This is a genomic window from Peribacillus sp. V2I11 (assembly GCF_030817135.1).
Classification (GTDB): domain Bacteria; phylum Bacillota; class Bacilli; order Bacillales; family DSM-1321; genus Peribacillus; species Peribacillus simplex.
This window is the reverse complement of record NZ_JAUSYW010000001.1, coordinates 4849794-5311166: the sequence shown is the minus strand read 5'-3', so window position 1 is coordinate 5311166 and position 461373 is coordinate 4849794. Positions and strand designations below refer to the sequence as shown.

Here is a 461373-nt window from a genome sequence, read left to right as displayed (position 1 = left end):
TATTGAATAATTGTCGCACCTGCTATTGCTTCAACTGCAATTGCAATTACCCAGAAAAACCAGTATAACCAGCCAATCGTGTATCCAGCCCATGGGCCGATCGCTTCTCGGGCGTAAGTGGAAAAAGAGCCACTTGATGGATTTGCTGTTGACATTTCCCCAAGCATCCGCATCACCAAAATTACCAGTAATCCTGCAAGCGCATATGAGAAAATAGAACCTGGCCCAGCCGTATTAATTAACGGGCCACTTCCAACAAATAACCCAGCACCGATGATACCTCCGAGAGAAATCATGGTAATATGCCGAATTTTCAACTCTTTTTTTAATTCAGGTTGTTGATGATTCATATCCTACATCCTCTCTAAAAAAACGTAAAAACCAAAAATAATTAAGGGGATTCAAATCTATCAAAAAAAAGCAGAAAGTGAAAACCCTTAAAACAAGAAACAAATAATTAACAAATCTCCTCTTTTATTTCTTCTGCTTATTAGAATTAAAAAATTCAATATGCATATAGACTACCAATAAAAGATGAAAAAATATTAAGAATTATATGATAATACATTTTGTGCATATTTGTCTATTTATTTCCCGGAACGAAACACACACTATACAGTTTTGTTTACTTTATAGTTATTTGGAAAATAATCATCGGTTTATTAAAAAGCCGAGCTCAATCTGATGTTTGGATTGAAGGCATTTTTACAACTTACATACTGTGTGGGTTTATAAGCTATGCATTTGATTAAAAAGAAGCGGGTTAATAGGGGGCTGAATTCATCCATATACTGTATTGATTAGCTTCAAAAGCTAGAATAATAATCTACTTTTCGAAAAAATATATACAATCACTTAGTAATTGAACAAAATTGTTTAATTCTAAAATTTTAGACGGTTTTGTTAAAAAACAGTATACAAAAGTGTCTAAAAAGAATTATAATGTGTTCATATCAAGTTTTTGAATATTGTTTGTATTATAAATTTTCCGTTAATAAAGGAGGGCAATATTGTATTAGCAAACTTTTTCTTAAAAATTCATAGAAGAATTAGTATTCAGTTTGAAAAATTCGAGGCAGCTACTTTCATTAGAAAATTATTCATTGCATTCAATTAACTTAAGATGAAGAACTTTTACATCGATTATACCAATCTATTTTTTTAGGGAGAGAAAAACATGATTACAACAAACAATACGGACATTAAAACATATAAACACGAACCATTTACAGATTTTACGCTTGAAGAAAATAAAAGTGAATTTAAAAAAGCTTTAGAAGTTGTACAATCAGAGCTAGGAAAAAATTATCCACTTGTCATTGGAGAAGAATTTATTACAACAAATGAACAAATTGTATCGATTAATCCAGCTAATAAGGAAGAAGTAATCGGTCGAGTTTCTAAAGCGAATAAAGAATTAGCTGAGAAAGCAATGCAAGCAGCATTGTCCACATTCAACACATGGAAAAAAGAAAAACCAGAAGTACGTGCTAACATATTATTTCGTGCTGCGGATATCATTCGTCGTCGCAAACATGAATTTTCAGGCTATCTTGTTAAAGAAGCTGGAAAGCCATGGAAAGAAGCTGATGCCGATACGGCTGAAGCAATTGATTTCCTTGAATTCTATGCCCGTCAAATGATGCAATTAAAAGACGGAGTACCTGTAAAAAGTCGAGAGGGAGAAGCAAACAAGTTCAATTATATTCCACTTGGTGTGGGTGTCATCATTTCCCCATTCAACTTTCCATTAGCTATTATGGCCGGAACGGCAGCTGCAGCGATTGTTGCTGGAAACACGATTCTTCTGAAACCATCAAATAATACACCAGTGATCGCAGCGAAATTCGTTGAAGTGATGAAAGAAGCAGGTCTTCCTCATGGTGTACTTAACTATATTCCAGGAGGTGGCGCGGAAATAGGCGATTATCTTGTTGATCATCCGAAAACTCGCTTTGTTTCCTTCACAGGTTCCCGTGAAGTGGGCTGCCGCATTTATGAGCGCGCGGCAAAAGTGCATCCGGGTCAAATTTGGATAAAGCGTGTGATTGCCGAAATGGGCGGAAAAGATACTGTAGTCGTAGATAAAGACGCGGATTTGGATGTAGCTGCCTCTTCGATTGTTTACTCCGCCTTTGGATTCTCCGGGCAAAAGTGTTCGGCTGGTTCCCGTGCAGTGGTACACCAGGATGTTTATGATGAAGTACTTGAAAAGGCAGTGGCATTGACTAAGACTTTAACGGTTGGCTGCCCTGAAGATGTAAATACCTATATGGGCCCTGTAATCAGCCAGGCTTCTTACGATAAAATCATGAAATATATCGTAATAGGTAAGGAAGAAGGCAAGTTGATGACTGGTGGAGAAGGGGACGACTCCAAAGGGTACTTAATCGAACCGACCATCTTTGCGGATATTGATGAAAAAGCTCGTCTGATGCAGGAAGAAATTTTTGGACCTGTTGTAGCCTTTTGTAAAGCACGCGATTTCGATCATATGATGGAAATAGCGAATAACACAGACTACGGCTTAACGGGTGCGCTCCTTTCTAACAATCCTGATCATATTGAACGTGCAAAAGAAGAATTCCACGTTGGTAATCTATATTTTAATCGCGGTTGTACAGGAGCAATCGTTGGGTATCATCCGTTTGGTGGGTTCAACATGTCTGGAACGGATTCGAAGGCAGGCGGCCCTGATTATTTGATTCTGCACATGCAAGCGAAAACCACTAGCGAAACACTTTAATTAGAGATGGGGCAATTAAAATGGTTGCCCCATTTAATAAAACAAGGATATATATTTAGGGGGAAATATTCATGTTAGCAGAAGTTTCAAAAAATTTTTTTCTTCACGCTTCCCACAACAAAGCGTTAAACAAAGCTGCGAAAAAATGGGGCCTTCGATTTGGGGCTTCCCAAGTTGTGGCAGGAGATACTATCAAAAGTGCGATTAAAAAAGTTCAAGAATTAAATGAAAAAGGCTTGGTTTGTACACTGGATCATTTAGGGGAATTTGTTTCAAGTAGAATAGAGGCGATAGAGGCAACGGAATATAACGTAAGAACGTTAGAAGCTATGGGTAGTGTAGGAGTAAATAGTAATTTATCTGTAAAAATGACCCAACTTGGTTTGGACATTGATCGGAATTTTTGTGTTCAAAATATGTGTCGAATCCTTGAGACAGCAAAAAAATACAACAATTTTGTCAGAATCGATATGGAAGATCATGCACATTGCCAAATCACTTTAGATATCCTGATAGAATTACGCGAAACATATGATAATGTTGGAACAGTGATTCAATCCTATTTATATCGAGCTGAACAGGACGTAAAAGAATTAAAAGGAATTCCCCTTCGTTTAGTTAAAGGAGCTTATCAAGAATCTCCTACAGTTGCTTATCAAGAGAAAGAAGAAGTAGATAAAAATTATATGAGAATCATTGAAGAGCATTTGCTGAGTGGCAGCTATACGGCGATTGCGTCCCATGATCATCGTATCATTGCTAGAGTAAAAGAATTTGTCCAAAAACACAATATTCCACGTAACCAATTTGAGTTTCAGATGTTATATGGATTTAGAACAGACATGCAACTAAGTTTAGCTAAAGAAGGATATACCATGCGTGTGTATATTCCTTTTGGTAATGACTGGTTTGGTTATTTTATGCGTCGTTTGGCAGAAAGACCACAAAATATCGCTTTTGCCCTTAAAGGATTCTTTTCTAAATAATTGATGAGTTTATAATAATTGGTGAAGTTTTCATAGATAGTTATTTTACTATTAGAGTTCGAAATGGGGAAACTAAACAAATAGGCACATCTACTTTTTTCTAAAATAGAAAAAATTTAGGCATAAATCTTGTCTTTTTCTCCGATTTATCTTTGAGCATGCATTAGAAACAAGATTTACGTTGTTGATAAATAAGTCGCTTTCATTGTTAATGGTGCAGTTTCAACGGAACTGGAAATCAAAGAAAGCGCTCGGTGAAGAGTATGATCTGACCCGTCCTCCCTTGACCGGTGGATTCACCAATATGAGAAGTCTGATTCCTTCCAAGAGAAAGACAACAGTTCACTCGAACAGGAGGAAGTTTTAATGATGCACAAAGAACTTGAGCAACAGCAGATGGTGAATGATATTTTAAAGCAAGCTGCGCATTCTCGGAACACTAGGCCATGTAGGCCGATAGTGTTTAAAGGATAAAAAGCTCAAATTTGTATCATAATATTACCATATACTAAAAGTTTACATAGGTGATTTCAGGTCCCATGTTTTAGGAGGACGGGTTTATGGAAGCAAAATATTGCAAAGAATCAAGAGTGATAAGAACGAGTCGTATATTTCCAAATGATGTGAACAATCATAATACATTATTTGGCGGCCGATTAATGAGTGACGTCGATCAAGTGGCATCGATTTCTGCAGCACGTCATAGTCGAAGTGAATGTGTAACTGCTTCAACAGATTCAGTTGACTTTTTACATCCCATTCGTACAACGGATTCAGTTTGTTTTATATCTTATGTGGCATGGACAGGCACATCTTCAATGGAGGTATTTGTAAAAATTATTGCTGAAGATTTAAAAAGCAGTGTACGTAGAATTGCAGCGACTGCTCTCTTAACATTTGTTGCACTTGATGAACATAAACGTCCAACACGTGTTCCAAAAGTTATTCCGGAGACAGAAGAAGAAAAAAAATTACACGAAACGGCATTAGATCGAGCAAGAATGCGGAAACAGAGAAAACAAAAAAGCAAAGATGTGGCTATGTTTTTAAATGTAGATTATCCTTAACTTTCTTTCATATAGAAGATATAACTTATAACACGAGTTGCAAAGAAGGTAAGAGGCAATCCTTATCCATATCGATCAAGCTGAAAAGCCGGACAATAAGCAAAGTGAAGTATTGGATTTACTAAGGTCAACCCTGTCTATTATAAAGAAAAGTAATTCAAAAGTTAGGATTATAGCATCGAAATGTACGAGTTACTGAAAGAACCCCTTCGAATCCTTCCTGTACGAATGTTGAAATGGGTGATGGTTCAGTAAAAGTTTTCACCGGCTATCGTTCTCCTCATAATGATACAGTTGGACGTACAAAGGGTGGAGTTCGTTTACATCCAGAAGGAACTGCTTTATTCATGTGGATGAGTTTAAAATGTGGGGTTGTTGATCTTCCTTTTGTTGGAGGAAAAGGCGGTATCGTTTTCGATCCCCCTGAACATGTCCTCTTCTGAATTAGAACGGTTAAGTCGAGGTATGTGGGTGCGATTAGTCAAATTGTTGGAACAGCCAAAGATATTTTAGTTCTGGTGGAATCACGGTTCATATTTTGAACGGGTGCAAAACAATCAGGCTATTATTGGACAGAAGAAATGGCACAAAAATTACGAATTAATAGTCGGTTCTTTCAAAAGGTTCCTTCAATAGCACAAAAATTATCAAATAGATAAGCGACTAGCTGCTTACATGGTAGGGTGTAAGTATGATAATTGAAATTCTATTTTATTTCTTTGGAAAGAGAGGTGTTTAAGGTGAAAAAAGTTATTGAAACTGTCTATAGCCCTTGTTGTGGAAAAGTTGAAAACATATTTGTCAGTCAAGGTTCTTATGTATATGAATGGGAAAAACTAATGGTAGTTCATACTACGGACAATAAAAAAGTAGAAATTGAGACTGGTGTAAGTGGCCATGTCGTTTCAATTGAAGTAACTAAAAATCAAAATGTAAGTAATGAAACAGTGTTAATTCAGTTACAGGATGATTTATTAATCACAGGAAGTGATTGATGAGAAGGTCCGAAGGGTATATTAGGATCCTGAATATGGATTTATAAATAAGAGTCTTGTAAAGGTATACGCCGAATATTTAGAACATTCCGTTTATTTAAACAGGGTCAGGTTTATTCTTTTTTTCCATTCATAAAAGTACTAGTTATTGAACAAAAGGCTCTACGATATGGTAGAGTTTTTTTATTATAGAGGTCCTTCGTTATGGTGCCAATGCCATTCGCTAGAAACATAGAGCGATTTTTGCAATAAAGTTAATTTTTGTATTGTATTGTATTGTATTGTTTTTTTATGCCGAAGATAGTTCTATGGATTAAAAATAAATATATATAGGCTAGTCCGTGCTTTTATTCTGATATATAGGAAAATAATTCCTAAAAAAGGGCAAAAGCCAATGCCGTCCGCAATACACACATAGACTACTATATTGTAGGGTATGTGTGTATTTTTTATGTGCAGGAAATTTGTTGTAACGGATGGAACAACTTTAACGGATAGTATTGACCCAATCTTATCCATTGTAGAAACAGCAAAGAATTATGGTGGTACTTGTAGATGCTGCTAATGGAGGGCATTAGTATTTGGAAGAATCGTCAACCACTTTCTATTGAAAGGGCGGATTCTATAACTTTTAACCCTCAAAAGTGGATGTATGCTGCAAAAATTTTTAGGCCCAGTAGCTACAAAGCACAGTGGAACAAGATTCAAGAACCCATCAACAAAGGCATTGAGGAAGGTGCGAAAGTTATCGATGGTGGTTCTGGCAAGTCAGAAGGTTGACGGAGGCTTCTATGTGAAATCTAGAACGAAATGACAAATATTAGCACAGTTATAATAAAATTGCCGTTCGTACATGCAATCTATGCGAGGTTAAGAAGCGATAAACCGAAATGTATATATCCCAAGAATAACCTCGTTAGAATATTAAATAAACAATCAACAAAAAATCATTAAGTTAAAATACTGTCTTTCTGTACCTTCTATGAAAACTTAGTTTGTGGAATAATATTAAATATTTTCCTTTATAGAGGAGATACTACCAAGAGACAAAGGTTAGAAAGGAAGACAGTATGGATCATATACAAATGGCCCGCGCGATGTTCGGGACGAATATGGCTGTACATATCATATTTGCAACGATTGGCGTCGGGTTGCCGATGATGATGTTGGCAGCGGAATTGATGTATCAAAGGACAAAGGATTTACAGTATGTTGTCATGGCTAAACGCTGGACCAAAACATTAGGGGTTTTACTTGGGGTCGGGATTCCGACTGGTACGATTGCGGGTGTGCAGCTGTCACTATTATGGCCTGGGTTCATGGAAGTGATTGGACGTGTCATGGCGCTTCCATTTCAAATCGAGATTTATGCATTCATGGTTGAAGCGCTTTTCATGTCAATCTACGTGTATGCTGCTGAAAAAATCAAGCCATGGGCGCGTATCGTTAGTTTATTCTTTGTTGCATTCGGCGCAATGGCTTCAGCGGTTTTGATTTCGAATGTCCATGCTTTTGAGGGGACACCGGCAGGGTTCCGGTTTGAAAATGGGGAAATCGTCGATGTCGATCCTTGGGCGGCATTTTTCAACCCAAGTTTCTTGGTGACGGCAGGACATACGGCCCTGACTGCTTATACTACAGGCGCTTTTGTCGTAGCGGCCGTTGCTGCCTATAAGATGCTGAAAAATAAATATGGCACTGCTGAATTTAATTTTCACCAAAAAGCACTAAGGCTCAGTATTGTATTGGGTTTGGTTTTTTCTTTTTTGACGGCATTGAACGGTCATGCGACTACACAGCATTTATATAGGGAACAGCCGGAAAAATTGGCAGCGGCAGAAGGGCTGTTTGAAACAAAGGACCATGCCGGACTTACCTTGTTCGGTTATACCGATAGGGAAGCCCAGGAAGTGAAATATGGGATTGAATTCCCATGGTTATTAAGCTTTCTATCAGGTAATAGCTTTGATACGGTCGTGACCGGTTTGAACGATTTTCCGGAAGAGTATTGGCCGCCGCTTTATGTCCATATATTATTCAACGCCATGGTCATCATTGGTTCAGGGTTAATCGCGTTAGCACTGTTTGCATTGGTATGGAATAAGTGGCTGAAAAAGGAAACTTACCCGAAATGGATTCTTTGGCTGTTTGTTGCTGCAGGGCCACTTTCAGTGATTTCGATTGAATGCGGCTGGATTTTTGCCTGTACAGGCAGACAGCCATGGACGATATACAGGATGCTGTCCACGGAGGATTCAGTCACTTCGTACGAAAACCTTGGATTTTTATTCACGATGTTCATTATTGTATATATAATTTTATGCGTTTCTGTCGTGTTTACACTTTTGTATTACTTCAAACGTCATTCCGTGATGGATGATATATATAAGGCCGAACAGAAAGATGTAAGGCTTTTCGATTCGAATTCATAAAGGGGGGAAGGCGAATGAGTAATGCTCTTCTTGCAATAACACTGGTCTGGGGCTTTATTTTTCTTTATGCCATCATGGCCTCTATGGATTTTGGCGCTGGCTTCTGGGCGATGACTTACATTAAAAAGGAAGAAACGAATGCTACGAAGATAGCAAATAGCTATTTATCACCAACTTGGGAAGTGACCAATACTTTTGTGGTCGGTCTTGTCATTGCGATTTACAGTTTGTTTCCAGGTGCGGTTTTCCCGATTGGGGTAGCCTTGATCGTTCCTGCTAGCCTGATTTTGGTCCTGCTATGTATTAGGAGTGCTTTCTTGGTTTTCTCGCATAGCGTAGACAAATATGAAAAAGCGTTAACGTATATTTCAGGATTGACGGGATTGATCATACCCGGGCTATTAATCAGTGTATTGCCAATCACCCACCTTGGATTTGTCGAAGGCGTGAGAGGAAATGAAGAATTGAATCTATCTAAACTTTTCACGAGTCCGAATGAGTATGCATTTGTGGGGTTTGGAATTATGAGCACGCTTTTTTTATCATCTTTGCTCCTGTCTGATTACTCAAAACAGGCTGATGAAATGAAAGCATACAAAATATATCGCAGGGATGCGATGATAACGGGACCGCTTATGTTAGTCATGGCTCTGTTGGTTATGCTCACGTTAAAAAACGAAGCGAATTGGATCTACCAAGGAATGATGGAAAACTCTGCATTGTTATTCGTCTCGCTCGTTTTTTTCATCATTAGCGGGATAGCACTCTACTTACCCTATTTTTCTAAGCAGGTTAAAGGGATGCCTCGCCTTGCTGTAATAGCGATTATCATTCAGTATTTAATCGGCAGTTATGTTTATGGTATCGCCCATTTACCTTATATCATATATCCAAATGTCACGATTCTTTCAGGATTTACCGACCCGACCTCATTCCGGGCCGTTTTTGCCACATATATCGTGGGCTTTGCGATATTAGTGCCAGGGTTCTATTATTTCTGGTCCATCTTCATGAAAGATCAGCGTCGAAAGTTCAAACGGCGACAAATGTCAAATTAGATCATCTTGGAAAAGAGAGGGTATCACTATGAAAAAGTTAGATCTGCTAAAATATGCGGTTTTAGTCATCTCACTATTTTTGAGCTACCAAGCGGTTGAAGCGCATGATAAAAATTTTCAGGTAGATGGCACATATATATCAACAAAAAGAGATGTAACAGGTGACCAGAAAATAGACATCATCCAGGTTCAGGGACTGCCATATGAGGAAGGAAGCAAGTTTCTGAAGGAAATTGAGTTGAATGTGGAAAGCAATCGCCGTACAATCAGCGTCCCGCTCGGAGCTGGGTATACTCCAGATCTCAAGGTTGCCGACTTGAATAATGATAGAGTCCAGGATGTGTTGGTCACGGTTTTGATGGAAGGTAGAGAGCGGTTGATAACCAGTTACGCCTATACGTTCAAGGATGGAAAAGTGAAGGTACTGGAAGTCCCTCCATCCGTTCCAGTAACGGCACAATTTCTTGACGGATACAAAGCGGAAATCATTATTGAAGGTCAAAAGCCTGTGGTGATAGATGTCAGTTCCAGAAAACAAGCTTATGATGAATTGGGCATTTATCGGAATGGAAAACTAAATGAACCGACAGAGCTTTTGGTTGATCCATACTCTTCACTTGACTTCAAAATCGTTTTTGGTAAAGGAAAAGCGCTTATGGGAGTCCAAAATGTAAAAGGGCCCGATGAACGTGATTCGATATTGGAAATCAAATCAGTATGGAAGTATAACAATGGATGGCAGCTTGTAAAAGCTCAGGTTAAACCGGCCAAGGGAAGAAATAAATAGTGATGGCAATATGGTACAGCATCGAATGTATAATGGACCAGGAATAACTTGGTTAAATAAGTAGGTTGACAGCTCTTTGGTTTAGAGGGCTGTTTTTTGTTTATAATTAAAAATTGACAATTTTTAAATATTTGGTAAAATCTAAATAAATCCAGTTTATACATAATCAAACTCTTTATTCTGGATAGAATGTAAGCGGATACAAAGGGGGTGCAGTCTTACGGAGTTAAAAGAAAAAATAATTGAAACATCGTTGACGCTCTTCGATCAGCATGGTTTTCATGGCGTCTCCGTTAACGAAATCGTCAAGGCATGCGGAACTAGCAAGGGTGGTTTTTATCACCATTTCTCTTCAAAAGATGAACTCTTATTTGTCATCCATGATTACTTTATTTCATATGTTTTAATAAAAGCACAGGAAGCCATTTCAGAAAGTACCCATCCAACAGAAAAAATGCAAAAGATCATTCAATCATTCGTTAAAGTTTTTGACCTCTATAAACCACACATCTCAGTTTTCTATCAAGAAAGCATTTACTTAAAACCACCTTATGTTGAAGCAATCAAAAAAAAGCGTCAAATGTATAAAGAAATCATTTTTTCCGTCATCAAAGAAGGCATTGACAAGGGAGTATTCCGCAGCGAATTGCCGGTGGAAATTACCGGAATGTCAATTCTGGGGATGGTGAACTGGTCCTACAAATGGTACAAGAGGGACGGTGGAAAAACAATCGATGAAATCGGCGATATTTACGTGGATTTAATTCTGAATGCCCTATTGACAGATAAACAAAAAGAAGCGGAAATCGCCCAGCCATTTTTACTGAAGAACCAATTTATTGTGGATTAAACAATAATCTTGATTTGTACAGACCAACTAGTCGGTCTCAATTGAAAGGGGAATGAACATATGGATTTTTCACTTACAAAAGAACAGCAGATGATTAAGGAAATGGTTAGGGAATTTGCCGAAAAGGAAATTAAACCCATTGCAATAGAGTTGGATGCAAAGTCCATGTTTGCGGAGGATGTATTCAAAAAAATGGGGAAACTTGGGTTGCTTGGAATTCCGTTTCCTGAAGAATATGGCGGTTCGGGCGGTGATACGATTTCGTATGCCATTGCAGTTGAAGAGGTTGGCAAGGCGTGCGGCGGAACCGGGTTAAGTTATGCAGCAGCCGTTTCGCTCGGAGCAAGTCCAATTTACTATTTTGGAACCGAAGAACAGAAGCAAAAATATCTGGTTCCAATCACGACCGGTGAAACCCTGGCAGCTTTCGGGTTGACAGAGCCTAATGCGGGTTCCGATGCTGGCGGTACGAGAACGACTGCGGTGTTGGAAGGTGATGAATATGTGATCAATGGCGAGAAAACATGGATAACGAATGCCAGCTATTCAAGAACCGTCACCGTCACTGCTGTATCGGGTAAAGATTCCAAGGGCAAGAATATCATCTCGGCATTCATCGTGCCAACCGATACCCAAGGGCTTACGATCAATAGCAATTATGAAAAAATGGGAGTTCGGGCTTCCAATACTTGTGAAATCATTCTGGATAACGTCCGGGTACCTAAGAAAAATTTATTGGGAGATCCAGACAAAGGGTTCAAACAATTCTTATTCACACTGGATGGTGGAAGGATTTCCATTGCAGCTTTGGCCGTCGGTATCGCTCAGGCTGCCTTTGATAGAGCTTTAGCTTTTTCAAAAGAGCGCATTCAATTCGGAAAAACCATATCAAATTTCCAGGCCATTCAATTCAAGCTTGCAGACATGGCGATGGAAATTGAATTGGCGAGGAATATGGTATATAAGGCTGCATGGCTAAAAGACAATAAAAAACCTTTTGCAAAGGAAGCGGCATACGCCAAGCTTTTTGCAAGTGAGACCGCGTTCCGGGCCAGCAATCAAGCGATTCAAATACACGGAGGCTCTGGTTACATGCGCGAATATGAAGTGGAACGCTATTTAAGAGATGCTAAGTTATTGGAGATTGGTGAAGGCACATCCGAAATTCAAAGAATCGTTATCGCCAGACAATTAGGCTGTTAATCTTTACGGAACGTAAAATGAACAATGATGCTTGGGTTCATTTTGGTGAAAAGCAGATGTTATCTATACAGCAAAAAGCGTTCATTCTTACCTTTATTTGATTAGGAGGAGTTTGATGTCTGATTTGCTAGATGTTACTATCGGGAAACTGCTTGAAAGGACAGCTGAACAATATGGCGATAATGAAGCGGTGGTGTACCATGAACTAGGCCTGCGCCATTCCTATCGCGAATTTGAAAAGATTTGCCGAAAGGCGGCCAGGGGATTCATGTCACTAGATATTAAAAAAGGGGAACATATCGCCATTTGGGCGTCAAATAAACCGGAATGGCTTATATCCCAATTTTCCACCGCGAAAATGGGCGGGGTGCTGGTTACGGTCAATACCAATTACCGCACAAGTGAACTGGAATACCTGCTCAAGCAATCGGATTCGACGACGATCATCCTGATGGAACAATATAAGGATCATTCATATATAGATACGCTGTACGAAATCGTACCTGAATTGAAAAATGCAGAACCAGGAAAATTACAATCTGAGAAACTGCCAAAATTGAAAAATATCATCGTTTTAGGTGAAACGCGTTATCCCGGCACGTTTTCGTGGGATGAAGTCATGAGCGGGAGCGAATCCGTTTCGGAGGGGTCATTGGACATGAGGATGGAGGAATTGGCTCCCGGTGATGTGATTAATATGCAATATACATCAGGGACGACAGGATTTCCAAAAGGTGTGATGCTGACGCATTCAAACTTGGTCAACAACGGATTGAATGTCGCGGAATGCATGAAACTTACCGATGCTGACCGGCTTTGCATCCCGGTTCCGTTTTTTCATTGTTTCGGCTGCTCCCTTGGTACGATGGCCTCTGTTTCTGTAGGGGCAACAATGGTGCCCATCGTGGAATTTAATCCACGCGTAGTCCTTCAGACCGTGGAAGCCGAAAAATGTACGGGACTTCATGGTGTTCCGACGATGTTCATCTCTGAACTTAATCTAGATGACTTTGACCAGTATGATTTACGTTCGTTGCGGACTGGAATCATGGCAGGCTCCACATGTCCGATCGAAGTCATGAAAAGCGTGGTAGATAAGATGGGAATCTCAGAAATTACGATTACTTATGGTCAAACGGAATCGTCTCCAGGAATTACGATGACAAGAACGGACGATCCGATCGAACTTCGTGTCTCCTCAGTGGGAAGGGCTTTGCCGAAAGTGGAAGTGAAAATTGTCGATCCAGCTACGGGGGAAGAAGTCCAGCGGGGCAAACAAGGGGAACTCTGTTCAAGGGGATACCATGTAATGAAGGGATATTATAATGACCCGGAGGCCACTGAGCAGGCGATTGACCGGGAAGGCTGGCTTCATACCGGCGATTTGGCGGTCATGGATGAAAGGGGTTATTGCAAGATTACAGGCCGGCTGAAAGATATGATCATCCGCGGAGGGGAAAATATTTATCCCCGTGAGATTGAAGAATTCCTCTATCAACATCCTGCAATTGTCGATGTCCAGGTACTCGGCGTTCCAGATCAGAAGTACGGGGAAGAAGTCGCGGCATGGATCATTTTGAAAACAGGTGAAACCCTTACGGAGAAAGAATTGATTGAGTATTGCAAAGGGAAAATATCTTTTCATAAAATTCCCCGTTACATTCAATTTACCGATGCTTATCCAATGACAGCATCCGGAAAAATCCAAAAGTTTAAGCTTCGGAAACAAACTCTTGACCTACTATCGGAACGCACTAAATAAGGAGGATATCGAATGATTCGAAAAATTCTTATCGCAAACAGGGGAGAAATAGCATCACGCATTATTCGTACATGCAGGAAGTTGGGAATAAGCACGGTTGCCGTCCATTCAGAAGCAGATTCGGATTCGCCATTTGTGGGGTTGGCGGATGAGGCATATTTATTGGGTGGCCCGAGAGTACAGGAAAGCTATTTAAACGTCAATAAGATTTTGGAAATAGCTAAGAAAACGGGAGTGGAGGCCATTCATCCTGGATACGGATTTCTAAGTGAAAATGCAGATTTCGCACGTTCATGCGAAGAAGCCGGCTTGATATTCATTGGTCCCAAACCAGAGATCATCCAGCAGATGGGCAATAAAGTCGAGGCACGGAAAAAGATGGAACAAGCGGGACTTCCATTGGTGCCTGGATTTTCACGTCCGTTAATTGATAGTGCAGAAGCGGCAGCGGTTGCCGAGAAGATTGGCTATCCAGTCATGTTAAAAGCAGCAGCAGGCGGCGGGGGAATCGGCATGCAGGCCGTTGCTAATGAAGATGAACTTACCAAGGCCTACGAAGGGAATCAAAAACGTGCCCAATTGTTTTTTGGCAATGGAGATATGTTCATAGAAAAATTGATTGAGAAGCCTCGTCATATCGAAATTCAGGTATTGGCGGATTCCTTTGGGAATGCTGTTTACTTATGGGAAAGGGAATGCTCCGTTCAAAGGCGCCACCAGAAGGTCGTGGAAGAGGCACCCTCTTCTTTCCTTGACGAAGAAACAAGAAACAGGATGGGAATGGCTGCAGTGAAAGCGGTAAAATCCATCGGTTATAGCAATGCGGGCACCCTCGAATTTTTAGTTGATGCGGATAAAAACTTTTATTTCCTGGAAATGAATACACGCCTCCAGGTAGAGCATCCTGTCACTGAAGAAATTACGGGACTGGATTTAGTCGAACAGCAAATTAAAATTGCATCGGGCAACAAATTGGAATTCACTCAAAGTGAGATTAAACAGGATGGACACTCCATTGAAGTGCGCATATATGCTGAAGATCCGAAAACCTTTTATCCAGCACCGGGAAGAATCACCAGCATGGAACTTCCGGAAGGTGAGGGGATCCGTCATGAATTGGCGGTTCATGGAACTTCCGTCGTATCCCACTTTTATGATCCGATGATCGCAAAATTGGTAGTGAGCGGCGATTCGAGGGATAAAGCGATCAAGAGATTAAGAGAAGCGCTGGCAAGCTATAAAATAGAAGGAATTAAAACAAACCTTCCTTTGCTGATGGAAATAATTTCTCATGAAGCTTTTTCCCAAGGAGATACGACTACGGATTTCATTGCTAAATATATTAAAAAATTGACTGTATAACATGTTTTTTAAAACATAATGATCAGGAGGAATGTAAGATGGCAGAATTAAAGGCAAGCATGGCAGGAAGCGTTTGGAAGATCGTAGCGAATGAGGGGCAAAGTGTAACAGACGGACAGGATATCATTATCTTGGAATCGATGAAAATGGAAATCCCCATTGCAGCAGAGGAAGATGGCACCATTAAAGAACTTAAAGTGAATGAGGGGGATTTCGTAAATGAGGGCGACGTTTTGGCCGTCATTGAATAAAGGGACGGAGGGGTAAGATGAATTGGCCTGAAAAAGTAACAATTAAGGAAGTGGGTCCGCGCGACGGGCTACAAAATGAAAAGGTCATGATACCTGCACAAAGCAAAATGGATTGGATCGATCAGCTCTCTGATACAGGATTATCTTATATAGAGGTGACTTCTTTCGTACATCCAAAGTGGATTCCCCAATTGAGTGATGCCGCCCTGGTGGCTAAGGGAATAAAGCGCAATCCCGGGATCACTTATGCGGCCCTTGTACCCAATCAAAGGGGTTTGGAATCGGCCCTTGAAGCCAATATCGATGAAATTTCCGTGTTCATGTCATCCAGTGAAACGCATAATCTTAAAAATATCAATAAATCGATTTCCGATACCTTTCCAATAATGAAGGATGTCATCGGTACAGCAGCAAAAAGCAGAAAAACGGTTAGAGGCTATATTTCTACCGTTTTCGGCTGCCCTTATGAAGGGGAGGTTTCGTCCGAACAGGTTTTCCGTGTTTGTGATCAACTTTTTGAATATGGCATCGATGAGGTCTCATTGGGTGATACCATTGGGGTCGCATCTCCAAGACAGGTTGCCTTGTTCCTTGAACAGGCTGTAAAAAGATATGATATAAGCCGAATTGCCCTCCATTTTCATGATACAAGGGGAATGGCGCTCGCAAATGTACTTGAATCACTGAATTATGGTGTAGACACTTTCGACTCTTCGCTCGGAGGTTTGGGAGGATGCCCATATGCACCAGGTGCGAGCGGAAATGTGGCTACGGATGACCTGGTTCATATGCTACATAAAATGGGAATTCACACGGGAATCAATCCAGAAAAACTAATGAAGGCTGCGGCCTTGATGCAAAGCTTATTGGAAAAACAATTGCCTAGCCATCAGATGACTGTTTATAACGCACAATAAGAGAAATTGAGGTGAATTTATGACATCTTTAGTTGAAATAAGTACTGAGGAAAAGGGAATTGCCCTAGTGACTTTGAATCGGCCGGATGCTGCTAATGCTTTATCCACAGAATTGCTTCATTGTTTAGCCGAAGGGCTGGATGAATTGAAAAGAGATTCCAATTTACGAACAGTCATTATAACGGGAGCAGGTGAAAAGGCGTTTTGTGCAGGTGCGGACCTTAAGGAACGAGCAGGTATGAATGATGATAAAGTCAAGGAGACAGTCAAGTTGATTGGAGACACGATTACGGCTGTAGAAAACCTTCCAGTTCCAGTCATCGCCGCGATTAACGGTTCGGCTTTTGGCGGAGGACTGGAATTGGCACTCGCTTGTGACATACGAATCGCATCGGAAACGGCGAAGGTGGGACTGACAGAAACGTCATTAGGCATCATCCCAGGCGCCGGCGGTACTCAGCGCCTGCCGCGGATAGTCGGAATGCCAATAGCGAAAGAACTGATTTATACGGCAAGGAAATTGGATGCAAAAACAGCACATGCGTTGAAAATCATCAGTCATGTATATTCACCTCAACTTTTACTTGAGGAAGCGAAAAAATTGGCTGGGGAAATTGCGGTTAATGCCCCATTGGCACTCAGGGCTGCAAAAGCGGCGATCAATCACGGGGCTGAGACTAATTTGAAAACTGGATTACAAATTGAAAAAGACTGCTATCAGACAACTTTAAAAACCCGTGACCGACTGGAGGGTCTATCAGCATTCAAGGAAAAGCGCAAACCGGTATTTAAAGGTCAATGATTTCAATTGAAGGAGGAACAAGGATGGTAACGACGGATAAACTAACCGAAACGGTTGAAACGATTAAAAAAGGCGGCTTAGAAAAATATCATCAAAAAAACGCTGAAAAAGGAAAGCTTTTCGTTCGTGAACGGCTAGAGCTGCTTTTCGATGAAGGGGTTGAAATAGAGGATGCTTTCTTTGCTAATTGTGCCAGTGATGGTCTACCAGCTGATGGTGTGGTTACAGGCATCGGAAAAATCAATGGTCAGAGGGTCTGTGTCATGGCCAATGATTCGACTGTAAAAGCTGGTTCCTGGGGAGCAAGGACAGTCGAGAAAATCATTCGCATTCAGGAAACAGCTGAAAAGTTGCAGTTGCCGCTTCTTTATTTAGTCGATTCTGCCGGGGCACGAATTACGGATCAAGTAGAAATGTTTCCTGGACGCCGCGGAGCAGGACGCATCTTTTACAACCAAGTGAAGTTATCAGGAAAAGTCCCGCAAATTTGTTTATTGTTCGGTCCGTCTGCCGCAGGCGGGGCATATATCCCAGCTTTTTGTGATATTGTCGTAATGGTTGATGGCAATGCATCCATGTATCTAGGTTCACCGAGAATGGCAGAAATGGTCATTGGCGAAAAGGTGAGCGAAGAGGAAATGGGCGGGGCGAAAATGCATTGTTCTGTGTCAGGATGCGGGGATGTGCTTGTCAAGTCGGAAGAAGAATCGATCGCGTTTGCGCGCAGGTACTTAAGCTATTTTCCAGGAAATTATCAAGAAAGGCCTAAAAGCGCAAAACCTGAGCTGCCGGCGGATTTCGAAAAAACATTGGAAGAACTGATTCCTAAAAATCAGAATGCACCCTTCAATATGTATGACCTGATCGATAGGGTTATAGACAGGCAATCGTTTTGTGAAATCAAGAAACTATTTGCGCCCGAATTAATTACTGGGCTTGCAAGGCTAAATGGACAAACGATAGGGATCATAGCCAATCAGCCGCGTGTCAAGGGCGGCGTCCTGTTCCATGATTCAGCTGATAAGGCAGCCAAGTTCATCAATTTATGTGATGCTTTCCATATACCGCTGTTGTTCCTGGTGGATATTCCAGGATTCATGATTGGGACGAAGGTCGAACAGGCAGGGATCATTCGCCATGGTGCGAAAATGATTTCGGCCATGAGTGAAGCCACGGTTCCCAAGATCTCTGTCATTGTCCGTAAGGCTTATGGTGCTGGACTATACGCGATGGCCGGTCCCGCTTTTGAACCGGACTGCGTACTTGCCTTACCGACGGCATTGATTGCGGTCATGGGGGCAGAAGCTGCGGTCAATGCAGTCTATGCCAATAAAATATATGCGATGGAACCAGAAGAGCGCCCAGCATTCATCGAACAGAAGCGCAATGAGTATAATGAAGATATCGATATCTACCGCTTAGCCTCCGAAATGATTGTTGATGGCATTATCCAGCCAAATGACCTGCGTGATGAATTGAGCACCCGGTTTGAAGCGTATAGCAGTAAGCAATTGACATTTACCGATCGTAAACATGGAGTCTATCCCGTTTAAAGAATTCAATGAACAAGCCCGGTCATCATGACCGGGCTTGTTCATGTATGAAAATAAATGATTTTTTAAATAATTAGAAAATTTTTCTGATTTTGAGTTGCTAAATCACACAAGGAAGAGTACTATAATTAGTAATTAATGATTTACTAATTACTTAATCCCATACTTAGTGAAAGAAAGTGAGAGTTGCCATGGATCAGCAGGAAAAAAAGAAATATATTACTCCAGATGGATACACAGCAGATATTGCGATCTTTACGATTACTACGAAGAAAACGGCAGAGAAAGCCCCGCCTGAAATGTTTTTGAAGCTATTATTAATCAAACGTGCCACAAAAGATAAGGAAGGAAGCCCCAATGTAGAAGGAGATAAATGGGCCTTACCCGGAGGCTTTGTCAATGCTGGCGAGACTGCCTATGAAGCAGCTAAACGAGAATTGAAAGAAGAAACGGGTGTAGCTGGATTCCATGTCAAGCATTTCGGGGTTTATGACCGGCCGGGACGCGATCCCAGGGGATGGATCATATCCAATGCTTTTTATGCAATTGTCCAGGAAGAGTTGCTTCATCAAAGAAAAGCGAATGACGATGCAGCCGAGGTTGAATTGTTCACGATTCAGGAAGCCTTACAATTAGATCTTGCATTCGATCATTATACAATTATAAACGATGCGATGAATTTAATGAAAAAAGAAATGGTGCAAACGACGATAGCCCAAAAATTCCTGCCGGATGAATTTACACTTTCTGAACTGCAACGGGTTTTGCTGACAGCCAGAGATGATGCAAAAATCAGCGCTGACTCACTTTTTTATGCAAAAGCCCCGAAACTCCCTTTTTTGGAGAAAGTCTTGGATGAAAAGGGAATGCAGAAGAAAACAAAACGTAATTCGTATCGGCCTTCACAGCTTTACCGATTTAATGCAGAGGTTGTCATGGACTCTATTTACTATTGAGGGGGAATCGTGCTATGGGAAAAAAGGCATTGATCAATATAGATTATACGTATGACTTCGTGGCAGACGGGGGTTCATTGACCTGCGGGAAGCCAGGCCAGGATATCGAGAAGGCTCTTGTCAGTATAACCAAGGATTTTATCGAACGAGGTGAATACACGGTCTTCGCGATTGATTTACATGAAGAAGGAGACCGCTTACATCCCGAATCGAATTTGTTTCCACCGCATAATATTAGCGGTACAATGGGTAGAGACCTATACGGGGCGTTAAAAGAGGAATATGAAACAAATAAAAATCAAAAGAATGTTCATTATATAGATAAAACACGTTATTCGGCCTTTGCAGGAACGGACCTTGATATCCGCCTGCGGGAACGTCACATTACCGATGTATATTTAGTCGGGGTTTGTACAGATATCTGTATTTTGCATACGGCAATCGACGCTTATAATCTAGGCTATAAAATCTTTATATATGAAAATGCAGTGGCCTCGTTCAATGATGCCGGTCACCATTGGGCGCTTGGACATTTTAAAGGATCTCTTGGAGCAACCATTCTATAATATTCATTAACGCAACAGAATAGAAGGGAAGCGAATGCTTCTCTTTTGGGAGGAACTATCCATGGAAAAAAAGTACAACGACGACAGTTACGCATTACACACTGATCTATATCAAATCAATATGGCCCAAACTTATTGGCAGGACAAAACACATAACCGGAAGGCAGTTTTCGAAATATTTTTCAGAAAGCTTCCATTTAACAGCGGATATGCGATTTTTGCGGGACTTGAAAAAATTGTCCATTACCTTCAAAACTTTTCCTTCTCGGAAAGTGATATCGACTATTTAAAAAATGATCTGCACTATGATGAAGAATTTTTGGATTATTTGCGGAACATCCGTTTCACGGGAGCGATCCGCTGCATGAAAGAGGGAGAGCTTGTCTTCGGCAATGAACCGATTTTACGGGTGGAGGCACCGCTCGGTGAGGCTCAACTCATTGAAACTGCGCTGCTTAACATTGTGAACTATCACACACTCGTGGCAACAAAAGCTTCGCGCATCAAACAGGTCATCGGTGAAGAATCTGCCCTTGAATTCGGTTCAAGGCGGGCGCAAGAAATGGATGCTGCTATTTGGGGAGCGAGAGCGGCCTATATTGCTGGCTTTGATTCCACTAGTAATGTACGTGCTGGAAAGCTGTTCGGCATTCCGGTTTCAGGGACGCATGCACATTCCATGATCCAAGCTTATAAAGATGAATATTCCGCTTTTCATAAATATGCTGTTTCCCATAAAGACTGTGTATTTTTGGTTGATACTTATGATACATTGCGTTCTGGCATCCCGAATGCAATCCGTGTTGCCCAGGAACTGGGCGATAAAATCAATTTCATTGGCGTCCGTCTTGATAGCGGTGATTTAGCTTACTTATCAAAAGAAGCACGACGTATGCTTGATGCTGCAGGGTTCCATGATGCGAAGATTGTCGCTTCCAATGACTTGGATGAATATACGATCATCAACCTGAAACAACAAGGAGCAAGAATTGACATTTGGGGCATCGGAACCAAATTGATTACGGCTTATGACCAGCCAGCGCTCGGTGCCGTTTATAAAATGGTTTCAATAGAGGGCGAAGATGGGAATATGAGAGATACCATCAAAATTTCTTCTAACCCTGAAAAGGTTACGACACCTGGCTTAAAACGAGTATATCGAATCATCAATAAAGTGAACAATCATGCTGAAGGTGATTATTTGGCGATGGAATATGAGAAGCCGCAGGAACAGGAAAAATTAAAAATGTTTCATCCTGTCCATACCTTCCTAAGTAAATTCGTCACGGATTTCGATGCGGTTGATCTGCATGTGGATATTTTCAAGGATGGAAGTTTGATTTATGAATTGCCAACCATAGATGAAATCAAGGCATTCACGCAAAAAAATCTCCAAGTATTATGGCCGGAATACCTGCGTGCACTTAATCCTGAAGAATACCCGGTAGATCTAAGCCAGGATTGTTGGGATAATAAAATGAGGAATATAGATGAAGTTAAAGCCAATGTAGAAAGAATGCTAACGAAATGACAATCCTATTTTATTAGAAAGCGGGGCTTTGCCAATGCGTCCATTACAAAAAGAAATCGTAAAAAAATTACTTGTCCAACCAACGATCGATCCTGAAGTAGAATTCAGGAAAAGTGTTGATCTATTAAAAGGGTATATGAAGAAAAATACGTTTCTGAAAAGCTTTGTACTTGGAATATCTGGAGGGCAAGATTCAACACTGGCGGGGTATATTGCCCAAACCGCTGTCAATGAATTGAATGAAGAAAAAAATGGCAGCGACTATAAGTTTGTTGCTGTAAGCTTGCCATATGGAGTACAGGCTGATGAAGATGACAGGCAGCTTGCTTTAAAATTCATCAAGCCAAGCCAAACGGTTACAGTCAACATCAAGGAAGCGGTGGATGCATCAGTAAAAGCTGTGGAAGAAGCAGTTTCTGAAAAGCTATCGAATTTCTTAAGGGGAAATGTTAAAGCACGTGAGCGAATGAAGGTACAATATGATTTAGCCGGACTTTATAAAGGCGTCGTGCTTGGTACGGACCATGCAGCAGAAGCGATCACAGGTTTCTTTACGAAACATGGTGACGGCGCAGCGGATATCCTTCCATTATACCGGTTAAATAAAAGGCAAGGAAAAGAAATCCTGAAATTCGTCGGTGCACCTGAGCGTCTTTATACGAAAATACCAACGGCCGATTTGGAAGATGACAAACCGTTACTTCCTGATGAAGCGGCTTTAGGCGTTAGCTACGATGAAATCGATGATTACCTTGAAGGCAAGGAAATCAGAACGGAAGCTGCTGAAATCATCGAAGGTTGGTATACTAAAACCGAACATAAACGCAATGAAGCCATTAACGTTTATGATACTTGGTGGAAATAAAAGAAGCTGATAAGTTTTCCCGCATCACATAAGATGCGGGTTTTTTTGCAAGTACATAACGAGCACCTTGGCCAACACATCAGTATTGAAATTTTACTGGCAAAGGGGAAAACTAAATGTCGACTCAGCATAAGGATTTATCCAGGATTATTGAAGAAACGAGCAAGGAAATTGAATTCTCGGGTGTAATCGGTGTGAAAGCAGGGGATGATCTGATCCATAGCTCAGCACATGGCTATTCCAATGGAGCTGATGAAATTATGAATACGACCGAAACAATGTTCGGAATTGCTTCTGGGTGTAAACTGTTTACCGCGATAGCCATTTTCCAGTTCATACAAAAAGGGAAACTTAGGTTTGATTCTAAGCTTAAAGACTGTCTTTCGATCGTGTTTCCAGAATTCCATCAAAATGTAACCATACATCAACTCTTAACACACACTTCGGGCATTACTGATTACTTTGATGAAGAAGTGATGGATGATTTTGAAGAGCAATGGCAGAAAAATCCGATGTACCATTTAAAAAGATTAAAAGATTTCCTGGTGCGGATGGAGGGGCGTATATTACCACATCAGATATGTTCAGATTTTGGGAAGGGTTATTTTCCAATCAATTACTGAATCAAGAATATACCAATCTTTTATTGGAACCCCATATTACTACGGGAGATGAAGGGGAATACTATGGGTATGGTATATGGATAAGTAAAAAAATGACGCGATTTTCAAATACCATCTTATGGGGTATGATCCGGGTGTAAGTTTCAATTCAGCGGTTTATCCGGCAAAACGAATGAAAACCGTCATTACTTCAAATGAAAGCGTGGGTGCATACTATATTACTTGCGCGATTGAGAAAGAATTATAAACAAATGGAACCTTCCGATCGTGAAGGGTTCCATTTGTTTATAGATAATGTGACTTCATTCGTCCTTGTTTTAGATTTAAGTAAGGGACGAATTCGCATTCATTTGCTTGATTGTTTCCAGAATTTCTGGATTTTAAAAGGGAAGAAACTTCACCTGTACCTTCATTCTAGAACGCGGATATCACTTTTCCATTTCTTGTCTTGGGAAACTCGTTAATGAGGCAGATTTCTTTAGGTTTCAAGGCTTTTCCAGACAAAGAATTTGTATATTTAGATATCTTGAAGTAGAGTATATTTAATAAACATTATTTTAACCGGTATTTTCCGATGGAGGTTCTTTTTACTTTATGAAGGCAAGATATGAACTCGCGAACATGAACTTAACACTAAGCAATGTGACTTTACGTAATGCTGCGGATAGTTATGTCCTCTTAAAAGCTGCAGATGATCAAAATAATGAAATCACGATCAAGCTTTCCCACGAACAAGCGGAATTCCTGGAAGCAGAATTAAGGGAAGTAAATCGCCGTCGCAGGGAAAATAGTCCTGATATACCCGGAAATGACCAGGAACGTATTAATGACGACGATTCTTTTAATCTGTTTAGCATTGATTTATTCAATGAAAGTGAACCGAAGTAATTGATAGTATATGCTTATTTACCCCGAATCAAATTTGCTTCTCTGTAACCTTCCTTCCGATTTAAGATGATGCTACAGAGAGTTTATCATTCCCGCCAATACAAAACCCGAATTTCAAGTTATTGAAAGGCCATTAGGAATGTTTTAAGCAAGGTGACCTATCGTTACCTTTATTTCGATTGCTTGAAAAAATTCTTCACCAAAAGGAATATGGAAGATAGTACAGCAAAAACCATGAAAAATACGATGAACCCCCAAAGGCCTACCGCCGCATCTTGAAACTCCATATTCCCCCTGCTGGTAAGGGCTTGCTGTATTTCAATGGCAAATACTAAAACAACCATGACTGTAAAGGTATAAAGGAAAGAGAGTATCGTTATCCCAAAACGCATCCGGGAAATTAATTTTGATAAAAATAACACGAACAAAAATATGATGATCCCGATGATTCCCATTATCCAAAAATGCAGATCTTTGTCCGTTGCATTTGAATTTAATGTGTCACTCACAAAGAATAGGATGAAATCGTGAAGATTATTGATGATTTCAGCTAATATCTGGATGATTTCTTTCATTTTTCACACCTCCAATCCTTAGATTATAGCAGGTTATAAATCTATATAGAAGAGGGGAGGTCCTCAGGGGTGCCAGACTGACCTTCAATGGAAGTAATATTAGATCATAGATAGGCTAAGAGAAGAATATTTCGGGAAACGTAAAAAGCATAAGTGAATGAATTGAGAAGTCAAGACATGCAACGTCTGTTAAATAAGGTAATGGTTAATAAATGGTAAATAGATCAACAAAATACATAGAAAATTAAAGTATAAGAGATTCATGAAGAGTAGGTGTGCCTATTTCCAATGTTTCAATGCCTTTAGCGATCTTAGCCATGGTTGTTTTGATCGGTTCTTTATATAATGCTAGTAAAAATTATTTACTTCATGCTTTTATGGTTGGAGGAAAAAAGAATGAATGATGAACATAATCATGTGTTAACGGTAATTGATTTTATGAAAACCGGACATAAAACTTGCTTTGTGAAAGTAATCGGTTTTGATGCTGAATCCAGACAGGATTTTGAAGGCGAAGTAAAGTTTGTCGGTGATTTGCCTTTTGGAGATTTGATACATCCCGAACGGTCACTATTATCTTCTACTTGCAGGGAATTTGTTCGGAATGATTTGTTGCACAGATACAGTTTAGGGCAGTTTGAATGAAGTGGGGGCAATTTTTATAGAGAATCCAATGAGATGACATTCTGCTAACTTGTTTAAAATTGGTAAAATGGAGGGTATAAAGAATATAGTATGCAGGAACTTTTTTATGCCAATCTTCTCTTTCAACTGACAAAATAGCATATTTCTCCCTATTTAACTCTCGGACTTTAATCCTTATAATGTTAAATAAGAAAAATATGACAGTTAGTGTAGAATTATACTGTTTCTGAGGTGAGTTTCATGATTTATGCAGATATTTTGAGTAATATACACTCTGCTATCTCCAGTAAAAAAGCTGATTTAAATGTGAAAATTGAACGTTTAGAAAATGCGAAGAACTATATTATAAAAGAGCAGAGCATGTGCCTGAACGAGATCAGGAAAATAAAAGACCCTGAGCTAGGTGGCAGCTGGACAGGGAAGCGCTCGGATCAATTTCAGGAAGCCCGTCATGATGCCTATAATGTGATGTTTAGTATCATTCATGACGATTATGACGATTACCAATGGAAAATCGAAGCGATGATTACAAAGCTGAATGCCGAAAATACGCTTCTAAGCATAGCAGGGAATATAGCCCAAGAAGCCGATTCCCTTTTGAGCAAAGGCGAAGAGGCATTTGAGCAGCTGGAAAGTAAAATATCAGATTTAAAAAGGCGGTTGTTTTAATGTCGACAATCAAACTGAATCATCCTGCCGTAACGAAGCAAGTCGATCAGGTGAAGACGGCACTTAGTACAGTCGCGCTTGGAAATTTGCCGACAGGCGAGCTTGGCAGCAATAAATTGGAATTCACCTCTAAATGGATCGACCGGGAAACGAACCTGGAGAAGGTCTTCGAGCAATATATCAAAATCGTCCAGAAAAATGTAGAAGATACCCGTGCCAACATTGACTTATTAAAAGAACAGGATGAAGCCATCGCCTATACGTCTTCATACGGGTACCAGCCACGATGAAAATATATGAAGCCAAGACATTGACGGCCGCAACCAAGTCGCGGGCCAAGCAATATGAGGAACTAAAGAATGAAGTCACAGCCCTGAAAAAGGAATTTCAGGGCATCGTCGGCCTGGATAACGAGTTTCAAGGGGCTGGTGCCGCAGCCATCAAAAGCTTCTATGAAGCGCAAATCGAGGTGGCCGACGCCTGGATGGAACTATTCACTACCCAGATCAGTTTTTTGGAAGGCATTCCAGCCAGTCTGGAAGAGGCGGACCTATCCGGAAATACGGTGGTCGAGGTTCCCTTTTTAGTTGGCGAAGTCTCGAACGGCATTAACCAAGCGAAGTCGCTTGTCGATGAACAAGCGAACGATCTCCAAAGGATCCTGAACAGCATTGACGATATCCTGCCTCTCGATATGTTCGACCAAATGGACTTTAATGAAAAGATCATGCTGGCCGGGCATAGACTGGATGACACCGTGACAAAGGTCGAGAATGTCGACCGGCAATTGGTCGAAGAATATGATGTGTCCATCGGGCAGGAAAACGTGGCCGTTGGCCTCTTCCGTGCCTTGCTTGATGCCGCCAAACAGGACGGCAGCGTTTCGCCGATGACGTTCAACCAATCGGCATTCAAGAATAGTGACGTCTATCAAGTGAAGGTTGAAGTCGCGGGTCAGATGAAAGACTATCGGACCTTCAAAAAGGAACAAGCCGAAGCCCGGAAAATCGAACAAGTAATGGAAGAACTCGAAAACCGCCCATGGTATGAAAAAGCCTGGGATACGACAAAAACCTTTACAGGGGAATTCACGGGATATTATGATTCAATCAGGGCCTCAACCGGAGTCGATCCAGTAACGGGCCGCAAGCTGTCCGATGCCGAAAGAATCGCCGCCGGCGCCATGGCCGCCGCTGGATTCATACCCGTCGTCGGCTGGGCCGGCCGGGCCATCAAAGGCGGCAGCGCCCTATACAAAACGGCCAAAGGACTCAACGCGGCGAACCACGCGCTCGATGCCTATAAAACGACAAAAGGCTTTAGCCTCCTCCAGAAAACCGAATACGGGATATACGGACTCCTCGCAGCCAACGGCCTCGGCGAAGCGGTCACCGGCAAAGACATGTTCGGCAACCAACTGACCGAGGAACAGCGCCAGAACGGGCTGTTGATGGCACTTGGCATCGGCGGTGTGGCAGGTGCGGCGAAGGTTGCTGATAAAGTAGCGAGTGGTACAAAGTTCATTCCTTACAGTAAGGAATTTGCACAAAAGCAGGTTCAGAAAGTTAAAGCTACAATAACAGACATAGCGAGATCAGGAAAAACCACGTTAAAAAATATAGGTGAAGAACTAGGTAAAAAAGAAATCCCTAAACGAATAAGTGTGGAACAAGTTTCCCTCGCAGGAGGAGCAACCCTTCCCCAAGTTGTGATGGAAAAGCAGACAATTAAGGAAGCCTATCAGAAATTTATACTGAAAGATAGCAAAGTAGATGGTGTTTCAGGGGAGAGTATTTCCAAGGGTACTGGTAAAGGGAGTTCTGGAGTGAGTGAAGTCAAAACATTTGTCGACAAAGAGCAACAGTTTACAAATGGTAGAAAAAATAGGTTAAAGCCTGATATTAGGTATAAAACTGGAGAGTATGATTACTTATATGAAACAGATAATTTAGGTAGGATTACAAAATTTGAAGCAGAAAATTTACAATTAACAGTGAGAAAAGACAGATTGTCCCACAGCAAAAATACACCAGGTAAAGTAAAAGGTCAAGACCATGCAGGGCATTTGGCAGGTGATAGGTTTGGAGGCTCACCTAAAATTGATAATTTGGTTTCGCAATTATCTGATGTTAATTTGAAGCAATATAAGAAAATTGAATATAAATGGGCTGCAGCATTAAAAGAAATACCTCCTAAAACAGTAACAGTTGATGTTAATATAATTTACTCTGGGAACGATATGCGTCCAGAGAAATTTATAGTCAGATACACTTTTGATGGTAAGGCGGGCTCTGCAGTTCTTAGAAATTAAATTAAGGAGTGAAAAAGTAGTATGAAAGAATTTGAAGAGATATTTAGTGAATTGCAAGCAGATATGATATCCATATGTATGGAATATGTTGAAGATAGAGCTGATAGAGTATATGTTTATGCTTCATGTGAAGAAGGAATTATTTCGAGCAGTTTCTTTTATTTGATTAACAATAAATATGTGGAGTGTCATAAATTGAATGATGCATTGGAGAACGGGGACGAAAGATATGATGTGTCTACAGAACGACAGTTTATGGTACTAGATATTATCAATGAAAATACTGAAAAAATCAAAGTATTGTGCCAAGAATATGAACGGGACATGCCAACTGAATTGAAATTAATATATGATGCTAAGAGTGGCAAACTTCAAGCTGAATACAAATATGATTTAGTTTATACTAATGACGATATTAATACGGCAGATGATATTGCTAATGAGTGGTTTGAGGAGATAAAAAATAATAACCTTTAAATTGTTTACAAGTTAAAGATATTCTCTAATTTGAATTAATGACTCATGAAGGTTATACCTTCAAGGAGTGTCAATGTTATTTTAATATTAGGGCAATAAGAACGAGAATAAGGCGAGTTGACATTAAAAAAGATGACCTACTGGCAATATAAAAACATGAAACTTACAAACATTTGAAAACTCAAAGATCTTACTAAACTTAGAACATGTATGAACTTAAAGCACTTGATTGTCTTCTATAGGCGACGAGTGCTTTTATGCATGTTTACATACATGGATTAAAGCGATCATGATTATTTAATTAGTGTACCGCGTGTTAAATTTTTTCTACGAGTGCGCTCATAATTAGGAGGAGAACAGGCAATGATTGGGTAATGGAAACACAAGTATCGATAGATAAGTATCAATTATTAGACGAATTTAAAAAATTAGCAGCAGAATTTTTTAAAAAATTTTCATTAGAGAAAAATCAACTAAAGCCATTTCAGGTACCACAGATAATATGCCGTGAGGTATTAAAATCATTCTATTAAAAAAATATGGATATACTCAGGGAAGTTGGATTAGAAAAAATTAGCAAGTGGCACAATTTCTTAGAGTAAGGAATTTGCCCAAAAGCAGATTCAGAAGCTTCAAGCTACAATAACAGACATAGCGGGATCAGGAAAAAATCACGTTAAAAAATATAGGTGAAGAAATAGGTAAAAAAGAAATCCCTAAACGGATAAGTATGGAACAAGTATCCCTCGCAGGAGGACCAAGGCTTCCCCAAGTTGTGATGGAAAAGCAGACAATTAAGGAAGCCTATCAGAAATTCACGGTGAAGGATAGCAAAATAGAGGGTGTTTCAGGGGAGATTATTCCTAAGGGTTTAGATAATGTTAAATGTGGTGAACAATACACGAAAGTAAATTGTAAGAAGACTTTAAAACCAAATGTAGAGTATACAACAAAAGAAGGATATAAATATACCACTGATGATAATGGGCGTATTGCGATTGCTGAAGCTAAACTAGAATTGGGTAAAGCAAAAAGAAATCCATATGCCCAAAGAAAGGTTGGAGGAGATGATAGACTATTAAACGTTGATGGTGGACATTTAATAGCAAGTATCTTTAAAGGTTCGGGTGAATTCGGGTGAAATTGATAACTTAGTACCATCCTATGCCTGATCCTTCACTAGATTCAATGGCATCAACTTTAAAAGTAGAAAATATGAAAATCGAAATATACTTTCCCGGAGAGCTCATACTTCTGATAACATGTCAATATGGCTTCCAAAGTATAACTTATTATTTGGTGATATGATTTCGCACTGGAACAAAAGAATTCCGGGATCATTGATGAAGCTAACATGGAAGCTTGGCCAAATACAATGAAGAATTTAATGTATGTTTATAAAGATGCGAAAATCGTTATTCCTGGCCATAAAACCTGGGGAGATTTCAGTTTGCTTCCACATACATTGGAAATTGTCCAGAATCATGGAAAATGAATTAATTTGCTTTCACTTCTAAACTTTTAGCAACTTGTCCACACCATCCATCAGTTCATGCATATACAATAGTAAGGAGGGTGTTAGGATGGAGCTAAATTGTTGTTATGAAGAAAAATGTTTTGAGAACAATGACCCAAGTACAGTATGGTTTCCTGGAAAGCGTAGAAAATGTAAATGTAAATGCAAAAAAAACAAGCGCCGTTTTTATTAATCCCAAAAGAATGAAGCAACTGTAAAAAAGTTGTTCAATAGAGGCAGTCCTAGTGGCTGCCTTTTTTATTTGGACATGCAGTAGTAGATTGGAGTGCGATATATTAGTGGAAAGTTCGCTGTAAATATATAAAGATGAAAAAACACTCAACCGTGATGACTGAGTGTTTTTAAGCTAGTCTTTTTAAGGATCAGCCTGCTTTGCTGAATGATTTCATTATTTTTATTAATCGCTGCGACATTGTTTAACTCAATATTGTCATTGATCAATTCATTGTCTTCCATATATTCAAGTAGCAATCCGATGGATTTATCGAACATTCTTTCCAGTGGGATATCCCAGGAAATTGAACAGCAACCTGTATTAGTTTATGTAACGGATAGCACAACTCCAAAGTCTTATTTTAGTTTAACTAAAATAAGACTTTGGTCATCTTTACGTTGGTCAGTGTCCTCGTCATTTCTAAGCGATTGTATAATTTCCTCTTTAAGTGTAGATAAAGGGGCAGCCGAATAGGTCTTTAAGAATGAGCATAAACGCTCTGAACCTAGAGGTTCTTCAACTCCATCTGTATAAAGGCACAGCTTACTGTCCTTATTGTATGTAAGGGTATTTGTTTTAAAAATTATTTCTTCAAACATTCCGAGTGGAGGCCGATTAGAACGCAAGTGATATTGTTTTCCGTTTATATCCTGTAAAAGAACGGAAGGATGGCCTGCATTGATATAATTAATTTCTCTCTTATCAGTATCGATTAAAAGGTAGACGGCTGTGCAGTAATACGAAGTTTCACTTGTATTTTTGAATAAAGAATGAAGATGATCATCTAATTCCTTCATCACAGTTTTCACTTCAGAACCTTTTAAAATTAATCTCTGAAATATGGAATGAAGTGACATGGTTATTAGAGCTGAAGAAAGCCCGTGCCCCATCACATCAAGCAGGATAAGGCCATACCGTTGGGCGTCAATTTGGTAAAATCCATATAGATCACCTGATAATTGATTGGAGCCTTTATAATACGCTTGAATTTCAAGATGTTCATTAATAATAGGAACTGGTAATAATGTCTCTTGGATTTTTTTGGCAAGATCCATTTCTCTTTCTGTATCTACTTTATATTTTTCGTTTTTTTCGTTTAATTCAATAAGTTTATCCTTTTGCATTTTCATCATTTCATGAGCATTCTCTAAATCAGAATAAGCCTTATTCCTAGCATTTAGAGCTGTCACTGCCTCTTTTTTCGCTATAAGAAGCTCATTTTCTAATTCGTTTCTTTTTCGCATTGGAATCACTACACACTCAATAATAGTTCTTCCATTTCGCTCTCTTCGAACAGCGTTTAGTAACACAGGTATTTCTTCATCATCTTCAGACTTTAAGGATATATATATTTCCTCAATTTGATTTTCTAACATGATCAGAGGAACCAGATAAAGCTGATGAAAGAGTATAGCAGAAGCCGAAAGGATAAAATTAATATGCTGCCCTTTCAATTCATCGAGATTATACCCCAATATTTTAAGTAAGGTTTGGTTAACGGATAAAATAGTATCTTCTTCTGATAAGGTCAAATATCCGCAGGGTGCCCCATTTAATTGTTCATTCACAAAAATTCACACCCATCCCCTTCTGTAAATCATTTGTCGGAAATTCATCCAAATACTGACGGATTAGGTATATCGTCTCTCCAGGGTGACTAATATGTGGACAGTGTCCTGTTGCTTTCATCAATTTCAATGTACTATGAGGAAGATGCTTATGTATATAATCACCTACTGCTGACGGAGCAATAACATCTTTAGAACATTGCAAAATGAGTGATGGTACTTTTACTTTTGGTAAGTCTTTACGGTTGTCTGCAAAAAAGGTAACCTCCGCAAATTGTCGAGCGATTATAGGATCAGTAGAACAAAAACGATTCTCTAGCTCCCGTTTAAGCTCTGGTCGATCTGGATTATTCATTACCGTTCCAGCAAAGGCGGTTGCCCAGCCTATATAATTTTTGTCCATCATATCAATCAATCCTAAAAGTTGTTCTTTCTCGAATCCTCCGTAATAATCATTAGGGAGATTCAGGTAGCAAGGGGAAGGACCAACCAGAACAAGTTTAGAAAAATATTCAGGATGTTTAATTGATGCCAGCATGCCAATCACACATCCAACAGAGTGTCCAACAAATATAGCATCTTTTATGTCTAATGCGGAACAAACATCAAGTACGTCTTGTGCATACCCTTCAAGAGTACTGTATCTTTCCACGTTATATGCCTGTATATCTGAATTACCTGACCCAACATAGTCAAATAGGATAATTTGGTATTCATCTTCGAAGTCTTTTGCAACTGATTGCCAGACATTTTGATCACAACCAAAACCTGGGGCAAATATCATTGGTCGTGTACCACTTCCTTTAAACTTTACATTATTACGCAATAAAATATTGGGATTCATAATTAGCTCCTTCATTAGAAGATATACTTACTATATGTTAACACTAACCTTATTCGAATTAAAGAATTACACTTTTGTACTAAATCGGAGGAACTTATCTTTAACTTCACCAGGATTTACTTGAACAGAAAATTGTCATAGCATCTATTTACCTTAAAAGTTCTGTAACCCCTAATATTCTGAATGAAACTGGATTGGTTGTATATCTAAATCCGGAATAAAGTAGAGCCTTCAATATAATCCAGGATATTGGAGAGATATTACTTATCCAGGCAGCTTTAACGAATTAAGTATTATGAAGAAGACCCTGGTGATTGCGTTACCCATCACAGCTAAGTAGTTAAAAAAAGCACTTCAACATATGAACTGCACCCAATTTGTTCTCTAATTTATCAAAATATCAATATCAATTTTATTATCATGTTAGAAACGCACAAAAAAATATATACCTCCTATTTTATGTCTATATTTGAATAGTTAAAATAGGGGTTTTTATAAGGGGTAACTTAAAAAACTTCTCCCTTTTTCGCAAAATTTAAATAATATATTGGTACCAAACGCCTTCTTTGTATTTTTCTGGATAATAATACTATATTTTACATTTAGTGGGGATTATTTATGGACCAAGCCAGCAGTTTAATAGGGCTTTTTGCAATCATACCGATTTTGTTTTATCTGGGACTTATTGTATTAAGTGTTTATTTCATAATTAAGATAATAAAATTCATCAATGCAAAGACAAGATTAGATCAAGAAAGAAATGAAAAGCTGGATGAATTGATAAGAGTTATTGGTAAAGATAAAGAAAATCAAAATAAGCCTTTATCATAGAACAAAAGCACAATCCCATTATGGGTTGTCTACAGTTTTTTTGCTTGTACAAATTTGGACGTTGATTTCCACTTCAGGCACTCGCTTTCCGCGGGCGGTCCGGGAGCCTCCTCGGCGCACTTGCGCCTGTGGGGTCTCCCTTGGACTCGCTATTCCCGCAGGAGTCTCGCACCTTCCGTTCCAATCAACTATGTTTAAAAATTTAGATAGAATTGCACATAACCCTGTCAAGTAGACAATAAAAAAAGAGTATTTTAAGCTGCGGCCTTTTCTCGATATTCAATCGGGGAAAGGCCGTTAAATTTTTCTTGGAAGCGATCAGTATTATAGAATTCTATATACTCCTGAATAACTACATAAGCTTCCTCTGCTGTTTTTGGGCGTTCCAAATATAACTTCTCTGTTTTTATATGCGAGAAGAAACTTTCTATACACGCGTTATCATGACAATTGCCACGACGAGAGTGGCTTCCTTGAATACCGAGTTCTTTTACCTGTTTTTCGTATGATTTCGTCGTATATTGGAATCCTTGATCAGAGTGAAGAAGGGCACCCTTTTCAAATGACTTGTCCCTTAACTGATTTAACGTATTATGAACCAATTCAAGATCGTTTCGCGTAGAAACTTCCCATGCCACAATTTCATTATTATACAAATCTAAAACGGCAGATAGGTAGACAAACGTGTCTCCAATCCGTACATAGGTTATATCTGTTACTAACTTTTGTAACATGGACTCTGCATAGAACTCACGGTTTAAAACATTTTTAAATACAACGGATCCTCTTCGACCATAGAAAGGGCGTTTCTTTCGAATAATAGATGTAACCCCAAATTCTCTCATCAATCGGCGAACACGCTTATGATTGACAACGATTCCCTCTCTGAATAAAACTCGGGTCATCCGTTTATATCCGTAGTATGGATGTATCTTATGGATGGCTAATATATGTTCTTTTATCCATAGGTTTTTCTCAAGTCTCAGAGAACGTCTAGACTGAGTCTTCCTCCATTTGTAGTAACCAGCTCTTGAAACTTCACCGATTTTTAATAGCCACGCGAGTGGGTGTGTTTTCCTCAATCCATCAATCACTTTAAACCTTTCGGCTTTCAGGACCATTCCTTCCCATGTAGATTTGGATTGCGCTTTTTTAAATAGTCCACCTGCGCTTTCAGATAAGCATTTTCTTCTTCTACACTAGAAAAATTCTTACGGTTCCATACACCACGTTGGTCTTCAAAAGGCTCATTATTTTGCACTTTCTTTACCCAATTCGCTATTTGCGCATCACTTTTGATACCAAATCGCTCACGAAGCTGACGATATGACCAGCCTTCCTCCAACTTCAAACGAACAACTTCTCGCTTTAATTCTTCTGTATATGTTTGAAAGGTTTGCCCCTTTTTTGCCATAGAAAAATCCCCTCCAAGATAGACTGTTTAAGAGCATTTTATCATGCTCTCTTTTTACTCTGTCTACCTGTAGGGGATAATACCAAACTCCTTTTGCCTACAGTCTTTTTTGTTTTAAAATAGATCTATTAAAACTTGAGGTGATGAGGATGCTTTCGAAACATAATTCTATTCAGCGAGATCAACTTGAAATGATTACTTTAGATCAACTGGTGCCGGCGAACCATTTGAGGCTTCCATTGACTTCACTTTCATTTATGACTTGGTGAAAGATATGTATTCAGAGGTAGTACGCCCAAGTATTGATCCAGTATTTTAGTTAAACCGACATTCATTCAATATACCTTCGGTATTCGTTCCATGCGTAAAACGATTGAAGTAGCTGAAACAAATATGGCTTACCGTTGGTTCTTAGGCTATGGTTTCCATGATAAAGTACCTCATTTCTCAACGTTCGGGAAAAATTATGAGCGACGCTTTAAAGATACAGACCTGTTTGAACAGATTTTCTATCGCATCGTAATAACAGCTGCTGATAGAAAGTCAATAAGTGCTAAACACGTATTCGTCGATTCCACACATGTGAAAGCCAATGCGAATAAGCGCAAATTGAAAAGAAAATCGTACGCAAAGAAACACGAGCATATCAAGGACGTCTTCAAGATGAAATAAATCAAGATCGTGAAAACCATGGAAAGAAGCCTTTTCCACCAGATAAATTTGATAAGGAAGAAACCAAAGCAATTAAAGAAAGTACTACGGATCCTGAGAGTGGCTACTATGTGAAAGATGAACGAACAAAACAGTTTGCCTATTCATTCCATGCGGCCGCAGACCGCAACGGTTTTGTATTGGGAACGATTGTAACACCTGGTAATACACATGACAGTAATATTTTGGAGCCACTTGTTGAGCAAGTGATTGAGAAATTCGGAAAACCAGATGTAGTTGCCGCAGATGCAGCTTATAAAACACCAGCGATTACAAGCTACCTATTTAACAAAGAAATCACACCTGCTTTACCCTATACAGGTCCTCGAACAAAAGAAGGATTCTTTCGCAAACATGACTATGGTTACGATGAACACTTTGATTGTTACCTTTGCCCTTCGGGCGAAAGTTTAAAGTACTCAACAACAAATAAAGAGGGCTATCGCGAGTACAAATCGCCAAAACAAATTTGTGCAACATGCTCATATTTATCACGGTGTACAGAAAGTAAAGACCATCAAAAAGTAGTGACACGGCATATCTGGCAAGCATATGTGGAAGAAGCAGATCATCTGCGTCATCATCAAGATGTAAAACCTATATATGCGAAACGCAAAGAAACGATTGAGCGTGTATTCGCAGATGCAAAAGAAAAGCATGGTATGCGTTGGACTACTTTAATGGGACTTGAAAAATTGTCGATGCAAGCGATGCTTACTTTCGCTGCCATTAATTTAAAGAAGATGGCCAATTGGACATGGCAGGGTCCTAAAATGGCTTAACATAGTGGCTCGAAGAGCCCAAATCTCTTAACCTTTGTTCAAAATTTCAAAGGGAATTTTAAAAGGGGTTCGGAATTTTTTAATTCCGAACCCCTTTTGTCTACAAACTGAGCACAATCCCATTATGGGTTGTGCTTTTGTTATTTTACCAGAATTATATGAATGATGAACCCATACTAGGTCAACATAAAAGGGCGTTTTTTTTGTAACGTCAAGGTAGGTGTACAGGCATTTCCTAATAAGTACCATAACATATTAGGAGGTGATAAAATTGACAGTTAGATTAGAAACTTTATTGGATCGTTCGGAAAAGAATATGGGCAGCGGAATTCATCCAGTCGTAAAAGAATCAGCATTGGAAATGGTTAAACGGGCATACCAAGAAGGCATTTTTGTCCAAATCAGCGCAGGTTATCGGTCTATGGAAGAGCAAGCAAAGTTATATGGACAAGGTCGCCTAGGTTATATCTACGATGGTAAAAATTATAGTGATTTATCGAAACCAAGAGTGACCAACGCGATGCCAGGTCAATCTTACCATAACTATGGACTAGCCATTGATTATTTCATAGTCAGCGATGATGGAAAGAATGCCATATGGACAGTTGATGCAAAATGGAAACGGGTAGCGGCCATTGGTAAATCCTTGGGCTTTGCATGGGGTGGGGATTGGTCAAGCTTTACAGATTATCCGCACTTGGATATGACGGGCGGACTAACTTATTCTCAGTTAAAAGCGGGAACAAAGCCTAGACTGATATCAAAAGTGAATGGAACCACTCCACCAGCAACACAAGTCGAATCGGATGTGATTGTAAAAGGTCCGCCTGCAAAGGACAGCGGCAATCAGACTATCAAGTCCATTCAAGGGACATTAAATAGCCGGTATAATGCAAAAATAGATGTTGATGGTTTTAATGGTCCTAATACTAAAAAAGCTTTGATAAGGGGTTTTCAAACCGAATTGAATAAACAATATGGTGCAAAGATTAATGTTGATGGAATATGGGGACCCCAAACAAAAGCGGCTTCACCTAATGTAAGGGAAGGGGCAAAAGGGAATATAACCTATATCCTTCAAGCTGCACTTTATTTGGAAGGACAAAATCCACATGGCATAGATGGTATCTTCGGAAGCGGAACGGAAATAGCGGTGAAGGCATTTCAAAGGGCAAATGGAATACCGGCAGATGGTATTGCAGGTCAAAATACATTTGCAAAATTATTTGGATGATATATGAAATGGAGTAGAACTATAATGCTTAAATGCAATTGGCTTAGCAAAAAAGCCCTAAAATGAGGGCTTTTTTATGAATGAAAAATGTTTTTAAAATAGCGGTTTTTTAAAAGTGAATATCCCAATCATTTAAGAATCGAAGTATAAGAAAAGTAAGAATACATATCGGGACAAGAAATGTAACCGCATTTACTAAATGAAAGTACTTTAATGCGGAATGCTTTATTCCTTGGCTTTTACCACTAAATAGAAGAATGATAGGGTTGCGATCAATGGGCAGAGCAAGCCAAGATCAGTTAAGATCCTTTTGAAATTGGGAAATTTATAATACAAAGTCCAATGAGGAATGAAGCAATGCAGATCACATTGATAACCGACAAAATGGTTGGTATTAACAACAAGTTCTTTTTTACTGTCTCCATAAATTTCACCTCTAAAGTGATAATCCCACGCGATATCTAATATATCCACTCTTTAGGCAGCAAAGCAAGGTTGAAGCTTTTTTAAAAGTAAAGGGTGATTTACTGAGTACAAAGAGAAAATATCCAAAAGTTGTCCTTTCACAAATGTGAATTGTAATATTTATCGAGTATTTATGCTCATTTTTGTTCACTTAAAATTGACTGAAATATAATAGTCCTTTTAATTTTCCATCACATTTAGTCAATAAAGTTAAAGGAGGACATAACTTTATTGGAGGAAAAAAATGAAAAAAATATGGAAAAAGCCAATTTTGCCTATCGCCTCTATTAGTCTAGCATCTGTGATGATTGTAAATGCCAATCCGGAAACTCCAGTTCAAGCAGAATTGAATGTTCAATCACAAGTACAGATGAAAAATCATGTGCTTCCGCTGGGAACGCCTGATTTGCATGAGAAAAGAACTTCTATGAATCCAGCACCGGGAGTGACGTATACAAAAATCAATCGTGGTGAAATATCTTCTAAAGACTTTTACACAGTGGATGCGGCATTTGTAGAAACAGAGAAACTGGCAAAGAAATTGTTAGGGAATTTAAAGAAGGATGGTTTCAAAAATGCTCGTATCATAAGAGAACCGGATCGGGCTTTGGATGACCGGGAAAAAGATCCACTTGGATACATTGTTCGCATCGGCCAATATCAGCTGGAAGCGGATGCAGCCGAAATGAGAAACAAGTTATCGGAAAAGGGATATTCGGGTCTGCGGACTGTATATACGGGTGAAGACGGAGAGAAAACAACGGGACCATGGGTAGTAAATGTCCTTGAAGTGGATCAGGATCGATTTCAAGGGCATATTGTGCCTGAATTAGCTAATGATGCAGTGACAGGGAAAGAAACATTGACCCAAATGGCAGACAGAAATGATGCCATTGCTGGAGTGAATGCTGGATACTTTGTTGTAGGGGAGAAGGATGGAACACCTGGCGATCTTGCCGGTATATCCGCCAGCAATGGTCACCTTGTCAGTGAAGCGATTAATGGCCGTTCAGCTCTGATTTTGTCTTCTGTTGAAGAGAAGGCAAACATTGCTTCTGTTTCCACGTCAATTCAGGCTACTTCATCTGATGGCGCGGTTAGGGAAGTGGATGGATTAAATCGGAAGCCAGGATTAATCCGCAATTGTGGCGGTGTTGGAGGAGATACGACAACAGAACGGCCGAAACATGATTTTACTTGTAAGGATGAAAGTGAGCTTATCCAATATACGTCCGTATTTGGAGAAAAGACAGAATCGGGCGACGGCGTGGAAGTGGTAGTAAATCATGCCGGAGAAGTGGTGGAAATTCATAACCATCGTGGAGGAGTCATTCCAAGCAGCGGTTTTGTTCTTGCAGGAACGGGGGAAGCAGCAGAGTGGCTTCGTGACCATGCCCAACAAGGGATGAAGGTTCAGGTGAAGAGTGAAATCACTGGCGATGGAAAGCTAATAAAATTAGATCAAACCACCAGCATGATTAATGGAGGTCCTCGATTAATGGAAAACGGAGAAATTTCCATTAATGCCGTAGAGGAAGGTTTTCACTGGGAAGAAGATCCTGGGTTTTATTATCGTTTTGGGGAACGTCGTAATCCTAGAACGCTTGCAGGAATCAAGGAGAATGGCAATCTATTATTTGTCACGATCGATGGACGCTCACCCGGATGGAGTGTGGGGGCTAATTTTGAAGAATGTGCGAAAGTCATGAAGTCATTAGGAGCCGTCGATGCCATCAATCTTGACGGCGGCGGATCGACGACCATGACAGTTGGGGATGACCGAGTCACAAGACCATCTGATACAGCAGGTGAACGCCCGATTGCAGACGGAATATTGTTAGTAAAATAAAATATGAACATGTAAAGGAGATTGAGATTAATTCCTTCAGTTATTTTAGAAAATAACTTTAAGAAGGCTGCCCTAAAATTACTGAAACATGATTCGGGGTCAGCCTCCTTTTTTGATCTTAGAAGGAAATGCTCTTTCTTTCGTGAACCTCCAGTTTTTCCTTTGTCAACCGAACGGAGTGGAGAACATCGATTGATCCACTCATTAATTATTGAAACCTCCAATCAATAACCGAGAGTTGTCATAACAAAGTAAGAAAAGAGGTTTCAACATAATGCGATCAGCGGGTTCATGCCCTGAAAGCTATATTAAATAAAGTGTCTAAACTTTTCGGGTTCAATTAGACGATCCCTTTAACTCAATTATAGCTCCCAATTGTGGAAGTCCCTCATTAACTAGTTACAAAACTCTCTTATAATCTGGTTCTTTATTTCTTCTACCGGGAACCTCTGTTGATAGGTAGAAATCATCAACATAATACCTTGTAGCACAGATGAAAAATATAACGATCGTTTCCTTGGTTCTTTTTCCCCCATGCTTTCAAATATTTTACATTGCAACTCGAATTGTCTAGCATTTTCTACAATTATGAGATGACTGTATTTTATCAACTCGTCATCAGCCTCTGGCTGAGTTTGCAGGTGTAGATAGAACCGATGGACTTCCGGTTTTTTGTGGATATTATCAATGGCACCATTGACTATATGTTCAAGCTGTTCACGAGGTGTATTTAAGGTGAACGCTCCTTCCATGACTTCAACCACTTCCTTGATTCTGGCCTCGACCATTTCAGAAAGCAGCTCTTCTTTTCCTTTGTAATAGTTATAGAGTAACCCTTTCGAAATACCCGCCTTCTTGGCTATATCGCTTATAGAAGTAGCGTAATATCCTTGTTTCATAAATAGCTCCATGGCTGCAGCGCGAATTTTTTCTTTGGATGCTTGGCGAATGCGGTCATTCTCTTCTGGTGTACGTGGCATTTATCTTCAATCCTCCATAAAAGCAGTGAATTCTTGATATAAATCTTCAGAATGGGTGAGGGGCAGCATATGATCGGCATTCTCTATTTCGATGAAACTGATGTTTGGAACCTTACGGAAACAATCGGCAACTCGAAAATTATCTGCCAAATCCTTTTTACCGATAAAAAATAAAGTTTCGGGTTTCAATTCTCCTAATCGTTCCATTGCTGGCGGCTGAGGCCATGTCATGCAGAAATCAGCGGGCCACTTAAGCATGCGCCCGAAATGATGCCTGAGCATTTGAATAGTGAGATCTTTGTGCGGACTATTAATAACAACTTGATATGTTGGTGAATGAAGGGCAAGCTCTAACATCTTATCTATATTGGGAGCGATTTCCAATATTTTGTTATGATATTGTAAAAACTCTTTTGAATAGGGAAAGCCAGTCAAAGAAGGAGAAATTAATACAAGTTTCGATACTCTTTCGGGGTAATTAAGAGCAAAATCAGTTGCAATCTGCCCTCCCATGGAATGACCTATAATCGTTGCCTGATTAATTTCTAGGTAATCCATTAGTTCCAGTACATCGTCAACATAGTTTGCATGTTTTATAGGTGATGGTGATTTACCGGCACCACGGCCATCGAAAGATATAACTTTGTAATCCTTGGATAAAAGAGATGCTAAAAATGTCCATTGCCTTAAATCAGCCCCACCACCATGAATTAGAACAACAGGATGACCCTTGCCAGTAATCTCGAAATGTAAATCCAATGCAACCCCTCCATTTATTCACTGAATTTTCAGTATTATTTTATTATTGAATGAATGTTTAGTCAATGGAAAACGCAATTTAATTTTGAATGACTTAAGATATTTTTTCTATTCCGCATATATTCTTGGATTAATAAACATAGAGAGTATAATTTAAAGGTGTAGCTGAATAAGAGGAGTGGTGGATTAAATGGTAAAAATTCGCAAGGCTTTATTTTATGAAGTAGAAATGATTCGTGAACAGAGAGTGACGGCCTACGAAGAACATGCTCAAAGCATTCCTGAAGGGCATTGGGATGCTCTGAAGAAAGCTATTTCTTCAGATGCCGATGAACAGCGAGATGTTGAACTTCTAGTTGCTGAATTAGATGGGGAAGTGGTAGGAAGTGTTGCGTTGTTTCCTGCGAAATCCGATGCCTACAAAGGACTTGTTGACATGTTACATTATCCTGAGATAAGAATGCTTGCAGTCACACGACAGGCACGACACAAAGGTGTTGCTGAGGCATTAATCCAAGAATGTATTCGTCGGACAAAAGTCAACGGTTCACAGTACATCGGCTTACATACCGCAGATTTTATGAAAACGGCAATGCGATTGTATGAACGTATGGGCTTTGTACGATTGCCGCAATTCGACTTCCAACCTGCCGATGATGGTATCATCGTGAAGGCGTATCGACTATCTATCGAATGAATAATATCATCAAAACGAAAAACAAACACCTTATGATAAGGTGATTGTTTTTTGATTGTAGAATAACAAAATAATGACATGCCAAGAGTTAATCATTTAAGGGCGAAAACGACATTGACGTTAAGATGTGTTTCAAAACTTAATGTTTAGTCATAACCGAAAGACAGAAGCAAAATATAATCTCACTGCCTTTTTTCATTTGCACTTAATTATAAGTGCATAAAATGATGACAATTTTGATCACACAAATGATCACATACCCTTAAATGGCACTGCCTTAATGATCACAATTCTGATCACAAATCATCACCATTCCCTCAAACCTTCCTACTAATCTTCTCCACAATCTCCATCAAATCATCCGGCCCATGAAACTCAATCGGTGAAACACCTTTATCGAATTCAATTATATCGGATTCTATCAATAATACATACTTCCCGTTAATCTTCCCTAAATGGACGCTGTCGCCAAAATCGGCCAGCAGTCCTTTGACCGATGTACTGCCAAGCCTCATTCGCAGATTGGCTTCAGGTGTATGCTCGACAATCTGGGCTGTGGCTTCAACGGCTTGGTGCGTTTTCAAGACGTTCCTGGATTTCCCTTTCCCATTTTTCAGGCTTCATCTTTACATCTCCTCAGGTTTTCTTATGCGGTCTTTGTGTTGAGCAAAAAATGATGTATAATGAACACGTTTTTAACAATTTGAAAAAGTGGGTATGAAAAGCATGGAAACTATTTTCAGTATATTGCAGAAACCAGAAACGGATAATGAAATACTCATTATAGGAAATACCGACGATGAGAGTTCGTTTGTGAATAGTAAAATCAAATTTTTTGGTGAAGGAAATCGGTTAATTATTGAACGCGGAGCCGAATTTAAAAATGCAACGCTAAATTTTAATGGCAACAACTCGCTCATAATCATTGGGAAATCCAATCGCAATGCAACGATGAGCGTCAATGTTTGGAATGACAATACATTTTTCCTTGGTCGCAACTATTCATTTAATGGAGCAGCGAGATTTATTCTCTCTGAACAAAAGAATCTATTCATCGGTGATGATAATATGTTTTCAAATGGTGTAGTCGTTCGTTTGGCAGATCCACATTTGATTTACGATGGAACAACTCGAAAACGGATTAACTCAACAAAGAGTGTGTACTTAGGTGACCACATTTGGATTGGGCAGGACGTCATGATTCTAAAAGGGGCAGAAGTTGGTACAGGTTCAATTTTAGGTGCTAAGTCACTCGTGACAAAATCGCTCCCATCAAATGTATCAGTTGCAGGAAGTCCAGCACGTGTGGTGCGGAAAAATGTTTTTTGGGCACGTCCATCTGTCCATGCATATACTGAAAGAGAAACAACGGAATCACAAAAATTCCCGGATGGGCGTTTTGTCTATACGCCAAAAGGCTCAACAGCAAATCATTTTGCAAAAATTGAAGAACAGCTAAATATCGCAACTTCTGTAGATGAGAAGACTGGCATATTAACGCCTTATCTTGATGTAACAAGTAAGAATCGTTTTTTTCTTCCTGTGCCTCCTGAGAAAAAGAAAACATTTCTCGATCGAATCTTTCGCAAAGGAGGTAAAAAGTAAGTGAATGAATTTATCTCAAAAAATAAATTAAAACTCTGAGTTGCTTTCGTTATTCTTTTTATAAACGGTGCGACTTATTTTAAAGCCACTGAAATCAAAATTTTTGGGCAATGATAATAAGGTAGCATAGTATGAAAAACAAATAGAAGAAAAGATTAAAATTAGAAAATCCCAAATGGTAGCTAAGAATGTTGGATACAGTAAAAATTGTAAGTTTTGGAACGGCTACACTTATCTAGACAGAAAATTTAAGGTCAAGTAGACTACAAATACTACTAGTTTAGGAGATTCTACAATGACCAAAAAAGAGCGAAGAACATTTACTGATGAGTTTAAAAGCCAAATGGTACAGCTGTTTGTGAATGGTAAACCAAGAAGGGATATTATTCGTGAGTATGAACTGACACCCTCCTCTCTGGATAAGTGGATTTCTCAACACAAAACCTCCGGTTCTTTCAAAGAAGCTGATAACCGAACACCAGAAGAAACAGAACTAGTAAAGATTCGTAAGGAACTGAAACAGTTACAGATGGAGAACGATATTTTAAAGCAAGCTGCGCTGATACTAGGACGAAAGTAAATGTGATCCGGAATAACCAGCACAAATCCTCGATATCAGCAATGTGTGAAGTCCTTCAATTGCCAAGAAGCACCTATTATTTATGAAGTAAAAGAAAGGTCATCAGTAGATGAAGTAAACTCCGACATCATCGAAATCTTTCAGAACAGCCGGCAAAACTATGGTACGCGAAAGATTAAAGAGAAATTAAAAAAGCGTGGGTTAGTTGTCTCAAGGGACAGATTGGGCGGATTATGAAAGAACAGGGCCTCGTCTCTACCTACACAGTAGCTCAATTCAGGCCACATTCAAAAACTTATAATGAGTCTAACCAGGTTAACGAATTGGACCGTGGGTTTAATCAGGAAAAAGAGTTGCACGCAATTGTAAGCGATTTGACGTACGTAAGGGTAAATCAAAAATGGTGTTACGTATGTGTATTTGTTGATCTCTTAATCGGGAAATTATCGGCTTTAGCGTCGGGCCAAAAAAAGATGCTTTACTGGTCTACCGGGCATTTTCATCGATTAAGGTAGACCTGAGTAAGATTCAGCTATTTCATACGGACCGAGGAAGCGAATTTAAGAATAAGCTAATAGATGATGCTTTAGAGACATTTAACATTCTACGTTCGCTAAGCATGAAGGGCTGCCCGTACGACAATGCCGTAGCTGAAGCTACGTTCAAAATCATCAAAACGGAGTTCGTTAAGGGTCGTCATTTCGAAACGCTAATCGATCTGACAAGAGAACTACAGGACTATATTCATTGGTTTAATCATATTCGTATTCATGGAACACTTGGCTATTTAAGTCCGATTGAGTATAAACTTGAACACCTTAAGAAAGTTGTCTAGTTAAGTGTAGATCCATGCATTTCACATCTTATCATACATAAAGAAATACATGTGGATAAGGTATTCGTCCCATTAGATTTAAAAAGAGTTTGGAATCGTTAATAGCAATAAAAAGAGCAACCGTTTTATATCCAACTGGTATTATCCCCTACAGGTAGACAGAGTAAAAAGAGAGCATGATAAAATGCTCTTAAACAGTCTATCTTGGAGGGGATTTTTCTATGGCAAAAAAGGGGCAAACCTTTCAAACATATACAGAAGAATTAAAGCGAGAAGTTGTTCGTTTGAAGTTGGAGGAAGGCTGGTCATATCGTCAGCTTCGTGAGCGATTTGGTATCAAAAGTGATGCGCATATAGAATTCTATAATACTGATCGCTTCCAAGAAAAATTTAATGGCCTTTCCCCGATTGAATATCGAGAAAAGGCCGCAGCTTAAAATACTCTTTTTTTATTGTCTACTTGACAGGGTTATGTGCAAACGGTTGCTCTTTTTATACCCTAAGGATCAATTACTTCGTGATAATGGTTTTAGATATTTTATATGGAAAAATTTTGAATGCATATAAAACTTTGTTTACTCCATTCTAAAAGAGCAATAATCATTTAAATAAAAGGAGGCGTTATACATGACAGTAATCAATGACGTTAAGACAACTCTTGCAGGGTTGAAAAGTGCTCAGGCAAGCTTTGAAACCTTCTCTCTTGGGACAGATAACGAACAAGCAAAGCAGCTTTATCAGGATGCTGCTAAACAAACTCAATCCGTTATAGATAGCATTGAACCTCGTGTTCAACAAATCGAACAAGAAGAACCCCAATACAAACAACAATAATATGAAAAGGTAGAAAAGGTTGGTTGAGTGTCAACCAACCTTTTCTACCTTCAATGATAAAACAAAGGGGTGAAAAAAAGAATAAACCAATTAATCACTTTTCTATTATTACTAACTGTTATCGGATTAGGCACAGGATGTTTGGTTGAATATCTAAGTCAAAAGTTCCTTGTATTTAGGGGCGTGGTAGAGGGGAAACCTTCGGCACTTATCAAAAATGGAATTGTAGATCGAGAAGCATTAAGGAAAAATAGGATGAATATTAATCAATTGCAAAGTTTACTTCGACAAAGTGAAACTTTTTCTATTCGTGAGGTTGCCTATTGTTATTTAGAGGCGAATGGCTCGATTAGTATTTTGAAAAAATCAAAGTATCAAAAAACTACTCAGGAAGAAATAAGAGACGGTGAAGTTTTATGGGATGAAATTATTTATATGGGCTTTAATGAATCTTGGTTAAGATCACAATTAAATAATCAAAATATTTTTGACTACAACGATGTTTTTATAGCCGAATGGCTTCAAGACGACGGTCTTTTTGTACAACCTTATAAGAATTAAAATGGTGCAATGCAAGTTTTTCAGTCACCAGAATTACGAATCGCGGTAATAATGATTTTGCAATAGTCTGTCCCGGCTAATATTTAGTATTTGTTCTTACACTACTAACAGGTAATAGGGGATGCTGCGAGCATTTCTTATGAACTATCGGGGCAGGTGAGTTCAATCAACATAGTTTAGTCGCATTCATTACCAACAATAAGAATATCTGAAGTAAAAGGAGTGCTAACACTGGATAATGTATTTTCTTCAATTTTCATACTCTTAACTGTTTTATTAATCGCAATCATAGTTTTTATCATTTATAAGTTGTATAAAACTACAGGTAGTGGACTTCCTTGGGCATTAGCTATTTACGGAGTAATTGCATTAACATACACAGTTGAAGAATTTACAAATTTTAGAAAGTGTTGAGCATGATTATAATCGTTTGTGATAATCGGTTCTGAATGGCTTGAGCTATAGTTATTAATATGTGAAATAGCTTCATCAATACCTTCTACTACTTTAATAGCTAAGATGTAATCTAAGTATTCTTGTTTCCAGTCCTCTTCCGTTGCCAATCTTATATTTGGACAGATTTCAGCAACTCTTTTATCTCCACGTATCTCAACATTTTCTTCAATTAATGCTTGAGAGATGATTGGTAAGAATTTCTCAGCTATATTTTTATTTATAAGTACTTTTTCAACTGCATTTCATGCAGAAGGACGAGATGTTTTTGCATTAATAATAATTGATTTCGCCATTTCAATATTACAAGATTCATCTACATAAATGTGACAGTTACCAGTACCAGTTTCGATTACTGGTACTGTTGCATTCTTAACGACGTTCTGGATTAACCTTGAACCTCACGAGGAATAAGCACATCTACATATTCATTAAGTTGTATTAATGATATAGCAGTTTTCACGTCGAGTATCTTCAATTAGTTGAAGAGCGCCTGAAGGTAAAAAATTGCATCAGAAATAGCTTTTGATAATATATTTACAATAGCTAGAGGATATTGCTTCACTGCCACCTCGTAATATAGCTGCATTACCAGATTTTAAACATAATCCGGTGCATCACAAGTTACATTTGGACGAGCTTCATAAATGATTCCTATAACTCCTAATGGCACACTTTGCTGTCCAATTTGTAAACCATTTGGACGTACAGACATATTCTTTATTTCACCAATAGGTCTGGTAAAATAGCGACTTGTCGTAAACCGTTTGCCATTTCTTCAATACGATTTTCATTTAACAATAGACGATCTAACATTGTTTTTGCTGTTCCATTTTCCAAAGCATTGTTTAAATCTATTTGATTTGCCTTTAAGATATCTTGATTATATTTAAGTAAATAATCAGCCATTTTAAATAGAGCATCTTGTTTGCATTTGCTACTTATATTTGCTAGGACGTGGGATGCCTGTTTTGCTTCTCTTCCTTTTATCTGTAATTCAGTCAATGTGATGTAATCCCCTTTAATCAAAAATTTTTCCTATTATTTTTTGCACTTTACAAAGATACTACCTAATTGTACAATAAAAAAGACCGAATGGTCTTATAAATTTCGTAAACCTTTTTCAAACGGAGGCAAATAGATTCATGGTTAATCGTAAGGGAGAACAGACTAAAGCCCTGATCTTAGAAAAGGCATCAAAAATTTTTAATAGCCAAGGATATAGGGCATCTTCTATATCCGACATCATGCACGAGACTGGTCTTCGAAAAGGAGGGATTTATAACCATTTCGAAAATAAAGAGGAAATAATGTTGAGCGCTTTTTCCTTTTCCATTGACACGATGAGTCATTTTTTCTCTGAAGCGATGGCAGGCAAACAAGGATGCATGGAACGTCTTCTTTCCATTATTTCCGTATTCGAGGGGATTGCTGAACGAGAATTGTTCCCAGGGGGTTGCCCGATTATGAATGCTGCCATTGAGGCAGATGACGCAGACCCATTGCTTCAAGAAAAAGTCCGTGAAGCAATGGACGGCTTGCTCGGAATGGTTCGTAATTTTGTTCAGGAAGGCATAAAGAAGGGTGAGGTTAAACAAGGAGTGGATCCCGAGTTTGTGGCTACCGTGTTTATCTCCACGCTGGAGGGGGCGTTAGCACTTAGCAAACTTTACAAGAACCATGAGTACATGAAAAGAGCTGTGCATCATCTTAGATCGTTTCTTGCTCAGAACTGTGCCTAGCAGTCTAAAAAAGAAGCCGGCGATGGCTTTTTTTTAGATTAAAAAAAGACCGAACGGTCTCAGTAACTATCTATTATACTTAAAAGGCGATACTACGAAATCTGCCAAGGATGCTGTCATAGTGGATGTCGTCTGATCATCGATGGGCAAGAAGAAAGAAACTTTAAGTCTTGACCGTTCCGATAGACTTTCCGTACAAGTTCTGTGAGCCTTGGTAGAAAGCTTCACGACGGCGTACTTTGGGATGCTACTGATACAGCGATGAGAATAGCCTACACATCTACCCTCAGCGAAGGGGAGACATTCACAACGCTAGAACTAAAAATCAATTTTACGAAGTCTGTATGGAATGCACGACTTCGAATGATTGGACAGGCCATCAAACAGGGTAGTACTGACGGATGGGCGTTAAATTGAACGACTAAGGAGTTGAGTGCTTTGAAAAAGGTGACAATAAATGATCATCCTGCCGTAAAACAATATTACAAGAAAAAGGTAATTATGCAGGGAACCGAAGGCAGGCGCATAGATACACAATGGTTGCGGAATTTATGTCTACATGCAGGAGCCGACGATGTTGGATTCGTCTCTATTGACCGAAACGAACTTGAGGACCAACGAAAAGAAATTTTTAATCTGTTTCCTGAAGCCAGGACGCTTATTAGTTTCGTCTGTAAAATGAACCGCGAGCCCTTGCGTTCGACAGCTCGATCCATTGCGAATACGGAATTTCATCATGTTGTCGATAACGTAACGCATATCGGACATGAAATCGTGAAAGAGCTTGAAGAGCAAGGGATCAAAGCATTGAATCCGCCAGCAGGATTCCCGATGGAGCAGGAAAGTACCGGAAAAGCATGGGTCATCTCACATAAACCTATTACGGTTGCGGCTGGACTCGGACAAATCGGCATCCATAGAAATGTCATTCATCCCAAGTTCGGCAACTTTATTTTGTTAGGTACGATCCTTACAAATGCAGATATGGCTTCGGAAAGTCAGCCCATTGATTATAATCCGTGTTTGGAGTGCAAATTGTGCGTAGCTGCCTGCCCGGTAGGAGCCATTGGCGCTGATGGTCATTTTAATTTCTCCGCCTGTTATACGCACAACTATAGAGAATTTTCCGGCGGCTTCACCGATTGGGTGAAGAATATTACCGACAGTAAAAATTCTAAAGCATACAGGGACAAAGTAAATGATGCAGAAACAGCATCTATGTGGCAGAGCCTTTCTTTTGGAGCTAGCTATAAAGCGGCCTACTGTTTGTCCGTTTGTCCTGCTGGAGAAGATGTAATTGGTGAGTTTCTTGACGATCGTAAGAAATTTTTGAAGGACGTTGTCAAACCACTGCAGGATAAAAGCGAAATGGTGTATGTAGTGCCGAATTCCGACGCTGAGGATCATGTCAAAAAGCGTTTTCCCCATAAACAAGTTCGGCCGGTGAGCAACGGCTTACGATCGAAATCAATCCGGGCGTTTTTGCAAGTGCTTCCTCATATGTTTCAAAGAAATCAAGCAAAAGATTTAGCTGCTACCTATCATTTCACATTTACTGGAGAAGAAAAGGCTCAAGCAACGGTTATCATTAAGAACAAGACCCTTACTGTGGAAAAGGGACATATCGGGGATGCAGATTTCCAACTTATTGCAGACAGTCAAACATGGATTCGGCTGATGGCCAAAGAAACAGGGATATTATCAGCCGTCATGTCAGGTAAAATTCGCACAAAAGGCCAGTTAAAGCTGTTCAAGGCTTTCAGCAAGTGTTTTCCGTCATAAAAAATGAGAAGATTTTAATAAAAAGTGGGAAATAACATTAATCATTTTGTCAGCACCCCTGAAAAATAATAGTTTAAGTTCCTTTTTCAATAAAAGGGGCGGTTTAAGCGACTTGGTGGAAACGGTCGTGGACAGCAAGAACGTCAAAGAATCGGAATGAAGTACCGATAACCGAAACGACTTCATGGTGGCAAAGTTTGAGTTTCGGGGCTAACTACAAATCGGCTTATTGCTTGTCGGTTTGTCCGGCGGGCGAAGATGTGATCGGGCCGTTTCTGAAAGACCGTAAAGGGTTCACGGAATGATGTGCTAAAGCCGTTGCAGGCATTGTATGTAACCCTTGGCTCTGATGCGGAAGCGTATGTCGTGAAACGTTTTCCCCATAAAACGGTAAAAAGCGTCGGGAATGGACTCAGGTCGAACACGATCCGCGATTTGATCAACCTGATGCCTCATGCATTCCAGCCGAAGCAGGCGTCGGGTTTAAATTCCACATATCTTTTTGCATTCACCGGATATGAAACGAGACAAACGACAATCGACATTCGTGACAATACGATCCAGATTCGGGACGGTTTTCATGGCAAGCCGGATATCGGATTACGGTGGATAGCAAAACGTGGCTTAAGATCGTGGCGAAGGAACAAAATGTGGCGGCGGCATTTCTGACAAGAAAACTCCGGATCAAAGGAAACCCTAAGCTGCTGAAGAACTTCGAGAAATGTTTTCCTCAGTAAGAGTGTATATGCAACGATTATTCGTAAAGGGGATTTAAATAATGGCAAAGTTGGAGTATATCTTCTTGGTTGTAGGAAAGGTTGGTAAAAGCCAATGACAAATCTTATCTTATTCGCAAAGGACAGCAAACAGTTGAATTTCCATGTGATTATGATGCTGAAGTTTTAGCAGGAAGCTTGCACAATACTTTGCTTGGGATTTGGGTACTTGCAAGAACCTCAGCTATCAAAGAAAAGGTACATCGTATAGCGGATTTTTCCTTAGCAATACTGAACAAATGAAGTTTTTTATAAATTAGAATGAATGTTCTCAAAAACATGCTTATGCTCTTTGAGAATCTTGTTGCTCAATAAAGCAAGTAAAGCCACTATATAAATCATTTATAGAGAAAGGATTGATTTTTATGAAAATGGATTCCAACACAATTCTCATAACGGGGGGAACATCCGGGATTGGATTCGAGCTTGCTACTCAGCTCCTTCAGCTTGGGAACACCGTAATTATTACCGGGCGGGATCAGTCCAAAATGGACTTAGCCAAAAAGAAACTGCCATACGTTCACACATTTCAGTTTGATGTAAGCGATCCAAAGGCCATTTCTGACCTTTTTGAAAAAGTAATCAGTCGATTTCCAGAACTGAATGTTCTGATCAATAACGCTGGGGTTATGCGTAAATTGAACTTTCATGCCAAAGAGGTTGATTTAGAGGATTTCAGTAGCGAGATTGAAATTAACCTCAGCGGTTCGATCCGCATGGTGAACCAATTCTTATCGCATTTAAAGGAGAAGAAATCCGCTGCGATTATGAATGTCTCATCCGCACTTGCATTTGTTCCTTATCCGGCATTGCCGGTATATTGTGCGACGAAAGCCGGTATTCATTCATTTACACAGTCACTGCGAATACAGCTAAAAAATACTAATATTAAAGTGTTTGAATTGGCGCCTCCAGCTATTCAGACCCCTTTAGTTGAAGTTTTTGATGCTGACGAGATCAAAGCCGTAAAACCTATGGATGCCGGTAAGATGGTTAGGTACGCAATCAAGGGTTTGAAAAAGGATCGCTTTGAGATCCTGCCGGGCCAGAGCAGTGCGCTGAAGTTCATGAGTCGTGTTGCACCTCAGTTTATGTTAAATCAGATAAGCAAAACTGTTGACAATATGCTGACTCAAACCAAGAGTTAACTATACGGAACAGTGGTACATTAAACTCTTTGCGTTTATAAAATATCCAATTGGAGGTAACAGGATTAAAAAAAGGAAGAATATATAGACATTTAGATAGTAAGGACGAATTGGCCAAAGCTTCGTTTTCATACTTTTTAATCACTCTAAAAGAAAATTATTTACAAGCTAAGGAAACAGCAAACGAACAATTTCAGGCTTTTGCTTCTATATTTTATAACTTTGAACAACAATGATATCCTAGTGGGGGGCTGTCCATTAATGAATGCAGCCATTGAAGTAGATGATTCAGAAATTTTGATTGAAGATGCATTTAAGGAAGGTTTTGATGGCTTAATAAAGATGATCAAGAATTTGATTGAATTTGGTCAGGGTCAAAATGAAATTAACATGAATGTTGATTCTGAACAGATGACTGTATTGATTCTCTCTTCCATGGAGGTGCATTGGCCCTCAAGATTGTATAAGGATAAGCGATATTAGACATGGTCATCATGCAGATAAAGCTATTCTTTTCTAATTGTATTTTTTATTCTTTTTTTTGAACAAAAAGAGACCGATTGGTTTTTTATTCAGGGGGGATTTATATTCTGGCACTTAAAAAATGGTCTATGTGGTCACAACTTATTGCGGGTTTCTTGTTGGTTATTTCGACTACTGGCTTTGCAAGATTGGCTTATGGTGTGTTAATGCCTTTTATGCAAGCCGACTTAAATATGAACTACACACAGGCAGGATTATTAGCAACAACGATCTCGCTTGGCTTTCTATCAATTTCCCCCGTAGCTGGGTTATTAGCACTCAAGTTTGGAATGAAACAAGTCATTATGGCAGGTGGCTTTCTCGTCACAGTTAGCTTCCTTTTTCTTTCATTCTCGAACTCCTTTTATCTATACATGCTTATTATGTTTTTTTGCGGGGCAGGAAGTGCTTTAGCCTTTTCCCCCATAATGTCTTTATTAGTCATCCAATTTCAAAAGAAAAAGGGATTAGTACTCGGTGTCTTATTAAGTGGGGTGGGTTCAGGAATGCTTCTTAGTGGTCTCATGACCACCTATTTGATTAGGTATTTTCCTGTATGGGAATGGAGGGCTATTTGGCTAATTTTTTCCATTACCTCTATTTTATTCACACTACTCTCATGGATCGTATTGAAAGAACCAGGAAAGAGTGTGACTAACAAAGATGATAGGAATCAAGGAGTCGCTCATGCCTACAAAAACCGAAAAATCCTTAGGGTAGGTATTATTTACTTTTTAATTGGATTGGCTTATCTTATCCCAATCCTATTCCAAACATCATTTATGATACACTCTGGGATCAGCGAAAGAGTGGCCGGTAGTTTATTTTCAATTTCTGGCTTATTTACAATTCTTGGAGGTCCAATTTGGGGAATCGTTTCAGATAAAGTAGGGAGAAAAAAATCTTTACTCGTTGCTTTGGCTTTTTGTGTCATGGGAGGTATTATTCCAGTCGTCAATGATCACATAATAAGTTTTATGGCTTCGGTAATTTTATTTGGTTTTTCCATTGGAGGTCTCATGGTTCTTGTCCAAGCGATGGCAGCAGAACGCTCTCTTCCTTATCTAGTACCAGCCGTATTGGGCTTCATAACCATTTTCTTTGCAACGGGTCAATTACTAGGTCCCTTTCTGGCAGGAACAATTATTGAGCAGTTAGGGGGAGTTCGAGAGGCGTATGTATTTGCCATATTCATATTTTTTACTGCCTTTATAATCACTTGCTTTGTAAGTGAAAAGGAGAAGGTTGAATTTGAAACATAAAACACACATAGTGAAGGGGAATGTATGATGGAGAATACGATTAAACTAAATGCCAACAAGGAAATTTCAGTCCCACCTGTGGCAAAGTTAATTGGATTGATCCAGTAGAAGTTAAGAATGGAGAGACCGTATTCACATTAAAGACAAAGGAAGCGCATTTCAATCCGATGGGAACCGTACATGGAGGTATTTTATGTGATTTGGCAGATGCAGCAATGGGAGTTGCATATGCAACATTGTTGAATGAGCATGAAACGTTCACAACAGTCGAATTGAAAATCAACTAAAAATAACGCCGAAGTTACAGGTAGGTTAGCAAGATTGTGAAGGTTTGTACTTAAACTAACGGGTGCGTGTGCGGCCGAGCCTAGGTCGTATCATATAGCGGGTGGGATTCCCGTCGAGTAAGAACTAGCCATTCGCTCGTAGCGAGTCTTGGAGGGCTAAAGGTAACTTTAGTCTTTAAGCGTAGACAGTTAGGTGGCGGGCCGAAAGCCAAATGGTTGAAGGGATTGAGCTCCATAATGTTAGTAAATCGAGAGGGCTGATGCTTTACGCACAGCAGAAAGCTACATTTTATCCTTCGTTAAGGGCAAGATGGATAAAACCTCTCTGGAGTCAGAGACCTTGGCACGTTACACATCGATATGATACGGCAACTCGGGAGATCCTACCGGTCTTTTCTTGTTAGAAGAGTATGGTGTACAAGCGATAAAAAGCAAGGAAACCAAATGCTGTGTAGGGAGTCGGATAGCAGCGTAGTACCAATGAAGTTGGGTAATGCCGATGGAGGAAAGGCTAGCTACCAGTTATCGCCCTTACTAGGGAAACATTTACTACACTCAGAGGTAGGGATAAATGGAAACAAAACTACTAAGGATAGCAGAATTAGCATAATCTGAATCTAAGAGATTAGCTACATTTTGTGAATGGTAACTAGGAGGGGCCGTGTGCGTGAATAGCGCAAGCACGGTTCTGTGAGGGGGGCAGGAACACAATCTACCGTAAGGTAGAGAGGTTCCCTTCTACTCGACTAGCTGAAAATCTGATCTGTCTTTAAGGCAGCTTTTTCTTAATGGCCTAACGGGGCAGTTTAGTTGAACAACCGCATCAGGCATCGAAATGATGATGCAACGGTAAGTAAAATGATTGTTGATAACTGCCTGTTCTCAACAGAAACAACCTATGATAAACTTAAATTTCTACAATTTACCAAATGATTGATATTTGTTTGGGATGAGTCATCTACAATCAACCTTTCTTCTCCACTCAAAATCCAGCTTCTAAACCCTTTAAAATGATGGCTTCCATTTAAATAGTTAACTTTTTAGGTAAACTTCTTTAATATCATATTATTCCTCAGATAAGGCCCATACCGAAACACTTCCTCCATTAACAGGGAACGTTGCAAATCCTTTATCGTCAATGCTAATTTGATCATTTCGATTTTGAGTTATATCTACCCATATTTCTTTAGCACGTTCCGTTCCCACAAACATTTTTTTGTAGCCTCCATCACTATTACAGATAACAACAGCACAGCCGGATCGCTCAATCTCGGTTGTTCCTCGGCGTACCCAACCAATCGTATTGGGATGGTCAAAATAATCATCTTGCTCTCCATAAGCATACTGATGACGAGCGTATAAAAGGGGATCAATCTCATCTTTTTTACCTGGGATAGGATTATCACCTGCAATACCAAAGTAGTCGCCAAAAAAGACAACAGGGTATCCATCTCTTCGAAGTAAAATGAAGGCATAGGCAATTTGTTTGAACCAATCGTCTATCCATGAGTCAAGTCCCTCATTCGGCTGTGTATCGTGATTATCTACAAATGTTACTGCATCAAGAGGGTGGGATTGAACAAGGGTTTTATCAAAAATGGTAGCAAGGTTAAAATGACGGCCTGCTTTTGATGCTTCGTATAATTTATAATGAAGTGCTACATCAAATAATTCAATACTATAATCTATTGAATCTAAAAACTCCTGACTTTCTTTTACATCTGAATTCCAAAACTCACCTACGAAAAAAAATTCTTTTCCTCGATGCTTCAACATTTCTATTACAAAGTCACCAAGAAAATCATGATTAATATGTTTAATGGCATCAAACCGAAACCCATCACATTGCAAAATATCTATGATCCATTTTCCGGCGTTAAAAACCTCTTCTATTACTGATGGATGGTTATAGTCGATATTTGCAAACATCAAATAATCATAGTTTCCCAATTCGTCGTCTACATTCCCGTTCCAATTCTTATTTTCCCCTAAAATACGATAAATTCCTTTTTTACCTGTCTTTGCATCATAATCTACGCCATTAAAATGTTCGAAACTCCATTTAAACGAGGAGTACTGATCTCCTCGCCCCGGGAAAATGAATTTAGTCCACCCTTCGATATCAACTGGTTTCGAGATTACTTCATTACGATTTTGAGGATTTACTTCAACAACCTTAAAGACCTCTGTTTCATCAGCCGCAGCTTTATGATTTAACACTAAATCTACATATACTTGTATGTTATGTTTATGACACTCCTGAATAGCATCTATAAGCTCGTCTTTTGTTCCATACTTGGTTCGAACGGTTCCTTTTTGATCGAACTCTCCTAGATCGTATAAGTCATAAACACCGTAACCTGTGTCTTGAGACGATTGACCTTTAGTTACAGGGGGAATCCAAACTGCATTAATCCATACTTTATTTAGTTCTTGTGCCATTTCTTTTAACCCATTCCAGTGTGATCCGTCAGATGCAACATGCCACTCGAAAAACTGAATCATAGTACGATTTCTTTCCAAGTCTCATTCCTCCCCAAATGGCTAAAAATTTAAGTTTTTGCTTAAATTGATCTTTCTATATAATGCAATAACTGGTTTATTTTTAATTTCCCAATTTTCAGTACGTATCATAGGGATATGGTATTCCCTTTCCATTTCGGTCATTAACTCCATCAATAGATGGCTTCTCATAGGCTCTTTTACTAAAAGAATGATTTTCTGATATTCTTCGTCTATTTTCGCTAATGTTTTCATACTATTGTCCTCTCCATAGTCCTGTGGAATTATACCTTTCCCTAGTATGTTTAATTTTCTCCAATCAAGCATCGCCCTAGTCTTACTAGGACACTTGCAATGGAAGTTCGCAATGGGACATTCCCCTAAAAAATTTATATAGAACCTAACAAAAAAACATTACTCACTTATGTATATTACAAAGGGGTAGAGTGAAGGTGCAAAATCCATATGAGATGTTGCTTGTTCAAATTAATAGAAATAGAGAAGAAATGATCCTCCTTGGAAATCGCATGGACTAACTAACGTCCCCGGAAACAATTAATGCAAGTCATCAGTTAGATCGTCTTCTTAATTATCTGTTATTTGAAAAGCCACCTTTAGTAATTTTAATAAGAAAACAGGATAAACAAGTTAGTCGCCTACTCTATTTGATTGGCTCTTCTAGCAGCGCTAAAGAATCATCGGCTTTTATTTTTATTGGATAAGAGGGCGTAGTGAATGTAAACTTGCTACTTTAATCAAATGTTTATTCATTTAGCATGTAATCACAATAAACTTGCTGAATTCTGGCTACTGAAAAACGTCATTTTTTCCGTTCAGTAGTCTAACGTGAAAGCACTTCTAATTATTTATGGGCTTTATTTGCTAATATAATTAATTCATCAAGGTTTTTAATCACGATTTCTTTTTTCAATGGAGGCAAATCCGAAATGTTTGAAATGATTTCCCTTCTTTTTAGTTCCATTTGTTTCAAAATATCCTTATCAATTCCATCTAGATTACAACTGCTTTCTTCGCCCATCTCTATCTCCCTTTCTTTTAACAAGTATGGATCAACGTTCCTAATCTTACACAATCTTAAGGTTATGCATTTACCTTTTGTTTAGGGCTTAAACCATGGCAACTACCCTTAATTTTCTTTGAAAGAAAAAGGCCGGCTTTCCTCTGATAAAGGATTGCCGGCTTTTTACTGAAGGAAATTCCTAGGAGTATCTACCATATCATAGCTTGTTTACAGTTTAGTTAATGAAAAATAACAGTTTGATAACAGAGACTTAAACCAAAAAACTACCTATATCAGGGCTACCACGTCAACATTTTGGAAATTATAACTCTTAATATATAAGGAATTATAACAATTCGTTTCAAAAAGGCCGTTAAAGGAACTTTAGTTAATAGCTTTTGAAATAGCAAAACTTGTTGAACCAAAGGAGGGTTACTTTTTTACTTAAGGGAAAATCGATTTTAACCTTCTTGGCTTATTTGAGTATGATATGAATAGTATTGTTTAAAGAATGTAATAGCTGCCTGAGCATCCTTTAAATTGAATTTTCTACATAAATCAGCTAACGCCAATAGCGTATAAGTTACGAATTTTTGTTTGTTCGTTGCAAGAACGTAATAAATGAGAGTGTTTATGACGGGGTGTGGCAGCTTAATTTCGCTCAGCTTACGGAGAATATCTGAATGAGGAAGGGATGGAATATATTCCTTGGCTTCTTTTAACACTTCCTCTGTTGAATATACTTCCAAAAATCGGGCTAATTTTTTTTCCTTTGCTTCTAGAAGCTTAGTATCATCACGCATTTCCTTTTCTCCTTCCTATCAACCGTTTCGAACTATCTAGTTGGAGCTTAATGGATTATACAAAAAATGGATGGTTCTCTTATTCCTAGCATTTTATTTAAGAAATAGGTCAAATGCGATGGTGATTAGCCATAGAACAGCAAGAGCACCCGAGACATATATACTTAAGTAGAGTAAAATTTCCATTATGGCTCCTTTTTAGCTTATCTTAATCCCCTTTTCTTGCATTGACGAATATTACTGCAAGAAAACGAGTGGTTTTGAGCTAGGGGATGGATATCACCATTTTACAAACGAAATGTTGACACTTGATGACCAAAAGACTTGTCTTTCCAATTATTAAAGAAGTGAAAGAACAGAATGATCAACATAATCATCGATTATAAATGCCCATGACCAATTGTTGCTATGACAGATCGTTAAATAATAAGTAGTTTATAAATAATTGGTAGCAGATGAGCTTTTCCTCTTTCTGATAGTCAGCTAGAAACAAGCTTGTCGCTATTTTCTAAAGCAAATCCGTTTATTCAAATAGAGGGTAGAAATTTTCAACTCCCTTCCTTCAAAGCTAAAGCCATTATAAACAAGCTATTCTTAAAAATTTGTCGATTAATTCAATATTTCCTATTTTTAATTGAACTGTTAACTGCTCTTAATAAAAGAAAACAACTTGTCATTTACTCCTTATGTCTAATCCCTTTTAAAGTAGTACTCCATCCTAATAAGGTTCTGGTGTAAAAATAGTCACTCAGTGAGATGGAACCATTAATTTCTTGAAATTTAATGATTAAGAAGAACATAACGCTAGAGTAGGCAATAAAGCTATCAATGAAAAGCGTTTTAGACAATGATAGAAAAGCAGATGCTACGGTGGAGCACCCTATAGTAGCCACCGTACAGAACGGTTGGAACAGCTTAATGTTAAATTGTGAAGAGTCTAGAAAAACAAGAACGTATTAAGGATTGTCCAAACTAGCATAAACCAGTATTTAACTTTAATAATCCTCATTGCCTACAAATAGATAGAGCGGATTAGTTTTTTTGATTAGCGCTATTTAGAAAAAGAGATAATCACTGTAATAGAAAGTAGCCAAATACTTTTTTTCGTATTTCTTTCAGTCCTCCATAATTTAACCATTATCTTGGTTCCAATTTATCATCCTACCGTATACTCTCTTGAAGAATGCCTACCTAGTGTTACTTCTTTCTTTTAACTTCTCAGATAGGTGGATGGGACAAATATCCCATAAGAACATTAGTTCGATAAAAACACATCTATTGTAACTGTTTATATGGATTCTGAATTGTTAAACTATTAGCAACAACCAAGAATAAACCGAATATTAATTCTGTCAGGAGGGATACAAATGGAGAGAAAATTACATTTAATTCCGTATGAATTGAATGCAGAAATCGAAGCGGTGTCTGAGGTGCCAAAAGGTATTGAGCTCATTGCAGCTCCAAAAATCTGGGAGAAATCGAAGGGGAAGGGAATCACGGTTGCGATATTGGACACAGGCTGCGATGTCACCCATCCTGATTTGGACGAGCGGATTATCGGGGGACGGAATTTCACTGGTGATGATAATGGAAATCCTGATGTATACACTGACTATAACGGACATGGAACCCATGTGGCTGGCACAATTGCTGCCGTCCATAACGATTCCGGAGTAGTTGGTGTTGCACCTGAAGCAAGTTTACTGATTTTAAAAGTGCTTGATAAAAATGGATCTGGGCAATACGACTGGATCATCAATGGAATTAACTATGCAGTTGAACAAAAGGCGGATATCATCTCCATGAGCCTCGGTGGTCCTGATGATGTATCTGAGTTGCATCAAGCGATTCAAAACGCAATTGCTAAGCAAATTCTAGTAGTTTGTGCTGCTGGAAATGAGGGAGATGGACAGTATTCTTCAGATGAATTAGCCTATCCTGCCTGTTACAACGAAGTCATCAGCGTCGGTGCCATTAATCTGCAACGCCGTTCTTCTGATTTTTCAAATTCGAATAATGAAGTCGACTTAGTAGCTCCTGGTGAAAAAATCCTTTCAACGTATTTAAATGGAAAGTATGCAAAACTAAGCGGAACTTCGATGGCTACACCGCATATATCCGGTGCACTTGCACTCATTAAAGAGATTGAGAACAAAAACTTTGAGCGAAATCTGACAGAGCCTGAGCTGTATGCACAATTAATAAAGAGAACGGTTCCGCTGGGAAACTCGCCAAAACTCGAAGGCAACGGATTGCTGTATTTAACAGCAGAGGACTACTTATCGGATGTGTTCAGCCAAAAATTATCTGCTAAGGTGTTGAAAATATAATGGAAAAGCTAGAATTGCTATACAGTGAATGGGAAACGGGAAGGGCAGACTTTTTAAAATTTAAAGAAAATCGACCGAAAGATAAGGAAGTCAGGAATCAATCATAAATTATATGGGGTAGCTTCATAAGTTAGCCGTTCAAAGGAAAATGATACTTTATGTTTCTAGCGAGTAGTTTTTGCGCTAGAACCGGTTAAACTAGTCCAATGCCCCTTAATAAATTTCAAACATATAATAAGTAATGATACCCTCAAAAGAATAAACTATTAAACATAATGTTTATTAAATTTAATGAGGGTAAAATTGACTAAAAGGAAGGCGAATTGTTTTGGCTATAATAGATATCGACCAATTGCTTTTAGCTACTGAAGAAATTGCCGAAGAGTCAATTCCATTCCATCTCGATACATTTGACATTGATCAATTATTAGATAAAACGGATATGCTTTTTTAATTGGGATAAGATTCAACTGTAGATTTGAAACAAAGTCGTACTTGTTTGTAAAAAAGTTGCACCGTTTGTGAGGGGTTTTTGATCAAACTTTATTTCAAAGCAACATATTATATGGAGAATAATATTTTTCAAGTCAAAACGGGAGAGGAGGAATGAGCATGAAAAAGTTAAAAATGAGTGTCGTGGCATTGGTAGCTGCGCTGTTGTTCCCTTCTTCTACATTTGCAAGCGGCTGGGATTACTTAGGAGAAGAAACTCTGTATTCTAATGGTGCTGAAAGTGAGGTGTATTCCTCTACTGGTGGAGATTATAAGATTTGTCGGGATTCTTACGTGGGTCCAGCTGGTAAGTTAAAAGTTGAATTATGGGAGTACGATGCTGAAAGTTATAATGATTATGTAGGAACAAGATATATAGAACGAGGCAAATGTGGGTATTTCTGGGGTATTGGTAACTTTGTTGATGGAGGAAATGAAGCCGAATTTTTTGCGAAATCAAGGACTGACAGTGATATGCATTTAATCTTTTTTGATTAATTCACTAACTGAATGAAAAAAAGGACCTGGGATTGATTCGTAAAGGCTAAAATGAAGGATGGTAAAGATCGAACCGATAGGCTGCAGGGTTAAGCATCGTTTTAAAAGTATTTTTTTGTTTTATGATGATAAATCTTTTCTACTAGTTGAGCTGGATGAATAGAGTTCGAATGTTTATAAAAAAGATGCGATGTTTTGAATAAAGTCGCAATCTGTACAAAAAGGTTGCAACGCTTTGATGCTTTTAAAGAATTCTAAGTGAGTTTTAATCAAACTTTTTTATAAAACAGAATATTTATTCAAAAAGATAAGAATCCATTTTGATCAACCTTTTTTCAAAATGGATTCTTTTTTTGTGCCATAGAATATGGGTTTGTTGAACGTTTTTGATTAAACTTTATTTTAAATATTCAATAAAAGATTTTTTGAAAGGCACAAAATCATGAGTTTTGTAACAAATAATACTTATTTATTAAATGTGTGCTTTTTAAATTTGTTCAGCAATCGGGCCAGATTGTAGATAAAGTGAAGGAATCTTGTAGAGTAAGGAGAATACCTTGAAATACCATCTGAAGTGAAAAAGCACATTCACCTGGAAGTTGAAGAGGAATGGAGTGGTTCGGCAAACTAACAAAAAAGATGGTTTTCACTGACGTCATTTGTCGGTGGAGTTGCCTTACCATATCAATGTAATTCGAAGAAAAATGGAGGAGGAATATTTGATGAAAAAACATCATACGTTACAGTTGTATGATTATCATGTTTGGGCGAACAACAAGTTTTTCGGGAGATTGAAAGAATTGTCGAAGGACATTTATGATCGGGAAATTCAAAGTGTTTTTCCCTCAATTGCAGAGACGCTCGTTCATACTTATACGGGAGATACAATTTGGCTTGGTGTAATGCGGGAGAATAGTATGGATGAGATTAAAGCTTTCATCGCTCAGGCACAAGAAAAGACCAAGGATAAGGGTCTTGAAGAAATGGAGAAACTGTTTCGTGATTTGTCAGAAAAGTATCAAATATTTCTTAACAATGAAAGTGATTTGGATAAAAAGATTTCCCCCCAACATCCCCAATTTGGGCGTTTAGATACTCATCTTTCCGAATTGGTTCAGCATGTTGTCAACCACGGCACATATCATCGCGGAAATCTCACGGCGATGATACGTCAACAAGGTTACTCAAGTGTGCCCACTGATTATTTTTTCTATCTTTATGAAATCAGTTCAACGAAATAGTTTTTCCTAAACTTCTATCCGGAAGATAAATAAAGTATGCATCTAATTTTCGCAATGGGGTGATTCTTTATTAAGGTTCGCTTTTCTTCATGGAACTAACTTTGTATATTGTATACATTATTACAAGAACATAAGAAACTATTTGATTACTTATATAAGGGGTAGTACCCCATCGCCATTAAGCTAAGGGCGCAAGAGATAATATAAAAGTGTGTTCTCTTTAATTTGCTATGGTAACACTAAAAATACCGCATGACAAAAAAAACCATCAAATAGGTTTTTTTAAAAAATATTAGGCAGCTTTAAGTTTTTGTGAAGTACAATCATACACAATACCTAAGATATCAAAGACCGTTTTCTTGTTATAACGATGACATTTCCGTCCGTTTTTCTCCAAAAGGTGAAACAGACGTAGAAAAATTTTTGATAATTCTTTGGCGTCCTTTTGTAATCCTTGATAAAACAATAAATAATAGTCTTTTATCATATAGATGGATTTATATTCACTTAACTCCTTCTTTTTCTTATCTAAAAGTAACTGGTGCATTCTAAACATCGTAGATGAACAGAGTAAAATGCTAATAAGTTGCCCATACAAGTGACACTCTAAGCGTTCCCTCTTAATCTCTTTGCACTTGTCAATTTGAAAGAAAGATTTCCATGTCTTAAATAGAATTTCAATCTGCCAACGTAACGAATACAGTTCATGAATATGTTCCGTTGGAACGTCTTCTAAAGAAAAATTTGTAATATATACATTCATTCCACTTAATCGTTTGCTTCGGTCTTTATAGGTAATGCCCTTCTTCTTTTCTTTTTTTGCTTGTTCTTTCAATCTTTTCTCTGTTTGTACCTTAGTTAGTCGATGAATAATCACTCGGGCGGGTAGTTTTTGATACAGCCCAATGTATGCTTCTGAAATTTCAAGTGTTTGACCAGGTTGTAATTGATTCATAAGCTCTTCCGTGTCTAACTGAATAAAGAGAGTACCTTTCTTCACAGTCCCATTCCGAAAAAACTCTGGTTCATCATTCTTACGATATATACGAGAATTCAACTTCAAACGTGAGACATAGTAAGCACCTTCATCATCATTTTCTGTAAGTCGTGTAAGTCGAAATACCCTAAATCCCTTATGTATAAGTCTTTCGGTTGAATGGTTAGTAGACTTGTGGAACCGAAGGTTTTATCATTTTCTCTCCCTTCTCCTACATAAACGTGGAGGAACTTCCCACTCAATAGGTCATATTCAAGTTGGATTTTAACACCTGCGGTATGGCTACTTCCGCCAGAACCTTGATAATGTGAAGCAAACTTATCTGGAAGTTGAAATGTTGTAGAATCTAGGATCCGAACACGTTTAAAAGTCGTGGAGTATGGATGAAGTATTTCTTGTGTTGAATGAATTCTTTGAGTTAGAAGATTAGCTAGAACTTATTGAAGAAACTGTACGGCTGAACCATTAAATCGTTGATTAAGCCCTTCGGGGCTCATGAGGACACCTGTAGATGCTTCGGGACGGCTACACAATTGTGTGATTGGTGTACTCGCGACCTGTTGACTAAGCCATACACATAAAGCAATTAATTCTTGTGCTTGATATTTACTTGTACGTTGAACAAAACCAACTTCTTTAGCTAATTGTTGTAGAGAAGATGGAGATAAGAAGTTCTTGAGAAAAGAGATTCATTTCGTCTGAAACAGAAAAACTCATAGAAAACGCCATCCTTCCTGTATATTTCTACAAAAAGAATAGCGTTTTTTTCGTTATGATGATACAAATTCACCTTAGCTTGATGGCGATATGGTAGGAACCCCTATAAGCAATAATACATCTAAAAACAAAAAAACTACTGGAACGAATCTATTCAGTAGTTTTTCTTGAGTTAAATAGTACGTAGATAAGAACCTTGCATTCTAGAATTTAAATACTTCATAGTTAGCTTGCTCAAAAGACAATGAGTTAATGAATTAGCTCTTAAGGACTTAACTAAAATGTGTCCATGAAACTATACTAACTCCAGAGTGCTTTTTTGTGCCTTATTTAATACTTCTTTATTCTTATTAATGAAAACTTTATTTCTTAATATCATTTCTTTATTATTAAGCTCATCATTCAGTTCGGTAGTATTGTCCAGTTTCTCTAGAAGTGAGACTATTGATGGCATTGCTAATAATTCATGGAAAGCTATGTTTGTTTTAGTAGATAAGATTTTTAGCTCAGTAAGTTGACGAGGAGATAAAAAAGACTCAAATGGTTGCCTTTCATTTATTTCCATGATTGTACCCTCCATATGATGAATTATTAATTTGTAATTTAATTATAAAATAGATAAGTTCAATAAATGTATTAATCATGTAAAGATTTGATGAATTGCAGAATAAAGGAGGGATTTGAGTAATCGGGTGTTTTTATTTGCAGGAAATCATCACCTTTTATAGAACTGTTAGTAAAGGAGATGGTAAAATGAGTTGGAATAAAGAAGATCTAAGTCAATATAATTTTGCGGATTCACCATGGTTTATCGTGTCTACTAATGGAAAAGTAGATATAGGAATCCAACAAGGTTTTGGAGATACAAAAATTGGATTACAGCCTGAGGGAATGTATAAATTGGTTCATGAATGGCTTAAAAGTAATCATGATTTAAGTTCTGATCAAAAGAATACATTAATAGAACAATTAAAATAAAAAAAAACGGAAGTAATCAATATGTTAGATCCAGGAGTTGTTGGAAGCAAACATATTGATCGAGGTACAGTTACATACTAAATAAAGAATTTGAAGGCACCTATTCATTGGGTGCTTTTTATTTTGGAGAAATAACGAGAACACTACTTAACGCATTGATTATTGTGGATTGTCAATACTTAACTAGACAACTTTCTTAAGGTGTTCAAGTTTATACTCAATCGGACTTAAATAGCCAAGTGTTCCATGAATACGAATATGATTAAACCAATGAATATAGTCCTGTAGTTCTCTTGTCAGATTGATTAGCGTTTCGAAATGACGACCCTTAACGAACTCCGTTTTGATGATTTTGAATGTAGCTTCAGCTACGGCATTGTCGTACGGGCAGCCCTTCATACTTAAGGGGGAGAGCAATTTTGGCTTTTCAAGGTGACTGGGCTTTTTGTGAAAAATGTTACGGGTTGTTTTATAACGGATACGAATATAAAGGAAAGTGCCCTGCCGGAGGTGACCACAATCAGCCACAAACAGGAATGGGATATAATTACTTGCTAGATCATAGTGTCCCTAGTAACCAATATTCTCAACCTCAATGGGAGTTCTGTGTAAAGTGTCATGGGATGTTTTTTAACGGATATTCAGGGGGGCACTGCCCCAAGGGCGGTAAACATGAGCGCGCCACCACCCCACGGTGTAAATTACGCTTGCGGATGGCCGCCTAATCCGAGTGTGTGCCCAGGTTATTGAGTGATCGGGAATCCAGTGATTAGATTAATGGCATTTTCCTAAAGGCTCACCTTTAATCTATTTTTGTTACCTTTTTCCTATCCGTTTAACAATTTCCGTCTTAAATTAAACTGCTTACTAAGTGAAAACCTTTACAATCTCTATAATATACTTAACATAAATATCTTTTAGTCTTTAAAGCATTCATTAACAATTTGGCCCTTAAATGGAATACCATTACTGGCGTTTTTTAAACAACTTTAACGTAAATGTAACAACTTTATTGTCATTCAATAGTAGGCTAGTTTGGATGAATAATCCACCGACAATAGGGGCGATGATACGGAAACCATAACTCACGCTATACAATCGATCATTGAAGTTGGCTATCTAGTTTGATTGTTATTTTTAACTTTTAAACTAAGGTAGCCAACTTTGCTCCAAGCCGTTTTCCATTCTCTGCTGCCATCGTGCATTTGCAGGACAACCTAGTCAAGTGAAAAATACTGAATAAAAGATTATAAAACAATGAATACTTGTTATGGGTTGATTACATTCACTGTTTACAAATATATGCCTGTTTCGTACAATTTGAAAATTTAAGGAAAATTTGTAGGAGTGATTTAGTGAAAGTCGCTATTAAGGGTATCGACAGATAAAAAAGAACAAAAGCTATCGTTTCAATCTCAGAGTGAGTACTATACACAAAATTGTTCGGAAAAAGGCTATGATTTGTACCATATATACGCAGATGAAGGGATAACAGGGACTAAAAAGGATCGAAAAGAATTCATAAACATGATGTTAGAGGCTGTTTGGATGTGGAACGGAATTGTAGCTAAATATACAAAACTTTAAATGGTCAAATTTATTATTGCGTTGATTGCTGTTGGGTTAATTGGAGTAAGTCAAGTTGATTACAAACATAGTGCTGATCCGGGAACAGGCCCAAGACAAAGAAGATAACCTTATCTAATTGAAGAAAAATAAAAAATAGGCAGTCACAAAGACCGCCATTTTCGGGATACAACACAGGTACAGTGTGACTCTAGAGTCACGTTCCGAGTCACAAATGATCATATTTTCTTGTAACTCAGGCTATCATCAACTTTTATTTATGATTTTTTCAATTAGTACTTGCAAATCATCCGGCCTATGAAACTCAATCGGTGAAACACCTTTATCGAATTCTATTGTATCGGATTCTATCAATAATACATACTTCCCGTTAATCTTCCCTAAATGGACACTGTCGCCAAAATCGGCTAACAGTCCTTTGACCGATGTACTGCCAAGCCTCATCCGCAGTTCGGCTTCAGGTGTATGCTCGACAATCTGGGCTGTGGCTTCGACGACCTGATAGGTTTCAAGGCGTTCCTGGATTTCACGCTTATCGCTGGTTTCCCAGATTTCCAGGTCTTGTTCGAATTTGTGCAATTCGTCACTGTTTTCTTCGAATTGAGCGGATACATGCTCATGGACCATATGGATGACCTGGTTTTTCATGATTTCCGGCATCGATTCGCCATATTCTACGAACTTCAGGAAATCCTCGAAGTAGCGAGCATGTGAGGCCTGATGGATTTTCAGTTCGCCTTCTTCAACCATTCCTTCTTCGGGCATGTATGGGTATTGAATGGATTTCATATTTTTCGTGGTGATTGCCATTTCAACGTGCCTGATCAAGGTTCGTTCATCCGAAATCGAAGCAACCTTTGGCTCGAAATCACATTTTAATAAGAAAACGAATGGTTCATCAAGATATTTCGATAATTTAGCCGATGCGATTATGAAGACACCGCCACGGACGGCACTTGTATCAATATAGGACCGCGTGAATTGTTCATTTTCCTCTTGGAATTCTTCTTTCGTTTTTGCATATCGAACACGGTTAAATACATTGTAATTAGGGTTGGAATCAAGTGCATGTCCTTCTTCGACAATAAAAGAACCGATTTTCGTCGGTATTTGTTCAGTTTTTGGATGACGGTCCACTTTTCGTTTGGAAATCTTCATCAATTCCCCATCCAAAAAGTCCTTTAGAGGACTTTCCTCGTATTCTTGGGTATCGAGAGTTTGGAAATGTTTAAAACGCTTATCAGCCTGATCGCCTTTTCCTTCGACTTGGATTAGATAAAAAGACAGATAGGTAATCGTAAAATCCATGAATGTCACCTTCTTCAATTATTAAGCATAATTCCCATACTTTTTTTAAGACTTAATAAGTATAGTGATGTACTTTGATTCCGTCAAACTATTGGTGCATGAATGATCAGAATAATATTGGAGTATTATTTCATAATAATACATATAAAAAAATAAATAATGATTCTCTATAGAATTAAAAATATTAGAACTTTTATAAGAACAATTTACAGGAATACAGGAGACACTCCAATATCTATTATTAAGATAATGAATTGTTGATCGATCATTCATTATTAAAGATGGATGATTATGTTGAATGATAAAGTTTTCGTTCCAAATAAGTTTTAAAAAATAGAATTTTACAATAATAAATCATTGACGATGAAAAGGGTAATACGTATAATTTAAAAGTCAGATAATTCAGGGATTATAGAAATTTGTCGAAATTTCTCTGATATAAATAGTAAGTGAATTTATTTGTCTGTAGTTTTCAGAATAGTTTATGAAATTTATGGAGGAGAGAACATGAGTATTTTTAGAAAGAAGTCCATTGAGGACTTGTTGAAAAACGCAGGTTCCGGCGATAAGGGATTGAAACGGGAACTAGGTGCTTGGGATTTAACGATGCTAGGAATTGGAGCGATTATTGGGACTGGCATTTTTGTATTAACAGGTACTGGTGCCGTGAATGCTGGTCCTGCACTTTCATTATCGTTCGTCATTGCTGGACTTGCCTGTTTATTCGCTGCACTTTCTTATGCAGAATTTGCAGCTTCCGTGCCGGTATCCGGTTCGACTTATACGTATGCTTATGCAACTCTAGGTGAATTCGCCGCTTGGATAATCGGTTGGGATTTAATCCTTGAATACTTATTGGCTGTTAGTGCCGTATCGGCCGGGTGGTCGGGCTATTTCCAATCATTTTTAAGTGGATTCGGGATTAACTTTCCGGAGAAATTAACGGCAGCACCGGGTTCGGTCGAAGGTGTCACGACTTATATGAACTTGCCAGCCTTTTTGATAGTCATGGCGATTACCTTTTTGATTTCCATAGGTACGAAACAAACGACTAGAATCAATAATATAATGGTCGTTATTAAAGTGTTGGTTGTCTTGCTGTTCATCGTTTCTTCTATTTATTATGTCAAACCGGAAAACTGGCAGCCATTCATGCCATTTGGAATCGATGGGGTATTTTCAACCGCCGCATTAATGTTCTTTGCCTTCATCGGCTTTGATGCAGTTGCATCTGCTGCTGAAGAAACAATAAATCCAGGAAAGAATTTACCACGCGGAATCCTCGGTTCATTGGTCATTTGTGTTGTGCTTTATATGATCGTAAGTTTAATCATGACAGGTGTGGTACCGTATGCACAATTCAGCAAGGCTCTTGACCACCCGATTTCCTTGGTCTTGCAAAGCGCCGGACAAAATTGGGTTGCAGGGATTATCGATCTAGGTGCCTTCCTCGGAATGACAACGGTGATCTTGGTTATGTTGTATGGACAAACCCGAATCATGTTTGCGATGTCACGTGATGGGCTGATGCCAAAATCCTTATCAAAACTTCATAAAAAATATAAAACACCTTATGCGGCTTCATGGATATTTGGTTTGATAGCGGCCTTATTGGGAGCATTCATACCTCTTGGTGAATTGGCTGAGTTGGTCAACATTGGAACATTGACTGCGTTTACGATGATTTCCGTAGCGGTCATCGTTTTACGGAAAACAAGACCGGATATGAAACGTGCTTTTTATTGTCCGGCTGTACCGCTCGTTCCAGGGCTAGCAATCGTTTTTTGCGTATTCTTGATGATACAACTAGGGAGTCTTACATGGATGAGGTTCTTGATCTGGATGGCTATCGGAGTTGTCATTTATTTCACTTACTCCCGTAAGAAGTCCAATCTAAATCAGCAGTAAAAATAATCATTGAAAAAGACACTCTCCGGAGAGTGTCAGTTTGACGACAAAAGGAGGTTCGGACCCGAACCAAGATTTTAACTTAGTTATCCTTTATGTTTTAAACTGTAATATATGAATGAAACTCTCACTAGAAGAAATATGCGACACTCCTGCCGAATGCCTGGCTAGCCGAGACCCCACAGGAGCTTGCTTTGATGAGGCTTGGCAGACAGTCGGCGGAAAGGGTGCGGATTTCTGAAATCAAATCGAACAAAAAATTGTAGGCAAACTGGCTCTTCTCCAATTTGTTTACTGTCTGAACACTCTCTGGAGTGTTTTTTTGTTTGGACATAAATAGTTCAAAAGTCTTGTGTGAAAGGAGAAAATTCATCAAAGTGAATTAAGATTAACAGACTATATGTCGAAATAGTATATATGGGTAGAAAAAATTGTAGGGCAATTCAATCATGAAAAGTATATGGAGAAATAAACAAAGGATAAATTCAATAGATTATATGCAATATAAAGGACAAGTCGGTATCAATATCACGGAATATCCGAGCGTATTGAATCAAGTGGACATGATTCATTTGACGATCGGGGATTTGTGCATAATTCGTTCTTTACAGGAACAAGTGAAAGAACATTTGACCCAAATTGTAGAGAATTTCTATAAAAATCTGGAAAATGAATCCTCTTTAATGAAAATCATTTCGGACAATAGTACAGTTGATAGGTTGAAAAAGACACTGCATCGTCATATGTTCGAAATGTTTAGCGGAACCAATGATGATACGTATATTAAACAGCACAAGTACACCTGCGAATTGGACTGCAGCCAAAATGGTATATGAGTGCTTTTCAGGATTTATTGCAATCATTAATCTTTCATGTGATTTCCAATATAAAAAATATTGAACACTATCAAGAAAACATTCTGGCTGTCACTAAAATTTTTAATTTAGAGCAGCAAATAGTTTTAGCGGCATATGAACTTGAAAATGAGAAGATTCGCCAAAAAAACCTAGCAGAAAAAGAAACGATTAAACTACAGGTCAACCATAATGCAGAGGAATTGGCAGCAATCAGTCAAGAGATTAGTTCAGCAACTCAATTAATGGCAAATAAGGTAGGCGAAATTCATGATTTCACTCAAAAGGGGTCAGAGATTGCAATACATACAGAGGGAAAATCAAATGAGAGAGTCGAACTGTAACGGGGATTAGAGAAAAGATTGGTAAAAACGCAGGAGCAAATGACGATCATCTCAAAAGATATGGATCAGCTATCCAATACTTCAAAGGAAATTGAACGAATTGTCACGATGATCACTTCAATTGCAGAGCAAACGAATTTGTTGGCGTTGAACGCAGCAATTGAAGCGGCAAGAGCTGGTGAAAATGGTAAAGGATTTGCAGTTGTGGCTGGTGAGATAAGGAAGCTTTCAGAAAATACCAAGGAATCAGTTTCGGAAGTAGTGAAACTGGTTAATGGAATTGCTCATTTTACCAATATCATGAACACATCAAATTCCATGGTTAGCGGGGAAATTACTAAAGGCACGAAAAAAGGAAAAGTAACTGGCATATTTTTTTTACTGATATAGCAAAGTCCATGCTTTCTGTTAAAGAGCAGAATATTAAGATCACCAAAGAAATGACAGAGCTGAATGATATATTCGATGAGATTAATGAAGCGTTCAATCAAGTGGCCGTTTCCTCGGATCAATTGACTCAATTGACTCAATTGACGATGAACTTGTAATGAAGTTAAACGGTTTTGTTGAAAGAACACCTTATTGGGCTCAATCATATTTTAATAAACAACTCGATAGAATATTTCTAAATAGCCCAAAAGCTGTTTATAGAATAAGATAAACTTTGAAAAAGTAAGGATTAAAATCAATTCCAAGGGATGCCGTTAACAGGCTGCTCAATAAATAACTTGATATAATATAGGTTTAATGTTATATTAATAAAGCGATGAGCTAATTTGTGTAAGTCGAAGAACATGCTTTTAGCTAAACGTCGGGATGTGGCCTGACGGTTCTGCGCCACAAACGCATCAAAGACGCCTGCTGCGTGCAGGCGTCTTTTTCATTTTATTGATTCTTTTCTTGCAGCTTGTACGTCATCTTTGAATTCCTCTTGTACTTCTTCTGTTATTCCCTTGGTTGCATCCTTAAACTCCCTAAGCGAGGTGCCGACTGCCCGTCCGATTTGAGGTAGCTTGTTCGGTCCAAAAACAATTAAAGCTAAAAGAAGGATTAAAATTAAACCGGGAAAACCAATGTTTGAAAGCATAACTAGTCACTCCAATCAAATCTGTTAGTTAATATTATAGACTCCTTCCATGTATTTGCAAATGATATTTAGGATATATTATAGAGTTCAACATCCGATGATCCATGCAAGACAAACACTTTCAATTCCGTCCCACTTTTATCTTGCACATTCTATCTAAAAATATTTACTTACCCAAGCATGCTATTCCTTAATAAGATATCAATGAAAGCGGGGAAGAAAGTGAAATCAGAGTGCCGCCATTAGTTTTGCCGTTCGGGCATGTAACAAATTGGCTACACCTGATTAATTTGTGGCATGAAATTTTTTGTTGCTTGGGAATGATTAAACTTGCAAGATTGAAGATATTTCGGTATTATAACTATACAAGCTGCGTTGTTCGTAATGATAATTAAGTTTTAACCTTTAAGCTGTAATAGGGAGTTTTACATCGAGACAGGAATGTTATGCCTCGTCACTGACTTGGACAACAGGATTGTTTCTGCAAACACCCACTTTGAGGAGTGGTGGTTTAAAACTTTCTTACTTGAATACGGCAATTGCGGCTTACTACTTTAATAATTAGAAACCAGTTCCGACAGGGACTGGTTTTTTGTTGTTTTACGCATGTTCGGAACGTTGTATATAACGATAGCATCAGAAAACATATTAAGATATTTATGAAGATTATATGAAAGTTTTTATTGAAATATCAGATAATTAGCATTTATAATAATAATTAGATAACTCGGTTCACTATTTGTATAAAATTATGGTGAGTCGATGTTTTTTAAAGAATTGCGTAAGCGCTATCATTTTGATGGAAGTACTGCAGTCATCTAGAGAGGAGAAAATTTTATGGCTAAAATAAATACGACCGAGGTAATTAGCAACAGTAAGTTCAATCGCTTTCATTTTGGATTGCTGGCATGGTGTTTTATCATTATCCTTTTTGATGGATATGACCTCGTCGTTTACGGAACGGTAGTACCGGTATTGACGGAGGAGTGGAACCTTACTTCCGTGGAAGCGGGGGCTATGGGCAGCTATGGACTATTTGGAATGATGTTCGGGGCCATCTTCTTTGGTACTTTAGCAGATCGGATTGGAAGAAAAAATGTAATTGCGATTTCACTGATTTTATTTAGTTTATTTACGCTATTATGTGGATTTGCGAACACGCCTACCATGTTTTCGACTTTCCGATTTCTAGCGGGATTAGGGCTAGGGGGAATCATGCCGAACGTCATTGCCTTATTGACGGACTATGCACCAAAAACGATGCGGAGCATGGTCGTTTCAATCGTTTTGTGCGGTTACTCATTCGGAGGGATGCTTGCCCCTATACTTGGTATCTTGCTTATGCCTTCACTAGGCTGGGAATCAATATTCTGGTTTGCAGGAATACCACTGTTATTTTTACCCTTCATGATGAAGCGTTTACCAGAGGCTTCGACGCATCTGATCAGAATTGGCAGAAAAGAAGAATTGATCAGGATATTATCCAAGGTCAGTCCGGAAAGTAAATTCGACATCAAGGATGAAATTGTTGAAGAGTGAAAAAAACAGATACGAATATGCCAATTCTAGGATTGTTTAAGGATTCCCGTGCTCTAAGCACACTGATGTTCTGGATCGCCTTTTTCATGTGCCTGTTGATGGTATATGGATTGAATACATGGCTACCAAAGTTAATGATCGAGGCAGGGTATGCACTGAATTCAAGCTTAGGTTTCTTGATCGTTCTTCAAGGTGGCGCTATAGTAGGCACGCTTATCATCGCTAAACTTTGTGACCGTTACGGATCCAAGAAAATGCTTGTGCCGCTGTATGCGCTTGGCGCAGTCAGTTTGACGCTATTGGGAATGGGAGGAAGCTCCTTTGTGATATACACATTGGTAGCGATTGCAGGAGCCTGCACCATTGGTGCCCAAAACCTTGTACAAGCCTATGTCTCCCAGTACTACCCACCAAATATGAGATCGACGGCATTAGGGGTGGCATCTGGAATCGGAAGGATCGGAGGTATGCTCGGACCCATACTAGGCGGATTCTTATTATCAATCTCGCTACCCATCCAAATGAATTTCATTGCCTTCGCCATTCCGGGTCTCATTGCCGCGGTTGCCTTATCATTCGTTCCAGCTAAAATGGCTTATTATAAACATGATCATTCGGAACCAACTGAAGAAGTGGTTGTAGAATCCAATAAAATGAACGTCTTGTGAAACTAAATGCATGAAATGCAGTGCTGGGATACCCTAGCTGCCATTTCATGCATATTTGTTTTATTGGCCTTTTTTGCCGTAGTAATGGGTCTATGTGAAAACTGCAAATTGACAAGAATTAGCGTAAAGATTCTCCGGGAATTGCTTGGCTTGACCTATTCTTGAGAAAAGTTGCTTAAATGTACATAATTTCGCAATACGAGTCACTCTTAATATAAAGAAAAAATGTTAGAATGATGGTACGGATAATTAATTCCTCCTTGATATGGAGCGAACTAGAAATTAATCTCATCTTTTGTGAGGAGTCTTACTTTGAAAATTTTAAAACATGTAATTTTTTGGTTAAGCATTATAGGGACATTATTCTCTATGATTTATTTCTTTGTAGCGGACATTCCGTTATATGTTAAATTGTTAGGCGGAGCCATCATCCTTTATCTTGGTTATGATTTAATAACAGAATCAAGGAAAAGAAAGCGTAAAGAAGCCTTGGAAGCTTAATCCTTATACTTATTAAGAGCCCTCTTATCAAAGAGGGCTTAGTTTGTTGACAAAAGGGGTTCGGAATGGTCTCATCCCGAATCCCTTTCACGATTTTATCGAAGGAATTATTACCCAAGTATAAAAATAAAACTAGGTTGTCCTTCATGTATTTTTACTTTTCTATAGATGAAGCCCTCACTAGATTGAAGAAATATGCGACACTCCTGCCGAATAACTGGCTTGCCGAGACCCCGCAGACGCTTGCTGCGAGGAGGCTTGGCAGTCAGTCGGCGGAAAGGGAGCGTATTTCTGAAATCAACTGAAACGTTATGAAGAAAAAAATTGTAGGTAAGCTGGCTTTTCGCGAGTTTGTTTAAATCTGAAGCCCTCTTTGATAAGAGGGTTTTTTTGTTGATTAATTGGGCTAATCGACTTTGATTATTGACAATATTCTAAAAAATAGGTTAATATATAGTGAACTTAGTTCTATATATGTATAATTCGTCTTTGTGACTACAATATCAGTTGTCATTAAAAAAATAGAGACATCCTTAAGAATTCGTCAAAAGGAAAAGCAGAAAGAGGGGAAGGAAATGCGCACGATCCAAGTGTCCGAATTGATGGACGAACAAAAATTTAACCGCTTTCATTTACAAATTTCATTATGCTGTATCTTTATCATCATCTGTGACGGGTATGATATGTTCATGCTTGGGACAATCCTGCCATCTTTGATGGCGGAGTGGAGGATAACTGCTGTAGAGGCAGGGTTATTCAGCAGCTATGCTTTGTTTGGAATGATGATAGGAGCGATGGTATTTGGACCGATGGCCGATAAAGTCGGCAGAAAGAAAGTCATTTTGATTTGTACGGTCATTTTTTCCGTATTTACATTTACTTCAGGTTTTGCCGCTGAGCCAACTTCTTTTGGAATACAACGTTTTATTGCAGGACTAGGCTTGGGAGGAGTCATGCCGAACTTTGGTTGGCGGGCAGTGGTTGGCTTGGTGCGCTCCCATTAATCTTCATGCCCATATTATATAAATTGTTGCCCGAGTCAATAAATTATTTCATGACAAAAACAAGAAAAGCAAATTGGTGAACGTTCTGAATCAAGTAAATGTAGACGGGCAATACACCATGATTGATCATTATGTCCTTCAGGAGCAACTCAAAAGTGAAATGAAAGGGTTTCCAGTAAAACAGTTATTCAAAAATGGGAGGACTCTAAGCACCCTTATGTTCTGGATTTCATTTTTCATGTGTTTGTTCGTAATGTATGGCTATAGTACATGGCTTCCAAAAATCATGGGAGGGGCAGGATATGAATTAGATTCAAGCCTGACATTCTTAGTCGTATTGAACCTTGGAGCAGTTTTTGGAGCTATCGTTGGAGGGAAGCTTGCAGATAGATATGGTTCCAGGATTCTGGTTACTTTCTTGGTCATTGGATTCATTACCCTTACGATGCTGAGCTTCAAGCCAAACATGATCATGCTTTATATACTGATTTGCCATTGCAGGAGGTACGACAACAGGTACACAAATCGTAACGAATGCATATGTATCCTAGTATTATCCAAATGGAATCCATTCTACAGGTGTCGGCATTGGGTATCGGCAGAATTGGCGATTTGTTTCATTCAGGATAATTTCAGCAATATGACCGCAAACAGGCAGGAAAAGAAATTGATATAATGTACAGCCTAGCTGAATCACTTTATTAAAATGTTCAGACGAAGATTGACCAAACAACAAGTGGAGAATTTGGCAAAAGAAATAAAGGGACTTATGCCCTTTAATTTCTTTTACTGTCTAGGGCCCCATATAATGACCGAAACCCCGACCAAACAGATTACAGCTCCAATCCAATCATATAAATCAGGGGTTTTCTTATCGATGCACCATCCCCATAAAACCGATAAAACAATGAAAACCCCGCCATATGCAGCATATACACGTCCAAAGCTAGGGAACGTTTGGAAAGTTGCAATGATGCCGTATAACACCAACCCGAAACCTCCGGCTAAACCTAGATAAATGGATTTACCTTCTCTTAACCAAAGCCAAATAAGGTAGCCGCCACCAATTTCCGCTAAACCAGCCATAAGGAAAATTACAGTAGTAACTAACATATATGTACACCTCGCTTCCTCGTTGAATTTTATCATATATGAAACTATAAATGATCATACTTTACAGAGTTGTTACTAACTAATGTTAACTGGAGCATCACTGTTAAGCATGAAAATGATCCTTCACTAAAAGGATATTGTTATAAGGTCGTTTGTGCTGATCTGGTGTCCTTCTATTTATTTAGATAGAAGTTATAAATTATAGATTAACCATCTTACACTTATAGAGTTTAAGCAGGATAAGATTAAAATATATATGGCGGAATATTCTGACTTTTGATTGACTTTTTTAAACGCTGTGTGTATCATTCATTATGAAGTGGTACTGACGTTATGACGAGTTTTTATACCTGAGGTGTCATTACGTATAGTGGAGGAGTGGTATTACACCTAATTTCTGATGAGCGGATTATGAACTATTTTCGAAAGATAAAAGAGAAAATTTAACGTTTAAATAAATGTGGAAACGAAAGTACTTCTTTTATCACTATTTAATTCTGAATAACTCTTTAAAGGAGGCATTTTTATGGTTCACGTGGATCTCTTGATAACGAACGCAAACGTTTTGACATTAGATAAAAAAAGTCGAATTGGAGGTTCTGTAGCAGTAAGTAATGGAATCATCATAGGAGTCTGGATTGAATCGGAACCACCTCGCGTGTCCATTGAATATACCAGCCGGACACAAGTTATCAATTTAAAAGGCGCAACATTGCTTCCTGGCTTTATCGACACCCACAACCATTTATTGATGTATTCCCAGTTTCGAAAACAAGCAAACTGCAGCTCACCCTTTAACCAAAACATTGAAGAAATACAAGCCCGCCTTCTTTCTATGGCTGAACAAACTGAAAAAGGGAATTGGATTTTAGGTTTTGGGTATGATGATACTCTATTAAAAGAACAAAGGCATCCAACCCGGGCTGAATTGGATGCAGTTGTACCAGCTCATCCCGTTTTTATCAGGCATGTTTCCGCACACTTCGGAGTGGTAAACTCTGCAGCTCTTAAAATGGCAGGAATTGATGAAACTGTTTTGGACCCTCCTGGTGGACATCTAGGCCGGGATAGTTCAGGACGGCTGAATGGTATTTTATATGAGCTGCCTGCCATGAATTTGGTTGAAACGAAGATCCCGGCACCCTCTGTGGGTTTATTAATTTCACTATTAAGCGAAGGCTCGAAGGAGTACTTAGAAAAAGGCATCACTACAAATACTGATGCCGGTGTAGGGTTGAATATGGGCATAGTTGAACTAGAAGCCCATATTCAAGCAATGGCAGAAAGAAAAAATCCATTGCGGATGCAATTAATGATCATGCACAATCTCCTACGGGAAGGAAATGAATTAGGAAAATATACAGCTAGTGAACTTAATATGGAAATTATTGAAAAATCTTACGGGCGTGCTCGTCTGGATAGTGCTAAGTTGTTTCAAGATGGGTCAATTCAAGGATTAACAGCAGCATTGCGGCAGCCATACCATTCTAAACCAAGTGTTTCCGGTGAATTATTACATGAACAAAATGAATTCAATGAAGAAATTCTTGATTTAAACAAAAGGGGTTTTCGCATAACAACACATGGAAACGGCGACAGGGCCATTGGCTCCATTTTAGATGCTTATGAATTTGCATTGAAAAAAAATCCACGTATAGATCACCGCTATCGAATTGAGCATTTGCAAACCGTGACGAAATACGATTTAGAACGAATGATAAAGCTTGGCGTAGCAGGTTCATTTTTCATTAATCACGTTTATTATTGGGGTGATAGGCATAAAAAAATGTTTCTTGGACCTGAAAGAGCCAACGTAATGAACCCCTTAAGAGACGCACTTCATAATAACTTACTATTTACTTTGCATTCTGATTGTCCAGTAACACCTATCTCACCATTATTTTCAGTTTGGGCTGCAGTTAATCGCATTACAATGGGAGGGGAAGTATTAGGGCCGGAACAAAGGATAGACGTAGAGAGTGCACTGCGGTCAATGACGATATGGGGAGCGGAACTTAATTTTGATGAACGGAATACCGGAAGTATTGAAATTGGAAAGAGAGCGGACTTTGTTATTCTTTCAGAAGATCCATTGAAGGTCGACCCATTAGAAATTAAGGATATTCCGGTTCTTGCCACTATTGTGGATGGTATTGTTGTATACCAGAAGGATTGGAGTTTAATATATTGAAACTAAGTTTTAAAAAAATGCTTCCCACTTAGTAATTAAGTAAATAATGCGATAGGTATCGCATTATTAATAACCTAATAAAAGGAAAGGTGGAGAGAATTATGTCTCGCCGAAAATTAGCTGGTATATTCATTGGTGTGGTAATTCCGTATATATCCATTATCGGTATAGTCCCTTTTATTGCGAAACTTGATTTTAGTGTACTGGGAATACCCATCCTTTATTTTTGGGTGTTTATGTGGTTTCCACTAACTAGCCTTTGTCTTTGTATATCTTGGCATATTTATGATCGTCATCAATATAAAAATGAAAAGATGGGGTAGATAAGGAGGAATGGATAATGGCGGCGATTGTGTTTGGATCTATTATACTCTTATCAATTGGAATAGCATTGAACAGTCGAGGTGGAAGAGGGAAAATTGGTGTTGAGGAATATTTAGTTGGGGGCAGATCATTCAGTGGAATATTGCTATTCTTCCTCGCTGTAGGTGAAATTTATAGTATAGGAACGATGATTGGATTTCCAGGAGGAATATACGCCAAAGGTCCGGGATATGGCATCTGGTTTCTAGGTTATATACTCCTTGCTTACCCCATTGGATATTATATAGCTCCTTTAATTTGGAGAGCTGGGAAAAAATATGGAGCAATGACTCTTCCGGATATTTTCAAAGGGCATTATTCCCATAGAGGATTAGAACTAGTAGTGGCAATTTCCGCATTACTCTTCATGATCCCTTGGGGACAGTTGCAATTTGAGGGACTCGTCGTTGCGCTTAACGCCCTAGGTTTTAATTTATCTCCAACACTGTCAGTCTTTGTTTCAGGGTGTTTAGCATTTATTTATATATCGATTTCTGGTGTGAAAGCTCCAGCCTTCATATCTATCCTTAAAGATATAATTATGCTTCTAGCAATCATAATCACTGGGTTAGTGGTTATAAAAGAAATAAATGGAATGTCAAACCTATTCAATTTGGCGAAGCAACATGGGGCGTTGGTTACGATAGACAAATCAGAAGATGTCATTTTTAGTATGACCACTATATTTTTTCAATCATTAGCCTTCTATTGCATGCCGATCATTGTTGCTGTCGTATTCACTAGTAAGTCAGAAGGAACGATTAAGCGAACTCAAAGATTTATGCCATTGTACATGTTGATGTATCCTTTTCTCATTCTAGCTTCATATTTTGCTCTTGTTTCAATACCTAATTTAGATAATCCCAACCATGCCTTCATGGCAACAGTTACAAGCATCCTTCCTCCTTGGGCAGTAGGTTTAGTAGCTGCTGGAGCAGCTCTTTCAGGTATTTTAGTACTTGCTGTAACTAGTTTGGCAGTTGGAGGTTTAGTTTCCAGGAATTTATTAAGTAATGTTCCTGAAAAATCTCAGAGAAAATGGGTCCAAATTATTGTTCTTCTCTATCTGTTGTGTTCGATGGGGTTAACATTGTTGGCGCCAAGCTTGATGCTGAATTTGATTAACACAGCATATTATGGATTTGGGCAATTCCTGCCTGGATTATTATCAATTTTCTTTTTCCGATCAATAAGACCTGCGGGTATTGCAGCAGGCCTCATTACAGGGGATCTGTTCGCCATATGTATGCATTTAGCACAGGTGAATTTCTTTAATATTAATATTGGTTTAATTGCTTTATTGATTAACTTCACAGTTACTTATGCAATTAGTATGTATTTGAAAAGAAAACAGAAAGCACAGACAACTTTTGAAGAACCAATTGCCTACAATAGCATTGAATTAGAAGAAACTTATCCAAAAAACTCTGTCATTGTCGATTAATAATTATTGCTTTTTTACGATATGATGCATTCAGGTTTAATTCAACCATACATTATTGTAATAGGCTTTAACTTGCATAGCACAAAATTCATTCATATTCATCAATTTAATATTATAATTTCTAGCTAGCGAATATTAAAAATGGGAGTAATCCATTTTATGTTCTCCTGTGTTCTAAACCTTGTTGTCTTTTTTGAAATTTCCAATACGTTATATACCCAAAAAAAGACCTGAATTTTTAACTCTAACTTGGATTGCAATACAGATGCAAAGGGTACTATACCTAAATAGGAATATAGTAATCTAGTTGAGGAGTTGCAGCCATGAAATCCCGAACATTTGCATACACGTTAGCGTTATTTCATTCAAGTATTGTCGGCCTATCTTTCTTATTTACGAAAATGGCGATTGCAGAATCGAATCCGCTTGATACTTTGGCGTTCCGGTTCACGGTTTCTTTCGTCATCATTTTATTCCTGGTTGCCGTTAAAGTCATTAAGGTGAACTATTCCTGGGAGTCGTTTAAAAATCTGGTCCCGCTATCCTTATTGTTCCCAACTCTTTTCTTTGCCTTTCAAGCTTTCGGACTTAAGTATTCGCAATCCACCGATGCTGGAATTCTGTCTGCCGTCACCCCAATTCTAACCTTGATGATAGCTGGATATTTCCTGAAGGAGAAAACATCTTTATATCAAAAGCTTTCGATTGTTTTGTCGGTAGTTGGGGTCATTTTCATTTTTGTGATGAAAGGAAGCACCATCAATTTTTCCGACATGCTTGGGATGCTGTTGATCTTGCTATCCTGTATTGCGACTGCCTGTTATACAACGATGACCCGTTCACTTGCCAAGGACCATACACCAGGTGAAATGTCCTTTTTCATGATGGGAACAGGCTTTGTCATTTTTAACGTGGCCGCACTCGTTACCCATTTAAAACAAGGATCGATGGCGGAATTCTTTACACCATGGTCGAGCATGGAATTCATCAGTTCCATTTTGTATTTGGGAATATTGGCATCATTGGTCACCTCGTTATTATCCAATACGATTTTATCTAGAATCAAAGCGTCCCAAATGAGTGTGTTTGCAAATCTTTCCACTGTTGTCACGATTGCAGCAGGAGCTCTCATTCTAAATGAAAAGATTACAATCTACGATATATTGGGGTCGATACTAATCATTTTAGGTGTAATAGGCACGAATTATTTTGGAGTGAAAAAAGAGCATTCAATAAAAGTGAATCTTGAATATAATGAAGGGGAAAATGTGAAATGAATAAAGATGGTCCATCCCATTAGGAATGGACCATTCAGACTGTAGACAAACTCGATGAAAATCGAGTTTGTCTATTTTTATGGCTTGTACAATTTGGACGTTGATTTCCACTCCAGGCACTCGCTTTCCGCGGGCGGTCGGGGAGCCTCCTCGGCTTTCGCCTGCGGGGTCTCCCCTAGACGCGCTTTTCCCGCAGGAGTCTCGTACCTTCCGTTCCAATCAACTTTGTCTTACCTTTTAGATAGAACACTTTTGCCTGGAGTCATTTTTGTTTTAGAATAGAAGTATTAAAACTTGAGGTGATGAGGATGCTTTCTAAACATGATTCTATTCAGCGAGATCAACTTGAAATGATTACTTTAGATCAATTGGTGCCACCGAACCATTTGGTTCGTAAAATGGAGGCTGCCATTGACTTCACTTTCATTTATGACTTGGTGAAAGATATGTATTCAGAGGTAGGACGCCCAAGTATTGATCCAGTTATTTTAGTTAAACTGACTTTCATTCAATATACCTTCGGTATTCGTTCCATGCGTAAAACGATTGAAGAAGTTGAAACCAATATGGCTTACCGTTGGTTCTTAGGCTATGGTTTCCATGATAAAGTACCTCATTTCTCTACGTTCGGGAAAAATTATGAGCGACGCTTTAAAGATACAGACCTATTTGAACAGATTTTCTATCGCATTTTAATGACAGCTGCTAATAAAAAGTTAATAAGTGCTGAACACGTTTTCGTGGATTCCACACATGTGAAAGCCAGTGCGAATAAACGGAAATTTGAAAAGAAAATCGTTCGTAAAGAACACGAGCGTATCAAGGACGTCTTCAAATCAAGATCGTGAAAACCATGGAAAAAAGCCTTTTCCACCAGATAAATTTGATAAAGAAGAGACCAAAGAGATTAAAGAAAGTACAACGGATTCTGAGAGTGGCTACTATGTGAAAGATGAACGAACAAAACAGTTTGCCTATTCATTCCACGCGGCCGCAGACCGCAACGGTTTTGTATTGGGAACGATTGTAACACCTGGAAATACACATGACAGTCAGATCCTAGAGCCACTAGTTGAACAAGTGATTGAGAAAGTTGGAAAACCGGAAGCCGTTGCCGCAGATGCAGCTTATAAAACACCAGCGATTACAAGCTACCTATTTAACAAAGAAATCATACCGGCTTTACCTTATACACGTCCTCGCACCAAAGAAGGATTTTTCCGCAAACAGGACTATGTATACGATGAACATTTTGATTGTTACCTTTGCCCTTCGGGCGAAACTTTAAAGTACTCAACAACAAATAAAGAGGGCTATCGCGAGTACAAATCGCCAAAACAAATTTGTGCAACATGCTCATTTTTATCTCGGTGTACAGAAAGCAAAGACTGTCAAAAAGTGGTGACACGGCATATCTGGCAAACACATGTGGAAGAAGCAGATCATCTGCGTCATCATCAAGATGTAAAACCTATATATGCAAAACGTAAAGAAACGATTGAGCGTGTATTCGCAGATGCAAAAGAAAAGCATGGTATGCGTTGGACTACTTTAAGGGGACTTAAAAAATTGTCGATGCAGGCGATGCTTACTTTCGCTGCCATTAATTTAAAGAAGATGGCCAATTGGACATGGCGAGGTCCAAAAATGGCCTAACATAGTGGGCTCGTAGAGCCCCAATCTCTTAACTTTAGGCGAAAATTCAAAGGGAATTTCAAAAGGGGTTCAGAATTTTTTAATTCTGAACCCCTTTTGTCTACAAACTGGATGGTCCATCCCATTAGGAATGGACCATTTTCATTTCCACCATATAGTTTGAGGGAAATCTGTTGAAGCAATCACTACTGGTTCGCCTATTTGAGGTGTGCAGACCTGGACGCCAAGATCATTGGCCGCTTTGGTTACCCGTTCTATCGGATCTGTCCAGTCATGAAAAGACAATGTGAAACCAGCCCAATGAATGGGGATCATCCGTTGTCCTTGTACGTCGATGTGTGCTTGAACAGTTTCTTCTGGAATCATATGGATGGTTGACCAGCGCTCATCATATTGGCCGCATTCCATTAAAGTCATATCAAAAGGTCCGTATTTTTCGCCGATTTCTTTAAAATGTCTGCCATAGCCACTATCGCCGCTGAAAAATACCTTTTCTTGTTTGCCTTTAATTACCCAAGAACACCATAGTGTCGTATTGCCATCGCGTAAACTTCTTCCAGAAAAATGCCTTGCAGGGGTACAAACAAATTGCAATTCCTTGAATGAAACTTCATCCCACCAATTATGTTCCTGAATCAGTTCTTGTTTAACGCCCCATCTTTCAAGATGTCCACCGACTCCGAGTGGGACTATGAACTGACTGACCTTATCCTTCAATTTCTTTATTGAGAAATAATCCAGATGATCGTAGTGATCATGTGAGAGCAGGACGACATCGATAGGAGGCAGCATATCCAAATCGATAGGCAACTCCCCGCTAAAGCGCTTGTTTCCAAACGAAGGAAAGGGAGTGGGTGCTTTCCCAAACATGGGATCGACTAAAATGGTTTTCCCATCTAACTCCAACATGAATGCAGAATGACCAAACCAGGTGATTATATTGGAATTCGCAGATACAGGTTCTTTTGTTCCAATTACGATTGGACGGTCGGGCCTCCGTTTTGGATTAGCTTTTATGTAATCACGTAAAATGGAACCAGTATGTTTAAGGCTCATCGCTTGACTGGCAGGAATCTGATTTTGGAATTTTCCCTTGGCAAAATTCTCTTTTGTAGTGAAACTTCTCAGTTTTTCTTTATTTGTCCGTCTACCAAGTGGAGGATAGAGGTTTAGGAAAAGTAACAATAATATAAAAGAAGAGATGGTGATCTTAATAATTATCAGCATGATAGGTTCCTCCCGTATTAATCAGACCTTTTCTTAAAACATAGCATATCACAGAATATATAAGGTTATTTACTATGATGCCCCACAAGAAAAATGATAACGATATACCCTTCTGAGAAAAGGCGATGAATGGTGAGAAATAAGATTCATTAACTGTAAACTCACTTTGGGATGACCGTTTTTTCATCTAGTGAAAACTTATGACAAGTGTTTAAGTTTCACCCGTCTTAGGCAGGGAATAGAGGTATACATAATGGATAATATAGAGAGCGGGATAAGGAATGTAGCAGCCGAAGGGTAGGGTGATAAATCGATTGTTAATGTTTTTCAGAGTCTTTGTATGGGTAGTATTTATTGCTTTATTAGCCTATGTCATTCTTTCTTGGAAATATAAAGACAAGGTGAGTAAAAGGATTGAAGCGATTCGAAAAACCTGGTATATCATTTTTATACTGGGAGCATTGATTTATTGGAATTTCTATCCGATGAGCATTTTTAATGAGTGGAAAAATTTCTTGATTATGGCTATCGTATTCATCCTGATTGATATGTTTGTATTCTTGAGCATGTATATATCCAAGATTGGCGATAACGAGCTGTCCTATGCAACAAAAGCCGTTGCAGAAAGTGATAAACTTTTAACGGATAATAGGGAAAAGGTCAAGAATATGTTTCATCTCCTAAAAAAAGAAGGAATACCTGAGTATTATCAAACGAATAAGGAATATTTGGCTTATTTGAGCATTCTCCTACAAGCGTATGCAGCAAAGGAAGGGATGAACGTGAAAATCCTCCCATTCAAAACGGAACAGGACAAGCAATTGGTGATAAATGGGCATCCGAACTTGAATGGCAGTACCATTCGTGCTACATTGGAAAGAGAAGATACGTATTATAATGATGAAGAAAAAATGGCTTTGCAGCCTGTAAGTATTTTGATGGAGACGTGTCAGTTGCCGTAATCAAACCACAGGTAAACATACCCGATGTAGGTTTAAGTCCCCACACTAAAAAAGTGATGAAACAGAACGAACGCATTATCCTGAAACAAAAAGAAAAAGCTGCACGCTTCAGCCGGTTAAAAAACGTTTTATAAGGAAGGGCAGAGGTTTTTCCTTTCCTTATGATATTTAATGGAAAACCCGCATATACTATTCAAAATCAAAGAATAGGAAGGGTCTTTCAGAATATGAACAAAAAACCCGAGAGAGTTAACATCCCGGTCCCCTCCGCTTCACCATCCGAGAAACGGATACATAAGGGAAACGCTGATTTGCTCAAGCTTTTGCAAAAGCTGAAAGCTAAACGTTGGATTTTTTTAAGATAAAAGAAAGCCAGTCTCTAAGGAGAACTGGTTTTTTTATTTTCAGGACAATCACAGTTTGTGGGAGTATTGAATATTCCTACGGCCAGACTCTTTTGCCTTATACATGGAACGGTCCGCTTTTTTCAAAAGTGACTCCATTTCCGTACCATTTTGAGGATAAAAGCTTATTCCTATGCTAGCTGATACCAAATGATCATTTCCATTAACGTGAATGGGCATGGTGATAAATGGTTCAATAATAATTCAGTTTAGCTGAGTTCTTTTCATTAAATCCTCACAATGAGATGGATGTAATAATACAATGAATTCATCACCACCGATTCGAGCCACATGACTACCTTCAGGGACGGATTGCAAAAAACATTCCGCTGCCTTTTTAATAACATCGTCACCAGTATCATGACCAAAGGAATCATTGAAAAATTTAAAATGATCAAGATCGACGTAAAGAAGGGCCATTTCATGTTTGTTTTAACTTTATGATAATCAAAATAATTATAAATGAAGTGCCGATTATAAAGACCTGACAAAGGATCACTGATAATCCCTTTTTCAAGAATGATTGTATGACTCATCAAAGCTGCCAAAGACTTAATGAGTATCAAATCATATTCTTTAAAAACATGAGGTTTAATGTAGAATGCACATAATGTCCCAATGATTTCACCCTCATTTATTAGGGGAGCTCCCATAAAACACCCATTCCCTATAAACTTCGTTGCGGGGTGGCCACTTGTCAATACATGTTCCCTCAAATTCTGGATAACGAGTGGTTCCAAGCCATTCTCAACAACTAAATTGCAATAAACCATAATATAAGGAAGGATGTCACCTTCACAAATTAACTTTGCATTTCTATTGAAGGATTTGATCATAAAACTCTGTATGGGATTCAATATTGAAAGGAATAAAGTTTTGACCTCAATGGTTTGAGCTAAAAGTGCTAATACTTATTTAGCGATAGAATCGAAATTTTTATAATAGTTGATATCTTGCTGAATCATTCTCAGGCTCCTCTTTTATCTATAGTCTTTTTAGATTTCCGGATGTTTTTTCTCATTTTGAACGACAAAAGCACAAAAGCGGAATCTAAATACGGTGACAGTTGTGCGGATTTCCACTAAACTCAATTAAGGGGTTGGATTCGTTTTATCAATGAATAATCGAGTAAGTTGAAGAATTGACCTTTATTTTATTTTTCGGCTTTTTTTAATATCATTTAATTTTTATTTGCCTGATTACCAAATATCTAAACCTGAGTATCCGTTTCTCGATTTCCGGGATTTGCATCACTTCATAATCCCATAAAAGTCTAAGTCAATCAGTATGTATCATGCATTATACTGTAAATGAAATGGTAAGAGTACCTTTGATGTACATATTTGGTATCTTATTCATATTTTCTTCTGGAGAGTACGTAGGTAAAACAACTTGGCATTTCTGCACCTTCTCATGAGTATCTGGCTCATTTATAAAAAAAATTTGGGGAGGATAAAAGGAAGTAATAAAGTACATATTGGATAATTCAAAAGGGGATCATTATGGGAAAATTAGAAAGTATATATCCTATTGCTATAGAGAATACAAAGGAAAAAATAATCCAGGATCTGGATTTGTATTTAGAGAATCAAGAGACAATGCCTTCTTATTCAGCATATATATCAGACAGGACGTCTTTTATTGAGCAAATTTGGATAAATGTTTGGTTAAATAAAGCATCAAACGATGTGCCCAGAAAGGAAAAAAAGGCGTTTTTAAGCGAAAGGGGATTTGTAACGGAAGGTTCAGATCATAAGCTGATCAATAGCATGTTCCGGAACGAATTAAAGAAGTATCGCCCGTTCGATGGCTTAACGTGGATTAAAAAAACCTTTGCTGATAATCAACAAGATTGGGAAAAGAGATATCAAAATGCAAGGGAAAAATTCTTTAGGCGACAAGAAGAACAGCGGCTTGCCAAGCAGCGTTGGAAGATACGCGCAAGGCTGCAAGAAGAGGCCAATACATTTTTTGAAAAAAACTCACTTCCTTTATATTTACATGTCAGGTATTATATTGCTGGAATTTTGACAAAAGATCTTAAGAATAAACCTAAATTCCAATATGTCGATCCATACTTGCTTGAAGAACAGTTGGTTGAAGAGGGGGGCTTTCAAGCTGCCGAATACCTAATGGTCACTGATTTTTTTGAAGAGCTGACAGGCGATATTCACTCGTTAATCGGTTGGGGAAGGAACCGTTATGAATATGAAAATTACTTCTACAGGTATGAAAGATTAGTTTCGGATTTCATAAGGAAATTAGCTCCTGACAAATACTTGAACCATTTACCTGCTGCACTCCATCATGATTTTTTGGAGTCATATGGGGAAAGGCTGACGGGTGAGGCCCTTCAAGGTATACTAAGCGATGAATTGGCCGATTTGTCTCAGTCCTGTTTTGATGAACTTCAGGAAGAATACCTTTCTGATTTAGTGAACCTTGAAGGAATTCCTTTTAATGAAACATTGCACGAAGAAATATTTGAAAAAGATGTGGAGAACAGAGAAAGAAGAAAAGCTGAAGTATTGGCAGAGCAAGCCAAGAAGCGGGCAGAAGAGCAAAGGATGATCGATGACATCATCGGTAAGGCCTATACTCCATCATTAGGGAAAAAAGTTAGATATGTTTTGCATATCGGAGAAACCAATACCGGCAAGACGCATAAGGCCCTGGAAAAAATGAAAGATGCGGAAAGCGGTTTGTATCTAGCTCCTCTTAGACTGCTTGCCCTTGAAGTGTTTGATAAATTAAATGCGGACGGTGTACCTTGTTCATTAAAAACCGGTGAAGAAGAAAAGGCAGTTGAGGGTGCTAAACATGTCTCCAGCACCGTTGAAATGTTTCATGAAAAAGACTACCATGAAGTAATCGTCATAGATGAAGCCCAAATGATTGCCGATAAAGATCGAGGCTTTTCATGGTTTAGGGCAATCACGCAAGCTAATGCGAAAGAAGTACACATAATCGGGAGCAAGAATATCAAAATGATGCTTCTGAATCTATTGAATGAAGCTGATTTAGAACTTCACGAATACAGACGGGAAATTCCGCTCGAGGTAGAACAAAGGGAGTTTGGACTGAAGTATACAAAAAAAGGGGATGCCCTCATTTGTTTTTCGAGAAGGCAGGTACTGGAAACCGCGTCCCGGCTAAAAGAGAGTGGATATAATGTCAGCATGATATACGGCAGTATGCCTCCTGAAAATAGAAAACGGCAAATAGAGCTATTCAATCGCGGTGATACATCAGTTGTCGTTGCCACCGATGCGATTGGAATGGGATTGAACTTGCCGATACGCCGCATCGTCTTTCTTGAAAATGAAAAATTCGACGGGACACGAAGAAGAAGATTGACTTCTCAAGAAGTCAAACAAATCGCTGGTCGAGCCGGTAGAAAAGGGATTTACGACACTGGCAAGGTAGCATTTACAGCTGACATCAAAATCATGAATAAGTTGCTGGAACAGGTAGATGAGCCAGTTCAAACCTTCACTATCGCCCCAACCTCAGCTGTATTTGAACGTTTTCAAAAATATTACCGGAACTTAGGGACATTTTTCGAAATGTGGGAGAGGTTTGAGCCTCCTAAAGGCACGAAAAAGGCATCGCTATCGGAAGAAAGGGAGCTTTACGAACTGATACGGGATACTGAAATCGAAGCGCGTTTTTCTTTAATGGATTTATATGGTTTCCTGCATATTCCTTTTTCGGCAAAAGAACCAAGTCTGATCAGACAGTGGCTGGAAACCGTCGAAGCGATTGCCGAGAGCAGTGACCTTCCTGAACCGGTCATCAAGACTAGAAATCTGGAGGAATTGGAGCTATCTTATAAAGCGATAGGTCTTCATCTATTATTTTTATATCGGATGGGTAAACGGACGGAAGCTGTTTATTGGGAGCGTATCCGTGAAGAAATCAGTGATGGCGTTCATGATCAGTTAAAAGACGAAATGTTGAATTATCAAAAAAAATGCAAGCGCTGTGGAAAAAGGCTGCCGGATGACTCACGTTTCCATATTTGTGATGCTTGTTATCATAGAGGGGTTAGGAAGACGCACAGATTCAATTAATCGAATTCCTTTGAAGGGTAATAACCCGAATAAAGTGCACCTTGGTGTCGTTATTCGGGTTATTGTTGGTTGTGTGTAAATCTTTAAGTCGTTTATTTCGATTTAGCAATAAGAGCTGCTTGCTGTTTCATTCGTTTATCAGCTTTCTTATCATGCACCACTAAGATTGCATGAATTAAACCAGGGACATAAAAGAATAGTGTGAGGACCAAATTAAGCACAGCCTGAATGGGTTTACCGGCAAATAAATACGGCCAATGGAGGGAAAAGGATCGCAATTAGATAAAGAATGGTGAACACTCTCCAATATTATGATTTTTAACTGACCATTACGGTTTGATTCTCCCTTTTTGTTAATCTTTTCAAAACAAATGCTTGCTTTACTTGAATTGAGAAGCGATTCGGTTACTGAAGTTCCATTTTCCTCCTCTTGCTATCGCCTTGATAAATATATGTTCAAGAGCCGGATTCATACCAACTGAGCATTCTGATTACAAGAAGCAGTCTTTTTACCCCCGATAATGGCAGGAGGGCTATGGCTAATAATCTTTTTTGCCGCTAGCGGTCAATGTAACGCCGCTTTTTGTGTTAGAATAATCAGAATACTTACTGATGAAAGCGGGAGATTTATGAAAAAAAAGATAGGCTGTTTGCATGCGCACTATACAAATATAGAATACATAGAAACCGCATTCTCGAATTTTGATATTGAATGGCTTCATTTTGTAGACCCGGGATTGATGCATCGGGTGTCAACAGATGAAAATTTTAAGAATTCGGATGCTCAAAAAAGGGTTAAAGAACAAGTCGAATGGATAGCCGAATGTAAAGTGGATGCCATTCTGATAACCTGTACAAACTACATCGCCTTTATAAACGAAGAACAACTTTCCTTACCCATGCCTATCATTAAAATCGATGAACCATATTTTAAGCAAATTTGCCAATTGCAGCAACCGCAAATGATATTATTCACGAACCCTGCCACCGTTGAAGGAACAATCAAACGCTTAAATGCCCATGCTGAAAAACATGGGAATGTGGATTTTGAAGTGATCATCATCTACAATGCCTTTGAATTCATTATGCAGGGAATGGGAGAGAGATATGACCAGGAAATCATGAACTTCCTCTACCAGTTTAATAACGAAATTAGACCGCTGTCTGTGGCTCAACTATCAATGGTCCAAGCAGCAAAGAGATATGAACTTCAGACAGGAAAGATAGTTTTAAATCCATTGGATGCATTAGTTGATTCCATGATCGTTCAATTAGAATTAAGTTCATTGAGTGGTCTTTGAATCAAAGGATTTCTGGTGCCTCATGAACGGAATGATTTTTAAAGTCTCTTGTATATAAAAGGAAAGAAAAAATCCCTGCATGATCAGGTTAAATCCCAATGCAGGGATTTTTTTTATTATTCCTTTGTGCTGATTTGTTCACGGATGTTTTCAAGTTCTTCAAGGGTTAGATCAGTCAGGGAATTTTTAATTTCCTCTTCGACCCGTTTTCGATCAAGCTCCCTATATTCGCTCCACCAATCCCGCAGCCCTTCAGTGTTTTCAAGAAGATACTCTATATCAATTTCTTCTTGCTCATCATCTGATAAATAACGCATGACCGCACCTAATAATCGATTGAGTTTGGCTATTTCACTTTCCTTATCAGGTGAAGCGGGGGTATCTTTCACTTCTAAATCATCTTTAGCCGGAATATTCCGAGGTGTCATAATATCCTCCTGTTTTTAATACTAGTGTGCCTAAAAAGGGCGGTTTTCAATATATGTAATGGGTATTTTAAAAAATTTCATTATTTAAATATTAAATAATTTCACCATATACCTCGCTAGAATATATCTAATGGATTAAACAAAAGAATGGGTAGGTAAGGGGGAAGTTTAATAAAAGGGAATAGCTTAGTGCCATACCTTAAATCAAGCGGCTAACTTTCTGCATACTTCTACGCATCTCAAGCATGCCTCAGCACATTTTTGACAATGTTCATGATCGTGTTTTTTACATTCGTTTCCGCAGCTTTCACAAATCTTGGCACAAACTTCAGCCAACTCTGAAATAAACGGCGTACCTCTTCCTATCGCCTGTTCTAAATAAGAGCAAATATCCGCACATTCCCGATCCAAACGAATGCATTCCACCATCATGTTTACATGATCTTCATTTAAGCATGCGTCGTAACAGTGATTACACGCGGTCATACAATCATTTAAAGTTTGGATAACAGATGAATAATTCTCATGTGACATGAACAATTCTCCTCCTTAATATGGTCTCTCCCTTACTATTATCCTTTAAACTACCTTTTAAACGTCTTTTAGAATAAGGTGAGTCTTCTATAAAAGTGACCGGACAAGGAATGGACTTTAGGGAATGAATGGAAGGGATAGTGCATAAATTTAAATGAAGGGAGTGGATATATGAAAATGTTTATTAAATTAAGTGTCGCCAGTGTCTCCGGAGCCGTCGTGTATTTGATATATAATGTCAACCAGACGCTGCGTAAAGGAATGGGAACACTTGAAGAAACAAATAAGACACTGGAAGAGGTAAGAAATGCAGTACATGGATTGACGCATGAGTCCAAACAATTGATCCACTCTGCCAATCAAATTACAGCGGATGTGAAAGGGAAGATGGAAAATGTCGATCCTTTGCTAGAATCCGCTCAAGATGTTGGGGAAATGATTCATAATGTAACCCATTCAATGAAAGAAGCCAGTTTGGAAGGCCACCCTAAAGATTTAACCACTCCGAGAGCTCCTTCAACACGAACTGAAGCTGAGGGGGTTCAAATCAAGATCAAATAGTATCATTTATCAATAAAAAACAGGCACCCCGGGATCCACTAACATATATGAAGTAATCGTTTCTACTTTTAAATTTAGAGGGGGAGCTTTATTTTGATTATTCAATATAGTGTGGCTGCAATCGCTTTAGCCTTCATTTGGTTGGTCGTATTTTTAATCAGTACACTTCAAAAGGGAATGGTCACGATAGGAGAAGCCAATCAGACATTGGTTGAGGTGAGAAATGCCATCCACGATCTGTCCGGCGAATCAAGACAACTATTGCAAACTGCAAATGAAATCACCGACGATGTAAAAACTAAAATGAAAACGGTTGAACCATTATTGGATTCTGCTCAGGATGTTGGTGAAGCGATACATTCGGTTACAGACTCTGTAAAAAAAGCCACTAACGGCTTCCGTACAGAGTTTTCCCCGAAAAAAATCAATGCTATCAAACCCAAAAGCCAATTTAGATAAAAAGAAAATATTAAAAAAATGTAAGACACTACCGGGATTTGGAGTGTCTTTTTTGATGGTATGTATAATAGCCGTACTCTTATGATTCATATGGAAATCGCCCGTATATCTATAAGACACATTTCCCTCATACAGATCTCTTAACACCCTGTATGAGAATATGGAACAAACATTAATTTTGTATGGGTTTTAGGACAAGCAATTATTTTTCTGTCTTGTCACCTGTAGCATGACCGGATGTTTTTGAGTCTTTGGAATGTTTGACGCCTTTACTTACATATGGTTTGGCGTTTTTTTTCTTGTTAGCACTTGTTTTCCAACGATTCCAGCCCTTCTTGCCCGTTCCTGTGCCCGTACCTTTACCCGTTCCGCTCTTAGCCTTAGCTTTACTCATGAAATCACTCCATTACTATTGTATGGTTAGTTTAAACCATTTTACTTGATTATTACCCAAGTATGTTGAAATATACAGTAACGAAGGTGATATGTACAGGGAAAGGCTCAATATTTTTCATCTAAATCTTTATATACCAATAACAGCAAGGGATTTTGCTGGAAGGAACCTGGTTTCTGCCTCACTTTATCGATATCGATCTTGATTTCGTCAGTAAGATGCTTATGCCGATTTTTTTGCAAATGGTCAAGTAGTGCATGAAAGTTAATAATACAGCACCAGTATTCATTCCTAAAATGATTCCTCCCATATTAAGAGAAGCCTGGGACCCTAGGATATACATCATTAAAAAGGCAACAATATGGGACCATACGGTATGGATGAAAGCATCTTTCACTAAACCCAGGCCGATGAGATAGGCTTGCATAGGAATGACAAAAAAGTGAAAAAGGAAGTAAGGACATAATAATTTTAAATAATATGCGGCAGATGTTGAAGAAAAAAAGAGGGAGGTCAAAGGTTCCGCAAAGAAATAAATGAAGATCACAGCCGGAACTCCATACAAAACGGTGAAAGACATCGATTTTTGCAATAAAACCCTCAATTTTTCCTTATCCTGCTTCTTGTAAGCATTCGAAACATTCGGAATGAGCATGATCATTAAGGAATGCGCGATAAAGGCTGGAAAGAAGCCAATCGTCATCGCAACTCCAGTGAGCATCCCAAAATGCTCTGTAGCCACTACCGCACCGAATCCTGCCGAGAGAAGGGCAGTATGGATCAAAAAAGGTTGGATGGCATTTGTTATCGCATGAAAGATCCTTAACCCCATGGTGGGCAGCGAAACCGCCAATAACTTTTGTCGTGCATGTTTACCGGTTGTCCGCGAGTTCGTACCGCGCCTCATGATTCGCATTTGAAGAATCAAAAGATTGATCAAGTAAAGAAAAACGAGGAACTCACTGCCAATCAAAACAAAAAAGGCCATCAATAATGACTTTTCCTGGTTAAAATGAAATAAATTGAAGATGAGGAAAAGCAAACCGAATTGAATGATATCTTTTAAAAAGTTGGATAAGGCAATCTTCCCCATTTGCTGGACACCCATGAAATAGCCTCTTGCAATCGATGAAAAGGCAACTATTGGGATCAATGTAATGAGCAGCCATTTAATATAGGGATGGTATCTGTCCATGATGGATGAGAAGGAAAGTATGAAAGGCATGACTATACACATAACCAATACGACGACTGCAGCCATTTTAAGTGCATGAATGATAAGATTATAATGCATTGCCTGTTTATTTTCCGCAACGAATTTTGAAATGGAAATATGTAATTCAAGGCTGGCAATCACATATATCAAAAAGAAAATTGGCAATATGGACATATAAAGCCCCATGCCCTCTTCCTGTAATTCCCTGGCTAGGAGCATGTTCACTAAAAATTCGATACATTCACCAAAAAACGCTGCGACAATCAATATGAGCGTTCCTTTATAAAAAGACTTCATGTTGGCCCACTCCTAACAAGGTGTTTGTATAAAGATATGAGACAGGCCATGGAATATTCATGAGGAACTGCATATCCCGGCGATACAAAATGCAGTTATGCCTAGGGAAATCCTTATTAATCGTTGTTGACAGATAAAAAATTAAATCAGGGTAAGGGTGGGGAATAGAATGAAATCGGATTCGTTACATTCATTTCTTATGTGGAAATCGATACCCGCAATCATCATCGAAAAGCATCAAAGGGTGATATTCACAAGGACAAGTTTTTTCGTCATGTTCCCTTTGGTCGAAAGTGTCAATCATGAACATAAGAATGGGACATGAATTTCATTTTGAAATTCATGCTATATTTTGCTATCCTTTAGGGGGAGGGGATGATCAATATGAAATTCACATCTATTAGTCAATCAAATATAGATGAATTGTGCATTGCGTTTGAAAGTTGTCTTACTAAACATGACATTACATTTAAATATGTAGATATGACGGAAGAGAACGGAATCATATCGTTTATTTTTTGTAATGACCCGAAAAATGCGAGATCGGTCGACTTGGAAAGTGAACGTTTCATTGGATTGGATACTGATTACATAGCCAAGGAAATTTTAGAGCCAATCCTGCCTAGATTAAAGGAATATGCACAAAATAAAATCATCGATTAAGATGATTTTTTTGTTTTGATACTTGTTTTTATTGCCTGAATAGAGCTGAAAATTTAACTTCCTATTATATGCGTAATATTACAGGGTATAGTTTGAGGAACTAAAAAAGCTGGAAGGGAAAAGGAAGAATTCATACAGTGGTTTACCATTGGCTAGCTATTTCAGGAAATGGTGATTAAATAAAAGAAATACCCTGGGTGTGATGACATCCAGGGTATTTCTTCTTTGAAAAGCAATCTTAATGGATTGTAAAGATTGCTTTTCACCACTTACTCTACTCCGCGGAATTTTGGATCAAATGACCATTTTTTTACCGGCAGTTAATTCAACCTCCTGCATTGGAGATTCCACTTTCTTGTTTTTCTTCACTCTAAAGTGATAAACCGCATAACAACCAAGGAAGAACGCTCCCCCGCAATAAAGGGCCATTCGCTGCTCAGGAACAAATGCTAGACTGATCATGACGATGCAGTTTGCTATCAAGGCAAGAATGGGGATGAATGGATATAGCGGTACTTTGAATTTCAAGTTTTCCACCTGTCCACCTTTGCGGATATATGATCTTCTGAAAGCAAGAAGACAAGCAGCGATGGCTATCCAGCCAATTTGTGCTCCTAATCCTGCAAGGGAGAGAAGAAAGACAAACACTGTTTTGGCGGCTACTACACTTGAAAGTAAAGACAAACCAGCTATTGCAAGGGTGATAAGCAAGGCATTAAGCGGAATTCCTCGCTTATTTACCATACCGAGCTTTGGACTTGCCATGCCTTCCTTAGAAAGCGAGTATAGCATACGCGTTGCCGCATAAAGGCCAGAGTTTGCAACGGACAAAAGCGCTATAAGAATGATGAAGTTCATAATGTCAGCCGCATAAGGAACTCCAATACTATCCAGTACAACGACGAACGGACTTTCAACGATTCCTGCCTGTTCCCTTGGAATCATCGCTGAAAGAACAGAAACAGAAAGAACGAAGAAGAAAAGGGTTCTCCAAACGGTTTGTTTGATGGATTTTGGTATGACCTTTTCCGGGTTTTCACTTTCTCCAGCTGCAATTCCGATTAATTCTGTGCCCTGGAAGGAAAAATTCACTGTAATCATTGTGATTAGAAGGGCCGATATCCCATTCGGGAAGAGGCCTTCACTGAAAAAGTTGGAGAAAAATGGTGCTTCTTGTCCACCCTTCATATCAATAAGACCAAACATGGCAGCACCGCCAACTACGATAAACAGGATTATGGCCAATACTTTTATGCTTGAAAAAACAAACTCAGATTCGCCAAATGCCTTTGCTGATAATGCGTTCAGTAAAAATATGAGTAAAGCAAAGATTGCACACCACATCCAAACAGGTGATTCAGGGAACCATCTTTGCATAAGCTGTCCAGCTGCCAAAAACTCCAAGGCAACCGTAACGGCCCAACCTAACCAGTAAAGCCACCCGATGGCAAAGCCGGTTCCAGGACCGATGAATTTAGTCGCATATGTCTGAAACGAACCGGAAACCGGCATGGCAACGGATAGTTCACCTAGGCAAAGCATCGTTAAATACATGATGAAGCCCCCGACTATGTAAGAGAGGATAGCACCGAAGGCTCCTGCTTCATGAATGGTATAGCCTGAACCGATGAAAAAGCCCGTACCAATACATCCCCCTATTGAAATCATAAATAAATGTCTTGCTTTCATGCTCCGTTTTAATTCATTTGGTTGATTTTCTGCTGTTTTCATTGAAAAACTCCTTTACCTGATGGGTGCAAACGGTTTCATTTATGTTGGGACGTTATTAGGGAATTTGTGTTTTCACAAGTCTAATAGCTTTGATTCTGATTCTTAGATGATGTCGAATTCCCTCCGATAAGAGATTACTTCTGCATTAAAGAAGCATGAGTCAATGAAACATAGGTACCTATGCAGAATTAATTTCGAAAGCGCCGCTTAATAAAGAAAGAGAAGCCAAGCGTCAGGAAACTAGGGATGTAAATTGATTCATGCCGATCATCCGCCAATGGGAAGAAGCACATAAAAGAAGTATGGGCTTTTCCCCATGGAGCATCACTTTATCGAACTCTCTATATTTCTATCAAAAACATAAAGTCCGATTATTTAACATGAGCCAATAAATCAGGAGTGATATGATCTTCCGCTCCATATAGTAATTTTTCCCCAAGCAATGAGCCCATTAATGCGACAGCAACTTCAGCCGTTTTATTATGCTCGTCCAAGATTGGGTTTATCTCAACAAACTCTGCTGATGTAATGATATTAGCTTCAGCTAGCATTTCCATGGCAAGATGGCTTTCGCGGTAACTAATACCTCCCATTACAGGCGTTCCGACCCCTGGTGCATCATCTGGATCAAGTCCATCAAGATCAAGTGATAAATGTACAAGATCCGTACGTTCTTTCAGATAGGAAATCGATTCTTCCATCACTTTTGTCATACCCATTCTATCAATCTCATGCATAGTATAGACTTTAATTCCTTTTTCCCTGATTAACTCTTTCTCACCTTGGTCTAAAGAACGGGCACCAATAATGACAATATTCTCTGGTTTGACTTTTGGAGAATATCCGCCAATGTTAGTCAGTGCAGGGTGGCCAAGGCCCAAACTTACTGCTAGGGACATTCCATGTATGTTTCCTGATGGGGAAGTTTCGGCAGTGTTTAAATCCCCATGTGCATCATACCATATTACGCCTAAGTTTTCAGAGTGCTTCGCTAAACCGGCTAATGTCCCGATAGCTATACTGTGATCTCCCCCTAATACTAAAGGAAAACGATTCGTTTGGATGACTTCATTCACTTTTTGACTCAATTTTTCATTACCTTCTGCTACGTCCTGCAGATTCTTTAAATTTGTGTCGCTATCACTTTGTGCTCTTTCCTGTATTTCTACTTTAATATCACCTTCATCACGGACAGTATAACCGATGTTTTCAAGTCTTTCACTCAACCCTGCATATCTAATGGCACTAGGCCCCATATCCACTCCTCTTCTAGTTTGACCAAGATCCATTGGCACACCAATAATTGAAATTTCCTTCTTCATGTGTAATTCCTCCTTCGATTTTTCTTCCCTAGTATAAGGGTAAAAGGATAGATGACTCAACTCGACATTTTTTTGAATATTTATACGATTAAGAAAAGGGTGAAAGTCTTGGGTTAAAATTCCTATTACAGATTATTGATGAACATAATATATTACCTTTAGGGGTATTGGCGACAATGGATGAATCCTTGTAAAAACTGCAATTGTTGAGATTTTTATTCCAGGAATGGAAGTGACAGCGCTACCAATCAGAATCTTTCGCTAAGGATGATTCAGAAGATATTGAATATAATTTACTAGATACATTTATTCAGGAAATGGGGCAGTTACAGCTATAATGCATGGAAGGATTTTTCATTTTTATATTAAAAAAATATTTTTTGAAGAGGTAATAAAGAACTTTTCGCCAATCTGGTTAACCGCGAGAAACGAATCATTCCAAAAAATAGGGTAGTTTGCTAGAATTATATGGAAAAGTTGGTTTAGGTAAACAAAAAAGGTAAAGGGTGGCAGGTTAGATTGCTGCTCTTTACCTTACTGTTAAAATTTTCCACTCCATTCCTCATCTTCAAGTGGCACACTATTGGTACTGATATATTCTACAATCCTATTTCCATGTTTTAGAACCCCATCTTTTTTTAGGGCATTGATAATTTCGGTAAAGCGGTCTTCATCTGCGTTCCGTTTCTTACGTGTAATGGTAATCCGAATGGTTGGGGAAACTTCATAATCTTTATAGCTGGCTGGTTTATTCGGATCAATTTTCAATTCTTTCCCGATCCCCTCATCAAAGACCAAGAGTAATTGATTATAATCGCCCATTTCTTCTTGAATCTTCTCCCAATCTTCACTTTTTGTAATATTTCCCATTTACTTGGAAATCAATACGTCACCCAGTTCTTTGTCAACATAAGGCCTAATTTCTTTTTCTGCATCATCTTGCCATTTATCAGATAGGAATGTATCCTCCATTTCCCCTGTTTCATCATTAAAGAAAACTAGAAATTGAGTACCATATTTTTCATGTTTCACTTTAGCTGCGTATTCAAAATAGCCCCGGTTTCCCATATTATCGTATAGGACATCATATATTTCGGTTCCTTCATCAAAAGTTTTCTCTAGATATCGTTCAGCTTGATCCCGGACCTTCTTTTCTCTGTGTGAATGAAAACACAAGTATCACCACACCAGCCAAGATGATTGAAAAAACACCTAGTAAAGTAAGTAAAACCTTTTTTGTTTTGCTCAAGGAACACCCTCCTGTAATCCTTGCTACTTCTCAATAATTCCCATATTATTCTAACATTTTTATAGCTCATTTCACAAAGGAAATTGGGCCGATCTTTTCCTGGCGCGAAATCTAAATGACCTGCCTTCCAAAATATCGGGATACTTTGTTACAATAAATAAATGGTTAGTACCCTAAAGGGAGAGATTGACTTGGAAACCTATCAAAGAAAAATGAATCATAATCGGGATGAATACAGAAAGTTGCGGTGGCAACGGCATCGTACACAAGTTACAGGATTATTCGATGCCGTTTTTTCGAAAAAAGCGTTCGTAGATAAAGTGGCTATCGTTGGTGCAGGCAATTGCGATGATTTGGATATAGAGTATTTGGCAACTAAATGCAACACCATATATTTATTTGATATTGATATGGAAAGTATGGAAAAGGGTACGGCGAATTTGCCTGATCGGACCCGGAAGAAAATTCAACTTGTTGAAATCGATGTAACAGGCCTCGATAAAGTGGATTTTGATAGCCACCTATCTTCCATGCTCAATCGTGGTGAAACGGCAAAGGGAATTATTCAATATTTAAAGGATACCGAGAATCGCTTAGGTCAGCTTTCTGAAAGTGTTTTTGCTAAATATTATAATGATTTTGATATCGTGGCAACTTCCGCCATTTATACCCAACTATTTTATAATTGGGCCAAGGAACTGCTTTCTGATCATGCAAACCACTATCAGAAAAAAGACGCAGAAGAAATGAAAAATGGAATTTTAGATCTAAGGGATGAGATCGTACGTACAGTGAATCACTCTATATCTAAATGTACCAGGCAAAATGGATTCTGTATTACATGGACTGATATCTTAAAAATCGAACCAGAGTATATGGATACCATTAATGAAGGGCTGAATGCCATCTTTGCATTGGCCTCGAACGTGGGATATGGGGCAGCATTGATAGGGGTAAAAACATTTATTGAAAAAGTGGATAAAAGCGAATTGACCCTTCGATACTGGACATGGGATTTTAATGCAAACAAACAGTATTTGACCATCGGCATTATAGGGAGAATGAATGGATTGTAAAAAAATGAAAATGGCGGGATAGATAAGCATATCAACAGCTTAATCTATCCTTTTTTTGATTGGTTATAGTCCCCTTAGGAAGATTATTAATCTTTTTTGGCGTAATAAAAAGGGAACTGGATCAGCAAATCATAGGAAATAAGACTTAATTATATAAAAGGTATAAAAAAACGATGAAATTTTTGACTATTTGTCTAATGATTTCACAATCTGGTGTGGATATAATGAATCTGTTAAAAACGGAATATTCCGATAAGTGAAGGTGAGAGAAAGCATAGGAAGAGGCGTAGTAATGTAGGTGAAACAATAAGGAAGGGGTGTGTTGTTTGACAGCTGATATCGTGTTCATAAACGGCGAGGTCATAACCGTAAATCAAAAAAATGAAGTCGCAGAAGCCATGGCAATTAAAGGTAATCGTATCTCGGCAGTCGGAACGAATCAGGAAATCAAGGTATTTATCGGAGAAGAGACAAATGTGATTGATTTGCAGGGAAAGACATTACTTCCTGGTTTTATAGATTCTCATATTCATCTAATATTGTACGGTGTCAATCAATTGGCAGTAAGTTGTAAAGCTGAACATATCAAATCTGTAGAAGATTTGTTAATCGATCTGAAGAAGAAAGCTTCGAAGATCCCTAAAGGTGAATGGATCCGTGCCTGGGGCTTCAATGAGACCGCTGTGAAAGAAAAACGTTATCCTACAATAGCGGAATTGGATGCTATTTCAACAGACCATCCCATTATCGTAACCCGTACATGCAGCCATATAAGCGTGGTGAATAGCAGGGCGTTAGCAATTGCCCGAATTGATGAAAACTCAGAGAATCCAACTGGAGGGATCATTGAAAAGGATAGGGAGGGGAGGATTACAGGCAAACTCATTGAAACAGCAAATATGATAATGGCAGACAGAGCAAGTTACTCAGAAAGTGAACTGTTGAAAGCAGTGAAAATAGCGTCGGAGCATTTCATCGCAGCAGGCATAACAAGCATTCATGAAGCTGGTGCCCATGGTCCTGAAAGTTTCCGTTTAATGCAGCAGGCCATAAAAAATAAGGATATTCGTGTCCGTATCTATGCGATGGTCGGCTCATTGAATAACTCTCATGAATTTGTAAATAAAATGGTAGATTCGGGAGTCATAACCGGAACTGGGGACGAAAGATTCAAAATCGGACCAGCTAAATTGTTTACGGATGGCAGCAGTACCGGTCCGACAATTGCTACCCGTGAGCCTTATTCAAGTGATCCTGGTTATTCCGGCATCCTTTATTATAAAGAAGAGGAGATCTATCAAGTATTAGGTCAGGCACATAAAAAAGGCTATCAGATCACAGTCCATGCCCAAGGTGACAAAGCGATAGAGATGTATTTAAATTGCGTGGAAAAGGCTTTGAATGAATCGCCCAGAAAAGATCATAGACATAGAATTGAGCATGCTGGAATATCTTCGCCAGATTTACAAATGAGGATGAAAGAACTTGGAATCATCCCAATCCCCAACCCCCCATTCCCTTATGAATTCGGTGATATATATATTGAACATTACGGCAAAAGGGTCAACCACATGTACGCTGCCCGTGATTTTATTGATAAGGGCATCTTGGCCGCAGGTGGATCAGATGCTCCCGTTACTGATCACGACCCTTTATTAGGCATACACGTTGCTGTTAATAGAACAAGCAGGTCTGGTACCAAAATAGGTAAGGTTCAATCGATTAGCGTATTGGAAGCCATTAAACTATACACATGGAATGGCGCGTTTGCGAGTTTCGATGAAGATGTCAAAGGCAGCCTGGAGGCAGGAAAGCTGGCAGATCTAGTAGTATTGAATGATAGTATATTGAATGTGGATTCCCAAAATATCAAGGATTTGAAAGTTGAATCAACGATTCTGAATGGGGAGATTATTTATCATAGGGAAACATTGGTAGAAATATAATCTAGCGTAACTATTCTAAAACAACAAGACCTTCACTTTCATTTTTTGGCTTAAGCGAACGTAAGCAGGATTTAGCAGGTTATCTAAAAGGGGGATATTCGCTATGAAAAAGCAAAAATTATTAATTAATGGTGAGAGGCTGAGTCGTACGCTAGAGAAATTTGCTGATTTTGGACGGACAAAAAACAACGGAGTCACACGGCTATCCCTTTCCGAAGAGGATCGATTAGTCCGTGATTACTTTTGTGCTTGCTGTAAAGAATTGGGTATGACAATTAAGGTTGATGATATGGGGAATATTTACGCTACTTTGGCGGGAATTGAAAACAAACCACCCATTGTAATGGGATCACATATGGATACCGTAAAAAAGGGAGGACGGTTTGATGGTATCTTGGGTGTAGCTGCAGGCTTGGAAGTCGTGCGGACTCTGGTCGAAAATAATATCCAACCTAAAATTCCGGTAATGATCGTCAATTTTACGAACGAAGAGGGAGCCAGATTCGAACCTTCCATGATGTCTTCGGGAGTTCTTTCAGGTAAATTCGAAAAATCCATCATGCTGCAAAAGACTGATAGTGAAGGAACCACTTTCGAAAGTGCTTTGAATGCAATTGGGTATGCAGGGGATAAAGAGTCTCGTTTAAAAGAAGCGACTGCATTTCTAGAGTTGCATATTGAACAAGGGCCCATTCTTGAACGTGAATCACTCACGATCGGTGTCGTTGAATGTGTCCTTGGTATGGTGTGCTATGAGATAGAAGTTACAGGCGAATCCGATCATGCAGGAACCACCCCGATGAATATGAGAAAAGATGCTTTCTTCACTGCGAATAGCTTGATTATGGAGGCTCGTCAGAAGCTAGGCATGCTTGATGACGATTTGGTTTTTACGATGGGAAGGGTAAATGTATTTCCTAATATCCATACGGTGATCCCTAATAAAGTGGTTTTTTCGCTAGAGGCGAGACATAAGGATTCCAAAGTCATCAAAAAGGTGGAGGAAGTCATTGAAAGCCTTATAACTACAGGCTCAGAAGACGGCTGCGACATCCAAGCGAAAAAATTGTGGGACAGGGATACCGTTTGGTTCGACAAATCCATTTGCAATTTGCTTGAGCAAACGACCAATTATCTAGACCTACCCTATAAAAGAATGGTAAGCGGTGCAGGGCATGATGCACAGTTTATAGCTAGTTATATACCGACAGCCATGGTTTTCGTCCCAAGCATCAACGGTAAAAGCCATTGTGAAGAGGAACTTACTACTTGGGAAGATTGTGAAAAAGGCGTCAATGTAATATTGGAAACGGTCCTTGCCATCCAGTCCGCTTAAGACGAATATATGCTTGGTTGAAAGCAGGTAATGACAGTAAACAAAGGGTGTTATCAAACCATCAGTTCAGTATGAAAGTCGGCTTGACTGATGGTGATGCATCCGTGTAAGGAACCTAAGGGAGGGTATAATTTGGATGCTATTAAACTATTGCTTTTTGTTCCATTTATAGGGTTTTTAGGTTTATTGCCCTATGCAAATAAAATAGAACCGTACATATTGGGGATGCCTTTTTTGTTATTTTGGGTTGCATTTTGGATGGTGATGGCATCGATTATCTTAATGATTGTCTATAAGTTCGATCCTGATAATAAAGGGAGTGATTATGAATGAATATCTCATTACTCATCATTTCCATCTTCTTGGTCCTAGCACTTTATTTAGGGATAAAAGCAAGAAAAGGGAAGGATATGGACATGGAGCAATTTGCCGTAGGGGGCAGGGGCTTCGGTACATTCTTCATTTTTCTCTTGATAGCAGGTGAAATTTATACAACTTTCACATTCCTGGGCGGAAGTGGGTGGGCTTACTCAAAAGGTGCAGCTGCTTATTATGTTCCCGCCTATATTTTCTTGGCCTATGTCCTATCATATTGGCTCGTTCCCAAAATATGGAGATATTCAAAACGCCATTCCATTATCTCTCAGCCAGAGTATTTTGCATCTAAATATAAAAGCAGGTCAATGGGGATGATCGTTGCTGTACTGGGAAGCTTAGCCCTCGTGCCGTACATAGTCATACAGCTCAAAGGATTAGGTATCATTGTTTCAGAAGCATCTTATGGAGCGATTTCACCAGTTGCTGCAAGTGTGATCGGTGCTGTGGTCGTAACTACCTATGTAATGATTTCAGGCATTCATGGATCAGCATGGACAGCCATACTGAAAGATTTCATGATTTTGGTGGTCGTTATCTTTTTAGGGATTTACATTCCATTTCATTACTTCGGAGGCATACAGCCAATGTTCGAGACCGTCCAAGCTGCTAAACCGGAAATGTTGGTATTGGCAGATCAGGGATTGAGTAAGTCCTGGTTTGTGTCCACCGTTTTGCTGAATGCACTAGGATTTTATTTGCTGCCACAAACATTCATGGTCGTTTTATCGTCGAATGGGGAAAGAACCCTTCGGAAAAATGCGATTGCGTTACCCTTATACACATTGTTACTTCTTTTCGTTTTTTTCATTGGATTTACAGCCATTATGGAAATCCCGGGATTGCAAGGAGCTGATGGAGATCTCTCGCTTTTAAGGCTGGCGATTCAAACATTCGATCCTTGGGTGATAGGGGTTATCGGAGCTGCAGGTTTATTGACGGCCCTAGTACCGGCTTCAGTCATGCTTATGGCTGCATCGGTAGGTCTGACAAATAGCTTTTTCAAAGTTCTGGTCCCTGCTGCGACTGAAACACATCAATTGATTGTCTCAAGGATAATTATTATTGGTATCTCAATCATTGCTTTAATTGTAACGGTAACAGGCGGCGAGGCTTTGGCCATCTTGAATATCATGTCATATAGTTTAATTACACAACTGGCACCTTCCTTGTTTTGCAGTTTACCAAAAACCAATATAATCAATAAGTATGGTGCAATGGCAGGAATATTGGCAGGCGTCCTGATCGTTTTATATGCGACAATTGCAGATCTGAAGGTTGCTACATTCCTGCCGGATATCCCTCATGCAATTAATGATATAAGTACAGGCGTCATAGCTTTGTTAATTAATATACTGGTAACATTCATTGTAAGTGCACTGACTAAACATATCTCTATGCAACAGACTGAAATGAATGATCTGGACAAGATATCCTGATTCCTTTTGATTAAGGCTAATGGAATTACGACTGGAATAACTGATAAAGCATGATTTGGGAGGGCTTTTGTGAAAATTAAAATAGCGGCTTGTCAATTTCGTGTAGAAAAAGTGTCAACTTTCAATGAATTTCAGGAACAAGGAGAAAACTTGATCACCCAAGTTCCCGAAAACTCGGATTATATCATTTTTCCTGAACTGGTGACCATCGGGTTATCAGCGGCCTTTGGAGAACAAGATGCTTCGTCCGTTATCAGGATTGATGAATATACCAGTCAATACAAAGATCTTTTCAAGTCACTTTCAAGAAAAAGAAAACAGGTCATCATTGCGGGCACGCATCTGGAACGCCGTGGAAATGAATACTTCAATATTGCATACATTTTTGATAAAGACGGATCAGTCGTTGAGCATAAAAAAACTCATATCTTTCCTGCTGAAGCAAATTGGCATACTTCTGAAGGTGATGATCTGGAAGTTTATTCCGTAGGTCCGCTTAAGATAGGAATAGCGGTATGTTATGAAGCGGAGATACCTGAAATTTCAAGGATATTATCAGTGAAAGGGGCCGACATCATTTTTTGCCCTTCATACACATTTACAGAGGCTGGTTTTTGGCGAGTTCGCCATTGCGCACATGCACGTGCAATCGAGAATCAGGTATATTTTGTTCATTGCCCCACTGTTGGTGAACCAGGGGCACCCCTGCCGAACGGATACGGCCGTGCCAGTTTACTTAGCCCATGTGACAGCGCTTGGCCAGCAAATGGAATAGTAGCCGAGGCGGTAATGAATGAACATACATTCATTACCGGTACGGTCGATATGGACGAACTTTATGAGAATCGAAAAAATGGTGCGGCAACCACTTTCAAGGATCGCAATCGCCGAAAAGATATGTATGCAAAATATGAGCCATACGAAGGGCTGAACTAATCAGTTGTAAAAGGCACTATTAATACAATAAGGGACGAAGAAGAGCCATTTTGCCTACAGTTTTTTTCTGAACATTCCAGTTGATTGGAACGGAAGGCATGAGACTCCTGCGGGTGTCCAAGGAGAACCCACAGGCGCAAAGACCGCCCGCGGAAAGCGAGTGCCCTACGTTTCTATCAACGTTCAGATTTTACAAACCCTCAAATAAAAAACTGCTGGCTTTCTTCGAATTTATATACAGTCTGAGACACTATTAATACAATAGTGTTTTTCCTCTTTTATCTTCTGATAAAATATAAAACAGAAGGAGTCATACCATTCTAGTTTTGCATAAACTTTCGTTTGATGGGCGTATTAGTTATAGAACTTATCTATTCTCTTGCGCAGGAATCAGTAATTGACTTAATATACAAAATATATTGTCAAATGCATGTTGCTTATATTAGAATATATGTAACCATTTCATATTGTAATAATATAGATAGTCACCCTATTTATACCTGTTATGATGTCTGTAATGGCAGGAGGCACTATGAGTATGTTTCAGCAGAATACAGTATATATAGTTGGCGAATCGAAAGCGGCGTCCAATAATCCAATTACACAGCAATTCAACTGCTTTTTTATCGGGTTCGTCATTGATAGTGATACGCATGAAATAGTGGATGCCGAATGCTCGACTACGATATCGATTACATCACGCTTCATTGAATCCATGTTAATTGGTAAATCTATTCTTAGGCCCGATGAATTGGAGAAAGAAATTGAGAAACGGTACTTTGGTTCGTCTCAGAAAGCACTGACCGTAGCTCTAAGAAATGCCAGCATTAAATATCAACAACTTAATAAGTTATAGCTGCTTCTTTTGTCTGTCGCAATAGAAATCCAGCTGTTAAAGAGTGTGTACGCGCTCTTTGGCAGCTGGATTTTTTTATGTAAGGCCATGCAAGAATTCAATGGCGGGTTTGAATAGAAGGAAATTAAATGTTATTTCCGGAATTCCCCTAAATATAAGGAGGTATGAAATATGATTCAGGATGGTGTGATGTTTGTCTGTTTTTTATTGGCATTTACTGCGGTGATTGCCGTAGCGGAAAAAAAGATAGGAGGAAAGTTCTTCAAGTATGTTCCTGGTATTGTCCTCATTTATATTGGTGCGGCTCTAATGAAAACATTCGGGGTCTTTTCAGATAGTGAGTCAGTCGAAAGTGCGTATAGCACCATACGAGGACTCCTGCTGCCTGCCATGTTGATGCTCATGCTTTTACAATGCGATAGTGATGTTTGTCTGTTTTTTATTGGCATTTACTGCGGTGATTGCCGTAGCGGAAAAAAAGATAGGAGGAAAGTTCTTCAAGTATGTTCCTGGTATTGTCCTCATTTATATTGGTGCGGCTCTAATGAAAACATTCGGGGTCTTTTCAGATAGTGAGTCAGTCGAAAGTGCGTATAGCACCATACGAGGACTCCTGCTGCCTGCCATGTTGATGCTCATGCTTTTACAATGCGATATGCGGAAAATAATCAGACTTGGACCAAAGATGCTGTTAACTTTTTTTGCCGCTTCATTCAGCATCATAGGAGGGTTCACTCTTATTTACGTCTTAATGAATGGCTTCTATGCGGAAGGAACTTGGAAGGCATTCTCGGCTTTAAGCGCAAGCTGGACAGGGGGATCTGCCAATATGGTGATCTTGCAAGGCATACTCGATGTGCCGGAAAATATTTTTGGTTATGCGTTGATCATGGATACAGTCAATTATTCCATTTGGGTCATGTTCTTGTTTTGGTTGGTACCTCTTGCTGGAAAATTCAATATTTGGACTAAAACGGATACATCTTTCATTGATCAAATGACTTCCGAGCTTGAAGCAGGGGAAACCGCCAAGACGGAATTCGGATTCGTGGAATTGATCGGTTTCTTGGCGCTGGCTTTAATTGTATCAGCAGGGGCAACCAAAATTGGGGAGAAACTGCCAGTACTGGGTGCAGCTGTGAACGGAACCACTTGGACGATCATCATCGCTTCGACCGTAGGTTTAATTCTGGCTGTCACGAAGGTTGGACGTATTGCCGGTTCCATGGAAATTTCCAAAGTCATGCTTTATATAGTCATTGGTTTAATTGCTTCCCATGCTGATTTTTCACAGCTGTTTCAAGCACCTGTGTATATTTTATCCGGATTTATGATTCTATTCTTTCATGGATTGATCATGGTCATTTTAGCCAAATTCTTTAAGTTGGATCTATTTACAATGGGAGTTGCCTCATTGGCCAATATAGGGGGTGTGGCATCAGCCCCTATATTGGCAGGTGCATTCAACCGGGCGCTAATACCTGTCGGGATATTGATGGCTGTACTTGGCAGTCTTCTGGGCACCTATTTTGGAATTCTTACATCATATATACTCTCAAGCTTTTAAGGAAGGGTTGTTAATATGAAGATTGAAAGTTTACAAGTATCAGTGGAAACCTTGCCACTTGTCAAGCCATTCAAGACGGCATTACGCACCGCAATGGAAATTGAAAATATCATGGTGTCCGTGAAGTTGGAGGATGGAACGGTAGGTTTGGGGGCTGCTGCCCCTACGGTTGCCATCACAGGTGATTCCACAAAAGGAATCATGACGATCATTGAAGAAGTAATCACACCACATCTAATTGGCCTTGACATCGAGAATATCAATGCATTGTCCGAGTTAATCCAACGATCCTGTGTAGGTAACACAAGTGCAAAAGCTGCTGTTGAAATCGCTTTGTACGACGCAGTCAGCAAGCGATGGCAGCTCCCTTTATATCAATATCTTGGCGGTAAATCGAATATCCTGAAGAACGATATGACAATCAGCGTTGATGAACCCGAGGAAATGGCAAAAGCGGCATTGTCACTCATCGATGGCGGATTCTCTACGATGAAGATAAAACTGGGGAAAGACTGGAAGAGTGACGTGGAGCGGGTTGCCTGCATTCGTGCTGCTGTTGGCGACCAGGTTATTATCAGGATTGACGCAAATCAAGGGTGGACAACAAAACAAGCAATTTCCATCATTCGTGATCTCGAGGAAAGAAAGCTGAACGTTGATTTGGTGGAACAGCCAGTGCAAGCCCATGATATCGAAGGGTTGAAAGAAATAAAGAGGTCTGTCCAAGTGCCGATCATGGCAGATGAAAGTTTGTTTTCTCCTCGAGATGCCATGAAACTCCTGAATGAACATGCTGTTGATTTCCTTAATATCAAATTAATGAAAACAGGAGGAATTCGACGCGCACTCCAAATCGCCGATATGGCAGAAGCAGCCGGGGTGGAATGCATGATCGGGAGTATGATGGAATCAACCGTGAGTGTAGCGGCCGCAGCTCATCTGGCAACCGCCCATCCAAATATAACGAAAATTGATTTAGATGCCCCATTATGGATTAAGAATGAACCATTTGAAGGCATTCAATTTATGAAAGATCAACTTCTCATTTCCGAGATACCTGGACTGGGAGTCAAGAGGAAATCCTCATTTACTCAATAAAAACTATTTCGAAAGGGTGATTATTTTGAAAAGGTTAACCGTTTTTGTGCTATCTTTATTTGCTCTTGGTATTTTAGTATTCAGTCCCAATGAAGCCAGTTCAAGAGAGAGGCAAAGAGTTGCCTATGTAGATGTAAACGTTGCTACTCTTTGGACTGAGCCAGGATTATTAAGGGAAATCGATGCTCCTTCAGCATCGAATCCAGTTGATTTGAATGCCTGGATCGGCTCGATGAATTATGAAGACAAACTGTGGCTTGTAGGTAACTTGGAAACACAAGCGTTATATGGTTCAAAAGTGACGATTCTAGAAGATCGGGGTGAATGGGTGAAAGTAGCCGTTGCCAATCAACCGACGCCCCGCAATGATATTGGTTATCCTGGATGGATGCCAAAGGCACAATTAAAAGGCGGAAATTCTTTTGAGAAGCAATTTAAACGAGGATTTGCCCTTGTAAATGCCCCAAAGACTTGGCTTTATTCGGATTCGAAACTTCGGTCCAAATTTATGGAGGTCAGCTTCGATACCCGCCTCCCGCTTTTGCAGGTGAAAAAAGATGAAGTGAAGGTGATGACACCGAGTAATGGAGCAAAATGGATAGAAAAGCAGAACGTGTCAGTCTATCAAAATGAAAATCAAATACCTGCTCCAACCGGTAAGGACATCGTTGAATCAGGAAAAGGATTTTTAGGGCTTCCTTACCTATGGGCTGGAATGTCCGGTTTTGGATTTGACTGTTCTGGATTCACCTATACAATGTACCATGCTAATGGAATAACGATTCCAAGGGACTCTTCCGTTCAGGCGCAACATGGCAAAAAGGTGGAACAAGAAAATCTTCAACCAGGTGATTTACTATTTTTTGCCTATGATAAAGGGAAAGGCAAGGTTCATCATGTCGGAATGTATATTGGTGACGGCAAAATGATCCATTCGCCAAACAGCTCAACACATGTAAGGATAGATGAAATAAAAGCATCGGGATACGGAGAGGAATATGCCGGAGCAAGAAGATATATCGATTGATTCTTAAAAAGCTTAAGAGCCCAGTGCTCTTAAGCTTTTTTCATATTTAAACAGATCTTTCTATCAGTCTATCGAATGACAAAAAGATGCTCAGATGTCTTTATAGAAATAGTTTTGAATAACCTGAAGTTCAGGATGCTTATAAAGTGTTTAGTTAAGATTATAAAATTAAATGAAACTAAATTTATTTTTAAGGATGAGGATATCCATTTTTTGGTTAGTGAAAAACTTGAAATCACTACTTCCTTAGGTTGACGGGTTCCGTATACAATAAGTAAAAATATGGTATAATTAATTACAGATTTTTCTTTATATTATAAATGTAAGGGGTTGCCAATGATGATCACTTTTCCAAAACCTGATGTTGAGCAATTTTTACGAACTTTCTCCATTGCTGATTTTGCCGTAAGTCCAGATGAAAAACATCTGGTTTTCAGTACCAATTTGAGCGGCAAGTATAATTTATGGGGAATGGATTTGCCAAACTCATTTCCTTATCCGCTTACATTCATTGATCAAAGCTGCCAAGAGCTGATATATGATAAGAATAGCCGGTTTATAATTGCTGGTTTCGATCAAGACGGTAATGAAAATACCCAGTTTTACGGGGTTCCCTTGAATGGCGGAACAATGAAGGAAATCGTCCATCATGAACATACACGTAATTTCATGCCAAAATTGTCGAATGACAGTAAAAAGCTCTATTACACGTCATCCAGAGGAAATCCTTCCTTTCTAAATTCCTATTGTTTAGATTTAGAATCAGGACAGGAAAAGCTGGTACTGGAGGGGAAAGATGCAGCGACCTATTTATTTGGTTTCAGCCCTGATGAAGAAACCTTACTTTACTATAAACACTTTGCCAATACATATACCCTTCTCTATGCAAAAAAAGGAAATGAAGATATCCTGCTCACTCCGCCCACTGAGAAACAACACACAGTGAATGATGGTGTTTTTGTTTCAGATTCGATGATATATTTATTGACTGATTATGATGCGGACTTTACCTATTTGGCTTCATATAACCTTGAAACAATCAAATTTTGTAAAGTTAAAGAATTGGAGAATGAGAGTTTTACTGCCATTAAATTTAGTAAAGAAAATCAACTATTATATATAACCAGTCAAAAGGGTGTAGAAGATCAATTATATGAATTCAATCTGCAAAATGAAGATTGGAGAAATATCCCCGGGCCATGCAGCGTCATTAATAAAATTGAAGTTGCTGCATCAGGAACGCTTTACTTATTTGGCATGAGTGCAACCAAGCCTCATAATGTCTATAAAAAATCAGGTGATGAGTGGGTATCATTAACCAAATATACTGTTCCTGGCGTCGATTCTAATGAGCTGGTTGAACCGGATATCATTACATACCCTTCCTTTGATGGACTGGAGATCGAATCGTTATTTTTTAGGGCAAAAAAGGAAAATGACAATGGTGAAGTCATTTTTTGGCCTCATGGAGGACCTCAAGCGGCAGAACGGAAGTCCTTTAGAGCTTCATTTCAATTTTTCCTGAATCACGGCTACAGTATTTTTGCGCCAAACTTCCGCGGTTCTACTGGTTATGGTTTGGAATTCATGAAAATGGTAGAGGGAGATTGGGGAAATGGACCACGACTTGATAATATAGCGGGCCTTGAGTGGCTGATAGACCAAGGGCATGCACAAAAAGGTAACATTCTATTGATGGGCGGAAGCTTCGGAGGGTATATGGCACTTCTGCTCCATGGACGACACGCGGATTATTTCAAAGCGGTTGTCGATATTTTCGGTCCATCCAATCTATTCTCATTTATCAATTCCGTTCCAGAAGACTGGAAGCCAGTGATGGATCAGTGGGTAGGAAATCCCGAAAAAGATAAAGAAAAATTAATCGAGCATTCGCCTATCACCTATTTGGATTCCATGATCAAGCCAATGCTTGTCATTCAAGGGGCGAATGATCCCCGTGTAGTCAAAGAGGAATCAGATCAAATCGTTCAAGCGTTGAAGGATAAAGGAAGAGATGTCGATTATATGCTTTTAGATGATGAAGGACATGGATTTTCCAAAAAGGAAAATGAAATTGCCGTTTATCGAAAAATACTCTCATTCTTAAATCGATTCACAGAGGTAACGGAGAAGGTATAACCAGCATCAAAATATTTCATTTATTTACAATTGAATTGGAAACCCTGCCACTCACTTTCAAAGTGGTGAACAGGGTTTTTCATGTTGGAAAGCTAGATGTCATTTTGGTATTGACGGTTTGAGGAGATAGTAAATAGGACTTCCTGATATGTCGTTTTTATAAATCCTGACATTTCAAATTCAGAATTCCCAGAATAAACTCTAGTCATCTAGTCATAAAGTGCTATATAATATACGGAAATAGTATTTTTTTGTTAAACGGAGTTGATTCGCAATGCCACGGGAATTATTGTTATACATCCTCGTTGTTATATTGGCAGGTGCTTTAAGCTTGTTCCTGTGTTTATTTGCACAGTTAAAGATCAAGGATGCACCTGGAGCAAAACCCTATATTCTCGTGACATTATTGTCTTCCATTTTTACTTTTTCCTATGCTTTCGAACTTTCCAGTACATCTTTAGTACAAATCATATTCTGGTTAAGGGTCGAGTACTTGGCCTTACCATTCATCCCAGTATTCCTTTTGTTGATGTGCATTGAATATGTAGGTCATAGAATAAAGAAGGTGTGGAAATATTCACTCTTCATCATACCGTTCATCACCATTTTCATGCATTATACAAATGACCTTCATCACTTTTATTACAAATCGTTGGGATTGAGAGGCGATAGTCCTTTTCCGATTATTAAACTGGTGGGCGGCCCTTGGTTTTACGTCCACTCCCTTTTTCTTTTTTTATGTGTCATGATAAGTATAATTATATTGCTAAAGCAGGTGAAAAAATCTTCATTCAGATTCAGGATGCAAATATCAATGATGGTGGCAGGTCTGCTTATTCCTATAATGGCAAATTATTATTATATAAATGGATTAAGCTCATATGGTATCGATCTTGGTCCTGTATCCATGAGTATCACCTTTATCTTTCATGGTGCGGCACTTTTGACTTTTCAAATGTTCAATGTAGCCCCGATCGCTCGGGAGACCGTCTTTGAAAGTATGAAAGAGGGGGTCATCGTTTTAAATCAACATGGTTTGATTGTCGACTATAACCATGGAATGCGCAAAGTCATACCCATGTTGGATGAACATTCCATAGGTAAATCGATTACAAGTGTGCTAAATGGGAATCATCATCTCAGGGGAATAATCGACCTTAAGCAAGACAGTGATTTTAATTGCAGCGTTAATGGTGATATGGTACATTACCATATTGGTTTTTCACCCGTGTTCAACAAAAGTAACCTGCCTATCGGACAGATCATTACCTTCGCCGACGTAACTGAAAGAGTGCTCATGCTGGAAAAGTTGAAACAACTTGCCAGCTTGGACGGATTAACCCAAATATTGAATAGAACATTTTTCATCAAAAAATCGGAAATGTTATTTGATGCTCTAAGCATGGAAGGTGGCAGTGTTTCAGTCATCATGTTTGATATCGATCATTTCAAAAATGTAAATGATACTTTTGGACATGAAGCAGGGGATGCGGTCATAACGCTTGTTGCAAATACTGCAAAAGAACACATTCGGGAAGGAGATTTATTGGGACGTTATGGCGGTGAAGAATTTATCATTTGTTTGCCGAATACCGCTTTACCCACTGCATATGAGTTGGCCGATATTATAAGGGAAAAGGTTTCTGAAAGTATAGCAGTGGTTAATGAAAAGAAGATTTCCGTTACCTGCAGTTTCGGGGTGACTCATGCATTAATTGAAGCTGGTGACCGAGGCCATTCCATCAAAACATTAATGCCACGGGCCGACCAAGCCTTATATGCCGCAAAGAAGAATGGCCGAAATTGTGTACAGATCAACGCCTAAGATTATCGGACCATCCCTTTAAACCTTGAACTTGTTCTAGGTTTTTTTTCATTGTATTCATAATTAATCCGTGTAGAAAAACTGAAGAACTAACGTATCTTTTTGAAACTAGAGCATTACTTTTTACTTGCTCTGTATACTCTATATCCGAGGCTGTTTCCGTAAGATAAAATGAGGCGGTAATGTTCGTCCATGACTCGTTCCAAGGATTCATTCAAAGGCTGAATGGGGCTATTTGATGCTGAAGAATCCAATAATCCCTCTAAGACGGTACTCGATCTCAAGATTTCTAGATCAGTAAATCTGATTTGTTGGAAGGCCTTTAACCATTCGGATTGCGTCAATACATCTCTTAAATTATAGAAGTTCATGATTTCTTTTTTTGAGGCAGGATCAAGACTGATTTCTGCGGTCATATCAATGGATAACAAAGTGCCGCCTAGTTTAAGGACCTATCCGTAGTAAAACTGTGAAGCCTTGAATGAAGTTGGCTTGCTGAGGTTAAAAAGACCGGGCAAGACGGAATCCTAAGTCATCTATGCAAAATGTCGGATGGCTGCGCCGACGACATGAAGCTCCACAGCCCCTGGCATCCTCAGCCCAGCTGCCTCCTCGAAAAATACGGTAGGTGCCGTACACTTGTTCATCATATAAGTCCCAGCACCATTCCCAAACATTCCCTAACATATCATGCAGTCCCCATGGATTCGGTTCCTTTGTTCCTGCTTCATGGATCATGCCCCCTGAATTTTCGTTATACCAGGCAATCTTATTCAGCTCACCGTATCTATAACCAGCAGTCCCGGCTTTACATGCATATTGCCACTGCTGCTGAAGGAAGTCGAAAACCGTTTGATTCCCAATCAAAAACAATGTTTTCACCATTTTTAGAATAACACTCTCCCAGTCCAGCTTTCTGTGAAAGTAGATTACAAAAAGAAATTGCATCATTCCAAGAAATATTCACAACAGGTTTCAGATTTCGATCAAAAGAATTAGGGGATTTATTTGTAATAGCATAGTAGAAATCCGTAGTAACAGGATAACGGGCAAGAAGGAACGGTCTTATTTCAGCTTTCCATTTGTTTTTAATTCTATCATCCCTTAATTCTATTTCTCCCCCTGGAATTTTCACCATTGGATAGTCAATGTAACTCATTATTTCCTTAGGCAATCTACCTTCCTCCTATGAATAGTAATTTGGAAATTTTACCAATAGCAGAACATTTAAATCAACATGAATATAAGTTTGTTTTTTTAGATAAACTGCCATAGGTTTAAATGAGTGCTAAAACGAGCGTTTTTGAGACGGGATTTTGAAGCGTAGCAATCAGGTTAAGGAAAAATGACTCCAAGAACACATTAATTTCATGGTGCATGAACAATCGTGCGGGTAATGGATCAAGTTGAAGCTTCATCGCCTCCCATTAATTTATATTAATAAGGTTGTAGGTTTAGGAATACAAATTATAAGTGGGTTTCTTATACTTTAAATTATGGGGGAGAGAAAATGAACGAGTTTTTGGAGAAAACAGCAAGATTCGAGCATAGGTTTTGGCTTCAAATCTTAGGAGACCATGCCAGGTTCATCCATGAGTCTTTAGCTCCGGTTGAAGTGGAAAACATTGAAATTGCCTCAGAATTCATTCAAATTTTTGATACTCTCCTTGGTAAAGCCAATTCGGAAGAGATTTCACAACTTACTGCCATGGCAGAAGAAGAGGCATTAAAATTTCGAGAGTTTAAGCTAAGCCTAATTAAAGAACATCTGGTAGGTAAAATAAAAATACATCTTTCACCTTCATTCATTAATCATATGGTAAACGAATTAGAAGAATATTTAAGATTATTGAAATACTTCAATTCAAATCAAATGCCGCCGGTTTTTCATGAACTCCATCATCATTTGATTTGGCTGTTAGATGCAGCAGGGCATGCAGGTACAATATCAGTCCATTTGGACGATATCGAAAAAAGGTTAAAAGAGAAAAGTGACCAATATAAAAAACATTTTAATGATTTTTATTTAAAAGCAGTTGAAATGGCTGGATATTTACGAACCAATCTGTCAACATTCCCAGCTTTGGAAAAAATGAATGAGGATGTTGCATTAGAAATGAAACTTTTTCAGCACTTTCTGCTTGAAGTGGAGGAGCTTGACCTCAGTGCGCAGGCTCTTGGTACGCTTTCACCATTAATGGCCGATCATATGTGGCGTGAAGAATGTTATTATTTAACGAAACTCGCTGAATCGACAGACTCAGAAAAGCCAAACTGCGATCCAGCGAAACCTAGGCTAGTGGATTAGAAAAATATACCAAGGAGCCCTTTCTATAAAAGGGGCTCTTTATATGTTGAATTTAACTCCATAATCAGTAGAATATATATGTATTACTCCTCGAAGAAGCGTTTGGTCCTCAAGTCTTTTTAAGCTTTTTCCATATCGGTTAATGCGGTTTTCTTAGTTGGTTAAGAATGTGGGTTGTAATTAAGGAAGTTAATTCCTATCCGTATGTTATACTAAAAGAACTAAAATTAATTATAGAAGTATAGGAGTGCTGAAAGATGTTTGGAAATACTTCCAATTTGACGGATGGCATTTATTTTGGAGAATCGTTACCACAACAAATCGCTAAACACATTTTAAAAAAAATCATTGAAGGGGAAATAGAAACTGGAGAGAAAATCGTCGAAGAAGACATTTCCAAAGAATTGAATACGAGCCGTGCACCAGTACGCGAAGCCCTTTATCTATTGCAGGTTGATGGTATTGTTGAGAGAATACCGAGACGGGGAACGATCGTCAAGCCATTTTCACAAAAGGAAATCGTTGAATATAATGATGTTACGATCGGGCTGATTCAAATGGGGATTGAGTTTTCCCAAGGGAAGTGGAAAACAGAAAATAAGCAATCATTACGAAAGCATTTGGATAGTACAACCGATATGTGTGAAAAAAGTAATGTAATCGAGTATCAAAAAAAAGCTGAACAGATATTTCGATATATTTTTTCAATCGCAGAAAACAAAGCATTATCAAGATTTTTTGAAGAAGCCAGCCATATCCTCATGGTTTTTGCCCAAAGTCAATGGAGTATTGAAACGATGGAAAACTTCCATTCCAGGCTAAAAATGTCTATTGAGGGCATTCTCGAAGACGATTTCATTAAAGCAAAAAATGAAATTCATGAAGCCTTGAATCGTGGAGTGATGTAGAGTCTTTGGCTCTAAAGTTAAATTGTCGACAATCGACAAAAATAATGTTATGATGTAACCGTATTCAAGCAAGATATCATCACCAAGATTAAAGGGAGAAAGGGAGAATACTATGCAAACATTTAATTTTACAGAAAAAGTTGCAATTGTTACCGGTGGCGGCGGAGGAATCGGCCGTGCAGCGTCTATCACTCTTTCAGAAAATGGAGCCAAAGTGGTTGTTGTAGACCTTTCTGAAGAAGCTGGCATGATAACGGTAAATGAAATCATAGAAAGAGGCGGCGAAGCGAAATTCGTCAAAGCTGATGTTACAAAAGAAGACGATATAAAACTTATGTACAAAAAACGATAGATTCTTATGGGAAAATCGATATTTTCCTGAATAATGCAGGATGGGAAGGCAAAATAATGCCCCTTGTCGACTATCCTACAGAGGTTTTCGATCAATTAATGTCAATAAATGTACGAGGCGTTTTCTTGGGGTTGAAATATGTATTGCCCCATATGATTGAACAAAAAAGCGGGGCGGTCGTGAATACTGCTTCTGGAGCTGGTTTACTGGCAACGCCAAACATGGTGGCATATGGAGCAAGTAAACATGCGGTTCTTGGAATCACGAAAACTGCAGGTGTTGAAGTTACTCCCCATGGTGTCCGAGTGAATGCCGTATGCCCAGGTGTCGTCAATACCGCTATGATGCGTTCGATTGAAAGCGGATTTGGTCAAGGTGATTCCGCGGCAGCTGAAACGGCTAGAAAACAGTTGGAAGCAACGACTCCGGATGGCCGTTATGCTGAGCCGCAAGAAATTGCAAATCTAATGATGTACTCAGTATCCGATCTTTCCAGCCATATTACGGGTCAAGAACTTGTAATCGACGGGGGAGCCATTTTAATCTGATAAGTAAAAAAATTATAGGGGGACGAATACATGAGTTTGAAAGGAAAAGTCATAATAATTACAGGAGCAGGCAGCGGAATTGGAAAGGAAACAGCCTATAAATTAGCTGAACAGGGAGCGATTGTCGTAGCGGCCGATTACAATGATGTTGCCGCTATAGAAACGGCTGAATCTATTCAACAAAAGGGAGGCACGGCTTCTTTTGTGAAAGTGGATGTAGCAAAAGCGGAAGAAGTGGAAGCGATGGTCGAAGCTGCAGTTGCCAATCATGGCACTATCCATGGCATTTTCAACAATGCTGGAATTGGACTTGTAAAACCATTTTTAGAGATGGATCCAGAGTCTTACCACAGAGTAGTCGATGTTGACCAGCACGGCGTGTATTATGGTATGTATTATGCCGCAAGGAAGATGGTGGAGCTTGGTGTAACTGGCGCAACGATCGTTAATACAGCCTCAATATATGGGACGATGGTTTCAATTGGAAGCTTTAACTACCATGCTGCTAAAGCTGCAGTCATCGCCATGACTAAATCTGGAGCAATTGAACTTGCGCAATATGGGATTCGTGTTGTCGGTGTGGCACCAGGTTTTATCGAAACGCCGATCATCGGTGATGATCCAGAGTTCCTTGACAGTTTGGCACAACTTCATATGAGGAAAAAATTGATTCAGCCTGAAAAAGTTGCTGAAGTTGTAACGTTCTTGTTCTCTGAAAAAGCGGATGCCATTAATGGACAAGTCATTCCTGTTGATGATGGATTCTTAAGCTTTAAGGGATAATCACTATAATCAATTAGATTTTCTAGAAAACTTAAAAAGGGAGTTTTGACATATGAGCAAACGATTCGATGGCAAAGTTGTAATCATTACTGGGGCAGGATCAGGTTTAGGACAAGCAGCCGCATTGGAAATGGCTAAAGAAGGAGCTAACCTTTCATTAGTTGATTTAAACGATGCATCTTTGGAAGTGACAAAAAAATTGATCTTAGAAATTGCACCAAAAACGGACGTGCTTCTAATCACTGCAGATGTATCGGATGAAGAAGCAGTAAAGAACTATGTAGGCCAAACAGTCAGCAAATATGGTAGAGTCGATGGATTCTATAATAATGCGGGTATCGAAGGTAAACAGGCTCCTATGGCTAAATACGATAGCAAAGTTTTCAACAAAGTAACTGACATCAATATCAATGGTGTTTTCTATGGTATGAAATACATTCTGCCAATCATGAAAGAACAAGGATCAGGAGCAGTGGTGAACGTGGCTTCTGTAGGTGGAATTCGTGCTGTTCTTAACCAAAGTGCTTACGTTGCAAGTAAACACGCTGTAGCAGGTTTAACAAAAACAGCTGCCATAGAATATGGTCAATATGGAATCAGCATAAATGCCATTGCACCAGGAGTAATCTTAACAGCAATGGTAGAAGGATCATTCAGGCAAATAGGCGGAGAGAATTGGGAAGAAGCAATGGCGGATTTCGTCAGTGTAAACCCTAAGAAACGCTTCGGTAAACCTGAAGAAGTCGGCCGTTTAGTCGCCTTCCTATTATCTGGGGAATCAGAGTTCATCAATGGGGTAGTCATTCCGATTGATGGCGGACAATCTTCACAATACTAATTAAGCATGGGGAGTGACAGTATTGGGTCACTCCCTTTTTAATGGTATGGTGTCCAAACGTAATCGAATTTGGAAAAAACGACGACTTTCTGGGTCTTCGTTTTTGCATATTCAAAAAGTAGTTCATATGAAACAAAATACGAACCTTAGAGTAGAATAAATAAGTTCATAACAGATGAACTCATATAAAAAACGCCATATAAGGCGCTTAACAAATATTAAAGAAACCAATGGTTACTTCAGACTGTAGACAAACTCGATGAAAATCGAGTTTGTCTATTTTTATGGCTTGTACAATTTGGACGTTGATTTCCACTCCAGGCACTCGCTTTCCGCGGGCGGTCGGGGAGCCTCCTCGGCTTTCGCCTGCGGGGTCTCCCCTAGACGCGCTTTCCCCGCAGGAGTCTCGTACCTTCCGTTCCAATCAACTTTGTCTTACCTTTTAGATAGAACACTTTTGCCTGGAGTCATTTTTGTTTTAAAATAGAAGTATTAAAACTTGAGGTGATGAGGATGCTTTCTAAACATGATTCTATTCAGCGAGATCAACTTGAAATGATTACTTTAGATCAACTGGTGCCACCGAACCATTTGGTTCGTAAAATGGAGGCTGCCATTGACTTCACTTTCATTTATGACTTGGTGAAAGATATGTATTCAGAGGTAGGACGCCCAAGTATTGATCCAGTTATTTTAGTTAAACTGACTTTCATTCAATATACCTTCGGTATTCGTTCCATGCGTAAAACGATTGAAGAAGTTGAAACCAATATGGCTTACCGTTGGTTCTTAGGCTATGGTTTCCATGATAAAGTACCTCATTTCTCTACGTTCGGGAAAAATTATGAGCGACGCTTTAAAGATACAGACCTGTTTGAACAGATTTTCTATCGCATTTTAATGACAGCTGCTAATAAAAAGTTAATAAGTGCTGAACACGTTTTCGTGGATTCCACACATGTGAAAGCCAGTGCGAATAAACGGAAATTTGAAAAGAAAATCGTTCGTAAAGAAACACGAGCGTATAAAGGACGTCTTCAAGAAGAAATCAATCAAGATCGTGAAAACCATGGAAAAAAGCCTTTTCCACCAGATAAATTTGATAAAGAAGAGACCAAAGAGATTAAAGAAAGTACAACGGATTCTGAGAGTGGCTACTATGTGAAAGATGAACGAACAAAACAGTTTGCCTATTCATTCCACGCGGCCGCAGACCGCAACGGTTTTGTATTGGGAACGATTGTAACACCTGGAAATACACATGACAGTCAGATCTTAGAGCCACTAGTTGAACAAGTGATTGAGAAAGTTGGAAAACCGGAAGCCGTTGCCGCAGATGCAGCTTATAAAACACCAGCGATTACAAGCTACCTATTTAACAAAGAAATCATACCGGCTTTACCTTATACACGTCCTCGCACCAAAGAAGGATTTTTCCGCAAACAGGACTATGTATACGATGAACATTTTGATTGTTACCTTTGCCCTTCGGGCGAAACTTTAAAGTACTCAACAACAAATAAAGAGGGCTATCGCGAGTACAAATCGCCAAAACAAATTTGTACAACATGCTCATTTTTATCTCGGTGTACAGAAAGCAAAGACTGTCAAAAAGTGGTGACACGGCATATCTGGCAAACACATGTGGAAGAAGCAGATCATCTGCGTCATCATCAAGATGTAAAACCTATATATGCAAAACGTAAAGAAACGATTGAGCGTGTATTCGCAGATGCAAAAGAAAAGCATGGTATGCGTTGGACTACTTTAAGGGGACTTAAAAAATTGTCGATGCAGGCGATGCTTACTTTCGCTGCCATTAATTTAAAGAAGATGGCCAATTGGACATGGCGAGGTCCAAAAATGGCCTAACATAGTGGGCTCGTAGAGCCCCAATCTCTTAACTTTAGGCGAAAATTCAAAGGGAATTTCAAAAGGGGTTCAGAATTTTTTAATTCCGAACCCCTTTTGTCTACAAACTGAAGAAACCAATGGTTACTTTTCTTTATCGTGAAGGTTATCTTCATATTCAGTTTCTAACATACCATACAGACCATTCATTTCTTGTTCATCAGGATCTGCCCCGAACTCATTTCTATATTTTTTCTTTTTATCATCAAGGATTTCTTCTTTATCAATCTTATTATCCATACATATCACCTCCAACCACTAGGGTGTCTCATTGTCCGAATAAATATACACTGAATGACTCCGGTCCTCTTAAAATTTTTGCGATTAAGTTAAGAGGTGAAGATAACATACTAATTTCAATTACTGGTAAACTCATTTTCATGAACATTTAATTGGGTATTCTAAATAGTTATTACTCTTACTATTTGTTAAGATATAGATATATAACTAGAGATAACGGAGAGAGAATGTGAAGAAGAAACGTAAGAAATCAAAGAATATTTTTGTCATTTTTATCCTGATTTTTGCATTTTTGCTCATAAAGGAGATCATGCGAACCCCCTTTTCCGAAAATGTTTCCACATCAGTAAATACGCTTGATTCTTTTGCGAGCGTGAAAAAGTATAGTTCACTTCTCCGAGCCGAGTTGGCTAAATACGGACTTGAGGAGCATACTTCGACATTGATTGCATTGATGCAGCAGGAAAGCCGAGGACGGGGCGGTGACCCAATGCAGGCATCTGAGTCAGCGGGTCTTGATCCAAATACAATCACAGATCCAACGGAAAGCATTAAGTATGGAGTGAAACATTTTAAGAGGATTAATGAATATGGCAACGAAAAGGGTGTGGATTTTGCCACGATCATTCAAGCATATAACATGGGAATTGGTTATATTGATTTTGTTGCGAATGAAGGGGGCAAGCATAATGAAGAGCTTGCGAAGAAGTTCTCCATGCTTCAGGTCGAAAAAAACCCCACGCTCTATGATTGCGGCGGAGACAAAGATAATTTTCGATACCCATATTGCTACGGTGACTACTCATACAGTGCGAAGGTATCTAAGAACATTGAGGAGCTTGCCGACAGTATATCGGCTCAAGCTGATGGTGAGTGAGGGGGAATAAAAAGCCTACTGAATGAAGTAGGCTTTTTGTTAATGGTAATGGTTTCACTGTTGTGGAGCTCAAAGAATCAATTGTTGTTCAACCATGGAAGGAGGTCGTTATGTTTATAGAGTTTCTCGGATTCTGTAATGATTCGGGGAAGAAGAATATCAAGGGAATCAAGTAAAGAGTTTAGGGCTTGTTTAACAAAACCACTCTCAAATTGGTCTAATGGCACAGGTAACTCTTCCTCGTCTAAAATAAAATGTGCTTCACCCGGAAGCACCAAGATATCAATGATCAAATCCTCAAAGGATACCAACGTATCCTCCATATATGTATTTCTTACAATATTAAAATAGGATCCCAAATAATTCCCTTCGTTATCTCTCCAAATGTATAAATTATAAGGACTGTCTTTCCAATAATAAGCAATCGTATAACTGCCTATAGGAATGGTTAATTTGGTGGGATCCGCTTTCATCGTGAAGGAATCCGTGATTTCATGAAAAAGCACGAAATGTTGATTTTTTGCGTTTAACAGCAAACAGTTATGTTCTACAACTAAGGAGTCATAGCGGATTTTTCTTTCTATTATTTCATCGCCACGTTGAAGTGCTGGTGTAAATATATTGTCCATCGTTTATATTTCTCCCTTAAAAACAATCTAGATTATTAAGAAGCCCAGCTAATCTTCTCATGTGAAGGTAGCTGGGTTTTTAAAGTTGGATATGCAAAATAACAATTAAAATAAGTGCAAATCATCGGTCAAAGTGACACCCCAAAACGATAAAAACGAGTAAGATGCACAAAATTTCCGTTCTGGGGGTATTATGATATCTATGATATCTTACCTTGATGGACATGCGGTATCGCCAGGAAAATACGGATTTACAATTTTAAGGAAATTCAAATATCAAAACCTAATTTCACACCTACATTACTGAGAAACTAGGCTTTAGTTACTTCAAAATCGTACTCTTTTCTGGAATAAACGCAACTAACAGGAAAAGTTGTTTCTTGGATCTTATCCTTTATACGCCTGTTTTAAAGTTTTTATGTCAATTTTCTTCATTTGGAGCAGCGCTTTCATAACTCTTTCCGATTTTTCAGGATTGGAGTCGTTAACCATCTCGGATAGGTTCGCAGGGACAATTTGCCATGACACACCAAATCGATCCTTCAGCCAACCGCACACTTGCGCCTTTTCGTCTCCGGCTTCGGAGAGTTTTTCCCAATAATAGTCCACATCTTCTTGCTCCTCGCAATGGATGATAAATGATATTGCCTCTGTGAATTTGTATTGAGGACCGCCATTTAATGCTACGAATGTTTGTCCTTCCAATTCAAACTCAACGGTCATCACTGATCCCTTTGGCATCCCGTGGATTTGATTTCCTTCATTTCCATAGCGAGTAACTCTTCCAATCTTAGAATTTTCGAAGATGGAAGTGTAGAACTTCGCCGCCTCTTCAGCTTGTGTATCAAACCATAAGTTGGTTGTGATTTTTTGAATTTTGTTTTTCATGATTTCTCCTTTTCGGTTTACATATTTAGCAAGTTTTTGCTAACTATAACCCTTCTGCTATTGGGGGTATCAGGAAAATGCCGATTTTTCGATTAAATTTAATATCTTGAAGGTACCTATTACTATAAACCATTTATCATGAACCCAGAAAATCATGTAAGGATTAGGGGGAATTCATAGGTCGTTTTGTGTATTCATTTTTCACTAACCCATCAATTAACTAATTCCCTTAATTTTAAGACCTATATAGCAGTCCCCATCTCTAAGGGTTAACGAAAAATTATTACCCTATGCTAGTTACAGTATCCTTGCCTCCTGGTGATGGAAATACAAAAAGGATATAGAAACTTTTCGCCAGTGAAAAGTCCTATATACAAATTGAAGGTGAATCAATAAAGGGTCATGTTCATTTCTCAGCTCTCGAAGTTAAATTGCCATTGGATTCCGAATTTATCGGTTAACTGACCGTAAATTTTACTCCAGAATGTTTCTTGGAGCTCTAGACCAACCGTGCCGCCTTCACTTAGTTTGTTAAAGATCGATTTAATTTCATCCAAATCATTACTGACATATGCCAGGCTGATATTGTTTCCTTCAACAAAAGGCATACCAGGAAAAGTATCTGAAAACATGATATTGCTTCCATTAATATTTAACCTTGAATGCATGACTAAATCTTTCGCTTCTTCTGGAAGGGTAAATTCCGGATTAGGCGGTGTTTCCCCAAAAGTCATGATATTAGGTTGTTCCGTTCCAAAAACCCCTGCGTAGAACTCTACCGCTTCTCGACAATTCCCATTAAAATTAAGATATGCATCAACTGACATTTATCTCACTCCTATTTTTTATTTCGTTGCTACAAGTTTAATGACATAATGTTTCATTATTACCTGACGAAAAATTCCGGTGGTTCAATTCCGAGCGTTCTAAGATAGATATAACCCTGTCCCCTATGATGGATCTCATTTTCCAAGGCATATTGAAGTCTATCAAAGTGGCTTTGTGAGGGACCGAAAAAGGGATCCTTTTCCACCATTCCAAGTGTTTCCTCGGTCATTTCCTCCCACAGTTTCCTAGTATCATCCCTTACTGCTTCGCATGCTGAAACTAGTTCCTCTTTGGTTGAAATTCCAGCATACGAATCTGGATACTCCCAAACACTAAGTGCAATCCCACGCATATATCCAGTCTCAATGTTCATGATTTCTTTAACCATCTCTGCGAAAGGGCGAAGCTTCCCGGCCGGTGTATAGTGAAATAATTCCTCTTCAGGAAAGGCTTCAACCACCCGCATCGTCAATCTCCTGTTACCTTCTAATATATTTAACAAACCTTCTTTCGATAGAACCATCATTTCACTCTCCTTTGAGAAATACTCAGTATAGAAGTTCTGGGAAAAATCGAAAAGTCCTGCAAATTTCATTTAATAAAGGTTGCACAGCTTTTTTATTTAAATACAGGGGCAATCCCTATTAATATGTATAATTAACCATTAGATAATTAATAAAGGGGAAATATGTTCGGTTCCTTAAATAGAACAAAATTTATAAAAAAAAAAGAACTAAAAGGCATTGCCTACACAATTGCTTAAGAAATGTAGATAACATGATTATGCTCCAATTTTTATGCTCCAATTTTTCCAATTTTTTATTAATGTATCAGGATGGGTCAAAAGATACTTGGGAACAAGGTTCAAAAACCCTCCCTAAGCGGAGAAATGGAACTTTGGTAATTATTGATTAAATCTTGCATTTATTATACGATTTAATTAGTTATATATTTCCAACTAACAATATCCTTATACGTAAAGGATATCATTAGTAACGGAACCAACAGAAAGGGAGAGAAGCAAATGATTAATAAAGTCGGTCAAATTATGTTATATGTAAATAACCAAGACGAGTCATTGAAATTTTGGACGGAAAAATTCGGTTTTAGCGTCATTTCTGAAGAAGATAACGGCCAAGGGCTAAGATGGATTGAAATAGCCCCAACAAAGGAAGCACAAACGAGTATCATCCTGCATAATAAGGAATTCATTGCTAAAATGCAGCCTGAATTAAATCTTAATACCCCTTCGTTAATGTTTTACTCGGATAATCTTGATGAATTATATAAAGACTTTTCAGAGAAGAATATCAAAGTGGGGGAACTTGTAAACATGCCCTCTGGAAGAGTCTTCAATTTTGCTGATAATGAAGATAATTACTTTGCGGTCATGGAAAAGAAGTAACTCTGTTAGCTAAAGATTAAAAAAACATCAAAACGACTAGAAAAACTATTTTTAGTCATTTTGATGTTTTTTGTTTATACTACGACACTTATGAAACTATTTAGTCAGCAGGCCTTGGCCCGGCAGGAATTCCAGAGTTTTCTACAGTCTTGATCGGCCGAATGGTTATGTCTCCATTCACGTAAATTTGACAAGATAAACGCAAATGATCTTCCATTCCTTTTTCCTCATACATCTTTTTTTCTTTATGTGTGACCTCCAAAAAATCACCTGCCAATATTTCAACCCTGCAAGTTGTACACTTAGCCTTCCCGCCGCATCGGTGGAGAATATTTATACCGTTATCTTCCAATGCTAATACTAACTTTTTTCCCATTTCAACTTCATACGTTCCTTGGTCAAATACTGTTACATAAGGCATCTAATACCACCTCTTATTATAGGATATCTTTCAACAGGTCATTAACATATCTATTCTCTTACCTTGTCCATATGACATAAAAAAATGTAAAGTCATTAGTGATTGATGGTAAAGATGAATAATTAATTATCGTGAAGACAAACTTTAAGTACATTCATAATTATAAATTTAACAAGGCTTAAATAGAGCTAGGGAAAATAAGAGTGGTCTTTTAGAGTCCAATTAAGATTTATTCAAAAGAGAGTGAAAAAATATAAGGGAGGTGCATGCCTGTGAATAATGGCAATTGTGATTTTTCACCAATGAAACAAATGTTAAAAGAGGATATACGCCAAGTAATATCGGCATTACAGGATAACTTAGAAGCAATGGGTGATGAAAATTATTGTCTCCTTGGAAATTTCGAGAAAATAAAGGATAAATTCGTATATATCGATATGAAAGCAGCAACATTTTATTTGAACTGTTATTTGTCACCGTTTACGGACAAATATCCCGAATTATCAATTTGCGTCCAAAATTTATCGAATTTGAGACATGGCGGGTTGATAGTGATTCAAAGGGGAGATCCTCTTGATTCAATGATTCAACCAGGTATTCCAATAGGAGCGGAGTTAACCCATTCTTTATTGGAATCAATTTTTTTTCCTGGAAATCCACTACATGATGGTGCCGTGTTGGTTAGCCAAAATCAGATTGTTTCCGCAGCAAATGTCCTTCCGCTTTCAGACAGATCAACAGGGGGAAAAAAACTTGGAACACGCCACCGCTCTGCCTTGGGTTTATCTGAACGAAGTGATGCCCTTGTATTGGTAGTATCAGAAGAAACAGGAAGGGTTTCTTTCGCGTTTAATGGGAATTTATACCCAATTAATACACATGGGCCTATATAGAATTTTTGAGACAATTAAGTCCCCTTGTGATTATAATCTTCTAGATAATTCACACCTGGAATATTCAAAAGCTTATTTTTCTCAGAATTACAGGTACATAAAAGGTCATGAATTAATTAACCCGGTGATTTTTACCGGGTTTTTGGTTGCTTTTTGTATAAAAAAAGGCATATGATAAATAAGGAGTCTCAATCAGAAAAGTTATAAAACGAAAGAGGATTTTAAATGATAACCATTAAAAGTGAACGAGAAATAAATTTGATGCATGAAGCGGGCAAACTTCTTGCTGCGACGCATAGAGAAATCGCAAAAATGATAAAACCGGGCATCACAACTTGGGAAATCGAAGAATTTGTCGATAAGTACTTGGCAGAGCATGGTGCTACACCTGAACAAAAGGGCTATAACGGCTACAAATATGCAACGTGTGCATCAGTGAATGATGTGATTTGTCACGGCTTTCCGCAAAAGAAAGCCCTAAAAGAGGGAGACATCGTTACGATTGATATGGTGGTGAACCTTAACGGCGGTTTGGCGGATTCAGCTTGGACATATGCAGTCGGTGAAGTTTCCGATGAAGCTCAGCGCTTAATGGATGTAACCAAGAATGCTTTATATAGAGGCATCGAAGTAGCAAGGGCAGGAAATCGTCTCGGGGACATCGGGCATGCAATCCAGTCATATGCAGAAGGTGAAAAGTTTTCTGTTGTCCGCGATTTTACAGGACACGGAATCGGTAAAACCATGCACGAAGACCCAACCGTCCTACATTATGGAAAGCCAGGTAAAGGTGCCCGTCTAAAAGAAGGTATGGTCATCACGATCGAGCCAATGTTGAATGCAGGAACATGGCATATGAAAATGGATCAAGACGGCTGGACGGCGAGAACGGCAGATGGAAAGCTTTCAGCCCAATATGAACATACCCTCGTCATTACAAAAGAAGATCCGATCATTTTAACGGATCAGTAAACAAAAAGAAGAAGCGGCCTTATCATGGGCCGTTTCTTTTTTTTATCATGGGCCGTTTCTTTTTTTGTTTAAACTATTTCATAATAAACCTCGACAGAATATTCTGAATCAACTCCTCCCACAATAGATCGAATTCGAAAAATTAGTACTAGGCAGTTAGGCATTAAAAACTTTACTATTATGTGGCAGCACAGGATAATAAGGGGAAGGGAGAAATATTTAATTATGTGTTTTATAAACAGTATATAAAGGGGGTTTTGACAGTGAAGAAAGGGGAAAAACTGTCTGCAACGGTTGAAACGGTTGGGTTGAGCCAGCGGGAATTTTTAACGATTTTTTTACTTCACTCTTTGAGAATAAAAGCGAATTATCCAAGGGCGATTCATCAAGACCTAAAAAATACGTTCACTGGAAAAGTGCATAGCTATGACTATTTATGTAAAATATCCAATACGCTGGTCGAATCCAACCATCTATCATTATATACGAATAAGGGAAGAAATTATTATCAAATAACGGAAAAAGGCAAAGAGCTTTACATATGGTACCAAGAAAATTTCCTGGAACGGTTTTCCGAAGTGAAAAAGGTCATTGATCGCTTCATGTTCGATTTAAGAGGTTCTGGTGAAAACCCACCGGTTCTTAATGAGCTTCCTGAAGAATACAGGTCGTATTTCTCGAAAATAATATCGGTGAAGGACCTTGTCCGTTATGTAACTTTAAAAGCCGCTTTCACTAAGAAACCCATTTACATGGGGGAAATTGGCGATCTGCTTAAAAATCAGTTTGGTTGGATCGCTTCAAACGGATATTTATACGATTTATCTCATGAAATGGAAGAGAATGGTCTTCTTGTCGGCAGGTGGGAAAGTGAAAAACGAACTAAACGATATTTACGAATCACCGATGAAGGACAGCATCATTACAAACAGATTGCGGATTCTGCCGCCTTTCAAGTCCAGGAAATCCAAAAATACATGGCCAGTGTCGTTATGTTCTTAAAAGAAAAGAGTTAATTGAATATAAGAAATGGAGCCCCTTAATTTTGCTAGGAGAATGAAGTTATATGCTTAAATTGAATCGTTCAAGGGTAAATGTTACTTAAAACACTTCTTAACAAGGGGGAATGAGTGATGGTGGAAAAACACGATGAAATGGGAATCATATTCAGTTTCATTAAAGGCCAGGTAGATAAGCTGCCCATTTCACAAGCGAAAAAGAACAAAATGCTCGACCAGCTCTTAAAACTTAAAACGATGACAGTTGATGCAAGGGAACCGCGAATTGCTCTTGTCGGAAGGCGAGGGTCCGGAAAATCATCACTGATCAATGCGATGTTTGGTCAGGAACGGCAATATGTCAGTTCCGTTAAATCTGGAACGGGTAAGGGAAAATGGCTTTGGTACCCGAGTGATGCCGAGCCCAAAATTCGTTTGTTGGACTCACGCGGGCTGGGTGAGAGTGAAGCTCCTACAGAAGAATTCGAAGAAGCAACACCAATGGATGAATTGATAAAAGCGGTAACCGAAGAACAGCCTGATGTGTTTCTTTTCTTGATTAAAGCAAAAGAAACGGATTCACGGATTGAAGAGGATTTACAAGAATTGAATAAGCTGCGCAAGATCGTTAAAGAGAATCACCATTATGATGTACCCGTAATTTGTGTGGTCACCCAAGTGGATGAATTAGATCCGCCACATTATAAACAAGCACCTTTTGATGCCAATCCTAAGAAAAAACAGAATATTGATGAAGCCATCGCTTTGATGTCAAAACGATTTAAAGAGAGTGAAATACCACTTTTGAACATCATTCCTATTTGTTCGTATATTGATTTTGATGATAGTGGAAATATTGAATATGATATGCGTTGGAACATTGATTTGCTTTCTGATTACTTAATCGAGGCCTTACCCAGTGAAGCGAAGTTGAAGACCGCCAAAGCGATGCAGAGCCGATTCGTTAAGAAGAAATTCGCGCGGACGATAGTGGGAACGTTTACGGCAATCGCCGGTTTAATCGGTGCAGAGCCAATACCTTTTGCTGATTTTCCCATTTTGACCGGCATTCAAGGTTTGATGATTGTGGTGATTGGGTTTATCGCGGATAAAGAAATCAATACAAAAACGGCAAGTGAATTCATTGCTGCATTAGGGATCAATGTTGGAATCGGTCTCCTTGTCAGGGAAGGTGTCAGGGCTGCAGTCCGTTTCATCCCAGGAGCTGGGCTTGCCGTTTCCGGTGCGGTAGCGGGCGCCGTCACATATGGAATCGGGCAAGCAGCGATAGCTTACTTTCTCGAAAACAAAGATATTGATCAAGCGAAGGAAGCTTATAAGAACGCGAACAAAGAATATAAAAATGAAGACATTGACTCTTAATGGGCAGATTCAAACCATAAACTACACTAAGGTGATATGATAAAGTGGAGTTCGCAGTTCTGTTTCTGCTGCTGGAAGGTTCAGCATTTTGTTTACTACAGGAGGGATGATCTTTCATGTCGTTTTTTCAATCACAGAAGCAAAAAGAATATATACAAAAATTGGAGGAAGTGATTCAGTCTTTTTCCGGTCGATCTGAAGCACTTGATGATTCAAGGGGTTTTCCTTTTGAAAACATTCAGGAGTTAAAGGAATTCGGATATCCCCAATTAACGTTAGCAAAAGAAGATGGCGGACATGGCGGGTCTTTATATGATTTTCTCCTATGCCAAGAAAAAATAGCTCAATATTGTGGCCCAACAGCCTTAGGAATAGGCTGGCATGTCGGAACGGTCCTATCCTTAACGGAGAAGAGACCATGGGAAAAAGGAGTCATGAATGAATTGTTTGATGAAGTGTCGAAAGGCGCCCTCATCAACACGGCAGCATCTGAGGCTGGAACGGGTAGCCCGACGCGCGGAGGCCGTCCGGAAACGATCGCTATCAAAAAGGGTCAACAATGGATTTTGAATGGCAGAAAGACATTTACTACACTTTCCCCCGTCCTTGATATTTTTCTAGTAACGGCATGGGTACCCGAGGATGAGCAGCTAGGCATATTTTTAGTTCATCGTGATGTAATGGGGGTAAGTATAGAAGAAACTTGGGATATGATTTCCATGCAGGGGACAGGAAGTCATGATTTGGTGCTAAATGATGTCAGCCTGCCTGAAAAGTATTATGTCATGAAAAGTGATCCTGGTGAAAAAAGAAAACCCGAAGCGTGGCTATTACATATACCTGCTTGCTACTTGGGAATTGCAGTGGCTGCCAGAAATTACGCAGTCGAATTTGCGAAAACCTATTCTCCCAATAGCTTACCAGGACCAATCAGGGACCTTCCGAATGTTCAACGGACGATTGGGGAGATGGAACTGGAATTGGGCGAAGCACACCATTTCCTTTACTCTGTTGCAGAAAAATGGGTGCGGCACCCTGAAGATCATGATGAATTATCGAAGCAATTGGGTGCTGTTAAGTTATCGGTCGTCAACAAAGCGATTTCCATCGTCGATAAAGCGATGAGAGTCGTCGGAGCCAAAAGTTTACAACGGAACAATCCCCTGCAACGCTACTATAGGGATGTACGCGCAGGACTTCATAATCCTCCGATGGATGATGCAACAATCACCATGCTCGCAAAGTCAGCTCTTTATTAAGTTCGTATTTGGATATTTTACTTATGTCACTGAAATGATTTCGTCATTTCAGTGTTTTTTCCTGTTTTTATTCTAGTTCTGAATCATCCGCTTTCTTTGTTGGTTCGCTATAGCTTCCTCTTTTTTTGCCCCGCATGTTAATTTTACTAGCTTATCATTCTCTATCTTGTTATGATTTATATACTTGTCTAAATCTTCGAAAAATATCGAAAGTTCGGTGTAAAAATGAATCTCATGACCAAAGATTTACTGATTAACTTTTTAATTATCCTTTTTCCGATCTTTTTATTGCAAATGAGCTATCTAGTGAAATACGTATACCGTTTAGATGCATTAAAAGGATCGTTCCTATCGATTTTCCCTATTCTTTCACTCGTTCTTTGCATGCTATTTCCTGTGGTTGTAGAAGAGGATTTTGTTTGGGACCTTAGATGGATCCCTTTTCTTTTAGGCGGTTTATATGGAGGTTACCGGTTAGGAATCTTCTTAATAGTCATTACTCTTGTTATTCGCTATTTATCAGGGGGGGAAAATGGATTTTATATATCATGCATCACTTTTCCGCTCATTGGAGTTTCCCTGTTTTTTATATCTAAATATTATCTGAAAATGTCTGTGAGTAAAAAAATCCTCATCGGAATATCATTAATCTTTATTGTTCAAATTCTCACACAGTTTATTTCAACAGAAGTATTTGAACTTACTATCGGCATAAGTCTATGGAAACAATACTTCACGATCCAAGTCATAGGAATCGTTGTTGTAATCATACTATGGGAAGTCATCCTCACTAATTTTCAGGTTCTCGAAAAATTAGTGAAAGCGGAAAAATTGCAGATCGTTAGTCATCTGGCTGCAAGCATATCCCATGAAGTCAGAAATCCCCTTACAGTTACCAGGGGATATATTCAAATGTTAAGCGAAGACGTGTCTTCCCGTACAAAGGTCGAGTATGCAAATATTGCACTGAAGGAATTAGATCGTGCCACGGATGTCATTAATGATTATTTGACGTTTGCTTCCATAAGCCCTGAAAACACTGAGCGATTAAGGGTATCCGAGGAAATTCATCATGTCGTGAACAGCATAAAACCCTTGGCAAACAATAGTGGAACAGAATTGAAGTTATCCCTTTTCGAAGATGAAGCTTATTATATCAAGGGGGAAAGGAAGAAATTTCAGCAGTGCTTGTTCAATATATTAAAGAATGGAATAGAATCGATGCACCATGATGGAGAAATATACATACATTTAATTCGTGCTGCCTCCACCATCCAAATTAAGATCCAAGATCAGGGAATTGGAATGACACAGGAACAAATATTCCGTTTAGGTGAGCCTTATTTCACGACAAAAAATAAAGGGACGGGATTAGGCATGATGGTTTCATATAGCGTTATCAAAAGCATGGATGGAACGGTACATGTTTCAAGTGAACAAGGGAAAGGGACATGTTTCTCAATTAACCTGCCCATACATGGATACGAGACTATTTGACTTTAGTGTAATTGACGGTTTTAAACTCATAGATTACAATTTAAGTAAACTACCAAATATTATGAAATGATTCAATGACGCATTTGATACCTAAGGGAGATGATTGAATGAAACCGCTTACAGATGGACAAATCATTTGGGAACCGACAAAGGAACAAATCGAGCAAACGGTATTGACTCAATATGTGAAATGGTTAAAAGAAAAGAAAGGTTTAACATTTCATGATTATCATGAATTATGGAAATGGTCGGTAGATGAACTGGAGGAATTTTGGGCTTCAATTTGGGATTATTGTGGTGTAAAAGCCGGCAGGAAATATGACAGGATTTTAGCGGAGCAATCCATGCCAGGTGCGAAATGGTTCGAAGGTGCAAGGCTAAATTATGCTGAAAATGCATTATTGAATGATCAAGAAGAGAAAACGGCGATTTTTTTTCGTTCCGAACGTATCAGGCAGCAAGAGGTTAGTTGGAAAGAGCTGAAAGAAAAAGTAGCATCTGTCGCCCATTCATTAAGGGAACTTGGTGTGAAATCCGGTGACCGTGTTGTTGCCTATATGCCTAACATACCTGAAGCGGTGATAGCTTTCTTGGCAACAGTAAGCATAGGTGCCATCTGGTCCAGTTGTTCACCTGACTTTGGGGCAAGAAGTGTCATAGATCGTTTCAAACAGATTGAACCTGTTGTATTACTGGCGGTCGATGGGTATCAGTACAATGGAAATGTATATGATAAAACACCTGTCGTCTCAGAACTTAAACAGGAATTGGTCACTGTCAAGCATACCGTGTTGATTCCTTACATAGAAAAAAAGTTTTTGGAAGAGAATCTGGCAGATACGATTCCTTGGGATGACCTTTTAAAAGAAAAGGCCGAATTATCTTTTGAAAGTGTTCCGTTCGATCATCCGCTTTGGATTCTCTATTCATCAGGTACAACCGGGATGCCAAAACCAATTGTACAAGGGCATGGCGGTATATTATTGGAGCATTTTAAATCAACAAGAATCCATCAAGGCATGACTTCCGAGGATACGGTATTCTGGTTTACGACGACAGGCTGGATGATGTGGAATCTCCTTATGGGTGGTTTGCTTAATGAAGGGACCATTGTCCTTTATGACGGCAGTCCTTCTTTTCCGAATATGGATGCCCTTTGGGAATTGGCGGAAGATACAGGCATGACTTTCTTTGGAACAAGTGCACCATTCCTTACGAATTCCATGAAGTTAGGAAACAAGCCAATGGAAAAATATGATTTATCGAAATTGAAGGCTCTTTTTTCCACTGGAGCTCCATTGTCTGGCGACGGTTATAAATGGGCGTATGAGAATGTCAAGAAAGATATCTGGCTCAGTTCATCCAGTGGCGGAACCGATGTTTGTGCCGGATTTGTAGGTGGAGTTCCAACATTGCCCGTGAGAATCGGAGAGATACAAGGAAGGGCATTGGGTGTTTGCGCGAAAGCCTTTGATGAGCATGGTCAAACATTGATTAATGAAGTCGGTGAATTAGTCATTACCAAACCGATGCCGTCCATGCCGCTATTCTTCTGGAATGATCAAGACGGGACAAGATACTACGAGAGTTATTTCGATACGTATCCTGGCATATGGAAACACGGTGATTGGATAAAGATCGACGACAAGGGCAGCTGTATCATTTATGGACGTTCCGACTCGACCATCAACCGTTCTGGTGTACGGATGGGAACTAGCGATATATACCGGGTCGTCGAAGCGATAGACGAGGTGATGGAAAGCCTTGTCATCGATAGGGAAGTGCTTGGCCGCGGTTCCTCACTGCTGCTGTTCGTTGTCCTTAAGCCCGGTAAAATCCTGGATGCAGCATTGACGGCAAAAATCAAGGAACAAATCAGAGGGCATGTATCCCCTCGCTTTATCCCGGACCAAATCCATGTCGTTGAACAAATTCCTAAAACGTTGAACGGAAAGAAAATGGAAGTCCCGATACGTAAAGTGTTATTAGGTTTCGAGTTTGATAAAGTAGTGAATGCAGACTCCATGGGAAATCCAGAATCGCTACAGTTCTTTAAAGAATTAGCTCTCGAGTTGAATGAGAAAAAAATATTCTAGGATTCAGGCGGAGCAAAAAGCTCCGTCCTTTTTTAAAATTGAATGAACTTAGTGAAAATTCTTCAACGAGCAACTTTTCCATTTCTGTAAACTGGTCTGGATTTTCGAAGGATATGCCAATCGGTCTCCCGTTATAACTGGCCATCTATGACATGAAAGGCAGCTCTTATGTAGTCAACTTTCGTATAAAAGCTAGAAAATCGCTAACTGACAAAGCGATAAATGGTTGCACCTTTTCCCGTTCAATCATTCGGATCTGACTTCCATCTGAAAATAGATTTTGTACTGCTGGAATTTTCTTGACAATTTTAAAACAGATGAATAGAATAAAATAAATGGTCAGTAAGTACTGACATTCCATTTAGAGGAAGTGAGAGCATGAGTAGCGGTAATAAGCTAACTACAGATGATAAGCTGCTGTTGGCGGCAATCGATCTAATAGCAGAGAAAGGGTACAAAGGTGTTTCTACTCAGGAAATTGCTGGTGCCGCAGGCTTGAGTGAAAAAACACTGTTTCGTCGGTTTGGAAGCAAGCAAAATCTTCTGGAAACGGCATTTGACCGATATCATTATGCCGAAGAGATGACAAAACTTTTTAATGAAGAGCAAATCGTGTGGGATTTACATTCGGACTTACAATTGATTAGTCGAACTTATCATGAAATCATGAATCGTAACCGGAAAATGATTATGATAAGTATCAAGGAGGAAGGCAATTTACCTGGGTTTCGAGAAAAAACACAAAAGCACCCTCGACAGTTACTAGAAATTTTGACAAACTATTTTAACACAATGCATGAAAAAGGAAAGCTTATTCACACAAACCCAGAGCTTCAGGCGTTGTCGTTCATGATGATGAATTTTGGTGCCTTTATGAACGACCTGGATGTTGATGAAAACTATCCAACCGTGTCCCTGGAGGCATTTATTATGGAGAGTGTGCAAACATTTACTAGGGCTTTAACTCCCTAGTTTTTCATGAAGAATAATGACAGTTAGTACTGACTCCCTTTAAAAAAGGAAATGCATGAATTGAAAAAAAAAAGTTAATGAGGAGATTATGAATATGAAATCAAGTAACACAATAGTATGGATTAATGTATTTACAGCTAAACCAGGCAAACTAGATGAATTGGTTGCTATCCAAGCTGAAGAACTACTCAATTTTAAGAAGGGATCTCAAGGAGTTCCTGGTTGGATTAGTAGCCGTTGGCATCGTTCTGTTGATAATAATAAGGCAATTATGGTAACTACCTTTGAGAGTATTGATTTTCATAAAGATTGGTTGGAAAAAAGTGAATTTAGAGAACATCTTAGCAAAATAAACCATCTCATTGAAGATACAGAAGGTGGGTACTACACGTTAGTGGAAGAGATTGAAAATTTGTAAATCCATTAAATTATAAGTTAAGCAAACTATTTGCCGAGCATTAACAAGGAGGAGAAAACATTGGAAAAATTAAACATTGGAATTATTTTAGGAAGCACACGTAAAGGACGCGTAAGTCCACAAGTAGGAAATTGGGTAAAAGAAATAGCTGATAAACGAGAAGATGCAAATTATGAAATCGTCGATATCGCAGATTTTAAATTGCCATTTGTTGGAGAAGGTACTGGTAAAGAACCAGGATTATCAGCTTGGCCAGAAAAACTTTCTAGCTTAGATGGTTTTGTGTTTATCGTACAAGAATACAATCACAGTATTACAGGGGCATTAAAAAACGCACTTGATTCCGCACGTGATGAATGGAACAACAAAGCTGCGGGCATCGTGAGCTATGGTTCAACTGGCGGAGCTCGTGCAGCCGAACATTTGCGTGGCATCTTAGGGGAATTACTAGTTGCGGACGTTCGGGTAAATCCAACATTATCATTATTTACAGACTTTGAAAACTTCAAGACATTTAAACCAGCTGATTTACACCTTGGTAATGTCAATGCAATGTTAGATCAAACGATTGCATGGAGCGGTGCATTAAAAAAATTACGATAAGCATGAGTGATTACTACCTGGGCACTCCCCCCTAATAATTTAACAAAAATTCATGTTGGTAAGTACTGACACCTAAAAAAATGGTGCATAAAGAGCTTATTCCTTAAACAGCTGCTTCCGCATTCAAACCATCTTTTCACTTCAGTGATAAGTGAATTGGATAGTATATTACTAAAAAACGAGACAAAACGAGACAACAATCTCATTTTGTCTCGTTTTGTTTCGACTGAAAATAGATAAAAACCTAATTTTACTACCTCCCATCTTGGCACGGCATTTGCAATATATAAGATTGACTCATTATTAATGATTGGGGGCTGAAAAATGGAAACGGTTCAATCGAATGAAATAAAGTTATCACAGGACAAGGCTTATTGGATGTACAAAAAAATGCTGGAGATCAGAAAATTCGAAGACCAAGTTCATGAATCTTTTGCTAAGGGGATTTTACCAGGGTTTGTCCATTTGTATGCTGGGGAAGAAGCGGTAGCTGTAGGGGTATGTGCTCACCTATCCGAAAAGGACAGCATAACAAGCACTCACAGGGGGCATGGCCACTGTATTGCCAAAGAATGCGACCTAAACGGAATGATGGCTGAAATCTATGGGAAAGTGACTGGGCTGTGCAAAGGAAAAGGCGGTTCCATGCATATTGCCGATTTGGATAAAGGGATGTTAGGTGCGAACGGGATAGTTGGTGGAGGCTTTCCGCTCGCATGCGGTGCAGCATTAACTGCCAAATATAAAAAGACCGATCATGTTAGTGTTTGTTTTTTTGGTGATGGTGCCAATAATCATGGGACATTCCATGAAGGGATAAATCTGGCGGCAATCTGGAAGCTACCCGTTATATTCATCGCTGAAAATAATGGGTATGGGGAAGCGACGCCTTTCAACTATGCTTCTAGCTGTAAAACGATAGCCGATCGTGCGATAAGCTACAATATCCCGGGTGTCCGAGTGGATGGAAAAGATGTATTGGCTGTGTATAAGGCTGCTGAAGAAGCCGTTCAGAGAGCTCGCAGGGGAGAAGGCCCCTCTTTGATCGAATGCGTTACTTATCGTAATTATGGACACTTCGAGGGAGATGCACAGAAATATAAAAAAGAACAAGACAAAAAGGAGCATAAACAAGAGAAAGATGCAATTTCCCTGTTTAGGAATTACTTACTCAATCAGAATCTGCTGGCGGAAAAAGAACTGATTTCTCTTGAGAGTGCCGTTGAGGAATCTATTAAACAGGCAGTTAAATTCAGTGAAGATAGCCCGTATCCAGAGGCATCCGATTTATTAAACGATGTTTATGTATCCTATTAAACTATAAAAGGAGGAATTGGGATGAGTAGAAAAATCAGTATGTCACAAGCAATAAATGAAGCAATGGCCATGGCAATGAGAAAAGATGAAAATGTCATCCTTATGGGAGAAGATGTAGCCGGCGGTGCAGAGGTCGATCATTTGCAGGATGACGAAGCATGGGGTGGTGTTTTAGGTGTCACAAAAGGATTGGTTCAAGAGTTTGGCCGGGATAGAATTCTTGATACACCCATTGCGGAAGCAGGATATATGGGAGCGGCCATGGCAGCCGCTTCGACAGGCTTACGACCGATTGCCGAGTTAATGTTCAACGATTTCATTGGCAGCTGTTTGGATGAAGTATTGAATCAAGGTGCGAAGTTCCGCTATATGTTTGGGGGTAAAGCACAGGTTCCCGTGACGATCCGTACGATGCATGGTGCAGGATTCAGGGCTGCAGCTCAGCATTCACAAAGCCTTTATGCCTTGTTCACTAGCATTCCTGGATTGAAGGTCGTCGTTCCCTCATCCCCCTATGACGCAAAAGGACTCTTACTTTCAGCCATTGAAGATAATGATCCTGTCATCTTTTTTGAAGATAAAACGCTATACAACATGGTAGGAGAGGTTCCGGAAGGCTACTATACAATCCCAATCGGCAAAGCCGAAATTAAAAGGAAAGGCTCGGATTTGACGATCGTTGCCATCGGTAAACAAGTTCACACCGCGATGGAGGCTGCTGAAAAACTTACTGCTAAAGGCATTGAAGTTGAGATTGTCGACCCGCGGAGCTTGTCACCACTGGATGAAGAATCGATTCTCTCCTCTGTGGCAAAAACAAATCGTTTGATCGTGATCGATGAAGCGAACCCAAGATGCAGCGTCGCAACGGATATTGCCGCATTGGTGGCGGATAAGGGATTTGACACGCTCGATGCGCCAATTAAGAGGATCACGGCACCACATACACCTGTACCTTTTTCTCCACCGCTAGAAGATATTTACCTTCCAACATCAGAAAAAGTGATACAAGTCGTTTCAGAATTATTGGGGGAGCCTTCCATTCTTGGGGTGTAATTAAAGCAATATGGTGCATGCTCCAGCTTTTTCACATAGAACTGCAAAAGTTGGAGCAACAAAACCAATGATGGACATAGAAACCAATCTGAAGGGAGAAAAAAGATATGGCGGTCGAAGTGGTAATGCCGAAATTGGGCATGGCAATGAAAGAAGGCACTGTTTCGTTATGGAGTAAGGCTGTTGGCGATCCAGTCGAAAAAGGTGAAGCAATAGCCAGCATCAATTCAGAGAAAATAGAAATGGATATTGAATCTCCAGCTGAAGGTACGATTCTGAATATAGCTGTTCAAGAAGGACAAGGAGTACCTCCAGGAACCGTTATTTGTCATATCGGAAATCCGAATGAAAAAATAATGATCAATGATCATGTTGCTGAAGAAACTCAGTCGAAAATTGTTGAACAAGAAAAGCCGAAAACAATAGAGTCACCCATTTTGCCAATGGGCGATAGATTGATGATCACCCCGGTTGCGCGAAAAATGGCACAGGCAGCGAATCTTGACATTGAGAAGATTCAAGGCACCGGGCCAGGCGGAAGAATCACTAAAGAAGATGTACAGAAAGTAATTGAGAAAAGGGATTTCATGTCGGTAAATACAGAAGAAAGGAAAGTGAACCCCCAACCTACTTTAGAGAGTCTGCAGCAGATTCCTGTGACCGGAATGAGGAACATCATTGCTACACGTATGAAAGAGAGCTTGCAAAGCAGTGCCCAATTGACTCTAACGATGAAAGTCGATGTCACTGATCTAGTCATTTTGCAAAAACAGGCTGCTGAAACGCTACAAAAACATGAATCAACTAAATTGACTATAACGGACTTTGTTGCCAAGGCTGTCGTGCTTTCACTTAAAGAGCATCCTAAAATGAATAGTGCTTATATTGAAGATAACATCAATTTGTATGAGCATATCCATCTTGGATTAGCAGTGGCCTTGGAAAATGGACTCGTTGTTCCCGTCATAAGAAATGCCGAAAGTTGTAGCCTAAAGCAGTTATCGAATAAGGGTAAAGAATTGGCCCGGTGTGCACGTGACGGTCAATTGCCTATTGAAGACATGCATGGGTCCACTTTTACAATCAGTAATCTGGGGGCATATGGAGTTGAGCATTTTACACCGATTCTCAATACACCGGAAACGGGGATACTTGGAATTGGCTCTGCTTACGATACCCCGCGTTATATTGGCGAAGAATTGGAGAGGAGAACGATCTTGCCACTCAGTTTAACTTTTGATCACCGTGTACTCGACGGGGCACCCGCTGCTGCCTTTTTACAAACACTAAAACGGTATTTAGAAGAGCCGATCACCGTGCTTTTATAGAAAAGGAGGGAAAGCTCTTGAATCGCATAGCTATTATAGGCGGAGGTCCTGCTGGGTACGTAGCGGCAATCACTGCTGCCCAGCAGGATAAGGAGGTCATATTGGTAGTCGATGGGCCATTGGGGGGCACCTGTTTAAACGAAGGCTGCATGCCAACGAAGTCATTATTGAAAAGTGCCGATACGTATGACTTGGTGAAAAATGCTGGGCAATTGGGAATTCGCCTGCCCTTCAATTCGATTGAAGTCGATTGGGAAACCGTACAGGAACGAAAGAGAGAGGTCATATCTAAACTAGTGAACGGCATTCGATATTTAATGAGTAAGAATAAAATAAAAGTCATTCAGGGAAGAGCGTCTATCCTTTCGAGCCATCGACTGCGGATCGAGAACGGAAATAAAAATGAAGAGATTGAAGCAAGTAAGATCATCATTTCAACGGGGTCCGAACCGATTCCCTTACCTTTTGCGCCATTTGATGGTGAATGGATCATCCACAGTGGCCATGCCATGTCACTTCCCGCCATTCCCGATTCGCTGCTAATTGTCGGAGGCGGCGTCATCGGATGTGAATTTGCCAGTATTTATAGCAGGATGGGCACCAAGGTTACCGTTATCGAAATGGGGGAAAAGCTGCTTCCGGGGGAAGATGATGATATTACGAGCATCTTGCATGGAGAATTGAAAAACCAAGGCGTTACAGTCCATACCTCCACATCTGTCAAAAACATCAATCCAACCAGTAAGACGGTGTTTTTTGAGAAAAGCGATGGCGAATTGGAAGAACATCATGCTGATTACGTACTCGTATCAATAGGGAGAAAACCAAGAGTGAACGAAATGGGCTTAGAGGGAAACGATATTGATTTTTCCCGACTTGGCATCTCGGTGGATGATCGAATGCAAACAAGCAATCCATCGATTTATGCATGCGGTGATGTGATAGGGGGCATACAACTTGCCCATGTTGCTTTTCATGAAGGGCGAGTGGCGGCTCTGAATGCAAGTGGTCAATTTGCACAAGTGAAATACCGGGCAATCCCTCGCTGCATTTATACCTCCCCGGAGATTGCCAGTGTAGGCTTGACTGAAAAAGAAGCGCGAAAAAAATATGGCGAGATTAAAGTTGGTGAATTTGCTTTTTCGGCAAATGGGAAAGCTATCCTTTCCAATAAACCGGTAGGAAAGGTCAAAGTTCTAGTGAACCCACAATATAATGAAATTCTAGGTTTTTCCATTGTTGGTCAACATGCAACAGAATTGATTGGTCAAGGAACGGTCATGATGCATACAGAAATAACGACAGATATGATGGAAGATTTAGTAGCGGCGCATCCAACCTTTTCGGAATCCATACATGAAGCTCTTTTAAACGTTGCAGGTCAAGCTGTGCATTCATAAAAAATTATAAATAAGTTTTTTTGACAGAAGGGGGATTTTTATATGGCTAGCGGTCAACGGACGGCGGTAGTCACTGGTGCAGGACGCGGTATCGGACGTGCCATTGCATTAAGATTAGCACAAGATGGATTGAATGTGGTCATTAACGACGTCGACCTGGATACGGCTGAATTGGTCGTAAATGAGGTTAGGGAGCTTGGACGTGAAAGCTTTGCCGTTATAGCGGATGTAAGCAATAGACGGGAAGTATTCGAAATGGTGAATCAAGTTGTGGAACGTTTTGGACAACTGGATGTTATGGTTTCAAATGCAGGAATTGCTCAAATAAAACCTCTATTGGAAGTAACTCAAGAGGATCTTGAACAGATTTTCAATATAAATGTAAATGGTGTCCTCTTTTGCCTGCAAGCCGCTGCTGAACAAATGAAAAAGCAAGAAGGCGGGAAAATTATAAGTGCTGCCAGCATCGCCAGTTATAAAGGTTTTAGCTTACTAGGTACATACTCGGCCACAAAATTTGCCGTAAGAGGCATTACACAAGCGGCAGCACAGGAATTGGCCCAGTTTGGCATTACGGTGAATGCATACTGTCCAGGAATTGTCGGGACGGAAATGTGGGATTTAATCGATGAAAAAATGGGTCAATATATGAATCTTGCTAAAGGTGAAACATTTAAGAAGTTTACAGATTCCATAACCTTAGGACGCTCCGAAACCCCAGAAGATGTTGCGAAATTCGTATCTTACCTTGCTTCACCGGATTCGGATTATATGACAGGGCAATCCATCATGATTGATGGAGGAGTTATTTTTTCATAAACCAACGCATTATATTGTTCGATCGAGAAGCATCATGTGAATAATCACATGATGCTTTTTTCGTAAACTTAATCTATATATTGTAAGCGGATACATAATCTACTATAATTAAATGGACCTCGAACAACATCCTATTTATACTCCATGGTATTTTTCCTCTAGATTGACTGGTCAAATGAAGGTTTAAACCAAATGATTAGAGGAGGATTATATGCTATCCACTAGTTGCTATCTACGTACATGGGAACGCTTTGTCAGTGAAGGGGTTCTCGATTCAAGTCGTCTGAACAAGCGAATAATGGAATCATGGCATCGCTGCAAAAAAGATCAAGTCAACCCATACCTTAATAAAGGCAAACACATTTTGACGAATGAATTATTGGACATTCAAAGAGAAAAAAACTCCTTCCTATTAGAAGTGGCATCACCCCAATTATCTAGGATGAATCAATCGATAAAAGAATCTGGAATGATGGCTCTATTGGTCGATCCGGATGGATATGTCCTTTCACTTTCCGGAAACGAGAAAATCCTCGATGAGGCAGGCAAAATAAATTTTGTGGAGGGCGTATGCTGGACGGAGGGTGAGGTCGGGACGAACGCAATTGGAACAGCTTTGAAAACGGGTGAAGCCGTAATGATCCAAGGTACCGAGCACTATTCAATTGCCTCACACAAATGGAGTTGCTCTGCCATGCCCATTTTAGATGAAGACGGTAAGATATTGGGAGTTTTGGATATATCATGTCCAGTAGAATATTTCCATCCCTCCATGCTGGGTATGGTAGCCAATTTGGCGTATACGATCGAACAGGAAATGGGAGTGCGTTCCTATAAAAAGGAGCTGGCACTGATCCAGCACTCGATAGAACTTGCAGAGACCTATCCAGATCTACCTTTTATCATATGTAATCATAAAGAAATGATAATCTCCGCCAGTAAACAGGTTCGCAAAAAAATTCCTCAATCCATTGGGATGGCCTTGGCCGATCTATTAAATCATGGATATCAAATCGTTAAGGAAAATCCGCTTTTATCCAAAGAAGATAATAGGATTTCCGGCAAGTGTTTATTCTTATCAGAAATTCTTGGTCATGAAACCAATAGGTTTTTTTCTGCTTCAATGCCTTCAGAAAGGTTTGCCTTCAAAGGGGAAAGAGGGATTAGTGAATCCTTTCATAACACATTACATAAAGTGAAGCTTGTTGCACCGACAGAAGCAAATGTGTATATATCCGGTGAAACAGGCGTCGGGAAAGAGCTTATTGCCAAGGCTATTCATGAAAATGGCATTCGCAAAAAAGGACCGTTCGTCACGATAAATTGCGGAGCCATACCTAAAGATTTAATGGAAAGTGAATTATTCGGGTATGTTGATGGCGCTTTTACAGGGGCTAAACGGCAAGGGCACAAAGGGAAGTTCGAACAGGCCGATGGAGGGACCATTTTTCTCGATGAAATCGGTGAAATCCCTTCAGCGATGCAAGTTGCCTTACTGCGTGTACTTCAGGAAAGAAAAATCGTTCCAATCGGTGGCACTAAAAGCATTTCATTGGATATTCGCATTATCACTGCAACACACCGGAATCTTGAAGAGCTTGTCAACGAAGGGTCCTTTCGTAAAGATTTATACTATCGGTTGAACGTTTACCCCATTCATGTACCTCCCTTAAGGGAAAGGATTGAAGACATTCCTTATCTAGTCAACTACTTGTGTTCGAATAATAATTGGAATATTCCACTAACGGAAGAATTATTGAATCGTTTAAAGGATTACAATTGGCCAGGCAATATTAGAGAACTGCAGAATGTTCTTCAGCGATTGACCATCTTACTTGCAGAAGGACCTCTGGATTATGTTAAAGTGTTGAATTCCATGCATTCACAGCCCGTTGCCAGGCATGATGATTTCCCTTCATGGGAGGAACCTGGTAAAAATGGCATCAAGGGAAATGAATTGACGATCCGTGAAAAAATTCAACGGGATCTAATGATAGAGGCATTACAAAAATCAAGAGGAAATGTAACTGCTGCAGCAAAGTTGATGGATATACCAAGAAGTACATTTTACAAGCGGCTCCATAAGTATGGTATATAGACATGGCGTGTGTACATTATGTAAGGAGGGTAGATTTATAGAAATCCGTGAAAAATGAAAGGGGTATGGCAAATGAAAACGAGAATTACTGAATTATTGGGGATTGAATATCCAATTATTTGCGGCGGGATGTTTCAAGTTGGCCGAGCCCCGCTCGCAGCCGCTGTTTCAGAAGCGGGGGGACTAGGCATCATCACTTCAAAAACACAGGTGACACCAGAAGGTCTCCGCGATGAAATACGCAAAGTGAAAACTTTGACCAAGAAACCCTTTGCTGTCAACCTGAACCTGTTTCCAAGTCAAACGGCAACCCCGAATGATGAGTTCATCGATATTTTAATTGACGAAGATGTAAAAATTGTCGAAACGAGTGGCCGAAGCCCAGAAAGTTTAATGCCCAAACTTAAAGAGCACGGCTTTACCGTGATACATAAGGTTGCGAACGTCAAAAACGCAATGTCGGCAGAGAAGTTAGGAGTCGATGCCATTATTATAGTAGGGAATGAAACAGGCGGACATCCTGGCATGGGGGATGTAGGAACGCTTGTCATGCTCCCTAGAGCCGTTGACTCTGTTACTATACCAGTAATAGCAGGCGGGGGATTTTCGGATGGCAGGGGCTTTATTAGTGCCTTGTCACTCGGTGCTGAAGGTATCGTCATGGGGACTCGCTTCATGGCAACGCAAGAAGCTCCGATTCATGATAACGTGAAGCAGTGGATGGTATCCGCCGATGAAATGGATACGGTCGTCATCCAACGGAATATAGGCAGTCCGTCGCGTGTAGCATTAAATGCCGTCAGTAAAGAAGTGGACAAACTTGAAAATGAAGAGGCCACAATAGAGGAATTGATTCCGCTAATTACGGGACAAAGAAGCAAAAAAGTGTACTTTGAAGGAAATTTAGACGGAGGCATTTGGTCATGCGGTCAATCCGTAGGCATGCGGTCAATCCGTAGGACTGATAAAAGAAATATTGACCGTCAATGAACTAATAAAACAAATCGTCCAAGAAGCAAAAACTTCGTTCCAATTCATCCAAAGCCGTATCGAATCCATCCGAACATAATTAAACCTATCTTTCAAAAGGAATATGAGATCAAGTGTGATTTCGTGTTCCTTTATTTATCTATTAGACATAAGGTTCCATAGGTGGTCTAGTAAAGGCTTTTAAAAAAAATGTTTCTCTTAAAGATGGGAGCATTACTGTTCCTTTTTAACAAAAGGTAGAAGGAAAGACTGGTTTACTCAATATAACGCGAAAAGCCAATTCAAGAAAAAAAGGCACATAACTCATCAATTACTTGTTAACCAACTTTCGGCAATTTCTTAAGAAAGGACTGTTCCAGGCAAAAAGAAATAAAGAAACAGGTGATCAAAATTTCGCAATTAATGTTTACATAACATTATTATTCCGATTAATAATACTAATGTCTTCTGGAATTTCCCTTTATGCTACTTTGATTCCGGCAACTTTTTAAATCCTTTTTTATAAAATGTAAAAATCGACTTTTAGAGTTACATATAATAAATGAATTGCACTCATGATACCGAAGAACTTATTGCTGAAAGTAGGTGTGTTTCTAAACAAGTTCGATTTAAAGGTTTACCTTATAACCCTTGCCAGCTTAATAGTGATTCACTGCATATTGTTGCACTTATGAAAGGAGTTCCATAAAAAAACGCAACTTTCCCTTAAAAATTTAAAAACAGAGCGGATTGATATCATTAAGGTTTTAATCATTTATTATAGGTTATTCATGCTATAGGCAGCTATAAGTTAAATGAAGAATGCTTATAGGAGAATATGTTGCTAAATAGAGGACCCTGTAATGATTTTCAGGAGAACTTTCAAGATAAAAAACCTTTGAATTGTCATCGAGATAAATTATATTTATATAATTTATTAAAAGTGTTAACCCGTGATTTTTCTCATTTCTCCATTTATTTTATATATCAGAATAATAAAAATGATGAATCATGTCAGTTAAACAGGATTAATTTAGATTACTACAGAATTATTAGATAACGATTCTTTGAATAGGTCTTTAGGAAAGGATAATGGAGTTAGTATAGTTTCATGGACACATTTTAGTTAAGTCCTTACAATGATTTTTGAGAGGATGTGTCCGTCTTGGAACGTAAGAATACAGGTAAAAAATATAATAATGAATTCAAGAAGACTATTGTAGATCTTTATCACTCGGGTAATTCGGTCAAAGAATTAAGCGGCGAATATGGCGTATCAGAAGTTACCATTTATAAATGGGTTAAGGAATTTACTCCTATCGGTTTAGGGGAAGATTCCATGACCCCAAAGGAATTAGCAGCCATACAGAAGGAAAACCTTCGGTTAAAGCAAGAAGTTGAAATCTTAAAAAAGGCTATGGCCATATTCGCGAAAAAGTAACCGAGACAGATCTTTCCGAATTTATTGAGGAACACAAGAAACAATATCCCGTACAGAAGATGTGTGAAATACTAGAAATCCCAAGAAGCAGCCATTATCAGTCCCTTCAAATAGTGGTATCAAATCGCGAACAAGAAAATAAAGAACTAACGAAGGAAATTCATCTCATTTACCTGGAAAGCAAGGGACGGTATGGGGCTCCAAAGATTCATGAAAGCTTATTAACCAAAGGTTTTTCCCTAAGTCTTAAGCGTGTTCAACGTTTAATGAGCAAGGCTAGAATTCGTTCTATTACTAAGAAAAAATACCGTCCCTACCCATCTAAAGAAAAGGTTATTCAATTGGATAATTTGTTAAAACGAGACTTCACTACTCAAACTATTAATGAGAAATGGGTAGCAGATATTACGTATATCCACACGTTAAAAGACGGATGGTGTTATTTAGCTTCGGTATTAGACCTTCATTCTAAGAAAATAGTAGGGTATTCATTTTCTCGTTCAATGACGACAGAACTGGTCATAAAAGCTTTCAATAACGCACACTTATCACAAAAGCCCTCGGAGGGCTTAGTTCTTCATACGGATCTTGGCTCACAATATACAAGCAGTGAGTTTACTCAACATATCCAAAACCATCATATTAAGCAATCCTTTAGTCAGAAAGGTTGCCCGTACGATAATGCCTGTATAGAATCCTTTCATGCCCTATTAAAAAAGGAAGAAGTCAACCACGTACAATATCTAGACTATCAAACAGCAAAATTAGCAATGTTCCAATTTATTGAAGGTTGGTATAACCGAAAAAGAATTCACAGCAGCTTAGGCTATCAAACCCCACAAGCCATTGAAGATCGAATTAGGAATACAGCTTAAGATTTAACTTTTTAGTGTCCAAAATATTGACTCAAATCCAATAAGTAAAATGAAAAAAAAGGTTAGAGAGGCATTTACCATAGCTGCTTTATTAATAATGGGAGGGGCAATCATTTATTACTTCATTTCTTCTTCATACACAACTACAGAAGATTTATACGAATTCCCTGTACCTAGAAATGCTGAATTGGTCCAGATAAATGAACAAGGGAATAGATATGAATGGTCAATGGCTTCTGAAGAAAACGGCATACCATATGGATATGAAATTGCCCTTAAAGCGAATAGATGGGAAAAAGGGGAAAGGGAAGGCGCTTCCGTTTTTTACACGAAGGGAAATAATAAAATAGATTTGATTACCACAACAAACCAATTAGAGATTCTTAGAGTGAATGACTAAGTATGATAAATAATAAGTGTGAACTAAAGTAAAGTGTATTAATTGATTGAACGCGTTTTATTAATAAAATGGCCAATAAAATGTATTAACAATTAAGATAAATTAAAATTCAGAATAAAAATCAGAAAAAAAGAATGACATTTGTCGTAATAGATTTTATGAAATCAGCTTATATCTAAGCAAAACTTACTGCCAATGTTTAATCCTAATATAAGTTAATGATCAATCATTTTTTAAAATAATCGTAATTTACTTAATGTTTTATTTAATCAATGAGAAATTAGATAAATATAATTGTATAGGTTAAATTAAAAAATTCGAATTCCGTCTCACTAAGTTAAGTATTCTTAAGATATGAGACGGAATTAACTTTAAAAATATAACTTCCTATAATATATATTATGTAAACTAGAATAAAATGTAATCGTGAAATGGTCACAGCTTCATATTCCCTTTTTGTACACAGACACAAAGTTCAATACATTAGGGACATTAATTTGAGTACATAGTGTTATTAATCCACTCCAAACCTCACTACTTCACTCTCTAACAGTTTGGATATACAAAATCGAGTACATTATATAAACAATACAATCGAATTTAACTGTAAACACACATACCACCGTTCATAAATTTCTGAACGGTGGTATGTGTGTTGCCCTTTCAACCTATACCTCCTCGCTGGATAACGCTTTCCATTCTAGGTAAACGATATAAAGTTCAGAGGGGCGGTTTTTTCTGGGTTTTAAACCCTCATGTTGATGATTCATGTTCCATCTTGCTTGCTGGATCGAAAAAAAGCTGGTTGAATGAACTGAAAACAACCAACAGATACAATCCGTCTGTCCTGATAGATGTTTGTTGCCTTACTCCTCTTCATAGAGAGTAAGAAAGGAATCCGGCTCGGCACATCCCTCTGCAATCGCGTTTACCCTGTCGACGAATTCCGGTAGAATCAGATGACGCAGAGGCTGGTCTACTTGATTAAATCGTTTGAATGCCTCCCGAGCCAACTCATCCCATTCTTTGTAGCGATGCAGATAATCATCCGGCATCACTACGGTGCTAGACGTCCCTTCCTCCGGTTCACACTCAAACGGTTCGTCTAACCCGAGCGTAGCATAGTCGCATGTGATTTGCTCTCCGGGGAGAATATCCCTCGACGCCAATTCAATCTCATAGACCGTCGATACCACATTTGGACTGAAGCTGTGATTCATGTATCTGGCATGATCCCAGCACAGCACGTAGCGGTCGTCATCGTTGAGGTAGGCATATTTATAGACGATTTCCTTTCGCACTAGATCAAGCGATTCAATCTCATCTTCCTCTAGGATGATGTCCAAATCATCCAATGCCCAGATAATCGTTCCTTTGGGAATCATTTTTGTGGCAAAAACGCCCACACCAATCTTTTCATTGACATACCGAATCTCGGTATCTGGATGTATCATCGATTCTGTTCACCCTTTCTCAAAACTTACTATTACAATATATAGCAGAATCGTTTAATTGACTGTTCATTCGCGTATTTTATCTAAGTTCAATTAGCGGAATTTCCTCCTGGAAAACGAGAAAGCACTTTTATTTATGTTCCACAATTGGTCGCTTACTCCTATATGATATCTAATGAAGTCTAAGTAGCATGAACTTCCTGTTAAAGATTCTAATACTTTTAACAAAAGGTTTATTACCCCTCCACTTCCCTTTCTGTACAAAATTGCAGCAGCAAAAAAAATCCCAGCTGGAAGCATAGGATCTTTTTTAACTAAAATATAATTAAAGTTTGTTCTCCACCGTATGAACTGGAGCTTCATCTATACTGTCGCCAGCAGACTTTTTTGACCAGTAAGTCGCGAGAATTGGTCCGGATATGTTGTGCCATGCTGCAGCCAGGACGCTTGGAAGTGCTGCCAGAGGACCGAAATGTGCAGTAGCAAGCGCAACGCCTAACCCTGAGTTCTGCATGCCTACTTCTATCGAAATCGCTCTTCTATTCACTTCATCAAGTCCAAGTACTTTTGCTGTTAAGTAACCAAACAGAAGCCCAAATCCGTTGTGAAGCATCACGGCAGTGAAAATAAGGAACCCGGATGTAGCAATGCTAGCTGCATTGCCTGAGACTACTGCGCTTACAATCGTGATGATAGCTGCTACCGAAATAAGTGGTAAAACGGTTAAGCCTTTTTCAACTATTACAGGAAAAAAGCGCTTAATGGCCAAACCTAAAACAATCGGAAGAAGGATGACTTGTATAATGGACTTAAACATATCAAAAAAATCAACCGGCATCCATTGTCCTGCCAGCAAAAGCAGAAGCAGTGGTGTCATGACTGGAGCCAGTAAAGTTGATACCGAAGTCATAGCTATCGACAAGGGTAAATTACCTTTTGCCAGATAAACCATAACGTTAGAGGCTGTTCCGCCTGGTACACAGCCGAGCAAAACCAGTCCTGCAGCTAATTCTGCTGGCAAATTCATGAGTTTCGCAATAAGAAATGCCACAGATGGCATGATGATAAACTGGGCGCAAACTCCAATTATCACGGGCAGTGGTTTAGTAATGATGATTTTAAAATCAACGGCTTTTAAATTGACTAATGGTTCATCATAACCCAACTCCCATAGCAGTTTGCCAAGTAATGTTCGTTCGTGCCTGGCACACAAAAAGTCGAGACTTCATTAATACTGAAATTTCGACTTTTTGTGTGCTAGGTAATTTTTAGTTAACTTTCGTCCCCTCTTCCCTATGTAATTATAAATCCCGGTGGTTTCTATATGATATTTCCAACCACCTTGTGTTTTCAATTTTCTGGTGTGTCTCAAACGGCACAAAACACAGTGTTGCCTTCTTCAAGATTGAAGAATGATTTACAGTTCAAGAATGAATGTAGCAAATTAATTCAACAAAATATTAAAAAAACAGCCAGTTTAGGGTGATTCCTGATATACTATTGGAAATAAGAAAACGGAGTGATTTACTTGGAATTGCAAATTGGATCACATGACATAGACTTCCACCAATTGATAGAATACTCCCTGAATTCAATTTGGATTGTGGAAGAAGAAGGAAAAATCCTTTACTGTAATAGAGCTTGTTTGGAATTGCTTAAGTTAGCTTCTCCTGAGGACATTTTATATAAAAACTTGTACGCTTTTATCCCACCAGAAATCCATGCTGGTTGTAAAGAACGGTTAAATAGGGTTCTTGAAAAACAAGATATAGTAGAACTTGAAGAACAAAAAATGATTTGTGGCGATGGAGAAGTCATCGATATTGAAGTAACAGCTGCCCCTTTTTATTTAAAAGACATGGTCTTGGCTCAAGTCATTATTCGAAACATTACAGATCGCAAAAGAGCAGAAAGAGCAGAGATTCTTTTGAAAGAAAGAGTTAAATTAGCATCAATCGGTCAAATAGCTGCTGGGATTGTTCATGAAGTTAAAAACCCACTTACATCTGTAAAGGGATTTTTACAGCTATTAAAAGAATCCCAGCCCCATCCTTATTTTGATACGATAGAAGCTGAATTAGAAAAAGCATTAGAAGCTCTGCAAAATCTATTACACGTTTCTAAACCTGATTTACATGAGGAACCCTTTGTTCCCATTGATTTATGTAAGGAGTTAGCTTCTATTTTGTTTTTATTCCAAGAAAAACTTTATAAGGTGGAAATAGAATGGGCTCTAAGTGATACAGAGAGAAAAGTTGTTGGAAAGAGAAATTTATTTCTAAAAGCCTTTTTTAACCTGTTGAAGAATGCAATTGAGGCAATGGATGAAATTCAAGGCAAGGGGAAAATTAGAATTGAACATTATTATAAAAATGGACAGATTCATATAAAAGTCAGTGATACAGGAGTAGGAATATCTGAAGATAAATTAAAGCTGCTAGGAACACCGTTCTTTTCCACCAAAAATGAAGGAACAGGTTTAGGTCTAACTCAAGTATATACAACGATACACAAACATGGAGGAAATATCTCAGTTCAAAGTGTAGTTGGAAAAGGAACTACCTTTCATGTTCAGCTTCCTGTTAAATAAAAATGTTTTCCTTAATGACAATGACGTTTGTCAGTAAAAGAAAGAGCAAAAAATTAACCGCCAATTGGCGGCTTTTATTATTTTTAAAAATGGTATTAGAAGACACGGCCTTTTAAAGTTATTTCTTGGGTCTGTTTTTGTTATTAAATAACTTCATCAGAGATTCCATTATTTTGCCTGGTTTACAACTGACATTACTTGTCTTTTACGATTGATAAAATCGTAATGGTGCTTATAATGCAGAGTGTGCCGAGCCACTCGGCAAAACCGAATGTTACATTCAACCAGAAAACGGATATTAAGGTTGCAGATAATGGCTCAACCGAAGCAAATAAACTTACCTCTGAAGCAGAGATGAATTTTGTACTTTCCAAATAAAAATAAAAAGCAATGATCGTACCGAAAATGATGATGAACAAAACCGCTGAAAATGAAGCTAACGTCCAATTGCCTTCAAATGCCCATGGAGGATGGATCATGCTAAAGCATATTCCTCCAATCAACATTCCCCATCCCACAACAATCATTGAACCCCACCTTGAAAGGAGTTTATAAGGCTGCAATGTATAGAAAGCCAATGCAAAGGCTGATGTTACTCCCCAAAATACTGCCCACCCTGAAATGGAAAGTGTACGTGTGCTTCCTCCCGTCACAAGCAAAAAAGTGCCTAAAATCGCTATGATTACAGCTACACTAACAGTAATGCTTGGAAAACGTTTGGAACGAATGGCTAAATAACAAGTGATCATGGCCGGTGCCAAGTATTGAAGGACAGTGGCAGTGGCTGCGTTTCCATGTTCAATTGCTGCAAAATATGTGTATTGAACAGCGAGCATTCCCAGTATTGCAAAAAGGATAATTTGAAGCGCATCTTTTTTAGTTTTCCAAATCTCAAAAACTTTCAGTCTTTCATTCTTATAAGCGATCCCCAATAAGATGATCCCAGAAAGCAACAAGCGTACAACAGTGAGCCACTCAGGACTGAAACCTTGCTGCTGAAATAGATATTGAGCTGCCGTTCCTGATACTCCCCATAACGCAGCGCCAGTCAGTACTAGTGCAATCCCTTTATTTCTTGAAGGTGATATAGCAACTAAAGTATCATTACTCATTTTTTTCTTCCCCATTTTTTACACGTTCCGTATGGGCTTGAATTCTAAAGTAACTTTCTTTCCAATTCTTTTCTATTACCTTAAGCAACATTGTGAGATTTCCATTCCTTAATGCCTGTATGATCTGATCATGCTCATCAACGGAAAGATGAACATCACTTACCTGATTGAAATAAAAGAGTTCCATTCGTATAAGTTTTTGTTTGAGTCCCGATAGAATCCGCTTCAATTCATCATTTGTTGAAAGATTGATGTAAATGGAATGAAAGTCATTATCTTTCTGGACGGCCTCCACTTGATTTCCCTCGTCGATTGCTTTTTTAACTTCATGATTGATGGCTTCCATCTCAATTAAGTGTCTTTCTTCAATGAAATCAAAAGCCTGTTCCATAGCCAACTTTTCAAGTGTCCAAACAATGGAATATATGTTTAATACTCCTTCGAATCGTATAGGGGAAACAATTGTTGAACGGCTCGGCCTGGTCTCTACAAATCCCTCATCCTCAAGCCTTAAAAGTGCTTCTCTAATAGGGGTTCTGCTTACTCCCAATTGTTCGGCTAATTCTTTGTCACGTAATTGTTGGCCAGGCGTCAGGATTCCCTGGACAATCCAATCCCGCAAAATCATGTATGCTTCTTCACGTACAGAAGTACGTTTAATTTTTTGTGATGAATTTGAATGTACCAATGGCTATACCTCCTTAAATACCAATATATAATATGCAATATATCACATATTGCAAGCTGTTGGAATAGAGGTTAGAAGATTTAAATCTGAGTCCTTTGATAAAACATCAAGCACATTTTATATAATAAAAAGAATCCTTCTATTAACATTGGAAGAAATCCTTCTACCATCAGTCCTCTAGACAAATGATTGACAACGATTCACTGTAAAATTAAGTTCTATTTTTCTTATATCCATAGTATGTTTTTCTAAAATTCTTAGTACACTAGACTGAGTCTTACAGTATTTGTAGTATATAACTCCTGAAACTCCACAAAAGTTGGATCGTTTTCCCGCATCCATTGGATACCTCTCCACTTTACTAAACATTTCAAGTGAGGTTTGGTGTTTCTAAAAAAATGTCTTGAAAATGTCTTGGTGCTGACCGCACTCATTACAGGAATATTCTATTTCTAATGCATCTTCAGTTACTGTATGAACTGTCTCTTTTTTACAAGTTTCACAAAATCTTTTTTCTGATATTTCTTTCATTTATCATTCACGCTCCGTTTCCATCATTGTTTTATAGCCTTGTTAATATTATTTTGCGAATATCCTTCAGAAATAATACCTTTTTCCTGAAGGACCTCAAAATGAAGATGATGAATTAGAGAAAAAGGTACTGGAATAGTTAATTTCACCTCGGTTTCCAAGACATCAAAGCTGCATGAAACGGATATTCGTATTCGAAAACTCCTTCTTTTTCCACCACATATTTATTAAGGATCGTTTTTACTTCATCATAGGAAAAATGTTCATCGAGAATTTTTGTTGTATTATCGCGAATCATTTCTTCATAGGTAGAATAGATTTTTTTACTTTTTAATTTAACGATCTTACAGTCCGCCAGTATTCCAAGTTGATACAAAACATTCAAGATGTGTATGTAATCCCGTTTTCTTAAATTGATCGTATATCCTCGTTGCTTTAATTCCATATAATGAGGTTTTTCTGGTCCGGTTGTCATACCTACTATCACTAAACGGGCTGCAGACTCATTCATTTTTAATAAGGTTTGACCGATTTCTGTCATGCGGTAATAACAATTAAAACCAAATACTACATCATATTTGTCCCTTTTGGTATCACTTTCCCACTTATCATGAATCAACTCCATGTTTTCGAAACCTTTTTCGTTCGCTTGGGATTCTAAAAATTGGATGATGCTTTTGGAACTATCTATACAAGTTAGCTTCCTGACTCCGTTTGCAATATCAAATGTATAATTGCCCCACCCAGGGCCGATTTCCAATACATGATCATCCTGTTTTAATAATGACAGTAATTCTTGCTGTACAAGTTTTGCATAAGGATCCGCTTTATGTTGTTTTTTCTCTGCCACCCTGGAAGACCAAAAAGCTTCTTCAGCAGCATCATCTTTTAGCCTGTTAGGAATTTTTCCTGTATGATCAACCATTGCCTGTTTCCAAAGTTCAATATAATCTGTCATCTTTTCCCCCTGAATTCGTATGTATTTATCGGACTTCACCGTGGTTTGGAGTTGCACCCTATCCTTAGATTCAAATTGAAGCAAACAGCCAAATACTTCCTCTAATAAATATATTAGCATACCAAAGCTAAAATTTTTGTTTTACACAAAAGAAAAAGGAGCAAAAATTTTGCTCCTTTTTCTTTTTTATGGCTGAACTTTTATCTTTTCGATATAGCAGACCACGTATTTTCAAGCCACTTATCAAAGTCTGCTCCTTTTTCACCCTCATAGGTATCATATATATCCATTCTCATCTTCTGGAGTTTCTCTTTGAATTCAGTATATGTGTGATTTTCTGGTAAACTCTTCTTGATCCTGACTAAGATTTTGGTCAATCCTTTAACCAACTCGCCCTTTTTCCTTGCTGGCAATTGAACATCTTCGCCTAAACTTTTCAATTGACGGTAGGCGGCCTCTTGAACTTTATATACAGAATCATCATTCATGATATGTGTGAGAATGTCGATTACTTGTTTATTTTTTGACTGACCTAATTCTTCGATCGCATCTAAACGTTCTCTCCAATTAGATTTACGATTGGCAGATTTTTTTAATTCCTCATAGTTGGCAGGTAACTCGATACCTTTTGTTTCTTTGTTATTCAAATGAATCATTTCTCCTTCTGTCTTTATGTAATCCGGATATTCAAAATGTTAATCCGATACTACAATATTCCCATTACCAAGAATGGTTTATTCCATTCCTTATTATACCCTTTTCCATATTTTAATATAGTTAAATTTCTTAATCATCTGCTGTATCTTCTCAATCAGACGGGTATGCTTTGCTTCTACAAACTTACTCGTACTTATAGCCAATAAGTAACTTCAACATTAAAAGGCATAAATCTGCCTGGATTCATGCCTTTTAATGTTGAATATGAAGTATGCTTTTCTTATTGAGTTGTTAAAAACATGCAATAATAGCATAAATCTAGTCCACGTAATGTTTTTTATAATCTGGATGGATGGAAAATTTTTTACGTAAGTTGGCGAGGTTTACACCAAAACTCTCTTCTAAAAGTTCTCTATGTTTCTCCATGATTTCCATGAGATACAAATCATGAATCATGACTTCCGTAATGGGCATTACCAAACCTACATGCATGGTCCATGCTGCACGGCTATCTTTACCAAGCGAGACAATACCTGCTACCACTTCTGAATCATCTCCACTAATGACAAGCCATCGTCCACCATACTCTTCTGTAATTTCATAACCCATGTAATGGAGGTAAACATTGGCAAAATCACAGACGATTTCCCCATAGGCAATAATTGTTACATTGACCCCTCTATTTGCTGCCTGTCTTAGTTCAGACTCTAATACTTCGAATTCGTCTTCCCAAATCTCTAAGAGTATTCTTTTTTTAGCAGATAAGATACAAGCTTTTACCTTATCGAGTATTTCATTGCGACCCATGATATTCCAAATATTTTCTCGATCATTTGCCGAACGTTCAAACTCGGCTAATGATTTTTCTGCCAGTTCAAAATTCTCTTCTGCTTTCATCCGACGGTTTTTTATTAGCTCCTTTGCAGGAACAGGAGTATACTGTGGTGTGTTTCCAGGACTAACCAGGATATCTCCTCGCATGGCGAGACTGTCCAGAATTTCATATATTCTTGAACGTGGTACACCGGAATTTTTTGCTACTGCATAGCCTGTTAATGGAGATTCTTCCAATAAGGTAAGATATGCTTTCGCTTCATATTCGGTGAAATTTAGATTTTTTAATGTTTCTAAAATGTTTTCTTTCATAAACCCTCCAACACAACCTTAGTTGCTACCTTTGTAACTAATATTTTAGCAAAATCTGTTGACTTTTTCCATATTCATCTAATATACTTACATAAGTAGTTACTTTAGTAGTCACTATAAAAAAGAAGGGAGAACTAGTATGGATAGCTTACTTACATACGTATCAATAGTTGCAATGATGGTTATTATACCAGGAGCAGATACTATGCTCTTAGTGAAAAACACGCTTAGCAATGGTCCAAAAGCGGGACGTTATACCGTTCTCGGAATGGCAACGGGACTTTCCTTTTGGACACTTATTGCTATTCTTGGACTATCTGTTGTCATTGCAAAGTCTGTGATTCTTTTCAGTACAATCAAATATTTGGGAGCCGCCTACTTAATTTATTTAGGGATAAAAAGTTTTTTTGCTAAAAGCGTTTTTTCTTTAAAAGAAATTCAAGCACAAGCAAATACACCTACGAAGTATTCAAATCGGCATAATAAAGATTCCTTTATGCAAGCATTACTTAATAATATTCTTAATCCAAAGACCGTTTTAGTTTATATAACAATCATGCCGCAATTTATCAATTTGAACGGAAATGTAAACCAGCAATTGATTATATTAGCCTTCATCTTAACCTTACTCGCTGTATTGTGGTTTCTATTTCTTGTTTATCTGATTGATTACGCAAAAAAATGGATGAACAACTCCAAATTCCAGAAAGCATTCCAAAAATCAACTGGCTTAATTTTAATAGGTTTTGGCATAAAAACAGGGATTTAAGTCCATTTACTAACACATCTAATTTGATTCTACCCGTTCAGAAAATTGAACGGTTTTTTTCATAAGTATCTAAAGTGCAACTAACATTTTGTTTACTGACCTTCACCGATAGTTGCATAAAAAAAAGCTGCCTTAATCATTTTAGTCAATAATGTTAACAATCTTTCATCCATACATATGGCACAGCATTATTGAACTACAAAGACTTTTTCCTCCTTCATCATAAATGGAGAATGATTGAGTTCCCTAACATTCGTCATTAATTAAATGAAAAATAAAACGTCAGTATTTTCCCATAAGAACAGAAAATACTGACGAGTAATATCCTATGAAGTTTGGAGTATCCTTTTTTGTCAATCCAAGCCGCAAGCTTTGGCAAGTATTTCCACAAGGTGCATACTTTTCATTTGGTTTGCTGCTCCCTCCCTTTGGATGCCAATGCTCATTTGCATTTGGCATCCAGGGTTAACCGTAACTATGGTTGTTGCTTTCGTTTCTTTTAGGTTCTTCATTTTCTCATCAAGAATTTTCATGGATTCATCAAAGTGGAGAAGATTGTAAATGCCTCCAGATGCACAGCAACGGTCAAAGCCTTCCATTTCCACATAGGAAACTCCTGGTATGGATTGCAATAATAAACGAGGTTCCTTTTGGACCTTTTGAACATTGCGTAAATGACATGAATCTTGATAAGAAACGATGCCTTGCCATTCTTCTGTGAAGGGAAGCGGTCCTAATTGATGAAGAATTTGACTGATATCTTTTGATTTTTCCGAGAAACCCCTTGCCGCCCCAGCCCATTCGTGATCATCTGCCAATAGATGTCCATATTCAATAAGGGAAGCGCCACAGCCTCCTGCGTTATTTACAATTACATCAGCATCCGTTTGCATGAAGGCTTGGATATTCCTCTTTGCCAATGCTTTCGCTTGTTTTGTTTCGCCTTGATGGGAATGCAGTGCACCGCAGCAATTCTGATTTTCAGGGAGAATGACCTCACATCCCGCTATGGTGAGCAGCTCAATGGTAAGACGGTTTATTCGTGACATCATGGAATCCATGATACACCCAGCAAAAAATGCGACTTTTAATTTCGTTTCCCCTTTTGCCGGCATTATCGTACCTGTCCGGATTCGTTTGCTGGACGATTCGATGTCAGGAAGTGCTTGTTCTAAATGTGCTAGGGCAGGGGAAACCTTTTGCAGTACATTCGATGTCCGGATAAGTTTGGATAATCCTGTTTTTTGATAGAGATGTACGGCACTTCCAATCCTGTTCATTCGTTTTGGATATGGAAAAAGATGAACCAATGCCAGTTTTTTGATCTTGGTCATTTTATTTTTTGAGTTTGCTGACGGGGAGTTTTCAACAGCTTCCTTTGCCGCTTCCAGTATATGTCCATATGGCACACCAACAGGACATGCGGTTTCACAAGCACGGCAGCCCAAGCATAGGTCGATCGGTTCAGCTAAATCTTTTTGGAAATCTATTTTCCCTTCGGCTGCCATTTTCACTAGATTGATGCGACCGCGTGGTGAGGCGGATTCTACACCCATTGATTCATATGTAGGACATGCTGGTAAACAGTACCCGCATTTTACGCATTGGTTTGTCCAATCATAGGCATCTGAATATAAATTTTGGACTGCTGTATTTGTCTCGTTAGGTTTGACGGGTAGATTCATGTAACCAACACGACCCTTGTCTGGCCCTTATCAGGAAAAATCTTTCCAGGATTAAGGATATTATTGGGATCCCATGCTTCTTTAATTTTTTTCATCATATTCACCCCGGTTATTCCTAATTCCATTTCCATATATGGTGACTTTAAAGTACCGATACCATGTTCCCCGGAAAGTGTTCCGCCTAGTTCGATTGCTGCTTCAAAAATTTCACTGACTGCAAGCTCCACTTTTTTCATTTCCGTAATATTTCGTTTATCGGTAATGATGTTCGGATGTAAATTCCCATCCCCTGCATGGCCGAATACAACCAAGTTCAAACCGTATTTCTCCCGGATATTGTTTAATCTCTCCATCATCGCCGGTATTTGACTGCGTGGAACGGTCGCGTCTTCAGAAATTTTCGTAGGGCCCATTTGTGTAATGGCAGGGGAAACCAATTTACGCGCACTCCAAATAGTTTGGCGTTCTTCCTCTGTCTCCGCTATCTTGACGTAGGAAGCACCCTCCGCCCTGCATAAATCGGCGCATTTATTGATTTCTTCCTCAATTGCCAATGGGTGACCATCTATTTCTATGATCAGAATGGCTTCTACCTGAAGAGGCAACCCTGAAGGCCGATAACTTTCAACTGCACGGATGCACGCATTATCCATCAATTCCAGGGCAGATGGTAAAATTCCTGACGATAAAATGCTGGTAATGGCATGGCCAGAGTCTATCAAATGATTGAAGTGGGCGACAAATGTTTGTTTAGCTAGAGGTTTTGGTATCAAGCGGATGATTGCTTCTGTAACGATGCCCAAGGTACCTTCCGATCCTACGATCAATCGGGTCAAATCATACCCTGTTACATTTTTTACGGTCTTTCCGCCAGTACGAATGATTTCTCCCGTCGGGGTGACCACCTCCAGGCCTATCACATATTCTTTTGTCGTTCCGTATTTCAATCCCTTTGGCCCGCTGGAGTTTTCTAATAGATTCCCTCCTATAGTGGCAACATTGGAACTGCTTGGATCCGGCGGATAGAACAAGCCGGCTTCTTCAGCCTTTTTATGGATATTTGCCGTAATTACACCTGGAGAGACAATGGCAAGCATATTTTCTCGATCAATGATCAATTTATCTCGTAAAAGGGTCATATCAAGAACCATCCCCCCTTTAACAGGTAAAGGGCCGCCACTTAGCGAAGTTCCAGATCCTCTAGGGTAAACAGGTATTTTGTGAGTATTAGCCAATTTAACCACTTCACTGATTTCCTCCGCGTTTTTTGGCTGTATAACGATTTCAGGTAAATATTCCCCAAAAGAAGCGTCATAGCTATAACAATACCTTTCTGACAAATCAAGGAACATTCTGTCACCTGGAATTACCTGACTAAGATCGTCCAGTGCTTCTTTCTCCATACTTCTCACTTCCTTTCTTAATAGTAAATTGGCAAAGAAATGTATGTGTAATATAATGGTATTTTATGACCCTGATAGATATAATATTGAAGAAAAAAGGAGGTTTTTTTTTGAAAATCGCACTGATTCACGCAACCACAACTGCACTAAAACCAATTGAAATAGCCTTTCAGACTGTTGCTCCGAACATTGAACTCCTTCATTTCATGGATACGGGTCTTCTCGCCTTGATGGAAAAGAACGGAAAGTTAACTCCGGAAATCATTCGCCGTTTTTCTGCATTAGTGAATATAGCCTATGATTCTGACGTTTCATGCATCCAACTTACTTGCTCTGCCTTTAATGGCATCACTGCAATTTTACAACCTCTTTACCCTGTAAAGTTATTTCGTTCAGATGAGGCCATGCTTGATGAAGCGCTTCGCTATACTAGCATCGGCCTGGTTTCTACCGTAAAAGAAACACCGATTGCCCTTCAAAATTACTTATTAAATAAGAATCCGGACTGTATGATCGAGTCATTGGTGGATCCCGGGATCATCCATTTATTATCACAAGGAAAAAGAAAGGAACATGACGATCGGGTTAAAAAGATGGTGGAACAATTAGATGGAAAGACAGAAGTGATTTTGCTTTCACAATATAGTATGGAACATATCGCAAAGCAGGTTAACCCTTCTGTCCCCGTCCTAACGGCTCCACTATTGGCTGCTAAAAGGTGTTTGGATCATTTGAATGGGACGTTTAGATGAATGTAAAATCCGTCCTTAGCAGCATGATTGATATTTACATCATTTATATCGTTTTTAACCGTTTGTATGATGGGAACCACCAAAAACTTTCCCGACACCTTGAATTTTTTCAAGTATGACGATTAGAAGGACTGATATGAAGATAACCACGCTTGACACGGATGCAACGATTGGATTGTAGGCATCCTGCATTTGCGAGAAAATCTCGATCGGCAGCGTTCTCATTTCCGGTGATACCATAAAGAGAGAGACCGTTACATTATCAAATGATGTCAAAAATGCGAATAATCCCCCTGAGATGGCCGCAGATCCAATTAGCGGCAGTGTCACTTTCATGAATACTGTTAGTGGATTCGCTCCTAGTATGGCTGCGGCCCGTTCGAGATTATAATCAAATCCACTTAAACCGGTCAATACGAGCCGCATAACATATGGTATGCAAATGACGATATGGGCAATTAAAAATCCTGTAGACGTACCGGCAAGCATCATTGGTGTAAAGTACATTAAAAGTGCAATCCCTAAGACTAATTGCGGCACACTTAATGGAGAAGTTAAAAGGGCCGTAATATACGATTTTCCCGGTATATCATACTTTGCGATGCCAAGGGCCCCCAAAGTTCCGAATATGACGGAGAAAAGGGCAGCTAATGCTGCGAACTTTGCGCTGTTCAAAAATGCTTCTAAAAATTCAGGACGTTCCAAGATCTTGGCATACCATTGCAGTGAGAAGCCTTCAGCCGGAAAACTTGGATAATTGGCACTTGTAAAAGAAGCGGGAATAACGACAATGAGCGGTATCAAGATATAGATAATGGCCAACACGGCAACGGCAATCCGAAGGCCGCCAAACGTTTTCATCATCGGAATACCTCCTTGAATTTCCCTTTTTCAAACACTCTGGTAAAGACGGCTACTGATATGACAGTGGTTGCTAATAGAATATAAGAAAGAGCAGATCCGAAAGTCCAGTGCAGCAGGTTATTTATTTGATCATAGATGACGACTGGCATCACGGGTACATTGGCTCCCCCCATTAGCGCAGGTGTAACATAAGCACTCATTGACAAACTGAATACTAGAATGCAGCCAGATACGATACCAGGGATACTTAGAGGCAATGTAATGGAAAAGAATCTTCTGAATGGGCTTGCCCCAAGTATTGCTCCTGCCTTATCCAGAGAAGGATCGATATTATATAAGCTGGCAACGATGGATAAGATCATGAAAGGAAGATATGCATTGGATAGCCCAATTACAACTCCGATTTCCGAAAACAATAGTTTCAATGGTGCATCTATTATTCCAAGGGCCATCAAGGTTTGATTAATCGTTCCGTTAGGCAATAGTAATAGGTACCAGCCAAAATTACGGACAACTATACTTACCAAGAGCGGTGACACAATCAAGAGAGTGATATACCCTCTGATCCGCGCTGAACTTTTGGCCATCGTTAAAGCTACCGGATATCCAAGAAATAAAGCAACCAAGACCGAATATAAACTGATTTTCACTGTCAGCCATAAAGAAGATAAGTAATAGTTATCGGAAAATAATTGTGTATAGTTCTTTAGGCTATAAACTGCATCCGCTCCCCCAAGATTATCCGTTGATATGAAGCTTAAATATAAAATGTATAACATCGGTATGACGAAGAAACCAAATATGAAAAGTAGAATCGGCGTTAAAAGGAGTAATCCCGGCACCCAGACTTTCCTTTTCTTGATTTTAGGTTCCTTTTGCGGCTCAATAGGATTCGTTTCCTGTTCTACTTCTTGACTAGCATAACTTCTGATGGGCTCCATCCTATCAACACCTCACTTCCATTTTGCCATGATGAATCGAAAGCGGAAGTCAATACTTGAATACTTTTCCCCTGTAATAGAACATTGATTTCCCATGAGGTACCAAGATAGTTAATTTGGCTAATCTTAGCACGATGGAAATCCAATGAAGATGAAGATTTTTCATCTTCAGAAACAATTTGCAGTTTTTCTGGTCTAATATAAATCTTCACCTCATCCCCGGTTTTCAAATCACTATCATCTCCCATGATGTTGCTTGCGTCGACTTGAGTAATATCAGAACCGATCTTGACTGAAACTTTCCGGTTATCCACAGCAGAGACATTCCCTTCAAAACAATTCGATTTACCGATGAATTGAAAGACGAATTCTGTCTTGGGATGATTGTAAATCTCAGTAGGAGTACTTATTTGTTCAATTTTCCCTGCATTCATGACCACGACTCGATCAGACATGGAAAGAGCTTCTTCTTGATCATGGGTCACAAAAATGGTCGTTACGCCAATTTCCTTTTGTAAACGCTTTATCTCGGCCCTGAGTTCATGGCGCAATTTTGCATCAAGGTTTGAAAGCGGTTCGTCAAGCAAAAGGAGCTCCGGTTCCACTACTAGTGCCCTGGAAATCGCAACACGCTGACGCTGACCTCCTGATAATTCCCTTGGATAACGATTCTCCAATCCTGACATTTTAACTAATTCAAGCGCTTTACTTATCTTCTTTTTTTGCTCAGCTTTACCGACCTTGCGCAGTTTCAAGCCAAAACTGAGATTTTCATAGACTGTCATATGAGGAAAAAGAGAATAAGTTTGAAAAACCATTCCTAAATCTCGCTTATAAGGCGGAACCTTCGTAACATTATTACCTTTAATATGGACCTCGCCCCGATCTGCATCGAGGAACCCTGCAATGAGGTTCAAGGTGGTTGACTTTCCGCACCCGGAAGGCCCAAGAAGAGTGAGTAACTCTCCTTGTTTCACCTCCAGGTCGATACCATTCAGGACAACATTCGAACCAAATTGTTTATACGCGCCTTTTATTTCTACATCATTTTTATTTGACCCAAGTCCCTGAACTGCCTCCAGGTGCTGCCTATTAATTTCCACATCTTTTTTTAATACTTCCATGTGAATAACACGCTCCTTATTATTTGAGTTTTTTCCCTAATTCAGGAGTAACCTCTTTCGCCCATCTGTCTGACACCTCGGCACGGATCTCGGCAAACTTGACGAAATCAGGTTTGAATGTTTTATCACTTGCTTTAAGTCCGATTGACTCTTCATATTTCTCTGGGATTTTCATGCCTTCTACTGTCGGATAAAATCCTTTTTCGGAAATTAATGCTTGCGCTTCTTCACTGACTACATAGTTGATGAATTCAAGGGCTTCTTTGCTATTAGGCGTATTTTTTACTAGACCAGCGCTGAAAGCTTGAAGAGGCACGCCTTCTTTAGGCACGGCCATCTTAATGGGAATACCTGAAACGGCTAGTTCACCTATGGAATAACTTCCCATGACCGTTACATCAGCAGCTCCTTGTTGGATCGCTGGCATCATTTGCGTTGAGTTTTTATAAAATGTATTGGAATACGCTGCAAGATCTTTTGCCTTTTTAAGACCTGGTTCCATGTCTTCCGTACTGCCGCCGTTTGAAATCGCCAGACCATTAAGGGTATTGAAACCCCAGTCATTCGTAATATCTGAAAATGCCGTTTTACCCTCGTAATCAGGTGAGACAAGATCATTCCATGAATCAATTGATTTTAACCCTTTCTTTTTAAAGGTTTCCGTATTATATGCAGGTGCAATGACCAAGCCGAATGCTGGCGCGGCAGCCTTTTCAACCGGAATGAAACGTGGATCAACCGATTTCATATTGGGAACATTGGACTCATCAATTGGTACGATCAGTTCCTTCTCCTTAGCGCGAATTACATCAACCGGTACAAAAAGGGCAACATCTATTTGCGGAGCGTTCTTCTGTAATTCCACTTTGGAAAGGATTTCACCTGATAAACCGGAAATATAATTAACAGTGATTCCAGTTTCTTCTTTGAACTTCGGTGCGATCACATCTCGGATGGCACTTTCAATGACTCCGCCATTACCGGCTATCGTTATTTTTTTCTCTCCTTTTTCACCTGCACTCGTTTGTACGGATTCCCCCGGCTTTTGCGGAGTAGGATTACCACACCCCGCAAGAGCGATCAATACTATTATTGATAAAAGACTCATCAGTTTTTTCATAGTCATTACCTCCCGTTTTTCATTGATTTTCAATAATTCCTTGTTCGTTAAAATAATTCATGGCCCCTTGATGAAAATCAAGGGGAACTTGTTTAGTTGCTTCATTTATTGAAATATCAGAAGCAGCCGGATGTGTATGCTGCAGTTCAGGCAGATGTTCATATAATGTTTTCACAAGATTGTAAGCATGAGGGTCAGACATTTCCTTGTAGGTTACCAGGACATTTTTAATTGAAATCGTTTGGACATTTTTTTTCATCCCCCTGTATGTATCTCTGGGAATTTCATTATGAGTATAAACTCCATATTGTTTTTGAAGGCGTTCAATGATGTCTCCCGGTATGGGAATGAAAGTTAGTTCCGTCTGTTTGGATATGAAAGCGATTTCATTATTCGGGATTCCCGAAGAAAAGAAAGCTGCATCAATGGTACCATTTTGTAATGCTTCTGCAGATTGAGAAAAAGAAAGATAGGATAAATTCAATTGATCAGTCGGTAAATCAGATTCTAACAGTATCCGCTCCGCAATAAGCCTTGTACCGCTTCCTACCGTTCCCACACTAATGCGTTTACCAACTAAATCTTCTAAGGAATGGATATCATTTTGTTTAGTGGTAACAATTTGAACATAATTGGAATATAGGGCCGTTAAAGCTCTTAACTTGGATTTATCCGTTTCAGGCAAATCCAGTACATCCACTGTGGTAAAACCAATTTCTGCCCGATGGCGGCTAACCAATTCAGTATTTTCGATGGAAGCTTGGGTTACCTGTGTACCTGACACAGCTCCATTATATTTTTCATACATATTTGATAATCTTTGTCCTAATGAAAAATAAACACCTGTCATATCTCCGGTTCCAATGATTAGCATCCTATTATTTAAATCCTGTCCTCCAGAAGTTAATTGCCTCTGAATCAAGGTGGTAGCAGGTTTAGATATTTCCTGCTGCTCATTCATAAAAGAACATCCTGTCATAAAACAAAATAACAAAGCTACTTTTATAAAGAGTGCTTCATTCTTCATCGTGGCCCTCCTTTCTCAATAAGTTTAGATGCAAATACCATGCCAAGTCGATTTTCTGCTATAAAACGCAAATCCTGCCGATTTCTTGGGTGTAATACAAGTATAAACCGGCAATTTTTTCCGGTTATCCAGAAAAAAATGCCGATTAACACAATAAGCTATTATTCTCCTTTTGAAATGAGCTTGATTTTATCACGAAGGCTTCTTTCAGAAATTTTTAGGATTTGAGCTGTTTTTTGCCGATGGTTTTTACAGTATTGAAGAGTCGCCGTTATGACTTTTTCTTCTATCTCTTTCATGGAAATGCCAATGGGAATCCTGAAACTGTTAAAATCGTCGTCATTGCCATCCGGCTGGAGAATGAACTTCTGTTCTTGAACATATTGCGGCAAGTCGGTTTCTTCCATTCTTTTCGAATTTGATAGGGCAACAGCATATTCTATAATGTTACCAAGCTCACGGACATTCCCAGGGTAATGATAATCCAGTAATATCCGACGGGCGGTTGCCGAGAACATCTTTTCTTCACGATTCATATCCTTAGCGTGCTTTTTTATAAAATAATCCATAAGAATCGGTAAATCTTCTTTTCTATCTCTTAAAGGCGGCATCGAGATGGGAATGACATTTAGCCTGAAATACAAATCCTCCCTAAATTCCCTTTCCATCACCATTTGTTCCAGGTTTTTATTGGCAGCACTTATAATACGGACATCCAATGAGATCTTTGTATTGGATCCCAGAGGCGTCACTTCCCGTTCCTGCAATACTCGTAATAATTTGGCTTGAAGAGGAAGGGGCATTTCACTAATCTCATCCAGAAAAAGGATACCTCCATTAGCAGCAACGAATTTCCCATCCTTCTTCTGTGTTGCTCCGGAAAATGCTCCCTTCTCATAACCGAACAATTCAGATTCCAGCAGCATCTCAGGAATTGCTGCACAATTGACAATCTGCATTGGATTGTTTTTCCTTCTTCCTAGCGTATGGATGTTTCGGGCTACAAGCTCTTTGCCAGTACCACTTTCACCCGTGATAAGAACACTGGAATCAATATCTTTCACTCTTTCGATCATTGAGAAAATACGCTGCATCGCCTTGCTGTTACCAAGGAAGTTACCAAATCCCTTTTGAATTTCTAATTCTTCATGTAATGTCTCCAATTGATTGGACATTTGTTTGAATTCGGCTGCCCTCATCAAGAGCAAAGAAAGTTCTTCTATATTAATGGGCTTTTCAATATAGTAGTAGGCCCCTTTTTTTATGGCCTCGATGGAAGTTTCAATGGATGAATAGGCAGTCATCATGATGACTGTTACGTTAGGTGCTATTTGTTTGATTTTCTGTAGGACTTCAAGTCCACTTTTATTTCCTATTCTCAAATCAAGTAACACAATATCAAAAGGCTGATTGTCGATCTTTCTAAGACCCTCATCCGGGTCAGTAGTTGTCACGACTTGATAAGAATCTTCCAATGCAAAGCTAAGAGCGGTGCAAATAGCAGGTTCATCATCAATCACCAATACATGCATTTTCATATTACTCCTCCTCTTTCCAGGCTTCTATTCGATATATAAAGGTAGTAAAATGGTGAATTTCGTTCCTGAATTAGGATAACTTTTCACATGGATATCTCCGTTATTTTCTTTAATTAGCCTATACGATAACGTAAGTCCCAAACCGACGCCCTTTTCTTTATTTGTGAAAAAAGGCTCGAAAATATGGTTCAGTTCCTCCTGTTTCATCCCTTTTCCCGTATCGGATATGGTAATACGCCCTGTCTTTTCGTTTTCTTTATCAATGGTGATTTTAATGGTCTTTTCCTTTGTTTCTTCAACGGCATGAATCGAATTCAACACCAAGTTAAGAAGTACCTGTTGAATTTGTTGTAAATCTATATAAAAAATAAGGTTCTCCTCAATCGTCTGCACGAAATTTATTTGGTTTTTTTCCATTGTCACCTTATGAAAAGCAAGTAATGATATAAGTTCATTAGCGTGGCAATTTGTAATATTTGGCGGACGTGGACGCGCATATTCAATTAAATCGGTAACAATCGCATTCAAACGGGTTACTTCAGTAGGCAAGTGTTCCATTAGAACTTGTCGGAATTGAGGATTATCATATTTACTCGGAAGTAAATCAATGAATGTTTTAATCGATGTCAAAGGATTCCTGATTTCATGTGCGACACCTGCAACTAGTTGACCAAGAGCGTGCAGTTTTTCTTGTGTGACCAATTTTTTCTCCAATGTTTTCTTTTCCGTCTCATCATTCATTGAAAGTAAGTATCCGGTTTGTATATCTTCAGAATTGAACATCTTATGCATCGAATATGAAATTACCTTTTGTTCATTTTCCTCATTAAAAACCGAGATCCGAAAAGAACCCGTACGATTATTCTCATTTTGTTCTTGTTGTATAGCTTCGAAATTCTTCATTAATTGCGAATGATTCATAAGATTCAGAATCATTTCCTTGGAAATGTTGAGAATATCCGATGCCTTTGCGTTGCAGCTGGTAATCATGAAATCGAGATCGAATGTTATGATGCCATTATTGATATTGTTTAAGATTTGATCTTTGAACGCTTCAGCATTAGCTATGTTTTGCCGTTGTTTCTCCAAATCCTTATTTAATAAATGCAATTTCAACGTCTGGTTATGAACGGATTTTTTTAGCCTTTGATTCCATATGTAAATGATTAGAAGGATAAGGGCCACGGCAGTTAAGGTTATGATCAACCATAATATGAATTGCTCCAGCCTAGCAATTTTTTGATTGGATTGTGGCATGACCCATTTATCGATTATCCCATTGATATTTCGGTTTGCTTTAAGTTCTGTGAGTGTATTGTCCATCATGAAAAGAAGCGATTGATTCCCTTTTTTCACTGCAATCGTATAATCTGCAGGTTCAATGACTTCATCGAGAATGATGTAATTCTTTTCTTGTCGGAACTTTTTCAAATAGAAATCTGCAGTCCATTTGTTTCCGATGAATACATCTGCACGGTTGTTCAATAATGTTAATATACCTGAGTATTGATTCGAAACGGTAGTTAAATTTGTATTCCTCATATTGAGAAATGTACTGATTACTGGAGTGTTATGGTCAAGGACAACATGTGAATCACGTAGATCCGTTAACGTATGAATATCCTTTTTCCTTTTACTAGGAATGATTATTGATTGTGACATTGTAAAATAGGATTGAGTGAAATCAAGTTGGTTATCTTTTTCGGTATTATAGGTACTTCCAACAATAGCATCAATTGTTCCATTACTTAAGGCTTTTTCGGCTTCTTCCATTCTCATCGGAATATATTTGAAATCTACGCCATTATATTTTGCTATTTCCTCCATTAAATCAATATTGATCCCTGTCAGCTCACCAGCTTCATTTTCAAATGAAAATGGAGGAAGAGCTCTTTCTCCAGCAATAATAAATGTTTTTTGTTCAGCAAAAACAGCGGGAGACCAAAACGTTTGAACAAAGATTATAAAGCAAATTATACTTAGTTTAAACAATTGCTTTTTAATTTAGAGCCCTCCTTCTACGTCAAAATCCTTGCAGTCAGTAATCCTCGGCTAAAAACATCATGTTTATATACTTCTCCAATTAGGACTTGAACCCTTTAAATTGTAAAGAATTCTTAGTATAATCTGACACATTCTAACAATAACCTACAAAAAGCTGTGTGTTGCTGAATGCATAACCTGTCCTAACCTAGCTAAGGTGTTTAGCAAAATTAAAGTAGAAGAAGAGCCAGTTGATTTCAGAAATCCGCTCCCTTTCCTCCGACTTTCTGCGAGCTTCCTTGACGCAAGCGTCTGTGGGGTCTTGGCTAGCCAGTTATTCGGCAGGAGTGTCGCATATTTCTTCAATCTAATGAGGGTTTCATTCTAAAAAAGTAAAAAACAGAAGGATAAACAAGTCTTCTTTTAAATCATAAAGTTTGAAATTAGACCATTCGGAACCTCCTGATATTGACAAATTTAAAGAAAAGTCAGTTTGCCTTTAGTTATTTAAAAAAAATACAGTTATTTTGAACGGAAAGTACGAGACTCCTGCGGGAAAAGCGTGTCCAAGGGAGAACCCATAGGCGCCGAGAGTCTCCGTCCGCAGAAAAGCGAGTGCCCTACGTTCCAATCATTCAAACCTTCAATATGTAAAAATTTTTTTCAATTTCGAGACTTTTTAACATTTGCCGTAACGCTCCAAGATGATAAGCAGAGTGGGGAGTGGCCGCATTTAAATTTGTCCGCCATTTTCCTAAATCGAAATTTCAAAAAAACCCAATTTCTCAGTATTAAAATTGAGAAATTGGGTTTTTTTGTTACTCGATAAAAGCACGCTATAATGGAATAACACATTATTTTTATTAGGTGGTTTTGTTGAAGATCATTACTTTTTTTCTTATCGAGTATACTAATCCTTTAATCCCTTTCCATTGAGAATATTCTGCATACATTTTTCAATTCTTGACTCTCGAGTTTTGGATTGTTTGGGTTGAGAAAAATGAAGAATGTATGCTCTTTGCCGTCCCGGTGTCAATGCTTCAAAAGCCGTTTTCAAAGTAGGGAATTCATTAAATTTATTTTGAAGTTCTTCAGGGATTATGAATTCTGTATTATTTTTATAATTCACTTCCAAACCGGCTTTCTCAACTTCAATGGCTTCATGAATATAGGCTTTTAAGATGGTTTCCGTTGCAACTATTTCTTGAACATTGGTGAACCGAATCTGGCGCGCCCCCTGTACGTTCTCCGTTTGTTGGATTAGAATCCCATGGGTATCCTTTAACAAGGCACCTTTGTGAAACAGAAGCGCACAATATTCTTTAAATCCATGTATTAAAACGATGTTTTTCTTCTCAAACGTGTAACAAGGATGCATCCACTTAAAATCTTCGGTCAGCTCACAGTCAAGAACGATATTTCTCAACGTCTCATATTCTTCTTTCCACTTTTTAGCTTTACTTAAAAATTCATCAACCTTAGGATTCATACTATTTGTCATCACGGAACACTCCTCTTTCCGAGCAGTTTGCTTTTCTTATACGTTAGCTAAAAACTAAAAAACAGGTTCAGAGGTTTGATCTTACATTTCCACTAACACTTTTTTAAGTTCTTCGCCCATTTTCGCCCAACCATATTTCGCACCATTGAACGCTTGATCTTCTTTTTCGAATCCTGATTGTTCAAGATGTAAATAGGTTGTTCCATCCTCGTGCTTTAATGTCCATGTGACTGTAGTGTTTATCCCACCACCTATCCAAGTGTAAGATAACTTATAAGGCTCCTCCACTTCAAGAACTTCGGAATCGATAACTAAATTCCACTGTTCATTCCGAAACTGAAATTTATGTCCGACGACAGGTCTAATATCATTAGCCATTACCCACTTCGCAAGAGTATTTGCATCCGTTAAGGCGAGCCATACCTTCTCGATCGGGCTCTTAAAATTAAATTCTTGTGATACTTTTAAATTCATTTTTTGTTCCTCCTGCAATATTTGGTTTAAAAGTAATATTCTTTCACTCCAGAATTTCCTGTAAAACGATACCCAATCCTCAATTTCCCTTAACGGGGCAGCATTCAGCCGATAACGTGTTTCCCTGCCGACCTTTTTGCTGATTACAAGATGAGCCTCTTTAAGGATTGCCAAATGCTTTGAAACCGCAGTACGACCCATAGCAAAATGAATGGTCAACTCATTGAGTGGCAATTCTTCCACGTCCGCCAACAAACGTAGCAATTTACGTCTTGTTGGATCAGCGATGGCTACATAAATATCGCGCTCTTGATTTTGCTCGTTCAAAATCACCCTCCTTTATTGGACACCAATTGGTGTCTTTATTATATGACACCAATTGGTGTCCTGTCAATTTTATTATTGCCATCACGGTATTTGTTTTATTCTCCTATCATCAAGTAAATAGGTTCCTTCTTAATTATTTGTTCAATGATTAAGCTTCAAGCTTATTGAATCCTTTTACAACTAACTCCCTCAATAAACTAAACACAATCTCACGATTGCTATAGAATTCTTAGGATTTCATAGTCATATCATTAACCGTTATCTATGTAAGCTCGGCATTACTCCTCAAGGATAGGGATTTATCGAAAAAAGTGTATGCTAAACTAGCCAATTATAGGAAAAAATTGGTTTGAGCACTGTTATGATCGCACTTTAGGATATCCACATGTCTCATGGAGGTCAACCCTCCCATTGGAGGTTTTTGTTTAACGATCTACCAAACTCAATCAGATTACTCATAAGGCTCAGCCTTTTTTTAAAAAGCGTTTTTACTGGGTCTATTTTGTTGTGTCTTTTTCTGGATTTTGAGCTTTTTTAATTTTCATGGGAGTTGAAGAAGACTTATTGTTAAAGACAGAAGTGCTGTAATTAGCTGCCTATTTGTCTATATTAGAGTAATAATTGGATTAAGCTCGGTAATATGATAAATAACAAGTAGTGGAAGTATTAAATTTGTTTGGGACCCAACGGGTTATTAGTCTTATCACTATACTTAAAAAAGGGAGATGAACAAATGAATACTACCAAAAAGAGCGCATTAATTGTAGGGGTACTGTTTATACTTGCAGCAGTTACAGCAATAATAGGTCTAATTTTATACAAGCCAATCCTAAATGGTCCGGATTATCTGATTAATGGTTCTGAACATGCCAACCAGGTGATACTGGGAGCGCTTATGGAATTAATTCTTGTCGCTTCAGCGATTGGTACTGCAACTACAATGTTTCCAATTTTAAGAAGGTATAATGAGACTATAGCTCTTTGGCATGTTTTCTTCAGGTTTCTTGAAGCGATTGTCATTACTATCGGTGTAATCAGCGTACTGTCCCTGTTGACCTTAAGCCGCGAATTTGTAGCAGCAGGAGCCCCGGATACCGCCTCTTTTCAAACTTCAGGTATAGTATTAAAAGCAATACATGATTGGACTTTTATGCTTGGCCCCCTTTTCATGTTGGGTATAAATACGATGATGTACAGTTATATATTTTATAAATCCAAGCTCGTACCCAGGTTTATACCAATCTTGGGTATGACCGGAGCAACTCTTGTTTTTATTTGTGCCTTGTTAGTAATGTTCGGTGTAATTCAACAAATTTCTGTTTGGGGTGCTATTTTGGCGCTGCCAGTAGCAGCTAATGAAATGATTTTAGCAGTATGGCTCATCGTTAAAGGGTTCAATGGATCTGCGCTCGCTTCCATGTCTGCAATCAAGAAAACGAACGAAATCTGATGGCAACCACCATTTAATCATCTTCTGAACTTAAAGGAAAATCGTTTCTTACCTTTAAAGTTAAAGCTAATTAAATAAAAGACGTTTGGAAGAATTTCTAAACGTCTTTATTTACATCTTTACATACTCTTATGGAACTATCCTTCCCCATTAGTTAAAGTACATTTCTTCACAAATCATGTTTTTACATAAATAACCAATATTGTTAGTTGCTATTTTTGATAATTGGATATGCTCATGTTTCAGCAAAGATCAGAATCCAGAACTGCAGCTTAAAAAATTTCGTGATCTTGGAATTGAGCAACGATATTTTTTTGATAAGCAAAGTGAAAAAGAATTTATCCGGCCTAAAGAGTAGAGATGATGAGGTATCATTCGAGAATGGAAGTATATTACTCGAGATCTGAACGCAGATATTGTGGCAATTGAAAATGAGAAACTTTTTTTTAATAATAGGAAATCCAGAGTTATGGGGTGATCTTGGAAAATTAATAGAGGACCATTTTTTAACTCTGCTTTCATACGTGGCTGAGCAAGGACGTTAAAAAGTATAGGGAACGACAGGCTGAAGGAATGGAAGTGGCAAAGAATAACGGAGTGAGATTCGGACGACGTAAGTATGAAATTAATAGACTTCATTCAAGTATATGATAATGGAAATCAACAATCAGATTTTACAAACCCACAAATAAAAAGATCCAAGATTTTTCATCATATAAAACAGTAAAATACATGAAGGATAATCAAGTTTTGCATTAAAAATTTGGTAAAAATCCCCTAGATTAAATCATGAAAGGGGTTGGTGATGGGGCCATTCCATTAGGTCGACAAACTCACTGAAAAGCGAGTTACCTGCAGTTTTTCTATTTAAGCGGGAAAAGAGCGTCCAGGGGAGACCCCGCAGGCGCAAGAGCGCCGAGGAGGCTCCCGGACTGCCCGCGAAAAGCGAGTGCCCCTACTTTCCAATCATTTTACATACCCTCATTATGTTAGATTATTTTTCTATTTCAATGCTTTTTAACATTTGCCGTAAAGCTCCAAGATGATAAGCCGAGTGGGCAATGGTCGCATTTACATTTATCAGCCATTTTCCTAAATCGATTGTATCGATTTCTGCGAAAAGAGTTACATATTCTTTATGTAATCCCTCCCTGATTTCCGCCCATTTCACCTCATCAACAGTAGTGATGGTCCAGCTTGCGTCCCAATCTTTTTCGAAGTCTGCACCGCTGATCATTGTTCGGATCACCCATAAATAATACCGTATGTGGTCAGAATGAGCAGCAATGGTTGATCCATTTATGGAACGTGAAGCGTCTTCTGCGGTTAAACCATCAAGTGTCCCAAAAATCCCTGTATTCGGTCTTGAATCAGTATAATAGCTCCCTTCATTTCCCGGTCCTTCAAACGTTTCTTTCAAAAGCGTTTTTATTGAACTTCCTAACGTCTCGCTCATCTCAATACCCCCCAAATGTTTTAATCAACTTCATTACTTTATAATACACTAAGACAAATCAATAATCGTTTATATTTTGTTAAATTAATCCAAAAAATATCGGGAGTTTAAAGTATTACTCGATCAACTGGCATAAGATAAGGTTTTCTTTTACTTTCGAGTACATTTCAGAACCTTAAATGGTATTTGACGCTGCTCTTGACGAGATGAAAAAAGTAAAAAAAACTTAAAAAGGCCATTCCTTAAATAAAAAGGAACGGCCTTATATTTTTATAACTTAAAATATGATTCAGTCTGAAAAGTTACAATGCTAAGCCTTAAATTTTTAATAGCTTTTCAAACGCTCTTCAAGGGAAACAATTCTAAACTTTAACTCTTGATTCGAGTCTAAGCCCCCTATTACAATTTGATTATCTTCCGTAATGGTTACATATCTGAAGGTTTCATCACCGTGGATCTTTATTTTTGTATCCAATGTCGTTTCCATTTTTGCAAAAACTTGATCTGTGTATTTAAGCGGAAGAAGATCATCTAATCCTTCTTCTGGGCTGCCTAGCCACTTAAACATGAAATCTTTCAATGAATATTGTTCAATCATCGATAAATGATCTTTAAAAATTAATTTGTCAATTGTTATCTCTTTCAACTTAACCACTCCTCAATAGTATATAAAGTTTATATGGATAAACTCCTAACATCAAGGGTATTACAATGACAAACGATTACAATTTGATTACTTGCTGACTAAATAAACCCTTTCCTTCCGGAAAATGGAGTTTTTTTACCCGTAAAAGAATTTGTAGGTTGATTTTTTTAAAGAAAACGCCTTGGATTAACATAAAGAGGGATTATTTCTCAGGTTTGCACGTATTGATGATATCCTGGAGCATGGATGCTCATTTCAGTCAAAAAACAGCCTTCGTTAACAAATGAAGGCTGTTCAGACTGTAGACAAACTCGATGAAAATCGAGTTTGTCTATTTTTATGGCTTGTACAATTTGGACGTTGATTTCCACTCCAGGCACTCGCTTTCCGCGGGCGGTCGGGGAGCCTCCTCGGCTTTCGCCTGCGGGGTCTCCCCTAGACGCGCTTTTCCCGCAGGAGTCTCGTACCTTCCGTTCCAATCAACTTTGTCTTACCTTTTAGATAGAACACTTTTGCCTGGAGTCATTTTTGTTTTAAAATAGAAGTATTAAAACTTGAGGTGATGAGGATGCTTTCTAAACATGATTCTATTCAGCGAGATCAACTTGAAATGATTACTTTAGATCAACTGGTGCCACCGAACCATTTGGTTCGTAAAATGGAGGCTGCCATTGACTTCACTTTCATTTATGACTTGGTGAAAGATATGTATTCAGAGGTAGGACGCCCAAGTATTGATCCAGTTATTTTAGTTAAACTGACTTTCATTCAATATACCTTCGGTATTCGTTCCATGCGTAAAACGATTGAAGAAGTTGAAACCAATATGGCTTACCGTTGGTTCTTAGGCTATGGTTTCCATGATAAAGTACCTCATTTCTCTACGTTCGGGAAAAATTATGAGCGACGCTTTAAAGATACAGACCTATTTGAACAGATTTTCTATCGCATTTTAATGACAGCTGCTAATAAAAAGTTAATAAGTGCTGAACACGTTTTCGTGGATTCCACACATGTGAAAGCCAGTGCGAATAAACGGAAATTTGAAAAGAAAATCGTTCGTAAAGAAACACGAGCGTATCAAGGACGTCTTCAAGAAGAAATCAATCAAGATCGTGAAAACCATGGAAAAAAGCCTTTTCCACCAGATAAATTTGATAAAGAAGAGACCAAAGAGATTAAAGAAAGTACAACGGATTCTGAGAGTGGCTACTATGTGAAAGATGAACGAACAAAACAGTTTGCCTATTCATTCCACGCGGCCGCAGACCGCAACGGTTTTGTATTGGGAACGATTGTAACACCTGGAAATACACATGACAGTCAGATCTTAGAGCCACTAGTTGAACAAGTGATTGAGAAAGTTGGAAAACCGGAAGCCGTTGCCGCAGATGCAGCTTATAAAACACCAGCGATTACAAGCTACCTATTTAACAAAGAAATCATACCGGCTTTACCTTATACACGTCCTCGCACCAAAGAAGGATTTTTCCGCAAACAGGACTATGTATACGATGAACATTTTGATTGTTACCTTTGCCCTTCGGGCGAAACTTTAAAGTACTCAACAACAAATAAAGAGGGCTATCGCGAGTACAAATCGCCAAAACAAATTTGTACAACATGCTCATTTTTATCTCGGTGTACAGAAAGCAAAGACTGTCAAAAAGTGGTGACACGGCATATCTGGCAAACACATGTGGAAGAAGCAGATCATCTGCGTCATCATCAAGATGTAAAACCTATATATGCAAAACGTAAAGAAACGATTGAGCGTGTATTCGCAGATGCAAAAGAAAAGCATGGTATGCGTTGGACTACTTTAAGGGGACTTAAAAAATTGTCGATGCAGGCGATGCTTACTTTCGCTGCCATTAATTTAAAGAAGATGGCCAATTGGACATGGCGAGGTCCAAAAATGGCCTAACATAGTGGGCTCGTAGAGCCCCAATCTCTTAACTTTAGGCGAAAATTCAAAGGGAATTTCAAAAGGGGTTCAGAATTTTTTAATTCCGAACCCCTTTTGTCTACAAACTGAACAGCCTTCGTTAACAAATGAAGGCTGTTTTTCATATATGGATGTATAAAAAATGGCTGATAAACCCTTAAATTAAACGTTATAATCCCTGGTTTCCTTTAACACCATTTATCGAATAGCTGATTTTAATGTTGGCATTTAATGAATGATATACTGAACAGTACGTATTTTTGGATAATTGTATCGCACGGACCACTTTATCTTCAGGAAGATCACCCTCCAATAAATAGTGGATATGAAAATCGGTAAACCGCTTAGGGTGATTTTCTGATCGTGCCCCTTCTATCTCTATTTGGAAGGCCTTTGTTTCAAATCGCATTTTTTTTAAAATCATTACAATATCAATACCTGTGCATCCGGCAAGAGAATGCAAAAGTAACTCAGTGGGTCTTGCTCCACTATTTTTTCCTCCTACTTCTTCGGCAGCATCCATCTTTATTTCATGTCCCGACGGAGTTGTGCCAGAAAAGGCCATTTCCCCTGTCCATGTAATCATTGTCTTCATTCAATTCCTCCCTTTCTTGTTGTTCTAAAAATAGTCCACATGTCTATTTAATGTAAGTACAGATCATTTAAGTCTTAAAATAATACTCCCTCAATATCGGGGACAGTACGCAAATATACAGAGTACTTGGCTTCAGGATTGTATTATAAGACCCTAACTTGTGATGCACTTTCAATACCTTATATTATTTCCAAAAGCCCTACTTAGTTAGTCGTACTGATTTTTATCTCATGGCCTATATATCCATTTACCATGAAGTTTTATAGTTTCCTTCTCCAGTCAAAGGAGTTTTATAACTATTATTTTCCCCTTCTTGCCAAGTGATATTGCCATTTACATCTTTCATGACGAACTTGAATTCATAGAATCGATCTGCAGCTAAACGGAATGTTCCACTCCAACTGCCTTCAGTGCTTTGAGTGAGTTTATATTCGTAATCTTCAGGATTCCATCTGCCGATTTCTCCTCTATCCCCAATTAAGTAAACTCCCTGTGTGGCAGGTACATTTTCAACTGTAAATGTAACTGGAATCGACTTTCCTTCCAATTTATCAGCCATCATCCTGAACTCGTTTGTTGGATTTCCTTCATCGTCGAATAAATAGGACATCCTTAGCAAGGTAAATCCCTCAAAACCATGGTTAAAAACCATTTCTGCTATATTGTCAAAGCCCCCTTCATTGTTGATCAGCGGGAGTGCGTTTTCCCCGTTTAAGGAAATTCCTTTTTCATTAGCTAAAGAGGCAATATGGGTTACCAACGTTTTAGGTGCGCTATAGGATGGTGCAGTATGTGCGTCTTGATCTCCCATTTCCAAACATGTGAACGTGAGGGCCATATTTGATTTCTTGAATTGATTCAATAATTGGGAGTAGTTATAGTACCCGGCGCTATACTCTGCTGAATGCGGCAGTACTGGATCATTCATTTTCCAATGGACTCCTGAGATTTTAGCTCCAATTGGTACGCCAAAGACTTTATCAAAATGTTTATGGGCAAATTTAGAGATTTTTGCAAGATGCTTTTCGAGTGCTCCTTGATACCACTGCATGAAGTCGTATCCATATTGTGTATCGATTGCTCCACCCCTGGTGAAAAATTCATCCCCGTTTCCTGGCGGCTGAATCTCATTCCAGTTTTTATACGTTTTGCCCCAAGCAGCATTTAATTTTTTTATCGTTGAATATTTTTCTCTCACGGCAAGCCTGAAATCCCGTTTTGCTCCTTCTGTATAAACTTGAAGCTGTCCCCTTTCAGGATATTCCCAGCCATCAGCATTTTGATAGGAGGGGTATCTTAGTTCCCCAGCTGGTCCTGCACTTAGATATATTTTAGCTATTAGATCCTTCTTATCAGCAAAGTTCTCTGCAAAGGATTTATACAATTCGTTGTACTGTTCGGCTGTACCTTCCCACCAAGGAGCAAGTACTTCCTTATTCCAGAAACCACTTTCACTCTTGAATGCCATGTTTTCCGTAGTATCTTTATTCCAGAGCCAACTCGGGATGGGATAGTTACAATCATCCCCCACATTACCTCCGCATTGATGTGTAGACAAAATGGGCACCCATTTTAAACCGGAAGCTTTCACTGTTTCCCCATATTTTTTATAATAGGACCAATCAAACTGATTATCTTTTTTACTCTCGACTAATCCCCACCAGATATCTGTCGTAATTGCATATACTCCATTTTCCTTTAACTGGGTCAGCTCTGCTTCAAATACCTCCCAATCTGTTATTTCACCCAATGGGGCCATCACATAAAGTTTGTAATCTGGTTTTACTTCTGCTAATCCAGGAGAAGTACTTGATAAAGGAACAAAATACAGCATAAATGTAAAAACGCCAACAGATAATTTGTTCATAAAAACGCCAACCTTTCCCCTATTCATTTATAAAAAATTCTAATTGAAATCGTTTACATTCATTTCGTTTAATAAAGTCATTCCTTTACTAGAAATTATATTTGTTTTGGTAATATTTATCAATTTAATTCGTCGGAGGAATTTAGTTCATAGCTACGCAAAGAAAAAATGGATAGTCCTATTAGAGACTATCCAGAGCAGCGGGTTATCTGCATTTTTATAAAACGATATAAACATTACCATCTTCTATTTCAACATTGAATGTCTTTACGCAACCATTATCAGGTTTTTGGACTTCTCCATTCTTGACACTGATTTTCCAGTCATGCATCGGGCAAAAGACGTGATCACCACTCACAATGCCTTCCACCAGAACTCCACCTTTATGTGGGCAACGATTTTCAATAGCCCTGAATTCCCCATTTGCTAAATGAAAAAGAGCAATTTCATAAGAGCCTATAGTAACTGTTTTACCCAGGTTTTTTGGCATCTCATTTACTGTTGAAACCTTTATCTTTTGTAGAGTTTTCCCCATTTAGGCTTCCTCCCTATTCATTTATTTGATATTGCTGGAATTTTCACTTTTTGAAATAAACCGGTCTGGATTGCATTACTCTCAATGATTTCTTTCCATGGTTCTTGCAATACGGATAAGGCCTCATCTAATCGTTGATTAAGATCAATCCTTTTTTGCTTATCACCAATAATCGCCTTAATGGTATCGAACCCTACACGCTCAACCCAGACAGACGTTCTTTCTAAATAATTGGCAGTTTCTCGATAATGTTGGATGTAAGCGCCTGTAATTTCAATTACTTCATCACTTGTTTTCACTTTGCATAATAATTCAGCAGCTTTTAAATGGGTTCCGCCGTTGCCGCCGATATATATTTCCCATGCACCGTCAACACCGACAACACCAAGATCTTTGATCCCGGATTCAGCACAATTACGAGGACATGCCGACACGGCCATCTTAACCTTATGCGGTGTGCCTACACGTTCAAATTTCTTCTCCAGGGCAATGCCCAGCCCAATTGAATCTTGAGTGCCAAAGCGGCAAAAGTTTTCACCGACGCATGTTTTCACAGTTCGAAGGGTTTTTCCATAAGCATATCCAGAAGGCATATCAAGGTCAGCCCATACTTTTGGAAGGTCTTCTTTTTCAACGCCGAACAAATCTATTCTTTGACCGCCTGTAACCTTAAGTAACTTAACATTATACTTATCGGCAACATTTGCTATTTTCCGTAATTGATCAGGATTAGTGACGCCCCCATACATTCTTGGCACAACAGAAAATGTGCCATCCTTTTGAATATTTGCATGTAACCTTTCATTGACATAGCGGGATTCCTTTTCATCTTCATATTCAACAGGATAGATCATGCCTAAGTAATAGTTCAGTGCCGGTTTACACTTCGAGCATCCGTCACTTGTATTCCAGCCGAGAACATTCATGACTTCCCGTGTATGGGTCAGATTTTTTTCGCGTATTTCAGCTACAACCTCATCTCTGGATAAAGTGGTGCACGTGCATATGGATTCCTTTTGGTTTAATTCAGTGAATTCAGCGCCCAATGTCATCTCGAGAATATCAGCGACCAACGGCTTACATCCCCCGCATGATCTCGAAGCATTTGTGCAGCCTTTTACTTCCTCAATGCTTGTTAAACCTTTAGATTCGATAGCCGTCACAATATCGCCCTTGGTTACACCATTACAACCACAGATGATTTCTTCATGTGACATCGAAGTGGCAAGACTAACACTGGGTTCTCCACTCGTTCCAACTTTTAGATATTCTGAAACGTCGGCATTTTTATTGATCATGCTCAAGAGGGTATTGCTTTCCTTTGTATCCCCGAATAATACCGCACCAGAAATTTTCCCATTTCGAATCATTACTTTTTTGTAAGTACCATTCCATTCATTAAATTCCTTGATTGATTTGGCTTTTTCATCCTCGAAGATTTCTCCAGCCGAAAATACATCAACACCAGATACTTTTAACTTAGTAGACAGCACTGAACCCTCGTATGATTTGCCTTCAAGCCCGCAAATCCTTTTGGCTAATACTTTGCCCTGTTCATATAGGGGGGCGACCAAACCATACACCATCTCACGGTGTTCCGCACATTCACCTACCGCATAAATATTCGGTATTCTTGTCTCCATATAATCGTCCACGATAATTCCTCGATTGACAGGGATGCCGCAATTTTGGGCCATTTGAACATTTGGTTTAATCCCAACTGCCATGACCACTAAATCGGCGTTGATTTCCTCGCCATCACTAAAACGTAATCCATTGACATCAATTTCACCTAAAACCTCTTGGGTCTGTTTCCCAAGATGAAAATTCATTCCCTGGCTTTCAAGTTCCCTTTGCAGCATTTTTCCTGCTGTTGGATCTAACTGCCTTTCCATCAAATACTCCGAAAGGTGAATAACATCTACCTGCATACCTAGATTCAAAAGACCCCTGGCTGCTTCAAGACCCAGTAATCCTCCACCAATGACTGCAGCCTTTTTGTTATTTTTCGAATATTCAATCATTTTTTCACAATCTTCAATATTTCGAAAGGCTGTCACTCCTTTTTTATCAGCCCCCTTTATCGGTAGTATGAAAGGGATTGATCCGGTAGCTAAAATTAATTGATCATATTCAACTTCACGATTGGCGTCTGAATATATGATTTTCTTTATGGTGTCGATGTTTGTGACCGTTTCGCCTGAAAAAAGTGTAATATTGTTCTCTTTGTACCAGTTCCAATCATTTATTGTAATATCATCTATCGTCGTAGCCCCTTGCAATACATTCGATAGTTGGATTCGATCATAATTCGGATGTGGCTCACTTCCGATGACAGTCACCTCAAACCTTTCTGGTTGAATTTTCAAAACTTCTTCTATACATCTTACTCCAGCCATACCATTCCCAATGAGTACCAATTTTTGCTTAGCCATGTTTTGTCCTCCACTAAGATTTTTTTGAAAGGATTATATGTATGATTATAGGTGAGGTCACTTTTTATAACAACAACTGTGTTATAAAATCTCACATATTTTTTGAAAATTAATAATTAATGTTAGTTTTCATTACAAATATTCAGAAAATTAGGATATAATATCTTTATTGATCAAGCATAAATCAAAAATGAGGTGATTTTCATCGTCCAGCAAAAAGAATCTTATATAGACAGAAAAGTAATTTCCATAGGAGTGGTCAGAGAATTAACCGGACTATCCGATAGACAAATTCGGTATTATGAAGAAAGAAAACTCGTTTTCCCCGAAAGATCTAAGGGTGGTAACCGTAAATACTCTTTTTCCGACGTCAAGGCATTAGTGGAAATTGCCGATAAAATAGAGGATGGAGTGCAAACCAATGAAATTAGACAGGAAAAATTAAAAGAGAACAAAAAAATTGAACAGGAAAAAATGCGAAAAAAAATGCTGCAGGGCCAATTAAATGCACATTTTGGCTTACGTAATTGATTTTCGCTAAGCAACTGGAATAATTAGCCGATTCAATAAGTACTATAACTGTCCGTATTTCAGACTTCGATTAACCAGATCACAATTTCACCTTGCATTTATAAAATAGCTGATAACCTTATTACACTGGACATGATGACTTTCATGTCCAGTTTTCCATTCTCATTACAGTAAAAGTTTTCTTACTAATCATTCCTCTTCTACGCGAACTCCTTATCTTTTGTCTTCTCTGAAAACCATGATAATTTCTCGGATAACTTCACCACTTCTCCTATTACAATCATGGCGGGATTGGAAACCTGTTCTCTTGTAACGATCGCCACTATTGAATCGATTGTTCCTGTAAAAGTTCGTTGAAAACCTGTCGTTCCTTGTTCTATGACAGCAATAGCAGTTTCAGGCTTCTTTCCGCAAGAGCGTAATTGTTTACAGATATAAGGAAGGTTTTTAATACCCATATAAATAGCAATGGTGTCAACACCATGTGTCAAATGATGCCAGTTGATGTTATCAGGTTTGCCGGTCACGCAGTGTCCTGTGACAATTGCGAAGGAACTCCCCCATTCCCTGTGAGTCACGGGAATTCCTGCATAAGCTGGCGCAGCGATTCCAGATGTGATTCCAGGAACTATTTCAAATTGAATTCCGTGCTTTACTAGCACTTCCGCTTCCTCACCGCCTCGTCCAAAGATGAAAGGATCTCCCCCTTTAAGACGGACGATCGTTTTTCCTTCTATTGACTTACTAATTAACAATTGATGAATGCCCTCTTGAGAGACACAATGCTTACCAGGCGCTTTACCACAATAAATGTATTCAGCTTCAGGTTTACCGAATAAAAGCAATTCACGATTTACCAATCGATCATACAAGATGACATCCGCTTCTGCGATGCATTTGGTTGCCTTGACAGTAATTAAGTCCGGATCACCAGGTCCAGCACCAACAATATAGACCTTACCTTTTTCCATCATTTTTCCCCTTTCGATTATGATTGAACCTAAAAAAATTATGATGAACGGGAGGAAAACCTCCCTTTAATTAGAAGTTAACTCTACTATAGGATGTACTTTTACAGCACTGACTTTAAAGCCAGGCATTTTGCATGTCGGGTCTAAATCCTGTGAAACGAGGTGATTGACATTTTGTGAGTCTGCCCAATGAAAAGGAACGAATATAGTATCATGGCGAATGGTTGCTGACCATTTGCTTCTTACAACAATACTTCCCCTCCTTGATTCGATTTTCACCAAAGTATTGTCTGGAATATGATATTTCTTGGCAGTTTCCGGATGGATTTCCATAAATGATTCAAAATTTCTTGCAGCTAATGATGGGCTTTTTCTCGTTTGTACTCCTGTTAAATAATGTGACATGATTCTTCCTGTTGTTAAATAAAGCGGAAAATCCGTACATGGCTGTTCTTTTGGAACAAGAGGTACATTATTAACCACAACCATGGCAGCCTTTCCATCCGGGTGGGCAAAAGACGTTTCGAATAATCTTTTTGTCCCTTTATGGCCAATGGATGGGCATGGCCACAAAATGCCTCCTTCTTTTCTTAATCGATCATACGTTATACCATAATAATCAGCGGTTCCCCCGCGACTTGCCACTCTTAATTCTTCAAAAATTTCATTTGCAGATTGAAAGGGAAAATGCTCCCCTTTTCCAAGAGCTTTTGCTATATCACAAATGATTTGCCAATCATGCTTCACTTCCCCAGGTGATGAAAAACTTGCTTCCCGCAACGTTACCCGTCCTTCTAAATTTGTCATCGTTCCTTCATCCTCTAAATAAGACGAAGTAGGTAAAATTAAATCAGCCAATCTGGCAGTTTCAGAAACGAACATATCTACTGCGACAAGAAACTTTAATTTTTTCAAAGCCTTTTTGACAAAGTTAGCATTGGGATTTGAAACAATTGGATTGGAACACATTAAAAACATGCCGGTAATTTCACCTTCATTTATCTTCTCTATCATTTCGTATGCTGAGACACCTTTACGTGGCAAATCAACCTCATCGATTCCCCATATTCTAGCAATATGTAATCTGTGTTCCTCATTTTCAATCATACGATACCCCGGCAGCTGGTCTGCCTTTTGGCCATGCTCTCTTGCTCCCTGCCCATTCCCCTGTCCAGTAATAGCACCATAGCCCGAATTCACTTTTCCGATTTTCCCTGTAACAATAAGAATATTAAGAAAATTACGGACGGCAGCCGAACCATCTGTTTGCTGCTCAACGCCCCTTGCTGTAAAAATCATTCCTGATTCTTCTTTCCCGAACATTGCAGCCGCTTTTTGAATTTGGTCGCTAGGAACCCCTGTCATTTCTGCAATTTCTTCCAACTTTAAAGATGTAACATACTCTTTAACTTCGTTGTAGCCATTTGCACGTTCCCGGATAAATGCTTCATCAGTAAAACCCTCTTCAATGATCACTTTCAATAATCCGTTTGCCAAGGCGGCATCCATCCCTGGTTTTACTTTTAGATGTAAATCGGCCATTTTCGTTGTTGCTGTTTCTCGTGGATCTACAGCAATAATAAATGCCCCATTTTGTTTCGCTTTCTCAAAGTACGGCATGATTGTCGGCTGGCATTCCGCAATATTCGTGCCCGCCAAGATAATGCACTTTGTGAACGGAACTTCTGATAGGCTGTTGGTTAGGCCCCTGTCCATACCAAATGTTTGGCTTGCCGCAGAAGCTGCTGCGGACATGCACAAACGGCCATTATAATCTATATACTTTGTTTTTAAAGCTACTCTTGCAAATTTCCCAAGCAAATATGCTTCTTCATTTGAAATGGATGCACTCCCATAAACAGATAATGCATTTACACCATCTTCCTCTTGAATCTTAGTGAAATTCTCCTTAATGTGATTTAATGCTTCCTCCCAAGATATGCGAATAAATTCACCATTTTTTTTAAATAATGGATATTTAATTCGGTCCTTATGCAAGGCATGTTGGTGTGCATTCATTCCTTTAATGCATAAGCGACCCTCTGAGGTTGGATTATCTTTTCCGATCGTCAAATACTTTTTTCTTGTTACTATTGTTTGTTCCAACAGTTGCATCTTACATTGCATGCTGCAAAATGGACATTGTGTATCATATCGTTTTTCTGATTGAACCTCCTGTTGCTTCGTGCGGAAATACTTTAATAATAATTCAGTCAAGGCTCCTCACCCTTTACTCATGGATTTCTTTGGATTTTTTCATGATATAAACATTTATCCGTTTATCTAAGTCGTTCATCAAAAGGTATTTTCCACTTAGTTCATTTTCTGACTTACGCCATTTCCAATCGTTGAGATAGTTGCTGACTAAGTTCATTATCAAACAATACTTCTCTAACATGAATTAAACCCACTCGTTCAATCCATTGCCAAGTCCGTTCTAAATAATTAGCTGTTTCTCGATAATATTGAATAAAACCGATGATGATTTCAATTGCCTCTTCATTTGTCCCGGCTATACATAACAGCTCACCGGCACGTACATTACGCCCGCTGCTTCCGCCCACATATATTTCCCAGCCCCTGTCAATGCCCATAACACCTATATCTTTCGTTGTTGATCCTGCACCGTTATGCATACAAGCAGATATGCCCATCTTTATACGGTAAGGTGATGATACATGCTCCAATCTTTTTTCCAAATCAACAGCAAGTAAAAGGGATTGCTGTTTATCACAAGAGCAAACATGTTCACCGATACATGTTTTGACGTTTTGAACGGCGTTACCATATTTCGAACTTAACGGCATGTCTAAATCTGCCCACACATCTGGGAGATCTTCTTTTTTTACACCCATTAAATGAATCCTTTGTTCACTTGTTACCGCCACCTGAGATATATCATATTTATCAGCAACATATGCAATTTTCCGCAAGTCTTTCGCATTCGTCATCCCGCCGTACATTTGCGGGATAACAGAGTATCGGTTATCACTTTGAACTGTTGCATTCTTTTTTTCGTTTATGAAAAGAGTTTGCTGTCTGATCTCGTACTCTGGATGAATCATCCCTAAATAATAGCTAAGGGCTGGCCGGCATGTTGAACAACCGCCGCTATTTCCCCATTCAAGAACATCCATCGCTTCTTGAACAGATGTTAAGTCCTGGAGCTGCATTTTATACACGACTTCATCTTCCGTTAATGTCGTACATGAACACAATGCCTTTTGTTTCTTAGCCTGATCAGAATGATTACTTTGAATATATGCCATAAGCTCGGTCACTGCCGGCTTACATCCACCGCAAGAACCGGAAGCCTTTGTGCATTGTTTAACTTGTTCCACAGTTGTTAATCCCTTATTTTGAACCGCTTCAATGATTGCCCCTTTTGAAACAGCATTACAATTGCAAATGATTTCATGATTTGCCATGGAAGCGATTAATCCCTCAGCCGCACTTGGTGAGTGGAACAGTGAACGCTTTTCCTCTGACGATACTTCTTGTCTCTTTATAATCATATCGAGTAATCGTGAACTGACCTTTGTATCTCCATACAGAACCGCACCTATGATTTTTCTTCCTTGAAAGACCACCTTTTTATATACACCATCTAATTCATCAAAAGTTGTGATTGATTTCGTTGTTTCATCTCCAAGGAAATCACCAACAGAGAATAACTCAACTCCTGATATTTTCAACTGGGTCGAAAGGACCGATCCTTGGTATCCGTTACATTTCATCCCACAAATATGCTTTGCCAGCACTTCACCCTGTTCATAGAGGGGTTTCACCAGTCCATAAACAATCCCTTGATGTTCAGCACATTCACCAACGGCATAAATATTTGGGATGCTGGTTTCTAAATAGTCGTTTACAATAATGGCACGATTCATAACAATTCCGCTTTCTTTGGCCAACTGAATATTCGGTCTGACTCCCGCAGCCATAACTACTAAATCTGTTTCCAGCTCCGTTCCATCTTTAAAACGGACTCGCTCTACACGCTCGTTACCGATTATCTCCTGTGTTTCCTTTTTTAAAAGAAAGTTCATTCCCTGGTTTTCCAACTCTTTTTGCAGCAAAAGTGATGCCGTTGAATCAAGCTGCCTTTCCATTAAATGGTCAGCAATATGAACGACATTCACTTCCATACCGAGGTTTAACAGCCCTCTCGCTGCTTCTAAACCTAATAAACCGCCTCCAATCACGACTGCTTTTTTATGCTTGCGTGAAATTTCAATCATCTTTTGGCAATCTTCAATCGTTCGAAATGCAATAACTCCTTCTTTATCAACACCGGTAACAGGAAGAATAAACGGGATAGAACCTGTTGCAATTATCAGCTTATCGTAGTAAACTTCCCGTTCTTTGTCTGTTTTTATCTTCCGAGTCTCTTTATCGATTTTTACAACCGTTTCCCCTGTAAACAATTGGATATCATTCTTCGTATACCAGTTTCGATCATTTATCGCAATATCATCAAACGAAGTGCTGCCTTGAAGCACAGTCGACAATAAGATTCGGTTATAGTTAACGTGTGGCTCACTTCCGAAAATAGTAATCTCAAAGGCAGTCGGATCCTTACTTATAATTGACTCAACACAGCGTAATCCCGCCATTCCGTTCCCTACTAAGACCAGTTTTTGTTTATACATTTTATCCCCCCGAAACAAGTACTGTCACAAACCAATATCACTAGTAAACAAAGTTCTAGATCTTAACTGAATTCTTTCCGAGTACCCACGTTTTTCTCCATGAAAGCTGAGCTAGGCCCAGGATAAGCAACGCCATGATTCCAACTGCGGAAAATACTAAAAATCCAGTAGCATATGTCCCAGTAATCTGTTTCAACGTTCCTAGTATGTTTGGAACCAAGAATCCGCCAACACCTCCGGCAGCTCCTACAATCCCTGTGATAAAACCAATTTCTTTAGAAAATCGCTGTGGAACTAACTGAAAGACAGCCCCGTTGCCCATACCGAGAAATAGCATTCCGATGAACAGCAGGATCGTAACGACAGTAAGAGAATAAAGAAAACTAATCCCAAACATACATAATGTGAGTCCAAAAAATAAAAACATTAGCAGTTTAACTCCACCTATTTTATCGGCAAGAAACCCTCCGACGGGACGAAAGAAACTTCCGGCGATGACACATAATGTAACAAATTCCCCTGCCCTTATTCGTGATAACCCATACTCATCAACAAAAAAGATGCTTAAAAAGCTAGTAAACCCGACAAAGCCCCCAAAAGTCACACTGTAAAGAATACAGAAATACCAAGTGTCCTTTATTTTAAATACGTTGAAATATTCCTTGAGTGGTTTTGCGGGCGGTTGAGATGGTGCGTCTTTTGCGATTAAAATATAAATGACAAACACGATGGTTAATGGAATCAAAGCTAATCCCATAACATTATGCCAGCCAAGAGACTCTGCAATACGCGGTCCAAACAATGTCGCAAATAGAGTTCCGCTGTTACCTGCTCCCGCAATGCCCATCGCAAGACCCTGCAAATGCGGGGGATACCAGCGACTAGCCATAGGAAGTGCCGCAGCAAAACTTGCACCTGCCACTCCGAGCAAAATCCCAATTAAATAAAGCTCGGCTAAACTTTCTCCGAATAACCATCCCCAAAAAAGCGGAATCATCGTAACAAGCATTCCCCCGATCGCTGTTTTCCGCGGGCCGATGCGATCAGTCAAAAAACCAAGAACGATTCGAAAAAATGAGCCTCCCAAAATCGGTATAGCTACAATCAACCCTTTTTCAGCTGGGGAAAGTCCGAAATCCTTTGTAATATAGACACCGAGTGCACCTAATAATACCCAAATCATAAAACTGATATCAAAATAAAGGAATGAAGCTAATAATGACGGAGCATGACCGCTTTTTTTCAATTCAGATATTTTCATTTTTCATCTCTCCTATACTTTATTAATTGAATATTCGTTTATTTTACTCTTATAAATGCAAGATTTCTTTGTTTATGTAAGAAAACATTACACACTTTTTTGTAAGTTATTAAATGTGAATACTTTAAAAGTAGTTATTGGTCGAAATTTAATAATTTCATTTCCTTTTTCATATATAAATTGAATGTTATTGTGGTTTACTTAGGTGATGTAATGTTAAACTTTTCAGTTATGGCAGGTGATATGCCAAAAGACATTCCAACAAGCTTTTTCGTAATATTCTCCATACAAAAAAAAGAGAAGCCTAATGCTTAAGCTTCTCTTTGCTACAAACTCTACATTATTAAATAAATGGTTTTCATAACATGTATACTAGGAATCAATAAGCCAGGCACCGAAAATAGTCCTTATGAATGCTCTTTCCACTGAAGAAAACGAGTCTGCCTACGGTTTCTTTCTATAAAGAACGTTCCAGTGTTTTCAGAAATCCGTTCCGTTCCTTTTCGCCGACTGTTTCCCATGTGGAATCTCGGCAAGCCCTTTATTCGGCAGGAGTTTCGCAAATTACGAATAACCTCTCATTAAGGATTTGCATTCTTAATGAGAGCTCATTCTTTTATTTTCCTCAAATGATGACTGCATCTTCATTAGAGGCGGGTTCCTACCACCGCACGAAACAAGGACCCCCTTCATATGATGTGTTATGAGCGGCATGAGATATTTAATAATCTGATCCGGGGAAAGGTTGGGTGCAATAACATGAGGCAATATCCATTTCATAACATCCCATTTCAAAATCTTCAGAAAAAAGACATGTCATTTGAAGAGGTATTCGTTCATATTGTTGAGTTCATGAAATTAAATCCTTCCGGTAACTATCGATTAATGGTCGGTACAGATTCGCAAGTACATAAAAAACATACGGTTTTCATTACAGGCATCGTGATACGTCAGGTCGGAAATGGTGTATGGGGTTGTATAAGAAAATTGATGATTCCTAGAAGGATGCTGCATTTACATGAACGAATTTCCCAAGAATTGTCGTTAACAGAGGAGATCGTATCCATGTTTACGGAAGAAAGAAAAAATAAGTTAATCGATATTGTCCTCCCTGCGGTATATCAAGGGGCAACGTTCACAATGGAAGGGCACATTGATATCGGGATTGGAAAGCGGAACAAAACCAGTGAGTTTGTAAAAGAAATGGTAGCCAGAATGGAATCCATGGGCGTGGAACCGAAAATTAAACCCAATGCTTTCGTTGCTTCAAGTTATGCCAACCGGTATACAAAGCAAGAGTAAATGTCCCCAAAACATGTAATTTTTTAAATTTGATGAAAATATATATTTTAGAACAATATGAGTAGGAAATTTTCAGACTGCAAAGCGGTACATACAATTCATATGGTACTTTGTTCGAAAAACAGCAAAAAACCGGCCTCAGACCGAGACCGGCTTCAACATTAAAAGATATAAGCCGCCATTGCCGTATTCAGTAAGAAAGTTTTAAACCACCACTCCTCAAAGTGGGTGTTTGCAGAAAAAATCCTGTTGTCCAAGTCAGTGACGAGGCATAACATTCCTGTTTCAATATAAAACTCCCTATTACAGCTTAAAGGTTAAAACTTTATTATCATTACGAACAGTGCAGCTTGTATTGTTATAATACCTGAATTCCTCATATGTTACAATGTTAATAATCACCATATAAATCGCCTATGGCAGTGGAAGGGAGTGGACGCCGTATTATCCCTTTATAAAAGCATTCGTATGAATCAAACTATTGATCAAAATAACCGGTAAAATCCCCTTGGTCCTTATTTTGCAGATATAATACCGTTTCTTTGTCAGAAATAGTAGGCAGTCCGAAATTTTGTTCATACCTCTCAATTCCTTTACCTGTAATGATAATCCAATCCCCTTCCTTTCCAGCTTGTAACGCCTCCTGTATAGCAAGTGTCCTATCTGGAATAACCTTCCCATTTCCAGCAGAGTAATCGCTTTGCAGTTTATTTAGTGACGATTCCATCCCCTCAATTCCCTCCGAATTCAGATCATCCATCGTCAAAATCGAAACATCACTATGTTCCGATGATACTTTAACCATTTCAGCCCTTTTGGTTGTATCTCGTCCACCTCGGAAACCAAAGATATGATAAATCTTTCTGGCCCCGCATTCTTTAGCAGTTTGAAGCATGTGATGAATGGCATCCGCAGTATGTGCATAATCGATGACTATTGTCGGTCCAAATTCTTTCTTATATATTTCGAACCTTCCTGGTACACCGGAAAATTGTTTCAGTGAAGTGACAATTTCCTCTTTTGAAATTGGAAACATCCTCGCTACGGAATACGCAGCTGTTGCGTTATATAAATTATGAAGTCCAGGTAAAGGTAACTCAATTTTCACAAAGTCATGATTCTCATTCAATAAAATAAAGGGGTTTGTTGCAGCATTATAATTGGTGATGGTTAAATCGCAACGATTGGATTTTCCAAATACAAAGGCACTCACATTTTTCTCCCCTAAGTATTCTTGTAGTTTTTCTCCCCAGAAATCATCCCCATTAATAATCGCAAGTCCATTTGGTTTCAATTTTTCAAAAAGCAGTAATTTAGCCAGAAAATAATCCTCCATCGTACCGTGGAAGTCGAGATGGTCATGATGCAAATTCGTGAAGACACAAAAATCAAATTCAATCCCTTCTAGACGATATTGAGCTAATCCATGTGAAGACACTTCCATTATGACAACCATGTCCTCACTGGCTGCCAGCAAGGAATTCAACTCCACGCTACCTGGAGTCGTATTATGGGAATCGACTTTGTTTCCATTGATAATATGCTGTATCGTGCCAATGACGGAACAGGTTACCCCATTCTCTTCTAATATTCGCTGAAGCATATAGCTTGTTGTGGTTTTACCATTTGTACCCGTAATTCCTATCATTATTTTTTTATTGCTGGGATCTCCATAAAACCTTTTGGCGATTAGCCCTAATGCTTTACGGCTGTTTTCCACTCGTATATAAGGAACTTCCAATCCCTTTATATCGCGATCGCCAATCACGGCCGCTGCCCCTAAACGAATTGCATCTTTAATGTAATTATGGCCATCGGACTTATATCCGGTTACGGCAACAAAAAGGTATCCCTTTTTTATTTCTTTAGAGTTATCGGTTACACCTGTGATGGCTATATGTTCAATATCCTTCGGCAAATTCCGGTTTATTGCTTCATTCAATATGTCTTTAAGGATCATTAACATTTCTCCTTTTTCATTTAAGCTATTCACCTAACTCTTGAAAATGAAATGCATAAGTATCAACAAGCCATTTTTAGTATTTACCAGTACACTAAAAAAATTGTCAATCCAGAATTTGTATAACAGTCAGAGGAAATCAAGTAGGAGGAGGAGCCTAGCCTCCGACCTCTCACACCACCGTACATACCGTTCGGTATTCGGCGGTTCAGTTTAAGTCTGACGTAGTTTTGTATATCGTTCATATAGATTTACTAACCCATGATGGAACCAATAAACATTATTAAGGGTTTTGTCTAGAATAGGACTATGTGCCAATAGCCCTTTCTGCTATTTCCCCATTCATAGGCTTTTCCAAATGGGACGACTAATCCTTTGAGTTTCCTACCCTCGTTCTTGGCAGTTTCCATTGCTTCCATAGGCACATCCTGAGTTTTCTTCGAATCCATGAATCTAAATTCTTCAATACGTTCGGAGTATCAATGAGGGCGAAATACCCCATCCAACCTCTAAGGTATTGCTTTAACTTATTTATTCGGAGTTTCATGGGTATCGGTAATTTTCTCGAGGTCATTTCCCTGATTCGTTTCTTTACTCTCTTCACCGTTTGTTTAGCCAGTAGAACCTTCGGGTTCTTCTTTGACTTCGTGAAACTAAAACCGAGAAACGTTCTGTTCCAAGGGCGATCATACTTCGACCTCTCGTAGTTGACCTTTAGCTTCAGTTTATTTTCAATGAAGCTTGAGATATTTCCCATTGCACATTTGGCGGCTTTTCGTGTCTTCACCAAGATAGTACTGTCATCCGCATACCTTACGAATCGAAGATTGCGTTTCTCTAGTTCTTATCTAAGTCGTCTAACGTGATATTAGATAATAAAGGACTTAACGGACCTCCTCACTTTTATGAAAAAGTCCGCCTATCATAATGCCTGCTTGAAGGAATTTTCGAATCAGTTTGAGAACTCGTTTATCTTCAATTTTCCGCTCTAACATTCCCATGAGCTTGTCATGATTCACTTTATCGAAGAACTTCTCCAAGTCCATATCCACTACCCATGTATAACCTTCGGTTATATAGGACTTTGCCTTTCGAACCGCCTGGGACCCTTGTTTGTTAGGGCGAAATCCATAGCTATTCTCCGAAAAGGTTAAGTCATATATCTTGGTCAATATTTGGGCAATGGCTTGTTGAATGAAACGGTCTAGAACGGTTGGAATACCCAATAGCCGAACTCCGCCGTTTGGTTTCGGGATTTCGATACGACGGACGGGCTGCGGTTGATAGGTACCCTGTAAAAGGGCAGTTTTCATGTTGTACCATTCGGTTACGAGGTGCGGTCTCAGGTTTTGAACCGGCATTCCATCTACACCATGGCTTCCCTTATTTCTTTCTACACGCTTCAATGCCTGTATTAAGTTTTCCCTCTCTAGTATCTGTTCCATTAACATCGTTGATATCCTTTCTACGTGGATAAATGGTCTATTTGTGCCTTTATCTGCTCCACCCTTTTGAAGTTCCCCGTGTATTCACCACTTCTTCCTTCAAATAAGTTCCGTTAGGAATTGTTTGCTTCTTTGCAGATAACGAACGCCTAGTATTCATCCTCCTTAATCTGTTCGGTCCTTCCTTATCTTCTCGAGTAGACAAGTACCATGACCTCTGCTGACTTCTGATGATTCAGCTGTCCATCACTGGACAGGTTACCAAGTGTACTTGGCTGTCATCAGACCTCCCCGGGTAAGAGTGCAATCTTTCCCTCCATCTATCTGCTTCATTTACTCTGTACCACCTTCGGCAGTAAGGACTTTGTTTTGTTTCGCAAACTCATCCAATGATACCTAGCCTTATATGAAGTTCGTGTTCCTCAGACCGGAGGTTTGCCGCTTGCTTCCTTCAGATTCCACGTCACCGTGGACACCCTTGCATTAAGCTAACCACTACTACTACCTTCATGGTTCGGGACTTTCACCCTATAGATTGCACCCATGCCGGGTGCACGAAAAAAAGAAAAGCAGCCGGAAGTGGCTGCTTTTCTTTAGGTCCAACGGCTATAGCTGAATTGAAGTGACGCACCGCAAGATACTTACGATTGAGTTTCCAGGGGTTTTGTTTCGGCCTTTTGATTGTACAATGGCAATATGAAAAACATCCCTAGAATAAAAAAGAAAGCGGCGGTTTCAAATATGGAGACGAGTGAAAATTGCTCTTTCAGCACGCCAGCCGCACTCATGGTCAAAACCATCGATCCAGTGAATAAAGGGCTTAAGATTCCATTGACCCTTCCGATGAACTCGCCTTCGGTCCTCTGCAATATCAATGTATTGATTCCGATTTGAATACAAGGCAGCATTAGCCCATTAAAGAACTCGGCAGTAAGTGTAATCCAAAGATTTGTTGAAAGCCCCATTACCGCTAATCCAATGGCATTCACAAGCATTCCGAAAGCTAATAATCTCTGAGGTGCCACCTTTTTGGCAAAAATCATCACCCCAGCTCCACCTAAAATCATACCAAACCCATTCACCATAAATAACCATTGCAGATTTTCCTTAGGCAGATCCAATTGTTCTGTAACAAGGAATATAGAGAGCGGTTGAATGAAGCCCAGTCCGAGCCCGGCTGCCAGAAAACATAAACCAAGTAAACTTAGTTCTTTTTTTCGCAATACATAGCTAACTCCGCTTTTCATTTCCTGCCATAACGTTGTTTTTGCAGTCTCTTCATTCAGTTTGCGATCTTTTGGAAGAAAGGCGAGTGTGCCAGCTGAAAATAAAAACGCCAGGCCAGTAATCGCAATCGAGATGTTTATCCCAAATGATTGGAACGCAAATGTACCGAGAATCGGACCTAAAACCATAAATACTGCAAAGACGGTCTGATAAACAGACATCCCTGTCTGAATTTGACTTTCAGGCAAATGCATCTTAAATAGCTTCATGCCTGATGGCTGAGAAAATTGAGAAAGTATCGCCGAAATTAAAGTTGCGAAGAATACCATTTTCCAACTGCCGAAGATAAGCGAGATAAGCACAGCAAATACGGATATTGCACTTAATATATCACACCATACCATGGTTTTTTTCGGACTCCAGCGGTCAGCAAACGTCCCTCCAATAAATGAAAAAATAAAAATGGGTGCGAACTCCGCTACTGATATCATGGAAATGGCAAAAGCATCCCCGTTTGTCTTTTCCATGACGAATAACAAAACTGCAAAATTCCGTACCCATATCCCTATTTGTAAAAACAAGCCTGAAAAGATAATGGCCCGGAATACACGATTTTTAAATATGTTAGGTTCCTTATTACTTAATGTTACGGATGTGTTTTTTCCCAATATAAAAACCTCCTGTGAAATATCTGGACAGGAGGCAGTACAATACAAATTTAACAGAGCAAAATATCCCCAATGGACGGAACACAATGATCTTTGTTTGTATTTTTATGTACAGACTAATCCTATCCAGAAAAAACTTCGTATTTAGCACGCATTTTTTTCTTAAAGAATAGGATTAAATGATCATTGTTTAAAGGTCACCCTTCCATTTTATGCTAAATTTATAATAATCTATTTAATCTGATAAATCAAGCTGAATCCATAATAAAACCATTTTTCAGGAAGGGTTGTTCGACTTATTGTATGAAAAAAGGGACTTCCTTTAATAGAAAGCCCTTTAGTATCCTTAAGTTTCCAAGGACTGTCGCTTCTGCCCTTTGTTACCTTATCCATCATTTTTTCATGACCTTTTCCCGGATTATCTCAAGCAAATGTGTTTCTTTTTATCAGTTATCCAATATTCGTTCTTGATTAGGATTGCCCTGTACAAGCAAATGGGAAGATGGCATTAGAATTTGATGCTCATGCAAAGCAGTCATCATTTCAAACCTCACGCTTCTCGATGTTTCAAAGTAATCATCAGGTTTCACAAGTCCCACTATGCATAGTTCATATCCAACATATTTAAGATTCGGATTTAAATCCGTAATGCCAATGTATCTAAAGTCCTCTTCAGGTGTACCATCCTCCAGCCTTAAAAGGCTTTCACCATACTTCTCATTACAGATAATACATATATCCTCCAACAGCCGTTTTACCTTTTCAGGATTTTCTTGGTAACTTACTGTAATGCGCTCAATGATTCGCATTCTCCCTTTATTAAAATTTTGAATCGTCCTGATTTCACTGTGTGGAATGGTCAGTAATTTTCCTGACCATTCCCTGATCTGCATGAACCGGATACCGATTTCCTCAATCGTTCCAGAACTTGTCCCATTGAATGTCACGAAATTCCCCACTCGGAATTCATTATCTGAAAGCCTTACAAATCCCAATAAGATATCTTTAAGCATTTGCTGAGCGGCAAATCCGATAACGACCCCTAAAATACCAGCTCCAGCTAAAATTCCTTTTAGGTCTATAAACTGTCCAATCAGATAAATGAGGAAAAGTCCTGCAATGCCGTACCTAAGAGAAGAACGAGTAACCCCCTGTATCGTTTTTTCGACTTCTTCCTCAAAAAAATTAGATCTCTTAAAGAACCATTCAACCATTTTATTCAAAATAAAATAAACGGCCAATAACAGTAAAGCTAATATAAAAAGCCTCAATAATAAAAATTCTTCCAAATAATCCATAGCAAGCTCAGTAAATTTCAAGATATTCATGTTCCCACCTCCATTTCCACTTTATTCAGAATCGATTAAAATCCAGTCATCATCCTTGCCTATTATCCCTTGATCAAGTATAAGTCTCGTTTTAAGGCGATAGGAAACCCCTCGCTTATAAGGCTCCTTCAATGTAGGCAGACAAAAGTTAAAAGGAATTTCATTGCTTTCCCCTGAATTTATCTCTCTTGAAGACAAAATGGTACTCGTTTTAAGGATCTCTTCCATTCCCGTAGAATGAGTATCCATAATTAAATCACATTCAATCCTCCTTATTCTTTGCGCCAAGGTACCACCTTTAATCAAGAAATACCCATTTATGCATTCACCAGATTTATACGTATTTTTCGGAAGGATTAAATCTATTTGTGCAGAACCTATCCCTAAAAGTAATAAAGATTTTCTAAGTATCAAAGAATACACTCCATTTATATTTATTTGTTTTTCTATTAAACCCACATGTTTATACATTTCCTTAAGGGCTGCATCATCCGGACTACAAAAAAACCTTTACCATTTTGGTAAAGGTTTACTAAAAGAAAATAGACCTTTACCCATAGGTAAGGTCTGGCTAACAACAATATGCTGCCAACAACACCGAGAGCAAAGAACTCCGTAATGACGACATTGTTGTAAAAGCTACTCCCCTTTGGAGAATGTATTCAAGTATGTAATATATAATACGGTAGAATTGGAAAGTTTGTCAAACCTTTATATTTATTATTTTCGGGCTTAACCGGGAAATTCGAGTTTTTTGTACATATCTTGATATTAATGAAAATATAATGAATTAACTTGTCCCGTTATTGCAAAAGAATTAACTGCTGGGTTTTAAATAGGCCAGTTGGTGGAATATGAAGTATGTAACAGACAATGTCCTTCTATTTACAACTCGGCGAACGCTTCTTTCAATAAGAATAAAGTGAACAAACTATGTATATTTAATGGAAAACAAAAAAATATATTTTAAAATTAACAATATTTCTCTTTTAATTATGCAAGCCTTGTTGTAATATAAATGTAACAATTGTAATATTAATTAAACTTTCGTTACATAAGTATCCTATTAGGGATTGGGGAGAAAAATTATGAAAAAATTTTTAGGCATGCTATTATCCATTATCATTTTATTTTTCACATTAAGTGGTCAGGTTACCGCAAAAACGACATCACAGAATTTGTCTGACGCAAATGCATTAAAGATAGCCGATAATGCGAGCAAACATTTTTGGAATGCATTACACGGGTACACTACCCGTTCATGTTCACAAAAAACGTTCAATTATAAAGGGACAGTGTATTCATACCTTTGCCAAGAGTTTAATACAAAAGATAAATTGACTAACTACTTAGCAGAGACATTTACTAATAATGCAGTTGAAAAAGGGCTGACCAAATATAGTTACATTACCCATAAAGGGAAATTAGCCCGTCCAATCGGAGACGGCTACAGCATGTTGGAGTGGAGAAAAGCAAAAATTAAATTGGTCTATCAAAAACTGAACGTTAGATCCTACAATTTAACTGTACCTACAGTCGACGGTGACTCAGTAAAAAGAACGGTTACCTTTTATAAGTCCGGATCCACTTGGAAAGTCAATCAGTTCGATGCAGTTCAATAAAAAATGGCTTAAATGTAACGCCTCATATGATGTATAGTTAGTTAAAAACTATACATCATATGAGGTGTTTTCTGTAGTCCCTTGGATCTTGAGAAATAATCTTACTGACTTGTATCAACTCACTTTTCACTTAACGGAACTTTCAAACAAAAAAACACAGCTAGGATGCTGTGCCTTTAACGGACTTTTGCCTTTCGGAAGCCTTGATAGGAATCGTAGGCGGCAAAAGAGATGGTGATTAATATGAGACCCCAGTAAATCGAGGTTTTCCATTCATCGATTGTAAACAGTGTATTTTGGTATGCAATGAATTTCGGGTTCAATAAATTAGGATTACTGATGATGATTATGAAAGTCAGTGTGGACAACAGCTGGTATATGGCATGGAATATAGCTAGTTTCAGGGTCCATTGTCTTAAAAATAATTTGTAAATCGCCAAGAGAACACCAATGATAACTACGCAAGATACCAGCAGCCAATAGGAATTCAATACCTCTTGATTGAAAGAAGGGGTCACGAAAATGGGACTGTCATTTCTTTTTTCATAGACGCCTAAGAGGTTTCCTGCATTGAAATAAAGGGCCGTGAATACAGAAAGACCTAACAAACTTGCAAAAATCTCGATCATAGGAACAGCTTTTTTCTTTGAAATGTTCGGAATATCTTTTAGGTTTTCCGGTGTCCATGGTTTCAAGTCTTTTGTTAAAGGCGACTGGTCTTTTGAAGTATCCACGCGTTCTAAAATGGCAAACGAAAGCGTTAACCAGAAAAACACTTGGATGCCTGTACTGATGATACTTGCAATCCCTTTCCCGATTATGGTGAAAACCGCGTCCATAACCGTATTATCCCCCATATCCCGAAACGGATTATCTCCTACTAATCCGATCAGTGAAAAGACGGCAGCGATTGGCAAAATCATTTTCAACAGACTGATATAAACATCATAATAACGCGGTCCAATCAGATGCATTGGCCGATCACGATAACCACTTGCCAGTGTAACCGGATCTCCTAATTTTAAAAGAACGGCTTTCACGTCTTGCTCCGTATAATCCTCCGGAAGCATATCTTCGATTGTAGATTGAAGCTCAAGTGCAATATCCTCCCGGTTTTTTTCTGGCAGCCTGCGGGTCACTTCCTGAATATAGAGTTCAATCAGCTCCATCTTCTCCCTCTCCTTTTAATAATATATAAAGCTCTTGAGAAGTTTTTTCCCATTCTTCCTTTAACTGAATGAAGATTTCTCCCCCATAATCACTTAAAGAATAGTACTTGCGCGGCCTACTTTCAGAAGTATCCCAGTTGCTGGTCACCAATTCTTGTTTTTCCAGGCGGCGAAGCAAAGGATATAAAGTACTTTGATCAATGGTAATTCCCGACTTCTCTAAACGCTGGACAAGCGAGTACCCATACTGAGGGGTTTTGAGCTGACTTAGAACAGCTAACGTCAAAGTGCCTCTGCGCAGCTCAGTGGTTAATGAATTCAGTAAATTGCTCATCCAATCACCTCTTCTTTATACAATGTGACGTACACCATACGTTATACTATGCATCATCCACTATTTTAGTTCATACAACACCATGAAAATGAAAATGTATTCTATTTAAAGCATAAAAAAGAGAAGCGTTTCACGCCTCTCCGTTTTTCCATTATTAATATTACACAAGAATGACCCATAATATCATCGTCGTGATAATCGTGACTACTCCTTGAATTAAGGTTGCCATCGTTTGAGCTTTATAGGCATCCGTCACTTTCATCCCGCTAAATTGGGTGACCACCCAGAAGAAGCTATCATTTACATGGCTTACAGTCATCGCACCTGCTCCAACAGCCATGACTACCAGTGCAAGTGGAATAGCTCCTTCAATGCCCAATGTTGGAAGCATGGGGGCAATCAAAGATGAAGTGATGACCAGGGATGCTGTGGAAGAACCCTGGGCTGTTTTTAACCCAGCAGCAATTAGGAACGGGACCAACAGGAACAAGGAACCGCTAAAGATGCTGCCCATATCCCAACTTTGGATGATATCTGCAATCCCCGTATTTTTAATGACTGTACCAAATGCTCCGCCCGCCCCGGTGATCAATAAAATAGGCGCGGCATCCAATAAGGCTGCTCCTATCCAGTTTGTCAATGTTTCTTCATCGTACTTAGGCAGCAATGTCAAAGCTGAAATTACTCCGATGAGCAATGCGATGACCGGCTGGCCCAAAAATACGAAAAATGCGGCGATTCCCCCCTCTGTACCAAAGAGCGTTAATACAGAACTGGCTCCAATCAGGACAATCGGTAAAACGATCGGTAAAAATGATTGAAAGGCTGAAGGCATCTTGCCAAATGAACGGACAATTTCATCATAATCGTAATCCAGGTCACTTCGGTCATCTTCAACCTCTATCTTGGTCGCTACTTTCATTGACCATATATAACCAGCAAGTGCAGCTGGAATGGCTGTAATAAGACCAATCAAAATGACCGTCCCTAAGTATCCATCCGCTCCGATATTCCCGGCAGCTGCTATTGGCCCTGGAGTTGGAGGCACAAGTGTATGTGTCGCATACAAACCAGTTGCAAGCGCAACTGACATGGAAGCAACCGCTACTTTTGCGCGTCTAGCCAATGCTTTTCTTAAGCTCGATAAAATAACGAAACCTGAATCACAAAAAACGGGTATGGATACGATAAAGCCAATCATACTCATGGCAAGCTGCGGTCTTTTAGGACCGACAATCCTCAATACGACTTCGGCCATTCGTAATGCGGCCCCGGCCTTTTCCAAAATGGTTCCGATTATTGTACCGAAAACGATTACAAGTCCAATGCTCGTCATCAGTCCGCCAAAACCACCGTTAATATTCTCAACGATCTGATCCAGAGGCATTCCAGAAGCAAAACCCACAAATAAAGTGCCTGATAGTAGCGATAAGAACGGATGCAGCTTGAATTTAGTTGTCGCAAAAACAATTAAGAACACACCGATGGCCAAAACAATAAATAACATATGATTACCCCCTATTTTTAATCGCTGCCAAAAAAGTCCGCATTACTTGTTCAGCTGAAACTTCCAACAATTCAGCTCCTCTTTCCATAGCTTCCTTTAATGACATAGGAGCGTTCACCAAACTATGAACACTAGTTATTCCATGGTCATATAAAACTTCAATACCTGTTCCGATCGATCCAGCCAAAACAAATACGGGAATACCATGCTCTTTGGCTTCTTGTGCAACTCCCATTGGTGTTTTGCCTGAAGCAGTCTGGTAATCGATTTGCCCCTCACCGGTAAAGACACAATCGGCATCGGACAATTTTTCACCCAGTTTCGTATACTCCAAAACAATATCGATGCCCCTTTTTGTTTCTGCTCGGAAAAAGGCTTGAAATGCACCTCCAATTCCACCAGCAGCACCAGCACCTGCTTTATCATGCAAGTGTATGCCTGTTTTGATTTCCACCAAATCAGCCCATGATGATAAAGCTTTATCCAGCATTTCAACCATGGTAGGAGTCGCCCCTTTTTGAGGTCCGAATACTCTTGATGCCCCATCGGGACCGACTAACGGATTTTGGACATCCGAGGCAATCAAAAACTCGGCATCTGCTATTCTGGGATCAAAATCCTCCATATTAATTTCTGATATCCGTGATAATTCGGCACCTCCGAATCCTAGCGGTTTACCCTCTTCATCAAACACCTTCATTCCCAAAGCCTGGAGCATTCCAACACCGCCATCATTGGTAGCGCTTCCACCAATCGCCAAAATGAACTTTCGACAGCCATCATTCAATGCTTTTTCAATAAGCTCCCCTGTCCCGTATGTAGTAGTGATCAATGGGTTCAACTCATCTGGATCGACTAGGCATAGACCGGATGCACTGGCCATTTCAATCACACATGTTTCCTGATCGCCCAAGATTGCATATGCTGCCTGAACGTCTTGAAGTAAAGGCCCTTTAACAGTCACTTCAACTTTTCGCCCATTTGTAGCTGTAACAAGGCTATCCATCGTACCTTCCCCGCCATCCGCTGCAGGAACCAATACTGTCTTTGCATCCGGCAGTACCTTCCTGACTCCTCGCTCGATTGCTTTGGATGCTTCTGATGCTGACAAACTTCCTTTATAGGAATCTGGTGCAATAACGATTTTCATGCTCAGGTCCCCTTTGAATATATTTTTATATTAATTTAATTATAATCTTCGGAAATATTTTAATCATCGTTCATTCTATACGAAAAATTAGTATGACATATTTGAATTTTTTGGCTATACTATATAGAAAAAATGTTCTTATAGAAAATTTTCTGTTATTTTCCCAATTTCCTAAAGTATAAGATAGCAAAAGGCTTAAACTATCGACCATTCCCTTTTTCATGAAAAATCATAGCTTGTTTGCATGAAATGTGATTACCATCCTGTTATCGCAAATTGGATGATCCAATAAAAAAACTCTAGAAGGATGACTTGTATGCTAACCCAAGAAATTGCAATGGAAATTGTCAAACAAACCACCATTAGACTTAACAGAAATATTAATATTATGGATGATAAAGGAACCATCATCGCTTCCGGAAATCGTGAACGCATCGACCAATTGCATTTTGGGGCAATGGAAGTACTGAAAACGGGAAAACCTTTAATCATTCACGAAAAGGATCGTCATCAATGGGCGGGGGGCCTTCCAGGAATTAATTTGCCTATTAATTTTCAAAATGTAATTATTGGCGTTATCGGGATCACCGGTGATCCGACAGAACTCTTGGAATTCGGGGAATTGGTGAAAATGATTACGGAAATGATGCTTCATCAAGCTTTTATGGCGGAACAACTCGAATGGAAACAACACTTGAAAGAATTGGTATTTGAAGACTTACTAAAGGAAAAGATCAATCAGCATTCGATTGATCAGAGACTTGAACTGATTGGAATGAAATTAGAACCTCCCTATCAGGTGGGGGTGATGGAAATGAAATTAAATCCGTTAAATAAGAGTGAGCTGATTCAAATGACGGAAACTGTTTTTGGCACACAACACGCCCTTGTTGGGTTCCTGAATGTGAAGCGAGTTTTCATTCTCACTACGGCGCTTACTGAAAATAACATCGACCAAAAACTGGATACAGTCATCAAACAATTAAAGGCAAAAGGCTTTGTTATACGAATCGGTTTAGGCTCTCTTGTTGAAAAGGAATCATACATATGCCACTCTTTCCGGGAAGCTGAATCAGCACTTTTATTAGGTGAAGCCAATCAAGCTTTAACGATATATACTGATGTGGAAACAAAGGCACTGTTGGAAAGGATAGATGAGCGGACGAAACAGCAATTTCAGAAAAGAATACTAGGCAGCTTATCTGAAAAGTTGATCGAGACACTGCAACAATTTTTCCTTAGTAACTTAAATATCGGGGAATGTGCAAAAAGAATGTATATCCATCGTAACTCCCTTATATACCGATTAAAAAAAATCAAGGAAATTACCGGATATAATCCACAAGAGCTGCATGATGCCATAACTTTACAATTAGCCATTTGGGTAAGCCAATCGAAAAGGAGAAGTTAAAAGATGTTGTAAGAACAAGACTGCCTAATTAATTTATTTCGTTCTATCCCTATTAAAGCCTTGCATTGGAATTCTGTATAATTGATCGAGTTACCGAGTAAATTAACGATACATGAATTTTTTGCATACCAGGAGGGATTGAATGAGCGACATCGCAAACCTTTTAATTATCATTGGATTTACCGTTATCTTCATCATCATCATTGTCTTGGTTTTTCTAATACTTTATATGATTTTCTTTGACCGCACGCAGAAGCATCATGCTATTTTAAGAAACTACCCCGTACTTGGAAGAATACGTTACTTTCTGGAAAAAATCGGGCCTGAAATGAGACAGTATTGGTTTAACAGTGATAACGAAGGAAAACCCTTTTCCCGGGATGACTATGAACATATGGTGAAAAGTTCAAAATATTTACGGGATGTCATAGGTTTTGGTTCAAAACGGGATTTTGATGAAGAAGGCTTTTTTGTTAAGAATAGCATGTTTCCAAAATTGGCCGAAGAAGAAAAATACGATCGAGAAACAAAAGTGACGACTAAAAGATACATTCTAATGAAAGATCCGCTTTTCTCACAGCGAGAAGAAAAATGGGGAGATGAAGTATCCTCTGCATTTTTATTGAATGATGAAGATGCTGTGATCATCGGCCCAAACACCAAGAATCCCTTTCGTTTAAAAGGTCTTATCGGCATGTCCGCCATGAGTTATGGTTCTTTGGGGAAGAACGCAATCACTGCCCTTTCTGAGGGATTGGCTGCAGCAAAAGGAACGTGGATGAATACAGGGGAAGGCGGTCTTTCTCCTTATCATTTAATCGGCGGTGTCGATATAATCATGCAAATCGGTCCAGCCATGTTTGGAGTTCGTGATAGTATCGGCGAAATGGATTGGGATGAGTTAAAAAGAAAAAGTGAAATACCAGAAATCAAAGCTTTCGAAATCAAATTGGCACAGGGTGCCAAAACACGCGGAGGGCATATCGATGCTGAAAAAGTGAATCCTGAAATCGCTGAAATCCGGAAGGTCGTTCCGTACAAAGCGATCGATAGTCCGAATCGGTTTCATCAATTCGATGACGTGAAATCCATGTGCGATTTTATCGAAAAAATCAGGGACCATACTGGCATCCCGGTTGGCATCAAAATGGTCATTGGCGGCAATGACAGTGTTGAAGAGCTTGCTAGCTACATGAAAGAATCCGGGAAAGGTCCGGATTTCATTTCATTGGATGGCGGTGAAGGCGGCACGGGTGCCTCTTATCAGGAATTGATAGATAGCGTGGGATTACCGCTAAAATCCGCTTTGCCGATTTTAGTATCGACCCTGGAAAAATACGGTGTCCGCAATCGCGTTAAAATCATCGCCTCAGGTAAATTGTTCACGCCTGATAGAATAGCGATAGCTCTAGCCATGGGAGCCGACCTTGTTAACATAGCAAGAGGTTTCATGATTGCCATTGGCTGTATACAGACGATGAAATGTCAATCCAATGCTTGTCCTGTCGGGGTAGCAACCACTGATCCGGATTTGCAAAAGGCACTTGTCATCGATGAAAAGAAATATCGTGTGGTCAACTTTCTTGTTACCCTTAGGAAAGGATTATTTCGAATCTCAGCCGCTGCTGGTTTGGATTCGCCTATCCATTTTCAACCTAAACATATTAGCTATAAGGACGATAAAGGAATTGTCACATCCCTTGAAGATATCATGAAAGAAGTAAAGGGACAAATAGGAGCCAGGCAATGAAAAAACCACCGCCCAAGTTTGATGGGCGGTGGTTTTCTCTTTATCATCAATGAAGTCATTATAGGCTGCTGTAAAAGTTCCTAAATGTATCAGGCATGTAAACGGATATCCCCTGTCTCCACTTTTCCCTTACCCATCAGCTTTCCATAGCGATAATAAACATAAGCTGCAGCTATAAAACCAGTTACAGACAGGAATGCATCAAATATGAAGATGATTGATATATTCCCGCTTTTCGACATCCAACCCGTTACAAGCGGCATGACTATAGAAGCCAATCCAGCAGCTGTTGCCACGATACCGGTCACTGTTCCTTTTTTCCTCCAGAAAAATTCCGTCATTATTGTTATGGCTAATTGAAAGATCCCCGCAGTGGAAAGTCCGATGAAAAATGCTGTGATGGAAACGACGACCGGTACCTTTACCAAAAGGATCGTAAGGATTGAAATAAAAGTTATGATCGGATAAATCATGATAACCGTTATTGGCCGGACGATCTTTTTTAATAAAACGGATAAAACCAATACGGAAATAAGTGCCCCTAAACTATAATAACTTAGCAATTTGATGGAACTGGCCATCGGCATGCCCACAGCCTGCTGACCATAAGTCGGAAGCCAAATCTGTGAAACGGTGAATAATCCTGTTGATGTGAAACCGATTATCACAAGAGCAAGCCCCTCTTTACGTAATACCGGTTCTGAAATGAATTTCTTGCTCTCGGTACGATCATCTACTTGTTTTTCCTTGTTCATATTCGAACTTGGAAAAGAAACGGTGAATAAAAACATCAAGTTCAATAGATAAATAGCAGCAGGAATAAAAAAGGCATATCCATAAAACATCTCATGATTCGAGAAAAATAAAATCATGAATGGGAGAATAAATGCACCAGCAGACATGAATGCTTTCACCAGTACATTGGCAGAACCAGCAGCCCTTGGGAAAAGCTCTGTTAAACCAGGATATGAACCGGCATCCATTGACGAATTAGCGACACCTGCAAGGATGGCAAAAACAAAAGCCAAATGATAATTTGGTGATAATGGAATACCGATCAAGAAGATGCCCATTCCCAATGATGAAGCAATAATTAATGGTTTTCGTCCGATTTTATCTGATAAATAACCCGTAAAGGCATATGTAAGTAATTTCCCCAACCCTATAGAAGCGATGATATAACTTACTCCGGCATTATCTGTATCCCATTGCTGAGTTAAATACGGCATATTCGATGCGAGCATGATATTGACCATACCTAACAGGAAATAATTAATATACACTCCTGATGCGGTTTTCATATATGTCTTCTTCATCTCAAAACTCCCAACCTGTTTTCAGTAAACGTTCTCCATCGATTCAATATTCATAAGAATCTAAAAATAATCATAACATTTTTTCTTTTTAAGTAAACAAAACCCTTAAACTTTTTCATTAACTAGTATATAGAAGACAGTGGGTCTTGCGTTTTGAATGCAAAAAAAAGCTCATATGACATGAGCTAGAATCAAAGTTCAATATATCAAATGGATTGATAATACCATTTGCCATCACGTTTAAACTTTCTGCATTGGTCAATCAAAAGAAGGTATTCAAGGTGAGCCAATGTTTCACCAACAGCAAACCTGGTTTCGTGAATGGGCAGATTTCCAAATAAGATATGGCAAGCACTTTTTACAGAAATCGGCTCTTTCATGTTTTCATGAATTACATGCAACCGGTCCTGATGGTGATCCAACAATTCAACAATTCTTTTATTGGCATTTTGAAATGGTTTCCCATGTGAAGGTATGACATATTCAACGTCCAGCTTTTGTATTTTTTTCAATGAAGTAAAAAACTCTTCCAATGGGTTACTGAAACCTTTAAACCAATAAGAAATGTTTGGAGATACCCTGGGCAATATATGATCTGTCGAGAAAAGGACACTTTTTTCCTTATTGTATAAGGTAATCAGGCCATCAGAATGACCCGGCGTGAAAATCACTTCATACTCATATTTGCCAAAATGCAGCTTCATTCCTTCTTCAAGATGATGATTTACGGTAGGATAGGGTTTTACTTGTGGCATGAATCCGCTTTCGTCACTGGATAAGGCGACGGCTACATCGTCTTCCATACCACATGCAATATAATTTTCTTTAAGCAGATTCAGCGAATCCGCTTCCCAATACGTAGTTCCCGAATGTTCATCCACTTGTGTCATCCAAACATCCGCACCGGTCAGTTGTTGTAATGCCCCTGCATACCCGAAATGATCTGGGTGATAATGGGTGATGATAATATCGGCAATATCATGTATTTCAATAATTGGGTTCCATAAATCCCTTGTCGTTTTGTTATTTAATCCTGCATCAATGATTGTCCACCCTTTTTCACCTTCTGCCAGGAAACAATGGACATGGTCCAACCTAAAAGGCATTGGAATGGTAACTTGAGTAACTTTCAATTCATTCAGCAAGTATAACTTCCCCTTCCGATGTAACTTTCATTTCATTTTCATGAACAAAAAATAGCCAAATACAATCAAAATAAACCTATAAGTTTGTTAAATAAAGGTATATCCTTAATCAATTCGACGAATTCTTTCAAGTTCCTTTAATCCAGAGCCAATTGATTAAATCCAGAAGCCATTGCCTGGGGGCATTGGTTAACTCAAGAAATAAAAAAACCGCCATTAAAATTAATGACGGCACCTCTTTTTACATATCTTCCTCGATTGTTTGAACAAGGATAAAAAGAAAATGATAGATTAAATTAAAAGCTTCTTCTAATGACATGTCTTCACGAAACCCTTTTATGTTATCCAATGCAAAATTCACATCCCATAGCCCGTCACCCTGGTTAAACATTAAGCTGAACGATCCAATTCCTTCTTGAAGTTCCTTAGTTAAATACGTTTTTAAAACTTCTCCCATTTTTTTCTGGAATTTCAATCCGAACATCGCGTTATACGTACCGAAAACATCATCCACTTCAAACGAAAGTGCCTCAACACCGATTAATTCGAACCAATGTGATTCAAAGTAAAGGAATTCATCTTTGTTTTTTTTCAAATACTCGATCGGTTGTGATAAAAATGCAAAGTTCTCTTCAGAGATTAATTCTTCGCTCTCTTTATTACTGCGCTCCATATAAGCATCTGTAAAACGGGAAGCATTTTCTTTTTCCACTATAATGATATCATCGGCAATTAATTTATGCTTTTCTACATAATTCTTTTCTTCTTTAAATAACTCAACCTTTTTTTCGATTACGGATTTTGATATGTATGATTCCATTTGTTTTTTTAACATGCTATGTCCTCCTAGTATCTTTTCAAGCTCTCACAATTTCAATCATAGCATATTCACTATAGATAAAATAACTTTGTGAAAAAAATTACAATATCGGTTGTGGCAATCATTTCGTGTCTTCGATATAGTAGTGGTATGCGTTTATACATATGAGAGAAATGAGATGTTGAATATGCAAAAAATCATTGTAGTTGGTGCAGGAATTTTGGGAGCTTCCACTGCCTATCAGTTAGCTAAAAACGGGGCTGAAGTGATCATTATTGACCGCCAAGATGTCGGTCAGGCAACATCCGCAGCTGCAGGAATCGTTTGCCCGTGGATATCGCAAAGGCGCAACCAAGCTTGGTATCTCCTTGCCAAAAATGGGGCGGCTTTTTATCCCGGTTTAATTGAAGAACTTGAACGGGATGGGGAAACCGAGACTGGTTATGCCCAAGTCGGGGCCATAAGTTTACATACAGATGAAGATAAACTGAATGCCATGAAGAACCGGGCGGCAAAACGGAAAGAAGATGCACCGGAGATCGGGACGATCACATTACTTTCGGCAGAGGAAACACGTGCCTTATTCCCGCCTCTTTCCAGTGAATATGCAGCCGTTCACGTGAGTGGTGCCGCGCGGGTCGATGGACGCGCATTGCGTGATTCCTTATTGCGGGCATCACAAAAAAACGGTGCAAAACTTATGTATGGTGAGGCTATACTTTCATATAACGGTACACAAGTGACAGGTGTAACACTTGGAGATGAATTCATTCCTGCTGATAAAGTGATTGTTTGTGCTGGCGCTTGGGCACCGGAATTACTCAAACCACTGGGCGTGAATTTTCAAGTCACCTTCCAAAAGGCTCAAATCATCCATCTGGAAACGCCAAATGAAAATACGAATGACTGGCCTGTAGTCATGCCTCCCAGTGATCAATATCTCTTGGCTTTCGATAATAATAAAATCGTTGCTGGGGCGACTCATGAAAATACGGAAGTTTTCGATAACCGAATGACCGCAGGAGGGCTGCAGGAGGTTTTCAACAAAGCCTTGCAAACCGCTCCCGGTTTGACAGATAGTACGTTTGTTGAAGCTAGGGTCGGATTTCGCCCCTTCACGCCGGGATTCCTTCCGGTCATGGGTCCTTTACCTGACTGGGAAGGCATAATCGTAGCCAATGGTCTTGGAGCTTCAGGTTTAACAATGGGCCCCTATTTAGGCTCCCTTTTGGCAAAATTAGCACTTGATAGAAAAATTGAAATCGATATTGGAAATTATGATGTAAGAGGTGCACTTTTCACATAACTTCCAAATAATTACCTAATGGCTGAATGATGAAAGTCGATTGATCTGAAAATTACCATCTGTTTTTTCCAAATGGTCCTTTTCATAAAAAATCAAGGACCATTAATGGGTCCTTGATTCAGTTTGTAGACAAAAGGGGTTCGGAATTAAAAAATTCCGAACCCCTTTTGAAATTCCCTTTTAAATTTTGACCAAAGGTTAAGAGATTTGGGCTCTTCGAGCCACTATGTTAAGCCATTTTATGACCTTGCCATGTCCACGTGGCCATCTTCTTTAAATTAATGGCAGCGAAAGTAAGCATCGCTTGCATCGACAATTTTTTAAGTCCCCTTAAAGTAGTCCATCGCATACCATGCTTTTCTTTTGCATCTGCGAATACACGCTCAATCGTTTCTTTGCGTTTCGCATATATAGGTTTTACATCTTGATGGTGACGCAGATGATCTGCTTCTTCCACATATGCTTGCCAGATTTGCCGTGTCACTACTTTTTGATGGTCTTTGCTTTCTGTACACCGTGATAAAAAAGAGCATGTTGCACAAATTTGTTTTGGCGATTTGTACTCGCGATAGCCCTCTTTATTTGTTGTTGAGTACTTTAAAGTTTCGCCCGAAGGGCAAAGGTAACAATCAAAGTGTTCATCATAAACATAGTCATGTTTGCGAAAGAATCCTTCTTTTGTACGAGGACGTGTATAGGGTAAAGCAGGTGTAATTTCTTTGTTAAATAGGTAGCTTGTAATTGCTGGTGTTTCATAAGCTGCATCTGCGGCAACTGCTTCTGGTTTTCCAACTTTCTCAATCACTTGCTCAACAAGTGGTTCCAAAATATGACTGTCATGTGTATTACCAGGTGTTACAATCGTTCCCAATACAAAACCGTTGCGGTCTGCGGCCGCGTGGAATGAATAGGCAAACTGTTTTGTTCGTTCATCTTTCACATAGTAGCCACTCTCAGGATCCGTAGTACTTTCTTTAATTGCTCTGGTTTCTTTCTTATCAAATTTATCTGGTGGAAAAGGTTTCTTTCCATGGTTTTCACGATCTTGATTTATTTCATCTTGAAGACGTCCTTGATATGCTCCTGTTTCTTTGCGTACGATTTTCTTTTCAAATTTGCGCTTATTCGCATTGGCTTTCACATGTGTGGAATCGACGAATACGTGTTCAGCACTTATTAACTTTCTATCAGCAGCTGTTATTAAGATGCGATAGAAAATCTGTTCAAACAGGTCTGTATCTTTAAAGCGTCGCTCATAATTTTTCCCGAACGTTGAGAAATGAGGTACTTTATCATGGAAACCATAGCCTAAGAACCAACGGTAAGCCATATTTGTTTCAGCTTCTTCAATCGTTTTACGCATGGAACGAATACCGAAGGTATATTGAATGAATGTCAGTTTAACTAAAATAACTGGATCAATACTTGGGCGTCCTACCTCTGAATACATATCTTTCACCAAGTCGTAAATGAAAGTGAAGTCAATGGAAGCCTCCATTTTACGAACCAAATGGTTCGGTGGCACCAGTTGATCTAAAGTAATCATTTCAAGTGGATCTCGCTGAATAGAATCATGTTTCGAAAGCATCCTCATCACCTCAAGTTTTAATAGTTCTATTTTAAAACAAAAAAGACTGTAGGCAAAAGGAGTTCTATCTAAATTTTTAAACATAGTTGGATTGGAACGGAAGGTGCGAGACTTCTGCGGGAATAGCGAGTCCAAGGGAGACCCCACAGGCGCAAGTGCGCCGAGGAGGCTCCCGGACCGCCCGCGAAAAGCGAGTGCCTGAAGTGGAAATCAACCTCCAAATTTGTACAAGCCCCAAAAAAAACTGTAGACAAACTCGATTTTCATCGAGTTTGTCTACAGTCTGAATCAAGGACCATTAATGGGTCCTTGATTTATAAATTCTTTAATTTTTCGAACAGGACATTCTTATGAAAATTTGAAAATTTATCATTTCAAAACTACCGAAAATTTCTATGTATCATTGAACAATATTTACATATGCAATAAATATCGTTGTTACCGTATGTTTTTCTCTAAAGGAAATTGTTGAAGCCCCACAAATAACCATCATCAACAATACATACATTTTTTGTCTACATGACTGTTGATGGTTCAGTTATTTTAATTTTATTCAATGGAATGAAAAAAAATAGGACTCTTCTATTTCAAATTTTTTTCATCTATTTATTATATCACGTCCACTTACTTCTTCATAAATAACTTTTAACTCTTCAATAGTAAGTGATTTTAAAAATTCCTCTAGTTCATCCATGTTAATGCCTCCCACAATAAAGAACACTTGTTCTTATTATAATCTCCAAAATATCACTAGTAAATAGTTAATTTTACTTTTAACACTAATAATGAATAATAGAATTCTTAATCAAATGTTTCCCATCCTTTAATGAGCATACATCCCTCCTCTTTAACCCACGGTCATATCTTTTGAAAAATAGTGCTGTAACATCATTTTCATTTGTTCTTTATTTGCTGCAAATTGCTTATGTCGATGACCATTTCCTCCGGATGGATGAGGAAATCCTAGAAGTATGTTGTTAGCATCCAAATAATCTTGACCCACTAAATAGTTTAAGACCTTGGAAACATTAACGCCTAAAGGAATAATAAGCGGGCGTTCAATGGTACCTATTTAGGTAGCAAAGCCTTCCATTATATTTTTTTTAAGCAACTCGGTCTTTAACATGTTCGGAGTTGTTCCACTGTAGTTTTTCCCGTTATAAAAGACTGGATAGGTTAAAACAGAGGTAGTATGAACGATGTGACTAGCTTCGTTAAAAAGATCCAGTGTGGACGAAATGTTTAAGTATGTGTGTAATCCAAGCTCATCTAACATTTGAACCAAATTTTTTCTCATCGTTCCTTCAAAACTGGAATTCTTTTTTACTTCGTGCAGGATCTCTTCATCGCTATGTATGTGCCCTCTTGCATTAATTACGGTAGAATATGATTTTTTCATTTGATGTAAACCAGGAGTGATTCCGACAATCACCACTTTGGCCCGTTCATTTACATATTCGAAAGGTGCGTAAAAGATCTCGAGTTTTTTCCTTTCATCTCTTTCAAGTAAAAATTGCTCGCTCTTTAACATTTCATCTGTATAGGCAGCAGGTAAAGCATTAATTAAGTCCTTAAATTGCGTAAACTTAGAAAAATTAGCGATCCCCATAAATTAATACCCCCTCTTTCTTCTATTTATTTTGGCCATATCAGTATATCAGAAAAGCATGTTCACCACCGAACACAGGGGGCATTATGAACCTTTTTGAATCCGTATGCTCTTTAACGGAAAATTGGGAAACCATTAGTTGTAATAATGGAATTATATAATTTCAGGATATCGGTTATCCTTGAATTATCTTACAGACACAATTAAAGGAAAGAAAATGATTAATCCTGGAAAGTACTTGAAAATGCCACCAACTTTTAAAAAGCTTCAGAGATTAGGAGAGGTAATTGAAAAAGAAGGATACTCATTATGTGATTTAGACCTTTGTTTACAACTAGACTTCCCGCATTATGAAATGTCTCCCTACGATGTCATTCCGTTTGCAAATATAGGCGCATTCATTATGGCTTCCTAACTGATTTTGGAATGGTATCTGACTTGGAGAATGCGTTTATTGCATGTATCAGTCCAATGGATGATTTCGATGCACACATAAAAATTGTAGCTAGGAATATAAGGGAGTTTGTTAGTTTAGTTTGTACGATGAAAAGTGCCACTGAAATAAACTTTAATTTAATTAAAGAAGAGGAACGGTATATTAGTTTGCTCAAAGAACAAAAAAAGAAGGAGATATGGAGTATGTAGAGCAAGCAAACTATTTAGTGGAAAAAATAAGATCCACCATTGGATGCGAAATAATAGAGAATGTATATCAGTATGTGGAAAAAGAAGTATGGACAGCAAGAGAGGAAACAGTATGAATAGTAAACATTACATATACAAACGTGAAAAAGATATGCAGATTAACTTGGACGACGTGAAATCTTTTTTCAATTCAGCAACTACAGAAAGTAAACTGGCTTTCATAAGAGATGCTCAATTTACTTACTTAATTTCAGACGATATAGAATTAAAAGAATTGGTCATTAATGAATGATTAATTTATGTTTGAATGATGAAGCAGGAAGATTAGAGAGAATATAGAATAATCTTTACACTCTGGGTGCGTTAGTTCAAGATTACAAGTAGAGGCCCTCTTGTTTAAGGTCCTCTTTTTTACTTCCATTAACAACATTAAATTTTAACTGAACCTTTCAAAAAAAAGATAAATTGCTTTCCAACCCTTGGGTTGAAAAGAATTTATCTTATAAATGGTATTTGAGGATGAATACAACTGTTGGTTACAAAATGAAATTATTGATTGAATCTTCCGCGCTGGCGAAGTAATTCACGGTTCAGGTTCGGATCTTTTTCAAATGCAGCGCGGCCGTGAAGCCAAAATATATTGTTGACGACAACTAAATCTCCAACAGGCAGTTCCAGTTCAAGTACACTTTCATCGTTTTCTAAAGAATTGGATAAATCGCGTAAGTATTTGGCTTGTTCAATTGATTCAGGATAAACAAATTGATCGATATAACATACACCAGGTTTGTTATTATGATTGAAGAAAGTCAATCTTTCAATTTCCTGATCAATGTTCTTGCTTTTTGGAGCCTTATACGTGAATTTGTGGCTGGATAATGGATGATTCACATACATATCAAGCTCTTTCCAATCGTCTAAGTGCAATAAACGTGATTCTCCACCGCGTGCATTTTGTTCGACCATCTTCATCATTAATAACCAGTCCGTTGGTTCATCTACAAAGGTTCCGTCCGTATGAAGTGTAAATAAACGATAGGCCTGACGCAAATATGAATCACTGCTATCCGTGTCTTGAACACTAAAACGGGCATAATATTTTCCTGACATGGCATCATGGTTTGGAGTTCCCAGCAAGTATGAAATGGCCGTCGCAAAAATGACATATTCATCCGTATTTTCCGTGACGCCCTCCAAGCCGAGGGTGAAGCCGCCGGATTCCCGATCATGAACGATGTTACGAAGCACTTCACCAAAGTCTTCCCCCACTTGATCCAATAGATATGATGCAACGATGAGTCGTGCATATGGTGTATATTCCAAATGTTGAACAGACTGATTATCCTTCGATACGGTTTCTAAAAAAGCGGCAATTGCCTCTTTTGAAATTTCAATATGATATAATCGGCTGGTTTGAGGGTGAACTTTCACCTCGTATTTTTCTGTTTTCCTTTCAAACTTAGCTCTCTTTTTTTCTGCAATGCTCATGAATAATTCCTCCTGTTATTTGTAATATAGGTGACAAAGTTAACGGGAATTTAAAAAGCCAGTCGCACATGATCCCCAAATAAAATAGGAATCCAACTGTACAACTGGCTTATATTCACTTCACTGCTCTATGCAAATAGAGTCACAGTGAATATGCAGTTTATGTATGATTTATTTTTCCTGTTTCCAATCATTAAGATCTTTACACGATTCTGAAAAGGTATTTTTCAAAAGGTGTTAATGTCAAAATATTGGCTTAATTAAATTAAAACGTTTTTTAGTAAAATTGTCAACACTTTTTACAAATTATTCTGAAAATCACATTTTTAACTTGGTAGTTTTGTTTTTTCTCCTGCTTTAATTTGCTGAAAATGGAGATCCAGGTCCTTCAAGGCAGCAATCAATGCATTAGCCGCTTTCCCCCGATAATAAGATTGAATCGATTCTATCGCGTCATCAACACCATCATTTAAACTGATCCCTTTTAATAAACGCCCAATGAATTCCCGGCCATGCTCTGTTGCCAATGTACAAGAAGCTTCCAGGACAACCCCATATTTAGCATCGACTTCTGCAGTGATGGTTAATGTTTCAAAGACACTTTTCGCTGCCATTCCTTGAGGTAAACGTGCATGACCTGCAATGAAAATTGTTTTACCATTGAACATAAGACTTCTTCCTCTCTCTTTAAAGAATTTTATCATTTCCCGCCAGAAGACTCCCTCTTCAAGCGTGTGAAGGGCGAGAGCCCAACGGTAAGGGGGAGATGAATGGCGGTTGGCATAAGCCAAAGCCAAAGTAATCTTTTGGCAAACGTACGTTCAATGGTTAATAATAACTTAAGGGGGTGAATTTATGGTTGTAAACAAAGCTTATAAATTTCGGATCTACCCAACTAAAGAACAACTAGTTCTCATCAATAAAACGATCGGCTGCTCCCGTTTTGTCTACAACTTCTTTTTAGGCAAACAAAAGGAGAAAGATGCCTACTGGTATATCTGTGAAGAAATGAAGCAGAACGGTCAATTACCCTCTAATGAATGGAAAGGTTCTTTTCTGAATAAATACGCAACAATCAAAAAAACTTCCAGCTTTAAAGAAGGAGTATTCTTTCCTGAAAGAAGTAGACAGTATAGCCTTACAGAAAGCGGTGGAAAATTTAGCAGATTCCTATAGTCGATATTATAAAAAGCAAAACAAGTCACCACGCTTCAAATCGAAAAAGAATCCGGTCCAGTCCTACACGACTAAACACACGAATGGAAAATATCGGAATAATAGGAAACTAAATCAAATTGCCCAAACTCGGTCTAGTACGTTTTGCTAAAAGCCGCGAAGTCGAAGGGCGAATCATCAATGCCACAATCAGGCGGAACCCTTCGGGTAAATATTTCATTTCCGTTTTAGCCGAAACCGATGTAAAAGTACATCCTAAAACGAATCGTTCGTGCGGTGTAGATGTTGGTTTGAAGAACTTTGCGATTCTTTCAGATCGTACGGTCTATCAAAACCCAAAATTCTTCCGGACGGTCGAAAAAAAGTTGGCCAAAGCACAACGGATTCTTTCAAGGCGACAAGAAATAGCCTTGAATCGAAATAACCCATTGACTGAAGCCAAAAACTATCAAAAACAAAAACGAAAAGTGGCCATCCTACACGAAAAAATTTCAAATGCCCGAATGGATTACTTACATAAAGTCTCTACCGAAATCATCAAAAACCACGATGTTATTGGAATGGAAGACTTGCAAGTGTCGAATATGATGAAAGATCACAAACTAGCTAAAGCAATTAGTGAAGTATCTTGGTACCCATTCAAAAAAATGTTGGAATACAAAGCAAAATGGTATGGTAAACAAATCGTGACCATATCTAAAACGTTTGCTTCTAGCCAATTGTGTTCTGGCTGCGGGTACCAAAATAAAGACGTTAAACATCTGAATCTTCGTGAATGGGATTGTCCTTCTTGTTCTACTCACCACGATCGAGATATTAATGCAGGATTCAATCTAATGAACGAAGCCATAAGGCTTCTAACCGTAGGAACGACGGGGATAGCCTAATTAAAAATTGGCCGATAGGCTAATGTTCTTAGGAATCCCCCACTTCATTCAGACCGTATGGTCGATAAGTGGTGGGTAGTTCAATTTGTCAATGCAGCTTCCAATAAGTGTGATTGTTCCGGGATGCGGTTAACAACCTCTTTTCCAATTTCAATTGAAGCTGTTGCTGCAGGTGACGGTGCATTACATACATGAATGGTCCGTTTCCCCATTATAATATGAAAATCATCCACCATATTACCATCATCCTGTAATGCCTGTGCCCGGACTCCAGCAGGTGCAGGGATTAAATCATCTTCTTGAATTTCCGGAATTAATTCCTGCAGGCTTTTCGTAAATTGCTTTTTACTAAAAGAGCGAACATATTCATCCATCCCTTCCTTCATGAATTTACTAGCCAGCTTCCAAAAACCTTTATAGCTTAAAACTTCAGTTAAATCTTTCGCATTGAAATCTGTTTTCTTATAACCTTCCCGTTTGAAACTCAGTACAGCATTTGGACCGGCATCCACTTCCCCGCTAATCATCCGCGTAAAATGAACCCCCAGAAATGGAAATTTCGGGTTAGGTACCGGATAAATTAAATGATTGACTAGGAAGCGCTTTTCAGGCTTCAATTTAAAATACTCACCGCGAAACGGGACTATTTTCATATCAGTTTTGTACCCCGCAGCTGCTGCGATACGGTCACTGTGCAATCCTGCGCAATTAATGACCACCCTTGCCTTTATTGTACCGTTGCTCGTGTCGATGATGACTTCATCTAAATCCTCGTCAATCTTCTCCACCTTTGTATTCAGCTTGATTTCACCACCTTTGCCTCGGATGATATCCGCCATCTTTTCACTTACTTGACGATAATTGACGATGCCGGCTTGCGGGACGCGAATCGCACCAAGTCCGTTAACATGTGGTTCAATTTCCTTTAATTCATCCACACCGATTCTTTGTATAGCTAGTTCATTTTGCAAACCGCGTGAATATAAATCATCTAGAAGGGGCAACTCTTCTGGTTTTGTTGCAACAATGACCTTTCCGCAAATATCATGTTCAATTCCATGCATCCGGCAGAATTCCGTCATTGATTTGCTTCCTTGACGGGCAAACCTTGCCTTGAAACTGCCTGGTTTATAATAAATTCCTGAATGGATGACGCCGCTGTTATGCCCCGTTTGATGATCTGCAACAACAGACTCTTTTTCAATGACTACCACTTTAGCATTAGGGAAACGCTGATAAAGTGCCATTCCCGTCGATAATCCTACAATTCCCCCACCAACAATTGCGAAATCATACACAATTAACACTCCTTTTATTGATGATTTTTAGTATTCAGCAACTCCATATACGTAATTAAATTATTCTTCGTCCGTAAGATGTGAAATTCCACTGCTGCCCTTAGTTCTGCAGGATCCCCTCTTAGTGTCGCTTCATATATCATCCGGTGTTCCCGTTGCGTTTCTGGGTAATAATCAATCAGCAAATTCGGCGCAATCGGTGAGATACCCAGGGTTTCTACCATTTTTTGAACCCTTGGCCATGGGCACCCTTTTCGGAGGGTTTCATGAAAAGCCGCATTCAAAAGGATATAATGCTCATTGGTTTCATCAGATAACTGAATTCCTTCCATTTCAATCAAAATACCCTTTAATTTTTCTTTATCCTCCTTTGTTAAATATGGAAGCGATTTTTCTACTGCAAGGCCTTCAAGCAGAGACCTGGTATGATAAATTTCTTCAATGTCATCCCGGGTAATCGGTGTGACGATTGCTCCTTTATGAGGAACCATTTCAACCAATCCCTCCATTTGAAGCTGTGTAAGGGCTTCACGAATGGGCATTCTGCTTACTTCCAGGCGATCTGCCCACTCCTCTTGGATGAGTCGCTCCCCCTTTTTCAACGTCCCATTCAGAATCGCTTTCCTAAGACTTTTCGTTACATGTTTAACGATTGTAGATTTATCTTTTTTAGAATTAGCATTATCCAATTCAGCGTCCACCTTTCGATATTGGATACAATTTAAACTATATCAACTATATAAAGCGATTACAATACTTAAAATTAAATAAATTGTATCCAATTTAAATATTACTGGATACAATACATTAGGTGAACATCTACCTCACATCTGATAATAATTTGGGCTGCCCATTTATATTTAACTATTTAAACAACTTTGTATTGTTCAATTCACAAATTCCAAAGCAGGAACTAAAGACAAAACCAACCCCCAAAATTACCCTTGCACCAAAAGAATCTGGCCATCTTTTTTGAATATGATGTCATGGGTATTATATCCAATTTTATACAAATAAGGCGTTGCTAGTTAATGAGTAAAGAATTCTACATGATTGGAGAAATAAGGACTAATAATTTCTCGGATAAGGATCTTTTCAAGAAAATCGGATTACTTTGGAGAAAAACAAATGATCATCATATTGAAAATGTTATGAAATATGGGATCTACCATCAGTATGAAAGTAACTATCGTGGAGATTATACTTTAGCTATAGCCGCCGAAACCCCTGTCTCGAATGAGAAATTTGTCATTCCAGATCAAGAATACGCTGTGTTTGAATATTTACAAGATGAACATTCGATAGGTGAAACTTGGAAAGGGATATGGCAGCTGGAAGAAGATAAAAAATTGCACAGAAAATATAGTCTGGATTTTGAAAAGTATTATCCTGATGGAAAAGTGGAAATACATATTGCAATTAAATAAGTTATATAAAAAGAAATCTATTAGGTAAGTGACCACATAAAGGCAGACACTTTATTTTGATAGCCGAAAGGGCATGAGTTCCGGTCCCTCACCGGGCTCATGCCTTTTTATTGGCTTGTTCACTAGGAATTTGAAATAATCCTCCTTTATCTTGTCTCTGTTGATAAAGAAGTAGTTTCTTTGAGATGAATTTCTCTTTTTTTCATCAAGTTTTTTGTATCAGGATGCATTAATATCTTATTTGAATGCTCAAACCGTGATAAAATCAAACCAATATAGTTATGGAAGGTCATATATAAAATATGAAATTGGCAAAAAGTCATTAGAATAAAGGAGAAAATATGGATGACAGAAGTAATCAATTGGAAAAATAGTGCTCGCGGGCATAAATTCATAGCTTCTTTTAGCGGGGGAAAGGATAGTGTCTTAGCCCTATATAAAGCAATGAAGGTTGGAGAAGCGGTAGGACTGATCGTCATGCTGGAGGAAGAGGGAAAACGTTCGAGATCCCATGGAATGCCTCCGGAACTCATACATGCCCAAGCTGAATCTATAGGTTTGCCTGTATATACTGCAGCTGCCAGTTGGACTGATTATGAAGAAGTATTTATGCGCCTTTTAGAAAATGCTAAAAATCAAGGAGCTGAAGTGTTAGTAACTGGAGACTTGGATATGCCCGCTCATGGCTGTTGGCATGATAAGGTTACCAAGAATGCTGGATTGAAGCTTGGAATGCCCTTATGGGAAATGAACCATCGCGAGGCTGTCGATGAGTTCTTGAATCTAGGATTTGTAACGATCATTGTAACCGTTAATTTATCATTAGGAATGCGAGAGGATGATTTAGGGCGAACGTTAACCCATGAATACGTGAAGGAACTTGAAGCTCGCGGAATTGATCCCTGCGGAGAAGGTGGAGAGTTTCATACCACAGTAATAGATGGGCCTATTTTTAAACATCCAATTCCAGTTCGTAAATGTGAGATTATCAAGGACGGAAAATATGCTTTTTTGCCTTTGGAGCTAAATCTGATGGCGGATATGGGTACCTTTTAAACGAAACTAGTTACACATATTCCTTGCAAGCATTATACTGCACCCCAATTATTACATGTTCTATAACAATTGGGGTCAGTTCATATGAAGTATCCTTTGACAGTAGGATAAATCTTGAACATAAGTTAACATAATATTATTATAGTAACTCTATTTTTAGATCCCATTCATACCTGTTAACATCTGTTACATTATTTGTTCAAAATTTAGAATAACAGACTTTTAGAAGACTAAATGTTTCTAATATACTGTATTGATAAAAATTGAGTGATTTTTTACAAGAACCAGTACTGGATGATATCGACAAAAAAAGACTATATTCTAGTCTTTTTTGAGAAGTATTCGGTTGAGATAAGGCCCTCACCAAACTCTTATAGTTTTCAAAACTCCCAGTAAGGTCGATTTTACAAGTAAAAGACGTATCCCATTCCGACAGTCCTTGAAGGGAGAAGCTCTTTTTCTTTCACCTTCCACAATAACAGCTTCCTCTACCCATTTATATATATCAAAATAATGTTTTCTCTGGAATAACTCCTTATTACAGGACTGTGATATCAATATAAAAATACTGAGCAATACAGGAGTTGTACTTCGTTCTGTTCCGTTAATAATAGAAATCCATTAACGTTTCGTCCATTAAATCCTGTGTGAGTCCTATGTAAATCATCGTATCCTTTGGATTGGAATGATTAAGGATTTGTTGCAGTAATGCAATATCCTTGAATTTTTGGTAATGCAAATAGCCGAAGGTTTTTCGAAGGGTATGTGTACCGACATCCGGTATGTCTGCCATTTCAGCTGCTTTGTTCAGGACCCGATAGGCCTGTACCCTAGTGATTGGACCATTACCTTTTCGACTTGGAAATAAATACTGTTCATTTTTCAGGTTCGATTTCCGGACATATTTCCTTACTTCCTTACGAAGTTGAGGATTGACAAGGAACCGCTTAATTTTATCTGTTTTTTGCTCCACAATGACTATATGCGTACCCTCAAGAATATCTTTCACTCTCAATTGTAAAAGATCCCCTATACGTAACCCGATGTTTATCCCGATTGAAAACATCATATAATCCCTGTAGCTGCAATATTTTAATAGTGACTTTTTCATCTTTTCTATGTGATCCAACCGGCGTATCGGCTGCACATTTTTTATTCTTTGAGAGGTTGCTTGCATGAATGGCTCATTCCCCTTTCCCCTTCTTTCATTGTACGTGAACAGGTGAAAAAAAGGCAAGTTTTATAAATTTTGATACCCTTATAAACCTTGATTTAACACGTTTTCGAATGTATCAATAGAGGTCCTTTGTTACATTCAGAATATTCATATAAAATATTCCGTGAATCCCCTATTATCTATTAAACCGCCATTAACCGCTTATATAGCCTCTTAGAGCGATTTTAATTCAATCTTGAATAAAGACTCTATGTAGTTCAAACAATGGCTTTAAAACCCAAATATGAAGGTCGGTTTTTTCTATTTTTATTTTTTTGTAAAATAATGTATAAAATATTAATCACCTTTCCATATTAATAATAACTTCCCTATCCATTTATTAAACATTCTTATGTTAACAATAATTATGTTATGTAAACCAAATGCATTTGATAAAGAGAAACTTATGCATACCCTCTTTATCAAATCATACCGATTGATTAATGAATATAAAAACTGGCATCATCAATGACTTCTATTTCTTTGTAACTTTTCAATTCATCCATCAACTGGAAAAGTGCTCCATCCTTTTGTTTAGCTTCAATCATGCAATCCAATTGTGGTAAGCTACCCTTTATTTGTTGCAAAAATCCCATAAACATTCCTGTATCCACAAAGTCAGCGTGTGCTCGAAATTCTTTATCGGACCTTGGACTTGAAATATGCATTTTAGGGGGTAGTATGGAATTACTCCAGGTATTTAATATTCGGTCCCAATGATCCTTCCAATTTTCACTTGGTAACTGATGTGCGAGGTAATGGTGATAATCAAAAACCATTGGAATTCCCAATTTCTCACATAAATAAAGGGTTTCCGACAAAGTATAGGTAGTATCATCATTCTCAAGAATGACCATTCTTTGAATAGATTCAGGAATCAAACCCCAATTATGGATAAATTGCTCCAAAGCCTGTACATGTTCGCCATAACCGCCGCCAACATGCAGTACGCAGCGGTGCTCGGGAACCACCCCCATTTTTTTCAATAAAGTATAATGCATCCTTAATGTTTTTAATGATGTCTTCAGTATATCGATATTTGAACTATTCAAGATGACAAAATGATCTGGGTGAAAATCTATTCTTATTTTTGGGTGAATTGTAATGAATGTTTTTAATTTAGCAAGTTCTTCTGAAATAGGATCTATGTAATCCCATTCTGGAATTTCTGGATGATTGGCTAAAGGGATAAGTTTAGAAGAAAGCCTAAAGAACTGAATATTATTAGCCTCGTTATGAATCAGTAAACGCCAACAATTATGAAGATTGGAAATTGAAATGCGTTCAAGTTTCCTTATCGCTGCATCTCTGTCCTTAATTTTCGAAAACTGAGCAAAAGTCATTGTTTGTGATGGTGAACAGTTTGGCACATGATTGCTCATGGCTACATAGCCTAGGCGGATTAATGTCAAATGGTTACCCCCTTTAAGGTTTAATGGTTAATGGAAGTATTCCCCTTAGTGACCAATATTATATATGTGAAAGAATCCATCACTCCAAGAAAATAAAAAATGGCATTTTCCGAATGAATATCGGGCAAAAGCCATTTTCCTAATAATCTTTCACGCTAGAATTTCAATTCTTTTTTTGTCCTTACACTTCAGGGGTTGGTGTTGGTTTGGCATATCCACTTTTATATTTTTCATCGACTTTATTCCGGATATCTTTGATGCTCATACCGTCATTCAAGTCCAGTATGGATTGTGCAGCTATCTCTAAGCAAACCCCGCATCTCGTTCCGTGATCATCCCAAACCACTTCACCATTTTTTTTATTCTCATGGATGAAACAATCGTAATTATTTTTATGGTTAGCTGACTCTCCACAACCGCAGTAACAAGGTATTTTTTCTAGTAAATCTTTATTTTGTGCAACAGCTAAATAGATTGTTTTCATATCCTCTGTTTTTTCAGCTAAGAAATCCGGTGCTATTTCCTTACTGTTGGTCTCCTCCTGAAGATCTCCGGATACCGTATGCTCTGAATGTCCTTCATGACTGCTTTCTTTTTGTACAACACTTTCCTCTTCACCGGAACAACCTGAAATTATTATTGAAGAACAGATTCCCAAAATGATGGTCATTAATTTTAGCTTCATTTATACACTCCTTGATCATTTTTATACTCCCATTTTATGGGACGCAAGGGCTTTCTACAAGCATAAGGTTCCTAAATATAAGGATATAAATGACAAGTATTCACTGACACGTATACTAAAATGACTTTCTGGTACGACTCGTACATAATTTTAAAGTATTTACCACACTTTAAGAAAAAAGAATGAGGTGATTGTTGTGAGAGCGCTACCATCATTGTTAATTTTGTTAGGAACGTATTTACTTATTTTACTCCTTGATAACTTACAGGGCTTGAGTATATTGCACTCTTTCTATAGTATCAAACAATATTTGATAGTAGCTCGTGGAGAAGATCACTTTCTGCTCTTTGGATTCGTTGATTCTTGTTTTAATGATCATTTTAGGCTTCATTAAGATCTCGATCTTTTTCTTTTGTGCCATTATTGGCGCAGCGGACTTATTTCAAATGAAACCATCTGCTATATTCATTTATCTGGTTGGCGGTGTTATTTTCATCTCTTCGATTATGATTGCTCCTAGCTATCAGGCACATTTAAGAGAACGTCCTATTCTCACTTTTCCGCCCCTTTTTGAATAAGTGTGTGTGTATATGTTCGTTTCACAAATGATTGATTTTATTATTTGTATCTCATATAAATATATGTAATAAAAGGCTAGTGAGAAAAATTTTGATAGTAATTTAACCGCACTTACCCATCGAAAAAAGCCGATGAATCCCTATATGGGAATCATCGGCCTTAATATTTTGGTGGGTAATCGTCACCATCATACAAGACAAAGTCAATATCGTTCACGATTTTACTTACGTTTCAATTTCCGAATATGAACGTGCAAGTTACTTTATTTCTTACTTTTCGATAAGGTTAGCGGAATGGTTACGAGTGAGACTCCTGCTGCAAACCATAACCAGCTGGTGTTTCGTTGTTTTTCGCTTCCGCCTTTACTGGGTATACTTGATCCGTATGACTTTCTGGAGGTCGACCGGTCTATATCCGCTGTTTCATTTGCTTTATGCAATTTCTGTTCCTCTGGTAATTGGGTGGTTCTTTCTAAATCGCTTGTATCTTCTCCCATTCCTTTAAGGAAGGTCATCAGGTAAGTAATAGCTTGTTTGACTTCTTGGTCATTCAAGGAACGCAGCAAGGCTAAATAACTTGGTTTTTCTGGCGTTCCATCAGACTCGGCTACACGGGCAATCCCTGAATTGACTTTGAGGATAAGCGGTTCAAGCTGTTGAACATTCAGTGTACCTAACGTACCAAGTATGAGAAGGAGATTTTTTAGGGTATTTGCCGTTTCGGGGGTGTCTGCTGTCTTGACGAGAATGTTCAGCACTTTGTCCCCTTCCTTCAACAAACTGTTAACCATTGATAAAATCCCACGATCTTGCATGCCTTTCATGACTTCAAATGTTTCTTTAATCACTTCTTTATTTTCCAAAAGGGTACGCTCGATATCCTCGAGTTCAATTCTTCTTCTCTCTTCATCGCTAATGGTGATTCGGTTGATCACTTTCGTCGCTTTAGCCACGGTTCCTCTCCTCCTTTTTGATTTTCAAGAGGTCACCAGGGAAAATATAATCTTCGCGCGCCCATTTTTTTTGTACTTGTACACCTATTTGCGGTTGTGGATTACCATTACGATGGTTGATGCTCGGCAATGGGTTGTTTCCCTTGACCCTGAGCACTTCCATTTTTGCCTGAACTTCCTTATAGGCAGGGGTATCAGTATCTTTATCTGAATGGCTGCTTGTCAATTGGTTGATTGCTCCGTCACCCGAATCGTTCATTGGCAGATAAACCTCTTTACCTTTTACACGATCCGTAATCAGGCATTGCACTTTTGCATTTCCATATGGTGAAGTAAGCCGAACAAGAGTGCCATCCTCAAGCCCTCTATCTTTTGCCAATTCCCGGGATACCTCAAGGAATACTTTTGGCGTTTTGGAAGTGATGCCTTTTGATTTATAAGTCATGTTTCCTTCGTGGAAATGTTCCAATATACGACCATTATTCACATGGATATCAAACTCATCCCCAAAGTCAATCGGTTTGGTCCATTCGACTGGAAATAACCTTGCTTTTCCATCGGGGAAAGGAAAAGCATCCGTGAATAAAAGCGGCGTATCTTTACCATCTGGTGCCACTGGCCATTGAAGACTTTTATAACCCTCCAAGCGTTCATAACTTACTCCAGCATATAATGGTGATAGTTTAGCTGCTTCGTCCATGATTTCACTTGGGTGCTCATAATTCCAACCTGCTCCTAACGAATTGGCCACATTCATAATGATTTGCCAATCAGGCTTTGAGTCACCTAGCGGTTCAAACACTTGATAAAGACGTTGAATACGGCGTTCGGTATTCGTGAAAGTACCTTCTTTTTCAAAGCTTGGGCTTGCTGGTAGGACGACATCCGCGAATTCTGCCGTTCTTGATAAGAAGATATCTTGTACCACAAAGAATTCCAGTTTTTCAAATGCTTCATGGACATGATTGATATTGGAATCGACCAGACCCATATCTTCACCTTTTAAGTACATGGATTTGATTGTACCTGCATGAATCCCTTCGACCATTTCATGATTATTAAGGCCAGGGTTTTCTGGTATTTTTGCGCCCCAGATGTTTTCATATTTCGCGCGTACGTTTTTGTCCGTTACTTTTTCGTAACCTGGCAAGCGATCCGGCATACTGCCAAAGTCGCTGGCTCCTTGGACATTATTATGTCCGCGTAAAGGATAAGTACCTGTTCCAGGTTTACCGTAGTTGCCTGTTATAAGCAATAAATTGGAAATTGCAGTACTCGTATCGCTTCCTCCGCCATGCTGCGTAACGCCCATGGCCCAAAGTGATGCAACACTTCCCGCTTCATGAATGGCTTCTGCAAGCGTAATTAAATCTTCTTTAGCTACGCCTGTTACTTTTTCCGCATATTCCATTGTGTAAGGTTCTAAAGTCTTGATGTATTCCTCCATCCCATTTACCCGATTTTTGATGAAGTCTATATCTGTCCAACCTTTGTCGATAATATATTTAGTCACGGCCGACAGCCATATGATATCAGTTCCCGGTGCGGGTTGAATAAAGAGGTCGGAACGTTCAGCCATTTCGTGCTTTCTGATGTCCGCCACTATCAGCTTCTGTTTACCTAGTTTATGGGATCGTTTAATTCTTGTAGCCAACACTGGGTGTGATTCGGAAGTATTGGAGCCTATGATCAATACAAGTTCGGACTTTTCGATATCCTTTATGCCCCCTGTATCTCCGCCATATCCAACCGTTCTGAATAGTCCCAAAGTGGCCGGTGTCTGACAATACCGGGAACAGTTATCCACATTATTGGTGCCAATGATTCCCCTTGCCAGCTTTTGCATTAAATAGGACTCTTCATTGGTGCATTTGGAAGACGTTATGAAAGCCATCGAATCAGGACCGTGATAATCTTTTATTTCGGTTAATTTACGGGAAATCAATTCAAGGGCTTCTTCCCATTCAGCTTCTCTGAATGCATCCCCTTCTCTAATTAAAGGTTTTGTGAGTCTTTCTTCACTATTCACGAAATCCCATCCGAATTTCCCTTTAACACAAGTCGAAATCCCATTTGCAGGTGCCTCCACTTGCGGTTCGATCTTAAGGATTTTACGATCTTTGGTCCAAACGTCAAAGCTGCATCCTACCCCACAGTATGTACAAACCGTTTTCGTCTTTTTAATCCTTGCATCCCTCATGGCGGATTCCATATCTGAAATCGCTAAAATCGAGCCATAACCCGTTTCAACATTTTTCGTAATTTCTATCATAGGTCGAAGAGTTTTTTTAGCGATGCCGGTTAAAAATCCGGCTTCACCTTCCATTCCTTTTTCCATCATTGCATTACACGGACAAACGGTGGAACAGTGTCCACATGACACACATGAAGATTCATTGATCGGAACATCATTATCCCAAATGACACGCGGGCGTTTTGCTTCCCAATCAATAGTCAATGTTTCTGTGACCTGAACATCTTGACAAGCTTCAACACAACGGCCGCAAAGGATGCATTGATCCGGATCATATCGATAGAATGGATTCGTCCGATCCACTTCATATGGTTTCTGATCAAAAGGAACACTTTGATGATTTACCTTCATTTCCTTAACGGTATTGTGTATTTCACAAGTGCCATTATTATAATCGCAAACCGTACAATAAAGCTCATGGTTATATAATATCTTGTCCATCGCCATGACCTGTGCTTCTTTTACATCTGGTCCAACTGTATCAATTACATCCCCATCCTTGATCTTGGTAGAACATGACCTTACGAGTTCTCCATTTACGCTCACTAGACATGTATCACATGTTTCGATAGGACCTAGGCTAGGATGGTAACAAACATTCGGGACTTCAATGGAGCTATCCATCAGCATTTGTAATATTGTTTGATTACCTTCCAGACTGGTCCCAGCACCATTGATTTTTATATGCACTTTCTCTGGCAAAATAATCGCTCCCCTCTTAAAAAACGATAAAATTCATCATTTGGTATTTTCTACCCCCGCACAACTTTTCTCAAACTTGCGAAAGTAAAAAATGGAAGACTTCATTTGATCAATTTCATATCAGAAAATGAACTAAAGTCGAAGTGAGACATAGAATTCACTCACTTCGACTTTATTATCATTGGTTAGAGTTTACTTTCAATACAAACGAACTTAAAGGGGCAACGGTTACCTGACTCCCTTTAATCCTTTTTATTTCTTCCAGGCCCGCCCGCTGACCATCCGCTAAAACGGACCAATTACCTTCGTGGGGAAGAGAAATGGTTATCGCGTCCCAATTTGCATTATGAATCACTGCAATTTTAGAATCCTTATGTTTTAAAGTGAATGCAACCGCATTTGGCGGAGCATCAATGAATTGTAAATGCTCCTCAATTTCTTCGGGTGTGCTTAACCTAAAAATAGAATGATTTTTTCTGAGCGAAATTAGTCCTTTCATATACTCCACTTCCCGATCTAACTCCGCTCTCCTTTTCCAATCCAACCGATTAATCCAATCGGAAGATTGATAGCTATTTTCATCTCCATCCTTCGTACGCATGAACTCTTGTCCAGCATGTATCATTGGAATTCCCTGTGACAGTAAGACAACGGCCGAAGCTAATTTATGCATCTGTTTCCGTACTTGTTCTGTCGCATCTGGATTAGTGATGAGAAGCTTATCCCATAAAGTATAATTATCATGTGCTTCAACATAATTGATCACTTGATCTGGTCTTTGATATGTTGCGATATCATCATCATATTTCAAACTACCAGCGATGCCTTTTTTTATAATATCTTCCATTCCCGGTTTGCCATTCACGAATCCTTTATCATGTTCATTCATTACAAACCCTTTTAAACCATCACGGATCGCATCATTAAAGTGGGCGATTCCAGGCATTTTAAAAGCATTCTTTTGATTTGCTTTCAGTTCTTGCGCCAAGGGGGTATCCATATCCCAGCCTTCGCCCAAAACAATGAGGGTCGGATCAATTTCTGCCAGTGCCTTTTTCACTTCATTCATCGTTTCCACATCATGAATCCCCATTAAATCGAAACGGAAACCATCAAGGTTAAATTCCTTCGCCCAATAGGTCACGGATTCAACGATGAATTTTCGCATCATTTTACGTTCAGACGCGGTATCATTTCCTACACCAGTTCCATTAGATAGCGTGCCGTCGGTGTTATAGCGAAAAAAGTAATTGGGAACGAGTTTATGGAAGTTTGAGTCCTCCACTGAATAAACGTGATTATATACAACATCCATGATTACTCGTAACCCGTGATCATGTAAACCTTGAATCATTTCCTTTAACTCCCGGATCCTGACTTTTGGTTGATACGGATCAGTTGAATAAGAGCCCTCGGGAGCATTATAATTCTGTGGATCATATCCCCAGTTATATTGTGGTTCATTCAATTTCATTTCATTGACTGTAGCAAAATCGAATATCGGGATAAACTGAACATGGGTAACACCTAGATCTTTTATATGATCAAGACCCGTTTTCGCTCCTTCAGGACCTTTAGTTCCGGCTTCAATTACTCCTAAGAATTTACCTTTGTGATGGATTCCGCTTTCAGGATGAATCGATAAATCCCGTGTATGCAATTCATAAATGATTATGTCCTCCGCTTTTTCAAGAGGTGGTTTATCCCGTGTCCACCTTTCAGGGTTCGTATCTGTTAAATCTATCACGACTCCTTTAATACCATTAACAGTAACAGCACGAACATAGGGATCGACGGCTTCACTCCAGATTTCTCCCACTTTCACTTTATATGTATAAATCAATCCGTCCTGATCACCGTTCAGCTCAATGGTCCAGGTCCCCTTTTCCGAACGAACCATCCGAAACTCCATTCCATCTGAATCATCCCAATGTTGATAAGTAACAAGCTTAGCTTCAGATGCAACTGGTGCCCATAATCGGAATGCCGTTTTATCTTTAAAATAGGAATTTCCTAAATCTTTGCCTTCATAGAAATATAGTTCATCCAATTCCGACGGGTTTACTGGATTAATATTTGCAATCGGCAGGGATTCCAACTGATTTTCCGTTTCATTATCCGTAGGTTTTCGATTATTTTTATTTTCCTCTTCAAAATAAGAAAGTGAATCTTTAATAGGTCATTCCTCCATTGAAATTCCCATTTTAGAACAGGAATTATTAAATTTTTTATAATCATAAGCGAATCTTCCCTTAAATTATGATTCCACAGGCATTACCATTCAAAACATTCGACCGGCAAATTATGTTGAAAATTCAGAAATCTATATTTAATAATCGAAAGCTGCAGGTCTTTTAGCTGGACCCTACCTTCCTTTTATGAAAAGTAAGCCTAAAAAAGATAAAAAAATGCCTCCATAACAGTTTTACGGTCTTGGAGGCATTTCTAGTACTCTTTATGGTGTTTTAATAATTTTCACAGAGGTATCTTCAACAATTGCAGTGAAGTTCTTAATTTCAGGCTGCTCAAAGATAAAGTCAGTGATGCCGTCTTCGAGCTGTTCTTGAAGAACACGGCGGAGCGGTCTCGCCCCGAAAGTTGGGTGATATCCGAGTTCAATTAGCCTTTGTTTAGCTTCATTAGTTACATCTAAAGATAAACCATTTGCAGCAAGTGTTTCGTCAAGCTCCTGAATCATGATATCAACGATTTGCAGAAGATCTTTTTTCTTCAATGACGAGAATTCAATGATGCTATCGAATCGGTTCAGGAATTCCGGTTTGAAGAAGCTGCCTAAAGATTGTAGGATTGAAGCTTCTTCCACAGCTGAACTTGTACCGAATCCCATTACTTTTTGTTTCTCACCGACTCCAGCATTACTGGTCATGATGATCACGGTATCTTTAAAAGTAACGGTCCGGCCTTGACTGTCGGTTAAGCGGCCATCTTCCATGATTTGTAAGAACATATGCATTACATCCGGATGTGCCTTTTCGATTTCATCCAATAAGATGATACTATAAGGCTTGCGGCGAACTTTTTCCGTCAATTGTCCAGCTTCCTCATGTCCTACATATCCAGGAGGAGAACCGATTAATTTAGAAACACTGTGTTTCTCCATGAATTCACTCATGTCAAGACGAATCATCGCTTCCTTGTCCCCGAACAATTCCTCAGCAAGAGTTTTCGCCAATTCGGTTTTACCGACTCCTGTCGGACCAACGAAAAGGAAAGAACCGGTAGGACGATTTTTGGATTTTAACCCGGCACGACTTCTTCGAACGGCCTTGGAAACCTTTTTGACAGCCTCTTCCTGCCCGATTACTTTTTTCATCAGCTCCGCTTGGAGATGAACCATTCTTGCTTGCTCATCTTCTTGAAGCTTACCTACAGGTATACCAGTCTTTTGTTCGATGATATTTTGAATGTCCTCAACGGTAACGGTTGGCTTAATTGCATCTTCCCCAGCCTGCAATGACTTTTCCAGTTTTTCTTCTTCATCACGAAGAACGGCAGCTTTTTCATATGCTTCTTCTTTTAAAGCCATTTCTTTTTCTTTATAAATTTGCGCCAGACGCTTTTTCATGTTTTCTACCTGGCCGTCTTCGATGGTCAAATTCAATTTGGAACCAGCTTCATCCATCAAGTCTATTGCTTTGTCAGGCAGGAAGCGGTCTTGAATGTAGCGGTTCGAGAGTTCAACAGCCGCTTTTAGGGCTTCCTCACTATATGTTACACCATGATAAGATTCATAACTATCTTTTAAACCACGTAAGATGACCAATGCCTCAGCCGTTGTCGGCTCATTAACGTGTACAGGCTGGAAGCGTCTTTCAAGGGCACCATCTTTTTCAATTTTCCTATATTCGGATAAAGTGGTTGCTCCGACAAGCTGAAGTTCGCCGCGTGCAAGTGCAGGCTTCAGGATATTTCCTGCATCCATTGATCCTTCGGCTGAACCCGCTCCCACAAGTTGATGAATTTCATCGATGAATAAAATGACATTTTTTCTTTCCTGTAATTCGCTGATCAATTGCTTCATTCGTTCTTCGAATTGCCCTCTAATTCCAGTATTCGAAACAAGGGACGCTACATCAAGCATATATACAAGCTTATTGCGTAATTTAACAGGCACTGAACCTTCAACTATCGCTAATGCAAGACCTTCAGCAATGGCTGTTTTACCGACACCAGGTTCACCAATTAAAACTGGATTATTTTTATTGCGTCTATTTAAAACTTCAATGACGCGTTTGATTTCTTCACTTCTTCCGATAACCGGATCAATGAGTCCTGCTTTAGCGGCATCGGTCAAATTGCGGCCATACTCCTCAAGCAATCCTCCTTCCTCGCCATGTTCGGCTGAATCCGGTTTTGGTACATCATTATAATTAAATGGATTGAATGAATTTGGAGATCCGTTATATTGGAATTTCCCTATATCCATTCCGCCCATTGCTGCTCCAAGTTTGTTTCGCTCTTCTTTATAACAAGTGGAGCACAGTTTCAAATCATGCTCCTGACCATTCATATTTAGGTGAACTTGAACATTAGCTTGGTTTACATGGCATTTTTCACAAAGCATGTAGTACTCCTCCTTTAAAATTATTTAATTAAAAAATCTTTGACCTTCTTTGACTTTCTGATTTCATTATACATTGACCTTCTTTGACTTTCAATAATTTTGTCCGGGAATTTTAAAAAATAGAAATTACCCGGGATTGGTTTGCTAAGCATATTAAACTATCCATTTCCAGTCAAATAAAAAGATTCTATGTATGCCTCTTAGTATATTCAGTTATTATTGATTACCCAGTTCAGGACTAACCATAACCTAAACCTATTAACAAAAACCCGTACACCCTTTTTCAGGAATAATCAAGGATCTTATCCATATGCCTCTTCTATTTCAAAAACAAAAAAAGAGACTTCATAAAGTCTCTTACAGACTGTAGACAAACTCGATGAAAATCGAGTTTGTCTATTTTTATGGCTTGTACAATTTGGACGTTGATTTCCACTCCAGGCACTCGCTTTCCGCGGGCGGTCGGGGAGCCTCCTCGGCTTTCGCCTGCGGGGTCTCCCCTAGACGCGCTTTTCCCGCAGGAGTCTCGTACCTTCCGTTCCAATCAACTTTGTCTTACCTTTTAGATAGAACACTTTTGCCTGGAGTCATTTTTGTTTTAAAATAGAAGTATTAAAACTTGAAGTGATGAGGATGCTTTCTAAACATGATTCTATTCAGCGAGATCAACTTGAAATGATTACTTTAGATCAACTGGTGCCACCGAACCATTTGGTTCGTAAAATGGAGGCTGCCATTGACTTCACTTTCATTTATGACTTGGTGAAAGATATGTATTCAGAGGTAGGACGCCCAAGTATTGATCCAGTTATTTTAGTTAAACTGACTTTCATTCAATATACCTTCGGTATTCGTTCCATGCGTAAAACGATTGAAGAAGTTGAAACCAATATGGCTTACCGTTGGTTCTTAGGCTATGGTTTCCATGATAAAGTACCTCATTTCTCTACGTTCGGGAAAAATTATGAGCGACGCTTTAAAGATACAGACCTATTTGAACAGATTTTCTATCGCATTTTAATGACAGCTGCTAATAAAAAGTCAATAAGTGCTGAACACGTTTTCGTGGATTCCACACATGTGAAAGCCAGTGCGAATAAACGGAAATTTGAAAAGAAAATCGTTCGTAAAGAACACGAGCGTATCAAGGACGTCTTCAAATCAAGATCGTGAAAACCATGGAAAAAAGCCTTTTCCACCAGATAAATTTGATAAAGAAGAGACCAAAGCAATTAAAGAAAGTACAACGGATTCTGAGAGTGGCTACTATGTGAAAGATGAACGAACAAAACAGTTTGCCTATTCATTCCACGCGGCCGCAGACCGCAACGGTTTTGTATTGGGAACGATTGTAACACCTGGAAATACACATGACAGTCAGATCCTAGAGCCACTAGTTGAACAAGTGATTGAGAAAGTTGGAAAACCGGAAGCCGTTGCCGCAGATGCAGCTTATAAAACACCAGCGATTACAAGCTACCTATTTAACAAAGAAATCATACCGGCTTTACCTTATACACGTCCTCGCACCAAAGAAGGATTTTTCCGCAAACAGGACTATGTATACGATGAACATTTTGATTGTTACCTTTGCCCTTCGGGCGAAACTTTAAAGTACTCAACAACAAATAAAGAGGGCTATCGCGAGTACAAATCGCCAAAACAAATTTGTGCAACATGCTCATTTTTATCTCGGTGTACAGAAAGCAAAGACTGTCAAAAAGTGGTGACACGGCATATCTGGCAAACACATGTGGAAGAAGCAGATCATCTGCGTCATCATCAAGATGTAAAACCTATATATGCAAAACGTAAAGAAACGATTGAGCGTGTATTCGCAGATGCAAAAGAAAAGCATGGTATGCGTTGGACTACTTTAAGGGGACTTAAAAAATTGTCGATGCAGGCGATGCTTACTTTCGCTGCCATTAATTTAAAGAAGATGGCCAATTGGACATGGCGAGGTCCAAAAATGGCCTAACATAGTGGGCTCGTAGAGCCCCAATCTCTTAACTTTAGGCGAAAATTCAAAGGGAATTTCAAAAGGGGTTCAGAATTTTTTAATTCCGAACCCCTTTTGTCTACAAACTGAAAGAGACTTCATAAAGTCTCTTAGTTTTTTACATTAAGGTTGATTTTCTTCTATTATATACGCTTCGCACCAATATACTTTGGCTTCCAATAACTATTATGGTTTTAGCGTATGACACTCCTTTTGATGATGAAGAGTGTATGAATTCATTGTTTCCTATGTATATAGCTACATGTGTAGGTTTTTTCGCTTCATTTGGTGCAAAAAACATTAAGTCACCTTTTTGCACGCTTTTAACTTTCTTACCTATTTTATATATGTCAGCAGCGGTTCTTGGTAAATTCTTACCAGCCTTTTGATATGAATACTTCACTAAACCGGAGCAATCAAAACCAGAAGAAGAAATGCCACCCGTTTTTTTTGTACCTAATTCACTTTTAGCCACTTTAATCGCTTTTGTATGATATGAAGCAGCTTCCACTTTGTCCCCAGCAAAGGATGCGGTTCCAAGCATGATAGCCAATGACAATCAGACGGCAATTTTCTTAAACAAATTATTTTACCCCCTGATGTAATTTGCTAAACCTAATATACTAGAAAAGGTATATCATTCGCATCATAGGATCTTTACAAATATGCTACATTTAGTAGATATAGGAAGAATGACCATATAAAAGATAAAAATAAGTCGAATAAGGTTTCCAATATTCACCTTATTGTCAAGGCACTTTTACTTTTCCTCATAGAAAAAACAGTGGTAAGAAAACCACTGTCCAGATGACGGCAAAAGGAGATTCGGGATGCTTTCACCCCAAAGCATGATTTTTCACTTGATTATACGAATGAAACCCTCTCTAGATTGAAGGAATTTGCGACACTCCTGCCGAATAACTGGCTAGCCGGGACCCCTCAGACGCTTGCAGTAAAGAGACTTGGCAGACAGTCGGCGAAAAGGGTGCGGATTTCTGAAATCAGCTGGAACTTTTTTTAAAGAAAAAATTGAAGGTAAACTGTTTCTTCTCCAATTTGTCTACAGTCTGAACAGCGGTGAGAAAACCACGGTCAAAATTCTTTTGAGAAAAATGGAAGAAATAACTTTACCCCACGTTTATTAAATGGTAAACATTTCAAATCTGCAACTAAATGACTTATGTATCCTAATAAACAAGTAGTGAAAATTCCGTCAATCCCCATAAAGGCTTCGAATTGAAAGGCAATGATGCCAAAGAAAGCGATACCTGCAATCGAATGGGTATAACTTCTATGTGGTGTAAAGGATGCCAGGATAATATAAACGCCTAACAGCCACAACCAGCTTTCCTGCAAAGATAAACCGCCGCCTAAAACCGCTAATCCAGTCAAGGTGAGCATATGCCTTTGTGTAATGAATGATGAAATAATGAAGATTCCGATTCCTGCCCCTACACCGACCCACTTTTCCGTATCAGAGCCTTCCAAAAGACTATAAATGATCATTAATATCCCAATCGTTTGTGCTATCGTTCGGATAAACTTATGTGAAAAAGTAATCCTATTACTTAACTTCCCATCAATATCCATATCGGGCATAAGGCCTGAAACTCCCCCAATGCCAACCAAGAATAAAGTGGTGGTTGGATCTGTTTGAAGTGTGTTTGCCGTCAAGAATCCAACTGTTGCTCCTAAAGCCATGTGTGCTGTACCGTTCACTGTCTCTCTCCTGTCCCTCTAAGAAGTAATCACTGTTCGCAAGAAACGAATGTTTGTTCGAATCCCTACATTATAACTATACAATATTTTTGGGGAAATTTCTTTATATCTTATAAAAAAGCCTAGTAATTAATAATTAGAGTATATAACTCTCTCGTTCTAAATTAAAATCAATTCTTCTAGTGTGTCTATAATTGCTTTGTTTAGGTAATTTTCATCCCTAAAAAACCCGCAAAATATTTTTCGTAAATTGATGTTTTTCATGAAATTTTATCCATCATATGAATATACTAATCTATAAGGGGAGTGATTCAGATAGCTTTTTTAAATGCCTTCAATAATTTTAAAAAAGGGAAAAAGTCTAAGAAAATAAAGAACATTGATTTTCGGGAACAGCATGTAAATAAATCATCTGAGCTCATTGGGAATAATGAAATTGTCCAAAATATAATTAACAATCACCTTTCCAAAAAAAATAACCACTTGTAGGGTGGTTTTTTTAATTATTATGGGAAATCACTTCATTCTTTTCCATCTTCTCGCTCGCATCGTAAATATAGTTATACTGTAAATAATAATCGTATATGACGTTTTGCAGGATCTTAAGTAGTGATTTATCGAATGTATCGAATTCAGTTTGGTAACTATTTAATACAGTGACAAATTTCCCGTCGATGTTTTCGAAATAATGGAGAAGAAAATTCTTGTGATACTCACTATCACTATTGCTTTTATTCGTAATGCACGGATCGCCGGTTTGAATGGACTTATCAAGCATCGCTTTGATGGATTTAGGCAGCTTTGCTTTCTTGAACTGGTTCAGGGTATAGATATCATAGGTAAAGGAAAGTCCTAATTGATTGGAATAAAAGTCCACGGCACAGTCCAATGTATAGATTAAGGGTGTTTTAAAGTCCTTGCTGTTGGCAATTTCCTCTGATATCTCCAACTGATATTCCTCGGATGTTAGATACGCAGCAAATTTCATTTTCGAACTGCTCATGCTGAATACTTCATAAACGGCTGCATCTTGTTTTTCAATTTCAATTTCGATATTAAAAAATTTAAAGTGTTTTAAACGGTAAAAAGCAATCGGTGCTAATAGGAATAGCAATATCCAAACAAGGTAAAGAAATAACGTGTTAAAGATGATTTGATAAAATTCAGACGTTACTATCGGTTCGATGATTAACGTTATCAATGTATGTTCAAAGCCCTGAGAAATAGGGGTGGCAGGACCAACGGCTTCCTCTGGCTTTTTCAAAGTTTGGATACCTAAATGAGCCATCGCAACTAGAGTATAAACAAAAATTAATATTGTCCCAATCACATAAAATTTTGGCATGAATCCTATAATCCTGTCGAAAACAGAAATCCGCTTATCTTTCTGCTCCTCTATAGCCAATGTGGTTGCTCCTTTTAAGATTATTAATATCAGGACAAGTCTACAGGGACTTAGAACTTCCTGAAGACCACCTATTTAATTTATATGTTTACAATTATGTGAAAATACGTAAAATCCGTTTAATGATTGACATATTCCAAAATATTTTCGACGTTTTCAGTTAAAAATGCCCAACCTCCTCATTGAAAATGAAAGGATGAGCAATTGTTTAGGGTTTTATTTAGGACGGCCCTTTTATCGCGAATTCTTCGACCTTCCTTAAAAACAACTCCATGGCTTTTGATGCTTCGAAGTCTAACTTTTTCACGATTGAAAAAGGTCTTATAATGGGTTCATTTTTCAAATGAAAGGTTTTCAATTCATTGGACTTCAGTTCTTTTTGTACAGTCAATCGTGATAACAGAGCAATGCCAAGCCCAGCCATCACCGCTTCTTTCACCCCTTGGATACTGGTGAAAATAAAGGTTTTCTTAATGTTTAAATCCAGACTGCTCAGAAGTTTATCGGAATATGTACGAGTTCCCGATCCTTCCTCCCTAAGTACCCATGTTTGGTTTTGGAGCATAGTGCCCTCGATGAGGTCCATCTGTGAAAGTGGATGAACCGGGGGGACGACGACGATCATCTCGTCATTCATGAATGGTCTGACATCAATATCTTTATAGTCCGTTTCACCTTCAATCAAACCTATATCAAGCTTATTCGAACGTATCCCTTGAATGACTTCATTAGAATTCGAGATGATGATTTGTATGTCCACCATCGGATATTGAGCCGCAAATTCTGCTAAAACTTTTGGAAGGTAGTATTCCCCTATCGTGAAGCTTGCACCTATTTTCATCGTTCCGCTAACCACGTTATTAAATTCATTTATTTCTCTTATTGCTGTCTCATAATGATTAAGCATTTGCTTTGCATGTCTATATAAAATTTTCCCTGGCTCTGTTATTTGTACTTGTTTGGGAGAACGATAAATTAATTTCGTTCCTAACTCATTTTCCAGATTCCTTATGTGAAGACTGACTCCTGGCTGCGACAGGTTCAGAATATCCCCTGCTCTAGAAAAGTTTTTCTGTTCGATTACGGTGACGAATACTTTTAACGGATCCATGGTTACCTCCCTATTTAGCTATGCGTATCATTTTATCATAAGTAGAAGTAATCATTGAAATAGCAAAAATATATTTCACTTATTTTTAATTAAGCATTAAAGTTAAGGCATCAACATAGATGGAGTGATCACACTGGAACAAACAAACGTTGAAACAAAGAAACTTGGATTTACTAAAGGAATTGCATTGACTTTACTAATTGCCATTGCAGCAAAATACTTAGCAGAGCTTCCATTCCTTCATATAATGGGACAGTTAGTCATTGCGATACTGATTGGTGTTGTTTGGAAATCGATAATTGGCGTTCCGGCTTATGCCGTTGCAGGGACAAATTATTCAAGTAAAATCCTTTTGAGAATGGGCATTATTTTATTGGGAATGCGCTTGAACCTAAAGGATATTATTAATGCCGGTCCGAAAACATTTGCAGTTGGTGCCATTAGTCTTGTATTTGCTATATTAGTAGTTTATGGATTGACTCGCATGTTTAAAGTTGAGAAAAAGCTAGGCATATTGACAGCTTGCGGAACGGGAATTTGTGGAGCTGCTGCCATCCTGGCAATTTCCTCCCAAATAAAAGCAAAAGAAAAAGATACAGCAATAGCTGTAGCGACGGTTGCTGTTTTAGGTACAACCTTCACTTTCGGATATACGATCCTATATCCATTATTGGAGTTATCCGATCAAGGATATGGTATTTTTTCGGGTGCGACACTCCATGAAATTGCTCACGTCATCGCTGCAGCAGCACCAGGGGGAAATGAGGCAGTCGACTTGGCAGTGGTGGTCAAATTGACTAGGGTGGCCCTGCTCATTCCCGTTGCCATTTTAATTGGATTCATCATGAATTGGAAAGAACGATCAACAGTTACCGGAAAGAAATTTTCTTGTAAGTCCATTCAGATACCGTGGTTTATTTTTGGATTTTTATTAATGAGTGCCCTTTACTCTACTGGTGCAGTTCCTGAACCATTAGCTGATAAACTTGTTATGCTTTCCTATATCCTCATGGCAATGTCCATGGCAGGATTAGGATTGAATATTGACCTTGTAACTTTTAGAAAATATGGCCGTAAACCTTTTATAGCTGGACTGATCGGCTCTATCTTATTGACTTGTATTGGGTATGTATTGGTTCAGGTTTTCCATTTAAATTAACTTTTCAATTAAAACAAGCATCCCTTAATCGGCATGCTCGTTTTTTTCTATTGTATGTGGAACATTGGCACCATAAAAAATTTCATCCATCTCCGTTTGAAGCCTTTCTATAATTTCTTGCCTTTCCTCTTTATTCAGCTTTTCCTCTGAATAACCGAATAAGTAATTATTAATATCGAATCTTTTCAGCTTACATTTAGTATGGAATATATTTTCTTGGTATACATTCACATCAATCATGTCATATAAACCTTTTACTTCATCAGGAATATAGTTTTGAATTGAATTAATATCGTGATCAATGAACAATTTCCGCCCATCTTTATCTCTCGTAAAGCCTCTTACACGGTAATCAATCGTGATAATGTCGGTATCGAAGGAATGAATGAGATAATTTAGTGCTTTAAGAGGTGATATTTCTCCACAAGTCGAGACATCGATATCAGCCCTGAATGTGCTAATGCCTTCATTTGGATGGTATTCAGGGTATGTATGTACGGTAATATGGCTTTTATCCAGTTGCATGACCACATTATCAGGTAAAGGCCCCGGTGATTCCTCATAAGTTCCCGTAGGTACTTCGACGACAGGTCCTTCTGAAACAAGAATGGTTACACTGGCACCTTGAGGGACATAATCCTGTTTAGCCGTATTTAAAACATGCGCCCCTATTAAATCAGAAACGTTGTGCAAGATATTCGAAAGCCTTTCTGCATTATATTGTTCATCGATATAATCCAGGTATGCCTCTCTCTCTTCCCTGGTTTTTGTGTAACAAATATCATACATATTAAAGCTTAAAGATTTCGTAAGATTATTAAAGCCATGAAGTTCAATATGTTGCTCTGGTGTAAGTTTCATGATTGATTCCCCTTATATTTTTTTACGACTACCCTTATAGTTACCCTTTTTCTGAAATAAAAAACTAAGTCTGCCAGTCCCAGCTTCTGACTTCTAATCGGTAATCGTTATTTTCTGGACAATCGAGTAGGAGGAGGCGCCTAGCCTCCGACCTCTCACACCACCGTACATACCGTTCGGTATACGGCGGTTCAGTTTAAGTCTGACGTAGTTTTGTATATCGTTCATATAGATTTACTAACCCATGATGGAGCCAATAAACATTATTAAGGGTTTTGTCTAGAATAGGACTATGCGCTATGCGCCAATAACCCTTTCTGCTATTTCCCCATTCATATGCTTTTCCAAATGGGACGCCTAATCCTTTGAGTTTCCTCACCCTCGTTCTTGGCAATTTCCATTGCTTCCATAGACACATCCTGAGTCTTCTTCGAATCCATGAATCTAAATTCTTCAATACGTTCGGAGTATCAATGAGGGCGAAATACCCCATCCAACCTCTAAGGTATTGCTTTAACTTATTTATCCGGAGTTTCATGGGTATCGGTAATTTTCTCGAGGTCATTTCCCTGATTCGTTTCTTTACTCTCTTCACCGTTTGTTTAGCCAGTAGAACCTTCGGGTTCTTCTTTGACTTCGTGAAACTAAAACCGAGAAACGTTCTGTTCCAAGGGCGATCATACTTCGACTTCTCGTAGTTGACCTTTAGCTTCAGTTTATTTTCAATGAAGCTTGAGATATTTCCCATTGCACGTTTGGCGGCTTTTCGTGTCTTCACAAAGATAGTACTGTCATCCGCATACCTTACGAATCGAAGATTGCGTTTCTCTAGTTCTTTATCTAACTCGTCTAACATGATATTAGATAATAAAGGACTTAACGGACCTCCTTGCGGAGTTCCCTCCTCACTTTTATGAAAAAGTCCGCCTATCATAATGCCTGCTTGAAGGAATTTACGAATCAGTTTGAGAACTCGTTTATCTTCAATTTTCCGCTCTAACATTCCCATGAGCTTGTCATGATTCACTTTATCGAAGAACTTCTCCAAGTCCATATCCACTACCCATGTATAACCTTCGGTTATATAGGACTTTGCCTTTCGAACCGCCTGGTGCCCCTGTTTGTTAGGGCGAAATCCATAGCTATTCTCCGAAAAGGTTGAGTCATATATCTTGGTCAATATTTGGGCAATGGCTTGTTGAATGAAACGGTCTAGAACGGTTGGAATACCCAATAGCCGAACTCCGCCGTTTGGTTTCGGGATTTCGATACGACGGACGGGCTGCGGTTGATAGGTACCCTGTAAAAGGGCAGTTTTCATGTTGTACCATTCGGTTACGAGGTGCGGTCTCAGGTTTTGAACCGGCATTCCATCTACACCATGGCTTCCCTTATTTCTTTCTACACGCTTCAATGCCTGTATTAAGTTTTCCCTCTCTAGTATCTGTTCCATTAACATCGTTGATATCCTTTCTACGTGGATAAATGGTCTATTTGTGCCTTTATCTGCTCCACCCTTTTGAAGTTCCCCGTGTATTCACCACTTCTTCCTTCAAATAAGTTCCGTTAGGAATTGTTTGCTTCTTTGCAGATAACGAACGCCTAGTATTCATCCTCCTTAATCTGTTCGGTCCTTCCTTATCTTCTCGAGTAGACAAGTACTATGACCTCTGCTGACTTCTGATGATTCAGCTGTCCATCACTGGACAGGTTACCAAGTGTACTTGGCTGTCATCAGACCTCCCCGGGTAAGAGTGCAATCTTTCCCTCCATCTATCTGCTTCATTTACTCTGTACCACCTTCGGCAGTAAGGACTTTGTTTTGTTTCGCAAACTCATCCAATGATACCTAGCCTTATATGAAGTTCGTGTTCCTCAGACCGGAGGTTTGCCGCTTGCTTCCTTCAGATTCCACGTCACCGTGGACACCCTTGCATTAAGCTAACCACTACTACTGCCTTCATGGTTCGGGACTTTCACCCTATAGATTGCACCCATGCCGGGCGCACAGAAAGAGCCATTGCATTAACAATGCAATGGCTCTCAGTTTGTAGACAAAAGGGGTTCAGAATTAAAAAATTCTGAACCCCTTTTGAAATTCCCTTTGAATTTTCGCCTAAAGTTAAGAGATTGGGGCTCTACGAGCCCACTATGTTAGGCCATTTTTGGACTTCGCCATGTCCAATTGGCCATCTTCTTTAAATTAATGGCAGCGAAAGTAAGCATCGCCTGCATCGACAATTTTTTAAGTCCCCTTAAAGTAGTCCAACGCATACCATGCTTTTCTTTTGCATCTGCGAATACACGCTCAATCGTTTCTTTACGTTTTGCATATATAGGTTTTACATCTTGATGATGACGCAGATGATCTGCTTCTTCCACATGTGTTTGCCAGATATGCCGTGTCACCACTTTTTGACAGTCTTTGCTTTCTGTACACCGAGATAAAAATGAGCATGTTGCACAAATTTGTTTTGGCGATTTGTACTCGCGATAGCCCTCTTTATTTGTTGTTGAGTACTTTAAAGTTTCGCCCGAAGGGCAAAGGTAACAATCAAAATGTTCATCGTATACATAGTCCTGTTTGCGGAAAAATCCTTCTTTGGTGCGAGGACGTGTATAAGGTAAAGCCGGTATGATTTCTTTGTTAAATAGGTAGCTTGTAATCGCTGGTGTTTTATAAGCTGCATCTGCGGCAACGGCTTCCGGTTTTCCAACTTTCTCAATCACTTGTTCAACTAGTGGCTCTAGGATCTGACTGTCATGTGTATTTCCAGGTGTTACAATCGTTCCCAATACAAAACCGTTGCGGTCTGCGGCCGCGTGGAATGAATAGGCAAACTGTTTTGTTCGTTCATCTTTTCACATAGTAGCCACTCTCAGAATCCGTTGTACTTTCTTTAATTGCTTTGGTCTCTTCTTTATCAAATTTATCTGGTGGAAAAGGCTTTTTTCCATGGTTTTCACGATCTTAATTTGAAGACGTCCTTGATACGCTCGTGTTCTTTACGAACGATTTTCTTTTCAAATTTCCGTTTATTCGCACTGGCTTTCACATGTGTGGAATCCACGAAAACGTGTTCAGCACTTATTGACTTTTTATTAGCAGCTGTCATTAAAATGCGATAGAAAATCTGTTCAAATAGGTCTGTATCTTTAAAGCGTCGCTCATAATTTTTCCCGAACGTAGAGAAATGAGGTACTTTATCATGGAAACCATAGCCTAAGAACCAACGGTAAGCCATATTGGTTTCAACTTCTTCAATCGTTTTACGCATGGAACGAATACCGAAGGTATATTGAATGAAAGTCAGTTTAACTAAAATAACTGGATCAATACTTGGGCGTCCTACCTCTGAATACATATCTTTCACCAAGTCATAAAGGAAAGTGAAGTCAATGGCAGCCTCCATTTTACGAACCAAATGGTTCGGTGGCACCAGTTGATCTAAAGTAATCATTTCAAGTTGATCTCGCTGAATAGAATCATGTTTAGAAAGCATCCTCATCACTTCAAGTTTTAATACTTCTATTTTAAAACAAAAATGACTCCAGGCAAAAGTGTTCTATCTAAAAGGTAAGACAAAGTTGATTGGAACGGAAGGTACGAGACTCCTGCGGGAAAAGCGCGTCTAGGGGAGACACCGCAGGCGAAAGCCGAGGAGGCTCCCCGACCGCCCGCGGAAAGCGAGTGCCTGGAGTGGAAATCAACGTCCAAATTGTACAAGCCATAAAAATAGACAAACTCGATTTTCATCGAGTTTGTCTACAGTCTGAGAGCCATTGCATTAACAATGCAATGGCTCTTTCATTATCCTGATTTGTTTTAGGCAGTATGAATTTTTTTCTTTTTTATCGGTGAAAGGATTCGTTCCAGCCATCCGAGTAAAAGATCTGAGAGAATGGCCATCAATGCCGTCGGAATTGCTCCTGCAAGTATGATTGCCGTTCCATTTGAAGCATTCGTTCCCCTGACAATGATATCCCCCAGTCCGCCAGCACCCACGAATGTACCGACAGCAGTTACTCCAATTGCAACGACAAGCGCTGTACGTAAGCCGGCCATGATGACAGACAGAGATAATGGAAGTTCGACCATTCTCAGTAACTGCAGCTTCGTCATCCCCATTGCCTTGCCAGATTCTAAATAAGCATGATCTATACTTGTAATTCCTACATAAGTATTCCTTAGGATTGGCAGTAAGGAATATAAAAACAATGACAAGATTACCGTATTTGTTCCTAACCCCATTACTAGCATAAGGAGAGCTAGCATAGCCAATGCTGGTGTGGTTTGTATGACATTCGTTATCGAAAATACCCAATTACTCAATTTCTTATGTTTCGCGATGAAAATGCCTATCGGGATCGCTACAATGGCTGCAAATAAAACTCCGTAAGCGGACATTAAAAAGTGACGATAAAACTCAGTAAGTACATACATCCAATTTTGGGAATAATAAGTTCCCAGCTGCTGCAAGGTTTCCATTAGTTAGTTTGCACCTCCCATTTATTCAAAGTATTTATGTGCTTTAAGGAATTCCGATGCTACGACCGATGGCTCCTTCAAGTTCCCATCAACTTCATAGTTCAGTTCCTGCATAATTTCAGTAGTGACTTCGCCAATTAACTTGTTAAGTTCATCTTCAATTTCAGGATATCGTTCCAATAATTCTTCGGTAACGACCGGTGAACAGTCATATGGAGGGAAATATTGTTTATCATCTTCTAAAAGCTTCAAATCATTAACCTTAATCCGTCCATCTGAGGAATATGCAAGGACAATATCCATCTGACCATTTTTGACTGCATCGTATACCAAGCCAATCTGCATCGGATAAGTTTCCCCAAATTCCAATCCATATGTATCGACAAACCCTTTATAACCATCCCCTTTTCTTTTCAGCCAAGCACTATCTACACCTAACCTTAAATCATTTGCATCCTTTTCCAGATCCGATATTTTCTGATACCCTTTTTCCGCTGCCAATTTGTTTGAAATCGTAAATGCATAAGTGTTATCGAATCCATAAGAATCAAAAAATTTGAACCCATATTGTTCTTTGAATTCCCTTTGAACAATTACCATCGCCTTTACTGGATCCTTTTCGATTTCCTGTCCCAGGACACTCGTTAGATCAGTCCCTGTATATCGAGTTGCGGCTATATCGATATCACCGGTCTCCATCGCTTTTTGCTGAACGAAATTCGAACCTAGATTTTTGATGATTTTCGTATCAAGTTCCGTATTCCTTTCAAGGAGTTGAGCGATCATATTCGCCAGGATTTCAGATTCGGTCATGCTTTGGGCACCGATCTTTACAGTAGTTTCAGAAGATGACCCTAAACCAGGCAAGGAACAGCCGGTGATCATTAATGAAAAAACTAAAAGGGCCATTAAAATTGTACTTCTTATTTTTTTATTCATGGTAATCCTCCTCATGCAACTTCCTTCATACCTTTCAATCCTTTTGGTACGACTTTTCGTTCTATGATCGAGAATACATAATCCACCAGGATAGCCATGATGATTACCGGAAGTGCACCTGCGATGATATATTCTGTTTGGTATAAATTCAAACCGATAAAAATGTAATCTCCAAGTCCCCCGCCTCCAATAAAGGAAGCTAAGGTGGCCCATCCAATTAAATAGACGGATGCCGTACGGATACCAGCCATAATGACGGAAAGTGCAAGAGGGAATTCAACCAGACGAATTCTCTCCCAGCTTGTCATCCCGATGCCGCGGCCGGATTCCAGCAGATTTTCATTTACGCCTTTGATGCCTGTGTATGTATTCCTGAGTATGGGTAAAACGGAATAGAAAAATAACGCAATAATTGCGGGTGTTTTCCCAACGCCGAGGAAAGGAATGAAAAAGGCTAGGACTGCAAGACTCGGCAGTGTCTGCATAATGTTAGCAATTCCGATTATTATCGAAGCGCTCCTTTTCATTCGTGTCAACATAATTCCTAGTGGTACAGCGACTATTATTCCTAGGAAAACAGCGATCATGGATATATATAAGTGCTCCCATGCTTTAAAGATCAATTCTTGCCAGTTCGTTTGTAAAAAATCGAGCATCGTTTCCATCTCATACACCTCCTAAAACATTTCTGCCACTTGAATTTCTTCCTCTCCCCAAATGCTGTCATATACGATGTCGACCAATGTAGCCCTAGTGACAATTCCGACCAAATGTTTATTCTGGTCAACTACTGGCACGTATTTGAAACCTCGTTTTAAAATCTTTTGAACAGAATCGCGGATTAAAGTATCCTGTTTCACAGAATAGACTTCAGTGTTGATGACTTCACTGATAAATTTAGCTTTTTTTCGATATTCACTAATCGTTTCAACATCTACGAACCCTTTCAAAACATTTTGCTCATCCACCACAAGTAAAGAATCGACCCTTTTCTCGCGCATTATCGTAATAGCATCGGTAAGGGATTTTTCCTCTGTAATGGATATTGGATTTCGACTCATGATTTGTTCAACCAACTCAATATTGGGCCTTGTTTGGAGCAAACGATCTTTGCCAATGAATTCTTCCACAAACTCATTGGCTGGTTTTCTGAGGATTTCATCCGGTGTTCCCACTTGGACGATTTCACCAGCCTTTAAGATGACGATCCTGTCGGCTAGCTTAATGGCTTCATCCATATCATGGGTAACAAAAACGATTGTTTTATCCAGTGTGCGCTGCAGATTTTTAAATTCCTCCTGAAGGGCATCGCGGGTGATTGGATCTAGTGCGCCAAAAGGTTCATCCATTAAAATGAGTGGAGGATTGGAAGCAAGTGCTCTAAGAACGCCTATCCTTTGTTGCTGCCCGCCGCTCAATTCGTAAGGATACCTTTCCAGGTATTCGGGTCCCATATCGACAAGCTGAAGCAATTCCAGTGCGCGTTCCTTTTTCTTCTGTTCATTCCATTTAAGAAGTTTTGGAACGAGGGTGATATTTTCAAGAATCGTCATGTGAGGGAAAAGTCCGATTTGCTGGATAACGTACCCGATCTGTCTTCTTAGCTCAACTGGATCTTTATCCATAATATTTTCACCATTAATAAGAATCTTGCCTTCAGATGGTTCGATAAGCCGGTTAATCATTTTCATTGTCGTTGTCTTACCGCATCCACTCGGACCAATGAAGCAAATGAACTCCCCTTTTTTAATATCCAATGATATATTCTTAACAGCTTTCTTTCCTCCCGTATAGATTTTCGATACATTTTCGATTTTTAACATAACAAGCACCTCCATCATTCGCATACAATTACAAATTTTACAAATATATTAATTTTCCATATGCACAGTCTCTTTTACCCATAAGGTGAAACGTATAAACCTTTTTATTTAAAAAATCTAGTTCATTGTAATTATATTGAAAAAATGGTATAAAAAAACCACCTCATTTTAATTGAGGTAGTTGATAGATTTATAGTATTAAAGATGAATTAAAACCCAATATTTTTAGCAATCAGGAGTTTTACGGTTTCATCTGTCCCTGTAAAGAATGTTGTCAAAGGAATGTCCCGGTGACGCCGTGCAATTTTATAGTCACCCATATTTCCGTAACCATCATGTAATTGCATGCACTTATCAGATATTCGCTTAGACATCTCCGTTATCCAATATTTAGCCATCGATACTTCGGTTATGATATTCTCCCCAGTCATATGTTTACAGATCAAACCATCAACAAATGTTCTTCCCAGATGAATATCTGTTGCTATTTCAGCAATGGTACACTGTGCATTTTTAAATTTACTTATTTTCTTTTCAAATGCTTTTCGTTCTTTTATAAAATTCATCGTTAAGTGAAGCATGTCTTTCGCTGTCATTAAAGACCCGATCGCACACATTAGTTTTTCTTGTTGCAGATTTTGCATGATATATGAAAGACCCTTCCCTTCCTCACCAAGGAGGCTGCCAACAGGTACTAATGCATCATCGAAAAATAGCTCGGCTGTGTCTGAACTTCCCTGCCCTGCTTTACCAAGCTTTCTTCCCCGTGAAAACCCTGGCGTATCTTTATCAATGAGCAGCAAACTGATTCCGTCCTGGGAAGGAACAGCATTAAGATCAGTTTTGCATGCTACTATCATGAAGTCAGCTTTAAAGCCATTTGTGACAAATGTTTTGGCCCCATTGACAATATAATGCCCATCTTTCTTGATGGCTGTGGTTTGTATATCCGCTAATTCCGAACCCATTCCCGGCTCTGTCAATGCAAAGGCAGAAATCATTTCTCCTGTAATGAACTTTGGTAAATATCTTTGTTTTTGATCTATTGTTCCGAATGAGGCAATATAAGGGGCTACAACATCAGAATGAATTGATATTCCTCCTAACATTGATCCAACCATTTCCAATTCTTCTGCCAGCACAACTGAATATCCAAAATCTGCCCCTATCCCACCGAATTCCACATCAAGCCATGGACATAAAAATCCATGATCTCCAATCTTTTTCCAAAATGAGCATGGTATTCCCCCCTCTTTTTCCCATTGATCATAAAATGGGACAGCCTCCTTGGCGAGAAATTCATGAATTGATTGTTTAAATAATAAATGTTCTTCCGTTAGGAAGGAACGGGAAAAATCCTTATTGATCGCCATCGTGCTAACCATGGGTTAACCTCCATTCCCTAATGATTTTGTACTTATAATTCACTACCATAATCAAGTTAAATATGTTAAACGTCTAGATGTAAACGATTACAATAAGCAAATATCAAACAGTTAAAATGTTCCATAATATTCATGTTCAACAAAAGTATCGAATTCCCTTTTATAAATCTTTTTTAATCATTTTAAATTATTTATTTTTACTTAACTGCTTTTAATATGGGTTTAATAAATATTCTGTCGAGGTTATTTTTGGAATATAATTAGTACTAATTTAATAAAACTTCTTTTATTACACTCAATTCTCATCTTTTAATTGCATAATAAAATGGTTGCTTTAACAGCCTCAAACAAGATTCTACAAGTAGGGGGGCGGACAGTTTACTTAACGGGATCATGTCCCACAAGCCGGTACGTCCTACCTTGGCTACTGATAAAATTGATTTCATTAAAAAAGGTCAGCCAGTTCAAAATGAACTGCACCCCAATTGTTAGACACAATTAACAATTGGAGGTGCAGTTTTTTATGGAGTGTTTTACATTTTACCCGTAGCACTTATCTATGTGAAAACAGATGCGAAAGTATAAACTTAACTTTACATAAAGAAAAAAACACTCTGGAGAATGTCTTATCCCAAAGTGTTTTTTACGCTATACTACTTCTTTATTTAGCCGCCTCTTTTCCTTAACCGGTTTAAAAGCAGTAAACTTTGATAGTAGCAATTTGTATTTATTCTCCCGTATGTGGGTTTCTGGTTCGATCTGCTCGGTCGCACACTTCAAATGTATCAAATCTAATCAAATTAGAGCTCATAAAAGTAAGGATCTCGAGATCTATTACACCATCTTGGCTCCAGAAAGCTTATCATGCACGTTAGCACTATGAACGCTGTTATATGCCTTGCACCAATTTCTGTGGTCCAACCGCTATATACCTTCACCTTCTATAATGAGTATTTTCACTATTACTTCGCAAATTTTAATCTTGGATTTTTCCATTAATGACAATACACTTCCCATTTGTAGGTTGCTTTATCATTCTTCCATCCTTGATGTATACGGTGTAAGTATATTGACTTTAGACTTTAGCATCTAATCTTGCTAGGTCTCCCATTCTTGCTATGAATTTTTGACAGCTTCCCTCTTCAGATTATTCATATCTTGCTTTTTCCATTGTTCCCGTTTGTTTTTTTGTTTATTTTCATCAACCATCAGGATCCCATCCTTTTTGTTTGATTATGTTTTCTACCTGATATTAGGTATTATATTTTTATCATCTTTTTGGATTCTTTTTTTGTTTTTATAACAAAACAGGTTACGGTAAAATTAGTGAATGATTCAGGTACAACCTTTTTAGCAAAAAATAATCAACGATAACTAAGCAAGGGTTTTCCTCGTAAAAATGTTTTATGGTATGATAGTTAGATTGTATATCTACCCTTTGACACATTTACATTCATCTAAGAAAAGAGGTATTTATGCACGCCACAGAATTATCCAAGCGACATTGGCTACTCATCTTAACACTTACTTTACTAACATTTGTTCTCGGGACAAGCGAATTTGTTATCATCGGGATCTTAACCGATATTTCCTCGAGTCTCCATATGACAAATGCAAAAGCAGGTACACTCGTTTCTGCGTTTGCGATTACGTTTGCCATTGCCACACCACTCGTGATGTCGGCAACAAGCCATTTTCCAAAGCGTAAATGGATGTTGTTTTTGATAGGTTCGTTCATCATCCTGAATGCTTTGTGCGTGATTTCGACAAGCTACATCATGCTCCTTGCACTTCGGATGATGACTGCGATTGTAACAGGAGTTTTAATTTCTCTTGCCATGATTGTTGCAAGCGAAACCATGCCAATCGCAAAACGTGGACTTGCTATATCATTCGTTTTCGGTGGTTTTACTCTTGCAAACGTAATTGGAGTACCAATAGGCACTGTCATCGCTGATTGGTACGACTGGAATGCAACCTTCCTGTTAACGACTTTTCTCGGTGGAATTGCGTTTTTGGCATCTTTCTTCATTTTGCCTACTATGCACAGTACATTTCGCAGTTCAATGCGTGAGCAATTTTCTTTGTTAACACACCCACGAATCTTAATGGCATTTTTCATTCCATCTCTTGGATTTGGAGCAACGTATGCCGTTTATACGTATCTTGTTCCGATCCTTAAAGGAATGGATGCACCAAGTAGTTCAATCAGTTTGATCTTGTTTGGCTACGGATTTATTTCCATTTTCAGCAACATACTCGCTGGTAAAATTGCCAGCTACAATGCTATCGGACGCCTCCGGTTTGTTTTTCTCGTGCAAGCAATCGTTCTGATCAGTTTATATTGGACGACAGATAATTTTATCTTTGGATTGGTTAACATTAGCTTGATGTCATTAATGGCCATCCTTTTAACAACATCTACCCAGCTTTATTTGATAGACCTTGCCGGCATTTATCAACCAAAAGCTACAGGACTAGCTGCTTCACTGATGCCAGTAGCAAGCAATGTCGGTATCGCCTTCGGTTCCGCATTAGGCGGAATTGTTTACCATCAGGGAAATTTGATGAGTGTGACATTGGTAGGTGGGCTGGTTGCTATCTTTGCAAGTCTTCTAACTTTCCTAAGTCATCGCTTAGACCAAAAACAAAAGAAACCAGCATAAGATAGAAGCTACTAACGCCTTGGTATGCTTCCCATGGTACCTCCAATGATATAATAAACGAGATTACAGTTAATCCTTCAAATAAAATTGAAGAAAGAAGTATCAAAAACGTTGAGTTGTTCTTTGATACTTCTTTAAAAAACAGGTAAAGACCACGATGTAATGCAAATGAATTATAAGGTACAAGAAAGAGGTGCTTACCTTTAAAAATCAAGCGGACAATTGCAAAAGAACTTATCAAGATCATTGATATGGCGTATCTGAAGTTACCCTTTATAAATAGGCTAAATAATTTACTCCTATCGATTGCGAGGAAGAGTTCGTATGCCATTCCCCCGATTGGCTAGGACAGAACTCAATAACACTCTCTGCTAGTCTTCTTTCTCCAGCTAAAATACCGCCTCTGAAGTAGGATTTTCCTTTAACAACAATAAAGAAACTTTCGACGAATATAGATCCCAAAAAACCACTAAACAGTACCCCTAGTCCTGCAGTGTCATAGCTTCGCTTGTTATAGGGAATCTACGTCCCAACCTGCCTCAAACATGTTTCTATAAATAGAGGGCGGACAGTATAGTTCACAGGATCATGTCCCACGCATCCGTACGTCCTACCCTGGCTACTGATATAATAGATTCTATTTAAAAAAAAGGTCAACCAGTAATTTTTCAACCTTATAATACGTAAGCACCCGTTAGCTCCATAGCTACTTACAGTATTTAATATTACTTCTTAATATACTAGGTCCCAATTTTCCAGTTTTTGAATTAGAAAGACGCACCTGCACTTCTACATTTTCCATTTTCGCAGTAATTTCATCAAATCTTCCAGTCCAAGTCGGACTATCTTTTTCCGGCGAAAGATAAAGCCTGAAACGCCAACTAATTTCATCTGGTATAAAAGCAAAACCTTCATAGCCATCGTAATTCCCATAAGAAAATGGTTCTGGAAGGTGCACCCCAAGAATACTTACATTAGTTCGTGCAAAACTTGGTGGGTGTAACTGCACTTTATAAACCAATGCTGTTCCCTTTGAATTTGTAAGCTCTTTATCAATTGGTTCCAATACCATACTACAAGGCATAGTTGTTGCATTTGTTTGTAACGGAGAAATAACAAAAGTTAAGATAATAAATATGCCCAAAACAAATTGTTTCATATAACACCTCTTACGATTATTTTACCCTCATTATGATCTAAATATAGATAGTCCTTCTTAAAGTCACAATCTTTTCAGTAGCATTAACATAAATATCCATTAACAAAACTCAACTCTAAGAAATAGAGGTGAGGTGATATGAATTCAATCAAACTTTACATAATCCCCTTCTTTGATTTGATTCTTTTCAAACCATCCAAGATTCACTTCAATTGCATAATGATAAGAAAGTTCTGGATCATAGGTAGGGCATATATCCTTTTTACAAGGCTCCATATTAAGTATTTTTAGAATTTCCCCATATGAATCAAGAAAAGCAATTGATAAAGGAATTAATGTGTTTTTCATCCAAAAGCCACCATATATTTCTTCTGAAAACACAAATAACATCCCCTCATTTTCGGGTAATTTCTCAACAAACATTAAGCCCATTTCTCTTTTTCTTTGAGTATCTGCAACGTGAACGGTTAATCCAGTTTCCTTGTTTCCACTGAGTATTTTTATCATTTTTGTTTTCATTCTATTTTTCATGATCACTCACCTTCTAGTATTATTATAAGCAGGAAAGAAACTTGATGAATTTTCTTTTTTCAAAAAAACTCTATTCCCTAATAATAAAAAGGAAGAAAGTTGGAGATAAAACGAATACTAGATGAAAAAAATAACTAAGTAAGCTCCACTTTCACTTCCAATACTTATTCCATGGTTTTAAATTTAATGCTTTGTTTTCAATAATCACAACAACTATATATAAAAGCACAGGTGTGTTTTATATCATGAACTTAATAACATTACTTTTAGTAGTTTCCTCCCTCTTCTTCCAATCTGTAATGAATAATGAATTGAGCAAAACCTGCTGTCCATGTAGGACCTGGAAGGACTGAGTTAACGGTTTCTCCATTCCTTTAGTAATTTCGGTAAGTCCCCGGGAAAGTATCATTAAAGATGTCTTAGAGACACCGTAAGGATCCAGTTAGGGGTATCCACGCTATACAAAATTTAACTTTATAACATTAATATCCATAGTTAAATATGGGAATTTTCTTTTGTTTGAATGTTCGATTTTATGTATTTTAATGTTCTGGTATTACTTTTTAAGACTTCATCTTTTAAAGTTCTTTTCTTAAAGGGGATGGCCTCAACATGAGTGCCAATAAGGTGCCTTTTAAAAAACCTCCCTATTTAGCACCTTTCATAAGGCCGATCCTAGGGCCTGTACAACTGTACTACGTAACGTCATACGGTATCAGCAAGGCTACTATATAGGGGGGATTTGGAGAATTGGATTGGAATAGTATATTGTATGCTCAATATTCCAATTAGTGTCGAATAGTAATAAATATCAGCATCAGACACAGATACCCTACCACACACACACCCTTATACCCACCCCATGTTCGAATAAGTACCCTGTTGATTTTTAAGAAAAAAGGCTGGGTGCTAGATTTGGATTGATAGACAAAAAAGGGTCCGCATTTCTTTACATAATGAATGCTGACCCTAGTTTTTTACGATGACCTCAGAATAAGAGTCATTCTTTAAAGCATATTATTTATTCTTCTCATAAAGTCTTTCATAACGGCGGATAATTTCCCTTTAGCTTCCTTCATCGAGCTTCCTTGAACACCGAAATAAAATTTAATTTTAGGTTCTGTTCCCGAAGGTCGTAAACATACCCATGTGCCATCTTCAAGAAAGTATTTTAATACGTTCGATTTTGGGAGCTTGATGGCCTCTTCCCTATTTGCCGCAAACATGTATTTTTTCCTGCTGAGATAATCCTCTTGTACCACTACTTGATGACCAGAGATTTGATCTGGTGGATTTTCACGGAATTCATTGAGAATCGCTTGAATTTGCTTGGCACCTTCAATTCCTTTTAAAGTCAACGATTGCAAATCTTCCAAGTAATATCCATATTTATCGAAAACATCCAGTAAACCTTCGTACATCGTTTTGCCTTGCTTTTTGTAATAGGCACAGACTTCCACTGCCAGAATAGTAGCCTGTATGGCATCCTTATCTCGAGTAAAATCTTTGATTAGATATCCATAGCTTTCTTCATAGCCAAACAGGAAAGAATGTTCTCCACTCGTGTGGTATTCATTGATTTTTTCAGCAATGAATTTAAATCCAGTTAAAACATCTACGGTTTTTAAACCATTTTGCTCAGAAATCGCCCGTCCTATTTCTGAAGTAACGATGGTCTTTAATACGACTCCATTTTCAGGAAGCGTCCCTTTCTTTTGTTTTTGTGAAATTAAATAATCCAAAAAGAGAGCTCCTGTTTGGTTGCCTGTTAATACGACATAATCTCCAGCATTATTCTTCACGCTAATTCCGAGCCTATCCGCATCCGGATCGGTGGCAATCAATAAATCAGCGTCGACACGGTTTCCTAGCGCGATGGCCAATTCAAAAGCAGCATGTTCCTCTGGATTGGGCACTTTAACAGTAGGAAAGTTAGCATCGGGCATTTCCTGTTCTTTAACAATATGGACATTTCGATATCCTAGATCATGTAAAGCACGTTTTACTGATTTATTGGCTGTACCATGAAGCGGTGTAAACACGAGCTTTACATCAATTTCATCTGCTAACTTTGGATCTTCCGGAAGAGTGAGCAAATGCTCATTATAAGCAGTATCCAACTCCTCCCCAATGATTTGAATGAGCCCTCTGTCCTTTAGGATTTCTTCTTCCTCCACTACAATGGAAAGCTCACTTTCCATCGCGTTCACATAATTAATGACTTGATCCGCCGCTTCAGGAGGTAGCTGTGCCCCGTCTGATCCGTACACTTTATACCCATTATATTCAGGCGGATTATGGCTTGCTGTAATGACGATACCGGCAAATGCACTTAGCTTACGTACGGAAAAAGAGAGCTGAGGGGTAGGCCGTAATTCATCAAATAAATAAGCTTTAATTCCTTTTGTTGCCAAAGTTTTGGCTGCTTCCAATGCAAATTCGGGAGACTTATATCTTGAATCGTAAGCAATTACGACTCCTCTGGATTTTGCCTCGTTTCCAAACGATTGAATATACTCAGCAAGTCCTACAGTCGCTTTTCGCACGGTATAAATGTTCATCCTATTCGTACCTGGACCAATTTCCCCTCGCATACCACCCGTCCCGAATTCCAAATTTTTATAAAAGGCGTCTTCAAGTGCTATCTCATCATCCTTCATTTCTTCGAGCATTAAACGCATTTCATTATCTAAATTTCTGTAACTTGTCCAAATAGTATAGAAAGACTTCCAGTCCATGAAAAAACAGCTCCTTCAAGCCTGTAGTTTTGCTTTGTTTGTCCCGTCTTCGCTCTTTAACCTTAGTAGACATTGTAGGCGATCAATTGAGTACGGGGTCGATCTAAAAGCCATCGTTCCTAAAGTATCCAATAGTTCTCCATCATGCAACGGAGTTGTAGAATAGCCAACTATCCCCCCCCCTTCCAATGTAGGTTGGTTCATTTATATACCCAACCAATACTTTGGTAAGAGCGTCATTTACTTCATTATTCTTTGGAAGGAGAGCGAAAATACGGCTGGTTTCGAAAAAATTCAATTACGAAATCTTGAATAATTATAAATTTCTTTTTTGATATCGGGATTCATTTCTTTTTGCAGCTGATTGATTGGAAAGAATTGTACAGCACTTCCTCCTTACCATCAGGTTTCAAGGTCCCTTCGATAATTATTCTCCTAACTCCATAGTCCCCCTGGTAATCCCCATACTTTTGTATCTGTTCAAATTTGTAATGAAATCTGCCCAAGTGGATTAAATACTAATAATTTTGCCCATTTAAAATGACTGGCCTTTTTCCTGCAAGCTTGCTTGCGTAAATCTTCAATGTAGCCCATTCCCTTTCTGCTTAAATGATAATTATTGGGTAATGTAAACCTTTTTAATAATAAATGAACTAGTCCTCTTTTTTGTTTGGACTATTGTCTACATGCAAACCTATTATTAAGATTCATTTAAGAATTTGTGTAGTTTTTGTAAAGATTGAATGGCAAAAGTCTAATTATAAAAAAAGTAGACTTTCCTTCGCTAATTGGGAGCCTGGTAGTCTTTCCGGAAAATATATCACCCTAAGATGTGTTACAAAATTCAACTATTTCGTTGCATTTATACATTCCCTATATCACTCTAAAATTAAAATTCTTCAGCTTTAAGTTTCATTGAAAGGATTGAAGAATGGGTGAACATGTATTATGATTTGCACATGACCTTATGGTGCGATTGTTATATACCCGAATAATAGATACTAATAAAAAAGTGCCCTCTTATTCGGGTTTTTCTATGTCTCTCAATGGTGAATATAAAGAGTCCACCCACTAGCCAAATAAGATAGAACCGCTGTTAATTTATCAAGATTCCTCCCTGAAACTGATCCGGTAAGCCAAAATAAGACCTGCCCTAAAATGCTTCATTTGAGACAAGTATCCCTTTCGTTAGCGAAGAAAAGCATAGCCGTCGATTCAGCTTCATAGTTGTTAGTTATACCCTCCCTAGCGATCAAACCAATCATATATTCACTTATCCTGACCCAAGCCATCAAGAACCTTGTATGGCATTTCCCTTTCCACCTTCACCCTCCATATTAACTTTGAGGGAAAATAGCATCCTATAAGTGTTTTTCACAAATATTATTACTCTATTTTTGTTTATATCCAAATAATATTGAGTTGTATACCCTTTTAACGGATTGTATCTGCTCTGACACATCGACTAAGTGCCTTTTATCAGTAAGAAAAGCTTGGACTTGTTTAAAAAGACCAGGTTTGAATTCTGTATCATGATGTTTTATGAGGGATATTTCTTCTATATGAAAGGAATTGTGCTTCATTATATATAATCGTTCGAGCGGTTGAAGAATAAGTTTGTATTGGTCAGTCATTACTTCAATTCCCCATCTACCTGGTGATTTCCAATTCGCGTGATAACTGAACAATACATCATTGTTTGTCATTCCAGAGCCTGTAAAGATAGCCGCATCAGGGTGCCAAGCTAGATGATTTGTGGACAAAGATTGTATTACTTTTGGTTTTCCAGCAATAAAAAATGCTAGATCGATGACATGTGAAGAATTGGCAATTAGCCAATTTTTCTTCACTTCATTTGTATTTTTACTTTTTTCTATTTGCTTGCTAAGTTCTGTAAAATCAAAATGTATAGAGCGAATAGGATTGTCTTCTGTGACATACGAAAGCAACTTGTTAACCGATTCATAAAACCTTCTATTGTACCCAATAAATACTTTTGAATTAAATATTTGAGCTACTGCCTGCAATTCTATTAATTCATCACCACTAACTGCTCCTGGTTTTTCAAGCAGGATTTCTTTAACACCATTTTGCATAAGCGTAATGGCGACTTCTTTTAAATGTTCTACGGAAACGGCCACGATTGCCCTATCATATGAATGCTTTTCATGCAATATTTGATCTAGATTTCCAAATGAAGCCTGCTTTCCTATTAACTCTTGAAAATGAAGAGCTGTTTCTTCAGATCTTGTGAATACATGAAATGATTGATTCATTTGCTTTAAAACTTTTGCATACTCAGAGCCCATATTCCCTGCGCCTACAAGAAGTATTGGTTTTAAGTGATTGGACATTCTATCACCCTATGACCTAGAACCTTTGAGAAGAAAGTATTTAGATTTTTAATCAAGTTTACATGTAGTTTTTTAGATGTCTCATAATCCGGAAGAGAACATTTTCCAAGTAATAATAAATCATTTACTATGAGAGAGGTAATCGAACTTTGCTTTGGATAGTTGATAACCTTTTCTATAATTTCATTATTTTGAGTGTCTTCTACCGTGATTTTCTCCAACAAAGGGAATATCGTCCAAATTTCTTCGTTAAATTTCAATTTCATGACATACTCAAGACTTGATTGGTTACTTGATGAAATGATCAATGTATCTTCCTTATTCGTACAAGCTGTCAATACTCCCAAAACCTCTAAATATCCCTTTCTTTTACTCTCAACTACATTTTCCAATTTACTCGTTTCAATCTTCATGTCCAGACAATTTGTCAAAAAGGAGAATAAATCCAATTGATGAATACTGTTACAACCAATCCCAAAATTACTATATTCAATATAATAGCTTAAACTAGTTTTGATTTTCTCTTTCAATTCCCTGAATATTGGAATCGTTCGTAAGGGACAATTCACCCAACAACCTTTTACATTGAATTCCTTAAGAAGAGATGACATTTGATCATAGTCACTCTCTTTTTGGAATAGCACTTTTTCTAAAATCAAATATTTCACTGAAGTAGTTTTTAATAAGGTTTCTGCAACTTCCAATCTAACTTTTGAGCTGGTAGCAATGATACATAGATCCATTTGACCTGGAATATCTTTTATAGATTCGAAAAAATAACAAGTTTTCTCTATTGGATTAGAATCCTCATAACACTTTTGCACGAGATTTAAAGCTTCAACGCTTGGATCCATAACATATATCTTTAGAGATAAATCTGTCTTGAGCAGTCCTTCAAAATGTCTGTATCCTATATTTCCGCTACCTATGATTAAAACTTTAAACATATTTTCAGCTCTCCTCCCATTTATGATTTCGATTGTTTCAATATTATTTCTTCCATTTTATTTTTCACTAGAATAGGAGCCTGGTCCACGGTTAAAATCGTCTCTGTCAGAAATTTTTTTCCTTTTTTTATTAAAAGATCTACATAACTCTGCTCGGTGGTTACTTTTTTAACAGCTTGAATTAGGTCAGTCACATTATTTATAATTTCTCCAGCTTGAGCTTTTGCTAAGTGCGCATTGATTTGATTGTGGTTTAATTGATAATGATAGGGAATGTTAGGTTGTAGGATGAGGAGCGGTTTATCAAAAAGAGCAGCTTCAATTGCGGTATTAGAGGATATGGTCATCAAACAATCTATATGAAATAAAAATTCGTATAAAGGATCATCATTCGATACTATTCTAACATTCTTGTTTTTCCTTATTAACGGATATTCATATTTATCGTTTTTATGTTTTTTGATTAATATAGTCACAGGAAGATTACTTGGTATATCTAACATCCATTGCTCGAGTTTATCATTTGTATTTAAAAATGGTTGAGTTGTAAATGAAAGAATCTTATGATTACTCGGTATGTTGTGTTTTTCATAAAACGATTCTTTTGTAGTAGGATGATTTTCCATCTCATAATAATATTTTATATTTCCGGTTACAGTTATCTTTTCTGGTTTAATCTTTCGACTTAATAACCAGTTTTTTTGATTTTTCCCCCATACAAAATAATAGTCGGCTCTAGAAGGTGTGATTGATCGGTCTCCAATTAACATGATGGGCATGTTAATATATGGTATTTGGTACTTTTTTGAAAGCAGCCCAAGAATTCCACCAAAAACACTTGCCTCTACAGGGTTTATAATTACCATTGGCCTCGTTTGTAAAATTAATTGTTCCAAAATATAGACCCACTTAATGATCCCCATACAGGCTGCTATAAACCATTGTTTAAATAATGGCGTGCTAAAGTAATAATGAGGGGGGCTAGAGCTTAACATTTGATCCACCTGTACTTTTAAAAGCCTTTTTTGTTGATTAACCATCTGACCATTAATTTTCAACATTTCATCTTTAAATAGGAAACTTTCAAACTGGCTTGGGAGATTATTTTGATGTTTATTAGGATGAACTCCATAGAATGTCACTTGGTATTCTTTTAGCTGATCAACTGCAAAAGCATGATATTCATCCGAAAGGAGTATAGATTTTTTGTTTTTTTTAATAATTACCGTAGAAATGTTCGCAACGGCTATTAATTTTTGATTAATATCCCCCATCGTCATGAATAGTTGTTGCTTACGACAATGACTAATAATCATTTGATTTTCCAAATTCTGATCAACAAATGGTTGAATATGCACAAGAAATTTATCTACCAAACATTGCGCTATTGGCAAGCCGTAAATTTCCACGGAAGAAAAGTACAGAAAAAAATCATATAACAAAGAATATTTTAGCAAGTGATAATCATTTACTTCCATTTCACCATACATTTATAAGACCCCTCTTTACCAAGCTGTTAATCCACCGTCTACAATAATATTTTGCCCCGTCATATAACTTGAAGCATCTGAAGCCATAAATATAACGGCTCCTACCATCTCCTCAACTAAACCCATACGACCAAGAGGGACTCTATTCGAGTAATTATGGATGAACTCCTCGTTTTGTCCTGTTTGAAGTCCACCGGGAGTTAATGTATTGACGCGTATATTGTGTTCAGCCAAATAAGTAGCTAAATATTTTGTCAATCCGATTACCCCTGCCTTTGAAGCTGAGTATACAGCGGGTGAATTAATTTTGTGATTCAAAAAGTACGCTCCATCATAAATCCGGTGATCTGGTCCGACTACACCATAAATAGAGGCGGTTTGAATGATGGAACCACCTTTTCCATTTTTCATCATTTGCTTACTTGCATTTTTCGCCACTAAGAACATCCCATCTAAATTTACAGACATGATCTTTTTCCATTCTTCATGAGAATAATCCTCGAATGGGGCAAAGAAGGCATCTAGGTTCCTTGACTTGGTAGCTGCGTTATTAAAAAGTACATTGATGTTTCCTAGAACATTCGTTACTTGTTCGATCATTTTTTGGACTTCAACTTCAACTGAGACATCACAAGATATTCCGATTGCTTTAATATTATATTGTTCCGCAACTTCTTTAGCGAAACTTTCCGTCTTTTTTTTATCAAGATCAACAATCGCTAAATTGGCTCCATGTTGCGCAAATCCTTTTACACATTCTTTCCCTAGATAGCCCAGTCCCCCTGTAATAACGATATTTTTCCCTTTCAAAGAAAAAAGATTAGTATAGTCCAATTTCATCAATTGTCACCGGCCTTTTTTCTGATTTTGAGATGTTACCAGCAATTAAAACCTTCATAATATTAACAGTAACTCGGGCTTCTATAACAGGATTTCTTGTTTTGATAGAGTGTATAAAGTGCCACAACATCCTTTTAAACATGGAAAAGTTATCTTTGACATCGAATGTAATATATTGATTTTCATTAAATATTTCCATTTTAAATAATGGGTTCATATTACCTAGGCAATTAATCTGTAACACTTCTTGATTCATTAAGTAAATTAAATAAGAATCAATTGGTCCAGGTTGATATTCAACCACTGTTGGCTCAAAACTCGTTAAAGTCGAAAAACCTTCAATTAAATGAACACCGTACTTTTCCCAATCATTCACAATGGAACCTCTAAAAAAATTCAATTGCTCATGATGAACATTCTTTTTAGCCGTACATACTTCATCAGAAAATCTAAAGCTAGAAGAACTCATTAACTTCCCTGTTTTTAAGAACGGGATAAAATATGAAAGTTCCTCTACATTCAAGGTTAAGGGCTTATCAATAAATACAGGAATATCCTTTTCAAGAAAAAGCTTCGCAATCGGATAATGGGATTCATAATCATCTCTTGCAATGATGACACCATCTACTTCCGGAATCATGTCCTCTATTCTTTTAACGGCATGATCAATATTACAAGCTCCAGCCAATATTTTTGTTGACTCTTCCTCCTGTGTCCAACAATGGGTGACTATTGCATCAAGTATTCCAAAATCGGATAAATCCTTTGTGTTCAAGTATCTATAAATAACGTCCCACTCTGATTCTTTCATTTTTCCATCGTCATACCCATTGATGATTGCTGAAAAAGAAAAAGGATGACCGTTTCCAGGACTTAACCCTATTATGCCGAGTTTTGTTACCAAACGGCCCATCCCCCGTCTACACATACATTCTGTCCCGTTATATAGCTTGAAGCACCTGAACAGAGTAAAGCCACCGCTCCTTTAATTTCATGAGGTTCACCTATTCTATTTAAAGGGTTTTTTTCTTCAAGTTGTTTCAGAAATTGCTTATTTTTCTGTGTAGCTGGATGAGGGAAAGGACCTGGACTTAAGCAATTTACTCGAATTTGATAGGGGGAAAGAAAGCTAGCCATATATTTTGTCAGTTGTATCACACCTGCTTTTGCAGCTCCATAGCTAGGTGGGTTTGTTAATTCTGCACCATCGTAAATTCTATAGTCTGGAGCAGTATGTCCATACATAGAGGTAATGTTTAAAATGACTCCTTTAGAATTTTTTAATAATGGTAAAGCTGTTTTTACACATCTAAAAACAGAGGATAAGCTCATATCTATGTCGTATTGCCAATCTTCTTCTGAAATACTTTCAAATGAATTTTTATTTCCTGACCAAGCGTTGTTAACAAGAATATCTAGTTGTCCAAAGCTCTCTTCTATATCTTTAAAAACGTTACTTATACTAGTTGAATTAGTCACATCCACTTCCATTGCAAACAGCTGATCTTTTACATTTAATTCACTTTCCAATTCTTTACATTTTTCTTCACACTTTGAAAAGTTACGACTTCCAATTATTACTTTTGCCCCTAACTCGACAAGTGTTTCGGTTATAGAAGTTCCCAAGTAACCTGCCCCACCCGTCACAAAAGCTACCTTCCCTTTAAGAGAAAATAGATTTTCAATACTATTATTCATTTTTTCTTCTCCTTTCCATGAGCATTTCGGCTAAAAAAAATTCTATTTCTTCATCAATATCTACGGCTCTTTCTTTCGGAATAATAATTCCACCTGTATTTTGATCAAGAAAAATTTTACTTTCTTCATTTATTGTGCTTAGATAAAAAGCATAAACGGCACCATTCAGCTGATAAGCTTTGGGTAACTTTTGACGAGGCAAAAATGGATTTGCATGTTCGATAAATGTTTTTGTACTTGTACCATCTAAAGCCCAGGCCCTTATTGGATTTAATTCAGCCTTTGAAAAAGTTGCTACTGATGTATACCCTTGATTATTTTCAATGAGAAGATCTAAACAATCATAGATATCTTCTTTTGATCGAAGAGGAGAGGTAGGTTCCAAATAGAGCATAATATCATAGGTTTCTTCCTGTTCTTTCATTACATCCATTGTATGCTTGACTACATCTATTGACATAGAATCATCTGTTGATAATTGGTCAGGTCTCTCTATTACTTCAGCTCCATAATATTGAGAAACGATTGAAATATTTACATCATCAGTAGATACGACAACTTTATCGATTTCAGGCATTTCCTTCACTAAATCAAGGGTCCAAGCAATAAGAGGCTTTTGACATAGTAGTTTTATATTTTTATAGGGGATTGTTTTACTTCCTCCCCTTGCTGGTACTAAAACAATAATCTTTTTGTTTTTATACATTTTTGTTCACCCCCCACTGGTTTTAGCTATTATTAAAGTAAAGTACGATAAATTTTTCACTAGTTACAAAATGTATGTGTGCAAATTTTGTAATTTGCATGATGTATTGAATCATCTGCTAATTTCACCGCCATGAAAATGGACGATGAGGATATTTAAATAATAGGCTGGATTGAAGCAACAAGCATTTCACCTTTATCCTCTAAAAATAACAAGAAAATCGTGATTCTTTAACTTTAAACTTTTACAAAAATTTAATATTCCTAATCCTAACGATTGAGATATGGATCCCTTATTATTTGTTATTACTGCTAAATTCCCAACTTTCCTCCCCTGAAGATTCACTTTACCTTTTTTACGAATCCCCAACCAAATAAGGCTACCAATTATGTTTGTTTCATAATAATTTCTTCTATTTTATTTTTCGCTAAAATAGGTGCCTGATCTACAGTAATAATTGTTTCTGACAGAAATTTTTTTCCTTTCTTTAGTAAATGGCCAACATAGCTTGGATCCGTTGTTACTTTTGTTACCGCTTGAATTAATTCTGTCTCATTTTCTATTACTTCCCCTGCTTGAGCTTGTGCAAAATAAGTATTGTTTTGATTATTACTTATTACATAATGGTAGGGTATACTAGGTTGAAGAATTAGCAGTGGTTTATCTAAGAGTGCAGCTTCAAATGCAGTAGTGGATGAGATGGTCATTAAACAATGTACACTATATAAAAAATCGTATAATGGATAATGGCTAGGTAGGATTTTAACATTCTTATTTTTGTTTATTGACGGGTATTTGTACTGATCAAACCTATGTTTTTTGATTAATATGGTTATCGGGAGATTATTCGGAATTGCATCTATCCATTCCTCAATCTTATCATTTGATTGAAACGGTTGTGATGTGAAACCTAAGATATAATGATTACTTGGAATGTTAAATTTTCCATAAAGGGATTCTTTTAAAATAGCCGTTTTTTTCTTTTCATAATAAAATTTCACATTTCCAGTTTCAGTGATCGTATCCTCTCTAATCTTTCGCTTAATAAACCAGTTTTTTTGATTTTGTCCCCAGACAAAATAATAGTCGGCTCTCGAAGGAATTATGGAACGATCTCCAATTGCTGAAATTGGCATATTGACAAATGGAACTTGGTATTTTTTCGAAAGTAGTCCAAGTATAAAGCCATAAAGACTTGCTTCGGAAGGAATTATAATCACAGATGGTCTCGTCTTTAAAATTAGCTTGTCTAAAATATAAACCCATTTAACGATGCTAATACACGCTTTTGAAAACCATTGTTTAAATGACGGTGTACTGAAGTAATAATGCTGCGATAGGTTCATTACCTTTTCATCCGCCTGTTTTTTTAAAAGGGCTTGTTTCTGCTTAACCACCTGGTTATTAACTTTCATTATTTCCTCCCTAAATAGATAATTTTTAAACTGCTTTGGTAGATTAGTATGATTTTCATTATGAAGAACACCATATAATGTGACTTCGTATTCTTTTAGTTGATCAACCGCAAACGCATAATAATCATCAGAAAGCAGCATTGATTTCTTATTTTTTTGAATCGATACTTGAGAAATATTATCGAAGGCTAATAGTGTTTTATTAATATCCCCCATTGTCTCAAAGTTTTTTTGCATTCGAAATTTTTTAATGAATTTTTGATTTACCTGATTCTTATCAACAAATGGTTTTATATGGACTAAAAATTGTGCCGCTAAACATTGTGCTATTGGTAAGCCATAAATTTTTATCGAAGAAAAGCTAACAAAAAAATCATACAATACAGAATACTTCAATAAATGGTAATTATTCACCTCATTTTCACCAAACACTAAATAATCCTCCTGCTCATAAATATAGTTTGTTCTCCTTACATGTTAACCTGAAGAAGTTTACATGTTTTAATAAAGGTCTAATCATTTTTTATACTGTAGTCAAAATACAAACCATGATGAAGTTTGGACTATTTTTACATGAACTTTAATACTCTGCTTATAACTACCACGAGTAAAAGGATAGATTTTTAATTGAAGTCCTTTCCAATCGTGTTTAGAAATTTCCTTTTATAAAGACTTTATCGATTTCAGGTATTTCCTACACTAAGTCAAGGGTCCAAGCAATAAGGGGCTTTTAACAGAGAAGTTTTAATTTTTATAGGGAAAGGCTTTGCTTCCTCCCCTTGTATTAATTTTTAAAGTTTTTATTGATTAACATCCATTTATCAGGCGTCGTTTCTTTTAACACCTTAATAACCTGGGTTTCCGGACATTTTACAGTATCATATGGGTTTGAACTAATTTTCTTTTCCGTTAGCAAAACAGTTTTTATTGCTGCGATAATTTGGCCCTCATTATAGGGAGTCTCTACTACATTACTCCCCCGTTCTCTTCCCTTTTGCCGATTTCCTATTAAGACATACGGGAGATTAAAAAAGGGCGCTTCTATCAATCCGCTACTGGAATTGCCAACCAATACGTTCGCTTGACTTAAAAGAAACAAATAATCCTCTTGCGGTATTGAATGATAAAAAGATGTTGCAGCTTTATTAAAGTGGCAAAATTCCTTTATTTTTTGATTAAAGAAATCCCCTCCAGCGTCACTATTTGCCCCAATAAAGATTAATTGTTCATGACAAATTGGTTTTAATGAACGAAGTAGAGTCTCCACTTGTTTTTCAACAGGGACAGCATCACGGGAATCCGGATGAAAGGCCACTATCAGGAGATTTTTATTAGATTGAATAGAATATTTTTTCCTAAACAACTCATTTTCAGAAATGGACTGATTTTTCACCTGATTAATTTCAGTTTTTCGAAGGCTGCCTATCACGTGTATCCGCCAGTCTTCCTCACCTAATCGGAGTAAGGTCCTGTATGATTTTTCCGTAGAAGCAAAATGAAGATGTGCTAATTTTGTGATCGCATGACGAATGGAATCATCAGCCGATCCGCTCACTTCCCCTCCATGAAAATGAACAATTGGGATATTTAAATAATGAGCAGTGATGGCAGCAGCAAGCATTTCCCCTCTATCTCCTAAAACCAATAAGAAGTCGGGGTTATTTACCTTGAAAATCTCAGTAAAGTATAAGATTCCTAACCCTAACGATTGGGACATGGAAGCCTTATTATCACCTTTCACTAAAATCGAAGGAGTTGCTGAAATCCTTAGTTGATCTTTTTTAATCTCTTGTATGGTCTCCCCATACTCACCCAACAAATGCATTCCCGTTACGATAAGGGAGAGGTCGAATTCCGAATTCTCCTCCAGTTTAAGCAATAAGGGCCGATAGATTCCGTAGTCTGCTCTTGTACCAGTAACACAAAGAACTTCTTTTTTAGTCATTGAAATCAGTCCACGATAAAGGTTCATGTTTCTTTTTTGGAACTCTTAAGACTTTCCCGATTACTTTTTCAAATTCATTAGCCTCTATTCCAGCTAACGGTCGAAGAGCGATAAGATCATTTTCTGAAATAATGGTTCCGATGGGGACATTTGATTTTAAATAAAGGCTCCTCCTTACTAAAGGTTTCACTCTTTTTTCATTTGCCGTTAACTGCTTTTGTTCGGAACCAAGGGATATTTCCGTTAATCTCACTAATTGAACCATTTCCTTGAATTCCTTTATATCAATAGAAGCTAAATGATCCGGACCTGGCAAGGTATTGTCTAGGGTTATATGCTTTTCGAGAATCCTTGCACCCAAAGCAGTCGCGGCAATAGGAATATGGGTCCCGATTGAGTGGTCCGAGTAGCCGATCACAAAAGGATATCTTTTTAAGTAATCGCTAATGACTTTTAAATTGATTTGTTGCTCGGGAGTTGGATAACTGGAGGTACAATGAAGAATACTTATTTGCAAATTTTCTTTTAATGCCCTTAAATAGGCGATAGTTTGGTCAATTTCGGATATTAAAGACATTCCCGTAGAAAGAATAATTGGTTTATCTGTTTCAACAATACGTTTTAAGAGGGGGTAGTTCGTAAGGTCTCCGCTTCCCACTTTAAAAGCGGACATATCCAAATCGTTTAAAAAATCAACACTCTTCAAATCAAAGGGAGTTGCTAAAAAAATAATATTTTTCTTGTCACAGTAATTTTTTAGATCTATGAATTCAACAGATGATAGCTCTAATTTCTTTAACATGTCATACTGGTTTTTTTCCTTCGTCTTTTTTTGGTACTGCACTAAATCCGCTTGTCTTGTTGTCAATTCTTCGGTGTCAAACATTTGAAATTTCACGGCATCTGCACCTGCATCAATGGCCGCATCCACTAATTTTTCAGCTAATTCTAATGACCCATTATGATTTACTCCGATTTCAGCAATAATGAATGTTGGACTGTTACGGTCAATCAATCTTTGCTTTAATTCTAGTTTCATTGAGTATCCCTCGTTAATATATCTAACAGAGTTGTCATAACATATTTTTGTTCCTTTTCACTTAAATCATTAAAAAACGGAATTGCCAGAGATCGTTTTGCCAACATTTCACAGACTGGAAAATCACCATCATTTGTTTGAAAAAGATCTTTATAAAAAGGTTGTAAATGTATCGATGGGAAATATGGTTTTGACTGAATGCCCTTTTTAAGAAGCTCTTCCAACACTTTATCCCGATTCGTATATTCAGGAAGCAATACAGGATATACAAACCAGCTAATCGTTGCATGTTGATGATTTTTTAAGTACATCACTGGAACTTGGTATTCATTTATGAGCTTATGGTATTGTTCGGCAACCTTCTCCCGTTTTTTTAAGATTTCTGGAAGTCTTTCCATTTGGGCAACTCCTATAGCCGCATGGATATCTGAAAGTCTATAATTGTATCCGAGCCTTTCATGACTTAACCATTCATTGCTTATGCTTCTACCCTGATTTCGTAGACTGGCTGCCATGTTATATATTTGTTCATCATTCGTAACTAACATTCCTCCCTCACCCGTTGTTATTTGTTTGTTGGGGTAAAAGGCAAATACACTTACATCTCCAAAGGTTCCGGCAAGCCTGCCATTCCAGGTAGCCCCGATTGCTTCACAGGCATCCTCAATGATCCTTAAATTATATTTTTTGGCTATTTTAATAATTTCATCCATATTGCAAGGGTGACCGAATATATGGACAACTAAAATTGCTTTTGTTTTATCTGTAATTGCTTTTTCTATTAATCTTTCATCCATAACGGTTGTATCAGGATGAACATCCACGAAAACAGGCTTTACTCCTTCATAGAGTAAACAATTACTTGAAGCCACAAAACTATACGGTGACGTAATAACCTCATCACCTTCCTTAAGCCCCAATGCCTTAACTGCAACATGCAGAGCACTAGTACCACTATTCATTCCTACTGCATAGGGAACGTTTAATAAATCTTGGAATTTCCGCTCAAACTCGATAATTTTGTTCCCTAAACTTAATTCCCCTGTATTCAAAACATCCATTACATATGTCTTTTCTATGTGAGTTATATCAGGCTTAGATAATGGAATTTGCACATACATTCTCCTTTCTAATCTAAATAAGAGCTTATTCTAAAATATTTATTTTGGATTCAACCTCTAAAAATTACTAAGATCCCGATGGTTTTAATTTAAGGGGCTATTGGCAACGCTTTTACTCTAGTCATTCAACTCTTTATGAGTTTTTGTACTTAACGAAAAACTGAAGTCTTTTTATTATATTAAGATAAGTCATTTTTGCTCACACCAAAAACCTAGCCTATCAATAAAAGGCGTACCCCATGCTATGCCTCCATTCGATATTTCTCATAAAATACTTTATCCAAGGAAAATATTATCATTCCATTATTCTTCAATTAAAAGGAACTTTCCAATCCTTTTCTAGATTTACTTGTAAAATGTTTGAATTCACTAACGCCTTTTGTTATAGATCTACATAATATGATTAATGATAATTTTTACCAAATCTTATTAATTAGGAGGTTTTATATTTTGCAAGGTTCTTCTTTAAATATTAATCCTGATCTATATGATCATTATCAGGATAAAGTCATTCTCATTACTGGCGGCACTGGTTCAATTGGCAGTCAAATCGTAATGGAACTAGTCAAATATTCTCCTAAAAAAATCATTATTTATAGTAAAGACGATAGCAAACAATATTTAATGAAAAAAAGAATGAAAAAATTTAATAACATTTATTATATACTGGGAGATATTCGCGATTTTCAGAGAGTGGAATATGTATCCCGAGGGGTAGATTATATTTTTCATACTGCTGCATTGAAACAGGTACCCATATGCGAAGAAAATCCAGATGAGGCCATAAAAACAAACCTTTTAGGGAGTCTAAATATTATTGAAGCTGCCATAAATAATGGAGTAAAGAAAGTCATAAATATTAGTACTGATAAGGCAGTCAACCCGACAAACACCATGGGGGTAACAAAACTTTTAGCAGAAAAATTATTTAAGCAGGCTAATTTAAAATTAAATAATCACCATACAAAGTTCTCTTCTGTTCGTTTTGGGAATGTTCTCGGCTCACGCGGTTCTGTCTTTCCTCTCCTATTTGAACAGCTTATGAATCAAGATCCCTTGACCATTACCGACCTTGGAATGACACGTTTTTTTATGTCTATCAAAGAAGCAGTTCTCCTTACTATTAAGGCAGGCGCTTATGCTGAGGGCGAAGAAATTTACATTCTTAAAATGAAAGCTTTAAAGCTTTCAGACCTAGTAGTTGGTTTAAAAGAGTATTCAAAACAAAAACAGGTAAAAGAACCTGCAGTGCAAATCATTGGCATAAGACAAGGAGAAAAATTATACGAAGAATTAGTACTGGAATCGGAACTTGAAAATTTGTATGAAAACGAAGAGATGTATGTAATTTCACCTAACTCCCCCGATACAACCCTATTCAAGAAATTATACTTATCTGATTATCGATCAGATAAAGTTAATCTAATTACTCAGAAGGAAGTTCTCCAAATACTCAAGGATCTTGACCGAACATGAAGTGGGGAATAATCGGGACAGGGGGTCACAGCAAAGTAGTTCTTGAAGCCATTAAATCCTTCGGTCATTATGTTCAGGTTACGTGTTTTTCAAAAGCACTTCCTAATCATCCCTTTTTCCTTCCATATCCCATCGTTTTAGATGAAGAAAAAATGATTCATTTACATGAAAATGTTATTGATAGTTGGCATGTAGCGATTGGAGATATTACCATCAGGGAAAAAAAGCTAGAACAGTTAGAACAAAAGAAACTAATCATCGCTTCTATTATTCACAAGAACTCTATTGTTAGCCCTTCTGCAACTATAGATGAAGGTACCTTTGTAAATGCAGGTGCAGTAGTTAATGCGTCTACAAGAATTGGTAGAGGCTGTATTATCAATACCTCTGCAAGCGTTGATCACGATTGTATGATAGGTGATTTTGTAAATATTGGACCAGGTTCCCGTTTAGCAGGTCATGTTTCAGTTGGAACAAAAACTGAATTAGGGACTGGGGTTTCTGTAGCACCAAATGTAAAAATAGGAAAAGGCTGTATAATCGGGATAGGTTCTGTGGTAGTAAAAAACATACCAGACTTCAGCTTGGCTTATGGTGTTCCAGCTCAAGTAATAAAACTTTTAGAGGACAAACAGTGTAAGAAAACCATTTAGATTTAATCTTGCTTACCTTAATCTATATAAATTTTAACCATTTTTCTCGAATTCCACTATTTATCCATAACATTTATTCCAATTATTTCATATAAATAATGGATGAAAGTCAAATTTCTACTATAAAAAGGGGGATTGAATTTTATGTCAGTACTATACTCAACAGGTCCTGTTGAAAACGTGAATGGTGACGGTTCCTTAGACCCTTCATTTACGTTGGACAAGCTTTTTCACACTGTCGTAGTAAACATTCTAAATAATAGTAAAAAAAAGAAGGACAAATTTGAAATAGCAGTATTTGATGTAGATGGTCCAAAAAACAAAGCAGAAAGTTTTGAGGGTAGTGTAGAGGAAGAGTTTGGTTTCTCTTTAGAAATAGAAGTGTCAGAATTTAACCGCTTTGAAATTCAAATTGAGCTTTCACTTAAAGATGATGTCCTCTTATCTGTCACCGGGAAAAATGCTTTAGGGGAAATTATTAGAGAACTGCCATTAACACGCATAAATCATAATAAGCTACTTTACTCATCGTGTTTAAGCAAGCTAACATAACTGGTTTTTACTCTGGCTTGCTTTTTTTAGATTAGATGAATTGCAGACTTAAATGCGACGCCTAGAAAAAAAGCCCTACTTGCCTCTTGTAAAATAGAAGTTACCACACAACTTTTTACATGGAGGACGAGTATGAAACTACCACATTTGAGCGTGGACAACTAGAAGTGCTCCATAAACTAGGGCATTCTCCAAGAGGAAATTAGTGCTGTTCTTAATCGCCATCATTCCTGTTTTGCGTGTGAGTTAAAATGCATCCATAAATATAAGCGCTAAATATAATATAACAGCTAGGAAGCTCAAGAGCAGTATGCTGAGCGCCATAAAACTTGAAAACCCTTTGGAAAGTATTTTTTAGACTTAGCCAAACAGATTCCAAAGTAGGATCGTACACGGTAACCTGAATAAATTCAATTTCCTTACAGAGTAATTATCTTTTTAAATAATTTATAACTGACTTTATCAAGGGCAGTTATTGATTAAGGATCTTTCCATACTGAGGAATTAAGGATAGCGCGCTAAAATCCAAGAGAGAGCCGGGCCGTTTTAATGTTGGCACCTCCATCAAAAATGCCCAAAGGAAAAAAAACACGTGAAATATTTGGTCATTGGAAACTAGATACATCACCTCCTCTTTTGTTATCATTAACAAAGTTGAGGTGATTGATATTTTTTAATCTTACTGACTAAAGTAGAGATTCCTTGTTCTTTATTCACTGATATCCCACTTAGTAAATTTCACTACTTCTTTTTTTATTGTACTTATTGTACCAATTCACAAAATGAGTTAATCCTTCTTCTATTGTTGTTGAAGGATAGAACCCCACATCAGCATGCAAATCGGCAATATCTGCATATGTCTCCTTAACATCTCCCAGTTGCATTGGTAAGAATTCTATTTTTGCCTTTTTGCCAATCAGTTTCTCTAATGTGTTAATGAAATCCATTAATTTTATGGGCTTATTGTTACCGATATTATAAATTTTGTATGGGGCATAGCTTGAACTTGGATCAGGATTAGCTCTATCCCATCCAATATTATTAACCGGTGGTTTATCAAGTAATCGGATTATTCCTTCAACAATATCATCAATATAAGTAAAGTCTCTTCTCATATCTCCATTATTAAAAACCTTTATTGTATTCTCTTCAATAATATTTTTAGTAAAAGAGTAATAAGCCATATCAGGTCTCCCCCATGGACCATACACCGTAAAGAAACGGAGTCCTGTGGTTGGAATATTATATAAATGACTATAAGTATGAGCCATTAATTCATTAGACTTTTTAGTGGCAGCATATAAACTTACTGGATGATCCACTGGATCTTTGGTTGAGAAGGGGATATTAGTATTTGCTCCATATACAGAACTAGAGGATGCATAAATTAAGTGCTTTACATTATTTTGTCGACAGACCTCTAAGATATTCACAAACCCAACTAGGTTGGAATTAACATAAGAATCCGGGTTGTCTATGCTATAACGTACTCCAGCCTGAGCTGCTAAGTTGATGACTATATCAATCGTTCTGTCTTTAACTAATTGATTTAATTTTTCTTTATTTGACAAATCCATTTTATGGAATTCAAAATCAGGGTTTTCTTCTAATATCTTGAGTCGATTGTTTTTTAAAAAAACATCATAATAATCATTAATATTGTCTACTCCTATAACATTGATATCTAGGGCTAACAAACGTTTTGTTAAATGGAAACCAATGAAACCTGCAGCCCCTGTTACTAAAATGTTCATAGTATTGATTCCAATCCTTTCTATTACAATAGGATTTCGACACTTCCGGAACACTGAGTAAGCATTATTTATACATTGATACTTTCGATCCTTTACACCAACAGAACAAAATTCATTATGACGGATATAAAGAGGAGGCAAACTCAACATCTTCATTGGGGAGAGACTTACGTTTTATTCGTAATCCACAAATGACATGATATCCTTTTTCACTTTAAGCCTTATGAGTTTTCCACTCTTATATCCGCTGTGAACTAACACTTACGTTGAAGTTTAAGCTAAAACGATCTTGAAAACCGTTGAATGCGAAAACATCACAGGTTTTAATATGCTCCTTTTTAGGCGTAAAACCTTTTTACATTTTTTCGTTAGGTCCAGGTTACATAACTTTGACTATACAAGCGTATTATCATTTTCAGTTAATGGGATTGGTGTTTTTGTCCATTCAGCATACGTACCAGGATCTATCGCCTTCACTTGTTCTAAAAAAGAATCTAAAAAATTTCTTTCCCGTAGGTCTTTAAATAACTCGAGAGGTCTTTTTTGTTCACGTGAAAACGAGTACACATGATCGACTAATTTGAAACCACTCCTGGTTATAATAATATGCCGTAATGGGGCATCAATTTGTTTGAAACCCGATTTTTTCCATTGTTTTTAATATATAGAGTAATCGTTTTGTTATATCCTCAGATAGTGCAGATTGTTTTTTAAGAAACGTATTTAAATCTGGTCCTAATAGATATTCCATTAAAATATAATTTGGTCCTGTTTCAATGACTTTCGGGATAAAAGGCAAGTCTTGACTTGATAAAAGAACCATTTTTTCCTGATTTGCATGTTCAGTTTTTCCGTAAAGTTTGACGCATGTGTCTTCAGACACTCGATAAACAGCACCTTGATGCCCTTTTCCAATGAGTGTTTGTGTTATAGCGCTATCCACTTTCACTCCTTTCCCTGACCCTCCCGAGAGGACGGGAATGTTTCTAAAGTCCAAACTATTTTGATTGAAATAATCCTCCCACTCATTGAAGGTGTCCGGTTCGAGCTTTTTCACTTGGGCTAAGAACGAGTCCTTTAAAAGGATTATTTTTAAATCCCTTAATAATTTTAATGGTACAGGATGCATCCTTTTAAAGGAATTTACATGATCAATCACCTTAAGTTCCTCGTTACCAACGACAAAAATATGGCGTAGGGGGGCATCTATCATGGTGAATTTTGCTTGTTTCAATTCCCTTAATATATAGAGTAGTTTCTTTACTATAGAATCAGGGATATACGTACAATTTCTCAGATATTCTTTTAAGGTTGGAGCATTAAAATATTCCATGACTATATAGTTTGGTCCTGTTTCATATACCAAAGGCATAAAGGGTAGATCTTTTCCAGCTTTAAGAGCTTTTTCCTCCATTTTCGCTTGTACCGGGTCTGAATAGATTTTTACACATTTATCTTCTGAAAGTTTAAATACTGCACCTTGAGCACCCATTCCAATAAGCGAATAGGTAGTGGGATTGTGAATTTCCAAAGATTTTTCACCTTTGGTTACAGTAATGGTTCTAAAATTCTCCATGATCTCCTCCTAACTGCTCATCTATGGCCGTCTGTTGAAACCGTTGAATTTTATTAAGGGCTTTTTTGACTTTTTCGGCTTTTTGATCCTTTTTTTCTTTTTTACTAGATGCCATTGTTTCATCATTACCTTTTGCTTTCTGTTGAATTTTAGCCTTTTTTCCATTTTTATTAAATGCTACAAGTTCATCTTTGATCTTATCTTTTGTCTGCTGTTGAAGCTGATGAATCTGTTGAAGTTGTTGAAGCTGTTGTAGCTGCCGAAGCTGTGAAAGCTCTTGAAGCTTTTGAAGCTGTTGCATATAAAAAAGGGCTTTTCTGGCTAAATCTGCTTTTTTTCTAGGTGCTAATGTTTCGCCATCATACTTACCTTGCTGTTGAGGCTGTGGAGTCTCCTTAAGGGTTTTTTTATCTATTTGGCGAGGTGTTACTGAATATTGTTTACCTACTTTATAAGGGGCTACAAGTTCAACATAAAATTCAGCTTGTTGTTGAAGCTGTTGGACGAGGTTAAAGTTTTGTTCGACTTTTTGACGAGCCGCTACTGTATATGTTTCCCATATCTCTCTGTTAGTTAGCATAAATTCAAGAGCATCTGCCAGTTCATCTACATTGTTTTCTTGTACTAAAATTCCCTCTTTTTTATTTGTTATTAATTCAGGTATGCCGGCATGATTGGTCGAAATCACTGGTACCCCAATCGCCATAGCTTCTTTTAATGTATTAGGTATACCTTCTACATCTCCATCGGCAGCTTCTAAGCTCGCGGCGCAAAATATATCAGCATTGGTCATTTGTTCTCGTACTTGATCTTTAGGAAGATGATTTAATAAACGAAAAGCGTCTCCTAAATTAAGTTGATTTGCCAATGAAATGAGATATTCTTCAAGCTCCCCCCTTCCGATAATCGTCAGGGTTGCATTTGGAAACTTACCTCTGATTTTTTGAAAAGCTTGCATTAAGATGTGATGTCCTTTTTTTTCCACCAACCTACCGATGGATAAAATGTTTTGAGAGCCCCCTTTATGTGGAGTCCGGTAATTGAATTCGTTAAGGTCAACGCCCCCATATAGCACTCTAATTTTTTCTGAAGGACAACCCCAAGCAATTAACCTATCTGCTAAATACTGACAAACTGGAAAAAAACGCTCACCTCGATCAAATAGCATTTTCATGTTATCTAAATAGCCAATGGGCTGATTAGCTAGGGTTGCATCCCTGCCTCTTATACTTGTTACCAACGGAAGGTTTGTTTCCTCTTTAAAAGGAAGTAATAACATCCCTAATTGCCCATGGTGAGCATGTAATAGGGAGATATTATTTTTTTCCACATATTCTTTTGGTGAGAAAATTTCATTGAGATAATGAACCTTCTCATTTAAAAGGGAAAGATCTATCATATACTTAGGTTGTCGTACCATATGAATATAATCATAATCAGGAACTTCTCGAATCTGTGAGATATATTGGGTCGGGTCTACTCTTAAATTCAAATGCATAACTGTGTTCAAATAAATGATCTCCTTTCAAGCATAGTAAGCAAATTTCCTGGACCTTTTCAAGTATATTATGCAGGACTCCATAGGTACGCATGGACTAATAACATAAAGTAAAGCTAAATGACAGTGAGTATGCGTTTGCCTAATGCAAAGGGGATTGAAGTTCGTGCCATGACACAAGATTTATTTGCAAACAATGATAATAATGCAACATGTTAATAGTTGACGTTGATCTATGGTTCTAATGGTCGATGAAGATTTTTCTTCCGTTTAAAGAAATATAAAAAAGCACCCAAGAACTATCAAAGGTGCTGCATTGCCAGTTTGCCCGCCTAAGACTAACAACTCCCTCTTTGAATCGTTAGTTAATATATGTCTTTAAAAAATCATGTTCGAGTTAATGAAGTGTTAGAAAATGTTTTCGCTTTATGTCATACCAATAACAATTGCTGGTCTTCCTATTGGATAATATTCAATTTTCTTGCACGCTCTGATTCGAACTTCTTCAAGACAATTTCTACCATCAAAAACAATCGGTTGTCTCATTGTGTTCATCAATGTCTCCAGATCTAAATGTCTAAATTCATTCCATTCGGTAACAATAAATACAGCATCCGCATCCACTGTCGCTTCGCTGACTGAGATTGCAAATCTAATTGTATCCCCTAATATGTTCTTCGCATTATCTATTGCAACCGGATCATAAGCTACCACTTCTGCTCCAAGTTTGGTTAATGAACGCGCAATTTTGATTGATGGCGCTTCCCTCATATCGTCTGTCTCTGGCTTGAAAGCAAGACCAAGCATTGCAACCTTTTTCCCTTTTAAATCCCCCAAGCGATTTATTGCTTTCGTTACAAGGATTTCCTGCTGAAAATCATTAATCGCTACTGTTTCTTTTAACAGGGAAAAATGTACTCCGTTTAACTTGGCAGTATGAAGCAAAGCTTTAACATCCTTTGGAAAACAAGATCCTCCATAACCAATACCGGGCTGTAAAAAAGCTTCTCCAATCCTTTTATCTTTTCCCATTCCCTTTGCTACATCTTTAACATCTGCACCTACTACTCCGCATAAATTGGCAACTTCATTGATAAAGCTAATCTTAGTCGCCAAAAAGGCATTGGAAGCATACTTAATCATTTCCGCACTTCTAATACTTGTTAGTATAAATGGTACATTTAACGGACGATACATTTCTTGTACTTTCTTAGACGCCTCATCATTTTCAGAACCGATGATGATTCGATCTGCTTGCATCGTATCCATGACGGCTGACCCTTGTCTTAAAAATTCAGGATTTGAGACCATATTAAAGGTGACCTTTTCGTTACAAAGTCCTTCCATAATTTTTTTAATAAAATCATTCGTACCGACTGGCACAGTACTTTTTATAACGACTACTGAACTCTGTACTAGGTTCGCAGCAATATCCTTCGCGGCTTGCACAATATACGATAAATCTGCTCCCCCATCCTCCATTTGCGGTGTTCCTACTGCAATGATGATAATCTCGGCACCATTTAGCGCTTCTCGATGAGATGTTGTAAATAGCAGTCTACCCGCTGCAGCATTTTGAGCAAGTAAATTCTCCAGACCCGGTTCATATATTGGAGAAATCCCTTGACGTAGATTTTTAATTTTCTGTTCATTTGTATCGATACAAATGACACTATGCCCTATTTCTGATAAACAAACACCAGTGGACAGCCCGACATAACCTGTACCCAAAACAGCTATTTTCATATTATTCAAGCTCTCTCTTTATAATCTGAAGGTTTTCTTTCTTATTTACATCCCTTAAATAGGAAAGTACCTCGTCTCTTATATCATCCCTGCGCAAAGCAAAGTCTATTGTTGCTTTTATGAATCCAACTTTATCACCAATATCATATCGGTTTCCCTCAAAGTTATATGCTAATACGGCCTGCTGCTTATTTAGCTCATTTATGGCTTCAGTAAGTTGTAATTCATTACCATGTCCAACCGGAAGCTTTGATAGTGTTTCAAAAATCTCAGGTCTAAAAACATAACGCCCCATTATCGCATATCTGGAAGGAGCCTCTTCCCTTTTCGGTTTTTCCACCAAAGAATCGATATGAAAAAGGTTAGGCTCAATCATTGTCCCTTTTGGCTTAATAATTCCATATTTACTGACATCCTTTTCCGGTACATTCTGAACAGCTACGACGGAACTGTTGCAATACTCAAAAACACTGATGATTTGTTTCAGACAGGGTGTTTTAGACATAATGATGTCATCCCCTAACAAAACAGCAAAAGGTTCATTTCCAATGAAGCTTTTAGCACAGAGAATTGCATGTCCTAGCCCCATCGGTTCCTTTTGGCGGACATAATAGATATTTGCCAAACTAGATATATTCTGAACTTCCTCTAAAATATCGAGCTGATTTTTTCTTAAAAGTGCATCTTCCAACTCATAAGATTTATCAAAATGATCCTCTATTGATCTTTTTCCTCTACCGATTATGATAATAATTTCCTCTATACCCGAAGCTACTGCTTCTTCAACAATATATTGAATCGTTGGTTTATCAACAATCGGCAGCATTTCCTTAGCCTGGGCTTTTGTTGCAGGCAAAAATCGGGTCCCGAGGCCTGCGGCCGGAATAATGGCCTTTCGGATTTTCATAAGCTGCCTCCCTTTTTTCATTCATTAATCCTTTATATGCAATAGGACAACTTCCGGTCTAGTTAGTAGCCCAATTAGTCCATTTTTATTTAACAGGGACTAGCAGGCTGTACATGTAAGAATTCCAACCTGGCTGTCGCCGAGCCTCGCAACTTGTCGGTTAGTGCCAAATTAATAACTCCATTACACTTAATATGCAATGGAGTTACCTTGATTTTAGTGTAATGGTCGATATACGGTTTGGATAAACGTGTGAGCTTTTTCCGGTTCAGTAGCCAAAACGATTTCCTTTTTTCTTTCCTTGAAAAAATCCAGCTGTCAGAAATGAGAGCAACAATTTCTTTGATTAATATAATGGGTATAGCAGGTCCCGTTTTTAGTGACTAATTTATAAGAGGTTTTTCCATAAATACCTTTCCGTTCCCCTTTATATCAAAATATATGATGGATGATTTTGAAGGGGGGATTTATACTATTAAACTCTTAATCTAATATTTGAAAAGACAATAAAAAGGGGAGGTTTTACTCCCTCCAATTTTAATTAAATTGTTATCAGGCGTGATAACTAAGAGTACGATTTATGTTGCAATGGATATAGTTTAGGCATTTTATTAACTAGCTCCTAAAGCAACAACTCTTATCATCCTTGTAGAGGTTAAGGCAACACTACTACTCTCTCCGTACAAGAAGAGTAAAACTTCGTATATTGGATACATTTCTAATGAGTCATCCGTTCCATTTGCAACGATTGGCTGGTTCCCATAGGCACAATCGACGCAAAGGTTTCGATTTCTGCAGGAATACGCCCTACACCAACTACATCGATATCTTTGAAGTTGGTTTCTATACCCTTTTTGAAGAGTCTCAAATAATCAGGGATGCACATTGGTCGGACAGGAGTGGGGAATACTGTGAAACCGGTCTCCGTATCGGGGACCTGCCCTTACTAACCACAGAAAAGATCCTGGAACTCAAAGGCAAACAAAACAAGATCTCATGGTCAAGGAAGGCAAAACAAAAAAAATCCGCGATATGTATATCGCGAAAAGCTTTCAGAGGCTATTGCTATGCCAAAAACGTCCAGAGTCCCTATTAAGGGAGCACACCCCATTTCCCCTAAATCATGCCTACAGGCAGTTAAATCAAGCTGCAGAATTTACTGACGTGGAGTATGTCAGAAATCATACCTTACGAAACATAGGCATTACCGAAGAAGAAACAAACAATGTACTAAAAACATTAGCGATTTCATTTAAAAAAATAAAAATGACGCATTCAAAACATTCGTAAAAGTCAATGTAAGTTCTTGAAATTGGTCGTACTTTTACGAACGTTAAAAATGGCTGTTCAGGAGAAAACGCCTCCGTTCACGAACGTGTACTTTTACGAACTTGAGTAACAATGCTATACCGCCCATTTCGCAAATTTTATAGGCTTAAAGATTCCAATCTAAAAAGTCGAACTCCTCTACGTTAAGGGCTCGACTTTACTCTTTTAAATTTTCCTGCTTGTACAACATAATTGGTATTGTGAGGAATTCATCATGCATTTTTGCCATACTTGTCCCGCTTAAATCCTTTGAAGCACCCATTTTCACATATTGACATCCTATCGGATAGGTTTCCTATTTCGTATAGAAATCGATATTTTTCTGCCAGTCTTCATATGATTCAGGATCGATTTTCTTTGCTTGTTCCAGGAACTTTTCCAATAAAAACCAATTTATTTAGATCACGAAACATCTTCTGATTATATGGATCATTCATTGTGAGGCAATCTGAATGATCGCTTGCTTTCAGCACATTTCCTTTTGTTACAACAAAATGTCCGATTGAGGTCTTGGTCCTAATATAGAAAAATGATAAAACTTGCACAAAAATGTGTGCAAGTAAGCGTCATTTTTACTCTTATTTAAATAGAAGGAAATAAATTCACGTAAGGATTTTGGTTAAAATACACACATGAAAATCTATACAAAGAGACTTGTGCATATTGTGAGTTTACTATATTTTATGTAAAAGATTAGAGTTTGCTAAAGTCAAGGACCAGGTCAACCAGTAATTTTTACTGGTCGACCTTATAATACGAAGCACTGTTAGCAGAAATAAGAAACAGTTATATAACAACGTTCATGGTATAATTAACATAGGAAACGCTTACAGAAATAAGATAAACGAACTGTTCGGAAAATTCATTCTTTTGGGAGTCGATGAAAGTTGACAGTGAATAATAAAATAAGTAAAGAACAAACTATTTTTAATCATATTGGAAATAAAATCAAAACGGAAGACAGAGAAATTAATGTAATTGCTAAATTAGAAGAACCTCTAATTGTAGTTTTAGGAAATGTTTTAAGTGACGAAGAATGTGACGGTCTTATTGAATTGTCAAAAGACAAAATGCATCGTTCCAAAATTGGAGTTACGCACGAAGTAAATGAGATAAGAACAAGCAGTAGTATGTTTTTCCAAGAAAATGAATATGACATCATTACCAAAATTGAAAAAAGGATATCAACAATCATGAATGTCCCCATTGAACATGGAGATGGTATTCAAATTCTTAAATATACTCCTGGTCAAGAGTATAAAGCTCATTTTGATTTTTTTACATCTTCAAGTATAGCAGCAAAAAATAATAGAATTAGCACAATCATCATGTACTTAAATGATGTGGAGCAGGGAGGGGAAACTTTTTTTCCTAAACTGAATTTTTCAGTGTCCCCGCGAAAGGGGATGGCTGTGTATTTCGAATATTTCTATAACGATAAAAACATAAACGAACTAACTTTACATGGTGGAGCGCCCGTTATCACTGGGGAAAAATGGGTTGCAACACAATGGATGAGGAGACAAAAATAGTCTGCAGCTTGATAATGTGTAAACGATAGACTTTAAAGTCCTCAAATTTAGGTGCCAAATGAACAAAGGCACCTATTCGTTCATTTGGCATCTGTTTTTTTAAAATGGCCAAACGATGAAATCAAAAAAGAATGATCAATAGTCTAATTTAACACTGGTCCGACCCTTTGAACACAAAAATTTCCGAGCGCTCTTGATCCTAACAATCGATTCGCCTATCAAGGGTCTCGAAATACGCTTTTACCCCAGGATTTTCGTTAAGATTGATTTGAAAATACTCTGCATGTATTTAAACACTATTCATTTACCTTTGTTGCTCTTTCTAAAATTATCGTAATCAGTCTTAATGTAATGAAATACCTTCGCGTTGCCATTATGGTCTGGATGAGTTATTTTTAATAACCCTTTATATTCTGCTAATACTTCTTTGTTGCTCGCCATTTTAGAAAGCCCTAATTTTTCACTATAATCATTTGATTGAGTAGTGGAGTCAATATTGTAATTGTTTCTGATTTTTTCTTTTAATTTTATCAATTCATTACGTAATTCAATATTTTCTTTTAATAAATCCTTTGTTTCATTTTGTAATTCACTTTTCTCATTCTTTAGAATGGCAACTTCCTTTTTGAACAAATCCCTTTGTTGAATCAATATTCTTTTTGCAGTCTCATGAAGTTCTTCGATTCCTTCTATATGCTTATCTTGAGCTTGTATTTTTAATTTTAATCGGTGTATGATTTCGTCCTTATTTTGATCTATAATATCATTTATAGCCAGCTTTGAAGCTTTGTCATCGCTTATGTATCCAGTGTTCCTCTTTCCATTTCCCGCGTATTTAATCTTACCTTCGCGAAGCCATCGCCTAACAGTTTGTACACTATTGCTATCTGTCACTCCTGCATCTTTTAACATTTCAAATGCTTGATCTGTGCCATCCATGATGTATCCAGTTTTTCTATTCCCGTTTCCTCCCTCATATTTAATCTTACCCTCACGAAGCCAGCGTCTAACAGTTTGTATACTACTGCTTTCTGTTACTCCTGCATCCTTTAACAGGTTGAAAGCTTGATCTGTGTTCACGTTGTTCCCCCTTTCCCCTTATTACCAACGTAAAGTTACTTCGAATGATATTAGCCTATTAAAAAGGAATATATTTTTACAAAGAATGCGGTTAATTTGTATGTCAATGTTTTAAATAATAGCATAGCCATTTTCTAAACAAAGAACAAATAGATGAAGAATATATGACGAATATCACAGAGAGATAACGATAAGGTATCAAAGTTAAAAGTGTGGAACCATTATCGGTAACTACGTAAATCATGATATACACTGGTGGGGTTCGGTTATTAAGAGCAATATATATACATTCAGATTGAATCCAGGATCTAGGGACAGTGAGAATGAACGCCTACATTATACATATACGTAAAGTAACTTACATGCTATGCTACCGGGCGGGATGATCTTTGGCTGCATATGAAAAGAGATAAGAATCATAACCCATAAGGAGTACCGCAAGCAAAACGTGGATTAACAACGTTAAGGAAATTCCAATATTAAAAATCCCAATTTCTCATTTATATCACTGAGAGATTGGGATTTACTTATTCAACTGATATGAACGAAACTGTCAACCCACCACACCCAAATGTTTTAAATGGTGTTACATTCAGCAATGAATAGAGATATTCCTTGTTCAACTTATAAACCAAATATCCTTTTGGATTTAGCTTGTCAAGGGCGCATTTTCCCTTGATAAGCTAAATCCGAAATGGATACCATCCTAAAAGTTGAATAAGGATAACTTAAAAACTTGGCACGAAGGCAAAAACGTTGACGGTGGTATACAAACTGATATGCGTGGGTTGGGTACCACATTTCACTCCATCCGTCACGGAGCTGCCTCGGACTAACGGCGCACGTTCAGTCCTTAGACCTAGTGCATAGTTGAACATGAGGGTTCTCCTTTCCGGGAGTTTACCTTCGAGCCAAATCTTCAATTTTCATTACTTTTTCGATAAAACCACTTTTATTACATAGTCTTACTTTCAATCTGGTCTTAAGCAACATTTGATTGACTTACTTGCTTATTCTCAATTTCACAGGCAATAGCCCATATAAATCCAAGCAACTCTCTAGCAACAGCAACCACAGCCACTTTTCCACCTTTTCCTTTAGCGGAGATGCGATGATATTTCATATGAAGACGGTGTTGTGCCTTCCAAGCAATACGTTTTGCCTCTGGATCCTGATTTTCTTGACGTTTAAGTAATTCACCTTTAAGAGATGGCCGGTGCCGATAAGACCAACAGACTTCTACAATAGAACGACGAACTTGAGAATTTCCTGTTTTCGTAATGGAACCTTGCCAACGAGTTGATCCACTAGAGTATTCTTTAGGAACAAGTCCAGCATAGGACATCAATTGTCTAGGGTTAGAAAAGCGAGAAAACTGACCAATTTCAGCTACTAGAGTAACCGCAGTGACTTCTGCGACGCCTCTCAAAGTTTGAAGTGCTTGAATTACAGGTGCATGTTCACTTTGAAGGGCTTCTTCATGGATTTGAGCTTCGATACGTTTCATACGATCTTCAACTTCATTGATTGCATGAAGATATTCTTGAAAAACAATACGTTGAGAAGCTCTTTCAAATGTTAATCGTTTTAACCATTCACGATGTTTTACGGACCAATTTCGAACTCCTTGCGGAGGACGTATTCCATGACGAAGTAAGAAGTGAACAAGTCTCTGGCGAGAACTTTGTAAATCCTCACGAGCATCATGACGAGCACGAATTAAGTCTCTCAATGCTTCATGATCTTCATCTGGAACCCATACAGAAGTAAGCTCTCCAGCGCGAAGTAGCTGAGCTAATCTAATAGAATCTCTTTTATCTGTTTTCACACGATCGCCCGATCGCTTTGGAATAAGGGAGGGTGCAACGACCATACAATCAATGTCCATAGATAGAAGAAATCGATAAATTCCATACCCAGAAGATCCTGCTTCATAACATACTAATAGGCTTTCGGGCTTCCCTAACTTTTTCATCAATTTGCGAATATCCTCTGGTTTATTTTGAATAGTTCCATGAAATCTAGGTTCACCACGACCAGAATCAGCAATCGCAACAGCAATTGAATCTTTAGATACGTCTAAACCAACAAATTTTTGTACATCCTTCATAATATCGGCTCCTTTTCGTGTGTAGCTCTACACTTGGTTTTTTATTTTTGGTAGTAACATTATGACCAAGTGCAATCTACGTTAATCGATGGGAGCCGTTTCGTTCATTATGACTAATAACAGTTGCAACTAATAGTCACCAAAACAGCTGCTATTATTTTTACTAGAGATAATTATTGTTGACCCTCTGTATAAATTTGAAAGGTTACACCGAATTTGTCTGATACAATCCCATAAGCAGGGCTAAAAAAAGCTTCCTGCAATGGCATTTTCACTTCTCCACCTTGCGACAAATTTTCAAAGATTCGTTTTGATTTTTCAATATCGTTAATTGAAATACAGATCGTGACTTGATCCCCAGATTGACTGGTTTGACCTGGAAACGTATCGGAAAACATGAGGTCCGTTTCCCCAACCTTTAACATTGCGTGTGCCACAAGATTCTTTGCTTCTTCTGGCAGAGGAAATTCCGGGTTTTCTGGCATTTCTCCAAAAGATTGATTAAAAAGGACTTTTGCATCCAATGCTTTTTCGTAAAATTGGATCGCTTCCTTCGCATTTCCGTTCATCATTAAATATGGAGATAATCGCATGGTCATAATTAAATAGCTCCTTTTGCTTTAATTTTTTTACAAAGCTTGAGAGATTTTCAAGCTTCCTTTTGAACTGGTCAGTGGCAATAACCACTATACCATTATTACCCATGACTGTATTTTATAACAAGGAACATGTGTTCGTCAATGAAAATTTACTGAAAACTATCATTTTTTTTGTTTGTTAACGATTGAATTGAAAAAATTTCAAGATTATTGGTTCAACCTTGCAGTATTGTCATTTTGCAAAGTATGTCAGATAATGCAGTCATGGCGAAATTTTTTGATTACCAAAATCTGATTTGATTTATTATCGGTTTTTCAAATCATGTAACCATTTCAAACAAGAACAAGGTGAAATGAAAAAGGCATGACCCCAGTGATTGCCGGTTTCATGCCTCAAGACTGCCTAAAAAAGTGTTTAATTTTTTGTGATATCGTTTATTAGTATTAACTTGCTATCATTTCTGAATCTTGCCCTTTTTTAAGGTTAGGTAACTTAGAGTCTATAGATAGGAATCGGCTTCCATTCAATACTAGGTGAAGTGCAATAATCATAAGAACGAGATCCAGTTCGTACCCTGTACCTTCTCCATTCCCCATAAAACCTGCTGGGAATTTCACATAAACAATTGCACCAGCCATTATGAATACAAGGAGGGCAGAAATTATTCTTGTTCCAAGACCTATAATTAACGCAATTCCTCCAACCAATTCAATAATACCGACTACATAGGCCATAAATCCCGGAATGCCTATACTTTGAAACCATCCTGAAGTGTTATCCAATCCACCTTTGAATTTTGACAAACCATGTAAGAAAAATGAAATTCCCAACATTACTCTTAATAAAAAGGTACCGATCTCTTGTTTATTCATGACACATCTCCTTTTGTTTTAGTTTACACTACAAAGTGTAGTGTAAAATGGTAAAAAAATCAAGTGAAAGTCATCAGACAATCACTATAGTCATTCCCAAAAGTATAACCAAAACATAAATAGAAACAAAAATCGTGGTAGTTTCAGCCCTCAAAGGAATCGTTTTATGGGGATCAATTAATTGCTGAAGTCTATAGTTAACTGATTCATTGGAGAAATGGACAAGGACAGGATATGATTTATCAGTGCAACCATGTTTAATTAACTTCAACAAAGCGGCACTTATGCCTAATTCAGTCCCCATTTTATTAATCGCATTTTCGTCGGCTGATAATTCACTTATTATTTTGTAATTTTTATGACACCATTTTGTCAGTGGGACAAACCATAAAGCATCTGAGATCAACTGTAAAATAAAAATTACCAGTGGATCATATTTTTTTTGGTGAAAGGCTTCATGCTCTACTACCGCCTCTAGCTCATCAAAATCCAATAATCGAATTAAACCAGTACTGAAAACAATGAAAGGCCGCCTGAAACCAAGCGTAAACGCAAGAGGCTGTTCAGCGTTTACAACTAAGATATCATTGTTGACCCGGATGAATGTTTCATTTATGGACCTTGTCATATCAATGTTTTTGGAAAGAAAAAGCTTTTGTTTAAACCATCTGGATAAGAAATATTGCTCTCCAATTTTGAATAAGGTGCTCAATATACTGTAGGATATTATTATACTGAGCAGGGTGACGACCACAAAGTAGTATACTGAATCTTCCTTGAATAAACTAAAACAAAATTTAAAAAAATTGGCTTTAATATTCACACCAAAAAAGATGTGTACCAAAAAAGCTCCCATTTGGCACCATACTACACAGGCAATTAAAAGACTCATGCTTATCACAAAATAAGACTTTCTTTTCCACATCATAATTTATCCTTTTTTAACGATTGAATTTTTTGTTCCAATTTTTCAATTAAACCTTGGTCAGCGTCTTTCATGGCATCTAGCATATGGCTTATGACCGCCCCTCCAAATTCATCCAGCAAATTCTCAGTCAGTTTCTTTGACTGCTCTTCTAAAAACTCCGCTTTGGATTGAACTGGGCGAAATAATGAAAGCCTTCCTTCAGACCTCTTTTCAAGAATGCCTTTTTCTACTAAACGATTCATGACGGTCATTACTGTGTTGAAATTGATAGGTTTGTCAAGTTCCAATGATTGCTGAACCGATTTTATGCTCTGTTCATCTTTATCCCATAAATATTCCATGATATTAGCTTCCAATGGACCAAAGAAACGATTCAGTCCAACCTCATCATATTTAAAATTTTTAATATTCATCCTTTACCACCTCCCACTACAAATTGTAGTGGAAATCCTTGTTACAATCAAGTATCATCCGGAAGATTAGTATGACGGATTTCTCTAGATTGACTTTAATTGCTTATTACACTCCACTACCTTTTTTCAGTAGCAAATGTTCATCCATTCCTTTTTCCTTTTAAGCGGGGAACAAAATTTACTATCAAATTAAAAAACGAGCATATTGGAGGCCCGTTTCGCTAATTAATAGTAACTCTTTGTGCAAGTTTCTCTATTTCATCAGAATTATAAAAATGATATCCTTTTGCTGTCGTTTGGGCCGCAGCGTACATGGCAGCAGCTACTTTGTTTGCTTCTATTGCACGATATGGGCGTAATGGGCCCACAAAGACAAATTCAGCAAAAGTACTTAGCATACCAGAAATCTTTTCACCTGCCCTGAACTCCTTGCGTTCTCCAAGAAGTAAGGAAGGCCGGAATATATGTACAGTATTCAATTTCAGGTGTTGTAGCGATCCTTCCACATCGCCCTTAACACGACTGTAGAAAAACTTTGATTTGGAATTGGCTCCCATGGCCGTTATGATGAGTAATTTTTCAACATTGGATGTCTTCGCCATTTTAGCGGCCTCGATTACATAGTCATAATCAACTTTACGAAAAGCTTCTTTTGTTTTAGCCTGTTTGATCGTTGTACCCAAACAAATGAAAATATCTGGGACGTTGAACAAATCGGCATACTTGGATAAATTTTCGAAATCCACAACATGTACTGTGCACTTGGGTTCCGTGAATTTCATTTCCCTTCTTGTCAGCAAATGGATTTTTCTATAAATTTTGCTGTTGCTTAGTTCTTTAACCAGCTGGGTGCCAACCACACCTGTAGCCCCTAATATCAATGCCGTCTTATTAGTCATGATTTCCTTCTTTCTATAATTAGCTCCTCAATATCAACCATATTTTTGTTAACTCTAACCAAGCTTAATAGGACTAAGATAAATGATTCACTTGATTGAAATCATCAATTATCCAAGAATCGACTTCAAATCTAATCGTACTTAAGCATGCATTGAACAAGCGCATTTCGGTGGATACGATTGACTCGTTTGACATTAAGCGTAAAATAAAATGAATGACGGCTCCATGAGCAACAAGTATAATTTTCTTCTTAGGATACTCCTTCTGAATTTCCTGGAGCCCATTCATCAGCCTGTTTCGTAAAGATTCCTGATTTTCCTGACCAGGATATTCTTTATCCAAGAATGCTGACTCCCTTTCAGCTGCTGTCATTCCTTCAGCGACGCCAAAATTCTTTTCTATGAATTCCATTTTTTCAATAACCGGGACTTCAATATATTGCGAAATGATATCTGCCGTTTCCCTTGCCCTTTTTAGAGGGCTCGAAATAATCACATCCCAAGAAGCCTCTTTTGACAAAAATTCACCACATTGCCGTGCCTGTATCTTTCCTAGTTCATTTAAAGGTATATCAGTTTGCCCCTGCAGTTTCCCTAATGCATTCCAATCTGTTTGACCATGCCGCACTAAACAGATAGTAGTAATTGTCCTCAAACCCTTCTATGTAGAATGTTATTTTTTCACTTCTTCAATGATGGAGTGTCCCTCACTCTGTTCAAGATCTGACCATTTCCATTTTTCATGCAAGCGTATCCTTCCATCTGGCAACATTTCAGGGGTGGAAAGACAGCTGCCTCCTCTAATTTCACCTTTTTCATTGATATGATTATACCTGAATTCTAGAGACCCATCCATATTGACAAGCCCTATTAAAGTCCCTTTAACTATCTCTCCACCATGATAACTTGCTGAAAGAATTGAGCCTTCTTGTGAATATTGGAAGAAAGTATTTCCTGATACTTCTCCAATTTCAGAATTGGCTTTAGCTTTGAATATCCGACCATCATAATTAAACATCACCATTCCCCCATATGAATTAATAAGGATAATGATACCAAATTAATTAAAAAAAGAATATTGAAAAATCTTATAGAATTTTAATTCGGTGTCAATTTAAATGCCACAAAAAATACATAATATTCCCCATTGAATTCCCCTATTATGTTGTGGTTAGATTATGGAAGATGTTACTTATGGAATGAACATTCCCCAAGTTGAAACGTCTAATCAAACTGGAAGATGTTGGTGAGGTGCTCAATTGAAAGAAATACTTCTGATTCTACTATTACAACTTATTTATGTTCCGATTTACACGTTGCGAACCATTTTCTTAGTAAAAAATATTACCATACTTGCCTCGATACTGGGTATCGCAGAAATGTTAATATACGTTTTTGGATTATCCCTAGTATTTGGCGGTGACCAAAGCATACTCGCCATGGTTGTATATGCAGTCGGTTTTGGAATCGGAATAATTTTTGGTACGAAAATTGAGCAAAAACTTGCCATCGGTTTTATTAATGTGACCGTTAATACTCAAACCAAAAATGAACAGTTGGTAGATACATTGAGGAACAACGGATTTGGTGTAACTCTTTATACGGGCGAGGGCAGGGATAGCAACCGTTATCGGATGGAAATCTTGACAAAACGCAATCGGGAACAAGAATTGATTGCAACCGTTGAAAAGTTCGAACCTAAGGCTTTCATCATTTCATATGAACCACGTTATTTTAAAGGTGGATTTTTATTGGATCGATTAAAAAATAAAGCAAGTTGAATGAAATGCAAAAGCCCATCTTTTTAAGGATGGGCTTTTGCATTATTTCGTTTTTGACTTTCTAATCTTTATTGCCCTCGTTACTGGTTGTTTTTTAATCCACTTTAAGTATTTTTTTAATGCTTCATCATCTTTTAGCAAAAGCACGGTATTTAGTCGAATGGCCAGCTCTCGGTTTGAATACAGTGCGTGAATCTGTTTATGACATGATTTACAGAGATAGGCTATTGGTAAAAGGCTGCCGCCTAATTCTCTAGGTGTTAAATGATGGATGGTAAGTTCTATTTCGCCCCTGTCACAAAGCTTATAAGTACCATTCATCTCATGACTCGGACGTTAAGGCTTAACTGATTTTCCTTCTTCAACAATATGAAACATCAAATGGGCAAGATGGTGGATCGGTCCATACTCTTCATTGTCATCATCTTCTTCATCTTCCACTTCCACTTCATCCATGCCTTGTAAATAAAGTGCCATGAACTCATAAAAATCATTTTTAGTAAAGGAGTAACAATCACTTGGATCCTGATTATCTTCTTCATACTGTAAAACTAGATGGGATAAATCACCCTCATCATCTTCAGCATCAAAAAAAACGAAATACCCGATATTTGTATCCAGTTCAAATAATCTGCGAAAGCCACGTGATGTTGATTTTTCAAACTCAGCTGACGTCAATTTTTGCACTTGCATGCTGTCTACATTATCTTCTTGATGAAAGCCCACGATAAATGTGTTCATAATCTAACCTCCTGTTGAATATGGATAACCATTAGTATTCCCATTTAACCGAATTTATTCGATTTAGAGGTTTGTTTCCAAGACAACAGGGCAATGGTCACTGCCCATGACATCGCAGTGAATGTTAGCCTCTATTAAAGAATCCGCCATACGTTTCGAAACAATGAAATAATCGATTCTCCACCCGATATTCCGCTCTCTTACTTTAGCCATATATGACCACCAAGTATAGGCACCTTCCTGGTCCGGATAAAAATGACGAAATGTATCGATAAACCCTGCATCTAGTAATTCTGTCATCTTTCCTCGTTCTTCATTAGTGAAACCGGAATTCCCAATATTGGGTTTCGGGTTTTTCAAGTCGATTTCCTGATGTGCGACATTGAGGTCCCCACAATAGATAACCGGCTTCACCAAGTCCAGTTCTCTAAGATAATCTATTATCCCATCTTCCCATTCGAGCCGATAATCAAGCCTTGATAAATCCCTTTTTGCATTTGGTGTATAAACATTCACCATATAGAAATTCTCAAATTCCAGTGTTATGATCCTGCCTTCCGGCTCCTCGTCCAGCTCCCCTACGCCATATTTCACTGTAAGCGGTTTTTCCTTTGTGAAAATGGCCGTACCTGAATATCCTTTTTTCAATGCATAATTCCAATATTGATAGTACCCTTCCAACTCAAGTGAAATCTGCCCTTCTTGAAGCTTAGTTTCTTGAAGGCAAAAAATATCTGCATCCACATCCTTAAAGTAATCTAAAAATCCTTTTTTAACACAAGCCCTAATTCCATTCACATTCCAGGAAACCAATTTCATAATCTCTTTAATTCTCCTTATGGCCAATTAATTTATTTACATTTCAACTATACTATTTATCTGCTATTTTTCCCATTAGAGTACATTCGAAAACAATCTGGCAAATGATTCTTTGGAACGTTCCAGTAAGCCACGATTGTTATACCCGATAGGATCTAGTTTGTCACTATCCATCATATCCTCTTTGTAATGAGTGACAAGATCATCAATTGTACGGCTGCCCATAAGAAAGACATTCACTTCGAAATTCAGATGAAAACTCCTCATATCCATGTTTGCCGTTCCTATGGAAGCCATATCACCATCAACGATAATAAGTTTCTGATGAAGAAAACCTTTATTATACGAGTATACCTCTACACCGAATTGAAGCAGCTCCCCGAAGTAGGAACGGCTGCCATATTGGGTTAAAAATCCATCATTTATTGCCGGAACCATAAGCCTAACTTGTATCCCCTTAATTGCGGCATGTTTAATTGCTGCTTTAATCGCTTGATTGGGTACGAAGTATGGACTTGCAATCCAGATTGATTCAGTCGCGCTAGTGATAAGTGAATAGTAAAAATCACTCATGATTCCCTGTTGTGTATCAGGACCGCTTGCCACCACCTGGACAGCTCCATCCCCTTGTTCCACTGTATTCTTGAATTCTGGACGTTCTTGCAATACATCTTCCCCACTGACATATTCCCAATCCAAAAGGAAAACAGTATGAAGCATATATACCGCTTCACCTTCAAGGACCATGTGTGTATCTCTCCAAAATCCGATGTTTTTATTTCGTCCTAAATATTCCTCTCCTACGTTTAAACCTCCCACAAAGCCAACTTCCCCATCAATGATGATGATTTTACGGTGATTCCTAAAATTAAACTTTTGATTGAAAAAACCGTGTTTCAATGGGGAAAATGGATAAGCTTTTATCCCTGCAGTTCTCATTCGTTTAACTTCATTATTTGAAAGGCTTAAACTGCCGGCTGCATCAAAAATGAATAAAACTTCCACACCATTTTTTGCTTTTTCAATAAGGATATCTATAATTTCAGTGCCAAGCCTATCGGAACGAAAAATATAATATTCAATATGGATGAATTTTTCAGCTTTTTTTAACTGTTTAATGATTTCTGTAAACGTTTCTTTACCATTTTTCAATACTTCTGTTTGCGATGATGTACTAATGGTGGTTTCAGATACATTTTTGGCAAAAGCTGCGAATGATTGCTGATGATTATTCAAGAACGATAAATCTGGCGATGATACCTGTGTGACAAGACTCTTCCATTCTTCGCGATCTTTTTTCCTTTTACTTCGAAATAAATATCCTTTTAGGTAGAGCTGACCTGAGAATAGATAAAATGCATATCCAAATACCGGGAAAAACAAAAGCACATACATCCATAAAAGTGTCTCGTGGGCAAATCTATTTTCCAGCATGAGTGAAATCATGGTAATAAACATGACAAAAATATATAATCCAATAAAAAATAGCTTCACGTCGAAGCTAACATGAGAGAACAGGATCATATAAACTGCAGTAATTAAAATAAATAAAAATACAAATTCCATTCTTCTTCTTTTCATCTTTTCATTCTCCTACACAGCAATATTTTATATATATCTAAACATATACCCATATTTGATGGTAAAAGAAACAAAACACTCACGAAAACAATATTCGCAAGTGTTTTGTGTATTACCTATCCAATTATCACTTCATGTCAGGAATCAAACTTTCATATAGCTCAATATACTTTAAGGAAGACGATGTCCAACTGAAGTCTAACTTCATCGCACTTTCGGCCATATTCCTCCATCTTTTCGGCTGAAATTTGTACAGACCAACAGATTGCTCAATTGTATGGAGCATATCGTGTGCATTATAATTCGTAAAACTGAAGCCATTACCTTCACCAGTGAATTGATTATAAGGTATGACCGTATCACGAAGTCCGCCAGTTTCCCTCACTAAAGGCAGAGTGCCATAACGGAGCGCTAAGAGCTGGCCGATACCACATGGTTCGAATTGTGACGGCATCAGGAATAAATCTGAACCAGCATATATCCGTCTTGCTAAACCTTCATCAAAATATGTATTTACTGAAACCTGATTTGGATATTGGTCAGCTAAATGGCGAAAGGCCGATTCATATTGCTCATCGCCTGTACCTAAAAGAATGAATTGAACACCTTGGTTCATCATTTCATGAAAAACATGGAGAATAAGATCGATTCCTTTTTGATCAACAAGCCTGGTTACCATTGATATAACCGGGACCTCATCATTGACAGGAAGCTCCAGAGATTCCTGTAGCTGACGTTTATTTTCCATCTTGCCTTCATAGCAATCGAATGGAACAGCAAGATGTTCATCTGCCGCAGGATTATATTCCTCATAATCGATTCCGTTGATTATCCCTTTAAGGTCACCATTTCTTTTGCGTAAAAACCCATCAAGATTTTCCCCGAAATAAGGACTCTGAATTTCTTCCGCATAACTTGGGCTTACAGTTGTGACTTTGTTAGAGAAAGCTAAGCCGGCTTTCAAATAACTGACATTTCCATGGAATTCAAGACCATCGATATTAAAATATAACTCACTCAAATCCAATAATTCTGCTAAAACAACTTTAGGATAAACTCCTTGATAGCGTAAATTATGTATGGTAAATATCGTTTTAATATCCTGATAGAAAGGATGGTTATGATAATGAGCTTTCAGCAAAACGCTGACAAGGCCCGTTTGCCAATCATGACAGTGTATGACATCCGGCTTTTCTTCTAAATAGGGTAAAGCCTCTAAAATTGCACGGGAAAAGAAGGCGAACCTTTCGCCATCATCAAAGAAACCATAACTCCCATGCCTTTTGAAGTAATATTCATTATCCAGGAAATAATATGTAATCCCATTAGCAACAAGTTTTTCGATGCCACAAAATTGCTGGCGCCAACCAACAGGAACTTCGATGCTCGTCAAATGTTTCAGTTCCTGTTTGTATTGGTTAGGAAGATCCCCGTATTTAGGAAGGATGACACTTACATGGACTCCCTGTTTTTTCAGCGCTTTCGGGAGCGCGCCTATAACGTCTCCGAGCCCTCCCGTTTTTATAAAAGGGGCGCATTCTGAAGCAGCAAATACAACATTCATTGCCGCACCTCCTCTATTAAATTATTTCCGCTTTTTTTATTACAGTAGGCTGTTTTAAACCAATAACTGATTTTTCACTAGTAATTCTCACTTCTTTATCAGTTATGATATTTTCAACGATAGCTCCTTCTTCAATCACGCCTTTTTGCATGATGATGCTATTTCTTATAATCGCACCCTTTTTCACCTTCACCCCTCGGAAAAGTATACTGTTTTCGACAGTCCCTTCAATATCACACCCGTTGGCTATCAATGAATTGGTAACCTTCGAAGAACTTGAATATTTGGTAGGTGCCTCATGTTTGATTTTTGTATAAACATCCCAAGTATCCCCGAAGAAAGAACGGATTACCGAAGGGTTCAGGAAATTCATATTACTGGAATGAAAGCTTTCAATGGAATGGATGAATGGCATATCTCCAGTAAAATTGTAGCCTTTGACTGTAAAACGATGAAGATTGGCTTTCACTGCGTCTTTCAAAAAGTCATATTCTCCACTGGCAACACAGCTTTTGATCAAGTTCACCAATAGCGTTTTACTTATGATGAAGGTTTCTAGGCAAACATGGTCACCAGGTCTAGGGATGGTATAAAAGCTAATGTCAGTAATGTCTTCATCCGAATCTACCGAGCAGGTGTGATAGATTGGTTTCTCTATCAATTCCCCTACATAATCCTTATATACGACCGTGATATCCGCTTTATGTTTTTTGTGATAATCAAGCACTTCATTAAAATCCAATTTGCATACATGGCTTCCAGGGGAGATGATGACAGTATCTGCCTGTGCACGTTCGAAAAAGCTGAGATGATCATAGAATTGCTTCATATCGCCCGTTACCGTTTCATCCGGATGGATAGGGGGCAAGATATATAAGCCTCCTGAACGCCGATCCAAGTTCCATTCTTTACCTGAGCCAAGATGATCCATAACTGAAAGATACTTTTCTTTTGGAAAAACGGCTACTTTTGATACATCTGCATTAATGAGATTCGACATCGTAAAGTCAATCAAACGGTAGCGTCCACCAAATGGCACAGATGCTACATTACGGTGAGCAGTCAGATCTTTTAAATGTTGTCTTTCATTGATTAAGTTAATAATACCCAACACATTTTCCATAGCCATCTTCCCCTTTTTCTAGTTAAGAGTGATCTTTTTTTTGTTTGGATTGGTAATGGTCTGATTTTCACCAATTAAGGTAATATCGGATGTAACTGCTGAATTGCCTACTACGGCACCATCTTCTATAACACAATTGCTGGCTATGATGCTTCTTTCTATATGAACGTTTTCACCAATCGTAACATTAGGCATGATGACTGAATCTTTTATGGTTGACCCATAGCCCACCTGTACATTATAGGATAAAACCGAATGTTCAATGTTCCCATGTATCATGCACCCTTCATTGATAAGCGACTGACTTACCTCGGCATCCGGTGATATATATTGCGGCGGGTGATTTGCATTGCGGGCAAAAATTTTCCATTGCTGATCATCCAACTGGAAATTTGGCGTATCCTCCAATAAGTCCATATGGGCTTGCCAAAGGCTTTCGACCGTTCCAACATCTTTCCAATAATCATTAAAACGATAGGCATATAGCTTTTTTCTGTCTTCAAGCATCTTTGGAATGATGTTGCTGCCGAAATCATTGGAAGAATTTTCATCTTTTTCATCGTTTATTAAATACCGTCTTAGGGTCTTCCAATTGAATAGGTAAACTCCCATGGAAGCGAGATTACTCTTTGGATACTTTGGTTTTTCATCAAATTGAGTGACTTTATCATCATCATTGGTATTCATGATTCCGAAACGGCTCGCTTCCTGCCACGGCACTTGAATGACAGCTATGGTTGCCTCGGCATTTTTTTCAATGTGAGAATCCAGCATCTTACTGTAATCCATCTTATAAATATGGTCACCAGAGAGAATCAGTACATGCTCCGGATCATAATTATCAATGTATTGGATATTTTGATAAACAGCGTTTGCCGTCCCTTTATACCACTCACCGCCTTCTTTCCCTTGATAAGGGGGAAGAACGGAAACTCCGCCAACATCCAGATCAAGATCCCAAGCTTTGCCATTACCAACGTAATCATTTAGAATCAATGGCTGGTATTGGGTCAGTACCCCAACCGTATCAATACCAGAATGAGTGCAGTTACTTAATGGAAAATCGATGATTCTATATTTACCGCCAAAGGGAACAGCTGGTTTTGCCAAACCGATTGTCAATTCACCTAACCTTGAACCCTGGCCTCCTGCCAATAACATTGCTATCCATTTTTTCGCTCCCATTATTCGTTCACTCTCCCCCGTCTTTTTTTTGTTTGCTTCATAAAAATAGAAATGCCTAATGGAGGTACAGTTATTTCCATGCTGAATGGTTGATTATGGTATGGTTCCTTTTTGACATTAATGGGTTCTTCATTGATCTGACCCGATCCTCCGAAAGCGGCTGAATCACTGCTGAAGACCTCTATATATTTACCCTGGGATGGTACACCTATTTGATAATGAGCATGAGCCTGCGAAGAAAAATTACAGACAACAATGCAATAATCGCCTTTGCGTTTACCTTTTCTCATAAAGGTAAGGATACTCTGTTCACTATTGTTCGGATCTATCCATTCAAATCCCTCCTGGACATGATCCAGTCTCCAAAGGGAGGAAGTTTGCCTATAAAAATCCTGAAGGGTACGGAAGTAATACGCCAGCTTTTCGTGGGATTCATATTCCAAAAGCAGCCAATCCAATTGTTCCTCATCTTTCCATTCTATGAACTGGCCAAATTCACCGCCCATAAATAGAAGCTTCTTTCCAGGATGCGTCATGAAATACCCAAGGAGTAACCGTAAATTTGCGAATTTCTGCCAATAGTCACCAGGCATCTTATTCAATAATGACTTCTTGCCATGAACCACTTCATCATGTGAAAAGGGCAAGACGAAATTTTCTGAAAAGGCATAGAAAAATGAAAAGGTTAAGAGGCAATGATGATATGGCCTTTCATCCGTTTCAAGTTTCATATAACGAAGGATATCGTTAGTCCATCCCATATTCCATTTGTAATTAAAACCTAGGCCTCCTATATCGGTAGGAGAAGTTATAAGTGGCCGATCTGTTGCTTCTTCAGCCATCATTAATGCATTGGGATATTTCCTGAAAACCACTTCGTTAAGTTTTTGCAAAAATTGTATGGCTTCCAGGTTTTCCTCACCGCCAAACTGGTTTTTCAGCTTGACCGGCAACGGATTATCATGATTTAAATAGACCATTGACGAAACTGCATCGACACGGACCCCATCAATATGGTATTCATCCATCCAAAACATTACATTTGATATAAGGAAACTGACTACTTCCGGTTTGGTAAAATCAAAATTGTATGTCCCCCATAACGGACGATCTGCTCTATTATGATCAATTGGTTCATAGAGAGGCGTACCATCGAAACGGGAAAGTCCATGCGCGTCTTTACAAAAATGGGCGGGAACCCAGTCAAGGATTACTCCTATGCCCTTTTGGTGGCAAAGGTTAATTAGATATTTAAAATCTTCCGGTGGACCGTAACGGCTGGTTACGGAATAATAGCCCGTGACTTGGTATCCCCACGATTTATCAAATGGGTGTTCCATTATGGCCATGATTTCGATATGTGTAAAACTATTATCAATCACATAATCAACTAATCTATCAGCCAATTCACGGTACGAATAAAATTCGCCATCTTCTTTCTGTTTCCATGTTCCGGGGTGCACTTCATAAATGGACATGGGCTTATGATAAATATTTTCCTTTTTCCTATCGGCTATCCACTTCGAATCTTGCCATTCAAAATTATCCAGCCTTTTAATGACCGAGGCTGTATTTGGTCTGACTTCCGAATAAAAGGCATATGGATCGGCTTTTAGGATACGTTTATTTCCAGGTGTATGTATTTCGTATTTATAGAGTTCCCCTTCTTGTAGTCCTGGTACGAACAACACCCAGATACCTGAACGCTCGATCCGTTTCATTGCATGATCTTTTCCGTCCCAATTATTAAAATTACCGACAACTGAAACTTGCTTGGCATGGGGGGCCCAAACGGTGAAGCGTACTCCTTCTATACCTAATGATGTTACAATGTGTGCCCCAAGCATTTTATAGCTTTCATAAAGGGTGCCTTCATGAAACAAATACAAATCGAAATCGCTTGGATAATTCTCTTGCAGCTGGTCAATAATTGTACTCAATAAAACCCCTCCATCAGTATTAACTCGATAGTATTTTACCCATCCTTCCCCAGTTATTATATATATTCGGTGAAAATGATATTAATCCTTCAAATGGAGGTGAAGATATTGTAATAAATGCCCGTTTTTTTGCAAATTAAAACATTTTTTTGCGGAAAATAGCCATTTAATGTAAAAATATTATTATTCCAATAAAAGCTCTCCCCTTTTTTTGGGAAGAGCTTTATGGTATCGTGTATGAATTCTTCATCTTATTTGTTCAGTTCGAATCATATGAGTCTTCGTCAAGAATAAATACGATAATGAGACTGACCATGCCAAAGGAGTATTCCTGTTTGGAATATTACTGCCTATATATAATTCAGGAACTTCCCAATTTTCCGGAATGATCATTTTCGTTTTATCTATATATTCCTTCACTTTGTTCATCATGCCAAGTTCAAGGTAGCATAAGCCCAACCATGGAAGCCCGAAACACCATTCCGCTTCTTGACCGTCATTATAATAAAGATCCTTTTCATACCGTATACAACCCTTTGTTCTTTCAAGGCGCTCTGTGACATTCTTCAATATTTCAAGTGCAATTTCACGGTCTACCAACCGATAAGGATAAATTAAGGATAAAAGGGCTAAATCCGTCTCTTTTGAATAACTTTCCCTAGGAAGCAGGAAACGAAGTGTCTCTTCTCCCTTTTTAATCAGTTCCTCCTTGACGTGGACCAGCATTTTGACTGAATTCAAACCAGCAACACATGCACCTATGCTTGAAGCATGGATTTCGATATTTTCTTCCCACATCCCGTTATCTTCCGACTGCCAATATTGCAGGCATTCCAAATAATTGACCAACTTTTGGACAATTTGTAAATCACGTTGATTCCTTAACACCTTTTTCCCATGCCTATATCCTTCACCGACACCCCATAAAAAGGCACCTATCGCATCATTTTGGGCATGCCCCCACTCATCTGGCAGTTCTTTAAGCTCAGTGGAATATCGTGCGTGGATATGTTCAAAAAGAAACTGGGGTTTCTGTTCTGTATGAATATCTATCTTCCACTCATAGGATTGAAATAAGTCGAATAAAGCATGATATGCTTTCTCGTAACGATTGGATGGATCATTTATAAAAGGCAATACCGTATAAACGACATCCCTTATCCAGACATAATTATAATCATCAGAAACGCTTGCAGTATACGCGCCATTAGGAAGCCGCATGCGGTCAAGAACCTCTAGGGCACCATTTATATTCATTAATTGAACACCTCCATAGTTATTTGCTTATTCCCATTGTTGACAGACTCCCATTTTCTAAACGTTGGTTGTTTCATTTTAAATTAGAAGCGCTTTCAATTCAGCTAACCAAAACGACTTTTCAGAAGTTCATTCATCCTAGTTTATGTAATCACTGCCCTTTTTGATAATCAAGCTTCCAATGTTCATTAAAAAGCGTCATTTGCCTAACCTAAATGAACGGATTCAAAAAGTTGCCGGTTATGAAATTTACTTAAGAAAATAAAAACCCAGTAGTGGCATTCCATTACTGGTTATATCGGCCTATCATTTAAATGTTTAGTACTTATTAAAAGAAATATCGTAATATCATCAAGGAAAGCACGCCAATCATAACCGTCCCCAACAGACTCCTCGTAAAAAGGGCAACCAGGAAAGCTGGTAGAGCTGCTGCCAAATTCAAAGCATTATCCTTAATTGAAAAGACCTGTTCCGATAATAGAAGTTCTTGAGCCAACAACGCCGCCATTACGGCCACTGGCACATGCTTTAGCCAATCTATGCCCCATTCAGGAATCTGCATTTTACTTAGCAGCATCAAAGGAACGACTCTAGGTATAAAAGTTACAATCGAAGTACCTATGATGACAGCAAGGATATATCCGCTTATTTCCATCTGCCAATCACCATCCCCATCGTTGAAGCTACAACCGTTGCAACTATGACCCCAGTACTGCCTGGAAAGAAGAAACTTACTGCAACAACGATTAATATGCTGCTAAAAGCGACTGCAAGATCTATGAAAAAGTCCTTTTTACTTAATATTTGCAAAACTAAAAGTCCGATAAACATCGCTGGCAGGGCAAAGTCCATCCCATATTTTTCGGGATTTGGAATCCATTGGCCAAAGAAACCGCCGGCCATATTTGCAATGAACCAATTTAAATAGGCTGCAAGATTCAGACCAAGCATCCATTAAAATCAAGTCGTTTCCTCTTTTGTGCCGTTGTGACGGCCACTCCAAACGTTTCATCAGTTAATAAGGCTCCGGTTAATTGGTATACAATCCGTTACTCCTTGCCAAAAGCCTTCCCCATCATTGACCATGGAAATGCCATCGATTTACCATTCAGCACTACCCTGACTCATATAATTCCACCCTTGTTTTAATAAGTTCCTTCAATTGTTTTCCAGCTGCCCAAGCAGAATCGGCAACTCACTATATATTTCGATGATCTCTTCTATCGGCATTCTAACTAAACCGCTGGAAGAAGGGGCAACGAATTCCATGGTCTTATTCGATGAAGGGTTTTTTTGCAACCCCCAAGAGATTTTTCGTAATTGACGATATTCCTGATAAACTCCTTTGCCTACAAAACAAACAAGTTTAGGTTTATACTTTTCAATTTTCCTTTTTAATTGCTTCCTTCCTTTTATGTACTCTTCTTTTGTGATTTCGTCCGCACCTTTTGTAGGCCTGGAAACGATATTGGTAAAACCATAACCTAAATCCAGTAATGCCGAGTCTTCAGTTGGGTCATATTTCCTTGGTGTCAGTCCGGACTTGAAAAGGATTTTCCAAAAGCGATTGTTTGGATTGGCATAATGATGGCCAGTCTCGCCTGAACGAATGCTTGGATTGAAACCTACGAACAAAATATCCAAATTTTCCTTTAAATGATCAGAGATGCCTTCCATTTTAAAACTCCTTTTCATATTTAAATATTTAATCATTGTACAAAACTGAAAAATATTTAACTACCTTTTCCGCCATTTTCACAAACTTATATTCAAAAACTAAAAAACGCTTTAATTAGAATCAAGGATGATAGCTTCATAATATAGTGATAACCTGACAAATGGAATATTGACGACCTTTTGCTCCAAAACATTCCGTTCGTCTTCACTCTTCTGCTTCCATAAATCGAATATACAAGTTTGTTACAGTTTACAGATGCCGCGGTTGCAGTTATTGAACACGCAAAAAAATATATTCAGCCATTTTCTCCAAAGAATATTTCAGTAAATGTAAATGAAATTGATACAATTGATTTTTCCCTTTCATTGGAATTAAGAAGAAAAATGAATATTTCTCTGAATGCTAAAGGTAATTGTTAACTAGCAGGATAACCCGGCATTTAGCAAAAATCAGCATGCTTTTAATCAAAGCTAGCAGGGATTTAAAATTAAAGGATATCCCCCAATCTTCATGTAATTATCGTCGGCGAGCATCCAATTTTCATAAGAGGAAAAGTTCATTCATTTTCAATGGGGAACAAAAGAATGTAAGTGCACTTGGAGACCATGTTGTAGGTACGGGTATAGTTGCTTGTGAAGCAATGGCATGCGAAGGACCCGTTATTTCTTGTAGAAATCTCGAATATTTTGGGACGGTTAATAAGCCTCCATCAATCAAATGCCGGTGTCAAGCTAATTGAATTGTATGAGAGTACAATTCAATTAGCTTGTACAGCAGCAGTCCATAAATTAATGGTTCTGCTGCTGTTTTAAAATTATTCAAATCTCTCACGGTGGCTGACTTTATTATAGGGGGTACTATTGATTCTTTGTAAGGAGAATAAACTACATGGATATTGGAGGCATAAGTCTCTCGATTATTAAGAGAGCTAAAAAACGGATCAAAAAATAAATGAATCTATTAAATAGGGTCAAGAACCTTTATTAATACCGAACCAACTTTAAAGGCGGAATCCCATTTGGCAAATAACTTTACTCGTAGGTATTCATGTACCTACGAGTTTTTATGTTACGTATCAGAATATGATTTGTATAAATTCGCTTCTTTCAAACTCGCGAATCAGGAAACATTCTGCCGTTGTTCGATATGATCATGTTTTCTCGCATTGGACATCTTATTGAAGGTAAGAAGAATACCAGAAAGCCATATAATCACGATGCCTGTATAGATATATATATGGGCTTCAATCGGAATCCATGTAGCTAATAATGTTCTTACATTGATTAAGATAATGAAACCACCCACTAAAACACCCATTAATTGAGCAGGAAGCATCCTGACGAGCCAGGCTGCAATTGGTGCGGCAACCACCCCACCAATTATCAACGCTACGACCCAAAGCCAATTGACAGCTTCCCATCCAAGTGAAATGATAAAACCTAGACTTCCGAAGAAAGCAATGGCAAATTCACTCGTATCTACAGTCCCTACGGCTTTTCTCGCCGTCATGCCTTTTTTTGACAATAAAACGGGCGTTGCAATCGGTCCCCAACCGCCTCCGCCTGTTGCATCACAAAATCCTGCAAAAAGGCCTAACGGAATGGATTGTTTTGCGGTCAATGGCTTTACGGTTTCATTTTCCTTTGACGGTTTAAAAATAAATAAAAAACGGAATAAAACGTATACACCAAGGCCAAATAAAAATATGGCAATATACGGTTTAGCTAATTCGGCTGGTAGGTTGCTCAGGAAACATGCACCTACAAATGCACCAACTGAACCTGGAATGATCAAGCGATAGACCATATTTTTATCCACGTTCCCAAACTTTATATGTGAAGCTCCAGATACTGCTGTGGTCACTACTTCCGATAAATGAACGGATGCTGATGCTACTGCAGGGGCAATCCCGAATGTCAACAATAAGGACGTGGAACTCACTCCATACCCCATTCCAAGCGAACCATCGATTAATTGGGCTAAAAACCCGATAAAGGCCAAAACGATTAACTTTTTCATGACATTCCCCTTTTTTCACTAAAATAGAACCTAAATAACATCGACCCGATGGCACCGTTTGCCTGTATAAATCATTTTGATTTCCATTAAGACACAAAGAGGCACCTAACCAAAATGAAATGACATTTTGGTTAGGTGCCTTCAGTTTTTCTGATCAGCCCAATGATATATTTTCTTCGGCATCTACTGGTAAAAGCCTAGCTAAAAAACGATATCTTTCTTTTAGAGAATATTTATAAATATCCTCTATTGAATCTTTCAGTAACTTAGATTTTTCCTCTTTTGAAAATGAACCATTTTTTATAATCATCCTCGCTTCAAAAAGGAATTCAAGATATTCTTCATATGATTCATCATATACTTTACCTAGGTCATTCCGAATTTTTTTTGCGAGTGTTGGGCTTGCTCCATTGGTAGAAACACTTATGGAAAGCATGCCTCTATTCAATGTCGCCGGAATATGAAAATTACCCAGTTCATGATTACTAATAACGTTCACCAACTGACTTTGGGATGCATTCTCGTACACTCGTTCATTAACTTCATTAGAATTTGTTGCAACAATGATTAAAAACGCATCTTTATAGTCAGTTTCTTCCACTTCTTTAAGTAAAACTTGAATCTTACCTTCTTTCTCCAACAGTTGAAAATCTGTGCATATCTCGGGGCTAACGACAGTCACTTCAGCACCAGCTTCCAATAAGGGGCGTGCTTTAAAGTAACCTATTTTACCACCGCCGATGATGACACACTTTCTGTTCTCAATATTAAGCGTAATTGGATACATAAGCTCCCTCCCCACTCACTTCATGAATTCGTTCCGATATTGCTTGTTCAATCTTTGGGTGATAACCTAGATATCGACAAAGTATGAATTTCTGCTTCCCCTTTTTTTGGATCTTTTTTATACCATTTTCGATGGACTTCATTAAGAGACCGGTAAACAAAAGGTAAGGAATGATAAATACTTGGTTTGGTCGAGATTCCTCTGCGAATTCCAATGCTTCTCCAAAACTTGGTGTGGCAGCTGTCAAATAACACTCTTGCACATTGATTTTTGGAAACCTGTTCCTTAGCAAATCGGCCAATCGAGACAAATCCCTTTTCACGTCGGGATCACTGCTGCCCCTTCCAACCAATAAAACCAAGGAATCCTCCGTAACCCTTACATTTGTTTCCTCCAACCGTTCCACTAAAATGTCAACCATTTTATCACTGACACCAATCGGCCTTCCGTATTTCAAGTCAACGGCAGGGTACCGCTCTTTCATTTTGTTCAATATGACTGGAATATCATGTTTTGCATGTACAGCTGTTAGCAATAGAACTGGAATGGCAATGATTCTCGTCGCACCTTTTTGTACGCATCGTTCGTAGGCTTCTTCTATCGTAGGAGTTTCCAATTCTAAGAAGCAATACTCCTGAATGGAATTTGGCTGTGCTTGCATACAAACTTTAATAAAATCAATGGCTTGGGCTGAAGCTTCTTTAACACGGCTGCCATGGCAAATATATAAAATGGCTTCCATTAAAAGGCCTCATTCGCCAACAAATTTTCGGTTTGTTTTCCTTCAAACCATTTGATTTTTTCTCGTAAATTAACGACATCGCCCACGACTATCATGCAAGGATTCGAAATCTGTTCGTTATTGGCGGTTTCCACTACATTAGCCAAAGTACTGACAGCTGTTTTTTGCGTTTTTAATGTCCCCCAATGAATAAGGGCTACAGGGGTCTCTGGACTTTTTCCATGATCCAAAAGTTTTCCTTGAATATATGGCAGGTTTTTAACACCCATGTAAATGGCTAATGTATCGATTCCTTTTGCAAGGGATTCCCACTTGATATTATCCTCTTCATCCTTTTTCCGATGACCGGTAACAATTGCAAATGATGAAGCGTGGTCCCTATGTGTAACTGGAATTCCCGCATAAGCTGTAGCGGCAATTCCAGCCGTAATTCCTGGAACGATTTCAAAGCTCACACCACTTTTGGCAAGGGCTTCCGCTTCCTCCCCGCCTCTCCCAAAGACGAATGGATCGCCGCCTTTCAAACGGGTGACTATTTTTCCCTTTTTTGCATATTTGACCAGGAACCGATTGATGGTATCCTGCTGCAATAAATGATAATCCGGCAGTTTACCGCAATTAATCAGCTCTACACCGTCTTTTGCATAATTCAAAAGTTCTTTATTGACAAGTCGATCATATAAAATGACATCAGCTTCTTGAATGCATTTTAATCCTTTTAATGTAATTAAATCTGGATCTCCGGGACCGGCTCCTACTAGATATACTTTCCCCATTTTTGCAACCTGCCTTCCCTTAGAGAATTGTTTCGAATTCCGATAAAACGAAACCTGCTCCATTTTTAATTTTCCTTTTTTCGTATAATGAGATGTCATCCACTTCAGGCATTTTCAAAAAATGTTTTTCCAGCTCGATATCAACAAGTTCAAAAGCCTTTTCATCTGAATCGGCAACAATGATGACATGGATCGGTTTTTCCTTGATAGTGACTTCGAAACGGTATAGATTCATGGATTTCTTACCTTCCCCTATTAAACGGCCACTTCCGTTAATATATCATCAAGCTTACTTTGTAACTGGGATATCCCTACCCTTTCCACAAAATCAAGAAAGGTTTCGGATAGAAGTTTTGTTTCTTTGAAAAATAGGATCAGTTCTTTCAGAACATGATAGAGCTGTTCGGCTTCCACTTTTCCTTTAAGTTTTTCATTGAACTTCCCGCCCTCATTCAGCGTTCCTCCGACGTATATTTCAAAAGCCTCGACCATCTTTTTATCCTGGTTTTTCATTTTTATGCCTTGAAGCCCAATTTCGGCGATGGCTCTTTGACCGCAATTATTCGGACAACCCACCATATGCATCCTTACAGGTACATCGAGATCTATTTCCTTGTCCAATGATTCAGAAATGGTCCTCATTCGGTTTTTTGTTTCAACGAGTGCCAGGTTGCAATACTCGATGCCTGTACAAGAAACAGAATAACCAATGAATTTTTTTGGTTGATATGGAAACTTTTCAAAGATGGATTCCTGCTTTAATTCCTCAAGTTTTGCATCCGGCACATTTGGAATGATAAGATTTTGAGAATTACAGTTGCGGATTTCACCATTTCCATACTTTTTCGCAAGTTCGGCAAACTCGATCACCTCGTCTGGATTTAGACGACCAACTGGTATATTGACTCCAACATAGTTCAGACCATCTTGTTTTTGTTTATGGATGCCGTAGAAATAACCTGCATTCCATCCCTTCACCGCACTTTCACCCTTTTCAGGAAGCGGACCGGTGTACTCCAGCAATTTTTCCTTGAATTGTTCAGGACCCCAATCAGCGACAAGGAATTTCAATCGCGAGCGATGACGTTTTTCACGGTACCCAAAGTCACGGAAAATCGTCGTGATGGCGGCCGCTACTTCGACTGTTTTTTCGGGTAAAATGAATAAGTCAAGTTCTTCTGCCAGCATCGGAACGGAGGATAGCCCACCGCCTACCTTTACGTGAAAACCAACTACCGTTACACCATCAATTACTTTAGTAGCTGGATTGAATGAAACACAGTTGATTTCAGCATTTGAAGCATTATGGATATTAGCACTTATCGACATTTTGTATTTCCTAGGAAGGTTCGAATAGTCTTCGTTAAGGCGGAAATACTCAAATACATCATAAAGTACCTCGCGTGTATCAAAAAGTTCGTCAGGGTCGATGCCTGCCAATGCATTCCCGATGATATTACGTGTGATATCACCACATGCACCGGCCGTAGTCATTCCAACCTTTTCCAAACGGTTTAAGATATCCGGGACTTGTTCGATGGTCAACCAGTGGAATTGAATGGCTTGACGGGTTGTAATGTCATATACATCCCTCCCATAATCTTTAGCGATGTTAGCTAGAGTTATCTGTTGATCATAAGTCAGGATACCTCCGGGAATAACGACACGCATCATCCAGTAACCTGCTTCTTTTGGCCGTTGCAGGTATAGACCTGCCCACTTGAACATATCCCAATTCTCTTTAGGGATGGATTCAAAACCATTTGCAGCGTAATGTGGAATATCATCGAATATCTTCAATCCGTCTTTTTCCAATTTCCAGATTTCCGTTTTATTTTTAGCGATTAGTGGATTTTCCGACCAAAATTTCTCGTAAACCATTACATTTCCTCCTTGATTAGATCGCTTTCTTTGCTGTCAAATAGCCGATTACCTGTTCAACGCACTCTTCAATGCTGTATTGGTCGGATTCTAAAGTGATTTCCGGTTGTTCTGGTTCTTCGTATGGAGAGTCGATTCCGGTAAAATCCTTAATGATTCCTTTACGCGCCTTGTCATAAAGACCTTTTGGATCACGCACTTCGCACTCTTCGATCGGACACTTTATGTATACTTCAATAAACTCCCCTTCATCGAGTAAATCTCGTACAATCTGCCGATCTGCCCTGAAAGGTGATATGAAGGCGGTCAATACGAACTGCCCACTATCCACGAATAACTTGGAAACCTCACCGATTCGCCTAATATTCTCGGTTCGATCCTCTTCAGAAAAACCTAAATCTTTATTTAAACCGTGGCGGATATTATCACCATCCAAAACATAACTTCGAATATTCCGATTATATAACTCTTTAGCGACCGCGTTCGCAATCGTTGATTTTCCAGAACCCGAGAGTCCTGTAAACCATAGAACTGTGCTTTCATGCCCGTTCTGCTTCCGGCGGAGCTCCTTGGTCAATGACATTTCATGCCAAGTGACATTCGTACTTTTACTCATATAATAATCCCCCTCTTCATGTAATCCTTCAATTTATGTCCAATCAGTTATAAACTTCATTCTTTTTTAGACCTTTGATCAACACCTCGATGACTTCTTTACGGCTAAAGGTAGCTGGAGGAATTTCTCCATTACGCAACATTTCCCTTACCTTCGTTCCTGACAGGATGACATGGTCTTCCTTGTCGTGCGGGCAAGTTTTAGCGGAAGCCATATTGCCACATGCTTTACAGTAAAAACTATGTTCAAAGAATAATAGCGTGATCCCTAACTCATCTGCGTTAAAATTCCCAAAGATTTTTTGAGCATCATATGTGCCATAATAATCGCCCACACCAGCATGATCACGTCCGACGATAAAATGGGTGCAACCATAATTTTTACGGACCATCGCATGGAAAATGGCTTCTCTAGGTCCTGCATAACGCATGGCTGCAGGGAAAACTGCAAGGGACACGCGATCCTGGGGATAATATTTTTCAAGCAGCACTTTATAGCTTTCCATTCTTACATCTGCCGGAATGTCATCGGATTTAGTGGCACCTACTAGAGGATTTAAGAATAAGCCGTCGACAATCTCTAATGCTGTTTTTTGAATGTATTCATGTGCACGGTGAACTGGGTTCCTCGTTTGGAAACCGACAACCGTTTCCCAGCCTTTTTCAGCAAAAGCTTTCCTTGTTTCGACTGGGTCCAAATAATGAGCTTGAAATAGCGGACGCTCTATTCTCTTGATCAACTTTATTTCCCCGCCGACATATACATCCCCGCGGTTATATAAATTTTTCACTCCAGGATGCTTCTCATCATCCGTTTGATATACTAATGTCGCTTCCAATTGCTTATCTGGGGTGTAAATATCGGAAACGGATAGAACCCCGTATGTTTCACCTTCATGAGTCAACGTTACTTCTTCACCTATAGTAAGGGTTTCTGCCGTTTCTTCGGTCAAAGGCAGCGTAATCGGGATGCTCCATACATGCCCACTGCTAAGCCTCATATCCTTGACCACTGTCTCATAGTCACTTTTTGTAAAGAATCCTTTAATCGGACTGTAGGCACCAGTGCCTATCAATTCAAGATCACTTAAAGCAATTTCATCGATTTCGATGGACTTTGTTATTTTACTAAAATCATATTTTGGTTCCCAAAGATCGATTAATGTTCCTCCGTGCGGTAAACTGATTGTCATGCTAATTTCCCCCTATGGTTTCTATTTATTTAAGATAAATGCAATCCGCATTCCGTTTTTTGAGCTCCTTGCCAACGGCCTGAGCGTAAATCATCTGCATTGAAGGCAGGTGCCGTACACGTTTTACATCCAATGCTCGGATATCCATTATCATGCAGGATATTATATGGAAGTCCGTTTTTGTGGGCGTAGCGCCAAACATCTTTCCACGTCCATTGTATAAGTGGACATATTTTAACTGACTTGAACTTATTATCCTTATTGATATACTCGGTCAGAGCCCTTGTTTCAGATTGCTCCCTCCGCAGTCCCGAAAGCCAGGCTGTTGCCGTTGAAAGCACATCGGTAAGCGGAATGATTTTACGGATGTTACAGCACTTATTGGAATCACTAAGCCATAATTCATCCCCATACTCCGCTGCTTGTTCCTCAAGCGTCAAGGCAGGTTTCTTCATTTCGATCGAAAGCTTTGGATATCGCTTTTTCACTTGCTCGATCAATTGGTAAGTTTCCTCAAAATGAACATCTGTATCAAGGAAAACTATTTTTGCCGAAGGATTGACCTTCGCCAATAAATCCGTAAGCACGATGCCTTCAATACCAAAACTACAAGCATAAATCAGTTTGTTTCCATAATGGTCATTCGCCCATTGCAGAACTTCCAAAGCACCTTTTGTCTCACTGTCTTCAGGAAATACAGGTAAATCCCCTGTGTTGAAATTGTCATAGTTTATTAATGCAGCCAACTTTGTAGCCCCCTCTAAAAACTTGCTGTATCAGGTTAGAGTAACTGTTGATCGATACCCGTTGTAATCTTCCTCAGTTTTTATGATTCTAGGAAAAAGAGACGAATCTAACCAATACTCTCCTTATATCAGTTAAACCCGCCTCTAGTTTTTCTAGTCAGCAGATACCTTATTTAATTCTTAATTTTTCATTTCTTTCCATTTGAATGATTTTACCATCCTGGACAATAAGTGTAATGGATCCATATTTCATTGAATTAAGCATTTCTTGAAGTCGTTCAAATATTTCTTCAAGCTGATTCTCTTTATCCAAACCAGTTCCTCCTTTAAGAAAATCCGCGAATATTTTATTTTCAACGCTGATTAAATGAATTTCTTAGATTTATATAATTCCATACAACCTTACATTGTTATGGTTTACCTATAATTCTTCAAAAAAACAAAAATCTTTCCATGATGGAAAGATCCCAAGGTAAATATCTTTACCTTATCTTCCAAAATGATCAACATTTTGTTGGAGGTAGCACCTTGCATCCATCATGCAGGTTGCTGGACTTCAAAGGGCCAATTCCCTCCGTCGCTCTGGATAAGTTTTATTATTTTAAATATTAACATATATTTAATCCTTGTCAATGGAGTTTTCTTATAAAATAACTTGGTTTAATATTATGGATGAACTGTTACTTTTATACACACTATTCAAATTATGATTTTATGTTCATATAAATACGAAAATAGACTCTTCTTTTAAGATAAGGTCTCCAAAAAATTAAGTCTATTTTCATAAATAAGCCTATTATTGACGCCTGTCATTACTTGAAAAAATAATTTCTCGAATTCCAGTCCTTTTGTAGAAGGGAATACTTGAAGTCATTAATTTCTTAACTGTATCGCTTCTACAAATTCTTGAACTTGACTCTGGACGCGATCAATTAAATGCAAATCATTAATCGGGTTTTCTGAATTCTGTTTATCTATTTCCTTATCAACAAAATAAATGCCCTGCATCGGCTCGCCTTTTAATATTGAAATTAATGGTTTAAGCGCATAGTCAATCGCCAATAGATGCCTGTTACTTCCACCTATCATGATTGGCAGCACTGGCTTACCCTTAAAAGCACCTTCTGGCAGCAAATCAATCAAGGCTTTCAATACACCTGTATAAGAAGCCTTATAAACCGGTGAACCAATAATGATTCCTCTAGCTGCTTTAATTCTCTCTGAAAGCTTTAAGATATCTTCGCTATTGTATTTCCCTTGGAATAAATCATCTGCTGAGAAATCCGTAATTGAGAAATAAGCTGTGGTAAATCCTTCGTTTTCGACTAATGATTGAATATGTTTTAGTGAAATGTCCGTTCTTGATGGAATAGCAGGACTTCCTGATAAAATTACGATATCGCTCATTTAATACCCCTCCAATGTTACATGATTTCCAGATAAAATCTTCGTAAAGCATTTCGTGCAATATGCATTTATCGTAATAGTCTGAAAAATATAAGTCAAATCTTACACTCGGGTTTAATAAATTCACCAGTTGACTTCATAGACTCTGAATGAAAATAAAACGGTCATATTTGCGGCTTGATGCTCATGCCCTTCAATATGACCGTTTCATTATGTATGATTTTGTTTACCATGAATACCATATACTAAAAGTTGAGCAATGCTCTTAATTCGTTCAGAAGTAAAATATGGTTCCTTTTTTTGTTGATGGATCTCATAATGTGTAGATAATGCCAATGTGAAAGAAATGATCCCTACATTAAATAGGACAATATCAGAGATATATTGTATCTCTCCGCTATCTATTCTCTTCTGTATTTCAATATGCTTGGCATTTGGCTTGAAAATCTGATCTACATATTGCTTTGAAATATCTTGATCGAATTGTGTTTCCCTAAATAATATCGAAAACTGTTCTTTATTTTCAAGAATTTTTTTTATCATGGTGCAAACATGATTCTCCACTAGATCTTCCGTAGAGAGATGGCTTGTCCCATCTTCATATTCCTCTTTTTCATTAGGGGTAATCGTAGCCAATAGCAAATCTTTTTTGCTGTCAAAGTATTTGTAAATAGTAGCTTCGGAAACATTGCATGCTGAGGCAATTTCATTCGTTCTTGTCATGTCAAAACCTTTAGTGGCAAAAAGAGTCCGGGCTACATTTATGATTCGTTCTTTGGTTTGCTGCCCTTTTTTCAAAATATCAACCTTCTTTTTTAAAGATAAGACCGTTTGACCAATCTATTTCCCATGATATCCCGATGGTTTCAATCGGTCAATATTACCTTTGATCTATTAGAATTCAATATTCCCATTTATCATAAATAGAAAACATCGTCTGATTGGGACGATGTTTTTCTATTTAAGAAAATCACTTAAAAGATGCATAGCCATCATCGACCATGACTACACTTCCATTGATCGCATCCGCTTCCTCTAACGATAATAGATAGACGGCATTTGCAATGGCTTCTGGCTTAATTAATTTACCGCGCATTTGACTTGCATTCAATTTATCGATGATTTCCATATCTTTATAGCCTTGAATGATAGGAGTATCAACCCCTCCTGGCGCAATGCCCACTACCCGTATACCATAAGCACCCAATTCCAAAGCTGCTGTCTGTGTCATCATTCTTACAGCGCCTTTAGTCGCCTGATAGGCAAAAGTCCCATGGGAAGCTAAGTAGCCAAACACAGAAGCGGTATTTATAATGACACCCTTGTTACCTAGCTCCTTCATTTTCCGTCCTGCTGCCATGATTCCGAAGGCAACTCCATGCTGGTTCACTCCAATCGTTTTGAAGTAACCCTCCATATCTTGATCGAGGATCATACCGCCTGCACCGATGCCGGCATTATTGAACATGATGTCGATCCTTCCGTATGTTTCCACTGCTTCATTGATTAACGATTCAACATCTTCTTGCTTAGAAACATCCGTTTTAACAAAAATGGCCTCTCCACCATCCGCTGATATCAGTTCAACGGTTTCCTGCCCCATTTCTTCATTAAAATCGGCAACAACGACCTTGTCCCCTTTTGCTGCGAATTTCAAGCATGTTGCTCGGCCAATTCCGCTTGCTCCTCCTGTAATAACTGCAACTCTTGCTGTCATATACATTCCCCTTTTAACGCTAAAAAATTAGTAAGTGTTCACTTATTTTTTTATTATAAAAGTAAAGAATTTTTAATTCAAGCAATATGCATTTTTATAGAGTTAGGAGCATTCAAAAGTAAAGCTGTCCTATTAATAGGACAGCTTCATTTGTTTAGCAGGTTTTCAATTCGGCCTTACTTATGGATGTCTTCACCATATCAATGAAAAGTTGCAGAAAACGATCATCACCCGTTAATTCTGGATGAAACGCACTGACGAGGACATGATCTTGTCTCGCAGCCACTACATTCTCTTCATAAACAGCCAATACTTCAACACCTTCTCCAATTCCATCAGCAAATGGCGCGCGGATGAAAACTGCCTTATAAGGGTCATCAAGTCCTTTGATTGATAGTTCAGCCTCGAAACTATCCTTTTGACGACCAAATCCGTTCCTTTTCACGGAAATGTCCATTAGTCCAAGATAGGCCTTCTCATCGCCAGTCAACTCATTGGCCGCCAATACCATCCCTGCACATGTACCGAAAATTGGTTTTTTATCTTCGAAGAAAGTTTTGACCGGTTCCATAAATCCATAACGATCCATTAGCTTCCTCATCGTCGTGCTTTCTCCGCCTGGAATGATCAAGCCATCGATTTCCAGCAACTGTTCCGGTTTTTTTACTATAATTGCTTGTTCGCCGGCAGCTTTGATTTGGTTCACGTGTTCTTCAACTGCTCCCTGTAATCCCAAAACACCGATAGTTAACATATTACCATCCACGTTCCTGCATCCGTTCTGCCGGAGCTAGTTTGGAAATATCAATTCCTTTCATTGCACTGCCCAACTCTTTGGACAACCGGCCAATCAATTCATAATTGGTGAAATAGGTAGTCGCTTGAACGATTGCCGATGCGAATTTTTCTGGATTTTCAGATTTAAAAATACCAGACCCTACGAAAACGCCATCTGCTCCCAATTCCATCATCAGTGCTGCATCTGCTGGAGTGGCAATTCCGCCAGCTGCAAAGTTAACCACAGGCAATTTACCTGTCCGTTTGATTTCTCTTAAAATTTCATAAGGGGCTCCAATATTTTTTGCCTCTGTCATTAATTCATCATCACTCATGATGCTCACTTTACGAATTTGTGACTGTACCTTTCTCATATGACGCACAGCTTCCACAATATTACCCGTACCTGGTTCTCCTTTTGTACGAAGCATTGATGCCCCTTCACCAATACGGCGTGCGGCTTCGCCTAAATCACGGCAGCCACAAACGAAAGGTACGGTGAAATCACTTTTTAGAATATGGTATTCTTCATCTGCTGGAGTCAGCACTTCACTTTCATCGATATAATCCACTCCCATGGATTCAAGCACCCTTGATTCAACAATATGGCCAATCCTTGCTTTAGCCATGACCGGGATGGACACTGCATTCATTACTTCCTCGACAATTCGCGGATCTGCCATTCTAGCTACCCCGCCAGCCGCACGGATGTCGGAAGGAACCCTTTCCAATGCCATGACAGCGACAGCACCGGATGCTTCTGCGATTTTTGCTTGTTCTGCGTTAATGACGTCCATAATTACGCCACCCTTTTGCATTTGTGCCATTCCTCTTTTTACTATGTCAGTTCCTAATAATTTTTCCATTTCTCTTCCCCCTAATATTTTCATTTTTTAGATTTGTTAGATGTAGTATAAAAAATAGTTGACCACATTGAAAGTGTCAGTTTTAATAAAATTAATGGGGTCAGTAAAATTTATTCTAAAAGGTGGAAACAAAATGAATATGCTTTCTTGTGATTTAAATCGGTTAAGTGAAGTACCTTTGTACGAACAATTATATTCATATATTAAAAAAGAAATCATTGATGGCCGTCTTCTGTACGGCACAAAGCTGCCTTCCAAACGGAAATTGGCAGAGTTCCTTCAAATAAGTCAAAATACTGTCGAAACTGCATATGAACAATTGACTGCTGAAGGATACGTTGAAGTCATACCAAGAAAAGGATACTATATTCAAACATCCGAGGATTTAGAGTATACACAAACTAACCAAGTATCCTTGGAACAAATCAATCATAAAGAAGGGGAATTGCTGTATCATTTTCATCCCAGCCAAATTGACACGGAACACTTCCCATTTGAAAAATGGAGAAAATACACGAAAAGCAAAATCGATGAATCACATCAAGATCTTCTTTTACTGGGGGATTCTCAAGGGGAATATGAATTACGATGTGAAATTGCCCATTATTTGTATCATGCACGTGGTGTACAATGTGTTCCCGAACAGATCATCGTCGGTGCAGGAATGGAAATTTTATTGCAGCAACTTGTCCTTCTATTCGATAAAAATGCCATCTATGGTGTTGAAGATCCTGGGTATCACTTGATTCACCGGATATTACGCAGCTACCCAAATGAAGTCCATCCACTGCAAATTGATGAAGAAGGCGTAAAGGTGAACCAAATTGAAGATTCAAAGATCGACGTCGTGTATGTTACTCCCTCACATCACTTCCCCAATGGGACGATCCTATCCGTTAACAGACGGACTCGATTGTTGAACTGGGCTCAAGGGGCAGCAAACCGCTATATTATCGAAGACGATTATGATAGTGAATTTCGTTATAGTGGAAAAACAATTCCTTCCTTACAAAGTATGGATGCTGGTGATAAGGTGATTTATTTAGGGTCATTTTCAAAATCATTGATGCCATCAATTCGGATCAGTTATATGGTTCTTCCCGCTCCATTGTTACAAATCCATCAACAGGAATTATCTTTTTACCATTCAACCGTTTCTCGGATTGATCAGCATGTATTGACACAGTTCATGAAGGAAGGGGATTTCGAAAAGCATTTGAATCGGATGAGGAAAGTTTACCGTCGCAAGTTGGATAAAGTGATCGATCTGTTTAAACCCCATCAACAAATAAAGATCATTGGTGAACGGTCAGGATTGCATATCGTCCTCATCGTTAAGAACGGCATGGATGAACAGACACTTATTCAGAAGGCAAACGAAGATCATATTAAAATTTATGGACTATCGACATATTCGATCGAAAAAATTGACGAACACCCTCCAAAAATCATATTGGGCTTTGCAGGGATCCCTGAATCCGAATTGGAAAAAGCCATTCACCTTTTATTGACCTCATGGGGTTTATAAAGACAAAAGAAGTTCACTGTGCTTCTTTAAGTTTGTCGAACAAAATGGGGTTCGGAATGGTCTCATCCCGATTCCCTTTCACGATTTTTTGGAATGATTTTAAAGCAAGACTTTTATTTGTGATGAAACCACATTAGGTTGAAGAAATTTGCGACACTCCTGCCGAATGTCTGGAGCGGAGACCCCGCTAGATGCTTGCGGTGAGGAGGCTTGGCAGGAAGACGGAAGAAAGGGAACGGATTCAATATGTGGACCGCAAAATGAATGCTCCGGAGTCCGAACTAATGTGGTGACGGTCGAATAAAGTTCCGTATGACGAAAAAGTGCTTCGGCTAAAAACAACTGAGAAAATAAAAATACTGCAGGCAAACTCGCTTTTCTTCGAGTTTGTCTACAGTCTGAGAATATCACTCTTTTGGATCTTTTTTTAAGTTTTAAATAAATATTGTTCCATCATATCCTTTGGTACCATGCTCCCGCCGGTCGCCCAGATGATATGCGTGGACTGGTTCATTTTATCCAGCAGTTTTTGATCCCTAAGATATTTCCTTCCTTCTGGAGCTGACAAAAGTTGTATCGGACCAAATGCTCCTGCTAGGGCAGATGGCTCTAAATAATGACCTTCCGTCTCTGCCATTTCCCTGAGCAGTTCGAATAACCTTCTATCCTCTATGGTATAGCTGCCGCTTAACATGGTCGTCATCATACTGGAAACCAATGCTGAAGGCCTTCCGACAGCAAGACCATCCGCTTCCGTCTTATTATCGATTCCAAAGTCCTGCACCGAGACTTTGTCATGAAGGCCTGTCATCAATCCGAGCGTCATGCATGGTGAATGTGTCGGCTCTGCAAAAAAACAATGTACATCATCTTCAAAGGCTAACTTGAGCCCATATGTTATTCCACCGGGCCCGCCGCCGACACCACATGGTAAGTACACAAACAATGGGTGATCTTCGTCTACTAGTATGGACATATCTTTCAGTTGTTTCTTCAGGCGCGTTGCAGCCGTCGCATAACCTAGCAGCAGATCCATGGAATTTTCATCATCAATAAAATGGCAATCGGGATCAAGTGATGCTTCTTTACGGCCCCCTTCTACAGCTTTACTATAATCATCTTCATATTCCTTAACAATGACACCAAGACTTGTTAATTTATCCTTTTTCCACTGTTTGGCATCTGCAGACATATGGACCGTTACTTTAAATCCCAGCTTAGCGCTTATTATTCCAATACTCATTCCTAAATTGCCGGTTGAACCGACTGCTATCGAATATTTTGAAAAAAGCTCCTTGTATTCATCACTCGCAAGTATTCCATAATTATCGGTCCGCTTTAAATCACCATGCTTCATTGCAATTTCCTCAGCACGTTTTAAGACCTCATAAATTCCTCCGCGTGCCTTGATGGAACCTGATATAGGTAAATGACTGTCACATTTCAGCAAAAGTTTCCCAGCTATTTTAGTCTCATGGGATTCTTCCAAGTTTTTTTGCATGGAAGGAATCTCGACTAGTGGTGATTCAATGACCCCCTCCATTGGTTCGGTTTCTGGAAAGGCTTTAATTATATAATTGGCAAATCTATTTAATCTTTCTTCAGCCGAATTGACTTGTTCAGCTTGGACGATTGGGTTTTCTTTTTTGTTACCATAATCTGGATTCATCCAGAAGACTTCATTCATCTTTATCACATTATTAAGTATAGGATCTTTTGCTTTCCAATCCATAATCGTTAAACCTTCGATTTTATTCATCTCCACAGCAGTCCCTCCCGGAAATGTAGTATTCATCATCTACTATAACTCAACAAACTGCAATAAAGATTACAATTTTCACTTTTTTACGAATAATCAGCTTAGAAAGTTAAATTCACGTTTAATTTCCCTCGCACACTATTAATAAACCAAATTTCCTCAGCGTTATTAAGGTCAGCCTTTGAAATGGGTTTTTCCTTGATTTCCTTCTTCCTGATCAAGTCTTGACGAAATGTTCCAGCAAGGAGACCTGATTCCACCGGAGGGGTATAGAGGTCACCATTTATCTTCACCACTACATTTCCGTTCGTGAACTCCGTGATGAATCCTTCTTCATTCCAAAGCAGAACATCATGGAAGTCGGGATTATTCATTTGAAAGCCTTCATATACATCACGATTGGTGGTCTTATGAAATAGAAATGGATTTGCACTTGATATTGGAGTTTCAGCCAAGATGGCCGTAAATTCTGAATCAAGGGGCTTGATTGCTTGTCCGGTGACTTCAATTTCACCATTTTCATTAAGTAGTACCCTTACCTTTTGCAACGTCCCATGGTTTAATTCCGCATACTTTTGGAGCCGATCTCTAAGAAACAATTCAGAGAACCGATAATCGAAGTAATCAGCGGATTGTTTCATCCGATCGATATGATCATTCAACAAATAATATTCTCCATCGCTGAGCTTCAACGATTCCAATAGTTTAAAAGCAGGCCTTTCCACCGTCAATAATTTGGCTTTTAAAAATGCTTCGTCATATTCTTCCGATAACTCGGAATCCCAAGTGATTCCCCCGCCTACCCCATACTCGGCTTTCCCAGTTTCCTTATCGATCACGACCGTACGAATCGGCACATTAAAAACGGCTTCGGATTCAGGGGAGATAAACCCGATTGCACCGCAATAAACCTCACGTGGTGAATTCTCGATATCAGCGATGATCTCCATCGTTTTAATTTTAGGTGCCCCTGTTATCGATCCACATGGAAAAAGGGCCTTGAATATATCAATGATTGTTATTCCTGGATTCGTATCGGCTGTAATCGTGGATGTCATTTGCCAAACGGTCGGATATTTTTCAATTGCCTTAAGCTGTGGAACCTTTACGCTTCCTGGTTCTGAAACCATTCCCAAATCATTTCTGAGCAGGTCCACAATCATGTAGTTTTCAGCTTGATTCTTTTCCGAGGCTGCTAACCAGTCTGCATTGAGCTGATCCATTTTCAGTGTCGTTCCCCGCTTTACCGTTCCTTTCATTGGCCGAGTAATCAGCTGACCATCTTCCCAACGGAAAAACAACTCCGGTGAAGCCGATAGGATTCGATGTGTCCCCACATTCAAATATGCACTGTAGTTCGAGCGTTGAGCCCTCTTCAAGCGGTCAAAGAAAGCGAAGTCATCTCCTTCGAACTGGGATTGCAAACGCATCGTATAATTCACTTGATACGTATTGCCTTTCTCGATTTCGGATTTTATCCTTTGAAACCCGGAATGATAAGTATTCGAATCCGTTTCTGATTGCCATTCAGCTAAATTAAAAGCCCCGGTCATTTTTTCAGGTATTTCTTCTTCCGGTTTATCAAAAACCCCGAACCATAATAATGGCATTTTGGCTCCATTTTTTACTTTAAAAGATTTTTCAAAAGCAGGTGCCGCTTCATAGGAAACATATCCGGCAGCATAATGCCCCTGTTCGATAGCTTCCTGGACTTTTTCGAATTGGGGAAGGACATCCTCAATTGAATGGGCGGTGAAAACTTTTTTCGGGTTCGTAAAATATAGAGGCCGGCTGTCACCTTGTTTATCTGTGAAGTGAAATATTAAGGATAAAGGATCTTCTCGTTTCATTACTCTCTCCTAACTTTGTTTATGAAGTCAATCGGTATGTATTTTATAAAAAAGCTTGCAGATACGGAATCTGCAAGCTCATTCTTTGACACTTATTTCATTCCAGTAACCTCTGCAATGATTTCATAAGAACGAAGTCGTGCATCCTGATCATAAATGGCAGAGTTTATAATCATTTCATCCGCCTGTGTTTCATTTAAAAATGCCTGCAACTGCTCTTTTACCTCTTTTGGATTTCCTATAATGGAAGCGTTCAGTTGCTTCATGACAATGGCCTTTTCATATTCTGTCCAAAGGCCTTCCATCGTATCAACTGGAGGAGCAAGTTGACCAGGCGTGTTCCGTATCAAATTCAAGAACTGCTGTTGATAAGATGTAGCAATCCTATGCGCTTCTTCCGTAGTATCAGCTGCAAATACATTGATACCAACCATGACATATGGTTTATCGAGAACGTCGGATGGTTGGAAATTATTGCGGTAACGGGCTAAAGCTGGTTGAGTATTTTCAGGGGAAAAATGGCTTGCAAATGAAAATGGCAATCCCAGCTGTGCTGATAATGCTGCACTGAAGCCGCTTGAACCAAGCAGCCAAATCGGGATATCCTGTCCTTCGCCAGGGATGGCGCGAACACGATTATGTTTAGAATCCGCATCTAAATAGCTACGGAGCTGTGCCAATTGTTCAGGAAAATCCTGACCGTTATTACGTACATCACCACGGAGTGCCATGGCTGTAAATTGGTCGCTTCCAGGAGCACGTCCCAGTCCTAAATCTATTCTACCAGGATACATTGCTTCCAATGTTCCAAATTGTTCTGCGATAACCAGCGGTGCATGATTCGGTAGCATTATGCCTCCGGAACCCACACGAATTCTTTCCGTCCTACCTGCAACATAGCCTATAAGCACGGACGTTGCAGAGCTTGCAATCCCAGGCATGCTATGATGTTCCGCAACCCAGAAACGGTTGTAATTCCATTGCTCCGCTTGTTTGGCTAATTCTACTGTATTTTTAAAAGCTCCCGAAACTGTGCCACCCTCAACAATAGAAGCCAGGTCCAGAACGGAAAAAGAAATGTCGCTAAGTTTTTTTGCATGTTGATCAGCATTCATATCTTCATCTTCTTTCTTTCAATTATGATAAATTGGACGCAAAGCCATCATATAGAAAATGTACACAAAATGCACACAAAATGCTCGAAGGGATTAACTGTTAAGAATTTCCCTGGCAATCAAACGAAACGAATTAAGCCTATCCTCCAACTTATGAGTGATGGTTATCAGCATGATTTCATCTGCTTGATATTTCTTCTGAATCTCCAATAGGCGATACTTCACCTGTGAAGGGGTACCAAAAATCAGTTTTTTATGCATGGTTTCCATCAGTGCTTTTTCTTTTTCAGTCCAATCATGATTCCTTACCTCTTCTATACTTGGAACCTGCTTTCTTTCCCCATGTCCACTTTGAATTTTCCATAGGGTGTTGCTAAGGGCGATTTCTTTCGCAAGTTCCTCCGTTTCTGCGCATATGGCCGAAACCGTAACAATCGTTTTAGGTTCTTTAAGTAACCCTTTTATTTGAAAGTGCTCTCGGTACTGGTGAAAGCTCTGCACTCCATCATTTTCACTCATGAATTCACCAAACGCGTATGCAACACCATTTTCAGCAGCAAGGTGTGCCCTTTTCCCGCTTGTTCCCAATATCCATGGTTCAGGCGGTACCTTTGGGATAGGAGCAGCAGAGACATTTGAAAACGGATGTTCTTTCGGAAAATCATCTCTTAGAAAATTCAACAGTTCTTGAATAAGTTCAGGCATTTTGTAAACATTCTGAAGAAAATTATCGGATAATGCCATCGTTGCTTCGGCAGATCCACCAGGGGCACGCCCCAATCCCATATCAATCCGGCCTGGAAAAAGTGTGGCAAGCATATTATAAGTCTCTGCTATCCGGTATGGCTTATAATGTGGAAGCAGCACTGCCCCTGATCCAATCCGGATATTTTTTGTTTGTGCACCTATATAGCTCATCAAAACCTCTGGAACGGAACAGGCCAATCCCGGCAGATCATGATGTTCAGTTAACCAGATTCTGCTATAACCCAGTCTATCTCCTTCTTGTGCTAGTTGGAGTGAAGCCTGCAAAGCTTCCTGTGCTGATTGTCCAGATGCAATTGGGGATTGATCCAATATGCTCAGTTTCATTTAGTTACCTCCTTTCTTGTCTTTCGTAACTTAATGGTAAATCATAACTAGTCGAAAGTCGCCTGAAACGCTTGCTTTGTTATTTTAGTTTGCTGCCTTTAGCAGAAAATATAAGGAGTTGAATCTATATTGGGGAGTATGAGGTAATAATATATTCTAACGAGGTGTTTGTTTAAATAAATTAATTGGCAAGGTGGCTCAAGGAGACATCACTTATTCTATCGAGGTCTTTTTAGGGATATATGTAAATGAAGAAAAGCCCTTATTAAGGGCCCTTCCTGAGCTATTCACTTTTTTTGAATTGAGATAGTAATTCATCTGCCATTATTTGCGAATCCAAACGAGCTGCTATAAATGGAGGCTGGACCCGATTATTGGACTCTACGGGCAAACCTAGCCAGATAACTCTTTTATCAAATATGATAAAGGAAAAGGAAACAGGTGAACAAATAAAATGATCAGAGTTGATATCAGGGTTTCTTTTTGCTGAAATAATCGTCAATTTCACTGCAGGGTTTCGTTTCAATAAATATTTCTGCCATTCTTCTGACAAACTGTTCAAATCCGGTACAGCGATAACCATCTCTTGTTTTGTTGATTCAATATCTTCCTGAAAGTCCCCCAATTTACGGGCATGCATCCATTGCAATTTCGGGTGCTGGTGTTTAACCCATTTTCCAATGTCTTTCTTTGGTACAATTTGATCATTTTGAATTTGATGATCGACAAGCTGACGAAGTGTTTTGCTGCGATAAACATGTTTGTTAACAAATGAAGTATCACATACATGTACGAACTTTCCTTTCGTCCTTGTTATGGCCACGTTAATGAGCCTTTCACTTTCTCTCCCTGTCAATAACATTCCAGCCCTGTTTTGCGGATAACTATCAACTGTGTCAAAAATCATCATCTCACGTTCACTTCCCTGGAAACGATGTACGGTTGCAGCGATGATATCCGCTGTTTGCCGTTCTTTGTCATATAAGTCATCCAATAGTTTTTCCATCAAGTCTGCCTGAGCACGATATGGGGCGACATAACCAATTGACCTTGCCCCGCCCATATAAGCTTCATGAATCAGTTGAAAAGATAAAAGTAATTGCCATAAATTCATTCTCGAGTGGGATGTCCGTTCAGTGATGCAATATTCCCCTGATAAGCTAGTATCGAGAAGAGCTGCTGCCATATTGGCAAAAGGTTCCGCCAGCATTATGCCCTCCCTGCTAGTCGCAACACTTTTATGATCTCCAACAAAATTGTTATAGACGACACGATTAGTGAATGCTGAAATATCCGGATGCATGCGGCGCTGTTCCTTTAATAGGAATAAATGACGATGAAGTTCTCCCTCTTCAACAGACTGGGCGACACCAGCCCGATGAAAAATGTCTTCCTTTAGCCAAAGTTTCACGAGGGAATCACGAGCCGAAGCAATAGGTGGCAATTGTTTAAAATCACCACAAACGATAATATGCTTGGATAACGCTGCAGCAAAAGCAACCTGTGGTACGTAAGCCATACTCGCTTCGTCCAAAATGACCAGATCATACTCCTTTTGATAAACCGTTTCATCATTTGCGGCTTTAGCCAAGGTCGTCCCGATGACTTTTGCCTCTTTTACGAATTGAATCTCTTTTTGACGGATTTTCTCCAAGACTTTGGACAGTTTTTTCTCTATCTCGATTAATTGATCTGTATCCCTTTTACTGAAGGACCCTGCCAAGTCATGTTTTAATAGACGTTTCTCTTCGCCAAGCTCTTCTTTTTCTTTAAATAATGTAGGTTCATGTTTACCTAATAATTGCCCCGTTACAATATCATCGTGTCTGGCTAGTGATTCACCGATTTGAGATCCATATCGAAGCACATCGCCTTCTTTGAAACGATCTTTCTTTTTAATGAATGCCGAAATTTCAGCCATCAAAACATCGACAGCCTGGTTGCTATGGGACAAAACCAGAACTTTTTTATCTTGTAAATAATGATTGGCTACTGTACGTGCCAATGTATATGTTTTTCCTGTTCCCGGGGGTCCCCAAACAAAAGTGACAGGATTGAACTTCGAGCGGGCATATAATTCTTTTACACTGCTTTGTTTTTCATTTAAAGGATGTTTTTGAGGCATGGACGGATCCATCAGGCGCTTGATCCGAAGCCTTTTCCTTTTGCTTCTTTTGATTTCATCCAAGCGGATAATCAATTGTTCCAGTAATTCCCAGGGGTCATGGTATAAAAAAGCTTCACTGATCATATCGCCTAACGAGCGATCAAAAACAATGATTATACTTTTCCCTTCAGATGAGAGAATCCTTCCATCCTGTTTAATCCCTCCCCATTCCAGTCGAACGAGGGAACCGACAGGGATTTTTATCGATGAACCTGTTTCAAAATAATAGTTGAAAGAACCGTCATCTGTAAGCAGATGGCCGTTCGAAACCAAGTATTTTGTGCTGCCATATTTTTTCAAATGCAGGATTTCAAGTTGAAGTGCCTGCTGCCATTCTTTTATATAATTAACTGTCGAATTCATTTTTCACTTTCCTCACAAAATATGCCATTGTAGTACAAAGAAACTGGCCCACTGGCTGGGCTCCGATGTTGAAATACGCTGTCACCATGACTTTTTCGCGCATTACCTGTTTCTTCAGCATATAAAATAAGGCCCAATCTATAGATTGGGCCTTTCCTACGCCAATGTTTTAACTATAGCATTTTTTATAGCATCCTACCATGGGCTCTTTTGGAAGAATTGGTTTAGATTAGCCTTCTGTCAACTCAGTGAATTGGTCGACCAGATCACTGAAAATCTTCATTGCATTTTCGATCGGATCAGGTTTAGTTAAATCTACGCCTGTTTTCTTAAGCAGCTCCAATGGGAAATCCGAACTTCCGCTTTTCAAGAAAGTCAAATAACTTTCAAGTGTTTTTTGGTCTCCAGAAAGGATCTTATCAGCGATCGTAATGGCTGAAACGTAACCAGTTGCATATTTATAGACATAAAACGGACGATAAAAGTGTGGGATGCGTGACCAGCCATACTTCACTTCTTCATCGAAAATAATTTCATCTCCATTATATGCACGAAATATCGATTCATAAGCTGTATTAAAAACCTCGGCATTTAGAGGTTCATCATTTTCAGCTTTTTCATGTACGGTCTTTTCAAACTCCGCAAACATCACCTGTGTGAAGAATGTCCCTTTAAAACTATCTATGAAATGGTTAAGTAAGTGTTTTTTCTTCTGCACGTCTTTTGTTGTCTTAATTAAATGGCGGATTAACAGGATTTCATTCACAGTGGAAGCGACTTCAGCGACAAAAATGGAATAACCTGCACTTATTTGCGGTTGGTATTTTGAGCTATAGTATGAATGCATGCCATGTCCAGATTCATGTGCAAGTGTAAAAACACTGTCTAAATCATCACGGTGATTTAATAAGATGAAAGGGTGAACACCATAAAGTCCTAAATTGTAAGCACCTGAACGTTTTCCAGGTGTTTCCCTTACGTCGATATATCTTTTTTCCTTAAAGGTTTTCAGGATTGTGATATACTCTTCTCCGAGAGGTTTCAGTGCCTCCACCATCAAAGAAAAACCATCATCGTAAGAAATCTCCTCTTTAGCTCCTTCGACTAATGGTACACTTAAATCATAGGCACGCAATTCTTCTACACCCAGCAATTTTTTTCTTAAATGAATGTATTTATGCATGGGTCCGATATTTTGCTTAGTTGACATAATCAAATTATCATATACCTCTTTTGGAACTTGATCTCCAAATAAGGATTTTTCCAAGGCAGATGGATAATTTCTTAATTTTGAAAGATTCACATTATTCTTGATTGCTGTGGAAAGTGTGGAAGCGATTGTATTCTTCAATTGTACATATGGCTGATAATAGGCGAAATAGGCCTCTTTTCTTTTATCGCGATCATCGTCTTCAATCAATTTGGAATACATTCCTCGCGTTAGCTCTACCCTCTCGCCGTCTTCATTCGTAACTTCCCCAAATTTTATATCAGCATTGTTGATCATCCCGAACGTTTTTTGAGGTGCTGAAAAGGCTTCGCCTATTTGGGAAAGCACCTCTTCTTGTTCTTTCGTTAACACATGGGCTTTATAACGGAAGGAATCCAGTAGATCCTCTTCAAAATATTTCAAACCCTCGATTTCTTTTATGTACCCTTTTAATGTGTGTTCTTCCAGGCTCAAAAGAAACGGCATGAAAAACGCAGAAGCATTACTGATTTTCTGCCCTAACTTACCAGCTCGATCCAGTAATGCTTGTGATGAGGTTACCCGAGTATCCAAATCCGCTTGCAGCATGGCAAATACATAGAGTTTGTTATAAATGTACCCAAGTTCCTCACTTAATCGTAAATACTCGAACAAATCTTGAGCTGACTTAATATGCCCATCATAAATTTTTAATTTTTCTGTCATCTTCAGAACTTCTTGATAATCTTTTTCCCAGTTAGCCTGATCATCGTAAATATCCTTTAAGTTCCATGTTTCTTCTATTTTTATTTCGTCACGTGATTTAAACGTTTGCATGTTTCCTGCACTTCCTTTCATGCTTATAGGCTTACCCTTTATTATAATCGACTTTCAGAAAAATCTGCATAGAAAAACCAGTATGCTAAAAATACATACTGGTTTTCCCTTTTAATATTTAGAATTTTGCTGCAGTTTCAGCTACTTTTGCCAATCCTTCTGCAACGATATCCTGTGAGCGATCTGGGTACTGATTATGTCCCTCGATTACGACTGTTTCTGGGTTTGTTATGCCCCATAAGTTTAAATTCATCGTTACGTATTTCTCTGCCATTTCGCCAGCATCCATTCCAGGCAATGCATAATCAGATCCGCGTGCATTTAGTAAAGCCACTTTTTTACCTCCAGCTAAGCCGACTGGGCCTTCAGCTGTATATTTGAATGTTGTTCCAGCTTGAGCAAGATAAGAAATATAAGTCACCAATGGTGCCGGAACCGTTGCGTTCCATAGCGGGAAGGCAAAGACTACTTTATCGGAAGCAAGGAATTGATTCAAGTATTGTTGCACGATATCGGCAATCTCCACTTCTTCTTCAGTCAATTCCATACCTTGGCTGCGTTTATATAGGGCAGTAATTGCTGTATTTCCGTAGTAAGGTAAGTTCAGTTTAAATAAATCCAATTCAGTTATTTCATCGTTACTATTTGCTTCCTTATATGTGTTCAAAAACGTTTCATACATTTTGACACTAATAGCTTGATCCGCTGGGCGGTCATTTGATTTAACAAATAATACTTTAGACATTTTTGTTCCCCCAATTGTTAATTTTGTATGTTTTTATAAAAATAGCATTTAATCCATATATCTTGAATTAACTGCAATTGCTACTTTCACATTATAAAACTGAAAATCCAATAAGGCAAGAGATATGTTTTTTATTTTCAAATGTACATTTCAGGAATTTGCGCCAATGGATTTTTTATCCCCGACGCCTTCCAGTAAGACGCGGAAAAAAACCGAGAGCAATATGCCCTCGGTTAAGTTAACTCTTTATGCTGGAAGGGACACTTACCTTTTATCGGTTCTATATCATCCCCAATGAAAAATTGTTTCCATTCATTATGATTTACATCTCCAAAGTGACTGATATCAGGATGTTTAGGAAGGTTATCCCATTTCTCAACTCGTTCACGAACCTTTTCACGCGACATGATTCCGCCTTTTTCCGTTCCTTCCAAGCCTTCAAAAATCATCCGGGGTTGGAATCCAAGTACAAGGCTATTTCCTAAATCGCGGGTTTTACGCTGTTTATAAGCAGGTGCATTACCAAATACAAAGATTGGTTCCCCTGCAAAATGATAGTCCCATAAATAATGCTCGGGATCTTTCGGCTTTTCAATTGGCCAAGGTTTTTCATCCGCTTTATGCAGGTATTGCAGAATATCCCAAAACCTTTTACGGTAAAATTCTATATCACCCTCTATCGATTCAGGCTCCATAAAGACGAAAAGGCCGTGCCTGATATATGGTGGTTCCTGAAATAAATCAAGAAAGCTTTCCACTGCTTTTGGGAGATTGGACCAATCTTCCTGTGTGATGTAAGCATAACGAAGTTCCCCTTTATTTTCAGCTTTCATACCAAAATAACAAGGAAAGGTTTTATCGGTCACTGTATTATGGAATGTTTGATATTCCTTAATTAGCCATTGCGGCACTCGATCGGGATTAGTCATATCTTCTTTTGTTAACAAACTTGAATTAGCAGTCAGCATCATATTTCTCCTTAAATCGTTTTATATATGTTACCCGCTTTAAATAAACTAAAACTTCTTCGAACCGCAAATCAACTCAATCCGTTGCATCCCATATAATTATTTCCTTATATAAGAGTTTATGACTGCCTCCGGGTTCATCGGGATACCAATAAAAAAACATTCGAACTGCATGTTAATCATTTTCTTTACATTAGGATAACCTAAGAAAAAAATAGGAGTGATGCTTAATGGCAAGGAGAAGAAAAATTCTAGTATCTGAAGCGCGAAAAGGACTTAATGATTTAAAAGCCAAAGTTGCTGGTACAAAGTATCCCGAAGAGGCAAAGTTTGAGGTAGCAAAAGAAATTGGCGTACCGCTGAAAAAAGACTATAACGGTGAGCTGACATCCAAGCAGAATGGAAAAATAGGCGGAAAGTTAGGCGGAGGTATGGTCAAGGAACTTATAAAGATGGCACAGGAAAACTTAGGAAAAAAACATTAACCAGAGTCCTCTGAGTCCCGGTTGGTATTGCTCCTTCAAAGGATCATATATCGAAACGAATTGACTGAACGAAAAACTTTGGGAATTAACACGTTGGAAGGCAATTATTACAACGCAAAAAAGCCAACCTTTATGGGCTGGCTTTTTTAGTATTAATTAATTCTCACGGGTGAAACTCTTGAAACTACTGACATTATTAATTCCTCCGACATCGGGTAATTAGAGGCAGCTGGATCCGTCATTACTGCTTTAAGAATCCCTTCCATATTTGACTGGTTAATTCCATAGGCTTGAAAGTCGGAGGGCATCCCAAGATCAGATAGGAAAACACGGAGCTTTTCTACCACTTTCGCTAAGATCCCTTTTGAATCTTCATCATGTATTTTCACACTGAAGGCTTCGGCTATCATATGGACCTTTGGAAGATATAAATCCGGGGTTGATTCCATGACGACCGGTAATAATACAGCATTGGCCAATCCATGGGGTATACGGAATAAAGCCCCATATGCGTGGGCAAAGTTATGAACCGGAATCGCATTCAATGCACTACAAAATGCAGTGATTCCCATCATGCTTCCATGCAGCATTTCCATTCTGGCCTCAATATTCGTTCCGTCCTTTACGGCCCTCGGTAAATTCCTTTCAATAACTCGAATGGCCTGAAATGCATATGCATCGGTTATTGATGTCGCTGCAGGTGAAACGATCGCTTCAATTGCGTGAGTCAATGCATCTGCACCAGTAAACGCCGTAATATCATTTGGCAGTCCGACTGTTAACTCGGGATCTAGAATGGCAACATCCGAACTTAAAAAAACATTGTATATATTCATTTTGACTTTTTTATGTTCATTATATATGACTGCGATCGGGGATACTTCAGAACCGGTTCCTGCTGTTGTGGCTACGGAAATATGCGGGATATTCATAGATTGGGCCTTTGGAAAACCCTCATACAGATAACCGCTTGGTATCGAATCATTAATATCTGTAATTCCTTTATATAATCCGAATTTCAATGCTTTTGCGGTATCAATAACACTCCCTCCACCAATGGCAAGTATGGCATCGGCATTCACTTCGCGTGCATATTTCAATGCTTCGTTTACACATTCACTCGCTGCGTCTTGTGTAACACCCAGAAACTTTCCAACTATTTCAGCTCTGGCACCTAATTTCGGCTGCTCAAAAGTTTCGGCAACTTTTTTAACGACACCTGCATTTTCCAAGCCCGCATCACTCACGAGTAGAATCCTTTTTGCCCCGAGACCATTGAATAGGTCCGGAATGAGTGAACGAGTGTTAGTGCCACTGTAAACCGAAGACCTTAACCAAAAATTCGAATGAACGTTTACCTTCATAAAATTTCACCTCGGATATATTAGTCTATATTCGCATTTTAGGATTGTTCATACCCTGCTACCAAGTTCCTGATGGCCATTCATTAACAATTGTCAACTGGATAGAAAGCTTGTCTCTTGTATCGGCTTTACAAAACCCCATATTCCTTTTCGTTACTTTGATAGATCTCTTCAATCCTCTTTCCTTTTGCCCTCGCTAAAATCTCCATCCGCACGGATAATTGTTTCATGGTAAAATTCAATATGGCTTGTTGGTCATTACCAAATGGATTTCCTAACCGATCATATCCCTCCGTATTTAACGCGATGGCCAGTGGTGAAAGTTCCTCCATTCTCTTTTCAACCTGTTTAAAGATATGAGGATGTTCACTGATGATTCTCTGCAGCAGGAAGGTCCCATAAGCAATATGGCGTGATTCATCCTTCTTCAAAAGACCCACGCCTTTTAATAGACCAGGCATCATTTTATTAGCTTCAAGAGTCTGATAAAACCCAAAATATCCAGTTTCTGCAAGAACACCCTCGGTAAACATATTATAAACAGTAGCTGCTTCTGCCAATGCTTCAGGGGATTGATCGGATAAAAGTTTCTCCATCGCTTCAGGCAATATTTCATAAAAAATCGATTTATATGTTTCTGAGTGATAAACCGTCAAATCACCCGTTTCACCAATTTGATCTAATGTATAACGAAAGAACTCCATATGCTTCGCTTCCTCGAACAAAAATGTCGTTAAGTACATTTCTTCTTCGATCCTGCCTTCTTTGGCTATCGTCATGATGAGGGGAAGCAAATCCAAAGTCACCGCTTCTTCCCCGCCCTGAAAAAGGGAAATGATCCGTAATAACACTTCCCTTTCAATATCAGTAAATGACTTCCAATCTTCTTTATCCTGGCTAAAATCAATGTCACGAGGATTCCATATACCGAATTTCTTTGCCTTTTGATAAAGTTTAAAAGGTAGGGTATCTTCTCTAAAACTGCGGCTGGTTGTCGATAAATACTTTCTTTTCATGGTAATGCCTCCTTGAAATTATGAACTTTAAACTTTTGAATCTCTAAGGAATTGAATTCTTAAATTTGTAAGAGTTTTCATTATATTGTAAGATATTAGTAGCATTTATCCTAGTACTGAAAATGTAGGGAGGAATAAAGTCGAATGCTTGAGGAAACTCTGATGAATCATGTAAAAAAGATTTCCCATCAAAAAGATATGGCAAATAAATCACAAATGATCGTAAAGGGTTGTGTGGATTTTTTTTCATTTCAACGAGCATCTTTATTCAGTTACTCATGTTTAACAGGAATGGGTGAAGGAATATGTGCATGTACAAGTGAAAATACCTTTTCATTACATAATGTTAATGAAAATATTCATGATATATACCCCATCCACCAAGCAGTCATCCATAACAAACCCATATACTTAACCATCCAACATGCGAAATCCTCCATCCCTGCAAAATACGTTAAAAGATTTTCCATTTCTTCATTGGCAATCATTCCGATAATTGTGAATGACATGGCCATCGGTTTAGTGTTGGTTGACCCCATTCACGCAAACGAGCCTGTTACCAAGAATGATTTAATGAAGCTTTCCTATTATTTGGAATTGGCTGTCGGTTCGACATTGGATTCTGCCCCTCCCACTTACCTTCTAAGCAAACGTGAATTGGAGGTCCTTCAATATTTAGCCAATGGATTAGGATTAAAGCAAATGGCACCAAAAATGAGCGTCAGTGAATTTACCGTCAGAGATCATATTTCTTCCGCTATCAGGAAATTGGGAGTGAATCACCGGACCGAGGCCGTCGCGGTTGCCATAAGACACAAAATGATTATTTGAAAACAAAAAAAACCTTCAAAGAAGGTTTTTTTGTTTAAATATCATTGAGTCACTTTTTCTTCAACTTTCGTAGTCCAGTTCAACTCGTCTGCAACTTTACCTGTTTGGACACCTGTCAGTGTATCATAAAGCTTTTTAGAAAGTTCGCCAGTTTCCCCGCTTTGAACAATCATTTCTTCACCATTCCACAAAAATTCACCAATTGGTGATATGACCGCTGCCGTACCCGTTCCAAAGGCCTCTTCCAAGTGACCTAATTTATAAGCTTCATGGACTTCCTCCATCGAAATGCGTCTTTCCGACACGGGAAGACCCCAATGTTTCAGCAATTCAATAATGGAATCACGAGTAATACCCGGAAGGATACTTCCATTTAAAGCAGGAGTGATAATTTCACCATTAATTTTGAAGAAAACATTCATGCTTCCAACTTCTTCGATATACTTTTTCTCTACTCCGTCTAACCACAGAACTTGGGCATAACCCATCTTTTCGGATACTTCCTGGGCTTTTAGGCTCGAAGCATAATTACCGCCCGTTTTGGCTTCACCTGTACCTCCATTAACTGCACGTGTGAAAGCTGACTCCACTGCAATTTTAACTGGATGAATGCCTTCTTTATAATACGAACCTACTGGTGACATGATGATGATGAACTGATATTTATCCGATGGAGAAACTCCAAGATAAGGCTCAGTAGCTATAATGAATGGCCTGATATATAGGGATGTCCCTTCTGCCTGGGGAATCCAATCCTTATCAACGCTAATTAAAGTCTTTAAGGCCTTCAACGCAAAATCAACGTCGATATCCGGTATGCATAATCGGCTATTTGAACTATTTAAGCGTTGGAAATTCTTTTCCGGACGGAATAAGATAATTTCATCCTCTGGTGTCGCATATGCCTTCAATCCTTCAAAAACGGATTGACCATAGTGAAAAATCATAGCTGACGGCTCTAATGAGAGCGGTTGATAAGGAACAATTCTTGGATCATGCCACCCTTGCCCTTGTGTGTAATCCATAATAAACATATGATCGGTAAACTGCTTACCGAACTCAAGCTGGTCCGCCTGTGGTTTTTCTTTCTTTGTTGTACTAAGCGTGATTTGCATGTCATGTTCCTTCATTACCAAAACCCCTTGTTGATTAAATTTACAAGATTTCACTTCCATAAAATCTATCTTTAATTAGTTTACTCCTATCAGGAATCATAGTTCAACCCTTTAAGACGAAATTTTCGGAATTTTTTTAAAATAAATGGGATTTTTTTGATTTCCAGACTATGATTCCTGAAAAAAGATCAATTATTCCTGTAACCACTCAAAAAAATATCAATTCCGATTGTTCGCTAAGGTGTCTTGAAATCGTGAATATTAGATTGATTTTAACAAAATAATTACAATAAAGCCAATGAGAATAATTCTAGTTATTCCATCATGGCACCTTAAGTAAATTCAATCGTTTCCCTTTTTGTAAACAGGAAAATCGATAAATAAAAAGTTGTGCAGCAAATTCGTGATTACAGGTGCTCTAAAAACACTTAGAGCTGATACCTATGTATATTAAAGAACCTAAGAAAATATTTTTTTATTCTGATCCATAAAGTTGGTTTTTTCGTACCATTCCCAATTTTAATCCAATGGAATATAGAGGGAAATTTTTCATGAAATTCAATTTAGTAGTTTACTACTAAATAATAATCTTATATACTTATCCCACGAGATAGATAAAACGCATGCAAAACGATATATTATAGATAAAACGCATGCAACTTTCTTATTTTTGACGAAAAGGGGTAACAACATGACGAAAAACAGATGGTTAATCGCTTTATCCGCTATCGCCATTCACCTTTCCATTGGTGGTGCATACGCATATAGCGTTTACAAAAAACCATTAGTTGAGACTATGGGGTGGTCAGAAACTGAAGTAACGTTAGCATTCACAATAATGATGGCGCTTGCAGGAACTTCTGCTGCCTTCTTTGGTAAATTCGTAGAAAAAAATGGTCCAAGGAAGTCAGCTTTGGTCGCGGCTGTTTTATTCGGTTTAGGACAAGCTGGTTCCGGTTTGGCAGTAATGGTCGATTCACTTCCGCTTTACCTATTGACATATGGGGTTTTAAGTGGACTTGGTATGGGGATTGGGTACATTTCACCAGTATCCACTTTAGTCAAATGGTTCCCAGATCGAAGGGGATTGGCAACAGGAATGGCAGTATTAGGTTTCGGTGCCGGTGCTCTCATTACAGCCCCAGTAGCTGCAAGCCTTATGGAATCCGTTGGCATTTATACTACATATTATATTTTAGGCGCAGGCTATTTCATACTGATGTTTTTAGGTGCATCCTATATTGCACCTCCAAAGGCCAACTGGTTACCTGAAGGAATGAAGAAAGATATTGAGTCCGGTAAGAAAGAACTGAAGAAAGACCTAAGGCAATTATCCGCAAAAGAAGCGGTTAAAACTAAACACTTCTGGATGTTATGGTCCATGAAATTGATAAATACAACTGCAGGGATCATGATGATTTCGGTAGCTTCACCTATGGCTCAAGACGTTGTTGGTCTGTCAGTAGCAGGTGCAGCAACATTAGTCGGTATCATGGGAATCTTTAATGGCGGAGGAAGACTTGGCTGGGCAGCAGCATCCGATTATATTGGCCGTCCAAATGTTTTCGTCATTTTCTTCATCATTCAAATCGGAGCGTTCCTTTTACTTCCAACGACTACAAATACACTATTGTTCCAAGGACTCATCTTGCTGGTCGTTAGTTGTTATGGAGGAGGATTTTCAAATCTCCCTGCTTTTGCCGGGGATTTATTTGGAACTAAGGAAATTGGGGCCATCCACGGTTATCTATTAACTACATGGTCTCTAGGCGGGGTTTGCGGACCAATGTTGGTTACTGCAATCAGGGAAAGTACGAACAGTTACATCCCGGTATTCTACGTTTTCGCAGCATTAATTGCGATAGCATTCGCCATCTCCATCTGGTTGCGTCTGGACATAAAAAAAATGCAAAGAGGACGGAAACAAGGAGTAACGAATACCTTAAGTAAAATATCCTAATTTAAAACCTTTCAAAAAGGCATCATCAAGTAAACTTCCATATCAGGAATTTACATTGATGATGCCTTTTTTAGTTTGTTTATGGCCGTAACGGTGTATTTTTTGGAACAGTGGCACATTAGGATATTTTATGGATTATGTGATCCCACCCGGAATATTTGCTGGTGCAGTTGTGAGCATTTCTTCAACTTAATCGCAGCAGTCTTGGAAATGCAGTTAGCGGTGCAATCCTTGCAGGCGGACTTTATTTTCGACTTATGCAGATAGGTAAACGTCAAAGTGACCTATATATTTTTTAGTTGACCTTCATTTTACAATGAAAGTCTTATTTGAGTTTCCAATGATACTTCATTAAAAAGGCTGTATTCCCATTTCCTTGTTACTGGTCAGCTAGTATTCCTTTTATGTCAAAATTGAAACTGCACAATCGAATTAAAGTTGAATGATAAACGTTCACCTCTATAACAAGTTTTGCAACAAACATTTTGAACAAGTTATATAGTTTAACATTAAGCTAATTCAGGGAATCAAGTAAGAGATGGAAATGGGGGGATTGTCTTGTGGATCAATAAACCGTTTTTCAAATATGCATGCGCGATCATTTTGATCATTTTAATTATTTTTTTACTAGGTAAGATTGATTATGTTCTGCAGCCGCTACAAAAAATCATTGCTGCCATGTTTTTCCCTATTATTGTGGCAGGGCTTTTATACTATATATTACGGCCGGTCGTTAACTTTTTAACTGAATTTATCCCGAGGTCAGCTAGCATTTTCACTGTGTTTTTGATTATATTTAGTATCATTGGGATGGTAAGTTACTTTGGAAGTCCTGTAATCGTGGACCAATTTCAAAAATTATCTGAAAACCTCCCCAGCAAAGTCAAGGAATTCTCTAAAGAATCTGAAGTCATGATTGAAAAAAATGATTTTGGAATGGTTAATATGGAAGATCTTAAAGAAAAAGCGGTCACGCATTTGAAAGATTACTCGGAAAAACTCATTGTGAATGTCAATACCATTTTTTCCACGATCACTAGTGTATTAACAGTATTGGTCATTACACCATTCATTTTATTCTATTTCTTGAAGGATGGAGATAAATTAAGACCATTTCTATTAAAATATATACCGAACGATGTAGAATCTGAGGGGAACACGATTTTAAAAGACGTCGATAAAGCCCTTTCAACTTATATTATCGGTCAATTCATCATATCAATCGTCATTGGGACTTTGATGTATATTGGCTACCTGATCATCGGTATCGATTATGCACTAGTATTAGCCTTATTCGCCATGATTTTTACCGTCGTACCATTCCTTGGTCCATTAATAAGCATCATCCCTGCCCTTTTCATTGCATTACAGCAAGACATTGGGTTGGCAGTGAAAGTTCTCATTGTCCTTATCGTTGTTCAACAGGTCGAAGGGCACTTGGTTACACCGAACATTATGGGAAAACGGCTTAACATTCATCCACTTACCATTATCTTATTGCTGCTTGCTGCAGGATCAATATATGGTTTCATTGGCATTTTAATCGCTATCCCCACTTATTCCGTAGTAAAAACGATAATAGGTAATTTCAGGAAGTTTTATAGATTACGGAAAAGGATTACATAAACAGGTATGGTTGTCTACACACTTAATTAAAGGAGCTGTATCACTAAGAATCCTATTATGAGGTCTTTTCTATAACGTTTCAGACTGTAGACAAATTCAAAGAAAAGCGAGTTTGCCTATAGTCTTTTCTTTTAAAAAAGTTCCAGTTGATTTCCGAAATCCGCTCCCTTTCCGCCGACTGTCTGCCAAGCCTCCTCGACGCAAGCGTCTGTGGGGTCTTGGCTAGCCATTTATTCGGCAGGAGTGTCGCATATTTCTTCAATCTAGTAAGGGTTGTTTCATAAAGCCGTAAAAACATGAAGGACAACCTAGTCTTAAAATCATGGTTCGGGGTGAGACCATTCCGAGTCTCCTTTTGTCGACAAACTAAAAACGTTGATAATTCTATCAACGTTTTTTTAATAATTTTTTAACCCACCGTTTGAAAAACGCTTTGTAGCTTTTCTTTTTTATAACTTGAATGGCATGATTTTGCTTCTCGATATAAATTCCTTCTTTGTTTATGGCATTATTTTCTGCTAATACCAGACCTAAATTGGAATTATAATCCTTGTTTAAGACAATTTTGTAAGGGATATTATGACTCATTGCCAATTTAATATATTTCCCTAGATATTGATAGTCCATTTGACCATTTAAAAACAATTTTGAACGGGGATACTGCTTCATCATTTGCTCTATCTCCGGATATACATTCGCTTCAAAGACTTGGCTTTTTTTTAGGACGATGACGACGCGCTCCCGTAATGTGCCCAGAAATTCCCTTCGTTCACCAGGCTTGATTTCTTTTGGACCATGGATGCCTTGTTCTAGATAGTCCTCCACCTTTAGGCGTGACAATTCTTTCCCACCTCCGCTTTCACTTCAATAATGTATGTAATATGGCCAAAAATAGTGCCCATCATTCTAAGTATGCATAAAAGTAGAAAATGGTCTAGTTTTGAAATTCCCATAGTTAATTAGTCTACCCTTATCTTAAAAAATTGTCACTTTAGCCTCACCTCATGCATAGGATAGTATATGTGTAAATGTAGGTTGCTTAAATGAGGGACGGGGAAAAACATGAAAAAATTAATGCTATTTGTATTGATATTCGCCTTTAGTTTTTTGGGGTTCAGTAATACTTCAGATGCGGCAGCAAGACAACTGATCATCATCAATAAATCCAATAATCAGCTTGCCTATTACGAAAATGATAAATTGGTGAGGGTATTCATCGTGGCGACAGGAAAGAAAGCCTCCTACACTCCTGAAGGAAAGTTCAAGGTAGTGACAAAAATTGTGAATCGTCCCTATTATAAAGGCAACATTAGAGGGGGAGACCCAAAAAACCCTCTAGGTAAAAGGTGGCTGGGGATCAATGCAAGGAATACACCAGGAAATACGTACGCAATACACGGCAATAATGATCCTACTACCATTGGGAAATATATAAGTGCCGGTTGTATTCGTATGTATAACGGTGATGTTCAATGGCTGTACGATAGGGTGAAAATGAACACTGTAGTCTTGATTGCCAATTCGAATAAATCATTTGCCAACATAGCTGCCACGAATGGATATAAAGTGAGCGGATCTGTGAGCCTACCTGTAAATGCAAATGCTACCCTGAAGAAAGGAAGCAGTGGCCCCCAAGTAACTGAACTGCAAAAAAGATTAACTAAACTTGGTTACAGCACTAAAGGAATAGATGGATCATTTGGAAAGAACACTGAATCAGCAGTAAAGAAATTCCAAAAGTCTAAAAAACTTACTTCTGATGGGATCGTCGGACCAAAAACGAAAAGAGCGCTTGGACTTAAATAATTTTCCTTACCGATATCCACTTTTAGAGGATATCTTTTTTTATGTTTTAACTGTACAACCTATACATTATTACCCATATCGTCTTTAATTTTCCTCCATCAGTTATTGACTTTATGTTATAATTTATACATCAACAGCTAATCATAATCGCACTGTCATTACATACAAGGAGGTAATACGAATGTACGATGAAATTCTCGTAACATCCATTAAAGCAATTTTTGTAATTGGAACCATCGCGATGTTTGTGATATTAGGATTCGTAAAAGGACGCCGCTTTTAACTTTATCTTAAATATCCTCACTTACCTGATTACATGTATAATTTCATATGGGTAATCAGGTTATTTTCACTCAGAAAAAAAGCATATCCTCTCTGGGCATGCTTTTCCTTACCAATTCCAATAATCCGTTTTATCTAAAAGTTGGTCGATGTCAAATGTATCAAGATGAAATGGAACTGACTCTTCTGCAATCGCTTCAGTGGCTAATAATAATTGGTCGATATCAATAATGGCCAAAACAGTCCTCTCCCTTTTTTAACGGTGTTTACCCTCATTTTTAATACATTAAACATTTCGTTCAAAAGAAATATTATTAGAGGGTATCCATTAAATTTTACATTTGACATTTATTTAAGATGCAGAGAATCTTTTTCAGATCCTTCCGGTGAAAGCGTATGTATCAATTTAACCAGCTTGTAAAAAGTCCCGCTGCAGATTGTTACCTCGGGCAGATTATGAAATATTGATTTTTTATTAATATGATAATTGTCTTTCTCAGGTGAATACACTATAATTTTCTTATTTAAAGATAATGCATATCCAAGCTCATATAGATTACCTTTGCCTGCAGTTAGGAAGATCAGCATGAAATCTGCTTCCTCAATCCCCTTTTTTTCATATTCTCCAATGCCGTCCGTTATTTGGTTTTTCTTATCATTCGTAATTAAATTCAAGTCATTCACACAAGTAAATCCTTTTGAAGCCAATTTCTTGATCAATGATTTTACTTGCTTCAAATTTTTTTCGTCTGATGCTATATAATATTTCACACATACACCTCCAAAATATATAACTATTGATACTTTTTACCTATGTTACCTATACTATACATATTCGTTATAAAGAACGCAATATCTTTACCCAAAAATAAAAAATAATTAAAGGGAATTTTTAATCGAAACAAACAACCATCATTCCTTTTACGGGTAATGATGGTTTGTTAAAAAAAATTTAACACCTGGGTATTTTATCCAGCAGAATCATAATCACCGTCGACCTCGCCTTACTACAAAAAATAATATACTATCTACTAATTAATGGTCTGCATTCCGGGTTACAAAATGTTCATTGAATTTCAAGAAATACAAAATAAAAACCTTGTCCTCTAACCGACAAGGTTTTTTTATTTTTCATATGTGATATTTTCTATTTCAATCCTGAAGGGTGCAGCCTCACATATATTAATTCCCCTATCCAGATTCACCTTTTCCATTTCACTTGCATCCGGGATTGTTTTTTTATCGTGAATAAAATGTTCGACCATGGATTCCAACAGTTCTTGAGCACAAGCTAAGGCATCTACCCGATTCCTACCGCTAACTGAAGAAATGATTCCTTCTCGCCTAAAATCCGGGAAACAAACTTGAACGGAAAAAGAGTCGATGATCAACGGGTGCTTTTCATAATAGAATACGGCTGGATACTCAAAGATTTGAATGGTCAAAATATCATCCCTTCATACAATATTTAGGTTTTTATATTAATTATAACATGAATTTCCATATTATATGGTTTTATTTACTTTTCTTTGTTTGTCAAGTTAATACTTACATTTAATAGGTCGTTATGCCTGTATCAACTACGAAATAAAAAAACACCAGGAAAATCAGAATCACGAGAACATTCAAGATTATTCCAATAATGCTGCACACTTTTCCAGCTGTCACTAACCCATTTCCTGATTCACCAGTAAGCTTAATTTCTTGTTTACTCTTCGATGCAAATATTAAACCTAGAATACCTAATATGATGCCTATGAATGGAATAAACAGGGATAATACCCCCATGATCAATGATACAATCGCTTTGCTATTGCTTGGTTTAATTTCCGACATATATCCCACCTTCTTTCTTCCTTTATATATACGGTTATTAAAACCAAAAGATTCGTTTTTAGTGTACTTATTCATCACTAAATTTCCAAGCTACCCTGCCTGTTAATTCTTCATACATTTGGTCGGATCCATCCATGTAAAAAACCACTCATATCTGAATCGTTGCAGACTTTAGACAAATTCGAAGAATGCCAGTTTGCCAGTTTTTCTAAATAATATTCCAGTTGATTTTAGAAATCCGCTCCCTTTCCTCCGACTGTCTGCCAAGCGTCTGTGGGGTCTCGGCTAGCCAGGTAGTATTCTCGGCAGGAGTGTCGCGAATTTCTTCAATTAGTGAGGTTTCATCCTATATAAATGAATAAAAACCTTGGAGTATAACCAGTCTACTTTTATAATCATGGTCCGGGTTGAGATCAATCCGAACCTCCTTTTGTAGACAAGTAGAAAACGACTCATTTCTGAGTCGTTTTTTCAGGTTCGTTTCAATTCAAGTCTCTGGGCTACCAAAGAAAGACTATAGTTCACAATGAAGTACATGAGTGCTACCAGGATCAAAATCGGTATTAAATACTTTTGACTTTGTCCATATATGATTTGACCATGATGAGTCAGCTCCGGCAAAGAGATGACAACAGCTAAAGAGGTATCCTTTAATAAAGAAATGAATTGGCTGACAATGGGAGGAACCATGCGGCGCAGCGCTTGGGGCAAAATAATATGTATCAATGCCTGTGTATAGCTCAAGCCTGATGAACGGGCAGCTTCCATTTGCCCCTTATCAATGGATTTAAGCCCACTTCGAATGACTTCAGAAAGCATGGCTGACTCGAAAATTGTCAAGGCAACAATGGCTGCTGGAATGATTTCCAGTTTAATCCGTACCTCCGGCAAAGCAAAATACGTAAAAAATATTATTAATAACAGCGGTAAATTACGTACCGTTTCTACAATCAAAGCTAATACTTGTGATAACACCGGCACCTTTGCGTAACGGATTATACCTACAAGCCCGCCAATAATGAAACTTAGAATAATGGATATAAAAGCAACCTGGAGCGTTACCCAAAATCCTTCTAATAAAAATTTAAGATTATCTGGTGTATAGGCACCTGCAAAATCCATATCATGTACCTCCCTCAATTACTCTTAGCCAGACGTTTTTCCAAATAACCAACGCCAAAACTTAAAGGAATGGTAAGTATTAAGTAAAACGCTGCAACGAAAATGTACACATCAAACACGACAAATGTCCTTGAAGAAATCAAATCCCCGTGGTACATGAGATCGAGTCCTGCTACGACAGCTAAAATGGAAGAATTCTTAACTAGATTGATAAATTGGTTCCCTAAAGGAGGAATGACTATTTTAACGGCCTGAGGCAATATGACGAGCCTCATTGCCTGCCCATATGTCAGACCGGAAGAACGGGCAGCTTCCATTTGACCCTTTGGCACGGAAAGTATGCCGGCTCGAATTGCCTCAGCTATGAAAGATGAAGTGTAAATGGTCAAGGCTAATGTCCCTGCGTATAGACCGCTTAGTTTAAGACCGAGAAAAAAGAAAAAGGTAATGATCAATAACGGTATGTTCCGAATGAACTCGACATAGGCGGTACCCAGCCAGTTTAGTGGCTTTATCGGCGCAATCCGCATGATAGCAATAAGCACACCAAGAATCAAACTCGCTACCAACGCGATCAAACTCGACATGATCGTATTTTTAAAGCCCAATAAATACATACCCATATTCTCTGTTAAAATGGAGAAATCAAGCACGGCAAACACTCCTTTAACTAGTAAGGATGAGCAAAACGCTCATCCTCACAGACAAATGTTCAAATGTTTTTTAAGGTCAGCTTCCCTTATACATTTGCTAAAATGTTTAATGTTTAATCCATTTATCATGGATTTCATCGTACTTGCCTGAATCTTTAAGTGACTTAAGGGCTTTATTCAACTCGTCAACAAAGTCAGCATTTCCTTTTTTCACAGCAATTCCATAAGGCTCTTCCGTAAATGTACCGCCAACAAGCTCATAACTTGGATCTTCATCTGCCATTCCATAAAGGATGGAATCATCCGTGGTCAATGCATCCCCTTGTCCGGATTTAAGTGCAGCGAACGCTTCGGAATAGTTTTCAAATTCAAGCACTTGTGCTTCAGGAGCCTTTTCACGGATATTTATGGAAGAAGTAGAGCCCTTGACGGCCAATACCTTTTTCCCTTTTAAGCTATCAATACCCTTGATATCGCTGCCCTTTTTGACTAACAAAGATTGTCCGGCATCAAAGTAAACATCAGTGAAGTCAACTTCTTTTTTACGATCTTCCGTGATTGTCATGGTCGCTACAATCGCATCGATATCACCATTATTCAATAATGCCATCCTTGTCTTAGAAGTCACTTCTTTAAATTCAACTTTATTCTCATCACCAAGGATTTCTGCTGCAAGAGCTTTGGCGATATCAATATCAAAGCCTTCTACATCTCCAGTACTAGGATTTTTCAATCCGAATAGCCTTGTATCATTTTTTACACCAAAAACGATTTTATCTTTTTCCTTAACTTGCGTGAGAACATCTTTTTCTTTGTCTTTACCTCCACCCTCTTCAGCTTTGTCTGAATCATTCCCCCCGCCGCATCCAGCTAATAAAATGACAGCCAGTAATGATAGCAAAGATAATTTTAACCATTTCTTTTTCTTCAACATGAAATTCACCCCTGTTTTTTATTTAATGATTTAATATACGGCTAAGGAATAAACGAGCCCTCTCTTCACGAGGATTTGCGTAGAACTCAGCCGGTGATGCCTCTTCTAAAACCCTGCCTTCATCCATGAAAACGATTCGATCCGCAACTTCACGGGCAAATCCCATTTCGTGCGTAACCACCACCATCGTCATTCCTTCATGGGCAAGTGCTTTCATTACATCCAATACCTCGCCAATCATTTCTGGATCCAAGGCTGAAGTAGGTTCATCAAATAGCATGATTTCGGGCCCCATTGCCAAACCTCTGGCAATCGCTACCCGTTGCTGCTGTCCACCTGAAAGCTGAGAAGGAAATGAATTCGCTTTATCTCCAATCCCCACTTTGTCCAGATACTTTAGTGCAATCTTTTTCGCTTCCTCTTCGGTTTGTCCTAAAACCTTCCTGGGAGCAAGCATGATATTCTCGAGCACGGTTTTATGAGGATACAAGTGAAAATGCTGGAAAACCATCCCGATATTCCGACGGAGTTTGTTTATGTCCGTTTTTTTATCCGCTACATTTAAACCATTTATGGAAAGGGAACCTTCCGAAATGGTCTCTAGACGATTAATGCATCGAAGCAGTGTACTTTTCCCTGATCCGGATGGTCCGATGACCACTACCACTTCCCCCTTCTTAATTGTAAGATTAATTTCCTTCAATACATGGAAATCTCCATAATACTTATTCACTCGGTCAAAAACTATCATAATTAGCCCCCCGCCCATAATCAATCTACCAAAACTGAAAATTTATAATAATCAGAATTCTAAAAGCGTAATATAGCATTCTCTTAAATCGAATCAAATCTTATGTATAATCCTTTCTTCAAATATTATTTCCCAATATTCGATAGTGATAGCGAAACGACCATTTTTATTGTTATTTTAAACTAGTAATTTAAATAATATATTCAATATTCACATTTTTAATTATATATAATTTTTCTTAAAATTACCATATAAACTTTAAATTGTTAAAAACAATATCATATTTCATGATATTATTGCTATATTTCATAAAAATGATAAATTTAAACTGATAATCCTTGAACCATTCCCTCTTTTTGTAAAAAATCATTTATTTCCCATAAGCACAACGAGCTTTTATAAATACGCACGATAAAAAAAGACAGCAATTGATTGCTGTCTTTTTCATCATTCCAATAATGCATCTTCAAATGGTGCTGAATATAAACCTCTTGGCGCCAGCATATCCGTATCCGATTCGCGGATTTCCCCACCGAGGGTATATGGACCTGCTGGAAAAAAATCAAACATTTCACTTTCCTTATGTATGATCAAGAAATAATCGTATAAATCATCCATAAGTTCCTGATGTTCATCTATTTTCATGATTTCGCCAAATTCATCAATTTCAAAGTTTTCATTAATCGCATCTTGAAGTTCCTCATTATTTGAATACGCGATATAAAAATCGACATCTCCGCACTCCATGCATAGCAAGAGTTTTTCTTCTAGTGCTTCTTCATAGGTTTTCAGGACGATTTCCTTTAAAATGGCATCAATCTTTCCAGTATTAGTCAGTTTAACTTTAGTCTGAAACACAAAACCCCTCCAATCAAATACAGGCATTTAAAAAAGCAAACGCCAGTTTAACAAGCTCACCCTTTAATATTAAATGAGATTGTTGAAAATCATTTTCCAATTAACACCTAAATCAAAGTCCCTAAGTTCGTTTACTAACCGCGATGGGAAACTAGCCCTAGACTTGGTCATCAAGGGCAATACATGTAATCTGTCCGGACCCCTTATTTTTAATTAGATAGCCCGCTTCGTGTATATAATAAGTTTGCCCACATAATTAGAATGATAATCTCCTATAATACAAAGAAAAAGATGATTGGAAGCGTAATCAGGCTTAATGATGTACTAATGAACGTAGCACTTGATACGAATTCAGGCTCCGTATTGAATTGGAGCGCATACATCGTAGTGTTGGCCGCCGTTGGCATGGCAGCTACGATGATCATGATATGCCTGACCATTTCACCCACTGGCAAGGCAAGTGATAGCAGGAAGGCAATGGCTGGTGAAACGGCAAGTTTAAGAAGTAGCGAAACCGATAGTTTTCGATAGGCAATTTTCTTCAAGGAAATGTTGGCCAGCTGCATTCCCAGTGTAATCATGATGGTTGGGATCGCTGCATTTGCAACAAGGTTAATAGCTTCCATTACCGAATTGCTTAAAGGTATGTTCACGAACTGAAATACTGTACCGGCAATAGCTCCATAAACAATCGGCATCCGAAATACTGCTTTAATCGCTGTTTGAACTCCGTTACCTTCCGGGCTGCCCTTTGCTGCAAAATAAATGCCTATTGTGCACATCACCAACTGCTGTCCCACCATAAGGATGATTGCATAATCGAGTCCTGCGGCTCCGAATAACAGGAAAATCACGGGTGTTCCGTAATTCCCGTTATTCATGAAGGCCGATGCCAATATCATGCCGCTTGTCTCAGTGACTGTATAATTACGGAAAAAAGATATGATGTAGACTACTAGTATGAGAGAAAGACAAAGTACTATCGTGAATAAGAACAGGTAAAAATAATTTATCGTAAATTCTGCGGAATAAAAAGTTCGGAATACAAGAAAAGGTGACATTAAATATAATGCCATCGTGGAAATCGATTTTGTATCAAGTTTAAACTTTTTCTGACCGATGAAACCTAAAACAAATATACCGAATATCGGTAAAAGAACTCCCAAAAACCCCATGCATATCACCTTCATAATTCTAATGTTTTTCTTCTAACAATATCAGTTTTATAATTATTTGTAAAAATTCTTTTAAACCACTTTTGATTGCCGTCATATATTCTAACACAAAATGATTTTTTTTTATTTTCAGAAAATAATATTCTATTTCCGCGTCCATATGGTATATTATTCATTATATTTACGTTAATAAACGTAACATTAACACTTTTGGTTATTAATATATGAAGGGGTGTTTTTTAGTGGATGTAAAATTCATGGAGATGGCTGTTCGGCTTGCATATGAAAATGTTTTGGCAAAGAACGGAGGACCTTTTGGTGCTGTAATCGTAAAAGATGGCAAAGTCGTAGGAAGAGGATGTAATAATGTGACAACAGCCAACGATCCTACAGCTCACGCCGAAGTACAGGCGATTCGTGATGCATGCAGGAATCTCGACAGCTTCCAGCTTACAGATTGTGAAATATATACTAGCTGCGAACCTTGCCCCATGTGCATCGGTGCTATTTATTGGGCACGTCCAAAAGCCATTTATTACGCATGTACTAAAGAAGACGCTGCACTTATTGGCTTTGATGATCACTTTATATACCAAGAACTTGCCCTGCCAATGGAAAATCGCACGATTAAAATGGAACAAATGTCTTTTAATAACCACGATTTACCATTCCGAACATGGGAAACCAACACTGAAAAAATGAAATATTAACCTGTTGCCAAAGGGGTTACTAATATGAAAAAAAATTTGCTTAAAAGGAGAATAGACGTTGCGGCGGGCAGAACACCTGCAGATTGTGTCATTAAAAACGGGAAAATCATAGATGTTTTCAATGGCGATACCTATACAGGCGACATTGCTATCGTCGATGGTTTTTTTGCTGGTATTGGGCGTTATGAGGGTATTTCAGAAATCGATGCAGCAGGAAAATTCGTATGCCCTACATTCATTGATGGCCATGTACATATTGAATCTTCAATGGTCAGGCCTTCTGAACTCGCAAAAATCCTCCTTTTACATGGTGTGACCAGCATCGTTGCAGATCCTCATGAAATTGCCAATGTTTCTGGAAAAAAGAGCTTGGAATATATGATTGAACAATCCGATCAACTTCCTTTTGACTTTTACTTCATGATGCCATCTTGTGTACCTGCTACGGAGTTTGAACATTCTGGTGCTGTCTTAAGAAGTGAAGATTTAATTTCATTTTATCAAAACCAAAGAGTGCTCGGTTTAGCCGAAGTCATGAATTTCCCGGCAGTTTCAGATACGGATGAGGATATGCTGCAAAAAATATATGATGCTAATAGACTAGGCAAAAGCATTGATGGCCATGCAGCAGGATTATCCGAACAACAGCTCGATGTTTATATGAGTGCAGGCATTAAAACCGATCATGAATGCACTACAGCGGAAGAGGCAAAAGAAAGACTGCGTAAAGGAATGTATCTTATGATCAGGGAAGGCACCGTTGCCAAAGACTTAATAAACCTGATTCCAGTTATTAATGAGAAGAACTCCCGCCGTTGTTTATTCGTCACCGATGACCGGCACCTAGATGATATTGTATCTGAGGGGAGTATCGATCACAACGTTCGACTTTCCATAGAAACAGGTGTCCCGCCAATTACCGCCATTCAAATGGCGACCATTAATGCAGCAGAATGTTTTGGTTTAAAGGAACATGGTGCAATTGCACCTGGATACAAGGCAGACTTTCTTCTATTGGATGATCTTGATTCTATCATCATCCACTCGGTCTATAAAGAGGGAAAGCTTATGGTGCAAAATAATCGTTTACTTAACTTTCCAGATGTAAAGGAACAGGTTATTGACGACGGATTGAAGCACTCTGTTCAATTTCATGAAATAACGGAAGGTGATTTGGCGATACCTTTTAATAATGAGTTCGCTAATATTATTGAAATAACTCCAAACAGCTTGATTACAAAGCATTCGATTGAACCGGTCACACTTAATCTTGAAGGTCTATTCCAGTTCTCCGAACATGTTGATCATATAAAACTTGCTGTTATTGAAAGGCATCATATGACGAAACAATTAGGTCTTGGAATCGTCAAAGGGCTCGGGTTGAAATCAGGAGCAATTGCCACGACAGTAGCCCATGATTCACATAATTTGATCATTGCCGGGACGAGTGACCAGGATATGCTAATGGCAGCTAAGGAAATCAAAAAAATGCAGGGTGGATTGACCGTAATCCAAAATGGGGAAATACTCGCTTCCCTTCCCCTTCCAATAGCGGGATTGATGAGTGAATGCAATTATATGGATGTGGTTCATTCATTGAAAAAAATCGACGTTGCCCTATTGAAACTCGGAGCAAACAGGCATTTCAACCCTTTTCTTACACTTGCATTCTTGGCTTTACCTGTCATCCCTGAAATTAAACTCACGGATCAGGGTTTATTTTCCGTTTCCGAATTTAGGCATATTCCTATCGAAGCCTCAAAGCCAGTCGATAAAATTTGACCCCCCTAGTCGGGGTTTTTTTCTTTTCACCCAATAATTTTTAAATGAAAAAGGTTCTAACTCAACTAAAACCGGGAAAAGGATATAATGGGTATCATTTATGTTAAAATAAAAATAAACACAAATCTTTCTTGGAGGAGATAATATGGCAAAACATGATCAACAGAACATCATTGGATACATAGGTACTTACACAAAAGGAAACAGCGAAGGTATTTACCGCTTTACTTTAGATACAGAAGAAGGAAAACTCAGTACACCGGTTCTTGCAGCAGAATTAACCGATCCGACTTATGTCGCCATCAGCCAGGACAAAAAAAATCTCTACGCCATTTTAAAAGAAGCGGGTAGCGGTGGAGTTTCAGCCTATTCGATTAATGAAGAATCAGGTGAGCTTACCTTCTTGGGCAAACAACTGACACCAAATGGCTCTTCCTGCCATATAAGTGTCGACAGCAAGAAAAAGGTCTTGGTCACTTCCAGTTATGGAGAAGGCGTGATTGAATCATATCCGCTTCATGATGATGCGACCCCTTTGCCTGTATCATCCACTGTTCAACATGAGGGTCAAGGACCGAATGTTGAACGTCAGGAAAAAGCACACACCCACTTCGCTGGTTTCACTCCGGATGAAAGGTTCATTGCTGTAGTCGACCTCGGAATAGATAAAGTAATAACCTATAAAATAAATAGTGGGGTTTTGGAAGAAGTAAACAGCTTATCAGTTGCTCCCGGCAGCGGACCACGGCATTTGACCTTCCACCCAAACGGAAAATTTGCGTATGTCATGGCAGAACTTGTACCAGAAGTCATTGTTTTGAGCTTCGATGGTCAAACCGGAAGTTTTTCTGAATTACAAACGGTTCGCACCGTCCCGGAAGATTTCAAGGAAAATAACCAAGGAAGCGCGATTCATATTTCTGGTGACGGGCAATTCATATATGCCGCAAACCGCGGACATGATAGTATTGCCGTTTACCAAATCAATCAAGAAACAGGCAAACTGGCATTCGTGGAACTGGTTTCTACCGAAGGACATTGGCCACGTGATTTTTCATTGGACCCTAGCGGAAAATTTCTGATCGCTTCTAATGAACAATCAGGAAACCTGACACTTTTTGCACGGAATGAACAGGACGGAAAACTAACATTAATGCAAAAAGATGTTCAAGTTCCCTTCCCTGTTTGCGTAAAATTCTTATAATCTATAATAAAAAGGATGGAAGCTTGCACTGCAGCTTCCATCCTTTTTTATTATCCTTCTTTAATTCCATTTCTCCGCCATTTCGGGAAAATCTATAAATGGGTTACGATTACCCTGCATTTCATGTATAGCCTGGTTTCTATGTTTTTCATAAGTGCTGACGGGAAAAAGCCGATGCCATTCCAAAAGCAGTGCCAGGTCAATTTTGCCGCTATCGAGGATTCCCTCATATCTGAGTAAAAAGTACAAAGTAGCCCTCGCCACGATGCCTTTTCCGTATTCTGGCTCGAATTTACCTTCTTCTGATTTCCCGCAACCCGCCTTTATTCCGGCAGCCGATTTTTCAGGGATATAATCCTCAAAATCATGGTATGGAAAGTTACTCCGGCTGCTGTTACAAGTTGGTTCACAGGCAAACAGATGATGCAAATCCCCCCTCATCGGTTCTTTTTTATCGAACCATGATTGAGGTACGACATGTTCACAATTAACGAGAATGTTCTCCGAATTTGTTGATTCAATACCTCTTGACATCATTTCTAGTATACGGATATCTTCCTCAATGACTTTTACAGGATCCATCCCTTTACCGGAGTACAGACTTTTCAGCTGGCCATTTTCCTGTAAGTCCACCCATGGGTAAACATGACGATGTGGTGAGTAGTTCAGCTGGTTTTTATGGGTTGCCACAAGTAGGTCCTTCAATCCTTCTCGGTCCAAGGAACCATCTTTGTAGTATGCTAGCTTAAGTTCGTGATCTTTGGTTTCATCATAGTATTCACGGCTTTCATTGAAGTTGACTAGTTCAGCCATTGCCATTTCCCGTTCTTTTTCAAGTACTTCAAAACTATACTTCATCCACTCATCCCCCCGCTTCTATTAAAACCTAACTTTTACCATAATTTAAGTTTAATAGAAATCGACCGAGAAAAAAAGGTGCTTTAGAAGGGTCTAACGAAGAATTTCTATAAAATGGGTAAGGATTTTCGCCGTCATTCCCCAGATTACCCGGCCATTATATAAGTAAAAATATTCTTCCATCTGTTTCGGCTGCCATTTATAATTCTCCCCGCCAACGACTAAATCATGGGGGAAGTTTTCATGCGGTTCCACTTTATATTTGACATGATAAATTTCTGGCGGTTTTTCCATGAAAAAGGATAGCGGGACCGTAAAAATGGTTTCTACCTCAGCTGGATTAGGTATTATCCGTTGATGGTTACGAACAAACCCTGCATAAGGATAGACAATCATCCCAAATGGGGATACCAAATAATCGATTGGAAAGACATTATCGATATCTTCTTTTCCCAAATTAAGTTCCTCATATGTTTCCCTTAGGGCAGCCGCCTGTTCATCATGGTCCAGCTTGTCTATTTTCCCGCCTGGAAAACATATATCCCCCGGCTGCCTCCTCAGTTTGTGTGAACGCTCTTCGAAAAGAACATGAATTCCATCTTCTTTTTCTATAAGCGGTACCAATACAGCATACTTTGAAAAATTCCCACTCCCCAAAATTTCAGGGATATGTAATGTTAGTTTTTTTGTTATATCTTCATTATTCATGTCACTCACCTCTTCTGCCGGTTATATGGATTTTCTACCACTCCTTATCATTCCATTTTCGAACATCCGCTATAACTAAGCAAGGAAAACGATTCCAAAATATCGCCTTAAATTCATAATAGATTTCTTTTCCTCTTATTCTTCCTTGATCATAGACAAAGCACCGTTCAAAGTTCTGAACGGTGCTAAAACTAAACGCTGCTGGCTCATTTAAAAAGCAAAGTATGGATGCAATCTTTCTTCAATAAATAGTGTATCAACAGGTACATACAACTGATTTAATACTGAATTTTCAGTTTTTTACCATCGCCTTATTTTCATAGTTCAGCTAGCGTTCGCTTTACCGTCGTTATGATGAATGAAAAATCCTCTTCAGTTATACTAAGTGGGGGAGCAAGAGTCAGGACATTATTGAAACCTGCGACTGTATCACCATTTTTACCTATGATCAGCCCCTTTTCTTTGCATGATGCAATCACTTTATTGATTTTGGAAAGTTCGATCGGTTGTTTTGTCAGTTTATCTTCCACTAGTTCAATCCCTACCAACAAACCTTTCCCTCGCACATCCCCAACATTGGGATGTGTTTTAATTTCTTCAAACTCTTTCAGAAAGCGCAGCCCTAACTCCTTAGACCGTTCTATAAGATTTTCATTTTCATATATTTCAATATTCTTCAAAGCGACGGCACATGCAGCCGGATTGCCGCCAAATGTATTTACATGCCGAAAGCGGTCATATACGTCTGAGCCAATATACGCTTCATAAATTTCACGTTTGACGGCTGTAGCGGATAATGGCAGATAAGCGCTCGTGATTCCCTTAGCCATTGTTACGATGTCTGGTTTTACATCATAGTTCATAAATCCGAATTTCTTACCAGTACGGCCAAACCCGCAAATGACCTCATCCGAAATGAGCAGGACTCCATTTTTTTCACAAATTTCTTTGACACGTTTCATATAACCATCAGGCGGCATCAAAATTCCGCCCCCAGTGATGATTGGTTCCATAATGACCGCAGCCACCGTTTCGCTCAGCTCCCATGTAATGGTACGTTCAATTTCCGCTGCACTTTTTTCACCGCTTTCATCCTCTGGATTTCGGTAAGAATCTGGCGGTGATACATGAAGAAATCCTGGGGCGAGTGGTTCATATTTATATTTTCGTTGCGCCTGCCCGGTAGCTGACAGGGCTCCCATTGAATTGCCATGATAACCGCGATAACGGGAAATGAATTTATAACGTCCATGTTCACCTTTTTGCTGATGATACTGCCGCGCAATTTTAAAAGCAGCCTCATTTGCTTCTGAACCGCTGTTAGAGAAGAAGATCACATAATCCCCACCAAGCCATTCATTTAATTTCTCTGCCAGCTTAATAGCCGGAATGTGGCTATTCGTTAAAGGGGCATAAGGAAGTTCTTTCAGCTGCTCGTAAGCTGCTTCAGCCAGTTCCGTGCGGCCATAACCAACGTTGACACACCATAAACCTGACATCCCATCCAGGAAGCGATTCCCATCAACATCCGTAATCCATGCTCCTTGCCCGTTTTTAATCACCATTGTCCCAGGGCTGGGTTCAGCCCCTTTCATATGATGCCACACATATTTACCATCGATCGCTTTAAGATCCTGACCCTGTTTTTCAACCTGCATAAGCTACTCTCCTCCTAAAAAGATGTATAAAGGAAGGCCGACCACAATTTGAGCCGACCCGCTTTTTCCTATCAGTATCTTGCCGTTAACATTTTCTTTCTACTGTAAAATTCCACTCCGTCTTTCCCGTTGGCATGAAGGTCTCCATAAAATGAACTTTTATAGCCGGAAAATGGAAAGAATGCCATTGGCGCGGGTACCCCAAGATTAATACCAAGCATCCCTGCATCAATTTCTTCGCGAAATTCCCGGATGGCTTTTGCACTATCCGTGTAGAGGCAGGCACCATTGGCAAATTCGGATTGATTGGTCAATTCGATTGCTTCTTCAAGGGTATTGACCCGTACTATGGATAAGACAGGAGCAAAAATTTCATCCTTCCATATTTTCATGTTTGTTTTTACATGATCAAATAATGTCGGTCCAACGTAATAGCCATTTTCCTGATCGCCTTCATTCCTGCCATCACGAAGGAGGACAGCTCCTTCTTTCTCCCCGATTTCAATATATTGTTCCGTTCTCTTTTTATGACTATCACGAATCACAGGCCCCAGGAAAACGTCCTTATCCATTCCATTTCCAATCTTGATGTCATCCGCTGCAGCCTTTAATCTCTCAACGAGCGAATCTCCGACTTCCCCCACCGCAACAACCACAGACGCAGCCATGCAGCGCTCGCCTGCAGATCCGAAAGCGGCATTCGTAATGTTCGTTACCGCATTATCCAAATCAGCATCAGGCATGACGATTGAATGATTTTTCGCTCCTGATAAAGCCTGGACACGTTTTTTATTGGCAGCTGCCGTTTTGTATACATACTCTGCGACAGGCTGGGACCCAACAAATGATACCGCTTTAATGTCTTCATGTTCCAATATCCCATTCACGACATCGTGGGCACCATGGACAATATTGACAACACCATCCGGAACACCGGCTTCCGTCAATAATTCCACAAGTCGGTTGGCTAATAGCGGTGTCCGTTCTGAAGGTTTTAAGATAAACGTATTTCCACAAGCTATTGCCAGCGGGAACATCCAACATGGCACCATCATCGGGAAATTAAACGGCGTAATCCCTGCAACGACACCCATTGGATAACGATACATGCCAGATTCAATACCTGGGGAAATATCTGGAAGCTGGCTGCCCATCATCAAGGTAGGCGCACCTGCTGCGAACTCCACGCATTCAATCCCGCGCTGAACCTCACCATATGCTTCTGTATAGCTTTTTCCATTTTCGATTGTGACCAGCTTTGCAAGCTCATCCCAGTGTTCTATCAATAATTGCTGGTAACGGAATAAGAAGCGGGCTCTTTTTGGAACGGCGACCTTTTTCCATTCTTTATACGCCTTTTTAGCAACCTGCACCGCTTGGTTTACATCTTCCTTTGTTGAAAGGGGAACGATCGCCAAAGCTTCTCCCGTTGCCGGATTAGGCACTTGTTCATGTTTCGATGTTGTGGAATCCACCCATTTGCCACCGATATAATTTTTCAACGTTTTTACTTCATTTATTACTGCCATTAAAGAAACCCTCCATTTCAACACGATTTTATAGTTTCATTATATTTTTCAAACGGACTTTTTACATTAGACGTTTTGTATAGTTTTTGATTCAATATTTGCACATATTGTTTGTTTTTGATTTTCCAATATTCATAATAATCATGAACAGAAATTCACGCTTCCAAAACCGATGTATTTTTCCTTATTTCATCTTTAATCAGCATACTCCAAAGCCATCATTTTATGATGGAATATAGCTTTAAGTCCTGATGCTTTCCCTTAACAAACATTCCTTTTCTTATGATCCCCTCAAAAGACATACCAGCCTTTTGCATGACCCGTTCTGAACCCAAATTTTCAACGAAGCACCTTGCTTGTATACGAACTAGGTTCATATTTTCAAAGCCAAAGGCGATTATCTTTTGCGCTGCCTCCGTCATCAAGCCACTCCCCCAATATTCGGGTGCAAGCACATACCCGATTTCTGCACTTTGATGATCAACCTGCCATGAAACAAAATCAATAGTACCAATCAACTTACCACTTTCCTTGTGTTCTATGCCCCAGGGAGCGATTTGCTTATCCTCATAATTTTGCAGGATAAATCGGATAAAATCTTTTGTATCACATAGGGAACGATGTGCTTCCCATGTGACGTAACGGGAAACTTCACTGTTGGATGCATAAGCGAACATGTCCTCGGCATCATTCATGGTGACTTTCCTCATGACCAAACGTTTTGATTCTATAATAGGCAGCTGTCCATATATGTCTTTCACGTTCATGAATACACCCCATTCCATTGATTATTAGTATTATAGCAAGATTGTTAAGCAATCGCTTTCCCAATTGAAAGATTATCGAAACTTACGTATAATTCAGAAAAAATGATACTGGAGGATAATTATGCCAAAAAGGAAACTCATAATAAGCCAAAATTTGAATGAGCTCTTATTACAGAAATTTAAGAATCGGTTCCCGACTGGACTGTTATCACTGGAAAATCTCCGGAACTATGGAGAGACCATATAGCCGAGCTGAAGTGATTGCAGGATGGTAAGCGGAGATGTCTGAATCGATTGATGCAAGAGAAGTAAAATGGATCCAGACATGGAGCGTTTCCCCCTGGGAAATTTAGAACAAAAGGATGTCCAGGTTACAACTGCAAACGGTGTTCATACCTATCCCATTTCAGAAACGATTTTCTTGTTAATGCTTGCCTTAACAAGAAAAGTAGATACATATATTAAACAAAGACTTGGCATCACGCACATATGAAGCAGGAAATTCATGAAAAGACCATCGGGATCCTCGGTGTCGGAAAAATCGGAAAGGAAACCGCTAAAATTGCCAAGGCTTTGGCATGACCGTATTAGGAATGCGCCATTCAGGTATATCAGAAGAATTTGTCGATGAGATGTTCACACAAAAACAATTGAATGATCTTCTTCCTAGGTGCGATTATATTTTCGTGTCATTACCATTGACCCCGGAAACACGGAATATGTTCGAAAAAAAAGAATCGAGTTAATGAAACCCTCCGCTTTTTTCATTTATATAGGAAGGAGAAATATCGTCATTCAGAACGAATTGGTTCAAGTGCTTAAAGACAAAGATATTGCGGGTGCTGGACTTGATGTATTTGAAACGGAGCCACTTCCTGAGAATGGCCCATTATGGGAGTTGAACAATGTAATCATCACGCCGCACACATCCGGAAATACGGAGTTTTACGACCAAAGGCTTATTCAGGATATTTTCATGCCGAATTTAAAGAGCTATCTAAATGGTAAAACACCTTCAACAAATTTACTTGATTACAAAAAAGGGTATTAAGAATTGTTCATTGTCTGTGTACATAAATAATCTTCCCTTGTTAGCTTGCAGATTCCGACTTTATCTGTTATATTTAAAAAGAATTATTTTTGTTCGGGAAGATTGATAAGTGAAAAACTTTTCGTCTAATGATTGAGCAAGGGTAGTAACACAATGTGTGGATTCACACTAGGAGGCAACAACAATGGAACAAGGTAAAGTAAAATGGTTTAACGCAGAAAAAGGATTTGGCTTCATCGAACGCGAAAACGGAGACGATGTATTTCGTACATTTCTCAGCTATCCAAAGCGAAGGATTCAAATCATTAGACGAAGGTCAAGAAGTTACTTTTGAAGTTGAGCAAGGTCAACGTGGACCCCAAGCTACTAACGTTCAAAAAGCATAATTTTAAATACAATATATAACGGACCCTACTTGTAGGGTCTGTTTTTTTGATTGAAAAAGCAATCATAAAAAAACCCTATTCACAGGGAATAGGGAACATGAAACAAGTTTAGTAAATGGTAAACCCAGTATAACACACTAAGAAAAGAAACCCTAATTTATCCGAAAAGTAAAAATTATCACGCACTTCCGAAGCCCTGGATTCGCTGACCTTACCATTTATTTCTTATCCACTTCATATGTTCGATCTGTTCCCCATGGGTAAAACGGAGGCATATCTGTGCTGCTTTTCATTTTGAAATCGGCTTTCCTTTTTTCAAGGAAAGCTTCGATCCCTTCTAGTGCATCCGCTTGTTTTCCGGTCCAATGGATCATTTTCGATTCTATTTTGTGTGATTCAACAGGATGGTTTGCACCGAGCATCGTCCACATTAACTGCCGGGATAGCGTCACAGAGACGGAAGATGTATTTTCAGCAATGTCTGTTGCAATTTCCATTGCCGCAGACATCAATTCGTTTGGCTCGACGATCTTGTTTACCAACCTTCCCTCATATGCTTCACTGGCCGAAATCATCCTGCCGGTAAAAATCCATTCGGAAGCTTTACCCATTCCGACAAGTCTAGGTAAGAACCAGCCGCTGCATGCCTCCATCGTTATCCCCCGCCTCGCAAATACAAAACCCATTTTTGCATCTGTTGAAGCAATTCTAATGTCCATGGGCAAAGTCATTGTTATCCCAATTCCGACTGCCGCTCCATTAATGGCCGCTATCATAGGTTTCTTCATCTCAAATATCCGTAATGATAACATTCCCCCTGCATCGCGATATTCAACCAAAGGAGTGTGATCCATAAAGGTTTCTGCACCTTTTTCCAAATCCATTCCAGCACAAAAATCATCCCCAGCGCCAGTTAAAATGACGGCTCGTACGTCATCATTTTCATCCGCCTCATTAAAAGCGTGAATCATCTCCTCACACATCTTTTCATTGAAAGCATTCATTCTCTCAGGACGATTAAGAGTAACAATCATGACACGATCGACGATTTCACTAGTTATCGTGGAATACAATAACAGTCCCTCCTTCTCTCACAAATTGAAACATTCAACAGAATTTAATTTTTACATATAATTACATATTATATGTTTTATTTTCAGATTCCTAGTTATTTATTTTGACATACCGATAAATAATTTAAGTCTGGAGGATAATCGCTTCTTTTCTAAAAATATTTTATATAAATGTGTAAAAAAAGACCAGTTGCAAATGCAACTGGTTCAGTTTGTAGACAAAAGGGGTTCGGAATTAAAAAATTCTGAACCCCTTTTGAAATTCCCTTTGAATTTTCGCCTAAAGTTAAGAGATTGGGGCTCTACGAGCCCACTATGTTAGGCCATTTTTGGACCTCGCCATGTCCAATTGGCCATCTTCTTTAAATTAATGGCAGCGAAAGTAAGCATCGCCTGCATCGACAATTTTTTAAGTCCCCTTAAAGTAGTCCAACGCATACCATGCTTTTCTTTTGCATCTGCGAATACACGCTCAATCGTTTCTTTACGTTTTGCATATATAGGTTTTACATCTTGATGATGACGCAGATGATCTGCTTCTTCCACATGTGTTTGCCAGATATGCCGTGTCACCACTTTTTGACAGTCTTTGCTTTCTGTACACCGAGATAAAAATGAGCATGTTGCACAAATTTGTTTTGGCGATTTGTACTCGCGATAGCCCTCTTTATTTGTTGTTGAGTACTTTAAAGTTTCGCCCGAAGGGCAAAGGTAACAATCAAAATGTTCATCGTATACATAGTCCTGTTTGCGGAAAAATCCTTCTTTGGTGCGAGGACGTGTATAAGCTAAAGCCGGTATGATTTCTTTGTTAAATAGGTAGCTTGTAATCGCTGGTGTTTTATAAGCTGCATCTGCGGCAACGGCTTCCGGTTTTCCAACTTTCTCAATCACTTGTTCAACTAGTGGCTCTAAGATCTGACTGTCATGTGTATTTCCAGGTGTTACAATCGTTCCCAATACAAAACCGTTGCGGTCTGCGGCCGCGTGGAATGAATAGGCAAACTGTTTTGTTCGTTCATCTTTCACATAGTAGCCACTCTCAGAATCCGTTGTACTTTCTTTAATCTCTTTGGTCTCTTCTTTATCAAATTTATCTGGTGGAAAAGGCTTTTTTCCATGGTTTTCACGATCTTGATTGATTTCTTCTTGAAGACGTCCTTGATACGCTCGTGTTTCTTTACGAACGATTTTCTTTTCAAATTTCCGTTTATTCGCACTGGCTTTCACATGTGTGGAATCCAAGAAAACGTGTTCAGCACTTATTAACTTTTTATTAGCAGCTGTCATTAAAATGCGATAGAAAATCTGTTCAAATAGGTCTGTATCTTTAAAGCGTCGCTCATAATTTTTCCCGAACGTAGAGAAATGAGGTACTTTATCATGGAAACCATAGCCTAAGAACCAACGGTAAGCCATATTGGTTTCAACTTCTTCAATCGTTTTACGCATGGAACGAATACCGAAGGTATATTGAATGAAAGTCAGTTTAACTAAAATAACTGGATCAATACTTGGGCGTCCTACCTCTGAATACATATCTTTCACCAAGTCATAAATGAAAGTGAAGTCAATGGCAGCCTCCATTTTACGAACCAAATGGTTCGGTGGCACCAGTTGATCTAAAGTAATCATTTCAAGTTGATCTCGCTGAATAGAATCATGTTTAGAAAGCATCCTCATCACCTCAAGTTTTAATACTTCTATTTTAAAACAAAAATGACTCCAGGCAAAAGTGTTCTATCTAAAAGGTAAGACAAAGTTGATTGGAACGGAAGGTACGGGACTCCTGCGGGAAAAGCGCGTCTAGGGGAGACCCCGCAGGCGAAAGCCGAGGAGGCTCCCCGACCGCCCGCGGAAAGCGAGTGCCTGGAGTGGAAATCAACGTACAAAAGTACAAGCCATAAAAATAGACAAACTCGATTTTCATCGAGTTTGTCTACAGTCTGGACCAGTTGCAAATGCAACTGGTTTTTTTGTTTACCAATATAAATGACAAGCAACGAAATGCCCCGGTTTTTGTTCTTTCCATTCAGGTATAGCACTGGAGCATATCTCCATCGCTTTAGGGCAGCGAGTCCGGAATACACAGCCGCTCGGCGGATTGATCGGACTTGGTACATCGCCTTTAAGTACGATTCTTTCCCGTTTAATAGTGGGGTCTGGTATCGGCACTGCAGAAAGCAAGGCCTGTGTGTAAGGGTGAAGCGGATCTTTCGTTAAAGAATCACTATCCGAAAGTTCCATCATCCTTCCAAGGTACATGACTAAAATGCGATCTGAAATATACTTGACCATCGATAAATCATGCGCGATGAATAAATAAGTCAATCCCATTTCTTTTTGCAGCTCTTTTAATAAGTTGACCACTTGAGCCTGTATCGAAACATCCAAGGCAGAAATTGGTTCATCACAAACGATGAATTTAGGATTTAAAGCCAACGCCCTTGCAATTCCAATACGCTGGCGTTGCCCACCACTGAATTCATGCGGAAAACGAGTAATATGTTCCGGACTTAAACCAACTAGCTTTAACAGGTCTTCCACCCGTTTTCTTCGCTCTTTACCTTTTGATATCCCATGAATGGCAAGTGGTTCCCCAATCAATTCCTCCACCTTCATCCTTGGGTTCAAGGATGCGTAGGGATCTTGGAATATCATTTGTATTTCACGGCGGATATGTGACATTTCCCCGGGTTTGTAATCGAAAATATTTTTGCCCTGAAAAAGAACTTCCCCATCTGTCGGTTCATAAAGCCGAGTGATTGTACGACCTGCAGTCGATTTACCGCAACCGCTTTCCCCAACAAGACCGACAGTTTCCCCTGGGTAGATTTTGAGATCCAAACCATCTACCGCTTTCAGCGATTGAGAACCAATAGGAAAGTACTTCTTCAGATTCTTTATTTCAACAAGAGGAGAATTTTCGTTGTCTGTCTTTTCTTTCACGGCCTTATTTTTCAGTGAAACCATTGGTTCTCCTCCTTTATACATTTGTCGGTGCTTGCACCTGTGCTGCCTTTGCCATTGGGTGGTGCAGCCAGCATGCGGCTGTCTGACCTTCTTCCACTACTTCAAGCTCCGGATCATGGTCTTTGCACACTTTCATTGCTGATTCACATCTTGGATAAAATGGGCATCCTTTTGGCGGATCCAATAAATCCGGTGGTGATCCGATAATCGGAACCAACGGAGCCGTTTTTTCCATATCCAGCCTTGGCACCGTTTTAAGCAGACCTCTTGTATATGGATGCTGCGGGTTTGAAAATATAGCTTCCACCGTACCCGTCTCCACGACCTTACCTGCATACATGACGACTACCCGTTCACAAGTTTCCGCAACCACACCTAAATCATGAGTGATTAAAATGATGGAAGTATCCATTCTTCGCTGGATATCTTTCATCAGTTCCAAAATTTGCGCTTGTATCGTTACATCCAATGCTGTTGTAGGTTCATCGGCAATCAGCAATTTCGGTTCACAAGCAAGGGCCATTGCTATCATCGCCCTTTGGCGCATACCACCTGAAAACTCATGCGGATATTGCTGCATCCTTTTTTCCGGCTGAGGAATGCCTACCAGTTTGAGCGTTTCCAACGCCCGTTCGTATGCATCATTTCGGGACATGTTTTTATTATGCTTTAAAATGCCTTCCATGATCTGGCTGCCGATTTTTGTCGTTGGATTGAGCGAAGTCATCGGATCCTGGAAAATCATGCTGATTTCATTTCCGCGAATCTTCTGCATTTCCCTTTCACTCATTTTAAGAAGGTCTTTACCGCCAAAGTTTATCGACCCTTTTCCATACTCTGCTGGAGGTGTTTCCAGTAATCTCATGATAGATTTCGCTGTAACACTTTTGCCGCATCCGGACTCCCCAACAATGGCAACGGCTTCCCCTTTTTTCACATCAAAGTTCACGCCGCGAACCGCTTGCACTTTTCCTGCATAAGTATGGAAGGTGATTTGTAAATCGTTGACTTCTAATAGGTTCTCCATCATCGTCCCTCCTATTCTAGTAATATCAAATCTTTATGTTAGGACTCATTTATTTCCGTAGTTTTGGATCTAGTGCATCCTGTAATCCGTCACCAGCCACATTGAATGCGAACATGGTTAAGGAAATCAATATTGCCGGGATTAAAAGTTGATAGAAATTCCCTACCAGAATGCTTCCCAGGGCATCACTTGTCAATGTTCCCCAGCTTGCCTGAGGAGCCGGCACACCCAGTCCCAAAAAGCTAAGTGTAGCTTCGGCAAAAATAGCAGTAGGTACAGTCAACGTTAAATTGACAAGGATCGGTCCCATTGTATTTGGAATCATGTGCTTTCTTAATGTCCAGCTCGTATTGGCACCAGAGATGGTTGCAGCATGGATATATTCATTCTCTTTTAGTTGTAAAACCTGTCCCCGTACCAGTCGTGCCATCGGAATCCACCCTGTAATCGACATCGCAATGATGATCGGCAGAATACCAGGTTTTAATACGACCATCATTAAGATAACCATCAATAGGTATGGGATCGCATAGATTACCTCAGCAAACCGCATCATGATATTATCTGTGCGTCCACCGCGAATAGCTGAAATCCCGCCATAAAGGACACCAATTAAAAAGTCGATCAGCGCTGCCATCAATCCAATGAACAAGGATATCCTCGCACCATACCAAGCTCGCGTAAACAGATCCCTTCCTGATGAATCCGTTCCAAACCAATGCTCGCTATTTGGGCTTAGGTTCTTTTTCTCGAAATCTTGTCCATAATAAGTATATCCATTAATATATGGACCAAAAATCGCCATCAAGACCAAGAGGATTATAAGAACAAATCCCGTCATCGCCAGCTTATTTTCTTTAAAACGACGCCAGACGTCAGACCAATATGAAACTGTAGGTCTGGCAATTTTTTCAGCTTCCTTAAAGTTGTCTTCCGCGGGTTGGAACATATCTTCGGTTAAATGCACTTTATTTGCCATTATTTCTTCTCCCCCGTCACTTTAATTCTAGGATCAATCAACGTATAGGCTATATCAACAATGAATATCAATAGGATAAGCACCGCACTATACACAATTGTGGAACCAAGAATGACCGGGTAGTCTCTGTTGGATATTCCCTTTACGAACATATCCCCCATGCCTGGAATACCAAAAATACGTTCAATGATGAAGCTTCCTGTAACGATATTAGCCGTAAGGATGCCCAGAATCGTGATAATCGGCAATAACGCATTCCGAATCGCATGTTTGATTATGACACCGCTCCGTTTCAATCCTTTGGCCTTTGCTGTCAAAATGTAATCCTGCCCCATTACTTCAAGCATGCTTGTCCGCATCAATCTCGCGATGAAAGCAAGCGGCATCATCGAAAGGGCAATGGATGGTAAAATGGTATGCTGCCATGTCGCCCATGTAGCAACAGGGAATATATTCCATTTTATCGCAAAATAATTGATTAAAATAGTCGCCAAGATAAAGTTAGGAACGGAAATACCTACGATGGCAATGACCATTGATAAATAGTCGGGCCATTTATTTCTTTTCAGTGAAGCCACAACACCCAAAATTAGCCCAAAGAAGATGGCAATCACCAATGCTTGTGCCCCTAAGTGCAAGGACACTGGAAATCCCTTCAAAATGTAATCATTCACAGAAATGGATGAGGATTTCAATGAAGGACCAAAATCAAATTGAACGACTTCCAATAAATAATTCCCATATTGGGTCAACAACGGCTTGTCCAATCCATAGTGGACTTGAAGGTTTTCATAAACAGCAGGAGGCATAGCTCCTTCTTTCGCAAATGGATTTCCCGGAATCGTATGCATTATGATGAACGTTAATGTAATAACAGCCCATAAAGTAATAATCGCCCATTTAAAACGGTTTAATGTATATCTCAACATGGTAATCACCCCAATCATCGATTTTCTAAGGAGTTGAAAACGGAAATGAATTCATGAAATATTCAAATTCGCAATTGAAAAATGGGGTATGTCCTTAATCGGACATACCTCCCATTTCACTTTTAACCTTCTATTATTTTTTATCCGCATAAATAAAGTTCGGATAAGCATTAATCGGAGCAAAAACTCCAGTAACATTCGATTTAACCATATATGGTTTTGTATAGAAGTAAATCGGAAGGATCGGCATTTCTTCGATCAGAACTTCCTCTGCTTTATGTAAAGCAGCCATGCGTTCTTTTGGATCCATTGTAGATTTTGCCTCTTTTAATAAACCATCATATTCTTTGTTCGACCAATTTGCATCATTATAGGCACCGTCCGTTTCCCAAAGCATGAAGGTCATTGGGTCAACATAGTCACCAACCCATCCTGCACGGGAAATTTCAAAGTCGCCAGCTTTTTCACGATCAAGCTTAACTTGGAATTCTGCATTTTCAAGTGTCACTTCAACACCCAGGTTATCGCGCCACATTCCTTGAACGGCTTCAGCAATTTTCTTATGGGTATCTAAAGTATTATACAAAATTGAAAAATTAGGTAATTCTTTCATGCCTTCTTCAGCAAGTCCTTCTTTTAACAATTTCTTGGCTTCAGCAACGTTTTCCTCAAATAGGTTACCTGTATTTTCCTGGAAATCTCCAGTTGCATCAGGAATGCCCGGCGGGATTACTCCATAGGCAGGTTTTTGACCGCCTTGAGCAACATTTTCAGTAATCTTTTTACGTTCGATAGCCATTGATAGCGCTTTCCTAACCTTTTCATTGTTGAAAGGTTTTACTTCCGTATTAAAGTTGTAATAGTAGACAGCAAGTTCTGCGCCGTTTTTGAATTCTTTGTCGCCAGAATTAACCAATTGGCCTTGCACGTCCACTGGCAGTGGATAAGCGATATCCAATTCGCCACTTTGATACATTTGCCATGCTGTATTTTCATCTTCAATTAGAGCAAAGTTAACCGCATCCAATTTGATTTTATCTTTATCGTAGTAATTTTCATTCTTTTCGATCTTCAGGCTTTCTTTATGTTTCCACTCCGTTAATTTGAACGGACCGTTCGAAACGTGTGTTTTTGCATCCAAAGCCCATTTTGGATTTTCTTCCTGCACCTTTTTATTGATTGGGTAGAAAGTATAGAAAGAAGTCAAGTCAAGGAAATATGGTGTAGGCTGTTCCAAAGTAACGACTAATGTATGTTCGTCTGTCGCTTTAACGCCTACGTCCTCTTCCTTCCCTTTCTTACTGTTGTAAGCTTCCCCGCCTTTAAGATAATAAAGTTGGTATGCATAATCAGCAGCTGTTTCCGGTTTCAAAGCATATTTCCAAGCATATTCAAAGTCATTGGCTGTAAGCGGATCTCCATTTGACCATTTCAAACCATCTTTCAATTTGAATGTCCAAGTTAATCCATCTTCACTGATTTCCCATGATTCTGCAGAACCAGGTACGATTTTGCCTTCTTCTGTTTTCTTTGTCAGTCCCTCAAACGTGTGTTCAAGGATCCATGATTCATGAGTACCTTGTGCATTCGCAGGGTGAAGCGAACCTGGTTCACTCGAGTTATTTACGTTTAATACTTTTGAGTTGGCTGAGTCACCCGAGCCGCCTTCTTTTTCATTCGAAGTTTCCTTCGAACCGCCATTGCATGCCGCAAGCATTAGCATGATGGCCATAAGAAGAGCAAGCACTGAAAATTTAGACTTTTTCAAAAAATATTCCCCCTCATCTTTAATCTTTCTTAGGATATTCCCATTTAAGAGATTATCCTTCTAGCACCTATTAATCTTCCGTATAGTACATATAATGTCAGCGAGGAAAGTTAGAAGCATTCATTGCAGGAATTCACCTAAAACAACTAGCGAACCGTTTGCATAAATCTGAATTTCTCCCTAAAAAAAGCATTAATGCAGTTTACTAGTAAAAAATCACCCTCTTTTCAACCTCGCTAAAGGTACTATACCTCGAATTAAAGATGTTGAATTTTAAGTATATTACGAATAAATCAAAAAATCAATAAACCGATGAGTACTTTTTCACAATATAGTAATTATTTTCTAATCAATTCGATCTAGATACTAGGTAAAAAGAAATGATAACCTATTTGATGTAAAATGACTTCCGGCTTCCAGTGGTTTTTTCAAACACCTTTATACCAGTATTCATATAAGTTCGCTCGTCTATTTTTTCTAAATATTCTAATAACTCCAGTCAGGTTGTTTGCTAAGACGACTTTCCTAGCAAACCATTCCCAAGTAAATAATAAACTTTAGTAGAATAATGCATTCCCTCAATAAATTATTGAGTTCTGCTTAAACGCATTCCAAATAATGGATAATAACTATATGGGAATAGAAATATTCCATCAGTTTTTCACCATTATGTATCCGTCGATTCAATGAAAGATGACCCTTCATCATTTATGATTAAATAAATATAATGACACGAAAAGTAAGCAAATGCCTGCCACCTTTTTCGTATCCAATGGGATGCGTACGCCTCCAAATAAACCGAAATGGTCAATGATTGCCCCAATCAGTATCTGCCCTGCGATAACCCCGACCAATGCTGGTGCCACTCCAATCTGAGGGACGACCAATATTATCACAATGACATAAATTGCCCCTAATAGTCCACCTATCAATTGCCATTTTGGTACAGACGCGACAGCAGAAATATTTCCATTTCCCGCAAACAAAACAATAAATAATAAAGCGAGTGTCCCGATTCCAAACGAAATGAAAGAAGCTTCAATGACCCCCACTTTTTTCCCTAATCCACCATTGATTTGTCCTTGTATGGCAATGGTGATGCCGCCTAGGACCGCAAGCAACGGAAATAGTATTTTCACAATGATTTTGCTCCTTTTTATGTCCATCGGACTGATTAATGAATCCGCATTCCATTTTAACATGAAAAATATGTATATTGTCCGTTATTGTTATAAAATGTTCCTAACGGGAGAGATATTCTACAAATAAAAAACTGGCACTATCGGCCAGCTGCTAGAATCTATTTGATTCCTGAACACTTTGTTGCCGTAACTGGCAATACTCTGAGCTTAACAAGGAAAATACCAGGGCATCATGCGATTGTTCACGAAGAAATAGGTAACTTCGGAGACTGCCTTCCTCTTTAAAACCAAATTTCTTCAATAGGTTTCTGGATGCAATATTATCCTTGAAAGTTAAAGCGGCGATTCTGTTTAGTCTCAATTCTTCAAAGCAATAGCGCAATACTTCGTTGACAGCTTCAGAGGTAAAGTGTTTCCTCCAATATTCAGGATGGATTTCATACCCTATTTCGGCGCGTTTGTTGGCAAGGCTCAATTGATTCAAGCCAACGGTCCCGATGAATTTGCCTGAATCCTTTAAAATGACTCCCCACCGCATCCCACGCTTGTTTATGTAAGCACTTTTAAACGAGTCGATTAAGCGGCGGGCATCTTCAACTCGAGTTAAACTTTCTATCCCATCATATTTGGTCACTTCATCTTTAGAGAGGATTTCAAACAGACTCTCAGCATGATGGTGACCTATTTCGATTAAACGCAGCCTTTCTGTTTCCAATTCCTTAAACCACATCGAAGAATCCCTCCGTATATTCATTCAGCTGTCTACTTTATTCTATTCATGAAGAAGAGATACCTGTCTTAATGGAAAATACTTTTTGAAAAATTCCTTTCCTTAACATAAAATGCCGAGTCCTCATGTCCACCCTTTGTAATCAAATACCTAATGATTTGTAAAATAATGGCACTTTAGGGCGTCCGTTTCCGCCATAACAATAATAAAAAAACGAATAGGATGATATTTTTTACTCCGTTCCATATAACCACTTATCATTTTGGATGACCTTATTATTCAACCCTGACAACATAGTCATCAATCGTAAAATGATTCTTTTTCTGCATGATATAATTTTTCCGATCTACCAAAAAGCCCTATGATTTTGGTTTACCATTAACACTTCCAGGGTTATATGGACCCTTATTATTCTTTTCCCATTAGATACCTTTTTCCCATAGCAACAAAGAATGTTAAAGAGCCAATTTTACATAAAACTATTTTTATAGCATACTATACTTCCAATCCAGATATTCTACTAGGAGGAATAAAAATGAAGAAAATCATCCTTTTATCAGCACTGTCGCTATCCCTATTATCTCCAAAAGTTGCTCTGGGAGCCAATACTTACGAGGTGGCACAAGGAGATACCTTAACGAAAATCGCTTCTGAATATGAGGTCAGCATTGACGAATTACTTAAAACGAACCCTGCCATAAACGATGCAAATCAAATTCGAATCGGACAAATCATAAATCTTCCCACATCCAACCACACAGTTAATCGCGAAGAAAGTCAATCAGTTGAACAGCAGGTCCTTAGTTTAGTGAACGAAGAACGTTCAAAATCCGGCCTCCCTTCACTTGAAATGGATTCAGACATTTCCAACGTAGCAATTCTGAAATCTGAGGATATGCGTGATAATAATTATTTCAATCATACAAGCCCAAGTTATGGATCGCCTTTCGATATGATGAAATCCTTTGGGATCAGCTACGAGTACGCAGGGGAAAATATCGCAGCAGGTCAACCTAGTGCGGATGCTGTCATGAAATCATGGATGAACAGCCCCGGACATAAGGCCAATATCCTCAACAAGAACTATACGCATATTGGAATTGGGCATGTGACAGGAGGGAAATACACCCACTATTGGACCCAGCAATTCATTGGAAATTAAAAACGTTAGAGGCGGCAGATTGCCGCCTCCCTTTTTTATCCTTATCTTCAATTCCAAATCTAAAAGCTTGCTATTATCCGTTGACTATAGACACCAAGAAAAATATGCAGGGACCTTTCTCACCTATATAGAAAAGACGTCTTGCAGTTTGATCGCATCAATAAATTATTTTTTGTTGGATGGATACGCAAGGAAAACACGTAAAGTAGTTATATCATACTACTTCCAATTATCTTACTGATAAAAATAAAATTATGTTAAAATAGAATTCTAGACATAGGTACAAAGGGACAATTGTAATGAAAATAAAGGTTGGCTCTGTTTTCAACGAATTATGAATAAAACAAAATCTTACAAGAGAAGAACTGGCTAAGGATATATGTGAACCTAATGCCCTGTCAGATTATGAAAGAAGCATCACTTCTCCAACCATTGATGAATTGGCACTTTTTGCGGATAAACTTAAAGTTGACCTGCCGTATTTCTTCACTACCAAAAATGAACCGATTTATAATTACATAGAAACCATTAAACTTTTGATTAACAAATACAAACGCACACGTAATTATGAAGCAATTTATGAAACCGTCCAAAAAGAAATGGCAACGGCACCGGAAAAATCGATATCATTTTATCAATTCTTGAAATGGCATGAATGTATCTCTTTTTTTTATTTGTACAATGACAAACAAAAGGCTATAGAATTATTGAATGAGGCCATTCAGATTACCATGGGTATACGAGTCATTCTTCATCAACAGGAGATAGAAGTATTAAATACTATCGGAATCATCCATTTTAAAACGAAGAATTATGAAGAGGCCATCACCATCTTCAATGAAGCACTGGAATTTATCGAGAATATTCCCCATTTGAATCAAGAAGGTACCATTATCATAAAGATCATTCATGGATTAGCACAAACATTGACTGAACTTAATTATTATCAGGAATCTTTAAATTATACCCTTAAAGGGATCAACATTTGTAATTCGATAGAATCATTATATTTATATGCGGAACTCCATCTTTTAACTGGTAAGAATCTGGTTCATCTTCAACAGCCTGAAGAAGGACTGCACTAAATAAAGCAATCCAAGAACATTTTCAGTCTTCAAATAAACGAAGAATCCGTACAAATTGCCGAACATGAATTGGAAAGCATTTTGCAATGCTTGTGAACTTCAATGGATAAAAAAAGATAGAGATTGCTTTGAAAAACGCAATACTCTATCTTTTTTTTAGCATCGTTAGTTCACCCTTGCTCTTACCAATCATTTTTCAGGAATGCTTAATCTTTTTCACGTTAAAAATGATACTATAAAACAATCATTACACTTTCAATAGTTATTCTATGTCAGCTATAATAGAAGAATGTAACCCAACTGGAGGAAAAAAAATTGTCTAATAGATTAGGTTTAGTGCTTGACGTAGAAACAACTGGTTTACGTCCCTCTTCAGATGAAATTATCGAGCTTGCCCTTATACTCTTTACATACAGCAGTGAAACAGGGGAAATTATTAATCTTATTGATCAGGAGTCATTTTTAAGGGAGCCTCTCTCCTATGGAGCAAGAAGGAATTATGATCAAGCATACAGAATTCATGGAATTCCATACAGCTCCGTCGAAGGAAAAAGTTTTCACGATGAAAAAATTAAATCCTTCATTACCCGTACCGATTCGATTTTCGCACATAATGCTTCTTTCGATAGAAGTTTTCTCTACCAAATGTATCCGGAAATCAATGATCAAAAGTGGTTCTGTACGATGCGGAATGTACCTTGGAAGCAATACGGATTTGAGAATAGTAAACTCTTAACATTACTGCAGGCACATAATATCACCAATTTTCAAACACACAGGGCTATGGACGATATATCTTACCTAATGGAACTTATGAGAAAACCAGGACCTTCTGGTCATCCTTATTTAAAGGATGTCATTGCTAAAAATCCGATGAAGAAATATGCACCTGCTTCTCAAAAGACAAGGGTATAGATGATTCAATAATTTAACTTCCATGTTCAGTCTGCACCAAAGTTTTGTCACAAACAAACCGTTTTATCGCAAATTACTATTCCATGAGAACAGGAATACATATCTTTACGATGGGTTATTTTAGGGGCACTTTTATTTTCCTGCATTTCACTCATTAACTGATATTCATCAAAAAACAGCGACCCATGACGGGTCGCTGTTTTTGATCATTGTACAGTTGCACCTTCCTGTTTTTCATTTAATGCGCCGTTCAATTTCTTATACCGATAAATAAAGTAAAGAAGTGATAATATTAATGCTGCAACGAGGAATATGGCCAATATGCCAAGATTATGCCACATGAAGCTATAATCTCCTGTTGAGATGACTGCACGAAAAGCATTAATAGAATAAGTCATCGGTAAGAACGGTGTGAATCCTTGCAGGATGCCAGGAACCAATTCATTTAGGAATGTTCCGCCACTGCTGGTCAGTTGAAGAATTAAAATCAATAATGCTATGAACCGGCCAGGATTGTCAAAGGCCGAACCCAGGAACTGAATGATTGCCATGAATGTACAGCTAGCAAGAATGCTTACTGCAAAAAATAGCGGCAGGCTCGTAACATTGATTCCAAGACCTAAAATTAAAATCGAGTCCACCAATATGGCTTGACAGATTCCTATAAGTGCCATGACGCTGTATTTACTGATAAACCAGCTAAATCCACTCGCAGGTTTAACAGCAGGATCTCTTAACGGGAAAATGATCGTCAGAACGATAGCCCCGATAAATAAACTTAATGAAATTAAATACGGCGCAAAACTAGTACCATAGTTCGGTACATTATTAATTGGTAATTTATCCACTTGAACTGGGCTTGCAAACATGTCATATACTTCTTCATTGGATTTTATCTTGCCTGCTTCGTTTGCCCCATCATTCAATTCGTCATGTAATTCTGCAGATCCATCTGAAAGTTTGGCGATTCCATCTTGTAACTTAATGGCTCCATTCGCCAGTTCTCCCATACCGTTAGTAAGGCTGGATGAACCTTCTTTCAACTTATCCGTTCCTGTAACCAGACCTTTCGAACCTTCGGAAAGCTGTGAGGTTCCACTTGATAATTGCTTGGAGCCATCTTCAAGCTGATCAAGCCCGCTTACCAAGTTATTGCTGCCTTCGGTTAACTGTCCTAGCCCACTCTGTGCTGAATCTATACTATCGCCAAATGTTGTCAAACCAGACACCAATTGACCTTGACCATTTTTCAGTTCATTCGCCCCATTGGCGAGTTTATCCTGAGCTTGCTTCAATTGAGTGAAACCGCCGCTTAATGCACTTGTACCTTCACCTAACTGATTAGCTCCATCACTAAGGCTATTTGAGCCTTTAGCAATTTCGCTTGCACTGGCCGATAGTTTCCCTACTCCTTCAGATACTCCTTTACTACCTTCACTGATGCGGGTTAGAGAAGAAATCACTCCCTCCAATCGCGCTTTCTCTGCAGGATTATCCGTAGCTTCAAATTGTTGTTTCAATCCGGAAATAACCTCATCCAAACCTTCCGAAACTTCAGATGCCCCCGATTTTGCTTCGTTCGATGCTGCGCTCCATTCAGACAATGAACCTGAAAGCTGGGCAGCACCAGTAGCTACACCATTTGCTCCTTCTGTCAAAGCGGGCAGCTTTTCTTCTATTTGATTGAAGCCCTCTAATGACTGTTGCAGTCCAGAGGCCAATTCACCAGTTCCCGCTTCAGACTTCTTGGCTCCTTGCAAAAGCTCGGATTGCCCATCTTTCATTTGTCCAACACCAGAGCTAAACTGTTGTAACCCTTGATTGAGTTCTTTTGATCCTGCAGCTGCCGAACCGACCCCATTCGAAAAGGAATTTTTCCAGGTTTTCATGGATTTCAACAGAACCTGAATGGAGGGAATCAATTCCTTCATCCACTTTTTTGGAACCTTCTTTAGCTGAGTTAATCCCTTCACCAAGTTCACTTGATCCGTTCTTCACTGTATCTGTTCCATTTTGCAATTCACCAGCTCCATCACTGGCACTTTTGAGTCCGTCAGCCACTTCGTTCAAATTATCGAACATTGACTCCGCATAGGTTTTCGTAACGGCAGACGAAACTTCCCCTTTGATTCTCTCCGAAGCTGCATCACCTATTTTTGTGGATATATAGTTGAACCCCTCATTGGACGTATAAATTAAATCAAGTTTTTCCGGATTGTCCTCCTGGAGGGTCGTTGCATTTTTCGAAAAGTTTTTCGGGATTTCTATTTTCATGTAATAATCTTGATTTTCCAGGCCTTCATTGGCTTCTTTTTGACTGACGAAATGCCAATCGAAATCCTTCTTTTCCTTTAACTCTTTGACTAAATCCTTTCCTATTGTAAGTTCCGATTCATTGAACTCCGCACCCTCATCCATATTGACAATGGCAACAGGCAATTGGTCCACCTTACCATATGGATCCCAAAATGCCCACAGAAAAGTGCCGCTGTATAATAAGGGAATAAGTATGATCCCTATTATGGAAATGAGTATCATAGGATGTTTTATTATGGCTAAAAATTCACCCTTTAAAGATTTTAACACGCCTACCAAGCCCTCCTATACGACGAATATGCCGTTTATTTAATCTATCTCGGTGAAAATCGGATTGAAGAATACATATTTAAGTCATTTGCTTCTGCAATATATATTTAAAATCCTTTATCTTAAACCTTTAATATATATTACTTTTTAAACAAATAATAACTAATGACCATATTGTTCATTCGGTCATTATCACGAAAATAATATAACATTTATCCATCTTATTATCAATATTTTTTCACTGTCTAACATCCTGTATTTACTATTTTACTCTTTATAACCTATTTGGATTGGTTTTTTAGCTGATTTAGACCTAATCATCAGCTGATAAAATTACCTCTGATATTACATGGCAAAAAAGGTATCCATAATGGATACCCCAGTTTGTAGACAAAAGGGGTTCGGAATTAAAAAATTCTGAACCCCTTTTGAAATTCCCTTTGAATTTTCGCCTAAAGTTAAGAGATTGGGGCTCTACGAGCCCACTATGTTAGGCCATTTTTGGACCTCCGCCATGTCCAATTGGCCATCTTCTTTAAATTAATGGCAGCGAAAGTAAGCATCGCCTGCATCGACAATTTTTTAAGTCCCCTTAAAGTAGTCCAACGCATACCATGCTTTTCTTTTGCATCTGCGAATACACGCTCAATCGTTTCTTTACGTTTTGCATATATAGGTTTTACATCTTGATGATGACGCAGATGATCTGCTTCTTCCACATGTGTTTGCCAGATATGCCGTGTCACTACTTTTTGACAGTCTTTGCTTTCTGTACACCGAGATAAAAATGAGCATGTTGTACAAATTTGTTTTGGCGATTTGTACTCGCGATAGCCCTCTTTATTTGTTGTTGAGTACTTTAAAGTTTCGCCCGAAGGGCAAAGGTAACAATCAAAATGTTCATCGTATACATAGTCCTGTTTGTGGAAAAATCCTTCTTTGGTGCGAGGACGTGTATAAGCTAAAGCCGGTATGATTTCTTTGTTAAATAGGTAGCTTGTAATCGCTGGTGTTTTATAAGCTGCATCTACGGCAACGGCTTCCGGTTTTCCAACTTTCTCAATCACTTGTTCAACTAGTGGCTCCAAAATATGACTGTCATGTGTATTACCAGGTGTTACAATCGTTCCCAATACAAAACCGTTGCGGTCTGCGGCCGCGTGGAATGAATAGGCAAACTGTTTTGTTCGTTCATCTTTCACATAGTAGCCACTCTCAGAATCCGTTGTACTTTCTTTAATCTCTTTGGTCTCTTCTTTCTCAAATTTATCTGGTGGAAAAGGCTTTTTTCCATGGTTTTCACGATCTTGATTGATTTCTTCTTGAAGACGTCCTTGATACGCTCGTGTTTCTTTACGAACGATTTTCTTTTCAAATTTCCGTTTATTCGCACTGGCTTTCACATGTGTGGAATCCACGAAAACGTGTTCAGCACTTATTAACTTTTTATTAGCAGCTGTCATTAAAATGCGATAGAAAATCTGTTCAAATAGGTCTGTATCTTTAAAGCGTCGCTCATAATTTTTCCCGAACGTAGAGAAATGAGGTACTTTATCATGGAAACCATAGCCTAAGAACCAACGGTAAGCCATATTGGTTTCAACTTCTTCAATCGTTTTACGCATGGAACGAATACCGAAGGTATATTGAATGAAAGTCAGTTTAACTAAAATAACTGGATCAATACTTGGGCGTCCTACCTCTGAATACATATCTTTCACCAAGTCATAAATGAAAGTGAAGTCAATGGCAGCCTCCATTTTACGAACCAAATGGTTCGGTGGCACCAGTTGATCTAAAGTAATCATTTCAAGTTGATCTCGCTGAATAGAATCATGTTTAGAAAGCATCCTCATCACCTCAAGTTTTAATACTTCTATTTTAAAACAAAAATGACTCCAGGCAAAAGTGTTCTATCTAAAAGGTAAGACAAAGTTGATTGGAACGGAAGGTACGAGACTCCTGCGGGAAAAGCGCGTCTAGGGGAGACCCCGCAGGCGAAAGCCGAGGAGGCTCCCCGACCGCCCGCGGAAAGCGAGTGCCTGGAGTGGAAATCAACGTACAAATTGTACAAGCCATAAAAATAGACAAACTCGATTTTCATCGAGTTTGTCTACAGTCTGAGGTATCCATAATGGATACCCTTTTAATTAGCTATATTCATATAATTAAATGAAGCGCTTACATATCATTTTGATATAATGCCCTTTAATTTTTCCGCCTGCCCGGTCAATTTCTTTAAGGATTCCTGATACTCTTTTTCTAATTGTTTAATGATGCCGGAAGCGGTATCTATTTTTTTAATCGCCCCTACACCATGACCCGCTGACCAAATATCACGCCACGCTTTAGAATCAGATGATTTGGACATGCTGTCAAAATCGACTTTATCTTTTTTAGCTAATTGTTCTGGGTCCATGCCTTCCTTTCTGATGCTCGGTTTAAGCATATTACAATTAACTCCTGAAAATGCATCAGTCAAGATGATGTCATCATGATTTGAATCGACAAGCATTTCACGATATTCATCTTTTGCCCTGCTCTCTTTTGCCACGATAAAACGTGTACCCATATATGCAAGATCAGCTCCTGCAGCCTGAGCGGCCAAGATACTGTGACCAGTACTGATGGATCCGGCAAGCAAAATGATTCCGTCCCAGAATGTCCTTACGCTATCCACGAAAGCAAAACTATTTATCTCACCAGCATGTCCACCGGCTCCCGCAGCAACCAAGATCAATCCGTCCACACCTGACTCCGCAGCTTTTTTTGCAAAATCCACAGAGCTGACATCAGAAAAGACCAAGCCGCCATAGCTATGTACGACATCCACCACATGTTTTGGTGAACCTAATGATGTAATGACGATGGGAGGCTGATGCTTTTTGACCAATTCCAACTCTTCTTCAAGACGGCTATATGTACGGTGGACAACCATATTCATTGCCCATGGAGCAATCTTTGAGCCTGGTTCTTTAGCTTTTGCTGCAATCAATGTGTCGTTTATGTCACCCATCCATTCATCCAGTACCTCTATCGGCCGCGCATTCGGCGCTGGAAAAGAACCGATCACCCCATTCAAACAGCATTCTTTCACTAACTCAGGACCGGATATTAAAAACATAGGTGCTGAGATAACTGGTAAAGATAATTGATTCCACCACTGTTCAGGCAAACTTCTTGTCATCTTGAAACCTCCCATTTTTAATATATTACCAAAATATAACACTACTAGATTATCATACTTCTAAAATACACAATTTTCAAGAAATTAATTCAACGGCAGAATCTCTTTGTCATGAAGCGCCAGCTCAACGAAAAAACTGTATATGGATTACGTCCCATATACAGTGTCGATTCAATTTGAAAGCGCCCATTCACGAATGGCCTTAGCCACACCATCTTCTTCGTTTGTTGCTGTAACCCAATCTGCTTTATCTTTCACAATTTCTTGGGCGTTTCCCATTGCCACACCCACTTTTGCATCAGAAATCATTGCAAGGTCGTTAAGGCTGTCACCTACTGCCATAACATTCTCCATAGTAATATCGAGCAATGAACATACTAGCTTTATCGCTTTCGCTTTATTGACCCCCATGGCATTCACTTCAATATTCGTTGGGCTTGAATTGCTTATTTCAAAGTTTCCTTTTGATACCAGTTCATCCATGATGATTTGGCGGACCTCATCATCATTTGTATCAAATCCGAATTTAAGCCATTGCGAATCATGGATTTTTTCAGGCATTTCAGCCCTGTAAATATTATCGCAACTAATTGCCCAAAAATGTGTACCATGTTTTTGGCTTAATTCCCACATCCATTGTATGGACTCACTATCGACGATATTCCTTTCCACCAGTTTTCCTTGATTATCGTATATTTCGCTTCCGTTTACCGTAATGAGGTATGATTGGAGTTCCATTGACTTTGCAAAATCACTGCATGTCGCAAAGGATCTTCCTGTGCTCAATACAACAAAAATCCCTTGATCTTCGGCTTCTTTTATCGCTCTCCGATTTTCTTCAGATATCTCTCCAGACTTATTGAGCAGAGTGCCATCCATATCAAGTGCAACTAGCTTAATATCTTGTTTCTTCATTCTTATTCACCCTTCCATAATCCTTCTTTATGTAACTAAGTCCATGATAGCTTATAATGCATACGGAAGAAAAGTACGTGAAATATTGAACAGGCATTACCATTAGTGTCATGCTTTTTATACTCAACCAAATATCCTTATCCGGACACTTTGTATTCTGCCATTCTAAACATCTTCTACTCCCTGCCTTTTTTCATTTCATTCAATTCTTTATTTATCTGACCTTCCCATTTTGGAACACCATCATTTTCATCAAATTCTATAATGACATCCGTTACTCCTCTTTCCTTGAATATCTCATTAAACAGCCGATTTTTGATGTCATCCGCCTGGGCGATTGAAATATGGGGATCAAGTTCAACTTCAAGTTCCACATGAAAGTCTTCCCCTTCTTTTATTACGGCCAGTTTCTGTATATCCCTTACGTCTGGATCATCCATGACCATAGTTCCAATTTTTTGTCGCATTTCAATATCGGCTTCCCCAAGAGCACCTGCAGCATTATCAAGAAAAACCCTTCCAACCACATAGAACATACCGAGACCGATCATGACGGAAGCAACTCCTTCCGCTTGGATGAAGGGCGTGAAGTTTGCTAATAAAATGGCAATTATCGCAAGTACCCCACCACCTGTTGCTACCATATCTTCCATGAATACTAATTTCGTCGCTGGTTTTGCTCTTTTTAAACCAGAGAAGCTCTTAAATATGACGGCTGCTCCTTTAGCTTCGATTCCAGTCTCATGCACCACTTCTTTCATTGCTTTAAATAATACATATGATTCCAACACAACCGCTAACGAAAGGACGGACAAGTTAATAAGGATACCAGTTGATTCCGCAGGGTGCAAAATGTGATGGAACCCTTCTTTAATCGTTTCATAAGACATGATCCCGACAACCAATACTGCCCCTAATAATACGAGGTTAACCAAACGTCCAAAACCATCAGGGAATCGATCAGTTGGTGACTTTTTACTTAGTGCGGAACCAATGAAGACGAAAAACTGATTCGCAGCATCGCCCAGAGTATGTAAAGTTTCAGCAAACATAGCGACATTCCCTGTCATGAAATAAGCAATCCCCTTTAGCACAGCGATGATACTATTCACACAGGCAGCAATGAACGCGGATTTATTACCTTGTTTTAATAACCGAAATAATTCTTTCATATGAACCCCCCCTAATCTTTTTATAAATCCATTATCATAATGTATTATCCCCAACACAGGAATATATGAAACCACAAAAGCGAAACCCTTAACTATACGATTGGAGAATGGTTATAAGTTGTATCACCCACAAACGAATATATTCCAGGAATGGACTCATCTATTCTAATATGTTCACAATGGGCATTCATTTCTTGAGAAAGACTGATTAATGCAACAAACAAAGGGAGTAAGCGGTGGCTTACTCCCTTTCATTCAAGAACTTCTGCGTTTAAGCTTCCATCTCCTTTTTCACTAACTTAGAAGGATTATTTACTTTATACCGTATTTCTTTATTGTATTTTTTGTCGACCACTTTTCCATCAAATTCGATTGCGTCCCCTTCTTCGAGTTCAGCTTTTTTTAAAGTCTTGCTATAACCACACCAAGCATCGCCGATAGTCAACTCAGGATCCGTTGTCACTTTGACATTCTCCAAGAGTATGACTTCATCTTCTTCACCAGTGAAATGGTTCATTTTCGCCGTGAACTCCTTGACGGTTGCAGTGAAATGCACTTTTTCCCCAGGTAAGTCCAACTTAGGTTTTGCTGTCTTTTTAGTTTTGGTTTTTGCTTTTATTGGTTCTTCGCTTAGCTGATCGGAGTTTTCCGTAATTGGTGCTTCCATCACCTGCTCAGTTTCACTTGGATCTGCAGATGCTTCGGAAACCGGTCCACTCAACAATTCTTTTCCGAAACTGGAGCTTTGCATTTCCTTTAAATAGGAAGGGTGAATGCAACTAAGCTTACCATTTTCAAATTCAACGACTACAGTGTCAAGACCATTTCCATATTGTTCATAACCTGCCAATTTGACTTTTGCTTGTAAACTGCCGCTTTTATATAATAGTTCTCTTTTTACCGATCGGGCAGTGAATAATTTCCATTCCAATCCTTTAGCGATATAGTCCGTATCATCTAAAAAAGGGATATACTCTCCTTTTGGTGCAATATAATGAATCAAATCTTCAGCTGGAGTTTCAGCCACAGTCACCACTCCTAATCTTTTCTATAGATTATATTCTAGCAAAGGATTTCAAAGTTGCAAATGAATGAGTATCATAATGGGTTGATAGCACTCACAATTTCGAACAAGCTTAAATTCCCCCCATTAAAATAATGCGGTCATTTTTGGAACCAGAAAAAAGCTGCCCACTAAGAGCAGCCCAAACTGTAGACGTTTGTAAAAACTCGAACGTTGATTTCTGCTCCAGGTACTCGCTTTTCCCGCAGGAGTCTCGCACCTTCTGTTCCAATCAACTTTGTTTTAAAATTTAGATAGAACCTCTTTAGTTGCAGCTTTTTCATAACCTCGTCCAAAATTCAATGGGAATTTCAAAAGGGGTTCGGAATTTGAAAATTCCGAACCCCTTTTGTCTACAAACTAAAGGCTGGAGCGGAAAGCAGTAGTCTCCCCATCTTCAAAAAGACTTTTGGAATACATGTGCTGGCTGGATTTTGCTTTAAAGAAGGTTTGATCGATCTTTTCATTTTCTCTTCGGGTCAATATAGCCGTAGCCCTTGTTCTGTTTTCCACAATATCCTTTTGCTAAAAACGGTTGTTTGAAGGGAAGCATTTTATTAGAATAGTCAATCTTTTCTTTCTATAATTGCACAAAATCGACTACATCCGTTACCCTTCCTTAACGTGAATTTTTTTTAGTTTTGCCTCTTGTTCAGGAGTTATTACCTTTTTCTTATGATAAAACAAAAAGTATGACCCAATTACTAGAATCGTGAGAATGGTTGTAAGAAAGAATTGCAATCTCATGGAATCAATAAACGCCTGAGCAACGAATATAATAAATAATACGGCAATAGTCGCGTAGGTTAAATAAGGGAATAGCCACATTTTCACTTTGAGTGTCCCGGGATTTTCTTTTTCCGTCTTTTTCCGTAAATATAGATGAGAAAAGGCGATAAAGATATACATGATCATAGTGACTCCTCCAGAGCTGTTTGCGAGAAAAGCAAACAATTTATCAGGAGAAACAAATTTAAATGTCGTGCACACATAAGCAAAGAAAACACTTGCCATTAACGCCCAAATCGGGATTCCCCGCTTATTCACACGGGAAAGGATTTTCGGTGCATCACCTTTTTTTGATAAAGAATATAACATACGCGAGCTTGTATATAGGCCTGAATTCAAAACAGAAAGCAATGAAGTGAAGATTACGATATTCATGATTTGACCCGCTGCCGGCAGGCCTGCCATGTCAAATACGCTGGCATAGGGGGTTTTTAGTAAATCTTCAGCCCCCTGGGGGATTACGAGAACCAACACGGTCACGGAACCAACAAAGAAAAGAAGGAGACGCCATACAACACTGTTTATGGCTCTAATAATATTTTTTTCAGGGTTTTCAGACTCTCCTGCAGCAATGGCAGCTACCTCACTTCCCGATAAAGAGAAAGTAATGAATATCACACTAAGGAGGACAGGCAGAAAACCTTTTGGTAAAAATCCTCCATCCCCAGTAATGTTTGAAAGGCCTGGTGAATCAAATCCCGGAACAAATCCAAAAATCATGGCGGCACCCAAGAAGAGGAATATCACAATGGCAGCCACTTTCATGAAAGCCAGCCAGTATTCAAATTCCCCATAAGCTTTGACTGAATAGATATTCGTAATCGTCATTAATATAGGGAAAGATAGACTAGCTGCCCACATAGGTATACCAGGAAACCAATCATGAATCATAGTACCCAATAACGTAGTTTCAATAGCAATGATGATCACCCAGTTGAACCAGTATAACCAGCCGATCGTGTATCCGGCCCAGGGACCAAATGCTTGATGCGCATATGTTGAAAAGGATCCGCTATCAGGATTTACCACAGCCATTTCACCTAGCATGCGCATTATAAGCACGATCATCAATCCTGCGATTATATACGATAAAATAGCACCAGGTCCTGCTGAATCTATTATTGTTCCGCTTCCGATAAATAGTCCTGCCCCAATTACCCCGCCAATAGAAATCATTGTGACATGCCTGGTCTTGAGACCATGTTTCAATTCATTTGTTTGAAGTGCCACTATTGTCACCATCCTTTAAAACTGTCTATTTACCGTTTTGTAAGCAATAAACCACTGCTCATGGGTACCCTAGTAGAAATCTTTCATTCAAAAAAATGTTACAGTCTTATCCCGTTTCATCATTAGTTTTAATGAGGCCAAATTCACAATCGATATATGTATATTGCACAGCATATACTCTTTTAACTGTATCCGCTTTCTTTTTATACTCCCTTTTTACTACCATCAGCCCCTCAACGAAATACACGGAAAGTACAATGTTCTGGTTGATTTTGCACTTTTTGCTTTTTGTTGAGTGAAGGCCTTTTATGTAAAAATATAGTTACCCAGCTCTATTATTCCTTCCTCACTCTCCTTTTTTATAAAAGCACCCTCTCTCACTAAAAATGTTATACATATATAAATAAAAGCAATATCCATGCCAAAAAAAGAATAGTTATTTTAGTGGTGTTTAACGCTTTTATGAATTTAAAAAGATTCGATATTGAATCGAAAATTCAATTTTTGATTCACATATTAATTATTGACCCATTTTGATTCACAATCGAATTAAAAAATGACTATTTAATTGTTTTCTTATAAAATTTCGACACACATATATATACTGAAAATAACAGGGATAAAAAAGAAGATGCTAAAATCCAAATTATGATTTCTTCGCATCTTCCAATTAGATTTATTTTCACTGAGAATGATTTTTATGCAAAATACCGGCAGACCCGGAATGCCCTTCCGCTATTAATCAAAGATCTATGTACAAGCGTCGAAAAATATCGATATGTATATAATGCTGTATGTAAAGTCACTATATGATATGTATTAACCCCTTATATATTCAGTTCTGAACTTTGGGGAAATGGATGCTGAATGTGGTTGAATTTTCATTGGAGACACAATTCATATATCCATCATTACTTTCAATGATCTTTTTACATACGTATAATCCAATTCCCGTTCCTAACTCCTTCGTTGTGACAAAGGGCTCAAAAATAGATTCGATCAATTCACTGGCAATGGCCGGTCCATTATTTGAAATTCGAATTATTCTTTCATTCGCCTCAATTATAGAGTTTATCCTCAAGATTCTAGGATGTTCCTTATCCTTTAAGGCATCAATGGAATTTATAAAAAGATTCAAGAACACTTGTTTTAACCCATCCTTACTCGCTGTCATGACAAAGTTTGGATAAATATCTATTTCCACATTAACGCTGGCATCCACAATATTTGCATAAGTCAGTTCTTGTATTTCCTCAATTAACTTTAACACGGAAATTTCCTCTCTTTGTTCCTCATTAAAATCAGATTTAGAGGTATGGAGGAATTGGGTTATCCTGAAATTCAACTGATTTAACTCATAATCAATGATATCCAAATATTTCAAGCTCGGGTTCTCCCTCTTCAGTAATTTATTGAACCCCATGATAGCTGTAAGAGGGTTTCGAAACTCATGTACAAAGCTTGATGATATCTGACCCAGTACCGCTAATTTATCTTTGTGGTTTTCACTAATATAAGACTTTTTTTCCTCAATCACTTCATTTGTAAGATTCGTATATCTCGTTACTGCATGGTAGCTGAACGTATCAAAGTGCAAGTTGATGTCATTAATGAATTTCTGCATATAATAAATTGGGATATTGGCCCCAAAAACATTTCTGATTATGATATTTCTCCCCAAATTGATATTATATAGAAAATCCCCAATGTTTATATTTGCTTCAAGACGTTCTTTTGCAACCTGGTAAGCCAATTTTATCAGTACAACATCAGACAATACCTCCTTGAACGTTTGGATGACCAGAGAGTACATCCCATAACCATTTTCTTTAATCTTTTCTTTGTAGGGATCTATTTCATTGATCTTAATAGTCTCGTTCCATTCATTTAAAAACGCAGATTCATTTTCTTCCAAATATTGAATCAATACTTGTTTATACTTCTTATGTTCAGATGACAACTTCATACTATTGACCACACATCCCTTGCGGAATTTTAGATACTATATCAATAACATCATTCTATATGAGATTTTGATTTCTTGCACTTCATTATTTATTGTTTTTTAAGGTGAAATGTAGCTTATAAGGAGACAAGGTATGCTGGTCCGCACATAGTTACTAGCGATAACAAAGAACCGACCAAATCAGGTCGGGAATCTGATATTTTCATAAAAAGGTAAATTATCGTTCGTGTTTTTTATACTAAGAATCTCTTACTTTTGAAAGTTGATTCCATATTTTTTCATTTTTCTATAAAGCGTATTTCGGCCGATGTCGAGTTGTTTTGCGGCGTTACTGATATTTCCATTTGTTCGTTCCAATGCATTTCTGATAAGTTGGGTTTCTTGTTCTTGAAAGTTTCTAGGTTCTCGATCGGCATTTGCCCCTTCCTCATGTGTAACGGAAGGAACAGGACAAAGTGCCACAAGCAAGTCCCTTCTAATCGGGCCATTATCAGCCAGGAATGCAGCCTGACCGAGCACGTTTTGTAATTCACGGAAATTTCCTGGCCACGAATATTCCAAAATGAATGTTTTAGCTTCGTCAGTTAGTTCGGTATGTTCGCTCTTATAAGGTAAATCCGCTAAAATGGATTCTGCTAATAGCAATAAATCTTTACGACTCCTTAGATTTGGAAGTTTTAAAGATAATCCACAAAGGCGGAAAAACAGATCTGCACGGAATTCTCCAGCTTCAATTTCTTTTTGTAAGTCTTTGTTGGTGGCGGCAATGACCCTTACATCGATGGGAATGGTAGCATGTCCGCCGACACGGGTCACACATCGTTCCTGAAGCACACGGAGCAGAGTCGCTTGAGCTTGAAGCGGCATATCCCCGATTTCATCCAAAAACAGGGTTCCGCCATCTGCAGCTTCGAACTTCCCCTTATGCCCGCCGCTTTTTGCGCCAGTAAAGGCACCCTTTTCATACCCAAATAACTCACTTTCCAATAAGTTTTCGGGAATTGCGCTGCAATTGATGGCGATGAATGGCTTATCACTTCTTAAGCTAACCCCATGAATGGATTGAGCGAACAGTTCTTTTCCAGTTCCGCTTTCTCCAGTGATTAGTAGGCTAATATCAAGCGCTGCAGCTCTTTTAGCAATGGATATGGTTTGATCCATTCGCGGATCATTACTTATTATATCTGTAAATTGATAACGATTAGTTGTTAAGCCATCAATCAATTTTTGTTTTTTTAACTGTACGATCACGGAGGATTGATGTTCTATATTATTGCCGAGGGTTTGAACCAAGAATTCCTGGTCTTTAATTGAAACCTTCTGTTCTAAAACAAGTGGGTCTGTTCCTGATATTATATTCGATACCGGTTTTTTCAATGTGCCTATAATATGCGACGCCGCTAAATTGAGATCTGTAACTTTCCCCTCTTTATCAAGGGTTATTAACGGATCAGGGTATGAATCATAAATAAAATAAAGGTTTTTCTCCCTTTTTTGTGTATGGGACAATAATAGTGCTTGTTTGATGCTATCAGCCACCCTCTGAACTAAACTAATGGAAAAAGGATGATAATTCTGTTGATGGCTGCTTAAGTTCAAAACACCAAGCAGATGCCCATCGGGGTGATAAATGGGCGACGCGGCACAAGTAAGGAAATGGTTATCCTGATGAAAGTGTTGACTGCCATGGATCAATACAGGGTTTTTTTCTACTATGGCAGTTCCTATTGCATTTGTTCCTTTTGATTCCTCTAGCCAATTGGCCCCTTTTCTCAGGGAAACATTATCTGCATGGCGAATGAAAGCTGGATCCCCAACTGTTTCGATGATATATCCTTCAGGAGCAGCAAGTAATAATATGGACTCCAAACCATTAATCGAGCGATAAACTTCTTCTAATATGGGGGAAGAATGGTACAGGAGTTCTGCATATCGATCGTGGTATTCGGCCAACTCATATGCACCAAGCATATCTTCCTTATCCATCATGCTTGGCTGAAGCCCCTTCGAAATGCACCGCTGCCATGATTCTTGAATAAATGCCGGTATGGTTCCTTTATCCGCACTAATATTAACAGACATTGAATAATCCTCCCCGTATGTATAATCCAGTAAAATGGCCACTGTTTTTTATTCAATTTCATCAATGAAACTCTAAGCAATCCAAAGTTTCAGAGCATTTAGGGTTCGTTCATTCAATTTAATTATAACAGAAAATTCAGATATTCACCAAAATGAAAACAGCCTTATACGAACTAATAAACTTTTTTGTTCCAAATTGGAACACCTGCCTGTTCCAAATTGGAACAGTACGGCACCATCCGATATCCCTCTATCATCTTCTTTAACTGGTTTCATTGGTTTTTTATTATTGGCACAAGTCTTGCATAATTACATGTCGAGAAATTGATTCCTATTTGATAAGGGGGGAACGAAATCAAGTAATCCAGATTTCAAAGATATTCAGACATGCTGCAAATCAGCTAAAGAGAAATGTATCGAAAACATAAGCTTATACCTGATCATTTACTTAGAGGAAAGCCATTGTCTCAACATATTTTATGATCGAACTTAAAATCCAAATGAAAAGGGGTATTAAACATGGAACAAACTATTAAACTAAATCCACGAGTGCAAGAATTCTTGAAGGGCACCAAAAAACTTTTGATTAATGGGGAATTGGTGGAAGCTGCTTCAGGAAAAACCTTTGAGACTCTCGATCCTTCAAACGGCAAGGTGTTAGCAGTTGTGAGTGAAGCTGGTCCGGAAGATGTAGATAAAGCAGTCAAAGCAGCCCGTAAGGCTTTCGACAACGGTCCTTGGAAAAAAATGAGTGCATCTGAACGCAGTCGCCTCATTTATAAATTAGCGGACCTCATGGAGGAACATAAAGAGGCGTTAGCACAATTGGATACCCTGGATAATGGCAAGCCAATTGGCGAAACCACTAATGCCGATGTCCCCCTTGCAATCGATCATTTCCGTTATTATGCTGGATGGACCACTAAGATAGTAGGACAAACAATACCTGTTGCTGGGAATTACTTCAACTATACCCGCCATGAAGCAGTTGGAGTGGTAGGGCAGATCATCCCTTGGAATTTCCCTCTACTTATGGCCGCATGGAAATTAGGCGCAGCCCTAGCAACCGGATGTACGATTGTTTTAAAGCCAGCGGAGCAAACGCCGCTTTCAGCATTATATTTAGGTCAATTGGCGCTTGAAGCAGGTTTTCCTCCTGGCGTTCTCAATGTCATACCTGGATTTGGTGAAACAGCAGGGTCACCGCTTGTAGACCATCCAGATGTCGATAAAATTGCCTTTACCGGTTCAACCTCAGTAGGGAAAATGATCATGCGCCAAGCTTCGGGAACCGTGAAAAAAATCTCGTTGGAATTAGGCGGAAAATCACCTAATATCATTCTACCGGATGCAGATATGAGTAAAGCCATTCCTGGTGCTTTAATGGGCATCATGTTTAATCAAGGACAAGTTTGCTGTGCCGGTTCCCGCCTGTACATTCAAAAGAAATCCTATGACAACGTGGTAGCTGACTTAGTGTCCCATGCAAAAAACATTAAACAAGGGGCCGGTCTTGATCCATCTACCCAGATAGGGCCTTTGGTATCCAGTGAACAATTGGAAAGGGTGGGCAGTTATATTGAAAAAGGAAAGTCTGAAGGAGCCGAAGTGGTTACCGGGGGCAATTACGGACAAGGAGAAGGTTATTTTGTAGCACCTACAATATTTGCAGGCGTTGAAGATGAAATGACGATCGCTAAAGAAGAAATCTTCGGTCCTGTTGTAGCTGCCATGCCATTTGACGATTTGGATGATGTGATAAACCGTGCAAATAACTCTGAATATGGATTGGCTGCTGGTTTATGGACACAAGATGTAAAAAAAGCCCATTATATGGCTAATGAATTAAAGGCAGGTACAGTTTGGGTAAACTGTTATAACGCCTTCGATGCAGCTTCACCATTTGGCGGTTATAAACAAAGTGGAATCGGACGGGAAATGGGCAGTTATGCTTTGGATAATTATACGGAAGTCAAAAGTGTATGGATTAACTTAAACTAAATAAAAGAGTGAACGCTCCATATGATCATTTGGCTCAGGTATCGTGATTGAAATGCATGTTACCGTTTCCTTAAATATTTGCAAAAAGGTGTACCAAAGTGCGGACTTTGGTACACCCTTTTCTTGTTTTGTAACTTATATCATTCGGGCTTAAACAATCGAGTAGGAGGAGGCGCCTAGCCTCCGACCTCTCACACCACCGTACATACCGTTCGGTATACGGCGGTTCAGTTTAAGTCTGACGTAGTTTTGTATATCGTTCATATAGATTTACTAACCCATGATGGAGCCAATAAACATTATTAAGGGTTTTGTCTAGAATAGGACTATGCGCTATGCGCCAATAACCCTTTCTGCTATTTCCCCATTCATAGGCTTTTCCAAATGGGACGCCTAATCCTTTGAGTTTCCTCACCCTCGTTCTTGGCAATTTCCATTGCTTCCATAGACACATCCTGAGTCTTCTTCGAATCCATGAATCTAAATTCTTCAATACGTTCGGAGTATCAATGAGGGCGAAATACCCCATCCAACCTCTAAGGTATTGCTTTAACTTATTTATTCGGAGTTTCATGGGTATCGGTAATTTTCTCGAGGTCATTTCCCTGATTCGTTTCTTTACTCTCTTCACCGTTTGTTTAGCCAGTAGAACCTTCGGGTTCTTCTTTGACTTCGTGAAACTAAAACCGAGAAACGTTCTGTTCCAAGGGCGATCATACTTCGACTTCTCGTAGTTGACCTTTAGCTTCAGTTTATTTTCAATGAAACTTGAGATATTTCCCATTGCACGTTTGGCGGCTTTTCGTGTCTTCACAAAGATAGTACTATCATCCGCATACCTTACGAATCGAAGATTGCGTTTCTCTAGTTCTTTATCTAACTCGTCTAACATGATATTAGATAATAAAGGACTTAACGGACCTCCTTGCGGAGTTCCCTCCTCACTTTTATGAAAAAGTCCGCCTATCATAATGCCTGCTTGAAGGAATTTACGAATCAGTTTGAGAACTCGTTTATCTTCAATTTTCCGCTCTAACATTCCCATGAGCTTGTCATGATTCACTTTATCGAAGAACTTCTCCAAGTCCATATCCACTACCCATGTATAACCTTCGGTTATATAGGACTTTGCCTTTCGAACCGCCTGGTGCCCCTGTTTGTTAGGGCGAAATCCATAGCTATTCTCCGAAAAGGTTGAGTCATATATCTTGGTCAATATTTGGGCAATGGCTTGTTGAATGAAACGGTCTAGAACGGTTGGAATACCCAATAGCCGAACTCCGCCGTTTGGTTTCGGGATTTCGATACGACGGACGGGCTGCGGTTGATAGGTACCCTGTAAAAGGGCAGTTTTCATGTTGTACCATTCGGTTACGAGGTGCGGTCTCAGGTTTTGAACCGGCATTCCATCTACACCATGGCTTCCCTTATTTCTTTCTACACGCTTCAATGCCTGTATTAAGTTTTCCCTCTCTAGTATCTGTTCCATTAACATCGTTGATATCCTTTCTACGTGGATAAATGGTCTATTTGTGCCTTTATCTGCTCCACCCTTTTGAAGTTCCCCGTGTATTCACCACTTCTTCCTTCAAATAAGTTCCGTTAGGAATTGTTTGCTTCTTTGCAGATAACGAACGCCTAGTATTCATCCTCCTTAATCTGTTCGGTCCTTCCTTATCTTCTCGAGTAGACAAGTACTATGACCTCTGCTGACTTCTGATGATTCAGCTGTCCATCACTGGACAGGTTACCAAGTGTACTTGGCTGTCATCAGACCTCCCCGGGTAAGAGTGCAATCTTTCCCTCCATCTATCTGCTTCATTTACTCTGTACCACCTTCGGCAGTAAGGACTTTGTTTTGTTTCGCAAACTCATCCAATGATACCTAGCCTTATATGAAGTTCGTGTTCCTCAGACCGGAGGTTTGCCGCTTGCTTCCTTCAGATTCCACGTCACCGTGGACACCCTTGCATTAAGCTAACCACTACTACTGCCTTCATGGTTCGGGACTTTCACCCTATAGATTGCACCCATGCCGGGCGCACAAAAGAAGAGACCTTTCATTTTCGAAAGGTCTCTTTGTATCCATTATCCATTACGTTCGATTTGCATTTTTTCTCTGTTTGCTTTTTCTTTTTCTATATTTTTCTGCCTTGAAGTCCCAGCAACCAGGATTCCAATCACCACTATCGCTTCAAATCCATACTTAATGAAGGGATTTGCAAAATAGTCGTGCATGAAAGGTTCAGCTACGATCATTTTAGCAGCTGTCCAGCCTAGTATTCCCGCACCAATTATTATGATGACTGGGAAACGTTCTATCAGTTTCAGGATCAAAGTGCTTCCATACATCACTACTGGGATAGATACAAGTAAACCGATCACAACTAAAGTGAAGTTACCATGAGATGCACCTGCGACCGCTAGTACGTTATCCAATCCCATCAAAGCATCTGCAATAATAATGGTTTTTATAGCAGCCCACATTGAGTCTGCAGGCTTCAAATCATGTTCCTCTTCTTCGATAAGGAGCTTATAAGCAATCCATACAAGAAGTAATCCCCCTATTAAATGCAGCCCAGGCACCTCTAATAGCCAAACAACCAGCAGCGTTGCGATGATCCTTATCACAATTGCCCCGACCGCTCCCCATATTATTACCTTTTTTTGCTGTTCTTTTGGAAGCTTTCTTGCAGCCAATCCAATAAGGATCGCATTATCACCGGCTAGAACCAAATCTATCATAATGATCGCTAAAAGTCCTGAAATAAATTCACCTGTTAAAAAATCCAACACAATTTCCTCCCTTTTACAAAAATAAAGAGACCTCTGCCATAAATGGCAAAGGTCTCGCTAAGCACTAAATGAATTAGGCCAATAAAGCCGGTGGAATTCCCACGTAATGACGACTTTATTTCAGGTTATCCCTGACGCTACTCCCCTTTACGGGAATAAAGAATATGTAATTCTTTTAATATCTTTCCATAGGAAACTACCAAGAAAAAATATCACTAATTCAGTATACCAAAAATAAAAATAAAATAAAGAAAAAAATAAAAGATAGGAAGGAAATTCATGAACTTAACCTTGCCCAAATCCTTTCAACGGATAATTTCAGTCAATCATCCCTTCTAGATATCGGCATAATTCGTTTCCAAGGTTCGGGATATCGCTCAAATCCTTCCCCCATAGATATTGATTACTTAAGGTGGCCTCTATCAATTGTCTAAGCGGGATTTCTCCCCTCTCATAACGAAGCCATTGTTCCCTAAAAAATTCAATTGTCTTTATATCGTCTTTGACGACATAGACTTTACCCGAAAAGCTTTTACCAATATAACTCCCCTTCATTTCGTTAACCTTATAAAATCGGATCAGCCCCGAAAAACCTCGGACGATACAGTCGGGCAGCCTGCCTCTCGCCCTATGATATTCCTCCAAGGTGGGCAGGAGACGAACCTTAAACTTTGAAATACTATTCAGCGAAATATCGGCCAGGAGGTGATGTACAAATGGATTCTTAAATCGCTCAAGAACACTTTCCCCATATAGCATCATCTCATTTTGATCAAAAGGTAATGAAGGAATTATTTCCTTTTCGATGGCATTGCTCAGAAATTGGTTGAATTCCGGTTGATCTATTGCCTGTTTTACTTCTTCCAATCCAGATAAAATGCCTAAAGGAGCCAGCAAGGTATGTGAACCATTAAGAATCCGAACCTTCCTCATTTGATAAGGTGTTAAATCTTTTACCCAACGCACATTTAATCCGGATTGTTGTAAGGGAAGACGTTCATCAATAGAAGGATCACCTTCAATAGCCCATAAATGGTAGGGTTCTGCCGTATTTAGCAGAGTATCCGAATATCCAAATGATGCAAATAGCTTTTCCGCCTCATTAGCTGGGAATCCTGTAACGATACGGTCTACAAGCGAGTTTAGGAATAGGTTGTCCCGGTCCACCCACTCCATGAATGGCTTTGGTAAATCCCAATCCCCGCCATGCTTAAGAACACATTGCTTCAATGAATCACCATTTCTCTCTAAAAGCTCACATGGAAGCATGGTCAGTCCTTTTTTCGAATCTCCGTTGAAATGCAGATAACGATGATACAAAAATGCAGTCAGTTTTCCTGGAAAAGATTCAATCGGCTTTCCTTCTTCCAAAGGAGTCGGTTGGTATTTGAGCCCTGCTTCAGTCGTGTTGGAAACTACAAATTCCAATTCAGGATTTTCTGATAGGGCTAAAAATTCCATCCATTCTTCATATGGATCAATTACCTTCGAAAAAACGGAAATGATCTCTGTATGTTTCACTTTCTCCCCTTGGTGAAAACCGCGTAACATTAATGTATACAGTCCATCTTGCCGCTTTACTTCCTCTATTTTCCCTTTTCCGGCGGGGCGAGGCTGGGTAACTGCAATACTTCCCATGAAATGGCCTTGTTTATTACATTCATAAATCATCCAATCAAAGAAGCCCCGAAGAAAATTCCCTTCCCCAATCTGCAATACTTTTATGGGAAAATCCATCATATGTGAATATTTCACAGCTTTTGTATCTTTACTCAGACCCTTCAGTTGGCTTTTATTAAAGTTCATGACCAAAGAACTCCTTTCTAACAGAAATATCCAATTTGGAGTATGATTTCAAGAGGTTACCCTTACGACAGCATACCTAATGCTTATATTTCGACAATGGCCTTGATCACTTTAGCTTCAGGAGTTAACCATCCTTCAAACTGATTGATCATTTCATCCAAATGTGTGCGGTGTGTAATATACTGGCTCATATCCAGCTTGTCATTCTTCAGCTTATTCACGACATAATCAAAGTCATCCCTTGTTGCATTACGGCTTCCCATTAATGTAAGCTCTTTACTGTGGAAGTCAGGATCATTAAAGGAAATATCCGCTTTAACTAAACCTACATAAATCAATCTTCCGCCGTGAGCAGGATATTTAAATGAATCCATCATTGACTTAGCATTACCTGTCGCATCAAATACCACGCTTGGCATATCTCCATTCGTCAATTGGGCTAATTTCTCCATTGGATTCTTCAAAACGTTCAAAGTATAATCGGCATTTGCCCATTTGCCCGCAAACGCAAGGCGTTCATCATTTACATCCATAGCGATCACCTTCGCACCCTGTTCTTTAGCGAATGCCATGACTCCCAAGCCAATTGGACCAGCACCAATCACAAGTGCAAATTCCCCTTTATGAATAGCAGCGCGCCTAACTGCGTGAGCCCCTATACTCAAAGGCTCTATCATTGCGGATTGGTCAAGTGTGAGACCCTCTGTTCTCACCAAATGATTATAAGGAACCGTCATCCACTCACTCATGCCGCCTTCTGCATGTACACCTAATACTTTCATATCCGTACAGCAGTTCGTTTTTCCACTTCTGCAAGCCAGGCATTTTCCACATTCCATATAGGGGATGATCGATACCTGATCCCCGACATTAAGCCCTGATTCATTCTCCGGTATGGACTCAATAAAACCGGATAGTTCATGGCCAAGTATTCGAGGATAGCTAAAAAAGGGTTGATTACCACCATAGGCATGAATATCCGTTCCGCATATTCCTATGCGCCGCACACGAATTAAAGCTTCCCCTGAGTTTGGAAAGGGTTTTTCCGATTCGATCATCTTAAATTCAAAAGGTTGTTCACAAACGATACTTTTCAATGAATAACACTCCTTTTTTATAACTTAATAGCAGCTATTAGAGAATGACACCTTCTTTAAAGATGCTTATCTCCCTATATCCGAATTTTTCATTATTCGTTTTCTTTTTACCGGATGAAAGCTCAAGAATGTAATGGAATAAATCGTCCTTTAATTCATCGATCTTTTGACCTTCAATCAACCGACCGGCATTATAATCGATCCAGTGTTTTTTACGATCGGCTAATTCTGAATTCGTAGCTATTTTTACAGTTGGCACCGGTCCGCCAAATGGTGTTCCCCTTCCAGTAGTGAATAGAACGATATGTGCGCCCGCTGCTGCCAAAGCCGTCACCGAAATCAGGTCATTCCCGGGAGAATTGATCAAATTCAAACCATGCTTCACTACTCGTTCTCCATAGGGGCTTACATCCACTACCGTGGCATGGCCGCCTTTTTGCGTGCATCCAAGTGATTTCTCCTCCAGTGTACTTATGCCGCCTTCCTTGTTTCCAGGTGAAGGGTTTTCATAAATTTCCTGATCATGGCGAATGAAGTACTGTTTGAAATCATTAATAAGGCCAACGATTTTATTAAAGGTTTTTTCATCTTTTGCCCTGTTCATTAATATCGTTTCCGCTCCAAACATCTCAGGAACCTCTGTCAAAATCGCGGTCCCGCCATTTTCTACAATAAGGTCGGAAACCGCACCAACCAATGGATTAGCGGTTATGCCTGAAAAACCATCGGAACCCCCGCACTTCAAGCCTATTTTCAACTTAGAAACCGGTACCGGCATGCGTACGAACCCTTCCGCATATTCCACTAATTCTCCCATTAAACGTAAGCCGATCTCCAATTCATCATGAACCTCCTGGGCTTTTAAAAATTTAACCCGATTTGGAGGAAATTCGCCTATGACTTCTTTAAATGCCTCGATTTGATTGTTCTCACATCCTAACCCTACAACCAAAACCCCTGCTGCATTTGGATGTTGAGCCAAGGCCGCCAATAGTTTCTGTGTATGGGTCAAATCATCTCCCAATTGAGAACAACCGTAGGGGTGGGAAAAGTGATGAACCCCATCAATTTGTCGATCTTTAAACTCCTCATTTCCCATTTTAGCGAGAACTTCACATGTTTTATTGATGCAACCAACCGTGTTGATGATCCAGATTTCATTCCGGATACCCACTTCCCCATTTTCACGGATATACCCTTGGAAGGTATGACTTTGACTTTGCTCTTTTGTATCTTGACTGCTAGGTTGATAGGAATAATCCAATATACCCTGCAAACCGGATGCTAGATTATGAGTGTGAACCCAATCACCAATGGAGATATCTTCTTTAGCTTTTCCTATCGAGTAGCCAAATTTGATTACGTCCCCCCCTCGTTTTACCGGTTTCACTAACATCTTATGCCCTTTAGGAATGTCATCACTTGCCTTTATATAGATCATTCCCCTGTCTTCTGTTTGAATCTGGAGGCTCTGTCCTTTATGAATCCCCTCTAAGGAAATAACAACATCATCATTTGAATGCAATTGAACAAATTTATTCATTTTTCGTCCCCTCCTTATCATGTGTGAAGACGTTCAAAACCAAACGTCAATCCATCCAGAAAGCCCTTTCATTTTTTGCTTGAATTTTTTAAATTTTTATACTACTTTAATTTTAACATCAATTTTTGAAATATATATTGCATATTTTGCTATAAATATACTCATTCTTGTTGTATTATACTTTCAGGAGAGGAACGAAATGAAAAAAATCCATAATGCATTAAATCATGATTTACTTTTCCCATTTTCCTTTGTCTATCAAGATACGAAAAGTCCTCAAAATGAATTGTCCGATCATATGCATGACTATTATGAAATTGTTTATGTTTATAACGGTAAAGGAACATTTTTTATCGGTGATGTGTTTTATGATATGCAGCAAGGGGATGTATTCCTGATCCCGAATAATACCATTCATAGGGCATTACCCAATAAGGACGACCCTGTTACCTCCACCGTTATCTTTTTCAGTCCCACATTGATATATAAAGACATGGTTGATGATTCTTTTACTTATTTACATTTGTTTGACCTGACAAAAAATAGTAAGAATTACAAGATATCATTGCCGCAAATGGAACAAGTAAAGATGGAGGAACAGTTACAACTCATCCTGCAAGAAACAACTAGCCAATCAATGGGCTCAAGGCATGCTTGTTTGCTGATCGTTCATCAAATCATACTTGATTTATACCGTACCCGGATAAATGGCAAAGAAAATTTACCCGAGAGCAACAGCTATAGTTCAGAATGGATCAAAGATATTTTAATCTATATTAATGAACATATTGGTGAAGCAATGAATTTGACGATACTTGCACAAAAAGCTTTGGTCAGCCCCGCTCATTTCAGCAGGGTTTTTAAGGAAACGACTGGAATTGGGTTAATCGTGTATCTAAACACGAAAAGAATCATCAAGGCAAAGGAACTTTTACTGGAAACGAATCACACCATTGCCAATATTGCCGAAATGTGTGGTTTTGAAAGCATGCCCCAATTTTATCGTACCTTTAAGAAATACAATGAAAAGACACCAGCTACATTTCGTAAAGAAAATCGGATCTGCTAGGCATGCCTAATAAACATGAAAAATTTTAATTCATTAAAAATGGAAGTGTCTTCCCTTGATTGGGAGACACTTCCATTCTAACAATCTATTACGCAGGCTTTACTATCGGTCGTACAAAACGGATGACTGCAAGCGATGCAACGATGGCCAATCCACCTGCAAGCAAGAATGCAACTGTGTATGTGCCTGAGGTATCGACAATGTATCCTGTTAACGTCGGTCCGATGATTCCTGCTGTATTTGCCAAGAAATGCATAAAACCTCCAACGGATCCAACATTAGCAGGGTCGACAACATCGTTGACGATTGCCCAGTAAATGGCACCAGTCAAATATAGGAAGAAGACGGAAAGTGCGACAAGTGTTACCGCACTGATCGTTGTGGATACAAGTCCGGCAAAACCGATACATACCGCCGATAAGAACAAACATGTTACTAGCACGAGCTTACGTGAGAATAAAACACCTTTTTGAGTGAATTTTTTAAAGAAGAAATCCGACACGAATCCACCCAAAGCAAGTCCGATGAATCCAAAAATCCAAGGAATCACTGTAATGATACTCATATTTTCTACACTTAGGCCGCGTGCATCCACCAAATAGCTTGGGAACCAAGTTAAGAAAAAGAAGAGAATATAGTTGTAAGAAAAAAAGGCTAGAGCTGTAAATAAAACCGTTTTTTGTTTTAAATAAAAGGTGAATTTCACCTTTTCTTCCGATGTTGCCGCTACATAAGATTTCCCCGTATGTTTCTGTTCTTTTGACTCTTCTGGTTTTTCTTTAACGAACTTCCACCAGCAAATCGCCCATATAAGACCAATCACCATAATGGCAATGAAAGAAACTCTCCAGCCATATGAGATTGCAATAAATCCAACTATTGGACCTGCAATGGCGCCACCAAGCGGCGTCCCGCTATTCGTCAAACCAACGACAGATGCCCGCTGATTCGCTGGGAACCAGTTATTCACCATTTTATTGATGGTTGCAGAAAGAGGACCTTCGCCCATCCCAAACAGTATACGGATGACTATCATACTCGCAAAACCGACAGCCAGTACAAGTGCACCACTGAATAAAGACCAAACGATCATCGCCACGAAAAGCGTAAGCTTTGCACCCCATCTATCGGACGCCATTCCTCCAAGGAAGTTAAATATGGCATAACCAACTGAAAAGCTACTAAAAATAATTCCCATCTGTGTTGCTGTTAAAGATAAATCATCTTGGATGAACGGAGCTGCAATAGACAGTGCAGATCGGTCCAGATAATTTATTACCCCTGCCAAGAACAAGAAAACGATGACCATTCCTCTACCATTTGAAAACATAAAGTACCCCCCTATACGCTTCAATAAATGCAGCTGCATTTTTGGAAACGTTTCCATTTAATAACCAAGAGTAAAGCCTATATGAATTATTACTAAATCGGTTTAGAATTCCCGCAAAAAAGCGCTTTCTTTTTCACGGAATTCTTACTTCCGGTTCTAGCAAGAATTCCGTGAAAGCAAAGTCGGTTTCAAGCGATGCACGCTTGTATCTTCTTTTCCTGTTTTATTGATTTGACTAAGCAGTAACTCTGCTGCCAAGTTGGCCATTTCAATGGCTGGCTGATTAACCGTCGTAATGGTCGGTGTATAGAAACTGGCATACGGTACATCATCGATTCCTATGACCGCTATGTCATCAGGTATGTTGATTTCGTGCTGTTTCATATAACGCAATACTTCATTAAGTACGATATCATTTCCTGCCAATATGGCTTGAGGCGGCTTTTCCAATTCGAAAAATTCTGAAAGTGCAACAGGAATTTCATCTACGTTCACTGTTTTAATATATTCAGAATTGAATGGTATCCCATGTGACGCCAGTGAATCCTTGTACCCTTGGATCCGTTCGATTCTAGGACTGATATCGCGTATTATTGAAGTGGTCATGATTGCAATGTTTTCAAAACCCTTTTCAATAAATCGGTCGATCGCTAACTTGGAAGCAAGGTGATTATCGAGCATGACTGTTGCAATATCCAATTCTTCGATCGTCCTATCCATGAAAACAATCGGGAATTGATCACTCTTCATACGTTGATATAAATCAAGATTGTCACCTGTGGGGAAAATGATGATCCCATCCACTTGTTTAGCTCTCAGCATTTCAATATAATTCTTTTCCTTTTCAGGGTTGTCATCTGCATTGCATACGATAATATGAAACCCTTGTTCATAAAAGTAGTTTTCTATAGCTCTAATTACTTGCGTTGAAAACGTGTGAAGGATGTTGGCAACCACCACCCCAACGGTAAAAGTGGATTTTTGTTTTAAACTGCGCGCTATTATATTAGGCTGATAGTTTAATTCTTCTATAGTTTCTTCAATTTTTTTCCTGGTTTTTTCACTCATATACTCATATCTCTTGTTCAGGTATTGGGAAACTGTGCTTTTTGATACTTTCGCGTGATTGGCGACATCAGTAATTGTAATGGTTTTCATTTCATTCATTCCTGTCGTGTGATTTCATTTCTCTGCCTAATTCCATAAAACAAATTGGCTTCGTATATAAGGAATATTCTATTATAATAAGTAAAGCTTTACAATCACCTTCTGATGCAGTAAAAAAGTCAATTTCCCATACCGTGTAACAAATTCAATCAACTAATGTACAATCATCACTTGATTGCCTTTTTATTGGATCTGAATTCAAACGCCTGAGTATGCCATGAAACCCCCATCGACTGGTACCGTAATTCCTGTAACAAAACCCGAATAGGATTCATCAACGAGCCAAAGCAAGGTACCAAGTAAATCTTCAGGCTGCCCAAAACGCTTCATGGGTGTTGAAGTTATGATTTTATTTGACCTTGCCGTCAGGCTGCCATCTTCATTAAGCAGAAGATCCCGATTTTGCTTCGTCAAAAAGAATCCTGGAGCAATGGCATTCACCCGTAAACCTTCTTCGGCAAAATGAACAGCCATCCACATGGTAAAATTATTTATCGAAGCTTTGGCAGCACTATATGCTGGTACTTTAGTCATTGGAGCGTAGGCGCTCATGGAAGATACATTAATGATAACTGGTGCTTCCACTTGCAATAACTCTTTCCCAAAAACCTGACTGGCCAAAAATGTACCCGTGAAATTACTGGCAAAAACCTGGGAGAAACCATTTTCATCTAAATCAAAAAAGGATTTTCCTTCTGCTTCTTCCCCATATTTCTCTGGAGCTGTAATGGCATCAGGATGATTGCCTCCCGCTCCATTTATTAATAGATCCACTCTTCCGAATGTTTCTATTATTTTTCCTCTTGCATTCTCCAATGAGGTTCTATCCAAAACGTCTGCCGCAATGGATATCGCAGTGCCCCCTGTTTGTTCAATGAGTTCGACCACTTCTTGCCCTTTTTCGGCCGTTCTGTTCAATATAGCTATCTTGACACCATGACGGGCCAATTCCACTGCCATTTTGGAACATAAAACACCGCTGCCTCCAGTGATCACTGCCACCCTGTTCGATAAGTTTTCATGGATGGGAATCATGATTCCCCACCTGATTTACCAGCTTCATATGCATCCCATAATCCGAGCAAATACATGATTCCCAGTGCTCTGTCATATAAACCGTAACCTGGGCGGCAAACTTCACCCCATATATGACGGCCATGATCCGGTCTGACATAACCAGTATAATTTTGCTTATTCAATTCTTCCACGACGCCCTGTATATTGATAGATCCATCCTGGGTATGATGGGATGTTTCTACAAAGTCACCATTTTCATAAATCTTCACATTCCGTATATGGGAGAAAGGCGAACGGTTTGCATACTTTTTAGCCACCTGGACCATATCATTTTCAGGGTTTGCCCCCATCGAACCTGTACACATGGTGAACGCATTCGATGGTGAATCCGAAATCGAGATCAGTTTTTCATAGCTCGACTCTCCGGTGATGATTCTTGGCAAGCCAAAAATGGACCATGGCGGATCATCCGGGTGTATTGCCATTTTTATACCGCAAGCCTCGGCAACAGGTAATATTTCTTTTAGGAATATTTCTAGATTCGCCCATAGCTGCTCTTCGTCCACAGTTTTGTAAGCTTCGAATAATTCAGAGATTTGATCCATTTTTTCTGGTTCCCAACCTGGTAAAGTTAAATCTGAAGCTTCCGTTACCGTACGAATTAAATCTTGTGGATCTAACGTATCCACTTTCGCCTTTTCATAAAACAGGGCAGTTGAACCATCTTCCAAAGGATGGAACATTTCCGTCCGAGTCCAATCAAAGATCGGCATGAAGTTATAACAAATGACTTTCACTCCAGCTTCTGAAAGATTCCGGATCGTCTCTTTGTATTTCTCTATATATATCATGCGATCTTCGTTACCCAATTTAATCGATTCATGGACATTTACACTTTCTACGACATCCGTGTGAAAACCAAATGATTGGATATACTCGATTTCTTCTTTAATTTCATCCTTTTCCCATACCTCACCAACAGGTTTTTGGTGTAGTGCCCAGACAATCCCTTTCACTCCGGGAATCTGTTTAATGTGTTCCAATGTAACAGTATCATTGTCTTTCCCGTACCATCTAAATGTAATGTTCATCATGCACCTCCATCATTCCGCAATTTTCTGCATGTATTTTCTGCTTAACTCCACTGCGGTCTCATAGCCGCCATTCTGATAGGCTTTGTTCAAGTCACTGCCGATCCCGATTGATACCGCGCCTGCATTAAGCCAGTCCGTCATGTTATCTAAATTAATTCCGCCGGTTGGCATGATCCTAACATTGGGCAGTGGACCATTAACCGACTTGATGAAAGAAGGTTCGAAATGGTTTGCCGGAAATAACTTTAAAACATCACAGCCTGCTTCCAATGCCGTAGCCATTTCTCTAATTGTCATGCATCCAGGCATATAGGGAATGCCGTATCGATTACAAAGTTCGGCTACGCCATTGACAAAATAGGGACTGACGACAAAATTGGCGCCAGCTAAAATCGCATGTCGTGCCGTTTCAGGATCAAGTACCGATCCTGCTCCTAAAAGTGCGTCCGAATTTTGCAGTTCTTTGAAAGCTTCTTCAATTCCCGGTGTTGTATAAGTCAATTCGATTGCCCGAACACCACCTTCCACAGCTGCTTTAGACAGTTGTGCTGCTTCCTTCGCATCTTGTCCCCGGATAACAGCAACAACTTTCGTTTCCGTTATTTGATGTATGATCGAATGTTTATCCATGATTCCTACCCCCTTAATTAAAAACGATGATCGCTTTTCGAACTTGTTCGGGATGATTTTCAACAAAATTAAATGCTTCCTGGATATCATCGAGCGAAAATGTATGGGTAACTAAACCTTCATGCCTGAGTTTGCCTTCATTCAAAAGTTTAACCACTTTTGGAAACTGGTCGGTTTGCAATCTAGATCCTTTCACAGATACTTCCTTTTTAGTGATTGGTAGCTGGGAAACCGCTGAAGGACGTTCATCAAAACCGAGTACAACAATCCGCCCCGCCGTTGACACGACATCGAAGGACAATTCAAATGTCATCGGCAAGCATACTGCATCAATGATGACGTTGGCCCCTTCGCCATTCGTCCATTCTTCTACTCGTTTTTGAACATCTTCTTTTCCCGCATGGACGATGATATCGGCGCCGCTTTCTTTAGCGAATTCCAAACGCTCATCACTTAAATCCGTGATCATCACTGATGCTCCTTGAAGCTTTGCCATCTTTAATATGCAAATTCCAATAGGCCCAGCTCCCTGGATAAGAACGGTTTCCCCTTCCTCCACTTCGCCTCTCCAAACGGCCTGTGCGCCAATTGTGTATGGCTCAGCCAATACTATTTCTTCCCAGGCTAAAGCGGAATCCACAACATGTAATTGTTTCTCGGGAAGGACGAACCATTCCCTCAGCCCACCATCTTCATGCACGCCAAAAACGGAAAGTTTTTCACAAACATTTTGGCGACCTTTACGGCAAGCGTAACACTCTCCGCAATAACTGATGGGCTCAACAACAACGTGATCCCCCACTTTTATGCCCGCGACACCCTGACCTATCTCCACCACTTCTCCCGCTACTTCATGCCCAACCACCCGCGGCAGCGTTGCAAGAGGATTAGTACCATGGTAAATATGCATATCCGATCCGCAAATTCCTACTCTCTTTACTTTTACAAGGACATCCGTCGAGTTCGAAATCCGTGGTTTTTCCACTTCTCGAATGATAAGTTCATGAGCTTTCCGTACTTGAACCGCTTTCATTTCCCCACCTACTTTGTAAGAAATTCATAAACACTTGTTGCTATCGTAATACCTTGTTTCAGGTTCTTTTCTTCATTGATTTGTTCAATCTCACCCGGTACATATACCCGATCGAACCCTGGAGCAGGTTCAACCTGTTGCAGCTCTTCGATCATTTGATCCATTTGCTCTAAAAATATATCAGTATCCGTAAAGAACGAAGGATTAATTACACAAAAATAATGTCCCAGCTTCCGTTTCTTATCAAGATCGTCATACATTTTCCCAATGTGCGGGCCAAATGCCGCACCGGCCAATAATCCAGAAAACACATCTACTATTACGGATAGACCATAGCCTTTCGGGCCTCCGAAAGTGGAAAGGGAAACGACTTTATTCGGGTCTGTGACCGCAGCTCCATTTTCATCCACTCCCCATCCTTCAGGGATTTCCTTTCCTTCTTCGCGTGCCTGGAGGATTTTCCCCAGCGCAACATTGGATGTTGCCATATCAAGAATAAAGGGTTTCTTCGTTTTGGCAGGAACTCCGTAAGCGATTGGGTTGGTACCAAGAAATGATGTTTTTCCTCCGAACGGGACCACAATTTTATCGGTATGTGACATCGCGATGCCAATCAACTTTGCATCAGCAGCTTTTTGAACGAAATAGCTTAGTGCCCCGCAATGGCTGCTATTAAAAACAGTCACCATGCCCACGCCATTATCTCTAGCCATTTCGATTGCATGGTCCATGGCCACGTCGCCAATCACATGCCCAAAACCATCATCTCCATCAACTACACCGGTAACGGGCCCTGTCTTTTGAAATGAAATCTGTGCATCGGGATTTATGCCTCCTGCCTGTAAACGGTTCACATAATGCTCTGTCCGCAAAACACCATGGGAATTGACATTTCTGAGATCGGCATGAACCAATACTTCCGCGATTTTTCCGGCATTTTCTTCATTTAAACCCACTTTGGTCAGCTGTTGTATGACTAATCGTTTTGCTTCCTCGGCTTGTATCGTTACTGTTGCCATTTTCTCCCCTCATTTCTTTCAGTCATCTATCTTTCTATAACAGCTTCATTCTGTATGAAAGGCATTACTTCATCCAAATATGGTAATCCTTCATTGTCCCCTGCAACAGTGGTGACAAGAGCTCCTACACCATTTGCGAATGTCAACCTTTCATCAATTGATAGTCCATTAAGATACCCGTAAATATAACCGGCATCATAACCATCTCCCGCACCAACAGTATCTACGGGTATGACGGGGAAGGCTTTTTTTTCATGCCATTCATATTTGGTATATAGTTTTGACCCATGTTTCCCGTCCTTAATGACAAGCTGATCAATATCATTCACCTTTGCGAATTCCGCCAATGATTCTTTAGAGTCAGTTCCGATGATCAATCTTATTTCATCTAAACCTGTAAGCAAAATATCAACATATGGAAAAATTTTATAATAAACTGATCTTGCTTCCTCGATGGACCATAGCTTTAAGCGGATATTCGGATCAAAAGAAACAGGTATATTTTTTTGTTTTGCAATCTCCATTACCCTCTTGGCAATTTCCACATTTTTGGGTTCTATAGCCAAAAATACTCCAGTAAGGTGGACTATATCAATCTCTTCAAACATACTTTCAGTTATATCTTCCGGTTTTAAAGTTAAAATGGGAGATTGATAGCGGTAATAAAATGTCTTTCCGGAACCATCTTCCCGGAGTTCTTTAAAGTTAAGGGATGTTGGATATCCATTTACATAGGCAACATCACTCATGTCCACGCCTTCCCCACGAGCAAAATTATATATAACTTTACCGAACTCATCCTTGCCTAAACGGCTTATCCATTTTGCCCGCATGCCAAGCCTTGCACAGCCAATGGCAAAATTCAGTTCAGCGCCTCCTACTTTTCGCTCAAAACGGGTAACGAATCTTAAAGGTCCTGTCTCTTCCGGATTTAGCGTAATCATGGCGTCGCCCAGCGTTAAAACACCATATTTTGATGACAATACAGTACCTCCTTCTTTCGAACAATCACAAATAAAAACAAAAACATTTGATCATATCACTTTCATTAGCTTCATTGCTAAATCGATTTAGTAAATTACTAAACCGGTTTGGTAAATCATAAGGAAATTGTAAATGAAAACCCTACCAAAAACAATAGAAAAGTTTGATAATTTGTAATTTTATTTTTATTTGATATTTTTTCATATTATATTGCAGCTAAACTTATGATAAAAAGCCATATTAAGGTAAAGGGAAGGGGTTATTTCTTCCCTCTTTTTTAATGATTAAGAGTTTCTGATTTTTCATCCAAGGGCTTTCAATCAAATTTTACTCTTTGCTATTAATTTGGAGAAAGTTGTATAATATATCAATTGTTAAATAAGTTTGAAAGGTTGTTTGGAATGAGTTTTTTGAGAATATACATCTTACTTACCGGAATAATGATCACATGGGGGTTAAATGTCTCAGTTATTAAAATTTTAGTTGCGAATACGCAGCCCGTAACAATAACCTCTTTGAGAATTTTCACTGCATCCCTTATAGTCATCATTATCCTTTTCTTCTTTGGATTAATACGTCTTCCTAAAAAAAGTGAACTTTTTTACGTTTTTGGAGGAGCACTTTTGAGTGTCGTTTTTCATCATTATTTTTTAGCTGAGGGATTGACGAAGACTTCCGCCTCGAATGCTGGACTGATTTTGGGCATGGGGCCAATATTGACTGTCATCTTGACCATGATATTCTTTCGTAAAAAGCCCACTTTAATCCGGCTTCTTGGCTTTATATGCGGTGCCCTAGGTGTGAGTTTTACCGTTATGGCAGGAAGTGGAGGACTTCATTCTATTAATCTGGGAGATGTGGATATTTTACTTTCGATTCTTTCACAGGCATTGAGCTTCATACTCATTAATAAAGCCTCAAAAACAATGGATCCACGATTACTAACCGGGTACATGATGCTTATCGGGTCTTTTATTCTTTTTGCCATCAGCTTATGGAAGGAACCAGAGGGCTTATCTTCACTGGCAACGGCACCGCCATCCATCTGGGGAGCTTTCTTGTTCTCCGCTATTTTTGCCACTGCCCTGGGGCACATGAGCTATAATTATGCCATTGGTAAGGTAGGCGCAGCTGAATCATCCATATTTCTTAACTTAAACACCTTATTCTCTTTGTTAGGGGCAGCATTTTTCCTTAATGAAGCCATTGTGCCTGCACATTTCATTGGGCTTATCTTCATTGTTTCAGGAGTATTGCTTGGCTCTGGTGCAATTGAAATATGGATTCTCCAAAGGAAAAATAAACGTATATCTGCCTAGCGGCTACAGCAAAACCTCGTTTTCGTGACTTTATTAAAAAAAAGGGCCCTATGACACCACCATTCTAAAAAATGGCTTAGCAGTGTCATAGGTTCTTATTATATATGTCTATCCACTCCTCCATCTACAGATAATAAACCTTGAAACATACTTGCAGAATAATAATTTAGAGATTCATATCCGTTACAATATACCCCGAAATTTGCATGGACATGTCCATTGAAGAGTGCCCATTAAGACAAGCCTTTTGTCAGTTGTGGCCCTTTTCTTTCTGAGAAACCTCCTTGAAGACATATTGTCTACTTAATATTGGTTTTGATGACTTAATAAATATAAAAGAGACTGTCTATGGGTTACAGACAGCCTGAGATTACAGTCATGCTTATAAAGTAAATCAATTAGCCCAGATCGCAAACAAGCCTTCTGTTACACCCAATTTGTATATATAATAAAGTCCGAATGCAAAACTTATAGCTCCCGCCAGTTTGATGAAGATCCGGTTTAAAACGATGTCTTTTCCATTCAAAGCAAACGGTATGCCTAGTAAAGTTGTAAAGCACAGCATGCCAATAATTGTCCCTGTGCCGAATATTATGATATAGATGGATCCTTCGCCTATACCGGTTACGGTCGACATCGTTAGAATGACCATTGCAGCACTGCCCGCGAGACCATGGACGAACCCAATTAAAGCAGACACGAAAAAAGGACGAAATCGATCTTTATCGTTCGTGATATTAGGACGATTTTTAAATAAACTTTTCGCCCCTAGCATAACAAGCATAATACCAACGCCAAATTCCAGCGTCATGCTTAACGACTCCGGAATTTCCCCTTTCATCCAAATGAACAGCATCCCTATAAGAAACAGCGTACATGTATGGCCTATTCCCCAATACACCCCCGTTAGAGTGGAACGCGATAATTTTTTCGTATTTCCTGCCGTGGTTGCTACTGCAATAACGTGATCCGGCTCTAACGAATGCTTTATCCCCAATAGGAAGCCTAATGAGAGAATTGACACCAAACTCATTTCTCTACCACCTCCCCGAGACACTTCCATACTTCTTCATACACCTGTTTAAGCGGTATATTGTTCTTTACGGCAATTTTACGGCAATCTTCATATTCAGGTGCCTGCTGCAAGGGCAAACCCTCATGGAACCCTCTCTTTATCGTCACTTCCCCCCATTGTGTATGTACAGTGAAAAAAGATCGTTCGAGCCTGTGCACGGTAAGAGGATAGTAGCGTATACCGAGCGTCGTCGTTTCAGCAAATAATATCTTCTTCATTTTCGAAATCATCTGCTGTGAACAGAGAAGTTGCAATAACACTCCCGGTCGATTTTTTTTCATAAAGATTGGCGTATAATATACATCATTTGCTCCTGATTCAAACAGCAAATCCATTACATGTCCAAGCCATTCACCGGAAATATCATCTAGATTCACTTCCATTTTCACCATTTGTCCATCAAGATGCTCATGATCAGGTGGTCGGTTCATTGGATTTCCCCTATGATAATGCGAAGGACATTCGGATGATTTTCAAATGTTTTTGTTCCCGCACCATAGCCAATCGATTTAACAGTCATGGCTGGAAGCGAGCCAAATGTTTGAGCTAAAACAGCAGCGATCGCAGCACCGGTCGGCGTCGTCAATTCAAAACGAATATCGTTTGAGGCAATAGGTACCCCCTTTAATATTTCAAGAGTGGCAGGTGCAGGAACAGGATATATGCCGTGATCAATATGTATATGTCCAGATCCCGTTGGAATGGCTGATGACTGAACTGATTCAATCCCTAGCTGATCGATTAAAATTGCAGCTCCGATTATATCTATTATTGAATCCACCGCTCCTACCTCGTGAAAGTGAACTTTTTCAAGAGGAAGCCCGTGTATGTGCCCTTCCGCTTCACCAATCTTCTTAAAAATGGCGAGTGACCTGTTCGTTACCGATTCATTAAAGTTTGCCTCGTTGATAGCCTCCACAATTTGTTTGTAGGTACGGCTGCCATGATGATGGTGAAGCACATGGCTATGGTTGTGGTTGTGTTCATGTGCATGGCTGTGGCTGTGTTCATATCCATGACTATGTTCGTGTTCATGACTGTGGCTGTGTTCATGTGTTTGCTCTGATTTACTGGTAAGAATGACATCAAATTTAGTACTCGTAATGCCATTTTTGACGACCTTCCCCCATGACAGATTATACTCTTCATCTATGTTCAGCTTTTTTAACTCTTCTTCCATTTGTACAGGGTCTGCACCTGCATCAATCAACGCACCAATAACCATATCTCCGCTTATGCCGGAAAAGCAGTCAAAATATAAAGTCCTCATCACGATTGACCTCCTTTTTATGTACAAGTTTGTATATAATCGCTGCATTGTAGGCTGCACCAAATCCATTATCGATGTTCACCACACTTACACCCGATGCGCATGAATTGAGCATCGATAAAAGTGCCGATAAACCGTGAAAATTAGCACCGTAACCAATACTTGTCGGCACAGCAATAATTGGATTCGTGACAAGTCCTCCTAACACACTTGGAAGTGCCCCTTCCATCCCCGCGACACAAACTGATACCGTAGCCCCTCGTATCTCGTCTATATTATCAAGGAGGCGGTGCAATCCAGCAACACCAACATCGTATATACGCCTGACTGGAATACCTAGAGTTTCCGCCGTCACGGCTGCTTCTTCAGCAACGGGCAAATCTGATGTCCCGGCGCACACAATTGCAATATATGAACCAACGTATTTGGGTTTTTCTTTAACCCATGCAAGCGTCCGTGCCATATCGTTATACTCAAAATCACTACATTCTTTTTGTACAAATACTGCTTTTTCCGGAGAAATGCGAGTCACAAGTACAGAATCATTCCTTGCCCGCAGTGATTGTACAATCGTTAAAATTTGTTCAGATGTTTTCCCTTCTCCAAACACAATTTCGGGAAAGCCTTGTCTCCTTTTACGATGATGATCGATTTTTACAAACCCTAAATTTTCATAGGATGCAAGTTTTCCCTTTGCTTCCGCGACTGTCAATGAACCCTTTTGAACCTGCTCCAAAATATCGTCAATCATAACATTTCTTCCTTTTTAAGCGCTATATTCATACTTCCGCTTGTATAGCCCGTGAGATCCATTGATACATACTTATAACCGAATTGCTTCAGCCGTTTCGTGATTGCCTCATGGTATTTGAGCACTAGCGGCATATCATCGGGTTCAACTTCAATTCGGGCAGTATCCTCATGCGTCCTGACTCTTACCTGATGAATATCCAATGATTTTAAGTAAGCCTCTGATTTATCCACTTTTGTCAATTTTTCCTTCGTAATGATATCGCCATATGCTATTCGTGAGGATAGGCAAGCAAATGACGGTTTATCCCAGGTTGGCAAACCGGCTTCCTTGGACAATACTCTTATTTCTTCTTTGAATAAATCGGCTTCTAGAAGAGGTCCCCTGATTCCTTTTTCTTTAGCTGCTTTCATGCCTGGACGAAATTCGTTTGCATCATCAGCAATAACTCCATAAATAATATTATTAAAGTCATATTCTTCAAGAATAGGAAGCAGGTGGTCAAATAAACTACTTTTACAAAAGTAACAGCGATTTTGATTATTTGCTGTATATCCAGGAATGGCCAACTCCGAAGTTTGAATGACACGATGGTTGGCACCAATCCATTTTGATAGCATAAGGGCTTCTTTCAACTCACTCGACGGATAGGTTTCCGAATCTGCCGTAATGGCTAACACATTATCATAACCCAAAGTATCAATCGCGACTTTTAGCAAAAACATGCTGTCCACCCCTCCTGAAAAAGCGACCACAACCGACTCCATTTTTTGGAGAATACCTTGCAGATTTCTGTACTTTTCTAGTAACATAGCACTTTTCCCCTTTCTGGTTTGTCTGAATTTATCTACTGTCCACCAGCAATAACACCCCTGATCGATTACTAAAAGATTGAACGAGATACATCAAATTGGTAGGAAAGGAGGAAATAACACGCCATCATACTTTCATTCCCAGCGCCTATGAACTGATATTCATATATATGCGACGGCCTGCTTTAGCTATTTTGTACGATAGCCGAGAATTTTTTTGCCGTTTCTGCCAGCCTGTTGTAATCTTCACCAGAAATCAATTTCTCTGGATTGATCAATGAACCGCCAAGTCCCGCCGCGATGGCCCCTGCCTTAAAAAAAGAAGCGAGGTTGTCAAGGTTGACACCGCCAGTTGGCATAAGAGGGATGTGAGGAAGCGGCCCTTTAAGATTTCTAAAGTAGCCAACACCCAGTGCATCTGCAGGAAAAACTTTGATAATGTCAGCTCCATGCTCGTATGCCGTCAATATTTCGGTTGGTGTAAACGCACCTGGAATGCTAATGACGCCATAGCGCTTCGTCATTTTAATCGTTTTGACATTGAGGGTTGGAGAAAAGATAAATTCCGCCCCGGCCATGATGACCGCCCGTGCGGTTTCAGGATCCAATACTGTACCGGCACCCGCTATGATATCATCACCGAACTCCTCTTTTACTCTTTCAATTAAATGGCACACTTTTGGTGTTTCTACTGTAATTTCGAGTGTTCGGATGCCACCTTCTTTCAGGGCTCGAGCGATTGGTATAATTTGATCGGGGCGTGCACCGCGAATGACGGCGACCAGTTTCCCATGTTTAAGCTCTTCTAGTTTAGTCATTTTCCCCACCTTTCTACCTCGTCACATCATCAGCGCCGCCACTCATGAACAAAGCGAGGTCGGCACGAACTGGCAAACCCTCAACATCGCCATTTACCATCGTAGCCATTGCACCCATGGCATTTCCACGCCTTGCAGCTTCATCTAGCGGCAGTCCATCAAGCAGCCCGGAAAGTACACCGGATGCAAAAGCATCCCCAGCACCGATGGGATCAATCACCCGTTCAACATAAAATCCAGGAACGTATGTTTTCGGTACAGACGGGGCTGAAATTAAAGAGCCTTCTTTGCCCAATTTCAGCAAAACTGTATCGATACCGAGTTCATGAAAATGATCGACAAATTTCTCCGGAGTATTGGAACCGAATAAAAATTCGGCTTCGGCCACACCAGGCATGACGATGTCACTTTCCGAGGCGTACTTTGTTATGAAGTGACGTGCTTTATTTTCATCACCCCATATTTTCAAGCGAATATTGGGATCAAATACGATTTTTGTTCCAGTTTCTTTAGCAATGCGGATCGCTTTATCCAAGAGCGACTGACACGAATTCCCGAGTGCAGGAGTAATCCCGGTAATATGGAGATAAGCGGCGTCTTGAATGGCAAGATCAGATAGTAATTCCGCCGTCATTTTGCTGGCTGCCGAACCTTTCCGATAATAATAAACGCGAGTATCATTCAGCCGTCTGAATTCTTTAAAAAAGACTCCGGTAGGCGCATCAGGGTCTCGCGTTACAAACGAAACATCAACGCCTTCACCGCGAATAAACGATTGCATGGCATCACCAAATTCATCCTCCCCGAGACGGCTTATCCAACGTGACCTATGACCGAGTCTGCTTAACCCGATTGCAACATTGGATTCCGCACCGCCAAACTTCATCGAAAAAGATCGGGCATGGCGAAGCGGCCCTTCTTCATTCGGGGTAAACACTGTCATTGTTTCTCCTATAGTTACAACATCCATGTCATCATCTTCTTTCTCTCTTGTCAGGCTTTTACGTAGTTAGAAAGCGTACCGACCCTTTCAATACTGACGTTCATCCGGTCACCGTTTTTCAACCAGATTTTCGGATTCCGTCCCATTCCAACGCCAGGTGGTGTACCTGTTGCAATCAAATCACCTGGCTTTAGTGTCATGGACTGTGATAAAAATGATATGATTTTCGGAACCGTAAAAATCAGGTTGCTTGTATTTGAATCCTGCATAATTACACCGTTTAATTCAAGCGAAATCGCTAGATTGTGGGGATCCCCCACTTCATCATGTGTAACGACAACAGGACCCAATGGAGCAAATGTGTCCGCCGTTTTGCCTCTTGACCACTGACCGTCCTGAAATTGCAAATCTCGGGCGCTAATATCATTCATAATCGTATAGCCAAAGACATAGTCATACGCCTCTTCTTCTGACACATGTTTCGCTTCTCTTCCAATGACAAACGCAAGCTCTGCTTCAAAGTCGACCTCGGTTGAATTAATTGGGATTTCAATCGCATCATTATGTCCGGTAATCGCATTCGAATATTTTGAAAAAATGACCGGTGATTCCGGCGGCTCCATACCGGTTTCCTTGCAATGATCAAAATAGTTAAGTCCTACGCAAATGATTTTATCCGGCTTTGCGATTGGCGGCAGGATCTTTACTTCTGACAGTTTGAATATTGCATCGTCATTTACCCGTTGCTCGATTAATTGTTCAGCACGTGATCGCAACTCGCTGCCTCGTTCTATAAATTTTTTCATACAAGCAGGAAATTCTTCTGGACCGAGAGCCGTTAAGCTAATAATTTGATCATCTTGAACAATGCCGATGTGCTGTTCGGTTTGCACGGAAAAAGTCGCTATTTTCATATTTTTCCCCTTTCTTAGGTTAATGCGTATGGTGTTTTTTCTCCTTTTAAGACCTGAACGATATTTCTTGCCGCTTTTTGACGAAGTTCAACCATCGCTTCCTCAGAATACCAAGCGCTGTGCGGTGTAATGATGACATTGTCCATTGTGAGCAGCGGGCTATCGATGCCGACCGGCTCCTTTTCTGTCACATCAAGTGCTGCACCTGCAATTATCCCTTTTTCAAGTGCATAGGAAAGTGCTTTTTCATCGATTATCGGTCCACGTGCCGTGTTAATGATGACCGCATTACTCTTCATTCGTTTAAGGCGCTCCTCATTGATCAGGTGGTATGTATCATCAATTAAGGGCACATGGATCGACAAATAATCGGCTTCGCCTATAATTTCGTCGAGATCCATTTTTTGAACCCCGACAGCAGCCATGTCTGCCGCCGATACGAAAGGGTCGTAAGCAGCAGCTTTAAAACCGAGCGGTTTCACCTTTTCAATGAAACGTCGCGGAATCCGGCCAAAACCTAGAACCCCAACAGTTTGCTCGTTAAAACGATGAATCGGTACACACACTTTAAAGTCCCAGTTACCTTTTTTCACTTCCTTGTTTAACAGTGTCACTTTCCGCGCCGACGAAAGTAGAAGTGCCAATGCATGATTCGATACTTCTTCCATCCCATAATCCGGTACATTGGCGACAGTAATCCTGTTTTCCTTAGCCGCATTGAGATCAATTGTATTGACGCCGACACCATAGCGGGAAATGATTTTGGTGTTCTCAAGCGACTCAATGACTCGGCGTGAGATAGGAGCATATTGATTTAAGATTGCATCCGCTTCTTTTGCCTGCTCCATTACTTCTTCTTCCGTCTTGCATTGCGCTTTGATGAAATCGATATCCAGACCGCTTTCTTGAAAAACCTCTTCTTCATATTGCAAATGCTCAAATTCGTAATCCGTTAATAATATTTTAAAGGTCATTTGGGCTTCACTCCTTTATAGTAATAAACACCAGAATATCAGAGGGGATCACTCTCGTTAAAATCATCTATTTTGCTGCTGCCTTTTCGATTTTCGCAATTCCGAGTCCTTCTGCACCGAGTTTCGATGTTTTTGCTTCTGGATAGTATCGTTCGATCATTTGAATACCAATTGCTGCACGCCGTACACGTTCTTGAGCGAGTGAGATGTTGGTACTTTCCCATTGTTTCCCTGAAGGGTATACATCTGGGTGATTACGCAGACCAAATTTAATGTATACAGGCGCCAATACACGGATAATTTCTGGTATTTCATAATAGCGAAGAAAGCCGCCGAAGGTATCGGGCACTTCAACGTATAAATCAATTGGAATGTCTATTGATTGCCGGATCGCTGCAAGTTTAGACAGCGTTAATGCAGGTGGCACGTTATAGGTATCCGCTCCGATGTCTTCCATTAATTTAATGGATACTGGATTGGCTGAACCCATTTGAACCGATACCTTAACAACAAAGTCTTCCGGAAGCTGTCCGTATTTTTTCATTTCTTTCGTTAAAAGAAGGAGTCCTTCATCCGCAACCAACGCACCGCGAAGACCAAGTGCAGCTCCTCTTTTCAAGTCTTCCATCGCATAAACAAGCTGGTCCGATCCTTCATGGCGGATTCCCTGAGATTTGCCTCCTGGCGTAAGGGGTCCCGCACTGACATCCCATGAACCCCTGGGACCGACAAACAAACTCAGCTCCATGCCGCGCTCTGCTGTCATTTCACACATTTCTTTAATTTCTTCATCCGTTTGAAGCATGATGCCGCTGCCCTGAGATATTCGGTGAATAGTCAAACCGAGTCGGTCAATTTCTTTCAATGTTTCTTTTAGTGCAGCAGGACCTTCTACACTTGGGAGTTCAATGCGGTATTGAGCACCGTCCGGAAATGTTTTCGTTGATGTAGGAAGTTCTTTAAGATCAGTTGATGGGTAGCCTAATTTTTCGAGCAAGTCGCGTGATTCTTTCATTTTTGGACGCCTTCTTTCATATTTATATTTTTTAAAAGAGAAGCTACTTTGTCACTCAAATCAGCAGGGTATACATCGCATGGCGCACGGTGTCCAGCCGCAACGTCAAACCAGCGCTGATGAACGGCTTCTTTCATGGCTGTAAAAAATGTCGGACCGTAATTGTACACATCCATCAGTTTTGAAATCACTTGATGATTTTTCTGTGCTTCCGCAAGATCACCTTTATGATACGATTCATATAACTGAACGGATATTTCCGGGGCAAAGACAGCGCTTCCATTAATGCTCCCAGCTGCACCAATCATTTGAGCCGGAAGCAAATGCTCGTCAAACGCAGAGAAGACTCGAAAATCACTGCGGACTTTCTTCACTTCCGCCAGCACTTGACGAAGGTGGCCGAAATCACTGACCGTCTCTTTAATACCCGCAATGTTTGAATGATCTTGGGCTAATTTTTTAATCAATTCGATTGATAAATTTTGTCCGGTCAAAAGCGGGATGTTATAAATGAAAACTTGCAGATTAGTATGATTCGCTACGCTGGAAAAATGTCGGTATAATTGCTCGTCAGACAGCTTCCAGTAATATGGGTTGACTACGAGAACGCCGTTCGCTCCATGCTCTTCTGCATAAGAAGTCAGTTCATTCACCTCTTTTAATGCGGTATGCCCGACTCCGACCATAACTGGCACTCGTCCGTTAATGTGCTTTAACATTTCGCGGACGTATAATTTCCTTTCTTCTGTTGTAAGTGATGAGAACTCACCTGAACTACCCATCAACAAAATACCGTCAATATTCCGTGAGATTAATAGGTCGATATACCTTCTGTTCAACTCCATATCCAAGTTCCCCGTTTCATCAAATAAGGTGACTACCGGTGGAATGATGCCATGAAAGTCCATTATTTTCCCTCCTTTTATTTACCATTCAGCGATACTTCCGTCTTCATTACGCCAAATTGGGTTTTTCCAATCATGTCCGGTTTCTGCTGCCTGCTTCACTTTTTCTTCATCAATTTCCACCCCAAGACCCGGTTTATCCGGAATGTTCACATAACCATTTTCATAATCGAATAATTCTGGATTTTTCATATAATCGAGAATGTCCATGCCTTCGTTGTAATGAATACCAAGGCTTTGCTCCTGAATAATGAAATTCGGTGTCGTTGCGTCCAAATGAATCGATGAAGCAAGGGTCATCGGACCGAGCGGGCAGTGTGGCGCAATCGCTACATCATACGCTTCTGCCATTGCGGCAATTTTTTTCCCCTCTAAAATACCACCTGTATGAGACAGATCCGGCTGTATTATATCGACATAACCATCTTGAAGTAGCTGCTTAAAGCCCCAACGAGTATACATTCTTTCTCCCGTCGCAATCGGACACGTAGTATGCCAGGCAATCTCACGAAGAGCTTCATTATTTTCCGGGAGCACCGGTTCTTCAATGAACATTGGACGGAAATGTTCGAGTTCTTTCACAATCACCTTTGCCATCGTTTTATGAATCCTCCCGTGAAAATCCACACCGATGCCAAAGTCTTTGCCAACCGCTTCCCTAATTGAAGCAACGCGTTCGATGACCGCTTCTACTTTCGAAAAGCTATCTATGTAATTCATTTCTTCTGATGCGTTCATTTTGACAGCAAGGAAGCCCTCTTTCTGTTTTTCTATTGCGGCAGCAACGACATCCACCGGTCGATCTCCTCCAACCCATGAGTACACTTTAATTTTTTGACGTGCTTTGCCGCCGAGCATTTGGTATACAGGAATATCGAAGTATTTTCCTTTTATATCCCATAGTGCCTGCTCAATGCCTGAAATGGCACTCATTAAAATTGGGCCCCCACGGTAAAATCCACCTCGATAAAGCGTTTGCCAGATGTCTTCAATGTCGTTCGGATTTCTCCCGATCAAATAATCGGTCAATTCGTTAACTGCTGCTTTAACCGTTTCTGCACGGCCTTCCACGACAGGCTCTCCCCATCCGGAAATGCCTTCATCCGTATCGATTTTTAAAAACAGCCAGCGGGGCGGAACTTTGTATAAAGAAATTTTTATGATTTTCATCAAGCACCTCGCAATGTTTTATTGGAAGAAAGAGAGATTTTCTAACATGGAAACCTCCCTTGCACTTGTTAAGAACCTTTAATAAAAACCGTTTTTATGGCTGTATAAAATTCTTTCGCCGCTTCACCCTGCTCTCGCGAACCCGTGCTTGATGCTTTCATACCTCCGAATGGGGCTTGCAACTCTACGCCCGCGCTTTCTGCGTTAATGCGGACAAGCCCTGCTTCAATTTCATCGATGAATTCCAAAATTGAGCTAATATTTGATGTGAAGATTGATGCACTCAATCCGTACTTCGTATTATTTGCCAAGTCAATCGCTTCGACAAGATCGGTTGCTTTCATAAGCGCGATAACTGGTCCAAAAATTTCTGCCTGTGCAATCTCCATTTCGGACGTCACGTCTTCAAAAATCGCTGGTGTAATGAAAAAGCCCCTATCATAGTCTCCGCCAGTTAATATCTCCCCGCCATGTATGAGTTTTGCGCCCTCCTGCTTGCCTTTTTCAATGTAATCTGTCACCGTTTTGAACTGGCTTTCGCTTGCACATGGGCCCATCCAAATGCCCTCTTGAAGACCGTTGCCGACTGTAATTTCCGCTGCTGCTTTTACCAGTTTTTGTTTGAATTCATCATAGACTGACGATTCAACGACAACACGACTTGAAGCTGTGCATTTCTGGCCGGAAGAACGAAATCCGCCGCTGATGACCGCCTCGACAGCTTGGTCGATGTTCGCATCTTTCGTTACGATGACTGGATTCTTGCCACCCATTTCAAGCTGATATTTTATCCCGCGGGCGGAAGCTGATTTTGCGACGCTCTGACCAACACTTTCAGAACCGGTAAATGTAATCGCATTTAAAAGCGGATGATCGATGAGTCCTTGACCGATGATCGACCCCTTACCGGTAATGAAGTTCACAACGCCCTCCGGGAAGCCTGCTTTTGTGAAGCATTCCATCACTTTCGCTGCAGTAACGGCTCCCTCCGTAGCGGGTTTCCATACGATTGAGTTGCCATATACAAGAGCAGGAGCCATTTTCCAGATGGGAATTGCAACCGGGAAGTTCCATGGCGTGATTATCCCGACAACACCAAGTGGGGTGCGTTTCGTAAACATTAGGGCATCTTTATCGGATGATGGAATAACATCGCCATCTTTCCGCATCCCTTCCCCAGCATAGTAACGCAGGATTGCAACACCCCGTGCCGTTTCACCTTTTGCTTCCGGTAACGTTTTACCCATTTCGCGAGTCATGGTTTCGGCAATTTCATCTAGATTTTCTTCCAATATATTGGCCGTTTTGAAAAGGATTTGTCCACGTGCAGACTGCCCGAGCCTGCGCCAATCCCTCTTTGCTTTATGCGCAGAAGCTACAGCTTTATTCAAGTCATCTTCCGTTGAGCTTTGTACGTACCCAACCGGTTCTTGGTCCGCAGGATTAATGCTTTCGATCGTATTTCCAGAAGATGCATTCACCCACTCATTATTAATGAAATTTTTATATGTTTTCGTTGCAAATGTAGTTGATATCATCATAATCTTTAGCTCCTTTTTCGTTTTAGAATGTCGGTCCAATTCTCCATATACCAAAGTCATGCTGCTTTAATATCTCTGCTTTGGTTAGTTTTCCGTTTGAAACATGTTGAATTTCTTTCATAATGCGCCTTCCCACTTCATCAACGGTTTCTAAACCATCGACAATCGTACCAGCATTTAAATCCATATTTTCATTCATCCTGTCAAACATTGGTGTATTAGTTGAGATTTTTATGACGGGTGAAATAGGAGAACCCGTTGGCGTGCCTCTTCCACTTGTAAAGAGAACGATTTGGGCACCGCCTGCGACCATTCCCGTTAATTGCTCAATGTCGTGGCCAGGCGTATCCATCCATACGAGCCCTTTTTTTGTGGGTACCTGGGCATAATCAATGACTTCTTCAAGTCTGGTTGTTCCTGATTTTGTCGCTGCCCCCAGTGATTTTTCTTCAAGTGAACTGAGACCTCCCTCAATGTTTCCCGGACTCGGATTTCCGGTGCGGATATCTACGCCCATTTGAATCGAGCGGTCTTCCATCATTTTAATAACCGCATAAGCTTTTTTGGCTACCTGGTCGTTTGCCGCCCGGTTAGCGATCAAATGCTCTGCACCGATGAGTTCAGTCGTTTCCGCTAATATTGCGGTTCCCCCCTGCTGAACAACCAAATCGCTTGTACGTCCGACTGCCGGGTTAGCCGATAAGCCGGAACATGCATCCGATCCACCGCATTCTGTGCCGACAATCAGCTCGCTAAAATCACATAATTCCCTTTGCACCATCGAGGCATCCTGGACCATTTTGACCGCAATTTTAGCTACTTCGGCAATGGTTTGAAGAGTGCCGCCATGATCCTGAATCGATACAGTTTCCACTGGTTTACCGCATTTGGCAATTTCATCTCCAATGCGGTGCGCCTGATGTGTTTCACAGCCAAGTCCGAGTACTATGACACCATAGACATTTGGATTCATGCCCATTCCCGCATAGGTTCTGGCCGTTTGATCATAATCAGTGCCCACTTGTGCACAGCCATGCTGATGTATGAATGTGACGGTTCCGCTCACCAATTCAGTGACGCGCTGAGCTGTTTGAGTCGCGCATGTTATCGTTGGCAAAATCAGTACATGATTCCGGACGCCGACGCGGCCATCCGGACGGCGGTAGCCCCAAAACTGCATTTTTTCATTCAGCAATTTTGTCACCCCTTCCTCTTTTACCTTCTAAATTGTGTACATGAACATGTGCACCAGCGGGAATAAAAGCTGAGGCTGCACCAATGACTTCCCCATATTTAATTATGTCTGCTCCTTGTTCGATGGATTTGACTGCGAACTTATGTCCAAAACGAATCGGTTCAAGAATGGATACGGCAAGTTCTTCAAGCCCTGTCTTCACAACTACTGATGTGTTTTCAGGGATTTCGGATAAAGCGACAGCTACACTATCTTTAGGACTTAAGTAAAGTGTTTTATATTCGCTCATTTTGTCACCCCTTAAATTGTTTGGACAGCTTTACTTTGGATAACCGGGTTGTTCAATACTCCAATCCCTGGTATTTCGATTTCGATTCGGTCATCGCCTTTCAATGTAAATTCATTTGGCGGAACCACGCATGTACCTGTAAGTAAAACTGATCCGTCAAAAACAGTGTTATCTAAAACTAAATAGTCGACAAGCTCTTCCAATTTTCGTTTCAGTTGGTTTACTTTCGCTTCACCTTCAAATACTTTTTCTTCATTTCGATAAATACGGCACATGATTTTAAGCTCATATGGATCTGGTACAGCCTCTTTTAACAAGATGGCCGGTCCAATGGAGCAAGAATTTTTCCATACCTTTGCCTGTGGAAGATAAAGCGGATTTTCACCTTCAATATCTCGGCAACTCATGTCATTACCTGCGATATATCCGAGTACCGTTCCCTCTTTATCGATGACAAGACCAAGCTCCGGCTCCGGAATTTGCCATTTTGAATCTGAACGCAAGTATACCGGATCATTCGGGCCCACGGTTCTTGCTGCAGTCGATTTAAAGAAAATCTCAGGACGCACTGCATCATAAACTTTGTCATAGAATGTTTGGCGGTCCAGCTTTCCTTGCGTCGCTTCGTAGTTACGTGCTTCCTTGCTTTTTTTATAGGTAACGCCAGATGCCCAAACTTCCGGAGCGTCGATAGGAGTTGTTAATTGAAGACCTTCCAATGGCTGCTTTTCCCCTTCGGCGGCAATTTGTTTTACAATGTCAAACGCAGTTCTGTTATCTTGACGTGCCGTTGTTATCAACGACATAAAATCCGTAAATGGGAGGTCCACCACATTGTTTTCGTTTGTTACGGCAGCAAGTTGTCTCTTATTTTCTTTTACATAGCGAATAATTCTCATTTTATAGTTCCTCCTATATGGCAGGCCTCATTTATATTTTTTGATATTCATAACCGAGCTCCTGCGAAATTTTACTGCTGCATTCCTTTAAGAGACGTACATAATACTCATGTGTTTCTTCGTTCACTTTCGATGCTGGCATAGATACACTCATTGCTGCGATTACCTTTCCTGAATAATCTTTTATCGGTACAGCAAGGCAGAAAATGCCCGGTTCGTTTTCTTCATTATCCATTGAATAGCCATTAATGCGTGCTTTTTCGATTTCCGCTAAAAACTGCTCCTTGGATCTAATCGATCTTTCGGTCGGTCCCGTATAATCATAGCCGTCCAAGAGTAAATCCAGTTCACTGTCCGTTTTGGTTGCAACAAGAGATTTGCCAACGGCACTCGTATGAATCGGAACACGCCGGCCAATACGGGAATAGAGTACCGTTACTCCCGTACCTTCCACCTTATCGACATAGACACCTTCCTGACCGTCCAATATGACAAGGTGCAGCGTTAAATTCGTTGTTGCTGAAAGCCATTCAAGATGCTTTCTTGCTACGTTGCGCAAATCGAGATGGGTCACAACAACGCTTCCCCTCTCCAATAGCTTTAATCCTAGCGAGTATTTTCCATTTTCTTCGCCTTGTGAAATATAGTGATGCTCCTGTAAGGTTTTTAATAGTGAATGAACCGTACTTTTATGTAAATTCATTCGTTTACTTATCTCTGTGATAGTTAATGCGCGCTCACGCTCATCAAATAAATCCAATATCTTCAAGGCACGCTCCACCGATTGGATGATAGGCATCGTTCCTCACTCCTTTTTATTCTGTCTACCTTTATATTATCGGATTTATGACGAGCATTCCTCACTTTATTTCTATTTTTTCTCCTTGGAGTAAAATATCCTGTTCATAATCGAGAACCGCATCCTCAATGACAGCGATTGGGACAACACCATTTGCTGCATCTGTATGTCCAAACATCCTGTTGCTGGCCGCAACCATTTTTTGTCTTACTTTCATGCGCAGCTTGCGTTCAGTCGCCAATGATTTTCTTTCTTCTTTAAAATGATCCGCAAAATCATGAACAACCTTACCTGAACGAAGTTGAGTAGAATCTACAAAATCAATCCGTCGATCACGAAGCTGAAGGTGAATTACATCCCCTGATTTAAGGAAGCCAATGCCGCCACCTTCATACGATTCCGGTGTCATATGTCCTATAGCAGCACCATATGTGACTCCTGAATAGCGGCCGTCGCTAATGATTGTAGCGATTTTTTTCATAACACGATTTGCATTGATGTGTTGCATTGGTGTAAACATTTCCGGCATTCCGAATGCCACTGGCCCCTGTCCTGAGATAATAACCGCAATTTTCAATGTGCCCTCTTCTACCATCCTGTCAAATAACTCCCCATAGGTAGCAGTCTTTAGAAGAGACCACTCCGGCTCATTGTTGTATTTAAGGGATTCGAGCAATAGATTATGTTCGAAAAGCTTTTGCTCTTTTATTTTTGCAAGCAGATTTGAATCGAGCAGGCTTTTATTTGCATCATCTTCATTTTCGTAATAAAGGACAAATGCCAGCTTATCATCGAATTGGTCAAGCTGTGGTGTCGGCATTCCGCTGATTTTTACGACGGCGCTTTCAAAAAAGTTTCCTTTTAATACATCAACACCGCTGAATCCACGGCGTGGATTGGATAAAATGACCTGATTTTTCTTTACATTAACCGCTTTTAGGCTACTTGTAATCGATAGACGCTCTTTCCAAGTTTTTGCTGCGACAGTCGGCGCATCCTGATCCATTGGTACACCATTCTCCATAAGTTCATAAAAAAGTGTTTCCATTCCTCTGCTTGTCCCGCTGCAACACTGCATCGCAAGTGAATAAATGTCCCTTCCTTCTGTCAAACTGTAATCAAATAAGTCAGGAATTGGATGTGAATGATGAATGCGGTCAAGGTCCCATAAGCTGAATTTGAATCCTGCATAAAGCATGCCGGCGACAATATGCATCATTAAGTTAGTAGAACCACCCGAAGCGCTGTGAATACGGATTGCATTTTTTATGTTCGCACCGACAATGTTGGCCACGCCATAGCGCTCTTCGTTTATCATGCCGGCAAAGCTATCAAGCACCGAGTTAATCTGGCGTTGTGTTGGTGGATCGGTTAACAGCTCCACGGCTGGATGAACGAGCCCCATGCCTGCCACTAAATGACGTGAACTATTCCCCGTACCATTGAAGGCACATACACCTCCCTGCCCGTCACATGTTGCGACAGCAAGTCTCATTTCAAAATATTTATGCTGTTCCTTCGTCAATATTCCTCGTTCATAGGCCCGTTCAAACACGCCCTGAAATGCAGTATTCGATGAGCATTGCAATATATATGCCATCGTATCTCGTAAATCAACGGCTACATCAGCAGCTCCTTTACTTTCCGCTTTTTTCGCAAGAGTTTCCAATTCTTCAACCACGTCAGCCGGAATCGAACCGCCTTCCAATACGTGAGCAGGTGCGAATGTTGCGAAAAAGGGTGCTTCACCACGGTTTCGGCGAACACGATCAACATGTGCGAGTGCACTTACTACACCAAGAGGCTGCTTATCACACCCTTGAATGACGAATGCACCATGATAACTGTGAGCTTCTAGCTGGTTGACAACCATTTGTGCAACCGCGTTTCGGCTCTGGAGAGAGTAACTCATTCCTTGATTGTTTTGCGCAGTGCCATCACACATTACCGGTGTCGAGAAGTGAAACGGCACGCCGCCGTTTTGCCAGATGCGGATTGCTGCCCGTGCCGACGTTTGGTGATCCATTATATGGGCCGGATGATCGGACGAACCACCGATAATGGCGATACGCGGGGCATTCCTCTCTAGCCGCATATAAATTTCTTCAAGCGTCCAATCAGGTTTGCCGCCTTCATATGTGGAGCCAAGCGTCAGCTTCGAACGGTCCAACAGACCCGCAACCGTAATGGGTTCATTTGCTTTTCCCTGTACATTATCGCGGTAAGGGTTTATTTCGTTATCAATTAGTGGATATAGGTGTGTCATTTCAGCACTCCTTTTCTGATTTCAAATGAATTCTTCCATTCTCTAAAAATATTAAAGAAGGTTTTTAGTCTAGTGCCAATTCTTCTGGTTCTGACAGGATCTCTATATTTTTGTTTTTTAAAGCTTCTTCCATCATGCTTTCAGAAATCCAAATTTCACCGATTTCAAGCGTGTTTTTTATTCTTACTACTCTCACTTTATTCAAATCGAAGGCATTGCACGTTTTGATAGCAGCTTTAACAGCCAATTCCTGCGTATCTAAAAACATCGGGAGCTTTACTACATCTGTCACTGTGCTTGTTAGTGCATTGGCATAGCCTTTTTCCCATTCGATTTCATTCATGACGGCCTTCGTCGTCATATCAGCCATACCGATGCCGTTTGCATTACCGTGAGTTTTTTCAGTAAGTCCAAGTACAACGGTCCGTTTAACGTCTGGCCCCCCGGTAGCATATGGAGTGGCGAAGTTACCCGTAATATTCGGATCCATTCCATCCCCCGAAATGTCCTTTCCGAGTTCATTTACAATAAGTACGTCCATCGAATCGAAATGTATTTTTGGCATCAATGATTTTGCTTCAAGCAATAGTCCCGGCTCAACTTCCTCCAGTTCCTCTGCTGGGACTGCGACGATTTTCGCTGGTTTATCATAGGCATTTTCAATAGTCGCAAGACCAAATATGATAGGAGCTTCCGCTAAGGAAATTTTCGCCATTTCAGGGACATGTTCCGCCATATACTTAAAGCTGTATGCATGTGCAGCTTCGGCTCCCTTTTGCTTGCCTAAACCGATTGTAATCATTTTCATAAGTCCGCTTTCAACCGGTCCACGAAATGCCGTATGTGGTTTTATCCGATTAATGACTATGATTTTATCCGATTCATATGCAAGCTTATCAATATAGACAGGGAGCCCATTTGGCAATTCATCCAGTTTAATAACTTCCATCGATGACATGATTGGCGCTCCAACCGCTTCTTCTGAAATACCCAGCTGAAGCAACACATCGATTTGCCCTTCTGCTGTAGCACCCCCATGGCTTCCCATTGCAGGGACAATAAAAGGATTGCCACCAGCCGCCATAACGGCCGCTACCGTTTCTCTTACTAATATAGGTAGGTCCGCCACCCCTCTGCTTCCTACTGCAATTGCCACCTTGTCATCTTCATTTATTCTTGATAAGACACCTGCTTCTTTTATCGCCTTCTTCACCTCACCAGCTACATCAGCGATTTGAGGTGTACGAAATTTCTGCCTCACTTTGACCATTTTCGGTAATCGGATTTCACTTAAAAGTTCAGAGATAATATCCATTTTCTATCCTCCAAACAGTCTGGATTATTTACCGCGTACTTTTTCAACTTCGCTCATCATTTCTTTTACTAGATCCTGACCAAATTTCTGAGCATATTCGTCCGTCACTGGTTGGATGACTTTCTTCATTTTTTCCATTTCTTCCGGCTCTACTTCATTGATTTCCATTCCTTCTTCTTTTAGATACTTAAGTGCTTTTTCATTTTCTTTTTGGTTAACTTCCCGTTGATACTTTCCAGCCTCTTGTGCGGCCTCACTCATGATTTTTTGCTCTTGTTCTGATAGGTCATCCCAGAACTTTTTACTTACAAGGAATACAAATGGTGTATAAACATGATTTGTAAGACTTAAGTAGTCTTGCACTTCATTATATTTTTGCGTTTGAATTGTTGCTAGTGGGTTCTCCTGCCCATCAACAGTGCCAGTTTCCAACGCAGTAAATACTTCAGAGAAGGCCATCGGCGATGGATTCGCCCCTAACTTTGAAAATGCATCTAAATGCACTTCATTTTGCATGGTACGAAGTTTAAGACCTTTGAAATCATCAGCCGTTTTAACCGGATGTTTACTATTGGTTATGTTCCGGAAGCCGTTTTCCCAGTATCCCAAACCTACTAAATCATGTTCCGGTAATTTATCCAAAAGTTTTTTGCCTACTGCACCATCAAGTACTGTATAAGCTTCTTCTTCATTATTAAAGACGAATGGGAAGTCATAAATTCCAAATTCCTTAATCATACCAACAAGTGGAGAAGTTGAAGGCACTGTTACTTCCTGTAAACCGCCTTGAAGTGCTTCTGTCATTTTCTGATCATCTCCAAGAGTGGCATCAAAGAAGTTTTTGACTTTCATTTTCCCGCCGCTTTTTTCTTCAAGCAGTTCTTTAAATTTTTCCATCCCCTGCCCTTGTGGGTGCATTTTGCTATTTCCGATTCCTGCTTTGATTGTTCTTTCCTGTATACCGTCAGCTGTAGCGCTTTCATTTTGTCCGCTTCCGCAAGCACTTAATAGTAGTACTGAAGGCAGTAAAACTCCAACCGCCAAACGTTTGAACAAATTATTCATTTTCATTTTCCCCCTATAAAATAAGATGAATATCAGCATATAGACCCAATTACTTGTTTAATTCCGTTAGGAGGTAAACCATTCTAGAGGAACCAGCACTAAGGAAGGAAACAAAATCAACAAGATCAATACAATTACTTCCACGAGCAAGAAAGGCCAAATCCCCTTCATGATTTCTTCCATACTGATCTTACTTATGCCGCACATGACATTTAACACGGTTCCGACCGGTGGTGTAAGTAAACCGATGGCGTTATTCAGGATAAACAGGACACCAAAGTAAACTGGATCAATACCTGCAGCGACCACCAATGGCATCAAGACAGGTGTTAGAATAAGGATTGTCGGTGTCATATCCATAGCAGTTCCAACTACGATGACCAATAAGTTTATCATTATTAATAGAAGGAATGGATGATCCATAAATGGCTCCAGCAATCCAATTACCTCACCAGGTAAATCGGCTACAGTTATCAGCCAGGATGACACGAGTGCTGCAGCGACGAGAAACATGACAACACTCGTCATTTTTCCTGCATGAACAAAGACCTCATACAAATCTTTCACTTTCATTTCGCGATAGATTACAAGACCGACAAATATTGCGTAGACTGCAGCCACCACTGCCGCTTCAGTCGGTGTGAATAAACCGAATTTCAATCCACCAATGATAATGACGGGCAGGAACAGAGCCCAAATGCCTTGACGAAGAGAAGTGAGTATTTCTTTTGCTGAAGCTCGAGGGTTAACGGCGACTTTATCTTTTCGTGCAACAATGGCCCAGGTAACCGTAAGTCCAACCGCTAGTAAAATACCTGGAACGATGCCTGCCATAAACAGCTTTGTAATGGACACACCACTTGCGACACCGAAAATGATAAAGCCGATACTTGGCGGAATGATCGGGGCAATGATACCACCGGATGCAATCAACCCACTTGACCGGTTCACATCATAACCAGACTTCACCATCATTGGAATTAATATAGCCCCAAGCGCTGCCGTATCGGCAACGGCAGATCCTGATAAACTCGCAAACAACACACTCGCAATGATCGCAACATAGCCAAGGCCTCCCTTGATATGGCCAACCAAATTCATTGCCATCTCAACGATACGCCGTGATAAACCGCCCCGATTCATCGCCTCTCCTGCCAGCATAAAGAACGGTATGGCCATTAGAGGGAAGTTATCCGCGCCACTGATTAGATTTTGTGCGATAATTTGACTATCAAAAATACCAAGGAAATACATTAACACTACGCTACTCACAAGTAAGGCAAAGGCAATAGGTATTCCAAGTCCCATGGCTCCCAGTAAAGATCCGACAAATACACCTATCATCCCTGTTTCTCCTCCTTGCCGATTCTAATATCTGAAGCAAATTCATCAGTATGGAGAGAAATTAGCTCTTCCGACTCACTTATCATCACCAATTCTTCGTCTTTAATTTTATTGAAGAAAATCCGATACAAATTGAAAATGATCATGCTGCCCATTGAAACACTCACAAGAATGCCTGTCCCATAAACAAATGCCAGTGGCATGCCGGTGGCTGGTGCAGTACTATCAATGTTTATCAATGTCATTTTCCAGCTGCCATCCAGGATCAGGAGAAGAACGATTAACATCATCAAATCACTAATAACAAGAACCACTTTTTTCATCTTATTCGGTAGCCGTTTGATGACCATGTCGACACCCAAGTGTTCTTTGTTTTTGAAAGCTCCGATGGCGCCTAGGAACGTCAACCAAATAAAGAGATACCTTGACATTTCTTCTGACCAAGTAATCCCTGAATTAAAGAAATAACGAAGAACTACATTACCAAACACAAGAACAACCATAATTGCTAACGCAGCTGCCATAATAATGTTCAACGAATTTTCTAAGGTTCTGGAAATTTTATTCACCTATACATCTCCCCCTTCCTATCTAAAGCGCCTGCTTCATTCTGCTTTTATTTTTCCGACAAGCTCCTCCGCCCAGTCATTTTCCTCAAAGACTTCATCATAAACAGGTTGTGATGCTTTTAACATCTCTTGTGAAAAGTCTTCGTCAGGCTTAGTAAATTTGATTCCATTATCCTTAAGATATGCTTTGTCATCTTCATAACTTTTTTCCATCAAATCAAACTCATATGCTGCCGACACTTTTGCTGCTTTTTGAATGATCGTTTGTTGTTCCTTTGTCAGCCCTTTATAGAATTTGCTATTGATAATGTAAATATTGGGGCTGAACATATGCTTGGATTCCAGTACATCACTTTGAACTTCATTCCACCCCGAGGATCTCAGCGTGGCAATGGGATTATCTTGAGCATCAACTACCTTTTGTTCAAGTGCGGTAAAAACTTCTGAAATGGGTAATGGGCTAACGTTTGCTCCCAATGATTCACCTAATTTTATGTAATTCGGAATGTTCGGCATTCTGAGTCGAAGTCCATCAAAATCTTTCATACTCTTAATTGGACGATTACTCGAAAACATCCTAAATCCATTTGCACTCCATGCGAGCGGTGTCACTCCATGTTTTGGATCAAGCTCTTCTGTCAATTCCTCTCCGATAGGTCCATTCAATACCTTCTTTACATGATCGTAATCCCTAAATAGGAAAGGCCATTCCGGAACACCCATTTTTGGAATGTCCGACTGCATAATTAGTCCTGGAACACCCATTTCAATCGTTCCGTTTCTGACGCCGTCATAAAATTCTTTTTCTGCACCTAATGTACTGTTCGCATATATCCGAACCTCTAGTTCACCATTACTCTCCTTTTCTACTATTCTTTTGAATTTTTCTTTCAAAGCAATGTTTTGAGGATGATTTTCAGCAAAATAATTTGCCACTTTAATTGTTTTCTTTTCAACTCCAGATCCACTGGTCTTTTCTCCCTCACCTCCACCACATCCAGATAAAAGGAATGCCATTGCAAGAGTTAAGCTTGTGGAGAATACAAAAAGCTTTCTTTTTTTCAATAAAAACCCTCCTAAAAGTTTTTTGTAAGCGTTATCATTTATTGCTGATATTAAGAACTTCTCCTCACCCTTGTATAAGCCAAAGTTAAATTGTTTTATATTATAAAACTCCGTTTTTGTTTTATGTTTTATTCGGAGTAAGGAAAACACTTCACTTCTAATTGCGTTTCACATAAACGATTACTTTTAATAAAATGAAGGGCTAATTTGTTCTATAATATAAAACTCGGTTTTTGAATTTGAAATCTTACGTTGATTATAAGCTTCCATTTTCACTAATGTCAAACCATTTTTTGAATTTTATAACAATTTAACAAATACTCTATTTTTCACTAATTAATATTTACAGGATCAACATATATTAATCTTATCCTTTCCAGTCAAGATTTATAGAATCAGGGCGGGAAAGATGGATTTTTTTCTATACTAATATAGTTATAGGATAGAAAATCAAACATAACAATAAGGTTTTCCTTAAAATGCATTCCTCTTCTTTTAATTGAGCTTTTAGTCGGGAATTTTGTTTTTCCTGCTGAAAAATCTGTCTTGAGGAATTACTTTACTTTCTATTTGGGTAGGGCGACATGATTCTAATACAATTCCATTATCTCGTTTATAGTTTATTTTATAACCCTACTCTACGAGAAAAAGAAAGACCCTTTTAATCAAAATAAATTAAAGATATAAATACATAATATTTTTCCGGGATATCAAATGAAATGATGCTTTTGGCCATATTTATTTTTCTTGATTCCCCTTGCGCTTCATCAAAGTGGTAATCGTTTGTTTAATTTTTTCCTTGTTATTAATTATTTTAACCCGTCCCTATCCTTCAAAAGTTATTTTCCATTTTTAAAGATTTATACTTTTTTCTCTTTTGAAAAATTACAATCCATTATTTATTTTGAGATCATTTCATTATGAACCTCTCTTACAACAGGTTAAAGAAGGAATAAAAACTTCACCCGAAGGTTTTAAAAAGGTCTCATTAAATATATTTAAATATTACCGATATATAAACCATGGTTAATATATAACATGGGGAAGGAATAAACAAAGATGAATAGACTCAGTACGAAAATAGGTTTTGTTCTTTTAACAGGTATGATCATTACATTAATTGGAAGTTTACTATTAATGTATATAAGTACAAATGATACGGTTGAGAAAACAATCGCTATGAGCAGCTTAGACATAGCAAGCAACCTCCCTCAAGGAATAAATCCAACATCTTATGCTGATTTTTTAAGTAATCAATCCGAAACCTCTACATATTGGGAGATACCCGAACAGTTAGACGATTATAGACAAAAAACTGGAGCATTATGTATATACATTGGGGATTAACGAAAGTAGCGAAAAAGTCCATATTCTTATAGATGGAATGGCTAAGGAAGATAAAAAAGCATCTGCCATTTTAACCCCCACAACCGCAACTTCATTTCTAGATGTAGAAAGCGTCATGAAGGGAAAGGTTTCTACCACTTCCATCGTTCATGATCCTGAATGTGGTGACTATTCATCCGTTTTTGTTCCCATAAAGAAAGGTGACGAGGTCATTGGAATACTAGGGGTCGATATTGATGCCAGTAAAGTCGATGCTACGGCCAGCGAGGTTTTGGGTGGCATCCTTCCCCTTACTATAATAATCAATGTAATCTTAATGGCGATCGTGTGGGTGCCTAAATATGGTTCTCCACTAGAAAGTTAAGCCCCCCTTCTCAAGGTCAGCTTGGCTGCAAAGGAAATCTCAAATGGAAATTTATTAACAGCCAATAAACTGATCAGCAACATAAAAGTAAATGGAAACGACTAAATCAATGTTTTAGTGAAATCCTTTGAAGAAATGATTACCAATACAATTATGATCGTCAACTCCTTGAAAAGCTCGTCATTCCAGCTTTTGGAGTCATCAAGTGATATCGAACACAAAATCAAAGAAATGGATACTTCCACACAATATATCGTTAAAGGCATTCAGCAAGTTGCAGGAGCTTCTTCAGAGGTAAGCGAACAGACCAATCATGTTTCAACTAGAATTTTCATTGGAAATAAAGATATAAATGAACTCTTAAACTAATTGCGGCAATTGAAGCTGCTAGAGCCGGTGAACAGGGTAAAGGTTTTGCGGTGGTATCGAACGAGGTACGGAAATTGGCGGTAGGCGAAGGAATCTGCAATCAATATACAAGAGTCCCTGCTTCATTTTAAATCCATCATAAATGAGTCAGTTAAAATGATGGAAACTGGAACTAAAGAGGTAGAGGAAGGGACAAAATTAGTCCTGAATACAAGAGAATCTTTTAAACAGAGCATAAAATCTTTTGAGAATGTTAGTGATCAGATTCAAGAAATATCCGCCATTACAGAGCAAATGGCAGCAAGTTCTCAGGAAATCAATGCTTCGATAGAAGATTTTGCAGGGTTAACAAGGGAAACTGCAGTGGCTTCAAATCAAGTGGCACAATCAACCGATCAACAAGCGAAATCCATGGAGGACATCTCCTTCTCAACCTCCTCGATGTTAAAGCTCGCTTATGACCTGGAAACATCCGTTGAACAGTTTAACGTGTAAAAACCTTGTACCACTATTCTATTACTATATTAAGAAAGGGATTTTGCAATTAATACAAAATCCCTTTTTATTTACTTAGTTGATTTTAGTTTCAAATCACCTTCATAAGGTATATGTTCAACTGTTATCGTTATTTCTTTTCCATCTTTATCTTTACCGATTCGTTTATAAGTGAATTTATTTTCATTAAGCTCTGTAAGTTCAAGAACTGCGCCATACTTATTTTCCCCTTGTGAAACAAGGGCTCTTATCTTATTTCCATGAACAACATCGTAATAACCGTAATCACCACGGCTTTCACCGGTTTTAGCATCAAAAAATTCATACTTATTTGTTTTATCATCATATTTTGCCAGACCTAAATAATTCGAGTTATAGCTTGATACATCATTTCCCTTTTCATCCAATGCCACCGTTCCTTGCCATGGGGTGCTTGATAAAATTTTGTCTCCATCAACGTCTGTAACTACTTCGCCTGTATAAGTTTCCAAATTTTTGTCTGGATCAGTAAAGGAAAGTTCTGTTTCAGTATAAGGAATATGATCAACAAACACTTCTACGTCGTTACCATTTGCATCTTTACCCATTCTTTTATAAGTAAACATATCCTTATTCAGTTCTGTTATTTCAACAACTGCTTGGTAACCCATTGATTCTGAAATTAACACTCGAATCTTCCCATTTGTGATAAAGAAAGTTCCTTTATCACCACGACTTTTTTTTGTATTTTTATCAAAAAATTCATATCTCGATGCTTCAGCATCATATTTTGCTAGACCAATAAAGTTTGCATTCTCCTTTGTTAAGTCATTATTATTCTTATCATAAACTTTAGTTCCTTTCCAATTCGTGCTACTAAGAATTTTAGTCAATTCCTGTCCTGTGGTTAACTTATTTTCTTGTTTACTCTCTTTAGCTGTTTGTTCATGTTTCTGTGCACTATGATTGTCTTGTGCGTTTGTGTTATATCCTGTTATGGCCAATATTAACCCAAGTAGTATAGATGATGAAATTTTTGCTTTTTTGTTCATTTTTTCGTCTCCTCATTATATTTTGGTTTTAATCTAGTAGTGCAATGGACTGACAGATTATAAGTATCAGCGATCTGGTTATTTTGCTCCTGCAGATAGTAAAATTTGTTTAATCTCTTTAAATCCTTTCTCACGGGCATGTTGTAAAGGGGTCACATATTATTATTATCAGGAATGTTGACATCTGCCCCATGATCTACTAGCAATTGCACTGTTTGCTGTTGTTTTCCATCACCATTATTCAAAATGATAGCTTCTAGCAAAGCTGTCCAACCGAGATCATTTACATGATTCACATCAATATCAGTTTTAGTAAGCAGTTCTTTAATAACCTTAACATATCCATGTTCCGAAGCAGGGATTAAAGCCGTTCCTCCATAACGGTTGTTATAGACGGGTCGGCACCTGCTTCAATCGCAAGTTTAAGTATATCTACATAACCTTCAGCACCGGCATACAAGAAGGGGCTATTTTTCATGTCATCCTGAATGTTGACGTCTGCCCCCGCTTCAATAAGGATTTTTGCAGTCTTTACATCATTGTTATAAGTCGCAATCATAGTGGCGGTTCGCCCTTCCGGGTCCTGTGTATTAATATCTGCTCCTTGCTCAACCAACCTTCTTATTTTTTCCGTTTCTTTTCGTTCTACAGCTTGAATCAGTTGTTCATTCATTCCCTTTCCTTTCTCCTTTTCTTGTTTATTTAGCTCTACTTCGTTATCTAATACACAGGCCTTAAGGATGATAAGGCATCCGATGACAATCGTTAGCCGTCTCCACATGAAACACACCATCCTTTCTCACCTTTGTACATCTTCTGCCCCAAAAGGATTTTCCGTCATTTTGATGTACCAAAAATGGCTTGTTCTAAAAAGATTTTTGAGGTTGCATGAGGAATTTTTCTCCTTTTTATTTTTAGTTGCTTACTTATTCCGTCTTCATTATATTAGTGCTTAATCTTAAACTCCCTCTAAACAGTTTCTTAAAAAATGATTAACTTATTAATAAAATTTCTTAATGTTTATAAAAAAATCCCGCCACCTTCGTGACGGGTCAAAAAACATACTATTTAAACATTAAAGCGATACCCTGCTCCCCAAACGGTTTCCAAAAATTTAGGATGTGCAGGATTTCTTTCAATTTTTTCACGTAGTTTCCTGATATGGACGGTGACAGTCGAAACATCTGCAGCCGATTCCAAGCCCCAAATATTTTCATAAAGCTGTTCTTTGCTTAATACTTGATTCGGATGCATGACAAAAAACACTAACGTATCGAATTCCTTTGTTGTAAACGGGACCACCTCTCCGTTTATGTGAACTCGGCGTGCTGACTTATCTATTGAAATTCCACGAACATAAATTGAATTAGATTTGGGGTGACTTCCTGATAAACGTTCATAACGCGCTATATGCGCTTTCACTCTTGCAACAAGTTCACTGGGACTAAAGGGCTTTGTAATATAATCATCTGCCCCTAGACCAAGCCCCCGAATTTTATCAATATCTTCCTTTTTCGCGGATACAAGCAAAATCGGGATATTTTTGACAGCACGTATTTGTTTGCATATCTCAAATCCATTCAACCCTGGAAGCATGATGTCCAAAATGATTAAATGATAATTTCCTTGAAGGGCCTGTTGGAGACCTGCATCACCATTATGTTGAATATCGACACTAAAATCATTAATTTCCAAATAGTCCCTTTGCAATTCAGCAATACTGACTTCGTCTTCAATAAGTAATATCTTTTTCACATTTCCTCACCTTTCTTTATGGAAAAGAAGACACTTGTACCTTTTCCTATCTTGCTAGTAGCCCAAATATCTCCTCCATGCTCGCCGATAATTTTTTTTGCGATCGCAAGTCCTAAACCACTTCCACCAGTCTGGGAATTTCTAGATTGCTCAGCACGATAAAAGCGGTTAAAAATATAAGGCAAAGCAGAAGCTTCTATTCCATAGCCATTATCTGTTACTTGTACTACTACATCATATAGTCCTTCATGCAGAGAAATGGAAATGTGTTTTTCATCTTTATTCATATACTTTACACAATTGCTGATTAGGTTGGCCAATACGCGTTTTAGTTTCTCTCTATCCGCTGTAACGTATATCGGTTTATACATCTGATGAAGTTCAATCCGGATTCCTTGTTGAAGTAAATCCAGTTGAAGTTCTTCTACATAGTCTTTCAAATAGTTATCGAGTCTGACCGTTTCAAAATTGAATGGTTCTTTTTTTAAATCCAGCTTGGAAAATAAAAACAATTCATCTATCAATGAATCCATATCTCTTGCTTTTAGGTAGACAGTCGATAAATACTTGTCCATTTTCTGTGGGGTGTTTGCTACCCCGTCTTTTATCCCCTCAACATATCCCATAATCGAAGTGATCGGTGTCTTCAAATCATGAGAAATATTGGAAAGAAGTTCTTTTCGATTTTCCTCATACTGAAGCTGGAGGTTTACGGACTCTTTTAACTTTTTTCTCATTTCCTCAAACTCTCTATTCAATTGTCCGATTTCATCATTCGAAGCGGCTTTGATTTCAAAGTTTAAATCTCCTGATTTTATCCGCTCTGCGCCTTCTTTAAGAATAGAGATGGGTTTGATGATACTTCGTGAAACTAAATAATTTAAAAGTCCAATAATCATAACAAACAGTAATAACAATAGAGCGAATAATATGGGAAACAGCTCTCGAGTCAGCTCGGCATAGGAACTTGCTTTTCTCAATACAAAAATACTACCTTCACTTTTATCCGAAAAATAAAAATCAAACTTCACATATGTGAAAAATGCGTCTTTCATTTTGATTGTGTCTCGCGTATTGATGTTCGTTTCTTCGAACTTGGGAAGTGATAGAACCAAGCCAGGCTTATCTAGTGTTGGGGAAGCATACTCAATGTTATTATCTTTTCTAACGACAATCTTAATATCTCTATGTTCAATTTTCTTTAGCTGTTCTTCGTTTAGAAGGTGCTCAGGGTTATTTTTTGCCAATAGCTTTAAATCGAGAAACACACTTTCTTCTACTGCAGTCAAAGGTTTTTGAAGATAAGATTTTTTGTATAAATGCTCTATCGATTTTACATCACCCGTTATTGCAAAAATAAGTAAAAATCCAGCTGCAAAAAATAAAGTGATGGAAATAAGAATTACGCCAACGTAGGACAACAGAAACCTCATTTTAATTGACAAATATTTTCACCCCGTATCGATCTCTCGTTACTCTTTTATAGAAAAGTTCACCGTTTATCTGCTGTTCTAGCATGAAAATGTTTCTTAGAACTAAAAAAACCATATCACACAAATCTTAAAATTTTCTAAAATACATGGAAAAAATCCTATTCTATTGTTGGTCTACTGTTTTTTTATATAAAAACGTTCCAGCTTGATTTCAGAAATCCGCTCCCTTTTCGCCGAATGTCTGCCATGCCGCATCAAAGCAAGCGTCTGTGGGGTCTCGGCTAGCTTGTTTTTTGTTTTTTAACCTACCTTTTATAATAATGATATTATTTATAAATTATCCAAAGAATTATATAAAGCTGCACTTCAGTAATTTATAATTAATAACTTTCCCTTCAATTTGATGTATTATCTTCACAAAGAAACGAAATTAATTAGGCGAGAAACCATTATCAAGCACACGGAAAAGGCCATGAATCTTTTAGTAGTTCACTATTTGGTCCAGAGTTTGTAAGACATAGAGAAAAAGCGAACTTTCCCTTTTTAAGGAAAGTCCGCTTTTTACTTATACAAATTATTTTTTAAGAATGTTCACCTGTCCTTTTCATTATTTGGTGAAACGATCCTTTGGTCATCCATTCTAATATCGTCAATCGACCAAAACCAATTATTTTTCGCATTATGCATTCTCCATTGTAATTTCATAGAAGAAGCATCTTCAGGAACCTTAATCGATTTAACTTCATACTTATTCAAAACATGTCCATTTTTATTATCCGAAGCAGCTTTATTATCATAAACGAGAACTTGTTGTTTTTCCCCATTATCAAAGACAGCAGTTACTTTAGCTGTTTGCGTTCCTTCTTGTTTATAGTGAGATGCAAAACCTAAGTATAGATCTTTTGCACCAACAACTTTTACAGAAGGTGAAGTTAATGTACTATCAAAAAAGCCTTTTGATGCTGGTGAACCGTTATCGTCCCATTCATCAGGATCCGCTACAGCTATAACACCTTGACCAAGCTCAAATTTGTTACGATCTTGCTCTTCTGCTTTTATCCAAAAGTCTTTTGTTGTGAAACTCCAACCTTGCCATTCCTCTGTACCAGCTGGCATATTCGAGCTATTTGTAACCGACCAGCCGTTAGGAGCTGTATGGCTCCAACCGAGAACAGAACTTGGAATGTTTTCATTCACTGCTGGCTTTAATGCAGACTCTAATTGGTCAAAACTTTCTCCAAGCATCATGTTTACGTATACATTTATATTCTTGGAGCCAATTATTTGGCCGCCCTCGTAAGCAGTAAAGGTGAATTGTGATGAACCGGAACTTTCCTTACTAGGTGTAGCTTTTATTGGCAACATTTTTTCTTCAGTTCCTGATAGCTCATACTCAAGTTCTTTGTGCTCCACACTCCAACCTTCAGATGCATCAACTTTTATTTTCCCATTCACACTACCATTTCCATAATTTTTCATCTTCACTTGGAGTGTAGTTGATCCACCTGCCGATACTAATGTGGGGAAGCTTGTGCTGAGACCATTTCCAGGGCTTTTGTCTGGCCATCAGCCAGTAACACCTTTTTACTGCTATTGTTAAATGAATCTAGTGCTTGTACCTTAATTTGATAATCAGTACCTGGCTTAAGTCCAGCAACAGGGAACTCTAAATTCTTTGGCACAGGATCATAATAGAATTCAGAAAATACGGTGAAATCTGCGTCCAGCTCCCCAGTTTCCTTGTTTTTGGCTGTAATGTGATAAGAATGTACGAGTACGTTATCTTTTGCCTGTGGAAATGTTACATTTAAACTTCTTAGTGTCGATTTTTCTTTTACAATCAAAGCTTTGTCTTTAACTGCAAAAACCGGTGGTGACTGATCTCGATCGTCTGTATATTTAAAGTTATTTTTTGTAGAAGGATTTTTTATTACCCATGGTTTTCCTGTCCAATCGTCTTTATGAAAGTCACGTTTTTTAATGACAACTTCATTATTATAAACTTCTACAATCATTCCTTGACTAATATCCCGATATCCTTTTGAAGTTTGTCTGGCTCTACTTCCAAATAACTTACAGAAGACGTGCCAACAGACGTAAAGTCTTTTTGATGAATCGTTCTAGGGTCTTCAAGTGGATAATGAGAATGGCCTGAAAATGTAATAACTTGTGGATGTTTCTTTAATGTATCATATAAAAGTTCTTTATTTTCCTGAGTTCCCCACAAGTCACTTCCATACACAGTGTCTTTAATGTGTTGATGAAGAAAAACAAAGATTGGTTGGTCCGGATTCTCTTTTTCTGCAGCAGCTAACTTTTCACCTAGCCAGTTAATTTGATTAACAGAATATAAACCATGCGTATTACCATTTTCCGGACTTAACGTAATAAAATCATATCCATTTACTTTTTTATGATAGTAAAGAGAATCCATTCCTGTTTTCTTGATAAAACGATCTTGTGCTTTTTCAACGGAAAGTCCATTCCAATAATCATGGTTTCCCATTGTAAACATGGATTGGACATCGCCTTGTTTCTTCTACTTATAAATGGAGAAGAACTTATCATATTCAGTAGCATATCCATAGTCTGTTAAATCCCCAACGACAACAAAAGCATCCTGTTTAGGTGCAGCTTTGTTTAATTGATCCATGGCTGTTCTAAACTTGTTCATATCAGAAGTTGATCCATCATCAATATGTACATCACTGATTACAGGAAAAACGAGCTCAGGTTTACGTTCATTATCTGAATTTGAAGATTCCGAGAATGCTTGTACACTAGATAAAGAAGTTGTTAATCCTAACGTTACAACTGTTAACATTGCAGCAAATTTATTTTTCGCTTTCAAGATCATTTCCTCCTATTTATCGTTTAGCCACTTAAATTATGTAATTATTTTTCAAAAATACAAACATCCTCCTCATTTTAAAATTTTTACGTGGTTTACCAATTAAAATTGTAACTTTACATTATTAATAAAATATAGCACCAGTGTAATTTAAATATTAATAAATCAACAAAAGGTATGGCCAGTATTCGTTCACCTTTGTCTCGGTATTGATTTGCCTTTGGTTAATGAGAATGGGGTACTATCCCTTAACTAAGTAGTTATCCTTAAAATGGTAAAATTTACACAGGGGTAAATGATTCCATAGTACATAGAAATACCAATTTTCATTTGGTGAAGTCTGGAAGAAGGAAAGGAGAGAGGTTATTATAAAAAAATAATTGAATATTGTGATGGTAGTAGCTCTTGTTTTTGGACTGTTTTTTTGCGATTGTACCCATGAATAAAACATTTGCATTGTCCTATGATAATACAAACCCTTATTCGACAGGTTGTGCTTCTAAAAGCCCAATCACCTATGAAACAGAATATATCTATAAAAACGGTGTGAAAATTGGATATGTGCAGCTAAAAGGAAGTGCGTATTGTCATACGGCGTGGGGTTACTTAAAGTTTTATTCGGCTGCTCCTTACGATTATTATGCAAATGTTTGGGTTGACAGTTTTAATGGCACGGCTAAGAGAGCATTTACAAGTTGTGCTAGTTCCGGTGGTACGGATGGATAATGAAAGGTCAAACGTCCTGTTATACTGCTCAATTATGGAATAAAGATCCTTATAATGCTTTGGCCAAAGCAGGTATTTATTCTTCCACTGGGGCTCTAATTATTTCTGCGAACACCGGTCGTTTAATGGGTTATTAATGCAAACTTCCTGTTAACACTTTTCTCGGTGGAATTGTGTTTTTCCCACCTTTCCTCATTTTTCCTACTATGCACAGTCCATTTCGCAGTTCAATGCGTGATCAATTTTCTTTGTTAACAACCCCACGAATCTTAATGGCTTTTAACATTCCATCTCATGGATTTGGAGCGACGTATGCTGTTTATACGTATCTCGTTCCAATCCTGAAAGGAATGGAAGCGCCAAGTAGTTCTTGATCTTGTTTGGCTACGGATTTATTTCCATTTTCAGCAACATACTCGCTGGTAAAATTGCCAGCTACAATGCTACCGAATGCCTCCGGTTTGTTTTCCTCGTGCAAGCAATTGTTCTTATCATTTTTTATTGGACGACAGATAATTTTATCTTTGGATTGGTTAACATTAGCTTGATGTCATTAATGGCCATCCTTTTCAATTTTTTATGATAGTATAATTGAATCAATGGAGTCCTACTTACATTGAAGCGATCCGTTTTCTTGCTTCCCAAACGTACGGATTTTCATATCTTTTCTTTCATTTGTTAGTTTTGTATTTATCATGTTGTCCTCCCCACCTTGATCATTATTCTCAGTATTCATAAGATAAATACCAATTTTCTATAAGATATATCAATTGTCAAAACTGACTATAAAAGAGTGAAACTTTTCATACAGTTTGTTTTATAAAACTATTAAAGTTGAGATTACATAATACTAAAAAAGATGAATCCAGCCCCTATACCGTATCCATTTCCATTGATTATCCATGTATTCTAAAAAAATATTTCTAAATTGGCCTTGCAATAAAAAGGATTCCTTGTTATATTACAGTCAATTAAATATTTTCTTACTTCATGCTTTTTGAAGTGAGGATAGAGGAGCAAAGACCATTAGTACACATTTTGAGGAGAATGAGATCCTATGACTATTGTGGAAAGGGGAATTTGCCGAAGCGGAAAGAATCTCATGTTCTTGAAGCTGGTTCTGCTATTGAATAAATGCAGGACTGTCATATAGGAAACTATATGGAGGGCTATCTTATGCGCGGAAACATTTTTTTTGATAAATATTGTTTCTACTGCAGCAGCGAATCCTCGTTGTTGCTTTTTTGCGTTTACTCCTGAATGGCCCTAACCACCTCTGAATTTTTTTAAAAAATAAACAAAAGGGTGTGAAGTTATGAATTTTGGCCAAGTTTTAACCGCAATGGTTACCCCGTTTAATCATAATGATGAGGTTGATTTTAATGCTACGAGAATTTTAGTAGATTATTTAATTGCTAATGGTTCTGATGGATTAGTAATAGCTGGTACAACTGGAGAGTCTCCTACATTAACTGCAGAAGAGAAAGTAGATTTATTCAAAATTGTTGTAGAAGTTGTTGATGGAAGAGTTCCAGTCATAGCTGGAACTGGCTCAAATAACACGAAGGCTTCGATCAGCTTAACAAAGCAAGCAGAGGCAGCAGGAGTCGACGGAATCATGCTCGTTACCCCATACTATAACAAGCCGTCTCAAGAAGGATTATTTCAGCACTTTAGTGCTATTGCCCATTCAACATCATTACCGGTAATGCTTTATAATATCCCAGGACGAAGTGTTGTGAACATGTCAGTAGAGACGATTGTTAGCCTCTCGAAAATCAACAATATTGTGGCAGTAAAAGAAGCAAGTGGTGACTTAGATGCCATGGCACAAATCATAAGCAAAACAACTACCGATTTTACATTGTACAGCGGCGATGATGGGTTAACATTACCGGTTTTAGCCATTGGTGGAACAGGCATTGTTTCGGTTGCTTCACACATAATTGGTAATGAAATGCAAGAAATGATCAATAGCTTTAAAAATGGTGATGTCCATGGTGCTGCCACTGCACATCGTAACCTTCTTCCAATTATGAAAGCATTATTTGCTGCACCAAGCCCAGCACCGGTAAAATCAGCATTAAATATGCGGGGGTTAAATGTTGGAGGTGTCCGCTTACCATTGGTCCCTTTAAACTATGAAGAAAAAAGTGCACTACAAATAGCTCTACAACCGAGTAACGCAGAAGCAATTTTGTTAAGTAAATAAACTTAATGATTCATTAAGCGAGTCTTCAATATCGATTTTCCAATTAAAACCATAATAAACGGGAGAAATTAAAAAAAGCAGTGCAAACTCCGAAAGAAGTGTACTGCTTTTTAATCGATGCACGGCTCAGTGCTTAAACTAGTTGAGCAATATAATGATCATTTAAGATTAATGGCAAAAGCAGAATGTACATTTTCAAGAAAGATATATGGTGCATCCAGTAGGAATTTCTATAGCAATGATTTTTTCGGGGATTGATCATAAGCTTAATATTTCTAGTGATGTTGATATGTAATTATTGAAAAACAGAGTCGTTCCTTAATATCCAATCTATGATGGATCCTTAACAAATTCAAAAGAAATAAAGTAATTAATAGCTTTGACGTTCAAAATTTTGAACGAACTTTATAGTTCAACTTAGAAATGGATTTATATCTACTTATATAACTTGATAATGAATAAATAGCCTTTGTTCTCTTTGAGCAAAGGCTATTTTGTGACAAGTTTTTTTATCCAACCCCTTTTATTTCATGGCCTGAAGTTGCTGTCCTTCATTTTGATCCTTGCTGCAGACTTGTATGTTTCCATATTTACGGACTTCTTTTTTTACTCCTACTTCTACTTTTCTCTTTCTAGTTCTATCAAAAACCGTTGGTAAAAGTGTACTTTTACGAACGGGCCTTTTCTTCCCATATCGGTAAAACTGTTGAGTATTTAATTTCTCTGAGAGCTAGGCTAGTTTGAATTTTTGTAATGCCTAGTTTATTTAACTTTCTAATAAATATTTCTAATTCCTTCCGATCTTTGTTAGCCACTTTTAGAAGATAATCATACTCACCTGTTAAACAATGACACTCTAATACTTCTGACATAGAAGCTAATGCCTTTTCCAAAACTTCGAGTTCTTCAGCTTGATGTATATTCGTACTAATAAAAATGAAACATAATAAATCAAAACCTAGCTTCTCCTGGTTTAAAATTGCTACTTGTGCATTAATAAACCCTTCATTTTCCAAACGTTTTATCCTTGAATGTATAGCTGGTGGAGATAACTTGACACGCTTTGCAAGCTCAGTATTGCTTAACTGTGCATCCTTTTGCAGTAAATCTAAAATTTGGATATCAACATTATCCAGAACCTTGCTTACCATAGATTCCACTTATAGTCACCCCCTTTTACAATTGTTCCAAAAACAGTATCATTTCAACACCAAAACAAAATTTAATTCTGTATATCAAGAATATTTCTTAATATTATTTTAAGTTTCTTCTATTATACAAAATAATATATTAAGTAACGAACTAAAATGTTAAAATTATTAGTAAATAATTATAAAAATTGAAATGTCATTGTGCACAATGGCTTCGATCTTTTTCACGTAAACAGTGAAAGATGAAAAGGAGCAAAATGATATGCAATATTATTATTTTTCGTTATTACTTTTAACAAGTTTATTATGGGGTGGAAACTTTGTCGTAGGAAAGTCACTTGTCGGTCATGCTTCTCCGATGACGTTGACGAGTTTAAGGTGGATCATAGCTATTAGTTGTCTTTTGCCAATTGTATGGTGGAAAGAAAGAAAGATATTTCCCCCTCGTAGTGCAATCCTTCCTTTATTTTTGATGGGAATTACAGGTGTGGTTCTATTTAATCTATTACAATTTGCAGCATTAGAGAAAACTACCGCCACTAATGTTGGGCTAATATCAACATTAAACATGATTTCAATTGCAATTTTTTCATTTTTCTTTTTAAAAGAAAGAATTAATATTCTACAAATGTTTTCTATGTTTTTTTCGCTTTTTGGTGTATTACTTGTACTTTCAAAAGGAAATATTGATCTATTCCTTTCATTACGTTTTAATACAGGTGATTTATATATGATGGCTGCTGTATGCGTTTGGGGAATATATTCCGTTTGTAGCAAATGGGCAATGATAACAACAACACCCATGATGTCTACATTATATTCTGGTATATTTGGACTTATAGTCCTTCTTCCGTTTAATTTTTCTAATTTTACGGTGTCTAATATAAATACTTCTTTCATACAATCTATTTTATATACAGCCGTTATCTCAACTGTAGCTTGTATGGTACTTTGGAACATTGGTGTACAAAAATTAGGTACAACAACATCAGGTATTTTCTTGAATTTTAATCCTATTTTCACTGCAATTTTAGCTTTTCTATTATTAGGTGAAAAAATGACGTGGGTACAAGGAATTGGTAGTGGTATTGTGATTATAGGTTGTTATTTGTTCTCACATTTTAAAGCGAAGGTGATTTTCAAAAAGAATTCTAGTCAATCGCAGATTCAAGCATGAATTTTTATTCAAAGTCTAAAAACGTAATATCTCTGGTGATTAATACAAAAAAGCCTGATCCAAGGTGGATACAGGCTCGATTGTTCAAAAACTTTCCGGTTAAGGAATTAATAAAAAAGAAAAGGAAACCACTTTATTTATAAAGATAAACATATAAACTGATGACTTCTTTTTTATATTGCTTTAAAGCAATTAATTGTTCAGGAATACTATCAAAATATCCTCCTTAAAAACAACTACATAGATGTTTCCAAATGTCAGGTTGTGACAACAGTTGTAACGGCGTTTTTTGATTTGGAGGAGATTTCGCCTTCATAGTCGTTGTGTTTATACCATTAATCATAGTTGGATGCATTTGTGCCGGCTGTAACAGAGGCTGAGACTTCTGCTAAAAAATAATTAAATTACTGGGCGACTGTCATAGGCCATCCTTTTTCACTAAAATAAACAACCTTCCTTTCGATTGCTTCAGTTTAAAGACAAAAAAGCATTCGGAACGAATTTATTCCGAATGCCTTTTTTGGTTTTAATCGCATACCATGCTTTTTTGAATCAGCGAAATACGATCGCGGGCTTAATGGACAATTTTTTGGTAACTACTTAGTTTGAACCAAGACAATTTCTTCGATAATCGGAATCTCCCTTTTTAATAAAGATAAAAGAGTGTCTTCGGCTGTATTGTCGATTTCACAAATCGTTATTGCAGCACCATTGATTTTGGAACGTTCATTGGCCATACGGGCTATATTGAACCCTTTTTGATAAAGAATATCCGATAATTCGGCAATAACCCCTTTTTGGTCGGAATGGCGAATCACAAGTGTTGGCCGTTCACCAGAAAATTTAAATGGATACTCATCGAATTCCTGAACCTCCACTTTACCACCGCCTAAAGAGCTGGCCAAAACCTTCACAGTACGTGTGACCCCTGTCAATTCTACTAGAACGGTATTCGGATGATAGTTTCCAAGCACCCTTTTCGTGAATTCATATTGTAAGCCTTTTTCTTCAGCAGTTTTTTTTGCATTTGGAATGCCATCATCCATGGTAGATAACCCAAGAACACCGGCTAATAGAGCCAGGTCTGTTCCATGGCCTTGATAGGTTTCGGCAAAAGAGCCCATCAGCGAGAACTTTGCATATAATGGATTTTCGTTTAATAGCTGGCGGGCAATATTCCCGATTCGTACAGCCCCGGCTGTATGAGAACTCGAAGGGCCAACCATTACGGGACCGATGATTTCATACGCACTTTGGTATTTTGCCGGCCCACAGCCACTAGTTTTTCCGCTTAGAATCAGCTTCTTTAATTTTTGCCCGGTCGGAGTTCCGGCAAGACCGCCAATCCCGGTTTCTCTCAACGATTCGGGCATTTGCTGTCCGACTTCATGCATCACATGAATCACTTCATCCGGTGGAATGACACTAGCTATACCAGCTAAAGCCATATCTGCAGCAGCTTGGGCGGTAATTGCATGTAAACCATTGCGGATGATGCACGGGATTTCCACCAGCCCAGCAACTGGGTCACAAACCAACCCCAGTGAATTTTTCAAAGCAATTCCGACGGCATTTCCAACCTGCATTGGTGTACCACCGGCAAGCTCTACTAGGGTGCCGGCTGCCATTGCGGTTGCTGAACCGATTTCAGCTTGGCACCCGCCGGCTGCCCCTGATATCGAAGCTTTATTTGCAACAACTAAGCCGAGGGCAGAGGCAGTGAATATTGACTGGACAATCTGCTTTCGGGTGAATTTCCCGCTGTCAAGGAACAAGGACAGCTGGCAAGATTCCCGCTGATCCAGCTGTTGGCGTCGCCACAATCCGCCCCATTGCAGCATTTACTTCTGATACCGCGAGCGCATTTGCTGCAGCATTCAATGTTCCAGGATTGACAAAGGAATTCCCGTTTTGGGTATACTGATAAAGGCGGTTTCCATCCCCTCCCGTCAAACCAGTACGAGACATGACCGGACTCATTGTACCTCTGCGGACAGCCTCCTCCATAACAGTAAATTGTTCCGACATTTTTTCGATAATCGTCTCCCTAGGAAAACCTTTCTGGTGTACCTCTGATTTGATCATCAATTCCGAAATGGATGTTTTCTCCTGCTCTGCTAGTTCAATTAACTCTTTTAAATTAGTAAAAGACATGTGATCACTCCTGTACAAGAAGAAGGTCCCCACGCCGCAAGCATAAGAACCATCCCCGTTTTTCACTAAGTTTTACTCTTGTCCAAAATATTCTGCAACAACAGCTGCCATTGCTTTTGCCGCAATGATCAGGCTGTCTTCATTAATGACAAATTTAGGATGATGGTGAGGATAAACTGGACCATCCTCCGGCTTTGCTCCAACATAAAACATACTGCCGGGAATCTTTTGCAAATAGTAAGCAAAATCCTCTGACCCAGACATTGGCGGCGTTTCCACTAACGCTTTGATTTCTGGAATTTCGGCCTTTTTAATCCCATTTACAACCAGTTCTGTCATGGCTTTATCATTCACTAAAACAGGGTAATCATGTGAGTATATTAAGTCATAGGTAATGTCAAATTCTTGAGCAAGCCCCGCTAAAATTCGCTTGAATTCCGTTTCCACTATAGCACGAACTTCACTGGACATGGTTCTAACATCTCCTTCAAGTTCCACCCTGTCCTTTATAACATTAAATGATCCCTTTCCATCAAACGAGCCAATCGTTACTGTAGCCATATCAAAAGGATTGATTCGGCGACTGACAATCGTCTGGGCTGCTACAATAAAGTGGCTTGCTGCGACAATACTGTCATTGCTTGTATGCGGCATCGAACCATGTCCGCCTTTTCCTTGGATTTTCACTTTGAAATACGAGCGTCCAGCCTGCATATCACCAGCACGATAAGAGACCTCCCCGGTCACCGATGGGGACATAAGGTGAATACCGAAAATACTATCCACACCTTCTAAACATCCATCTTCAATCATGGCAATTGCTCCTCCAGGAGGCGTTTCTTCCGCAGGCTGATGCAAGATTACAACGTTTCCTCTTAATTGGTCTTTTATTTCGATTAATGCTTCGGCTAAAATCATTAAATAGGCAGTGTGTCCATCATGACCGCATGCATGCATAACACCTGGATTACTCGATTTAAATGGTACATCTGCCTCTTCCGTAATTGGCAGTCCATCAAAATCAGCACGCAGGGCAACTGTTTTACCTGCGAGTCCGCCTTCGATTGTCACAACCACTCCATATCCGCCAACATTTGTCCGTATTATTACATTTTTATCTTTATAAAAATCAGCAATGTATTGAGCCGTTTTTTCTTCTTTAAAAGATAATTCAGGATGTTGATGGAGATATCTGCGTATTTCAATCATTCTTTCTTTTTTCGCTTCAAGATTTTGCAATAGTTGATCTAACATCATTTTCCCTCCTATTATTTTCCTGATTTAACAGTAAGTATAACTAGACCGCATATTACAACGGCTATGGCCAATGTGATGAATACGATAGAAAACGATCCCCCGGCCATTGAAATTAAAGCACCGAATGCCATTGGAGCAATAAAGCCCCCAAGCGTCCCACCCGTATTGACGATCCCAATGGATGACCCAATTACTTTCTCAGGTAAAATCTTGTGCGGCCAAGAGAAAATCCCCACAAAGATCGTGGTTAATAAAAATGTAAGCACATATAAGAAAGCAATGGAAAGGACCAATGAATTTGAAAATACTAAACCAAGAAACAACAAGGATGAAACCACTGAACAGCACATTAGCAGTAACTTTTCCTTGCCAGCAAAATATTTTGATAATAATACACCTGCAAATATGGAGGCTAGCGTTCCTCCAATAGCGTTCACTGCCAGGATTACCCCAACCGTACTAATGGATAGTGAAAATTTTGTCTTTAAGAAAGTTGGCAGCCATGACATATTTCCATAAAAAGCTACATTCGCAAGCAGCATGGCAACGAATAAAATAATTACATTTCGATTGGAAATCACTGATTTAAAACTAACTTGTTTCTTTTCAGTTTTCGTTTTGGCAGTTGGGTGGCTATTAGGTACCAAAAAGGTAACTAAAAGTAACGAGATGGCAAACATTGTCCCCAGTGCATAGTAGGCATAATGCCAATTTAAGTCAATCAGCCGTGCTCCAATCACAAAAGCCAAAATTCCGCCAATTCCACTCGTTGACAAAATGAGCGATTGAACAAAAGTCCGTCTTTTTTTCGGGAAATTTTCGGCAATTCCTTTTGAACAGCTTGGAGGATAGCCTGCATGGCCAATACCAGCCAAGAAACGAATCAAAATAAACATCAATAAGCTTCCAGCAAGGCCAAATGCGAATGAAAATATTGTAATAAGCGAAAGCGAAAGCATTAGTACCTTTTTATATCCAATCTTATCTGCGAGCCATCCCCCAGGTATCTGCATTAACGAATAACCCAGGAAAAATAAACTCATTATCAAACCGGTTTGACTTGTTGATAGATGGAATTGTTCTGCAATTGGGATAATTGCAGTAGAAATCATGTTTTTGTCCATGTAAATCATGGAATAACCAGCCATTAAAGCTGTAGTCAACAAAGCTCCACGGGGATTTTTTTCCTTTGATACCGAAAGTTTTGATTCGCTTTGCTTCTTAATCGCTCCTTGAGAAACAGACATAAAAGGCTACCTCCGAAATATTATTTATGTAATCGCTTTCTTGTCTTCATTATAAATTTTTTAAGTATTGAAAACATTCCAATCATTGTCGAAAAAACACCCCTTCATTTGCCCTTTTTCATTACTTGGCTTAACCAAACAACAAAAAAAGACCATTAAGTTTTAACCTAATGGCCTAATTTCAATGAGGTGAATGGCATTTAACGTCAAAGTGGATTGTAATAAGAGCTCCGAGTCAATGTTTTCCTCATAGATTTGCAAATCTGGATAGGCTCGCTGCTTGAGATACGTAATGATCTCTTGATCATAGATATACTGTTGATTGAGATTGAGCCAATTAAAGTAAAATGCACCGTTATTTCTATCGAGAATGTATTTCCGAATTTGATAAGTACCAGAAGGCAACCCTGAAATCATGATTTTCTTTTCCTTTGTTAGAGAGCTCAAAAAGAAACTTTCGACAGAATAAGTGGGATTAACATAGGAATTGTTATAAATAGCCAATTGGTAGCCTTGTTTCCCCTTCGTCAGTACAAAGTCCTCACCTTCAGCTAAAATCTCCAGTCCTATTTTTGCAATTAATTGCATGTTAAAAAACGCTGGACGCTTTATTTGATAATAATAAAGCAGGGCAATTCCATTCATTGCAATATTTTCATTATCCATATTACTTTTTTCTAATGAATGGGTATCAATCCAAAATCCCAAACCGGAAATCTCTTTTATAACATCAAGCATGTCTTTAAAAATGAGGGCTGATCGAAAAAAAGTTCCACTTAAATTAACTGTATTACCGTAAAGTGTATTCCAGTTAGTCAGGTAAATTGGTGTGCCAGCCAAGCCAGCTGACGAAAGGTTTGCTTTTAATTCAATACACGATTTCTTTATATAATCTTTTACTCCCTTAAAGGAACTGTTATCCATATCGGTAAAGTCAACTTGTTCATTTGGATTGCAGCTAAAGCACACCAGGTCAAATTGATCGATTTGCTTTAAAAATTCATTAACAGGGACTGATAATCCTTTTTCTAAGGAAAATGGCACATGAACCCCGACTTTTGCAGTGGAAGCCCTCTTTTTCACAGTTTGAAAGTATTGTTGATAAAAAGTCCGGGCTGTTTGATCCCACTCTGAGAAAACCAATTCATATTGCCATTTCCCGACAAAGGCATCGCCAAAATAACTGACAGCGTGCTGTAAAAATTCATCTAACATCTTTATATAATCAGGGCAGCTTACGACTTCCTTTTCAATCTCCACACTAATGAATGGAATTAAACCCAGCCTTTGAAACTCGTTAAATAACGCATCGATCTTATAATACGGCCCTCCTATTTGCAAAAGAGGGTCGATTGTCGTAAATGTGGGGGAAAATAGGTTTGTGAAATAGACATATTCAAAATGGAGCTGCTCCTGAATAAGCTTTAATTCTGCTTGGACCTCTTCATTTAAGGCATATTCCAGCTGGCCAATCACCAGTAATCGCTGGGCTTTATCCCGAACAAGAACAGGTTCTTGCGGCAGGTTGATATGTACCGCCGAAACTCCCGATTCTTTCACCGTAACATTTTGGTCCTTTTGGGAAATATACTTACTCATTTCAATTAAAAAGTGCGGCGAATTCACCAAGGTATATT

General features: G+C 38.8%; 394 protein-coding genes, 2 other RNA genes, 35 pseudogenes and 2 riboswitches (2 of these 433 running past the window's edge). Of the genes and pseudogenes, 170 read left to right on the top strand and 261 right to left on the bottom strand.

The genetic code is table 11. The features are described 5' to 3' along the window. On the bottom strand, nucleotides 1–350 hold the 5' end (the start) of the coding sequence (locus QFZ73_RS25900; protein WP_307272287.1) for an amino acid permease. Its footprint begins 1045 nt before the window's first position; the window shows 350 of its 1395 coding nt (coding positions 1–350); the start codon lies at nucleotides 348–350; its stop codon lies beyond the left edge, outside the window. An 827-nt stretch (nucleotides 351–1177) separates the two neighbouring features. On the opposite strand from QFZ73_RS25900, the gene pruA reads away from it, so the two are divergent. The 23 genes and pseudogenes from pruA (at nucleotide 1178) to QFZ73_RS25785 (ending at nucleotide 24200) form a co-directional block, all read left to right on the top strand. After that, nucleotides 1178–2746 carry an L-glutamate gamma-semialdehyde dehydrogenase gene (gene pruA / locus QFZ73_RS25895; protein WP_251434471.1) on the top strand — a complete coding sequence of 523 codons (1569 nt, stop codon included), beginning with the start codon at nucleotides 1178–1180 and terminating at the stop codon, nucleotides 2744–2746. A gap of 71 nt (nucleotides 2747–2817) precedes the next feature. Then, the gene (locus QFZ73_RS25890) at nucleotides 2818–3732 is read left to right on the top strand and encodes a proline dehydrogenase (protein WP_307272284.1); all 915 of its coding nucleotides are present in this window, start codon (nucleotides 2818–2820) and stop codon (nucleotides 3730–3732) included. 560 nt (nucleotides 3733–4292) lie between these two features. Beyond that, entirely contained in the window at nucleotides 4293–4799 is a 507-nt protein-coding gene (locus tag QFZ73_RS25885; RefSeq protein ID WP_251434463.1) for an acyl-CoA thioesterase, read from the top strand. Nucleotides 4800–4869: 70 nt separating this feature from the next. Then, nucleotides 4870–5308 (top strand): annotated as a pseudogene (locus QFZ73_RS25880) (Glu/Leu/Phe/Val dehydrogenase dimerization domain-containing protein); the annotation flags it as partial. 231 nt (nucleotides 5309–5539) lie between these two features. Beyond that, nucleotides 5540–5794, top strand: a complete 255-nt coding sequence (locus tag QFZ73_RS25875) for a biotin/lipoyl-containing protein (protein ID WP_251434460.1) — start codon at nucleotides 5540–5542, stop codon at nucleotides 5792–5794. A gap of 555 nt (nucleotides 5795–6349) precedes the next feature. Continuing rightward, on the top strand, nucleotides 6350–6574 hold the full coding sequence (locus tag QFZ73_RS25870) for a hypothetical protein (protein ID WP_307272280.1): 225 nt from the start codon (nucleotides 6350–6352) through the stop codon (nucleotides 6572–6574). A gap of 290 nt (nucleotides 6575–6864) precedes the next feature. Beyond that, nucleotides 6865–8226 (top strand): cytochrome ubiquinol oxidase subunit I, encoded by a 1362-nt coding sequence (locus QFZ73_RS25865; RefSeq protein ID WP_307272279.1) that lies wholly within the window; start codon nucleotides 6865–6867, stop codon nucleotides 8224–8226. A gap of 14 nt (nucleotides 8227–8240) precedes the next feature. After that, nucleotides 8241–9284, top strand: coding sequence for a cytochrome d ubiquinol oxidase subunit II (locus tag QFZ73_RS25860; RefSeq protein ID WP_307272276.1), 1044 nt, complete (start codon nucleotides 8241–8243; stop codon nucleotides 9282–9284). A 28-nt stretch (nucleotides 9285–9312) separates the two neighbouring features. Further along, the gene (locus QFZ73_RS25855) at nucleotides 9313–10071 is read left to right on the top strand and encodes a hypothetical protein (protein WP_307272274.1); all 759 of its coding nucleotides are present in this window, start codon (nucleotides 9313–9315) and stop codon (nucleotides 10069–10071) included. A gap of 199 nt (nucleotides 10072–10270) precedes the next feature. Next, a complete protein-coding gene (locus QFZ73_RS25850; protein ID WP_307273082.1) occupies nucleotides 10271–10921 on the top strand; it encodes a TetR/AcrR family transcriptional regulator in 651 nt (216 codons plus the stop codon). Between the two features lie 60 nt (nucleotides 10922–10981). Beyond that, nucleotides 10982–12124, top strand: coding sequence for an acyl-CoA dehydrogenase (locus tag QFZ73_RS25845; protein ID WP_251434447.1), 1143 nt, complete (start codon nucleotides 10982–10984; stop codon nucleotides 12122–12124). 124 nt (nucleotides 12125–12248) lie between these two features. After that, on the top strand, nucleotides 12249–13886 hold the full coding sequence (locus QFZ73_RS25840) for an AMP-binding protein (protein ID WP_307273078.1): 1638 nt from the start codon (nucleotides 12249–12251) through the stop codon (nucleotides 13884–13886). Between the two features lie 12 nt (nucleotides 13887–13898). Next, the gene (locus tag QFZ73_RS25835; protein WP_307272271.1) at nucleotides 13899–15248 is read left to right on the top strand and encodes an acetyl-CoA carboxylase biotin carboxylase subunit; all 1350 of its coding nucleotides are present in this window, start codon (nucleotides 13899–13901) and stop codon (nucleotides 15246–15248) included. A 38-nt stretch (nucleotides 15249–15286) separates the two neighbouring features. Next, entirely contained in the window at nucleotides 15287–15499 is a 213-nt protein-coding gene (locus tag QFZ73_RS25830; RefSeq protein ID WP_307272269.1) for an acetyl-CoA carboxylase biotin carboxyl carrier protein subunit, read from the top strand. 17 nt (nucleotides 15500–15516) lie between these two features. Next, nucleotides 15517–16416: a hydroxymethylglutaryl-CoA lyase gene (locus QFZ73_RS25825; RefSeq protein WP_307272268.1), complete on the top strand. Its 900-nt coding sequence runs from the start codon at nucleotides 15517–15519 to the stop codon at nucleotides 16414–16416. A gap of 19 nt (nucleotides 16417–16435) precedes the next feature. Continuing rightward, nucleotides 16436–17218 (top strand): enoyl-CoA hydratase, encoded by a 783-nt coding sequence (locus QFZ73_RS25820; protein ID WP_307272266.1) that lies wholly within the window; start codon nucleotides 16436–16438, stop codon nucleotides 17216–17218. 23 nt (nucleotides 17219–17241) lie between these two features. After that, entirely contained in the window at nucleotides 17242–18771 is a 1530-nt protein-coding gene (locus QFZ73_RS25815) for an acyl-CoA carboxylase subunit beta (RefSeq protein WP_307272264.1), read from the top strand. Nucleotides 18772–18962: 191 nt separating this feature from the next. Beyond that, nucleotides 18963–19727, top strand: coding sequence for an NUDIX domain-containing protein (locus tag QFZ73_RS25810; protein WP_307272262.1), 765 nt, complete (start codon nucleotides 18963–18965; stop codon nucleotides 19725–19727). A 14-nt stretch (nucleotides 19728–19741) separates the two neighbouring features. Continuing rightward, nucleotides 19742–20293 (top strand): cysteine hydrolase family protein, encoded by a 552-nt coding sequence (locus tag QFZ73_RS25805; RefSeq protein WP_307272260.1) that lies wholly within the window; start codon nucleotides 19742–19744, stop codon nucleotides 20291–20293. Between the two features lie 61 nt (nucleotides 20294–20354). Continuing rightward, entirely contained in the window at nucleotides 20355–21824 is a 1470-nt protein-coding gene (locus tag QFZ73_RS25800) for a nicotinate phosphoribosyltransferase (protein ID WP_251434427.1), read from the top strand. Nucleotides 21825–21858: 34 nt separating this feature from the next. Continuing rightward, a complete protein-coding gene (nadE, locus tag QFZ73_RS25795) occupies nucleotides 21859–22689 on the top strand; it encodes an ammonia-dependent NAD(+) synthetase (RefSeq protein ID WP_241588679.1) in 831 nt (276 codons plus the stop codon). A 116-nt stretch (nucleotides 22690–22805) separates the two neighbouring features. Further along, a pseudogene (locus QFZ73_RS25790) lies at nucleotides 22806–23559 on the top strand (serine hydrolase domain-containing protein). A gap of 347 nt (nucleotides 23560–23906) precedes the next feature. Then, the gene (locus tag QFZ73_RS25785; protein ID WP_307272256.1) at nucleotides 23907–24200 is read left to right on the top strand and encodes a hypothetical protein; all 294 of its coding nucleotides are present in this window, start codon (nucleotides 23907–23909) and stop codon (nucleotides 24198–24200) included. A gap of 170 nt (nucleotides 24201–24370) precedes the next feature. Here QFZ73_RS25785 and QFZ73_RS25780 read toward each other — a convergent pair whose 3' ends face one another. Continuing rightward, nucleotides 24371–24775 (bottom strand): hypothetical protein, encoded by a 405-nt coding sequence (locus tag QFZ73_RS25780; protein WP_251434423.1) that lies wholly within the window; start codon nucleotides 24773–24775, stop codon nucleotides 24371–24373. 396 nt (nucleotides 24776–25171) lie between these two features. Between QFZ73_RS25780 and QFZ73_RS25775 the strand changes: the two genes are divergently transcribed. The 6 genes from QFZ73_RS25775 to QFZ73_RS25750 all read left to right on the top strand — a co-directional run bounded on the left by QFZ73_RS25775 (nucleotide 25172) and on the right by QFZ73_RS25750 (nucleotide 30018). Next, on the top strand, nucleotides 25172–25420 hold the full coding sequence (locus tag QFZ73_RS25775) for a hypothetical protein (RefSeq protein ID WP_307272254.1): 249 nt from the start codon (nucleotides 25172–25174) through the stop codon (nucleotides 25418–25420). 240 nt (nucleotides 25421–25660) lie between these two features. Continuing rightward, nucleotides 25661–26089, top strand: a complete 429-nt coding sequence (locus QFZ73_RS25770; RefSeq protein ID WP_251434418.1) for a YwqH-like family protein — start codon at nucleotides 25661–25663, stop codon at nucleotides 26087–26089. Next, nucleotides 26089–26379 (top strand): YwqI/YxiC family protein, encoded by a 291-nt coding sequence (locus tag QFZ73_RS25765; RefSeq protein ID WP_251434416.1) that lies wholly within the window; start codon nucleotides 26089–26091, stop codon nucleotides 26377–26379. The genes QFZ73_RS25770 and QFZ73_RS25765 overlap by 1 nt, the downstream gene beginning before the upstream one ends. Continuing rightward, complete coding sequence (locus tag QFZ73_RS25760; protein ID WP_307272249.1) at nucleotides 26376–28400, top strand: T7SS effector LXG polymorphic toxin; 2025 nt, start codon at nucleotides 26376–26378, stop codon at nucleotides 28398–28400. Before QFZ73_RS25765 ends, QFZ73_RS25760 begins: the two co-directional genes overlap by 4 nt. 21 nt (nucleotides 28401–28421) lie before the next feature. Further along, nucleotides 28422–28877: an immunity protein YezG family protein gene (locus QFZ73_RS25755; RefSeq protein WP_251434412.1), complete on the top strand. Its 456-nt coding sequence runs from the start codon at nucleotides 28422–28424 to the stop codon at nucleotides 28875–28877. A gap of 730 nt (nucleotides 28878–29607) precedes the next feature. Then, nucleotides 29608–30018 (top strand): DNA/RNA non-specific endonuclease, encoded by a 411-nt coding sequence (locus tag QFZ73_RS25750; RefSeq protein WP_307272246.1) that lies wholly within the window; start codon nucleotides 29608–29610, stop codon nucleotides 30016–30018. A 714-nt stretch (nucleotides 30019–30732) separates the two neighbouring features. On the opposite strand, the gene QFZ73_RS25745 is transcribed toward QFZ73_RS25750, so the two are convergent. From QFZ73_RS25745 to QFZ73_RS25735, 3 genes are all read right to left on the bottom strand, one after another. Further along, entirely contained in the window at nucleotides 30733–30906 is a 174-nt protein-coding gene (locus QFZ73_RS25745; protein ID WP_307272244.1) for a hypothetical protein, read from the bottom strand. A gap of 78 nt (nucleotides 30907–30984) precedes the next feature. Then, nucleotides 30985–32196: a PP2C family protein-serine/threonine phosphatase gene (locus QFZ73_RS25740; protein ID WP_307272242.1), complete on the bottom strand. Its 1212-nt coding sequence runs from the start codon at nucleotides 32194–32196 to the stop codon at nucleotides 30985–30987. Next, the gene (locus QFZ73_RS25735) at nucleotides 32189–33040 is read right to left on the bottom strand and encodes an alpha/beta fold hydrolase (RefSeq protein WP_307272239.1); all 852 of its coding nucleotides are present in this window, start codon (nucleotides 33038–33040) and stop codon (nucleotides 32189–32191) included. The genes QFZ73_RS25740 and QFZ73_RS25735 overlap by 8 nt, the downstream gene beginning before the upstream one ends. A gap of 618 nt (nucleotides 33041–33658) precedes the next feature. On the opposite strand from QFZ73_RS25735, the gene QFZ73_RS25730 reads away from it, so the two are divergent. After that, nucleotides 33659–33871 (top strand): hypothetical protein, encoded by a 213-nt coding sequence (locus QFZ73_RS25730; RefSeq protein WP_251438170.1) that lies wholly within the window; start codon nucleotides 33659–33661, stop codon nucleotides 33869–33871. A gap of 254 nt (nucleotides 33872–34125) precedes the next feature. Here QFZ73_RS25730 and QFZ73_RS25725 read toward each other — a convergent pair. Then, a protein-coding gene (locus QFZ73_RS25725; RefSeq protein ID WP_373458979.1) for an IS3 family transposase occupies nucleotides 34126–35285 on the bottom strand; the annotation gives its coding sequence in 2 pieces (ribosomal slippage) (nucleotides 34126–35027 and nucleotides 35027–35285; 1161 coding nt in all). A 149-nt stretch (nucleotides 35286–35434) separates the two neighbouring features. Between QFZ73_RS25725 and QFZ73_RS25720 the strand changes: the two are divergent. From QFZ73_RS25720 to QFZ73_RS25710, 3 genes and pseudogenes are all read left to right on the top strand, one after another. Then, a pseudogene (locus QFZ73_RS25720) lies at nucleotides 35435–36778 on the top strand (IS1182 family transposase). Nucleotides 36779–37040: 262 nt separating this feature from the next. Next, nucleotides 37041–38012, top strand: a complete 972-nt coding sequence (locus QFZ73_RS25715) for a peptidoglycan-binding protein (protein WP_483878193.1) — start codon at nucleotides 37041–37043, stop codon at nucleotides 38010–38012. Nucleotides 38013–38721: 709 nt separating this feature from the next. Then, nucleotides 38722–40326 (top strand): phosphodiester glycosidase family protein, encoded by a 1605-nt coding sequence (locus QFZ73_RS25710; RefSeq protein ID WP_307272234.1) that lies wholly within the window; start codon nucleotides 38722–38724, stop codon nucleotides 40324–40326. 395 nt (nucleotides 40327–40721) lie between these two features. On the opposite strand, the gene QFZ73_RS25705 is transcribed toward QFZ73_RS25710, so the two are convergent. Together QFZ73_RS25705 and QFZ73_RS25700 are read right to left on the bottom strand one after the other, a co-directional pair. Then, nucleotides 40722–41306, bottom strand: a complete 585-nt coding sequence (locus QFZ73_RS25705) for a TetR/AcrR family transcriptional regulator (RefSeq protein WP_251438174.1) — start codon at nucleotides 41304–41306, stop codon at nucleotides 40722–40724. A 6-nt stretch (nucleotides 41307–41312) separates the two neighbouring features. After that, the gene (locus QFZ73_RS25700) at nucleotides 41313–42065 is read right to left on the bottom strand and encodes an alpha/beta fold hydrolase (protein ID WP_307272231.1); all 753 of its coding nucleotides are present in this window, start codon (nucleotides 42063–42065) and stop codon (nucleotides 41313–41315) included. A gap of 190 nt (nucleotides 42066–42255) precedes the next feature. Here QFZ73_RS25700 and QFZ73_RS25695 point away from each other — a divergent pair, with 190 nt between their 5' ends. Continuing rightward, entirely contained in the window at nucleotides 42256–42762 is a 507-nt protein-coding gene (locus tag QFZ73_RS25695) for a GNAT family N-acetyltransferase (RefSeq protein WP_307272228.1), read from the top strand. 317 nt (nucleotides 42763–43079) lie between these two features. On the opposite strand, the gene QFZ73_RS25690 is transcribed toward QFZ73_RS25695, so the two are convergent. Then, nucleotides 43080–43346: a DUF3898 domain-containing protein gene (locus QFZ73_RS25690; protein ID WP_373458978.1), complete on the bottom strand. Its 267-nt coding sequence runs from the start codon at nucleotides 43344–43346 to the stop codon at nucleotides 43080–43082. A gap of 142 nt (nucleotides 43347–43488) precedes the next feature. Between QFZ73_RS25690 and QFZ73_RS25685 the strand changes: the two genes are divergently transcribed. The 5 genes and pseudogenes from QFZ73_RS25685 (at nucleotide 43489) to QFZ73_RS25665 (ending at nucleotide 47177) form a co-directional block, all read left to right on the top strand. After that, complete coding sequence (locus tag QFZ73_RS25685; protein ID WP_307272226.1) at nucleotides 43489–44367, top strand: acyltransferase; 879 nt, start codon at nucleotides 43489–43491, stop codon at nucleotides 44365–44367. A gap of 295 nt (nucleotides 44368–44662) precedes the next feature. After that, nucleotides 44663–45782, top strand: a pseudogene (locus QFZ73_RS25680) (IS3 family transposase). A 221-nt stretch (nucleotides 45783–46003) separates the two neighbouring features. Next, nucleotides 46004–46138 (top strand): annotated as a pseudogene (locus tag QFZ73_RS29180) (IS3-like element ISBth8 family transposase); the annotation flags it as partial. 271 nt (nucleotides 46139–46409) lie between these two features. After that, on the top strand, nucleotides 46410–46616 hold the full coding sequence (locus tag QFZ73_RS25670; protein ID WP_251438064.1) for a DUF1657 domain-containing protein: 207 nt from the start codon (nucleotides 46410–46412) through the stop codon (nucleotides 46614–46616). A gap of 81 nt (nucleotides 46617–46697) precedes the next feature. After that, nucleotides 46698–47177, top strand: a complete 480-nt coding sequence (locus tag QFZ73_RS25665) for a DUF421 domain-containing protein (RefSeq protein WP_373459036.1) — start codon at nucleotides 46698–46700, stop codon at nucleotides 47175–47177. Nucleotides 47178–48350: 1173 nt separating this feature from the next. Here the strand turns inward: QFZ73_RS25665 and QFZ73_RS25660 are convergent. Further along, nucleotides 48351–48635 (bottom strand): aldehyde dehydrogenase family protein, encoded by a 285-nt coding sequence (locus QFZ73_RS25660; RefSeq protein ID WP_307272223.1) that lies wholly within the window; start codon nucleotides 48633–48635, stop codon nucleotides 48351–48353. Between the two features lie 140 nt (nucleotides 48636–48775). Between QFZ73_RS25660 and QFZ73_RS25655 the strand changes: the two genes are divergently transcribed. The 9 genes and pseudogenes from QFZ73_RS25655 to QFZ73_RS25620 form a co-directional block, all read left to right on the top strand. After that, entirely contained in the window at nucleotides 48776–49372 is a 597-nt protein-coding gene (locus QFZ73_RS25655; protein WP_307272221.1) for a TetR/AcrR family transcriptional regulator, read from the top strand. A 447-nt stretch (nucleotides 49373–49819) separates the two neighbouring features. Further along, complete coding sequence (locus QFZ73_RS25650) at nucleotides 49820–51154, top strand: SCP2 sterol-binding domain-containing protein (RefSeq protein WP_307273071.1); 1335 nt, start codon at nucleotides 49820–49822, stop codon at nucleotides 51152–51154. A gap of 605 nt (nucleotides 51155–51759) precedes the next feature. Beyond that, nucleotides 51760–51891 (top strand): SCP2 sterol-binding domain-containing protein, encoded by a 132-nt coding sequence (locus QFZ73_RS29055; protein ID WP_373458976.1) that lies wholly within the window; start codon nucleotides 51760–51762, stop codon nucleotides 51889–51891. A gap of 81 nt (nucleotides 51892–51972) precedes the next feature. Then, nucleotides 51973–52173 carry a hypothetical protein gene (locus tag QFZ73_RS25645; protein WP_307272218.1) on the top strand — a complete coding sequence of 67 codons (201 nt, stop codon included), beginning with the start codon at nucleotides 51973–51975 and terminating at the stop codon, nucleotides 52171–52173. A gap of 122 nt (nucleotides 52174–52295) precedes the next feature. Next, entirely contained in the window at nucleotides 52296–53078 is a 783-nt protein-coding gene (locus tag QFZ73_RS25640; protein WP_307272215.1) for an SDR family oxidoreductase, read from the top strand. Between the two features lie 201 nt (nucleotides 53079–53279). Next, nucleotides 53280–53561 carry a TetR family transcriptional regulator C-terminal domain-containing protein gene (locus QFZ73_RS25635; RefSeq protein WP_373458975.1) on the top strand — a complete coding sequence of 94 codons (282 nt, stop codon included), beginning with the start codon at nucleotides 53280–53282 and terminating at the stop codon, nucleotides 53559–53561. A 158-nt stretch (nucleotides 53562–53719) separates the two neighbouring features. Continuing rightward, nucleotides 53720–54862 (top strand): MFS transporter, encoded by a 1143-nt coding sequence (locus tag QFZ73_RS25630; RefSeq protein WP_307272211.1) that lies wholly within the window; start codon nucleotides 53720–53722, stop codon nucleotides 54860–54862. 95 nt (nucleotides 54863–54957) lie between these two features. Further along, nucleotides 54958–55149, top strand: coding sequence for a PaaI family thioesterase (locus QFZ73_RS25625; RefSeq protein WP_251438084.1), 192 nt, complete (start codon nucleotides 54958–54960; stop codon nucleotides 55147–55149). Between the two features lie 822 nt (nucleotides 55150–55971). Further along, nucleotides 55972–56082 (top strand): annotated as a pseudogene (locus QFZ73_RS25620) (IS1595 family transposase); the annotation flags it as partial. Nucleotides 56083–56214: 132 nt separating this feature from the next. On the opposite strand, the gene QFZ73_RS25615 reads toward QFZ73_RS25620, so the two are convergent. Both QFZ73_RS25615 and QFZ73_RS25610 read right to left on the bottom strand, forming a co-directional pair. After that, entirely contained in the window at nucleotides 56215–57672 is a 1458-nt protein-coding gene (locus QFZ73_RS25615; protein WP_307272210.1) for an alpha-amylase, read from the bottom strand. Nucleotides 57673–57693: 21 nt separating this feature from the next. Continuing rightward, nucleotides 57694–57906, bottom strand: coding sequence for a hypothetical protein (locus tag QFZ73_RS25610; protein ID WP_251438076.1), 213 nt, complete (start codon nucleotides 57904–57906; stop codon nucleotides 57694–57696). Nucleotides 57907–58187: 281 nt separating this feature from the next. Between QFZ73_RS25610 and QFZ73_RS29175 the strand changes: the two are divergent. Next, nucleotides 58188–58373 (top strand): annotated as a pseudogene (locus QFZ73_RS29175) (Spo0E family sporulation regulatory protein-aspartic acid phosphatase); the annotation flags it as partial. A gap of 140 nt (nucleotides 58374–58513) precedes the next feature. Here the strand turns inward: QFZ73_RS29175 and QFZ73_RS25605 are convergent. Beyond that, entirely contained in the window at nucleotides 58514–58690 is a 177-nt protein-coding gene (locus tag QFZ73_RS25605) for a hypothetical protein (protein ID WP_307272207.1), read from the bottom strand. 443 nt (nucleotides 58691–59133) lie between these two features. Further along, nucleotides 59134–59475 carry a replication initiation and membrane attachment family protein gene (locus QFZ73_RS25600; protein WP_251438077.1) on the bottom strand — a complete coding sequence of 114 codons (342 nt, stop codon included), beginning with the start codon at nucleotides 59473–59475 and terminating at the stop codon, nucleotides 59134–59136. Between the two features lie 1367 nt (nucleotides 59476–60842). Here QFZ73_RS25600 and QFZ73_RS25595 point away from each other — a divergent pair. The 4 genes from QFZ73_RS25595 to QFZ73_RS25580 all read left to right on the top strand — a co-directional run bounded on the left by QFZ73_RS25595 (nucleotide 60843) and on the right by QFZ73_RS25580 (nucleotide 64036). After that, complete coding sequence (locus QFZ73_RS25595) at nucleotides 60843–61805, top strand: S8 family peptidase (RefSeq protein ID WP_307272205.1); 963 nt, start codon at nucleotides 60843–60845, stop codon at nucleotides 61803–61805. 328 nt (nucleotides 61806–62133) lie between these two features. Then, the gene (locus QFZ73_RS25590) at nucleotides 62134–62259 is read left to right on the top strand and encodes a hypothetical protein (RefSeq protein ID WP_307272202.1); all 126 of its coding nucleotides are present in this window, start codon (nucleotides 62134–62136) and stop codon (nucleotides 62257–62259) included. 158 nt (nucleotides 62260–62417) lie between these two features. After that, nucleotides 62418–62795: a hypothetical protein gene (locus tag QFZ73_RS25585; protein WP_251438079.1), complete on the top strand. Its 378-nt coding sequence runs from the start codon at nucleotides 62418–62420 to the stop codon at nucleotides 62793–62795. Nucleotides 62796–63517: 722 nt separating this feature from the next. Next, on the top strand, nucleotides 63518–64036 hold the full coding sequence (locus QFZ73_RS25580) for a DinB family protein (protein WP_307272201.1): 519 nt from the start codon (nucleotides 63518–63520) through the stop codon (nucleotides 64034–64036). A gap of 292 nt (nucleotides 64037–64328) precedes the next feature. Here QFZ73_RS25580 and QFZ73_RS29050 read toward each other — a convergent pair. Continuing rightward, nucleotides 64329–65750 (bottom strand): annotated as a pseudogene (locus QFZ73_RS29050) (IS4 family transposase). 295 nt (nucleotides 65751–66045) lie between these two features. Continuing rightward, entirely contained in the window at nucleotides 66046–66315 is a 270-nt protein-coding gene (locus QFZ73_RS25565; protein ID WP_251433461.1) for a hypothetical protein, read from the bottom strand. A 188-nt stretch (nucleotides 66316–66503) separates the two neighbouring features. On the opposite strand from QFZ73_RS25565, the gene QFZ73_RS25560 reads away from it, so the two are divergent. Continuing rightward, entirely contained in the window at nucleotides 66504–66728 is a 225-nt protein-coding gene (locus QFZ73_RS25560; RefSeq protein WP_251433464.1) for a hypothetical protein, read from the top strand. 183 nt (nucleotides 66729–66911) lie between these two features. On the opposite strand, the pseudogene QFZ73_RS25555 reads toward QFZ73_RS25560, so the two are convergent. Then, a pseudogene (locus QFZ73_RS25555) lies at nucleotides 66912–67133 on the bottom strand (IS3 family transposase); the annotation flags it as partial. Nucleotides 67134–68108: 975 nt separating this feature from the next. Between QFZ73_RS25555 and QFZ73_RS29045 the strand changes: the two are divergent. Continuing rightward, nucleotides 68109–68315 (top strand): annotated as a pseudogene (locus QFZ73_RS29045) (recombinase family protein); the annotation flags it as partial. A gap of 246 nt (nucleotides 68316–68561) precedes the next feature. Here the strand turns inward: QFZ73_RS29045 and QFZ73_RS25550 are convergent. Next, nucleotides 68562–69623 carry a DUF3900 domain-containing protein gene (locus tag QFZ73_RS25550; RefSeq protein WP_307272197.1) on the bottom strand — a complete coding sequence of 354 codons (1062 nt, stop codon included), beginning with the start codon at nucleotides 69621–69623 and terminating at the stop codon, nucleotides 68562–68564. 507 nt (nucleotides 69624–70130) lie between these two features. On the opposite strand from QFZ73_RS25550, the gene bcaP reads away from it, so the two are divergent. The 4 genes and pseudogenes from bcaP to QFZ73_RS25530 all read left to right on the top strand — a co-directional run bounded on the left by bcaP (nucleotide 70131) and on the right by QFZ73_RS25530 (nucleotide 73277). Then, the gene (gene bcaP, locus QFZ73_RS25545) at nucleotides 70131–71531 is read left to right on the top strand and encodes a branched-chain amino acid transporter BcaP (RefSeq protein WP_307272195.1); all 1401 of its coding nucleotides are present in this window, start codon (nucleotides 70131–70133) and stop codon (nucleotides 71529–71531) included. A 449-nt stretch (nucleotides 71532–71980) separates the two neighbouring features. After that, nucleotides 71981–72729 (top strand): annotated as a pseudogene (locus tag QFZ73_RS25540) (protoglobin domain-containing protein). Between the two features lie 18 nt (nucleotides 72730–72747). Beyond that, nucleotides 72748–73119 carry a methyl-accepting chemotaxis protein gene (locus QFZ73_RS25535; protein WP_307272193.1) on the top strand — a complete coding sequence of 124 codons (372 nt, stop codon included), beginning with the start codon at nucleotides 72748–72750 and terminating at the stop codon, nucleotides 73117–73119. An 8-nt stretch (nucleotides 73120–73127) separates the two neighbouring features. Continuing rightward, nucleotides 73128–73277: a hypothetical protein gene (locus QFZ73_RS25530; protein ID WP_251433533.1), complete on the top strand. Its 150-nt coding sequence runs from the start codon at nucleotides 73128–73130 to the stop codon at nucleotides 73275–73277. A 332-nt stretch (nucleotides 73278–73609) separates the two neighbouring features. Here QFZ73_RS25530 and tatA read toward each other — a convergent pair whose 3' ends face one another. Then, nucleotides 73610–73816, bottom strand: coding sequence for a twin-arginine translocase TatA/TatE family subunit (tatA, locus tag QFZ73_RS25525; protein ID WP_251433535.1), 207 nt, complete (start codon nucleotides 73814–73816; stop codon nucleotides 73610–73612). Nucleotides 73817–74180: 364 nt separating this feature from the next. Here tatA and ssrS (QFZ73_RS25520) point away from each other — a divergent pair. From ssrS (QFZ73_RS25520) to QFZ73_RS25490, 7 genes are all read left to right on the top strand, one after another. Then, nucleotides 74181–74368: non-coding RNA, 6S RNA (gene ssrS, locus QFZ73_RS25520), on the top strand. A gap of 285 nt (nucleotides 74369–74653) precedes the next feature. After that, the gene (locus QFZ73_RS25515; protein ID WP_307272190.1) at nucleotides 74654–75355 is read left to right on the top strand and encodes an MFS transporter; all 702 of its coding nucleotides are present in this window, start codon (nucleotides 74654–74656) and stop codon (nucleotides 75353–75355) included. Continuing rightward, nucleotides 75352–76023: an MFS transporter gene (locus tag QFZ73_RS25510; RefSeq protein WP_307272188.1), complete on the top strand. Its 672-nt coding sequence runs from the start codon at nucleotides 75352–75354 to the stop codon at nucleotides 76021–76023. The genes QFZ73_RS25515 and QFZ73_RS25510 overlap by 4 nt, the downstream gene beginning before the upstream one ends. A gap of 312 nt (nucleotides 76024–76335) precedes the next feature. Further along, nucleotides 76336–76524: a hypothetical protein gene (locus QFZ73_RS25505; RefSeq protein WP_241588640.1), complete on the top strand. Its 189-nt coding sequence runs from the start codon at nucleotides 76336–76338 to the stop codon at nucleotides 76522–76524. Nucleotides 76525–76589: 65 nt separating this feature from the next. Beyond that, nucleotides 76590–76829: a hypothetical protein gene (locus QFZ73_RS25500; RefSeq protein ID WP_307272185.1), complete on the top strand. Its 240-nt coding sequence runs from the start codon at nucleotides 76590–76592 to the stop codon at nucleotides 76827–76829. A 270-nt stretch (nucleotides 76830–77099) separates the two neighbouring features. Further along, nucleotides 77100–77528, top strand: coding sequence for an MFS transporter (locus tag QFZ73_RS25495; protein WP_373458974.1), 429 nt, complete (start codon nucleotides 77100–77102; stop codon nucleotides 77526–77528). A 118-nt stretch (nucleotides 77529–77646) separates the two neighbouring features. Beyond that, entirely contained in the window at nucleotides 77647–78204 is a 558-nt protein-coding gene (locus tag QFZ73_RS25490; protein ID WP_307272181.1) for an MFS transporter, read from the top strand. A gap of 110 nt (nucleotides 78205–78314) precedes the next feature. Here QFZ73_RS25490 and QFZ73_RS25485 read toward each other — a convergent pair whose 3' ends face one another. Beyond that, the gene (locus tag QFZ73_RS25485) at nucleotides 78315–78641 is read right to left on the bottom strand and encodes a YnfA family protein (protein ID WP_251433549.1); all 327 of its coding nucleotides are present in this window, start codon (nucleotides 78639–78641) and stop codon (nucleotides 78315–78317) included. Between the two features lie 526 nt (nucleotides 78642–79167). On the opposite strand from QFZ73_RS25485, the gene QFZ73_RS25480 reads away from it, so the two are divergent. The 5 genes and pseudogenes from QFZ73_RS25480 to QFZ73_RS25460 all read left to right on the top strand — a co-directional run bounded on the left by QFZ73_RS25480 (nucleotide 79168) and on the right by QFZ73_RS25460 (nucleotide 85572). Next, nucleotides 79168–80832: an amidohydrolase gene (locus QFZ73_RS25480; RefSeq protein WP_307272178.1), complete on the top strand. Its 1665-nt coding sequence runs from the start codon at nucleotides 79168–79170 to the stop codon at nucleotides 80830–80832. A 101-nt stretch (nucleotides 80833–80933) separates the two neighbouring features. Continuing rightward, entirely contained in the window at nucleotides 80934–81155 is a 222-nt protein-coding gene (locus QFZ73_RS25475; RefSeq protein WP_307272176.1) for a DUF3311 domain-containing protein, read from the top strand. Between the two features lie 17 nt (nucleotides 81156–81172). Continuing rightward, the gene (locus QFZ73_RS25470) at nucleotides 81173–82639 is read left to right on the top strand and encodes a sodium:solute symporter family protein (protein ID WP_307272174.1); all 1467 of its coding nucleotides are present in this window, start codon (nucleotides 81173–81175) and stop codon (nucleotides 82637–82639) included. A 323-nt stretch (nucleotides 82640–82962) separates the two neighbouring features. After that, nucleotides 82963–83916, top strand: coding sequence for a DMT family transporter (locus QFZ73_RS25465; RefSeq protein ID WP_307272171.1), 954 nt, complete (start codon nucleotides 82963–82965; stop codon nucleotides 83914–83916). Between the two features lie 308 nt (nucleotides 83917–84224). Continuing rightward, nucleotides 84225–85572: pseudogene (locus QFZ73_RS25460) on the top strand (IS1182 family transposase). 141 nt (nucleotides 85573–85713) lie between these two features. Here the strand turns inward: QFZ73_RS25460 and QFZ73_RS25455 are convergent. After that, a complete protein-coding gene (locus QFZ73_RS25455) occupies nucleotides 85714–86799 on the bottom strand; it encodes an MBL fold metallo-hydrolase (protein ID WP_307272169.1) in 1086 nt (361 codons plus the stop codon). A gap of 320 nt (nucleotides 86800–87119) precedes the next feature. Between QFZ73_RS25455 and QFZ73_RS25450 the strand changes: the two genes are divergently transcribed. Beyond that, nucleotides 87120–87761, top strand: a complete 642-nt coding sequence (locus QFZ73_RS25450; RefSeq protein WP_307273059.1) for a type II toxin-antitoxin system SpoIISA family toxin — start codon at nucleotides 87120–87122, stop codon at nucleotides 87759–87761. A gap of 413 nt (nucleotides 87762–88174) precedes the next feature. Here the strand turns inward: QFZ73_RS25450 and QFZ73_RS29040 are convergent. After that, a pseudogene (locus QFZ73_RS29040) lies at nucleotides 88175–88585 on the bottom strand (diguanylate cyclase). Nucleotides 88586–88701: 116 nt separating this feature from the next. After that, a pseudogene (locus QFZ73_RS29035) lies at nucleotides 88702–88938 on the bottom strand (GAF domain-containing protein); the annotation flags it as partial. A gap of 729 nt (nucleotides 88939–89667) precedes the next feature. Here QFZ73_RS29035 and QFZ73_RS25440 point away from each other — a divergent pair. Next, entirely contained in the window at nucleotides 89668–92238 is a 2571-nt protein-coding gene (locus tag QFZ73_RS25440; protein WP_307272167.1) for a helicase-related protein, read from the top strand. Nucleotides 92239–92330: 92 nt separating this feature from the next. Here QFZ73_RS25440 and QFZ73_RS25435 read toward each other — a convergent pair. Continuing rightward, nucleotides 92331–92529: pseudogene (locus QFZ73_RS25435) on the bottom strand (YqaE/Pmp3 family membrane protein). Between the two features lie 338 nt (nucleotides 92530–92867). Between QFZ73_RS25435 and QFZ73_RS25430 the strand changes: the two are divergent. After that, on the top strand, nucleotides 92868–93539 hold the full coding sequence (locus tag QFZ73_RS25430) for a hypothetical protein (RefSeq protein WP_307272165.1): 672 nt from the start codon (nucleotides 92868–92870) through the stop codon (nucleotides 93537–93539). 116 nt (nucleotides 93540–93655) lie between these two features. Here the strand turns inward: QFZ73_RS25430 and QFZ73_RS25425 are convergent, their stop codons facing one another. Both QFZ73_RS25425 and QFZ73_RS25420 read right to left on the bottom strand, forming a co-directional pair. Further along, entirely contained in the window at nucleotides 93656–93967 is a 312-nt protein-coding gene (locus QFZ73_RS25425) for a hypothetical protein (RefSeq protein ID WP_307272163.1), read from the bottom strand. Between the two features lie 204 nt (nucleotides 93968–94171). After that, nucleotides 94172–94501 (bottom strand): four-helix bundle copper-binding protein, encoded by a 330-nt coding sequence (locus QFZ73_RS25420; protein WP_251433573.1) that lies wholly within the window; start codon nucleotides 94499–94501, stop codon nucleotides 94172–94174. A gap of 171 nt (nucleotides 94502–94672) precedes the next feature. Here QFZ73_RS25420 and QFZ73_RS25415 point away from each other — a divergent pair, with 171 nt between their 5' ends. Both QFZ73_RS25415 and QFZ73_RS25410 read left to right on the top strand, forming a co-directional pair. After that, nucleotides 94673–95062 (top strand): DUF948 domain-containing protein, encoded by a 390-nt coding sequence (locus QFZ73_RS25415; protein WP_307272160.1) that lies wholly within the window; start codon nucleotides 94673–94675, stop codon nucleotides 95060–95062. Nucleotides 95063–95155: 93 nt separating this feature from the next. After that, nucleotides 95156–95521 carry a DUF948 domain-containing protein gene (locus QFZ73_RS25410; protein WP_251433596.1) on the top strand — a complete coding sequence of 122 codons (366 nt, stop codon included), beginning with the start codon at nucleotides 95156–95158 and terminating at the stop codon, nucleotides 95519–95521. 202 nt (nucleotides 95522–95723) lie between these two features. Here QFZ73_RS25410 and QFZ73_RS25405 read toward each other — a convergent pair whose 3' ends face one another. Then, complete coding sequence (locus QFZ73_RS25405; protein WP_207441028.1) at nucleotides 95724–95915, bottom strand: DUF3934 family protein; 192 nt, start codon at nucleotides 95913–95915, stop codon at nucleotides 95724–95726. 181 nt (nucleotides 95916–96096) lie between these two features. Continuing rightward, nucleotides 96097–97428, bottom strand: a complete 1332-nt coding sequence (locus QFZ73_RS25400; protein WP_251433599.1) for an oligosaccharide flippase family protein — start codon at nucleotides 97426–97428, stop codon at nucleotides 96097–96099. Between the two features lie 169 nt (nucleotides 97429–97597). Here QFZ73_RS25400 and QFZ73_RS25395 point away from each other — a divergent pair, with 169 nt between their 5' ends. Next, on the top strand, nucleotides 97598–97753 hold the full coding sequence (locus QFZ73_RS25395; RefSeq protein ID WP_307272154.1) for a hypothetical protein: 156 nt from the start codon (nucleotides 97598–97600) through the stop codon (nucleotides 97751–97753). Between the two features lie 59 nt (nucleotides 97754–97812). Next, nucleotides 97813–98091 carry a hypothetical protein gene (locus QFZ73_RS25390; protein ID WP_251433606.1) on the top strand — a complete coding sequence of 93 codons (279 nt, stop codon included), beginning with the start codon at nucleotides 97813–97815 and terminating at the stop codon, nucleotides 98089–98091. A gap of 294 nt (nucleotides 98092–98385) precedes the next feature. Here the strand turns inward: QFZ73_RS25390 and QFZ73_RS25385 are convergent, their stop codons facing one another. The 4 genes from QFZ73_RS25385 to QFZ73_RS25370 form a co-directional block, all read right to left on the bottom strand. Continuing rightward, nucleotides 98386–99822 (bottom strand): amino acid permease, encoded by a 1437-nt coding sequence (locus QFZ73_RS25385; RefSeq protein WP_307272151.1) that lies wholly within the window; start codon nucleotides 99820–99822, stop codon nucleotides 98386–98388. A gap of 371 nt (nucleotides 99823–100193) precedes the next feature. Continuing rightward, nucleotides 100194–101144, bottom strand: a complete 951-nt coding sequence (gene rocF, locus QFZ73_RS25380; protein ID WP_307272149.1) for an arginase — start codon at nucleotides 101142–101144, stop codon at nucleotides 100194–100196. Between the two features lie 540 nt (nucleotides 101145–101684). Further along, nucleotides 101685–102014, bottom strand: coding sequence for a hypothetical protein (locus QFZ73_RS25375; RefSeq protein WP_307272147.1), 330 nt, complete (start codon nucleotides 102012–102014; stop codon nucleotides 101685–101687). Further along, nucleotides 102015–102320 (bottom strand): hypothetical protein, encoded by a 306-nt coding sequence (locus tag QFZ73_RS25370; RefSeq protein ID WP_307272145.1) that lies wholly within the window; start codon nucleotides 102318–102320, stop codon nucleotides 102015–102017. Nucleotides 102321–102584: 264 nt separating this feature from the next. Here QFZ73_RS25370 and QFZ73_RS25365 point away from each other — a divergent pair, with 264 nt between their 5' ends. The 13 genes from QFZ73_RS25365 (at nucleotide 102585) to QFZ73_RS25305 (ending at nucleotide 118013) form a co-directional block, all read left to right on the top strand. Then, nucleotides 102585–103469 (top strand): hypothetical protein, encoded by an 885-nt coding sequence (locus QFZ73_RS25365; protein ID WP_307272142.1) that lies wholly within the window; start codon nucleotides 102585–102587, stop codon nucleotides 103467–103469. Nucleotides 103470–103795: 326 nt separating this feature from the next. Beyond that, on the top strand, nucleotides 103796–105415 hold the full coding sequence (locus QFZ73_RS25360; RefSeq protein WP_251433617.1) for an amidohydrolase: 1620 nt from the start codon (nucleotides 103796–103798) through the stop codon (nucleotides 105413–105415). Nucleotides 105416–105518: 103 nt separating this feature from the next. Further along, nucleotides 105519–106751, top strand: coding sequence for a Zn-dependent hydrolase (locus tag QFZ73_RS25355; protein WP_251433619.1), 1233 nt, complete (start codon nucleotides 105519–105521; stop codon nucleotides 106749–106751). A gap of 132 nt (nucleotides 106752–106883) precedes the next feature. After that, nucleotides 106884–107084 carry a DUF3311 domain-containing protein gene (locus QFZ73_RS25350; RefSeq protein ID WP_251433621.1) on the top strand — a complete coding sequence of 67 codons (201 nt, stop codon included), beginning with the start codon at nucleotides 106884–106886 and terminating at the stop codon, nucleotides 107082–107084. Continuing rightward, nucleotides 107081–108565, top strand: a complete 1485-nt coding sequence (locus tag QFZ73_RS25345) for a sodium:solute symporter family protein (protein ID WP_307272138.1) — start codon at nucleotides 107081–107083, stop codon at nucleotides 108563–108565. The genes QFZ73_RS25350 and QFZ73_RS25345 overlap by 4 nt, the downstream gene beginning before the upstream one ends. 69 nt (nucleotides 108566–108634) lie before the next feature. Next, on the top strand, nucleotides 108635–109501 hold the full coding sequence (locus tag QFZ73_RS25340) for a nitrilase-related carbon-nitrogen hydrolase (protein ID WP_307272136.1): 867 nt from the start codon (nucleotides 108635–108637) through the stop codon (nucleotides 109499–109501). Nucleotides 109502–110039: 538 nt separating this feature from the next. Further along, nucleotides 110040–110357, top strand: coding sequence for a DUF3870 domain-containing protein (locus QFZ73_RS25335; protein WP_251433628.1), 318 nt, complete (start codon nucleotides 110040–110042; stop codon nucleotides 110355–110357). A 171-nt stretch (nucleotides 110358–110528) separates the two neighbouring features. Further along, nucleotides 110529–110930: a DUF819 family protein gene (locus QFZ73_RS25330; RefSeq protein WP_307272134.1), complete on the top strand. Its 402-nt coding sequence runs from the start codon at nucleotides 110529–110531 to the stop codon at nucleotides 110928–110930. Further along, complete coding sequence (locus tag QFZ73_RS25325; protein WP_373458973.1) at nucleotides 110902–111924, top strand: DUF819 family protein; 1023 nt, start codon at nucleotides 110902–110904, stop codon at nucleotides 111922–111924. The genes QFZ73_RS25330 and QFZ73_RS25325 overlap by 29 nt, the downstream gene beginning before the upstream one ends. Nucleotides 111925–111939: 15 nt before the next feature. Further along, nucleotides 111940–113022 (top strand): dipeptide epimerase, encoded by a 1083-nt coding sequence (locus QFZ73_RS25320; RefSeq protein ID WP_307272129.1) that lies wholly within the window; start codon nucleotides 111940–111942, stop codon nucleotides 113020–113022. Nucleotides 113023–113041: 19 nt separating this feature from the next. Next, nucleotides 113042–114049: a C40 family peptidase gene (locus QFZ73_RS25315; RefSeq protein ID WP_373459035.1), complete on the top strand. Its 1008-nt coding sequence runs from the start codon at nucleotides 113042–113044 to the stop codon at nucleotides 114047–114049. 339 nt (nucleotides 114050–114388) lie between these two features. Continuing rightward, nucleotides 114389–116188 (top strand): S9 family peptidase, encoded by a 1800-nt coding sequence (locus QFZ73_RS25310; protein WP_307272127.1) that lies wholly within the window; start codon nucleotides 114389–114391, stop codon nucleotides 116186–116188. Nucleotides 116189–116462: 274 nt separating this feature from the next. Next, complete coding sequence (locus tag QFZ73_RS25305) at nucleotides 116463–118013, top strand: histidine kinase N-terminal 7TM domain-containing diguanylate cyclase (RefSeq protein WP_307272126.1); 1551 nt, start codon at nucleotides 116463–116465, stop codon at nucleotides 118011–118013. A 116-nt stretch (nucleotides 118014–118129) separates the two neighbouring features. Here QFZ73_RS25305 and QFZ73_RS25300 read toward each other — a convergent pair whose 3' ends face one another. The 3 genes and pseudogenes from QFZ73_RS25300 to QFZ73_RS25290 form a co-directional block, all read right to left on the bottom strand. Beyond that, entirely contained in the window at nucleotides 118130–118444 is a 315-nt protein-coding gene (locus tag QFZ73_RS25300) for a hypothetical protein (RefSeq protein ID WP_251433646.1), read from the bottom strand. 70 nt (nucleotides 118445–118514) lie between these two features. Then, nucleotides 118515–119172 (bottom strand): annotated as a pseudogene (locus QFZ73_RS25295) (formylglycine-generating enzyme family protein). Between the two features lie 118 nt (nucleotides 119173–119290). After that, nucleotides 119291–119431 (bottom strand): hypothetical protein, encoded by a 141-nt coding sequence (locus QFZ73_RS25290; protein WP_251433685.1) that lies wholly within the window; start codon nucleotides 119429–119431, stop codon nucleotides 119291–119293. Between the two features lie 92 nt (nucleotides 119432–119523). Here QFZ73_RS25290 and QFZ73_RS25285 point away from each other — a divergent pair, with 92 nt between their 5' ends. From QFZ73_RS25285 to QFZ73_RS25255, 6 genes and pseudogenes are all read left to right on the top strand, one after another. Further along, nucleotides 119524–120321, top strand: coding sequence for a DUF2935 domain-containing protein (locus QFZ73_RS25285; RefSeq protein WP_307272122.1), 798 nt, complete (start codon nucleotides 119524–119526; stop codon nucleotides 120319–120321). 257 nt (nucleotides 120322–120578) lie between these two features. Continuing rightward, entirely contained in the window at nucleotides 120579–121229 is a 651-nt protein-coding gene (locus tag QFZ73_RS25280; RefSeq protein ID WP_307272120.1) for a GntR family transcriptional regulator, read from the top strand. A 112-nt stretch (nucleotides 121230–121341) separates the two neighbouring features. Then, nucleotides 121342–122129: pseudogene (locus QFZ73_RS25270) on the top strand (SDR family NAD(P)-dependent oxidoreductase). A gap of 30 nt (nucleotides 122130–122159) precedes the next feature. Beyond that, nucleotides 122160–122912 carry an SDR family NAD(P)-dependent oxidoreductase gene (locus tag QFZ73_RS25265; RefSeq protein ID WP_307272117.1) on the top strand — a complete coding sequence of 251 codons (753 nt, stop codon included), beginning with the start codon at nucleotides 122160–122162 and terminating at the stop codon, nucleotides 122910–122912. 52 nt (nucleotides 122913–122964) lie between these two features. After that, on the top strand, nucleotides 122965–123750 hold the full coding sequence (locus tag QFZ73_RS25260) for a glucose 1-dehydrogenase (protein WP_307272115.1): 786 nt from the start codon (nucleotides 122965–122967) through the stop codon (nucleotides 123748–123750). A gap of 513 nt (nucleotides 123751–124263) precedes the next feature. Continuing rightward, complete coding sequence (locus QFZ73_RS25255; RefSeq protein WP_307272113.1) at nucleotides 124264–125622, top strand: IS1182 family transposase; 1359 nt, start codon at nucleotides 124264–124266, stop codon at nucleotides 125620–125622. A 123-nt stretch (nucleotides 125623–125745) separates the two neighbouring features. Here the strand turns inward: QFZ73_RS25255 and QFZ73_RS25250 are convergent, their stop codons facing one another. Continuing rightward, complete coding sequence (locus QFZ73_RS25250) at nucleotides 125746–125901, bottom strand: DUF4021 domain-containing protein (protein WP_251433704.1); 156 nt, start codon at nucleotides 125899–125901, stop codon at nucleotides 125746–125748. A gap of 229 nt (nucleotides 125902–126130) precedes the next feature. Here QFZ73_RS25250 and QFZ73_RS25245 point away from each other — a divergent pair, with 229 nt between their 5' ends. Beyond that, on the top strand, nucleotides 126131–126778 hold the full coding sequence (locus QFZ73_RS25245) for a lysozyme family protein (RefSeq protein ID WP_251433707.1): 648 nt from the start codon (nucleotides 126131–126133) through the stop codon (nucleotides 126776–126778). 77 nt (nucleotides 126779–126855) lie between these two features. Here the strand turns inward: QFZ73_RS25245 and QFZ73_RS25240 are convergent, their stop codons facing one another. The 4 genes from QFZ73_RS25240 to QFZ73_RS25225 form a co-directional block, all read right to left on the bottom strand. Then, entirely contained in the window at nucleotides 126856–127407 is a 552-nt protein-coding gene (locus tag QFZ73_RS25240; protein ID WP_307272109.1) for a ribonuclease FAU-1 family protein, read from the bottom strand. Nucleotides 127408–127794: 387 nt separating this feature from the next. Further along, on the bottom strand, nucleotides 127795–128295 hold the full coding sequence (locus QFZ73_RS25235; protein WP_251434639.1) for a VOC family protein: 501 nt from the start codon (nucleotides 128293–128295) through the stop codon (nucleotides 127795–127797). A 413-nt stretch (nucleotides 128296–128708) separates the two neighbouring features. Further along, a complete protein-coding gene (locus QFZ73_RS25230; protein WP_307272107.1) occupies nucleotides 128709–129122 on the bottom strand; it encodes a VOC family protein in 414 nt (137 codons plus the stop codon). Between the two features lie 59 nt (nucleotides 129123–129181). Then, nucleotides 129182–129646 carry a DinB family protein gene (locus QFZ73_RS25225; protein ID WP_251434645.1) on the bottom strand — a complete coding sequence of 155 codons (465 nt, stop codon included), beginning with the start codon at nucleotides 129644–129646 and terminating at the stop codon, nucleotides 129182–129184. A gap of 501 nt (nucleotides 129647–130147) precedes the next feature. Here QFZ73_RS25225 and QFZ73_RS25220 point away from each other — a divergent pair. Continuing rightward, a complete protein-coding gene (locus QFZ73_RS25220; protein ID WP_063233829.1) occupies nucleotides 130148–130528 on the top strand; it encodes a VOC family protein in 381 nt (126 codons plus the stop codon). A gap of 100 nt (nucleotides 130529–130628) precedes the next feature. On the opposite strand, the gene QFZ73_RS25215 is transcribed toward QFZ73_RS25220, so the two are convergent. Further along, a complete protein-coding gene (locus QFZ73_RS25215) occupies nucleotides 130629–130949 on the bottom strand; it encodes a 2Fe-2S iron-sulfur cluster-binding protein (RefSeq protein WP_251434649.1) in 321 nt (106 codons plus the stop codon). A 266-nt stretch (nucleotides 130950–131215) separates the two neighbouring features. Here QFZ73_RS25215 and cdaS point away from each other — a divergent pair, with 266 nt between their 5' ends. From cdaS to QFZ73_RS25120, 19 genes are all read left to right on the top strand, one after another. Next, nucleotides 131216–131842 (top strand): sporulation-specific diadenylate cyclase CdaS, encoded by a 627-nt coding sequence (gene cdaS / locus QFZ73_RS25210; RefSeq protein WP_373458972.1) that lies wholly within the window; start codon nucleotides 131216–131218, stop codon nucleotides 131840–131842. A gap of 225 nt (nucleotides 131843–132067) precedes the next feature. After that, nucleotides 132068–132814, top strand: coding sequence for a type I methionyl aminopeptidase (gene map / locus QFZ73_RS25205; protein WP_251434655.1), 747 nt, complete (start codon nucleotides 132068–132070; stop codon nucleotides 132812–132814). A 263-nt stretch (nucleotides 132815–133077) separates the two neighbouring features. Further along, the gene (locus tag QFZ73_RS25200; protein WP_076369211.1) at nucleotides 133078–133830 is read left to right on the top strand and encodes a PadR family transcriptional regulator; all 753 of its coding nucleotides are present in this window, start codon (nucleotides 133078–133080) and stop codon (nucleotides 133828–133830) included. Between the two features lie 117 nt (nucleotides 133831–133947). Then, nucleotides 133948–135195 carry a GTPase family protein gene (locus QFZ73_RS25195; protein WP_307272097.1) on the top strand — a complete coding sequence of 416 codons (1248 nt, stop codon included), beginning with the start codon at nucleotides 133948–133950 and terminating at the stop codon, nucleotides 135193–135195. Between the two features lie 116 nt (nucleotides 135196–135311). Continuing rightward, entirely contained in the window at nucleotides 135312–136454 is a 1143-nt protein-coding gene (locus tag QFZ73_RS25190) for an acyl-CoA dehydrogenase family protein (RefSeq protein WP_251434661.1), read from the top strand. Between the two features lie 306 nt (nucleotides 136455–136760). Further along, nucleotides 136761–137951, top strand: coding sequence for a sensor histidine kinase (locus QFZ73_RS25185; protein ID WP_307272091.1), 1191 nt, complete (start codon nucleotides 136761–136763; stop codon nucleotides 137949–137951). A 107-nt stretch (nucleotides 137952–138058) separates the two neighbouring features. Then, nucleotides 138059–140047 carry an acetoacetate--CoA ligase gene (locus tag QFZ73_RS25180; RefSeq protein ID WP_307272088.1) on the top strand — a complete coding sequence of 663 codons (1989 nt, stop codon included), beginning with the start codon at nucleotides 138059–138061 and terminating at the stop codon, nucleotides 140045–140047. Nucleotides 140048–140425: 378 nt separating this feature from the next. Further along, the gene (locus QFZ73_RS25175; protein WP_251434672.1) at nucleotides 140426–141019 is read left to right on the top strand and encodes a TetR/AcrR family transcriptional regulator; all 594 of its coding nucleotides are present in this window, start codon (nucleotides 140426–140428) and stop codon (nucleotides 141017–141019) included. Nucleotides 141020–141113: 94 nt separating this feature from the next. Continuing rightward, on the top strand, nucleotides 141114–141437 hold the full coding sequence (locus tag QFZ73_RS25170; RefSeq protein ID WP_307272085.1) for an antibiotic biosynthesis monooxygenase family protein: 324 nt from the start codon (nucleotides 141114–141116) through the stop codon (nucleotides 141435–141437). A gap of 60 nt (nucleotides 141438–141497) precedes the next feature. Then, nucleotides 141498–142040, top strand: coding sequence for an NADPH-dependent FMN reductase (locus tag QFZ73_RS25165; RefSeq protein ID WP_251434681.1), 543 nt, complete (start codon nucleotides 141498–141500; stop codon nucleotides 142038–142040). Between the two features lie 324 nt (nucleotides 142041–142364). Continuing rightward, nucleotides 142365–143357, top strand: coding sequence for a thiamine pyrophosphate-dependent dehydrogenase E1 component subunit alpha (locus QFZ73_RS25160; protein ID WP_251434688.1), 993 nt, complete (start codon nucleotides 142365–142367; stop codon nucleotides 143355–143357). A 21-nt stretch (nucleotides 143358–143378) separates the two neighbouring features. Then, the gene (locus QFZ73_RS25155) at nucleotides 143379–144413 is read left to right on the top strand and encodes an alpha-ketoacid dehydrogenase subunit beta (RefSeq protein ID WP_307272079.1); all 1035 of its coding nucleotides are present in this window, start codon (nucleotides 143379–143381) and stop codon (nucleotides 144411–144413) included. A 107-nt stretch (nucleotides 144414–144520) separates the two neighbouring features. Continuing rightward, nucleotides 144521–145741 (top strand): dihydrolipoamide acetyltransferase family protein, encoded by a 1221-nt coding sequence (locus QFZ73_RS25150; protein WP_307272077.1) that lies wholly within the window; start codon nucleotides 144521–144523, stop codon nucleotides 145739–145741. Between the two features lie 17 nt (nucleotides 145742–145758). Further along, on the top strand, nucleotides 145759–147141 hold the full coding sequence (lpdA, locus tag QFZ73_RS25145) for a dihydrolipoyl dehydrogenase (protein ID WP_307272073.1): 1383 nt from the start codon (nucleotides 145759–145761) through the stop codon (nucleotides 147139–147141). A 42-nt stretch (nucleotides 147142–147183) separates the two neighbouring features. Further along, nucleotides 147184–147960, top strand: coding sequence for an acetoin reductase (locus tag QFZ73_RS25140; RefSeq protein WP_307272068.1), 777 nt, complete (start codon nucleotides 147184–147186; stop codon nucleotides 147958–147960). 211 nt (nucleotides 147961–148171) lie between these two features. Further along, nucleotides 148172–150058 carry a sigma-54-dependent Fis family transcriptional regulator gene (locus tag QFZ73_RS25135; protein WP_307272065.1) on the top strand — a complete coding sequence of 629 codons (1887 nt, stop codon included), beginning with the start codon at nucleotides 148172–148174 and terminating at the stop codon, nucleotides 150056–150058. 72 nt (nucleotides 150059–150130) lie between these two features. Further along, on the top strand, nucleotides 150131–151048 hold the full coding sequence (locus tag QFZ73_RS25130) for an NAD(P)H-dependent flavin oxidoreductase (protein ID WP_307272061.1): 918 nt from the start codon (nucleotides 150131–150133) through the stop codon (nucleotides 151046–151048). A gap of 1144 nt (nucleotides 151049–152192) precedes the next feature. Beyond that, nucleotides 152193–153343, top strand: a protein-coding gene (locus QFZ73_RS25125) for an IS3 family transposase (protein ID WP_373458939.1) whose coding sequence is annotated in 2 segments (ribosomal slippage) — nucleotides 152193–152442 and nucleotides 152442–153343 — 1152 coding nt in all. Because the reading frame shifts where the segments join, the coding sequence is not laid out codon by codon here. A gap of 49 nt (nucleotides 153344–153392) precedes the next feature. Further along, a complete protein-coding gene (locus QFZ73_RS25120) occupies nucleotides 153393–153743 on the top strand; it encodes a hypothetical protein (RefSeq protein ID WP_307272058.1) in 351 nt (116 codons plus the stop codon). An 866-nt stretch (nucleotides 153744–154609) separates the two neighbouring features. Here the strand turns inward: QFZ73_RS25120 and QFZ73_RS25115 are convergent. Together QFZ73_RS25115 and QFZ73_RS25110 are read right to left on the bottom strand one after the other, a co-directional pair. Then, on the bottom strand, nucleotides 154610–155197 hold the full coding sequence (locus QFZ73_RS25115) for an SET domain-containing protein (protein WP_307272056.1): 588 nt from the start codon (nucleotides 155195–155197) through the stop codon (nucleotides 154610–154612). A gap of 325 nt (nucleotides 155198–155522) precedes the next feature. Further along, nucleotides 155523–156338 (bottom strand): annotated as a pseudogene (locus QFZ73_RS25110) (bile acid:sodium symporter family protein); the annotation flags it as partial. A gap of 387 nt (nucleotides 156339–156725) precedes the next feature. On the opposite strand from QFZ73_RS25110, the gene QFZ73_RS25105 reads away from it, so the two are divergent. Then, complete coding sequence (locus QFZ73_RS25105) at nucleotides 156726–157787, top strand: two-component system sensor histidine kinase NtrB (protein WP_373458971.1); 1062 nt, start codon at nucleotides 156726–156728, stop codon at nucleotides 157785–157787. A gap of 194 nt (nucleotides 157788–157981) precedes the next feature. Here the strand turns inward: QFZ73_RS25105 and QFZ73_RS25100 are convergent, their stop codons facing one another. The 5 genes from QFZ73_RS25100 to QFZ73_RS25080 form a co-directional block, all read right to left on the bottom strand. Next, complete coding sequence (locus QFZ73_RS25100; protein WP_307272051.1) at nucleotides 157982–158899, bottom strand: DMT family transporter; 918 nt, start codon at nucleotides 158897–158899, stop codon at nucleotides 157982–157984. Beyond that, nucleotides 158892–159587: a GntR family transcriptional regulator gene (locus QFZ73_RS25095; RefSeq protein ID WP_307272049.1), complete on the bottom strand. Its 696-nt coding sequence runs from the start codon at nucleotides 159585–159587 to the stop codon at nucleotides 158892–158894. Before QFZ73_RS25095 ends, QFZ73_RS25100 begins: the two co-directional genes overlap by 8 nt. A gap of 676 nt (nucleotides 159588–160263) precedes the next feature. Then, nucleotides 160264–161076: a class I SAM-dependent methyltransferase gene (locus tag QFZ73_RS25090; protein ID WP_307272047.1), complete on the bottom strand. Its 813-nt coding sequence runs from the start codon at nucleotides 161074–161076 to the stop codon at nucleotides 160264–160266. Nucleotides 161077–161276: 200 nt separating this feature from the next. Next, nucleotides 161277–161732 carry a HEAT repeat domain-containing protein gene (locus QFZ73_RS25085; protein ID WP_251434752.1) on the bottom strand — a complete coding sequence of 152 codons (456 nt, stop codon included), beginning with the start codon at nucleotides 161730–161732 and terminating at the stop codon, nucleotides 161277–161279. A 319-nt stretch (nucleotides 161733–162051) separates the two neighbouring features. Then, a complete protein-coding gene (locus QFZ73_RS25080; RefSeq protein ID WP_307272039.1) occupies nucleotides 162052–162879 on the bottom strand; it encodes a TrmB family transcriptional regulator in 828 nt (275 codons plus the stop codon). Nucleotides 162880–163018: 139 nt separating this feature from the next. Between QFZ73_RS25080 and QFZ73_RS25075 the strand changes: the two genes are divergently transcribed. Further along, nucleotides 163019–163648, top strand: coding sequence for a homoserine/threonine efflux transporter (locus QFZ73_RS25075; RefSeq protein ID WP_251434759.1), 630 nt, complete (start codon nucleotides 163019–163021; stop codon nucleotides 163646–163648). A gap of 353 nt (nucleotides 163649–164001) precedes the next feature. Here the strand turns inward: QFZ73_RS25075 and QFZ73_RS25070 are convergent, their stop codons facing one another. Beyond that, nucleotides 164002–165333 carry a (Fe-S)-binding protein gene (locus QFZ73_RS25070; RefSeq protein ID WP_307272035.1) on the bottom strand — a complete coding sequence of 444 codons (1332 nt, stop codon included), beginning with the start codon at nucleotides 165331–165333 and terminating at the stop codon, nucleotides 164002–164004. Beyond that, a complete protein-coding gene (locus QFZ73_RS25065) occupies nucleotides 165330–166736 on the bottom strand; it encodes an FAD-binding oxidoreductase (RefSeq protein WP_307272032.1) in 1407 nt (468 codons plus the stop codon). The genes QFZ73_RS25070 and QFZ73_RS25065 overlap by 4 nt, the downstream gene beginning before the upstream one ends. Before the next feature lie 110 nt (nucleotides 166737–166846). On the opposite strand from QFZ73_RS25065, the gene QFZ73_RS25060 reads away from it, so the two are divergent. Continuing rightward, entirely contained in the window at nucleotides 166847–167488 is a 642-nt protein-coding gene (locus QFZ73_RS25060) for a hypothetical protein (RefSeq protein WP_251434768.1), read from the top strand. A 54-nt stretch (nucleotides 167489–167542) separates the two neighbouring features. Here QFZ73_RS25060 and QFZ73_RS25055 read toward each other — a convergent pair whose 3' ends face one another. The 10 genes and pseudogenes from QFZ73_RS25055 to QFZ73_RS25010 all read right to left on the bottom strand — a co-directional run. Beyond that, nucleotides 167543–168349 carry an ABC transporter permease gene (locus QFZ73_RS25055; RefSeq protein WP_094246734.1) on the bottom strand — a complete coding sequence of 269 codons (807 nt, stop codon included), beginning with the start codon at nucleotides 168347–168349 and terminating at the stop codon, nucleotides 167543–167545. Continuing rightward, nucleotides 168349–169293: an ABC transporter permease gene (locus QFZ73_RS25050; RefSeq protein ID WP_251434771.1), complete on the bottom strand. Its 945-nt coding sequence runs from the start codon at nucleotides 169291–169293 to the stop codon at nucleotides 168349–168351. The genes QFZ73_RS25055 and QFZ73_RS25050 overlap by 1 nt, the downstream gene beginning before the upstream one ends. After that, nucleotides 169257–170417: an ABC transporter ATP-binding protein gene (locus QFZ73_RS25045; RefSeq protein WP_307272025.1), complete on the bottom strand. Its 1161-nt coding sequence runs from the start codon at nucleotides 170415–170417 to the stop codon at nucleotides 169257–169259. Before QFZ73_RS25045 ends, QFZ73_RS25050 begins: the two co-directional genes overlap by 37 nt. 19 nt (nucleotides 170418–170436) lie before the next feature. Continuing rightward, on the bottom strand, nucleotides 170437–171537 hold the full coding sequence (locus QFZ73_RS25040; RefSeq protein WP_307272022.1) for an ABC transporter substrate-binding protein: 1101 nt from the start codon (nucleotides 171535–171537) through the stop codon (nucleotides 170437–170439). 19 nt (nucleotides 171538–171556) lie between these two features. Beyond that, nucleotides 171557–172564, bottom strand: coding sequence for a TAXI family TRAP transporter solute-binding subunit (locus tag QFZ73_RS25035; protein WP_307272018.1), 1008 nt, complete (start codon nucleotides 172562–172564; stop codon nucleotides 171557–171559). A gap of 161 nt (nucleotides 172565–172725) precedes the next feature. Further along, nucleotides 172726–174102, bottom strand: a complete 1377-nt coding sequence (locus QFZ73_RS25030; protein ID WP_307272015.1) for a sigma-54-dependent transcriptional regulator — start codon at nucleotides 174100–174102, stop codon at nucleotides 172726–172728. A gap of 24 nt (nucleotides 174103–174126) precedes the next feature. Further along, nucleotides 174127–176094, bottom strand: a complete 1968-nt coding sequence (locus QFZ73_RS25025; RefSeq protein ID WP_307272013.1) for a transporter substrate-binding domain-containing protein — start codon at nucleotides 176092–176094, stop codon at nucleotides 174127–174129. 901 nt (nucleotides 176095–176995) lie between these two features. Then, nucleotides 176996–177586, bottom strand: coding sequence for a YdeI/OmpD-associated family protein (locus QFZ73_RS25020; RefSeq protein ID WP_307272010.1), 591 nt, complete (start codon nucleotides 177584–177586; stop codon nucleotides 176996–176998). Nucleotides 177587–177667: 81 nt separating this feature from the next. Next, a complete protein-coding gene (locus QFZ73_RS25015) occupies nucleotides 177668–178060 on the bottom strand; it encodes an SRPBCC family protein (protein WP_251434856.1) in 393 nt (130 codons plus the stop codon). 93 nt (nucleotides 178061–178153) lie between these two features. Next, nucleotides 178154–178393, bottom strand: a pseudogene (locus QFZ73_RS25010) (ArsR/SmtB family transcription factor); the annotation flags it as partial. Between the two features lie 727 nt (nucleotides 178394–179120). Between QFZ73_RS25010 and QFZ73_RS25005 the strand changes: the two are divergent. Next, nucleotides 179121–179837, top strand: coding sequence for a DUF4386 domain-containing protein (locus QFZ73_RS25005; protein WP_307272007.1), 717 nt, complete (start codon nucleotides 179121–179123; stop codon nucleotides 179835–179837). 994 nt (nucleotides 179838–180831) lie between these two features. On the opposite strand, the gene QFZ73_RS24995 is transcribed toward QFZ73_RS25005, so the two are convergent. Next, nucleotides 180832–181293 (bottom strand): hypothetical protein, encoded by a 462-nt coding sequence (locus QFZ73_RS24995; protein WP_307272005.1) that lies wholly within the window; start codon nucleotides 181291–181293, stop codon nucleotides 180832–180834. Nucleotides 181294–181618: 325 nt separating this feature from the next. Then, nucleotides 181619–181939 (bottom strand): hypothetical protein, encoded by a 321-nt coding sequence (locus tag QFZ73_RS24990; protein ID WP_251434797.1) that lies wholly within the window; start codon nucleotides 181937–181939, stop codon nucleotides 181619–181621. 568 nt (nucleotides 181940–182507) lie between these two features. Here QFZ73_RS24990 and QFZ73_RS24985 point away from each other — a divergent pair. Continuing rightward, the gene (locus QFZ73_RS24985; RefSeq protein WP_307262410.1) at nucleotides 182508–183866 is read left to right on the top strand and encodes an IS1182 family transposase; all 1359 of its coding nucleotides are present in this window, start codon (nucleotides 182508–182510) and stop codon (nucleotides 183864–183866) included. A gap of 190 nt (nucleotides 183867–184056) precedes the next feature. On the opposite strand, the gene QFZ73_RS24980 is transcribed toward QFZ73_RS24985, so the two are convergent. The 4 genes from QFZ73_RS24980 to nirB (QFZ73_RS24965) all read right to left on the bottom strand — a co-directional run bounded on the left by QFZ73_RS24980 (nucleotide 184057) and on the right by nirB (QFZ73_RS24965) (nucleotide 189319). Beyond that, complete coding sequence (locus QFZ73_RS24980; RefSeq protein ID WP_251434799.1) at nucleotides 184057–184482, bottom strand: OsmC family protein; 426 nt, start codon at nucleotides 184480–184482, stop codon at nucleotides 184057–184059. A gap of 247 nt (nucleotides 184483–184729) precedes the next feature. Beyond that, nucleotides 184730–186349, bottom strand: coding sequence for a family 14 glycosylhydrolase (locus tag QFZ73_RS24975; protein WP_307271998.1), 1620 nt, complete (start codon nucleotides 186347–186349; stop codon nucleotides 184730–184732). Nucleotides 186350–186566: 217 nt separating this feature from the next. Further along, a complete protein-coding gene (nirD, locus tag QFZ73_RS24970) occupies nucleotides 186567–186884 on the bottom strand; it encodes a nitrite reductase small subunit NirD (protein ID WP_144476429.1) in 318 nt (105 codons plus the stop codon). Between the two features lie 17 nt (nucleotides 186885–186901). Then, nucleotides 186902–189319, bottom strand: a complete 2418-nt coding sequence (gene nirB, locus QFZ73_RS24965) for a nitrite reductase large subunit NirB (RefSeq protein ID WP_307271989.1) — start codon at nucleotides 189317–189319, stop codon at nucleotides 186902–186904. A 204-nt stretch (nucleotides 189320–189523) separates the two neighbouring features. On the opposite strand from nirB (QFZ73_RS24965), the gene QFZ73_RS24960 reads away from it, so the two are divergent. Then, nucleotides 189524–189850, top strand: a complete 327-nt coding sequence (locus QFZ73_RS24960; RefSeq protein WP_251434859.1) for a MerR family transcriptional regulator — start codon at nucleotides 189524–189526, stop codon at nucleotides 189848–189850. Between the two features lie 200 nt (nucleotides 189851–190050). Here QFZ73_RS24960 and cobA (QFZ73_RS24955) read toward each other — a convergent pair whose 3' ends face one another. The 4 genes from cobA (QFZ73_RS24955) to QFZ73_RS24940 all read right to left on the bottom strand — a co-directional run bounded on the left by cobA (QFZ73_RS24955) (nucleotide 190051) and on the right by QFZ73_RS24940 (nucleotide 196734). Beyond that, entirely contained in the window at nucleotides 190051–190821 is a 771-nt protein-coding gene (gene cobA, locus QFZ73_RS24955) for a uroporphyrinogen-III C-methyltransferase (protein ID WP_373458970.1), read from the bottom strand. 66 nt (nucleotides 190822–190887) lie between these two features. Continuing rightward, the gene (gene nasC / locus QFZ73_RS24950) at nucleotides 190888–193038 is read right to left on the bottom strand and encodes an assimilatory nitrate reductase catalytic subunit NasC (RefSeq protein ID WP_307271983.1); all 2151 of its coding nucleotides are present in this window, start codon (nucleotides 193036–193038) and stop codon (nucleotides 190888–190890) included. Between the two features lie 113 nt (nucleotides 193039–193151). Further along, entirely contained in the window at nucleotides 193152–195473 is a 2322-nt protein-coding gene (gene nirB / locus QFZ73_RS24945; protein WP_307271979.1) for a nitrite reductase large subunit NirB, read from the bottom strand. A 55-nt stretch (nucleotides 195474–195528) separates the two neighbouring features. Next, entirely contained in the window at nucleotides 195529–196734 is a 1206-nt protein-coding gene (locus tag QFZ73_RS24940; RefSeq protein ID WP_307271975.1) for a nitrate/nitrite transporter, read from the bottom strand. A 759-nt stretch (nucleotides 196735–197493) separates the two neighbouring features. Between QFZ73_RS24940 and QFZ73_RS24935 the strand changes: the two genes are divergently transcribed. After that, nucleotides 197494–198036, top strand: coding sequence for a ribonuclease H-like YkuK family protein (locus QFZ73_RS24935; RefSeq protein WP_251434816.1), 543 nt, complete (start codon nucleotides 197494–197496; stop codon nucleotides 198034–198036). Nucleotides 198037–198204: 168 nt separating this feature from the next. On the opposite strand, the gene ssrS (QFZ73_RS24930) is transcribed toward QFZ73_RS24935, so the two are convergent. From ssrS (QFZ73_RS24930) to QFZ73_RS24900, 7 genes and pseudogenes are all read right to left on the bottom strand, one after another. Beyond that, nucleotides 198205–198391: non-coding RNA, 6S RNA (gene ssrS, locus QFZ73_RS24930), on the bottom strand. A 123-nt stretch (nucleotides 198392–198514) separates the two neighbouring features. Next, nucleotides 198515–199996 carry a UDP-N-acetylmuramoyl-L-alanyl-D-glutamate--2,6-diaminopimelate ligase gene (locus tag QFZ73_RS24925; protein ID WP_307271971.1) on the bottom strand — a complete coding sequence of 494 codons (1482 nt, stop codon included), beginning with the start codon at nucleotides 199994–199996 and terminating at the stop codon, nucleotides 198515–198517. A gap of 213 nt (nucleotides 199997–200209) precedes the next feature. Beyond that, nucleotides 200210–201447: pseudogene (gene ltrA, locus QFZ73_RS24920) on the bottom strand (group II intron reverse transcriptase/maturase). Between the two features lie 43 nt (nucleotides 201448–201490). After that, nucleotides 201491–201646 (bottom strand): hypothetical protein, encoded by a 156-nt coding sequence (locus QFZ73_RS24915; RefSeq protein ID WP_307263198.1) that lies wholly within the window; start codon nucleotides 201644–201646, stop codon nucleotides 201491–201493. A gap of 436 nt (nucleotides 201647–202082) precedes the next feature. Further along, nucleotides 202083–203291, bottom strand: a complete 1209-nt coding sequence (locus QFZ73_RS24910; protein ID WP_373459034.1) for an MFS transporter — start codon at nucleotides 203289–203291, stop codon at nucleotides 202083–202085. A gap of 491 nt (nucleotides 203292–203782) precedes the next feature. After that, the gene (locus QFZ73_RS24905) at nucleotides 203783–204664 is read right to left on the bottom strand and encodes a mechanosensitive ion channel family protein (RefSeq protein ID WP_307271963.1); all 882 of its coding nucleotides are present in this window, start codon (nucleotides 204662–204664) and stop codon (nucleotides 203783–203785) included. Between the two features lie 21 nt (nucleotides 204665–204685). After that, nucleotides 204686–205078, bottom strand: a complete 393-nt coding sequence (locus QFZ73_RS24900; RefSeq protein WP_285847331.1) for a sporulation protein — start codon at nucleotides 205076–205078, stop codon at nucleotides 204686–204688. A 674-nt stretch (nucleotides 205079–205752) separates the two neighbouring features. Here QFZ73_RS24900 and QFZ73_RS24895 point away from each other — a divergent pair. Then, the gene (locus QFZ73_RS24895) at nucleotides 205753–206286 is read left to right on the top strand and encodes an IseA DL-endopeptidase inhibitor family protein (RefSeq protein WP_251434828.1); all 534 of its coding nucleotides are present in this window, start codon (nucleotides 205753–205755) and stop codon (nucleotides 206284–206286) included. Between the two features lie 176 nt (nucleotides 206287–206462). Here the strand turns inward: QFZ73_RS24895 and QFZ73_RS24890 are convergent, their stop codons facing one another. The 4 genes from QFZ73_RS24890 to QFZ73_RS24875 all read right to left on the bottom strand — a co-directional run bounded on the left by QFZ73_RS24890 (nucleotide 206463) and on the right by QFZ73_RS24875 (nucleotide 210446). Next, nucleotides 206463–207455, bottom strand: a complete 993-nt coding sequence (locus tag QFZ73_RS24890; protein WP_307271956.1) for an HAAS signaling domain-containing protein — start codon at nucleotides 207453–207455, stop codon at nucleotides 206463–206465. Continuing rightward, nucleotides 207442–207789 (bottom strand): PadR family transcriptional regulator, encoded by a 348-nt coding sequence (locus QFZ73_RS24885; protein ID WP_307271952.1) that lies wholly within the window; start codon nucleotides 207787–207789, stop codon nucleotides 207442–207444. The genes QFZ73_RS24890 and QFZ73_RS24885 overlap by 14 nt, the downstream gene beginning before the upstream one ends. Before the next feature lie 160 nt (nucleotides 207790–207949). Next, nucleotides 207950–209296: a GntP family permease gene (locus QFZ73_RS24880; protein WP_307271947.1), complete on the bottom strand. Its 1347-nt coding sequence runs from the start codon at nucleotides 209294–209296 to the stop codon at nucleotides 207950–207952. Nucleotides 209297–209300: 4 nt separating this feature from the next. Next, the gene (locus tag QFZ73_RS24875) at nucleotides 209301–210446 is read right to left on the bottom strand and encodes a glycerate kinase (protein WP_307271944.1); all 1146 of its coding nucleotides are present in this window, start codon (nucleotides 210444–210446) and stop codon (nucleotides 209301–209303) included. 316 nt (nucleotides 210447–210762) lie between these two features. Here QFZ73_RS24875 and QFZ73_RS24870 point away from each other — a divergent pair, with 316 nt between their 5' ends. After that, the gene (locus QFZ73_RS24870; protein ID WP_307271941.1) at nucleotides 210763–211857 is read left to right on the top strand and encodes a CdaR family transcriptional regulator; all 1095 of its coding nucleotides are present in this window, start codon (nucleotides 210763–210765) and stop codon (nucleotides 211855–211857) included. 142 nt (nucleotides 211858–211999) lie between these two features. Next, nucleotides 212000–213607: an FMN-binding glutamate synthase family protein gene (locus QFZ73_RS24865; RefSeq protein ID WP_251434843.1), complete on the top strand. Its 1608-nt coding sequence runs from the start codon at nucleotides 212000–212002 to the stop codon at nucleotides 213605–213607. 89 nt (nucleotides 213608–213696) lie between these two features. Here the strand turns inward: QFZ73_RS24865 and QFZ73_RS24860 are convergent, their stop codons facing one another. The 3 genes from QFZ73_RS24860 to QFZ73_RS24850 form a co-directional block, all read right to left on the bottom strand. Then, on the bottom strand, nucleotides 213697–214923 hold the full coding sequence (locus QFZ73_RS24860) for an MFS transporter (protein WP_307271936.1): 1227 nt from the start codon (nucleotides 214921–214923) through the stop codon (nucleotides 213697–213699). A 206-nt stretch (nucleotides 214924–215129) separates the two neighbouring features. Then, nucleotides 215130–216068, bottom strand: a complete 939-nt coding sequence (locus QFZ73_RS24855; protein WP_307271933.1) for an MBL fold metallo-hydrolase — start codon at nucleotides 216066–216068, stop codon at nucleotides 215130–215132. A gap of 241 nt (nucleotides 216069–216309) precedes the next feature. Continuing rightward, a complete protein-coding gene (locus QFZ73_RS24850; RefSeq protein WP_307271931.1) occupies nucleotides 216310–216903 on the bottom strand; it encodes a branched-chain amino acid aminotransferase in 594 nt (197 codons plus the stop codon). 172 nt (nucleotides 216904–217075) lie between these two features. Between QFZ73_RS24850 and QFZ73_RS24845 the strand changes: the two genes are divergently transcribed. After that, nucleotides 217076–218194, top strand: coding sequence for an NAD(P)/FAD-dependent oxidoreductase (locus QFZ73_RS24845; RefSeq protein ID WP_307271928.1), 1119 nt, complete (start codon nucleotides 217076–217078; stop codon nucleotides 218192–218194). Between the two features lie 229 nt (nucleotides 218195–218423). Here the strand turns inward: QFZ73_RS24845 and QFZ73_RS24840 are convergent, their stop codons facing one another. Next, a complete protein-coding gene (locus QFZ73_RS24840; protein WP_307271925.1) occupies nucleotides 218424–219782 on the bottom strand; it encodes an IS1182 family transposase in 1359 nt (452 codons plus the stop codon). A gap of 1072 nt (nucleotides 219783–220854) precedes the next feature. Next, complete coding sequence (locus QFZ73_RS24835) at nucleotides 220855–221391, bottom strand: hypothetical protein (RefSeq protein WP_307271921.1); 537 nt, start codon at nucleotides 221389–221391, stop codon at nucleotides 220855–220857. Between the two features lie 181 nt (nucleotides 221392–221572). Between QFZ73_RS24835 and QFZ73_RS24830 the strand changes: the two genes are divergently transcribed. Both QFZ73_RS24830 and QFZ73_RS24825 read left to right on the top strand, forming a co-directional pair. After that, nucleotides 221573–221806, top strand: coding sequence for a hypothetical protein (locus tag QFZ73_RS24830; RefSeq protein WP_307271918.1), 234 nt, complete (start codon nucleotides 221573–221575; stop codon nucleotides 221804–221806). Between the two features lie 342 nt (nucleotides 221807–222148). Then, nucleotides 222149–222328 (top strand): hypothetical protein, encoded by a 180-nt coding sequence (locus QFZ73_RS24825; RefSeq protein WP_307271916.1) that lies wholly within the window; start codon nucleotides 222149–222151, stop codon nucleotides 222326–222328. 257 nt (nucleotides 222329–222585) lie between these two features. Here the strand turns inward: QFZ73_RS24825 and glaH are convergent, their stop codons facing one another. Continuing rightward, the gene (glaH, locus tag QFZ73_RS24820; protein WP_307271913.1) at nucleotides 222586–223524 is read right to left on the bottom strand and encodes a glutarate dioxygenase GlaH; all 939 of its coding nucleotides are present in this window, start codon (nucleotides 223522–223524) and stop codon (nucleotides 222586–222588) included. A gap of 326 nt (nucleotides 223525–223850) precedes the next feature. Continuing rightward, nucleotides 223851–224192, bottom strand: a complete 342-nt coding sequence (locus QFZ73_RS24815; RefSeq protein WP_251438000.1) for a DUF3870 domain-containing protein — start codon at nucleotides 224190–224192, stop codon at nucleotides 223851–223853. 187 nt (nucleotides 224193–224379) lie between these two features. Between QFZ73_RS24815 and tnpB the strand changes: the two are divergent. Then, nucleotides 224380–225587: pseudogene (gene tnpB, locus QFZ73_RS24810) on the top strand (IS200/IS605 family element RNA-guided endonuclease TnpB). Between the two features lie 80 nt (nucleotides 225588–225667). Here the strand turns inward: tnpB and lhgO are convergent. Both lhgO and QFZ73_RS24800 read right to left on the bottom strand, forming a co-directional pair. Next, on the bottom strand, nucleotides 225668–226885 hold the full coding sequence (gene lhgO / locus QFZ73_RS24805) for an L-2-hydroxyglutarate oxidase (RefSeq protein WP_251438002.1): 1218 nt from the start codon (nucleotides 226883–226885) through the stop codon (nucleotides 225668–225670). A 14-nt stretch (nucleotides 226886–226899) separates the two neighbouring features. Continuing rightward, nucleotides 226900–227574 carry a GntR family transcriptional regulator gene (locus tag QFZ73_RS24800; protein WP_251438003.1) on the bottom strand — a complete coding sequence of 225 codons (675 nt, stop codon included), beginning with the start codon at nucleotides 227572–227574 and terminating at the stop codon, nucleotides 226900–226902. 342 nt (nucleotides 227575–227916) lie between these two features. On the opposite strand from QFZ73_RS24800, the gene QFZ73_RS24795 reads away from it, so the two are divergent. Continuing rightward, complete coding sequence (locus tag QFZ73_RS24795; protein ID WP_251438004.1) at nucleotides 227917–228312, top strand: GyrI-like domain-containing protein; 396 nt, start codon at nucleotides 227917–227919, stop codon at nucleotides 228310–228312. Between the two features lie 345 nt (nucleotides 228313–228657). Further along, entirely contained in the window at nucleotides 228658–229368 is a 711-nt protein-coding gene (locus tag QFZ73_RS24790) for a Dph6-related ATP pyrophosphatase (protein WP_307271905.1), read from the top strand. Nucleotides 229369–229972: 604 nt separating this feature from the next. On the opposite strand, the gene QFZ73_RS24785 is transcribed toward QFZ73_RS24790, so the two are convergent. The 3 genes from QFZ73_RS24785 to QFZ73_RS24775 form a co-directional block, all read right to left on the bottom strand. Beyond that, nucleotides 229973–230545, bottom strand: coding sequence for a site-specific integrase (locus tag QFZ73_RS24785; RefSeq protein ID WP_194719377.1), 573 nt, complete (start codon nucleotides 230543–230545; stop codon nucleotides 229973–229975). Between the two features lie 479 nt (nucleotides 230546–231024). Next, entirely contained in the window at nucleotides 231025–231996 is a 972-nt protein-coding gene (gene uvsE / locus QFZ73_RS24780) for a UV DNA damage repair endonuclease UvsE (RefSeq protein ID WP_307271896.1), read from the bottom strand. A gap of 181 nt (nucleotides 231997–232177) precedes the next feature. Then, nucleotides 232178–232681, bottom strand: coding sequence for a PCYCGC motif-containing (lipo)protein (locus QFZ73_RS24775; RefSeq protein ID WP_307271893.1), 504 nt, complete (start codon nucleotides 232679–232681; stop codon nucleotides 232178–232180). 323 nt (nucleotides 232682–233004) lie between these two features. Between QFZ73_RS24775 and QFZ73_RS24770 the strand changes: the two genes are divergently transcribed. Next, a complete protein-coding gene (locus QFZ73_RS24770; RefSeq protein ID WP_307271890.1) occupies nucleotides 233005–233259 on the top strand; it encodes a GerAB/ArcD/ProY family transporter in 255 nt (84 codons plus the stop codon). A 431-nt stretch (nucleotides 233260–233690) separates the two neighbouring features. Here the strand turns inward: QFZ73_RS24770 and QFZ73_RS24765 are convergent. From QFZ73_RS24765 to QFZ73_RS24750, 4 genes and pseudogenes are all read right to left on the bottom strand, one after another. After that, nucleotides 233691–234212, bottom strand: a pseudogene (locus QFZ73_RS24765) (helical membrane plugin domain-containing protein); the annotation flags it as partial. Continuing rightward, nucleotides 234205–237168 (bottom strand): formate dehydrogenase subunit alpha, encoded by a 2964-nt coding sequence (gene fdhF, locus QFZ73_RS24760; RefSeq protein WP_307271887.1) that lies wholly within the window; start codon nucleotides 237166–237168, stop codon nucleotides 234205–234207. The gene fdhF and the pseudogene QFZ73_RS24765, both read right to left, overlap by 8 nt. 178 nt (nucleotides 237169–237346) lie before the next feature. Beyond that, nucleotides 237347–239233: pseudogene (pulA, locus tag QFZ73_RS24755) on the bottom strand (type I pullulanase); the annotation flags it as partial. A gap of 390 nt (nucleotides 239234–239623) precedes the next feature. Continuing rightward, on the bottom strand, nucleotides 239624–241753 hold the full coding sequence (locus QFZ73_RS24750) for an ATP-dependent Clp protease ATP-binding subunit (protein ID WP_307271883.1): 2130 nt from the start codon (nucleotides 241751–241753) through the stop codon (nucleotides 239624–239626). A gap of 633 nt (nucleotides 241754–242386) precedes the next feature. On the opposite strand from QFZ73_RS24750, the pseudogene QFZ73_RS24745 reads away from it, so the two are divergent. Continuing rightward, nucleotides 242387–243734 (top strand): annotated as a pseudogene (locus QFZ73_RS24745) (IS1182 family transposase). A 139-nt stretch (nucleotides 243735–243873) separates the two neighbouring features. Here QFZ73_RS24745 and QFZ73_RS24740 read toward each other — a convergent pair. From QFZ73_RS24740 to QFZ73_RS24725, 4 genes are all read right to left on the bottom strand, one after another. Continuing rightward, a complete protein-coding gene (locus QFZ73_RS24740) occupies nucleotides 243874–244266 on the bottom strand; it encodes a C40 family peptidase (RefSeq protein WP_307271879.1) in 393 nt (130 codons plus the stop codon). A gap of 581 nt (nucleotides 244267–244847) precedes the next feature. After that, entirely contained in the window at nucleotides 244848–245474 is a 627-nt protein-coding gene (locus tag QFZ73_RS24735) for a metal-dependent hydrolase (RefSeq protein WP_251438281.1), read from the bottom strand. A 499-nt stretch (nucleotides 245475–245973) separates the two neighbouring features. Continuing rightward, on the bottom strand, nucleotides 245974–246879 hold the full coding sequence (locus QFZ73_RS24730) for a hypothetical protein (RefSeq protein ID WP_307271875.1): 906 nt from the start codon (nucleotides 246877–246879) through the stop codon (nucleotides 245974–245976). A 220-nt stretch (nucleotides 246880–247099) separates the two neighbouring features. Beyond that, on the bottom strand, nucleotides 247100–247990 hold the full coding sequence (locus QFZ73_RS24725; RefSeq protein ID WP_251438279.1) for a selenium metabolism-associated LysR family transcriptional regulator: 891 nt from the start codon (nucleotides 247988–247990) through the stop codon (nucleotides 247100–247102). Between the two features lie 133 nt (nucleotides 247991–248123). Here QFZ73_RS24725 and QFZ73_RS24720 point away from each other — a divergent pair, with 133 nt between their 5' ends. Continuing rightward, nucleotides 248124–249149: a YeiH family protein gene (locus QFZ73_RS24720; RefSeq protein WP_307273047.1), complete on the top strand. Its 1026-nt coding sequence runs from the start codon at nucleotides 248124–248126 to the stop codon at nucleotides 249147–249149. A 24-nt stretch (nucleotides 249150–249173) separates the two neighbouring features. Here QFZ73_RS24720 and speD read toward each other — a convergent pair whose 3' ends face one another. The 9 genes and pseudogenes from speD to QFZ73_RS24675 form a co-directional block, all read right to left on the bottom strand. Then, nucleotides 249174–250010 carry an adenosylmethionine decarboxylase gene (gene speD / locus QFZ73_RS24715; RefSeq protein ID WP_307271870.1) on the bottom strand — a complete coding sequence of 279 codons (837 nt, stop codon included), beginning with the start codon at nucleotides 250008–250010 and terminating at the stop codon, nucleotides 249174–249176. 196 nt (nucleotides 250011–250206) lie between these two features. Further along, nucleotides 250207–251469, bottom strand: coding sequence for a group II intron reverse transcriptase/maturase (gene ltrA, locus QFZ73_RS24710; RefSeq protein WP_307267670.1), 1263 nt, complete (start codon nucleotides 251467–251469; stop codon nucleotides 250207–250209). A 43-nt stretch (nucleotides 251470–251512) separates the two neighbouring features. Next, nucleotides 251513–251668 carry a hypothetical protein gene (locus tag QFZ73_RS24705; RefSeq protein ID WP_307263198.1) on the bottom strand — a complete coding sequence of 52 codons (156 nt, stop codon included), beginning with the start codon at nucleotides 251666–251668 and terminating at the stop codon, nucleotides 251513–251515. A 496-nt stretch (nucleotides 251669–252164) separates the two neighbouring features. Beyond that, nucleotides 252165–253513 (bottom strand): annotated as a pseudogene (locus QFZ73_RS24700) (IS1182 family transposase). Nucleotides 253514–253836: 323 nt separating this feature from the next. After that, complete coding sequence (locus tag QFZ73_RS24695) at nucleotides 253837–254499, bottom strand: ABC transporter permease (protein ID WP_063233716.1); 663 nt, start codon at nucleotides 254497–254499, stop codon at nucleotides 253837–253839. Between the two features lie 21 nt (nucleotides 254500–254520). Further along, a complete protein-coding gene (locus tag QFZ73_RS24690; protein WP_307271865.1) occupies nucleotides 254521–255438 on the bottom strand; it encodes an osmoprotectant ABC transporter substrate-binding protein in 918 nt (305 codons plus the stop codon). 11 nt (nucleotides 255439–255449) lie between these two features. Then, nucleotides 255450–256103: an ABC transporter permease gene (locus QFZ73_RS24685; RefSeq protein ID WP_251437994.1), complete on the bottom strand. Its 654-nt coding sequence runs from the start codon at nucleotides 256101–256103 to the stop codon at nucleotides 255450–255452. Nucleotides 256104–256115: 12 nt separating this feature from the next. Further along, entirely contained in the window at nucleotides 256116–257261 is a 1146-nt protein-coding gene (locus tag QFZ73_RS24680; protein ID WP_307271862.1) for a betaine/proline/choline family ABC transporter ATP-binding protein, read from the bottom strand. A gap of 209 nt (nucleotides 257262–257470) precedes the next feature. Further along, the gene (locus QFZ73_RS24675) at nucleotides 257471–258646 is read right to left on the bottom strand and encodes an acyl-CoA dehydrogenase family protein (RefSeq protein WP_307271859.1); all 1176 of its coding nucleotides are present in this window, start codon (nucleotides 258644–258646) and stop codon (nucleotides 257471–257473) included. Between the two features lie 1475 nt (nucleotides 258647–260121). On the opposite strand from QFZ73_RS24675, the gene QFZ73_RS24670 reads away from it, so the two are divergent. After that, nucleotides 260122–261312 carry an MFS transporter gene (locus QFZ73_RS24670; RefSeq protein ID WP_307271856.1) on the top strand — a complete coding sequence of 397 codons (1191 nt, stop codon included), beginning with the start codon at nucleotides 260122–260124 and terminating at the stop codon, nucleotides 261310–261312. A 706-nt stretch (nucleotides 261313–262018) separates the two neighbouring features. Here the strand turns inward: QFZ73_RS24670 and QFZ73_RS24665 are convergent. The 15 genes and pseudogenes from QFZ73_RS24665 to QFZ73_RS24595 form a co-directional block, all read right to left on the bottom strand. Beyond that, nucleotides 262019–262471: a YoqH family protein gene (locus QFZ73_RS24665; protein ID WP_307271853.1), complete on the bottom strand. Its 453-nt coding sequence runs from the start codon at nucleotides 262469–262471 to the stop codon at nucleotides 262019–262021. Between the two features lie 144 nt (nucleotides 262472–262615). Then, entirely contained in the window at nucleotides 262616–263002 is a 387-nt protein-coding gene (locus QFZ73_RS24660; RefSeq protein ID WP_251437989.1) for a DUF192 domain-containing protein, read from the bottom strand. 305 nt (nucleotides 263003–263307) lie between these two features. Continuing rightward, nucleotides 263308–263438 (bottom strand): annotated as a pseudogene (locus QFZ73_RS24655) (oxidoreductase); the annotation flags it as partial. Between the two features lie 571 nt (nucleotides 263439–264009). Then, nucleotides 264010–265740, bottom strand: coding sequence for a phospho-sugar mutase (locus QFZ73_RS24650; protein ID WP_251437988.1), 1731 nt, complete (start codon nucleotides 265738–265740; stop codon nucleotides 264010–264012). A gap of 1391 nt (nucleotides 265741–267131) precedes the next feature. Further along, nucleotides 267132–268094 (bottom strand): Gfo/Idh/MocA family protein, encoded by a 963-nt coding sequence (locus QFZ73_RS24645; RefSeq protein ID WP_251437987.1) that lies wholly within the window; start codon nucleotides 268092–268094, stop codon nucleotides 267132–267134. Beyond that, the gene (locus tag QFZ73_RS24640; protein WP_251437986.1) at nucleotides 268079–269041 is read right to left on the bottom strand and encodes a Gfo/Idh/MocA family oxidoreductase; all 963 of its coding nucleotides are present in this window, start codon (nucleotides 269039–269041) and stop codon (nucleotides 268079–268081) included. The genes QFZ73_RS24645 and QFZ73_RS24640 overlap by 16 nt, the downstream gene beginning before the upstream one ends. A gap of 20 nt (nucleotides 269042–269061) precedes the next feature. After that, nucleotides 269062–270531, bottom strand: coding sequence for a UDP-N-acetylglucosamine 2-epimerase (locus tag QFZ73_RS24635; RefSeq protein WP_307271847.1), 1470 nt, complete (start codon nucleotides 270529–270531; stop codon nucleotides 269062–269064). 15 nt (nucleotides 270532–270546) lie between these two features. After that, nucleotides 270547–271371 carry an SDR family oxidoreductase gene (locus tag QFZ73_RS24630; RefSeq protein WP_307271844.1) on the bottom strand — a complete coding sequence of 275 codons (825 nt, stop codon included), beginning with the start codon at nucleotides 271369–271371 and terminating at the stop codon, nucleotides 270547–270549. Next, a complete protein-coding gene (locus QFZ73_RS24625) occupies nucleotides 271352–272182 on the bottom strand; it encodes a Gfo/Idh/MocA family oxidoreductase (RefSeq protein WP_307271841.1) in 831 nt (276 codons plus the stop codon). The genes QFZ73_RS24630 and QFZ73_RS24625 overlap by 20 nt, the downstream gene beginning before the upstream one ends. Nucleotides 272183–272268: 86 nt before the next feature. Further along, nucleotides 272269–273069 carry an SDR family oxidoreductase gene (locus QFZ73_RS24620; protein ID WP_307271839.1) on the bottom strand — a complete coding sequence of 267 codons (801 nt, stop codon included), beginning with the start codon at nucleotides 273067–273069 and terminating at the stop codon, nucleotides 272269–272271. Then, on the bottom strand, nucleotides 273062–273775 hold the full coding sequence (locus QFZ73_RS24615) for an acylneuraminate cytidylyltransferase family protein (RefSeq protein WP_307271835.1): 714 nt from the start codon (nucleotides 273773–273775) through the stop codon (nucleotides 273062–273064). Before QFZ73_RS24615 ends, QFZ73_RS24620 begins: the two co-directional genes overlap by 8 nt. A 386-nt stretch (nucleotides 273776–274161) precedes the next feature. Beyond that, complete coding sequence (locus QFZ73_RS24610; protein WP_307271833.1) at nucleotides 274162–275622, bottom strand: CDP-glycerol glycerophosphotransferase family protein; 1461 nt, start codon at nucleotides 275620–275622, stop codon at nucleotides 274162–274164. A gap of 352 nt (nucleotides 275623–275974) precedes the next feature. Next, nucleotides 275975–277135, bottom strand: a complete 1161-nt coding sequence (neuC, locus tag QFZ73_RS24605; protein ID WP_307271830.1) for a UDP-N-acetylglucosamine 2-epimerase — start codon at nucleotides 277133–277135, stop codon at nucleotides 275975–275977. After that, nucleotides 277128–278174 carry an N-acetylneuraminate synthase gene (gene neuB / locus QFZ73_RS24600; protein WP_307271824.1) on the bottom strand — a complete coding sequence of 349 codons (1047 nt, stop codon included), beginning with the start codon at nucleotides 278172–278174 and terminating at the stop codon, nucleotides 277128–277130. The genes neuC and neuB overlap by 8 nt, the downstream gene beginning before the upstream one ends. Beyond that, complete coding sequence (locus tag QFZ73_RS24595; protein ID WP_307271820.1) at nucleotides 278171–279289, bottom strand: DegT/DnrJ/EryC1/StrS family aminotransferase; 1119 nt, start codon at nucleotides 279287–279289, stop codon at nucleotides 278171–278173. Before QFZ73_RS24595 ends, neuB begins: the two co-directional genes overlap by 4 nt. Nucleotides 279290–279745: 456 nt before the next feature. On the opposite strand from QFZ73_RS24595, the gene QFZ73_RS24590 reads away from it, so the two are divergent. From QFZ73_RS24590 to QFZ73_RS24580, 3 genes are all read left to right on the top strand, one after another. After that, nucleotides 279746–280771 (top strand): SDR family NAD(P)-dependent oxidoreductase, encoded by a 1026-nt coding sequence (locus tag QFZ73_RS24590; protein WP_251435987.1) that lies wholly within the window; start codon nucleotides 279746–279748, stop codon nucleotides 280769–280771. Next, complete coding sequence (locus QFZ73_RS24585) at nucleotides 280768–281424, top strand: acetyltransferase (protein ID WP_251435989.1); 657 nt, start codon at nucleotides 280768–280770, stop codon at nucleotides 281422–281424. Before QFZ73_RS24590 ends, QFZ73_RS24585 begins: the two co-directional genes overlap by 4 nt. 144 nt (nucleotides 281425–281568) lie before the next feature. Beyond that, nucleotides 281569–281976: a hypothetical protein gene (locus QFZ73_RS24580; protein ID WP_307271814.1), complete on the top strand. Its 408-nt coding sequence runs from the start codon at nucleotides 281569–281571 to the stop codon at nucleotides 281974–281976. A gap of 728 nt (nucleotides 281977–282704) precedes the next feature. Here QFZ73_RS24580 and QFZ73_RS24575 read toward each other — a convergent pair. From QFZ73_RS24575 to galU, 5 genes are all read right to left on the bottom strand, one after another. Further along, nucleotides 282705–283730: an NAD-dependent epimerase gene (locus tag QFZ73_RS24575; RefSeq protein WP_307271812.1), complete on the bottom strand. Its 1026-nt coding sequence runs from the start codon at nucleotides 283728–283730 to the stop codon at nucleotides 282705–282707. A gap of 622 nt (nucleotides 283731–284352) precedes the next feature. Continuing rightward, nucleotides 284353–285306: a protein kinase family protein gene (locus QFZ73_RS24570; RefSeq protein WP_307271809.1), complete on the bottom strand. Its 954-nt coding sequence runs from the start codon at nucleotides 285304–285306 to the stop codon at nucleotides 284353–284355. Next, the gene (locus QFZ73_RS24565) at nucleotides 285293–286816 is read right to left on the bottom strand and encodes a glycosyltransferase (protein ID WP_307271806.1); all 1524 of its coding nucleotides are present in this window, start codon (nucleotides 286814–286816) and stop codon (nucleotides 285293–285295) included. Before QFZ73_RS24565 ends, QFZ73_RS24570 begins: the two co-directional genes overlap by 14 nt. A gap of 414 nt (nucleotides 286817–287230) precedes the next feature. Next, on the bottom strand, nucleotides 287231–288550 hold the full coding sequence (locus tag QFZ73_RS24560; protein ID WP_307271803.1) for a UDP-glucose dehydrogenase family protein: 1320 nt from the start codon (nucleotides 288548–288550) through the stop codon (nucleotides 287231–287233). A gap of 1 nt (nucleotide 288551) precedes the next feature. Next, nucleotides 288552–289457 (bottom strand): UTP--glucose-1-phosphate uridylyltransferase GalU, encoded by a 906-nt coding sequence (gene galU, locus QFZ73_RS24555; RefSeq protein ID WP_307271800.1) that lies wholly within the window; start codon nucleotides 289455–289457, stop codon nucleotides 288552–288554. 2216 nt (nucleotides 289458–291673) lie between these two features. Here galU and QFZ73_RS24550 point away from each other — a divergent pair. Then, nucleotides 291674–292318, top strand: a complete 645-nt coding sequence (locus QFZ73_RS24550; RefSeq protein ID WP_251436009.1) for a 2OG-Fe(II) oxygenase — start codon at nucleotides 291674–291676, stop codon at nucleotides 292316–292318. A 300-nt stretch (nucleotides 292319–292618) separates the two neighbouring features. Here QFZ73_RS24550 and QFZ73_RS24545 read toward each other — a convergent pair whose 3' ends face one another. The 9 genes from QFZ73_RS24545 to QFZ73_RS24505 form a co-directional block, all read right to left on the bottom strand. Continuing rightward, on the bottom strand, nucleotides 292619–293398 hold the full coding sequence (locus QFZ73_RS24545; RefSeq protein WP_307271794.1) for a hypothetical protein: 780 nt from the start codon (nucleotides 293396–293398) through the stop codon (nucleotides 292619–292621). 982 nt (nucleotides 293399–294380) lie between these two features. Further along, nucleotides 294381–295508, bottom strand: coding sequence for an IS110 family RNA-guided transposase (locus tag QFZ73_RS24540; RefSeq protein WP_307271791.1), 1128 nt, complete (start codon nucleotides 295506–295508; stop codon nucleotides 294381–294383). Nucleotides 295509–295681: 173 nt separating this feature from the next. Beyond that, nucleotides 295682–296107, bottom strand: a complete 426-nt coding sequence (locus QFZ73_RS24535) for a VOC family protein (protein WP_251436014.1) — start codon at nucleotides 296105–296107, stop codon at nucleotides 295682–295684. A gap of 444 nt (nucleotides 296108–296551) precedes the next feature. Then, nucleotides 296552–296980, bottom strand: coding sequence for a DoxX family protein (locus tag QFZ73_RS24530; RefSeq protein ID WP_305161596.1), 429 nt, complete (start codon nucleotides 296978–296980; stop codon nucleotides 296552–296554). Nucleotides 296981–297053: 73 nt separating this feature from the next. Further along, nucleotides 297054–297905: a M56 family metallopeptidase gene (locus QFZ73_RS24525; protein ID WP_307271784.1), complete on the bottom strand. Its 852-nt coding sequence runs from the start codon at nucleotides 297903–297905 to the stop codon at nucleotides 297054–297056. Then, nucleotides 297905–298321: a BlaI/MecI/CopY family transcriptional regulator gene (locus QFZ73_RS24520; protein ID WP_063233685.1), complete on the bottom strand. Its 417-nt coding sequence runs from the start codon at nucleotides 298319–298321 to the stop codon at nucleotides 297905–297907. The genes QFZ73_RS24525 and QFZ73_RS24520 overlap by 1 nt, the downstream gene beginning before the upstream one ends. Nucleotides 298322–298542: 221 nt before the next feature. Beyond that, complete coding sequence (locus QFZ73_RS24515; protein WP_307271778.1) at nucleotides 298543–299220, bottom strand: NAD(P)H-binding protein; 678 nt, start codon at nucleotides 299218–299220, stop codon at nucleotides 298543–298545. A 73-nt stretch (nucleotides 299221–299293) separates the two neighbouring features. Continuing rightward, nucleotides 299294–299866 carry a histidine phosphatase family protein gene (locus QFZ73_RS24510; RefSeq protein ID WP_307273044.1) on the bottom strand — a complete coding sequence of 191 codons (573 nt, stop codon included), beginning with the start codon at nucleotides 299864–299866 and terminating at the stop codon, nucleotides 299294–299296. 27 nt (nucleotides 299867–299893) lie between these two features. After that, nucleotides 299894–300238, bottom strand: a complete 345-nt coding sequence (locus QFZ73_RS24505; RefSeq protein ID WP_307271774.1) for an avidin-fold protein — start codon at nucleotides 300236–300238, stop codon at nucleotides 299894–299896. Nucleotides 300239–300479: 241 nt separating this feature from the next. Here QFZ73_RS24505 and QFZ73_RS24500 point away from each other — a divergent pair, with 241 nt between their 5' ends. Further along, nucleotides 300480–301001, top strand: coding sequence for a DUF2179 domain-containing protein (locus QFZ73_RS24500; RefSeq protein ID WP_063233682.1), 522 nt, complete (start codon nucleotides 300480–300482; stop codon nucleotides 300999–301001). 336 nt (nucleotides 301002–301337) lie between these two features. Here QFZ73_RS24500 and QFZ73_RS24490 read toward each other — a convergent pair whose 3' ends face one another. From QFZ73_RS24490 to QFZ73_RS24440, 11 genes are all read right to left on the bottom strand, one after another. After that, nucleotides 301338–301742, bottom strand: coding sequence for a cytosolic protein (locus QFZ73_RS24490; RefSeq protein ID WP_230302124.1), 405 nt, complete (start codon nucleotides 301740–301742; stop codon nucleotides 301338–301340). A gap of 63 nt (nucleotides 301743–301805) precedes the next feature. Then, entirely contained in the window at nucleotides 301806–302561 is a 756-nt protein-coding gene (locus QFZ73_RS24485; protein WP_251436029.1) for an exodeoxyribonuclease III, read from the bottom strand. Nucleotides 302562–302636: 75 nt separating this feature from the next. Next, nucleotides 302637–304142 (bottom strand): cardiolipin synthase, encoded by a 1506-nt coding sequence (cls, locus tag QFZ73_RS24480; RefSeq protein ID WP_307271759.1) that lies wholly within the window; start codon nucleotides 304140–304142, stop codon nucleotides 302637–302639. Nucleotides 304143–304269: 127 nt separating this feature from the next. Beyond that, nucleotides 304270–305706 (bottom strand): glycogen synthase GlgA, encoded by a 1437-nt coding sequence (gene glgA / locus QFZ73_RS24475; protein ID WP_307271756.1) that lies wholly within the window; start codon nucleotides 305704–305706, stop codon nucleotides 304270–304272. 16 nt (nucleotides 305707–305722) lie between these two features. Then, entirely contained in the window at nucleotides 305723–306829 is a 1107-nt protein-coding gene (gene glgD, locus QFZ73_RS24470) for a glucose-1-phosphate adenylyltransferase subunit GlgD (protein ID WP_251436037.1), read from the bottom strand. 18 nt (nucleotides 306830–306847) lie between these two features. Continuing rightward, nucleotides 306848–308014 carry a glucose-1-phosphate adenylyltransferase gene (locus QFZ73_RS24465; protein ID WP_285847364.1) on the bottom strand — a complete coding sequence of 389 codons (1167 nt, stop codon included), beginning with the start codon at nucleotides 308012–308014 and terminating at the stop codon, nucleotides 306848–306850. Beyond that, the gene (glgB, locus tag QFZ73_RS24460; protein ID WP_307271749.1) at nucleotides 308014–309954 is read right to left on the bottom strand and encodes a 1,4-alpha-glucan branching protein GlgB; all 1941 of its coding nucleotides are present in this window, start codon (nucleotides 309952–309954) and stop codon (nucleotides 308014–308016) included. Before glgB ends, QFZ73_RS24465 begins: the two co-directional genes overlap by 1 nt. A gap of 246 nt (nucleotides 309955–310200) precedes the next feature. Beyond that, entirely contained in the window at nucleotides 310201–311211 is a 1011-nt protein-coding gene (locus tag QFZ73_RS24455; RefSeq protein WP_307271745.1) for a glycoside hydrolase family 15 protein, read from the bottom strand. A gap of 328 nt (nucleotides 311212–311539) precedes the next feature. Then, on the bottom strand, nucleotides 311540–311866 hold the full coding sequence (locus tag QFZ73_RS24450; protein WP_307271742.1) for an AzlD domain-containing protein: 327 nt from the start codon (nucleotides 311864–311866) through the stop codon (nucleotides 311540–311542). After that, nucleotides 311857–312162 carry a hypothetical protein gene (locus tag QFZ73_RS24445; protein ID WP_307271739.1) on the bottom strand — a complete coding sequence of 102 codons (306 nt, stop codon included), beginning with the start codon at nucleotides 312160–312162 and terminating at the stop codon, nucleotides 311857–311859. The genes QFZ73_RS24450 and QFZ73_RS24445 overlap by 10 nt, the downstream gene beginning before the upstream one ends. A 207-nt stretch (nucleotides 312163–312369) precedes the next feature. Next, nucleotides 312370–312888 carry a mismatch-specific DNA-glycosylase gene (locus QFZ73_RS24440; protein WP_251436052.1) on the bottom strand — a complete coding sequence of 173 codons (519 nt, stop codon included), beginning with the start codon at nucleotides 312886–312888 and terminating at the stop codon, nucleotides 312370–312372. A 633-nt stretch (nucleotides 312889–313521) separates the two neighbouring features. Here QFZ73_RS24440 and QFZ73_RS24435 point away from each other — a divergent pair. After that, the gene (locus QFZ73_RS24435) at nucleotides 313522–313701 is read left to right on the top strand and encodes a hypothetical protein (RefSeq protein WP_251436054.1); all 180 of its coding nucleotides are present in this window, start codon (nucleotides 313522–313524) and stop codon (nucleotides 313699–313701) included. Nucleotides 313702–314008: 307 nt separating this feature from the next. Here QFZ73_RS24435 and QFZ73_RS24430 read toward each other — a convergent pair whose 3' ends face one another. From QFZ73_RS24430 to pdxS, 15 genes are all read right to left on the bottom strand, one after another. After that, complete coding sequence (locus tag QFZ73_RS24430) at nucleotides 314009–314908, bottom strand: sulfite exporter TauE/SafE family protein (RefSeq protein ID WP_251436057.1); 900 nt, start codon at nucleotides 314906–314908, stop codon at nucleotides 314009–314011. A gap of 154 nt (nucleotides 314909–315062) precedes the next feature. Next, nucleotides 315063–315695, bottom strand: coding sequence for an NAD(P)-binding protein (locus QFZ73_RS24425; RefSeq protein ID WP_307271731.1), 633 nt, complete (start codon nucleotides 315693–315695; stop codon nucleotides 315063–315065). After that, nucleotides 315676–316437 carry a sirohydrochlorin chelatase gene (locus QFZ73_RS24420; protein WP_251436061.1) on the bottom strand — a complete coding sequence of 254 codons (762 nt, stop codon included), beginning with the start codon at nucleotides 316435–316437 and terminating at the stop codon, nucleotides 315676–315678. The genes QFZ73_RS24425 and QFZ73_RS24420 overlap by 20 nt, the downstream gene beginning before the upstream one ends. Continuing rightward, a complete protein-coding gene (gene cobA / locus QFZ73_RS24415; protein WP_251436063.1) occupies nucleotides 316437–317213 on the bottom strand; it encodes a uroporphyrinogen-III C-methyltransferase in 777 nt (258 codons plus the stop codon). Before cobA (QFZ73_RS24415) ends, QFZ73_RS24420 begins: the two co-directional genes overlap by 1 nt. Before the next feature lie 19 nt (nucleotides 317214–317232). After that, a complete protein-coding gene (locus QFZ73_RS24410) occupies nucleotides 317233–317448 on the bottom strand; it encodes a DUF3906 family protein (RefSeq protein ID WP_063233666.1) in 216 nt (71 codons plus the stop codon). A gap of 20 nt (nucleotides 317449–317468) precedes the next feature. Next, on the bottom strand, nucleotides 317469–319094 hold the full coding sequence (locus tag QFZ73_RS24405) for a nitrite/sulfite reductase (RefSeq protein ID WP_307271723.1): 1626 nt from the start codon (nucleotides 319092–319094) through the stop codon (nucleotides 317469–317471). Between the two features lie 16 nt (nucleotides 319095–319110). After that, nucleotides 319111–319710 (bottom strand): adenylyl-sulfate kinase, encoded by a 600-nt coding sequence (cysC, locus tag QFZ73_RS24400; protein WP_251436067.1) that lies wholly within the window; start codon nucleotides 319708–319710, stop codon nucleotides 319111–319113. Nucleotides 319711–319753: 43 nt separating this feature from the next. Further along, nucleotides 319754–320902, bottom strand: a complete 1149-nt coding sequence (sat, locus tag QFZ73_RS24395; protein ID WP_251436069.1) for a sulfate adenylyltransferase — start codon at nucleotides 320900–320902, stop codon at nucleotides 319754–319756. A gap of 29 nt (nucleotides 320903–320931) precedes the next feature. After that, nucleotides 320932–321636: a phosphoadenylyl-sulfate reductase gene (locus QFZ73_RS24390; protein WP_373459033.1), complete on the bottom strand. Its 705-nt coding sequence runs from the start codon at nucleotides 321634–321636 to the stop codon at nucleotides 320932–320934. A 181-nt stretch (nucleotides 321637–321817) separates the two neighbouring features. Beyond that, entirely contained in the window at nucleotides 321818–321961 is a 144-nt protein-coding gene (locus QFZ73_RS24385) for a YezD family protein (RefSeq protein WP_072273036.1), read from the bottom strand. A gap of 171 nt (nucleotides 321962–322132) precedes the next feature. Further along, nucleotides 322133–322241, bottom strand: a riboswitch (SAM riboswitch). A gap of 280 nt (nucleotides 322242–322521) precedes the next feature. Next, nucleotides 322522–323055, bottom strand: coding sequence for an NADPH-dependent FMN reductase (gene ssuE, locus QFZ73_RS24380; RefSeq protein ID WP_307271711.1), 534 nt, complete (start codon nucleotides 323053–323055; stop codon nucleotides 322522–322524). 210 nt (nucleotides 323056–323265) lie between these two features. Further along, a complete protein-coding gene (locus QFZ73_RS24375; RefSeq protein ID WP_307271708.1) occupies nucleotides 323266–323853 on the bottom strand; it encodes a TetR/AcrR family transcriptional regulator in 588 nt (195 codons plus the stop codon). A 172-nt stretch (nucleotides 323854–324025) separates the two neighbouring features. Beyond that, entirely contained in the window at nucleotides 324026–324772 is a 747-nt protein-coding gene (locus tag QFZ73_RS24370; RefSeq protein ID WP_307271704.1) for an SDR family NAD(P)-dependent oxidoreductase, read from the bottom strand. Nucleotides 324773–324926: 154 nt separating this feature from the next. After that, nucleotides 324927–325526, bottom strand: coding sequence for a pyridoxal 5'-phosphate synthase glutaminase subunit PdxT (gene pdxT, locus QFZ73_RS24365; RefSeq protein ID WP_307273041.1), 600 nt, complete (start codon nucleotides 325524–325526; stop codon nucleotides 324927–324929). A gap of 1 nt (nucleotide 325527) precedes the next feature. Next, entirely contained in the window at nucleotides 325528–326415 is an 888-nt protein-coding gene (pdxS, locus tag QFZ73_RS24360) for a pyridoxal 5'-phosphate synthase lyase subunit PdxS (protein WP_307271702.1), read from the bottom strand. A 133-nt stretch (nucleotides 326416–326548) separates the two neighbouring features. Between pdxS and pdxR the strand changes: the two genes are divergently transcribed. Continuing rightward, complete coding sequence (gene pdxR, locus QFZ73_RS24355; RefSeq protein WP_307271699.1) at nucleotides 326549–327943, top strand: MocR-like pyridoxine biosynthesis transcription factor PdxR; 1395 nt, start codon at nucleotides 326549–326551, stop codon at nucleotides 327941–327943. Between the two features lie 427 nt (nucleotides 327944–328370). Here the strand turns inward: pdxR and QFZ73_RS24350 are convergent, their stop codons facing one another. The 8 genes from QFZ73_RS24350 to QFZ73_RS24315 all read right to left on the bottom strand — a co-directional run bounded on the left by QFZ73_RS24350 (nucleotide 328371) and on the right by QFZ73_RS24315 (nucleotide 340028). Further along, nucleotides 328371–329702 carry a D-serine ammonia-lyase gene (locus QFZ73_RS24350; protein WP_307273037.1) on the bottom strand — a complete coding sequence of 444 codons (1332 nt, stop codon included), beginning with the start codon at nucleotides 329700–329702 and terminating at the stop codon, nucleotides 328371–328373. A 101-nt stretch (nucleotides 329703–329803) separates the two neighbouring features. Next, nucleotides 329804–331552: an aminodeoxychorismate synthase component I gene (gene pabB / locus QFZ73_RS24345; protein ID WP_251436085.1), complete on the bottom strand. Its 1749-nt coding sequence runs from the start codon at nucleotides 331550–331552 to the stop codon at nucleotides 329804–329806. A gap of 92 nt (nucleotides 331553–331644) precedes the next feature. Further along, entirely contained in the window at nucleotides 331645–332667 is a 1023-nt protein-coding gene (locus QFZ73_RS24340; RefSeq protein ID WP_251436087.1) for an LLM class flavin-dependent oxidoreductase, read from the bottom strand. Between the two features lie 93 nt (nucleotides 332668–332760). After that, nucleotides 332761–333759: an LLM class flavin-dependent oxidoreductase gene (locus QFZ73_RS24335; RefSeq protein WP_307271694.1), complete on the bottom strand. Its 999-nt coding sequence runs from the start codon at nucleotides 333757–333759 to the stop codon at nucleotides 332761–332763. Between the two features lie 283 nt (nucleotides 333760–334042). Beyond that, nucleotides 334043–336289 carry an AAA domain-containing protein gene (locus QFZ73_RS24330; RefSeq protein WP_251436092.1) on the bottom strand — a complete coding sequence of 749 codons (2247 nt, stop codon included), beginning with the start codon at nucleotides 336287–336289 and terminating at the stop codon, nucleotides 334043–334045. A 229-nt stretch (nucleotides 336290–336518) separates the two neighbouring features. After that, on the bottom strand, nucleotides 336519–338315 hold the full coding sequence (pepF, locus tag QFZ73_RS24325) for an oligoendopeptidase F (RefSeq protein ID WP_251436095.1): 1797 nt from the start codon (nucleotides 338313–338315) through the stop codon (nucleotides 336519–336521). 118 nt (nucleotides 338316–338433) lie between these two features. Then, a complete protein-coding gene (locus QFZ73_RS24320; RefSeq protein WP_251436098.1) occupies nucleotides 338434–339060 on the bottom strand; it encodes an FMN-dependent NADH-azoreductase in 627 nt (208 codons plus the stop codon). Nucleotides 339061–339293: 233 nt separating this feature from the next. Continuing rightward, nucleotides 339294–340028: a YqcI/YcgG family protein gene (locus tag QFZ73_RS24315; RefSeq protein ID WP_307271689.1), complete on the bottom strand. Its 735-nt coding sequence runs from the start codon at nucleotides 340026–340028 to the stop codon at nucleotides 339294–339296. Between the two features lie 230 nt (nucleotides 340029–340258). On the opposite strand from QFZ73_RS24315, the gene QFZ73_RS24310 reads away from it, so the two are divergent. Further along, a complete protein-coding gene (locus QFZ73_RS24310) occupies nucleotides 340259–340513 on the top strand; it encodes an alpha/beta-type small acid-soluble spore protein (RefSeq protein WP_307271686.1) in 255 nt (84 codons plus the stop codon). 152 nt (nucleotides 340514–340665) lie between these two features. Here QFZ73_RS24310 and QFZ73_RS24305 read toward each other — a convergent pair whose 3' ends face one another. Together QFZ73_RS24305 and QFZ73_RS24300 are read right to left on the bottom strand one after the other, a co-directional pair. Next, nucleotides 340666–341877, bottom strand: coding sequence for an iron-containing alcohol dehydrogenase (locus QFZ73_RS24305; RefSeq protein WP_307271685.1), 1212 nt, complete (start codon nucleotides 341875–341877; stop codon nucleotides 340666–340668). 128 nt (nucleotides 341878–342005) lie between these two features. Continuing rightward, nucleotides 342006–342893: a R2-like ligand-binding oxidase gene (locus QFZ73_RS24300; RefSeq protein ID WP_307271681.1), complete on the bottom strand. Its 888-nt coding sequence runs from the start codon at nucleotides 342891–342893 to the stop codon at nucleotides 342006–342008. Nucleotides 342894–343037: 144 nt separating this feature from the next. Here QFZ73_RS24300 and QFZ73_RS24295 point away from each other — a divergent pair, with 144 nt between their 5' ends. After that, complete coding sequence (locus QFZ73_RS24295; RefSeq protein ID WP_307271677.1) at nucleotides 343038–343724, top strand: response regulator transcription factor; 687 nt, start codon at nucleotides 343038–343040, stop codon at nucleotides 343722–343724. 41 nt (nucleotides 343725–343765) lie between these two features. On the opposite strand, the gene QFZ73_RS24290 is transcribed toward QFZ73_RS24295, so the two are convergent. Next, complete coding sequence (locus tag QFZ73_RS24290) at nucleotides 343766–344854, bottom strand: branched-chain amino acid aminotransferase (protein ID WP_251437760.1); 1089 nt, start codon at nucleotides 344852–344854, stop codon at nucleotides 343766–343768. Nucleotides 344855–345530: 676 nt separating this feature from the next. Between QFZ73_RS24290 and QFZ73_RS24285 the strand changes: the two genes are divergently transcribed. Next, complete coding sequence (locus QFZ73_RS24285) at nucleotides 345531–346799, top strand: L-lactate MFS transporter (protein ID WP_307271674.1); 1269 nt, start codon at nucleotides 345531–345533, stop codon at nucleotides 346797–346799. Between the two features lie 558 nt (nucleotides 346800–347357). Next, nucleotides 347358–348425: an AI-2E family transporter gene (locus QFZ73_RS24280; RefSeq protein ID WP_307271670.1), complete on the top strand. Its 1068-nt coding sequence runs from the start codon at nucleotides 347358–347360 to the stop codon at nucleotides 348423–348425. A 387-nt stretch (nucleotides 348426–348812) separates the two neighbouring features. On the opposite strand, the gene QFZ73_RS24275 is transcribed toward QFZ73_RS24280, so the two are convergent. Next, entirely contained in the window at nucleotides 348813–349265 is a 453-nt protein-coding gene (locus QFZ73_RS24275) for a YueI family protein (RefSeq protein ID WP_307271667.1), read from the bottom strand. 222 nt (nucleotides 349266–349487) lie between these two features. On the opposite strand from QFZ73_RS24275, the gene QFZ73_RS24270 reads away from it, so the two are divergent. Continuing rightward, nucleotides 349488–350231 carry a L,D-transpeptidase family protein gene (locus QFZ73_RS24270; protein ID WP_285847452.1) on the top strand — a complete coding sequence of 248 codons (744 nt, stop codon included), beginning with the start codon at nucleotides 349488–349490 and terminating at the stop codon, nucleotides 350229–350231. 391 nt (nucleotides 350232–350622) lie between these two features. Here QFZ73_RS24270 and QFZ73_RS24265 read toward each other — a convergent pair whose 3' ends face one another. From QFZ73_RS24265 to QFZ73_RS24220, 10 genes are all read right to left on the bottom strand, one after another. After that, nucleotides 350623–350751 carry a hypothetical protein gene (locus QFZ73_RS24265; RefSeq protein ID WP_260288268.1) on the bottom strand — a complete coding sequence of 43 codons (129 nt, stop codon included), beginning with the start codon at nucleotides 350749–350751 and terminating at the stop codon, nucleotides 350623–350625. A 110-nt stretch (nucleotides 350752–350861) separates the two neighbouring features. Then, a complete protein-coding gene (locus QFZ73_RS24260; RefSeq protein ID WP_307271662.1) occupies nucleotides 350862–351284 on the bottom strand; it encodes a nucleoside 2-deoxyribosyltransferase in 423 nt (140 codons plus the stop codon). Between the two features lie 353 nt (nucleotides 351285–351637). Further along, nucleotides 351638–351958: a type II toxin-antitoxin system HicB family antitoxin gene (locus QFZ73_RS24255; protein WP_048686335.1), complete on the bottom strand. Its 321-nt coding sequence runs from the start codon at nucleotides 351956–351958 to the stop codon at nucleotides 351638–351640. A gap of 109 nt (nucleotides 351959–352067) precedes the next feature. Continuing rightward, nucleotides 352068–352349: a DUF4190 domain-containing protein gene (locus QFZ73_RS24250; protein WP_251437775.1), complete on the bottom strand. Its 282-nt coding sequence runs from the start codon at nucleotides 352347–352349 to the stop codon at nucleotides 352068–352070. Nucleotides 352350–352820: 471 nt separating this feature from the next. Beyond that, nucleotides 352821–353471: an amino acid ABC transporter permease gene (locus QFZ73_RS24245; RefSeq protein WP_307271654.1), complete on the bottom strand. Its 651-nt coding sequence runs from the start codon at nucleotides 353469–353471 to the stop codon at nucleotides 352821–352823. Nucleotides 353472–353485: 14 nt separating this feature from the next. Continuing rightward, the gene (locus QFZ73_RS24240; RefSeq protein ID WP_307271651.1) at nucleotides 353486–354124 is read right to left on the bottom strand and encodes an amino acid ABC transporter permease; all 639 of its coding nucleotides are present in this window, start codon (nucleotides 354122–354124) and stop codon (nucleotides 353486–353488) included. 106 nt (nucleotides 354125–354230) lie between these two features. After that, the gene (locus tag QFZ73_RS24235; protein ID WP_251437780.1) at nucleotides 354231–355058 is read right to left on the bottom strand and encodes a transporter substrate-binding domain-containing protein; all 828 of its coding nucleotides are present in this window, start codon (nucleotides 355056–355058) and stop codon (nucleotides 354231–354233) included. A gap of 22 nt (nucleotides 355059–355080) precedes the next feature. Further along, the gene (locus QFZ73_RS24230; RefSeq protein WP_307271645.1) at nucleotides 355081–355809 is read right to left on the bottom strand and encodes an amino acid ABC transporter ATP-binding protein; all 729 of its coding nucleotides are present in this window, start codon (nucleotides 355807–355809) and stop codon (nucleotides 355081–355083) included. A gap of 447 nt (nucleotides 355810–356256) precedes the next feature. After that, on the bottom strand, nucleotides 356257–356667 hold the full coding sequence (locus QFZ73_RS24225) for a hypothetical protein (protein WP_307271642.1): 411 nt from the start codon (nucleotides 356665–356667) through the stop codon (nucleotides 356257–356259). 272 nt (nucleotides 356668–356939) lie between these two features. Next, on the bottom strand, nucleotides 356940–357842 hold the full coding sequence (locus tag QFZ73_RS24220) for an AEC family transporter (RefSeq protein WP_307271639.1): 903 nt from the start codon (nucleotides 357840–357842) through the stop codon (nucleotides 356940–356942). Between the two features lie 224 nt (nucleotides 357843–358066). On the opposite strand from QFZ73_RS24220, the gene QFZ73_RS24215 reads away from it, so the two are divergent. The 3 genes from QFZ73_RS24215 to QFZ73_RS24205 all read left to right on the top strand — a co-directional run bounded on the left by QFZ73_RS24215 (nucleotide 358067) and on the right by QFZ73_RS24205 (nucleotide 361538). Next, nucleotides 358067–358552, top strand: coding sequence for a nucleoside deaminase (locus QFZ73_RS24215; RefSeq protein ID WP_251437787.1), 486 nt, complete (start codon nucleotides 358067–358069; stop codon nucleotides 358550–358552). 24 nt (nucleotides 358553–358576) lie between these two features. Then, the gene (gene ade, locus QFZ73_RS24210) at nucleotides 358577–360334 is read left to right on the top strand and encodes an adenine deaminase (protein WP_307271636.1); all 1758 of its coding nucleotides are present in this window, start codon (nucleotides 358577–358579) and stop codon (nucleotides 360332–360334) included. 145 nt (nucleotides 360335–360479) lie between these two features. After that, nucleotides 360480–361538, top strand: coding sequence for a lactonase family protein (locus QFZ73_RS24205; RefSeq protein WP_251437792.1), 1059 nt, complete (start codon nucleotides 360480–360482; stop codon nucleotides 361536–361538). Between the two features lie 60 nt (nucleotides 361539–361598). On the opposite strand, the gene QFZ73_RS24200 is transcribed toward QFZ73_RS24205, so the two are convergent. The 5 genes from QFZ73_RS24200 to QFZ73_RS24180 form a co-directional block, all read right to left on the bottom strand. Continuing rightward, on the bottom strand, nucleotides 361599–362396 hold the full coding sequence (locus tag QFZ73_RS24200) for an endonuclease I family protein (protein ID WP_251437794.1): 798 nt from the start codon (nucleotides 362394–362396) through the stop codon (nucleotides 361599–361601). A gap of 93 nt (nucleotides 362397–362489) precedes the next feature. Beyond that, a complete protein-coding gene (locus QFZ73_RS24195; RefSeq protein WP_307271628.1) occupies nucleotides 362490–363104 on the bottom strand; it encodes an NUDIX hydrolase in 615 nt (204 codons plus the stop codon). Between the two features lie 317 nt (nucleotides 363105–363421). Then, entirely contained in the window at nucleotides 363422–364762 is a 1341-nt protein-coding gene (locus QFZ73_RS24190; protein ID WP_307271625.1) for an aspartate aminotransferase family protein, read from the bottom strand. A 71-nt stretch (nucleotides 364763–364833) separates the two neighbouring features. Beyond that, on the bottom strand, nucleotides 364834–366291 hold the full coding sequence (locus tag QFZ73_RS24185) for a CoA-acylating methylmalonate-semialdehyde dehydrogenase (protein ID WP_307271622.1): 1458 nt from the start codon (nucleotides 366289–366291) through the stop codon (nucleotides 364834–364836). Between the two features lie 218 nt (nucleotides 366292–366509). Next, nucleotides 366510–367058 carry a GNAT family N-acetyltransferase gene (locus QFZ73_RS24180; RefSeq protein ID WP_307271619.1) on the bottom strand — a complete coding sequence of 183 codons (549 nt, stop codon included), beginning with the start codon at nucleotides 367056–367058 and terminating at the stop codon, nucleotides 366510–366512. Between the two features lie 121 nt (nucleotides 367059–367179). Between QFZ73_RS24180 and QFZ73_RS29030 the strand changes: the two are divergent. Both QFZ73_RS29030 and QFZ73_RS24155 read left to right on the top strand, forming a co-directional pair. After that, nucleotides 367180–368109: pseudogene (locus QFZ73_RS29030) on the top strand (D-2-hydroxyacid dehydrogenase). A 184-nt stretch (nucleotides 368110–368293) separates the two neighbouring features. Beyond that, nucleotides 368294–368495: pseudogene (locus QFZ73_RS24155) on the top strand (cold-shock protein). 218 nt (nucleotides 368496–368713) lie between these two features. Here QFZ73_RS24155 and QFZ73_RS24150 read toward each other — a convergent pair. From QFZ73_RS24150 to QFZ73_RS24110, 9 genes are all read right to left on the bottom strand, one after another. Then, the gene (locus QFZ73_RS24150) at nucleotides 368714–369568 is read right to left on the bottom strand and encodes a crotonase/enoyl-CoA hydratase family protein (RefSeq protein ID WP_251437803.1); all 855 of its coding nucleotides are present in this window, start codon (nucleotides 369566–369568) and stop codon (nucleotides 368714–368716) included. A gap of 318 nt (nucleotides 369569–369886) precedes the next feature. Next, the gene (locus tag QFZ73_RS24145) at nucleotides 369887–371245 is read right to left on the bottom strand and encodes an IS1182 family transposase (protein ID WP_307271602.1); all 1359 of its coding nucleotides are present in this window, start codon (nucleotides 371243–371245) and stop codon (nucleotides 369887–369889) included. Between the two features lie 303 nt (nucleotides 371246–371548). Beyond that, complete coding sequence (locus QFZ73_RS24140; RefSeq protein WP_251438127.1) at nucleotides 371549–372541, bottom strand: ABC transporter ATP-binding protein; 993 nt, start codon at nucleotides 372539–372541, stop codon at nucleotides 371549–371551. Between the two features lie 13 nt (nucleotides 372542–372554). Beyond that, nucleotides 372555–373568, bottom strand: a complete 1014-nt coding sequence (locus tag QFZ73_RS24135; RefSeq protein ID WP_251438128.1) for an ABC transporter ATP-binding protein — start codon at nucleotides 373566–373568, stop codon at nucleotides 372555–372557. A 49-nt stretch (nucleotides 373569–373617) separates the two neighbouring features. After that, nucleotides 373618–374547, bottom strand: a complete 930-nt coding sequence (locus QFZ73_RS24130) for an ABC transporter permease (protein ID WP_307271597.1) — start codon at nucleotides 374545–374547, stop codon at nucleotides 373618–373620. Next, nucleotides 374547–375476, bottom strand: coding sequence for an ABC transporter permease (locus QFZ73_RS24125; protein WP_141994689.1), 930 nt, complete (start codon nucleotides 375474–375476; stop codon nucleotides 374547–374549). The genes QFZ73_RS24130 and QFZ73_RS24125 overlap by 1 nt, the downstream gene beginning before the upstream one ends. A gap of 133 nt (nucleotides 375477–375609) precedes the next feature. Continuing rightward, nucleotides 375610–377244, bottom strand: a complete 1635-nt coding sequence (locus tag QFZ73_RS24120) for a peptide ABC transporter substrate-binding protein (protein WP_307271593.1) — start codon at nucleotides 377242–377244, stop codon at nucleotides 375610–375612. A gap of 704 nt (nucleotides 377245–377948) precedes the next feature. Next, nucleotides 377949–378383, bottom strand: a complete 435-nt coding sequence (locus QFZ73_RS24115; protein ID WP_251438131.1) for a DMT family transporter — start codon at nucleotides 378381–378383, stop codon at nucleotides 377949–377951. 154 nt (nucleotides 378384–378537) lie between these two features. Then, nucleotides 378538–379116, bottom strand: coding sequence for a GNAT family N-acetyltransferase (locus tag QFZ73_RS24110; RefSeq protein WP_251438132.1), 579 nt, complete (start codon nucleotides 379114–379116; stop codon nucleotides 378538–378540). A 535-nt stretch (nucleotides 379117–379651) separates the two neighbouring features. On the opposite strand from QFZ73_RS24110, the gene QFZ73_RS24105 reads away from it, so the two are divergent. The 3 genes from QFZ73_RS24105 to QFZ73_RS24095 all read left to right on the top strand — a co-directional run bounded on the left by QFZ73_RS24105 (nucleotide 379652) and on the right by QFZ73_RS24095 (nucleotide 382278). Next, nucleotides 379652–380278 carry a CAP domain-containing protein gene (locus QFZ73_RS24105; RefSeq protein WP_307271588.1) on the top strand — a complete coding sequence of 209 codons (627 nt, stop codon included), beginning with the start codon at nucleotides 379652–379654 and terminating at the stop codon, nucleotides 380276–380278. Nucleotides 380279–380616: 338 nt separating this feature from the next. Then, entirely contained in the window at nucleotides 380617–381363 is a 747-nt protein-coding gene (locus QFZ73_RS24100; protein WP_307273032.1) for a helix-turn-helix domain-containing protein, read from the top strand. Between the two features lie 315 nt (nucleotides 381364–381678). Further along, a complete protein-coding gene (locus QFZ73_RS24095) occupies nucleotides 381679–382278 on the top strand; it encodes an exonuclease domain-containing protein (protein WP_307271585.1) in 600 nt (199 codons plus the stop codon). 206 nt (nucleotides 382279–382484) lie between these two features. Here QFZ73_RS24095 and QFZ73_RS24090 read toward each other — a convergent pair whose 3' ends face one another. From QFZ73_RS24090 to QFZ73_RS24045, 10 genes are all read right to left on the bottom strand, one after another. Beyond that, nucleotides 382485–384167: a YhgE/Pip domain-containing protein gene (locus tag QFZ73_RS24090; protein WP_307271582.1), complete on the bottom strand. Its 1683-nt coding sequence runs from the start codon at nucleotides 384165–384167 to the stop codon at nucleotides 382485–382487. Continuing rightward, nucleotides 384079–384864 carry a YhgE/Pip family protein gene (locus QFZ73_RS24085; RefSeq protein WP_307271578.1) on the bottom strand — a complete coding sequence of 262 codons (786 nt, stop codon included), beginning with the start codon at nucleotides 384862–384864 and terminating at the stop codon, nucleotides 384079–384081. The genes QFZ73_RS24090 and QFZ73_RS24085 overlap by 89 nt, the downstream gene beginning before the upstream one ends. A gap of 485 nt (nucleotides 384865–385349) precedes the next feature. After that, the gene (locus tag QFZ73_RS24080; protein WP_307271573.1) at nucleotides 385350–386714 is read right to left on the bottom strand and encodes an IS1182 family transposase; all 1365 of its coding nucleotides are present in this window, start codon (nucleotides 386712–386714) and stop codon (nucleotides 385350–385352) included. A gap of 338 nt (nucleotides 386715–387052) precedes the next feature. Continuing rightward, nucleotides 387053–388051, bottom strand: a complete 999-nt coding sequence (locus QFZ73_RS24075) for an NAD(P)H-dependent flavin oxidoreductase (protein ID WP_251433726.1) — start codon at nucleotides 388049–388051, stop codon at nucleotides 387053–387055. Between the two features lie 171 nt (nucleotides 388052–388222). Further along, nucleotides 388223–388966: a Cof-type HAD-IIB family hydrolase gene (locus QFZ73_RS24070; protein ID WP_251433728.1), complete on the bottom strand. Its 744-nt coding sequence runs from the start codon at nucleotides 388964–388966 to the stop codon at nucleotides 388223–388225. Nucleotides 388967–389142: 176 nt separating this feature from the next. Then, nucleotides 389143–390138, bottom strand: coding sequence for a cation diffusion facilitator family transporter (locus tag QFZ73_RS24065; RefSeq protein WP_251433732.1), 996 nt, complete (start codon nucleotides 390136–390138; stop codon nucleotides 389143–389145). A gap of 271 nt (nucleotides 390139–390409) precedes the next feature. Continuing rightward, nucleotides 390410–391165, bottom strand: coding sequence for a hypothetical protein (locus QFZ73_RS24060; protein WP_307271562.1), 756 nt, complete (start codon nucleotides 391163–391165; stop codon nucleotides 390410–390412). Between the two features lie 645 nt (nucleotides 391166–391810). Further along, on the bottom strand, nucleotides 391811–393229 hold the full coding sequence (locus QFZ73_RS24055) for an amino acid permease (RefSeq protein WP_307273027.1): 1419 nt from the start codon (nucleotides 393227–393229) through the stop codon (nucleotides 391811–391813). 826 nt (nucleotides 393230–394055) lie between these two features. Further along, nucleotides 394056–395186, bottom strand: a complete 1131-nt coding sequence (locus tag QFZ73_RS24050; RefSeq protein WP_307271559.1) for a histidine kinase N-terminal domain-containing protein — start codon at nucleotides 395184–395186, stop codon at nucleotides 394056–394058. 249 nt (nucleotides 395187–395435) lie between these two features. Then, complete coding sequence (locus QFZ73_RS24045; protein ID WP_251433740.1) at nucleotides 395436–397268, bottom strand: sigma-54-dependent Fis family transcriptional regulator; 1833 nt, start codon at nucleotides 397266–397268, stop codon at nucleotides 395436–395438. Between the two features lie 519 nt (nucleotides 397269–397787). Here QFZ73_RS24045 and QFZ73_RS24040 point away from each other — a divergent pair. Next, on the top strand, nucleotides 397788–399269 hold the full coding sequence (locus tag QFZ73_RS24040) for an aldehyde dehydrogenase family protein (protein WP_307271553.1): 1482 nt from the start codon (nucleotides 397788–397790) through the stop codon (nucleotides 399267–399269). 232 nt (nucleotides 399270–399501) lie between these two features. Here QFZ73_RS24040 and ltrA (QFZ73_RS24035) read toward each other — a convergent pair whose 3' ends face one another. From ltrA (QFZ73_RS24035) to QFZ73_RS24010, 6 genes are all read right to left on the bottom strand, one after another. Then, complete coding sequence (ltrA, locus tag QFZ73_RS24035; protein WP_307267670.1) at nucleotides 399502–400764, bottom strand: group II intron reverse transcriptase/maturase; 1263 nt, start codon at nucleotides 400762–400764, stop codon at nucleotides 399502–399504. A 43-nt stretch (nucleotides 400765–400807) separates the two neighbouring features. Next, nucleotides 400808–400963 carry a hypothetical protein gene (locus QFZ73_RS24030; protein WP_307263198.1) on the bottom strand — a complete coding sequence of 52 codons (156 nt, stop codon included), beginning with the start codon at nucleotides 400961–400963 and terminating at the stop codon, nucleotides 400808–400810. Between the two features lie 394 nt (nucleotides 400964–401357). Beyond that, complete coding sequence (locus QFZ73_RS24025; RefSeq protein WP_251433746.1) at nucleotides 401358–402062, bottom strand: TerC family protein; 705 nt, start codon at nucleotides 402060–402062, stop codon at nucleotides 401358–401360. A 321-nt stretch (nucleotides 402063–402383) separates the two neighbouring features. Continuing rightward, on the bottom strand, nucleotides 402384–403871 hold the full coding sequence (locus tag QFZ73_RS24020) for a tagaturonate reductase (protein ID WP_307271549.1): 1488 nt from the start codon (nucleotides 403869–403871) through the stop codon (nucleotides 402384–402386). Between the two features lie 83 nt (nucleotides 403872–403954). Next, on the bottom strand, nucleotides 403955–404968 hold the full coding sequence (locus QFZ73_RS24015; RefSeq protein WP_307271546.1) for a zinc-binding alcohol dehydrogenase family protein: 1014 nt from the start codon (nucleotides 404966–404968) through the stop codon (nucleotides 403955–403957). 37 nt (nucleotides 404969–405005) lie between these two features. Continuing rightward, the gene (locus tag QFZ73_RS24010; protein WP_307271543.1) at nucleotides 405006–406511 is read right to left on the bottom strand and encodes a UxaA family hydrolase; all 1506 of its coding nucleotides are present in this window, start codon (nucleotides 406509–406511) and stop codon (nucleotides 405006–405008) included. A 199-nt stretch (nucleotides 406512–406710) separates the two neighbouring features. Between QFZ73_RS24010 and QFZ73_RS24005 the strand changes: the two genes are divergently transcribed. Beyond that, nucleotides 406711–407580 (top strand): AraC family transcriptional regulator, encoded by an 870-nt coding sequence (locus QFZ73_RS24005; RefSeq protein WP_307271539.1) that lies wholly within the window; start codon nucleotides 406711–406713, stop codon nucleotides 407578–407580. Nucleotides 407581–407668: 88 nt separating this feature from the next. On the opposite strand, the gene QFZ73_RS24000 is transcribed toward QFZ73_RS24005, so the two are convergent. The 8 genes from QFZ73_RS24000 to QFZ73_RS23965 all read right to left on the bottom strand — a co-directional run bounded on the left by QFZ73_RS24000 (nucleotide 407669) and on the right by QFZ73_RS23965 (nucleotide 415853). Continuing rightward, entirely contained in the window at nucleotides 407669–408910 is a 1242-nt protein-coding gene (locus tag QFZ73_RS24000; RefSeq protein WP_307271536.1) for an MFS transporter, read from the bottom strand. Between the two features lie 156 nt (nucleotides 408911–409066). Then, on the bottom strand, nucleotides 409067–410068 hold the full coding sequence (locus QFZ73_RS23995; protein ID WP_251433763.1) for a LacI family DNA-binding transcriptional regulator: 1002 nt from the start codon (nucleotides 410066–410068) through the stop codon (nucleotides 409067–409069). Nucleotides 410069–410275: 207 nt separating this feature from the next. Next, nucleotides 410276–411112, bottom strand: coding sequence for an SDR family oxidoreductase (locus QFZ73_RS23990; RefSeq protein ID WP_307271531.1), 837 nt, complete (start codon nucleotides 411110–411112; stop codon nucleotides 410276–410278). Next, nucleotides 411109–412185: a mannonate dehydratase gene (uxuA, locus tag QFZ73_RS23985; RefSeq protein ID WP_307271528.1), complete on the bottom strand. Its 1077-nt coding sequence runs from the start codon at nucleotides 412183–412185 to the stop codon at nucleotides 411109–411111. Before uxuA ends, QFZ73_RS23990 begins: the two co-directional genes overlap by 4 nt. A 12-nt stretch (nucleotides 412186–412197) precedes the next feature. Then, on the bottom strand, nucleotides 412198–412818 hold the full coding sequence (locus tag QFZ73_RS23980) for a bifunctional 2-keto-4-hydroxyglutarate aldolase/2-keto-3-deoxy-6-phosphogluconate aldolase (RefSeq protein WP_307271525.1): 621 nt from the start codon (nucleotides 412816–412818) through the stop codon (nucleotides 412198–412200). A gap of 13 nt (nucleotides 412819–412831) precedes the next feature. Further along, the gene (locus QFZ73_RS23975) at nucleotides 412832–413851 is read right to left on the bottom strand and encodes a zinc-binding alcohol dehydrogenase family protein (RefSeq protein WP_251433775.1); all 1020 of its coding nucleotides are present in this window, start codon (nucleotides 413849–413851) and stop codon (nucleotides 412832–412834) included. A gap of 8 nt (nucleotides 413852–413859) precedes the next feature. Further along, on the bottom strand, nucleotides 413860–414870 hold the full coding sequence (allD, locus tag QFZ73_RS23970) for an ureidoglycolate dehydrogenase (RefSeq protein WP_307271521.1): 1011 nt from the start codon (nucleotides 414868–414870) through the stop codon (nucleotides 413860–413862). Nucleotides 414871–414896: 26 nt separating this feature from the next. Then, nucleotides 414897–415853: a sugar kinase gene (locus QFZ73_RS23965; protein WP_307271518.1), complete on the bottom strand. Its 957-nt coding sequence runs from the start codon at nucleotides 415851–415853 to the stop codon at nucleotides 414897–414899. 402 nt (nucleotides 415854–416255) lie between these two features. On the opposite strand from QFZ73_RS23965, the gene QFZ73_RS23960 reads away from it, so the two are divergent. Next, on the top strand, nucleotides 416256–417173 hold the full coding sequence (locus QFZ73_RS23960; protein WP_307271515.1) for a DMT family transporter: 918 nt from the start codon (nucleotides 416256–416258) through the stop codon (nucleotides 417171–417173). Between the two features lie 394 nt (nucleotides 417174–417567). Here QFZ73_RS23960 and QFZ73_RS23955 read toward each other — a convergent pair whose 3' ends face one another. The 23 genes from QFZ73_RS23955 to QFZ73_RS23845 form a co-directional block, all read right to left on the bottom strand. After that, complete coding sequence (locus tag QFZ73_RS23955) at nucleotides 417568–418206, bottom strand: urease accessory protein UreH (protein ID WP_307271512.1); 639 nt, start codon at nucleotides 418204–418206, stop codon at nucleotides 417568–417570. Continuing rightward, the gene (gene larC2 / locus QFZ73_RS23950) at nucleotides 418203–418679 is read right to left on the bottom strand and encodes a nickel pincer cofactor biosynthesis protein LarC2 (protein ID WP_307271509.1); all 477 of its coding nucleotides are present in this window, start codon (nucleotides 418677–418679) and stop codon (nucleotides 418203–418205) included. The genes QFZ73_RS23955 and larC2 overlap by 4 nt, the downstream gene beginning before the upstream one ends. Continuing rightward, a complete protein-coding gene (gene larC / locus QFZ73_RS23945; RefSeq protein ID WP_307271506.1) occupies nucleotides 418676–419518 on the bottom strand; it encodes a nickel pincer cofactor biosynthesis protein LarC in 843 nt (280 codons plus the stop codon). The genes larC2 and larC overlap by 4 nt, the downstream gene beginning before the upstream one ends. Continuing rightward, on the bottom strand, nucleotides 419499–420269 hold the full coding sequence (gene larB / locus QFZ73_RS23940) for a nickel pincer cofactor biosynthesis protein LarB (protein WP_307271502.1): 771 nt from the start codon (nucleotides 420267–420269) through the stop codon (nucleotides 419499–419501). Before larB ends, larC begins: the two co-directional genes overlap by 20 nt. Further along, nucleotides 420266–421081 carry an ATP-dependent sacrificial sulfur transferase LarE gene (larE, locus tag QFZ73_RS23935; protein ID WP_307271498.1) on the bottom strand — a complete coding sequence of 272 codons (816 nt, stop codon included), beginning with the start codon at nucleotides 421079–421081 and terminating at the stop codon, nucleotides 420266–420268. Before larE ends, larB begins: the two co-directional genes overlap by 4 nt. 185 nt (nucleotides 421082–421266) lie before the next feature. Beyond that, entirely contained in the window at nucleotides 421267–421899 is a 633-nt protein-coding gene (locus tag QFZ73_RS23930; protein ID WP_307271496.1) for a bifunctional 4-hydroxy-2-oxoglutarate aldolase/2-dehydro-3-deoxy-phosphogluconate aldolase, read from the bottom strand. A gap of 13 nt (nucleotides 421900–421912) precedes the next feature. Further along, nucleotides 421913–422869: a sugar kinase gene (locus tag QFZ73_RS23925; protein ID WP_307271493.1), complete on the bottom strand. Its 957-nt coding sequence runs from the start codon at nucleotides 422867–422869 to the stop codon at nucleotides 421913–421915. Between the two features lie 23 nt (nucleotides 422870–422892). Beyond that, a complete protein-coding gene (locus QFZ73_RS23920) occupies nucleotides 422893–423756 on the bottom strand; it encodes a fumarylacetoacetate hydrolase family protein (RefSeq protein ID WP_307271491.1) in 864 nt (287 codons plus the stop codon). Nucleotides 423757–423770: 14 nt separating this feature from the next. Further along, nucleotides 423771–424730: a C-terminal binding protein gene (locus tag QFZ73_RS23915; protein WP_307271488.1), complete on the bottom strand. Its 960-nt coding sequence runs from the start codon at nucleotides 424728–424730 to the stop codon at nucleotides 423771–423773. Nucleotides 424731–424797: 67 nt separating this feature from the next. Further along, nucleotides 424798–425745, bottom strand: coding sequence for a U32 family peptidase (locus QFZ73_RS23910; protein WP_307271487.1), 948 nt, complete (start codon nucleotides 425743–425745; stop codon nucleotides 424798–424800). Beyond that, nucleotides 425742–426653, bottom strand: a complete 912-nt coding sequence (locus QFZ73_RS23905; RefSeq protein ID WP_307271484.1) for a dihydrodipicolinate synthase family protein — start codon at nucleotides 426651–426653, stop codon at nucleotides 425742–425744. Before QFZ73_RS23905 ends, QFZ73_RS23910 begins: the two co-directional genes overlap by 4 nt. Nucleotides 426654–426671: 18 nt before the next feature. Further along, entirely contained in the window at nucleotides 426672–427820 is a 1149-nt protein-coding gene (dgoD, locus tag QFZ73_RS23900; RefSeq protein WP_307271481.1) for a galactonate dehydratase, read from the bottom strand. Between the two features lie 68 nt (nucleotides 427821–427888). Continuing rightward, complete coding sequence (gene gucD, locus QFZ73_RS23895) at nucleotides 427889–429358, bottom strand: alpha-ketoglutaric semialdehyde dehydrogenase GucD (RefSeq protein WP_373459032.1); 1470 nt, start codon at nucleotides 429356–429358, stop codon at nucleotides 427889–427891. Between the two features lie 25 nt (nucleotides 429359–429383). Beyond that, a complete protein-coding gene (locus QFZ73_RS23890) occupies nucleotides 429384–430541 on the bottom strand; it encodes a UxaA family hydrolase (protein ID WP_307273025.1) in 1158 nt (385 codons plus the stop codon). 4 nt (nucleotides 430542–430545) lie between these two features. Next, nucleotides 430546–430845, bottom strand: a complete 300-nt coding sequence (locus QFZ73_RS23885; RefSeq protein WP_251433822.1) for a UxaA family hydrolase — start codon at nucleotides 430843–430845, stop codon at nucleotides 430546–430548. A gap of 11 nt (nucleotides 430846–430856) precedes the next feature. Further along, complete coding sequence (locus QFZ73_RS23880; protein ID WP_251433825.1) at nucleotides 430857–431744, bottom strand: fumarylacetoacetate hydrolase family protein; 888 nt, start codon at nucleotides 431742–431744, stop codon at nucleotides 430857–430859. Between the two features lie 31 nt (nucleotides 431745–431775). Then, a complete protein-coding gene (locus tag QFZ73_RS23875) occupies nucleotides 431776–432543 on the bottom strand; it encodes an IclR family transcriptional regulator (RefSeq protein WP_307271472.1) in 768 nt (255 codons plus the stop codon). 61 nt (nucleotides 432544–432604) lie between these two features. Next, the gene (locus QFZ73_RS23870) at nucleotides 432605–434809 is read right to left on the bottom strand and encodes a dihydroxy-acid dehydratase domain-containing protein (protein WP_307271469.1); all 2205 of its coding nucleotides are present in this window, start codon (nucleotides 434807–434809) and stop codon (nucleotides 432605–432607) included. A gap of 64 nt (nucleotides 434810–434873) precedes the next feature. Next, nucleotides 434874–436124, bottom strand: coding sequence for a nickel pincer cofactor-dependent isomerase, group 22 (locus QFZ73_RS23865; protein WP_307271466.1), 1251 nt, complete (start codon nucleotides 436122–436124; stop codon nucleotides 434874–434876). A gap of 24 nt (nucleotides 436125–436148) precedes the next feature. Continuing rightward, complete coding sequence (locus QFZ73_RS23860) at nucleotides 436149–437195, bottom strand: TRAP transporter substrate-binding protein (protein WP_251433831.1); 1047 nt, start codon at nucleotides 437193–437195, stop codon at nucleotides 436149–436151. Between the two features lie 60 nt (nucleotides 437196–437255). Further along, entirely contained in the window at nucleotides 437256–438533 is a 1278-nt protein-coding gene (locus QFZ73_RS23855; RefSeq protein ID WP_307271461.1) for a TRAP transporter large permease, read from the bottom strand. After that, nucleotides 438530–439102 (bottom strand): TRAP transporter small permease, encoded by a 573-nt coding sequence (locus QFZ73_RS23850; RefSeq protein WP_373458969.1) that lies wholly within the window; start codon nucleotides 439100–439102, stop codon nucleotides 438530–438532. Before QFZ73_RS23850 ends, QFZ73_RS23855 begins: the two co-directional genes overlap by 4 nt. Before the next feature lie 36 nt (nucleotides 439103–439138). Then, entirely contained in the window at nucleotides 439139–440167 is a 1029-nt protein-coding gene (locus QFZ73_RS23845) for a TRAP transporter substrate-binding protein (protein WP_251433834.1), read from the bottom strand. Between the two features lie 1059 nt (nucleotides 440168–441226). Between QFZ73_RS23845 and QFZ73_RS23840 the strand changes: the two genes are divergently transcribed. The 4 genes and pseudogenes from QFZ73_RS23840 to QFZ73_RS23825 form a co-directional block, all read left to right on the top strand. Further along, on the top strand, nucleotides 441227–441514 hold the full coding sequence (locus tag QFZ73_RS23840; protein ID WP_307271457.1) for a hypothetical protein: 288 nt from the start codon (nucleotides 441227–441229) through the stop codon (nucleotides 441512–441514). Next, a complete protein-coding gene (locus QFZ73_RS23835) occupies nucleotides 441504–441878 on the top strand; it encodes a hypothetical protein (protein WP_307271454.1) in 375 nt (124 codons plus the stop codon). Before QFZ73_RS23840 ends, QFZ73_RS23835 begins: the two co-directional genes overlap by 11 nt. A gap of 135 nt (nucleotides 441879–442013) precedes the next feature. Next, the gene (locus QFZ73_RS23830) at nucleotides 442014–442247 is read left to right on the top strand and encodes a hypothetical protein (protein WP_307271452.1); all 234 of its coding nucleotides are present in this window, start codon (nucleotides 442014–442016) and stop codon (nucleotides 442245–442247) included. After that, nucleotides 442238–442742: pseudogene (locus QFZ73_RS23825) on the top strand (methyl-accepting chemotaxis protein); the annotation flags it as partial. The gene QFZ73_RS23830 and the pseudogene QFZ73_RS23825, both read left to right, overlap by 10 nt. A gap of 71 nt (nucleotides 442743–442813) precedes the next feature. On the opposite strand, the gene QFZ73_RS23820 reads toward QFZ73_RS23825, so the two are convergent. The 7 genes and pseudogenes from QFZ73_RS23820 to QFZ73_RS23790 form a co-directional block, all read right to left on the bottom strand. After that, complete coding sequence (locus QFZ73_RS23820; protein WP_307271450.1) at nucleotides 442814–443773, bottom strand: DUF4822 domain-containing protein; 960 nt, start codon at nucleotides 443771–443773, stop codon at nucleotides 442814–442816. Between the two features lie 78 nt (nucleotides 443774–443851). Continuing rightward, nucleotides 443852–444554 (bottom strand): annotated as a pseudogene (locus QFZ73_RS23815) (ankyrin repeat domain-containing protein). Nucleotides 444555–444841: 287 nt separating this feature from the next. Further along, nucleotides 444842–445528, bottom strand: a complete 687-nt coding sequence (locus tag QFZ73_RS23810; RefSeq protein WP_307271448.1) for a response regulator transcription factor — start codon at nucleotides 445526–445528, stop codon at nucleotides 444842–444844. Beyond that, a complete protein-coding gene (locus QFZ73_RS23805) occupies nucleotides 445525–446973 on the bottom strand; it encodes a sensor histidine kinase (protein ID WP_307271445.1) in 1449 nt (482 codons plus the stop codon). Before QFZ73_RS23805 ends, QFZ73_RS23810 begins: the two co-directional genes overlap by 4 nt. 579 nt (nucleotides 446974–447552) lie before the next feature. Beyond that, the gene (locus QFZ73_RS23800) at nucleotides 447553–448440 is read right to left on the bottom strand and encodes a hypothetical protein (protein ID WP_307271442.1); all 888 of its coding nucleotides are present in this window, start codon (nucleotides 448438–448440) and stop codon (nucleotides 447553–447555) included. A gap of 35 nt (nucleotides 448441–448475) precedes the next feature. Next, a complete protein-coding gene (locus QFZ73_RS23795; protein WP_307271439.1) occupies nucleotides 448476–448976 on the bottom strand; it encodes a fibronectin type III domain-containing protein in 501 nt (166 codons plus the stop codon). Then, nucleotides 448973–449614, bottom strand: a pseudogene (locus QFZ73_RS23790) (metallophosphoesterase family protein). The gene QFZ73_RS23795 and the pseudogene QFZ73_RS23790 overlap by 4 nt, the downstream one beginning before the upstream one ends. Nucleotides 449615–450250: 636 nt before the next feature. On the opposite strand from QFZ73_RS23790, the gene QFZ73_RS23780 reads away from it, so the two are divergent. The 3 genes and pseudogenes from QFZ73_RS23780 to dapA all read left to right on the top strand — a co-directional run bounded on the left by QFZ73_RS23780 (nucleotide 450251) and on the right by dapA (nucleotide 452750). Further along, nucleotides 450251–450538 (top strand): DUF2690 domain-containing protein, encoded by a 288-nt coding sequence (locus QFZ73_RS23780; protein ID WP_251433855.1) that lies wholly within the window; start codon nucleotides 450251–450253, stop codon nucleotides 450536–450538. Between the two features lie 149 nt (nucleotides 450539–450687). Next, nucleotides 450688–451106 (top strand): annotated as a pseudogene (locus QFZ73_RS23775) (MFS transporter); the annotation flags it as partial. Nucleotides 451107–451539: 433 nt separating this feature from the next. Further along, nucleotides 451540–451718: riboswitch (Lysine riboswitch) on the top strand. A 135-nt stretch (nucleotides 451719–451853) separates the two neighbouring features. Beyond that, nucleotides 451854–452750: a 4-hydroxy-tetrahydrodipicolinate synthase gene (dapA, locus tag QFZ73_RS23770; protein ID WP_251433858.1), complete on the top strand. Its 897-nt coding sequence runs from the start codon at nucleotides 451854–451856 to the stop codon at nucleotides 452748–452750. 668 nt (nucleotides 452751–453418) lie between these two features. Here the strand turns inward: dapA and QFZ73_RS23765 are convergent. Next, nucleotides 453419–453910, bottom strand: coding sequence for an Lrp/AsnC family transcriptional regulator (locus QFZ73_RS23765; RefSeq protein WP_307271428.1), 492 nt, complete (start codon nucleotides 453908–453910; stop codon nucleotides 453419–453421). A 253-nt stretch (nucleotides 453911–454163) separates the two neighbouring features. Here QFZ73_RS23765 and QFZ73_RS23760 point away from each other — a divergent pair, with 253 nt between their 5' ends. Both QFZ73_RS23760 and QFZ73_RS23755 read left to right on the top strand, forming a co-directional pair. Further along, nucleotides 454164–455078, top strand: coding sequence for a DMT family transporter (locus QFZ73_RS23760; RefSeq protein WP_307271427.1), 915 nt, complete (start codon nucleotides 454164–454166; stop codon nucleotides 455076–455078). 293 nt (nucleotides 455079–455371) lie between these two features. Next, nucleotides 455372–455458 (top strand): annotated as a pseudogene (locus QFZ73_RS23755) (YjcZ family sporulation protein); the annotation flags it as partial. Between the two features lie 216 nt (nucleotides 455459–455674). Here the strand turns inward: QFZ73_RS23755 and QFZ73_RS23750 are convergent. The 5 genes and pseudogenes from QFZ73_RS23750 to QFZ73_RS23730 all read right to left on the bottom strand — a co-directional run. Then, a pseudogene (locus QFZ73_RS23750) lies at nucleotides 455675–456280 on the bottom strand (L-serine ammonia-lyase, iron-sulfur-dependent subunit beta); the annotation flags it as partial. A gap of 78 nt (nucleotides 456281–456358) precedes the next feature. Next, nucleotides 456359–457232, bottom strand: a pseudogene (gene sdaAA, locus QFZ73_RS23745) (L-serine ammonia-lyase, iron-sulfur-dependent, subunit alpha); the annotation flags it as partial. Between the two features lie 72 nt (nucleotides 457233–457304). Next, nucleotides 457305–458486, bottom strand: a complete 1182-nt coding sequence (locus QFZ73_RS23740) for an amidohydrolase (RefSeq protein ID WP_307271424.1) — start codon at nucleotides 458484–458486, stop codon at nucleotides 457305–457307. A 14-nt stretch (nucleotides 458487–458500) separates the two neighbouring features. After that, nucleotides 458501–459736 carry an MFS transporter gene (locus QFZ73_RS23735; RefSeq protein ID WP_307271422.1) on the bottom strand — a complete coding sequence of 412 codons (1236 nt, stop codon included), beginning with the start codon at nucleotides 459734–459736 and terminating at the stop codon, nucleotides 458501–458503. Nucleotides 459737–459898: 162 nt separating this feature from the next. Continuing rightward, nucleotides 459899–461373, bottom strand: the 3' portion of a protein-coding gene (locus QFZ73_RS23730) for a helix-turn-helix domain-containing protein (protein ID WP_307271419.1). The gene runs 844 nt beyond the window's last position; 1475 of the gene's 2319 nt are visible here — the last part of the coding sequence; its start codon lies off the right edge, out of view; it ends in the stop codon at nucleotides 459899–459901.

Bases quoted from the DNA above. Each gene is read 5' to 3' on its own strand.
- QFZ73_RS25395 (WP_307272154.1), top strand. From the start codon at position 97,598: ATGAAATCGGATTCGTTACATTCATTTCTTATGTGGAAATCGATACCC.
- pruA (WP_251434471.1), top strand. From the start codon at position 1,178: ATGATTACAACAAACAATACGGACATTAAAACATATAAACACGAACCA.
- larE (WP_307271498.1), bottom strand. From the start codon at position 421,081: ATGTTACTAGAAAAGTACAGAAATCTGCAAGGTATTCTCCAAAAAATG.
- QFZ73_RS24725 (WP_251438279.1), bottom strand. From the start codon at position 247,990: ATGGATCCGTTAAAAGTATTCGTCACCGTAATCGAACAGAAAAACTTT.
- QFZ73_RS25335 (WP_251433628.1), top strand. From the start codon at position 110,040: ATGTTTCAGCAGAATACAGTATATATAGTTGGCGAATCGAAAGCGGCG.
- QFZ73_RS23780 (WP_251433855.1), top strand. From the start codon at position 450,251: ATGAATAAAACATTTGCATTGTCCTATGATAATACAAACCCTTATTCG.
- QFZ73_RS24815 (WP_251438000.1), bottom strand. From the start codon at position 224,192: ATGTTCAATGGTAAAACAATTTTCATTGCAGGTCATGCACGTTTACCT.
- QFZ73_RS23955 (WP_307271512.1), bottom strand. From the start codon at position 418,206: ATGAGTTTGGTGTCAATTCTCTCATTAGGCTTCCTATTGGGGATAAAG.
- QFZ73_RS23760 (WP_307271427.1), top strand. From the start codon at position 454,164: ATGCAATATTATTATTTTTCGTTATTACTTTTAACAAGTTTATTATGG.
- QFZ73_RS24425 (WP_307271731.1), bottom strand. From the start codon at position 315,695: ATGTATCCAATTACGCTTAATATTGAGAACAGAAAGTGTGTCATCATC.
- allD (WP_307271521.1), bottom strand. From the start codon at position 414,870: ATGGCAACAGTAACGATACAAGCCGAGGAAGCAAAACGATTAGTCATA.
- QFZ73_RS23740 (WP_307271424.1), bottom strand. From the start codon at position 458,486: ATGTTAGATCAACTATTGCAAAATCTTGAAGCGAAAAAAGAAAGAATG.
- QFZ73_RS23885 (WP_251433822.1), bottom strand. From the start codon at position 430,845: ATGAGCGAATATAAAACACTTTACTTAAGTCCTAAAGATAGTGTAGCT.
- QFZ73_RS25745 (WP_307272244.1), bottom strand. From the start codon at position 30,906: ATGTTCGATAAATCCATCGGATTGCTACTTGAATATATGGAAGACAAT.
- QFZ73_RS25030 (WP_307272015.1), bottom strand. From the start codon at position 174,102: ATGAAAATGCATGTATTGGTGATTGATGATGAACCTGCTATTTGCACC.
- QFZ73_RS24340 (WP_251436087.1), bottom strand. From the start codon at position 332,667: ATGAATGCTGATCAACATGCAAAAAAACTTAGCGACATTTCTTTTTCC.
- QFZ73_RS24000 (WP_307271536.1), bottom strand. From the start codon at position 408,910: ATGTTTTCAAATGGTAGAGGAATGGTCATCGTTTTCTTGTTCTTGGCA.
- QFZ73_RS23920 (WP_307271491.1), bottom strand. From the start codon at position 423,756: ATGAAAATAGCGACTTTTTCCGTGCAAACCGAACAGCACATCGGCATT.
- QFZ73_RS25755 (WP_251434412.1), top strand. From the start codon at position 28,422: ATGAAAGAATTTGAAGAGATATTTAGTGAATTGCAAGCAGATATGATA.
- QFZ73_RS24640 (WP_251437986.1), bottom strand. From the start codon at position 269,041: ATGTTTAAAGTTTTAATCATAGGTAGCGGAAATATAGGATACAGACAT.
- speD (WP_307271870.1), bottom strand. From the start codon at position 250,010: ATGAAACTTACACCAGAGCAACATATTGAACTTCATGGCTTTAATAAT.
- dapA (WP_251433858.1), top strand. From the start codon at position 451,854: ATGAATTTTGGCCAAGTTTTAACCGCAATGGTTACCCCGTTTAATCAT.
- QFZ73_RS25080 (WP_307272039.1), bottom strand. From the start codon at position 162,879: ATGAAAGAAAACATTTTAGAAACATTAAAAAATCTAAATTTCACCGAA.
- QFZ73_RS24575 (WP_307271812.1), bottom strand. From the start codon at position 283,730: ATGAACATTTTAGTAACAGGGGCTGCAGGTTTCATTGGTTTCCATTTA.
- QFZ73_RS24490 (WP_230302124.1), bottom strand. From the start codon at position 301,742: ATGAACACATTTATCGTGGGCTTTCATCAAGAAGATAATGTAGACAGC.
- QFZ73_RS25870 (WP_307272280.1), top strand. From the start codon at position 6,350: ATGCTGCTAATGGAGGGCATTAGTATTTGGAAGAATCGTCAACCACTT.
- QFZ73_RS24070 (WP_251433728.1), bottom strand. From the start codon at position 388,966: ATGAAGAAACAAGATATTAAGCTAGTTGCACTTGATATGGATGGCACT.
- cobA (WP_373458970.1), bottom strand. From the start codon at position 190,821: ATGGAAAAAGGTAAGGTCTATATTGTTGGTGCTGGACCTGGTGATCCG.
- QFZ73_RS25160 (WP_251434688.1), top strand. From the start codon at position 142,365: ATGGAAACGGTTCAATCGAATGAAATAAAGTTATCACAGGACAAGGCT.
- QFZ73_RS23820 (WP_307271450.1), bottom strand. From the start codon at position 443,773: ATGAACAAAAAAGCAAAAATTTCATCATCTATACTACTTGGGTTAATA.
- QFZ73_RS23960 (WP_307271515.1), top strand. From the start codon at position 416,256: ATGAGTTTTTTGAGAATATACATCTTACTTACCGGAATAATGATCACA.
- QFZ73_RS25580 (WP_307272201.1), top strand. From the start codon at position 63,518: ATGAAAAAACATCATACGTTACAGTTGTATGATTATCATGTTTGGGCG.
- QFZ73_RS25330 (WP_307272134.1), top strand. From the start codon at position 110,529: ATGATTCAGGATGGTGTGATGTTTGTCTGTTTTTTATTGGCATTTACT.
- QFZ73_RS24440 (WP_251436052.1), bottom strand. From the start codon at position 312,888: ATGGAAGGCATCTCTGATCATTTAAAGGAAAATTTGGATATTTTGTTC.
- QFZ73_RS25485 (WP_251433549.1), bottom strand. From the start codon at position 78,641: ATGTTAGTTACTACTGTAATTTTCCTTATGGCTGGTTTAGCGGAAATT.
- QFZ73_RS25020 (WP_307272010.1), bottom strand. From the start codon at position 177,586: ATGACAAATAGTATGAATCCTAAGGTTGATGAATTTTTAAGTAAAGCT.
- QFZ73_RS25070 (WP_307272035.1), bottom strand. From the start codon at position 165,333: ATGAATCTACCCGTCAAACCTAACGAGACAAATACAGCAGTCCAAAAT.
- QFZ73_RS25285 (WP_307272122.1), top strand. From the start codon at position 119,524: ATGAACGAGTTTTTGGAGAAAACAGCAAGATTCGAGCATAGGTTTTGG.
- QFZ73_RS24350 (WP_307273037.1), bottom strand. From the start codon at position 329,702: ATGAATAAAATCGAAGGTTTAACGATTATGGATTGGAAAGCAAAAGAT.
- QFZ73_RS25655 (WP_307272221.1), top strand. From the start codon at position 48,776: ATGGTTAATCGTAAGGGAGAACAGACTAAAGCCCTGATCTTAGAAAAG.
- QFZ73_RS25480 (WP_307272178.1), top strand. From the start codon at position 79,168: ATGGTTCACGTGGATCTCTTGATAACGAACGCAAACGTTTTGACATTA.
- QFZ73_RS24660 (WP_251437989.1), bottom strand. From the start codon at position 263,002: ATGAAAAATAGAATGAAAACAAAAATGATAAAAATACTCAGTGGAAAC.
- QFZ73_RS25515 (WP_307272190.1), top strand. From the start codon at position 74,654: ATGGCTAAAATAAATACGACCGAGGTAATTAGCAACAGTAAGTTCAAT.
- QFZ73_RS25500 (WP_307272185.1), top strand. From the start codon at position 76,590: ATGGTCTCATCCCGAATCCCTTTCACGATTTTATCGAAGGAATTATTA.
- QFZ73_RS23830 (WP_307271452.1), top strand. From the start codon at position 442,014: ATGATTACCAATACAATTATGATCGTCAACTCCTTGAAAAGCTCGTCA.
- uxuA (WP_307271528.1), bottom strand. From the start codon at position 412,185: ATGAACATTACATTTAGATGGTACGGGAAAGACAATGATACTGTTACA.
- glaH (WP_307271913.1), bottom strand. From the start codon at position 223,524: ATGAGCATTGCAGAAAAAAAGAGAGCTAAGTTTGAAAGGAAAACAGAA.
- QFZ73_RS25780 (WP_251434423.1), bottom strand. From the start codon at position 24,775: ATGAAAGAAATCATCCAGATATTAGCTGAAATCATCAATAATCTTCAC.
- QFZ73_RS25255 (WP_307272113.1), top strand. From the start codon at position 124,264: ATGCTTTCTAAACATGATTCTATTCAGCGAGATCAACTTGAAATGATT.
- QFZ73_RS23865 (WP_307271466.1), bottom strand. From the start codon at position 436,124: ATGGATATTATCTCTGAACTTTTAAGTGAAATCCGATTACCGAAAATG.
- neuB (WP_307271824.1), bottom strand. From the start codon at position 278,174: ATGAAACTAGAATTAAAGCAAAGATTGATTGACCGTAACAGTCCAACA.
- cls (WP_307271759.1), bottom strand. From the start codon at position 304,142: ATGAAAAGAAGAAGAATGGAATTTGTATTTTTATTTATTTTAATTACT.
- QFZ73_RS24980 (WP_251434799.1), bottom strand. From the start codon at position 184,482: ATGAAGACAATGATTACATGGACAGGGGAAATGGCCTTTTCTGGCACA.
- QFZ73_RS24485 (WP_251436029.1), bottom strand. From the start codon at position 302,561: ATGAAATTGGTTTCCTGGAATGTGAATGGAATTAGGGCTTGTGTTAAA.
- larC2 (WP_307271509.1), bottom strand. From the start codon at position 418,679: ATGAACCGACCACCTGATCATGAGCATCTTGATGGACAAATGGTGAAA.
- QFZ73_RS24405 (WP_307271723.1), bottom strand. From the start codon at position 319,094: ATGGTTTACGAGAAATTTTGGTCGGAAAATCCACTAATCGCTAAAAAT.
- QFZ73_RS24295 (WP_307271677.1), top strand. From the start codon at position 343,038: ATGCTTGAGGAAACTCTGATGAATCATGTAAAAAAGATTTCCCATCAA.
- QFZ73_RS25890 (WP_307272284.1), top strand. From the start codon at position 2,818: ATGTTAGCAGAAGTTTCAAAAAATTTTTTTCTTCACGCTTCCCACAAC.
- QFZ73_RS23915 (WP_307271488.1), bottom strand. From the start codon at position 424,730: ATGACCTTTAAAATATTATTAACGGATTACGAATTTGAGCATTTGCAA.
- QFZ73_RS25040 (WP_307272022.1), bottom strand. From the start codon at position 171,537: ATGAAAAAACTGATGAGTCTTTTATCAATAATAGTATTGATCGCTCTT.
- nirD (WP_144476429.1), bottom strand. From the start codon at position 186,884: ATGGGGAAAACTCTACAAAAGATAAAGGTTTCAACAGTAAATGAGATG.
- QFZ73_RS24935 (WP_251434816.1), top strand. From the start codon at position 197,494: ATGAGGCAATATCCATTTCATAACATCCCATTTCAAAATCTTCAGAAA.
- QFZ73_RS24090 (WP_307271582.1), bottom strand. From the start codon at position 384,167: ATGAAAACCTGGAAAAATTCCTTTTCGAATGGGGTCGGTTCGGCAGCT.
- QFZ73_RS25550 (WP_307272197.1), bottom strand. From the start codon at position 69,623: ATGGATTTTACGATTACCTATCTGTCTTTTTATCTAATCCAAGTCGAA.
- QFZ73_RS23910 (WP_307271487.1), bottom strand. From the start codon at position 425,745: ATGAAAGAATCACGCGACTTGCTCGAAAAATTAGGCTACCCATCAACT.
- QFZ73_RS25310 (WP_307272127.1), top strand. From the start codon at position 114,389: ATGATCACTTTTCCAAAACCTGATGTTGAGCAATTTTTACGAACTTTC.
- QFZ73_RS25860 (WP_307272276.1), top strand. From the start codon at position 8,241: ATGAGTAATGCTCTTCTTGCAATAACACTGGTCTGGGGCTTTATTTTT.
- QFZ73_RS25115 (WP_307272056.1), bottom strand. From the start codon at position 155,197: ATGATACATCCAGATACCGAGATTCGGTATGTCAATGAAAAGATTGGT.
- QFZ73_RS23875 (WP_307271472.1), bottom strand. From the start codon at position 432,543: ATGCCTATCATCCAATCGGTGGAGCGTGCCTTGAAGATATTGGATTTA.
- QFZ73_RS25475 (WP_307272176.1), top strand. From the start codon at position 80,934: ATGTCTCGCCGAAAATTAGCTGGTATATTCATTGGTGTGGTAATTCCG.
- QFZ73_RS24125 (WP_141994689.1), bottom strand. From the start codon at position 375,476: ATGTTGAGATATACATTAAACCGTTTTAAATGGGCGATTATTACTTTA.
- QFZ73_RS24535 (WP_251436014.1), bottom strand. From the start codon at position 296,107: ATGACCATGCGATTATCTCCATATTTAATGATGAACGGAAATGCGAAG.
- ltrA (WP_307267670.1), bottom strand. From the start codon at position 400,764: ATGTTAATGGAACAGATACTAGAGAGGGAAAACTTAATACAGGCATTG.
- QFZ73_RS25735 (WP_307272239.1), bottom strand. From the start codon at position 33,040: ATGAATCCCAATATTTTATTGCGTAATAATGTAAAGTTTAAAGGAAGT.
- QFZ73_RS25450 (WP_307273059.1), top strand. From the start codon at position 87,120: ATGTTTTTCAGAGTCTTTGTATGGGTAGTATTTATTGCTTTATTAGCC.
- QFZ73_RS24065 (WP_251433732.1), bottom strand. From the start codon at position 390,138: ATGAAAGAATTATTTCGGTTATTAAAACAAGGTAATAAATCCGCGTTC.
- QFZ73_RS25090 (WP_307272047.1), bottom strand. From the start codon at position 161,076: ATGACAGATTATATTGAACTTTGGAAACAGGCAATGGTTGATCATACA.
- QFZ73_RS24330 (WP_251436092.1), bottom strand. From the start codon at position 336,289: ATGAATTCGACAGTTAATTATATAAAAGAATGGCAGCAGGCACTTCAA.
- QFZ73_RS24185 (WP_307271622.1), bottom strand. From the start codon at position 366,291: ATGGCAGTAATAAATGAAGTAAAAACGTTGAAAAATTATATCGGTGGC.
- QFZ73_RS25015 (WP_251434856.1), bottom strand. From the start codon at position 178,060: ATGAATTTAAAAGTATCACAAGAATTTAATTTTAAGAGCCCGATCGAG.
- pepF (WP_251436095.1), bottom strand. From the start codon at position 338,315: ATGCAAACGTTTAAATCACGTGACGAAATAAAAATAGAAGAAACATGG.
- QFZ73_RS25415 (WP_307272160.1), top strand. From the start codon at position 94,673: ATGAAAATGTTTATTAAATTAAGTGTCGCCAGTGTCTCCGGAGCCGTC.
- QFZ73_RS24850 (WP_307271931.1), bottom strand. From the start codon at position 216,903: ATGTTAAAAAAACAAATGGAATCATACATATCAAAATCCGTAATCGAA.
- QFZ73_RS24690 (WP_307271865.1), bottom strand. From the start codon at position 255,438: ATGAATAAAAAAATAAGAAGTACAATTTTAATGGCCCTTTTAGTTTTT.
- dgoD (WP_307271481.1), bottom strand. From the start codon at position 427,820: ATGAAAATCATAAAAATTTCTTTATACAAAGTTCCGCCCCGCTGGCTG.
- pdxS (WP_307271702.1), bottom strand. From the start codon at position 326,415: ATGGAAAAATTATTAGGAACTGACATAGTAAAAAGAGGAATGGCACAA.
- QFZ73_RS25005 (WP_307272007.1), top strand. From the start codon at position 179,121: ATGAATACTACCAAAAAGAGCGCATTAATTGTAGGGGTACTGTTTATA.
- QFZ73_RS24420 (WP_251436061.1), bottom strand. From the start codon at position 316,437: ATGGAAGCCATTTTATATATTTGCCATGGCAGCCGTGTTAAAGAAGCT.
- QFZ73_RS25560 (WP_251433464.1), top strand. From the start codon at position 66,504: ATGAGTTGGAATAAAGAAGATCTAAGTCAATATAATTTTGCGGATTCA.
- QFZ73_RS25805 (WP_307272260.1), top strand. From the start codon at position 19,742: ATGGGAAAAAAGGCATTGATCAATATAGATTATACGTATGACTTCGTG.
- larB (WP_307271502.1), bottom strand. From the start codon at position 420,269: ATGATTGACGATATTTTGGAGCAGGTTCAAAAGGGTTCATTGACAGTC.
- QFZ73_RS24905 (WP_307271963.1), bottom strand. From the start codon at position 204,664: ATGAATATCTTGAAATTTACTGAGCTTGCTATGGATTATTTGGAAGAA.
- QFZ73_RS25400 (WP_251433599.1), bottom strand. From the start codon at position 97,428: ATGAAGTCTTTTTATAAAGGAACGCTCATATTGATTGTCGCAGCGTTT.
- QFZ73_RS25085 (WP_251434752.1), bottom strand. From the start codon at position 161,732: ATGATTCATTTGAATAACAAAGAAACAAAAGGTATCGAGTTACCTGCC.
- QFZ73_RS24530 (WP_305161596.1), bottom strand. From the start codon at position 296,980: ATGAATAAACAAGAGATCGGTACCTTTTTATTAAGAGTAATGTTGGGA.
- QFZ73_RS24630 (WP_307271844.1), bottom strand. From the start codon at position 271,371: ATGAAATTGGACTATACTAATCTTTTTTCTTTGAAAGGGAAAAATATC.
- QFZ73_RS24525 (WP_307271784.1), bottom strand. From the start codon at position 297,905: ATGTGGAAAAGAAAGTCTTATTTTGTGATAAGCATGAGTCTTTTAATT.
- QFZ73_RS24785 (WP_194719377.1), bottom strand. From the start codon at position 230,545: ATGCAAGCAACCTCTCAAAGAATAAAAAATGTGCAGCCGATACGCCGG.
- QFZ73_RS25495 (WP_373458974.1), top strand. From the start codon at position 77,100: ATGCGCACGATCCAAGTGTCCGAATTGATGGACGAACAAAAATTTAAC.
- QFZ73_RS25215 (WP_251434649.1), bottom strand. From the start codon at position 130,949: ATGCCTTATGTAACAGTATTTGACCAAGGAACGTATGAAGTTGAAATG.
- glgA (WP_307271756.1), bottom strand. From the start codon at position 305,706: ATGAATGTTGTATTTGCTGCTTCAGAATGCGCCCCTTTTATAAAAACG.
- QFZ73_RS24925 (WP_307271971.1), bottom strand. From the start codon at position 199,996: ATGATCCTTAAAGACATATTGAATGAAGCAATAAACCGGAATTTGCCG.
- QFZ73_RS25710 (WP_307272234.1), top strand. From the start codon at position 38,722: ATGAAAAAAATATGGAAAAAGCCAATTTTGCCTATCGCCTCTATTAGT.
- QFZ73_RS24220 (WP_307271639.1), bottom strand. From the start codon at position 357,842: ATGGGGTTTTTGGGAGTTCTTTTACCGATATTCGGTATATTTGTTTTA.
- QFZ73_RS24940 (WP_307271975.1), bottom strand. From the start codon at position 196,734: ATGAAAATATCTGAATTGAAAAAAAGCGGTCATGCTCCGTCATTATTA.
- QFZ73_RS25605 (WP_307272207.1), bottom strand. From the start codon at position 58,690: ATGGGCGAAGAAAGCAGTTGTAATCTAGATGGAATTGATAAGGATATT.
- QFZ73_RS25835 (WP_307272271.1), top strand. From the start codon at position 13,899: ATGATTCGAAAAATTCTTATCGCAAACAGGGGAGAAATAGCATCACGC.
- QFZ73_RS25230 (WP_307272107.1), bottom strand. From the start codon at position 129,122: ATGTCAGTTGATGCATATCTTAATTTTAATGGGAATTGTCGAGAAGCG.
- QFZ73_RS25440 (WP_307272167.1), top strand. From the start codon at position 89,668: ATGGGAAAATTAGAAAGTATATATCCTATTGCTATAGAGAATACAAAG.
- QFZ73_RS24540 (WP_307271791.1), bottom strand. From the start codon at position 295,508: ATGAAGGATGTACAAAAATTTGTTGGTTTAGACGTATCTAAAGATTCA.
- QFZ73_RS23855 (WP_307271461.1), bottom strand. From the start codon at position 438,533: ATGATAGGTGTATTTGTCGGATCTTTACTGGGAGCCATGGGACTTGGA.
- QFZ73_RS24020 (WP_307271549.1), bottom strand. From the start codon at position 403,871: ATGAACTTTAATAAAAGCCAACTGAAGGGTCTGAGTAAAGATACAAAA.
- QFZ73_RS25845 (WP_251434447.1), top strand. From the start codon at position 10,982: ATGGATTTTTCACTTACAAAAGAACAGCAGATGATTAAGGAAATGGTT.
- QFZ73_RS25065 (WP_307272032.1), bottom strand. From the start codon at position 166,736: ATGGAGAAAGAAGCACTGGACGATCTTAGTCAGGTAATTCCAGGTGAC.
- QFZ73_RS23995 (WP_251433763.1), bottom strand. From the start codon at position 410,068: ATGAAAACCATTACAATTACTGATGTCGCCAATCACGCGAAAGTATCA.
- QFZ73_RS25055 (WP_094246734.1), bottom strand. From the start codon at position 168,349: ATGAAAACGTTTGGCGGCCTTCGGATTGCCGTTGCCGTGTTGGCCATT.
- ssuE (WP_307271711.1), bottom strand. From the start codon at position 323,055: ATGAGCGATATCGTAATTTTATCAGGAAGTCCTGCTATTCCATCAAGA.
- QFZ73_RS25260 (WP_307272115.1), top strand. From the start codon at position 122,965: ATGAGCAAACGATTCGATGGCAAAGTTGTAATCATTACTGGGGCAGGA.
- QFZ73_RS23980 (WP_307271525.1), bottom strand. From the start codon at position 412,818: ATGGATAAACATTCGATCATACATCAAATAACGGAAACGAAAGTTGTT.
- QFZ73_RS25775 (WP_307272254.1), top strand. From the start codon at position 25,172: ATGAATGATGAACATAATCATGTGTTAACGGTAATTGATTTTATGAAA.
- QFZ73_RS25430 (WP_307272165.1), top strand. From the start codon at position 92,868: ATGAAAAAAAAGATAGGCTGTTTGCATGCGCACTATACAAATATAGAA.
- QFZ73_RS25420 (WP_251433573.1), bottom strand. From the start codon at position 94,501: ATGTCACATGAGAATTATTCATCTGTTATCCAAACTTTAAATGATTGT.
- QFZ73_RS25670 (WP_251438064.1), top strand. From the start codon at position 46,410: ATGACAGTAATCAATGACGTTAAGACAACTCTTGCAGGGTTGAAAAGT.
- QFZ73_RS24230 (WP_307271645.1), bottom strand. From the start codon at position 355,809: ATGATAGTTTTTGACCGAGTGAATAAGTATTATGGAGATTTCCATGTA.
- QFZ73_RS23800 (WP_307271442.1), bottom strand. From the start codon at position 448,440: ATGAAAAATTATGGAAATGGTAGTGTGAATGGGAAAATAAAAGTTGAT.
- QFZ73_RS25750 (WP_307272246.1), top strand. From the start codon at position 29,608: ATGGAACAAGTATCCCTCGCAGGAGGACCAAGGCTTCCCCAAGTTGTG.
- nirB (WP_307271989.1), bottom strand. From the start codon at position 189,319: ATGGCTAAGCAAAAATTGGTACTCATTGGGAATGGTATGGCTGGAGTA.
- QFZ73_RS25175 (WP_251434672.1), top strand. From the start codon at position 140,426: ATGAGTAGCGGTAATAAGCTAACTACAGATGATAAGCTGCTGTTGGCG.
- QFZ73_RS24995 (WP_307272005.1), bottom strand. From the start codon at position 181,293: ATGAGCGAGACGTTAGGAAGTTCAATAAAAACGCTTTTGAAAGAAACG.
- QFZ73_RS24650 (WP_251437988.1), bottom strand. From the start codon at position 265,740: ATGGACTGGAAGTCTTTCTATACTATTTGGACAAGTTACAGAAATTTA.
- QFZ73_RS25565 (WP_251433461.1), bottom strand. From the start codon at position 66,315: ATGGAAATAAATGAAAGGCAACCATTTGAGTCTTTTTTATCTCCTCGT.
- QFZ73_RS24135 (WP_251438128.1), bottom strand. From the start codon at position 373,568: ATGGAGAACCTATTAGAAGTCAACGATTTACAAATCACCTTCCATACT.
- pdxT (WP_307273041.1), bottom strand. From the start codon at position 325,526: ATGTTAACTATCGGTGTTTTGGGATTACAGGGAGCAGTTGAAGAACAC.
- QFZ73_RS25490 (WP_307272181.1), top strand. From the start codon at position 77,647: ATGATTGATCATTATGTCCTTCAGGAGCAACTCAAAAGTGAAATGAAA.
- QFZ73_RS25375 (WP_307272147.1), bottom strand. From the start codon at position 102,014: ATGGGAAATATTACAAAAAGTGAAGATTGGGAGAAGATTCAAGAAGAA.
- QFZ73_RS24880 (WP_307271947.1), bottom strand. From the start codon at position 209,296: ATGTTATTTATTGTTTTGGCCATCGGTGTGTTCTTAATTGTTTTTGCG.
- QFZ73_RS24680 (WP_307271862.1), bottom strand. From the start codon at position 257,261: ATGTTAAAAATCGAAAATGTATCGAAAATCTATACGGGAGGAAAGAAA.
- bcaP (WP_307272195.1), top strand. From the start codon at position 70,131: ATGAGTATTTTTAGAAAGAAGTCCATTGAGGACTTGTTGAAAAACGCA.
- neuC (WP_307271830.1), bottom strand. From the start codon at position 277,135: ATGACTAAAAAAGAAGTTCTTTGTGTTACTGGTACAAGAGCAGACTAC.
- QFZ73_RS25265 (WP_307272117.1), top strand. From the start codon at position 122,160: ATGAGTTTGAAAGGAAAAGTCATAATAATTACAGGAGCAGGCAGCGGA.
- QFZ73_RS24335 (WP_307271694.1), bottom strand. From the start codon at position 333,759: ATGAAACTGAGCATATTGGATCAATCCCCAATTGCATCTGGACAATCA.
- QFZ73_RS24410 (WP_063233666.1), bottom strand. From the start codon at position 317,448: ATGAATCTATACCGTTTCGAAGTCACTATCAAGGAAAAACCGATCCAT.
- QFZ73_RS25280 (WP_307272120.1), top strand. From the start codon at position 120,579: ATGTTTGGAAATACTTCCAATTTGACGGATGGCATTTATTTTGGAGAA.
- QFZ73_RS25355 (WP_251433619.1), top strand. From the start codon at position 105,519: ATGAAAAAGCAAAAATTATTAATTAATGGTGAGAGGCTGAGTCGTACG.
- QFZ73_RS24215 (WP_251437787.1), top strand. From the start codon at position 358,067: ATGAAGGGGTGTTTTTTAGTGGATGTAAAATTCATGGAGATGGCTGTT.
- QFZ73_RS25050 (WP_251434771.1), bottom strand. From the start codon at position 169,293: ATGGAGCCCATCAGAAGTTATGCTAGTCAAGAAGTAGAACAGGAAACG.
- QFZ73_RS24625 (WP_307271841.1), bottom strand. From the start codon at position 272,182: ATGAAAGAATCAGAGTGGGACGTTATTTATAGATACTTGAACACAAAG.
- QFZ73_RS24870 (WP_307271941.1), top strand. From the start codon at position 210,763: ATGCTAACCCAAGAAATTGCAATGGAAATTGTCAAACAAACCACCATT.
- QFZ73_RS24040 (WP_307271553.1), top strand. From the start codon at position 397,788: ATGGAACAAACTATTAAACTAAATCCACGAGTGCAAGAATTCTTGAAG.
- QFZ73_RS24750 (WP_307271883.1), bottom strand. From the start codon at position 241,753: ATGCTTTGTGAAAAATGCCATGTAAACCAAGCTAATGTTCAAGTTCAC.
- QFZ73_RS24825 (WP_307271916.1), top strand. From the start codon at position 222,149: ATGAATAGTAAACATTACATATACAAACGTGAAAAAGATATGCAGATT.
- tatA (WP_251433535.1), bottom strand. From the start codon at position 73,816: ATGCTTTCAAACATTGGTTTTCCCGGTTTAATTTTAATCCTTCTTTTA.
- pabB (WP_251436085.1), bottom strand. From the start codon at position 331,552: ATGAAACGAGAAGATCCTTTATCCTTAATATTTCACTTCACAGATAAA.
- QFZ73_RS25170 (WP_307272085.1), top strand. From the start codon at position 141,114: ATGAAATCAAGTAACACAATAGTATGGATTAATGTATTTACAGCTAAA.
- QFZ73_RS25600 (WP_251438077.1), bottom strand. From the start codon at position 59,475: ATGCGTGATGATACTAAGCTTCTAGAAGCAAAGGAAAAAAAATTAGCC.
- QFZ73_RS25530 (WP_251433533.1), top strand. From the start codon at position 73,128: ATGCTTTCTGTTAAAGAGCAGAATATTAAGATCACCAAAGAAATGACA.
- QFZ73_RS23860 (WP_251433831.1), bottom strand. From the start codon at position 437,195: ATGAAAATGAATAATTTGTTCAAACGTTTGGCGGTTGGAGTTTTACTG.
- QFZ73_RS24130 (WP_307271597.1), bottom strand. From the start codon at position 374,547: ATGGCAAATAAAGTGCATTTAACCGAAGATATGTTCCAACCCGCGGAA.
- QFZ73_RS25135 (WP_307272065.1), top strand. From the start codon at position 148,172: ATGCTATCCACTAGTTGCTATCTACGTACATGGGAACGCTTTGTCAGT.
- larC (WP_307271506.1), bottom strand. From the start codon at position 419,518: ATGAGGACTTTATATTTTGACTGCTTTTCCGGCATAAGCGGAGATATG.
- QFZ73_RS24320 (WP_251436098.1), bottom strand. From the start codon at position 339,060: ATGTCTAAAGTATTATTTGTTAAATCAAATGACCGCCCAGCGGATCAA.
- QFZ73_RS25225 (WP_251434645.1), bottom strand. From the start codon at position 129,646: ATGGTTCTATCGAAAGAAGGTTTGTTAAATATATTAGAAGGTAACAGG.
- QFZ73_RS24635 (WP_307271847.1), bottom strand. From the start codon at position 270,531: ATGTATGGTGAAATGGAAGTAAATGATTATCACTTGCTAAAATATTCT.
- nirB (WP_307271979.1), bottom strand. From the start codon at position 195,473: ATGTATAAACAAAAACTGGTCTTAGTAGGGAACGGAATGGCGGGATTA.
- QFZ73_RS25785 (WP_307272256.1), top strand. From the start codon at position 23,907: ATGAAGGCAAGATATGAACTCGCGAACATGAACTTAACACTAAGCAAT.
- QFZ73_RS24290 (WP_251437760.1), bottom strand. From the start codon at position 344,854: ATGAAGGAACATGACATGCAAATCACGCTTAGTACAACAAAGAAAGAA.
- QFZ73_RS25240 (WP_307272109.1), bottom strand. From the start codon at position 127,407: ATGGACAATATATTTACACCAGCACTTCAACGTGGCGATGAAATAATA.
- QFZ73_RS25685 (WP_307272226.1), top strand. From the start codon at position 43,489: ATGGAAACTATTTTCAGTATATTGCAGAAACCAGAAACGGATAATGAA.
- QFZ73_RS24670 (WP_307271856.1), top strand. From the start codon at position 260,122: ATGCACGCCACAGAATTATCCAAGCGACATTGGCTACTCATCTTAACA.
- QFZ73_RS23735 (WP_307271422.1), bottom strand. From the start codon at position 459,736: ATGTCTGTTTCTCAAGGAGCGATTAAGAAGCAAAGCGAATCAAAACTT.
- QFZ73_RS25610 (WP_251438076.1), bottom strand. From the start codon at position 57,906: ATGAAAACATTAGCGAAAATAGACGAAGAATATCAGAAAATCATTCTT.
- QFZ73_RS25825 (WP_307272268.1), top strand. From the start codon at position 15,517: ATGAATTGGCCTGAAAAAGTAACAATTAAGGAAGTGGGTCCGCGCGAC.
- map (WP_251434655.1), top strand. From the start codon at position 132,068: ATGATAACCATTAAAAGTGAACGAGAAATAAATTTGATGCATGAAGCG.
- rocF (WP_307272149.1), bottom strand. From the start codon at position 101,144: ATGAAGAAGGAAATTTCAATTATTGGTGTGCCAATGGATCTTGGTCAA.
- QFZ73_RS25390 (WP_251433606.1), top strand. From the start codon at position 97,813: ATGAAATTCACATCTATTAGTCAATCAAATATAGATGAATTGTGCATT.
- QFZ73_RS24050 (WP_307271559.1), bottom strand. From the start codon at position 395,186: ATGAAGTTGTCATCTGAACATAAGAAGTATAAACAAGTATTGATTCAA.
- cysC (WP_251436067.1), bottom strand. From the start codon at position 319,710: ATGAGTAAAAGTACGAATGTCACTTGGCATGAAATGTCATTGACCAAG.
- QFZ73_RS24145 (WP_307271602.1), bottom strand. From the start codon at position 371,245: ATGCTTTCTAAACATGATTCTATTCAGCGAGATCAACTTGAAATGATT.
- QFZ73_RS25220 (WP_063233829.1), top strand. From the start codon at position 130,148: ATGATTAATAAAGTCGGTCAAATTATGTTATATGTAAATAACCAAGAC.
- QFZ73_RS25465 (WP_307272171.1), top strand. From the start codon at position 82,963: ATGAAATCCCGAACATTTGCATACACGTTAGCGTTATTTCATTCAAGT.
- QFZ73_RS24890 (WP_307271956.1), bottom strand. From the start codon at position 207,455: ATGGAGCTGATTGAACTCTATATTCAGGAAGTGACCCGCAGGCTGCCA.
- QFZ73_RS25290 (WP_251433685.1), bottom strand. From the start codon at position 119,431: ATGAAGCTTCAACTTGATCCATTACCCGCACGATTGTTCATGCACCAT.
- QFZ73_RS24795 (WP_251438004.1), top strand. From the start codon at position 227,917: ATGAGTAAAGAATTCTACATGATTGGAGAAATAAGGACTAATAATTTC.
- QFZ73_RS23840 (WP_307271457.1), top strand. From the start codon at position 441,227: ATGAATAGACTCAGTACGAAAATAGGTTTTGTTCTTTTAACAGGTATG.
- QFZ73_RS25075 (WP_251434759.1), top strand. From the start codon at position 163,019: ATGGATAGCTTACTTACATACGTATCAATAGTTGCAATGATGGTTATT.
- QFZ73_RS24895 (WP_251434828.1), top strand. From the start codon at position 205,753: ATGAAAAAATTTTTAGGCATGCTATTATCCATTATCATTTTATTTTTC.
- QFZ73_RS24685 (WP_251437994.1), bottom strand. From the start codon at position 256,103: ATGGAAACGATGCTCGATTTTTTACAAACGAACTGGCAAGAATTGATC.
- QFZ73_RS25815 (WP_307272264.1), top strand. From the start codon at position 17,242: ATGGTAACGACGGATAAACTAACCGAAACGGTTGAAACGATTAAAAAA.
- QFZ73_RS24180 (WP_307271619.1), bottom strand. From the start codon at position 367,058: ATGAACGTGAAAGACATATATGGACAGCTGCCTATTATAGAATCAAAA.
- QFZ73_RS25190 (WP_251434661.1), top strand. From the start codon at position 135,312: ATGTCGTTTTTTCAATCACAGAAGCAAAAAGAATATATACAAAAATTG.
- QFZ73_RS24585 (WP_251435989.1), top strand. From the start codon at position 280,768: ATGAAGTGGGGAATAATCGGGACAGGGGGTCACAGCAAAGTAGTTCTT.
- QFZ73_RS25035 (WP_307272018.1), bottom strand. From the start codon at position 172,564: ATGAAGAATGAAGCACTCTTTATAAAAGTAGCTTTGTTATTTTGTTTT.
- QFZ73_RS24985 (WP_307262410.1), top strand. From the start codon at position 182,508: ATGCTTTCTAAACATGATTCTATTCAGCGAGATCAACTTGAAATGATT.
- QFZ73_RS24840 (WP_307271925.1), bottom strand. From the start codon at position 219,782: ATGCTTTCGAAACATGATTCTATTCAGCGAGATCCACTTGAAATGATT.
- QFZ73_RS24835 (WP_307271921.1), bottom strand. From the start codon at position 221,391: ATGGGGATCGCTAATTTTTCTAAGTTTACGCAATTTAAGGACTTAATT.
- QFZ73_RS25120 (WP_307272058.1), top strand. From the start codon at position 153,393: ATGAAAAAAAAGGTTAGAGAGGCATTTACCATAGCTGCTTTATTAATA.
- QFZ73_RS25470 (WP_307272174.1), top strand. From the start codon at position 81,173: ATGGCGGCGATTGTGTTTGGATCTATTATACTCTTATCAATTGGAATA.
- QFZ73_RS24560 (WP_307271803.1), bottom strand. From the start codon at position 288,550: ATGAAAATAGCTGTTTTGGGTACAGGTTATGTCGGGCTGTCCACTGGT.
- QFZ73_RS24455 (WP_307271745.1), bottom strand. From the start codon at position 311,211: ATGAATATAAATGGTGCCCTAGAGGTTCTTGACCGCATGCGGCTTCCT.
- QFZ73_RS23930 (WP_307271496.1), bottom strand. From the start codon at position 421,899: ATGACTAAACTAGAAGAGCTTAAACATGGGAAACTGGTCGCCGTCATT.
- QFZ73_RS25770 (WP_251434418.1), top strand. From the start codon at position 25,661: ATGATTTATGCAGATATTTTGAGTAATATACACTCTGCTATCTCCAGT.
- QFZ73_RS23990 (WP_307271531.1), bottom strand. From the start codon at position 411,112: ATGATTCCCATCCATGAAAACTTATCGAACAGGGTGGCAGTGATCACT.
- QFZ73_RS24675 (WP_307271859.1), bottom strand. From the start codon at position 258,646: ATGGTTAGCACGATGGCGATCAATAAGGATTTTTCCCGTTCCTTCCTA.
- QFZ73_RS24580 (WP_307271814.1), top strand. From the start codon at position 281,569: ATGTCAGTACTATACTCAACAGGTCCTGTTGAAAACGTGAATGGTGAC.
- QFZ73_RS24520 (WP_063233685.1), bottom strand. From the start codon at position 298,321: ATGAATATTAAAAATTTTAAATATGATGAGGTTGGACTGAATCGTTTC.
- QFZ73_RS23795 (WP_307271439.1), bottom strand. From the start codon at position 448,976: ATGATTGTAGAAGTTTATAATAATGAAGTTGTCATTAAAAAACGTGAC.
- QFZ73_RS25180 (WP_307272088.1), top strand. From the start codon at position 138,059: ATGAAACCGCTTACAGATGGACAAATCATTTGGGAACCGACAAAGGAA.
- QFZ73_RS24430 (WP_251436057.1), bottom strand. From the start codon at position 314,908: ATGAAAAAGTTAATCGTTTTGGCCTTTATCGGGTTTTTAGCCCAATTA.
- QFZ73_RS24010 (WP_307271543.1), bottom strand. From the start codon at position 406,511: ATGAATAAATTTGTTCAATTGCATTCAAATGATGATGTTGTTATTTCC.
- QFZ73_RS24445 (WP_307271739.1), bottom strand. From the start codon at position 312,162: ATGCTTGGTCTGAATCTTGCAGCCTATTTAAATTGGTTCATTGCAAAT.
- QFZ73_RS24285 (WP_307271674.1), top strand. From the start codon at position 345,531: ATGACGAAAAACAGATGGTTAATCGCTTTATCCGCTATCGCCATTCAC.
- QFZ73_RS24110 (WP_251438132.1), bottom strand. From the start codon at position 379,116: ATGTGGTTTAAGGAATTGGAAACAGAAAGGCTGCGTTTAATCGAAATA.
- QFZ73_RS24790 (WP_307271905.1), top strand. From the start codon at position 228,658: ATGACAGAAGTAATCAATTGGAAAAATAGTGCTCGCGGGCATAAATTC.
- QFZ73_RS25250 (WP_251433704.1), bottom strand. From the start codon at position 125,901: ATGGATAATAAGATTGATAAAGAAGAAATCCTTGATGATAAAAAGAAA.
- QFZ73_RS24465 (WP_285847364.1), bottom strand. From the start codon at position 308,014: ATGGGAGCGAAAAAATGGATAGCAATGTTATTGGCAGGAGGCCAGGGT.
- QFZ73_RS24300 (WP_307271681.1), bottom strand. From the start codon at position 342,893: ATGAAAAGAAAGTATTTATCGACAACCAGCCGCAGTTTTAGAGAAGAT.
- QFZ73_RS24370 (WP_307271704.1), bottom strand. From the start codon at position 324,772: ATGACAGCAAGAGTTGCAGTTATTACAGGAGGAGCAAGCGGAATTGGC.
- nadE (WP_241588679.1), top strand. From the start codon at position 21,859: ATGCGTCCATTACAAAAAGAAATCGTAAAAAAATTACTTGTCCAACCA.
- QFZ73_RS25810 (WP_307272262.1), top strand. From the start codon at position 18,963: ATGGATCAGCAGGAAAAAAAGAAATATATTACTCCAGATGGATACACA.
- QFZ73_RS23925 (WP_307271493.1), bottom strand. From the start codon at position 422,869: ATGGATGTTGTAACTATAGGAGAAACAATGACAGTGTTTACCCCGAAT.
- QFZ73_RS25595 (WP_307272205.1), top strand. From the start codon at position 60,843: ATGGAGAGAAAATTACATTTAATTCCGTATGAATTGAATGCAGAAATC.
- QFZ73_RS25865 (WP_307272279.1), top strand. From the start codon at position 6,865: ATGGATCATATACAAATGGCCCGCGCGATGTTCGGGACGAATATGGCT.
- QFZ73_RS25320 (WP_307272129.1), top strand. From the start codon at position 111,940: ATGAAGATTGAAAGTTTACAAGTATCAGTGGAAACCTTGCCACTTGTC.
- QFZ73_RS24250 (WP_251437775.1), bottom strand. From the start codon at position 352,349: ATGTCGGAAATTAAACCAAGCAATAGCAAAGCGATTGTATCATTGATC.
- QFZ73_RS24885 (WP_307271952.1), bottom strand. From the start codon at position 207,789: ATGAGCAATTTACTGAATTCATTAACCACTGAGCTGCGCAGAGGCACT.
- QFZ73_RS24860 (WP_307271936.1), bottom strand. From the start codon at position 214,923: ATGAAGAAGACATATATGAAAACCGCATCAGGAGTGTATATTAATTAT.
- QFZ73_RS24195 (WP_307271628.1), bottom strand. From the start codon at position 363,104: ATGAATAATGAAGATATAACAAAAAAACTAACATTACATATCCCTGAA.
- QFZ73_RS24505 (WP_307271774.1), bottom strand. From the start codon at position 300,238: ATGTTTAATTATGATGGTCGGATATTCAAAGCTAAAGCCAATTCTGAA.
- QFZ73_RS24075 (WP_251433726.1), bottom strand. From the start codon at position 388,051: ATGACAAGAAGTTTGCCTGAACAGTGGTGGAATCAATTATCTTTACCA.
- QFZ73_RS24245 (WP_307271654.1), bottom strand. From the start codon at position 353,471: ATGGATTTTGCAGGTGCCTATACACCAGATAATCTTAAATTTTTATTA.
- QFZ73_RS24570 (WP_307271809.1), bottom strand. From the start codon at position 285,306: ATGGAGAATTTTAGAACCATTACTGTAACCAAAGGTGAAAAATCTTTG.
- glgD (WP_251436037.1), bottom strand. From the start codon at position 306,829: ATGGAAAATGTGTTGGGTATTATTAACTTAATCAATGAAAGACAACAT.
- ade (WP_307271636.1), top strand. From the start codon at position 358,577: ATGAAAAAAAATTTGCTTAAAAGGAGAATAGACGTTGCGGCGGGCAGA.
- QFZ73_RS25800 (WP_251434427.1), top strand. From the start codon at position 20,355: ATGGAAAAAAAGTACAACGACGACAGTTACGCATTACACACTGATCTA.
- QFZ73_RS25885 (WP_251434463.1), top strand. From the start codon at position 4,293: ATGGAAGCAAAATATTGCAAAGAATCAAGAGTGATAAGAACGAGTCGT.
- QFZ73_RS25130 (WP_307272061.1), top strand. From the start codon at position 150,131: ATGAAAACGAGAATTACTGAATTATTGGGGATTGAATATCCAATTATT.
- QFZ73_RS23880 (WP_251433825.1), bottom strand. From the start codon at position 431,744: ATGAGAATTATTCGCTATGTAAAAGAAAATAAGAGACAACTTGCTGCC.
- gucD (WP_373459032.1), bottom strand. From the start codon at position 429,358: ATGATATCAACTACATTTGCAACGAAAACATATAAAAATTTCATTAAT.
- QFZ73_RS23905 (WP_307271484.1), bottom strand. From the start codon at position 426,653: ATGGACTTTCATGGCATCATTCCACCGGTAGTCACCTTATTTGATGAA.
- cdaS (WP_373458972.1), top strand. From the start codon at position 131,216: ATGCCTGTGAATAATGGCAATTGTGATTTTTCACCAATGAAACAAATG.
- QFZ73_RS25325 (WP_373458973.1), top strand. From the start codon at position 110,902: ATGAAAACATTCGGGGTCTTTTCAGATAGTGAGTCAGTCGAAAGTGCG.
- QFZ73_RS24205 (WP_251437792.1), top strand. From the start codon at position 360,480: ATGGCAAAACATGATCAACAGAACATCATTGGATACATAGGTACTTAC.
- QFZ73_RS24615 (WP_307271835.1), bottom strand. From the start codon at position 273,775: ATGTATAAAAACAAAAAGATTATTGTTTTAGTACCAGCAAGGGGAGGA.
- QFZ73_RS24105 (WP_307271588.1), top strand. From the start codon at position 379,652: ATGAAGAAAATCATCCTTTTATCAGCACTGTCGCTATCCCTATTATCT.
- QFZ73_RS25195 (WP_307272097.1), top strand. From the start codon at position 133,948: ATGGTGGAAAAACACGATGAAATGGGAATCATATTCAGTTTCATTAAA.
- QFZ73_RS24045 (WP_251433740.1), bottom strand. From the start codon at position 397,268: ATGTCTGTTAATATTAGTGCGGATAAAGGAACCATACCGGCATTTATT.
- QFZ73_RS25765 (WP_251434416.1), top strand. From the start codon at position 26,089: ATGTCGACAATCAAACTGAATCATCCTGCCGTAACGAAGCAAGTCGAT.
- QFZ73_RS24005 (WP_307271539.1), top strand. From the start codon at position 406,711: ATGAAAAAAATCCATAATGCATTAAATCATGATTTACTTTTCCCATTT.
- QFZ73_RS23890 (WP_307273025.1), bottom strand. From the start codon at position 430,541: ATGCAGTTTTGGGGCTACCGCCGTCCGGATGGCCGCGTCGGCGTCCGG.
- QFZ73_RS25045 (WP_307272025.1), bottom strand. From the start codon at position 170,417: ATGGAAGTATTAAAAAAAGATGTGGAAATTAATAGGCAGCACCTGGAG.
- QFZ73_RS24305 (WP_307271685.1), bottom strand. From the start codon at position 341,877: ATGAAGGTAAACGTTCATTCGAATTTTTGGTTAAGGTCTTCGGTTTAC.
- QFZ73_RS25705 (WP_251438174.1), bottom strand. From the start codon at position 41,306: ATGCCACGTACACCAGAAGAGAATGACCGCATTCGCCAAGCATCCAAA.
- ltrA (WP_307267670.1), bottom strand. From the start codon at position 251,469: ATGTTAATGGAACAGATACTAGAGAGGGAAAACTTAATACAGGCATTG.
- QFZ73_RS24875 (WP_307271944.1), bottom strand. From the start codon at position 210,446: ATGAAAATCGTTATTGCACCAGATTCCTATAAAGGAAGTTTGTCAGCA.
- QFZ73_RS24450 (WP_307271742.1), bottom strand. From the start codon at position 311,866: ATGGAAATAAGCGGATATATCCTTGCTGTCATCATAGGTACTTCGATT.
- QFZ73_RS25455 (WP_307272169.1), bottom strand. From the start codon at position 86,799: ATGCTGATAATTATTAAGATCACCATCTCTTCTTTTATATTATTGTTA.
- QFZ73_RS24975 (WP_307271998.1), bottom strand. From the start codon at position 186,349: ATGAACAAATTATCTGTTGGCGTTTTTACATTTATGCTGTATTTTGTT.
- QFZ73_RS23870 (WP_307271469.1), bottom strand. From the start codon at position 434,809: ATGACACACCTATATCCACTAATTGATAACGAAATAAACCCTTACCGC.
- QFZ73_RS24140 (WP_251438127.1), bottom strand. From the start codon at position 372,541: ATGGTTTCACTGAAAAATAAGGCCGTGAAAGAAAAGACAGACAACGAA.
- QFZ73_RS25830 (WP_307272269.1), top strand. From the start codon at position 15,287: ATGGCAGAATTAAAGGCAAGCATGGCAGGAAGCGTTTGGAAGATCGTA.
- QFZ73_RS24235 (WP_251437780.1), bottom strand. From the start codon at position 355,058: ATGTTGAAGAAAAAGAAATGGTTAAAATTATCTTTGCTATCATTACTG.
- QFZ73_RS25140 (WP_307272068.1), top strand. From the start codon at position 147,184: ATGGCTAGCGGTCAACGGACGGCGGTAGTCACTGGTGCAGGACGCGGT.
- QFZ73_RS24515 (WP_307271778.1), bottom strand. From the start codon at position 299,220: ATGACTAATAAGACGGCATTGATATTAGGGGCTACAGGTGTGGTTGGC.
- QFZ73_RS25345 (WP_307272138.1), top strand. From the start codon at position 107,081: ATGAATATCTCATTACTCATCATTTCCATCTTCTTGGTCCTAGCACTT.
- QFZ73_RS24200 (WP_251437794.1), bottom strand. From the start codon at position 362,396: ATGAAGTATAGTTTTGAAGTACTTGAAAAAGAACGGGAAATGGCAATG.
- QFZ73_RS25640 (WP_307272215.1), top strand. From the start codon at position 52,296: ATGAAAATGGATTCCAACACAATTCTCATAACGGGGGGAACATCCGGG.
- QFZ73_RS24665 (WP_307271853.1), bottom strand. From the start codon at position 262,471: ATGAAACAATTTGTTTTGGGCATATTTATTATCTTAACTTTTGTTATT.
- sat (WP_251436069.1), bottom strand. From the start codon at position 320,902: ATGACAATCAGTTTACCGCACGGAGGAACATTAATCGATCTTTGGGAA.
- QFZ73_RS25150 (WP_307272077.1), top strand. From the start codon at position 144,521: ATGGCGGTCGAAGTGGTAATGCCGAAATTGGGCATGGCAATGAAAGAA.
- QFZ73_RS25235 (WP_251434639.1), bottom strand. From the start codon at position 128,295: ATGAAAAACAAAATTCAAAAAATCACAACCAACTTATGGTTTGATACA.
- QFZ73_RS24270 (WP_285847452.1), top strand. From the start codon at position 349,488: ATGAAAAAATTAATGCTATTTGTATTGATATTCGCCTTTAGTTTTTTG.
- QFZ73_RS24080 (WP_307271573.1), bottom strand. From the start codon at position 386,714: ATGCTTTCTAAACATGATTCTATTCAGCGAGATCAACTTGAAATGATT.
- QFZ73_RS25385 (WP_307272151.1), bottom strand. From the start codon at position 99,822: ATGAAAACAGCAGAAAATCAACCAAATGAATTAAAACGGAGCATGAAA.
- QFZ73_RS25730 (WP_251438170.1), top strand. From the start codon at position 33,659: ATGGACCAAGCCAGCAGTTTAATAGGGCTTTTTGCAATCATACCGATT.
- QFZ73_RS24310 (WP_307271686.1), top strand. From the start codon at position 340,259: ATGGCAAGGAGAAGAAAAATTCTAGTATCTGAAGCGCGAAAAGGACTT.
- QFZ73_RS24645 (WP_251437987.1), bottom strand. From the start codon at position 268,094: ATGTCCAATCACTTAAAACCAATACTTCTTGTAGGCGCAGGGAATATG.
- QFZ73_RS25405 (WP_207441028.1), bottom strand. From the start codon at position 95,915: ATGAGTAAAGCTAAGGCTAAGAGCGGAACGGGTAAAGGTACGGGCACA.
- QFZ73_RS25695 (WP_307272228.1), top strand. From the start codon at position 42,256: ATGGTAAAAATTCGCAAGGCTTTATTTTATGAAGTAGAAATGATTCGT.
- QFZ73_RS24620 (WP_307271839.1), bottom strand. From the start codon at position 273,069: ATGAATAATAGTATTGAAAATCTATTTTCTCTTAAAGGGAAGGTAGCT.
- pdxR (WP_307271699.1), top strand. From the start codon at position 326,549: ATGAATATGCTTTCTTGTGATTTAAATCGGTTAAGTGAAGTACCTTTG.
- QFZ73_RS23975 (WP_251433775.1), bottom strand. From the start codon at position 413,851: ATGAAAGCGGTTCAAGTACGGAAAGCTCATGAACTTATCATTCGAGAA.
- QFZ73_RS25820 (WP_307272266.1), top strand. From the start codon at position 16,436: ATGACATCTTTAGTTGAAATAAGTACTGAGGAAAAGGGAATTGCCCTA.
- QFZ73_RS24695 (WP_063233716.1), bottom strand. From the start codon at position 254,499: ATGGAAACCTTGCAGCAGCTGGGAACTTATTATTCCCAAAATTGGATG.
- QFZ73_RS25305 (WP_307272126.1), top strand. From the start codon at position 116,463: ATGCCACGGGAATTATTGTTATACATCCTCGTTGTTATATTGGCAGGT.
- QFZ73_RS24315 (WP_307271689.1), bottom strand. From the start codon at position 340,028: ATGCTGACTGCTAATTCAAGTTTGTTAACAAAAGAAGATATGACTAAT.
- cobA (WP_251436063.1), bottom strand. From the start codon at position 317,213: ATGGGGAAAGTATATCTAGTAGGAGCCGGTCCCGGAGATCCAGATTTA.
- QFZ73_RS24865 (WP_251434843.1), top strand. From the start codon at position 212,000: ATGAGCGACATCGCAAACCTTTTAATTATCATTGGATTTACCGTTATC.
- QFZ73_RS25100 (WP_307272051.1), bottom strand. From the start codon at position 158,899: ATGAGTAATGATACTTTAGTTGCTATATCACCTTCAAGAAATAAAGGG.
- QFZ73_RS25855 (WP_307272274.1), top strand. From the start codon at position 9,313: ATGAAAAAGTTAGATCTGCTAAAATATGCGGTTTTAGTCATCTCACTA.
- QFZ73_RS24775 (WP_307271893.1), bottom strand. From the start codon at position 232,681: ATGAAGCTAAAATTAATGACCATCATTTTGGGAATCTGTTCTTCAATA.
- QFZ73_RS25425 (WP_307272163.1), bottom strand. From the start codon at position 93,967: ATGACACCTCGGAATATTCCGGCTAAAGATGATTTAGAAGTGAAAGAT.
- QFZ73_RS25585 (WP_251438079.1), top strand. From the start codon at position 62,418: ATGAAAAAGTTAAAAATGAGTGTCGTGGCATTGGTAGCTGCGCTGTTG.
- QFZ73_RS24190 (WP_307271625.1), bottom strand. From the start codon at position 364,762: ATGCAGGTTGAAAAACAGGGTCAGGATCTTAAAGCGATCGATGGTAAA.
- QFZ73_RS25760 (WP_307272249.1), top strand. From the start codon at position 26,376: ATGAAAATATATGAAGCCAAGACATTGACGGCCGCAACCAAGTCGCGG.
- QFZ73_RS25155 (WP_307272079.1), top strand. From the start codon at position 143,379: ATGAGTAGAAAAATCAGTATGTCACAAGCAATAAATGAAGCAATGGCC.
- QFZ73_RS24845 (WP_307271928.1), top strand. From the start codon at position 217,076: ATGCAAAAAATCATTGTAGTTGGTGCAGGAATTTTGGGAGCTTCCACT.
- galU (WP_307271800.1), bottom strand. From the start codon at position 289,457: ATGAAAATCCGAAAGGCCATTATTCCGGCCGCAGGCCTCGGGACCCGA.